This is a genomic window from Lentibacillus salinarum (genome assembly GCF_042679865.1).
GTDB lineage: Bacteria > Bacillota > Bacilli > Bacillales > Amphibacillaceae > Lentibacillus > Lentibacillus salinarum.
The window spans coordinates 57,672-488,250 of the sequence record NZ_JBHTNH010000002.1; the positions used below are offsets into that span (position 1 = coordinate 57,672).

Sequence of the window (430,579 nt, forward strand, 5' to 3'; positions counted from 1 at the left end):
GCTCTTTCGCAACTTAATCCCCGGGAAAAGCAAATAATGGAACTTCGCTTCGGCCTAGTCGGTCAGGAAGAAAAAACACAAAAAGATGTGGCGGATATGTTAGGTATTTCACAGTCTTATATTTCCCGTCTGGAGAAAAAGATCATCCGCCGTCTGCAAAAAGAATTTAATAAAATGGTCTGACTTACGCCGACGTGATTTGAAGGCATCTTAATAGGATGTATCGCCAGGCCTAATTGCATAAAAACCCTCCTATGGGGAGATACTGCTCATGAACAGCATCTCCACTGGGAGGGTAGAATATGACAAAACATAAAGTAGAAATTTGCGGCGTTGATACATCAAAACTACCTGTATTAAAAAATGACGAAATGCGTGAATTATTCAAGCGAATGCAAGATGGTGATCTATCAGCAAGGGAAGAATTGGTAAATGGCAATTTACGTCTCGTATTAAGTGTTATCCAGCGATTCAATAACCGCGGTGAGTATGGTGATGATTTATTCCAGGTTGGTTGTATTGGACTCATGAAGTCAATTGATAATTTTGATTTAGGCCATAATGTCAAGTTTTCCACTTACGCTGTCCCAATGATCATCGGTGAAATCAGACGCTATCTGCGTGACAACAATCCAATCAGAGTATCAAGGTCTTTGCGTGATACGGCTTATAAGGCACTTCAAGTCAGGGAAAAATTAATCAGTAAAACCTCCAAAGAGCCAACAGCCATGGAAATAGCCGAAGAAATGGATGTTGATCATTCCGATATTGTATTTGCCATGGATGCCATCCAGGATCCTGTCTCGCTTTTTGAACCAATTTATAACGATGGCGGAGACCCGATCTATGTCATGGATCAATTGAGCGATGATAAAGATAAAGACTCCCTGTGGGTCGATAAGCTTTCATTGAAAGAAGGAATGTATCAGCTTAATGAACGTGAAAAGACCATATTGAACAAACGCTTTTTTCAGGGTAAAACCCAAATGGAAGTGGCTGATGAAATCGGGATATCTCAAGCCCAGGTTTCCCGTCTGGAAAAAGCGGCCATCGACCAAATGAACAAAGAAATGTTTGAATAACGAAAGCAAGAAGCCCCCCAGTCTTTCTGGTCCACCTGACCACAGAGGGGGGACCCACTTACGTTCTATAACAACTATCGACCCCAAATCCAATTTGGGGTCATTTCTTTGTCAAAAATAATGATATTTTCAACGCCCCCTTTATGGTTTTTTAGACGATTGTATTCTTAAAGGCGGCATAATATTTTGCTCATCCGGCTGCATATAATGCAGTAATAAGGCAGGTGAATCTGGTGATAACGTTATCGGAGTTGCAAATAAAAGAAGTCATCATCATGAATAGCGGCAAAAGGCTCGGCCACATATCCGATCTGGAAATTGACGGTGACCGGGGGAGGATTACAGCTTTGGTGCTTGTTGTAAAAGATAAAGCATCCGGTTTTTTTAGTAAATCGGATGAAATGATTATCCCCTGGGATCATATTGAAGTCATCGGGACGGACGTCATCCTAATCAGAGAAATAGCCACACCAACGCTTTATTCAGATCAGCAATTGCTCGAATAACTGCTGAAATATGATAAAATAGTACAAGTATAAAGCGTGGTTAGGGGGCACATACATGACAGAACCATTCCGTCAGCAGACAGGCATGAATTTCGCCATCGCTAAATGGCAGCGGTTGAATCCCAATCTGAAGGCAGGTTTTACAACACGGAACGGTGGTAATAGTGAAACGCCTTTTGTTTCATTGAATCTTGGTTTACACGTAGCAGATGATTGGGCGAAGGTCATTGCCAATAGACGAAAATTGGCCGAGACTGTCCAATTTCCACTGGAGTCCTGGGTTTCCGGTGAACAGATACACCAGACAGATGTTCATACGGTAACTGAAGAAGATAAGGGAAAAGGTGCAGCAAACTATACGACATCGCTAAAAGGGATTGATGGCTTGATAACAAATCAAACAGGCATCCTTTGCACGGCATTTTTTGCTGATTGCGTTCCGGTTTACTTTTTTGATCCTGTCACAGGATATATTGGCATTGCTCATGCTGGATGGAAAGGAACCGTCCACGGCATTTGTCAAAAGATGGTAGAAGCATTGCATTCTGCGGATGCTGACCCGGCTGATATACGTGTTACAATTGGACCATGCATCTCTCGCGACGCTTATGAAGTGGATGAGCACGTCATAGGCCATATTCCAGGTGATTTACGTGAAAAAACGGTGACACCTCGGGGAAACAATCGCTTTTTGCTTGACTTGAAACAGTTAAACATCGAAATCCTTTTACAACAAGGGGTTTTACGTCATAATATAGATGTAACAAATTATTGCACATTCCGCGATGAATTATTATTTTTCTCGCACCGACGTGAACAGGGACAAACAGGAAGAATGCTTGGTTATATAGGTTATGAAAAATGATTAATGGGGGAGGACGGAGGCTATAATGGATGTAGCAACCAATTTGCGTCAAATTCAATATAATATTGAACAAGCTTGCGCCAAACGTAATCGGAATCCTGAAGAAATCACCATCATTGGTGTGACGAAATATGTTACAATTGAACGAACAGAAGAAGCCATCAAAGCAGGTATTACAAATCTTGGCGAAAATCGGCTGGAAGGCTTTTTGGAAAAGCATGCATACATACAGGATCAGGCATCATGGCATTTTATCGGTACGTTACAGTCGAGGAAAGTTAAAGACGTCGTCGGCAAGGTTGATGCCATTCATTCCTTGGACCGGATATCACTGGCCAAGGAGATCAATAAACGTGCCGCTGAACCGGTGGACTGCTTTGTCCAGGTGAATGTGAGCGGGGAAGATACCAAACATGGTCTTAACCCTGACGACACACTGTCATTCATTAAACAGCTGGAAGCGTTTGAAAATGTGCGGGTGGTGGGACTGATGACGATGGCACCGCATAGTGATGACGCGCAATATTTGCGTGGTGTTTTCAGACGATTGGCTTCTTTGCGGAATACCGTTAAGGCGGAGCAACTGCCATATGCCCCTTGTAACGATTTGTCTATGGGCATGAGCAATGATTACCAGCTTGCAGTGGAAGAGGGCGCAACACATATCCGAGTCGGATCCGAGCTGGTCGGGTCCTAAAACGGGGTGATATGATGAGCATTAAAAATAAAATCAAGACATTTTTCACAATGGAAGACGACTATGAGTATATGGAACAGGAGGAAGCGGTCAATCCGTATGAAGCACCGGCAGCGCAGCGAACCAAAAATGGCAACGTGGTGAACTTAACAACGATGCAAGGACCCACATCGAAAGTCGTGTTATGTGAACCGCGTACTTATAGTGAGGCACAGGAAATTGCCGACAATGTTGTCAATAAACGGGCCGTCGTTATTAATCTGCAACGGGTTGATCATCAGCAGGCAAAACGAATTGTTGATTTTCTCAGCGGTACGGTATATGCGGTTGATGGTGATATCCAGAAACTTGGTGCTGAAACATTTCTGTGTGCACCGGACAATGTTGACGTATCCGGAACCATTACCGATTCAATGGTTGAAGAAGACGAATACAGTAAAGGATGGTAGGAAACGATGCAATCACTACTCAGTTTATTATTACTGGCATTGGAACTTTATAGTTTCGCCCTGATTATTTATATATTTATGTCCTGGTTTCCGGGAGCACGTGAATCGTCATTTGGTGTGTTTTTGGCCAAAATTTGCGAACCGTATTTGGAACCTTTCCGACGTATCATCCCGCCGATCGGCATGATTGATATTTCCCCGATTGTGGCTATTTTTGTTCTATATTTTGCCAGAGTGTTCGGTCTGCCTGTCCTGATCGGCTGGTTCTAGAGGTTAAAATAAATGGACATCTACCAGCATTTCCGAAAAGAGGAACATCCGTTTATTGACCAGGTGTTGTCATGGATGGATCAGGTTGAAAAAACGTTTCAAGTGAGGCTCACCGATTTCCTTGACCCGCGGGAACAGCAAATCGTTGATATGTTGGCGGGGACAAGCATGGAGGATTTGCAAGTTCATACGCATGGCGGCAGCCAAAATGCCGAACGGAAACGGGTCATTATTGCACCGCTGTACGAGGACGTCACTGAAGATATCTTTCAGCTGACCTTATTGCAGGGTTCTTACCATACAAAATTTGTGACGCTCAGCCATCGTGATGTGATGGGCGCATTTATGTCTTTAGGCATTAAACGACAAAAACTGGGCGATATCATAGTTGAAGATGGGTTGATTCAAATCATGACGGCGGATGAAATTGCTCCCTATGTGCTCACAAATTTGACGGATATTAAACATACGACAATAAAGCTGGAAGAAGAACCGCTTTTATCTGCGCTGGAAAGAGAAATCAACTGGGTGGAATCCGATCATATTGTCTCCTCGCTCAGGCTGGACACGGTAGTGAAGGCCATCTATCGTTTGTCCCGTAAAGAGGCAGCAGAGATGATTACAAAAGGAAACGTGAAAGTGAATTATAAAGTGACCGATGATCGCAAATTCGTTTTGGAAACGGGCGATATGCTTTCATTGCGAGGCAAAGGCAGAAGTAAATTGATCAGGATCAATGGTCGAACCAAAAAAGATAAGGTCAGTATCACCACAGCGCTATTAAAATAATTTGGACAGTTTGCAGGAATTTTGGTGTTCTTGTCGAAATAACATATATGTCTTGATAGATTTATCGAGAAAAACCGCTTAAGGAGGTGGCCTGTATGTCATTAACACCGCTGGACATTCATAATAAAGAATTTACGAGAGGCTTTCGCGGCTATGATGAGGATGAAGTCAATGAATTTTTGGATCAAGTGATTAAAGATTATGAAATGACCATCCGCGAAAAAAAAGATTTACAGGAAAAAGTGGACCAGTTAAATGAAAAGCTGGGACATTTCACGAATATCGAAAGTACATTGAATAATTCCATTTTAATTGCACAGGAAACAGCTGAAGAATTGAAAGGCAACGCCCAGAAGGAAGCAAAATTGATTATCAAGGAAGCTGAAAAAAATGCGGACCGGATTGTGAATGAATCATTGAATAAATCACGCCGGATTGAAATGGATATTGAGGAATTGAAGAAACAGGCAAAAGTGTTCCGGACCCGGCTGAAAATGATGGTAGAAGCCCAGCTTGATGTCATTGATGCAGGTGACTGGGATGATTTATTTGGTGAGGAAGCAGATACGGAAGGGGAAACAGAGGAAATGGGCGATTACGCCGAAACCAAAGCATAGGCGATAGACCTTGACGTTTGCTCGTTATTTACATATAATGCTCTTATATTAATATGCCATATGATGACGGAGACAGTAGGATGCTGACTTGTCCAGCGAATCAGGAACTGGTGAAAGCCTGAAACAGTGCGGCATTCTGAACATCACTCCCGAGTATCCATTCTGAATCCGAGTAGGAGTGGACGGTTTATTCACGTTACGAATCTCGAGTGAATTTAAAATGAATCAATGGATGATTTTTAAATTTATAAGGGTGGTACCGCGAGTCTTCACGTCCCTTTTGAGGATGAGAAGGCTTTTTTTATTTTCAGGGCTTTTTTCTTAAAGATTGTCTTTTATGACGGTAGCGAATTTCGAATCCACCCGCAAAAGCAACGAGCAAAAATCATCCGCCGAATATGCTGCGAGTTGCGAGGAGCACAGGCAACGCCGAACCAACTTGCAACGTGACGAGCATATTCAATGTGGCCAAAATTTAACAACACACGTTACGAAAAATTTCTTTTGGAAACATAAGGAGGAAAATAGATTGGATTATAAAGAGACATTACTAATGCCAAAGACCAAGTTTCCGATGCGCGGGAATTTGCCGAACAAAGAACCTGAGCGGCAGAAAAAGTGGGACGAGAACCACATTTACGAAAAAGGTATGGAACGGACTAAAGGACGTCCGCTGTTTATTCTGCATGACGGCCCACCGTATGCCAATGGTGATTTGCACATCGGGCATGCACTCAACAAAATATTGAAAGACTTTATCACACGGTATAAATCAATGAGCGGCTATCATGCGCCATATGTTCCCGGCTGGGATACACATGGTTTGCCGGTGGAAACAGCATTGACGAAAAAGAAAAAAGTTGACCGCAAAAAAATGAGCGTTGCCGAGTTCCGACAAAAATGTGCTGAATATGCTATGGGACAGCTTGACAATCAACGAAATCAATTTAAAACGTTTGGTGTCCGAGGGGATTGGGATAACCCGTACATTACGCTAACCAAAGATTATGAAGCAGCTCAGATCAGAGTGTTTGGTGAAATGGCCAAAAAAGGTTATATTTACAGAGGACTGAAACCTGTTTACTGGTCACCATCATCCGAATCAGCACTTGCTGAGGCGGAAATCGAATATTATGACAAGCGCTCACCATCCATCTATGTCGCGTTTGATGTAACAGATGGAAAAGGTGTGCTTGATGTCGATGAAAAAATGATCATCTGGACGACAACCCCATGGACGATTCCGGCAAACCTTGGCATTGCCGTTCATCCGGAATTGGAATATGCGGTAGTTGCTGTCAATGGTGAGAAATATGTGATTGCCCATGAACTACTGGAAACCATTAGCGATGCGTTAGAATGGGAAAACCCGGAAGTCGTCAAAACCTTCAAGGGGCAGGAATTGGACAAAGTGGTTGCGAAACATCCGTTTTATGACCGCGACTCGCTTGTCATGCTGGGTGACCATGTGACGACAGATGCCGGTACCGGGTGTGTCCACACAGCACCTGGACACGGTGAAGATGACTTTTATATGTCACGTTCGTATGGTATCGAACCACTGTCGCCGGTTGATGACCAGGGTTATTTCACTGATGGGGCACCAGGTTTTGAAGGGCAATTTTATGATAAAGCCAATAAAGAAATCACCGAAAAACTGGAAGAGGTCGGAGCACTGCTGAAGCTGACATTCATGACTCATTCGTATCCACATGACTGGCGGACGAAAAAACCGACAATCTTTCGTGCGACATCCCAATGGTTTGCATCCATCAAAGATTTCCGGCAGAACATTTTGGATGAAATCAATCAAATTAACTGGTATCCTGCTTGGGGTGAAACACGCCTGTACAACATGGTGCGTGACCGTGAAGACTGGTGTATTTCCCGGCAGCGCACATGGGGTGTACCGATTCCGGTCTTCTATGCTGAGGATAATACACCGATTATTACCGATGAAACAGTTGAACATGTTTCCACATTATTTGCCGAGCACGGTTCAAATGTGTGGTTTGAACGCAATGCCAAAGATCTTTTACCTGAAGGATTTACGTCTGAGCATAGTCCAAATGGCCACTTTACGAAAGAAATGGATATCATGGATGTCTGGTTTGACTCCGGTTCGTCCCATGAAGCCGTGTTAGTAGGGCGTGAGGATCACAAACGTCCGGCTGATGTCTATCTGGAAGGCAGCGACCAGTACCGCGGCTGGTTCAACTCATCCATTTCCACGGCAGTGGCGGTTACCGGTCGTGCACCTTACGAAACAATTATTAGTCATGGATTCACACTGGATGGCAACGGCCGGAAAATGAGCAAGTCACTCGGTAACGTGATGGACCCGTTAAAAATTCAAAAGCAGCTTGGTATCGACATTCTGCGTTTATGGGTATCATCGGTTGATTATCAGGCGGATGTCCGGATTTCCCAGGATATTTTGAAACAAATATCCGAAGCTTATCGTAAAATCCGTAACACGGTTCGGTTTATGCTTGGCAATTTGGCTGGTTTTGACCCGGCAAAAGACATGGTACCTGAAGCGGAGATGGAAGAAGCTGACCGCTATATGCTGCACCGTCTGCAGAATTTATTGCAGAATGTCCGTGACAGCTATGACCATTACGAATACTCACCGATCTATTCATCCATTCATAATTTCTGTACGGTTGACTTGAGTTCATTCTATCTTGATTTTGCCAAGGATATTTTATATATCGAAGCAGCGGATAACCATCGTCGCCGCAGTATCCAGACCGCTTATTATGAGATTGTGACCACATTGGTGAAACTCTTAACGCCGATCATTCCGCATACAGCTGATGAGATGTGGGAATACATTCCAGGCGCCCGAGAAGAAAGTGTCCAGCTCACCGATATTCCGGAACCAAGGAAAATTACCGGCATTGACACACTATATGAAAAATGGGATCATTTCATGAACGTCCGGGATGATGTTCTGAAAGCACTGGAAGAAGCGCGGGAAGGCAAAGTCATCGGCAAATCACTGGAAGCCAAGTTGACCATTGTTCCAAAAGATAGCGAGACAAAAGAAGTGCTTGCCGGCATTTCCAATTTGCATCAACTATTTATCGTTTCCGAAGCCGACGTAATGGATGAGGCATCTGATGCGAATGCGTACCAGTATGTGAATGTTAAAGTCGAGAAACACCCTGGTGAAAAGTGTGCGCGCTGCTGGACAGCCACTGAAACGGTTGGCGATGATCAAAACCATCCGGAATTGTGTTCACGGTGTGCCGATATTGTAAAAGCGCACTACAACGTGTAAGTAACCGTCTCTAAAAGGGCGTCTGATCTTTTGAATCGATTCAGAAGATAAGGCGCTTTTTCATGATTTGTGATAAAATGCTAAAAGGAGTTTGAAACTGTAAAGAAGCCATGATAGTGGAGGAACTGAAATGTATGTGTATTACATATTAGCAATGCTTGTCATTGCGATCGATCAGCTAACCAAGTGGATCGTTGTCAAAACAATGGAGCTTGGTGAGCAAGTTACGGTCATCGGGAATTTTTTCTACTTAACGTCGCATCGTAATAGTGGGGCGGCATGGGGGATCCTGCAGGGACAAATGGGCTTTTTTTACGTCGTTACAGCCATTGTTGTCGTCGGCTTGATTTATTTCATGCAAAAATATGCAAAGGAAAGCAAGGTGCTGGCGATTGCGCTGAGTCTAATCCTTGGAGGTGCGATCGGGAATTTCATCGACCGTCTGTTGCGGAATGAAGTGGTTGATTTTTTTGACGTAATTATTTTCGGGTATGACTATCCGATATTTAATATAGCAGACGCTGCATTAGTCGTTGGTGTGATTCTGGTAATTATCATAACAATCATTGATGAACGAAAGGAAAAGCGACAAAATGACAGAGCAGCACATGGTAACAGAAACTGAACAGAATCGGCGCATTGATAAATTGATGACAGCACTGATTGCTGATGCATCACGTTCACAGGTGCAAACTTGGATTACAAATGGCCACATTCGTGTTAACGGCCAATATGTTAAGGCGAATGCTAAATGCCAGGCCGGTGACACGATTGAGTGGGTATTGCCCGAAACAGAACCATTCACCGTTGAGCCGGAGGACATCCCGTTGTCGATCATCTATGAAGATTCTGATCTTCTTGTTGTCAACAAGCCAAGGGGGATGGTGGTTCATCCGTCTGCCGGTCACCAAAGCGGGACCCTTGTAAATGGCTTGCTGCAACATTGTGACAGTTTGTCGGAGGTTAATGGTGCGGAACGACCAGGCATTGTCCACCGTCTTGATAAAGATACCAGCGGATTATTGATTGTTGCCAAAAATGACCAAGCCCATATCAATCTTGCCGAACAGCTGTCGGCAAAGGAGATAGATCGGCAATATGAAGCCATTGTGCATGGCGTGATTGATCATGAAACAGGCCTGATCGATGCACCGGTTGGCCGGGATCCGAATGACCGGAAAAAGATGGGTGTTGTGGAAAACGGAAAAGCTGCTGTCACACATTTCCGTGTTGTGACCCGATTTGCCGACTTCACCCATGTTACATGTCAACTGGAGACAGGCCGTACTCACCAAATTCGTGTCCATATGAAATATATCGGCTACCCGATTGCAGGTGACCCGAAATATGGACAGCGAAAAACATTGGACATCGGTGGCCAGGCCCTCCATGCGAAGTCGCTACAATTAACACATCCGACTACAAATGAAGTACTGCATTTTGAGGAGGAGGCGCCGGCTTATTTTAAAGAGTTGCTGGCGCTGTTTGAAAAAAACATTGACACCTGACGGGAAGTCTGTCATAATTATGACAGTTAAATAATGAACCTTTAATCTAGTCCAGTGAGGCTAAAAGGTGCCGGAACGATCACTTATGTGACCGACGTATGTCCAAATCCCTTTTTGCCTCATTGGCGAAAAGGGATTTTTTCAGTTTCGGGGGGGTGTTCAATTGAAGAAAAAAACTGTGCTACTGGATCAGGCAGCCATGGAGCGGGCGTTAACGCGGATTGCGCATGAAATCGTCGAGAAAAATAAAGGCGGTGACCATCTGGTGCTCGTAGGCATCAAAACACGGGGCATCCCGCTGACGAAGAGGCTGCAGGAAAAGATCCGGCAAATAGAAGGGATAACAGTACCAACAGGTGAACTGGATATCACGCTGTATCGTGATGATTTGGAAGAAGTAACTGCCGATAAAGACCCTGAATTGAAGGGGGCAGAGATTGACGCTGATTTAAAAAATAAAAAAGTTATTTTGATTGATGATGTGTTGTATACTGGCAGGACGGTCCGGGCAGCAATGGATGCCGTCATGGACATTGACAGACCATCACAGATTCAGCTTGGGGTTCTCGTTGACCGGGGCCACCGTGAGCTGCCGATAAGAGCAGATTATGTCGGGAAAAACATTCCGACATCTGATGAAGAAGTGATAATGGTTCAGTTGCGTGAAGTGGATGAACAGGATGATGTGAGTATATATGAAAAATGAATCAATGACCTTTAATTAAATCCGGTGAGGTTTAGAAGGTCGCTTTTAGGAAACGTGTAGGCATACTGAACACGTGTACCTCTTTGCGGCCTTTCGCAAAGAGGTTTTTTTGTGGGATTGAAATTATGAAATTAGTTTTTAATAAAGGCGCATTTCGTAAATTTTGTTGCTCTTAGACTCTCGCAGTTGATATAAAGTGAAACTTCATTCAGTGGAATGTTTTTCTCCACTGAATGTTAGTTGAACAGAATCGGGCATTTAAGGTCAGTTAGCCGCCGTATTTTGGCGGGTTACTAACCTTTAGATGCGGGAAAAACTGCGACGTAACTGCTGCTTGGTTGTTTTCTATAAGTACGTGCTATTCCCGCCGTCCGGGATCGTTTCGGGCGGATGCTTTCCGCGGGCACGGCCTCAGCCTCCTCAGAAGCAAAGAACGCTTCTTCCGGGGTCTTCGGACACGTGCTATTCCCGCAGGAGTCACCGCCCTCCACTCACCCGGACTAGTTAAGTTAGTCAAGTTCGCAGCGATGGACCAGCACTTACTCAAATTCAGAAGTTTGGGAGGAATTCCTGATAAAGTTGCGTCGCAGTTTATGGCGTTTGTGTCAACAACAACAATCTTTTAGCAAACAGCCTCAATAAAAATGAATTGGAGGAAATCGAGATGACCAAACAGGAAATGATAATGGACGTTCAGGAAGTACCCAAACTGCAAAAATGGGTTGTGCTGAGTCTGCAGCATTTATTCGCCATGTTCGGCTCAACGATACTAGTTCCGTTTCTGACCGGGCTGTCTCCCGCAGTGGCACTGGTATCGAGCGGCTTTGGAACACTGGCTTATCTGCTGATTACGAAAGGAAACATCCCGGCATACTTGGGGTCAAGTTTCGCGTTTATCGCCCCGATTATCGGTGCCAGCGCTGCTAGTGGACCGGCCGGCGCGATGGTCGGGAGTTTTCTGGCAGGTGTTGTGTATGGTGTTGTTGCCTTGTTTATCCGGCTATCGGGTATGAATTGGCTGATGCGGATTTTGCCGCCGATTGTCGTTGGACCCGTCATTATCGTCATCGGACTTGGGCTGGCATCAACGGCCATTGACATGTCCATGTATGTGCCCGGGCTGGATGACGATGTGTACAGCATCACCCATTTCAGTGTGGCCTTGTTTACGCTGGCCGTTACGATTGTTGCCTCGATCTTCTTCAGAGGATTTTTCGGACTGATACCGATCCTGATTGGCATTGTTTCCGGCTATGTGTTCGCCCTTTTTCAGGGAGTAGTGGATACAGCGGAAGTGCAGGCAGAATGGGTGGCGATCACATCGGCAGAGTCGGTCGGGGCGTTTTTTACGGCTTTATTTAAGTCGCCGGACTTTGTCGTGCCATTTGTCCATTATTCACCGTTCGAGATTATCAGCGGCGAAATCGTGCTGCTGATGGTACCTGTCGCATTGGTCACAATTGCTGAACATATTGGAGATCAAATGGTGCTGTCGAAAGTGGTCGGCCGGAATTTTATTCAAAAACCCGGGTTGCACCGGTCCATTTTGGGTGACGGTGTGGCGACCATTATCGCATCGTTTCTGGGCGGCCCACCGAATACCACATATGGCGAAAATATCGGCGTCTTATCAATAACGCGTGTGTTTAGTGTGTTTGTGATCGGCGGTGCTGCTGTGTTCGCCATCTGTTTCGGGTTTACCGGCATTGTTACAGCGTTGATCAGTTCCATTCCATCAGCAGTGATGGGCGGTGTGTCCATTCTCTTGTTCGGAATTATTGCTGCAAATGGCCTGCGGATGCTGATTGACAATCAGGTGGATTTGAGTGATAAACGGAATTTAGTGATTGCCTCTGTTATTCTCGTGATCGGTGTCGGCGGCGCGGTTGTCCAGCTGACGGATAATCTGCAGATCGCTGGCATGGCTCTTTCAGCCATTATCGGTGTATTGCTCAATCTTGTCTTACCAGGTAAAGAAAGCGGCTATGGCAATGGGGCGATGTTTGCTGACATGGATGCCAAGCGAATAGATCAGGATGACAGTGCAGCTTAACCATTTGAAAAAGGGGATGATGACGTGCAGCATTTTTTATCCGTTAACGATGTATCGGCTGATGGCATTTACGCCATTCTTGACACTGCCGAGGCGTTACGAAAGAAACCGGAGTCATTAACCGGTCAGTATTTTGCAGCCAACTTGTTTTTCGAGCCAAGTACACGGACGCGGATGAGTTTTCATGTGGCCGAGAGGAAGCTGGGCATAGATCCGCTGGAGCTGGAGCCGGATCTCGCCAGTATCGTCAAAGGGGAGTCTCCCTATGATACAGCACGAACATATGAGGCCATCGGGGCGGATATCATGGTTGTGCGGCATGCTAATGACCACTGGTATGATGAACTTCTCGGAAAGGTGTCGGTCCCGCTCATCAATGCCGGTTCCGGCAAGGACGAACATCCGACACAGTCGATGCTTGATCTTCTGACAATCTATCAGGAATTCGGCCGGTTTAATGATTTAACTATTGTCATAGCAGGAGATATCAAGCATAGCCGGGTGGCCCGTTCCAATGCTCATGCCCTCAAAAAGCTGGGAGCGACCGTTTATTTTGCCGCTCCACCCGGACTGGGAGATGCGTCATTGGCTGTTTCACATCTATCAATCGACGAGGCCTGTGAAATGTGTGACGTGCTGATGCTGCTGCGGGTCCAGCATGAACGCCACACGGCAGCGGTGTATGACACGTCTTCTTACCTTTCCGGCTACGGTCTTACCACCGAGCGCGAAAGAAGCATGAAAGAGCATGCGATCATTATGCACCCAGCCCCTGTCAATCGTGGCGTGGAAATGGACACAAGATTGGTCGAGTGTAGCCGGTCGCGAATTTTTAAGCAAATGGAAAATGGCGTTTACGTCCGAATGGCCATCATGGCAAAACTGTTAAACTGGAGGGGTGTCAATCATGAACATTTTACTGACAAACGCCAGGCGATTACGATATGACGGTCAAACAGAGGCATGTACGATTTTAATCGAAAAAGGAACGATCAAAAAAATCGCAGCACACATTAAAGAAGAAGCTGATGAAACAATCGATTGCAAGAATCACGTTGTCGTACCCGGCTTCATCGATATCCATACGCACTTGCGTGAACCCGGCGGCGAGCATAAAGAAACGATCATCACTGGGACAAAAGCAGCCGCACGCGGTGGTTTTACGACGGTGTGTGCCATGCCGAATACGAATCCTGTTCCCGATAATGCCGGGACACTTCAGGCATTGTTGGAAAAAATTGAGCGGGATGCCTGTGTGCGAGTGCGCCCTTATGCATCAATCACCGAAGGACTCAATGGGGAGACATTAACGAATCTATCAGAACTCGCACATATCGGGGCATTTGCTTTCACTGATGATGGCGTCGGTGTCCAGACAGCCGATGTGATGCTTGCAGGCATGCGTGAGGCTGCGGCCAATGGAAAAGCGATCGTTGCCCACTGTGAAGATAACACATTGGTTACCGGCGGAGTTGTGCACGACGGTGAAGTCAGTGAACGGCTCAACCTGCCAGGGATTTCGGCTTTGAGTGAATCCGTGCAGATTGCTAGGGATGTCCTATTGGCAGAAGCAGTGGGCTGTCATTATCATGTTTGCCATGTGAGCACAAAAGAATCGGTCCGAGTCATTCGTGATGCTAAACGCGCAGGTATTCATGTGACCGCTGAAGTGACGCCACACCACTTACTGCTGAATGAACAGGCTATCACCGAGGATAACGCCGCTTTTAAAATGAATCCGCCATTAAGAAGCGAGGCGGATCAGGCGGCATTGCTTGAAGGATTGCTTGATGGAACGATCGATTTGATCGCCACCGATCATGCACCACATACAGAAGCAGAGAAAACACCGGGTATCAAACAGGCGCCGTTTGGCATCGTAGGACTGGAAACCGCTTTTTCGCTATTATATACATGTTTGGTTAAACAGGGCAGCGTCACACTCAAGCAACTTATTGATTGGTTGACAGTGAAACCGGCCATGACATTTAACCTGCCCTATGGCGGATTGGAAGAAGGAAAGGCTGCTGACCTTACGATGGTGAATCTGGACAGGGAGGTATCGCTGGATAGAAATACCTTTTATTCAAAAGGGCAAAATACGCCATTTGACGGCTGGCAGATACAGGGGACCCCAGCCATGACGATGGTTAACGGACAAATTGTTTATAAGGAGGATGCATATGCCTAAGAACACCAACATTGAAACGATTCTCGTGATCGGATCAGGCCCGATTGTGATCGGGCAGGCGGCAGAGTTTGATTATTCCGGCTCGCAGGCTTGTCAGGCGCTTAAGGAGGAAGGTTATACCGTTTTGCTTGCCAACTCCAATCCGGCGACTATTATGACAGATCATACGATGGCTGATAAGGTTTACATGGAACCACTGACGCCTGAATTTCTGAGCAAAATCATTCGCAGGGAGCGGCCTGATGCGATTCTGCCGACGCTAGGAGGGCAAACAGGTCTCAATATCGCCATTGAATTGGAGCGCAACGGAATTCTAGCTGACTATCAGGTCGAATTGCTCGGGACAACACGGCATACGATTGAAAAGGCGGAAGACCGGGAAAAGTTCCGTTCTTTAATGCGGGAATTGAATGAACCTGTCCCCGACAGCCAAATTGTTCATTCGGTTGAAGCAGCCTGTTCGTTTGCTGGTGAAACCGGCTATCCGGTGATTGTCCGGCCAGCCTATACATTGGCCGGGACCGGTGGGGGCATGTGCTATAGCGAAGCTGAATTAGTTGAGGTGACCCGCAATGGGTTGGCTTTATCGCCGGTTAACCAATGCCTGATTGAAAAAAGCATTGCCGGTTTTAAGGAAATTGAGTTTGAAGTGATACGGGATAAGCGTGATCAGGCCATTGTTGTCTGTGATATGGAAAATGTCGATCCGGTCGGTATTCATACAGGGGACTCTGTTGTGGTGGCTCCGTCACAGACGCTCAGCGAACGGGCATATCAGTTACTAAGGGATACATCATTGAAAATTACCCGAGCATTGGCTGTTGAAGGTGGATGCAACGTCCAGTTGGCGCTTGATCCGGACAGTTTTAACTACTACGTGATTGAAGTGAATCCGCGTGTCAGCCGATCGTCAGCGCTGGCATCCAAAGCGACTGGCTTCCCGATTGCGAAAATCGCTGCCAGGGTGGCTGTGGGGCTGACACTTGATGAAATAGCCAATCCGGCAACGGGTACGGCTTATGCTGATTACGAGCCGGCTCTTGATTATGTGGTCACGAAAATACCGCGCTTTCCATTCGATAAGTTCGTCACAGGCACTCGCCAGCTCGGCACCCAAATGAAAGCCACCGGTGAGGTTATGGCCATTGGCTGTCATTTTGAAGAATCATTACTAAAAGGTGTTCGGTCTCTGGATATTGGAACAGAGGAATTGAGGATGCCAGACTTGGCTGATGCACCAATGGATGAGTTGAGAACACGTCTGCAAAATGCGGATGACGAGCGTCTGTTTGTGTTAGCTGAAACATTTCGCCGTGGTTTGACAGTTGATGAGGTGTTTACGCTGACAAATATTGATCGTTTCTTTTTAACTCGGATTCAGCAACTTATTGAACTGGAAGAACGTTTGTCCGGTAAACGATTTGATTCGGCTCTATTGACAGAAGCGAAAAAATCAGGCTTGTCGGATGCAGCGATCGCCCGGATCTGGCATACGACAGCCGAAACCATTTATGAATGGCGTCGGCAGCATACTATAACACCGGGGTATGGCATGGTCAACACCCGTAAGGCAGCATCCGAGGCGAATACACCTTATTTTTACAGTACCTATGGAGCGGCGAATCATCTGGCTCCATCCAATCGGAAAAAAATACTCGTCCTCGGATCTGGACCAATCCGGATTGGGCAGGGAATCGAATTTGATTATGCAACGGTTCATTCGGTGCTGACGATTCAGGAAATGGGCTATGAGGCGATCATTATGAATAATAACCCGGAAACCGTTTCAACTGATTTTAGCATAACGGATAAACTTTATTTCGAGCCGCTTACGGTTGAAGATGTCATGCATGTTGTTCAGCTGGAACAGCCTGAGGGTGTCATTGTCCAGTTTGGCGGTCAGACAGCGATCAATCTGGCGGAAGGATTGCAACGGCGTGGTGTGGCGATTTTAGGGACCGAACTGGAGGCCATTGATCAGGCGGAAGACCGTGAGCGGTTTGAACAGCTGCTTGATAATCTGGCATTGGCGCGTCCACAGGCCAGGACGGTTCTCAAACCTGAGGACGCGGAGAAAGCGGCGGATGCGATCGGTTATCCGGTCCTTGTACGCCCGTCTTACGTTATTGGCGGCAGCCGGATGGAAATGGTCAATGATGCAGATGAGCTTCATCATTATTTGGCCAAATCCAATGAGGCGGACAACGTCCATCCGATTTTGGTTGATCAGTATATGACCGGGATTGAAGTGGAAGTTGATGCTGTCAGTGACGGACAAACCGTCATTACACCGGGTATAATGGAACATATTGAACGGTCCGGCGTTCATTCCGGGGATTCGATCGCGGTTTACCCGCCGCAACGGTTGAGCGCTAACGTCAAACAAAAGTGTTTTGATGCAACCTATAAAATTGCGCGTGCCCTTGGTATCAAAGGGCTCATCAATATTCAGTTTATTATTCGCGATCAGGACGTCTACGTTCTGGAGCTCAACCCGCGGGCCAGCAGAACAATCCCGTTTCTGAGCAAGATAACCGGTGTTACGATGGCCAATATTGCCACCCGGTGCATGTTAGGCGAGAAATTGTCGTGTATGGGTTATTCGTCCGGTATTTTACCTGAGCCGGATACCGTTTCGGTTAAAGTCCCTGTCTTTTCGTTTGAGAAACTGCGTAGTGTTGATACAACGCTGGGACCGGAAATGAAATCGACCGGGGAAGTAATCGGTCATGATAAAACATTGGAAAAAGCTCTATACAAAGGGTTGACAGCTGCCGGCCTGTCAGTGCCGCATGAAGGGACAGTGCTCCTTACAGTAGCTGATAAAGATAAGCCGGAAATGCTGGACATAGCTGTGAGATTCCATCAGCTCGGGTTTCAGCTGCTTGCCACAGAAGGTACAGCAGCTTATCTAGAAAAAGCAGGAGTTCCTGTAACAAGGGTCGGCAAAATCGGTTCTGCAGCCAGAAATGTCCTGTCCGTGATTGAAAATGGCGATGTCCAATTTGTTGTCAACACGCTGTCATCCGGCACAAAGCCGCGATCAGACGGATTTATGATCCGTCGCGAGTCGGTTGAGCATGGCATTGCTTGTTTAACAAGCTTGGATACCGCACAAGCCATTGTGAATGTGATTGACGCAACAACATTCAGTCCACAGCCAATGACGACGAAACGAGCTGTTTTATCATGAAGCATGTCGATATGATCGTGAAATCAGTCAGGCCTATAGCACTGGATACGTATGAGATGTGTTTGCAAAATGATTATATCGCCAATATGGCTCAACCAGGACAGTTTCTACACCTGCTGGTGGACGGTCACACATTGCGCCGTCCCCTCTCTATCGCCAATACTGACCTAGTGGCGGGAATGGTCACCATTCTCTTCAAAACAACCGGTGACGGAACGCGTCGGCTGGCGGCGTATATGCCTGGTGCAAGACTGGATGTGTTGGGGCCGGCCGGCAATGGCTTTCACCGCAGGAGTGAGACAATCAAAACAGCCTTGCTGATCGGCGGCGGCATAGGTGTACCGCCATTGTACTTTCTGGGAAAAGACTTGCAAAAAAAGGGGGTCCATGTGACTGCAGTCCTTGGTTTTCAATCAAATGCCCATATCTTTTATGAACAAATGTTCCGGCAGTTGGGGAAAACATATATCGTTACAAATGATGGCAGCTATGGCGGTCACGGGCTGGTAACCGATGCCTTGGATCAAGTGGGGGCTATTGATCATTATTTTGCCTGCGGGCCGGTCCCAATGCTCCGGGCTGTCACACAGGAGCTGGGGAGCCAGGCAGGTTCCATATCTTTGGAAGAGCGGATGGGATGCGGTATTGGTGCCTGCTTTGCCTGTGTCATACCGTCCCATAACGATAGCGGCTACCGGAAAATCTGCCGGGACGGTCCGGTTTTTCCGGCAGGTGAGGTGGTGTTATGACAGATCTATCAGTCAATTTGCCTGGATTACCATTGCAAAACCCGGTTATGCCTGCCTCTGGTTGTTTCGGATTTGGCCGGGAGTACCGTGATTTTTATGATTTAAGTCAACTAGGTGCCGTCGTTATGAAAGCAGCGACAAGTCAACCAAGTTGTGGAAATAGGACTCCCCGGGTTGCCGAAACCGCATCCGGCATGCTGAATGCGATCGGCCTGCAAAACCCCGGTGTGAAAAAGATTATAGCCGATGAACTCCCCTTTCTTGCTCAGTATGATGTTCCTGTCTTGGCGAATGTGGCAGGAAGTACAGCTGATGAGTATGTCAGCGTTGCCTCGGCATTTAATGAAACGAAAGCCGTCAATGCGCTGGAACTGAACATTTCCTGTCCCAATGTCAAGGAAGGGGGGATTCAGTTCGGCACGGATCCCGATATGGCAGCTGAATTGACGGCAAAGGTGAAAGCGGTCAGCAACCATCCAGTGTATGTCAAACTGTCACCAAACGTTTCGGATATTGTGGCGCTAGCCAAATCGGTTGAAAAAGCCGGGGCAGACGGGTTGTCCCTGATTAATACGGTAACCGGCGTGCAGATTGATTTAGACGGGAGGAGGCCACTGTTGGCCAATCAAACGGGCGGACTGTCAGGCCCTGCCATCAAGCCGGTTGCTATTCGCATGGTTTATGAGGTGAAACAGCATGTCTCCATCCCGATCATTGGTATGGGCGGGATTGCCACGGCAGAAGATGTGCTGGAATTTTTACTGGCTGGCGCGAGTGCCGTGGCGGTTGGTACAGCCAACTTTCAAAATCCCTACAGTTGTCCGGAAATTATTGCGAACTTACCACGTGTATTGCAACATTACGGATTCAATTCCGTGACAGGTGCAATTGGAAAGGGGCACGCGACATGAATGAAAACATCTATCTGGCTTTGGATTTTCCAACATGGCAGGAAACAAAGGCGTTTATTGACCGGAACGATTTTCATGGCGTCCCGGTTAAAGTGGGAATGGAGCTTTTTTACCGTGAAGGCCCCCATTTGATTGACGCGTTAAAGCAGCGAGGGCATGATGTTTTGCTTGATTTAAAACTTCACGATATCCCGACGACCGTCATGAAGGCGATGAGAAATATTGCCACGCTGGGGGCGGATATGGTGACTGTCCACGCATTGGGCGGAAGTGACATGATTCAGCGGGCGAAAGAAGGGCTCACAGCTGGTACACCTGCAGGTTGCGAGACGAAGTTGATTGCCGTTACCATCCTGACGTCCATGGATGAAATGATTGTGAACCGTGAGTTGAAAATGAATGGGGATTTGCAACAAAATGCGTTACACTTTGCTGACATGGCTCATCAGAATGGAGCAGACGGGGTAGTCTGCTCGGTTTATGAGGCCGGGAAAATAAAACATCTGTGCAGCCCGTCATGTTTAACGGTCACCCCCGGCATCCGTCTTCATCATGCAGCAGCAGCCGACCAAAAACGAATTGCCACGCCGGCATTAGCCCGGAATAATGGGGCGGATATACTGGTTGTCGGCCGCACGGTAACGCATGCCGGGAATCCAATAACAGCATTTGAAAATGTGCGAAAGGAGTGGGCACATGGAATTAAGTCATGATGTCGCCAGGGATTTACTTGATATAAAGGCTGTCCAGTTCAGCCCCGATGATTATTTCACCTGGACGTCCGGGATCAAATCACCGATCTACTGTGATAATCGGTTGACGATGGCTTATCCGGCTGTACGGGATCGAATTGCAGCTGCATTTGTTCAGCTGATCGGGCACATGGAGCAGAGGCCGGATGTGATTGCCGGATGTGCGACAGCGGGCATTCCACATGCTGCCTGGGTAGCGGAAAAACTCAATCTGCCGATGGTTTACATTCGTGCCAAAGCAAAAGAACACGGGAAACAGAATCAGATTGAGGGAAAGCTTGAACCGGGACAGCGTGTAGTAGTTATTGAGGACTTAATCTCAACGGGTGGTTCCTCGATTCAAGCAGCCCAAGTGTTGAAACGAGCCGGTGTTGACGTGCTCGGAATACTTGCCATTTTTACATATGGATTGGAAGTGGCCAAGCAGCAATTCCAAAAAGCAAATCTGCGATACCGGACGATTACAGATTATGATGAAGTGTTGCATTGTCTGGCAGAAAATGGATCCATTGACACAGCTCATCAGCAGCAATTGCAAAAATGGCGAAACCAGCTGGCGCTGATATAATGGAAATAGCGTTATGAATTGTGACTCAGCCAAAATTCCATTCCCACGCATATAGCAATAATCAGACCATCACGTTATAATCAATATATATATATAACAACTAATGATCAAACGAGGCGTTTCATTATGAAAATAGATGACTATGAGTTACTGCTGAAATTAAAAGAAGTTGGCACAATCCGGGGGACGGCAAAAGCGGTATTAATCTCTCAACCGGCTGTGACCCAGCGGCTCAAATACATTGAGGCGTATTTCGGGGAGACGATTTTTGTCCGTACGTCAAAAAGCCTTGTGTTGACGCCGGCTGGTGAAATGATTTTGCAGCATGCCAAACAAGTGATGGCAGAAGAAAAGGTCATCAAAAATTCACTTGCTGAGTCAAGCGGGGAAGTACAGGGTACCTTGTCAATCGCCTGTTCTTCTCTCATCAGCCAGCGCTTCTTGCCGTCGATTCTGGGTGACTATACAACCGCCTACCCAAAAGTGGCTATTGATCTGGTAACCGGTATCAGTGAAGATATTAAACGGGAACATAAAAACTATCATGTCTGCATTATCCGTGGTAAAAAGCTGAAAGAAACGGTCAGTGAACTGTTGTTTGAAGACCCGTTATATATGTTTGATACCGAACCGTTTCCAACCGATCAACTGAAGGAACGCCCGCTGATTTCGTTCAAAAGTGATGACAGTATGCATGAACTGGTTGATAACTGGCTTTATCACCATCAGGAGCAAATCCAGCCGATTAAGATGCTTCATGTGGACCAGATTGAAACGTGTAAACAATTTATGAAACAGGGGCTGGGGATGGCAGTTCTGCCAAAAAGTGTTTCGGCTTCCATGATGGACGACTATCCACATATCCCACTCCAGTTGGAAGGGAAACCTGTTACACGTGATACGTGGGTCTGTTATCAGGAAGGCGTCCGCCATTTACCACAGGTTGATCAGTTTTTGACGGCACTCTTAAAAGAAACATTCCTTTAAGAGGTTGTTCAAAAAGTCCGGTAAAAATGACACATCGAATTTCGTCGTTGGCTTGTTTCTCCGCTGCTCATGTATCAAAAGGCGCAGGGGACCTTCTGCTAAGACCGCCCACGTCAATAGCCAACTGCAGAAGTCATCACATCCTGTGGAAGCCCGCTGCTCGAAACGACACCGCCTCGAACTTTCGACGCACAGGACGTGCTAGTGTCGGCGTTGCAACAGGACGTTGCGAACTTAGCCGACCGGTCCTTTTTATCCTCCTTTTTGAACACGCACTTTAAATGTTTAATTCCTTTGGCTTACTGGGAATCATCTTTATATAAGGAACTTAAAGGAGTGATCACACGTGCGTAACGTTATTTTCACATCAAAAGCGACCGCTAAAAATGGTCGTGGTGGACATGTGACATCAGATGACGGTTTGATCGATCTGGATTTGGTTAATCCGGCAGAAGATAAACAAGGCAAAGGATCAAACCCGGAGCAGTTGTTTGCGGCGGCCTATTCAGGATGTTTTGACAGCTCGCTTCACCTTGTGGCATCACAGAAAAATAAAAAGATTGATTCGCAGACGACAGCGGAAGTCAGTTTCTTAAAGGATCCGGCAGATGAGGGTTTTAAAATAGCGGCCACCCTGAACATTCAAATAGCAGGCGTGAACCCGGAAGAAGCAGAAGAGCTGGCGCAGGGTGCGCATCAGGTTTGCCCATATTCGAAAGCAACCCGTGGCAATATTGATGTCACACTGAATCCGAAAGCCGTTGAGGAGCCAAGCTAAAAAACGTTTAAAAAAGATGGATGATTGGTATAAAACCGATCATCCATCTTTTAATTTTTGGGCTGTATCTTTTTCCGGTGTTACATATAATGTCTTCTGGTTGTCATAGGTGACGAACCCTGGTTTCGCGCCATTTGGTTTCCATACATGCCGTATTTTTGTGTAATCGACAGGCACGGATGATGACTGGTGTGACCTGCTGAAATAAGCGGCCAGTTGTGCTGCCTCCAGTAATGTTTCCTCAGCGGGTTCTTTTTCGCGGATAACGACATGGGATCCGGGAATATCTTTCGTATGCAACCAGACGTCATCACGATTGGCCAGCTTCATCGTCAAGTAGTCATTTTGCTTGTTATTTTTGCCGACCAGGATATTCGTACCATCGGAAGCGATAAACGTTTCCGGACTAGGCTTTGCTGGTTTCCTTTTATGTTTTCCTTGCTTCTGTTTCTTCAAATACCCTTCTTCCCGGAGTTCATCCCGAATCTCTTCTACATCAGCTTCACGTGCTGTATCGATTTGCTGCAGCAGCTGGTCCAGGTAAGTGATTTCTCGGTGCGCTTTAGCCATTTCGTTCTGTACTTTTTCCTTTGAGGTTTTTAATTTTTGATATGTTTTAAAGAAGCTCTGCGCATTTCCACTCGGTGTTTTATTCGGATTTAACGCAATGGTGATGGCGTTTTGTTCCGGATCATAATAGTCGATAACATCGACGGTTTTATCACCATGTTTGACCTGATGCATATTCGCGGTCAAAAGCTCGCCTAGTCGCTGGTAAGTGACGGCGTTTTCGGCTTTTGCCAATGTCTTTTCGTGTTTTTTCAGTTTCCGGGTGTTTTTGTCTCTTTCGTTTTTTATAAATTGGTATAAATCCCTTGCCTGCTGTTTCACCCGGTCACGTTCAGCTTTGCCGGAATAAAAGGCATCAAGCATTGAATTGGGATCGTTGAACATATCTGAATCCCCGTCTGTGTGTGTTATTGGCAGCACATGGAAATCCTCTTTGCCGTTCCGGTAAATTCCCGGTGTATAGTGATGGTTTTTTATGTGTTCTTGTAACGTTTCAAATGCTTGCTGATACGTTTCGATTGAACCGAGCTTTGCCTGGTGTGCTATTTCCTCAGCAATAAAAGGGGAGAACCCCGTGAGCGTCCCGACGATTTGCCTGGCTATTTTTCCGCTGTTAAAGTCCAGTTTACGGATAAATGTTTCACTGTCAATTTGTAAAGGGTCCGATTTATCCTGGCTTGGCGGCAGTTTATACGCGTGCCCCGGCAAAATGGTCCGATAACGGTTCTGGGAAACAGATACATGTTTTAGGCTGTCCAAAATATGCCCTTTCTCCCCATCAATGAGCATGACGTTACTGTGCTTACCCATTAATTCAATCACCAGCTTTTTGCTGGTGATATCCCCGATTTCGTTCCGTGACTGGACCGAAAACGTGATAATCCGTTCCATGCCATATTGCTCTATGGATTCGATGACGGCCCCGGACAGATGTTTCCGGAGCAGCATGCAGAACATCGGCGGTTCTTTCGGGTTTTGATACGTGTCATTCGTTAGGTGCATACGTGCATACACTGAATGAATGGACAGCAGAAGTGAATGGTTCTTCCCGTAACTCCGTATAGTGAAAACCAGTTCTGTATCGGTCGGCTGATATATTTTGGCAATTTTTCCAGGGATAATTTTCTCATTTAGGTCATTGGTTACGGCGCGGGTAACCATTCCATCAAATGGCATATGATCACTTCTCCTTGTATTCCAGATCAACAGATAGTACTGGCACAGGCGTTTACAATTGTTACAACGGATTCAAATCAGCCTGCCCGGTGTACAGGCCACCAGTATTAAACCGGCCTCTTTTTCACTTTCCATTATAGCATTTTTTCGGACAAGTCTGCATAAGTATTGATATACGGGAGACGCGCAAAAAGATTTTCCTGATGAATCTGGAGGGAATGCAGGATGAAATGGTATCAGATGGATGTCGATGTGGTCGAACAAAAATTGCACGTCACGACGAAACATGGTTTGTCAGATAAGCAAGTGGAACAGCGCCGGAAACAATATGGTGAAAATCGGCTGGCATCCGAAAAAAGCACATCCAAATGGCTGATTTTTTTGAAACAATTTCAGGATTTCATGGTACTGATATTACTGGCTGCAACATTGGTCGCCGGTATGCTTGGTGAATACATTGACGCCATAGCCATCATGGTCATTGTACTGGTTAATGGTTTTCTCGGGTATTTTCAGGAACGAAAAGCGGAAAAATCACTCGCGAAATTAAAAGAAATGTCGGCACCGGTTGCCAACGTTCTGCGTGATGGGGCGTGGCAAAAAGTATTATCACAGGATCTGGTTGTGGGGGACGTCATCCGAATTAATAGCGGTGACCGGATTCCTGCCGATATCCGGGTACTCCAGGCCAACAGTCTGGAGACAGAAGAGTCAGCATTAACAGGCGAATCACTGCCGGTCATGAAGCATGCGTCACCGATTTCCCGGGACAACCTTGATGCCCAGGATCAAGTGAACATGAGCTTTATGAATACACTCGTGACACGTGGTTCCGGGACAGGCATTGTTGTGGGGACCGGCATGAATACCGTCATGGGGCAGATCGCGTCATTAATGGTCAAAACGAAGAAAACGACGACCCCGCTTGAGCATAAACTTGCCGAATTGGGAAAAGTCCTGATTGCTGTTTCCCTGCTTCTGACAGCGCTCGTTGTCTTGGTCGGGGTCTATCAAGGCCACGCGGTATACAATATGTTTCTGGCGGGCGTCTCGCTAGCGGTTGCCGCCATACCGGAGGGGCTTCCGGCGATCGTGACCGTTGCCTTGTCATTGGGCGTTCAGCGCATGATCAAAAAGAAGGCCATCGTCAGGAAACTGTCGGCGGTTGAAACCTTGGGCTGTGCCTCGGTAATTTGCTCGGACAAGACTGGAACAATGACGGAAAACAAAATGACGGTAAAAGAAGTGTTTCTGAATGACAAGTCGTTATATGTGACCGGTGATGGCTACGATGTAAAGGGGAACATATTTTTTAATAACCATAAAATGGACAGGAATTATCCCAATCTTGAGTCGATGTTCCTCTACGGTATGTTGTGTAATAATGCCTCATTAATGCTCAGGAAAGGCAAGTATTATGTTGATGGCGATCCAACAGATGGCGCATTGCTTGTGGCGGCACGAAAGCTCGGTCTGTCACATCAGCTCTATGATAATTACCGGATCATTAAGGAACTGCCGTTTGATTCTGATCGTAAACGGATGAGTGTGATCGCGGAAGACGAGAATAAAATGCGTTTCTTGATAACAAAAGGTGCCCCAGAGGTTCTCCTGCCACGTTCAGCCTATATTATGAAAGAAGACGGACGCAAATTGATGCGGGGAGATGATCAACAGACGATTAAGCGGGCGATTGACGGCATGGCTGACAATGCACTCAGGACATTGGCGATTGCCATGAAACCATTGGCGAAAGATGAATCACTGGATTCAGCGGTGTTGGAAAAAGATTTGTCTTTCATCGGGTTATACGGGATGATGGATCCGCCGAGAAAAGAAGTGAAACAAGCAATTTCGGAATCCCGTGAAGCCGGCATCAAATCAGTCATGATTACCGGTGATCATGAAAAAACCGCCCGTGCGATTGCCACACAGCTGAACCTGTTGCCTGAAAATGGCATGGTGTTAAATGGGTCTCAGCTGAACAATATGTCGGTCGGGGAACTGCGCGATATCATCGATCAGGTCTATGTGTTTGCCAGAGTCACCCCTGAGCATAAATTGAAAATTGTGGAGGCTTTTCAAGAAGAAGGGCATATTGTTGCCATGACCGGTGACGGTGTGAACGATGCCCCGGCCATTAAAGCTAGTGATATCGGCATCAGCATGGGGGAAAGCGGGACAGATGTGACGAAGGAAGCCTCATCGCTCATTTTAATGGATGATAATTTTGCCACCATTAAATCGGCAATTATTGAAGGCCGTAATATCTATGAAAATATCCGGAAATTTATCCGCTATTTGTTGGCATCCAATGTCGGGGAGATTCTGGTCATGCTGTTTGCCATGCTCCTGGCCATGCCGCTACCATTAGTGCCGGTGCAAATATTGTGGGTAAACCTGGTGACAGATGGATTACCTGCCATGGCCCTCGGGCTGGATCAGTCGGAAGATGATGTTATGAAACGGGGTCCGCGGAACCCAAAAGAAGGGATTTTTGCCAGGGGACTTGGATTTAAAGTCATCAGCCGCGGTTTCTTAATCGGTATCGTTGCGTTAATCGCCTTTATGACGGCTTATCAGGACAACTCTGATAATTTGATTTACGCTCAAACGATTGCTTTTACAACATTGGTTATGGCACAGCTGATCCATGTCTTTGATTGCCGGAGCGAACACTCGATTTTTGCCCGGAACCCGTTTGAGAATAAATATTTAGTGCTGGCTGTGCTGTCATCGATCTTACTGCTTCTGGTTGTCATTTACTGGGAACCGTTACAGCCGGTATTCCATACGACTGCTTTAGGATTAAGGGATTGGGCGCTTGTTCTTGGTTTAAGTTTTTTGCCAAGTGTTTTGTTTGGATTTACCAAAAAATAATTTTTATTGGACCCTTCTGTTATAGAAGGGTTTTTACTTTTTCAGTCAAATTGGTATAATAGGATAGACCGACTTCAGGTGTACATATCGAGTGAAATCATATGTTAATCAAAAACAAGGCGCGGTTCAGGGCTGTGGCGAAAATGGAAGAATGTCGCCACACGCTACAGCAAATGCTTGTATTATGGCTTTTATTTACACTATAATAGGTATATTACAGTTTACAACTGATTCGAACATTTAGAGAGAGAAAATCTTAAGGGGGAGCCAATTTGAGTTTACGATTAATCAATATAGGGTTCGGCAACGTGGTCTCGGCTAATCGGGTTATATCGATTGTGTCGCCGGAATCAGCGCCGGTCAAACGCATTATAACCGTAGCACGTGATAATGATAAATTAGTGGATGCGACATACGGACGGCGGACACGTGCTGTTATTATCGCGGATAGTGATCATGTTGTGCTCTCCGCTGTGCAACCGGAAACTGTCGGGCAGCGTGTAATCAGTCATGAGGAAGTTATAGACGAGAATAACTAGGAGGAAACGTTTTGATTGATGAAAATGGCATTTTATTCGTTTTATCCGGACCCTCAGGTGTCGGGAAAGGCACTGTCAGAAAGGAACTCTTCAGCCGTGCCAATGACCTGGCCTATTCCATTTCCATGACTACCAGGGAAAAACGCCCCGGGGAAGCTGAAGGTGTCGATTATTTTTATAAAACGAATGACGAATTTGAAAAGCTGATCGAGGCGGGGGAGCTTTTGGAACATGCCCGTTTTGTCAATAATTATTACGGAACACCGCGACAATATGTGGAAGACACATTACAGGACGGCAGGGACGTGTTTCTGGAAATTGAAGTACAGGGCGCCATGCAGGTGAAAGAAAATTTTCCAGAAGGTGTTTTCATCTTTTTGTTTCCGCCCAGTCTGGAGGAATTAAAAAACCGGATTGTTGAGCGGGGCACAGAATCACAGGATCTGGTGCTGCAGCGGTTGAAAAAAGCACAAAATGAAATTGACATGATGGATGCCTATGATTACGTTGTCGTCAACGATGATGTGGATGCTGCCGTTAACAAGGTTCAATCGATCATCCAAAGTGAACATTGCAGGCGTGAACGGATTGCCAAACAATATAAACAATTATTGAAGGAGGAATAATATGTCCATGCTTGAACCGTCCATTGACGATTTACAGACAAAAATCAGTTCCAAATATACACTGGTAACGATAGCTGCCAAACGAGCCCGTCATATCCGGGAAACGAATAAAGTGCTGGTTGATAACCCGAAATCGAATAAATATGTTGGGCAGGCACTTGAAGAAGTGATGGCGGAAAAACTGTTTGTAAAAGAAGATAGCAACTGATCGTGATGACCCCCGCTGTTCTTTCATCTGCGGGGGTCTATGTTTTGACAAGCGGCTTTCGTATGAGGAGGGGATGACGGATGTTGCAAAATAAACATATACTTCTCGGTGTGTCGGGTGGTATAGCCGCTTATAAAGCATGTGCCTTAACGAGCAAGTTAACACAGCAGGGTGCGAATGTGAAAGTGATCATGACCGAAAACGCCGCAAAGTTTGTATCACCGCTCACATTTCAAGCTTTATCACGAAACCCTGTCTATACGGATACGTTTGATGAGAAAGATCCGGCCAACATCGCGCATATAGATGTGGCGGACTGGGCAGATATTACGATTCTCGCACCGGCAACGGCGAATGTCATCGGTAAACTGGCGGGTGGAATCGCGGATGATATGCTGTCAACGGTACTGCTGGCCACACAGTCCAGTGTTTATATAGCACCTGCCATGAATGTCCATATGTACGCGCACCCCGCTGTCATGGAAAACATGCAAAAGCTGGAATCTTGGGGATATCATTTCATTGAACCGGGTGCAGGTTATCTGGCGTGCGGCTATGTTGGGAAAGGAAGACTGGAAGAGCCGGAAAGCATTATCGCAGCAGTGGACAACCATCAGTCGGAAAATGCCTTATTCTCCGGTAAGCGTGTGCTGATTTCAGCTGGCCCAACCCAGGAAAAAGTGGATCCAGTCCGGTTTTTTACGAACCGTTCATCTGGAAAAATGGGGTTTGCACTGGCTGAAGCAGCAGCAAATATGGGTGCTAAGGTCACATTGGTCACCGGACCGGTCAGCCTGGAGACCGGGCATCAGATGATCCAACGCCTCGATGTGGTAACAGCCGTCGACATGTATAAGACGATGCATGCGCATTTCCCGGAGAATGATATCGTCATTAAAGCAGCTGCTGTTGCCGATTACCGGCCAAAGCAAATTTATGATGAAAAGATGAAAAAGCAGTCGGACGATTGGCATGTCGCGATGGAACGGACAAAAGATATCCTGCAGTCACTTGGTGACATAAAAGAACAGCAATTTCTGGCAGGCTTTGCGGCTGAAACAACGGACCCGGTTGACTATGGCATCGCCAAGCTGGAGAAGAAAAACCTTGATGCGATTATCATTAACGATGTGGCAGCCCAGGGTGCTGGCTTCGGCGGGGATACGAATGTGGTGACATATATCAATAAAATACAGGATAAAGACGAGATCACGCTCAGATCAAAACAGGCTGTGGCGCATGAACTATTATTATTGATCGCTCGTGATATGAAGGATGAAACCAATTGAATATCGCAAAAGTGATTGTCGATGTTCCGGCCAGTTCTATTAACCAAACATTCGATTATAAGATACCCGAACGTTTCCGTGCGATGCTACTGCCGGGGATGCGTGTTATCGTTCCCTTTGGCCCAAGAAAAATCATGGGGTACGTCGTCAAGAGAGTGAATGAGTCTTCTTTCGATAAGCTAAAGGAAATAGCCGATGTCCTTGATTTGACACCGATTTTGACCCCGGAATTGCTTGAGTTGGGCAAATGGCTGGCAGAAAAGACAGTCAGCTTGTATATAACGGCTTTCCAGGCGATGCTGCCGCAAGTTTTGAAGGCAAATTATAAGAAGGAGCTGGAGCGCCTCAGCCGGGAATCCCTTTCGGCAGAACTCGAGGCATTGTTTGCCGGGAGGGACTTTATTCCTTACGGGGCGCTGGAAAATAGCCAGGTCAACTTTCACCAGGTACAGAAAGCGATACAGAATGGCGATATCGCCGTTCACTACTTAGTTAAATCACGCGTCACGAAAAAGTACGTCACGTATTTAAAGCCGACACGTGAGGTGCATTTGCTTGAAGAGGCGCTGCAGGACATGTCAGGAAGAGCGAAAAAACAACAGGAATTACTTGCTTTTTTTATTAATCAGTCACAGGCAATTGAGCTAAACAGCGTTTTGAAACAGTTCAAGACGACACGGTCCACGGTTAACGCATTAGTCGATAAAGGTTTGCTCGCGACATTTAAGCAAGAAGTTTACCGGAACCCATATGATGACCATACGTTTGAGGAGACTGAGGCTTTGGAATTAACGGTTGAGCAACGTGAAGCCATCGAACCGATCAAACAGAATATTAAAGAAAATGCGCATGATGTGTTTTTGCTTCACGGCGTCACCGGCAGTGGAAAAACGGAAATCTATTTACAGGCCATACAGGACGTCATTGATAAGGGGGAAGAGGCGATTGTTCTGGTCCCGGAAATCTCCCTGACACCCCAAATGGTCAAAAGGTTTAAAGGACGATTCGGCTCAAATGTCGCTGTTTTACATAGTGGTTTATCCAACGGTGAAAAATATGATGAATGGCGACGGGTCCATCGACGTGAGGTACAAGTGGTGGTTGGAGCCAGGTCAGCTGTGTTTGCACCATTTGAAAACCTTGGTATCATCATTATCGATGAAGAACATGAAAACAGCTATAAGCAGGAAGACCAGCCGCGATATCATGCACGTGATGTAGCGGTTCACCGCGGGGCGTATCATCATTGCCCGGTGATTCTCGGCAGCGCGACGCCAGCATTGGAATCTTATGCCAGGGCACATAAAGCGGTTTATAAACTCAGTTCTCTGACCAGACGGACTAATGACAAAGCCATGCCTGATGTAAACGTCGTCGATATGCGGAAGGAATTGCATGCAGGCAACCGCTCGATGTTTTCACGCAGTCTGAAAGAAAATATGGAGAAACGAATCAACCGGGGTGAACAAGTAGTTCTGTTATTAAACAGGCGCGGCTATTCAACGTTTATCATGTGCCGGGAATGCGGCCATGTGCGTGAATGTCCGCATTGTGATATCGCCCTGACTTATCATAAATACAGCAATCAATTAAAATGTCATTATTGTTCGTATGAAGAGCCGATGCCCTTGTATTGTCCATCCTGCAACAGTGATCTGATTCGCTTTTTCGGGACAGGCACACAGCGCATTGAAGAAGCCTTGACAAAGCTGATACCGCAGGCCCGGGTGCTGCGGATGGATGTGGATACAACACGGCGGAAAGGGGCCCATGAGAAACTGCTGAATCAATTTGCCAATAAGAAAGCGGATATTTTACTAGGTACACAGATGATCGCCAAAGGGCTTGATTTTGAAAATGTGACCCTTGTCGGTGTACTGACAGCTGATTCCATGCTGAACCTACCGGATTTCCGGGCATCTGAAAAAACGTTCCAGCTCCTGACACAGGTGAGCGGCCGGGCGGGGAGACACGACTTGCCGGGTGAAGTCATCGTCCAAACATATACACCGGAACATTACAGTATCGAACTGGCGAGCCGGTACGATTATTGGCAGTTTTATCAGCAGGAAATGCAAATGCGAAAAAAATTTCAATACCCGCCTTATGTGTTTTTGGCCTTAATAACGATATCTCATGAAAATCATGTGAAGGCAGTGCAATCGACACAGCAAATCGTGAAAAGCTTATGGAAACATGTTCGCAAGGAGACGGTCATCTTAGGGCCGACACCGTCACCAATTGCCCGGGTGAAGGATAGATATCGTTACCAATGCATGATAAAATATAAACACGAACCTGAATTGCGAACGTTGATTAATAAAATTAACCGGCAATTTGCTGATGAGATAAACAAACATGACTTACAAATATCAGTGGATATGCAACCATACCAATTGATGTAGCAGGAGATTTTCCAGTAGAAAGGAGCATCAGTCAATGAAGCGACTCGTTTTTATGGGGACCCCTGATTTTTCCGTCCCGATTCTGGAAACACTGGTTAAGACAGAATACGAGCTGGTTTTGGTCGTTACCCAGCCGGACCGTCCTAAAGGCCGGAAAAAAATGATGACGCCGCCACCTGTTAAAGAAACGGCTGAAAAACACGCTATTCCGGTTCTGCAGCCGGAAACGTTAAAGGATGACTATCAGAAGATTCTTGCGTATGAGCCCGATCTCATCATAACGGCTGCCTATGGGCAAATTTTGCCGAAAGAATTGCTGGACACACCGACATTCGGGTGTGTCAATGTCCATGCCTCATTATTGCCTGAACTGCGGGGTGGGGCACCGATTCATTATGCTATTTTACAGGGTAAGCAGGAGACAGGCATTACGATTATGTATATGGCTGAAAAGCTGGATGCCGGTGATATCATCACACAGGAAACCGTACCAATAGCAGCTGATGACCATGTCGGCACGTTGCACGATAAGTTATCCGAAACAGGTGCACAACTTTTGGCGGATACCTTGCCCAAACTATTTGCCGGCGACATCAATCCCGTGAGTCAGAACGACGATCTGGCAACGTTTGCGTTCAATATCAAGCGTGAGCAGGAAAAAATAGACTGGCACAAGCCGCATGAGGTTATCTATAATCAGATTAGAGGATTGCATCCCTGGCCGGTTGCATTCACCACATACGATGGCAACGTGATGAAAATCTGGTGGGGCGTCATGGACGAGCAGACGTATGACAGAACACCGGGTGAAATTGTCCGCATCATTGAAGATGAAGCATTCGTCGTCGTTTGTGGCGATCAAAAAGGCATCCGGGTGACAGCGATACAGCCTGCCGGAAAAAAACGGATGTCGGTCAAGCAATACTTGCAGGGGGCGCCTGATCGGATTGAAACAGGGATGCTGATGGGTGATTAAATGGAAAATTATCAGGTGAGAGAATCGATCGTTGATCTGCTCGTGCGCATTGAACAGGACAGCGGGTTCAGCCATTTATTGATCGATCACGAAATAAAATCCAAACATATTTCCCCGAAAGACGAAGCGCTCATGACGGAGATTGTCTATGGAACGATCCAACGTCAATTAACGCTGGATTACTACTTGGAACCGTTTGTCGACTCGCGGAAGAAACTGAAACGATGGGTTCGCATGCTGCTCCGGATGTCTGTCTATCAAATGTACTTTCTGGACAAGGTGCCGGATCATGCTGTTATTCATGAAGCGGTGGAAATCGCCAAACACCGTGGTCACAAAGGGATTGCTTCGCTGGTTAATGGTGTTTTGCGGAACGTCCAACGTAAAGGTGTCCCCAATACAGCAGTCATCCAGGATAAAGCAAAGCGGCTGGCCGTGGAAACAAGTCATCCCGAATGGCTTGTCAAACGATGGGTGGATATGTACGGCTATGAATTGACACATGCGATGTGCCATGCCAATCTTGAACGAAAGCCATTGTCCATCCGTGTCCAGCCATTGAAGATCACACGTGAAGCAGCCATGGACGAGCTACGTGAACTTGGATTTGCAACACGAAAGTCCGATTTTTCCGATCAGGGTATTATTATTGATCAGGGCAACATTTTACGGACAAGGTTGTTTGCAGAGGGTTATGTCACCATCCAGGATCAGAGCTCGATGCTGGTAACAGAAATGCTGAATGCCGAACCGGGTATGACGGTACTGGATGCCTGCAGTGCTCCAGGCGGCAAAGTGACACATACGGCTGAAAAGATGCGCAATCAGGGGGTCATAGCCGCATATGATCTTCATGCCAAAAAAGCCAAACAAATCGAACAAAAAGCTGCGGAGCTGGATTTGACAATTATCGATGCCAAAGCGGGTGATGCGCGGAAATTGCAGGAACAGCATGAAAACCAACGCTTCGACCGTATTTTGGTGGATGCGCCATGCACCGGTTTTGGCGTCATACGCGGAAAGCCCGACATTAAATATCATAAGCAAAAAGAAGATATTGACCAGCTAGCCCGGATTCAAAGCGAAATACTGGAACATGTAGCGCCATTATTGAAAAAAGACGGGTTACTGATATACAGTACGTGTACGGTCGATAAAACAGAAAATGACAACGTTGCAGCAAACTTTTTAGCGCGTCACCCGGATTTTATACTGGATACGAGCTTTTTTGAACAATTACCACCCATGATCCGACAGTCACCAGGATGTTCGGAAATCGGTTTGCAGCTATTCCCCCAAACGTTTTCGACTGATGGGTTTTTCCTGACGAGAATCAAACGCAAGTAATCAAGCTAAAAGCGGACAGTTTTGCTGTTAAGGGGTGAAGAGATGAAGGGACAATTTCAAACAGATCGGGGAAAAATTAGAGACCATAATGAAGATGCTGGCGGGGTTTTTTATAACAGGACAGGTCAATTGTTGGCTGTTATTGCCGATGGAATGGGCGGTCACCAGGCAGGTGATGTGGCCAGTCAGATGGCAACTTCTTTACTCCGGGATAAATGGGAGCATATTGCTAGCTTTGAGTCCACTGAGGAAACTGAGAAATGGTTAAATGACACACTGCAGGAAATAAATCGGGAAATATTGACACATGCCCGAAAACATGAGGCATGTGCTGGAATGGGAACGACTGTTGTGGCAGCTGTCTGTACAGACCAATTTACAGCTGTTTCCCATGTCGGTGATAGCCGGTGTTATATTCAGGATCAAAATGGTTTAAGGCAAGTGACGGAAGATCACTCCTTGGTCAATGAACTTGTTCGCTCTGGTCAAATCAGTCCGGATGATGCTGAACATCACCCTCGTAAAAATGTTTTACTGAAAGCGCTTGGCACAGATGCGGATATAACCGCTGATGTCCAGACGATCGAATGGACGGCCGGTCACCAGCTTCTGTTATGTTCAGATGGACTGACCAATAAGCTGACAGATGAAGAACTTCTGACATTTATGCAAAAAGACCAGACCCTTGACACAACGAGTAACGAAATGATTGAACTTGCCAATGAACGAGGCGGTGAGGACAACATCTCCCTTATTATTGTCTCCTATGACGCTGCCAGGAAAGAGGGTGATGGCTAATGTTGCATGGTCACCTGCTGAATGAGCGCTACAAGATAAAAGAAACGATCGGCGGCGGTGGCATGGCCGATGTTTATCTGGCAGAAGATATCATTCTCGATCGTCATGTGGCCATTAAAGTGTTGCGCATGGACTATGCTGATGATGCGGAATTCATTGCCCGTTTCGACCGAGAGGCACAATCAGCAGCAAGTCTGTCACATCCGAATATTGTCAATATCTATGATGTGGGGGAAGAAGACCGGGTTCTCTTTATGGCCATGGAGTATGTGGACGGAATGACCCTGAAAGAATACATACAGCAACACGCACCAATTAACATACAGGAAGCACTGGATATTATGAAACAGATTGCTTCCGCTATTGCTCATGCCCATGCCAATGACATCATTCACCGTGACATCAAACCGCAAAATATTTTGATTGACACATCCGGCCAGGCCAAGGTGACAGATTTTGGTATTGCTATAGCTTTAAGTGCGACGGCTTTAACCCAAACCAATTCCGTCCTTGGTTCAGTTCATTACTTATCCCCCGAGCAAGCGCGTGGTGGAACCGCAACCAAAAAGTCGGATATTTATTCTTTGGGAATCGTTCTGTTTGAGTTATTGACAGGACGGCTTCCGTTTTCAGGCCAGTCGCCGGTATCAATTGCTTTAAAACATTTGCAAAATGATACACCATCGGTTAAACGGTTTAACTCGGATATTCCGCAAAGTGTTGAAAATATTGTGTTAAAGGCTACTGCAAAGGACCCTTTTCACCGTTACGACGCTGTCTATGACATGGAGGATGATCTCGAAACAGCGCTAGATCCGGACAGGCTAAATGAAGAAAAGTTTATCCCGCCAACTGAAGAAGGGGAAGAGACGAAGGCCATTCCCATTATAACCGACGGCCAATTACAGTCGGACGCGGCTGATGAGACGATGGTTAATCAGCCAAACGACAACACGAAACCCTATACGGAAGAAAAGAAAGGTAAAAAAGAAAAGGGAGCTAAAAAAGCCAAAAAAGCCAAAAAGCAGGCAAAAACCGGTAAACAGCGCCGGCGAAAAAAATGGCTGCTCATACTTGGTTCTTTATTCGTACTACTGGCAGCAGCTGCCACCATATTGTTTATCATATTTAAGCCGGGAGATGTCGAGATCCCTGATGTGAGCGGTATGGAATACGAAGAGGCTATGACCGAATTACGCGGATTAAATTTGGAGACTGAACGGGACTTGACGTTCTCGGAAGACATAGAAGAAAATATGGTTATCGGAACAGAGCCGGATGCCGGGACCACGGTGAAAGAGGATGATATGGTAACGATCATCGTCAGTCAAGGAAAAGAAACAGTGGCATTTGACGATTTTGTCGGCGAAAATTATGAACAGGTCAAACGAATTCTGGAAAATAAGGGATTTGACTCTGTTACAGCAGATGAAGACTATTCGGATGAATATGGTTCAGGGGAAATCGTTGCTCAAGTTTATCCTTCCCCAGGGACTGAGGTCATTCCCGAAGAGACGGACGTTATTTTTGACATCAGCAAAGGTCCTGCTCCAATTAGTGTGAATAATGTGGCGGGCATGAGTCAACAGCAGGCTGTTAATACGCTGGAAGAACAAGGACTGAACGTTGTTGTTAACGAGGAAAATTCAGAAAACACACCGGAAGGCAACATCATAAGTCAGGATCCGGAAGCAGGTACTGAGGTGGAAGCAGGCGATACTGTCAACGTCTACATCTCCACAGGACCTGAAGAAAAACCGCCCGTCAGTCACGAAGAAACGTTTACCGTTTCATATAACCCGGATGAGGAATCAGAAAACCCGGATGAACCGATGGAACAGACCGTTTCCATTTATATTGGGGATAATAATCGTTCACTCTCAGAAAAATATGATGAATACACCATAACAGAGGACAAGGATTTTACCATTACATTGACCATCGCTCCTGACAGTGTGGCGGATTACAGGGTTATGCGCGATGATGAAGTCGTGATCGATAAATCGATTCCGTATGAAGAGGTGGCAGGTGACTAAATGACTGAAGGCAGAATTATTAAAGCAGTAAGCGGTTTTTATTATGTACAATCAGGGGATGACATGTACCAGTGCCGAGGTAGAGGTGTGTTCCGCAACCAAAACATCACACCGCTCGTCGGTGACTTTGTTGAATTTAACGAAACAGAGGGCTATATTTTGGCCGTTAAACCGAGACGCAACACACTTGTCCGGCCACCTGTAGCGAATATTGATCAGGCTGTTATTGTCAGTTCTGCTGTGAAGCCTGATTTTAACCCGCTGTTATTGGACCGGTTTCTGGTTATGATTGAATCAAAGCAGGTTAAACCAGTCATTTTTCTGACCAAGAAAGATGTGATAGCAGAAGCGGAAATGGAAAACTTAATCTATTATCAAAAACTGTATGAACAAATCGGGTATCCGGTCGAACTGATTTCTTCCAAAGAACCGGAAAAGTTAACCGAATTAACACGTTATTTCGCTGAGCGTGTGTCCGTCATTGCCGGCCAGTCTGGTGTTGGAAAATCATCGTTATTGAATGTGTTAAACCCTTCCCTTGAGCTTAAAACGGATGAGATATCCGCTAGTTTGGGCCGGGGGAAGCACACGACTAGGCATGTCGAATTGGTGGAAGCCGGTGGCGGGCTTGTAGCAGACACGCCGGGTTTCAGCGCACTCGACTTCCGGAATTTGGAAGCCGCCGATCTGGGAGAGTGTTTTCCGGAAATACGCGAACGGCAGCCGGATTGCAAGTTTCGCAGCTGTCTCCACCATAAAGAACCGAACTGTGCCGTCAAACAAGCGGTGGAAGACGGGGAAGTCGCTGCAACCCGATATGACCATTATCTGCGTTTTTTGGATGAAATCAATTCACGAAAGCCGAGGTATTAGTATGACTAAAATCGCACCTTCCATTTTATCAGCTGACTTTTCGCAGCTCGGTAACGAAATTCAGGATGTTGAAAAAGGTGGCGCCGATTATATTCATGTGGACGTGATGGATGGCCATTTTGTCCCGAATATCACGATCGGTCCACTCATCGTTGAAGCTATTAAGCCGCACACAAACTTGCCACTTGATGTGCACCTGATGATTGAAAATCCCGATCAATACATTCCAGCTTTTGCTAAGTCGGGTGCGTCAATCATTACGGTTCATCAGGAAGCATGTCCACATCTGCACAGGACCATTCAGCTCATAAAGCACAGTGGGGTAAAGGCCGGGGTGGTCATTAATCCGGCAACACCTGTGGAAATGATCCGGGATATTTTACATGAGGTTGATCTCGTCCTGCTTATGACCGTTAATCCGGGATTCGGCGGCCAATCGTTTATCCCACAGGTTGTGCAAAAAATCGAGCAGATCGCCTCATTACGGAAAGATCGTCAATTAAACTTTGAAATTGAAGTTGATGGCGGCGTCAATCGTGATACAGCCAAACGCTGTACCGATGCCGGTGCAGATGTTTTGGTTGCTGGCAGCGCCGTGTTCAAGCAGGCTGACCGCGGGCAGGCCATCCGCGACATTGTCCAGGCAACGGGAAAGGCTGAGTAACACATGTCACATGTTGCCATCATGGGAAACGGGCCGCAAGAGTTGCTGCCCGAGCTTTCGCGCTATCAATCGATAATGGACGTATGGATTGGAGCGGATCGGGGATCGCTGACATTATTGGAAAACGGTATAACACCGGATTATGCGGTTGGTGACTTTGATTCAATGAGCACGGAAGATAAACTGAACGTGCAGAGGCATGCCAACGTATTTGCGTCATATCCTTCCGAAAAGGACGAAACAGATCTGGAGATTGCGCTTAACAAAGCTTATGCTTTAAACCCGGAAAAAATCTATTTGTTCGGTGTAACCGGTGGACGGCTCGATCATGCATTAATCAATATTCAGCTGCTTTATGCGATGAAGAACCGGACTATAACAGGCGTTATCATTGACCGGCAAAATCGTCTGGAAATAGCAGGACCGGGCAAACATAATATTAGCCATGATGCGTATTATCCAACGATCTCGTTTATCCCGCATACCCGGCTTGTGAAAGGGATGAAACTGGAAGGTTTTTATTATCCACTAACCGATAAAACGATTTCCTGGGGATCAACTCGCTGTATTTCAAACAAGCTTATTTCAGATTTTGGTACTTTTTCATTCAACGAAGGCATACTATTAATAATAAAGAGTCGTGATGTTTAGGCCATACGATTTTCATTGAAAGCTTTGTTTGTACACAGAGGAGGCTGAGTACTCATGAAATTTTATACGATTAAGCTCCCAAGATTTATCGGCGGTTTTGTCCGGGTGATTGCTGGCGTTTTCAAAAAAGATAAGTAATCAAGCTGATTGAGCTTTTGTCATTTACTGGCAGAAGCTTATTTTTTGAAGATAAAAAATGAAAAAGCATCCCGCTATCCGGATGCTTTTTCGTGAGCCAACAGCCTATTATTAAACGCGCTGTACTTTGCCTGATTTCAGGGCACGGGCAGATACGTAAACACGTTTTGGTTTACCGTCTACCATAATACGAACTTTTTGCACATTAGCTTTCCAGTTACGTTTATTTGCGTTCATCGCGTGGGACCGATTATTCCCGGTATGGGTCTGACGGCCGGTCACGGTACATTTTCTGGCCATTGTAATCCCTCCTGTTTACACTTGGTTCCTGTCACTACTAACCCAATTTATCATACTTGGATGCCTGATGCAATTGTTTTCGGTAATATATAAAGAACGATCACTTGACAGACGAATTTAAATGATTCATTGTTATAGTGCGTGTTCAAAAAGGAGGATAAAAAGGACCGAGAAGTTCGAGGCGGTGCCGTTTCGAGCAGCGGGCTTTCACAGGATGTGGTGACTTCTGCGTTGCCCACAGGACGTGGGCGGTCTTAGCAGAAGGTCCCCTGCGCCTTTAGATACATGAGCAGCGGAGAAACAAGCCAACGAAGAAATTCGACGTGTCATTTTTACCGGACTTTTTGAACAACCTCTTATAGGGAGTTATTATACACTTTATTTTTCAGATGCTTTTATTCAATGAACGCTTATAGTAAAATATCCTTATAGATCGGGTTCAAATGCTCGATGCGTCATTTTTACCGTATTTTTTGAACAACCTACAAACAGGCGGTATCAAAGGAGGATCATGATGTCCATAGAACTGAATACAAATGATGGTCAGGTCACGATCACGAACGAGGTCATATCAACAATCGCCGGCGGTGCAGCTGTTGAGTGTTATGGCATTGTTGGTATGGCATCAAAAAGTCAAATCAGGGATGGAATTGCCGAGATTCTCAGAAAAGAGAACTTCTCCAAAGGTGTGGTTGTCAGACAGGAAGAAAATCGCCTTCATATTGATATGTACATTATCGTCAGTTACGGGACGAAAATTTCGGAAGTGGCGCATAACGTTCAATCACAGGTGAAATATACGTTAAGCAAGTCATTGGGCCTGGAAATCGATTCGGTGAATATTTACATCCAGGGTGTCCGGGTGGCCAAGGATTAACCTTCGTCCCCGGCTAGCGTTTCGGTTATTGCAGTTATGAGGGAGGAACGTATTGTGACGCAAGAAATATTACATGGCACGATGCTAGCGAAAATGGTGTTGTCGGGTGCACACCACTTGAAAAATAATGCCGAAAAAATAGATGCTTTAAATGTTTTTCCGGTTCCTGACGGGGACACTGGTACGAATATGAATTTATCGGTGACGTCTGGCGCGGATGAGGTCAAGAAACTGAACAGTGACAATATATCAGAAGTGGCGGAGGCTTTTTCGAAAGGACTGCTGATGGGGGCACGTGGAAACTCCGGTGTTATTTTATCCCAATTGTTCCGCGGATTTGCCAAAGGAATGGACAAGCAGGAAACTTTATCTGCTGAGGGTTTGGCCAACGCATTGGACAATGGCGTAAACACAGCGTATAAGGCGGTTATGAAGCCTGTAGAAGGAACAATCTTAACAGTAGCCAAAGATGCAGCCGAAACCGCCGTCGTTGAATCCGAAACAGAGACGGATGTCATCGCGCTCATGACGAACGTTGTACAGGAAGCAAAAGCCTCGTTGAAACGTACGCCGGATCTGCTTCCTGTCCTGAAAGAAGTGGGTGTCGTTGACTCAGGTGGACAAGGCCTGGTCACGATCTATGAAGGCTTTTTGGCAGCACTGAAAGGTGAAGAAGTGCCGGAGCAGGACACGGATGATGTTGGCATGGAAGAAATGGTCAATGCTGAGCACCATAAGATTGCCCAGGACTTCATGGACACGTCGGAAATTGAGTATGGCTATTGTACAGAATTTATGGTGCGGTTTGAAGCGGATAAGCTGAAGAATCATCCATTTGATGAAGATTCATTCCGGCAAGAACTGAGCAAGCATGGTGATTCGTTGCTGGTCGTGTCGGATGATGATCTGGTCAAAGTCCACGTCCATGCTGAATATCCGGGAGAAGTCATGACGCTTGGGCAACGCTTCGGATCTTTGATGAACATGAAAATCGAAAACATGCGTGATCAGCATACCGCCATTGTTGGTGACGATAATGAAAAGGCGGAGCCGGAAGCAAAAGCCGACTATGCGATTGTGACGGTTGCCATGGGTTCCGGCGTAAAAGAGCTGTTTGAAAGCCTTGGAGCAACGGTTGTGATCGAAGGCGGCCAGACGATGAATCCGAGTACCCAGGATATTGCTGAAGCGATCGAGAAAGCAAACGCGCGAAATGTGCTGATTTTGCCAAATAACAAAAATATTGTGATGGCTGCTGAGCAGGCAGCAGAACTGGCAGAAGTAAGTGCAGCCGTTGTGCCGACCAAGACAATCCCCCAGGGAATCAGTGCTCTTCTGGCATTTCATCCGGAAGCAGCGATTGATGATAATCACGCGTTAATGGAAGCTGCTGGTCAAGAAGTCAAAACAGGACAAGTTACATATGCGGTCCGCGATACACAAATTGACAGCATGACAATCAAAAAGGACCATTTTATGGGGCTTGCGGACGGTGCCATTAAAGCGTCAAATAAAGATATGCTGGAAACGGTCAAATCGTTGCTTGACGACATGATTACCGAAGAAGATGAGATCCTTACGATTTTACAGGGTGAAGATGCTCGTGATGAAGATGTTGAAGCAATTGAGCAATATGTCGAAGAAAAATATAAAGACATTGAAATCGAAGTTCATAAAGGTCATCAGCCAATTTATTCGTTTATATTTTCAGTTGAATAGAGGAGAAAAGGGGATGGGACAAAAGTGTTTATAATAAAGAAAAATCCGAACTAACTTGAAGTTATGGTTGGTGCATATAACCCGCTCCGGAAATATACTTGGTGCTCGTCGTGTTGAAAGCCATTTCGGAGAAGCAGCACTCCTCGCAACTCGAAGCATATTCGGTTGATGTTTTGCTCGTCGCTTTCCGCGGGCGGCTGGTGAGCCTCCTCGTGCTCGTCGCGTTGCAAGTTATTGCGGCGAGGCATACGCTCCTCGCAGAAAAGATCGCTGGCGCACTGCGGGGTCTCACCTATGCCTTTCTTCCCGCTGGAGTCTACGTATATTTCCTCCGCTCAAGCAGTGTATTGTTCATCTTTAGAATTGTCATTATAGTTATGTCCCAGCCTCTTTTCATATACCAGCCATTTTCATAATAAAGTAAAATAGGAATAACGTAGAAATGGTTATCAGAATACCTGACAGATCTTTCTGTTTGCCCATCGCGACCTTCACAATCGGGTATGCAATAAACCCGAATGCCATGCCGTCAGCGATGCTGTATGTGAATGGAATCATCGCAACAATTAAGAAGGCCGGCAATGCCTCTGACATGTCATCCAACGGTACATTCCGGAGATTTTGCGCCATTAAGACGCCAACAATAATCAGGATCGGACTGATCGCCGTATTGGGTATCATGGAAATCCACGGAATGATAAACAGTGTTGCTAAAAACAGAAACCCTGCTGTTAAAGCGGTTTTCCCCGTTCTGCCACCAGAGGCAATGACAGCTGCATTTTCCGCTGCTGACACGGTTGGTGATGTTCCAAAAAAGGCAGACATCAATGATGAGAAGGCTGTCACTTGATAAGCTTTATTGTAGCTATCCTGTCGTTTCAGCATATGGAGTTGTCCGTGCAATAGCCCCATATTTTCGAAAATGAGGATAATCGTCAGCGGAAAAACAGCCAGCCAAAATTCAAAATCACCTACTGCTGTAAACGATGGGACGAATCGTATTTCACCTGCATTAACATCAATGGACCTTTTGGTTGTATCCAACAGCCCAAACAGATAAGCGATAATTGTTCCGGTTATCATGGTCACGAGGAAATTTGCCGGGATATTTTTCATAAATAAAAAAATCGCAACAAATAACGTCAGCAGACTGGCGATAAATACAGGTGATGTGAAGTCACCAATGGCCATAATCGTTTGTTCGCCACTGACGACCAGACCGCTTTTTTCGAGGCCTATCAGAATCAGGAAAAAACCGAGCCCGACTGTAATCGCGTGTTTTAATGATTCAGGGATTGCCTCTTTTAAAACAGCTCCCAGTTTCGTGAATGCGGTGATAAGAAACAGTACGGCGGAAACGATAATAACCGCCAGTCCTTCCTGGAATGAGAGTCCTGTACTTTCAACGATTGAATAGGCAAACAGTGCATTAATACCCATTCCCGGGATCACAATCAAGGGAAGCTTTGCGTACAGTCCGATCAGAATGGTGCCGGCAAAACTGGCAAGAATGGAAGCGACCATCCCAGCTTCCAGTGAAATACCAGCTTCACTGAGAATCGATCCGTTTACGGCAACAATATAGACAGTCGTCAAATACCCAATTAATCCGGCTGTTATTTCCTGGCGCCATTTTCCTTTGGTACCCTGTAGCGTCGTGTTGTCTTGATAAGGCATGTTGATTCCTCGATAATGTACTATCCCTCTCCCACCCGATTATACATTGCTCTAACATACAATCCACAGGTGATTATTATACCGTTCTTTGTTATAATTGGCAAAGGAGAGAAAAATATACTGGAATTGGGGCGGTGTTGTGTTGTGAAATTTAATTCAGTATTTGACATAATCGGACCGGTCATGATTGGACCTTCTAGTTCACATACAGCAGGAGCAGCACGAATCGGAAAAGCAGCACGCAATCTATTAGGAAAAGAACCGAAATGGGCCAAGATCCACTTATATGAATCATTTGCCAAAACATACAGAGGTCACGGTACGGATTTTGCTTTGGCAGGCGGTTTATTGGGATATGAAACCGATGATCCGAGAATGAATCAAGCACGTGAGATTGCCAAAGAACGAGGCCTCGATATTCAATTTATTGAAGACAGTGCTGGGGTTAATCATCCGAACACTGCAAGACTGATTATTGGTGATGATACAGAGCGGATTGAACTGGTCGGTATTTCGATCGGCGGGGGAAAAATTGAAATCACGGAATTGAATGGATTTGAATTGCGTCTATCCGGCAACCATCCGGCCATTTTGATCATGCATAATGACCGGTTCGGAGCGATTGCATCTGTAGCGGAAATTTTGGCAAAACATAAAATAAACATCGGCCATATGGAAGTGAATCGAAAGGATGTCGGGAAAGACGCATTGATGGTTATTGAGGTGGATCAGAATGTGGATGACAGTGTTTTAAAGGAAATGGAAAGCGCTGACCACATTGACCAGGTTGCCAAGATTGTCAGCTAAAGAAATGTCAAATGGCTGGTTTCGCGCGACAGGCATCAATAATGTCTGAAGGGTTTATGAAAGCGTAAGAGCATACTTCAGGGGGAGGCGTAAATGATATGTTTCGTTCAGTTGCCGAATTAGTGGAAATAGCTGAAAATGAAAATATATTAATCTCGGACGTTATGATCCGGCAGGAGATGGATGTAAAGGAAAAAACGCGGGAAGATGTATTTTCCGAAATGGAAAAGAACCTTGATGTGATGGAAAAAGCTGTGGAAGACAGTCTGCAAGGTGTTGAGTCTGTGACCGGGTTGACCGGCGGAGATGCTGTCAAAGTACAAGAATATATGAAAGAAACTACCCCGTTGTCGGGCAATATTGTCATGGATGCTGTCAGTAAAGCGATGGGCACCAATGAGGTCAACGCTGCCATGGGGACAATTTGTGCGACACCGACAGCGGGCAGTGCAGGCTGTGTACCAGGGACGTTATTTGCGGTCAAAAACCAATTGAATCCGACCCGTGAACAGATGGTACGATACTTGTTGACGTCCGGTGCATTTGGGTTTGTCGTTGCGAATAATTCATTTATTTCCGGTGCTGCAGGTGGATGTCAGGCAGAAGTCGGTTCAGCAGGTGCCATGGCATCGGCGGCCATCGTGGAAATGGCCGGTGGCAGTCCCCAGCAATCAGCTGAAGCGTTCGCCATGACCTTGAAAAACATGCTCGGGCTGGTTTGCGATCCGGTTGCCGGCTTGGTCGAAGTGCCATGTGTCAAACGGAACGCCGGAGGTTCGACGCTTGCGATCGTGTCGGCTGACATGGCATTGGCCGGTGTCACGAGTACGATTCCATGTGATGAAGTCATCGGGGCGATGTACCGGATCGGAAAACAAATGCCGTCAAGCCTGCGGGAAACAGGCGAGGGTGGTCTGGCGGATACGCCAACCGGACGCCTGTTGAAGGAGAAAATTTTTGGAATGTCCGTTTAGAAAGAGTGATGGAACATGCTTAGTGATCCAGTAACAGCCGTTAAAGGTGTCGGGGAGAAATTGGCGGCCGATTTAGGGGAAATGGGCATCTATACCGTAGAGGATTTGCTTGCTTATTTTCCCTATCGTTACGATGTGTTTGATATCAAGCCACTCAGCGAGTTGATTCATGATGATAAGGTTACCATCGAGGGAAGGGTTATCCATGAGCCTTCCCTTCATTTTTATGGCCGGAGAAAATCCCGGCTGTCATTTAATGTTGAGGTGGAAGGCGTTGCTGTAAAGGCCGTCATGTTCAATCGGTCATTTGCTAAAAAGCAATTGAATCCTGGAGACACGGTAACATTGACAGGCAAATGGGATGCGCACCGACTGCAAATAACGGTCAATCAATACAAAAAGGGCCCAGCCAATCAGCAGACTTCCATTCAGCCCATGTATTCTTTAAAAGGCGATGTGACCAATTACAAAGTGAAGAAAGCTGTCACCGACGCCCTCAAAACAAATCAGCATGATATCGACGAATTGTTGCCGCCCCGTTACCTAGAGGCTTATAAACTGCCTGATCGGGCTGAGGCAGTTGCCACCATGCATTTTCCCAAAAGCAGAATTGATTTGAAGCATGCCCGGCGGCGGTTTACATATGAAGAATTTTTATTGTTTCAGCTTAAAATGCAGTTACTCAGGAAAATAAAGCGGGAGTCAACGGTCGGGAACGCGCAGCATTATGAACCGGCCAGCCTTAAGCAGTTTATTGACAGTTTTCCATTTTCATTCACAAATGCCCAGCAAAAGGCGTTGAATCAGATTTTGGCGGATATGAAATCATCATATCGCATGAGCCGGCTCCTGCAGGGTGATGTTGGTTCAGGTAAGACGGCTGTTGCCGAAGTTTGCCTTTATGCCTCAATCACCGCAGGCAAACAAGGAGCGCTAATGGTTCCAACCGAAATATTGGCCGAGCAACATTTTCAGTCACTGCAAGAAACGTTTGGCGACGCAGCATCAATTGTTTTGCTAACGGGTTCGGTCAAAGGGAAAAAGCGGAAGAAGACGTTGGCCGCGATCGAACAACATAATGTTGATATCGTGATTGGCACGCATGCCCTCATCCAGGATGATGTGCATTTTAATGATTTGGGCTTTGTGATTGTCGATGAGCAGCACCGATTCGGAGTAGAGCAACGCCGGGCACTTAGGGAAAAAGGTTTGAATCCGGATGTCTTATTCATGACAGCAACTCCGATTCCACGAACGCTGGCGATAACCGCTTTCGGTGATATGGATGTTTCGGTGATTGATGAGCTGCCATCAGGCCGGAAAGCGATTGAAACATACTGGACCAGGGAAAATACCTTTGAACGTGTCCTGCAGTTTATTAGCGAACGTGCTGAACGGGGTGAACAGGCGTATGTGGTCTGTCCATTGATTGAGGAGTCCGACAAGCTGGATATCCAAAATGCTGTCGATTTGTATCACCAGCTTGACGCATTTTATTCAGGTTCATTAACAATTGGACTGATGCATGGCCGGCTTTCATTGGAAGAAAAAGACGGCGTCATGAAACAGTTTGCCGATGGGGACGTGGATGTTCTCGTCTCAACGACCGTTGTGGAAGTCGGTGTCAATGTCACGAATGCCACGACCATGGTCATTTACGATGCGGAGCGTTTTGGTCTATCCCAATTGCATCAGCTCAGAGGCCGGGTTGGCCGTGGTGATAAGCAAAGCTACTGCATCTTGATTGCTGATCCGAAGGGTGAGACAGGTAAAGAGCGGATGCGAATCATGACCGAAACCATTAACGGCTTTGAGTTGTCTGAGCAGGATCTGAAACTGCGGGGTCCTGGTGATTTCTTTGGAAAAAAACAGAGCGGCCTGCCGGAATTTAAAGTAGCGGATATGATTCATGATTACCGAGCACTGGAGACAGCACGCCGGGATGCTGAAGAAATTATCGAAGCCGGGATGTTGGAAAGTGATCCGGAATTCCGGCACTTGCAAATCTATTTAGAAAATATGGCGGTGTTCCAGGAAAAATTGGATTAAAGATGGTCGGCAAAACGTCCGATATAATAATTAGTGATCACTTGCATATCCGGACGTGGTATTATATATTACTATTAGTACCAAGTCATAGGATTAACATGTGATACGATATTAACTACAGGAAAAGCAATGTTGCCGCCACCATGACCGGGCGAATACCTGGTTTTTCCTATCTGGACGGTGCTGTAAATGAAACTCAGTAAAGTGGAACGCCAACGTTTATTGAAGGATACGATTGAAGCGACCCCGTTTATAACGGATGAGAAGTTAGCGGAAAAATTTGATGTGAGCATCCAGACGATCAGGCTTGACCGGATGGAACTTTCCATCCCTGAACTCCGTGAGCGGATCAAGTCTGTCGCCGCAAACCAATGGAATGAAACAGTGAAAGCACTGCCGCTGGATGAGGTGATCGGCGAAATCATTGACCTGGATCTGGACAAGCGTGCCCTTTCGATATTGGAAATTCAACAGGAACACGTCTTTTCCCGGAATAAAATTGCCCGCGGCCACCATCTGTTTGCCCAAGCAAATTCACTGGCGGTTGCGGTTATTAATGATGAGCTTGCACTGACGGCCAAATCGGAAATTAAGTTTACCAGACAGGTAACAGCGGGGGAACGGGTTGTGGCCAAAGCGTTTGTTGAAGAAGTGGATGATAAGGGGCTGACTATCGTCCGGGTGGACAGTTTCGTCGATCATGAAAAAGTGTTCACCGGTTTATTTCATATGTATCGTTCTAAGTCATAGCGCCACTAAAGCTATTTTTGTACTATGATTATAAGATGGAAATTGACGCAAGTTAACGCGTCCAAAAGGGGACATTGACAATGAAGATAGCAATTGATGCCATGGGAGGCGACCATGCACCTGAAGCCATAGTCAAAGGTGCTGAAGAGGCTATAGCCGGCATCGATCATCTGCAGATCACACTTTTTGGCGATGAGAAAAAAATCAAGCCATATTTGTCGGGTTTCAATCAAATTGACATTGTTCATACAGACGACGTCATTACGGCTGATGATGAACCGGTGCGGGCTGTCAGAAGTAAAAAAAATGCCTCACTTGTGCTGATGGCAAAAGAAGTGAAGGAAAACCGAGCAGATGCGTGTATTTCCGCGGGAAACACTGGTGCCCTGATGAGTGCGGGGTTATTTGTGGTTGGCAGAATCCGCGGCATTGACCGACCCGCATTAAGTCCTACTCTTCCAACCGTTGACGGAAAAGGCTGTTTACTTCTGGACGTGGGTGCCAATGTGGATGCCAAACCGCATAATCTTGTGCAGTACGCCATCATGGGCTCTATTTATACGGAAAAGGTACGCGCCATTTCAAACCCGACTGTCGGTCTCCTCAACGTGGGGACGGAAGATGGAAAGGGGAATGATTTGACAAAAAAAGCATTTAACCAGCTGCAGCAAGCTCCTGTCAACTTTATCGGCAATGTGGAGGCCCGTGATATTTTATCAGGTGCTGCCGATGTTGTTGTCACCGATGGATTCAGTGGTAATATCGCTCTGAAAACGATTGAAGGAACGGCGACGACGATGTTTTCGCTGCTGAAGCAGACATTCATGTCATCTGTCAAAACAAAATTGGCGGCCGGCATGGTTAAAAAAGATTTAAAAGGCTTGCAGAGCCAGTTGGACTATTCGGAATATGGCGGAGCTGGCTTGTTCGGTCTGGCGTCACCCGTCATCAAAGCACACGGGTCATCGAACAGCCGTGCCATTTTTAATGCGATTCAGCAGGCTGCCAATATGGTGGAAAACAATGTGACCGATACGATTAAAACAACGGTCGAGTCAATCGACTGGAACGAGGGGGAACAGGGATGAAGCGTGTGGCACTTTTATTTCCGGGGCAGGGCTCCCAGACGGTCGGCATGGGAAAAGCTCTCTATGATACCTATCCGGCTGTACAGGAATTGTTCCGGGAGGCCGATCAACTTTTGGGCAAAGAGCTGACAGAGCTGATGTTTGAAGGACCCAATGATGAATTAACCGAAACAGAGAGCGCACAGCCGGCATTACTATTGTCAGGGATTGCCGTTCACCGTATGCTGGTTGACAATAACATCCAACCGGTCATGGCTGCTGGGCACAGTCTTGGGGAGTACAGTGCGCTTGTTGCTGCTAGGGCGCTGTCATTTGCAGAAGCCATGCCGCTTGTAGCAACACGAGGCAAGCTGATGGAAGAAGCTTTCCCAAAAGGACAGGGGTCGATGGCGGCTGTTCTGGGTATGTCGCAGGAAGCGATTGAAGAGACGCTGGAACAAATGAACAGTGACGAGGTTGTTGATCTAGCCAATTTAAACTGTCCAGGTCAGATTGTCATCTCCGGGTCTAAAGAAGGCATCGAAGCAGCAACACCACTGTTAAAGGAAAATGGTGCCAAACGGGTGCTGCCGCTGAATGTGAGCGGGCCATTCCATTCAAGGCTAATGAAACCGGCCAATGTACAATTTGCCGGGGAATTGGACAGGGTCACATTCAATAATGCCAACATCCCGGTCTATGCCAACGTGACGGCCGAACCTGTTACGGACAAAGGGGCTGTGAAAGACTTGCTGATCAGGCAGCTGTATTCGCCAGTCCAGTTTGAACAATCGGTCCGCCATATGCTCGAGGAAGGTGTGGATGCCTTTGTCGAAGCCGGTACCGGGAAAGTGCTGAGCGGGCTTGTCCGGAAAATTGACCGCAAAGCTAAAACGTTTGCTGTGCAGGACCCGGACTCATTAAATGAATTTTTATCGTGGTACAAGGAGGGATCCTGATGCTGAAAGGGAAAAACGCATTAGTAACCGGGGCCTCACGTGGAATCGGCCGAGCGATTGCTCTCGAACTGGCAAACAAGGGTGCAAATGTCGCCGTCAACTATGCCGGTAGTCAAGCCAAGGCACAAGCAGTTGTTGAAGAAGTGAAGCAAATGGGTGTACAATCGTTTGAGATTCAAGCTAATGTCGCAGATGAAACAGAAGCTAAAGCAATGGTCAAAGAAGTTGTTAGCGAATTTGGCAGCTTGGACATTTTAGTGAATAATGCCGGGATAAACCGGGATAACTTATTAATGCGGATGAAAGAAGACGAATTTGATCAAGTGATTGATACGAATCTAAAAGGTGTCTACCAATGCACGAAGGCCGTTTCAAGACAGATGATGAAACAGAAAGGCGGCCGGATTATCAATGTTTCATCGGTTGTTGGCGTCAGCGGCAATGCCGGCCAGGCGAATTATACAGCTGCAAAAGCTGGTGTTATCGGTCTGACAAAATCAACAGCTAAAGAATTCGCGTCACGCAATATCCTCGTTAATGCGGTCGCACCTGGTTTTATCTCAACCGATATGACCGATGCACTGACTGAGGAACAAAAAGAAGGCATGCTGTCGCTGATACCACTGGAAAAATTGGGTGATCCGGAAGATGTGGCACGCGTTGTCCGTTTCCTGGCGTCCGATGATGCCAATTATATCACCGGACAGACGATCCATATTGATGGCGGCATGGTGATGTAGAATAGACGTCAGAAGTCGGAAACCGGATTGGAGGAAATCGGTGAATGAACCGATTTCTGCACCTGAACACTTACTGAAAGGGGGTGACAAATCGTGGCCGATGTTTTTGATAAAGTAAAAGAAATCATTGTCGATAAACTTGAAGTGGAAGAATCACAAGTGACCATGGAAGCTTCTTTTAAAGACGATCTTGAGGCTGATTCACTTGATGTGGTTGAACTTGTTATGGAACTTGAAGATGAGTTTGACATGGAAATCGCTGATGAAGAAGCTGAAAAAATCAATACGGTTGGGGATGCTGTCAACTACATAAACAGCAATCAGTCCTAATTGAATATAGCACTTATGAAGTCCCGCACCACGCGGGGCTTTCTGTCCATTTCATCTTCTGTAAACTGTACCTAATCTTCGTATGGAGTGGTGAACACTGACATGAATCTCTCACAATTGGAAAAAAAACTTGGCATCACATTTAACGATCAAGATCTGCTGAAACAGGCCTTTACGCATTCATCTTATGTGAATGAGCATCGGGATAAACACTTTTCGGATAACGAACGATTGGAATTTTTGGGTGATGCTGTTCTGGAACTCGGTGTTTCCCAATATTTATACAAGCAAAAAGAACAATTGCCGGAAGGGGATTTGACCAAACTGCGCGCATCAATTGTATGTGAACCGTCCTTGTTCGAATTTTCCCGCGAATTAAGTTTCGGTGATTATCTGCTGCTTGGCCGGGGTGAGGAACAATCCGGCGGCCGTGAGCGACCGGCCATATTGGCAGATGTGTTTGAGGCATTTCTGGGGGCATTGTACCTGGATCAGGGATACGATGTCGTCATTCAGTTCCTGAAAATGTATGTTTATCCGAAAATAACAACAGGTGCTTTTTCGCATGCGATGGATTATAAGAGCAAGCTGCAGGAGCATGTTCAGCGGGATCGCGACCATAGCATCGACTATGTGATCGCCGACGAAAAGGGGCCGTCCCATGACAAGGAATTTGTTGCGCAGGTTGTTATAAATGGGGATGTATCAGGAGAAGGTACAGGCCATACCAAAAAAGAGGCTGAACAGCGCGCCGCCAAGCATGCACTGGATACGTTGGACGATTAACATAAATGTCGTTATGCAAGGCAAAATCGAGGGTTTAAAATGAATTCGTGGACGCTGAAGATAGCTCCCCAAAAAAACTGGTTCGTGTTTCGGCCGAACCAGTTTTTTCTCTTTCTATCCATTTAGATGCTATGATTTCCTGACAGACCGCAGCTCAGCAATGAATGCCTGGGTTTCGGATGCACTCAACTGGCCCTTTTGTTTGATCATATCATACATAAACTTAATGTCCTCGTATTTATCCAAATCATAATCTTCCGCATCCATCAGTTCACGATTGACGACACTTAACTGTTCAGCCAGTTCATCCAGCATAAATTTCAGGTTTTCCTGCGTCGAATTTTCCAGATTCACATGAACACTCCTTTGATTAATAGTCCACAAAGCTTATGTATCGGATTAAGCCTTCTTTTGTGCTTCTCTTTATGATAAAATAAATGCGTTAAATTGCCAACCCGGACTTGTGACATGTTTGTACGATCCCTGAAAGAAATTAGGAGAATGGTTATGTATTTGAAACGATTGGAAAGTGTGGGCTTTAAGTCATTTGCTGAGCGGATCAGTATCGACTTTGTACCGGGCGTCACCTCGGTCGTGGGTCCGAATGGAAGCGGAAAAAGCAATATCACCGATGCGATAAGATGGGTGCTGGGTGAACAGTCAGCCCGGTCATTAAGGGGCTCGAAAATGGAAGATGTCATCTTTCAAGGCAGTGACACAAGGCGGGCACTTAATGTCGCGGAAGTAACACTTGTACTGGATAACAGTGATAAGGAGCTGCCGCTTGACTATGAGGAAGTGAGTGTCACCAGGCGTGTCTATCGTTCCGGTGAGAGTGAATTTTACCTTAACAAACAGTCCTGCCGATTGAAAGATATTGTCGATTTATTTATGGACTCAGGACTTGGGCGGGAAGCATTCTCGATTATCAGTCAGGGAAAAGTTGAGGAGATACTCAGTTCCAAAGCGGACGAACGGCGCAGCATATTTGAAGAAGCTGCCGGTGTTTTAAAGTACAAGCAGCGCAAGAAAAAAGCCGAGTATAAATTAGCCGAAACACAAGAAAACTTAAATCGTGTGGAAGATATTATTCATGAAATCGAACAGCAAATTGAACCATTGAAAGAGCAGGCGGAAACAGCCCGTCAATATCTCGATAAAAAAGAACAGCTGAAACAGTATGACATCTCCTTGCTTATTACAGAGATTGAGCAACTTCATGGTGAGTGGCAAGGATTACTGGATGAACTGGAGAAGGAAAAGACTGATGAACTGAACCAGAAAACAGCCATACAGACAAAAGAATCTGAACTTGAACAAGAACGGCAAGCACTCCAAAAGCTTGATGAGACGATTGAACAGCTGCAGGCAAACCTATTATCGACCACACAGCAGCTGGAACAATATGAAGGCAAAAAACACGTCTTCAATGAACGGACAAAACACTTCAGCGAAAATAAGGAAAAGCTTGAAGCGCAGAAGAAGGAAACAGCCGAGCGGATCGAGATGCTTAAGTATGAGCTCAGCCAGGAAAACGTGAAACGATCATCACTGCAGGAAAGCCGCGACGAAACGAAAGACCGGGTAAAACAGCTGCAGGCAAACCTGACAACAGACAGGGAAAACATAGTCGAACAAATCGAGGAACTGAAATCGGATTATATCGAGTACTTGAATCAACAGGCTGCTAAACGGAACGAAAAACAATCGATCCAGCAACAACTGGACCAAATTGCCGGAAAGAAAGACAAGCAAGTTGAAAAATTTGAAGATCTGCTGGCGGAGCGACAAGACCTCAGCACAAACACGGAAAAGCTGAAATCGGATTACGCCCGGCAGGAAGCGATCTATCAAACGAAATCTCAGGAAGTCCAGCACATGAAGGAAGACCTAACGGCCAAACGTCATGCCTTTCAGGAAGCACAGACAAAGTTATACCAGGGCTATCAACATATTGAAAAGCTGAAGTCCAAAAAAGAGATGCTGGAAGATATGAAAGAAGATTTTCAAGGCTTTTTCTACGGGGTTAAGGCTGTACTCAAAGCCCGGGAGGAAAAGAAACTTGACGGGATCCATGGGGCTGTGATCGAACTGGTTGATGTTCCTAAGCAGTATATTACCGCGATTGAAACCGTATTAGGTGGTCAGGCCCAGCATGTTGTTGTCAATGACGACAAGAAAGCACGCCAGGCCATTAGTTGGCTGAAAAAGACGAACAGCGGCCGCGCGACTTTTTTACCGCTCAGTTCGATTCAGGCACGGTTTGTTCCGAAAGATATGCTGGCAAAAGCGGCGGACCATTCCGGATTTGTCGGGGTTGCCAGTGACCTTGTGTCGGCACCATCTGAATTTCAAAAAGCGGTTAACCATCTAATGGGCCATGTCCTTGTCGCTAAAACACTGAAAGATGCCAATGAAATCGCAGGACTCGTAAAACGCAAACATCGCGTTGTTACACTTGAAGGTGATGTTGTTAATCCGGGTGGGTCCATGTCCGGTGGCGCGCAGAAAAAATCAAAACAATCGTTATTCACGAGGGAAAAAGATTTGCAGGACGTGACGGAAAAACTCGAGGACTTCCAACAAAAAGCAAACACCTTTGAGAAGCAGGTTGATAAGCAAAAGCGTGCGATCAGCCAACTGGAACAGGCGATAGCAACAGAAGAAGACCAGGCCAGCAAAGAACAGGAAAGACTGCAGGAAATGCGCGCATCCTGCAAAGAAGCTGAAATGAAACTGGCATCATTGAATGATAATCTTGCGCTATATGACCAGGATAAGCAGCAGTTTGACCAGGATACGAGTGACTTGACATCACGCGACGAACAGCTGACTAAAGAGCTCGACACCATTTCCGAACAGCTCAAAACAACGCAACAGCAAATCGATAAGCTGACTGAGCAGGAGACAGCATTCCAGGAAAATCAGGATCAGCTGAAAGAAGATTACCAGCAGGCACAAGTGACTTTGGCCGAGCAGGAAGAACGTCTGAAAAACCAGCGTGAAAAAACAAACAGCTTACAGACACAGTTAAGTGATTACCAAGAACAGTATGACGTGGTTGCCAATGACCTGAATGAGCTGCTGGATATGCAAAATGCTGAGGAAACTGAAGAAGAAATCGAGGCCAAAATTTCTGAGGCAAAAACGACTAAAGACACGGTCACAGCGAAAATCCAGGAAATGCGCGCCAATCGTTCCGAACGCACCCAGCTCTTGCAGGATCAGGACCGTGAACTGAAAGAAGAAAATAAACAGCATCAGGCATTTAAAGAAGCCATTCAGGAAAAAGAAGTGAAAGCAAACCGCCTTGATGTCGAGCTGGAAAACCGTCTGTCCAGACTGCAGACGGAATATACGATGACATTTGAAAAAGCCATGCAAGACTATGATAAGACAGATAATATTCAGGAAACACAATCGATGGTAGAGCAAATTAAACAGGCGATCAACCAGCTGGGAACAGTTAATTTGGGTGCTATTGATGAACATGACCGTATTTCCGAGCGGTATGACTTTTTGTCCGGGCAGCAAACCGATCTAGTGGAAGCAAAACAGACATTACATGCCGTCATTGCGGAAATGGATGAAGAAATGGAAAAACGGTTTGGCGCCACGTTCGGACAAATTAAAGAGGAGTTTTCCCTTGTCTTCAAGCAATTATTCGGTGGCGGGAAAGCTGAACTGAAATTGACCGATCCGAAAAATCTGCTTGATACCGGTGTGGAAATTATTGCCCAGCCGCCCGGTAAGAAACTGCAGCATCTTGGACTGCTGTCAGGGGGGGAACGGGCACTCACGGCGATTGCCTTATTATTTGCCATACTCCGTGTCCGACCGGTGCCCTTCTGTGTATTGGATGAGGTGGAAGCAGCGCTTGATGAAGCGAATGTCGTCAGGTTTGCCAAATATTTGCAGACATACAGTGATAATACGCAATTCATTGTTATTACTCACCGCAAGGGAACCATGGAAGAGTCGGATGTGTTGTACGGTATCACGATGCAGGAGTCCGGGGTATCACGTCTCGTATCGGTCCGGCTGGAAGAAACCGAAGAGCTTATCAACGCATAAGGAGGTCATCGTTTCATGGGATTCATGGATAAATTGAAAAACAAATTCAAACAGAATGAAGCGGAAACAGAAGACATTTCCAAAAAATATAAACAAGGCATGGAAAAAACCCGTAACGCGTTTTCCGGTAAAATCAATGATCTGATCGCCCGTTACCGCAAAGTGGATGAAGATTTTTTTGAAGAACTGGAAGAAGTGCTGATTGCCTCGGATGTCGGGGTCAATACCGTGATGGATCTTGTTGATGAGCTGAAAATGGAAGTAAAGCGGCAAAATATAAAGGACACGCGAGAAATGAAGGATGTCATTTCCGAGAAGCTTGTGGCGATCTATTATGAGGATGATAATGAAGAAATTGAACAATTGAATGTGCAGGAAGATGGACTCTCGATTATCCTTGTTGTCGGTGTGAACGGGGTCGGCAAAACAACGTCAATCGGCAAATTGGCTTACAAATTAAAACAGGAAGGTAAACACGTCATGCTGGCCGCAGGTGATACCTTCCGCGCCGGCGCCATTGAACAGCTCGATGTCTGGGGTGAACGAACAGGAGTTGAGGTGATCAAACAAAGTGAAGGCAGTGATCCGGCGGCAGTCATTTTTGATGGCATCAAAGCGGCGACGTCTCGTGATGCCGATGTGTTGATTTGTGACACGGCCGGCCGGTTGCAGAACAAAGTGAATTTAATGAACGAACTGGCCAAAGTGCAGCGTGTCATCGAACGGGAAGTGCCTGACGCCCCGCATGACGTGTTGCTGGTCCTGGATGCGACGACCGGCCAGAACGCGCTGAGCCAGGCAAAGACCTTTTCCGAAGCGACCGACGTTTCGGGGATTATGTTGACCAAATTGGATGGAACGGCAAAAGGCGGCATCGTATTGGCCATTCGGAATGAACTGCAAATTCCGGTCAAATTCGCCGGAATGGGTGAAAAGGCTGAGGATCTTCAGGAATTTGACGCCCACGCATTTGTCTATGGCCTGTTTGCGGACCTGCTTGAAGATGATGCTGAATGATGATAAACTTTTGTAAAGGGATTTCACTTAACATCCGATTTAGCACGGGCGTAAGGGGTGGATGAATTGCTGGAAAAAACGACACGCGTTAATTACTTGTTTGACTTTTATCAGTCGCTGCTGACCCCTAAACAGCGCCGTTATATGGATATGTACTATCGCGAGGACTATTCACTTGGTGAGATTTCCGAATTACTGCAAGTTTCGCGTCAGGCAGTGTATGACAATATCCGTCGGACCGAAAAAATGCTTGAATCCTATGAAAATAAACTTGGCTTATACGATAAATTCCAAAAACGTACGACGATTTTGGACCGGATGGATGAAGCGGCTGATTACAGTGAAATAAAGGCCTTCATCCATCAATTAAAAGAACTAGAGTAGGGGGACACCTTCTATGGCATTTGAAGGACTGGCCGACCGTTTACAGAGCACCATGAAAAAAATCACCGGCAAAGGAAAGGTATCTGAGCAGGATGTCAAGGAAATGACGCGGGAAGTGCGTCTTGCCTTGCTGGAAGCAGACGTTAACTTCAAAGTTGTCAAAGATTTGATCAAACGTATTAAAGAACGTGCTGTTGGACAGGAAGTCATGGAAAGTTTAACACCCGGACAGCAGGTCATTAAAGTTGTCAAAGAGGAATTATCTGAACTGATGGGCGGTGAACAGAGCAAGATAGCTGCCAGCGACCGCCCACCAACCGTTATCATGATGGCTGGTTTGCAGGGTGCCGGAAAAACGACAACCAGTGGTAAACTCGCCAACCATTTACGTAAAAAACACAATCGCTCACCTCTTCTAGTAGCAGCCGACGTTTACCGGCCGGCAGCGATCGATCAGCTGGAAACTGTCGGTCAGCAGCTGGACATGCCTGTTTTCGCCAAAGGGACAGATGCCAACCCGGTTGATATCGCCCGTGAGGCTGTTGAGCAGGCGAAAGCGGAACACCATGATTACGTCATCATTGATACGGCAGGCCGGCTCCATGTTGATGAAAATTTAATGGATGAACTGAAGCAGATCAAAGCCGCCGTCAATCCCGATGAAACCTTTCTCGTTGTCGATGCCATGACCGGTCAGGATGCTGTTAATGTCGCCGAAAGTTTCAACCAACAATTGGAGATATCCGGTGTCGTCCTGACAAAACTTGACGGTGATACACGCGGTGGTGCAGCCCTGTCCATCAAAGCGGTCACCGACAAACCGATCAAGTTTGCCGGTATGGGTGAAAAGCTTGACCAACTGGAGCCGTTCCATCCTGAAGGCATGGCTTCACGGATTCTCGGCATGGGTGACGTATTAAGTCTGATTGAAAAAGCGGAAACGAACGTCAATGAAAAACAGGCAAAAGAACTCGAAGAAAAAATGCGTACCGCGTCATTCACCTTTGACGACTTCCTGGAACAAATGGGACAGGTTAAAAAAATGGGCCCATTGGAAGATATAATGAATATGATCCCTGGTGCCAATAAAATGAAAGGCCTGAAAAATGCGCAAATTGACGAGAAACAACTTGTTTATGTCGAAGCGATCATTCAATCCATGACCAAGGATGAGCGCCAGGATCCAGGCATCATAAATGCCAGCCGAAAGAAACGGATTGCCAAAGGGTCCGGTACGTCCGTATCACAAGTGAACCGGCTATTAAAACAGTTTACTGAAATGAAGAAAATGATGAAACAAATGACCGGCATGCAAAAGGGCAAAAAAGGCAAAGGGATGAATCTGCCGTTCATGTGAATAAGAAAAACTCGTGGCTCCTCTCGTTTTTCCAGAGGTCAGATGCCGGAAGTCGGACTTGAAGAAATCGGCGAATTGCCGATTTAAGGATATAAATTTCATATTTCCTGTAATGGAAAAACACTTTACAGACATTGAACAATCTGTTAGAATCTAAAACTGTGAAACATAATTATTGGAGGTGACATCATGGCAGTTAAAATTCGCATGAAACGTATGGGGTCAAAACGTAATCCATTTTATCGTATTGTTGTGGCTGATTCACGCTCACCTAGAGATGGACGTTTTATTGAACAAATTGGTACGTACAACCCGGTTGTGAACCCAATTGAAGTGAAAATAAATGAGGAAAAAGCACTGAATTGGATGACAAAAGGCGCCAAGCCAAGTGATACTGTCCGTAACCTTTTCTCAAAACAAGGCATCATGAAGAAATTCCACGAACAGAAAAATTAACTGTAAAGTAGTGTGATGATCATGAAAGCCCTGATTGAATCAATTGTGACACCTTTGGTTGATCACCCGGAAGACATCGTTGTGACGGAAACAGAAGAAGAAGCGAAAATCGTCTACCATCTGACCGTTAATGAGAACGATGTCGGAAAGGTGATCGGGAAAAATGGCCGGATCGCCAAGGCGATTCGAACAGTCGTTTATGCTGCCAAGACAGAGGCAAACAAACGCATTTATTTGGATATTATGTAGAGGGAGAGGGCACACCTTTCCCTTTTTAAAAATTGAAAAGATTCATCTCTATACCAAGATCGTTTAGAGAGCGGGGAACCAATATGCAAATCATCAAAAAGGTCCTGATTAAACAAATTGTCACTGAGAAAAGCAAAGAAACATTACGGAACAGCTTTCACGACCATAAAATGCGGCTTGAACAAGAGTGTCAACAATTAAGGTTTGAACAGCGCAAACTCGAGAATAAACGAAGTATGTCGAAGCAGGAGCTTTCCCAGCGGTTCCATCAGGAAATCAAAAATCGCAAAGAAAAGATTAAGCTTGTTGATTTTAAAATCGAACAGCTTGATATCCTGGAGATTGGCAGTGAGATTACTGAAAAAGAAGTTGAGGCTCTTGTTGAGGTGAAAGAAGGTTCGCATTGGAGCACCACCATGGGCGAGTCAGCGATTGTCATAAAAGATGATGTCGTTGTCCGGATTGATGAATAGCAGGTGATGACATGACCGATATGTATAATGTAGGTAAAATCGTGAATACACATGGCATAAAAGGCGAAGTTAAAGTGCAGCGGATCACGGATTTTGATGATCGGTTTGACAACGGCAATCGGTTAATCCTGCAGAAGGAAACCGATCAGGTGCTGAATCTGGAAATTGACGGCCACCGGATCCATAAGGGTTTTGACCTGATTCATTTTAAAGGCTACGACAATATCAATGACGTTGAGCATTTAAAAGGGCTTTATCTGAAAATCGATGAGGAACAGCTGACGGAACTGGCGGAACATGAATTTTATTTTCACGAAATAATCGGCAACCATGTTTATCTCACAAATGGCGAATATATTGGTGAGGTCAAAGAAATTTTGTCACCGGGAGCCAATGATGTGTGGGTCGTTCAACGGGAAAGCGGACCAGATGTATTGGTTCCTTATATTGAAGATGTGGTGAAAGACGTGGACGTTTCTGCTGAAAAAGTGATCATCGAGCCAATGGAAGGACTGCTTGACTGATGCATATTGATGTGTTGACGATATTCCCTGAAATGATCGAGGGCGTTATGAATGCCTCAATATTGAAAAAAGCGCAGGAAAAAGAAAAGTTCAATTACAACCTGGTAAATTTCCGTGACTACTCGGAAAACAGGCATATGAAAGTTGATGACTATCCATACGGAGGCGGCGCAGGTATGGTACTGACACCGCAGCCGCTTTTTGATGCGGTGGACGCTGTTACAAGTGGGAAACAATCAAAACCACGTGTGATCCTATTGTGCCCTCAGGGAGAGCCGTACACCCAGCAAAAAGCAGAAGAATTGGCTGAAGAAGATCACCTTGTGTTCATTTGCGGCCATTATGAAGGCTATGACGAGCGGATTCGGGAACATCTCGTGACGGACGAAATATCTATCGGGGATTATGTCTTGACAGGCGGCGAGCTTGGCGCGATGGTCGTCATTGATAGTATTGTGAGACTGTTGCCGGATGTACTTGGAAATGAAGCATCCGCACCGGAAGATTCCTTTTCAACTGGACTCCTGGAACACCCGCACTACACACGCCCTGCTGACTTCCGCGGCATGAGCGTCCCTGACGTGTTATTGTCAGGGAATCACGCCAAAATTGCTAAATGGCGCAGACAGGAGTCGTTGAAACGGACTTATGAACGGCGGCGAGATTTGCTTGATGATCATAATCTATCGGATGAAGATCGAAATTTCTTAAATGAAATCAGACAGAAAGAGTATTGAACTTACTGTTTTAGTATGGTATATTTATCATTGTGCTTAAGACGTTTTAAGCCGTAAAAACGATGTTCCGCTATCCTTGGCGAGATAAGAGCATTGGTTTGGAAGGAGTTGAAGCAGGATGCAAAACATTATCGAAGAAGTGACAAAGGATCAGCTTCGTACCGATCATCCTGATTTCCGCGCGGGTGACACCGTCAAAGTTCACGTTAAAGTTGTTGAAGGCTCACGTGAACGTATTCAGGTGTTTGAAGGTGTCGTTATCAAACGGCAAGGCGGCGGAATCGGTGAAACATTTACAGTAAGAAAACTTTCTTACGGTGTTGGTGTCGAGCGTACATTCCCGCTGCACTCACCCCGTATTGCGAAAATTGAAGTTTCCCGTCGTGGTATTGTTCGTCGCGCGAAATTGTACTATCTTCGCAATCTGCGCGGAAAAGCAGCACGTATTAAAGAGCGTCGCTAATCCGTCAACTGAAATTGATTTTGTAAAGGGGCTTGTTGCATTCACGCAAGCTCCTTTTTACTTTTAAAAATGTTCAAATCTTATGGGGATGACGTGATATAATAAAAGTAGTCATGTGATAGTGATACATATAACTGGTGCAGGCGGTGGGACTATATGGAGAAAATCAAAAGCGAATGGTTTGACTGGGTAAAGGCATTATTAATTGCTTTCGGTCTGTTTTTTATTATAAGAACGTTCCTCTTTGCCCCGATTGTTGTTGATGGTCCATCGATGATGCCCACATTGCATAACGGGGACCAGATGATTGTCAATAAATTTATTTATCGGATGCAGGAACCTGATCGTTTTGACATCGTGGTGTTTCATGCATCGGATCGGAAAGATTTCATTAAACGGGTTGTCGGCTTACCGGGTGAACATGTTGCTGTTGAGGATGACGTTTTATATATTGACGGCGAGAAAGTGGAAGAGCCCTTTTTGCAAGAACGAAAAGAAAAAAAGCCGTCCTACCAGCCTTTAACGGGTGACTTTCAACTAGAACATCTCCCTGGTGGCTACGAAACAATCCCTGACAATCATGTGCTTGTGTTAGGGGATAATCGGATTAACTCGACAGACAGCCGTATCCTAGGGCTTGTGTCGATGGATCAGATTGTTGGGAAAACAAGTCTGATTTATTGGCCGCTCGACCGAATTCAAACAATACATGATTAGGGTGATGCATAATGACGATACAGTGGTTTCCGGGGCATATGGCCAAAGCTAAACGCGAAGTGGAAGAAAAACTGACACTGGTTGATTTTGTCATGGAACTTGTTGATGCACGTGCACCGCTGTCCTCACAAAATCCAATGCTGCAGGACGTTTTGCAGCAAAAGCCGAAAATGATTGTCATGATGAAAAAAGATCTGGCTGATGACAGGGTAACGGACAAATGGCTGGCTTATTTTAACGATCAGGGTATAGCGGCTGTTGCTATTGATGTGAATCATAAAGCTGATATCAAACGCGTCATTCAAACAGGCAAAGCGCTTAGTCAGACTAAACTAGATAAGCTGAAGGAAAAGGGTGTTAATCCGCGTCCCGCCCGTGCTATGATCCTCGGTATCCCGAATGTCGGCAAATCAACACTGATCAACCGCCTGGCGGATAAAAAGATCGCCCAAATCGGAGATAAACCAGGTGTCACCAAAAAACAGCAATGGATTAAAGTGAAAAATGAATTTGAACTGCTGGATACGCCGGGTATCCTGTGGCCCAAATTTGAGGATGAGATGGTTGGATTCCGGCTTGCAGCTATTGGGACCATTAAGGATCAATTGCTGCCATTGGATGATGTGGTAGCTTTCGCCATTCAGTATATGCAGGAATATTATCCGGAGCAATTGGAAGAACGTTATGGGATTGAACGCAACATGGAAGATATGTGGGATATATTTGTTGCCATCGGCAAGCAGCGTGGCGCACTGGAAAGCGGCGGTCATGTGAATTTCGAAAAAGTGGCCGGTCTGGTTATCCATGATCTGCGGGCAGGTAAGCTTGGAACGATGACACTTGAGACACCTCCGGATAACGCATGATGTCCGGGCGTGTCTTTTTTAGTTTTTAAGTCCTTCTGTTTTCACTGTCAATATAAGCAGCACCAGGGGGTTATCTTCCAAGTATTTTCTAAAATCCAACTAGGGGCGAAGAAATTATTCAGAAGACAAGCGTTCCGAATATATTTTCCTATTCAAATTTTCATAATGCAGCCGATATAAATATTATAGAATATAGGTGATTACGATGCAACAGCACTCGATTGCGGTATTGAAACAATTATTTGCAGCAGATAAATTGGATGAAACATACATAAATGAATTGAAATTGGACGAGCGAAAAGGCGTTCAACGGCTGATAGAACGGTATGAGCAGCAAAAATTAAAAGAAAAAGCATTGGAAGCGGATTTTGTCCGAATGTCCCGGCATGAACAAGCCCACTACGCTAACGGCTGTCATTATATAGCCGGGATGGATGAAGCTGGGCGCGGTCCGTTGGCAGGACCTGTTGTGGCCGCTGCAGTTATTTTACCACGGGATTTTAAACTGCTTGGGTTAAATGATTCCAAACAACTAAATGAGGTAACCCGTGATGAATATTTTGCCATTATTAAAAATGAAGCTTTGAGCTATGGCATTTCCATTATCGACAATCAGAAAATCGATCGGATCAATATCTATGAAGCTACGAAACTGGCCATGCATGATGCCATCTATCAACTGGACCCGGTCCCAGATCATATACTCATCGACGCCGTGTCACTTGATCAATTGCCATGTACGTCTGAAGCCATTACCAAAGGCGACCAGAAAAGTATCTCCATTGCAGCCGCAAGTATATTGGCAAAAGTTACCCGGGATCATTTCATGAAGGAAATAGATGAAGCGTACCCTTGGTATGGTTTTAAGTCCAATATGGGCTATGGGACAAAACAACATCTGGACATGCTCACAGAACGGGGGATCTCGCCATATCACCGGAAAACATTTGCGCCTGTACGCAATGCCGTCAGCCAGTAGGGTTAGTGAAACGTCATTCAACGCTATGGATCGGGAGTGAAATTCATGAATGTACAGCAGCTGCTGTCAGGAAATCGAATAACTTCATCTAATTCGACACAGATTTTAAGACCCGGCCAAATTATGCAGGGACAAATCATGCAACTGTATCCAAATCAGAAAGCACAAATTCAGCTCGGCTCACAAAAGGTGATTGCTCAGCTGGAAGCTTCTTTGTCAGCCGGTGGGAAATACCATTTTCAGGTACAGCCGTCAGATGATGTCATTCATCTGCGTGTTATCGGTGAACAGCTGCAAAATCAAGGTTCCCAAAACGTGATGGCATTGCTTCGGCGGCTGGGGCTGAAAGCATCGAGATCGAATGCAGGCCTATTACAGGCGTTGATAAACGAAAAGATACCCTTTACGAAAGATCAGTTGCAGCGGAGTTTCCAGTTATTGAACAGTGCCCAAAACAGCCGGCAGGCACAACAAACCATCAAAAGCATGATTTCAGCTGGTCTGCCTGTCACCAACTCCGTTTATCAGGCATTAGCCTCTGTAAACACTGCAGGCATGACCGATCAAATGACATCTTTGTTGAACCAACTGAGACAGAACCCTGACCGGACAAGCCTGCAGCAAAATCTCATGAACCGTATCAGCCAGATGGTTGAACCTTCATCCGGCAGCAGTGTACTTGTGAAGCAAATCGCAACAGAAGCATTCAGCCATCAGCAGCAGTTTTTTCAGATTTTAAAGGCTGCCGGTGCTGTTGACGCACGTATGGATTTTTCCAGGTGGCAAGCTGAGTGGACTTCTAACACAAGACAAGATGGCAGCATCAATGGTAAGCTGCCATACCAGCTGAACCATGCTAAAACAATAAGACTGCTTGAGACACTGCAGCAAAATGGGATGAGTATCAGGAATGTATCCCAGGAGTTTCTGCAGCAGTGGTCAGCAACAATTGAAAATGCAGCACTGAACAACCAATCGGTATCAGGAAAAGTTTTTCTGCAATTGAAACAGCAACTGACAAAATCACTCATGCCACTCATGACAACTGCCCAACAAGAGCAGTTCAGCAAACTGATTCAAAATAATCCTGACCAGTTGCAACAGCTGCTTTCAACATTGCAGACCATGGCGGACAAGCAAACATACACTGCAATAGACAACTTATTGACACTGTTCAAAACGGAAAATATCTTTCCGTTTTCTTCACCAAAAGAACAATTTTTAAGTCAGATCCGACAAGTACTGCAATCTGTGGGCTTAAATTATGAAAATCAGCTTGCCAACCATCAGTTTCATGAGCAGCAGCATACGATTAAATCCATGCTATTGCAGCTTATACAGCAAAGTGATGGAGCTGTTGGTGAACGCACGCAGCAGCTCCTGCATTTCCTGAATGGTATGCAAATTCAATCGGTTCATGAATCGGGTAATGCCATCCAGGCGAATCTGCAAGTACCCGGTCAAAAGTTTGGTTTGCCTGATGATCTCCGGCTGGAATTTTCCGGCCATAAAACAGAAGACGGTAAAATTAATCCTGATTCCTGCCGTATTTTATTTTATCTGGACCTAACGAATTTAAACGAAACGATCATTGATATGCATATCCAAAAACGTGCTGTAGCGATAACTATCTACAATGATCAGCAAGGGCATCTGACAGAACAATCAGCTGTATTAAAGCCAATGCTGAAAGAAGGGCTTGAGTCTCTCGATTATCGGCTTTCCACGGTGACGTTTAAACCGATTCATGAAAAAAATCAGTTAGGAAACGAGACCTTAAAAGCAGCCTATTACAAACCGTATCAGGGGGTTGATTACCGAGTATGAATGAAAAACGCCATAAAGCCGTCGCGATGCGCTATGACCAGGATCATGAACAGGCGCCAAAAGTCACAGCAACCGGTAAAGGATTAACAGCCGAAGCGATTATTCAAAAAGCAAACGAAAACAATGTCCCTGTCCAGGAAGATGAATCACTTGTTGAACTACTCGCCGAATTAAATATCAATGAAACGATCCCTGAAGAACTTTACCAAGCTGTAGCCGAAGTGTTTGCTTTCGTGTACAGGACAGATCAGCGGATGGAAAAATAATAAAAATATTTCTATTCGTATCTATAATCGAAAAAAATCGTCAAAAGGGGGCATGGAATTTTTTAAAATATCATACCCCCTTTTGATCGCCTGGATTCGATTATAGTAGTAAATAGCGGTTCGCCTAGCGTTTACATGCGGGATAAAGCGAAACTTCATTCAGTGGAACGGTCTTTTTCCACTGAATGTTAGTTGAGCAGAATCGGACATTTACGGACACTTATCCCCTGTATTGAGGGGTATTAGTGTCCGTTACATGCGGGATAAAGCGAATCTTCATTCAGTGGAACGGTCTTTTTCCACTGAATGTTAGTTGAGCAGAATCGGACATTTACGGACACTTATCCCCTGCATTGAGGGGGGGTTAGTGTCCGTTACATGCGGGATAAAGCGAAACTTCATTCAGTGGAACGGTCTTTCTCCACTGAATGTTAGTTGAGCAGAATCGGACATTTACGGACACTTATCCCCTGTATTGAGGGGTATTAGTGTCCGTTACATGCGGGATAAAGCGAAACTTCATTCAGTGGAACGGTCTTTCTCCACTGAATGTTAGTTGAGCAGAATCGGACATTTACGGACACTTATCCCCTGTATTGAGGGGTATTAGTGTCCGTTACATGCGGGATAAACCGCTAATTCTTGTGAAATCTATCGTTTTTTTATACAATAGGACATGCAGTGAAATTTGATGGGAGGATGAAAGATGAACATTCATGAGTATCAAGGTAAAGATATTTTGCGCGAGTCCGGCGTAAGTGTTCCGAACGGGCATGTCGCATATACAGTTGACGAAGCAGCCAGCGCTGCCAAAAAACTTAACAGTGATGTAACCGTTGTAAAAGCGCAAATCCATGCCGGCGGCCGTGGTAAAGCCGGTGGTGTTAAAATTGCTAAACATCTGGATGATGTGCGTACATATGCTAATGAAATTTTGGGCAAAAATCTTGTGACACATCAGACCGGTCCTGAAGGTAAAGAAGTAAAACGTTTGTTAATAGAAGAAGGCTCTGATATTCAAAACGAATATTATGTGGGACTTGTTCTGGACCGTGCCACTTCCCGTGTTGTCATGATGGCCTCAGAAGAAGGCGGGACAGAAATTGAGGAAGTAGCCGCCGAAACACCGGAGAAAATATTCAAAGAAGTGATCGATCCTGTCGTCGGGCTTTCAGGTTATCAGGCTCGCAGACTGGCATTTAATATCAATATTCCCGATGAGTTACTCGGTAAAGCAGCGAAATTCATGATTGGGCTTTATAACGTATTTGTTGACAAAGATTGTTCCATTGCGGAAATTAACCCGCTCGTTACAACAGGTGACGGCGAGGTGATGGCACTTGATGCCAAATTAAACTTTGATGATAACGCATTGTTCCGTCATAAAGATATCGGGGAGTTGCGTGATCTGGAAGAAGAAGATGAAAAAGAAATCGAAGCGTCCAAGTATGATTTGAGTTATGTAGCACTAGATGGCAATATCGGCTGTATGGTTAACGGTGCAGGGCTTGCGATGTCAACGATGGATATAATCAAACATTACGGCGGTGAGCCTGCTAACTTCCTTGATGTCGGTGGTGGTGCAACAGCAGAAAAAGTTACAGAAGCATTTAAAATCATTTTGTCCGATTCAAATGTGAAAGGTATTTTCGTCAATATTTTCGGTGGCATCATGAAGTGTGATGTGATTGCCGAAGGTGTAGTGGAAGCGACTAAACAAGTAGGCCTCGATATTCCGCTTGTTGTAAGACTTGAAGGCACTAATGTCGAACAGGGCAAACAAATTCTTGATGAATCAGGATTAAATATTACGTCAGCCGGTTCGATGGCAGATGGCGCAGAAAAAATCGTTTCCGCTGTTAAGTAAATATTGGAAAACAAACAGATAACCCAAGAAAGGACGGACGAAAATGAGTATATATGTTGATAAAGACACAAAAGTAATTGTTCAGGGAATTACCGGCGGAACAGCCAAATTCCATACGAAACAAATGCTCGAATATGGAACCAAAATTGTCGGCGGCGTCACACCGAAAAAAGGTGGTACAGAAGTGGAAGGTGTTCCCGTTTTCAATACGGTTAAAGATGCTGTTGACGCAACCGGCGCTAATGCCTCGGTTGTCTATGTACCGGCACCAGCTGCAGCAGATGCCATTCTGGAAGCAGTTGATGCAGAGCTGGATCTGGTCATTTGTATTACAGAGCATATCCCGGTCATGGATATGGTCAAGGTAAAACGTGCCATGGAAGGCAAAAAGACACGTCTTGTAGGCCCGAACTGCCCGGGCGTTATCACGGCTGATGAAAGCAAAATCGGTATCATGCCGGGTTATATCCATAAAAAAGGACACATTGGTGTTGTTTCACGTTCAGGTACATTAACGTACGAAGCAGTGCATCAGTTGTCCGAAGCTGGATATGGTCAGACGACTGCGGTCGGAATTGGCGGGGACCCGGTCAATGGCACGAATTTTATCGATGTCCTGAAAGCCTTTAATGATGATCCGGAAACAGAAGCTGTCGTCATGATTGGTGAGATTGGCGGCACAGCTGAAGAAGAAGCCTCTGAATGGGTTAAAGCGAACATGGATAAACCAGTTGTCGGCTTCATTGGCGGCGCAACAGCACCTCCTGGAAAACGGATGGGTCACGCCGGTGCCATCATTTCCGGCGGCAAAGGAACGGCTGATGAAAAAATCCGCGTTATGAATGAAGCTGGGATTAAAACAGCTGATACACCGGCTGACATCGGTGAGACCATGATTAACGTCTTAAAAGAAAACGGTTTGCAGGAAAAATGTAAAACGCACTAAAGATAACCTGGAACCCAAAGGTGGTACATCTTTGGGTTCCAATCTATCAAAAAAGGGGTGTGATTGGTTGGAAATCATACGTAAGCGCTTAATTCATATCCACCGATGCCGCGGGGTTACGCGCAGAACCATCCGGAAATTTATCCGCTACGATCCTTCACTGAAAAGTATCTATCATCTTTCTGCCTCTGAAATCAGCCGGTTTTTTTCGTTACCTCCGAATAAAGCCTCCATATTTCATTCAGACCTGAGAAATACAGCATTAAAACACCGTATTCTGCATGACCTGAAATCTATCACCGTGATAACAGTAGTTGACGGTTTATATCCTAATGTGTTAAAAACTATAAAAGATGCGCCAATGGTTCTATATGCTATAGGCAATACCAATTTACTAACGCAAAGTCCGCTATTGAGCGTAATCGGTACAAGACGGCCATCACGTGAAGCGATGTTAAAAATGGAAAAATACGTGCTGCCCCTGATTCAAAACGACTGGGTCATTGTCAGTGGCATGGCAGCAGGGATTGACAGTTATGCACATCGGCTAGCGATCAATCATAATGGAAAAACAATTGCTGTCATGGGCAGTGGTTTCAATCACATCTACCCTAGACAAAACAGCCACCTTTTCAGACAGATTGCCACTGAAGGATTATTGTTGTCCGAATACCCTCCTGACACCCCGCCGGAACGGTACCACTTTCCAGAACGCAACCGGATTATCAGCGGATTAAGTTTTGGGACATTCGTAATTGAAGCCACTGAAAAAAGCGGGACATTAATAACGGTGGATCAGGCATTGGATCAGGGGAGAGATGTCTATGCCCTTCCAGGCTCACCGCTGACCCCACATACAGTTGGATGTCATCAAATGATCCAGGATGGTGCCAAGCTTGTGCAGGACCCGGAAGATATCCTAGAGGACTGGATGAGGATTCAACCGAATTGGGTCATATGACCAAATAGACGCTCATAACATATTTGACAAACACCGTATAACTATTTAGTATTAGTGACGATTTTTCATGCAACACAGGAATGCAAATCTGGGAGGAAACGATATGTCTGATTATCTGGTGATTGTGGAATCGCCGGCGAAAGCGAAAACCATCGAACGTTATTTGGGAAAGAAATATAAAGTTAAAGCATCGATGGGTCATGTGCGTGACTTGCCGAAAAGTCAAACGGGTGTCGACCCTGATAATCAATTTAAACCGAAATATATTACCATTCGCGGTAAAGGGGATGTGCTGAAAGAATTAAGAACAGCAGCCAAAAAAGCCAAAAAAGTTTATCTTGCGGCTGACCCCGACCGCGAAGGTGAAGCCATTGCCTGGCATTTGGCCTATGCGTTAAATGTTGAGGAAGATTCTGAATGCCGGGTCGTTTTCAATGAAATCACAAAAGACGCTATCAAGGAATCATTTAAGCATCCGCGTTCCATTGATTATGATCTCGTTGATGCCCAGCAGGCCAGACGCATTCTCGACCGGCTTGTCGGGTATAACATAAGTCCATTATTATGGAAAAAAGTTAAAAAAGGATTAAGCGCCGGAAGGGTTCAATCAGTAGCTGTTAAGATGATCATTGACCGTGAAAAAGAAATAGAGAATTTCAAACCGGAAGAATACTGGTCAATCGACGCCCAATTTCAAAAAGATAAGGATGTTTTTGAAGGCTCCTTTTATGGTGTGGATGGCAAAAAGCAGGAACTGAAATCCGAAGCTGATGTCAAAAAAATCACGAACAAGCTGGACGGTGAGCGCTTCTCTGTTGATAAAGTGAATAAACGTGAACGCAAACGCAATCCGGCCAAGCCATTTACCACATCATCACTGCAACAGGAAGCAGCCCGAAAGCTTAATTTCCGAGCGAAAAAAACCATGATGGTGGCCCAGCAATTATATGAAGGGATTGATTTGGGTAAAAAATCCGGTGGCATCACGGGTTTAATCACGTATATGCGTACCGATTCTACCCGTATTTCGGATACAGCAAAACAAGAGGCTAAAAGCTATATTGAGGAACATTACGGGAAAAGTTATTTGGGTTTTCCCGGAAAGGCCAAAAAGCAGCAAGGTGCCCAGGATGCCCACGAAGCCATCAGGCCGACATCTGCCGTGCGTGATCCGAAATCATTAAAAGAAATATTATCACGTGACCAATATCGTCTTTATAAACTTATTTGGGAACGTTTTCTGGCAAGTCAGATGGCTCCGGCTGTGATGGATACAATGACGGTCCACTTGCTCAATAATGGTGTGGAATTTCGGGCAACCGGCTCAAAAGTGAAATTTAAAGGATTCATGAAAGTATACGTTGAAGGAACGGACGACAAGAAAAAAGACGACAATAAATTGCTGCCTGATTTGACGGAAGGTATGGTGGTGGATGCGAAAGGGGTTACACCAAATCAGCACTTCACCCAGCCGCCACCAAGGTATACCGAAGCAAGATTGGTCCGGACGATGGAAGAGCAGGGGGTTGGACGACCTTCAACCTATGCGCCCACACTCGACACGATACAGCGCAGGGGATATGTGCAGCTCGATAATAAACGGTTTGTCCCCACTGAACTTGGCGGGATTGTCACGGACATCCTGAAGGAGTTTTTTCCAAAAATCATCGATGCTGATTTTACAGCAAAAATGGAAGAGGACTTGGATGCCGTTGAAGCGGGAAAAACAGAATGGATAAACGTGCTTGATGAATTTTACGGCGGTTTCCGGGAACGCCTGGAAAGAGCGGAACAGGAAATGGAAAAGATAGAAATCCGTGATGAGCCTGCCGGCATAACATGTGAAAACTGTGGCCATGAGATGGTTTATAAAATGGGACGATATGGCAAATTCCTGGCTTGTTCTAACTTTCCGGAGTGCCGGAATACGAAGCCGATTTTAAAGAAAATTGGCGTCACGTGCCCCAAATGCCAAAAAGGAGATGTCGTTGAACGGAAATCGAAAAAGAACCGGAAATTCTTTGGATGTGACCGTTATCCAGAGTGTGATTTTGTCTCCTGGGATAAACCGATTGCCAGACCATGTCCGAAATGCGAATCGTTGCTTGTGGAAAAGAAGACGAAAAAAGAATCAAGGGTGCAATGCACGAATTGTGACTACAGGGAAAGCGCCGATAACTGACTGCCTGGAAACGACAGGCAGTTTTCTTTTGCCATTTTCAGGGTATGTTGCTAAATATGACCCTGTACTTTTCACATTTCAGCCATAGAAATGGAAGTATTTTGATAATTATATTCTTATTTATTGACTATTTAAAATCAAACAGATATAATAGCGCATTGGTAAGGTAATTTACTTGACAGCTCATCCAATCATTAATAATGTAAAACAGTATGGTCGGCTTGCTTATTTTTACAGGTTTGAATTTGTTTCTGAATTTTGATACAATTTTGTTAAGTTTGTTGCTTCACGTTTATGTCTGTGGTACACTTTATTCGCTGTACAGCGGGGTGTGAATTTGAGACCATTCAACGACTTGAGCCAGGCTTTTATGGAATATTTGCAAATTGAGCGGAATGCATCACCATTTACAGTACGCTATTACAGGGACGATCTGGAAAACTTTTTCAACTTTTTACGTGAAGAAAGTATCAGGTCACTTCAGGATGTGAATCATCGTACTGTTCGTTTGTATCTGACAAGGCTGTATGAACGGAAACTTGGACGTCGCTCTGTCTCCCGGAAAATTTCCAGTCTGAAAAGTTTTTACCGGTTTTTGGAGCGCCATTATCAGATAACGGCTAATCCGTTTATCAATATCAATCTGCCTAAAGCTACAAAAGCCATTCCAGGGTTTCTGTATTCAGAGGAATTGGAAAAATTGTTTGATATAAGCGATCTGACCGATCCTATCGGCCAGCGGAATCAGGCTTTAATTGAAATACTCTACGCCACGGGCATACGTGTCAGTGAGTGCAGCACCCTGAAACCGGGAGATATTGATTTTACGATTGGGACATTATTTGTGACGGGGAAAGGCAATAAGGAAAGGTATATTCCATTTGGTCGTTTTGCCGAGATAGCCCTGGAAACTTACATAAATGATGGCCGGGAGAAATTGCTGGATAAAGCAGCATCGTCTGCTGATGCTGTCTTTTTGAATGCCAGAGGGGGCCCGTTAACGGCGAGAGGCATACGCCTGATTTTAAATAAAATGGTGGAAAAAGCTGCCCTTACCGTTCATGTTCACCCTCATAAGCTTCGGCATACGTTTGCAACCCATATGCTGAACGAGGGTGCTGATCTCCGCACCGTTCAGGAGTTGCTGGGACATGAGAATTTATCATCAACTCAAATATATACGCATGTCACAAAAGATCGATTGCGTCATGTCTATATGAACAGCCATCCGAGAGCGAAAGAATAATCTTCTTTAAAAGAGGTGATGAACGTGACAACTGATATGCATGCCACAACCATTTTTGCTGTCAGGTATAAAGGACAGTGTGCGATGAGCGGCGACGGCCAAGTCACCATGGGCAACGCTGTTGTTATGAAACATAAGGCCAAAAAAGTCCGGAGATTGTATAAAGACCAGGTGCTTGCCGGGTTTGCCGGATCTGTAGCTGATGCTTTTACCTTATTTGAAAAGTTTGAAGAAAAATTGGAATCCTTCGACGGCAATCTTGCCAGGGCTGCCGTTGAACTGGCAAAAGAATGGCGAAGCGACAAAGTTCTTCGCAAATTGGAAGCCATGCTGATTGTCATGAATAAGGAAAAGATGTTTCTGGTATCCGGTACCGGTGAAGTGATCGAGCCTGATGATGGCATTCTTGCGATTGGCTCCGGCGGGAACTATGCATTGAGTGCCGGGAGGGCATTAGTCAGACACGCAAACAATCTTTCGGCAAGGGAAATCGCTCAGGCGGCCTTGGAGATAGCCGGTGAAGTTTGTATTTACACAAATGACCATATAACGCTGGAGGTACTTGATGATTAAGGAGGCCTTGGTTGAATGGGTATAGATTATACACCGAAACAAATCGTGGAAAAGCTGGATCGATACATTGTCGGCCAATCAGATGCCAAAAAGTCGGTTGCTGTGGCGTTGAGGAACCGGTACCGGCGTATGAGGCTTGATGAGAGCATTAAAGATGAAATCGTCCCGAAAAACATTCTGATGATCGGCCCCACTGGTGTAGGTAAAACTGAAATCGCACGCCGTCTGGCTAATATGGTCAGTGCACCGTTTGTAAAAGTGGAAGCGACCAAATTTACTGAGGTTGGCTATGTTGGCCGCGATGTTGAGTCAATGGTCCGGGACCTGGTGGAAATGGCTTTAAGGATGGTCAAGGAAGAGAAAATGGAAGAGGTGAAAGACCGGGCGGAACAGGCAGCTAATAAAAAGCTGGTCGAACTGCTTGTTCCACAGGCAAAAAAACAAAACAATGTGAAAAATCCATTTGAAATGTTATTCTCTACCGAGGACGATGAAGAAGACAACGGTGATTCAACGGCTCAAAACGATGAAATCAGAAATAAACGTAAACGCATAGAACATCAGCTGGCCCTGGGAGAATTAGAAGACAAGATGGTGACAGTTGAGATTGAGGAGACATCCCCATCCATGTTTGATATGCTGCAAGGATCCGGTATGGAACAAATGGGCATGAACATGCAGGATGCTTTCAGTCAGTTTATGCCGAATAAGAAGAAAAAACGCAAGCTTCCTGTATCTGAGGCAAGGAAGGTGCTAACGACACAGGAAGCCCAGAAGCTTATAGATATGGATGAAGCAGCACAGGAAGCCATCAATCGCGCTGAACAGTCAGGGATATTGTTTATCGATGAGATAGATAAAGTATCGGGACAGCAGGATAATGCGACCAATGTATCACGTGAAGGTGTGCAGCGGGATATACTGCCGATTGTGGAAGGCTCAACGATCGTTACCAAACATGGGCCTGTCAAGACAGACCATATGCTATTTATTGCTGCAGGTGCCTTTCATACAGCCAAACCATCGGATCTCATACCAGAGTTACAAGGAAGATTCCCGATTAGAGTGGAGCTGGAAAAGCTGGCTGTTGAAGATTTTAAACGTATATTAAAAGAACCATCCAATGCTTTATTGAAGCAATATTCGGCATTATTAAAAACAGAAGGTATAAATGTTGTGTTTACGGACAATGCTGTAGATAGATTGGCAGAAATTGCCCTCCAGGTGAACCAGGAAACGGACAATATTGGGGCAAGAAGACTTCACACCATACTGGAAAAACTACTGGAGGATTTATCGTTTGAAGCCCCGGATATCAACATGGAAACAATTGAAATTACAGACGATTACGTCGACGATAAGTTAAGTGATATCGTAAAAGACAAAGATTTGAGTCAATTTATTCTATAAGATGAGTAGTGAAATGGAGGCTAATTTAAGATGGAACTTTTAGAACGCGCAAGAAAGATTAATGCTATGCTACAAAAAACAACAGGGAAATCGGTCAATTTCAATGATATGTCGGCAACCCTCAGAGATGTCATTAAGGGAAATGTGTTTATTGTCAGCCGACGGGGCAAATTATTGGGTTATGCGATTAATCAGGAAATTGAAAATGAACGTATGAAATCGATGCTGGAAGAGAGACAATTTCCGGAAGAGTACACCCACGGGTTATTTAATATTTATGAAACAACTGCAAATCTGGATATTGACAGCCCATTTACGGCCTTTCCGGTTGAAAATCGTGAATTATTCAAAAGCGCTTTGACGACGATTGTCCCGATAATTGGCGGCGGCGACCGATTGGGCACACTGGTGCTGGGCAGATTGTCAGACAGTTTCAATGAGGATGATCTGCTTCTGGGCGAATACGGTGCCACCGTTGTCGGGATGGAAATCCTGCATGAGAAAACGGAAGAAATTGAAGTGGAAGCCAGAAGTAAAGCTGTTGTCCAAATGGCCATCAGTTCGCTTTCCTACAGTGAGTTGGAAGCTATCGACCACATTTTTGAAGAATTGAATGGTCATGAAGGTTTGCTTGTTGCCAGCAAGATTGCGGACAGAGTCGGCATTACACGTTCTGTTATCGTTAACGCGCTAAGAAAACTGGAAAGTGCTGGTGTGATTGAATCCCGCTCACTGGGTATGAAAGGAACCTACATTAAAGTATTAAATGATAAGTTCCTTGTCGAACTGGAGAAACTACGCTCCAGATAAATCGGATTGCTAATGGTTCTTTTCCCCTATACTGATCAACAATCAGATCGATGACAAAAACGGTTATCACAACGATAACCGTTTTTTTAATAAAAAATTTTCAGGGTAGTTTTATAGTTGAAAATGGCTAAATAATTGCAGATTTTACCAATATGAGGGTTTATAAATAGGTCAAAAGTCTTGGGTATTTATAACCAAATAATTTCTCCGAAGCGTAAACTGTCGAAATATGATGGACTTTAATTCTATTTTAAATTACAATGTTCGTATGAACAGGGTTGTTTGTGACCGTTGCTGTTTTATGGATAGGAGGAAAGTCCAATGGCGTTTTTTCCCGACTCATTACAGACGCTGGAAAATTCCCTGGGGTATGCGTCTGCTAAAAACCACTCAATTTCTGATAATATAGCCAATGTGGATACACCCGGCTACAAGGCGAAAGATGTCGAATTTAAAAATGTTTTGCAAAATGAATTAAAATCTTCGCTGGAAGCAAAACGTACACATTCCCAACATATCCCTTTCAATCATTTTAATACAGATCAATCATACCGTACAGTGACACGCCGCAATACGATGTATAACCATAACGGGAACAATGTTGATGTGGACAAGGAAATGGCAGAACTGGCGGACAATCAAATCTATTATCAAGCCTTGGTTGATCGGATTAATGGGAAATTCTCAAGTCTGAAAACGGCAATTGGAGGGGGCAATTAAGGATGTCAATTTTTCATGCCATAGATACAAATGCAAGTGCCCTAACAGCACAACGTCTTCGTATGGATGTTGTTTCTTCCAATATTACGAATGCGCAGACGACACGGGCTGTTATGAATGAGGATGGCGAATATGAACCCTACCGGCGAAAAATGGTGACGTTGGAGCCTTCCGGACGTAACTTTCAAACCTTCCTTGATAGGGCTGTGCAAACGAATTCGGATAAAGCAGGTTCAGGGGTGAAAGTGTCTCGGATTACGGAAGATGAAACCCCCTTTAAGGTTGTCTACAATCCAGATCACCCGGATGCAGACGAAGACGGCTACGTTGAAATGCCCAATGTTGATCCGCTGAGGGAAATGGTGGATTTAATGAGTGCGACCAGGTCCTACGAAGCTAACATCACATCCCTGAATGCCAGTAAAAATATGCTGATGAAAGCACTGGAGATAGGGAAATAGTCTTTTGAAAAATACCGGCTGTCAAATAACCGGTTTACGATGGTATACATAAGGAGAGAGATTGGATGAGTACTTTTTTGAATGGGGCCGGCAATACTCAGGCCGTTATGCCAAATACGGATACAGCAAAACAAACGGTTACACCCAATGAGGTGCATCAGCAATTTGCTGACACACTTAAAACAGCGATTGATAGTGTCAATAATGCCCAAGTTAACTCGGATAACAAAACAGAAGCATTGGCAAAGGGGCAGGTTGATGATTTGCACGATGTGATGATAGCAGCCCAAAAAGCAAGTGTGACATTGGAATCTTCTGTGCAAATTCAGCGTAAAGTGATCGATGCCTATAATGAAATCATGCGTATGCAAATATAACAGCAACCCTGGCAGATACAGCCGGTTATGTCGTTTAGTTGTTTGATCAGGTACTAAGAGTAGCTGTTAAAGCGTGGATTTTGGCGGATTTTTTAGAATTTGGCGGGGGAATATATGAAGAACAAGGTCATGGAATTAAGAGATAAAGCTCAATCTTTTTGGCGTCAACGTTCAACCAGCCAAAAAGGTATATTCATAGGTTCTGCTGTAATTGTTATTGTGTTACTTTCAGCGATTTTAATATTTTCGTCCAATCCGCAACTTGTTCCGCTGTATCATGATTTATCGGTGCAGGAGGTCAGTCAAGTTAAGGAGGAATTGGACTCCAGGAGTGTTCCATATGAGGTGGAAAATGGCGGAACAACGATCAAGGTCCCTGAATCTGACGTTGATGGGCTGCTGGTTGATTTGGCCGGACAGGGTATACCGGACTCCGGCAGCATTGATTATTCCTTTTTCGGCGATAACGCGTCGTGGGGTATCACGGATAACGAATTTGACATGATCAAGTTGGACGCTATGCAAACCGAACTGGCCAACCTGATAAGAGGGGTGGAAGGTATTGATGACGCAGAAGTTATGATCAACATGCCGGAGGAGCCTGTTTTTGTTAGCGATGTTGAACAGGAAGCCAGCGCATCCATTGTGATCAAAACAGAGCCGGGATATGATTTCAGAGGAAATCAGGTTAATGCTTTGCATCATTTGGTGGCAAAGGCAATACCGAATCTGAACGAAGACGATATCGCCATAATGAACCAATACTTTGAATACTATGATCAGGATTCACCAAATGGCAACAGCCGGGAAGATACCTATACATATCAGCAAAGTGTCAAGAAGGATATTGAAAAAGATATACAACAGCGTGTTCAACAAATGCTGGGGGCAATGGTTGGAAGAGATAATGTCATTGTCTCGGTAACAGCAGATGTTGATTTTACCGAGGAGAACCGTGTGGAAGAGTTAGTGGAACCGGTGGACATAGACGAGATGGAAGGCCTTCCGGTAAGTATTGAAACGATTGAGGAGGCTTATCAAGGTAATCCGCCCGTTGGCGGTGATGCGGGTACAGGTGATGAGGATATCCCCAATTATCAGGCTGTCGAGGAAGGCGAAAACGGCGAATATGAACGATCCAAAGAAACGATCAATAATGAGTATAACCGGATTCGTAAAGAGATTGTTGAAAGTCCTTATAAAATCCGTGATTTAGGTATTCAAGTTGCCGTCAACGAAGCAAAGGGCGAACAGGATGGCGACGTCCAATATTTATCAGCCCCGGAACAGGAAACTGTCAGTGCCGGGATTGCTTCAATGTTGGATTCGATTATCACCACCTCCATCGATGGTGAATACGGCGACGTCCAGCCTGAAGAGAAAACATCAATCGTGTTTCAGGAATTCAGTGAAAGCGTTGGTTCACCGCAGCCTTCATCACCCGCTGTACCGTTGTGGCTGTATATCGCTGGTGGTGTATTGCTTGCCATTATCATTGGGTTGATTATAATGCTGTTACGCAGCCGGAAACCTGGGAAAGAAGAGACCTTTACGGAACAAACAGTGGCTGTTGACACCGAATCAAATGTCCCGGAAATGGACGATGTCGAAGAATCAGATTCCGCCAAACGAAAAAAGCAGCTGGAAAATATGGCGAAGGAAAACCCGGAAGACTTCGCCAAGCTGTTGAGGAGCTGGCTTGCAGATGATTAAGGAGGGGAATACGGATGCCCAGACATGATGAGCTGTCCGGAAAGCAAAAAGCGGCCATTTTATTAATATCCCTGGGACCTGACGTATCAGCACAAGTGTACAAGCATTTATCCGCTGAGGAAATTGAAACATTAAGCCTGGAGATTTCCTCGGTGCGAAAAGTCGAAGCCGATATCAAAGACGATGTGCTGGACCAGTTTCACCAGATTGCCCTGGCACAGGAATATATTTCGCAGGGCGGGATTGGTTATGCGAAGACGGTTCTCGAAAAAGCTTTTGGTGATCAGGAAGCAAGCCATATTATCGACCGTTTGACGGCAGCTTTGCAAGTCAGGCCCTTCGATTTTGCGCGTAAGGCTAATCCGCAGCAAGTGTTGAATTTTATACAAAATGAACATCCGCAAACGATAGCACTCGTCTTATCATATCTTGATCCGGAACAGTCCGGACAGATTTTATCCGAACTGCCGCAAGAAATGCAGGCGGAAGTGGCCAAGCGGATTGCCACAATGGATTCGACGTCGCCGGAAATTATAAACCAGGTCGAACAAGTATTGGAACGTAAAATTTCATCATCACTCACAGAGGATTATACCCAGACAGGTGGTATCCAGTCAGTCGTTGAAGTGTTAAATGGTGTTGATCGGAGTACCGAAAAGACCATTCTGGATACGCTGGAAATTCAGGACCCTGACCTGGCTGAAGAAATCAAAAAACGCATGTTTGTCTTTGAAGACATTGTTGTGCTTGATAACCGGGCTATCCAGCGTGTCATCCGGGAAGTAGATAATGAAGATTTACGTCTGTCCCTGAAAGTTGCCAGCGATGAGGTCAAGGAAATTGTGTTTAAAAATATGTCCCAGCGCATGGCGGAAACATTTAAGGAGGAAATGGAGTACATGGGACCTGTCCGCCTGCGTGATGTGGAAGAAGCGCAAATGCGGATTGTCGGAGCGATCCGCCATCTTGAAGAAATCGGCGAAATTGTTATTGCGCGTGGTGGAGGTGACGATATCATTGTCTAACATTTATCCAAATCAGTCGAAAACGGCAAAGGAACGGCGCATTAACGTCAGACCGATCAGTGTAACGGGATTGGACAATACCCATCCAGCAGGGACCGGGAATGAGGACCATCAGAAGATACAATTGGAAATTGATCAGGCGAATGAAGAACTGCAGCGTATTAAAGATGAGCAGGCAAATGCTATCAAACAAACCAACACGGAAATCGAAGCGGTAAAAGCGGACTGGGAAAAGGAGAGACAGCAATATATCGAACAAGCCAGGCAGGAAGGGTATACGGCTGGATTCCAGCAAGGCAAGCAAGATGGATTTGAGCACTATCAGCAGTTAATCACGGATGCAAATGACGTGGTCAAGGCAGCGACACGTGATTACCATAAAACCCTGGAACAAAGTAACGAACAGATAGTAGATTTGGCCATCCATATCGCTGAAAAAATCATGCGTCAACAACTTGAGGAACAGCCGGAGACATTCATGGCAATTGTGCAATCAGCCATCAAAGAGACCGGGGATAAACCGGAACTTTCGCTTTATCTAAACCCGGTGAATTACGATGCTATCATCCAGCAAAAGGATGAACTCACCCGCTTTGCCGGCAGGGATGTAAGGATTTCCGTTTATGCCGATGAGACGTTAAATGAAGGCAGCTGCCTGATTGAACATCCATTCGGGCAGATTGATGCCAGTATTGACGAACAACTGCAGGAATTACGAGAAAAATTACATGAAGTCAGTATGGAGGACGACTGATGAATGTGCGTCAATACATCGCAGCGATTGATCAGGTCGATTCAATAAAACGGTACGGAAAAGTGTCACGTGCAGTCGGTCTGATGATAGAATCGCTCGGACCGGAGGCAAATATCGGTGATGTTTGCCTGATTCATCGCCCGACCAATGGAAAAGCCGTTATGGCTGAGGTTGTCGGATTCAGTGATGAAAAGCTTATCCTGATGCCCTATGCACAAGCCACTGAAATTGGCCCCGGCTGCCTGGTGGAATCAACGGGCAAAGCTTTAACAGTCAAGGTTGGCCGGGGGCTAATCGGCCAAGTTGTCAACTCTCTCGGGGAATGTCTCAATGATTCGAAGCTGCCCAAAGGATTAACCAGCTATTTAACCGAACAGTCACCACCGAATCCGCTCACACGACCGCCTATTTCGGAGCCAATCCAAGTGGGAATCAAGGCCATTGATGCCATGCTGACAGTCGGTAAAGGGCAGCGAGTCGGTATTTTTGCCGGAAGTGGTGTCGGGAAGAGTACGCTACTTGGTATGATGGCGCGCAACAGCAGTGCAGATATTAATGTCATCGCCTTAATTGGAGAGCGCGGCCGGGAAGTCCGCGAGTTTATCGATCGGGAACTTGGTAAGGAAGGGCTGAAAAAGTCTGTTGTTGTGGTCGCCACGTCGGATCAGCCGGCGTTGATGCGTATTAAAGGCGCCTATACCGCGACGGCAATCAGTGAGTATTTCCGGGACCTGGGATTTGACGTGAATCTATTAATGGATTCTGTAACCCGGGTAGCGACGGCACAGCGTGAAGTTGGCCTTGCCACGGGTGAACCGCCGACAACAAAAGGGTATACCCCATCGGTGTTTGCAGCACTTCCAAAATTACTGGAACGGACGGGGACAAGCAGTAAGGGCACGATCACGGCTTTTTATACGGTCCTCGTAGATGGTGATGATCTGAATGAACCGATTGCCGACAGTGTGCGGGGGATTTTGGACGGGCATTTTATTCTTGATCGGAAGCTGGCTGAACAGGGGCAGTTTCCTGCTATCAATATTTTAAAATCGATCAGCAGAGTCATGAGCAACATTGTCAGTGACGACCATTTGGAGGCGGCGCAGCAAATTAGGGAGCTGATGGCGACCTATGACGAAAACAGTGAACTGATCCAGATCGGCGCCTATAAGCGGGGAACGAATCAGGTGATCGATCGCGCCATTTCATACCATCCGAAGATACAGGCCTATTTAAAACAGGGTATATCCGACTATCATTCATTAGACGCATCAATCAACCAAATGAAAACACTGCTTAATGGAGGGGCTTGACGATGACAGGAACAGCGGCACTTTCTAAAGTTTTACATATCAGGGAGAGCGAAAAGGAGTACGCACAGAAAGCGTACCAAGAATCGATGGACATATTTGAGGAAGTTGCGACAGAACTATATGAACTGCTGCGGAAAAAAGAAACAGCTGAAGCAGCATACGAAGAATGTCTCACGCAGCCTACGTCCATTGATAAAGTCAGGGAACAAGCCACTTATATCGAGAACCTCACAAAGCAAATTATGGATTTACAGCGAGATGTCCAGAAAGCCCGGCATGATATGGAAACTAGGCATGAGCACTTATCGGATGCTTATGTGGAAGTAAAAAAGTTTAAAAAAATAATTGACCAACGGCAAAAGCGGACGAATGCCATCATTAAAAAAAATGAAGAAGCTCAAATGGATGACATCTCCATGCGGCAGTATATGAGCCAAAAATCAGGTGAGTCAAATGGCACAGAAAACAGAACATGAAAAAAAGAAAATAAATCCACTTTTGTGGTTCCTGTTTGCGATTGTCATCCCCGCGATTGTGGCTATAACACTTGTCGTGATTATATTGATGATAACTGGTGTGGATGTGGTTGGATGGGCTAAAGAGAAAGGAAATGACATCCCGGTCTTGGCCGAAGTTGTGACGAACGATGAAGAAAAGAATTCACAGCGTACAGAAGATAAATGGCGCGAGACAATTGCCGGTAAGGATGAAGAGATTGCCTCATTAAATCAAGAGGTATCCGCTTTGGAATCAACGAATAAACAGATGGAACAGGAAATCGCCAAACTGGAGAATGAACAGGACAGCGTAGAAGAGGATGGAGACAATGACGAAGCATCCGAGCAGGAATCCATCGCTGATATTGCCTCGTCTTTCTCGGATATGGACAATGAACAGGCTGCGCAAATTTTACAAAACGTGGAAGAAAGTCTGGCTGTTTCAATTTTGGCCGATTTGCCATCCGATGCACGCGGCGACATATTTGAAGCGATGGAACCTGATGCTGCAGCAGGATTAACCCAACAATTTGTCAATCAGGACTAGTAATGCGAATGACCTACTTGAAAGGGGGTGATCAATTGAACGCAGCTGGAATGTTGTTTAACCAATTCATACAGTCAAAAGACGGTGTACTGCAAACGCTCAATAAAGACGCAGCATCGGATCAGCAAAATGTTTTCCGGCGTCTATTATCCGGTTCAAGAAATGAGACGGGCAACAAGGCCGGCGCTCAACACATTACAAAGAAGATTAATAACACTAGTGAACTGATTGAAATGTTATCGGGGTCAGAGGACAATAATGATCTAATCGAAATGTTATTGGATTCAGATGATGTTAATAAACAGATGGATCAAGCGGCATTACAGGCGGTATCAAAGGAAGAAGTCATACAGATGCTGAAAGAACTTATGCAAAATCTGTCCGGACGCAATGGAACATTGACAGATCATAACATGCAAATCCCGGAATCTGTCATTGACAAACTGATCACAAAACGGGGTGATAGCGCAGAAGAGGTTAATATGATAAAGAATAAGGATGTTCCACTTCTTATGCATTTGCAAACAGCGCCACAAACAGTAAGTGATGAAAAAACGATTCAACATCAATTTGCAGCATTGTTTGAACAAGTTCAAAACCTGCTGGCGCAAATAACCAATCAAAAAAACATTTCACAGGTGGCACCGGAGCTTTTAAAGTTGTTGGAACAATGGAGTGTACTAGCGAAGAAAACGAACCAACAATCAGGCGTTTTGTCGGAATTAGCCTCGACGAACAATGAAAAAGAGCAGGCTATCTGGAGGCATCTGGTTCAATCTTTTCAAAAACGAAATCAGCTTGTTATGAAGCAGCAGTATAATACAAATGCCAAAGTAACAAGCAGTGACGTCGCTAAATGGTTGCATCATGCCATCCAAAACCAGGCACAGCTGGATAAGACAACGACACAGCAGACGCTGACGATGACGTCGTCAATGCCAATGTCAAAAGTTGAACAATATGTGATTCATTTGAACCAGACAAACACGCAGCCTGCTGACCATCAATTAATCGAACAGTTTCAAAAGGTCATGAAATCGAGCAAGTTTATGACCATGCAAAATGGTACGTCACAGTTAAACATATCATTACGCCCTGAAAACCTTGGGGACATGATGATTAAGCTGACCCAGATGAATGGTGAGATGACAGTCAAAATTGTTGTGACCTCCGCTGCTGCAAAAGACATGCTGGAAACAAATATGCATCAGCTTAAAAACATGTTTTCACCACAACAGGTCGTGGTTGAAAAACAGGAAGTCAACTCACAGCAAACACAAACTAATCAGCATGAAGAGGATGGACAACCAATGGATGATCATAACGAACAGAGTCAGTCAGATGATTCCGAAGCAGATGATAACCATAGTACAGAAGAAGATTTTGAATTACAGTTACAAGAAGTTTTAATGAATGAGAAGGTGTAGGTGAAAAACATGACGACTATTGACGCGTCACTTTATTTGGATAATCAGCAGACAGGGCGTACACCAAGTCCTGAGCTTGGTAAAGATGAATTTTTGAAAATATTAATGACACAGTTGCAAAATCAGGATCCGTCCAGCCCAATGGATAACGATCAATTCGTATCACAAATGGCATCCTTTTCACAGCTTGAACAAACCATGAATATGGCCAATTCAATTGATGAGCTGGTACAAAAACAAAATGTCTCACCGATTTTGCAATACAGTCATATGATTGGCAAGGAAGTTTCCTATCAAAAGAATGATGAAGAAACCGGTGAACAACTGGACGTCGAAACGGGTACCGTTACTGCCGTGAGTCAACAAGAAGGATCGGCTGTTTTGAAACTTGCAAATGGTGATGAAATTTATGCTGATTCGATTGAGCAGGTAAGTGATCCGGAAGTAAGCCCAGATACAGAAACCAATGGCGGTGACGTAATAGGTCCCAACTCTGGAGGAAGTGATTAGTGTGGATCACCGTATACAGCAATTGCAGCAGCATCATTTAATGCCACAGTCAACTGTCAAAAAGCCCGCACATCATAAGTCAAAAATAAATTTCAAAGACGTGTTAGCAAATGTTCAGGATGTTAAAATCAGCAAGCATGCTGAACGACGGCTGAATGAGCGGAATATCACAATCAATGAAAGCCAATGGCAGACGATTTCAGAAAAAATGACTGAAGCAAAGCAAAAAGGCGTGACAGATTCATTGGTGCTGACAGATCAGGCTGCACTGCTGGTAAGCGCTAAAAACAATACCGTCATTACCGCGATGAATAAGGCTGAAGCGGCAAGTAAAATTTTCACGAATATAAATGGCACGATTCTGATAGACGAACAGGCCGGACCTGATGGGGAGGCCGAAGCTGTTGACTGACAGATACAGCGTTGAATCGTAAGCCAAAACCAATAAAGGGGAGAGATAAAATGTTACGTTCCATGTATGCCGGAATTTCTGGAATGAAAGGATTTCAAACAAAACTGGATGTGGTTGGCAACAATATCTCAAATGTCAATACGTCAGGCTTCAAAAAAGGCCGGGCGACGTTCCAGGATCTATTGAGTCAGACGACAACCGGGGCATCGGGTCCAACAGATAACCGTGGTGGTGTTAATCCTTCACAGGTTGGTCTAGGTTCACAATTAGGTTCAATAGATGATATTCATACGCAGGGGTCCAGTCAAACAACAGACAACCCGCTGGATCTTCAACTGGAAGGAGACGGGATGTTCGTACTTGATACGCCGGATGGACGTGCCTATACACGTGCGGGAAATTTTTATCTGGATTCTGAAGGTAACATGGTAAATTCGGATGGCTATTATTTAGTTGGCAGTGATGAAAATTCCCCATTGAATATACCGGAAGACGCAACAAGTATCAGCATTGAAAAAGATGGCACCGTTACGTATGTTGATGGTGAAGGGGACGTACAGGATGACCAGCAAATCGGCATCGCTATTTTTTCCAATCCTGAGGGTCTTGAAAAAGATGGTGGGAGTTTATACCTTGAATCAAACAATTCTGGTGCACCTGATTTGGTGGAACCGGAATCAGAGGGAGCTGCCACCATCGTCAGCAGAGCATTGGAAATGTCAAACGTTGATCTTGCTGAGGAATTCACGGAAATGATTACAGCACAGCGCGGTTTCCAGGCAAACACGAGAATCATTACGACATCAGATGAAATTCTGCAGGAGCTCGTCAATCTAAAACGATAAATAAGGGGGTAGGGGTGTTCATAAAAGAGCACTCCCGCCAGCATATGATCCAGCTGACTAAATTAAATGGCGACTTATTTACACTGAATGCATTAATGATTGAACAGGTTCAGTCATACCCGGATACAACCATCACATTAACAAATGGGAAGAAAATCGTTGTCAAAGATTCCCAATCCGATGTCTCACAGTTTGTAACAGATTATTATAAGCAAATCGGATTAAATAGCGTGTTTAAAGAGGCGGGTGATAGCAATGGGTAAACTTGCAAAAACAATGATAATGTCACTTGTTGTGCTTTTACTTGCCGGGGGCGGTGCATTGATTGTCGTATTAAATATGGTAGATGACCCAAGTGAAGGCAGTGCACAATCCATTGACACGGTTCTGGACTATTCGTATGAAACACCGGAAATCACAACCGACTTACAGAATGGCAGTTTTGTACGAATTCAATTCCAGGTTGTGACCGATAGTGATAAGGCAAGGGAAGAAGCTAAAAAAAGGGAATTTCAGTTAAAAAACATTCTGATTAAAGAACTTGCCAAAATGGATGAGGAAAAATTCAAATCTGGGCTCTCTGATTTGGAGGATGTTGTGCAGCAGAGGTTAAATGAAGTTATGGAAGAAGGAAGTATTACGGATGTTTATACGATCAGCAAGATTTTACAGTAGAAGTGGTGATTTATCCTTGCTTTTTTTGCGCGTGCCAAAAGCGGGAAACTCCGTTGCGGAGGTGAGGTTTTTTGGTGGAAGAAGTCCTATCACAAAATGAAATTGATGCATTATTGTCTGCTATTTCATCAGGTGAAATGAATGCGGAAGAATTAAAACAAGAAAAGGAAGAGCAGAAGGTCCGTGTATATGATTTCAAAAGGGCACTCCGGTTTTCCAAAGACCAGATAAGAAGTCTTGCACGTATTCATGAAAATTACGCTCGTTTACTGACGACCTATTTTTCTGGTCAGCTACGATCATATGTCAATATTACTGTAGCTTCCGTCGATCAAGTACCTTATGAAGAATTCATTCGGTCGATTCCGAAAATGACGGTATTAAATATATTCAGTGTTCAGCCATTGGATGGCAGGATATTAATGGAAGTCAATCCCAATATTGCTTACGCCATGCTTGACCGGCAGCTCGGCGGCAGAGGCAGCAGTGTCAATAAAGTGGATAATTTGACTGAAATTGAAACGATGCTGATGTCACAGCTGTTTGAAAAGTCAAAGGCGAGTTTATACGAGGCATGGTCTTCAATCATCGGGACTGACCCGGTTTTGGAAGATTTGGAAGTCAATCCGCAATTTTTACAAATGGTATCACCCAATGAGACAGTCGTTGTCGTGTCACTTGATACGACCGTCGGTGAGACAAGCGGCATGATCAATATTTGCATTCCGCATATTGTCCTGGAGCCAATCATTCCTAAGTTGTCGGTTCATTATTGGATGCAGACCAACACAAATAAGCGGGATCCGGACGCGTATGAAAAAATAACACAAACGCTTCAGGGCGCCAGGGTTGATGCTAAAACGCTGCTCGGTGAAACGACCATCAGTATTGACCAGCTGCTTCACTTACATAAACATGATGTCATTGCATTGAATCAGCCGATTGACCATCCATTACAGCTGCGGATTAATGACCAGCCTAAATTTTATGTGCAGGCCGGAAAATCAAAGAACAAAATGGCTGTGCAGGTGCTGGAGGAATTTAAAAGGGGGAAAAACGATGAATGATGGCAAACTTTCCCAGGACGAAATTGATGCATTATTAAAAGTCAGCAGTCAAGAGGAAGAGGCTGAGTCAAACACGTCTGAATTGCTGTCCTCAGTTGAGAAAGACACATTGGGGGAGATTGGCAATATTTCGTTCGGCAGTTCAGCAACGACATTGTCCACATTATTAAACCAAAAAGTGGCCATTACGACACCTGAAGTATCGATTATCACAAAACATGACGTTGACACGTTATTCGAATTGGAGCAAGTACGCATTTATGTCGATTATTCCGAGGGATTCAACGGACGGAATATACTCCTGATGAACTCGGAGGATGCTGCTGTCATTGCTGATATTATGCTTGGTGGAGACGGGACTTCACCGGATCAGGTGCTGCAGGACATCCATCTAAGTGCCGTCCAGGAAGTGATGAACCAGATGATGGGGACAGCGGCTACCAGCATGTCGACCGTGTTTGAAAAGCGGATTGACATTTCGCCGCCTGCCATAAAACTGGAAACAGGAGAAGATGTGCAAAACACCGACATAATCTCCGATGAGGATGATTTGGTTAAAGTCTCATTTCATTTAAAAGTCGGCAATCTAATTGATTCAAATATTATGCAGGTTATCCCGCTTTCATTTGCGAGAACATTAGTCAATCAATTAACAGCCCCGGCTTCAACTGAAAGCCGGCACGAGTCAGCCGTAACAACAGAATCGGACAAACCGGTCGAGGCGACGGATCACGAGCAGGAAGAAAGAACACGGGAGAATCCACAATATTTAGGGAATAAAGTCAACCATGATTCCTCGTCCATCCAACAGGCAGCTTTTTCTGATTTGGAACATGCAGGTTTTAACCAAAACGAAAAACGGAACCTTGATATGCTGCTAGATATTCCGTTGAACGTATCGGTTGAACTCGGACGGACGCAACGATCAATCAAGGATATTTTGGAGCTGTCAGCCGGGTCGATTGTTGAACTGGATAAACTGGCCGGAGAGCCGGTTGATATTCTAGTCAACCAAAAATTAATAGCCAAAGGTGAAGTGGTCGTTATCGATGAAAATTTTGGTGTACGGGTAACGGATATCGTCAGTCAGTCAGATCGTTTAATGAAACTGAAATAACATAGTGGGGAGGCGTTTTTTAAATGGGACAACGTATCTTAATTGTGGATGATGCAGCATTCATGCGCATGATGATCAAAGATATCTTGGATAAAAACGATTTTGAGGTTGTCGGGGAAGCACAGGACGGACAACAAGCTGTCGATCAATACAAGGAATTGCGGCCGGATCTTGTCACACTTGATATCACGATGCCGGAAAAAGATGGTCTGACCGCCCTGAAGGAAATCAGGGAAATCGATCCGGATGCCAATGTCATTATGTGCTCAGCGATGGGACAGCAGGCCATGGTCATTGATGCGATTCAGGCAGGGGCGAAAGATTTTATTGTCAAACCATTTCAGGCTGATCGGGTCATTGAAGCCACCCGGAAAGCTTTGGGTTAGAAACGAGTGAGCGATATGCAACGGAAGGTAGTGGCGATCATTTGTTTAATGGGACTATGGGGTGTCTTATATCCCAACAGCGTTGTAGAGGCGGCCACTAATGTAAAGGACTGTATTGAAAATGCCGATTGCAATGAAGCGGATACCGCACCGGCCGACACAACTGAAAATGATGAGGAGCGGGATGCTGCGGACAGTCCAGGGACAGGGTCATTATTGATGAATATCGTGAAGATGATATTCGCTTTGTTGCTCGTTTTAGGCCTCATTTATCTATTATTAAAGTTTTTACATAACCGAAACAAACGATTTCAACAAGTAAAGGGATTGGAAAACATGGGTGGCGTTTCGGTCGGCCCCAATAAGTCGGTTCAAGTCGTCCGGATTGGGTCAAAGGTATTTCTGATTGGGGTCGGCGAAAATGTTCAATTGCTGGAAGAAATCACCGATGACGAAACCAAAAAAGAATTGGTCCATAACGACCACTCTGATGATCATCAGGCAGCAGGTGGGCTGGCGGCTTTATTTCAGTCGAAAAATACCGAAAAAAATGCCGGGGACGGAAATGATGACTTCAAGAGGCTGTTTTCAACCGAGCTGGAAAAATTAAAACAGACCCGCCGATCACTACTCCACCAGTCAACACAAAAGGACGATCGACATGAATGAATTGATGGATATGTTTTCCAGTAATGATCCTGCCAATGTATCGACAAGCGTCCAACTGTTAATTTTATTGACGGTGTTATCGCTCGCCCCGGGGATTTTAATCCTGATGACGAGTTTCACACGGATTGTGATTGTTCTGTCGTTTGTCAGGACATCATTAGCTACCCAGCAAATGCCGCCAAACCAGGTGTTAATTGGATTAGCGCTGTTTTTGACGTTTTTTATTATGGCACCAACATTCCATGAAGTGAATGATCAGGCATTACAGCCACTGTTTGCAGAAGAGATAACGCTTGAGGAGGCATATGACAGGGCAAGTGCACCCATTAAGGATTTTATGGCAACACATACCAGACAGCAGGATTTACAGTTGTTTATGGATTATTCCGGTGCAGAACAGCCGGAAACAGTTGAAGGCATTCCTTTGACAACACTTGTCCCGGCATTCGCCATCAGTGAATTGAAAACCGCTTTTCAAATGGGATTTATGATTTTTGTTCCTTTTTTGATTATAGATATGGTTGTTGCAAGTGTCCTGATGTCAATGGGTATGATGATGCTGCCGCCGGTCATGATCTCGTTGCCGTTTAAAATTCTGTTATTTGTGCTTGTGGACGGATGGTATTTGATTACCCAGTCCTTGTTACAAGGTTTTTAAGGCAGGTGTTGGATGATGAGCAGTGAATTTGTTTTAACGCTGGCTGAGCGGGGCGTCTATGTTATTTTGCTTGTTGCTGGGCCTCTCCTTATTTTGGCATTGGCTGTCGGGCTTTTAGTCAGTATTTTTCAGGCAACAACCCAGATTCAGGAGCAAACCCTTGCATTTATCCCAAAAATTTTAGCCGTGTTTGTTGGAATTGTGTTTCTGGGGCCCTGGATGCTGACACAAATGGTCGAGTTTACCGTTAATCTCTATCAAAATCTGAATCAGTTTACAGGTTAGCCTATGGTGGAACTGATTAATCTTAGCGCCCTACCTGTCTTTTTACTTATTTTTGTCAGGATCGCCGCATTCTTTGTCACGCTGCCATTATTTTCGTATGCGACCATTCCGACACCATTCAAGATTGGCTTTTCTTTTTTTCTGGCACTCATCATGTATGCTACGGTGGAAAGCCCCGCTGTTCCGATTGATCAAACGTATTTACTGTTGCTTATGAAAGAAGCGGTGGTTGGTTTATTGATTGGCCTGCTTGCCTATATGATTCTTTCAGCCGTCCAGATAGCCGGCGGTTTTATTGATTTTCAAATGGGATTTGCCATTGCCAATGTGGTTGATCCGCAAACAGGTGCTCAGAGTCCGTTAATCGGTCAATACTTTTATATCCTGGCCCTTATGTTTCTATTATCGGTCAACGGTCACTATTTGTTAATAGACGGCATTTTTTACAGTTATCAGCTGATACCACCCGAGACGTTTATACCGCTGCAGAATAATGGGGACGAGATGGCCCAATTTATCATCCAAACATTCAATCAAATGTTTTTAATTGCTTTTCAAATGGCTATTCCCATTGTCGGGTGTTTGTTTCTGGTCGATGTGGCACTTGGCATCATTGCTAGGACAGTTCCGCAGTTGAATGTGTTTGTGGTGGGCCTCCCGCTGAAAATTTTCGTAAGTTTTGTTGCGATTCTTGTTTTCCTCAGCCTGTATATCGTGCTGGTTGACAACCTTTTTGAAACGATGTTCGCAGCCATAAGGGATTTGATGCATTTGTCCCGCATGTAACTGGCAGTAGGCTCCCCACTTCAAACTGACCAGGTTAAATCAAAAAGGGTAAGTGGGGATCCAACTGCCAGTAAATGTCCGATTCTGTTCAACTAACATTCAGTGGAGAAAATCGCTCCACTGAATGAAGTTTCACTTTATCCCGCATGTAACTGGCAGTAGGCTCCCCACTTCAAACTGGCCAGGTTAAATCAAAAAGGGTAAGTGGGGGTCCAACTGCCAGTAAATGTCCGATTCTGTTCAACTAACATTCAGTGGAGAAAATCGCTCCACTGAATGAAGTTTCACTTTATCCCGCATGTAACTGGCAGTAGGCTCCCCACTTCAAACTGACCAGGTTAAATCAAAAAGGGTAAGTGGGGATCCAACTGCCAGTAAATGTCCGATTCTGTTCAACTAACATTCAGTGGAGAAAACCACTCCACTGAATGAAGTTTCACTTTATCCCGCATGTAACTGGCAGTAGGATCCCCACTCAAACTGACCAGGTTAAATCAAAAAGGGTAAGTGGGGGTCCAACTGCCAGTAAATGTCCGATTCTGTTCAACTAACATTCAGTGGAGAAAACCACTCCACTGAATGAAGTTTCACTTTATCCCGCATGTAACTGGCAGTAGGCTCCCCACTTCAAACTGACCAGGTTAAATCAAAAAGGGTAAGTGGGGATCCAACTGCCAGTAAATGTCCGATTCTGTTCAACTAACATTCAGTGGAGAAAACCACTCCACTGAATGAAGTTTCACTTTATCCGGGGGTGCATGAATGCCGTTGTTGAAACTGGATTTACAATATTTTGCCGGGGCGGAGGAAAAAACCGAGAAAGCGACGCCTAAAAAACGCCAGGACGAGCGGAAGAAAGGAAAAATCGCCAAGAGCCAGGATGTCAATACGGCGTTTCTGTTGCTGTTTTGTTTTTCGCTTTTATTTGTATTCGGAACCTTCATGAAAGATCATATGACCGCCCTTTACCAGCGTACGTTCACGGAATACGTTCATTGGGAGGTGACAGTTAATTCGGTCAATCAGGTGCTGATGGAAGTGGTCATTGAGTTGGCGAAGATGCTGTCCCCCATTATGCTGGCGGCCATCGTTGCAGGTCTGACTGCCAATTTGACGCAAATCGGTTTTTTGTTTACGGCCGAGCCGCTGAAATTCGACCTGAATAAAATCAATCCAATCCAAGGGGCAAAACGGATATTTTCCGCCAGAGCCCTCGTTGAGCTGCTGAAGTCATTGTTAAAAATTGTATTTATCGGGACAATTACGTCTTTGGTTATTTGGATTTATAAAGATGATATGATGATGCTTGCTTTTAAAACAGTTGACAGTGCGATCGGATTTTTTGGCGAAGTGACGATTTTGATGGGAATTGCAGCGGCCATGGCTTTATTATTCCTGTCGGTTTTCGATTATGTTTATCAAACGTATGATTTTGAAAAGAACATTAAAATGTCCAAAAAGGATGTAAAAGATGAACATAAAAACATGGAAGGGGACCCGCTGATTAAATCCAAGCGGAAAGAACGGCAACGCGATATAGCAACAAGACGAATGATGAGTGACGTGCCTTCTGCTGATGTCGTCATTACCAATCCGACACACTATGCGATTGCAGTCAAATACGATGAGACTGAAGCATCCGCTCCCTTCATTGTAGCGAAAGGGGCTGACCGGATCGCTCTGAAAATAAAAGAGGTGGCCCAAGCCAACGATGTCATGACGGTCGAAAACAGACCATTGGCCAGAGAGCTATACGACACAATTGAAATCGGCGATGTCATTCCGGAAGTGTTTTATAAAGCCGTAGCCGAAATCCTGGCATACGTGTACAGGCTGGAGAGAAAAGTTTAGTGTCCTGAGGGGAGTAACCAATCATGAAAGCACGTGATTTATCCGTATTATTAGGCGTTATTTTAATCATTATTATGCTTGTCGTGCCACTGCCGGGATGGCTTTTAAGTGTTCTTATTCTTTGCAATATATCCCTGGCGCTTATTGTCATCTTGGTATCGATGAATACTGAAGAAGCCCTGCAATTTTCCATTTTTCCGTCGCTATTGTTATTGCTGACGTTATTTCGTCTCGGTTTGAATGTATCCACAACCCGATCTATTCTGTCGGAAGCTGGTGCCGGTGGTGTTATCGATACGTTTGGCTCGTTTGTGATCGGGAATAATCCCCTGGTCGGTTTTGTCGTGTTTGTTATTTTGGTTATCATTCAATTTCTCGTCATTACAAAAGGTGCTGAGCGAGTATCGGAAGTTGCGGCGCGTTTCACCCTTGATGCCATGCCGGGTAAGCAGATGAGTATCGATGCTGATTTGAATGCCGGCTTAATTTCTGAACAGCAGGCAAAAGCACGCCGCGAAAAGGTGGAGAATGAGGCTGATTTTCATGGTGCAATGGACGGTGCCAGCAAATTTGTGAAAGGGGATGCGATTGCCGGGATTGTTATTGTGTTAATCAATGTTATATTTGGCTTAATCATCGGTATGGTGCAGATGGATTTCACGTTCACCGAAGCTGTCAATACTTACATGCGCCTGACCGTCGGTGATGGACTGGTAAGTCAGATACCTGCTTTGCTAATTGCCACGGCGACAGGGATTGTCGTGACCAAAACAACGACATCGGGTAATTTGGGCAGTGATGTTTCCGACCAGTTGCTGCAATATCCGAAATTATTATTTATTGCAGCAGGTACGATTTTTCTGCTTGGCTTAACACCGATCAACTTCCTGTTAACGGCTTCAATTGCCTGTCTATTGGGATTGGGTGGCTATGTCCTGTTAAGGCAGGCACAAGAAACAGATGGACCGGATACCGAAGAAACGGAGCAACTCGAGGCGTCTGCTGCCTCAGTAAACTCTCCGGAAAATGTCGTTAACCTGCTCAATATGGATCCGATTGAATTTGAATTCGGGTATGCGCTCATCCCGCTGGCAGATAAAGACCAGGGCGGCGATTTACTTGACCGGATTGTCATGATCCGCAGACAGCTGGCGATTGAACTTGGGATCGTTGTCCCGGTCGTAAGGATCCGTGATAATATTCAGCTTGAACCGAATGCCTACCGCTTGAAAATAAAGGGGAATGAAGCAGCTGCCGGTGAACTTTTGTTGGATCATTATTTGGCCATGTCTCCGGAAATGGATGATGAGGAGATCGATGGCATCGATACAAACGAACCCGCATTTGGGCTCCCGGCTAAATGGATCAGTGAAGACCATAAAGATGAAGCAGAGCTTTCCGGTTACACGGTCGTTGATCCGCCGTCAGTTGTGTCCACCCATATAACGGAAGTGATTAAACGTTATGCCCATGAATTATTAGGGCGTCAGGAGACAAATCAATTAATCGATCATTTAAAGGAAAGTTATCCGATTTTAGTCGACGAAGTGACGCCGGAGCCACTATCAGTCGGTGATATCCAAAAGGTTCTTGCCAAATTGCTCAAGGAACATGTGTCGGTCCGGAATTTGCCGGTCATTTTTGAGACATTGGCAGACTTCGGCAAAATGACCAATGATACTGATTTGCTTGCAGAATATGTCAGACAAGCACTGGCCCCGCAAATCACGAAACAGTATGCCGGTAATGATATGGCCCTAAACGTCATAACGGTATCAGGCAGCGTTGAAAAAAAGATTGCGGAAAATATCCAGCAGACAGAATATGGCAATTATTTGGCGCTGGATCCGGAATCACAGGAACAAATTATTAAAACAATCCATGAAGAAGCCGAAAAGATGACACTGCAAGAAGAAACAGCGATTGTTTTATGCTCGCCCGCTGTCAGGATGTATTTAAAACAGCTTCTGGAACGTTTCCTGCCGCAAGTGGCTGTGTTATCGTATAACGATTTGGAACCTGGTGTAAATGTACAAAGTGTCGGGGTGGTGAATGGAACATGAGAGTGAAGAAATATGTGGCGCCAACGATGCCAGAGGCGATGAATCATATCCGGAAAGAACTCGGACCGGAAGCTGTGATATTAAATTCAAAAGAAGTGTTCAAGGGCGGGTTTTTGGGCCTGTTCAAAAAACGGAATATTGAAGTGGTTGCCGCATTGGATCCGCAACCGAAAAAGGCAAAACAAGAGATGCACCCGGCGAAGACTGTAACTGGACAGGAATACGGGAAAAGGGATCCGGTGTTACATGAGGTTAAACAACTGCGAAAAATGGTCGAGGCCCAAACCGGCCCTAATGCTGACTATCCTGCTGATTATCAGACGGTTTATCACGAATTGCTGGCGCAGGAAGTCGATGAGGAACTGGCAAAAAGTCTGATCGATGAAGTCATTCGCATTCATGATAAGCAAGATGACCCGCCCGGCTATGATACTATACGGCAGGATGTCAAATCTGAAATAAAAAAAAGGTTAAAGGCAATAAATGTAGATACACCATCATCTGGCAGCAAAGTTATTCAGTTTGTTGGACCAACAGGTGCCGGTAAAACTACCACGATTGCCAAAGTCGCCGCTTCAGCCGTCATGAATGACAATAAACGGGTTGCGCTCATGACGGCTGACACGTACCGGATTGCAGCCATTGAACAGTTAAGAACTTACGCTAATATTCTCAATGTTCCGCTGGAAGTTGTTTATAACCCGGACGATTACAAAGCAGCTGTCCGAGAATTTGCCGTTTATGATGTGATACTGGTCGATACAGCCGGACGAAATTTCCTGGATGAAAAATACGTGCAGGATTTGCAACACACGATGACGTTTAACGGCAATACAGAAACATATCTGGTTCTCTCCCTGACAGCTAAACCACATGATATGATGGCCATATATGAGCAGTTCCAGCATTTGCCGATCCAAAAGGTCATCTTCACCAAGATGGATGAGACAAGGACATATGGCAGCATGCTGAATCTGACGCTAATGAACAAGCTGGGTATTGCTTTTCTGACAAACGGCCAAGAGGTCCCGGACGATATTGTGGAACCTTCCTCGCAAATGATCAGTGAATTAATAGCAGGTGGACGACATGGAACGTGATCAGGCTGCCAAATTACGAACACAATTGGAATCGAATCGAACCATGCAGCCAGCCAGGACAATCGCAATTGCGAGCGGCAAGGGAGGTGTCGGCAAATCAAACGTTGCGCTTAATTTTTCTCTGGAACTATTGAACCACGGTCAAAAAGTGCTGTTGTTTGACCTTGATATTGGAATGGGCAACCTTGATATTTTGCTGGGAGCGGCCCCGGAAGCTACGATCGTTGATATGCTTTCAGATCATTTACGTATACATGACATTATGGAAACGGGACCGCGCGGATTGGCATATGTGGCGGCTGGATCGACGCTGAATGACTTTTTTAGGCTGGAGCAGGATCAGAAGGAGTACTTTTTTCAGCAATACGAGGAACTCACCCACTTATATAATTATATTATTTTTGACATGGGGGCAGGAGCATCAGAGGATATGCTGGCTTTTGTCATGGCAGCGGACGAATGTCTGGTCGTGACGACACCTGAACCGACCTCTATAACAGATGCCTATGGGCTCATCAAGCATATCGTACACAGCCGTCCGAAAATGCCGGTGTCTGTTATGATGAACCGCTCAGCGTCCATGAAAAGTGGTCAAAAGGCACTCATTCGATTTCATCGGGTGATTATGCAGTTTCTCGGTCGGGAGATTCGGATGCTCGGCATTCTGCCTGAGGATAAAGCGGTTATGTCTGCTGTCATACGGCAAACACCATATGTCCTGTTAAATGATAAAGCTGCTGTTTCCAAGGCAATGAAAAAAATTGCCCGCCATTATTTGGCAGACAGATCAAAATTAACGAATGATAAGATGTCTGAATCATTTGTCCAAAAACTTAAAAAGATGATGGTGGGTGATTTCCTATGAAACAGTTCAATACCATTGTCGGGATCGGTGCTTCGACTGGCGGCCCGAAAGCTCTGCAACGTGTTTTGACTGATTTGCCCGAGGATTTTCCAGCGCCTGTCTTAATCGTACAGCATATGCCGCCAGGATTTACAAAATCGCTCGCTAAACGATTAAATCAGGTAGCTGGCATTCACGTAAAGGAAGCGATCCATGGAGAAGTGATCGAACCTGGAACAGCCTACATCGCACCTGGTGATTATCATATGAAAGCTAATCATAGCAGGACAAAATACTATATTGGCTTGACCAGGGAAAAAGAACGATCTGGACAACGGCCTTCTGTTGATGCGCTATTTGAATCAATTGCTCACTTTCAACTTCATAAAATTGTTGCTGTACTGACCGGAATGGGCAGGGATGGAGCTGATGGCATCCGGCTATTAAAATACTATGATTGTGTTGTTGACGTTATTGCGGAGTCCGAGCAAACGTGCGTCGTCTACGGGATGCCCAAAGCAGCGATGGAAACGAATGACGTGAATCATTGTGCACCATTGCAGCAAATTGGGGTTCTTCTGCAACGTTTAGTGGAGGGAACACACTCATAAGCTTAAAGTCATATAAACGTCAAATGCAAAAGAATCCAATGGGGGGACGAACATGAACGACGAAACGATGGACCGCAAGATAATCGTTTTTCAGCTAAGTCATGAAACCTATGCCGTACCTGAAAAGCAAGTCAAATCGATAGAAAGTCTGCACCGTTAACAGAGGGATAAGAAAATGGTAGAAAACAACTTTTTAACAGATATCCAATTGGATGTGCTACGAGAGATAGGGAATATTGGGGCAGGGCATGCAGCTGCTTCGATGTCCGCATTAATGAATAAAAAGATTGATATGCGGGTACCTATTGTAACGATTGTCCCATTTGTTGATGTTTTGGAATGGGTTGGTGGTTTGGATAGGCCTGTGGCGGGGATGATGATCCATATATCCGGTGATTTACCGGGAACCATTTATTTTATGCTGAATATCGACGAGGATGAAACATTGGTAAGGTGCATGACGGACCGGCCAAAAGTACAATTGGTGGATAACGGGAAGCCTGATCGGTTTGGCGTGTCTCTTTTCAAAGAGACCGACAATATTCTGGCAGCTTCTTATTTCACGGCACTTGCTGATTTTACCGGGCTTCAATTGCAGCCTTCCGTGCCATATTTGCAAATCGATATGGCCGGCGCGATATTATCCCATTCACTAATCGAGGTTTCCCAAATGACAGATCATGCACTGATCATCGATACGGCAATAAGTTACAGCGGCGGGGACAATCCTGTCCGTGGGGGCTTTTTGTTCCTACCTCATCCGGACGCGTTTTCCACACTATTTCAGTCAGTGGGGATTGAAGAAGATGGGTGATGGGAAACTAGTGAAGGTAGGTATTGCTGATCTGAAGATTGTGAAGTCACCGGACAGGATTAAAACGTCCGGTCTCGGATCCTGCATCGGCGTCGTATTATATGATTTGTCTAAGCAGGTGGCCGGTCTGGCACACATTATGCTGCCTGATTCCAGCCTGGCAAGACAAGCCAATAAGAATGAATATAAATATGCGGATACGGCTATTGATAAATTGATAGAAAAGCTATGTTCCAACGGCGCCCGCAAATATGCTTTAAAAGCAAAGTTAGCCGGAGGGGCCCAAATGTTCGAATTTGCTTCAAACCATGACTTAATACGTATTGGTGCCAGAAATGTACAAGCTGTTCAGAAAAAACTGTCCGAACACAACATTATACCTGAGGCAATGGATGTGGGCGGCAACTGCGGTAGAACGATTGAATTTGATCCCGCAACGGGGACGTTGACAATACGCACTGTTTATGAAGGCGAATCGATTATTTAAAGAAATCGTCGGGGCATCTGGTTTGAATGATTTTATTAAAGGGGGAGCTGCAAGTATGGCAACAAGCGAATCTCCTCTGGTGCAGTCATTGTGGAAACAATGGCTGGAAAGTAATGATGAATCCGCGGCCAATGAACTGATTGACCATTATATGTACCTTGTCAGTTTTCATGTTGAACGGATTTCTAGTCATCTTCCAGCAAATGTCAGCAAAGATGATTTAAATAGTTTTGGCATGATCGGGCTATATGACGCCCTGACTAAATTTCAGCATACACGTGAACTGAAGTTTGATACATATGCATCGTTCCGTATCCGGGGCGCAATTATGGACGGACTGCGAAAAGAAGATTGGCTGCCGAGATCCATCAGGGATAAGACGAAAAAGGTGGAACAAGCATCACAGGAACTGGAGCAAACCTATCAGCGGCAACCGACCTCGGAGGAAATCGCCGAAAAGGCGGGCATGTCGGTGGACGAAGTGGAAGAAAGTGTCCGGCATACATTGGTTGCAAATTTGTTATCGATTGAGGAAAAGCCGACTCAAGAAAGTGAATATAAAGAGGGGGTCGGCCATACGGTACCGGATCATTTGTCAGTGCAACCGGATGAATATATGCTTCAATCAGAGTTAAAAAATGAGCTGGTTGAAAGCATGCAATCGCTCAATCAAAATGAACAACTGGTTGTCAGTTTGTTTTATCATCAGGAGCTAACCTTAACGGAAATCGGCCAGGTCTTGGAGTTGACGACATCCAGAATATCGCAGATCCATCGGAAGGCCATTTTTAAAATGCGTCAATCACTCCGGAAAATACAAGCCAACACATGAGAAAGCCCAGAAGAAAAATGATCACAGTGGATAGAGGGATACAATGACTTCAATACTGATTTTCCTGAGCTTATTATTGCATGTCGTGACATTGTCAATCATCCTTCACTTGTTTAAACAAGTGAAACGATTAAAACAAACCAACTCCGGGGAAATAGCTGAATTGATGGAAACATATTTGCAGGATATAAAAGAAGAAAACCGGCAGCTGGAAAATACACTCGTCAATAAGAGCGGGTATTCAGAACTGGCAGCTAGGGAAGGAAATGACAGGCAGCGTGAAAAAGTGGAAGACCATGATATGGCAGAAATAAATCATGTAACAGATGAAACGTCATTCTCGCTTGAAGCGCAAATATTGCAGTTGAACGGTCAGGGACTGAACGCAGAAGAGATTGCACGTCAACTCAACTGTGGAAAGACAGAAGCAGAACTGATTTTAAAATTACAAAAGAATGCTTATAATAATCCTTGATTGGGCACAATTGTTATGGTATATTTATTTTTGGTGTAAAACTGAGTTTGCAGTGACGTGTAAACCTAACTACACACGCTCGGGGATTTGCATATCCGGTGCCATTGTTGCCAATGGTTTTTATGCAAAGATGACCTGAAGCGGAGGAACAAACCATTAGGAGGAATTTTTTATGTCAGTTATTTCAATGAAACAACTGCTGGAAGCTGGTGTACATTTTGGACATCAGACGCGCCGCTGGAATCCGAAGATGAAAAAATATATCTTCACAGAACGTAATGGCATCTATATCATCGACCTGCAAAAAACAGTTAAAAAAGTTGATGTCGCTTATAACTATGTGAAAGATATTGCCGCAAATGGTGGTTCGATTCTATTCGTAGGGACGAAAAAACAAGCACAGGACTCTGTCCGTGATGAAGCAACCCGCTCCGGTATGTTTTATGTTAATCAACGCTGGCTGGGCGGAACCTTGACGAACTTCCAGACAATCCGTAAACGTATCAATCGTCTAAAAGACATTGAACGCATGGAAGAGGACGGCACATTTGAAGTGCTGCCGAAAAAAGAGGTTGTCGGTCTATTGAAAGACAAAGACCGTCTCGTCAAATTTCTTGGCGGCATCAAGGAAATGAACAAGCTGCCGGATGCTTTGTTTGTAATCGATCCGCGTAAAGAGCGCATCGCAATTGCTGAAGCCCATAAACTGAACATCCCGATTATCGCAATGGTTGATACAAATTGCGATCCGGATGAAATTGATTATGTCATTCCGGCGAATGATGATGCTATCCGCGCTGTCAAACTGTTAACATCCAAAATGGCAGATGCCATTCTGGAAGTGAAACAAGGCGAAGAAACAGAAGAAGTGCCGTCTGAAGAAGAGCAGCCGGAAGAAGAATCCGTCGCGGCTGAGACTGAAACAAATAACGAGTAGTAGTGTAAAAGGACAGGTGATAAGGGGATGAGAGCCTTTTATCACCTTTTTTACAATGTCAGAAAGTATTGATTTACGGGCGATCTTATAAGAAAAAACACTGACGCGTCTTTTCAGATGCCAGAGGTCAGAAGTCAGACTTGAGGAAATCGGCGAGTTAGCCGATTTCGGTATTGAAAACGTCGTCCAACATTTTATACTTCTTATCTTATAAGAAAAACGACGGCACTCGCCATAAGGTGAGGCGAATGCCCTAGTTTTTGTAACAAAATGATTAAAAAGTTTAAGGAGGAATCCCGATGGCAATTTCGGCAAAATTAGTTAAAGAACTTCGTGAAAAAACCGGTGCCGGCATGATGGATTGTAAAAAAGCTCTCCAGGAAACCGACGGCGACATGGATAAAGCAATGGAATTTCTGCGTGAAAAAGGTATGGCGAAAGCTGCGAAAAAAGCCGATCGTATTGCGGCTGAAGGACTAACCCATATCGAAGTGGACGGCAACGCCGCTGTTCTCTTGGAGGTCAACTGTGAAACAGACTTTGTCACCAAAAATGACCAGTTTAAACAATTGCTGTCAGAACTTGGCACCCACATCGTCAAGCAGAAGCCTGAAACTGTCGAAGAGGCACTGCAGCAGCAACTTCATGGCGATGGCGACACAGTTGAACAATACATTAATGAAACAGTCGGCAAGATTGGTGAAAAAATCTCGCTCCGCCGTTTCGAACTGCTGAATAAGACGGATAATGATGCGTTTGGCGCTTATCTGCATATGGGTGGATCGATCGGTGTGCTGACATTGCTTGAAGGCACTCAGGACGAGAACCTTGCAAAAGATATTGCGATGCATGCAGCAGCCGTCAGCCCTCGCTATGTTTCGAGAGATGACGTGTCTGAAGAAGAAGTGAACAGCGAGCGTGAAATGCTGAAGACACAAGCTTTGAACGAGGGTAAGCCGGAGCATATTGTTGAGAAAATGGTCGAAGGTCGCCTCGGTAAGTTCTTTGAGGAAATTTGTCTGCTGGAACAGGACTTTGTGAAGGATCCTGATCAGAAAGTGAAAAAGTATGTCGCTGATAACAGTGCATCCGTCCGTACCTTCGTCCGTTATGCAGTCGGTGAAGGAATGGAAAAACGGGAAGAAAACTTTGCTGAAGAAGTTATGAACCAAATGAAACAATAGAAAACGGCGTGAAATAGGGAACGCATCAGGCTGTTCCCTATTTCGCTGCCAGGCTTTATATAGCCCATCACAGAAGTACTCAAACTATATCATTCCGATGGAGGTAATCATGACAACAGCCCGATACCGTAGAATCGTGTTAAAATTAAGTGGTGAGGCATTAAGCGGCCAACAAGGCTATGGCATTGAACCGCAAGTCATTCAGTCGATTGCATCCCAGATAAAGGAAGTTGCCGAATTGGGTGTGGAAGTAGCTGTAGTCGTCGGCGGCGGCAATATCTGGCGTGGCAAGGTCGGAAGTGAAATGGGTATGGATCGTGCGACGGCTGACTACATGGGTATGCTGGCGACCATTATGAATTCCCTGGCACTACAGGACAGCCTGGAAAACAACGGCATTCCGACACGTGTACAGACTTCCATAGAAATGCGGCAGGTTGCTGAACCATATATCAGGAGAAAGGCCATTCGCCATCTCGAAAAGAAACGTGTTGTCATTTTTGCTGCAGGAACCGGGAATCCTTATTTTTCAACCGATACAACAGCGGCATTACGGGCTGCTGAAATTGAAGCAGAAGTTATCTTAATGGCTAAAAATAACGTTGATGGCGTATACTCCGATGATCCGAAATTAAACAAGGATGCACAAAAATATACGGAGATATCCTATATGCAAATGCTGAATGAAGGTTTGGGCGTCATGGACTCGACAGCATCATCACTATGTATGGATAATGATATCCAATTAATCGTATTTTCCATAACTGAAAAGGGCAACATTAAACGGGTCGTGAAAGGCGAACCAATTGGGACAACAATAAGGGGGGACTGATCATGTCCGAACAAGTTATCAAGGAAACAAGGAGCAAAATGGAACAAGCCGTTCAGGCTTTTTCGAAAAGCCTGGCAACAATACGGGCCGGACGGGCAAATCCAGCAATTTTAGATAGTGTTGTTGTGGATTATTATGGTGCTGCCACACCGTTAAACCAATTGTCGACTGTGTCTGCACCGGAAGCGAGACTCCTGGTGATTACACCTTTTGATAAGTCGTCCATATCCAATATTGAAAAGGCCATTCAAAAAGCTGACTTAGGCTTATCCCCGTCCAGTGACGGTAATGTGATTCGTATCAATATTCCTGCTTTGACCGAAGAACGCCGCAAAGAGCTGGTGAAAGTTGTCGGGAAATATGCCGAAGAAGCACGTGTCCAAGTGAGAAACATCCGTCGCGAAGCCAACGACCAGCTGAAAAAGGCCGAGAAAAATGGTGATCTGACAGAAGATGACCTCAAAAAAGAACAAGACAATGTCCAAAAGGAAACCGATAAAAATATCGATAAAATTGACCAGTCTGTTAAAGACAAGGAAAAAGAAATATTGGAAGTTTAGATAAAGGTTAGTCAAATAAGATGCAGCAGCCCTCTTGTTTAAGAGGGCTTTTGTTTCCAACGGGGCCACCTGGCGCTAGGCCGTCTTTCTTTAAAATATAAGGAAAGTACTCGCCTTGTGCGATCAAGGCAGATTTTTCTTATGTTTTAAGGAATTTAATATAAAATTACTGGATAATAGTGATATAATAGGCATTTATGCTAATAGGATAATAATATCCTGTTAGATATATTAGCGGCTGCTTCAATTATGGCAAAATGATATATAAGCTTCAGCAATGATATCGGAGGACAAAATATGTCAATGAGACTTCCTTTTTTTAATCATAAAAAGACAAAGGTGAAGGTGAATGAAGCATCTGATTTCGATAATATGCCGGGACACGTCGCGATCATTATGGACGGGAATGGACGCTGGGCCAAAAAACGGGGCCTCCCGCGGATTGCCGGCCATAAAGCGGGTATGGATGTTGTCAAACAAGTGACTAAAACGGCAGCAAATTGCCATGTTGAGACGCTAACCCTTTATGCTTTCTCAACTGAAAACTGGCGACGGCCAAAGTCAGAAGTTGATTATCTGCTGGGGCTTCCGAAAGAGTTCCTGCATACATATTTGCCTGAGCTGATGGGAAATAATGTGCGGATCGAGACAATTGGCAATCTGAATGTTCTTCCGGCTCATACGAAAGAAGCCGTTGCCTATGCTAAGGAAAAGACAAAAGATAATGATGGATTATTATTAAATTTTGCTTTAAACTATGGTAGTAGATTTGAAATCATTCAAGCGATCAGACAAATTGTAACAGATGTTGACAATTCCAGGGTGACACTGGATAAACTGGATGAAGATGTATTTTCAGAATATCTCTATACGACTGGTTTGTCCGATCCGGATCTGTTAATTCGCACCAGTGGCGAACAGCGGTTAAGTAATTTTTTGCTCTGGCAGAGTGCTTATTCCGAATTTTGGTTTACGGACGTATTATGGCCTGATTTCACAGAAGACATGTTCAGGCAGGCGCTTCATGATTACCAGCAGCGAAAAAGGCGGTATGGAGGCATATAAGGTGTTGACTATTCTATGAAACAGCGAATTCTAACGGCAATTGCAGCAATTCTCATTTTTATACCATTGGTTGTAATCGGCGGTATGACATTTAACGTATTTGTTTACCTGCTGGCAACGATCGCTTTGCTTGAGTTAATCCGTATGCGACGAATAACGGTTGTTTATGTTCCTGTCACACTTGCGGTTATCTGCTTATGGCTTTTATTACTTCCTTCTGCTGATATGTTGCAACCTTTCTCGAAAGCTGACCTACTAATGCTTTTCACTTTATTCCTGCTGGCATATACGGTGATGGCGAAGAATAAATTTACATTTGATGACGCTGGTTTTATGCTGCTGGCCATCATCTATGTCGGGATGGGATTTTATTACCTGATTGAGACCCGAGATGGCACGAGTGCAGGCGGACTGGCGAATATTTTTTACGTTCTGGTCGTTATCTGGGCAACAGATACCGGGGCATATTTTTGCGGCCGTGCGTTCGGTAAACAAAAGCTGTGGCCGAAAATAAGCCCGAACAAAACGATAGAAGGAGCAGTCGGTGGGATTGTCTTGGCTGCTGCCGTCGGTATCATTTTTCATATTGCCTTCCCGTTCCCGTATGATATGATAACTGTAATAACTGTGACGGTTCTGGTATCGATTGCCGGACAGATTGGCGATTTGGTGGAGTCAGCTTTCAAACGGCACTATGGTGTGAAAGACGCCGGAAAGATACTCCCAGGTCATGGTGGTATTCTTGATCGTTTGGACAGTCTTCTGTTTGTTTTGCCGCTGCTTCACTTCATCCATTTCTTTGCTTGACCAGGTAATTCTGTCATAGATTGGCGTCAATCAGCGGATAATATTTCCTGATACGGCGTATGATATATCACCTCTATTATTTAAAGGACGGTGCTGCGATTGACCACCATTATAGCGTTTGTTATCATGTTTGGCCTGCTTGTTTTCATTCATGAATTCGGTCATTTAATTTTTGCCAAGCGGGCTGGAATGCTTGCCCGGGAATTTGCTATCGGGTTTGGACCAAAGGTGTTTGCCTTTACGAAAAACGAAACCGTTTATACGATTCGTCTGCTTCCAATCGGCGGTTATGTGCGGGTGGCCGGTGAGGATCCGGAAATCATTGAATTAAAAGCCGGTCAGCATATCGGTTTAGAATTCAATCAGGATGGAAAAGTCAACAAAATCATTGTTAACCATAAATCAAAACATCCCAATGCCCGTGTCATTGAGGTTGAACATGCCGACTTGGATCATGAACTGCTGATCGAAGGTTATGAACCGGATGAAGAGGATGAGAAGCTAAGTTTTCAGGTAGATCGCAAAGCCTTTTTTGTTATGGATGAGGAAGAAACACAAATCGCGCCATTTGACCGGCAGTTTGCTTCAAAGAGTACCGGGAAGCGGGCTATGCAATTGTTTGCCGGGCCAATGATGAATTTTTTGCTGGCGATTGTTATTTTCTTTATTGTCGGAATCGTTCAAGGTGTACCTGTAGACGAAGCTGAAATAGCTGGTGTCGTATCCGGCAGCCCAGCTGAGGAAGCTGGTTTCCAGGTGGGTGATGAAGTTGTCCGGATTGATGGCACGTCCATTGCCACGTGGGAGGAATTTACAGAGATTGTTCAGGAACACCCGGAAGAAGAACTGACAATGACTGTTAAACGCCATGACAGCACCGAAATGCTGACGATCACGCCTGCCAAAATTGAATCGCAAGGGATCACAATTGGACAGGCGGGGGTCCAGCAGGCATCTGAAAAATCATTTTTCGGAACGTTTCAGTATGGTTTTGAACGAACATACGAAACGACAACTTTAATCTTGACAAATCTTTTTAAGTTAATAACAGGACAATACTCGCTTGAAGTCCTGTCCGGTCCCGTCGGTATATATGATGCGACAGACCAGGTTGTCCAATCCGGTTTCATGACGTTCCTGATGTGGACTGCAATATTGAGTGTTAACTTAGGGATTGTCAACTTAGTCCCGCTCCCGGCACTTGACGGCGGACGGCTCTTGTTTGTAGGGATTGAAGCGGTCCGGGGCAAGCCGATCGATCCGCAAAAAGAAGGGATTGTGCATTTTATCGGATTTGCTCTGTTGATGTTATTAATGATTGTGGTCACATGGAATGATATTCAGCGGTTATTTTTATAATATTAACCATCAATTAACAAAGCCATGATAGTAAAAGGTTGTCAAGACAGGTTTTCTATAATGGTAATAAAACCCTTGTCCACAGTTACCGGCAAGGGTTTTCCAGTCATTATTGCCAGGGTACACCAATAATCGGGAGGAGAACGTCATGGGTATCTCAAAACAGGAGAAAATGAATGTGTTGCTGGAACAGTTGGGGATTCCCGAACAGGACGTGAACGCTCATTTTTCGGATAGTCAACTCATTAAACTGGAAGTCCATAAACGAAGCAGGACATGGCACTTTCATATCCGTGTCAAGCGTTTACTACCAACAGAAATATATGCGCTTCTTTCATCAAAATTACAGGAAACATTTCAGCAGTTTGCCGAAATCGATTTAACCCTGTATACAGAGGTAAAAGATTATGACAGTGATACGATGACTGCTTATTGGCAGAAGTTTGTTCAGTCCGTATCCGATTTATCGCCTGCCTATAAAGATCTTGTATTTGATCAGGTCCCAAAGGTTGACAATAATAAAATTATGTTAACTGCTAGAAATGAAGCAGAAGGGATAGCGCTCAAGAAGAGACTGGAAAAGCCATTCCAGGAGTTTTGCCAAAAAATCGGGGCGCCCCCAATCAGCCTGAATATCGACGTGAAGACGGAAATGGCGGAACTACAAAAATTTAGGGAACAAAAAGCGCAGGAAGATCAGGCGCTTGTTATGAAAACCGTTCAGGAAAAAGAAAAACGTGATAAAGTAAAACTTAAAAGTGATCAGGAAAAGCCTATAATGCTTGGCTATAAAATTCAGGATGAGCCGATTCAAATGGAGGAGATTCTGGAAGAGGAACGCCGGGTAACGGTGCAGGGGTATGTATTTGCTGCAGAGATTCGGCAATTGCGCTCCGGCAGAAGCTTACTCATTCTTAAAGCGACCGATTATACGGATTCCCTGCAAATTAAAATGTTTTCCAAGGGTGATGAAGATGCGGAAACATTTGAAAAATTAAAGGAAGGTATGTGGATCAAGGCGAGAGGTAGCATTCAAACCGATATGTACACCAATGAATTGGCCATGATGGCGAATGATATCCACGAGATCAAGGTGGCGAGACGTCAGGACACCGCACCTGAAAACGAAAAGCGCGTCGAGTTTCATGCGCATACAACGATGAGCCAGATGGATGCTGTCATGTCGCCATCAGCGCTAGTAAGTCAAGCGGCCAACTGGGGGCATAAAGCGGTTACGATTACAGACCATGCTGGCGTCCAAGGCTTTCCGGAAGCACACAATGCCGGTGCAAAGCATGGCCTTAAAGTTATCTACGGTGTGGAAGCCAATTTGGTTGATGACGGCGTACCGATTGCTTATAACGAACGTGATGTCGAACTGGATGATGGTACATATGTTGTATTTGACGTGGAAACGACCGGCCTTTCTGCTGTTTATGATACGATTATCGAGCTTGCCGCCGTGAAAATCCATCAAGGCGATGTGATTGACCGTTTCGAATCGTTCGCCAACCCCCATCATCCATTAGCACAAACAACGACAGACTTGACAGGTATCACGGACGATATGGTCAAAGATGCGCCAGAAGTCGATGATGTGTTGAAAGACTTTCATAACTGGATGGGTGACAGTATTCTGGTCGCCCACAATGCAAGTTTTGATATTGGGTTCCTGGACCAGGGTTTTCAGAAGATCGATTTTGCGAAAACAGCCAACCCGGTGATTGATACGCTGGAATTGTCCCGGTTTTTGTACCCGGAATTGAAAAATCATCGCCTGAACACAATGTGCAAGCATTTGGACATTGAACTGACCCAGCATCATCGTGCCATATACGATGCGGAAGCTACCGGCCATCTGTTATGGAAATTAGTCAAAGCATTGCTGAAACAAGACATTACCAATCATCAGCAATTAAATAATCATATGGGGGAAGGGGATGCTTATAAACGCTCCCGTCCGTCACATTGTATTTTGCTCGCCCAAACACAGGAGGGTATGAAAAATCTTTACAAACTTGTTTCCTATGCCCATGTCCATTATTTTTACCGGGTTCCCCGAATACCGAGATCTCTTTTACAAAAGTTGCGTCAAGGGATTCTTATCGGGTCTGCCTGTGATCAGGGTGAAGTGTTTGAAGCGATGATGCAGAAGTCGGCCGATGAAGCGGAAAAAGCTGCTGAATTCTATGATTATATTGAAGTACAGCCGCCTTCTAATTACACGCATTTAATTGAAAAGGAACTTGTCCAAAATGAGGCGCAAATTCTCGATATCATCTCCAAGCTGGCGGATATGGGTGAACGCATGAATAAACCTGTCGTAGCTACGGGAAACGCCCATTATCTTGACGAACATGATAAAATCTACCGGCAAATTTTAATTACATCACAATCCGGTAATCCATTAAGCCGGCAGACATTACCGGAGACACCTTTACGCACAACGGATGAGATGCTGGAAAGTTTTCAATTCCTGGGCGAAGACAGGGCGAAAGAAATTGTTGTAATGAATACGAATGCTTTGGCAGATGATATAGGCGATTTGTCACCGGTCCAGGACGGACTGTTCACGCCAACGATTGAAGGTGCCGATCAGGAAATCCGTGACCTGTGCTACAACCGGGCCAAACAGATTTATGGTGATTCGGTGCCGGCCATCGTAACCGACAGGCTGGAAAAAGAACTCTCCAGCATTATCGGGAATGGCTTTGCGGTCATCTATTTAATTTCACATAAGCTCGTTAAAAAATCGCTTGATGATGGTTATCTCGTTGGCTCGCGGGGGTCGGTCGGCTCATCTCTTGTTGCCACCATGATGGAAATAACCGAAGTCAATCCATTGAAGCCGCATTATGTCTGCACCGCGTGTCATTACCATGAGTTTATAACAGACGGGTCAGTCGGCAACGGCTTTGATTTAACCGATAAAGATTGCCCTGAGTGTGGCAGACCATTAACAAAAGATGGGCATGATATTCCATTTGAGACGTTTCTTGGTTTCAAGGGGGACAAGGTTCCGGATATTGATTTGAATTTTTCCGGGGAATATCAGCCGAGAGCCCATAATTATACAAAGGATCTGTTTGGCGAAGAGAAAGTATATCGTGCTGGAACGATCGGTACGATTGCCGAAAAAACAGCCTATGGTTATGTAAAAGGTTATGCGTCTGATAAACAATTCGTCTATAAAAATGCTGAAGTTGACCGGCTTGTACAAGGCTGTACAGGCGTGAAACGGACAACCGGACAGCATCCGGGCGGCATTATTGTTGTACCTGAGGACAAGGAAATTTTTGATTTTACGCCGATCCAATATCCTGCTGATGACCGAAACAGTGAGTGGCAGACAACCCACTTTGATTTCCATTCCATTGATGATAATCTATTGAAATTGGATATACTCGGGCACGATGATCCGACCGTTATACGGATGCTGCAGGATTTGAGCGGAATTGATCCAAAAACAATCCCGACCGATGATGAAGAGGTTATGAAAATATTTTCCGGTCCGGAATCATTAGGCCTTACGCCTGAACAGATCAATTGTAAAACCGGCACACTCGGTGTTCCGGAATTTGGGACAAGGTTTGTAAGACAAATGCTTGAGGATACGAAACCGAGCACATTTGCCGAGCTTGTTATCATCTCCGGCCTGTCCCATGGCACCGATGTATGGCTCGGCAATGCCGAAGAGCTGATTAATGACGGTATTTGCGAATTGCCGGATGTCATTGGATGCCGCGACGATATTATGGTTTACTTGCTTCATAAAGGGCTGGAAGCATCACTCGCCTTTACCATTATGGAATATGTCCGTAAAGGCAGGGGCTTGAAAGATGAATGGATTGATGAAATGAAAAAGCATGATGTTCCGGATTGGTATATCGAATCGTGTAAAAAGATCAAATATATGTTCCCAAAAGCACACGCTGCGGCTTACGTATTAATGGCTGTACGGATCGCGTATTTTAAAGTACACTATCCGATTTATTTTTATGCAGCCTATTTCTCGGTCCGGGCTGGAGATTTTGAGCTGGACACGATGATAAGAGGCTCAAGTGCGATAAGACAGCGCATCGAATCGATTATGGCCAAAGGGAATGATGCCTCACCTAAAGAGAAAAGTCTTTTGACTGTATTGGAAGTGGCATTGGAGATGTGTGAACGGGGCTACGCGTTCAATAAAGTCAATTTATACCAATCAAAGGCATCGGAATTTATCGTGGATGGTCATACCCTGATCCCGCCATTTGACGCTGTGGATGGGCTTGGAACAAACGCTGCCATTAATATAGTCAATGCACGGGGGGATGGTGAATTTCTGTCCAAAGAGGATTTGCGCCGGCGCAGCAAAATTTCCAAAACAGTTCTGGAATATCTTGATAATCATGGCTGTCTTGAGGGGATGGCTGAACAAAACCAGTTATCGCTATTTTGAGCAATGAGAAAAGCATTCTGATCGCTGATGATAAACATGATTCTTGCAACCAGGTTATACGTATGCTATAGTTTTAAAGGTATGGAATCATTTGAACGGTTAAAGAGTGGGGACGCCCACTCTTTATTCATACGACCGGTTTCGCACCACTTAACGCCCCTTGCCACATCCTCAGGCAGGGGTTTTATATTAAGGAGAAACGCCAGCCGGGTACGGAAACAAATATAGGTGTTAAACGGTGCAAATGAAATGGCTGTGAGTGGTTTATACTAGAGTGTAACAACAACTGAATAAAGGAGGATATGCATGAGTTCCAAAATTGTTGAGACGACTGAACAAATGGCCGAACCCATTCTGCAGGAAAGAGGATTGGAATTGGTCGATGTAGAATATGTGAAGGAAGGAAAAAGTTGGTTTCTGCGGGTTTATATTGACAAAGAAGGCGGTGTCGATATTGACGAATGCGGCATTGTCTCCGAACAATTAGGTGACAAGCTGGATCAGGAAGACCTGATCGAGGGCGCTTATTTTTTGGAAGTTTCATCACCAGGTGTTGAGCGTCCGTTGAAATCCAAACAGGATTTTACAGACCATGTGGGCAGCAATATCTATGTCAAGCTGTATGAACCGATTGACGGCGATAAAGAATATGAAGGAACATTGCTCGCGTTCACAGATGAAACGGCCGTCATAGCTTATAAAGTGAAAACCAGCGACAAACGGGTTGAAATACCATATAAAAAAATAGCCAAAGCCAGACTGGCAGTATCATTGTAAAGGGGGAAACGAAAAAGTGAGCAATCAGCTGTTTGATGCGATTGATTATTTGGAAAAGGAAAAGGGAATTGATAAAGATATCCTGATGGAGGCTTTGGAAGCTGCCTTAATTTCTGCCTATAAAAAGAATTTTAAATCAGCAACGAATGTACGGGTTGACATTGATGAGGAGTCGGCAGCCATGCGTGTCTATTCAAGGAAAACAGTTGTAGATGACGTTGAAAATACCCAGGAAGAATTATCGCTGCAGGAAGCGCGGGAACTGGATCCGAACTATGAGGTGGATGATGTCATTGAAGTTGAAGTCACACCAAAGAATTTCGGACGGATTGCCGCCCAGGCTGCCAAACAGGTTGTCACACAACGTGTCAGGGAAGCAGAACGTGGTGTTATATTCAGTGAGTATGTCGATCGTGAAGAAGATATTATGACCGGTATTATTTCTCGGAAAGATCACCGTTTTATATATGTCAATCTGGGAAAAATCGAAGCAAAACTGGCTGAATCGGAGCAGATGCCCACCGAGGAATACCATGTCCATGACCGCTTGAAAGTGTTTGTCAATAAAGTGGAAAACACTAGCAAAGGGCCACAGATTTATATATCACGGTCCCACCCTGGACTCCTGAAGCGTCTGTTTGAAATGGAAGTACCGGAAATATATGATGGGACTGTTGAAATCAGATCAGTGGCAAGAGAAGCGGGCGACCGTTCCAAAATAGCCGTGCATGCCGATGATCCGGAAATCGATGCCGTCGGTTCATGTGTCGGGCAGAAAGGGCAACGGATCCAAGTGGTCGTCGATGAATTAAAAGGTGAAAAAATTGATGTCGTTGAATGGTCAGATGATCCAGTCGTGTATGTTTCCAATGCCCTGAGCCCGTCAAAAGTGGTCGATGTATTGGTTGATGAAGAAGATAAGGCAACAACTGTGGTCGTTCCGGACTATCAATTGTCGCTTGCAATTGGCAAACGGGGACAAAACGCCCGTTTAGCCGCTAAATTAACCGGATGGAAAATTGATATCAAAAGTGAATCAGAGGCTCGTGAACAAGGGCTTCTGGACGATAATGACGGTGAACAGGCCGAAGAATCCTATTCTGACATTGACGAAGACCTGTTTGAATAAGGAGGTAACGCTATGGCCAAAAAGAAAAAAACACCACAACGGAAATGTGTCGTAACGAATGAAATGAAGCCGAAAAAAGAACTGATCCGCATCGTCCGTAATAAAGAAGGAGAGGTTTTTGTCGATCCGACCGGCAAAAAGAACGGTCGTGGGGCATACCTGACCAATGATCCGACCGTTATTGAAAAGGCTGAAAAGACAGGTGTTTTAAACCGACAGCTGGATGCGGATATTGATCCGTTGGTTTATGAGGAACTGAAACAATTCGTTGCAGGTAACCAGGATGAAAGCTAACTATTTAAATATCATTGGATTGGCTTACCGTGCAGGAAAGTGCTCGCTAGGGGAAGATATAATTGTGAGAGATATTCAGCAGAAACGGGCCGAACTCGTGCTGCTGGCAAGCGATATCGGTCCCCGGACAAAGAAAAAAATAACAAACAAGTGTCATACTTACGAAATACCTTATGAAATCGTTGATGATAGAGAAACATTATCGAACGCGATTGGAAAATCTCAAAGAGTGGCTGTCGCTATTTTGGATGCGGGATTCGCTGCCAAAATCAGAACGCTATTGGGATAATTAATCTTGGGGGTGGACATATGAGCAAAATGCGTATATACGAATATGCCAAGCAGAATAATACGACGAGCAAAGAAGTCATCCAGCATTTAAAAAACTTAAACTATGATATCAAAAACCACATGTCAACCGTTTCGATTGAAACAATTGTTGAACTGGACAAGAAGTTTGCACCAAAACAGTCTGATAATAATCCAAAGTCCAGGAAAAACGAACCAAAACAAAACCAATCCAATCAAACACAGAACCAGGCACAACAACCGAAAAAGGATAAGCCAAACAACAAGCCAAATGGCCAGGGTCAGGGTCAGCAACGAAAAGGGCACAACCAGAATAAAAACAGGCGACATAAAAACCAAAATAAAAACAGGCAACAGCATTCCGCGTCAAAATCGCAGCAACAGAAACACCGACAAAAGCCTGCAAAAGAAACACCAGCCAAAATCACCTATAGCGAAACATTGACGGTTAGTGATTTAGCGGAAAAATTAAACAAAGATGCGTCAGAGATTATTAAAAAGTTAATGTCTCTAGGTGTCATGGCCAACAAAAATCAGGATCTTGATGATGATACGGTTGAATTGTTGTGTGACGAATTTGGTGTAGAAGTTGAAAAAGAGATCATTTTGGAAGATACCGACTTTGATAAGTATCTTGAGAAAGATGATCCAGCCGATCTAATGGAACGTCCGGCCGTTGTTACGATTATGGGACACGTCGATCATGGAAAAACGACGTTATTGGATGCGATCCGTCATACAAAAGTAACAGAAGGTGAAGCAGGCGGTATTACCCAGCATATTGGTGCCTATCAGGTTGAAAATGATGGTAAGAAAATCACCTTTCTTGATACACCGGGCCATGCAGCATTCACCAGCATGCGTTCCCGCGGTGCTCAAGTAACGGACATCGCTGTATTGGTTGTTGCGGCAGACGACGGTGTCATGCCGCAGACCGTGGAAGCTATTAATCATGCCAAAGCTGCCGAAGTACCGATCATTGTAGCAGTTAACAAAATGGATAAAGAAGGCGCCAATCCGGACCGGGTCATGCAGGAATTGACCGAATATGAGCTGATCCCTGAAGATTGGGGCGGTAAAACCATCTTCGTCAACCTTTCCGCGGTCAAGCGGGAAGGTATTGACAATCTGTTGGAAATGCTGCAGCTTGTATCAGAAATGGAAGAATTAAAGGCCAGTCCGAATGCCAATGCGTTTGGTACCGTCATTGAAGCCAAGCTTGAAAAGGGTAGAGGATCTGTTGCAACACTGCTTATTCAGAACGGCACAATGCGCGTTGGTGATTCAGTTGTTGTCGGAAATACGTTTGGACGGGTTCGTGCCATGGTGAACGATGAAGGAAAACGCGTTAAATCGGCTGAACCGTCAACACCGGTGGAAATCACCGGTCTGAACGATGTCCCACAGGCTGGTGACCCGTTCCTGAAATTTACCGACGAGAAAAAAGCACGTCAGGTCGGTGAAGCACGTCAGCAAAAACACATCCAGGAAAATCGGACGGAATCAACAAAAGTAAGTCTCGATGATTTGTTTGAACAGATTAAACAGGGTGAAATGAAAGAAATCAATATTGTCATAAAAGCCGATGTTCAAGGTTCAGCGGAAGCCCTCGCATCATCACTTGAGAAAATAGAGGTAGAAGGCGTCAAGATTAAAATTATTCATACCGGCGTGGGAGCGATTAAGGAATCAGACATCATATTAGCATCTGCATCCAATGCGGTCGTTATTGGCTTTAACGTACGCCCTGATGCCAATGCGAAAAAAGCTGCCGAATCCGAGAAAGTAGATGTTCGGTTGCATCGTGTTATTTACAAAGCGATGGAAGAAATCGAATCTGCTATGAAAGGCATGCTTGATCCGGAATATGAAGAAAAAGTTATCGGGCAGATAGAAGTCCGTGAAACGTTTAAAGTCTCCAGAATTGGAACCATCGCTGGCAGTTATGTAACCGATGGGAAAGTCACTCGCGATTCGGGCGTGCGGGTTATCCGTGACGGTGTGGTACAATTTGAAGGTGAAATTGACACCTTGAAGCGGTACAAAGATGATGCCAAAGAAGTCGCGCAAAACTATGAGTGCGGCATAACGATTAAAAACTTTAACGACATTAAAGTAGGCGATATACTGGAAGCATTCGTCATGGAAGAAATTGAACGCACATGATCATGTATGCGGAAGTGGAGTGTATGCTGTATGAAGGCCGTTCACTTAAGCAGAAACGCTCCATCATCAAACGTATTATGGCCAAATTGCGGAATGACTTGAATGTTGCCACTACCGAACTGGAATACCATGATTTATGGCAGAGGACAAAACTCGGAATCGTGACACTTTCCAATGATAAAACACATGCCGAGCAAGTAATTCAGACAGCATTAAATACGATTGACACATTTACCGAGATTGAACGTACGATCACGGAGGTGGAAGCTCTCTAATGAGGGAGACTCAGCCGTCCGCTTATTGAGGTGATGCAAGTGAGTAATATTCGTGCAAATCGTGTAGCAGAACAGATGAAAAAAGAGTTGGGTGAACTGATCGGTCAAAAAATTAAAGATCCGCGTGTTGGATTTGTAACCGTAACGGATGTGGAAGTGACCGGGGATCTGCAGCAGGCAAAAGTGTTTATTTCCGTCCTTGGAGACGAGGAGGAAAAGCATGACACACTGGTTGGTCTGGCCAAAGCAAAAGGATTTATCCGGTCAGAAATCGGGAAACGTATACGGTTGAGAAAAACACCGGAGATTACGTTTGAATTTGACGAAGCCTTTGAATACGGTAATCGTATTGAAAAAATACTGCGTGAATTAAACGAATAGGTAGCAGTATCATTACTGGGTTAATCTGACTCGTCGTCAAAGGGGTCAGATTTTTCCTTGGTATATTGTTTATCCCGCATGTAATGGACAGTAACCCGCCTAGGAAACGGCGGCTAACTGCCCATAAATGTCCGATTCTGTTCAACTAACATTTAGTGGAGAAGAGCACTCCACTGAATGAAGTTTCACTTTATGACCAATTGGAGCTGGTGATATGAATGGCATTTTACCTTTGTGGAAACCAAAGGGCATGACATCACATGACTGTGTCATGAAGGTACGTCGATTATTTCAAATTAAAAAAGCCGGTCATACCGGGACACTTGATCCGGAAGCGGAAGGTGTTTTGCCGATTTGTCTTGGCCAGGCTACCAAAATCGTTCCCTTTCTGACGGATACAACGAAAACGTACATAACGGAAGTGACACTCGGTACTGCAACAGAGACGGAAGACAGCCACGGGGCAGTTGTCGAAATGAGCCAGGTGACAAATCCTCCATCTCAACAGGAAATCAAAAACGTGTTACAATTGTTCCGGGGACACATTACCCAGGTTCCTCCCATGTATTCTGCTATTAAAGTTAATGGAAAGAAACTGTATGAATATGCGAGAAATAACGAGTCAGTCGAGCGGCCAAAGCGTCGAGTTGTTATACATCAACTCGAAACGCTGCAGACGGGGTCTCCTGCTAACCGTTTTTGGCTGGAAGTCGTTTGTTCAAAAGGTACATATATTCGAACACTCTGTGTTGATATCGGAAACCAGCTGGGATATCCTGCCCATATGTCGGCTTTATACAGGACAGCCACAGGCCCTATCCGGAAAAAAGATACGGTGACGTTCAGCGATATTAAACAGGCCGTCACGTTAAACAGTCAGGCGCAACTGCTGATGTCAATGGGAAGCTGTTTGACTCAAATGCCCCGTACGACAGTGAATGACAATACGAGGAAACGGGTGTTTCACGGTCAAAAACTGCCTAAACCAGCTCATCTCCCTGAAACTGATCCATTTCTGGTTATGTTTGATGAACACGTCATAGCGATCTATGAAACTGATCCGAAAAATAACCATGTCATGAAGCCGGTACGCGTCTTTCATGATGACTAAAAAGTGCAGGTGACATAAATTGCGGACAATCAAATTAACATATCCTCATACATTGTTATTGGACGAATTACCGGAAACGGCCGCTGCCATCGGCTTCTTTGATGGCATTCATGAAGGACATCAAAAAGTGATCAAGACAGCCGTTAATCAAGCAAAATATAACAATATGGAAAGTGCTGTCATTACCTTCCACCCGCATCCGTCTGTCGTATTGAAACAAGATGTAGAGCATGTTCAATACATCACGCCATTGCAGGAAAAGCAACAAATGCTGCAACGGCTCGGGGTCGACCGTCTATACATTATTACGTTTAACAAAGAATTGTCATCCCTGGAGCCGCAATCCTTTATTGATCACTTTATCATTCAATTGAATATTAAACATCTCGTCGCTGGATTTGACTTTTCTTACGGGCACAAGGGTAAAGGAAATGTGCAGACAATCGATGCTCATTCACGAGATGTTTTTGATGTAACGGTCATTGATCAGGTTCAGGCCGGCGACCGTAAAATAAGTTCAACAAGGATAAGGGAATTACTGCAGTCGGGCGAAGTCGAGAGAGCTAATGAACTACTGGGCAGGCCACTGATTGTCCGCGGGATTGTCAAAGAAGGCGATAAACGGGGAAGAGAAATTGGCTATCCAACGGCCAATTTGGCTATTTCCAACGATGTGCTGCTGCCGAGAATCGGTATCTATGCTGTCAAAGTGCTCTTTAAGAATGAAGTGTATGAAGGAATGGCCAGTTTAGGGTACAATCCAACATTTACAGCTGACAGGGATGAGCCGATAGTGGAAGTGAATATATTTGATTACAACAATGATTTGTATGGTGAAGAACTGGTACTTGAATGGCATCACTACATCCGTGACGAAATCAAATTTAACAGTGCCGGTGAACTCATCAGACAAATCGAAGAGGACGAAAAGCAGATCCGGCGTTATTTTGCTCACGAATCGTGACGGTATCCTCTTGCATTTTTAAAAAAAACATTGTATGCTTGAGTACGTAAACCATCGCTCGGCAAATCGTAACTCCGACGATTGCTGGGGGAATGGGGATATTCATTAATAATGGAGGTGAGCCGGATGGCTATCACAAAAGAACGTAAAAATGAAATTATCAGCGAATATAAAGTTCATGATAATGATACAGGCTCTCCGGAAGTACAGATTGCTGTACTGACGGAAGAGATCACAAAATTAAACGAGCATTTAAGCGTTCACCAAAAAGACCATCATTCACGCCGCGGTCTTCTCAAAATGGTAGGTAGGCGCCGTAACCTGCTGAACTACTTACGTCATAAAGACGTGACACGTTATCGTGAATTGATTAAAAAGCTCGGCCTACGCCGATAAGGTTAAAAAGCAGGAGAAATCCTGCTTTTTTTCTTCATGCACACATAAAATTTACATTTACGCTTATTAACTATAAAATGAAAGTAGTAAGTGTTTTTGGAAGGGAGTTTTTATACGAATGACAGAAGAGAAAAAAGCGTTCTCCACAGAGGTTGCCGGTAAGCCATTTACCGTTGAAACCGGAGAACTGGCCAAACAAGCAAACGGTGCATGTATGGTCCGCTACGGTGATACGGCCGTATTGGCGACAGCGACGGCATCTGATCAACCGAAAGACTTGCCGTTTTTCCCGTTAACGGTTAATTATGAAGAACGGTTATATGCTGTAGGTAAGATCCCCGGGGGATTTATTAAACGGGAAGGACGTCCGAGTGAAAAAGCAACGCTGACTTCCCGTTTGATTGACCGTCCGATTCGTCCACTTTTCCCTGATGGTTACCGAAATGAGGTACAGGTTATCAGTACGGTGATGAGTGTCGATCAGGACTGCTCGGCGGAAATTGCAGCGATGATCGGTTCATCGATCGCACTCGCCATTTCGAACATTCCGTTTTCCGAACCGATAGCAGGCGTGCATGTTGGACGCGTCGATGGTGAATTCGTGATTAATCCAACCGTTGATCAGGAAGAAAAAAGTGATATTGAGTTAACGGTTGCCGGAACAAAAGATGCTATTAACATGGTAGAAGCCGGTGCCGAGGAAGTTCCTGAAGATGTGATGCTTGAAGCCATTATGTTTGGGCACCAGGAAATCATCAGGCTGATTGAATTTCAGGAAACGATTATTGAAGCGGTTGGTGTAGCGAAGAAGGCATTCAATCCTGAAACACCGGATGAAGCATTAACAGCCAAAGTGGAAACAGAAGCAAGGGACAAGTTACTTGAGGCAATCCAGACAGAAGGCAAAAAAGCACGTGAAGAAGCAATTGATCGGGTGAAAGATGATGTACTGGCTTCCTATGAAGCAGAAGACGAGGCAGTTATTGATGACGTGAAATCCATTTTGGATGACATGGTTAAAGAAGAGGTCCGTCATCTGATCACTAAAGACAAGATCCGGCCAGACGGGCGTCAAGTTGATGAAATCCGTCAGTTATCGTCCCGTATTGGTATTCTGCCAAGAACACACGGATCAGGCTTGTTCACACGTGGTCAAACCCAGGCATTAAGCGTATGTACATTAGGGGCACTTGGTGATGTACAAGTATTGGATGGGCTTGATCTTGAAGAATCCAAACGGTTCATGCATCACTATAATTTTCCGCAATTCAGTGTTGGTGAAACCGGACCAATCAGAGGACCGGGTCGCCGGGAAATTGGCCATGGTGCACTGGGGGAACGGGCTCTTGAAAAAGTCATTCCATCCGAAAAGGCGTTTCCATATACCATCCGTCTCGTGTCAGAGGTGTTGGAATCAAATGGTTCAACCTCACAGGCGAGTATCTGCGGCAGCACACTGGCCATGATGGATGCAGGCGTACCCATTAAAGCACCTGTTGCCGGGATAGCCATGGGACTTGTTAAATCGGGCGAAGATTATACGATTTTGACTGATATCCAGGGTATGGAAGATGCACTCGGTGATATGGACTTTAAAGTAGCCGGAACAGAAAAAGGGATAACGGCACTGCAAATGGATATTAAAATTGAAGGCTTATCCAAAGATATTCTTGAGGAAGCTTTAGCGCAGGCTAAAAAAGGCCGGATGCAGATTCTTGATTCTATGCTCGCTACTATTAAGGAACCAAGATCTGAGCTGTCACAATATGCCCCTAAAATATTGACGATGAACATCAATCCGGATAAAATTCGTGACGTGATTGGACCAAGCGGTAAACAAATTAATCAGATCATCGATGAGACCGGTGTAAAAATTGATATTGAGCAGGACGGGAGTGTCTTCATTTCATCGCCTGATGCAAATATGAATCAGAAGGCAAAACAAATCATTGAAGATCTTATTCGTGAAGTGGAAGCAGGGCAAATATACCTGGGAACGGTTAAGCGTATTGAGAAATTTGGTGCGTTTGTTGAATTATTTAAAGGAAAAGATGGTCTGGTCCATATTTCTGAATTGGCCGAGGAACGTACGAAGAAAGTGGAAGATGCCGTATCCATTGGTGATCAGATTATGGTCAAGGTCAAAGAAATCGATAACCAAGGACGTGTCAATCTTTCGCGCAAAGCAGTGTTAAAAGAAGAGCGCGAAAAACGTGAAAAATCACGGTCATAATCAAACGAAACAAGAAGCTGGTGAACCAGTTTCTTTTTTTATTGCTTTTTTACGGATCAAAGGTTGCACATAACCTGTCCATCCTTCTCATATGATTGAATGAGGGGGGGATTGGATGTACCGCTTTCGCTTTTTAATACATGCTTGTGTATTCATTCTGATTGTTGCCGTATCATTTGATTTTACGTATAATCCCTTTGAACCAAATGACGTCATTACAGCTTCCAAGACAGTGGATGACATAGCCAAAAATAACGATCCACTATATGAAGAGATACAAGCAAAGCGTCCGGACTATGAAGAAGAACCGCAAAATGCCGTCATTGATGAAGTCTGGAAAAAGATGCCTGGACGCAATGGTGTGAAAGTCGATGTCGAGAAATCCTATGAACAGATGAAAGAGCAGGATGTCTTTGATGAAACACTGTTCGTATATGATCAGATCCCACCGGAGGTAACCATGGACGATTTGCGTGCCGCACCAATTTATCGCGGTCATCCGGACAAAGATATGGTGGCCTTATTAATCAATGTATCGTGGGGAACAGAATATATCCCGGCCATTTTGAATATTCTAAAGGAACATGGTGTTAAAGCTACTTTTTTTATTGAAGGAAAATGGGCGATGGAAAACACGGATTACGTCAAGATGATTGATGAGCAGGGGCATCTCATCGGGAATCACGCCTATAACCATCCTGTTATGTCCCGTTTGTCCCGACAGGCTATGGTGGAACAAATCAGTCAAACCAACGACATTCTTAAAGCTATAACAGGTGAGACACCGCAATGGTTTGCCCCGCCCAGTGGCGATTACAATGACCAGGTTGTTAAAGTGGCGTCTGAACAAAACATGAAAACGATCCTGTGGAGTGTTGACACGATTGATTGGAAGAATCCATCTGTATCTGTTATGATGAACCGGGTAAACGCCAACATCCATCCTGGTGCTACGCTGTTAATGCATCCAACGTCTTCAATCGCTGAGGGACTGGATTCACTGATCAAAAATATAAATGAACAGGGTTATAGAATCGGAACGGTCAGTAACTTGTTAAGCGCAGAAAGATAGTTTTCAGGATTCATTTTAGGAGGAAGAATAGTGATCGAAAAACATACAAGTGATAATGGTTTGCGAATTGTTCTGGAAAACATCCCGGCGGTACGATCGGTAACCATTGGTATATGGGTGAAAACCGGTTCACGGAATGAAACAGAAGACATTAATGGCATTTCCCACTTTCTGGAACATATGTTTTTTAAGGGGACGAATACAAGGTCTCCGCAGGATATTGCCGAAGCGTTTGATGCCATAGGCGGACAGGTCAATGCGTTTACATCCAAAGAATATACGTGTTTCTATGCTAAAGTGATGGATACGCATAAAGATGAAGCGCTGGCAATATTGGCGGATATGTTCTTTAATTCTTCTTTCGATGAAGAAGAGATGGAACGGGAGAAAAAGGTTGTACTGGAAGAAATTAAAATGTATGAAGATACACCTGATGATATTGTGCATGATATTCTCGCACGTGCTTCATTTGGCGACCATCCGTTAGGGTATCCGATACTGGGCACGGAAAAGCAGCTGCAGTCATTTACACCGGACACACTAAGAAACTATATAAACGAGCGCTATACGCCTGATAACGTCGTTGTATCCGTTGCCGGAAATGTGGAAGATTTATTTATTCAAACCGTTGAAAGCTATTTCAGCGGCTTTCGGTCAGAAGCCCGACAGACAGAAGTAGAACGGCCAGCATTTTTGGCCAATCAAATCGAACGTCATAAAGATACAGAGCAGGCTCACTTATGCTTGGGCTATAATGGCTTACCTGTGGATGACGATAATATGTACAGTCTGATCATTTTGAACAATGTGCTTGGCGGTAGCATGAGTTCACGGCTTTTTCAGGAAGTCAGAGAAAAGCAGGGGCTGGCGTATGCCGTCTTCTCGTATCATGCATCGTTTTTGGACAATGGTTTGTTAACGATTTATGCTGGTACGGGAAAAGACCAGCTACCACAGCTGAGGGAGACGATTAATCGAACGGTTGATGATTTAATCCAAAATGGGTTGACAGAAAAAGAATTGACCAACAGCAAAGAACAGTTGAAGGGAAATCTAATGCTGAGCCTGGAAAGCACGAGCAGCCGGATGAGTCGTAATGGACGAAATGAATTATTATTGAATAAGCATCGTTCGCTGGATGACATGATTGCTGACATTGACGCGGTGAACCACGAAAAATTGCAGCATGTGATTGATGCCACTTTCCGGCATGCCCCATCAAGTGCGCTAATTGCGCCAGAGCCTTCCGCTTCATAAGCATTATTTTCAGCCTCCCATCATATATATGCGTAAAATGGCTTATCAGAGGGGGCGGGATTTTGCGTTATAAAGATATGAGTGCCAAAGAGATTGTTGATATTAAACAAGGCGCCCGGCTTGGTGTATTGGGTCAGACGGATCTCGAAGTCGATGAAAAGACCGGGCAAATCGAATCGTTTATTATCCCGAATTATAAATGGTTCGGTTTGAAAAAAGAGGGTGCTGAAACAAAAATCAAATGGCATTCCATCCGAAAAATTGGTGAGGATATGATTATGATTGAACCTGAAAATCATCATCCGGAATAGAATATCAAATAAAAGCTGGTGTCATTTAAACATGATACCGGCTTTTTTTATGTGACCAATCACTAACCGGTCATCATGACATAAACTATTTTGAACACCCATTTAGAAGCAATGTACGGAGGGATCTACAATCATGACGCAACATATCGCTGTAATAGGCGGGGATGCACGTTATCTTGAATTAATCCGCCAGCTGCAACTATTATCCGATATAACAATTGATTTGGTTGGCTTCGACAAACTGGAGCAAGGCTTCACCGGATTAAACCAAACTGATTTGGCCGACTTGGATCAGACAACACTTGATGCCGTTATTTTGCCCATTACCGGAACGGATCTAGATGGTTATGTGGAAACTGTCTTTTCCGATCAGATAGTCCAGCTGACACATGAGTGGTTTGCCGGATTAAACGAGACAGCGGTTGTTTTTACCGGTATTTCCAATGATTATCTGGATGCAGCAACTGACGGCTCTCATATCGAGCTGATTCCATTACTTAACCGGGACGATGTGGCGATTTATAATTCGATTCCAACAGCTGAGGGAACGATCATGATGGCCATTGAACATACCGACTACACCATTCATTCATCCCGGGTAATTGTGGTCGGGTTCGGCCGGGTTGGCAACACAGTCGCGAACAAATTTGCAGCATTGGGTGCCAGGGTTTCAGTTTCAGCTAAAAGTATTATGGACCTGGCCAGGATTACCGAATTGGGACACACCGCCATTCCGTTTGATGAGTTGCATGAACATACCAGTGAATGTGATTTATTGATTAATACAGTCCCGGCCCGAGTTGTTGAAAAGGATGCTATTCAGCATTTGCCGCCGCACGGCATCATTTTTGACCTTGCCTCCAAACCCGGTGGAACTGATTTTGATTATGCTAAGCAGCGGGGTATTAAAGCCATTTTGGCCAAAAGCTTGCCGGGTGTTGTCGCACCGAAAACAGCCGGAAAAATTTTGGCTGATGTCATCAAACAATTTTTGGGTAAACGAAAGGAGAATATATGATGAGTTTGGAAGGAAAGCGCATCGGATTTGGTGTAACAGGCTCACACTGCACGTATGATCAGACGTTCCCACAGCTGGAGAAGTTGTTGGACGCCGGGGCAGAGGTTATACCGGTTGTTTCTTACACTGTCCAGAATACCGACACTAAATTTGGCAAGGCAGATGATCATGTCGCCAAAATTGAGTCAATAACCGGAAAACACGCCATTAAGACCATCCCGGAGGCGGAACCGCTGGGACCACAGCTTCCGTTGGATTGCATGGTTGTCGCACCATTAACCGGAAATTCCATGAGTAAGCTGGCCAATGCCTTGACGGACACCCCGGTGTTAATGGCTGTCAAAGCGACCATGAGAAATCAAAATCCGATTGTGCTGGGTATATCGACAAATGATGCACTTGGGTTAAATGGTGTCAATTTGATGCGATTGATGGCCAGTAAATACTTTTATTTTATTCCGTATGGCCAGGATAACCCTTATAAAAAGCCGAACTCACTCGTATCTAATATGGATTTGTTGCAGGATACCATTGAATCAGCGCTGAATAATCAGCAGCTTCAGCCCGTGATTATTCCACATAGTTTATGATAATATGATAGAATAAATCATAACAAACGATTAGTGAGGTGTTTGCTAAAATGGCAGAAAATAAACCAGTCAATGTTGCAGTTGTCGGGGCTACTGGTGCAGTCGGGGAAAAAATCATTGAAATTCTTGAAAACAGGGATTTTCCAATTAATGAACTGAAATTACTGTCATCTAAACGCTCGGCGGGTAAAAAAGTGCTATTTAACAATCAGGAATTGATAGTGGAGGAAGCTAAACCGGACAGTTTCGACCATGTAGATATTGCGCTGTTCTCGGCTGGCGGATCTGTTTCGAAACAGCTGGCACCAGAGGCCGTAAAGCGTGGTGCCGTTGTCGTTGATAATACAAGTGCTTATCGAATGGCGGATGACGTGCCGTTAGTTGTCCCAGAAGTTAATGTGGATGACCTTCAATCACACAACGGGATTATTGCCAATCCGAATTGCTCGACCATTCAAATGGTTGCGGCACTGAAACCGATACAGGAAGCATTCGGATTGTCACGTGTCATTGTTTCCACTTATCAAGCTGTTTCAGGAGCAGGCAATGAAGCGAACGATGAATTGGCGGAACAGACGCGACAGTATTTGAATGGCGAGGATATGACAGCAGCATTACTGCCGGTCAAAGGCGATGAAAACCATTATCCGATCGCTTTTAACGCGCTTCCGCAAATCGATGTGTTCCAGGAAAACGGTTATACCTTTGAAGAAATGAAAATGATTAACGAATCAAAAAAAATTCTCCACCAGCAGGATTTAGCCATCGCGGCAACCTGTGTCAGATTACCCTTTTTCACATCACATGCGGAGAGTGTTTATATCGATGTTGAAAAAGACGGTTTAACTGTGGAGGATATATGGAAAGTACTAAGAGAAGCAGATAGTGTTGTTCTTCAGGATGATCCAGGTACCCAGACTTATCCGACGCCCCTTAGTTCATCCAATCAGGAGGACGTTTTTGTCGGGCGTGTCCGGAAAGATCTGGACGATCCGAAAGGCTTCCATTTATGGGTTGTGTCTGATAACCTGATCAAGGGCGCTGCATTGAACACGATTCAAATTGCACAACGTTTAGTTGAAAATAAATGGCTTTAAGTTAGAGGTGGAACAATGCAGATATTAGTTCAGAAATTCGGTGGCACTTCTGTACAGACAGAAGATAACCGCAGCCATGTTATCCAACATATTAAAAATGCACTCATGAATAATTATAAAGTCGTCGTCGTGGTATCTGCATTAGGGCGGAAACCTGCGCCGTATGCAACCGATTCGTTGCTTGATCTAGTTGATTTTCCGAAAAATTATAATACCAATCGGGAATTGGATTTACTCATGTCATGTGGTGAGACAATCGCATCCGTTGTCTTATCCAATGAGCTGCAAAAAAACCACATCAGTGCCACCGCGCTAACGGGGGCACAAGCTGGTTTCATAACAAATGACGAATTTAACCAGGCTAAAATTAAAGAAGTAAAGCCTGATCGGGTGTACACTGAACTGGAAAACCATGATGTGGTCGTTGCAGCTGGGTTTCAGGGGCAAACATCGGATGGGGATATCACCACGATTGGCAGAGGTGGCAGTGACACAACGGCCGCTGCCATTGGTGCTGCCCTGAATGCCGAACGAATTGAAATCTTCACCGATGTGAATGGTGTTATGACGGCTGACCCGAATATGGTTTCATCAGCACGGCCATTGGACATCGTGACGTATACGGAGATATGCAACCTTGCCTATCAGGGCGCCAAAGTTATTCACCCAAGAGCTGTTGAAATTGCGATGCAGGCCAAAATCCCCATGCGTGTACGTTCGACTTATGTGGAAGATGAAGGAACATTGATCACGGCGTCAAGAGTTCAGGAAATAGGGATGGACATTCCCGACCGCCTGATCACAGGGATTGCTCATATGTCATCCATAACACAAATCAGTGTACAGACGAAAGAGGAAACACACCGGTTGCAGTCTGACGTGTTCAAGGCAATGGCTGAAGCAGGCATTTCTGTTGACTTTATCAATATTTCACCAACTGGTGTCATTTATACAGTACCGGATACCCACACGAAGAAAGCTGTTCATATCTTAAAAACATTAGGCTTTTACCCGGAAATCACCGAAAACTGCGCCAAGGTTTCCGCTGTGGGAGCAGGCATGACCGGTGTTCCGGGTGTTGCATCAAAAATTGTACAATCGCTGACAGATGCCGGGGTTCAGATTTTGCAATCAGCAGACAGTCATACAACCATTTGGGTGCTTATTCATCAAGAGGATTTAAAAACGGCAGTCAATGCATTACATGATGTTTTTGCATTGAACATTCCGGATAAAAGTCTTGTCTAAGTGTTTGCACAAAAGATGATTTAAAGTCTTTTGGCTTTGACCTGTTAACATTCTTTAATAAAGAAAGGTGTTCGATCATGGACTTTGGTCACATTTTAACAGCGATGGTAACGCCATTTGATGCGGATGGGCAAGTTGATTTTGATAAAACAACGGTGTTAATTGAACATTTGCTTGAAAATGGCAGTGAAGGATTGGTAATTACCGGCACAACCGGTGAATCACCAACACTTTCGGCGGATGAGAAAATGGCCTTATTAAGGCATACGGTCAAAACCGTCAATCAGCGGGTACCGGTTATAGCTGGTACGGGCAGCAACAATACACACGCATCGATGATATTGACAAAAGCAGCTGAAGAAGCCGGCGCAGATGGTGTTATGTTGGTTACGCCCTATTATAATAAACCCAATCAGGAAGGACTTTATCAGCATTTTTCGGCAATTGCTCGAGAGACAACATTGCCGGTCATGCTCTATAATATCCCTGGGCGTTCCGTTGTCAACATGAATGCCGACACGATTATCCGTCTTAGCAAAATCGACAACGTCGTATCTGTTAAAGAAGCGAGTGGTAATCTTGATCAGGTTTCGGCGATCATTGAACAAACTGCTGATGATTTTACGGTTTACAGTGGTGAAGACAGCATAACATTGCCAATGCTTTCCCTTGGCGCAGATGGTGTCGTATCAGTGGCATCGCATATTGCCGGAAATGACATGCACGAGATGGTTGGTGCATTTCGGTCAGGGGATGTCGCCAGTGCTGCTGCGATCCATCGCAAATTGCTCCCTGTCATGAAAGGTCTGTTTGCACAGCCTTCCCCGGTTCCGGTGAAAACAGCATTAACGATAAAGGGTGTTGATGTTGGCGGGGTACGGCTGCCGTTGATTCCCCTGACTGATACTGAAAAGGAAAACCTGCGACAATTACTCGAAAGCTAAAATATCGGCCTGTGTGCCGATATTTTTAATTTCGCTTGTATGGTTCACTTTCATTAGGCTCATACTAACTCATAGGGATTATGGATAAGTATATAAAAAGGAGTGTTCATAAATGGATAAGGAACCATCAAAGCAAGACGATCAGAATCAACCTCAGGGTGACCAGGCCAATAATTCATCATTGGTTCAAAAAATACAGCAGTTAGGTCAATCGAATGTGCCCCAAGCACCTGATTCCAATATTCATGTCCTGTCCATCATTGGACAAGTTGAAGGGCATGTACAGCTGCCAGCTCAAAACAAAACAACCAAATATGAACATATGCTGCCTCAGCTTATCGCAGTCGAACAAAATCCTAAAATAGAGGGATTGATTATCTTATTGAACACGGTAGGCGGGGATGTTGAAGCGGGTCTTGCACTGTCGGAAATGATTGCTTCTATTTCCAAACCGACTGTTTCGATTGTACTTGGCGGTGGACACTCAATAGGCGTTCCAATTGCGGTTTCAGCTGATTATTCGTTTATAGCACCGACTGCTACCATGACGATTCACCCTATCCGGTTGAATGGTCTTGTCATCGGGGTGCCACAAACGTTTGAATATATGGATAAGATGCAGGATCGGGTGATTGATTTTGTTGTTCATCATTCCGACATCGAAGAAGAAAAATTTAAAGAGCTCATGTTTGCTAAAGGAAATTTGACCAGAGATATTGGGACGAACGTTATTGGTACAGATGCAGTCGAGTATGGATTAATCGATGGGGTTGGCGGTGTCAGCCAGGCAATGTTAAAGTTAAATGAAATGATTGGGGATAATCAGGGACCGGAAGAGCAGGTGATTCAATAATGTTGTATACCCCTTTATCGACAACCGATATTTTCCCATCCTCGGAACAGGATTTTCAGAAACGGCAGTGCATTTCCCATAATGGGAAACAGTTATATGTTGAAGAAATGGAAGATGGGCAATTTCAAGTGTTACAATTGCTTTCTACTGACCCCGAGGATTTTATGAATTCTGACTATCTTCCGGGCACGATTTTGCGATAAACAGCGCTAAAGATTGAAAACTATGCTATAATGGAACTAATTGTCAGTCAACCCTTGCCTGCATGTCCGGCAGGGGTTGCTTGTTAGATGGAGTACATAAATGTTTGTGATATAAACGTTTAGATTACCGTGTCCTGTCCATCAAAAGAAGCCCTAAAGTAAGTGAGGTGATCATTATGGCAAAGAAAAAGAGGCGAAAAAAGAAGAACCAATTAAATAAGCAAGTAAAATTTGAATTACTCGGGCTGCTGTTTATTTTTCTGGCCATTTTTGGAAGTGGTGCCAGTGCTATCAGTGATGGCGCAATCCCGGGTGGTCTTGAACATATTTTTAGGTTTTTTCTCGGAATCTGGTATTTTGTGGCTTCACTATTTTTGCTTGTAACCGGTATTATATTAATGGTTAAACGGCGATATCCCTATTATTCGAATAAGAAATTAATAGGTTTTTATATCATTTTTGCCGGTGTCGTACTGCTCACGCACATTCAGACATATGAAAGATGGCTAATTGCATCTGAAGAGACGTCAATTCTTCGGGCAACATGGGATCATTTTTTTGCCTATGCTGATGGCAGCGTTGGAGCTATGCAGACAGGCGGTGGGATGATTGGTGCCATTCTATTTACGTTCTGTTATTTCTTATTTTCTTCTGTTGGCGCCAAAATTGCAGCTGTTTTTTCCATGCTGATAGGCATTATATTTATGACTGAGTTTTCATTGGGTGAATTCTTCTCCAAGTGGACTAAACGATTGACAGAAATGGTAAAAACCATTAGTGGCCGTATCCGAGCTTCACGTATGAATCGTGTTTCATCCAATAATGACACAACTTATGAGATGGATCCGGTACCTGAACAGGAAACTGAACCGGACGAGCCTGTGATTCAGGATTTCACAGATGTCACCTATTCCTTTGACGAACCGGAAACTGAACACAGCAGCAGCGAGGCATCTGAGACTGATGGTGAAGACGAACCCAATATATCAGTGGAGCAGGAAAACCCGCTTCCGACGACAGAAACCGAAAATCATGCGTATGAACTGCCGGCACCCGGCCTGCTTACCGAACCATCACAAAATTCACAGCAACAGGAAAAATCACAAATTCAAGCGACTGTCCGTAAGCTCGAAAGGACATTTAACAGTTTTGGCGTAAAAGCGAGAGTTACCAAGGTGCACGTCGGACCTGCCGTTACCAAGTATGAAGTCTATCCTGAGGCTGGTGTCAAGGTAAGCAAAATCGTTAATTTGCATGATGATTTGGCATTGGCGCTGGCAGCGAAAGACATTCGGATTGAAGCGCCGATACCTGGCAAATCAGCGGTCGGCATTGAGGTGCCAAACCAAGAAATTGCGATGGTCTCATTACGGGAAGTGCTGGATACAACATTATCGAACCAATCTTCTAAACTACTATTTGCCCTTGGACGCGATATTTCCGGTGATGCTGTCGTATCTGAATTAAGTAAAATGCCGCATATGCTGATTGCCGGTGCAACCGGCAGCGGGAAAAGTGTCTGTGTAAACGGGATTATTACGACGATCCTAATGCGTGCTAAACCGCATGAAGTGAAAATGATGATGATTGATCCCAAAAAAGTGGAGCTTAATGTTTATAACGGTATCCCGCACTTACTGACACCTGTTGTAACAGACCCGAAAAAGGCATCAAGGGCGCTGAAAAAAGTAGTGGCCGAAATGGAACGCCGATATGATCTGTTTTCGGAAACAGGTACACGCAACATCGAGGGCTATAATGAGTATATCCGCAAGACCAACCAAACATCCCCAGAAGACGAACAACAGCCAAACCTGCCATATATCGTTGTATTGGTGGATGAACTGGCTGATTTAATGATGGTTGCCTCCAATGAAGTGGAAGATGCGATTACGCGACTTGCCCAAATGGCTCGGGCGGCCGGTATTCACTTGATCTTGGCAACACAACGCCCGTCAGTGGATGTTATTACAGGTGTCATTAAAGCCAATATTCCGTCCCGGATTGCCTTCAGTGTCTCGTCGGCAACGGATTCCCGGACGATTCTGGATACCGGTGGTGCCGAGAAACTTCTGGGGCGCGGTGACATGCTGTTTATGCCTGTCGGATCGTCAAAGCCAACAAGGGTGCAGGGAGCATTTTTATCAGATGAGGAAGTGGAGCGGATTGTTGATCACTGTGTTGACCAGCAAAAAGCTTCCTATCAGGAAGAGATGATCCCCGAAGAACCGAGTGAATCGGCTTCAGAAGTGGATGACGAATTATATGATGAGGCTGTGCAGCTGATCACACAAATGCAAAGTGCCAGTGTTTCCATGTTGCAGAGGCGTTTCCGGATCGGCTACACCAGGGCGGCACGGTTAATCGATGCTATGGAAGATCATGGGATTGTTGGCCCTTATGAAGGCAGCAAACCACGGACAGTGCTGGTAGCTCAGCCGAGTGAGGAAAAAACATCATAGCGATACAAAAAAACGGACATCCGATACGGTGGAGAGTTATCGGCGATGTCCGTTTTAACGGTAAATGTAGGACGTTCTACTTAAAAATTTTTGCGAAACGTCATGACTATCTATTTATTTATCTTGTAGAACATGTTATATTTATGTCGAATTAAATAGTCATACGTCAGATGTCAGATTTCTAACAATGTTGTTGCAAATCCCACTATAAGGGGGGATACCGTGTCATTGAAAATCGATTCACGTCATTTATACTTACAGGTCATTGATCAGCTTAAACGTGATATTGAAAGCGGTCAATATAAAACAAAACAAAAGCTCCCTTCTGAATATCAGCTTTCCAAGGAACTCGGCGTTTCCCGTGCCACGCTGCGTGAAGCATTGCGGATTCTTGAAGAGGAAAATGTTGTAACCCGCCGTCATGGCGTCGGGACGTTCGTCAACCCCAAGCCGATTTTCTCATCAGGAATTGAACAATTGCACAGTGTTACATATATGATTGAACAGTCCGGAAAGGTTCCGGGTTCGCAATTCTTATCCACTGAATTTCAGGAACCGACTGAGGATGAACAGATTAAATTCGCGCCAAAGGAAATTCATACATTGGCAAAAGTTGAACGTGTCCGGACAGCAGACCAGGAACCTGTTGTTTTTTGTATTGATAAATTGCCCGAAGGATTAATACCGTTGGACCGCGCCCATAAAGCAGACTCCATCTTTAAACTGATGGAAGAATACTCCGGGAAAGAGATAGCATATGCCGTCACGCATATTGAACCCATCAGTTATCACGATCGGATTTATGAGATTTTAAAATGTGACCCGGAACAATCCTTGTTATTATTGAAGCAAATGCACTATACCGCTGATGATGAACCGGTATTATACTCGGCAAATTTTTTCCGGTCTGATGTCTTCAGTTTTCACGTTTTAAGAAAACGGATGTAAAGGGTTGGATTTGTTTTCACTTTATTTGGGAAGATGTATGTCACTGGCTGCGGTCATTTTCGTGAAATGGCATTCCATTGGTGCTGCGGACCATACGTATTAATGATACGGGTACTGGCAGGCTTTATTGGCCGTGCCGAGGCACCCAGAGCGAATGGCGATCTCATATTAAGGGAACAAGATAAGTTTTTATGACAGCCTGAGTTGTTTTGACAATAAGCGACTCGGGTTTTTGCTATAATATTGGTTAAATGAATCACACTACCAATATGGTGCTTAGAAGTCTATACATAAGGGAGGATCCTGAATGAATGGGACCCAGGAAGAAATCTTGAAGCAACATGGCATTCATTTTCATTTTGTACCGACGGAAAAGTTTAAAACCATCTCCTTGACAGCCAAGTTCAAAGCCCCCTTAACACGGGATACAATCACCAAGCGTGCATTGTTGCCATATGTTCTGCAGCAGGGTACACAATCCTATCCGGATCGGCGTGCGCTTCAAACGGAACTGGATCGTTTATATGGGGCGGTTTTAGCCATCGATGGCTCCAAGAAAGGCAATTCCCACATTTTGACGGTACGGCTGGAATTCGCCATCAGAAATTCATCGCCAATGAGTCTTCCATCCTCGATGATGCCATCGCGTTATTCAAGGAGATTATATTTCAGCCGCATCACCAGCACAATGCGTTTATTCCATCGGTGGTTGCCAGGGAAAAAGATACACTAAAACAGAAAATCAATGCCATCAGTGATGATAAAATGCGTTTCGCCAACATGCGCCTGATTGATGAAATGTGCCATGATGAACGGTATCAATTGCACGTTCACGGTTATGAAGAAGACTTGGAAGCCATTACACCAGAAAATTTATATACCTGCTACCAGTCCGTGTTAAAAGACGATCTGCTTGATTTATATGTGTCGGGCGATGTGGATAGTGACACAATCAAAGATAAATTAACATCAGCCATTCAGCGTGATGCTGCTGTCAGAGCAGTTAATGACGAAACGTCCGCGGTAAAGCGGCAGGATGAGCCAAACGTTGTCATCGACAAACAAAACATCCAGCAGGCCAAATTGCACTTTGGCTACCGGACAAATATAACCTTCCATGACGACGATTACGTTGCCCTGCATGTTTTTAATGGTCTGTTTGGCGGATTTCCAAGTTCTAAATTATTTATTAATGTCCGGGAAAAGAACAGTCTCGCTTACTATGCCGCGTCACAATTTGAAAGCCATAAAGGGTTGTTATTCGTGTTTAGCGGTATAGCGCCAAACGACTATGAACAGGCAAGAGAAATTATAGAACAGCAGATGGAAGCGATGAAGAACGGCGATTTCACGGAAGAAGAAATGGCCGATACGAAGGAATTAATCGTTAATCAGCTCCTCGAAACGATGGACCATCCAAAAGGGTTGACTGAATTGTTGTACCAGCAGGTTGTGGCTGATAAACAGCGGTCGCCTCAAGACTTGATTGAAGGTGTCAAAAACGTCGGAAAAGAAGACGTAATACAAGTCGCCAATAAATTGAATCTGGACACGATTTATTTACTGACCAGCCAGGGGGATGATACCAATGAATAAATTGGCTTATGACCATATTGAAGAAGTTGTCTATAAGGAAAAATTGCCTAATGGTTTGACGGTTATTTTGCTGCCTAAACCGGAAATGGCGAAAACGTATAGCATATTTTCGACGAATTATGGTTCGATCGACCAGACTTTTGTGCCCCTCAATGGAACGGAAGCGATCACCGTACCGGAAGGGGTGGCGCATTTCCTGGAGCATAAAATGTTTGAAAAACAAGACCGTGACGTATTCGCTGACTTTGGCAAACAAGGGGCTTCAGCTAACGCTTATACCTCTTTTACCAAAACAGCCTACTTGTTTGCAGCGACAAGTCATATTGACCAAAACGTCAAAACATTGCTTAATTTTGTTCAGGATCCCTATTTTTCAGAGGAATCCGTTGAGAAAGAAAAAGGCATCATCGCCCAGGAAATTGAGATGTATAATGATCAGCCGGACTGGCAAATGATCATGGGAGCCTTAAAGGCTATGTTTCATCAGCATCTTGATATTGCGGGGACGGTTGATTCCATTCATACGATAACGAAAGACGACCTATATACATGCTATAACACGTTTTATCATCCGGAAAATATGACATTGTTCATTGCCGGTAATTTTGACACGCAGCACATGATGGATGTGATTAAACATAACCAGGCATCCAAGGATTTTGCTAAAATGGATGATATCCGACGGTCATACTCGAAGGAACCCACTGAAGTTGCCGAAAAAGAAAAGCAAATAACCATGCCAGTGACCATCCCGAAATGTACGATTGGTATTAAAGAAGTGGCCGCTGAACTGACCGGTGATGACTTTTTGAAACAGGATTTGCTGCAAAGTATGATTGTTGATTTTTATTTCTCCAAAGGCGGACCATTTTATCAGCAGTTGTATGATGAGCAGCTAATCGATGCCAGTTTTTATTTTGATACGAGTCTGGAGAAAAACTTTGGCTACACATTTATCGGGGGCAACACAAGTGAACCGGATCGGTTTTCGGAAAAGGTCCGGGAATTGCTGCAATCCACTAATCAAGCAGTGTTTCATCATGAAGTCGTCGAGCGCATGAAGAAAAAGAAGATCGGACAGCTGTTACGGGCGATGAACTCATTGGAGTTTATGGCGAACCAATATATTCACTACAATACGGTAGGTGTTGATTTGTTTGCCATTATCCCATTTATTCAGTCTCTGAAGGATGAAGACTTCAATTCATTTGTCCAAAGCTGGATCAATGATGAGCGTCTTACAGCTGTCAAAATCATGAACGAATAGGGGATTTGCATGGGGAGAAATATATTGATTATCGGTGCAAGTGGGGACATTGGCACCGCTATTTCCAAACAGCTCGCCGATGAAGGCTATAACTTGATATTGCATTACTTCCAGAATAAAAAAGGACTGGAACAGAACAGGAACGGCCTGGATAAGGAAACTGTCCTCATGGCTATACAAGCTGACTTAAGTCAAACAGAAGGCATCCATTACCTTCTCGACCAGCTTGTCTTTCCGGTTGATGCGGTGATTTTTGCTGGTGGTCAAGCGCATTATGGATTGTTACAGGATATGGATGAAACGTCCATGGATGCTATGCTGACGCTCCATGTCAAGGCGCCTTGGACGATCACAAAGCACTTGTTGCCCGGTATGATCCAGCAAAAGCAAGGACGGATAATTCTGATCACATCTATATGGGGCGAGGTTGGTGCTTCTTATGAAGTGGTTTATTCATCCGTTAAAGGGGCACAAAACAGTTTTGTGAAAGCACTGTCCAAGGAAATGGCACCGTCCGGCATAGCGGTCAATGCGGTCAGCCCGGGATTTATTGATACAAAAATGGTGCAGCATATACTGTCTGAGGAAAAAGCTAGGATCATTGACGATATTCCGGCAAACCGTGTTGGTACCCCAGACGATGTCGCGCATGCCGTCAGTTTTTTGATGAGTGAACAGTCCGATTATATTCATGGTGAGATCATTCATGTCAGCGGTGGCTGGTGCTCCTGAAAAATCGATGCATAAACAGACGCATAAATCAAATACTATCCATGAAAAACCATGAAGGAGGCAGATTTAAATGTCCGTTCTTGATAATTTTGACACATGGAAAGCATTTTTGGCCGACAGACTTCAGCAGGCCCAATCTGAAGGAATGGGTCAGGAAACGTTATCGAACATGGCTTATGAAGTTGGTGATTATCTGGCCAATAACACAAGCGCCAAAAATAGCGAAGAGGCTGTTTTGCAGGAAATTTGGAGTGCGGCTTCAAAAGACGAAAGACAGGCGTTGGCCAGTGCAATGGTTAAACTTGTCCAAAATCAGGGAAATGCATAAATTAAGGATTCAATAAGGAGCTGTATTCCGATGCAGCTTCTTTATTTTTTCCTGATTATTGTATTATCTCCTTTTCTTCATACTTAAAATACTTTATGATAGTAGTAGAGACTATGTGAAAGCGAACGTATAAAAAGGGGTTTACGATGGCGAAAACAGAATGGTACCTTGAATATGAAATACAATATAACCGTCCTGGTTTATTAGGTGATATTTCCTCTTTATTAGGAATGCTCTCCATTAATATCCTTTCAATTAATGGGGTGGCCGAGTCAAAGCGAGGTATGCTGCTGCTTTGTAAGGAAGAGGAGCAAGTAACCAGGTTGAAGTCCATTCTGCAAACAATGGACACAATCAATATTACCAAAATCCGCAGGCCGAAACTACGTGATAAGCTTGCCGTCAGACATGGCCGGTATATCCAAAGTGGCGAGGATGACCGAAAGACTTTCCGGTTTGTTCGGGATGATTTAGGAATCCTGGTTGATTTTATGGCGGAGTTATTTAAAAAAGAAGGCCATAAACTGATTGGTATACGGGGAATGCCGCGTGTCGGGAAGACTGAATCGGTTGTGGCAGCCAGTGTTAGTGCGAACAAGCGCTGGCTGTTTGTATCAAGTACTTTACTTAAGCAAACCATCCGAAACGAGTTGATTCAGGGGGAATACAATACCGATAATCTGTACATTATCGATGGAATTGTTTCAACTCGCCGGGCTAATGAAAATCATTGGCAGCTTATTCGGGAAATTATGCAGCTTCCTGCGGTCAAAGTTGTGGAACATCCGGATATGTTTGTACAATTTACCGAATATAAACTAAAGGATTTTGATTATATCATTGAACTGCGTCGTGATGAAAATGAGAAAATCACATATGAACCAGTTGAAAACAGCCATTTTGGTCAGGAAGATGGTTTTTCAATGTTTTGATTTTGGAAATGGATGGTGTTAAGTATGGCGATCGGTGAAAAGCTAAAAGAAGCGAGAGAAGATCAAAATTTGTCGTTGGAGACGTTGCAGGAGACGACAAAAATACAAAAAAGATATCTCGAGGCGATTGAGCAGGGAAATTTCAAAATTCTGCCGGGCACATTTTACGCACGTGCCTTCATTAAAGAGTATGCGACGGCAGTAGGACTCGACCCCAACGAGCTGCTTGAAGAATATAAAGCGGAACTCCCACAGGAAGAGGAGGACAGAACAACACACTATTCACATATTCACCGGTCTCGTAAAGATAATAATCCAAGTAAAAGCACAGCAGTATTTTCATTTATTCCGACCATTATCGTTGTGTTGCTGGTGATCGGTATTATTTTTGTCGTATGGTTCTTTACTCAGGGTTCCTCAACGGAAGAGAGTTCCGAGACGGTCGAACCGCAGTCTGGTAACGAAGTCTTTCGCGACCCTGAGAATGACGAGTCGGATGCCGGGGATGAAGCAGAAAGTGACACTGAAGCAGAAGATGCCAATGAGGACAATATGGATTCCAAGGAAGAAGAACCTGCAGACTCTGAACCAGTGTTAAATGTAGAGGAAGCGGGCACAGGAAGCCCGCCTGAATCAACACTGACACTGGAAAATGCGAGTGACGACGTCCAAGTGACGATCGAAGCAAAAGATGACTCATGGCTTGATGTGGAAAATGGTGACGGGGACGTGCTGTTTTCCGATGTGGCTACTGCTGATGACTCACCAATTGAACTGGACGTATCCAAGTTAGATCGGGTATGGTTAAATATTGGGAGTACACCCGCTCTTGACATTACAATTGACGGTGTTGAACTGGATTACCCGGTGGATCCGGACAATGAAGTGTTTCAAAAAATTTGGATTAATATCAATAAAGCGAGTGAACAGACCAATTAAATGGAACGATGTTGCCAAAAGCCCTTCCTTATTTCAACGGGGAAGGGTTTCATACGCAGGAGGGAAGAGCTGTGAATATACCAAACAGGCTGACACTTTCACGAATTTTTTTAATCCCGATTTTTATTATTTTGTTAACTGTTCCATTCAATTGGGGTGAGTGGAACATTGGAGAAACGGTATTACCTGTTTCGCATTTTGTTGCTGCATTATTATTTATTATAGCGGCAGCAACCGATTGGATCGATGGGTATTATGCCCGAAAATATAATCTGGTCACGAATCTTGGGAAATTTTTGGATCCGCTGGCTGATAAGCTGCTCGTAGCAGCTGCGCTTATTTTGTTGGTGGAATTAGGGCTTGCCCCGGGTTGGATTGCCATCATTATTATCAGCCGGGAATTCGCGGTAACCGGCCTTCGTCTCGTGGCTGCCGGTGAAGGAATCGTTCTGGCGGCCGGCAGCATGGGGAAATTAAAAACGGCAACCCAGATGATTGCGATTGCTGTTTTATTGCTGCATAATTTCCCATTTTCCTATCTTGGCTTTCCGTTCGGTACGGTGATGCTTTATGTATCGTTAGTTTTTACGATTGCATCTGGTTATGAATATTTTGTAAAAAACTGGCATGTCATGGGGGGTTCGAAATAATGAGACAAGCAAGCGCGGAAATTGTGGCTGTCGGCACGGAATTGCTGCTGGGACAAATTGCCAACACCAATGCCCAATGGCTGTCTGAAACATTGGCTTCAATTGGCATAAATGTTCATCACCACGCTGTCGTCGGCGACAATATCCGGCGGGTTGAAGAACAGTTTCGGATCTCCGGCAGGCGGGCGGATATCATTATTGTCACTGGTGGATTGGGACCGACAGAAGATGATCTGACCCGTGAGGCATTCCAGCAAATGACTGATATGGACATTGTGGAACATGGACCATCCATGAAAAAAATTGAAGCTTTTTTTAAGAAACAACAAGCGGCCATGACGCCCAACAACAGAAAGCAGGGCCGTGTCTTTGCAGGTGCTGATGTTATGGAAAATCAGACAGGGATGGCCCCGGGAATGATCGTGACACATGAAAGGAAAGTATGGGTATTTTTACCAGGCGTTCCACGCGAAATGAAGCGGATGACAACCGATAGGGTGGTGCCGCATCTGCAGCAGTTAATCGGCCAGGATACGGTGATTAAATCAACCATGCTCCGTTTTATGGGGATTGGTGAATCGCGCCTGGAAGATAGGCTGCATGATTTGATTCAGCAACAGACTAATCCGACGATAGCCCCTTTAGCGCAAAATCAGGGTGTTGCCATCCGGCTGACAGCCAAGGCGGCTTCGGATCAAGAAGCGACCCATTTGATTGACCAAACAAAAGCCACGATTATGGAAAAAGTTGGGGACTATTTTTACGGTGTGGATGATGCGACACTGGAAGAAAGCGTGTCCAGTTTGCTTGAACGCCGAAATCAATTGATCGGGGCCGCTGAAAGTTTAACAGGCGGTATGTTTACTGAAAAATTGATTGCTGTCCCAGGCGCTTCGGAAATATGCCGTGGTGGAATTGTCTGTTATGATACGAAAGTAAAAGAAAATGTATTAAATGTCTCGCCGGATCTTATGCGGCAATATGGAACCGTCAGTAAAGCATGTGCGTTGGCCATGGCGGAAAATGTGTGCTCACTTCTGGATTCGGACATCGGCATCAGTTTTACGGGCGTTGCGGGGCCTGCCAGCAGTGAAGGCCACCCACCCGGCACCGTCTTTATTGCCATTTCTGAAAAATCCGGAAAACAGTTGGCGGAAAAATATACCTTCCAAGGTGATCGGCAAACTGTAAGGAATCGGGCTGTTGTGAAGGGTTATGAACTTTTATATCATTTGTTAAAATGAATTTATTGGGACATTCCTAGCGTGAAAAACTCATTTTTCCTGTTCATGGTCTATTAAAATTTTATATTACGTTATATCGTATGCTCAAAATACAGGAACATTTATTCGGTTTTTTCTTGGCAAATCGTTGAAAAAAGAGTATGATGTAACTAGCTCATTTATTAAGGAGGTAAACGCGTTGGGAGATAGAAAACAAGCTTTAGATATGGCGTTAAAACAGATTGAAAAACAGTTCGGTAAAGGTTCGATCATGAAACTCGGAGAGCAGGAAGGACAAAAGGTGGCAACCATTCCAAGTGGATCGCTGGCTTTGGATGTGGCACTCGGAATTGGTGGCTATCCAAGGGGCCGTGTCGTGGAAATTTACGGGCCGGAATCGTCAGGTAAAACAACGGTGGCTCTGCACGCCATTGCTGAAGCGCAGCAGCAGGGTGGACAAGCCGCGTTTATTGACGCCGAGCATGCGCTTGATCCAACATACGCAAGAGCACTTGGTGTCGATATTGACGAATTACTCCTATCACAACCAGATACCGGGGAGCAGGCGCTGGAAATTGCTGAAGCACTTGTGCGGAGTGGCGCGGTGGATGTCATCGTCGTGGATTCCGTCGCGGCCCTGGTACCAAAAGCGGAAATTGAAGGTGAAATGGGCGATGCACACGTTGGGCTGCAGGCACGGTTGATGTCCCAAGCTCTGCGAAAGCTGTCCGGTGCCATTAACAAATCCAAAACAACAGCCATATTCATCAATCAGGTGAGGGAAAAAGTCGGTGTTATGTTCGGCAACCCGGAAACAACACCAGGAGGACGTGCACTTAAATTCTATTCCTCTGTCAGGCTGGAAGTGCGCCGTGCGGAAACCCTCAAACAAGGAAATGACATGGTCGGGAATAAAACAAGGTTAAAAGTTGTCAAAAATAAAGTAGCGCCGCCGTTCAGACAAGCAGAGGTTGATATCATGTACGGTGAGGGAATTTCCAAGGAAGGGGAAATTCTGGACATTGGTTCAGACCTGGATATCATTCAAAAAAGTGGTGCATGGTATTCTTACAATGAAGAACGGCTTGGACAAGGAAGGGAAAATGCCAAACAGTTTCTAAAAGAAAATGTTGACATGAAAACGGAAATTCAACAAACCATTCGCGGGCATTATCATATGGATGACAAACCCGAGGAAGAGCCGGAAGAAGCCGATCAGGAAAGCTTGGATGTTTAATAACCTGCATATAAGCCAAAAATCCTTTGCTGCATAAGTCAGTAAAGGATTTTTTTCATTGTTAAATGATTAACTGTTACGTTTTCTTGACATTGGAGAATGGTCACAGTAAAATTAAATTGTATAATTTCCTATTTTATTATACAATTAATTATTTATTTGAACATTGTACATGCCGACATTAATGAATTGTACAACTTTATAGCAATAGGAGGTGAAATCATGGACAATCCCTTAGTCATCTCCATTTTGCTTGCCGTAATCCTGATCGTCGGTATTGTTGTTGGTTATCTGATTCGTAAATCTATTGGCGAAGCTAAAATTTCCAGTGCGGAGAATTTGGCTAAACAAATAGTAGATGAGGCACACCGGAATGCGGATGCTGCCAAAAAAGAGGCGCTTCTCGAGGCGAAAGATGAAACGCATCAACTTCGTCAGCAGACAGAAGATGACTTACGTGAACGGCGATTGGACGTGCAGAAACAGGAAAATCGCCTGATGCAAAAAGAAGAAACGCTGGACAGGAAAAGTGAAACGCTGGATAAGCGAGAAACGATGCTGGAAGGAAGGGAAGAAACACTAGCAGAAAAACAACAACAAATTGAAGAAATGGAAAGCAAAGTGGAAGCGATGCTTAGTGAGCAGCAAACGGAGCTTGAGCGGATTTCCGGATATACAACTGATCAGGCCAAACAGGTTATTCTGGAACGGGTTGAACAGGAAGTCAGTCACGAATCAGCATTAATGGTCAAAGAAGCTGAAAATCGTGCCAAGGAGGAAGCGGATAAGAAAGCTAAAAGCATTCTTTCGCTGGCCTTACAGCGTTGTGCTGCGGATCATGTCGCAGAAACGACAGTGTCTGTTGTCAACCTTCCGAATGATGAAATGAAAGGTCGGATTATTGGTCGTGAAGGGCGGAACATCCGGACACTGGAAACACTGACCGGTATTGATTTGATTATTGATGACACGCCGGAAGCAGTCGTTTTATCAGGATTTGATCCGATTCGTCGGGAGATTGCCCGCATGGCATTGGAAAGGCTTGTCCAGGACGGCCGGATTCACCCAGCCAGAATCGAGGAAATGGTGGATAAAGCCAGACGGGACGTTGACGAGTACATTCGTGAAGTTGGGGAAGAAACGACGTTTGAGGTCGGAATACACGGTCTGCACCCGGATTTGGTCAAAATACTTGGCCGCTTGAAATATCGTACAAGCTACGGACAAAATGTTCTAAAACATTCGACCGAGGTTGCCTATCTTTCCGGATTGCTTGCTGCGGAGTTAGGAGAAGACGAAACACTGGCCAAACGAGCCGGCTTACTTCATGATATCGGCAAAGCAATCGATCATGAAGTAGAGGGAAGCCATGTGGAAATTGGTAAGGAACTTGGAATCAAGTATAAAGAACATGACGCTGTCATCAATGCGATTGCATCCCATCACGGTGATGAGGAAGCAACGTCCATCATTTCCGTGCTGGTTGCAGCAGCCGACGCATTGTCAGCTGCGAGACCGGGTGCCCGAAGTGAAACATTGGAAAACTATATTAAACGTCTCGAAAAACTAGAAGAAATTTCAGAGTCGTTTGCAGGTGTCGAAAAATCTTTCGCCATTCAGGCCGGAAGAGAAATTCGCATTATGGTTAAACCGGATGAAATTGATGATATTGACTCTGTTCGAATCGCACGTGATATTAGGAAACAGATTGAAGGCGAACTTGATTATCCAGGCCATATCAAAGTAACGGTGATCAGAGAAACACGGACAGTCGAATATGCAAAGTAAACAGAAGCGGCCGGATCCGGCCGCTTCTCTATTACTTTACAATGCACGGGCACTATGAAACACTATGACTAATAACAGGTAGAAGGATGGGGCACAATGAAATTATTATTTATCGGTGATGTAACCGGATCTCCGGGCAGAGAGATGGTCCGGAGATATTTACCCAGATTGCAAGAAACATATCATCCGAACATGACCATTATCAATGGGGAAAATGCTGCAGCCGGTAAAGGGATGACACAAAAAATTTATAAACAGCTTTTGGAATGGGGCGCGAACGTCATCACCATGGGAAATCATACATGGGACAAAAAAGAAATATTTGAATTTATTGATGATGCCAACAATTTGATCCGACCTGCCAATTTTCCGGCAGATACCCCGGGAAAAGGGATGGCGTTTGTTAATATAAATGGTACGGAAGTTGCTGTCATTAATGGGCAGGGACGGACATTTTTACCCGCTATTGATGATCCGTTCCGTAAAATGGATGAACTGATTGCGGCGGCCAAAAAACGGACAAACATTATTTTTGTTGACTTTCATGCTGAAGCCACAAGTGAAAAACAGGCAATGGGCTGGTACTTGGATGGAAAAGTCAGTGCAGTTGCCGGCACACACACCCATGTGCAGACGGCTGATAACCGCTTGCTGCCAAAGGGAACAGCCTATATAACTGATGTTGGCATGACAGGCCCCTATGATGCCATATTGGGCATGGAAAAAGAATCGGTTTTGAGAAAGTTTTTAACAAGTTTGCCGGTTCGTTTTGAAATTGACAAAAACGGAAGGGCACAACTAAATGGTTTACTGGTGACCATCAATGAAAAGACCGGACATGCCACGGATATTGAACGTATCATGATCAACGATGATCATCCATTCTTCAGCTGATTATCCTGCATGTAATGGACAGTAACCCGCCAGAAAACGGCGGCTAACTGTCCCTAAATGTCCGATTCGGCTCGGGCCTGCACGATGCAGGTCACAAAGGCGTTGCAACAGGACAAGGAAAGCTACGACAGCAATACATCGCACGAAGAAAAAGTGCCTTCCTTTTTCGAGGATGCCCGAGAACTTAGCCTTTGTTCGGGCCTGCACGATGCAGGTCACAAAGGCGTTGCAACAGGACGTTGCGAACTTAGCCTTTGTTCCTTAATATCAGCGGTGAAGACCGTTCCACTGAATGAAGTTTCACTTTATTTGAATGTTTAGAATTATTGATGCATAATAAGGTAATAAGCCACGATCTCCACGAATATAGTAGGATTAGAACCACAATAGTACATGAAGGAGGTACCAGTAGTGGAAGTATTAAAAGTGTCAGCTAAATCAAATCCAAATTCAGTAGCAGGTGCACTTGCGAACGTCTTACGGGAAAGAGGATCAGCGGAGATACAGGCCATCGGTGCCGGTGCTTTAAACCAGGCTGTCAAGGCAGTTGCCATTGCACGGGGATTCGTTGCACCAAGTGGTGTTGACTTAATTTGTATACCGGCATTTACCGACATTATGATTGAAGAAGAGGAACGGACAGCGATTAAATTGATTGTAGAACCAAGATAAATGATCAAATCATCCATTGTCAGTGTTGTGCATGCGCGCAGCACTATTTTTATGATGGTTTGTCCAGGTACTGGCGATCATGGATTGTTTAATTTGCCTGAAGCCTTTATAATAAATTAATGGATGGCTATGGTTATAAGGCGATCCCAGAAAGACGAAAGGAGTTTTGTTATGAACGAACAGCAGCGCAAACAACAAGCCCAAATCAAGCAGCCTGATAATCCGGCGGACGTAAAATCCGACGCGGATAATATAGAGCGGCTGAAACATACATCAAGTGATGCGTTGATTGCCAAGTATTTTGAGACAACCTATGAACCGCCTAATTTGAATAAAGCCAGAAAACGCGGCCGTGATGATATAGAGGTTCATTATGATTTTGGCATCCCGGAAGATATGGAAAATATTGGTAAAGGCAGCAAATTCATGATCCGTACATATGGGTGCCAGATGAATGAGCACGATACCGAAGTTATGGCAGGTATATTGTCCGAAATGGGCTACACCTCCACCAATGATACAGACGAAGCAGACATTATCCTGCTAAATACGTGCGCTATCCGAGAAAACGCGGAAAATAAAGTATTTGGTGAAATCGGTCACCTGAAAGCTTTGAAACGGGAAAAACCGGATCTTATCCTCGGTGTATGCGGCTGCATGTCCCAAGAAGAAAAGGTCGTCAACCGGATTATGAAAAAACACCCGCAAGTAGATCTAATCTTCGGGACTCATAATATTCACCGTCTTCCACAACTCGTCAAAGAGGCCATGTTCGGAAAAGAGAAAGTGGTTGAAGTGTGGTCCAAGGAAGGCGACATTATTGAGAACCTTCCAAAAGCACGAAAAGGAAGCGTCAAGGCATGGGTTAATATTATGTACGGCTGTGATAAATTTTGCACGTACTGCATTGTGCCGATGACCCGCGGAAAAGAACGAAGCCGCCGTCCGCAAGACATTATTCAGGAAGTGCGCCAACTGACGGCACAGGGCTATAAAGAAATTACACTGCTTGGTCAGAATGTCAACGCATACGGAAAGGATTTTGAGGATTCGGATTATGGCCTAGGTGATTTAATGGATGATCTCCATAAAATTGATATACCGAGAATCCGTTTCACCACGTCACACCCAAGAGACTTTGATGATTGCCTGATCGAAGTGCTGGCAAAAGGTGGCAATCTGCTCGATCATATCCATTTGCCGGTACAATCGGGCAGCAGTGAAGTCCTTAAGAAGATGAACCGCAAATACACACGTGAAGAATATCTGGAACTGGTCCGTAAAATTCGTAAAGCCATGCCGAATGCCACGCTGACAACTGATATTATTGTCGGATTCCCGAATGAAACCGAAGAGCAATTTGAAGAAACCATGTCACTGGTCGAAGAAGTTGGTTTTGAATCGGCGTTTACATTCATTTATTCCCCTCGTGAAGGGACACCGGCAGCACGAAAACAGGACGATGTTCCTGAGGACGTGAAAAAACAGCGGCTTTATCGGCTGAATGACCTTGTCAACAAGCAATCAGCCGAATCGATGGAGCAATATAAGGATAAAGTTGTCAAAGTGCTTGTTGAAGGCGAGAGTAAAAAAGACCCTGACGTCCTTGCAGGTTATACAGAACGCAACAAACTGGTTAACTTTAAAGGGCCGAAGTCGGTTATCGGAAAAATTGTTGATGTCAGAATCACGGAAACCAGAACATGGTCATTGAATGGCGTTATGGCAGAAAAAACAGCTGAGGTGAAATAACATGGCGGAATACACGCGTAAACAAATATTGGATGAAGCCAAAAAGCTGGCGAATATGCTCGCCAATACTGAAGAAATTGATCGCTTTAAACAAGTTGAAGCCAAGATCAATAACAACCAGAAGGTGCAGAAATTAATTACGAAGATTAAAACATTACAAAAACAAGCGGTTAATTTCCAAGCGTATGGAAAAACAGAAGCATTGAAAAACGTGGAAAAAGAAATTGACCGCCTGCATGCCGAAGTTGATGCAATTCCGATTGTCCAGGAGTTTAAAGAAACACAAGGGGTTGTCAATGATGTCCTCCAGCTCGTTTCTGGAACCATCTCCCGCGAAGTCACCAACAATGTCATCACGTCAACAGGAGGCGACCTTCTCTCAGGTGAAACAGGGAAGACGTTCAGCGATGAACCGGCCAGCTACCGTTAAGATGTTGTTCTCCCGGAAATCCCAGCTTCCGTTAGTAGAACGCCGAACGGAAAGATACCTATGTTTGACGGCTAAACGCTGTCTCAATATGATAAAGCAAGTCAGGCAGAAGCGCATACTGCCTGACGTTTTATTTAGAGGAACATCAATGGTCTTTACGTCCTTTTACAAATCCATTATGCACTTTAGGTATTTGTCTTGCATAATATGACTATGAGAAAAGGAGGTAACGACTTATGTCATATCTTGATCACGAATACAGGGAAATTATTACGAAAGCTGTTTGTGGAAAAGGTCGAAAATTTACGCAGGCAACACACCATGTATCACCATCACATAGGCCTTCCAGTATTCTTGGCTGCTGGGTGATCAATCATTTATATAACGCTAAGAAGAAATCAGAGGATACAGTTGAAATCAATGGCAGCTATGATATTAATATCTGGTATTCGTACAATGATAACACCAAAACAGAAGTGGTGACCGAACGTGTTACCTACACCGATTATGTCCCCCTTTCCGTTAAGGATGACAAATCTTTGACTGACGACTATGATGTGATCGCCAAAGTCGTTCAGCAGCCAAACTGCCTGGAATGTGAGATTGCCGAACACGGTCATAAAATCGTTGTGGATGTTGAGCGTGAGTTTGTCGTACAAATAATCGGCGAGACCAAAGTTGCTGTAAAAGTAGATCCAAAAGGCGGTACATTCGATGATGACGATGATTGGGGCTTTGACATTACCGATGATGAGCTGAGCGACGTCAAACCCGATTTTGTTGACAGCAAGCATAAGGATTAAGCAACTTACGAGGGGTAATACTCTCGTAAGTTTTTTTGTCCTGTTATCCCCCGTCAGGAACAAAACGTATCGTCAACCCCGTGCATCATTGTGGGTGACGACGGTTTCTTGTTAAAAACAACTGTCATTAGTCGTTCTGATTCAGCAGAATATGCTATAATATAACAATAGATTCGATTGGTTTTGGAGGATTCGTCATGGCTAATAACACACCAATGATGGCACAATATTTAAACATTAAAGCTGAATATCAGGATGCTTTTTTATTTTTCCGGCTTGGTGATTTTTATGAAATGTTTTTTGAAGATGCAACGCTCGCAGCAAGAGAATTGGAAATTACGCTGACAAAACGGGATGGCGGAAAAGATGAGCCGACTCCCATGTGCGGTGTGCCATATCATTCGGCAAGCAATTATATTAAAAATTTAATTGAAAAGGGATATAAAGTAGCTATCTGTGAGCAGGTTGAGGATCCCAAAGACGCTAAAGGCGTGGTAAAACGGGAAGTCGTCCAATTAATTACACCGGGAACGGTCATGGAAACCAATATGCTGCAGGAGTATGACCATAATTATATTACTAGTCTTTCTCATTTCCGCGATGGATCCTATGTCATTGTATACAGTGAATTATCAATTGGTGAGAGCAGTATCGCCCTGATCACGGATGGCTGGGATGCCGTGATGCATGAATTATATAACCAGCCGATTAAGGAGATGGTGGTTTCATCGGACCTCCCTGAAACATTGCAGGAAACCTTGTCTGAAAAACTGAATATCCCATTATCCTATCAGGACGACGTATCATTTAATGCTGAATATCGTAGTTTGTGTAACAATTTAAATGATGAGCGTCTTGTCCAGGCATTCAGCCGCCTGCTTAATTACATAGAGACGACCCAGAAGCGTTCTTTGGACCATTTGCAGCCTGCCAAACTTATTGAACTGGATCACTATTTATCGCTGGATATGTACTCCAAGCGAAACCTGGAATTGACGGAAACGGTTATGAAAAAGGGAAAGCATGGAAGTTTGTTATGGGTGCTTGATCAGACTGTAACAGCAATGGGCTCAAGAGTGCTCAAAAAATGGCTTGACCGGCCCTTGTTGAACCAGAAGCAAATAGAAGAACGGTTTGATGTTGTGGAAGGGTTTTTGCATGGCTTTATGGAACGTGATGCTTTAAGGGAAGCGTTAAAATCAGTCTATGATTTGGAGCGGCTTGCTGGCAGGGTTGCTTACGGTAATGTCAATGCCAGGGATCTGATACAACTGAAGCAATCATTGGAAAAAATTCCTGAACTTAAAACGATTTTAAATCAATTTGATCAGGAAAGGATTGGCCAATTAAGTAGCAGTCTCCATTTTCCGGAACATATCGTGTCGCTCCTTGATGCTGGCTTGCAGCATGATCCGCCTGTATCCATAACAGAAGGTTCAATCATTAAGGATGGCTATGATGATAAACTGGATACATACCGTGAGGCATCACGGAACGGAAAACAGTGGATTGCCGAACTGGAACAAAAAGAGCGTCAGGAAACGACTATTAAATCGCTGAAAGTAGGATACAACCGGGTTTTCGGTTACTATATTGAAGTGACAAAAGCGAATCTGCACCTGCTGCCGGAAGATAGATATGAGCGAAAGCAGACACTTGCCAACGCCGAACGTTATATAACACCGGAGTTGAAAGAAAAAGAACAATTGATTCTGGAAGCAGAAGAAAAAAGTGTTGAGCTGGAATACCGTCTATTTCTGGAAATTCGTGATCAGATAAAAGATCATATCCCGGCTATCCAGTACTTAGCGGAAGTTGTCAGTCAAATCGATGTGCTGCAAGGTTTTGCAACGGTAAGTGAGGCGAACCAATACAGACGACCCCATTTTTCAACAGATCGATTAGCTATTAAAAATGGGCGCCATCCGGTGGTCGAACAAGTGATGAAAGGTAACGCCTTTGTCCCGAATGACATGCTGCTTGATCATGAGACGGATATTCTGTTGATTACCGGGCCGAACATGTCTGGGAAAAGCACCTATATGCGCCAGCTGGCCCTGACGGTGATTATGGGCCAAATCGGGTGCTTTGTTCCGTGTGAAGAAGCGGAACTGTTCTTGTTTGATCAGATTTTTACCCGTATTGGGGCGGCAGATGACCTTGTATCCGGCCAGAGTACGTTTATGGTTGAAATGCTCGAGGCTAATCATGCGATCGCCAATGCTACGGAGAACAGTCTAATTTTACTTGACGAAATCGGCCGGGGTACAAGCACCTATGATGGCATGGCTCTAGCACAGGCGATTGTTGAACATATTCATGACGCTATTCACGCAAAAACGGTATTTTCAACCCATTATCACGAGCTGACTGCGCTGGAAAATTCCCTGGACAGGCTGAAAAACATTCATGTCCGGGCTGAAGAGCACGAGGACAAAGTGGTGTTCCTTCATCAAATTAAAGAAGGGGCTGCTGATCAGAGTTATGGCATTCATGTAGCCAAATTGGCCGATCTGCCTGCACCACTGATCGAGCGGGCCAGTATAATTCTGGAGCAGCTGGAACAAAGTGATGATGAGCCGCTGGAAACGCACACTGGACAATTATCGTTTTTTGAACAGGCAGAACAAGCCAATGAGAGCCAAAGAACCGTCAATCAAAAAGAAGACGGGGTGGTGGATGCGCTCAAACATATCAATCTATTTGAAATGACGCCCTTAGATGCCATGAATGCATTATACCGATTGCAAAAACAGGCGGAAGAAAAATAGAAAGAAAGGACTGTTTCCATGGGAATTTTACAAATGCCGGATGCGCTCGCTAATAAAATAGCTGCCGGAGAAGTGGTGGAACGTCCGGCCTCTGTTGTAAAAGAATTGATTGAAAACAGTATTGACGCCCATAGCTCATGGATCAGGGTGGAAGTGGAAGAAGCCGGTTTGCAAAAAATAAAAGTGACGGATAATGGCGATGGTATGCCCGAAGCTGACGCTGAAAAAGCTTTTTTGCGTCATGCAACAAGTAAAATTAAACATGAAACGGATTTATTCCGGGTCAACACATTGGGCTTTCGGGGTGAGGCGCTGGCAAGCATTGCGGCTGTCAGCAGGTTGACGGTTAAGACTTCACAAGGTGACGGTGCCGCTACATACTTATCAATTGAAGGCGGCGTGGTGACAGACAGATCAAAAAGTGATGCACGCCAGGGGACGGAAATTGTGGTTGCGGATTTATTTTTCAACACACCTGCCCGCTTAAAATATATGAAAACCATCCACACGGAACTGGGGCATATAACCGACCTGTTAAACCGCCTGGCATTATCACATCCAAAGATCCGATTTGAAGCTATTCACAATGGCAAACCGTTATTTACAACGGCAGGTACGGGCGATCTGCTGCAGGTGGTCAGCCAGGTTTACGGTATGAATGTTGCCAGAAAAATGATTCCCGTTAAACATGACACATTGGATTTTTCGATTGAAGGGTATATCGCCAAGCCTGAAGTGACCAGAGCTTCCCGTAACTATATATCGACAATGATTAACGGGCGATACATCAAAAGCCAGCAGCTCTCACAAGCGATTATGAGAGGTTATCACACACTGCTGCCGGTCGGACGCTCGCCAATTGTTGTGTTAGCGATTGACATGGACCCGGTGCTGGTTGATGTGAACGTACATCCAACCAAACTTGAAGTCCGTTTCAGTAAAGACAGGGAACTCTTTTCTGCCATAGAAGAAACAATCCGTGCCGCCTTTAGGAACACATCACTTATACCGGAAATGGAACAAAAGCAGCAGGTGGAAAAACCAAAGCAATCGGTCCAGAACACCATGAATTTTGAGGAACCGAAACAAGCAACAAATGCGTGGCCGGCTGAACTGCGAGTCAATGAACATCAGCCTGATATAAGCGGCAGCGAAACGACCGATCAGAAGATACAGTATTCACCCGACAACCATCCGCAAAAACCAGTTTCCGAACAAGATGAGCAAACGGGCAAAAATTCTGAGCCGGCAACAGAGGAGACCGTCAAAAAGGATCGTGTGCCTGTTCTGTATCCGATTGGCCAGCTTCACGGGACATACATCCTGGCCCAAAACGAAACCGGTTTTTATATGATTGATCAGCACGCTGCCCAGGAACGGATCAAATTTGAACGATTTAGGCGGAAATTGGGCCAAACCACCAATGAATTACAGGAACTGCTGATTCCATTAACATTTGATTTTTCCAGGCAGGAATCGATTTTCATCGATCACCATATGGAAGACCTTGCCAAAGTTGGGTTGTTTTTTGAGCCGTTTGGCAATCAGAGCTATATTATTCGCTCTCATCCAAACTGGTTTCCGAAAGGCTTTGAAGAAGAAGTTATCCGGGAAATGATTGAGCAGATTATGCAGGATGAGAAGATTGATGTGGCATCACTCAGGGAAGATGCTGCGGCTCTGATGTCATGCAAGCGATCGATCAAGGCTAACCATTACTTGGATCAAGACGGTATGTTCCGGCTGCTGGAAGATTTGCGGACAACGACGGACCCGTTCACATGTCCGCATGGAAGGCCGGTTATTATTCATTTTTCCGCCTATGAACTGGAAAAAATGTTTAAACGCGTGATGTAATAATAAATGCGCTGTAAACCTTGTTATCTAAGAGGTTCGGCGCATTTTTAATAGGAATTGACCACGCGGTAACAGGAATCAGCTGCTTTTAATACCCATTACGGCACAGTCGGCTTCACCCATTGGTTGCTTTTGATGGTGTCACACGTGATTTTTTGAAAGCAGGGGTGCGTCCAGGGCAATGTGTACACGTCCAACGGGGTTGTGGACTCGGAACCATTCATCACCCATTACAATGGAAAATTCCCGGAAACGACACCATTCTTGCGTGGTGACAGTGGTTTTGCTGTTCCGGGGCTGTATAAATTATGCGAAGCCGAATCCGCCTAATATGTGATTCGAAATCCAACCCAAACCTGCAGCACTGAACTCCATCCTTCCACAGCACCGTCCGATGCGACCTAGACCGAATGTTATTTTGAAGAAAAGGAATACCGGGCACAGTCATGGTCCAAGTCGAGAAAAGTGATTATCCAATCTGCCCGTCCGGCAAGTGAGTTTGTTTCTCCCACATTCATTCTTCGTCACAAACCCTGACAGACGCTTTCACGCTTAAGAGTATTGTCTGTTCTTACCAAAAAAGAGGAAGAACAGTGGAGAATTATATCAAGGCAGCAAAAGATGGATTCGATTTCGACAGAATGAGCAGTCATTCCTTTCAAGTAAACGAAGCAAGAATGATGTTGAGTTTGGCTGCCCTATAACCTGACTAATTAGATGTGTACACTCTGTTTTCAGAAGAACAGAAAAGTATGCAGATTCAGACCATACGAACCAAAGTTGTTAAAGTAGCAAGCAAATTGGTCAAATCGGGCCGCTCGTTTTATGTTAAGCCATCACCCCGTTTCGTTTTCAAGCATTTTTCTGGAAAGTGCTGCAGCGAATACAAACGTTACAACTAGAGTAAAGTATGATTTATTAACTCCTGGTTTTAAAAAAACTTCTTTTAAACCAAGGATCATGTATGTCCAAAAACGATGCATTTTGAGTACCTACAGTTATATCTCGACATCATTAATAACATGAACATCTCAATTTTGGGACGCAAGCCAAAAATATTAGCGTCTGATTCCAATATAAGCTTTAACTTGGAAGTATGAATAATTCCGGAGAAAATATAAATTTGGATAAATTTGTTGATTTTTGTCGGAAATACCTATTATACTAGTCTACATGTAATGGTTCATTTTTCCTATAGTAAAAAAGAAATAGGCAAACTATTCGAAAGGATAGGACGCAAAGCTAAAGGGTCTAATATGCGAATTTTATAAATCACGCATAATGATCGCCTGGCTGCCACTTTTTATTTTAATATGGAATATTAATTTAGATTTTGGCTATTAACTACTCATGAATAGCCTTTTTTCATGATAAAGGGGGGAGGTTCCGAGAAATAGGAAAGCTCTTATGGAATTCCTTTTCTGTTTTGGCAAAGGGAACTGGGTAAAAAATACATAGGATGAGGTATGTCACATGGATTTAAAGTTAGATATCACTTCCGAAGAAAATGATTTTTATCATGTTATTCAACCTGTTATCAACTTAATAACAAATGACGTTTATGGATATGAGGTACTACTTCGTTCACAGCAAGTACAGAATCCGAAATTACTTTTTGACAACGCAAGAGAACATAATCAGCTCGTTAATGTCGACATAAGTTCCATATTTAAAGCGTTTGAGACCCTTAATCAAGGAGGTGTACCTATAAAGGATAAGCGTATACTCGTCAATGTTTTTCCATCAACATTAGTTGATACATCTTTTTATTATCATTTACAACAGTTGAAGTCGTATTTAGGTTCAGTATCCAACAATGTTGTAATTGAGATAAATGAAGCCGAAAAAGAAATGGAGTTATTTATTGTAAAAGAGGTCGCTCAAGAGATCAGAAAGGACGGTTTCCTGATTGCTCTTAATGATCTTGGAAAAGGGGAGTGGACATTAAGGTCAATATTGGAAATTAATCCTGATATTGCTAAAATCGATCGGTATTTTGCTAAAGATTTGGCAGAGTCCCCTAAGAAACAAAAAGCCCTAAAATTTATGCTGATGCTCCTTCGGGAAGACGCTGAGGTCATTGTGGAAGGGTTTGAGTCTGAGCCTGATTTACAAAAAGCCAAGGAATTAGGTGTTCCTTATGGTCAAGGTTATCTTTTGGGAAAACCAAAACCAATAAAGTACTACATGCCAGGTGTATATCCAAGTGAATATAGAAGATTATGGAGGTTGCAGGATGGATAAGTCATCAATTCTTGGAATACTATTTGGACTCATAGCTATTGGTGCCGGAATGGTGTTAAAAGGGGTAAGCCCTATGGCCATCGTTAATCCTGCAGCCTTGCTGATCATATTTTTGGGAACGATAGCTTCCGTTTGTATAGCCTTTCCGATGAGTACGCTAAAGAAAGTCCCGAAGTTACTGAAAATAATCTTTACGGAAGATAAAAAACGTGATGCAGCGGAAATAATTGTAACCTTTGAAGAATGGGCCGAAACGATCCGGCAAGAAGGCATATTATGGCTCGAAAGTAAAATAGATAATGTCAATGATTCGTTTTTGGCTTCGGGCCTACAGTTGGCTGTTGATGGGCAAACACCCGATTTTATACGAGAAGTTATGTTAGAAAAAATTGATGCCATGGAGGAAAGGCACCAGAAAGGTATATCCATATTTACACAGGCTGGTACATATGCGCCGACATTGGGTGTGCTGGGGGCGGTAATTGGATTAATAGCTGCTCTTAGTGATTTGAACGATATTGAAGCATTGGGTGCAGCGATATCTGCTGCATTTGTTGCCACATTATTAGGTATCTTTTCCGGCTATGTTTTGTGGCATCCGTTTGCCAATAAACTAAAAGAAAAGTCTGAGGATGATGTCCGACTAAAGCAAATTATGATAGAAGGTATTTTATCCATAACAAACGGAGAGTCTCCGAGAATCATTAAGGATAAATTAAGTTCTTATTTATCTTCGGGAGAGTTAGCAAGATTAAATCAGGAGGACGAATATGCGGCGGAAGAAACAGCGTAAGGGGAATCATATCAGCGAATCATGGTTACTCCCATACTCAGACTTGCTAACGCTTTTAGTTGCATTGTTTATTGTCCTGTTTGCTATGAGTGAGATAGATGCCCAAAAATATCAAAGTCTTATACAAGTGTTTGACAATGAATTTAGAGGTGGATCGGGAATTCTGGAGAATAGTAATGGCGTATCGGAACAAGTTCCTGTTGTGACAGATGATAACACCGAAAACAAAGAAGATAAGGAAAAGGAAGAAGAACAAGGAACTGAGGAACTGCAAAAATTAAAAAACCTGCAGCAACAGATCAATCAATACATTGAACAAAATAATTTATCGGAAGTGTTAGGCACAAAATTATCGGGTGAAGGATTACTGGTCACGATATCCAATGACGTGTCATTTGATTCCGGCAGTGCCAAAGTTAATGATTATGGAAAGAAGATCGCAAGAGAAGTGTCTGAATTTCTATACACGGACCCGCCTCACCAAATAGTGGTGAGCGGGCACACGGATGATGTTCCTATGCATAATGAAAAATTTGCATCAAATTGGGAATTAAGTGCAATGCGAGCTATTAACTTCATGCGATTATTACTTGAAAATGAAAAATTGGATCCTGAGCGATTTAGTTCAAAAGGTCATGGTGAGCATCACCCGATTGTCCCTAATAACAGTGACCAAAATAGAACCAAAAATAGAAGGGTAGAAGTGCTCATACTGCCTAATCACGATATTCATACAAAAGAAAAAGAATCCTAAAGAATCGTAAAAAGGAGTTAGAGATGATGCAAATTACTGTAAACGAAAGAAACAAAATGGTGACAGAACTGCTGAATGGCACTTTTTCATCCTTAGAAACAGTCGTGTCAATCGAACACACTAGGATGAAACCCCAGTTATTAGAAAGGAATTTTCATATTGAATATGGCGTTTTGATTGGTATTACGGGTGATATCAAAGGGAAATTGATTTTATCGGGAAACCCAGCAGTTTTTAGTAAGATAGGTGAAACCATGTATGGCATGCCACTGGAAGGCGACATGCTCTTATCGTTCAGTGGTGAATTAGGCAATATGATTGCTGGCGGTCTCGCAACAAATATCGTTGAAAATGGAATCAATATTAATATTACCGCCCCTACGCTGATGCAGGGAAATACGACATTATCAGGTTTTAAACAGGGGCTTCGTGTAACGACTTCTTTTGATCACACGGGCGAAATAGATATTATCCTATTGCTTGATTAGTAGAGAGGGGAAGGATGTGGCAAATGGATACAAACGATTACCTTGAGGTGTTCCTTGATGAGAGTAACGAACATTTACAATCAATGAATGATCATCTTTTGGAACTGGAGAAAAACCCGGAAGATCTCGACATCGTCAACGAAATTTTTCGCTCAGCCCATACATTAAAAGGCATGGCCGGTACAATGGCGTTCGATGATATTGCATCACTGACTCATAAAATGGAAAATGTGTTCGACAAAATTAGAATTCGGACGTTGGAAGTCAGCGAAGACGTTATAGACATTATTTTTGAGGCACTTGAATTGCTCGAAGAAATGGTCGGGGCCATTAGTGAGGGGAAAGACGGTAACAAAGATGTCAGTCATCTTGTTTCGCAGCTGGAACAATTGGAGAATGGAACATCTTCAGCACCGGAACCGGATAAAAATCAGGAGAATGAAACATCTGATTCCATGCTTGAAATCGATCAGTACCAGATGACTGTCATCAAACAGGCAGGCGAACAGGGATACACCCCTTTTCAAATAACCGTTACGCTGTCCGAGGATTGTTTATTAAAATCAGCACGTGTTTATATGGTATTCGAAGTTTTGGAACATCTTGGTGAGGTTATTAAATCGGTTCCTGCTGTGGATGATTTGGAGGAGGAGAATTTTGAACAGCAATTTTCCTTAATTCTTTTATCAGATGAATCAGCAGAAGACATTAAAGTGGGTATACATAAGGTTTCTGAGATCGAGGATGTCGACGTGTTCGTACTGTCCATTAATGCTAGTGAAAAAGCTGAAGGTGAAGCAGAGGATAAGAAAGACTCAGAAGCCGGCAATCGTTCGGATAACGATGATTCAGCCAATCAGGACAAACCTAATAACAAAGGTAAAAGTGTATCATCTAAAACCATTCGTGTCAGCAGTGAACGTATTGATTATTTGATGAATCTTTTTGAAGAACTCGTTTTGGACCGTGGCCGTCTTGATGACCTTTCAAATAAGTTAAACAATCATGAACTAAGCGAGACTGTTGAACATATTTCCAGGGTGTCGCAGGACATGCAGGATTTGATTTTATCAATGCGTATGATTCCTGTTGAACAGGTTTTTAACCGATTCCCGCGAATGGTCAGGGGATTAGCAAAGGACTTAGATAAAAAGATTGACCTTGAAATTGTCGGGGCCGAAACAGAACTGGACAGAACAGTTATCGATGAAATAGGAGATCCGCTGGTCCATTTAATTCGAAATTCTGTTGACCATGGTGTTGAGTCACCGGAAGAGCGAAAACGGGCTGGAAAACAGGAAGAAGGTAAATTAATCCTAAGGGCTTACCACAGCGGCAACCATGTTTTCATTGAAATAGAGGATGATGGGGGTGGTATCAACCGTGAAAAAGTGGCTCAGAAAGCCATTAACAATGGCCTTCTCTCCACTGAACGTGCTGAAAACTTACTGGATGACGATATTTATCAGCTGATTTTTTCGTCAGGCTTCAGCACAGCTGAGAAGGTCTCCAATGTTTCAGGGCGTGGTGTCGGTCTGGATGCAGTGCGGATGAATATTGAGACACTGGGAGGTCATATAACAGTTGAGTCTGAACCGGGGAAGGGAAGCAAGTTTTCCATTCAATTACCGCTGACTCTTTCCATCCTATCTTCCTTATTGGTTCATGTTCAGAATGAAACGTACGGTATTCCGCTATCTTCTGTCATTGAGACCGCCCTGCTGAAAGAGAAGGATATTATGTACTCCCACCGTCAAAAAGTGATGGATTTTAGAGGAAAAGTTGTTCCGCTTGTGTCATTGCAGGATGCATTTGATGTGCCGGACAGTGAGAGGACAGATGAACGGGAACAGCCCTATGAATCGGTTGTCATTGTGAAAAAAGGTGAACGAATGACGGGGTTGATCGTCGATTCCTTTATTGGGAAAAAGGAAGTTGTTTTAAAGTCACTTGGGGATTACTTGAAGAATGTATTTGCCATTTCAGGAGCAACGATTTTGGGGAATGGTCAGGTTGCACTGATTATTGACCCGAATGCATTGATTAAATAATAGAGGAGGTCTCAACATGAATGAATCCATTAAAGTCGTTGTTTTTCGTATGGGCGAACAGCGGTATGGGGTTGATATCCAAAATGTTCTTGGGATTGAAAAATTACAGACAATAACCGAAGTGCCACAGACATCCGCCTTTATTAAGGGTGTCATCAATTTACGTGGGGATATTACACCCGTCATTGATTTAAAGGAGCGTTTACAGTTAGGTGAAGCAGAGCATGCCGAACACACCCGGATTTTAATCGTGAATATGAATGATATTCAGGTTGGTCTGATTGTTGATGCAGCAACGGATGTTATGGATATTGACTTAAGCTCCGTCGAACCGGCTCCGGAAGTAATCAATGGGGTTAACGACTCCTTTTTAAGGGGTGTCGCTAAATTAGAGGATAATCTATTAATCTTGTTGGATTTAAAGTATGTTTTAAACTTTGATGAAGTCAATGAAGTCAGTGAAATAATCGAGGATTAAGAATATAAGGAGGAAAGATAAAAATGGCAACGATACTTGTCACAGATGATGCAGCTTTTATGAGGATGCAATTAAAAGACAATCTTACAAAGCTTGGCCATGAGGTAGTCGGTGAAGCGGAAAACGGGAAAGATGCCGTTGAAAAATGCCAGGAATTAGAACCGGAGCTTGTAACGATGGATATCACCATGCCTGAAATGGACGGTGTAGAAGCTGTTAAGGAAATTAAAAAAATAAACTCAGACGTAAAGATTATTATGTGTTCTGCAATGGGACAACAAAGTATGGTTCTGGATGCTATTAAGGCTGGTGCTGCCGATTTTATTGTAAAGCCTTTTAATGCCGAGCGAATTAAGGAAGCGTTGGACAAGGTGTTATAGGCAGATATTTATATCCCGGATTTTTAGAATAAAATGAAGATCAAACTTTTTTATGCGGAAGGTGATGAAAGTGAAATTAAAATCTCTATTTAAATTTAATTCGTCTATTAAGTCAAAACTTATTACAATCTCAATTCTCCTTTTAACGGTCCCGTTGATTATCTTAGGTATTTTTAGCTATCAAAAAAGTGCATCCAGTTTAGATGAACTTGGTAAAACGAATTTAAAAAATAATGTGGAAATGACAATTGAAATGATCAATGCCTTAAATGAGGAAGTTGAAGAAGGTAATCTTTCATTAGAAAAAGCACAGGAACAAGTAAAGGTTTCTATATTAGGTGAAAAAAATGATGACGGAACCCGCCCCATCAATGAAAATATTGATTTGGGTGAAAATGGCTATATGATTGTATATGATCAGGAAGGTACTGAAGTTGCTCACCCTACATTAGAAGGTGAAAACCTGTGGAATGAAGAAGATTCAAACGGGAATAAATTCGTTCAAGAAACAATTGAAACAGGAAATAATGGTGGAGGGTACGTATATTATGATTGGCCTTTACCTGATAAGGAAAACCAGATTGAAGAAAAGGTTACCTATACCAAAACCGATGAAAATTGGGACTGGGTGGTTACGGCAAGCACTTATATGATGGATTTCAATCAGCCTGCCAATGACATTCTAACCTTAATCCTGATTGTAATAGGAGTTACATTGGTTGTTGGTATCTTGATCATCTGGATGTTTTCGAATAGTATTTCGAAACCGATCGACAGGGTATCTGAACATATGAACCATCTTGCTGATGGAGACCTGACACAGGAGCCATTAAATCTAAAATCCAAAGATGAAACTGGAAAATTAGCTAATGCCATGAATCACATGCAGGATAGGTTAAAAGAAATAATTAAAAATGTTTCCAAAACATCTGAAACACTTTCGAGTCAAAGTGAAGAGTTAACGCAATCCGCAAATGAGGTGAAATCCGGTACAGAACAAATTTCTACAACCATGCAGGAGCTAGCATCCGGTTCCGAAACACAGGCCAATAGCTCAAGTGAGTTATCGTCTGCCATGTCAACCTTCTCCACAAAGGTGCAAGAAGCGAATGAAAAAGGGGAACATATTCAGCAGGAATCAAACGATGTCCTTAGCTTGACAGATGAAGGCAGTCATTTAATGAATAATTCCGAGGAACAGATGAATAAAATTGACCAAATTGTGCAAGATACCGTTCAAAAAGTACAAGGGTTGGACACGCAATCTCAGGAAATTTCTAAATTAGTATCCGTCATTAAGGATATTGCTGACCAAACCAATCTATTAGCCTTGAATGCAGCAATCGAAGCTGCTAGAGCAGGGGAGCATGGTCAAGGCTTTGCGGTAGTTGCCGATGAAGTAAGAAAATTGGCAGAACAAGTATCTGATTCCGTTTCCGATATTACTGGAATCGTTGGCAATATCCAAAATGAATCCAGTGTGGTAACCAATTCCTTACAAGAAGGTTATAAAGAAGTTGAAAAAGGAACCGAACAAATTAAAACGACTGGTGAGAAATTTGAGGGGATTAGTGAAGCCGTCACAAATGTAGTGAATAGCATTCAGACGGTAACTGACAATATGTCCGAAATTGCAGCCAACAGTCAACAGATGAACAGCTCCATTCAGGAAATTGCATCCGTTTCTGAAGAATCCGCTGCAGGTGTTGAACAAGTATCAGCATCGTCTCAACAAACAAGCAGTTCTATGGAAGAAGTTGCATCCAGTGCGGATGATCTTGCTCGATTAGCCGAAGATTTAAACGGCCTGGTTCGTCAGTTTAAGCTATAACAGAAAATAAATTGAATATGGAAGTTCATTGAATAATGGACTTCCATATTTATAAGTGGACTATTTAATGAATAGGAGAAAACACATAATGGGTACAATCGCAATCATGAAAGAATCAGGTATACTTCGTGATGGTGTTCAAAAGGTAATAAAGGAAAACTTTCCCGAGTACGTCGTATCAGTATATGATTCCAGACACCAAAACGCACTTTTTAAAGAAAGCTGTCTAATAGATTTAATGATCATTGATATGGACATAGGCATCAACGCATTAAGATTAATTGACTATTTCTCAGAAAAGCAGACAAAAACAGCGATATGGATTTCTGAAGTTGAAAATGACACCTTGGTAAAATTATTTAAAAAAGGACTGGATGGTTACTTTTTTAATGGAATGAAATCGAATGAACTGATATTTGCCATAGAAAGTATGTTAAACGGCAGACTATATATTCACCCGTTTCTATCACCTATACTATTAAACGATTATATAAAAACTACTTATAATAAAGTTAAGCGACCAAATGGCATACTGACTGAGCGTGAATGGGATATTCTTGAACAAATCGTTAAAGGCAATAAAAATTCTGATATAGCTGAAAAACTTTTCATATCACAAAAAACCGTTAAAAATCATCTGTTATCTATTTTTAAGAAGTTAAATGTTACAGATAGGACAAATGCCGCCTTATTAGCAGTCAAAAATAACTGGTTTGCTTTGTGAAAAAAACGGATGGGAGGGAATACCTTCATCCATTCTTTTGATTATAAATGAATTAAGCTGAATCCATTACTTCATAGGAATTCCTTCCTTTGTTCTTTTCTTTGTATAAGGATATACTAGCATTCTTTAACATGGAAAACGTTGTTGTTATCTTGTAAAGGAGCCATTGCGATTCCCATGCTGTGGTCACTTCTAAAGAAAGACCATTAATACTCCGAGATTCTTGTATTGTATATCCTTTTGAACACTCTCTGCAATGGCTACTCATTATCCCTTGCACCAACTTCAGGTAATTGAATGATGAATTCGTCACCACCAGGGCCGGTAAGAGGAAAAGTCAATTAATTCCACACTTTACACAAAGCCGTACAACTAAATGCCCAATATGGCATTGGTAGTCATTGTGCTTATAAAATCGTTGGTAAGAATTAAAAGCAATCGATCGTTACATCAGGAAGAGACTTAGAGTGGCGACATGACCATCCGAATCAAAGAAAAGGATGGAAAATGACAGGGAAGTGGAATAATGAGTTTTTCGCAAGAATAGGTCTTATGCCAGCATATTGGTACTTTTGTATATGGTAACTTAAAAATCGACAACCATGTTCATTGAAAATCCGGCCAGTAGATTGATAATCTCACATGTATAAATACATACTTTCACCATAAAATCTATGGGTTCACAGCTATATACACCGAATGAACCAGGCTCTACAATCGAAACAGAAAAGGAAAATGGAAAGAGCAAAAGAAACAGGGCAGGAGTACTACACCCCTGTTACGCAAAATAAATGCCAGGAAAAGAACAGCAACGGATTGATGAACAAATGAAACACGTTGGTAAGCCGTATGCTTTAAAAGGGCACATGCGGTTTGATGAGGGGATAGCCTTGAAAAAGGTTATCCTACTCTATTATGAAAAAAGGAACTGAAAAGGAGAGACGCACATGGATGATTACGCCTATTTCGTTGACCATATTAAAAATATAACAGGTATTGATTTATCCTTTTATAAAGAACAACAGATGAGAAGAAGATTGTTATCTTTGAGTAACAAACATGGATGTCGTAATTTAGTAGGTTTTTCCAAAGCAATAGAAAAAAGTCCGGAACTTTTAGAAAAATTTTTAAATCACATGACGATTAATGTATCAGAGTTTTTCCGTAATCAAAACCATTGGAAAATCCTAGAGGAAATGATTGCGAAAGGAGCGTTAAACAAGAATAAGTTAAAAGTGTGGAGTGCTGCTTGTTCTACCGGAGAAGAACCCTATTCTTTAGGTATCCTTCTTTCAAAGTATCTGAACCCAAGTGATTTATCTATTTTGGCTACGGATATAGATCAAACGGTATTGAACAAAGCAAAAGTAGGGACATACCATAAAAATTCATTAGAGGGATTAGATTCCAAATTAATCGATAAATATTTCCATAAAGGTGAACGCGATTTTTATGAATTAAATAAGAAGATTAAACAGCTAGTTACATTTAAAAAGGGAGATCTTTTAACTGATCGCTTTCAAAAAAATTTTGATTTAATTGTTTGTCGCAACGTTATGATTTATTTTAACGAAGATGCTAAAAACCATTTGTATCAGAAATTTAGTCAATCATTAACAAAGGGTGGGGTGTTATTTGTAGGTTCAACCGAGCAACTATTTAATCCGGCACAATACGGATTGAAGTCTGTATCCTCTTTTTTCTATCAAAAAATATAAAGTGTTGATATGAACCAGAAGCATTTAATAAACAAAGGAACATTCCTTTTAGGATTTACCAATCCAAATATAGCATAAACGGGCTTGACTTCCAACAAGGAAATTCTGGGAGTCATGCCTATTTACACTGGAGAATACTGATGGTACCAAGCTTTTTATCCATCCGTATATCCCTTCTTGAGTTCTGGAAATTCATCCTGTAATAATCTTGATGATCGCCCTTTTAGATACTGCAATATTTACGTGAAGCAAGGCTTGGAGGACAAGATAATAACAAATGAATGTGATCTTGCCGACTCTCCCTTGCAAGATTGTAATTCCTCTAGCCTCACAACCTTGTCTAATCAATTCCCTTGTTCTTACCGTTATGTGACCCCGTAATACCTTGTAACTATACTTTGTCACTTAGATAACATGATACTTGATATCATACACCACATGACTATTTTTTCTATATCCGTCCATACTTTCACCTCATGATTTAGTATGGACAAAAAAGATAGGGCTAAAAGCTGATATCGTCTAAAGACGGTGGAGTTAGACCAAGCATTTGTAAGTTAAAGGTTATATATAACTTGATAGGAAATAATTTTTTAAAATGACCACAGTTCGGATAATTAGGAACAAGAGTCCGTAATTGATAAATTGTGATATACCATAATTTGTTATATAATCTCCTTAGGAAAAAAGGTGAAAAATAAGTAAAAATGAGTCGAATAAAAAGGGTGATGTAATTGATGTATAAATGATTAGCACCTCGTAAAACCTAAGATAAAAATGCGAGGTGTTCATTATGGATAATCAAAAGCTTATTAACTTTTTGAACCAGCTGTTGTCCAACTATTTTGTCATGTATGTGAAACTGCATCGTTATCACTGGTTTATTCAGGGAAAACATTTTTTTGAGCTTCACAAACAATTTGAAGACATGTATCAGACATTTGCTGAAGATCTTGATGCGATTGCTGAAAGAGTGTTAATGATTGACGGAAAGCCACTCGCGACCATGTCAAAATACCTAAAGGAAGCGACGCTGGAAGAAGCAACAGCGGACGATAAAGAAGATGAAATAACTGCCAAGCTGATTGAAGATTACCAGCAGATTATTAAAGAAATTAAGGAAAAAGGGATTCCATACGCATCGGAGCAGGATGACGAACCAACATTAGATTTGCTCATTTCCCTCCAAGGTAAATTAGAGAAATATGTCTGGATGTTGCATGCCTATCGTGCGTATGAATAAAGCTAAATAGGGGAATGCTGATGCGAACGCCAGTTATAGCTATTGTGGGACCGACGGCCGTTGGGAAAACCCGGTTAAGCATTAAGATAGCGGGCCGTTTTGATGGGGAAGTCATCAGTGGGGATTCTATGCAAGTGTATAAAGGGCTGGACATTGGAACTGATAAAATTACCGAAGTTGAAAAACAGGGGATTCCCCATCATATGATTGATATTAAACATCCCGAAGATCCGTTTTCGGTCGCTGATTACCAGAATTTGGTGCAATCCCATATTGAAGAAATCGATTCACGCGGGAAACTGCCGATTATTGCCGGTGGAAGCGGTCTTTACATCCAGGCCGCTTTATATGATTACCATTTCGCCAAACAGCGACGAGATCAACACGTCACGGAACGTCTGGAAGAAGAGCTTAAAGCGAAGGGATCCGGCACGTTACATAATCGTCTCTGGGAAATTGATCCGGGTCATGCGGCAAAGGTACATCCAAACAATCACCGCCGTCTCATCCGGGCGCTGGAAATCTATGAAACAACCGGAATGACCATGTCTGATTACCAACGAAATCAGCTGGAGAATTCCCCCTATAATTCGATTTTTATAGGTTTGGAAATGGATCGTGAGCGGTTGTACAGACGCATAAACAACCGGGTTGATCATATGCTGGAGGGGGGCCTCCTGGAAGAGGTTAAAGTACTTTACAATCAAGGGTACGAAAATCACCAGTCAATGCGGGGTATCGGTTACAAAGAATTCATACCCTATTTTAAAGGTGATCAGACATTTGATGAAACCGTGAGTTTATTGAAGCGAAATTCCAGACGTTATGCCAAACGGCAATATACCTGGTTTAAAAATAAAATGAAGGTGAATTGGTATACCGTGACGTCAGAAACAATTGATGAAACATTTGGAAAAATTTTGACTGATTTGGCAGGAATGTTGCAAAAAATATAGAAGTATTTATGTACAGATAGAAAAGAGGAGGAAATTCAATGGCGCAGTCGGTGAACATACAGGATCAGTATTTAAACAAACTACGAAAGGACCATGTTTCCGTTACAGTTTTTCTGACGAATGGTTTTCAACTCCGGGGGGTTTTGAAAGCATTTGACAATTTCACAGTATTATTGGAAACAGATGGTAAACAGCAGCTGATTTTCAAGCATGCGATTTCAACATTTGCTCCTGTAAAAAATATCGCACTGGACAAAGAATAATGGAAACGGGCGCTCACACGCGTCCGTTTTTATCTTTTACACAGAAAACGAAGCAGGGTATTCACTTAACAGTGGATTGACAGGTGCGAAATAGGCATTTGTCACACCCCGGTGTTTTGCCGCGTATACTATCGTGACGAAGGGGTGATCATGTGGATACGCAAAAACTGCGAAATAAAAACGGGCAAATTAATATTATACTGCAGGATAAACAGACAAACGTCTCTGAAGCGGATAATCAGCATTTTACAGCAGGCAACCCGTTCTCCCATATTGATGCTGAATTTTCTTCATTTATTGGCATGAACCAATTAAAACGGACGATAAAAGAAATCTATGCTACCATTGTGGTTAATGACAAACGGCATGAAATGGGACTAACCAGATCAAAGCAGGTTCTCCATATGCTGTTTAAAGGTAACCCCGGTACAGGAAAAACAACTGTCGCTAGAAAACTGGCCAGAATGTACTTTGACATGAATTTGCTTTCCAAAGGCCATTTTATTGAAGCCGAACGTGCTGATCTGGTTGGCGAGTACATTGGTCAAACTGCACAAAAAACACGGAGCATCATTCAAAAAGCAATGGGAGGCATCCTATTTATTGATGAAGCTTACTCACTTGCACGGGGCGGTGAAAAAGATTTTGGTAAGGAAGCCATTGATACACTGGTGAAACATATGGAAGATAATCATAATGATTTTGTACTGATACTGGCAGGGTATCCATATGAGATGGAGCGGTTTTTGACGCTTAATCCCGGTCTGAAATCCCGATTTCCGTTTATATTGGATTTTCAGGATTACAATATTGATCAGTTGACGATGATTGCCAAACAAATGGTTCAGGATCGGGAATATGAATTGACGAAAGAGGCGGAATGGAAATTGCGGACACACTTATACAAACAGAAACAGCAAACACAATCCAATTTTGCCAATGCCCGCTACATCCGCAATATCATCGAACAATCAATCAGATCTCATGCCGTGAGATTATTAAATAAGGAAATGTTCTCCGTTGATGACCTGATTTTTCTGACAGGGGATGATTTGTCCCTGAACACAACTTAAATTTGACTAAAAATTGTTGTGGAAGCAGTTCTTTGCTATGATAATGACTGGATAAAAACGTTAAAAATGGAAGAGGTTTTGACATGTCGGAAAGGGTATTACTGCTGGCGGTGAAAATGCCAGGGGTTGATGATAACCAATTTGAATCGTCACTGGCTGAGTTGCAATCACTGTCGGAAACAGCAGGTGGCTACGTTGAAGACATCATTGTTCAAAATCGCCGGCGAATTCATCCTGCTTATTATATCGGTGAGGGAAAAGCGGCGGAAATCGGCGAAGCGGTTAAAGAGCTGGAAGTTGATCTCGTCATCTCCAATGACGAGTTATCAGCCGGTCAGCTGGGGAACTTAAGCGATGACATCGGTGTCCGGGTCATCGACAGGAGTCAGTTGATTCTCGATATTTTTGCTGGGCGTGCCCGTACGAAAGAGGGTAAGCTGCAAGTCGAGCTGGCCCAATTGGAATACACCCTGCCAAGGCTGCGTGGTAGAGGAGAGGAAATGTCCCGGTTAGGTGCGGGGATTGGGACACGCGGCCCCGGTGAGACAAAATTGGAAACCGATCAGCGGCATATCAGACGGCGGATCGATGATATAAAACGTCAGCTGAAACAAGTTGTTCGACAGCGGGAGCAATATCGAAAACGCAGAAAAACAAATGACGTTTTTCAAATGGCCATTATCGGCTATACAAATGCGGGAAAGTCGACGCTATTTAATCAGCTGACACAAAGTGAAACAACAGTGGAAGACCAATTATTTGCCACACTTGATCCGTTAACGCGTCATATTCAGCTACCGTCCGGTTTTCAAACATTGGTAACCGATACGGTTGGGTTTATTCAGGATTTGCCCACAACTTTGGTGGCGGCATTCAGATCAACCCTGGAAGAAGTGAATGAAGCCGATTTTATACTTCATGTTGTTGATGCAACGAATGATGATGTTGTGCGGCACCAGCAAACGGTTAACAATTTGCTTCATGACTTGGGTGCTGACATGATACCTGCGCTCACAGTTTATAATAAACAGGATCAGCTGGACGCTGATTTCATTCCGATGCATTATCCCAATATTTTAATGAGTGCATTTGATTTAACAGACGTTAGCCACTTGTTGGCGAAACTCGAGGAAACATTAAAGGCGGAGTGGGAGTGGTATACCATCCATTTAGCACCTGATCAGGGAAAAATCCTGTACAGGTTGGAAACCGAAACGATTGTGACGACACGTTTATTTCAGGAAGATACAAATGAATACATGGTCAATGGGTATATACGTCCGGATCACGCATTGAAACGTTTATTGAAGGAGTCATAAGGCAACATGTTGAAAAACTTGATAACACAGGCAGAAAAAGATTGTACAGAACAACATGCACAGGTCTCGAGAATAGTCGAGATGAATCAGAGACGCGTACTGGATGCGTTTAAGGATAACCGGGTAAGTGACAGTCATTTTCAATCGACAACAGGATATGGGTATGACGATTTAGGACGCGAAACATTGGAAGCCGTTTACGCTGATGTCTTTGATGGTGAGGATGCACTTGTTCGACCACAAATCGTCTCTGGAACTCATGCCATTTCAACGGCCCTATTTGGGCTGTTGCGGCCAGGAGACGAGCTCTTGTACATTACCGGAAAACCGTATGATACATTGGAGTCAGTCATTGGCATCAATGGGCAGCATAGTGGCTCATTACGCGAATTTCAGGTTGATTATAACCAGGTCAATTTATTGGACGACGGATCTGTTAATTTTCCGGCAATAAGGAAAAAGATGTCATCGACAACGAAAGTAATCGGCATCCAGCGTTCCAAAGGGTATGACGATCGTCCCTCATTTACGATTGATGAAATCGGGGAAATGGTCCGATTTGTAAAAGCGTTCAATAAAGATGTGATTGTTTTCGTTGATAATTGTTATGGTGAGTTTGTTGAAGAACGCGAGCCGCTGCATGCTGGAGCAGATATAATAGCGGGATCGCTGATAAAAAATCCAGGTGGCGGTCTTGTACGGGCAGGCGGCTATATTGCCGGAAGAGAAAGGTTTGTAGAACAGTGTGCCAACCGTCTGACAGCCCCAGGTCTTGGGAAGGAAACAGGCGCCACCTTCAATATGCTGCAGGAAATGTTCCAAGGATTGTTCCTCGGACCGCATATAGTCGGGGAGGCATTAAAAGGCGCCATTTTGACAGCTCGCTTCTTGGAACTGGCCGGTTTTCGGACAAGCCCGCATTACAAAGCGGAGCGGACAGATTTGATCCAGACGGTTACATTTCACAGTGAAAAGAGCATGATCGCTTTTTGTCAAGCGATTCAACAAAACTCACCGGTTAATGCGTTTGTCACACCGTATCCAAGCGGCATGCCAGGCTATGAGGATGACGTCATCATGGCAGCAGGTACATTTATTCAAGGAGCGAGCCTTGAATTAACAGCTGATGGCCCCATCAGGGAACCATATATGGCATTTGTTCAGGGCGGCTTAACATATGCCCATGTAAAGATTGCGCTTGAAGCGGCGGTTAATGATCTGATGGAACAAAAACTGGTTTCGATCGACAAAGAACCGACATGAGCCTCCAACAGCTGTTTATGTAAAAATCTTGTTAAAAAACTATTTACGACACAGCGTTCCATAAGCTATGATGAAAAACATAGAAAAACAGAAGTTATTTAACATGATGACTGGTAAAGGCTATGCCACTAATTGAGGAGGAAAATGAATGGGTTCAGGTTTAACAAAAGAACATATCTTGAAACAAATTAAGGAGGAAAATGTCCGATTTATTCGCTTGCAGTTTACCGACATGCTTGGCACGATTAAAAACGTGGAAATTCCACTCAGTCAATTGGACAAAGCATTGGATAATAAAATGATGTTTGACGGATCGTCTATTGAGGGGTTTGTCCGTATCGAGGAATCAGACATGTATTTACACCCTGATTTGGATACTTTTGTCGTCTTTCCGTGGACATCGGAAAAAGGGAAAGTTGCCCGGTTTATCTGTGATATTTACAATCCTGATGGCACGCCTTTTGCAGGTTGTCCAAGATATAATTTGAAACGCAACTTAAAGAAAATGGAAGCGTTAGGTTTTAGTGCATTTAATATCGGAACAGAACCGGAATTCTTTTTGTTTAAACTTGATGAAAAAGCTGATCCTTCCCTGGAATTAAATGACCGTGGCGGTTACTTTGATCTGGCGCCAACAGATCTGGGTGAAAACTGCCGGCGTGATATCGTTCTGGAGCTGGAAGAGATGGGTTTTGAAATTGAAGCATCGCATCATGAAGGAGCGCCGGGCCAGCACGAGATTGATTTCAAATATTCGGATGCCGTCAAACATGCGGATGATATCCAAACGTTCAAACTGGTCGTCAGGACGATTGCGAGAAAGCATAACCTACATGCCACGTTTATGCCGAAACCGCTGTTTGGTGTGAACGGATCCGGTATGCATGTGAACATGTCGTTATTCAGACACGGAGACAATGCATTTTTCGACAAGGCGGGCGATATGCAGCTGAGTGATATTGCGTTTCAATTTACAGCCGGGGTTCTCAAACATGCAACAAACTTTACAGCGGTTACCAATCCGACGGTTAATTCATATAAACGACTCGTCCCAGGTTATGAGGCACCATGCTACGTGGCGTGGTCCGGTACAAACAGAAGTCCGCTTGTCCGCATTCCGTACTCCCGCGGCTTGAGCACCCGGATCGAAGTACGAAGTGTTGACCCCGCTGCCAATCCATACATGGCCATGGCCGTATTGCTAGCGAGTGGACTGGACGGGATTGAAAATCAATTAATGCCGCCTGAATCAATCGACCGGAATATTTACGATATGGGTAAAGAGGAGCGCGAGCAAAATGGCGTCAAAGATTTGCCTGCAACCTTGAAGGACGCTCTGGAAGAAATGCAAAAGGACAAAACGATTGTTGCAGCCTTAGGTGATCATTTATATGAACATTTTATGGAAGCCAAAGATATTGAATGGGATATGTTCCGTACGACTGTTCATCCGTGGGAGCGTGAACAGTATTTGACAACTTACTAATACTGTGGAAGATTGAAAATAAAGGATTCAATAAACAAAAAGTAGCCGCTATAACATCGAATATGCCAGCAGCTATTATAATCAGGCAATGAAAAAACATTATTTTTTCTAACAAAAATCACGAATATATTGATCCAGCTGTATGAAAAAGGTGCGAAAGTCTTGAAGAACCAAATAACGATAAAAGAAATACCTCAAATCTGTTAGAGTCGTTTCGCACCCGACTTTTAACAGATGAGGATATAAAAACCCAATACAGATAAGGCTTACCTGATAGGTTTAATACGGCAAAGGTGTGGTAGAAAGCAAAATCATATTGGCCGGAAATCATATTTTTAATAACCAATTTGAAAAATTCGCGGTTATCCTTTTTAGCAAAAATTTAACAACTATTTCACTGAATTATTAAAGTATTGAACTATTTAGAGTCAAATGAATATTATCAAACAAATTTTATCAATAGTGCTGATTTTCTAAAAAATGGCTTGACTTTTGACAGTAAATTGATTAATATTAGTAGTAACAGGGGGGATCAGTTTGAATGAAACATCGATGTCAACTTTAACCTCAACCGAAACTCAATCTTTTAAGAAGGATATTGCTCAGGTTTACAATAAAATCAATCAAGAATTTTATGCGACTGGTGTAAGAAGTCAACGGATCCAACTTTTTGGTGATAGGATCATTATTTTCGCACAGCACAAACGTGTTCCAGCTCTTACGGCTTTGAGTAAAAATTTTAGTGAATTAGCATCCTATACCGATGCAGCACTCATTGCTGAGTTTAAATCTAGGCTTAAAGAAAAAATCAAAGAAATGACGGGCCTTACGGTCATAGCTGTCTTAAAAGATTATGACACAGTTACTGAGCACGCTTGTTGTGTTATATATTTTGATAAGAAATTAATATAACTACTTCAACAATCTGGAATAATAACGAACGAGTCGTTTTTTCCTAGACTATTATTAAATCGGTTACATAAAACCTCTGTTTTACGGAGGTTATTTGAACCGTAGATTTAGAATATCCCTACCTTTTGGCTGGGAATGTTCTGAGTCTGCGGTTTTTTTATATAAAAATTCAGAACTGTACCTTGTAAAGGGGGGAGTAAATGTGAGCTCATGACATATTTAGAATTACTTGGATACTGTAATAAAGGTGGTTAAAAGATGGAGCGGATGGCCTCGTTGAAAATCTCAACTTTATTGGGATGTACGTTGGTGCTGTCCTTGTTTCTTTATCGGTGGAGCCGGGAATTGGACTCGAATAGAAAGACTTGGAATATTTGATTTCCATTGATTTGTTTATAAGTTGTAGCACCCAAGATGACAATATTCATACGGAATTTAAGCCATTTATCTTTATTCCGACAACACTTACTATACTGCTGATAATTTATATATTTTTGGTATATCAGTCGGAATTTGATTTAGAATCAGCGTTTTCCAATAACTTCCTTATAATTGACGACTATTATTGATTGAAAATGGAATTGTAGTAGGAAGTATATCTGCCATTATATAAATATTGTTTTCAACTATGAAGACATAAAATGGTAATCTATAAAAATAAATGGAGAACTAATTTCAAGTTAATTCAGAGCGCCAAATGAGGCTAGTGTAGATCAAAAATTCTGAACCTATGTAATGATCAAATATTTTAAAAGGTGAAAGGAGACAAATGCATGGATTTAATTTTAAAAAATGCAGTTATACCTCAAGGGGACAGAAAAGTAGAAACAAACATTCTTGTAAATGATGAAAAAATTGCAGGGATTGTCGATTCCGTTAACGGTATTTCTGCTGATAAAGAAATTGATATCAAAGGGAATCTAGTTGTACCAGGATGTATCGATCCACATACACATTTTAATGATCCTGGGTTTACACATCGTGAAACATTTGAGACTGGACAAAGATCTGCAGCTGCAGGTGGATTAACATCTCATATCGATATGCCTTGTACGAGTAAACCATCTGTTCGTGATGCTGAAAGCTTTCATAAGAAATTGTCAGCAGTTAAAGATAAAGCGTATATCGATTACGGCTTCTGGGGTGGTATGACTGGTGAAGATGTAAGAGAAGGGCTGTTGGATAACATTTATCCACAAATTGAAGAAGGCGTCGTTGCCTTTAAAGTTTATATGACACCTTCTGTTCCAACTTTCCCTAAGGTAACAGATGCAGAAATGCTCGAGATTTTCAATAAAATTGCACCAACAGGTATGCCAATTGGTATACATGCTGAGAACTATGAAATCTGTACTCACTATACCGAAAAGTTGAAAAACGAAGGTCGTCTTGACTATCCAGCATGGGGAGATGCCAGAAATGTAATTGCTGAGAAAACTGCAATTGAAATGATTATTACGTTTGCTGAAGCGACAGGTGCAAGAGTGCATATTGTTCATTTGACTAGTAAGGACGGGGTTCAACTAGTACGCGACGCTAAAAAACGTGGTGTGAAAATAACAGCTGAAACTTGCCCACATTATCTAGTGTTAACTGGGGATGAAGCTTTGGAAGCTCGCGGTACATTTGCAAAAGTTGCTCCTCCGCTTCGTGAAAAAGAAGATAACATTGTTCACTGGCAAGGTCTTGCTGACGGAACAATCGATTTCGTTGGTACGGATCATGCGCCATATGAAATTGAAACAGAAAAAGACGCCCCGGATTCAGATGTTTGGAATAGCTTCCCGGGATTCCCTGGCGTTGAGCAAATGGTACCAATCCTTGTTAGTGAAGGACTAAATAAAGGACGTTTATCTTTATCACGTTTTGTAGAAGTGACAAGTAGAAATGCCGCTATCCATAAGGGCATTTATCCTAAGAAAGGGTCTATGGAACTAGGAAGTGACGCAGACTTTACGGTCATTGATCTTGAACGTGAATATACAATTGATGAGAAGAAAACTGAAACAATGGCGAAGTACAGCCCGTTTCATGGTATGAAGCTAAAAGGTAAGCCAATTCAAACTATTGTTCGCGGTAACGTTGTTTTTGATGAAGATAATGGCGGTATCGTTGGAGAAGTAGGATACGGTGAGTTTATTAAGAGACAAAGCATCCAAAGATTAGACCGTGAAATCAAATATGAAACATATGAAAATACTGCTAATGAAGCAGAATCTAAAAAAAGAATAGAAAAAGCTTTAGTTACAAATTAAAAATAAGATATAAATTAAGAAAGGATGGTTTTAAATGACAGAGGTAAAAGGAGAAAAGCACGCATTAGTTATTATTGATATGCTAAATGATTTTATTCCTGAAGGATCAGTTATGGAATGTGGTGAAGCTGGACGTGAGACTATCCCTAAAATTAGAGAATCAATTGACTTCTGCCACGAAAATGATATTCAAGTAGTTTTTATTCAAGAAGCACATCGTAAAAATGATAGAGACTTCCGTGTAAGACCAGTTCACGCAGTTAAAGGAACATGGGGTCATGAGTTTATTCCTGAGTTACAACCGGAAGAAGATAAAGGTGATTACATCATACAAAAACGCCGTCATAGTGCGTTCACATTCACTGATTTCGATCTATTCTTAAGAGAAGAAGAAATCGACACAGTAGTTCTTACAGGTGTATGGACTAACGTATGTGTAAGAAGTACAGCATCCGATGCACTATACAATGGTTATAATATTATAACTTTGTCAGATGCAACAGCATCTAAAGACGACGATATGCACCGTTCGGGTCTTCGTGACATTGGTCTTTTCGGTGATGTTATGAGTACGGATGAGTATAAAAAAGCCGCAAAGAAAAAATTCTCCCAAAAGCAACAATCGGTTTAAGATAGTATGCCAGGGGCCGTAAGATGAGGATTGTCGTCGGCATAACAGGAGCAAGCGGATCATTGTATGGATATACTTTGATCCGTACGCTCCACCAATTAGGAGTTGAAATCCATTTAGTTGCTACCGAAATGGGAGAAAAGGTAATGCAATTCGAATGCGGCGTAAATATTAAAGAATTAAAACAGTATGCAACGGTACATCGTAATGATAACTTGTTTGCTTCAGTTGCCAGCGGTTCATTCAAAACAGATGGAATGGTAATTGTTCCATGTTCTATGAATTCTCTGGGAGCCATTGCTAATGGTGTGGGTGACACACTTTTAAGCAGGGCAGCCAGTGTCGTCATGAAAGAAAAACGTAATCTCATTATTGTGCCAAGAGAAGCTCCTTTTCATTTAATACACTTAAAAAACATGACAACTTTAGCTGAATCTGGCGTAACCATTTTGCCAGCTAGTCCTGGTTTCTATCATCGTCCGACTGAAATTTGGGAGTTGGTAAACTTCATGGTTGCACGCATACTTGATGAGCTTGGAATTGAAAATGATTTAATGGAAAGATGGGGTGAGAAAAAATGAATCCCCTTAATATGAGAGATTTACTTGCTGATTGGGAACAGCGCGGTTTACTTTACCGTATAAAAAAAGAAGTTAATGCTGAGTACGAGCTAGGCGCCGTATTAAAGACAAAGAAAGGTGAGCACCCTTTTTTATTTGATAATATTAAGGGTCATCATGTTCCAATAGCTGCTGGATCGGGTGGCAGTCGGAAATTTATGGCGGATAGCATCGGTATAAGTGAATCCGAATTGATCCCGAAAATGGTTGATTCGGTTGTGAATCCGATTCCGACGAATTTAGTACCAACAGGCCCAGTTCATGAAAATGTTGTTATGGGTCCCTTCGACCTTGATGACTTCTCTCCAATACCAACTTTTCATGCAGAAGACTGTGGTCCATATTTTGTTTCAGGTGTTTTGGTTGTTAAAGACCCAGAAGGAAAGAAGAGGTTTACCTCTATTCGCAGAATGGGATTTATTGGAGGAAATAGAACAAATATTGTCATTACCTCACCTGAGCTTGCTAAGCAATACGCTCAATTTGAAAACAGAGGAGAACCCTTGGAAGTTGCTGTGATGCTTGGCGTTGTTCCATCTGTCGTATTGGCTTCTCAATTCAGTACACATTTGTTTAATAGCGATAAGCTTGACGTGGCAGGTGCCCTTCTTGGACAACCACTTGATGTTGTTCAGTGTAAGACAGTCGATATTGAAGTATTGGCGGAAGCTGAAATTGTAATGGAAGGAAAAATACTTCCATATGAAAGGGAACCAGAGGGATCGTTCGGAGAACTCGGTGGCTACTATGGTGGAAATGAACCACAGCCGATTGTCGAAATGTCTGCAATTACCTACCGAAATAATCCGATATCACAAACGATTCTTCCAGCAAGTTCTGAAGAAAGGTTACCAATGTGCCTTACACGGGAAATGACCTTGTTCAGCACAGTTCGACAAGTGGTTCCAAATGTTAAAGAAGTTCACATTACAATGGCAGCTGCAGCACGCTTACATGGTGTGATTAAAATAGAAAAGCAGTCTGAAGGCGATGCTAAACAAGCAGCAATGGCTGCATTTGCCAGTGATAAAGATTTGAAACATGTCGTCGTGGTTGATGATGACGTAGATATTTTTAATTCTGAAGATGTCGAATGGGCCATCGCTACAAGATGTCAGGCTGATCAGGATGTATTTATTATACCAGGTGCAAAAGGATCTCCTCTGGAAGCGTCCCACAATTTAAGAGGCGTATCGGCCAAAATGGGTATAGATGCAACATATCCGTTATCCGAAAAGGAATTATTCAAGAGAACGTCTATCCCAATTCAAAGTATCAATTTAAACGATTATCTTTAGACAATTTGAACAAGATGGGAGAGAGACAAGATGAGTGCAATAGGATTAATTGAAACAAGGGGGCTTACAGCAGCTGTAGAGGCGTTGGACTCAATGGCTAAAGCAGCGAATGTCCAATTAGTTGATATGAAACAGGTCGGATCGGGTTTAATAACTGTCATCGTTGAAGGCGATGTTGCTGACGTAAGTTCTGCTATAGAAATCGGAAGGCTCGCCCCAGAGCGCACAGGAGGAGAACTTATTTCATCTAACGCCATTCCACGACCCCATTCAGAGTTGAAAAAGATCCTATAAAGGGAGGTGTAAAGATTGGCGGATGTTATGAAACAAGTCGTACAAGACATTCTGGGTGGAAACAAAACGGTTATATCCCGACAAACGAGCAACGTTACAGAAGATTCGGAATCCGACTCTTCCCTTAAGCAGATTAAGAGACCAAATTATCAGGCTTTAAAGAAGGATCAGAGACTTTCTTTTGTTGAGGAAAATACAACAAGTTCCACAAGAAATTCAAACACAGGTAATGAAGAAAGTAAACGACATAATAATACCTCATTACACCCTAAACAGTTCAATGAGGACTCAATATCAAAGTTAACTTCATTAACACTGGCACAAGGCAATATTCCGAATAGAAATATATATTCGCGAGAAAATAATAGCCAGAACAAAATGGCTAGAATTATTGGTCAAACAAAAAACGGAGGCTGTGTTTGGTTTTTCCCGGATTTGCCGAAGGAACTCATTGGAAGTTTTAAACGACCTTTAAATAGTGCATCAGTTGGTGTTATTAAAATGCCAGAATGCTTGCCCAGCTATCTACTATTGATTAATGAAATAATTCGTAACAATCAAGATATTAAATTTTATTTATCCTGGAGCAAGGAAGAGGGAACTCCTTTTACGGCTGAACTCTATGATGATAATGCCGACAGGTTAGGGAAAATTATGAACGATATTTACCAAAAAATAAATCGGCGTTCCTTGAAGCAATACGAAACATATACTGCTGTATCCCCAAGTTCGTGGCTTTCAAAACAATTGAACCTAAACTCGTCAATTGACGCTATTGCTTTCCTGGAAGGGATACCTTATTACACAGGCATTGTTTTAATGGATTCGCTATTAAAGAACTTTGAAAGAAATGATTTTGATTATGAAGTTAATAGCAATTATTTATTGTTAAAAGGAAATTATCATGTCATCTCCAAGCTTGTTACAGAGATGAAAAAAGAAGCAGCCAGATTAGTGGCTCAGACATGAATATAGCCAGGAGAGGAGGGTGAATTGATTGATAGCACTTGGTCTTATTGAAACAGTAGGATATACAACGGCAGTATCAGCTGCTGATGCTGCAGTGAAAGCTGCTGATGTCGAAATTATTGGTTTAGAAAAGGTAATCGGAGTAAGTGGTTATGTTGGCGTAACAGTCCATTTAGGTGGAGATGTTGCAGCTGTTAATTCATCAGTTGAAGCTGGAAAGAATCAGGCTGAAACAGTAGGTGAAGTTATTTCAACTGATGTGATAGCAAATGCTCATTCTAATGTTAGTGAAAAACTATTAAGTAAATTCTCTTTGGAAAAAGAAAAGCCAGATAAAACAAAGGCAAAAGATACTACTAAAAAAGAAAGGAAAGGGAAATCTAGTGAAATACAACCAAAATCTGAACAACCTAAATCTGAAGAAAAGGACTCTGACTTAACTACTAAAACAAAAACAAGTTCGTCCTCTAAGACAGAAAGTCAAAATCGAAAAAATGATAATGGAAAAAAAGCATAAAGTGATTTAAACAATATGAGGAGGGTTTTACAATGGGTGAAGCTTTAGGATTGGTAGAAACAAAAGGACTAGTTGGTTCGGTTGAAGCAGCGGATGCGATGGTAAAGGCTGCTAATGTGGAAATTTGCGGTTATGAAAAAGTTGGATTCGGGCTTGTAACTGTCATGGTCCGTGGTGATGTTGGTGCTGTAAAGGCAGCTACTGATGCTGGCGCAGACGCAGCAAGCCGTGTAGGAGAACTAATCAGCGTCCATGTCATCCCTAGACCGCACAGTGAAATCGAGCGTGCACTTCCATTTAAAGGTGAATAAACGTGTTTCATAACCAGCAAAGTGTTGTTGTAGATTCTACTTTGCAGGAATTATTAAATAAAAATAAGAAAGGGAAAGAAAAAGCACAAAAGAAAACAGTGCTTGCTCTCCTTTTCTTTCATATGAATGGTATGGACGAAGGATTAAAAACGTTAAAAGTTTTATACGAAAATAATCTAAGGGTCCGAATTTGTGCGGATGAACATATTCTTGAACATTATAATGTAACGGATCTTGCTCAACAGGTGGGAATTGATGATTGGATCACACTTGAAGATGTTGAATATCAAAAAGAGCGCATTGATCATTTTTATATTCCAATACTGCCTTTTTCGACAGTATCAGATATATTGCATTTTAATGATACTCGCCCATCCATTCGAATTTTGATGTGGGCACTCATGAATGGAAAGAAAGTTAGTGCTTTATCAGCAGGGGCGGACCCTTATCATTCAATATGGCAGCAATCCAGTCTAAATCATGGTACAGCTTTTTTAAAGCATGAAATGAAAAAACAATTACAGCAAATTAAAGGGTTTGGAATTCAATTAATAGAAAATGATGATGATGTATTGCGTCATTTCATAACTACTTCCCAAAATGAAAATAAACAAGTTGTAACAGCAGATATGGTGCAAAAATATGTTGAAGCTGGACAAAAATCTATTGATTTAGAGCAAAGGGTAATCATCACACCATTGGCACGCGATATTGCTATGAAATATCAAATTAAGATCAACTAGAAATAGGGGGAACATCGCATGGAAATGGGTATTGTGGTTGGAAGAGTTACGGCAACAAGAAAGGACGATAAGTTAGTAGGTACTAAGTTGTTAATCACACAGGCGATCGATTTAGACGGAAGCCCCCTTAACTCTCAACCAATCATTACAGTCGATACTGTTGGTGCTGGAGTTGGTGAACGAGTCTTTTTTGTCAAAGGGAGTATAGCATCCCGTGCTGTAAGCGAGGGTTCCCCAATAGATGCTGCAATTGTAGGTATAATTGACAGTTTAGAATGCGATGATTTGAAAGGGTGACGTTAATAATGCAGGCTGAAAATATTAAAGAAGCGATTCAGTATCGAAAGCTTATAGATGTGTTATTGGATACTAATCAGTATGCCGATCTTGTTCTTCAAGGCGGCTATATTATTAATACGATAACAAGAGAAATTTATGAAGCAGATGTTGCAATAAAAGGTGAATACATTCTAATGGTGGGTGACGCCAGTAAACTAATTGGAAATAAAACGGATGTAGAGAATGTAAAAGGTAAGTTTATCTCACCTGGATTTATCGATTCACATATGCATTTTGAAAGTGCTATGTTGACTTGTACAGAATTTTCTCGTTTATCAATACCTACTGGAACAACTACTATCGTTAACGATCCTCATGAAATTGGGAATGTCTTGGGCGTGCACGGTATGCAAGAAATGATTAAAGAGGCAAAAACATTGCCAAACCAAATTTATTTCACAGTACCTGCTGCTGTCCCCGACGCTCCAGGCCTTGAAACGGCTGGTTATGATGTGAATTCTAAACATATGAAAGAGCTATTGAATGATCCAACTGTTCAAGGAATTGGAGAAATACAAAGTTTTAGTAATATTGGTCCAGTTTATGAAAATGCACCTGAATTGATTGATGATCTTGTGGCATCTGTTTCATACGCAAATAGTATTGGAAGATCGGTAGAAGGAAATGCACCTGCTTTATTCGGAAATGAATTGGCTGCACATATCATTAGTGGTGGTGCACATGTTTCTTGTCATGAAACAACTACAAAAGAGGAAATGATGGAAAAACTCAGATATGGCGTTAGTGTGTTCATGCGTGAAGGATCTTCACAGAGAAATATGGCTGAATGTATTCGGGCTGTAACTGAAGAAGGCATGGACTCAAGACGTGCTATCCTTGTTTCTGATGATATGGTGCCAGAGGATCTGCTAAAAGATGGTCACATGAATGATCTTGTTAGACGTACAATTGCTCAAGGAATAGACCCAGTAGAGGCTATTCAAATGGCAACCATTAATCCTGCAACACATTTTGGCTTTAAAGATGTTGGATTGCTGGCGCCTGGAAAGCGAGCAAATATTGCTGTAATAGATGATTTGAATGAAATGACAATTGATAAAGTATATCTTAACGGAACAAACGCTGCCGAAAAAGGTGAATTAACAATTGACCTGGGTACATATACGTATCCTGAAAGTGTCAAAAAATCTGTTAAAAGAGATCCAGTAAAAGTTGAAGACCTTCATATTAAGGCTAGTGGAAGCCGCGCTCAAGTCCGTTCAATCGTTGCAATTCAAGATCAAAACTTAACTGGTGCCAAAGAATTCAATATGAATGTAACCAATGGAGTTGTTGAACCATGTTTACAACAAGATGTTCTGCCATTAATTGTTGTTGAAAGACATGGGCGAACGAACAATATTGGAAAGGCATTCTTAAATGGATTTAAGCTACAAGGTGGTTCAATTGCAGAAAGTGTTGCACATGACACGCACAATATTATTGTTACAGGAACGAATTATGAAGACATGGTAACTGCTGTCAATAGAGTTATTGCAATGGATGGCGGTATTGCAATGATTAAAGATGGCAAAGTTGTTGGCGAACTACCGTTAAGGGTCGGTGGTTTAATCAGTGATGAGCTTAGCGGAATTGAATTAAGTGAAAAAATTGCAGAACTGACAAGATTGGCACAAGATGAATTGGGCTGCGGTATAAATGTACCATTTATGCATCTTTCTTTCTGGTCACTTGTAACAAGTCCAGAATGGAAAATCACTGATATGGGATTAATCAATGTTGACAAATTTGAAGTTCTATCACCGGTAGTAGAACAAGGAGGGAGACTGTAATGGGAGTTAAACTTATAGATCTTTCACAAGAGATATATCAGGGAATGCCGGTATTCCCGCCCCATCAAAAAACTATGATTTTTCGTAACATGACACATGAAGAATCGATAGAACAGATGGGATTCCCTTTCTGTACAAACAATCTGATAATTAGTGAACATGGTCCCACACATTCAGATGCCGTATTTGAATATGATCCCAATGGACAGACAATTGATGAAATGCCGCTGGACTATTTTTACGGCCCCGCAATCTGTCTTGATGTTTCTCATATGTCACCCGATGGATATATTACGCCGAATGATTTGGAACAGGCGTTGCAAAAATCCCAGCAGGTACTGGAACGAGGTGACATTGTCCTGCTCTATACAGGTCATTACAATCGTTCATATGGTACCGAAGAATGGTTACATCGACATGCAGGGCTTAATTACGATGGTGCTAAATGGTTAGCAGAAAAAGGTGTCGTAAATATCGGTATCGACACACCAGCCATTGATAACCCAAAGGATACCAAATTTTCTGGTCATCTTGTATGTCAGGAATACGGATTAACAAATACGGAGAATCTGGCAAATTTAAATGAGGTTTCAGGAAAAAGATTTTTGTATTTTGGACTTCCATTGAAAATTCGTAAAGGAACAGGTTCACCGGTAAGAGCGGTTGCAGTATTTAATGAATAATAAGGACTTGGATACTTTAATGATAAGAGGTGGATAATATGGTATATTCAGCACAAGAAAAAATCAAAGAAGAGATAATAATACCGCCATATGAAGGTAGAAGTGCTTTGCTTAAACCAGGTGAAGAGTTAATCATTATTGATGTTGATGGTAAACAAGTCGGTGATTTTGTTTGCTTTAACAGACATGATCCTAAAGAGTTTGTTTCTCCTGTCCATATGAGGGCTTCCCTAAGTAGTATTCGGTTGAAAATAGGCGATCCACTATATAGCAATAAACGGCGTTCATTGATGACGTTCGCAGAAGATACGGTAGGAAAACATGACTTCTTTTTCCCTGCGTGTGACTATTACCGTTATAAGGTGGACTTTGGAAAGGAAGATCACCCAAACTGTCATGATAATTTAAATAATGCTTTGAAAGAGTATGGATTGGGAAATGAACCAGTGCCAGATCCTATTAACTTGTTTATGAATAATGCTTTAAATGAGGAACTCGATTACGAGATCAAAGAGCCTTTGTCTAAACCAGGTGATTACATTCGATTAAAGGCTTTGGAAGAAGTTGTTATTGCATGTTCAACCTGTTCCCAAGATATGGCCCCTGTTAATGGATGGAACGTGACGTCATTGAAAATGCAGATTGTGGAGGCGAAATAAATGGAAGCTGTTCGCTTTTTGCAGGAAATGATCCAAGTTAACAGCTCCAATCCGCCGGGGAATGAATACGATGTTGCTAAACTAATGGCAGAAAGATGTGAATCTACTGGTATTCCTTATAAAATATCAGAAGTACAGCCAAACCGAAACAATTTTGAAATTCAATTAAAAGGTCGGGGGTCTGGAAAGCTAATCCTTTGCGGTCATATGGACACAGTCCTCCCTGGCAAACAGTCTTGGAAATACTCACCGTTTTCAGGTGAAATTGATGGTGATAAGCTTTATGGCCGGGGAGCATCCGACATGAAAAGTGGTCTATCCGCCATGTTTCTTGCCGTTGAATCATTAATTAAAGAAGGCAAGCCACTAGCTAAGGATGTTGTTTTCTTAGCGACTGCGGGAGAAGAAGTGGACAGTTGTGGGGCTCGTCAATATTTACAGGAGCAAAATTTGGATGGTGTTGAAGCACTCGTTATTGGGGAACCTACCGATGAAAAAGTGGTCGTTGGACATAAAGGAGCTTTTTGGGTAGAAATTAATATAGTCGGTAAAACAGCCCATGGAGCAATGCCAGACAGAGGAATTAATGCAGTTGAATGGATACAGAAAGTTATGGAAATAATTGAATCTCTTAAATCAAAATGGAAAATATCCGCGACTCCTTTGGGAGAGAGCAGTGCCGCAATGACAAAAATAAATGGAGGTGTACAAACAAATGTCATACCAGATCACTGTAGTATAAATATAGACATTAGATCTGTACCGCCTCAATCACATGATCAATTATATAGTGAATTAAAAGAAAAATTGAATGAGATATTTTCTAGTAATGATGCCCCGGAATATAATATGAATATTTTATTAGACCGCCCATCTATCCTAACAGATAGATCGAGTAAAATAATTAAAACAGCATTAGATATTTCGAACCATGATTCTATACATGGTGTATCATATTATACAGATGGTGCAGTTTTAAACCCAAAAAGTAAAATACCTACGCTAATTTATGGACCAGGTGATGAAAAACTTGCACATCAACCAAATGAATATGTACATATAAATGCATATTTACGTTCTATCGACTTTTATAAGAAACTAGTAATCGATTATTGTTCATAGAGATAAAGGTTGAAGTATACACTTAAAGTTCCCAATTTTACAATAGTATAGACTTCAGCTCCCGGGGTTTTGATTTTAAAGGAGTGATATCATGTCAAGTATCTTAATCAAAAACGCACAAATCATTACAATGAACCCACAGGAAGAAATTATTTATGGAGATTTGTATATTGAAGACGATATAATTATTAAGGTTGGCGGTGACCTTGGAAATGAAGCAGATAAGGTTATAGATGCGAGACATAAAACCGTTATCCCTGGTTTTATCCAAACACATATCCATCTTTGTCAGGCATTGTTTCGTGGACAAGCAGATGATTTGGAATTAATGGATTGGTTGCAGAAAAAAATATGGCCACTTGAAGCTTCACATGATGCGGAGTCAAGTTACTATTCGGCTATGCTGGGGCTGGGTGAATTAATTCAAAGCGGAACGACAACAATTGTTGATATGGAAACGGTTAATCATACAAACGAAGCTTTTCAGGCAATGGCTGAAAGTGGTATACGTGTCCTTGGTGGAAAAGTTATGATGGATTTGGGGGATGATTTACCTGAACCCCTTTTAGAGGATACAACAAAGTCTATCCAGCAAAGTGTTGACCTCCTGGAAAAATGGAATAATTATGATAATGGAAGACTTCAGTATGCATTTTGTCCACGCTTTGTCGTTTCATGTACAGAAGAGCTATTAACAGAAGTCCGCGATTTATCTAAACAATATAACGTTAAGATTCACTCACATGCCTCTGAAAACAAAGGAGAAATTGAAATTGTTGAACAGCAAAGAGGTATGCGGAATGTTGTTTATCTGGACCATATTGGGTTGGCTGATGAAAATCTTATTTTGGCTCACTGTGTATGGCTTGATCCTGAAGAAAAACGTATTATTAAGGAACGTGGGATAAAAATGAGTCACTGCCCTGGTTCTAACTTGAAATTAGCTTCGGGTATTGCTGAGATGCCTGACATGTTAGAACTTGACGCACATCTTAGCCTTGGAGCAGATGGTGCTCCGTGTAATAATAATCTTGATATGTTTAACGAGATGCGTTTGTCAAGCATTATTCAAAAACCACTTCATGGACCTACCATGATGAATGCAAAGACCGTTTTCAAAATGGCTACCATAGGAGGAGCTGAAGCAGTTGGTCTTGAAGATCAAATCGGAAGTATTGAAGTTGGAAAAAAGGCAGATATTGCAATTTTGGATTTGAATAAGTTCCATACATTCCCTTCTGCCGAAGTTGATCCGATTTCAAGAATTGTCTACTCAGCAACAAGAGCTGATGTAGATGCAACAATAATTAATGGTAAAGTGGTTATGGAAAATGGAAATGTAAAAACAGTCGATAAAGATGTTGTTCTTCACGAGTCGAATAAATCGATTGAACGATTAGTAAAACGTGTACCTTCACTTATAAAGGCTTAAAATTTTAAATTGACAATAATCAATATTTAGAATACTATAAAGAAAAAGCGGATGACAATTGTGGGAGAGTGCTGGTTAAAAGCCACCGAAGGAGCAAGTTCCAAAAAGACCCTTGGAACCAATCTCTCAGGTAGAAGAACCACAATAGGACGCGTCTCTGGAGAGTGCGTTTTTGAACGCCACCAAAGGGGAAGGTCTATCAATAATAGAGCTAAACTCTCAGGTGAAAGGACAGGGAAGGGAATATCACCTTTTTCTGTCCTTTTTTGTGTGCACTTTTATGCTTAGAAATGTTAAAAATTTTGCTCATTAGCAATGGAAAATTAGATAGGAGAAATGGGAATACATCAAATTTTAACAGTTAAATTCCCTTTTTGGATAAAAAAGGATTGGGTAGTTTGCCAACTATTAATGGCTTGTTTATGTAAGACAAGAGGAGTGATTTAAAATGACAAAGGAATACGATGTTGCCATTATCGGTGGCGGAACAGGTGGTTATGTTGCCGCCATACGTGCATCTCAATTAGGATTAAAAGCTGCCGTTGTTGAAAAAGAAAAATTGGGAGGAACCTGCCTCCATGCAGGCTGTATTCCCAGTAAGGCATTATTAAGGAGTGCAGAGGTATATACCAATACAAAAAATGGAATGGCGTTTGGTGTTGTTGCGCCTAAAGTAGAACTTGACTTTTCTAAAGTACAGGAGAGAAAAGAGGGTATTACAAATCAATTATATAAAGGCGTTCAACATCTAATGAAAAAAGGAAAAATTGATGTTTATGAAGGGAAAGGAAAAATATCTGATTCAAGCAATGTCTTGGTGACTATGAAGAACGAAGAAGAGACCATTACGCTACATGCCTGTCATATTCTAATTGCTACAGGATCCCGTCCAAGTACGCTTCCTGGCCTTGAAGTGGATGGAACCCATGTAATGACATCAGATGAGGCATTACAAATGGACCAATTGCCTGAGTCTATTATGATTGTTGGTGGTGGTGTGATCGGAATAGAATGGGCATCGATGCTTGTCGATTTTGGATTAAAGGTTACTCTACTAGAATATGCAGAACGCATTTTACCGACGGAAGATAAGGATATTTCAAGAGAAGTTCAACGTTTAATGAAGAAAAAAGGGGTGAAAATCGTAACAGGGGCTAAAGTTCTTCCAGAAACATTGGAAAGGGATAATGGTGTTTCCATTAAAACGGAACATAAGGGGAAGGAAAAATCATTTTCCGCAGACAAACTATTAGTCTCTGTGGGTCGTCACCCGAATATAGCGGACATTGGTCTTGATCAAACGACTATTAATGTGAACCGAAATACAATTCAAACTAATGAATATTACCAAACAAATGATTCAACTATTTATGCTATTGGTGATGTTATTGGTGGCTTACAGCTTGCTCATGTCGCCTCTCACGAAGGAATCATTGCCATTGAACATATGGCAGGTAAAAATCCGTCTCCACTTGACCCAACTCGTGTCTCAAAATGTGTTTATAGTAGTCCTGAGGTGGCAAGTGTAGGTTTAACAGAAGAGGAAGCAAAATCTAAAGGTTACCAAGTAAAACTAGGCAAATTTGCATTTCGTGCAGTTGGAAAAGCGCTGGTATTCGGAGATTCAAATGGTTTTGTTAAATTCGTTGTTGAAGAAAAGTCAAAAAAACTATTAGGAGTACACATGGTTGGGCCAAATGTCACTGACATGATTACTGAAGCTGGTTTAGCGTTAGTATTGAATTCAACATCCATGGATATTGCGGGTACAATTCATCCGCACCCAACTTTAGCTGAAGCAATTGGGGAAGCAGCCTTAGCGGTAGACGGTAATGAGATTCATGCATAATTTCAGAATGTTTAGTTAAATTTAAACATGACACCATTGAACTTAAATTTAATGATATACGATTAAGTATAAAATTCAAAAAGTAGCTTTAAATTTTATTTTAAAATGTTTAAATGTAAAGGATGGAGGGAAAAGCAGTGCAACAAGAAAAAGAAAATATAAATCACGCAGAATTATTAATTTCTTGCCCAGAAAAGCCTGGCATTATATCGACAGTATCTAATTTTTTAGTAGAACATAATGCTAATATTATCCAATTTGATCAGCATACAACAGATCCACATGCAGGAATGTTTTTTATGCGGATTGAATTTGATCTAAAAGATTTTGACTCTTCTTATGGAAAACTTGAAGATAATTTGCATACAATGGCTCGAGATTATTCTATGGATTGGCAACTGACCAGCAAGAAAAAAAAGAAACGAATGGCCATTTTTGTTTCAAAGGAAGGTCATTGTTTGAAGGAGCTGATTTGGCGATGGAAATCTGGTGAAATTCCAGTGGATATTCCCATGGTAATTAGTAACCACCCCGACTTAAAAGAAGAAGTTGAAGGACATGGTATTCCTTATTATCATATTCCCTTGTCCAGTCATACGAAAGCAGAAGCTGAAGAAAAACAGTTGGAACTGTTAAAAGGAAAAGTTGACTTTATCGCCCTGGCAAGGTATATGCAAATTCTTTCACCTGATTTTGTATCCAAATTTTCGAATCAAATTATTAATATTCATCATTCGTTCTTACCAGCCTTTATAGGAGCTAATCCATATGCTAGAGCTTTTAATCGCGGAGTAAAATTAATTGGCGCAACCGCTCATTATGTAACCGATGATCTTGATGAGGGTCCAATTATCGAGCAAGATGTTCAACGGGTTAGTCATCGTTATACGGCAGAAGATTTAAAAATTGCAGGACGTCATGTTGAAAAACAAGTTCTTGCCAAAGCCGTATCATGGCATGCTGAAAACAAGGTGCTTGTTCACGGAAATAAGACAATTGTATTTACATGATAGATAGTAATTTTATTGAAAGTGTCTGTCAGGTTTGTTACAAAGAATGAATGCGTAAAAACAAGTCGCCTGCCGGACGAACGGATTGGATGATCACCGTAAAAAATACAATGAAGAAATTATTACACAGATAGTAATGTCATGATACGTAATTTTTAAATATATTTGAAAATTAATTATTGACATAAAGTAATAATATAGATATAATTGCAAATACAATAATTTTACAAATGTTTGTATAAAAGCCATTTTCGTATAATCCCAATAGTTAGTTTGGGGGTATCTACAGGGAACCGTAAACCTTAGCTACGAAAAGGCGCTTTCTCACTTGAAGGCCCCTTTTTGTAGCTTTTTTATATTTGTAACCTTCCTTGTTATAACTATTTAGTGGCTCTTCCCTGTTACCCCAAATATCACATTTTATTTCATCAAAAACCGAAAATGGCTTCTGTACAAAAAAATTGTATGGAGGTTGATATTTTGAAAACAACCCGCTTTATCGTTAATGGAGAAGAAGTTTTTGTTACTAGTCCGCCATCAAAGACGTTATTAGACGTGCTACGTGATGAGTTTAATTTAACAGGTAGTAAGGAATGCTGCGGAAAAGGTGAATGCGGTTCGTGTACCGTACTCATTGATGGCGAATCCGTTTGTTCATGTCTCATCCTAGTAGGACAAGTAGAAAATGAAACCGTTACCACGATCGAAGGTATAGGATTAACGGATAATATGGATGTTGTACAACAAGCATTTTCTGATGAAGGTGCAACGCAATGCGGTTATTGTACACCCGGTTTTATTGTAACAGCTAGATCATTTTTAAACGATATTGATCATGTTCCTACGGTTGATGAAATAATGACTGCACTCGGTGGAAATCTTTGTCGTTGCACAGGTTATACGAAGATTATTAAAGCTGTTCAAACGGCAGCCAAAAGACAACTATCACCTGAAGGAGCAACTAATTGATAAATAGCGAAATTTCGACAATTTTGCTGGCAGCTGGTTTCTCCAGTCGAATGGGAAAATTAAAAGCACTACTTCCATGGCAGGGAATACCTTTGATCCAATATCAAATTGAACAGATGAGAAAAGCTGGTGTAAATGAAATTATCGTTGTACTTGGTTATCGAGCACAACTGTTACAAAGAATTGTATCGCCTTTTGATGTAAAAACAGTCATTAACGAAAACTACAGCGAAGGAAAAAGCTCATCTATTCGAAAAGGGGCATCCCATATAAAACATAATGCTAAAGGGATTTTTGTTTCTGCCGTTGATCAACCTGTGCCAAGCAACACATTACAGAAGTTAATGAAACATTTAAATATAACCCAAGATGTGGCAGTAATCCCCGTTTATCATGAGAAGCGTGGTCACCCAATACTATTTAATGGAACCATCAGAAATGACTTACTTGCTGTCAATGAAAACACAAAAGGACTACGACACGTTATCCAAAAATATCATAAACGTATTGCGTATTTAAAGGTTAATGATCCAACGATTTTATACAATTTCAACAAACTTAATGATTACATGCAGCACGGTACGTAGGAATGATAATAGGGAAGGATGTCATTTATAAAATTTACAAGGGGGGCTTACAATTGAGAGTTTCAGATATTGATTTGATTTCACCAACATCTGTAGAAGAATGTTTATATTTTCTTTCTGACAAGGATAAAAGTTCCCGTCTTATAGCGGGAGGAACAGACGCTGTTGTCGGTATGAAAGATGACGTGGGGCGTCCTGATACATGGATTAGTATAAAACAAATGAAATCATTACGGTATATACGTGAAGAAGACGATGGGATCCATATTGGGCCTTTGACGACACATACTGACATTGTTCACTCGGAATTACTTCAAGAAAAAGCGGATGTACTAGCAGCAACCGCTAGAGAAGTCGGTGCAATCCAGTTGCAAAACATGGGTACACTTGGGGGAAACATCGGAACTGCTTCACCAGCGGGCGATACGATTCCAGCTCTATTTGTATTAGAGGCAGAAATTGAGCTAACTTCACTAAATGAAAAGCGTATAGTGCCGATTAATGAATTTTTCACTGGACCAGGGAAAACTGTTCAAAAACATGGGGAGATGATTACAAATATTGTTATACACCCCCAAGATAAAAATGAAATAGGAATTTTTGAAAAGTTAGGTCCTCGTAAGGCACAGTCCATTGCAATCGTTAATGTGGCAATCTCTTTAAAAATGGGCAGCAAACCCAGGGAGTGTCTTGGTGGAAAAATTGCATTTGGTTCTGTTGCACCAACAATTATCCGATCAAAGAAATGTGAAAATATGCTTACGCTGGGGCCACTTGATCACGATGTAATCCAGGATATTGCGGGTGCAGCTTGGAAAGAGGTTATGCCAATTTCAGATGGCAGAGCCAGTGCCAAATATAGACGAAGTATGGCCAGTGCTTTATTAGAACGTGGTTTATACCGTTTACTTAAAAGGTGGGATGAAAGATGAGTAAACTGGAAACAGACATTCAAAAACGTGTTAATGAAGAGAAGTTAAAATGGGTTGGTAAATCAGTAAAAAGAATTGATGGTCCTGAAAAAGTGACAGGAGAACAGAAATATAAAACAGATTACACTTACCCAAACATGGTATGGGGTAAGGTGCTGCACTCTAAATATCCATTTGCCAAAATTAAGTCAATTAATACATCAAAAGCAGAGCAGCACCCTGGGGTTGTTTGTGTTTTAACCCATAAAGATATTCCTGGATTTAATGGGTTTGGTATTGTAACGCCTGATCAACCTGTGTTGTGTGAAAATATTGTAAGATGTACGGCTGACGCGGTCGCACTGGTTGCTGCGGAAACGCTTGAAGATGCAGAAGAGGCCAAAGATTTGATTGAGGTAGACTATGAACCTCTTGAGCCAGTTACAGATGCTGAAAAAGCTATGATTCAGGGGGCATCAGAGCTTCACCCAGATGGAAACATTCATAGTCATGTAACCATTAAAAATGGAGATTTGGAAAAAGGTTTTGAAGAAGCTGACTATATTTTTGAAAATACGTACTATTCCCCCAGACAAATGCACGCCTTTATCGAAACAGAAGGTGGCTGGGGGATGCTCGAACCTGATGGATCACTAAGAATCGAGTGTCCAGCCCAATATGGACATAGAGATAAATTACAAATCGCTAGAGCGCTTGCATTAAATCCCGAGCGTATTCATGTTTATTCTAGCCCAAATGGAGGAGGGTTTGGCGGCAAAGATGAAATTACCGTACAAATATACCTTGCACTTTTAGCGATGAACACAAATGGTAGACCAGTTAAAATCCATTTGAGCCGTGAAGAATCTGTGATTGCTGGTATCAAGCGTCACCCTTTCAAGGTAACAGTTAAAACAGGGGCAAAACGGGATGGTACCCTTGTTGCCAACAAAGTTCGTGCAGTTGCAGATACTGGTGCATACGCATCCCTTGGTGGGGCCGTTATTTCACTGGCAATTGAACATGCGTCAGGACCGTATTCAATACCAAATGTTGATATGGAAGGTTTTTGTGTTTATACAAATAATGGAATTGCGGGGGCATTTCGTGGATTTGGTGTAAACCAAGTATGTGTCGGCATTGAAACACATATTGATATGTTGGCTGAAAAAACGGGACTTAATCCAATTGAAATAAGAATGAAGAATGCGTATCACCAAGGTGACATATCAAGTTTAGGTCATGTTGTTCAATCAAGTGTCGGAACAACCGAAACTCTTGAGAAGGCAGAAGAATGTGACTTATGGGTATATAGGGATCTTTATAAAACCCAAGTCAGTGAGCCATGGAAAAAACGCGGTGTTGCTGTTGCAACATCATTTCATGGTGTTGGTATGGGTATCGGTTCACCTGACTATGGTGCAGCCTCTATTGAATTGCTTGAAGATGGACGTTTTAAAGTTGGGGTTGCAATTGAAGAAATAGGAACTGGAAATGGGACTGTGTACGCACAAGTAGCGGCTGAATGTTTAAAATGCAATGTTGATAATATCGTAGTTATTCAAGGTGATACAAAGGAAACGCTTGATAGTGGTACTATCTCAGCTTCACGATCGACATATACTGGTGGACGCGCAATAGCAACGGCTGCTCCAAATATGATCAGCTTATTATCAGAGGCTGCTGCTGAACTACTAAATGTACCAAGGGAAGATATCGAACTTGCAGACAATAAATTGATTGTCGCTGGTGATGATTCTAAGTTTGTTACGTACCAACAAATTTATGCATTCCTTCATGACAAACACGAAACAAAACGTGTAGAAGGACACTTTTATTTACCAAAAGAAAAAGAAGAACTCAAAAGTTCTGGAGGGGCGCCACATCATTTGTACGGCTATATGACACATGTTGTTATGGTAGAGGTTGATACGTTAACGGGACAAACGGATGTGCTAAAGGTTGTCTCTATCCCGGATACTGGAAAGGTTTTAAACCCACAAGGGCTGGAAGGGCAGACCGAAGGCGGAGCTGTTATGGGGATAGGTTATACTTTATATGAGGATGTCCTAATTGAAGGAGGTTATCATAAAACGAAAAACTTTACAGATTATATTATTCCTACTATTAGAGAAACGCCTATTATTGAAACGATACCAGTTGAATCGAATGAAGAATCTGGTCCATTTGGAGCGAAAGGAATTGCTGAAGTGGTAATGATTCCAATAATCCCAGCAATTATGTCTGCAATTTATGATGCAGTTGGCGTAAGAATTAATCATTTACCAGCTACACCAGAACGTATCCATAAGGCCATTCAAGAAACTAAAAAACAGACGCTAGCTTCGAGGTGATACTAATTGATGAGCCATCAATTGTTTGAAGAGCTTTCTGAATCTGTTAGTAAGCATGAAGATGTTGCTCTAATTACGATAACAAACCATCCTGATATATCTATTGTTGGCACAAACTGTATTCTAAAACGAGATGGAAAAATATTTGATGATCAGGCGTTCTCAAAGGAGTTACAGGCGGAAATAGTTGAAAACTGCTTACCATTAATAAAGCAAAATAAACCAAAAACTATTCAAATAACATATGATAATATACAAATTGAATGTTATGTTGAAATATTCCCAGTTCCCCCACATTTGATTGTGGCTGGGGCTGGGCATGTATCAGAGCCAGTTGCTGAAATTGGAAAGATGCTCGGTTTTTACGTTACCGTCATCGATGATCGAAAAGAGTTCGCCAATCGTGAACGATTTCCCTACGTAGATGATGCTGTATGCACATCATATATTGATTTTTTCAGAAATGTCCGTATTACCCCACAAACATATATACTACTTTTAACGAGGGGACATAAATTTGATGTTGTTAGCTTACAAGAATTATTAAAACGGGAAGAAAATATGAGTCTCGAAGAACGTACCGCTTACATCGGTATGATTGGCAGTAGGCGAAGAATATCTGGTGTATTTGAACAACTAAAAAGTGAATTTTCAGATCATAATTTTTTAAATATATATTCCCCCGTAGGTTTGGATATTGGTGCACAGACACCCACTGAAATTGGAGTTAGTATTATGGCAGAAATTTTAAAAATAAAAAATGCAACGAGTGGTCATTCCTTAAAAGAAAAGATCCCCAGCTATTCACAATTAAAATTCAGGGAGAGGAGAGTTAAAGAATGAATTCCATAGACTTTTACAAAAAAGTAATGACTCTTCATCAGGAAGGTCATAGTGCCGCTGTTGCCACAATTATTAGGACGAAAGGATCGACACCGAGAAGAACGGGTGCAAAGATGATCATCTATCCAGATGGCAAAATCTTTGGTACCATTGGTGGCGGTTGTGGTGAGGGTGAAGTAATTGAAAAGTCTTTTTCAGTAATTGAAAAAGGCATTCCTTCTCAGCATCAAGTAGACTTAACAGAGGGATTATTTTATGAGGACGGGGGCATCTGTGGCGGAATTATGGATATTTTTATTGAACCAATTAATAAAGTAGCTATAAGTAAATGAAATCGATTTGGAATGGGTGATTAGTCCCTATCCTCTCACACCACCGTACGTACGGTTTCAGCAATCTTGCGTGAAACATAAAATGGATGATTGTGTATATCTCATCAATCCGATGTTTAATGGGAACCTCTTCAGGCGAAAGCTTAGCCGGTTTATAGTTTATTGGGGAGATCACAGTTGGAAGATTCTCACCCAAAAGGTCTAAGACGATCGCCAACTAAACCGGACAATACGTTATAATAAAGGTAGCTGATCTCGTAGGAGGTTCTTCCTTCAATATTTCCAACATGACAGACCTTTCAATCCCAGAAAGAAAGCAAAAAAAAGTTAAGGTATGATTCCAAGCTAAGCTTTAATTTATGAATAATTCAGGATATATTTTAAAAAACTAGGCAATATCATATCCACTAAGTTCCGAAAATTTCTACTTGACAAAAGAGGGCGAAAGGTTTAAAGTGTTAATTGAATAAACAACTTATTCAATTATGGAAATAAAAGCATTTGAAAGCTATTATTTTCAATCAATTTGAAAGCGGTGTCATGTGTTTTCTATTTATTGGAAAAGTATTGAACCGCAGTAACCTTCCACTTTAGTTAGGTTGCTGTGGTTTTTTATTTTAATAGAGCAGGTATTTACAGGTATTTGGTACCAATATAGGATAAATCAATATGTCATTGGTCCTAATAATATAGTAGAGCGATTTACACTGCTTACCAAACAGAGAAATTTATCGGTATTTATACGAATTAAATGGCAACAAATATCAGAAAATTACCATGATTATTTACTTTAACAAATGAAAGATTGAAAAGGGTGGTATGCAGGTAAAGTAAGGCCTTACGTATCTTAGTTTTACTTCTATTTCATTTATCCAGGATGCAATAGAAATTAATTCTATTTTTTTAGGGGGAATATAATATGTCGAATCTTGGACAAGAAATTGAACATGATAAGAATCCTGAACCACTGAAATCATCGGGTTTAGACAGATTTTTTAAACTAACTGAACGTGGAACAAACGTAAGAACTGAACTCATTGCAGGTTTGACGACTTTTATTTCTATGAGTTATATCATCTTCGTAATTCCAACCATGCTGGGTGATGCAGGAATGCCACATGAGGCTACACTTGCTGCAACAATTTTTGTTACTGTATTTACTACAATCCTGTTTGCGTTATGGTCAAATTTTCCAGCTGCTACTGCCCCAGGAATGGGTTTGGTTGCGTTTTTTACATACACTGTTGTAATTGGTGAAGGATTAACTTGGCAAGCCGGTTTAGGTGCCGTGTTTATATCAGGTATCGTATTTTTAATTCTTACCATTACAGGTATACGAACAATGATTATATATGGTATACCGGATTCAATGAAGTCGGCCATAACGGTTGGTATCGGACTCTTTATTAGTTTTTTAGGATTTCAAAATGCCGGACTTGTTGTTGCCGATGAATCCAATATTGTTGGAGTAGGAGATGTAGCCGCTACTGGTCCATTACTTGCCTTATTTGGTCTGATTCTTGCGGGGATTTTATCTGCAAAAAATGTTAAAGGTGGTTTATTAATCGCGATTCTTTCAACAACAGCACTTTCTATGATTGTAGGGTATACGGAAACACCAGGTGGTATTGGTGATATATTTTCCATAAATGTGCCGAGTTTAGGTGAAACATTATTTGCCTTAGACATTAGCGGGGCTATTGGATATGGCGTTATCTCAATCATTCTTTCGTTTACACTTGTTGAGCTATTTGATAACACTGGTACACTTATTGGATTTGCTAAAAAGGCTGGACTTGTTAAAAAAGATGGCAAGATTGATGGAATTGATCGTGCGCTACAAGCTGATGCTGCCGGTACCATTTTAAGTTCAACGATGGGTGGGACAGCCTTAAATGCATATGCCGAGAACTCCACTGGTATCGCTGAAGGTGGGAGAACAGGATTAAAAGCGCTTGTTGTAGCAATTCTATTTGCTTGTACATTGTTTATTGGACCACTGGTTGAGATTGTACCTACAGAAGCTGTTGCACCAGCGTTAATCCTTGTTGGAGCATTCATGCTACCAGAAATTAAAAATATTGATTTTAGTGATTTTACAACAGTAATACCTGTTATGTTAACCATTATTATGATGCCGTTGACTTACAGTATTGCCGAAGGTCTTGCATTTGGTTTTGTTTCGTATACATTATTGAAAATGGGTACTGGAAAGTTTAATGAAATCCATCCAATTATGTATTTTATTTCTGCAGCATTTATGATTCACTTTTTCATGTAATATAGACGGAGCTTACAATCTATAATATCATTGATTTTTTGTAGATAACAACTAGTGCCGTCATGATGCACCCCTTACTTCAATTATGAAATTACAATTGAACAAATGCATAGATTGTACATACATTGAACAGCGCACAAAACTAGAATGAAGCACTATAAACACTATTTTGTAAGTTCCTTGCATTGTATGGATTTCGAATATGTTAATTTATTGTAATAGAGATGAAGGCATTACTTATAGTTGATAAAAATATTCGCACTTACCGGCATTTATAAGTACATTTAAAAAAGACCTTAGAACTGTTTAATTCTAAGGTCTTATTATGAATCTGGAATTCAGGATACTCCTCTAATGCTAAGCATGGCCCGCGATTAAGGGGGCTATATTTAACCGAACGTAGCAAAAAAGTCATTGACCATTACATTGAGATTCTAAAACTCCATAATCCATCATAATTTGAGGACAAATGTCCTGAATGTAATATATTCATTATAATTTCCCTTATACTTAGTGGTTTTTTCCCTAATAATGCACAATCACGAAAAGGAGCTTTTCAATGAATAACACATTACAAACTATTTTCAATCATCGATCAATCCGTAAATTCACGAAAGAAAAATTAACGACCGAACAAATATACACCATTGTCAGAGGGGCGCAGAAAGCTTCCACATCAAATTATATGATGGCATATACGATTATCGGAATAGACGATGAAGAAACAAAAGAGAAATTAGCCACTATAACTGGACAAACCTATGTAAAAGACAATGGACACTTTTTCATATTTTGCGCTGACTTGCATCGTGTTTATAACCAAGCTTCCAAAACAGTTCAGGAAAAAATGCAAGTAAATATGGAAAATACAGAGCAATTTATTGTTGCAACAGTGGATACAGCTCTCGCAGCGCAAAACGCAGCAATAGCCGCCGAATCAATAGGATTAGGGGTTTGTTTTATCGGAAGCATACGAAATGACATCAAACGTGTAGACGAAATCTTGCAATTACCTCAGTACGTTATCCCCTTATTCGGTCTAGCTGTTGGGTACCCTGATCAAAAACCAGAACAAAAACCCCGTTTACCACTAGATGTTGTTTATCATGAAAATAAATATGACCATAATTTGGAACAGATTAAGCGATTAATATCGGAATTTGATCAACAAATTAGATCCTATTATCAAAAACGTTCAACAAATACAAGAACAAATACATGGACGGAACAAATGATCCGTAAGTACTGTGAAGAAGTCAGGATGGACATTACACAATTTGTTAAAGATAAAGGATATAACAAACACTAACTCAAATGAAATCATTTAATTTAAAACCCTAGTTTGGCGACAAAAGTTACGGAAGAGGATTATGATCGTTTAAATATTGATCAATCAACCATACACCCATGGAAGCACGAACAGATTTACAAGTTACTAAGCAGAAATACGGCTTTCGTCATACCAATAATGACGAAAGCCTTGTTTTTTAATCAATATGACGATACAATCCAATCACTTTACCAAGAATCGTCACGTTCTGATAAACGAGCGGTTCCATGGTTGCATTCTCCGGCTGCAGGCGGATATGGTCCTTTTCCTTAAAGAATCGTTTGACAGTCGCTTCATCTTCATCCGTCATGCCCACAACAATATCACCATTTTGCGCTGTGTTTTGCTGTTTAACAATGACCATGTCTCCATCCAGTATACCTGCCTCAATCATACTTTCGCCTTCAATGACCAGTACGAACAGATTCTCCTCGGTCCCGGTAACAGAGCCTGGTAACGGTACAAATTCTTCGATGTTTTCCACTGCAGTGATCGGCAGTCCGGCTGTGACCTTTCCAATGAGCGGCGCATACCGCGGTTCTTCCCGTGGTATATGACTTTCTTCAGATTGATTCAATACCTCAATTGCTCTCGGTTTCGTCGGGTCACGTCTGATAAACCCTTTACTTTCCAATCTTGCCAAGTGTCCGTGCACAGTTGAGCTGGAGGCAAGACCCACGGCCTCGGCAATTTCGCGGACTGACGGCGGATACCCTTTCTCGATGACTTGTTCCTTAATATAGTCGAGTATGGCTTCCTGTCGTTTTGAAAGTTTTGTCATTTATTAAACACCTCGCACATACAATTTATTAAAGCTAGTATATCATGTACGTGCCAAATAAACAAACATTCGTTCGAAAAAATGGTTGACAAGATCGCGTGTTCGTTTATAATTATAGATAGATGAGCGAACAAAGGTTCTTGCGAATGGGGGGGCTGGTCATATGTTCGATAAACTAACGAAAACAGACCTATTTTACCTAGTGGCTTTTGCTTCAGCACTGATATTTTTATATATTTCGATGGTAACAAGTGCATAATGTAAGGAGACTTTAGCTTGAGAGCTATTATTTATTGCAGAGTGAGTACAGACAAAAAGACACAGGAAACATCATTACAGCGACAAAAAGAAGAACTGATGAAACTTGCCGAAAATGGCGGGTTTACCATCGTCGATTATATTGAGGAACAGGCAAGCGGTTATGACATCGATCGGGATGGTATTTTTCACATGCTGGATTACTTTTCCGGGAAACAGGCAGACTGTTTACTAATTCAGGATGAAACGAGACTGGGCCGCGGCAATACCAAAATTGCTCTGTTTCATCAATTGCAAAAATTGGATGTCCATATTTATACAGCACTGCAGAGTGGTGAACTGGAACTGTCTGAATCAGACTCAATGGTGCTTAAGATTGTCAGTATTGTAGAAGAATATCAGCGGCAGATCCATAATGCCAAAATCAAGCGGGGAATGAAACGGGCGGTTGATAACGGGTTTCAACCAGGACGGAACTTGTCGAATCGACATCAGGCACCCGGAAAAGACCGTAAATCCTTTCCGGTTGAAGAAGTTGTCCGGTTGCGGCAAAATAATATGACGTTCCGGGAAATTGCCGATACGCTTAATGGGCTGGGCTACCCGGTTTCAAAGGCCACGGTCCACCGCAGATACCGGGAATACCTCAATACTTGAATATACGTCTGTGGCCATGTAATATTAAAAGACAGGAACACGTATGTTGTTCGTGTCTTTTTATTACGTTAAGCTAGAATAAAATCCGCTAATTAAAAGACAAGAAAAACTGCAAACGCGGAATTTGCCGGTTTTTCCAATGTTTTCAGGAGGTCCATCAATGATATCAAACGAAAAACTTAATCGCATAAATCAATTGGCACACAAATCAAAAAAGGAAGGGTTAACCGAGGAGGAGAAAGCGGAACAACAAGAATTGCGCGAAGAATATTTGCAAAATGTACGCAAATCCTTTAAAAATCAGTTTAAGTCAATGACGGTAAGGGATCCCGCCGGAAATGATGTCACACCGCAAAAGGTACGAGATTTACAGAATAAAAATAAAAAACGCTAGACAGGCATGTTATAGCTTGTTCCATCTGCGTTTTCATTATAGAATTAGATAGGATATGAATGCTAACAAAGGAAGGGGTATTGGCTTTGTCAGAATCAGTTGAACAGTTATCGATTAATACAATCAGAACATTGGCTATTGACGCAGTTGAACATGCAAATTCCGGACACCCCGGTCTCCCAATGGGTGCCGCGCCGATGGCCTATACACTCTGGACGGACTTTATGACACATAACCCGAGTCATTCCAATTGGTTTAACCGGGATCGTTTTGTATTGTCGGCTGGCCATGGATCGATGCTCTTATATGGCCTCTTGCATCTGTCAGGGTATGATGTCACGATTGACGATTTGAAGTCTTTCCGGCAATGGGGTTCACGCACACCAGGTCATCCGGAAGTGCATCATACGGACGGTGTCGAAGCGACGACAGGACCGCTTGGACAGGGGCTTGCCATGTCAGTGGGGATGGCGATGGCTGAAGCCCATCTTGCGGCAACGTATAATAAAGAGGATATTTCCATCATCGATCATTATACGTACGCCCTTGTAAGTGACGGAGATCTGATGGAAGGCATATCCCATGAAGCAGCCTCACTTGCTGGTCACCTGAAACTGGGCAAACTTATCGCCTTATATGACTCCAATGATATTTCACTCGATGGGGAGTTGAATCGTGCCTTTTCTGATAATACTGAGGAGCGTTTTAAGGCCTATGGCTGGGAGGTCATACGTGTTGAAGATGGTAATGATTTGAATGAAATCCGGGCAGCCATTAAAAAAGCAAAAGACAATCGTGACCAGCCTACCTTGATTGAAGTGAAAACCGTTATCGGGTATGGGTCACCAAATAAATCTGCAACAGCCGCTTCTCACGGTGCACCGCTGGGCGAAGAAGAAGTTAAATTGACAAAAGAGCATTATGCCTGGACCCATGATGACTTTCACGTACCGGAAGAGGTCTATGCTGATTTCCGGGCAAAAATTAAAAATGATGGAGAAAAAGCGGAGCAAAACTGGAATGATTTATTCACATCTTATAAAGAAAAATATCCGGAAGCGGGTAATGAATTGGAGCGAGCTATCAAAGGTGAATTGCCGGAGAACTGGGACAAAAACCTCCCCGTATATGACCCGCAGGATGATGCGAAAGCAACTCGTGCATCCTCAGGAGATATGCTGAATGAAGTATCCAGGGCTGTACCATACTTGTTTGGGGGAAGTGCCGATCTAGCAGGTTCCAATAAAACAACCATTAAAGATAAGGAAGACTTCTCCCGCAACAATTACGCAGGAAAAAATATCTGGTTCGGTGTCCGTGAATTTGCCATGGCCGCTGCAGTAAATGGTATGGCTTTGCATGGCGGGATCAAACCATATGCAGGCACTTTCTTTGTCTTCAGTGATTATTTACGTCCGGCATTACGGCTATCAGCTATCATGAATAACCCGGTGACGTACGTATTTACACATGATTCCATTGCGGTCGGGGAAGATGGTCCGACACATGAACCAATCGAGCAGCTGCCATCACTCAGAGCGATGCCCGGTCTATCACTCATCAGGCCGGCAGATGGCAATGAAGTACAAGCCGCATGGCGATTGGCTTTGGAATCCCGGGATAAACCGACAGCGCTCGTATTAACCAGGCAAGGGCTTCCGGTATTGGAAGGGACAAAGGACAACGCATATGAAGGCGTCAAAAAAGGTGCCTATGTTGTTAGCCGGGCAGCCAAAGCAGCACCGGATGCACTTTTGCTGGCAACAGGATCGGAAGTTCAACTGGCTGTCAAAGCACAAGAAGCACTTCATGAAAAAGGTATCCATGTTAATGTAATCAGTATGCCTTCCTGGGACAAGTTTAACGAACAGGACAAGGCCTATCAGGATCAGGTGCTGCCGCCGGATGTCACGAAACGACTTGCTATTGAAATGGCCTCCCCGTTTGGCTGGGATAGGTATACAGGTAACGAAGGTGACATTCTGGGAATTGAGCAATTTGGTGCATCTGCCAAAGGTGATAAAGTTGTTGAAGAATATGGCTTTAATGTTGACAACGTCGTTAAACGTGTTGAAGCGTTATTAAAATAAATGGCCATGAAAAGGTGACTTTCTCGCAAAGTCACCTTTTCTGTTGCTTCGACAAAATTAGTCCATCTTTGCTTCGGTGTGTGACAAACTTTGGAATAAAAATCGGTATAATAGGCAATAAAAGAGGAGGGGTTTTGTTGAATCATTACACTATTTACTGGGTAAAAGAAGAATTTGCCCGCTTCTTTTATTATCGAAGTGACGTGTTATACCGATTTTTGAAAAGTTATGAACAGCACCAGAGCCGGGAAATTATTGCCAGGCAGTTCCATTATATTACCCTAGATATCCCGGAAGACATGCTCATATCCAACATAATGCAATCCCATCCGTCTCATGCCAACCTTATAACAGAAGGGAATTCGATCAAAATTTATCAGGAAAAGCGCTGTATTTCTTTACATATCGAGCAAAAACGTATAAACTTTCGTGGTAACATCATTTATGATGCCGAAGATTTACTTTTTCCTGCTTTACGGTCCATTCATCCATATTTTTTCGTAGTTGGTGCTCACCCATATGATTTTGGCTGGATTGCGCCGGTTACCCTTGAAAGGAATATGGACAAGCATGAACAAGTATTGTATTCTCATCTTTGATTTACTATACTGTATGAGAGACAACATGAAGGAGGAAAGCTTTAATGGACGTCATTTGGGTTGTGTTAATTGCCATTCTGGCGTTAATTGCCGGAGTGGCACTCGGATTTTTTATAGCTAGAAAATATATGATGAATTACTTAAAGAAAAACCCGCCGATCAATGAACAAATGCTGCGTACACTTATGATGCAGATGGGACAAAAACCATCACAGAAAAAAATTAATCAGATGATGCGCCAGATGAATAACCAACAACAAGGAAAATAATGGAAGTCAATCATAAAAGGTGAAACGATGTCACAACACCCCCCTGCTTTTTGACGGTTCAGCAGGGGTTTTCCTTTGCAACCCCATTCGCATGATTGACCGTACACGTTACAACCGGGAATCCGGGTGAGCCTCACTGTTGGATTATTGTCATAAAGCAGAAGCGTGTTCTGTATTTTTTCTGGTAAAATGCGGGTAAGGTATCGTGTAGGAGGGTTATCATGTCAGAGGAAATTAATGTCTTCATTGCGTTCGGAGCGGGATTCCTTTCGTTTATCTCGCCCTGTGTATTACCATTATATCCGGCATTTCTTTCATATATTACCGGGATGAGTGTTAATGAATTAAAAAACGAAAATAAAATGCTGACTAGGAAAAGTTTATTGCACACAGTTTTCTTCCTGCTCGGCTTTTCGCTCGTCTTTATAATGCTCGGATTTGGTTCGTCCTTCATTGCCGAATTCCTTGAAACAAACCGGGACATCATCAGGCAAATTGGGGCTATTTTGATTGTGTTTTTCGGACTGGTGATTGTCGGGGTGTTTAATTTTGAATTTCTCATGAAAGACCGGAAGATTACCTTTAAAAACCGTCCGGCGGGCTTTGTCGGCTCCTTTCTCATTGGTCTGGCATTCTCGCTGGGATGGACGCCTTGTATGGGCCCCATTTTGGTGATCGTCATTTCGCTGGCGGCAACGAATCCTGATATTGGCATGATTATGATGATCAGTTATATACTCGGGTTTTCAATCCCGTTTCTCGTCTTGTCATTTTTTATTGGAAAAATGGCGTGGATCAAGCGCCACAGCTCCATGATTGTCAAAATAGGCGGCTATATTATGATTTTCATGGGCGTTGCGTTATACTTTAACTGGATGGCGGATCTGACCTCATTTTTGGCAAGTCTGTTTGGTTTCACCGGGTTTTAATATGTTATCAATTGGAATTTTAATCGTTTTGTAATAGACTGTCACTAGAGTGGTACCATTATGGAAAAGGGGTTTCATGTAACATGTACAGACCGAACGATCTTATCCTGCGAACAACGACATCGTTGATTGCCTTTATTTTACTAGGATTTTCAATTTATTTGCTTTTTGCTGGTCATAATTCACCAGGTGGCGGTTTTATCGGCGGTTTGATGACATCAGCTGCTATAGTACTTATGTACATGGCTTATGGTGTAGGTGTATTGGAAAAAATTTTGCCGATAAATTATCGCACAATGGTGCCGATTGGGCTGTTGGTTGCTACCGGAACAGGTATTGGTTCATTTCTGTTTAAACAGCCATTTTTATCGCAAACATTTGGTCATTTTCAATTCCCGATTTTAGGGGAACTGGAACTGGCAACTGCCATGTTATTTGACCTTGGTGTCTACCTTACCGTTCTGGGGGTTACGCTCACCATTATTTTAACAATTGCAGAAGATCAATAATGCTGCTTGGACAATTATGGTTGATAAGCTCATTAAAATGGCGGGAACGTTTCATTGTCCTGTCAGTTATGATCAAGCGTTCCATGATTTGGAACCGATTAACCAGAAGCTGAGAAAGAGTTGGTGAGTAATGTTCTGGCTGACAGCAAGCACCATCGTTGCAGCGTTTATGGCGATTACCATGATATTTGTCCGGTTAAAAGCATCCCAAAAACCGGCATCTGTCAAAAAAATTATATTGCCGCCGTTATTTATGAGTACAGGCGCACTTATGTTTTTAATCCCTGTCTTCCGGGTCGATATATTACAGGTATTGGAAGCAATGTTGGTTGGTATGATCTTTTCCGTTTTACTGATAAAAACATCCAAATTTGAAATAAAGAATAGGGAGATATATTTGATCCCGTCCAAGGCATTTGTTTTTGTGTTATTTGGCTTGTTGCTGCTTAGGATTATCATTAAGTTGATCATTGGCGCGACCGTTTCCGTTGGGGAAACGAGCGGTATGTTTTTCCTGCTGGCATTTGGCATGATTGTGTCATGGCGCTTGGCTATGCTGTATAAATTCAAAAAATTGGAAAAGGAACTGAAATACACTGAACCAACATAAATTGGTCTGAATACATACAAATTCCAGCAGCCAGTTTGAAGTATCTGTCCCACATAAAGTAACATCGCGGATTCTGTCGCCTGATTTTGCGCGGCCCGGAAAATGTCCGCCAATAACTGTTTTCGCAAAAAATGGCAACGCCCCTTATTCAGCCGGGTCAGTTGCCATTTTTTATAATGTTGGAGGCTAAGCTGATTAGCCGATTTTGATTTCAGTTCCATTGTTTTCTTAATTAATTTTTTTCATAGCGAGACTTCCAATTTTGGGCATAATTGTTACGGGATAACTTAAATAAGTGTTCATAAGGGGTCACATCAATTTCTTTTTCCTTTAATTTTTTTCTTAAAAATTTATGGTCCCGTTTTGGTGTTGCTAAAATATAGCCTTTTATTAATATGTCCTCTGTGATTATCTCGTGTTCTTTTTTTAAAGCTCCTTCCCCAATTTTGCCAACAATTCTATGCCTTGCTACATCCCTGAATAATTCGGGAACAGGGGCGACTAATTCTTCCAGCAGTAATTTTTCTTGCTCGCGCCACATATGTCTCGTTTTTTCCACATAGTACGCTTCCCAGTCCATGTTTGATTTACCGTCTTCCTTCGGCAATTGTTTCAGGAACTTGCGAAACATAAAAAATCCGCCGATACCCATCAAAATGATTAGCAAAAATCCCCATAAAACAATCAGAGCATCACCTATGACTGACATATTATCACCTGTATTGTGTTTGCATTATCACTAGTAACAAAATTTTCCTTTAACTTTTAATGCTTATAGGCTATTATAGTACCATACTGATACTTGCCTGTCATGAAATAAATTTATTCAGCAATTTTTTACATTCGACATTAACTATATTATAATTTATTACAATTAAATAGTTTCTATATACATTATATTAGCATATTTGCTGTTAATTTGTCATATGAATGACTGACAACAGAAACATTAAACAGGTAAGGAGGCAATAGGATGGCTAACAATCATTGCGAGGAAACGACAGAAAACAATAAAAACGGACTCCATACGCCACCATCCCCGGAATTTCCCGAACTGCGTAATTTGGCTTCGTTACCTAGCCCCATCCTTCAATGGATCGATCAGAATATGACCGGTTTTATTACTGTATGGGATCAATATGGTGTTATAATCTATATTTCAAAAACAGTAGAGCAGTTACTTGGTTATCGTGTGACAGATTTAATGGGGACGAAGTGGCATGAATGGGTTTCCCCGGAAGATACCTCGTATATAAAACAGAACTTTGATTCAACACTTCATAAACAGCAAATATTTAACATTCATATACACAACCTGGATGGTAAAAGTATTTGGACAGAGAATTTGGTAACCTCGGTTAAAGATGCCAGTGGCCATTTATATTATATCGCGGCGACAAAGGACATCACAGACAAGAAAGAAGCGGAAGAAATGATGATCCGGTCCGAGAAGATGTCTGTTGCCGGTCAACTTGCTGCGGGAATTGCCCATGAAATCCGTAATCCACTTACATCGCTGAAAGGTTTTTTGCAGCTTTTGCAGGCCGGAGTGAATAAAGAAGATGAATTTTATAAAATCATGGTTGATGAGATTGAGAAAATGGAGAACATCACATCGGAACTATTGTTCATTTCCAAACCAATGACTGATCATAAGGTAGTGGAGAATTTATCGGAAATGATTAAAGATGTTGTGACGCTGTTAAAACCACAAGCCGATTTAAAAAACATTAACATTCAGCAGAAACAGGATACAACTCAGGTTGTCAATTGTGACCGATCACAAATTAAACAGGTTTTTACGAATCTATTCAAAAATGCGGTTGAGGCCATGGACGAGCCCGGCTTCATAAACGTGAACACCCGGTTACATAAAGATGAAATTGAAATTGATATTAGCGATGAGGGGCCAGGGATACCTGAAGATGTTATCCATAAGCTCGGAGAACCTTTTTTCACGACAAAACAGAATGGTACAGGTCTTGGTCTGATGATTAGCCGACAAATTCTTGAACGGCATGGTGGGCGACTGGACATTTTACAAAATGAAGATAAAGGCAGCACTTTTAGAGTTATTTTGCCGCAATCCCAAGATAAATAATACTTGATTTATACATAGATTGATATAATATTTACTTATCACTTTTAATAATTTATCCATATATAGCATTCGGCGGGAAACGATTGTTTTATAGATTTTTTTGATATAAGATATATTTGTAGGTAATTTTTTGTCAAAATGGATGTGCTGACAAAAAGGCGATAGGAAGGAGTAAAGCTTTTATGGGAATTGATGCGAAAAAGCAGTTTGACTTAAATGGGCAAACGTACAACTTTTACCAATTAAGAGCCATTGAAGATGCTGGTGTGGGTAAGGTTTCACGTCTTCCTTTTTCTGTTCGCGTATTGCTGGAATCACTCATGCGCCAGCAGGATGGTCATGTCATTAAGGATGAACATGTAGAAGGCTTGTCTCAATGGGGAACAAGTGACGGAAAAGGGGTCGATGTACCTTTCAAACCGTCGCGTGTCATTCTCCAGGATTTCACCGGGGTACCAGCTGTCGTTGATCTTGCTTCATTGCGTAAAGCCATGGTTGACATGGGCGGTGAGCCGGATAAAATCAATCCGGAAGTACCGGTGGATTTGGTTATTGACCACTCGGTACAGGTGGATCAATATGGCACACCGAATGCACTGAAAGCGAATATGGAACTGGAATTTGAACGGAATATGGAACGTTATGAATTTTTGCATTGGGCACAGAAAGCCTTTGAAAACTACCGCGCCGTTCCGCCGGCAACAGGTATTGTTCACCAGGTAAACCTGGAATATATCGCAAATGTTGTTCATGGCATTGAACATGAAGATGGCACATATGATGCTTTTCCAGATACGTTAGTCGGGACTGACTCTCACACGACAATGATTAACGGTTTAGGTGTTCTCGGCTGGGGTGTCGGCGGTATTGAGGCGGAAGCAGGTATGCTGGGGCAACCATCTTATTTCCCGTCACCGGAAGTGATTGGTGTTAAATTTACCGGCAGCTTCCCGCAAGGAACGACTGCAACAGATTTGGCCTTAAAAGTGACACAAGTTTTACGCGAGAAAAATGTTGTCGGCAAGTTTGTGGAGTATTTTGGCCCTGGACTGAAAGATATGCCGCTCGCCGATCGTGCCACCATTTCCAATATGGCACCTGAATATGGCGCAACATGCGGTTTCTTCCCGGTTGATGACGAATCACTGAATTATCTCCGGTTAACCGGCCGCAGTGAGGAACAGATTGCACTTGTTGAAAAGTATTGCAAAGAGAACGATCTGTGGTATTCAGCTGATCAAGAAGATCCTGAGTATACAGAGCTTGTCGAAATCAACTTGTCCGAACTTGAGCCAAATTTGTCAGGACCAAAGCGCCCGCAGGATTTAATTGCGCTGTCGGACATGAAAAAAGAATTCAATAAAGCGGTCACAGCACCAGCCGGCAATCAGGGGTTAGGTATGGATGAATCGGAGTTTGAAAAGGAAGCTCCTGTTGAACATCCAAACGGCGAAACATCCGTGATGAAAACTGGCGCACTTGCGATCGCAGCGATTACATCATGTACCAATACATCCAATCCGTATGTTATGCTCGGTGCCGGATTGCTCGCGAAAAAAGCTGTTGAAAAAGGCTTGAAAGTACCGGAATATGTTAAAACATCACTGGCTCCAGGGTCTAAAGTCGTGACACGCTATCTGGATGATTCAGGATTACAGGAATACCTGAACCAGCTTGGCTTTAACCTTGTCGGCTACGGATGTACGACATGTATTGGAAATTCCGGACCACTACGCCCGGAAATTGAAAAAGCTATTGAGGAAAGTGATTTAACGGTTTCTTCTGTCTTGTCGGGTAACCGTAACTTTGAAGGACGTATCCACCCGCTGGTAAAAGCTAACTATTTAGCATCACCCCCATTAGTTGTGGCATACGCATTGGCAGGAACTGTCGATGTTGATTTGACAAACGATACACTTGGAACCGATGCTGACGGCAAGCCAATTTATTTAGAGGATATCTGGCCAACAATGGACGAGATTAAAAATGCTGTCCAAAGTGTTGTTACACCGGAGATTTTCCGTAAAGAATATGAAAGTGTATTTAATTCCAATGAAAAATGGAATGAAATCAAAACAACTGATGAACCTTTATTCGAATGGGACAGTGAATCAACTTATATTCAAAACCCGCCATTCTTTGAAGGATTATCAAGAGAAGCCGGGAAAGTTGAATCATTAAACAACTTGCGGGTCATTGGTAAATTTGGTGACTCCGTGACAACCGACCATATCTCACCGGCAGGCGCTATCGCCAAGGATATGCCGGCCGGCCAGTACCTGCAGGAAAAAGGCGTATCACCACGGAACTTTAACTCATACGGATCACGTCGCGGCAACCATGAAGTTATGATGCGCGGTACGTTTGCCAATATCCGCATCCGTAACTTACTGGCACAAGGTAAAGAAGGCGGCTATACCACATACTGGCCAACTGGTGAACTTATGCCGTTTTATGATGCTGCCATGAAGTATCAGGAAAATGATACAGGACTGCTTGTCATCGGCGGAAAAGATTATGGAATGGGTTCATCACGTGACTGGGCAGCCAAAGGGACAAATCTGTTGGGCATCAAAACAGTTATCGCTGAAAGCTTTGAACGGATTCACCGTTCCAATCTGGTTATGATGGGTGTGCTGCCGCTGCAGTTTGAAAAGGGTGACAGCGCTGATAAACTCGGATTGACTGGTAACGAAACATTCAATGTCGAAATTGACGAACATGTCAAACCGCATGATCGTGTTAAAGTAACAGCCATTGATGAAGAAGGAAATGAAACGGAATTTCACGTTATTGCACGTTTCGACAGTGACGTTGAGGTTGATTACTACCGTCACGGTGGTATTCTGCAAATGGTATTACGCAATAAGCTGGAATCTACCAGTAATGTTGTGCAATAAGCTGCCAAACAGGAGCCAATACTCCGGATCTATTCCGGTGTATTGGCTTTTTTCGTTATCATATGGAGGTCCTAAAAAGGGGCATTTCTACAATGTTAAGTAGGGTGCTCGTCTTTTTGAAAAATTTATAACAATATGCGCATTTAGCTTTACATTGATTGGGGCGGTCTATACGATTGAATCAGATCAATTGTAAAGGACAAGGAGAATAGTCATGATTAAACGATTACTTGGTATAGCCCTGCTTCTTGCCTTAATTGGCCTGACCGTTATAAATTTTATCGATGTTGGAGAAGACGATTATACTGAGCATGATAACGAAAACACGGAAGGTGCAGCGATTGTTCCACCGGGGGAGACAGGCGTGGAGGAAGGAAACTTTGCACCGGATTTTGAGGTCGACACACTGTCGGGGGACACGTTCCGATTATCAGAATTACGTGGCCAAAAAGTAATCCTAAACTTTTGGGCGTCATGGTGCGGTCCATGTAAAGAGGAAATGCCGGAAATGCAGCAATTTCATGAGGAATATGGTGATCAGGTACAAGTCGTTGCGGTTAACCTGACCGGTAATGATTCAAGCGTCGATGCTGTACGGGAATATGTTGATGAACATGATTATACGTATCCCGTTCCACTGGATCGGGACTCGGAAATCCAGGAGCAGTATAACGTTTATAACGTACCAACGTCTTATTTTATCGGAACGGATGGAAAAGTCCAGGAACCACCAAAGCTTGGACCAATGACGTTTGATTTTATGGTCGATATGCTGGAAAAATTAACATAATACCAGGATAAATTTTTAAAATAATGGTAATACTACTCCTAAAACATCGCTTGATCCATAATAATTTCGGATAAGCTTTAAAAAGGGGTGGTTTCGATGGCGTTGAAGAAGCGATTGTCGTTTGATGAACTTGTACGGGAAAACCGCAACCAGATTTTGCAGGATGCGTCACTACTGGACAGGATTGAACAGAATGTTGAAACGAAAATGCACGAGTCCCTGGATCAGAAGTCTGCAGAGTAGGACTGCTCACGGTAAAGCCTGACGTTTATGGACAGGCTTTTTTGTTTCACATTGGGGAATCATAAACGGCAAAAAGTCAAAGGATAAGAGATCCTTTCGCCCCCGCTGAATGGGTAAGGGACGAGCCTCACGGTTTTCCAGTGTATATTTTTCCGTTATCCGCAAAAAATTTAATCAGGTACACCTTTAATAGTACCATTAAATTTGGAAAGGGGAATCGAAGTGACTGACAAATATCCTTATGAGCCGAAGCCGGATGACCGGAGTGACAATGTTGAAAAGCTGCAGGACATGGTACAGGATACCATTCAAAATATCGAAGAAGCTCATGAGACGATGAAGCACGCCTCAGGAGACGATAAAGAAAAGATCAAGGCAAAGAATAAACGCCGTGAAGAAGCGATCGAGGGCATGCGACAGGAAATTAAAGATGAAGCGAAGCAATAAGAGTAACCTCAAACCATTAACATAATGGTTTGAGGTTTTCGTGTGTAATCGGTATGGGCAAATCATCCAATTTCAAAACCGATATATGATAAACTGTTTTATATACAAACAGATAGGGGGAAGCAGAATTGCATAAAACAAACACACCGATTGACGTAAGATACCAGGAAACAGACCAAATGGGCGTTGTTTACCACGCCAATTATCTCGTCTGGTTTGAAATTGGCCGGACTAAATATATCGAAAGCCTTGGTTTTACATATACCGATATGGAAAAAAACGAAATTGTTTCACCGGTAACAGACGCTCAGGTGCGTTTCAAAAAACCGGTCCGTTATGGTGAGCAGGCAGCGGTTGAAACATGGATTGAAACATACGACGGTATCCGGACTGTTTACGGCTACCATATCCTCAAGGAAAATGGTGACGTTGCTGTGAGTGGGACAACGACACATGTCATCGTTCATAAGACGTCCTTTCGTCCATTATCTTTGCGTAAAGCATATCCCGAATGGCACCAAGCTTATTTACGGCAAGTAAATGGAGAATCATAATGGCTTTTGGAATTGACAGGTATGAATTAGAAAAATGGAAAACAGAAGTGACAGATGGCCATATAAGCTTTTTGACCCATTATTGGATTGATGAACGGTTTCCCGGATGTAATACGGTTACAAAAGTCGGATGTCGTGACCTGCAGAAATTAACTGAATGGGGCGCGAAGTACGACTTGAAAGCTACCTGGATCCATATGGATGGAGAACACCCGCACTTTGATCTTTTCGGCGAGACACAGGCCAGTATATTAAGGCAGGAAGCCCAATGGGAACAAATAAACCGATTTGATCTGTGAAAAGAGTCAATAATTATAGAAACGTAAAAAAGGGGGCACTGGTTACGTCAGCCCCTCTTAACTGTAGATAAATTCAGGTTCTTGTTTGTCGTTACCCAACTGAATGGTTAAGTCCTCGTCATCGAAATACCAAGCATCTGATCGCTCGATAAAAAATGTCACACCTTTAACCTTGGTGGAAGCATATATATCATCCGGCACATCACGGCTGACCGCCAATGAAAAACCGGGTACTTTCCCGCCAAATCCATATCGGACGTAAAACCTTACATAAGACTGACCGTTCAGGTCGAATTCCGCTTTATACCATTCGGCTGCTTCATGCGCGACGTACAAATTCAAACAGATCACTCCCTGAGTGGGTTTTGTTTATTTTTCAGGTTTTTCCGGTACGGGATCCACGCCGCCCGCATGGAAAGGGTGGCATTTACTAATGCGGCGGATTGTCAGATAGCCACCTTTAAAGAGGCCAAACCGTCGAAAAGCTTCCAGCCCATATTCAGAGCATGTCGGAAAAAAACGGCATGTCGGCGGTTTAAATGGACTTATCGCTTTTCGGTAAAATTTAATCAGACCAATCAAAATATATGTCATATTCGCTTAGCCTTCTTCTTGGGGTGATTCATCCTGTCGTTTATCATACGTGATCGATGCGATGGCATCATGCATATGAATGGATTCCTCGTTGCGGCATTGAACCTGGAACCTAGTGACAAACGCCATTTCATATAAATCAGCTGCAACCAGACGTGCCAAATCTTCAACAAAACGGGGATTTTCATAGGCCTGTTCGGTCACCATTTTTTCGTCAGGGCGTTTGAGTACGGGATGCAGCCTGGCACTAGCATTGCTTTCGGCCGCTTCAAGCAGCCATTCCTTCCAATCCGTTGCCTCCTCATCAAAGTCCTCTGCCAATCCGACCGTCATGGTCACTTCCCCGCGCTGGTTATGGGCACTGTATTCACTGATTTCTTTTGAGCACGGGCAAAGCGTCGTGATAAGTGATGTTAAGGAAGCTTCCATCGTATAGCCTGCTGTTGTATCATAGTTGACACGGATCATAATATCCGCATGGTTCATGCCGGAAAGATCCGATTGCGGCCCGCGGCGTTCATAAAACCACGGGAATCGCACCGTGATTTCCGCATCTTTTTGATCCAGGCGTTCGACCAGGTCTTTTGCGAATGTCTTGAGTGTTTTCAAGTCGATGACAAATCCTTTTTGGTGAAACGCCTGAAGCTGTTCTGTGAAACGACTCATATTTGTTCCCTTGCTGGATTTTTCAATGCTGGAGGAAAACTCAAATGTACCGATCGTCGTTTGTGTTTTCGGTTCCAGATTGCTTGCAATAGATATCGGATGTTTCACATTGGCAATACCCACAGCATCGAGGTCAAATAAAAAGTCTTTTTTTGTATTTTGTAAATCGGCCATTTTGCTTTTTTCGCTTGGTTTTGTTCTGGGACCGGGCTCGACAGAACCAAATAGTTTCTGACGTTCAGCTTTATCCGGTAACTGTTTCGTTGCAATTGTCTTAGCTTTGTCCATAACGATCTGTGACCCCTTCCAATTAGTAGCTATTACTACCATAGTATACTAAACGTTCGAATCAGGATTCAATTTATCGGCTTTATCCCGCATATAACGGATAGTAACCCCATGAAATTTAAACTTTATTACCTTACATCCATTTAATTTTCGGTTCGGTTTTATTTTTTATCCGTCTGATGTTTTCCCGGTGACGATAAAACACAAAAATGGTCAAAGCGGTTGTTACGATAACCAGTCCCCAATCGCGGAAAATAACAGACACGATCACGGCAACGAATCCGGTAACCATGGATGACAGGGAAACATATTTGGAAATGTACAATGTGCTGAGAAATGACGTCACCATGACAGCAAATAAAATAGGATTGATACCGAGAATGATTCCACCTGACGTGGCAACGGCTTTCCCACCCTTGAATTTGGCGAACAGCGGATACGTGTGCCCGAGAACAGCAAACAATCCGATTGCCAGACGAAACACATCTGCACCAAATAATAATGGAACCATTGTTGCGGCTGTGCCTTTCAAGATATCGGCCAATGTCACAATGATACCGGCTTTTAAACCTAGGATACGGAATGTGTTGGTGGCACCAAGATTACCGCTCCCATGTTCCCGGATATCCATATTGTAACCAAGTTTTCCAACAATGACGCCTGAGGGGATGGAACCCAATAAATAAGCGATCAGAGCAAAGGCTAAAAATTCCATAACATTCCCACTTTCCAGTGCAAAATAACTTTAGTCTATTTTACCACGAATTGACGTTTCAAAGAACCTTTATTAAAAGGTGCGTCAAAAAACGTTTAATACATAATGAAAACGGTTATGGATCATTATATTGTAGAAAACTATCGAAAAGGAGAAACGGATGATTGAATTCCAGAATATAAAAAAAGTTTACGCGGATGGAACTGAAGCCCTTAACAATTTTTCATTGAAAATTAATGAAGGCGAACTCGTAACATTAATCGGTCCGAGCGGCTGTGGAAAAACAACAACGATGAAAATGATTAATCGATTAATTGAACCGACGGACGGGATGATATACATAAACGAAATGGCTATTAATGATTACAATATTCACGAACTACGGTGGAATATTGGCTATGTTCTTCAGGAAATTGCCTTATTCCCGCATATGACAATTGAAGAAAATATTGCCATTGTACCGGACATGAAGAAATGGAAACGACAAGACATCCGAAAAAGAACAAATGAACTGTTGGATATGGTCGGGCTCGATCCGTCCGTATACAGACAGCGGAAACCAAGTGAACTTTCAGGTGGTGAGCAGCAGCGTGTTGGTGTAATCCGGGCGCTGGCCGCTGATCCGGATATTATTTTAATGGACGAACCTTTCAGTGCCATTGACCCAATCAGCCGTGAACAATTGCAGCGTGATATCAGAAAGCTGCAGCAGGAAATCAGGAAGACAATTGTTTTTGTGACCCATGATATGGATGAAGCGCTGGCACTTGGTGATCACGTCTGTCTCATGAAAGAGGGCCGGATCGTTCAGGTGGATACGCCCCAGCAGCTAGTTCTAAACCCCAAAACAGACTTTGTCAAAGATTTTATCGGTGAGCGTCGATCGCCATGGCAGACAGCAATTGACGTGATAGCAGATCAAACGGCATCCCATATCATTTCAGCATCCGCGTATACAGAAAACGCCTTTCCTGGACATGGGACATATATGATTAAAAATGAACAAAATAAATTTGTCGGTGCTGTCATTGACGGACAAAGAACGGATGATGTAGTTACACTTGCGAATCATTTGTCGTTGGACGAGGCAACAGATATTTTACAGGAAAACAACCAGTCCATCTTTCCGGTGCTAAAAAATGACCACCTTGTCGGCATATTGACTTATAAAGATGTTGTGGCACACTTGAAGCGGGAAACAGCCAGGCAAGATGGGGTGATCTGGTAATGGAGGCATTCATTTCTGTTTTTCAAAACAGACAGGAATTGCTGCTGGAGACCATTTGGGAACATTTGCAGGTGTCACTGTTATCATTGGTTATAGCCATTTTGATTGCCGTGCCGTTGGGACTTATATTGACCAGATATCAGCGCGTTGCAGAACCAATCATTGGGATATCCGCCATTATGCAAACAATCCCTAGTCTGGCTGTTTTGGCTTTTCTTATTCCATTTTTTGGGATTGGAACGACACCGGCTATTATAGCCTTAACCGTTTATGGACTGTTGCCGATTTTACGCAACACCTATACAGGGATTAAGGAAGTGGAGCCGGCTTTAAAAGAGGCAGCGAAAGGAATGGGTATGAATTCCTTTAAACGCCTGACGAAAGTAGAGCTGCCGCTTGCCATGCCGGTTATCATGGCAGGTATCCGGACGTCCATGGTGTTGATCGTGGGGACAACGACGATTGCGGCATTAATCGGGGCCGGCGGTTTAGGCGAGCTGATTCTACTAGGGATTGACCGCGGTGCCGATTTGAATCTTATTCTGCTTGGTGCGATTCCAGCGGCATTATTGGCCGTACTACTGGATTTTATTTTACGTGGATTTGAACGCATTTCCAGATGGGCAGGGTTTAAATCATTTACAGCTATGCTGGTACTAGCCATTTTAATTGTAGCTGCACCGTTTCTCGTTTCGCCGGCAAAACAGGCGGATCTTACAATTGGTGGGAAACTTGGCTCTGAACCAGCGATTTTGATTAATATGTATAAGCTTCTGATTGAATCAGAGACCGATCTGACGGTTGAGCTCGAACCCGGGCTAGGTAAAACGGCCTTTGTATTCAGCGCCTTGAAAAGCGGGAGTATCGACATTTATCCTGAATTCACCGGCACAGCTATCGTGACCCATTTGGAACAGGAAACGGACAGTAATGATAAAAAGGATGTATATGAGCAGGCAAGGCAAGGTATGGAAGCGGAATATGGTATGATTATGTTAGAACCAATGGCATTCAATAACACGTATGCTGTTGCAACGACAGAAGAATTGGCCGAAAGATATAATCTTGAGTCAATAGGTGATTTGGGCAAGGTCGAAAATGATATCACGGCCGGTTTTACACTGGAATTTAAAGATCGTTATGACGGTTATGTTGGCATGCAGGACGTTTATAATCTGGCTATTACCGATGTGCAAACAATGGAACCGGGTATTCGTCAAGAAGCCCTGGCAAATGAGGAGGTGGATGTTATCGATGCGTATGCAACGGACAGTTACATGGTCGATATGGACCTGACAATACTGGATGATCCTGAGAATCTATTTCCACCGTACCAAGGTGCCCCATTATTACGTGAAGATACGTTGGCGAAACATCCGGAATTGGCCGATCTGTTGAATCAGCTTGGCGGCCGTATAACCGATGAAGAAATGCGCCAGATGAATTACGCTGTTGACTATGACGATCTGGATCCGGTGGATGTGGCCCGTGAATATCTGGCGGAAGAAGGCTTGATTGAAAACGAAAGAGGGTATACTGAATGACGTGGGAAAATCCGACAAACGAGACGATTAAAAGGCTCTGCAGTAGCTGAGACGATCGCTGTTGTCGTTTATCCAATAACCCTGGCGCACATCTTATCAAATTGCAAAAATCATGCAGGATAGGGGTTATAAAATCAAAATAATTGATTGAATGGCCTGTTCAGGTCATTATTTTTTTGTACTTCTTTGATATTATAGTATACTGATAAACATGTATGGCAGGCAACACTCGTCCTTAGACACGAATAAAGTTTACAATTTGAAACGTTTGTTCTATCATTGAAATCATTAACGTAAAACATGTATCCTAGGAAAGAAAGAGAGGGGACAGGACTGCATGGCTAACGAATCGTTACATTATACAGATGACTCCATTCAGGTACTGGAAGGTCTTGCTGCGGTAAGAAAAAGACCAGGCATGTATATAGGCAGTACCGATCAGCGCGGCCTGCATCACTTAGTTTTTGAGATTGTTGATAATGCTGTTGATGAGGCTTTAGCCGGTTATGGGTCCGTGATAAAAGTGACCATTCATCAGGATGACAGTATTTCAGTGGAAGATGCGGGAAGAGGTATTCCAACCGGTGTACATAGCAGCGGCAGACCAACTACTGAGGTTATTTTTACGGTCCTGCATGCCGGTGGAAAATTTGGCCAGGGCGGCTATAAGACAAGCGGTGGTCTGCATGGCGTAGGTGCGTCCGTTGTCAACGGCCTGTCCGAATGGCTGGAAGTGACCATTTTCCGCGATGGCCAAAAATACAAGCAGCGGTTTGAAGACGGTGGTAAATCTGTCAAGTCATTGGAAAAAGTGGGTAAAACAAACAAGAAAGGGACGATCATTCACTTTAAACCGGATCCCTCTATTTTTTCGACAACCACCTACAATTTTGAAACATTGTCCGAACGGCTGAGAGAAGCAGCTTTTTTATTGAAAGGGTTAAAGATTGAACTGACCGATAAACGGCATCAGGTGCAAGACGTGTATCAATTCCCGGACGGACTGAAATCATTTGTCACATACCTGAATGAAGAAAAAGACACATTGCATCCGGTCGTTTTCTTTGAAGGTGAGCAGCAGGACATCGAAACGGATTTTGCTTTTCAATTCAATGACGGATTTTCTGAAAATATGCTGTCGTTCGTGAACCATGTACGGACAAAAGATGGCGGCACGCATGAATCCGGCGCGAGAACGGCCATAACGCGGGTGTTTAATGATTATGCAAGAGAAAAATCGTTCCTTAAAGAAAAAGACAAAAACCTTGAAGGTACGGATATCAGGGAAGGTCTGACGGCAATTGTTTCGGTTCGCATACCTGAAGAATGGCTACAGTTTGAAGGTCAGACGAAGGATAAATTGGGTACACCTGAAGCCCGGTCAGTTGTTGATTCCGTCGTATCTGAAAAACTTTCTTATTTTCTGGAGGAGAACCCGGATGGCGCCGGAGCGCTGGTGCGTAAAGCCATCAGGGCACGAGAGGCACGTGAAGCAGCACGAAAAGCAAGAGAAGAATCGAGATCCGGAAAAAAGAAAAAACGGAAAGATACCCTTTTAAGCGGAAAATTGACACCAGCCCAATCGAAAAATCCGGAAAAAAATGAGTTATATCTTGTGGAAGGTGATTCTGCCGGGGGTTCAGCTAAACAGGGCCGCGATCGTAAGTTCCAGGCAGTGCTCCCATTACGCGGTAAGGTTATTAATACAGAAAAGGCCAAGATTCAGGACATTTTAAAGAATGAAGAGATATCCACGATCATTCATACGATCGGTGCGGGTGTTGGCGGTGATTTTGACTTAAAAGATATTCAATACGATAAGATTATCATTATGACCGATGCTGACACAGACGGCGCCCATATCCAGGTATTGCTCCTCACCTTTTTTTACCGGTATATGCGCCAGCTTGTTGAGGCTGGCATGGTTTATATCGCTCTTCCGCCGCTTTATAAGATAACGAAGGGAAAAGGCAAAAAGGAACGAACAGTTTATGCATGGGATGACGATGAAATGAAAAAAGCCATCAGTGAATTTAAAAATGGTTATACCATTCAGCGTTATAAAGGCCTTGGTGAGATGAATGCAGATCAATTGTGGGAGACAACGATGGATCCGGAAACCCGAACCCTGATCCGGGTGACGATTGATGATATTGCCCGTGCCGAAAGACGGGTGACCACATTAATGGGGGACAAAGTCGAACCGCGGAGAAAATGGATTGAAGGCCATGTCGAATTTGGTATGGCGGAAGATGCAAACATTTTGGAAAATGATAAAATTCATTCAGACTAAGCAAAAATAAAGGAAACGGTTGTGACGTTGTACAGGGGGGATTGGTTTGGCAAAAGCTGAAAACTTTTTGGACCTGCCACTTGAAGAAGTGTTGGGTGATCGATTTGGACGATACAGTAAATATATCATTCAGGAACGGGCATTGCCAGATGTCCGGGATGGCCTGAAGCCTGTCCAGCGCAGGATTTTATATGCCATGAATGAGGAGAGAAATACACACGATAAATCTTTCCGCAAAGCAGCCAAAACAGTTGGGACGGTTATCGGGAATTATCACCCACATGGGGATACGTCCGTCTATGATGCCATGGTCCGGCTGAGTCAGGAATGGAAAGTGCGCAATAGCCTGGTGGAAATGCACGGAAATAACGGAAGTATTGACGGTGACCCGCCTGCAGCTATGCGTTATACAGAATCAAGGCTGTCAAAGATCGCTTCAGAAATGTTGCGGGATATCGGAAAAGAAACAGTCGATTTCGTTCCCAATTTTGATGATACGATTATGGAGCCGATTGTCCTGCCGGCAAAATTCCCGAACTTACTGGTAAATGGATCAACAGGCATATCGGCTGGGTATGCCACTGACATACCTCCGCACAATCTGGGTGAAGTCATTGACGCCGTCATTAAGAAAATTGATAAACCTTCTGTCACAGTAGATGAATTAATGCAGGTTATGAAGGGGCCAGACTTTCCGACAGGTGGCATTATTCAAGGTGTCGATGGTATCCGGAAGGCGTATGAAACGGGAAAAGGCAGAATTATCATCCGCGGGAAGGCAGCGATTGAAGAGATTCGCGGCAACCGACAGCAAATTGTTATCGACGAAATCCCGTACGACGTTAATAAAGCGACGATGGTTAAAAAAATGGATGAATTGCGGATTGACCGCAAAGTGGAAGGCATTGCCGAGGTTCGGGATGAAACGGATCGTACCGGTTTGCGGGTCGTCATTGAGCTGAAAAAAGGAGCCAACAGTGAAGGCATCCTGAATTATTTATATAAAAATACGGATCTTCAGATAACGTATAACTTTAATATGGTAGCCATCCATGATAAAACACCTGACCTTTTGTCATTGCCACAAATACTTGACGCCTATATTGCGCATCAAAAAGAAGTTGTCACAAGACAAACCGTTTTTGATTTAAATAAAGCAAAAGACCGGGAACATATTGTAGAAGGCCTCATTAAGGCCATTTCCATTTTAGATGATTTAATTACAACCATCCGTGCTTCTAAGGATAAACAGGATGCAAAAAAACAAATCATAGCTCAATATGACTTCTCGGAACAGCAGGCCGAAGCTATTGTCACACTGCAGCTATATCGGCTGACGAATACGGATGTTACTCAGCTTGAGGAAGAAGCTGAAGAATTGAAGAAACGGATCGAGGCACTGGAAACATTACTGTCCAGCGAGAAACAACTGCGGCAGCACATCAAAAAAGATTTAAGTCAAATCAAGCGAACGTTTACGGATAATCGGAAGACGGCCATAGAAGATAAGATTGAAGAATTGACGTTTAACATTGAGGTAACGGTAGCAAGTGAAGATGTGGTTTATTCAGCGACGCGGGACGGCTATGTCAAACGGACGAGCACCCGGTCCTATGGTGCTTCCAATGGTGAGGACCCCGGAATTAAAGACGGCGATCACCTGGTTGGTTTAATGGAACTGAACACGACAGATCATATCCTGCTGTTCACGAACAAAGGCAACTATATTTATCTGCCCGTTCATGAATTGCCGGATATCAGGTGGAAAGACATCGGACAGCATATTTCCAACCTTGTCTCCATCGGCAAAGATGAAAGAATTATTCAAAGTATCCCGATACGAACATTTGAAGATGATCAATATCTTGTCTTTTTTACAAAAAATGGTATGGTCAAACGCAGTGAATTAGCCTTGTATAAAGCGCAGCGCTATTCGAAGGCGCTGATTGCCCTGAATTTAAAAGATGATGATGAAGTCATTGATGTTTACCAGACTAATGGCCATTACGATGTGTTTATTGCTTCCGACAAAGGTTTTGGCCTGTGGTATCACGAATCAGAAATATCCGTGGTTGGACAGCGGGCGGCAGGTGTAAAGGCGATTAAGCTCAAAGCAGATGAATATGTTGTCAGCGGCCAGGTTTTCGATGAGCTAACGGAACCATCCATTGTAGCTGTGACTCACCGTGGTGCCGTTAAACGGATGAAGCTGAGTGAATTTGAGAAATCCGGCCGTGCAAACCGTGGATTGATCATGTTGCGTGAATTGAAAACAAAAGCTCACCGGCTCAGAGGACTATACACGGTTAATGAACACGATACGATCTATTTCCGGACCAGTAAAGGTGAAACACACCATTTATTCCCGCTTGAACTGTCAACCAGTGACCGTTACAGCAACGGCTCCTTTGTTATTGACAGTGATCATCAGGGTGATGTAACCGGAGTGTGGAAAGAGGCGGTGTATCAGACGCCTTTTGACGACTGAGTGTTAACAGCAGACAGTTTCCGTTACCTGTCTGCTGTTTTTCTTTGTGTTTTCAGAAAAATATGATATACTGTCAGTATTATCATGAAGGGAGCGGTGGGAACGGACTTACGACAGAAGATTATAGAAGACGCTTTAATGTTGTTTGACAAATACGGTTTTCACGGTGTCACGGTTAATGAGATTGTGTTGAAAACAGGCACATCCAAGGGCGGTTTTTACCACCATTTTACGAGTAAGGACGAGTTATTGTTTGTTATTCATGATGCGTTTATTACGTATGTATTGGAGAAGGCAGCGGCTGCCAACGAAATGTTTCCTGACCCAACAAGGAAACTGCAGGCCATCATTAAAGATTTTGTTAAGACTTTCGATCTTTACAAACCGCACATCACCGTTTTTTACCAGGAAAATATTTATTTGAAACCGGAATACGAAATAAAAATTAAGAAAAAACGGGACCAGTTTAAGCAAATCATAATGGATGTGTTAAGTGAAGGCAAAGATGCCGGTGAATTCCGTGAAGAGGTCCCCGTTGATATCACGACTATGGCCATATTGGGGATGGTGAACTGGACGTACAAATGGTATAACCAATCCGGAGCAAAGTCAATTGATGAGATTAGTTCAATTTATGTTGATTTAATACTTCACACTGTATTGAAAGCGGATTCGTTTATGAGTGACACATATCAGGAATTACTGATCGGTAGCGTCAAAAAAGATATCTATTGGTAAGTCTTTTTTTATCATATGAACAGACCAATCAGTCGGTTTTATCAGAAGCTACACATGAAGGGGGGATTGTCATGAACTTTGAACTGACGAAAGAGCAAATGATGATCCGGGAAATGGTACGGAATTTCGCTCAAAATACCATAAAACCGAGGGCTATCGAAATTGATAAAAAAGCAACGTTTCCGCTTGATATTTTTGAACAAATGGGAGAATTAGGGCTATTGGGCATCCCGTTTCCGGAAGAATATGGCGGATCGGGCGGTGATACTGTTTCTTATGCTATTGCTGTAGAAGAAGTCGGAAGGGTGTGCGGCAGCACAGGCCTCAGTTTTGCAGCAACTGTTTCACTTGGCGCCAGTCCTATCTATTATTTTGGCACAGAAAAACAAAAGGAAACCTTTTTGACTCCGATGGCCGAAGGAAAAGCGCTGGGTTCATTTGGTTTGACAGAACCGAATGCCGGATCGGATGCTGGCGGAACAAAAACAACCGCAACAGAAGATGGTAATGACTACATCATTAATGGTGAAAAATGTTTCATCACCAATGCCAGCTATGCTGAAACCATTATTGTAACCGCTGCCACCGGTAAAAATGATCAGGGTAAAAATATTATCTCAGCGATTATTGTTCCAAGTGACACAGAAGGGCTTACCATTACATCCCATTACGATAAGATGGGGGTCCGCGGTTCGGACACAGCTGAGATTGTACTGGATAATGTCCGGGTACCGAAAGAAAATTTGCTCGGCGATCCGCAAAAAGGATTTAAGCAATTTTTATATACGCTGGATGGCGGGCGGATATCGATTGCGGCATTGGGGTTGGGAATTGCCCAAGCATCATTGGATAAGGCACTCAGCTACGCGAAAGAACGCAAACAATTCGCCAAACCGATATCTGATTTCCAGGCCATTCAGTTCAAGCTTGCCGATATGGCTATGGAAGTGGAACTCGCCCGGAATATGGTTTACAAAGCGGCCTGGCTGAAAGATCAGGAAAAGCCTTTTTCCAAGGAAGCTGCCTTTGCGAAACTGTATGCAACGGAAACGGCATTCCGGGCAGCGAACCAGGCTATTCAAATTCATGGTGGCTACGGTTATATGCGTGAATATGAAGTAGAAAGGTATTTACGTGATGCCAAATTATTGGAAATAGGGGAAGGGACCTCCGAAGTCCAGCGCATGGTGATTGCAAGACAATTAGGGTGCTGAAAACTGACAGTTCATCAACAGCATTTGTTGACAATTATTATGTAACAAAAGAAAAAACCACCTAGGGGGCGGTAAATATGACAAACATAAAAGCATCTATGGCAGGCAGTGTATGGAAAATAGTGGTCAGTGAAGGAGACAGCGTGGAAACTGACCAGGACGTTGTCATTCTGGAATCGATGAAGATGGAAATACCGATTACAGCTGAAGCAGGCGGGGTAGTGAAAGAACTGAAGGTTGCTGAAGGTGACTTTGTTAATGAAGGCGATGTGATCGCCATTATTGCATGATTTATAAATGATGTGTTCCAGTCCCCGACGCAGGCCTGGAACATTTTCGGTATATCTATCGACCGACCCAGGGAAAGGAGAATGGCTGTGGCAGCACTTATCGATTATGACGTAAAAGATGATCATATTGCCGTTTTAACACTCAACAGGCCGGGAGCTATGAATGCCATGTCCAAAGGGCTGCTTGATGAATTAAATGCGCACATCGAAAAGATTAATGCGAGTAACACCATCCGCTGCACAATTATCACGGGGACCAATGAAAAAGCGTTCTGTGCGGGTGCAGACCTTAAAGAGCGAAAGGGCATGACGGAGGAACAGGTGATTGAGGCAGTTACATACATTGGCAGCACAGTGACAGCCATCGAAAATATGAAAATGCCTGTTATAGCGGCTATAAATGGTGCGGCATTTGGGGGTGGGCTTGAACTGGCACTGGCGTGCGACATAAGGATCACTGCGGACCATGCAAAACTTGGATTGACCGAGACATCACTGGCTATTATTCCGGGGGCCGGGGGGACCCAGCGGATGACGCGATTAATCGGGGCGGGGCAGACGAAGCGGCTGATTTTCACGGCAAAGCGGGTTACGGCCGAAGAGGCTTGGCGGCTTGGATTGGTTGAACAGGTGACACCATCCGAAAACTTACTCCCGGAAGCGATAGAGTTCGCCCGAGCCATTATGCAAAATGGGCCAGTAGCTTTAAGACAGGCAAAAACAGCCATTAATCAAGGCGCACAAACAGATATAATGACAGGTCTGTCCATTGAACACTTATGCTATAAAGAAACACTGGCAACCGATGATCGGCTGGAAGGGCTTCAGGCATTTAAAGAAAAGCGCAAACCAGTGTATCAGGGCAAGTAATGGGAGCAAGGAGGAACAAAAATGACTTACATGGACGAATTAAACGAACGAATCAAAAAAGTCGAAAAAGGCGGCAGTGAAAAATACCATCAAAAAAATGAGGAAAAAGGGAAGCTATTTGTCCGTACACGGCTGGAACTGTTATTTGATGACGATATGGATATAGAAGATGCTTTTTTTGCCAACTGTATGGACGACAGTCTGCCTGCAGATGGTGTGGTGACGGGGGTTGGCCGGATTAATGGTCAAGATGTATGTGTCATGGCCAACGATTCGACTGTGAAAGCCGGTTCATGGGGTAAACGTACCGTGGAAAAAATCATCCGTATACAGGAAACGGCGGCAAACCTGGAAATACCGATGCTTTATCTGGTGGACTCTGCTGGCGCCCGCATTACAGACCAGGTCGAAATGTTTCCGGGACGCCGTGGAGCCGGACGTATTTTTCATAACCAGATTAAACTGTCAGGACGTGTGCCCCAGGTATGTCTTCTTTTTGGCCCTTCTGCAGCAGGCGGTGCTTACATACCGGCATTCTGTGATATTGTCGTCATGGTCGATGGCAATGCTTCAATGTATTTGGGATCACCGCGGATGGCTGAAAAAGTTATAGGCGAAAAAGTCAGCCTCGAGGAAATGGGCGGTGCCAATATGCATTGTTCGGTTTCCGGAGTGGGTGACGTCCTGGTGAAGTCTGAGGAGGAGGCCATAACATACACCCGCGATTACCTTGCCTATTTCCCAGCCAACTTTCGTACAAAGCCGGCCAAAACCAAATCAAAAGACGTTAACGATTTTGAGAAATCCATTACAGGTATTATTCCGGAAAATCAGAATGCACCATTCAATATGTATGATTTAATTGACCGCCTTATCGATGAAAACCGTTTTTGTGAGATCAAAAAGAAATTCGCTCCGGAGCTGATTACCGGAATGGCCAGAATGAACGGTAGATCTGTTGGAATCATTGCCAACCAGCCACGGGTGAAGGGCGGCGTGCTGTTTCCGGATTCGGCGGATAAAGCAGCCAAATTCATCCAGTTATGTGATGCGTTTAATATTCCACTTCTGTTTTTGATGGATATTCCCGGTTTCATGATTGGAACAAAAGTGGAACAAGCAGGGATTATTCGCCACGGTGCGAAGATGCTGGCAGCGATGAGTGAAGCTACTGTACCAAAGATTTCAGTCGTTGTCCGCAAAGCTTATGGCGCCGGGCTATATGCCATGGCCGGCCCCGCTTTTGAACCGGACGCCTGCCTGGCACTCCCGACAGCACAAATAGCCGTCATGGGTCCAGAAGCGGCGGTAAACGCCGTATACGCCAATAAAATAGCCGAGTTGCCGGAGGAAGAACGGCCGGCGTTTGTCAAGGAAAAGCAGAAGGAATATAAGGACAACATTGATATTTATCGCTTGGCCTCGGAAATGGTCGTGGATGCCGTGATTAATCCCGATCAACTGAGGGATGAACTGGTCAAACGCTATGCGATATATGAAGCAAAAAACACAACATTCACTGAACGGAAACACGGTGTGTATCCCGTATAGACTTAAAGCGATCCCCTTGGTCTGTTTATCAGGCCAGGGGGTTATTCATGTTATTAATTAACGATAATTTTATTATGTAAATCTGTTGCAAAGATTGCGATTGAACCGCCATAATATGATAAACTAAATATACAAATGACTGCAAATGTTAATGCTAACAGGTCCCAATACCTGTCACAGGCCATGCCGGCTATGCGGATGTTGGGCAATCAACTAGGAGGGAGCAACGATGAAAATAAACGATTTCATGATTACGGATGTCATTTCAGTGCAAAAAAATATCACGATCAAAGAGCTGCTGAGAACGTTGGTAACCAATCGGATTGGTGGTGTTCCCGTCGTTGGTGAAAATAACCGATTAAGCGGTATGATCAGTGATGGTGACGTCATCCGTTACTTGCAGCCACATGGTCGTACCATTTATGATGCGTTATCCATAGTATTTGTCAACGAAAAAGAAAATCTGAAGCAAAAGGTTGTATCCCGCATTGAAGACCATGCAGAGAAAATCATGAAAAAAAATATATATACAGTGCTTCCTGATGATGATATTGAAGAAGCCTTATCCATATTTTCTCGCTACCATTTCAAGAAAGTCCCGGTTGTTGATGACGACTCTGCAGTGGTCGGCGTTATCAGTCGCGGTGATATTATCCGATTGATTTCCAACCAAATGATTGCACGGGCCGAAGACTGATTGTTGTTTGCCAGGGCTGTTCGACGCAGCTATCCTTTGGTATAATACGGTCAGAAATGTTTGTATGGAAGGGAAAAACAGTGTGATGATAACCGAGAGAAACCAAACACATATCAGCCGGCTGCAGTTAGCCAGCCTTTATCAACTGATGCACGAAAACAGCGACACAACTAGTGCTAATAAATTATTGCAAGTTTATGAAAAATGGGATCGTCAAGATTTTATGATCAGTTTTGCTGGCCATTTTTCCGCTGGCAAGTCGTCCATGATCAATCATTTGCTGGGACGGTCGATTTTGCCCAAAAGCCCGATACCGACCAGTGCCAATATCGTTAAAATAAGATCCGGCAATGGGTTCGCCCGCATACACCTGGAAAATGGCTCACAGCTGGAATATGAAGAACCTTATGATATCGATATGATTAAAGCGTATGCGAAAGATAAAGCCGCAATTAAAGAGATTGAAATTAACACGCCGGGCACCATTCTGACAGATGATAGTGTCATTTTTGACACACCGGGAATCGACGCGGCTGATGATGCAGATCGGCTCATTACAGAATCTTCTCTGCACCTGGTGGATGCTTTGTTTTATGTGATGGATTATAACCATGTCCAATCGGAAGTTAATCTATACTTCCTGAAAAAAGTCCAGGACTATGCCATTCCCGTCTACTTAATTATTAACCAGATTGATAAACACGATGAACAGGAATTACTGTTTCAGACATTCTCCGACAAAATTAAACAAACGTTTGATCAATGGGAGATCTTTCCGAAGAAAATCTATTATTCTTCCTTAATGGAATGTTCTGCACCATTTAATCAAATAGATGACATTAAAAAGAAATTACTGGCGATGATGACGGCTGACAAACAAATGTCCAACCATATCAGCCGGTCAGTCAACCAGGTCATCAATGAGCATAAGGGCTATTTACGGCAATTATATGAAGGTGAAACAGTCCAGACGGAAATCCAGGAAGGTGAACCAATTACCGATACTGTAGCCAGACTGGATGAACTTCACGCCCATGTCTCTTATTTAAATCATATACCGGAAAGAATGCAGCACGATTTTTATGATGCTTTAAACGTAACCATGAAAAATGCCTACTTGATGCCGGCTGATTTACGGGATTTGGCACAATCATTTCTGGCGTCTCAACAATCTGATTTTAAGGTCGGGTTGTTTGCCTCAAAGAAAAAAACGAAAGAAGAACGACAGAAACGAATCGATGCCTTTTTAACCGGCCTGCAGCAAACTATTGAAACAGCCATTCAATGGAAAATCCGGGACAAATGGCTACAGTTATTACAGGCCTATGACGTGCATGACCAGGAGTTAATGCAGCGCATACAAAATCTATCGTTGACGTATGACGCCAACTCACTCAAAGCATTGATTAAACCAGGCGCAAAAGTGAATGGTGACTATGTCCTGCATTATACCAATGATGTCAGTGCTGATGTGAAGCAAAAATTTAAACAGAAGGCAGTACAGCTATGGGATATGATTCATGACAAAATTTCTGAAAAGATAACTCATGACCTGTCTGCCTATGCGCCTGAACGGGAGCGGTTGGAACGGATTTATGAGCAGCACGAGCAACATGAAAAACAAATGGTTGCGTTACAGGAAAAATGGCAGGAAGTGGATAATACTTTCACAAATCCCAACGCAGTATCGTATGATTCGGATTTAATAGATAAAGCACTGGTTGCAAAACATAAATCAGTTAAAGCAGCCGAACCGTTACCTGTCCAGGAAACACATGAATCTGCTGCCACCGAGACAAATGAACACGTCATGGCGAAACCAGTAGTCGCAGGTCAGCATATTTTAGATCACCTGGAAAAGACCAGGGAAACGATTGCAGATTTGCCTGGTTTTCAAGCACTTCGCAACGATTTGCAACGTAAATATGACCGGCTGGATAACCGCACATACACGATCGCATTATTTGGCGCGTTCAGCGCCGGAAAATCATCATTTGCCAATGCGTTAATCGGTGAGGACATCTTACCATCTGCACCGAATCCGACAACGGCCGTCATTAATCGTATTAGCCCGGTAACGGAAGAACATGCTCACGGTACAGTGGTTCTTCATTTGAAAGACGAAGCGACGCTGGTCAATGATCTGAAGTCCTTAACCAGGCAGTTTAAGCCTCAGGCAGATGATCTTGCGTCATTACTGGCGTGGGTTAAAGATCGTGCTATCCATCAAAGTGACCAATTGGCGAAAACACAACAGGCTTTTCTGACTGCCATGCTGGATGGATACCGGCACAGCAAAGCCAACATTGGTCAGCATATCACCATCGATGTCCATGAATTTGCTGATTATGTGACGGATGAAACGAAAGCTTGTTATCTTGAATCCGTCGACCTTTATTACGATTGTTCCGTAACTAGAGAAGGGATCACACTGGTGGATACACCTGGTGCCGATTCCATCAATGCCAGGCATACCAATGTCGCATTTGATTATATTAAACAGGCGGATGCGATTTTGTATGTTACGTATTACAATCACCCCTTTTCACGAGCAGACAAAGATTTTCTCATGCAGCTGGGACGGGTAAAGGATGCTTTTCAGCTGGATAAAATGTTTTTTATTATGAATGCATCCGACTTGGCGGAAACGATCTCAGAACAAAACATGGTTCAACAATATATTGAAGACCAATTGGCGGCTTTAGGCATTCGGTTTCCACGCTTATTTCCGGTATCAAGTAAACGATCACTTAAGGAAAAAAGGCACAATCGTACATTAAATAAACAAATGACTGCTTTTGAAGAAGCATTCAACCGGTTCATTCATGACGAGTTGACATCAATGACGGTTCAATCGGCTGTCCGAGATATTAAGCGGGCAAGACAATCTGTTCATCATTATCGCCGTTCAATGCAAATGGATGTGGAAGAAAAAGAACGTGCCCGTACTGAGCTGTTGACAAAAGAGGAATCGCTGAAACAGCTGACTCAGGCTATGGATACCGGTGTATACGAACAAAAAATCAGCCAAAAAATGGAAAAACAGTTATATTATGTACTGGAACGCCTGTCGATTCGCTTTCATGACTTGTTTAAAGAATCGTTTAACCCGACGACGATAACCGACTCGGGCAAGAAAGCTCAGCAGCAATTGGCAGACAGCCTAAGAAATCTGCTGGATTATGCCGGCTATGAGCTATTACAGGAACTTAGGGCAGTTTCTCTCCGGATTGAATCGTTTATAGATGATATACAAGAAGAGCTATTTCATCATTATACGAATAAAAGCAGTCCTATTGACGGGACGTTTATACTTCCTGATTTTGAGAAGCCAGAACTGACGACACCTAATTATGAACAGGCGTTTATACAGCTTGATTCCGGTACATTTGATCAAGAGCTAAAGCAATTCAATGGGACAAAAGCATTTTTTGCTAAAAACGAAAAAGAGAAGATGAAGGAAGGGTTGTTCAACCGTTTATACCCGTTTGCTAAGGAATACATTGCTGCCAACGAGGAAAAGATGCGCGCCTCTTACCTTCAGCAATGGTATGACATAATAGATCATGTCAAACAATTTATCAAACAGCAGATTGAAAGCTACATTGCGAATCAACTGCAGATGATCAATGATCAGTCAGTTGATAGCGAGACATTAAATGAAAAACATGAGGTGCTCACCTCGATTCTGGCTTACTATGAGGAGGTGAATCTATGACGACACAACAGCATACTATCATGCTGGTGGATGGAATGGCGTTACTCTTCCGCGGATTTTATGCTACAGCATTCCGGGGAAATGCAATGAAAACGCCTGGTGGCATTCCAGCCAATGGTGTCTATCAATTTATGCGGTATTTCCTTGATGCGGCAGGCAAATTTGCACCGACACATATCATTTGCTGCTGGGATATGGGGAGTAAGACGTTCCGGACTGATTTATACGATGGCTATAAGGCTAATCGGTCAGATCCGCCAGAAGAATTGATACCACAATTTGACCTTGTTAAAGAAGTTATGGAAGCTTTTGATATTCCCAACATCGGGTTGGAAAACTTTGAAGCGGATGATTGTATTGGTACATTGGCAAAACAATATGCTACAAATCACGATGTGCTGATTTTAACCGGGGATCAGGATATATTACAGCTTGTCGATGATGGCATCAGTGTTGCCATTATGCGGAAAGGAATCGGAAACTATGAACGCTTTGAGGCACATACCTTCGTGGCGAAAAAAGGCATCCATCCGCAGCAAATTGTTGATTTGAAAGGGTTAATGGGGGATACCTCGGACAATTATCCCGGTGTGAAAGGAATCGGTGAAAAAACTGCTTTAAAACTGATTCAGGAATACGGAACGATTGATCAGCTGCTTGAGAACCTTGATAAGCTCCCGGGTGGTATCCAAAAGAAAATCGATCAGAACATGGAGATGCTCCATTTATCGCGAACACTTGCTGAAATCAGGTGTGATCTCTCAGTTGATTGCTCACTGGATGATGCAGCGTGGCATCATGATAATAGGAGTATCCAGGGCAAATTGGCCGATTTGGCGTTTAGCAATTTAATAACGTTTGTCAATGAACAGGGAAAATCTGGTGTTCTTTAAAAGGCCATAAGGGACGCACATTAGGTGCGTTCCTTATTCTATTTAGATATGATTGTATGTTAATATGAACGTAATAAATGCATCGTGTTGTTTAGACAATATGGACACCCTTTCCCCTCATAATAAACACTCCTGACAGTATAGCAAAATTGGCGATAAATGGATGTGGGCTGCATCATTTAATAGACGTTTTTGCAGATTTACACCAGCGTTAAATAAGTACTGTTTTATAGTTGGAAGGTGAAACACTGTCTTGTTTTAATAATATTCCATATCATGATAAGCTTTTAGCAGGGAATAGTAAGAATAAACTGTATAAAAAAGAGGTGGATATGATCGTTTATACAAAACAGGAAATCGCTGAATGGCAAAAACAGCATCCGATACTAAAAGATATCGTTGATTTAAAGCCGGTATTTTGGATGAATCCTAATCTTAAAAAGGTAAACGAAACGGCATCACTACCCATAACACGTGAAGATATAGAAGAAGCCGAATTACTGTGGCAGCGCTTTGCTCCTTTTTTGGAACATGAGTTTCCGGAAACAAGTGAGACAGATGGCATAATTGAATCGCCTCTGAGAAAACTTACCAACTTGCAAGTGGAATGGTTCCCTGCAGTGGATGGCGAATATTACCTGAAGTGTGATCATGAGCTGCCAGTCGCCGGATCCATCAAGGCTAGGGGAGGTATTTACGAGGTTCTTCAGCATGCGGAAAAACTGGCAGTTGAAGCTGGAATGGTGAATAAAGATGATCATTATGACGTCTTGTCGAGTGAACGGTTCAAAGCGTTTTTCAGTCAGTATTCAATTGGCGTTGGGTCAACGGGAAATTTGGGACTAAGTATCGGCATTATCAGTGCCAAACTTGGTTTTAATGTATCCGTATACATGTCCATTGATGCAAAACAGTGGAAAAAAGATTTGCTGCGGGCAGAAGGTGCCAAAGTCATTGAGTATGAGGGTGATTTCAGTGAAGCCATAACGGCAGGCAGAGAACAAACCAATTCAGACCCCAATGGTTATTTTGTTGATGATGAAGACTCCAAACATTTATTTTTAGGCTATAGTGTCGCGGCCTTAAGGCTGGAAAAACAGCTGCAGCAGAAAAACATTCCTGTTGATGCCGACCATCCATTATTTGTTTATCTGCCTTGTGGTGTCGGTGGTTCACCAGGTGGTATTACATTCGGATTGAAGCAGGTTTTTGGTGATCATGTGCATTGTTTTTTCGTGGAACCGACCCATTCACCATCTGTTTTGATTGGTCTTGCAACCGGAGAAATGGACCATGTCAGCGTTCAGGATTTCGGTATCGATAACCGTACAGAAGCAGACGGGTTAGCTGTCGGGCGGCCTTCCCGCTTTGCGACCGTGATAAGCGATCAACTCGTAAGCGGCATTTATACACTGGAAGATGATGAATTGTACCGGCTACTGGCAATGCTTGCTGATAGTGAAGCGATCTATCTGGAGCCATCAGCGACTGCGGGACTCGCTGGTCCGGAACGGATTTTCCCGTACATTCGGGAACATCATATTGCCATGAACCATGCCACCCATATTGCATGGGCAACGGGGGGATCATTTGTACCTGAAAAGGACATGAAAATGTTTTATAATAAAGGAAAGACTTTAACATAGGAAGGTTGTTTTTGTATGAAAGTGGCACAAAACATGACAGAGCTAATTGGCGAAACACCGATCGTTCAATTGAACCATATCGTCCCGGAAAATGCAGCAGATATTTTTTTGAAACTAGAATCGTTTAATCCGACTAAAAGTGTCAAAGATCGTGCTGCATATAACATGATTAAAATAGCGGAAGAAGAAGGGGTCATTAAAGCGGGTGCGACGATTATTGAGCCAACTAGCGGCAATACTGGAATAGGGCTGGCGATGAATGCAGCCGCAAAAGGCTATCGGGCCATAATGGTCATGCCGGACAACAGTACACAGGAACGCCGGAACATTTTAAAGGCATATGGTGCAGAGGTTGTTTTAACACCAAGTGAGGAAAAAATGCCCGGTGCGATCAAAAAAGCGGAAGCATTGCATGCGGATATACCAAACAGTTTTATTCCACAGCAATTTGAAAACCGGGCTAACCCTGATATTCATCGGACAACAACTGCCCTGGAGGTTTACGAACAGATGGACGGAGACATAGATGCGTTTGTGGCGACTGCCGGAACCGGTGGGACTATAACCGGTACAGGTGAGGTGCTGAAGGAAAAGCTCCCTGATTTGCATATTACAGTAGCTGAGCCTGAAGGATCCCCAGTGTTGTCGGGTGGAAAGCCAGGGTCGCATAAGCTGGTCGGAACTAGTCCCGGATTTGTCCCGGATATATTAAACACAACTGTTTATGATGAAATTATGCAAATTGTCGATGAAGATGCAGTCGATATGTTCAAAACACTTCCGCGTAAAGAAGGGGTCTTTATCGGATTATCCGGTGCCGCGGCTGTATTTGCGGCGGTAAAAGTTGCCAAACGTCTTGGCAAAGGGAACAAAGTGTTATGTATGGCACCGGACACAGGGGAACGGTATTTAAGTATGAATTTGTTTGATGCGTAAACTGGTGGAAGAGCAGCTGAACGACGAAAGCTGCTCTTTATTTCTGCCTAGCTCCAATAATAAACCCGTGGTAATCCCCAATAAATCCAGCACTCCTGCACCAGATAACCCCCGACAAAAAGTATCATTTGCCAATCAAGCTGCTTCATCCCATAACCCCTTTCTGTCCTATTTCTATTCTATTGGCAGCAAAACCTGTCTAAGAACAGTATATTCAAGGCGTGTGTCACAGGTGTGTTTGTGTATGCATACCGTATTGAACAGCTTGCTATTAGACAGGGGGAGAATGATGTATCCAACAAATCCATATTTTAGAAATGCGTATCCGTATGCTTATTATCCGCATGATGCTCAACGGTTGTATTATCAATACTTTCAGTATCCTGATACCCGGCAGCAGCCAATCAGCGGGCAGGCTACCTGGACAGAAGGCGGACAGATTACCAAATGCGGCATTCCCTGGTCAGATAATTTGTATATGACGGCGGCAGTTGGTGACGCTTCTCCATATCAATGTGGCCAGACGTTACAAGTTATCTATCCGGTTACCGGGAGGTCTATTCTAGTGGAAGTGGTCGATCAGGTGCCTGGTTTTCCGGAGAATCGGCTCAATTTGCACCGTAGAGTATTTGAAACATTGGGTGCGAATCCGCAGCAGGGTGTCATCGATATTCAATTCATTCCTGTTTCGCACGTGGAACAGCAGCAGTGGGGGAGGTATTTACTGGAGATTGTGCAATCGGCCTATTCTGACTACGGTGTAAACGACTACAGTTTTGTCGGAAAAACTGAGGAATCTGTATCGCGGACGAGGGAAACATATGAATATATCCTGCAGTCAGAACAGGATACCATGACTGTGCAGGCGAGTGTGGTTTATAACCCGGCTAACAACCGGATCATTTCGTTTAGCGTCGATGAAGTTTAAGCGTTATGTGATTTATCCTGGACAACAGTTGTCATTGATTTCAGGGAACTTTATTTAGGAAATACCACCTGTCATTGAACTTAAACAGGCAATATCTGAGCCTGTTGATAATCGTATAAGGTTAAGTGGATTATGGAGGTGACAACATGGCCATTATAAAAGCGACAAATAGACATATCGATCTCCTTGCACGGCTGCTGAGAGCCGAGGCTGTCGGAGAAGGGCAACTTGGCATGATGCATGTGGGTGCTGTTACTGTAAATCGTGTCAGAGTTGACTGTTCGGATTTTGCGGGATTAGACACACTGCCCGAAGTCATTCACCAACCGACTGCATATGAGGCTGTAACGCATGGCATGTTTTATCAAAGAGCGAGAGAAAGTGAAAAACGGCTGGCCCGAAGAGTGATAAATGGTGAAAAAAGATGGCCGGCTAAATATAGTTTATGGTACTTCAGACCTGAAGGCGATTGTCCGCCGACTTGGTATGATCAACCCTTAGTTGGTCGTTATAAACTCCATTGCTTTTACGAACCAACTGGTGGGGAATGTGAAGAAGTTTACAGTACGTTTTAAGATAAAAGTGGAAAATTTGATCCTAAAATAAGATAGACAATATGCAATTTGGGTGTTATTGTAAAAAATACTGGTACGTAGTTAATCCTGAAGCGGGGCGGTAAACCAGTTCAGTTAGGATTGAAACAGGATTGGAATATTGCTCCGCCATTTCTTTTTCTTCTAGTTTACATAATATATATTATAGGAAGTTGTTCCGAAAAAACTACTATCTGTCTCATTTACAAGTATACTCTTGATAGTGAGACAAAACGGAAATTCACGTTACAAAACACGATTTTTTATAACGTGAATTTCTTATGTTAATATCGCTAACTAATGGTATAGCCTTTATTAATCCAATTCAACTTTATTCAGCGGCTCGTTTGCCGGGCCTTCGATCACTTCGCCTGTATAGGCGTATCGCGATCCATGACATGGACAATCCCATGTTCGGTCACCTGAGTTCCAATTGACTTCACAACCAAGGTGTTTGCACGTTGTGTCTACAGCATACAGCTGATGATCGTTGTCTTTATAAACCCCTGTGCGTTTGCCGTTAACTCTGGTTACTGTGGCATCATCCGGCTTCAAGTCCTTCACATTATCATTGGTGTATTCAAGTTTTCCTTTAATCATATGCTTGGCGACATCAGCATTCATCCTTGTGAACTTTCGAACAGCAGGATCCGCCTGGAACCGTGACGGCGTGAATAGTTCACCATAGAGATTGTCTTTATCAAGTATCCGGTTACTGATGATTTTAGCTGCGATTGTACCATTTGTCATGCCCCACTTACGATAACCAGTCGCAACAAAAACGTTATCCTCATTCTTCGTAACCGGTCCGATATATGGAAGCTTGTCCATAGTGGTTAAATCCTGTGCTGACCACCTGTAAACAAATTCGGATATACCAAATTGTTTCTCGGCATATTCCTGTAGAGCCTCATAATGTTTCATCGTTGACTGGCCCTGACCGGTTTTATGATTTTCGCCGACAATCAGCCACAAATCGTCCCCATTCATGTTGGCCGATCGGACCGAACGTGTTGGTGATTCGGCATTGATATACATGCCGCCCGGGAATTGTTCCGGTGTTTTGACCGCAATGATATAAGAGCGTTCCGGGTACATTCGGGTTGGGTAAAACCCCTGGCCGTCATAAAATGGATAATGGGACGCCTGGATAACGTAGTTACAGTTGATTCGGTGTTCATCTCTTGTTAAAATATTTGGATGTTTGGTGTATTCGATGTCAACGGCTGTTGTCTGTTCGTATATTTCGAGTCCGTTTTTGACAGCTTCATCCACCAGTACATTTAAGTATTTAAGCGGATGAAATTGCGCTTGATTGTCCATTTTCAAAACGGATTTAACCGGTATATCGAGTGGCATGCTGTTTGATAACTCACCCGAAATGTTAAGCTGATCGTATGCTTTTTTTTCTGTTTCCAGTTGGGACACATATTCATCTGAATTGGTAAAAATGTACGCATCTTCTTGCCGGTAGTCACAGTCTATCTGATGTGTTTGAATCGTTTCCTCGATGAACTGCTTCGCATCCATGCAAGCCTGATAATAGAGGGATGCTTTCTCTTCGCCGAAATGCTGGATGAATTCATCGTAAATAATACCATGTTGAGCAGTTATTTTGGCTGTCGTATGACCTGTGACCCCGTTTAACAGCTTTCCTGCATCGATTAATGTCACTTTCAAGCCCTGTTTGGTTAATAAATAGGCTGCTGTAATGCCGGTGATCCCCCCACCGACGATGGCGACGTCCGTTTTAATCGATTCGTTTAGTTTGGGAAAATCGGGGAGTGGAACAGAATCCCGCCAATAGGCTTGTGGAAACTGCGGGATATTGACAGAATTGGACATATCATCAATCCTTCCAAGCTTCATTTTTCACTATTTGTTATTGTCACACACCGCTCAGATTTTATTCACGGTAAAAGTGGCGTCTAAAGGCAAAATAAAAAATCGGGTACTTTTTCACCCGATTTTCACGTCATTTTAATTCCAGTAATTTTGTTTTCAATTCGTCTTCCATACCCATTAATTCTTTTTCTGCCTGGTCGCGTTTTTCCCGGCCTTCTGTTTGAATCTGCATTGTTTCTTCAATCGTATTCAGTAAGTTTTCCTGTGTTTGTTTCAATGTATTGATATCGACCAGTCCACGTTCGTTTTCTTTTGCGGTTTCAACGGCATTCGTCTGCAGCATTTCGGAATTTTTAAGAAGCAGGTCATTGGTTGTTTGGGATACTTGTTTCTGTGCTTCCATGGCATGGCGCTGTCGTATCATTGTAAGGGCGATGGCAATTTGATTTTTCCAAAGTGGAATGGCTGTCAAAATCGATGACTGGATCTTTTCGACGAGTGCTTGGTTTGTATTCTGGATGAGACGAATCTGTGGAGCCGTTTGGGTGGTAATCTGGCGGCTCAACTTCAGGTCATGCACACGCTTGTCCAATCGTTCAGCAAATTGCATCACGTCATTCACTTTCTGGACGTCCATTTGGTTTCCGGACTGTTCAGCTTGACGCTTTAACTCAGGAATAAGTTGTGATTCCAATTCCTCACGTTTAAGTTCGCCTGCTGCAATATAAATATTAAGTGCATCGAAATAGTCCTTGTTTTTGTCAAATACTTGCTGCAGCAGATCATTATCTTTGGTGAGCACACTTTTATAATGGTCAAGCTTTACACTGATTCGGTCAATTTGGGCGCCTGTTTTTTGATACCTTGATAGAATTTCATTTATAGAGCTGGAAATTTTCCCAAACAGGCGTGACAACACACCACGCTTTTCCGGTTTCAGTTCATCAGGGTCCACCTGTTCCAATTTTTTCATTAGGTCTTCTAGAATACCGCCAATTTCCCCCGTATCATTTTTTTGTACATGTTCTAGCATGGAGTGGGAAAAATCGAGCAGCTTCGACTGTGCCTCTGTCCCATATTGCGTTATTGACTGGTAATTGTCCGCATCAATCCGGTTTGCCAGCTGCAAAGCTTTCTGCCGGTTTTCTTCAGATAATGCATCGATCAATTTGTTTGGCTTGTCCTCTTCACGATTTACATGACCACGAGTTTCAAATGGATTTGTCAACAGGTCATCGATGTCGGCTGCTGGCTGTATGTTATCATGTTCATTCATTTCAATGCCTCACTTTCTTGTTTACGTCGGTTTTTAAACAATTGCTCGGCGACATCCAGTTCAAATTGCAGTGTGTCCATGTCATCATGCAGCATCACATGCAAATCTTTTTTGATGGTTTCACCCAAAGCAATAATGGTTTGGCGTGTATCCTTTAGAGACTGTTGCATTTCCTCTGAGTGGGATGGCTGTGCTTTCAGATAAGCATACTTTTCCATTAATACGACGAGGGAATCAAGATGTTTATAGTAGAACGCTTCAGCTTGATAAAAACGGCGTGGCTCTTTTTTGGTATTGGCATATATTTTCCGGACAGTCACAAGGATTTCAATGGATTGTCTCGCCTGCTGTAAATTACGGACACGGTATAACGTCCGCTGCAGGCGTTTGATTTTGGCTTTTGCTTCACCAAGATTGTCTTTGATATAAATGTATTCTTTCCGGCTCAGTCCCTTTTGTCGCAAATAGCGAAAATACATAAGCCCTTTCGTTAAGAAATAACCGGCTCCCCCACCAATGACAGCATACAAGGCGGACAGCAAAAAGGCCACATCAAAAGCAAAAAAGCTGATCAGCCCTGTGAGGACAGCTGTAGAGGAACCAATCATCGTTCGAAATAGAAAATAAAAAAATCGTCGCATATATGTCAGCTCCTATTGATCATCAAAAACGCTGTCAAAATCCAATGTTACTAGCATACGTAAACGATCAGCAAAACGTTTCGTATTTCTATTATAAATCAACCCGTCCGAATTCCAAAATAGAAACATTGGTTTTTCATAATTGTTCATTAAATCCTATAAAAGTAGGGCGGTGTATTGATTTTTGAGCAATTTCGACAGATCAAGTATATAAGCTGGTAAAGAAAAACGAAGACTTTCACTCATGGAGAAGTGAAAGTCTTCGTTTGCAACGTGGAATGTCAGCTGCTTTTCTTGTTGTACTGAGATCTTGAACGATATTGCTGTGGTGCTCTTGCCGGATACGTCACGGGAATGCTATAAAAATGCACCAGTCGTGTAAATGGTATGGACGCAAAGAGACCAAAACCGAGCAAGGTATGCAGCTTAAAAATAAATGGTATGTTCGTCATCAACTCATACTGCGGGTTTAATGTAAATAAACTTCTGAACCAAGGACCAATGGCTGATCGATAGTCAAACTCCTCTGGTGTAAAATTTCCAAACAAGGTGATATACGTCCCAATAGCAGCGATGACCAGAAGTGCAATGACCGAAAAGAAATCAGCAAATGTTGCATGCACTCTGACAGGATCGAACACCATTTTCCGGATCAGTAGAATAATCAGCCCGGCAACCATTGCTATGCCGGCCAGTGAACCGCCATAAACAGCACCCATATGGTACAAATGGTCTGAAACACCAATCGCTTCGTAAAATTCCATCGGGACGATAATCCCCATAATGTGACCAATGATTGCGAAGATGACGCCCCAATGAAATAAGGGTGAACCAAGCCGCAGCCATTTCTTTTCAAAAAACTCTGTTGATGGGGCTGCCCAGGTCAATTGACGAAATGCAAAGCGATATACTAAGCCTAATATCATAATGGTCAAACTTACATAAGGGAAAATAACCCACCAAAAAACGTCACTCACACGTTAACCCTCCTTTGGCAAGAAGGTGTCAATGGCAGGTCGCACCTACCACTGACAATTCCTCCCTTACCCATACATAATCGGATACGGCAATTCCTCCAGATCTGCTTCTTCCCGCTCAAATTCCAATCTTGCAATTTCTTGTTTGGTTGGCTGTGGAAATACCACCTCCATTAAAAGTTGCAAAAAGTTGAAATATGGGTTCTCATCGGGCAGATTGTTCATTATTCGTTGAACAGCAACCGCAAGACGCCTTTTTAACCGCTCGTTATCCTGACTTTCCGGTGCAACAGCCAGAAATTCAAATAGCATTGGAATATAATCGGCCAGGTCGTCATCCATTCGTTCATAGCCTGACTGATTAATGATTTTTTGTAATTTGATCAGGGCAGCTCCTCTTTTGTTACTGTCACCAAGCTCATGGGCGGTCAGATAAAGACCATTTTTAGCCCTCAGATCGAACGTTGACACATACAGTTTCCTTAAGTCTTCAAGTGTAAAGATGTTAAAGGTTGTTACGATTGTCTTAAGCCTGTTGCGCAATCCGGAAGAGGTTACATCTTCGTCGATGCACGCGTTAATATCATTAAGTTCACCGGTAAAATTATCAGCCGGATATGCCAGCAATCGGGACCCTATTATGAGCAGTGTGCGTTCCTGGCTGTCCATTATCTGTTCCCTCCGATAAGGGATGCCATACCCTCCGGCGGCGCCAGTCTTCCAGGCTGCATGCTCCCTGTTCATAATAAAGGTTATCATCCATTTCCCTTCTTCCGGTTGGGATAACAAATCGTTCATTATATTTGGCAATTCCTAATAAACGAGCCATATCTTCAAGCTCCTCGGGTGTTGTGTTCGCTTCCTTCAGCAGTTCACTTTGTCTGAACGCATCAATACCGCCGACAGTTTTTCCACGCATGTGTACCCGCATAGCTGTTAGTTTAAGCAACACATTGCGGATGAGTTTCGTATCATCGGCTGCCAGAATCGAGGCAAGATATTCCACCGGGATTCGCATTTGATCGACAGCCGGAATATAGCCGTCTGTGCTCAAGTCATCTTCGTTCGTAATATGGTTCATGATCGGACTGAGCGGTGGTACATACCAGACCATTGGCAATGTACGGTATTCCGGATGTAACGGAAGTGCTATTTTCCATTTCATCGCCATTTTGTATACAGGCGAATTTTGGGCTGCATCAATCCATTCATCATTAATCCCTGCCTTGCGTGCTTCCCTAATCACTTCGGGATCGAACGGGTCTTGGAATACAGACAGCTGTGCTTCATAAAGGTCCTGGGGATTCTCGACAGATGCTGCTTCTTTCACTTTATCAGCATCATATAACACAACACCGATATAACGAATTCGTCCAACACACGTTTCCGAACAGATCGTTGGCAATCCCGCTTCAGTCCGCGGGTAGCAGAAATTGCACTTTTCAGCTTTATGGGTATTCCAGTTATAATAAACTTTATGATACGGGCACCCGCTCATGCAGAAGCGCCACCCCCGGCATGCTTCCTGGTCAACCAGAACAATGCCATCTTCATCACGCTTGTACAACGCTCCTGACGGACATGATGCAACACATGACGGGTTGAGGCAATGTTCACAGATCCTTGGCAAATACATCATGAACGTTTTTTCATATTCCATCGAAATATGGTCCTGCAATTTTTCGACCGTCGGATCCTGTGATACGATTTCAGTTCCGCCTGCCAGATCATCGTCCCAGTTGGACCCCCATTCCGGTTTGTCGATATATTCACCAGTAATAACGGATTGAGGTCTTGCGACTGGCAGATGCTCCCCTTTAGGACTGTCAATTAAGTTCTGATAATTATATGTCCATGGCTCATAATAATCATCCATCGTGGCCATGTCCGGGTTGTAAAAAATGTTCATCAGCTTGGAAATGGGTCCGCCGGCTTTCAGCTGCAGTTTACCGTTTTTTAACGTCCAGCCGCCTTTGAAACGCTCCGTATCCTCCCAGCGTTTCGGGTAGCCGGTTCCCGGGCGTGTCTCAACATTATTGAACCACATGTATTCGGTCCCAGGCCGGTTTGTCCACGTATTTTTACATGTGACTGAACATGTATGACAGCCGATACATTTATCCAAATGCATCACCATTGCCACCTGTGCTTTAATTTTCAAGCCAATCTACCTCCTTCAGAGCTCTGATAACGGCGATTGTATCACGCTGATGCCCGGTCGGTCCGTAATAGTTGAAGCCATAACTTAATTGGGAATAACCGCCGATCATATGTGTCCCCTTTAGTGTCACTCTTGTCACACTATTGTGGGTGCCACCCCTCTTTTTGTTGATCGATGTCGCCGGTACACCAAGTGTGCGGTCCTGTGCATGGTACATATAAGCCATGCCTTTTGGTATCCGGTAGGTCACAACGACTCTTGCTGCAATCGCACCATTACGGTTATAAACCTCCACAAAATCGTTGTCTTTAAGGTCGATTGAAGCAGCATCCTCTTCATTCATCCAGATCGTTTGCCATCCTCTAAACAATGTTGACATATGGGTTGTATCCGTGAACATCGTATGAATACCCCATTTTTGGTGTGGTGTCAGATATCTTACCGTAATCGATTTATTTTCATTTTCTTCCACGCCTTCTTCTTTCTTTAAGAATGGCCCATACCGTAGAGGCGGCAAATATAGTGGAAGTCCCTCACCATAATCAAGCATCATCTCATGGTCGAGATAAAAACTTTGCCTTCCTGTTAATGTCCGCCATGGAATGTTATATTCCGTGTTGACGGTAAATGGTGAATAACGGCGATGGTCTTTCTCCAGGCCGCTCCACACCGGTGTTGAAATGGCATTTCGCGGCTGAATGCTTAAGTCCCTTAGTGTATGATCCTCCTCCGCACGAGGCTTGGCGATCTCCTCCAGTTTTTGTCCGGTTTTCGCTTCAAGTGACTTCCATCCGGCAACAGCCCTTTTACCGTTTGTTGCGCCGGACATGGCCAGAATGGCATTAATCGCCTGGACATCCGTATATAAATCCGGGCTACCTTTACCGATGCCTTCGCGTTTTGATTTGCCAAGTCTTTTACCGAGTTCGTCGTAAACTTCTTCACCGGGGATGGTGACCCCTTTACCGCCATAGCCGTTTTTGATTAACGGACCAATTGTCGTCATTTTTTGATAAACGTTCGGGTAGTCGCGTTCAACTACTTTCAGACTTGGCATCGTTTTACCAGGAATGGCCTCGACTTCCCCTTTACGCCAGTCTTTGACTTTTCCGAGTGATTGAGCAATTTCCCCTGGTGAATCATGTCCTAGCGGCGAGGCAACAAGTTCCTCGGTTTTCGGAAGATACTTCTCGGCAAGTTCCGAAAAGACTTTGCCGATTTCCCGGAAGGTGTTCCAGTCGCTTTTAGCCTCCCATGGTGGCGAAATGGCTGCATTGAACGGGTGTACGAATGGGTGCAAATCCGTACTGCTGATATCAAATTTTTCATACCATGTTGCAGCAGGTAACACAATATCGGAAAACAGACCTGAACTTGTCATGCGGAAGTCAATACTGACGAGTAAATCCGCTTTCCCGACAGGTGCTTCATCTTCCGTTTTAACCGTTTCCGGCCGCCATGAATTCTCTGGCTCAGCCAATACCTGACTGTCACCACCAACCAAATGTTTGACGAAGAATTCGTGCCCTTTTCCACTGTCACCAAGGAGGTTAGATCGCCAGTTAAAGAATACTCTTGGGAAGTTTCGCGGATCATCCGGATTTTCAATGGCCCAATCGAGTTTCTCATCCTTAATTTGGCTAACGATATCATTGATAATTTCCTGTTCAGTCTGCGCTCCCCGCTCACGGCTCTCTTTAACAAGATCAATTGAGTTTTGTGAAAACTGCGGATATGAAGGAAGCCAGCCAAGTCTTGCTGCCAGGGCGTTTAAATCAGCCGGGTGCATGGCGTTATATTTACTTCCCCATTCTGTTTTTTCGTTATCATCCGGTATAGCTTCGTAACGGAATTGATCGGTAACGAAATAAAAATAGGAGGTACCGTTTTGATGCCTTGGTGGCTTTTGCCAATCACCAGCAAACGCAACCTGTTGCCAACCTTCCTGAGGGCGGACTTTCTCCTGTCCAACATAATGGGCCCATCCCCCGCCATTGACACCTTGTGAACCAGTTAACAATACTAGATTCAAAATAGCACGATAGATTTGGTCACTATGAAACCAATGATTCGTTCCACCGCCCATAGCGATCATCGATTTCCCTTGGGTGCGCTCGGCATTATCGGCAAATTCCCGGGCAACTTTGATAACATGGTTTTTATTGACGCCGGTAATTGATTCCTGCCATGCCGGTGTGTATGGCTTAGGGTCATCATAATCAACCGGATAGTCACCAGGCAGGTTCCGGTCAACACCTGTGTGTGCCATCATTAAGTCATAGACTGTTGTCACTTTAAGCGCATTGCCATGGGCGTCCTGAATATTTTTAACCGGTACGCTGCGTTTGACAAGATCCCCTTCTTTTTCGGCAAAATAAGGAAAACTTACCATTACGGTTTCATCCGATTTGTCTATGAAACTTAGTTCCGGTTCTATCAGACTGCCATCCTCCTTATCCAATTGGAGATTCCATTTGCTCCCGCCATCCCAGCGGAAACCCATGCTGCCGTTCGGCGTTTCTAGCTGATCTGTCTCGGCATCCCATACTAAGGTTTTCCATTCCCCGAGTTCATGCGCGCCATTAATATCAGATGCACGCAGAAAACGATCACTTCGATACTCACCGTCTTGTTCATTTACGGTAACCAGGTATGGCAAATCGGTATAGTTTTTAGCGTAAGTGTTGAAATAAGGTGTTTCTTTGTCAACATAAAATTCTTTTAAAATAACATGTGTCATGGCCATCGCAAGGGCAGCATCGGTCCCTGCCTTTGCCGGCAACCAAATATCCGCAAATTTTTCATATTCCGCATAGTCTGGGCTGACACCGACAACTTTTGTACCATTATATCTTGCTTCCACCATAAAATGAGCATCTGGTGTTCGGGTTTGCGGTAGGTTTGTCCCCCATATAATAAAGTATTTGGAATTATACCAGTCAGCACTTTCCGGCACGTCCGTCTGTTCGCCCCAAACTTGCGGGGAAGCCGGCGGCAAATCAGCATACCAGTCATAAAAACTTAAAATAGTCCCGCCTATTAGGGATAGAAAACGCGTTCCTGCTGAATAACTGACCATGGACATCGCAGGGATCGGGCTGAATCCGGCCACACGGTCGGGGCCGTATTTTTTAATCGTTTGAATGCTGGCGCTCGCAATCATTTCGCACATATCTTGCCAGGTTGCCCGGACAAAGCCGCCTTTTCCGCGGGCTTTGACATATTTGTTGCGTTTTTCGGGATCACTGACAATATTTTCCCAGGCTTCAACAGGATCAGCACCGTTTTGGCGTTCTTCTTTCCATAATTCGTATAAATCACTGCGCACATATGGGTATTTCACACGGATTGGGCTGTAAGTGTACCAGGAAAAACTCGCCCCTCTTGGGCATCCGCGCGGCTCATATTCCGGAAAGTCATCACCGGTGCTTGGATAGTCCGTCTGTTGGGTTTCTGACGTGATAATGCCATCTTTAACATAAATTTTCCAGCTGCACGAACCAGTACAATTGACACCGTGTGTTGAACGGACAACTTTATCATGCTGCCATCTTCTCCGGTAAATCTCTTCAGAATCACGGGGACGTGGGCTTTCTTCTGTCCATCCGTCATTGATGCGATTTCCCGGCTTGACATGCTTTAATTTTTGAAACAATTTATTTTTCTGCATCCGTTCTACCTCCATTGTACGTTGTTTCAATCGGGTTAAATCGGTCCCCTAATAGTCGGAAGCTGCCATCTCCTTCTTCCAGCTCTTCAATGAATATTTTAAAATTCGGGGCATTGGAGGCGACTAATATAAGGCGTTCCAACGTATCATAAGAATTGATATTGTAAATGTTTTCGACGATTTTTGGAGGGATGTCGCCGAAACGCATTTTAAGCACCGAAAGTAAGTCTTCGCGATCCTGGACAATATTTGCTTCATCTTCAAATTGAAACAATCGAATACATCCCTTTCACTGAGAAATTTCTACGGTCGCATCATTTTAAAATAGTCGGCAATCATCACTTCTTTGCAGGCATTCCCGGTCTCTTCAATAAAGCTGACTATTTCGGAATCGATGGATTGAATGGCTTCATTTGAAAAAGTTTGATATTTCTGATGGTTAAAACTGTCACCAAAATATACAATGATCGTATAGCCCGAAGATTCAGGAATGGCCTTCACCTGTAAATCATACGGATGTATGTTGTGCTGTTTTTCCAGAATGTCGGTTATCGTCTGATACAGGTTGGGTAAAACAAGACGTAGCGGTTGTTCTCGTTTGGTTGTTGTATGTTCAGTATTCAACCATTTCACCTCCGGAATTCTATCTGTAACTTAGTGCTCATGGTCAGGAAGAACGTCCATTTCTTTTACATTATGCAGTTTATCAACGATAATCAGGGATTGAAATCGCTGAATAACACCATCATTCATTCTATTTTCTGCAAGTTCCTGTTTAATAGCCTTAACGATCAGCCTTAATAGGTCGTGGTCGCGTGTCAGTGCAACAATATCATCATTGATTTCCGGGTTTTCCTCAACCAGATCTTTGTATAATCCTTCTTCTTCTGAATCAGCATGTGCAAGTGTTCTGGTTTCCCACTGTTCAACAAGGACGTAAGCCAATTCCAATGCTTTCTCCTGCTGATTGTCGCGATAAAGGTTGTCAAGCATGGTGGTCAGCTCGATTGCTTCATTCAAAGCCGCTTCATGGATGGCGGTATGGCTGTCAACATCCTTCAAGGCAGGGCCTGACATGTTCGATTCACCTCACTGAATTAGATTTGAATAAACTTACTGTTAGCAGGTTTTACCTGCTATTTTAATCAGCATATCACCATGTTATAGGCCGAACAAGTCATTTTCAGCAAAGTTAGCGCTTATGTGATAATTATCACGGAAATTTGTTAAACAGATTGTCGGAATTAGCAACTTGACGCAGCATATGTCGTTTGATATAAGGGGCTAAATGTCAGTTTTAAAGATGTGGTATGTGGCTATATATGATTAAGTCACTATTTTTAAAGGAGATGAATGGGATGCTTGCACATGTCATCGTCAGCGGCCGCGTTCAGGGTGTCGGATTTAGGTATGCCACAAAGCAGTATGCCAACGCGTATCATTTAAATGGATGGGTGCAAAACAAGTCTGACGGCACAGTGGAATTGGAAGTGGAAGGTGAAGACAGTCAGGTTCATGCCTTCTTAAAACAGCTAGAAGAAGGGTTCAGGCCGTTCATTCGGGTGCGGGATATTAAGGTGGATACACGGCAAGAGGAAGGTTATCGGATTTTTCCATAAAGTAATAACAGCCGCTACCCATTAGGATAGCGGCTGTTGTTTAACTTTCCTCAAAAAACAGGCGGTTCAGATCGATATATTTTTCTTCTTCTTCCGGTACTTCATCTTCCATATAAATGGCCTCGACCGGACAAACTGCTTCACATGCGCCACAATCGATGCAGATGTCCGGATCAATATAGAACATGTCTTTACCTTCTTCTATACAGTCAACAGGACAAACTTCGACGCATTCGCCTGATTTTTCATTTATACAAGGTGATGTAATCACAAAAGCCAAGCCAATCTCCTCCTTAAAAATAACCCCAAATCGTTACGTCTATTACAATAGTACAGAATGTGACGGTTTGTTTCAAGCCAGGTAACACACAAATATAGGCAACCGGACATAGTATTTATTACGGATTAATTCAAGGAGTGAGGATGTATGAAAGTTACCATGCGCCCGAATGATTCGTTCTGGTATTATAGTGAATTGTTCGATATTCCATTGGTTTTGCTGGAGCAATCCAACCCGCAAATAAATGCCCGGCAATTAATGGTCGGTGAAACTGTGCAGATACCGGGGTATGTTGAGCATACTTCCCCAATTACTGCTGGCGAGACATTGTGGCAATTGGCCATACAGCAAAATATTCCGGTCGATATGCTGCAGCTGACCAATCCGTCGGCTGATCCGGACAGTTTGCAGATCGGCCAGGAAATGGTTATTCCGGAACGCGTAGACAATTTAATGGTGACCGGTTTTGAGCATTATACATTCGATAAAATGGTGCGTAATATTCAGCGGCTAACTACGGTTTATCCGTTTATTCACCCACAGACAATCGGCAGTTCTGTCATGGGGAAAAATTTAATTGAGTTACAGATCGGATCTGGTGATAAACAAGTACACATAAATGGTTCCTTCCATGCCAATGAGTGGATCACAACCGCTGTCATTATACGCTTTATAAACGAATATGCATGCGCGCTAACGAACAAAAGACCCATAAGAGGATTCAATGTCCTTCCTTTTTTTATGGAGACAAACTTGTCCGTTGTTCCGATGGTCAATCCTGATGGGGTCAACCTGGTTTTGGACGGTGCAGAAGCGGCCGGCCCTTATCAGGAAGAGGTGTTGGCACTCAATGGTCAGAATCCAGATTTTTCGAACTGGAAAGCAAACATTACCGGCGTCGATTTGAATAATCAATACCCGGCACTTTGGGAAGAGGAAGCTGGACGGAAACCTAATTCACCACAGCCAAGGGATTATCCCGGCCCCCATCCTTTATCAGAGCCGGAAGCGGTCGCTATGGCAGATTTAGCAGGGCACCGAAATTTTTCGCGTGTTAATGCGCTCCATACCCAGGGTGAAGAAATCTATTGGGGTTTTGAAGGAATGGAACCGCCAGTTGCACAGTATATTGTTAATGAGTACAGGCGTGTGAGCGGCTATCGGCCTGTACCGTATATCGACAATTATGCCGGCTATAAAGACTGGTTTATTCAGGAATTTAGGTATCCCGGGTATACAATGGAACTAGGTGCTGGCGTGAACCCGCTGCCGTTTACCCAGTTTGAGGAGATATATCAGGAAACCCTCGGTATGATGCTGGCGAATTTATATTTATAGGAATAACAGGCTGTCTGACCTGTTATTCCAACTCCTTGAAATAATCTTTATAAAATCCGCCAATCCGCTTGCTGTTATCTATAATGAAATAAAATTCATCCGTTTCATTTTTAACATCGTACTGTTTTCCCGGCGTTAATTTATTGTGAACAATGAATTTTTCAGCATCAGCATGGACACATTCAATTTTTTTAATCGTTTCGTTTTCTTCCCAATTTAAATGAATCATATTAATCGCCCCTGAGTTTGTTTACATAATAATATTATTGTTAATTCAATCGAATAGATACAGGTATTTTTCGTAGCCTTTTTCTTTCATCTCTTCTTTCGGAATAAATTTCATGGCGGCCGAGTTCATGCAGTAGCGCAATCCGCCTTTGTCTTTTGGTCCGTCATCGAAGACATGCCCCAAGTGTGAGTCGGCATGTTTGCTTCTTACTTCAGTCCGGACCATACCGTGGCTTGTATCAGTCCTTTCTTCAACCTGGTATGGATCGACTGGTTTGGTGAAGCTTGGCCAGCCACAGGCCGCGTCAAATTTATCGCGTGAGGAGAACAGGACATCACCCGAAATCAGATCAATGTATATCCCCTCGTCCTCGTTGTCCCAGTATTCATTGGCAAACGGCTGTTCTGTTCCATTTTCCTGTGTGACACTGTACTGGATAGGTGTGAGTTTTGCTTTTAACTCGGACTTATCAGGGCCTTGCCTCCAATTCTCTCTGATAAAATCCTCTCTGCCTGATCCTTTTTTGTACAGGCGGTAATGAAAGGCCTGTTTTTTGTAGTAATCCTGGTGTTCCTCTTCGGCTCTGTAAAATGGTTTTGCCGGCAAAATCGGCGTTACAATCGGTTTGGGAAATTTCCCGCTCGCCTGGAGTTTCTGTTTTGATTGCTCTGCTATTTGACGCTGATCTTCATTGTGATAGAAAATAGCGGTCTGGTATGATTCGCCTCGGTCATTAAACTGACCACCGACATCGGTTGGGTCAATTTGCTGCCAGAATGTATTGACGAGTTCTTCATACGACATGATATCAGGATTGAATGTAATTTGGACTGCCTCCACATGGCCGGTTGTATCCGAGCAAACCTGTTCATATGTCGGGTTTTCAACGTTGCCGCCTGTGTAGCCGGAAACGACATTTTCAATTCCCGGCCGCTCATCAAACGGTTCGACCATGCACCAGAAGCAGCCGCCTGCGAATGTTGCCAATTCAGTCGTCATAAAATACCTCCATCTTCTTTAAGATTCCCCTATCCCTATTTTTCCGTTTTTAGCGAAAAAAATCAAACCGTATGCCTGTATGTTCTATATAAGAGTCTGTTCAAAAAGGAGGATAAAAAGGACCGAGAAGTTCGAGGCGGCGCAGTTTCGAGCAGCGGAATGTATGCATTTAGATACATGAGCAGCGGAAAAACAAGCCAACGACGAAATTCGATGTGTCATTTTTACCGGACTTTTTGAACAACCTCTATAAACAATTTTGGGGTTGATTTTCCTGTCCGAGCTGTTACTTTTGTATCCGGGGGATCAGTTTTGCCCGCATCGTTTTCTTCTGAGTGCGATTCAGGTATATCACTTTCTTCGCTGCTTTCAAGGGATTTGTCATCTACAGCTTCCTCTGCATCATCTGAATCGTGTGAATCATCTTCATTAAATGCTTTCATTAGTTTCAGCAGGGTTGGCAGGTTTTTGACCATTGGTCCGTACTGCTGCACAATCGGTGTTGCTTGCTGAACCACGTTTAATACTTGCTGCACATTGCCTAATTTTTGCGTCAGACCACCAATCCGTTCCGGTGACAAAAGGCTTTGGGCACCCTGAGGTGAAAGCAATTTCTGTAACCCCCCTGACGCCTGCTGCTGGGGGAATCCTCCGGAGAAAAAATTCTGATGAGGTACCATATGACTACCTGGATGTTGTTGTTGGATAGGCCATACCATGATGATCCTCCTTTTTTGCTATATACTCACTTAGGTTATTGTACGTGACTAACGCGGAGAAGTGTGGGCCATTATCCAGAGAAAAATCTGCTTTTACATAGTAAGCAGGCGAATAAAAGCCCGTGAAAGGTCTGTCAATATGACGATTTCATGAATTTCCGTCCCCTATGCAGAGAAATATTTCCCGGGCAACCGCACAAGTCAACATAATGCAACACGGCGGTAAAAATTATAGCGAAAAGTCACGAAGGTTGTGTTTTACCAGCTTTAACGCATTAGCCAATCGCCGGACAGGCGTTTCCAATAATTGATCAAACGTTTGTTTAACTTCGAGGTAAGTATCATAGTTGATTTCGAACATAGGTTCTTGTATACTGATGGTTGAGGTGACATAATATGCGCATGCCAAAAGATCGCGGCAGTATTAAGTGGTCGTCCCTTATGCTCCCAGAACATGTGGAACGGTTAAAAGAAATGTGGCAGGCTGATGGAAAAATGAAAAAGCCAACCCTCGATGAACAGCAGGCAGAACTGTTGAATGATCAGCTTCGGGAAGCGTTTGAATGGCAGTGGCCTGTTTGGCTTCATATATATGAAAACGGCAGTGTAACGGAACTCTCAGGAACCGTGAAGAAACTCGACAGACACACAAAAAGTGCCACCGTAAAAACGATGGCACGTCCGGATACCACGATTGCTTTTCAGGATATTCTGCAGATCACGTTTCAATAAAAAGCTCCGATGTGTACCCAGAGCCTAGTCGATATGATCCAGTTGATAAGCTTCCCAAAGCTGATCAAACACAGTTAAAGCACCGGGAAAAGGGCTGTTCCACTCCAAATAATTACTGATTTCATGATAATCTGCCGACTGTTTCGGAAAATCGTGGTCATAGAACATCCAGTCTGCGAGACGGCTCTTTTCATCCGGTTCTTTTCTCCCCCGATATGTTAGTGCGTAATGATAAAATGAATGCATCTTCAGGACACCTCGCTACTCCAACTGTTATTCCGCCATAAATTCCTGATGCTTTTTCAGTTTTTTGCGATAGACGAATCTGGAAAGATAGATACTGATCTCATATAAAAGCACTAATGGTATGATCGCTACAAGCTGCAAAACAAAATCTGGAGGGGTGATCAGCGCTCCGACAATGACCAGAATCAGGTATGCATACTTACGTGATTTTTGCATGAAGTCCGGTGTGATAATACCTAAACGGGTAAGAAACATCGCTATAATCGGTATTTCAAAAAACAACGCAAATGGAATGACAATCCGGAATAACAATTTAAAATACCGGTCATACGTAAATATTTCATTGAACATACCATCATTTAATGAAAGCAGAAACGGAATGATCAGCTGGATAAAAATCATATAACCAAAAACGAGCCCGGCGATAAACAGCACGAAAATAACCGGTATATACATCAACGCCGCTTTTCGTTCGGGCTTGGTTAACCCCGGTTTTATGAACAACCATACCTGCAGGCATAATACAGGTAACGTGCCAATCATTGCCACAACGCCTGCCAGTGTCAAATAAACCGAGATCAGATCGGTCAGACCGGTGACACTTAATTTGAACGGCAAGTCATTTTCCATTAAACCATAAATTTTTTCAACATAAATAAAACCGGCGAGGAAAAAGACGATGAAAAAAACAGCGGTTACGATAAGCCGGTTTCTAAGTTCAGAGAGATGCCCAACAACGTTCATTTCTTTCCCATTAACAAATTGCTGACCTTCAGACATTCGTCCACACTCCTCATCCAAGCACAAAAGAAGATGTAAGGATAACCCCTACACCTGTGTGAAGCAGCCTATTTCTTTGGCGATTGATCATGGTTGCCTGAATTATCCGACCCGATATCTTTTGTCGCATTTTTGAATTCTTTCAATGAACTCCCGACAGCTTTACCGATTTCCGGTAATTTGGAAGGCCCAAAAACAATCAGGGCAATGACCAGAATCAAAATTAAACCGGGGATGCCGATACTGCCTAATCCCATATTGTATCACTCCGCATGATTACTTATTTTGTTCGTTTTTGACAATGTCTTTCGTTTCTTTAACCTCATCGGAAACATCGCTCGTTAAGTCCTGTGCTGAGTTCTTGAATTCACGTAATGTATTGCCGGCAGCTTTGCCGATTTCCGGCAGTTTTTTTGGACCAAAAATAATCAGGGCAATCATCAAAATCAGAACAAGTCCCGGAAAGCCGATATTCAGCATCAAAAACACCTTCTTTATAGTAGAGTTAGTTTTATTATAATCAAACCTTACGGACAAGTCATCTTTTAAGCAGAAGATCCATACCATAGTCAAACTAAAGCCAATGGACTGACATCAGTTTAACATGACCGCTCTCAGTTAAACAACAAATTTACTGGAACCGTTTGGCTTCCTCGAATTGCGCCGGATAATTCATATTAAAAAAGTGCTTATCCACCATTTGTTTGGCTATCCCGTCATAGTCTGTTACATAATGGACATCAATATGCTCAAATAGCGCCCGGATCTTTCGCTCGTCATGCTCAAGCAACATCTGGATGTGCGGTAAGACGTTTTTCGTGTAAATGCCCGACAGAGGGTGCATTCTGTCATTATGGATGGGAATGACGGCATCCGCCCCATTCATTGCCTGCCATAAATGCCGGTAAACACCTTGGTGGATAAATGGCATGTCACACGCTGCGAAAAAGTAAACATCTGCGTCGACATGATGAAGGGCCGACTCAATCCCAGCCAGGGGTCCTTTATCCTGGTACCTGTCCTGATACAAATTCAGCCCGAGAAATTCATAGATTGCGGGTTCATTTGTAATGACCGCTGTCTCATGGCTGCATTTTTTTAATTCATTTGCGATTTGTTCAATAGCCGTCTTTCCGTCAATATCCAATAACGATTTATTGGTACCCATCCGGGAAGACCGGCCGCCTGACAAGATGACACCACACGTCTGCATCCTCACTCACCCCGCCGATCATATTGCAGAAAATAATAGTCATAAGGATTTTTCGGATTCTTTTCACCTTTTTTTTCGGTGGTTAATTGCCATGCTTGTTTTGAAAAATCCGGAAAATAAGTATCACCTTGAAAAACATCGTCAATCCAGGTGATGTACATACGGTCTGCATATGGTAGAAACTGTTTAAAAATTGTTTCGCCACCAATCACGAAAAACAATTCTGCCGGTGATGCGTCATTCCAGTCTAAAACAGCCTCAATATCACGGATAACTTCAATCCCTTCAGGAAACTGATCGGGTTGTTTTGTCAGAACAATATTTTTGCGATTTGGAAGCGGTCTGCCGATCGCCTCAAACGTTTTCCGTCCCATAATAATGGGATAACCGGTCGTTGTCTGTTTAAAAAATTTTAAGTCGTTCGGTAAATGCCATGGTAAATCATTCCGGTAACCAATGACACGATTCCGGTCCATGGCCGCAAGTAATGCTATCATTGTCCATTTCCCCCCTTTACTGGTCAGACTGCGATTGGCGCTTTAATCGATGGGTGTGGATTATAGTCAATCAGTTTAAAATCGGACAATTCGAAGTCAAAAATGGAATCCTTTTTCCCATTGATTTTCAAGGTCGGGAATGGCCTGGTGTCACGGCCAAGCTGTGTTTTTACCTGTTCAACGTGGTTTGTATAAATATGGGCATCCCCTAACGTATGAACAAATTCTCCTGCTTTGAGTCCGCATTCATGGGCAATTAAATACGTGAGCAGTGCATAACTGGCAATATTAAACGGCACACCCAAAAATATGTCGGCGCTTCGCTGATACATTTGGCATGACAATTTTCCATCTGCGACATAAAACTGGAATAAGGTGTGGCAAGGCGGCAGGGCCATAGTCGGGACATCTTCCGGATTCCAGGCTGATACAATATGCCGTCGTGAATCAGGGTTATGGCGGATGGTGTGAATCACATCTTTTAACTGGTCGATGGTTTCATGCTGTGACGTTTTCCATGCGCGCCACTGTTTCCCGTATATATTGCCTAGATAGCCGAATTTTTCGGCAAACGCTTTGTCACGCAACATGTTTTCCTTGAAAATGGTCATCTGTTCCCGGTAAAGTTGATCAAATTCAGGACTCCGCTGGCTGCGATTTCCGAAATCCGTCATGTCAGGCCCATCATATTCATCACTTTCCACCCATTGTTTAAAGGCCCACTCATTCCAGATATTATTGTTGTGCTGTAATAAGTACCGGATATTCGTATCACCTTCTATGAACCAGAGCAGCTCACTGGCAACGAGCCGGAATGGCACTTTTTTTGTCGTTAACAACGGAAAACCGTCGCTCAGATCAAACCGCATTTGCTGACCGAATACCGAATAGGTGCCCGTATTGGTCCGGTCTGTTTTGTTTGTTCCATGTTTCAATATGTAGTGGCATAAATCGAGGTAACCTTGTTCACCTGTCAGCATTTTTCTCACCTCACACACCTATCTTAATATAAATACCGGATTATATCACGATTTTAATCTATTGTAACACAAACGTAAACACCAGCCGGCGCATAAATAGTGTGAATAGGACATAAATCTTTAAAAGCAGTCACACATGAAAGGGGATATTTGCATGTTGAATGGGCCAATTGAACATGTGGTGAAACAGTCTGTCCTGTGCACCTACGTGTTAAGTCAGCCGTTTGCCTTCTATGTTGATGCATATCCTGCTCTACAAAATGAACAATTATTGGAAGCTGAACAACTGCAGTACGGCCAACATGGGGAAGCGGTCAGAATCCTGCAGCAAAAGCTGAATAAATTATCGTATTTTGACGATAACATCGATGGCGATTATGGTCTTTTGACTGAACATGCACTGAAAAATTTTCAGGCGAATCATAATCTGAACATTTCGGGTCAGGCAAACCTGAAAACATTAAACACCGTCATTGATGAAGAAAAGAAACAATACAAAGATCAGTTGGAGGAAATGTCCGGCTCGATTCACCCGGGTATGGATGTGTCGGATGTCAAAATTGTCCAGCGGGCACTTGACTATTTTGGTTACTATCAAGGCGAAATCGATGGTATTTATGGACCGCTCACCCAGAAGGCACTCGAAACAGCTGAGGATGAACATGATATGGAATTAATTGACCATGAGGCCATACAAGCATTGTATGAACAGGAACAAAATACGCAGCCGAATACTGGCAATGAGGAACAGGCAGACAATACACAGCCGGATGATAAAGCGGAAGAAAAACAGGATACAGAAGAAACCGTGAACGAGGCGTCGGAACAAGAACCAAAACAGGCTGACGTAACCAGTACACAACACCAGCAAGCAATTGAAGCGGCACGTGCGCAAATCGGAACACCGTATGTCTGGGGCGGGGATTCACCAGGCGGGTTCGATTGCAGCGGGTTTATTCAATACATTTTTCAAATAGAGGGAATTTCCGTACCGCGGACTGTAAGTGATATGTGGAATTTCTCAACACAAGTTGACAGTCCGTCAGTCGGGGACCTTGTCTTTTTTGAAACTTACAAACCAGGACCGTCCCATATGGGGATTTATATCGGGGATGGCCAATTCATCCACGCTGGTGAATCACGCGGCGTTGAAATCAGCAAATTAAGTGATACTTATTGGGATGATCGGTATTTAGGCACCGGAAGAGTCCCGTAAACCCAGTGGGATTTTTTGCATAAGTTCCGCCTTTGTCACAAAGACTACTCGTATAAAACGATAAAGGTGGGATGTTAATGACCGGATTAATGGTGAAATTACTTGTCTGTCCAATTGGATTATATGTGGCTTCATGGCTGTTTCCTAATGTCGATTTCGGATACTGGTACCAGCCAATTATTCTTGGTGTTGTGTTAGCTTTCGTAGGTTATTTTATGGAAAGAGCAATGTTGCGGGAAGAAACCAATTGGCTCAGTGTGGGGACGGATTTTATTGTCTCAACACTGATTGTCTACTTTGGTGCAATGCTGTTAGCCGATACAGCTATCACCTTTTTCGGGGCCCTTCTGGCAGGTGCTGTATTGGCCGTTGCGGAAATCTTCCAGCATAATTGGCTGTTAAACAGTGGACGGGTTGAAAAAGAAGAAGCTGTACGTGAGTAAAAGCGTGTTATCGGGCAGGAAATTAATTATTTCTGCCCGATATTTTTCATTTCCATTCCCTGAAAAATTGCTGCAGATAACGTTCCATAAACTGATGCCGCTCAGCAGCCATCTGCTTAGCCGAGGTGGTGTTCATCAAATCTGTCAGCTGCAGCAATTTATCATAAAAATGCTGAATGGACGTGTTTTGCTGTTCATCCTTCTGATCATCCCAAAGCTTCTGGTCATTTGCCGCACCATAGGCAAAGGTTCGGGCAATCCCGATCGCCCCGATAGCATCAAGTCTGTCTGCATCCTGCACAATTTTCCCGTCGATTGTATCCGGTACGTTGCCCTTGCTGAACGAAACGTCCTTCATAGCCGTGTTTATCCGGTTAATTTGCGTGTTGGTACAATCAATTGATTGTAAAAATCTGTTCACGTCATTAATTACTTTGGCCCTGTCGGTGAACAGTTTGTCATCACCTATATCATGAATCCATGCAGCTGCTTCACAAATAAACAGATTGGCCTGTTCCTGAGCTGCAATCTGTTTGGCGGTATGGGCCACCCGCTTCATATGGAAGAAATCATGGCCACTCACATCGTCGTCAAATAGCTTATATACATATTTTTGAATGGCAGCTAATTGATCAGCTGGTTGCATTAAAATAATCCCTTAATGGTCCCATCTGGATCGACATCCATATCAAGAGCGGCTGGCTTTTCGGGCAGTCCCGGCATTGTCAGCATATTACCGGTTAAGACGACGATGAAGCCAGCACCAATGGAAGGCCGCAATTCCCTGATGGCTACGGTGAAATGGCCGGGTCTCCCCAATAAAGCCGGATCATCCGAGAGCGAATATTGTGTTTTGGCCATGCAAACAGGCAATCTCCCCCATCCTTGCTGTTCATAATAGGCGAGCTGTTTTGTTGCCTCCTGGGATAGTTCGATATCATCGGCACCATAAACAGTTTGTGCCACCTTCCTGATTTTTGCTTCAAGCGAGTCATCCAGATCATACACATGACGGAATTGCTGGTCAGCATTGCCGGCTTTTTCAATTACTTTTTCGGCGAGTTCGATGCCACCTTCACCACCATTGGCATGTACGTCAGTTAGAGCAACATCCACATGTCTGGATTCACACCAGCTTTTGATAAAATCGGTTTCTGGCTTTGTATCGGTTGGAAATTTATTAATGGCAACGATAAATGGCAGCCCAAACGTTTTAATCGTTTCTATATGTTTTTTTAAATTTTCCATCCCGGCTTGCAATGCTTCCATATTTTCTGTATTCAGATTTTGTCGATTGACACCACCGTGCATCTTTAAAGCGCGTACAGTTGCAACGATAACGACGGCGTTCGTATCAAACTCCCCTGCACGTGATTTGATATCCAGGAACTTTTCAGCACCAAGATCAGCTCCAAAACCTGCCTCCGTTACAACATAATCACTCAGTTTAGCAGCCGTTTTGGTTGCCATAATACTGTTACATCCGTGTGCAATATTGGCAAACGGGCCGCCATGAATAATGGCTGGTGTATTTTCGGTTGTCTGAACCAGGTTTGGCTTGATCGCATCTTTTAACAGGAGTGTCAGAGCTCCCTCTACTTTCAAATCCTTTACCGTTACAGGTTCTTCATCATGTGTATAGCCAATCACAATTTCAGCAATCCTGGCTTTTAAATCCTCCATGCTTGCAGCCAAACATAAAATGGCCATGATCTCCGAGGCAACGGTAATATTAAAACCATCTTCCCTTGGTACACCGCGTAACGGTCCGCCTAGTCCGATAACAATTTGCCTTAATGCACGGTCATTGATATCCATAACGCGCTTCCACTCAATACGGCGCGGGTCGATATTCAAATCATTCCCCCGGTGTATATGATTATCAATCATAGCTGACAGGGCATTGTTGGCCGTGGTGATTGCGTGCAAGTCACCTGTGAAATGGAGGTTGATATCTTCCATTGGTAGCACTTGTGAGTACCCACCCCCTGCTGCACCTCCTTTAATGCCCATTACAGGACCGAGAGATGGTTCACGCAAAGCAATGATGGATTTTTTGCCCATTTTATTCAACGCCTGTCCGAGACCAACTGTTATAGTTGATTTGCCTTCCCCGGCTGGTGTCGGATTGATGGATGTCACTAAAATAACTTTGCCGTTTGGTCTATCATGAAGCTTGCTTAGTAATGTCTCGGAAATTTTTGCTTTTGTGCTTCCATATGGCTCCCAGTCTTCTCTTTCCAGATTCAGCTCATCAGCAATTGTTTTAATCGGTTTAAGTTCAGTACTTTGCGCAATTTCAATATCTGTTGTCATCTTATACACACCTCTCCCTCCATTTTACTCCAGTTTAACGTACCCAGTCTGTTTTTAACATCCTTTTTCTCTGATTTTTATAAAAACGGTTTCATCGTTTTCTGTAACATATTGCTGTATCTGAAAAAAGATGACTAAATGACGTGATGTTCTTGACTGCCGGTCCAAAATGAGCTATATTAGACTTAAGCAAAGAAGATGTATGGAATCATTAATGACAAGCAGCTTCTATGGAAGTGGGTGCAATAGTGATCCAGCACTTCTATAGGTGGCTGCTTTTTATTCTGTTTATCTGCTTTGTATTAACACGTTTTACGTGAAAGTTTTTAGGAGGATTAATCACAATGGAAAACGGCGTAGTAAAATGGTTCAACGCGGAAAAAGGCTATGGCTTCATTCAGGTAGAAGAAGGAAACGATGTATTCGTTCACTATTCTGCCATTCAGGAAGAAGGCTTCAAAACGCTTGAAGAAGGTCAAAATGTTACGTTCGACATCGTTGAAGGCGATCGTGGCCCGCAAGCTGCAAACGTTGTTAAACAATAATTAAGGAAACAATATACAAGGCGGTAATCTGTCAGGATTATCGCCTTCTTTCTTTCAACGTATCATGGTCCCTGTTATATCGTCAGCCATTTAAAAAGTGGTAGACCTTATAAGCAAAGACGCCGCTACACCGTTTATGTATGCGGCAAAACATATGGCTAAATAAAAACAAGGGATAGCTAGCTCTTGGCTATCCCTTGTTTACATTCCGGCTATTTTGTCATTACGTTGCCCGTGTTAGAGCTTTTTCCTCCCGTGGTATTCTCACCCGCAGCAAAAGGATGTGAAGCAGCGGGAACAGCACAGCTGTCCATTGGGCACCGACCAGAAGCGGGATGGTGAATAACTCAACCGCTACGATGATATAATTCGGGTGTTTGACATATCTATAAGGCCCTTGTTTTATGAGCGCCACACCCGGAAGGACGATCACTTTTGTATTCCAGAACCTTCCAAGAGACTGCATACACCACACTCTCCCTACCTGTGCCGTCAAAAAAATGAACAGAAGTACATAATTGAGACTGCTCGAAGGGTCATTCTTTAATGCAGTCTCCACAATGACCGAAATAAAAAAACTGCAATGAAGGAAGATAAACCATTTATAATGCTTCTCCCCTTTTTCAATGCCTCCCATACGCTTCAACCATTTTTCATTACTTTTAGCAATGGATAATTCCACAAGGCGCTGTGCTATGACTGCCGCTATAAAAATCCATATCCAAGTCGTCATTTTTCATTCCACCCCAATAACAATAATTCTGAGCTGAATCCCGGTCCTAAAGCTGATAAAACAGTTAATGTTTCTTCACTGGTCGTTTCCTGCATCCCATAATAAAGCACGTATAAAACGGTTGCTGATGACATATTTCCGTGATGTCGCAGCACGTCATGGGAATGTTTAAACAATTCCCGGGGGACCTGCAAAACTTCCGCCATCGCTTCCAATACCTTTCTGCCGCCGGGATGGGCAATAAAACCGTGAATTGATTGCTGATCAATAGCCATGTCGTTTAGAAACGTCTGAATATGGTTTTGCCAAAATGAACGCACCAGTGCTGGAATACGTTTGGAGAATATGACTTCGAGTCCATTATTGGTAACGTTCCAGCCCATAACGTTTTGACTATTTTTCCTGGTGGCGGAACTAGTCCTGATGATGTGCGGCTTCGACTGTTTACTGTGTGGCAAAAGTGTGGATTGATCCCCCATCAGCAAGGCAGCTCCTACACCGTCCCCGAACAAAGCCGTGCCAACAATGTTACTCTTTTGCAGATCATCTTTTTGAAAGGTTAGACTGCACAATTCACAACAGACGAGGAGCACATTTTTGTCGGGATGTGCTTTGATCCAATCATGGGCCCGTGCCAGACCTATAGCTCCTCCTGCACAGCCAAGTCCCCAGAGCGGCATTCGGGTGACGTCCTCGCGAAACGGTCGCTCACTCATGATAAACGTATCCAGCGAGGGTGTGGATAGTCCTGTACTGGAAACAAAAATAATCATGTCCACTGCTTCGTAGGGAACAGCTTCTTGTAAAAATTGTTCATTTGTCAAACAAGCATCGATTGCCTGTAATGAATATCTGATCGAAAGCATATGATAAAGATCATTTTTTTCTTGAAACGAATGCTCTGTTTTAAACCAGTCCGGTTCTACCGCGAACTGTCTCCTGTCAATTTGTGCGTGGTCAAAAACCGGCAAAAGCCGTTCAACTAATCGCGTTTCCCGGTTGCTGAAAATATCTTTAACTAACGTTTTGATCGTCGTTTGTGACATGTCATATAAGGGAATCCCCAACCCTACTGAGCTGATCAACCGTTACCCGCCCCTTTCTTGTCAGACATCACTAGTCTATTTGGCTGTTTTTCATAAAGATATAACACATTTTTCATAGATTGTTTTAAACATAACAGAAGGCTAAAAAGTTCAGTCCAAAAGGTATGTTTATTTCTATCATGCTTTATTTTTAGCTGGTTTGGCGTTTTTATTCTTTTTATGCTGCGTTAAGGGAAATAGCAGGGAAGAAATACGTGAGGGGAGGACAATGTAACAGTTGATTCTCACAGCACTAAAAAACCAGAGGGTGATTCCCTCTGGTTTTTAGTCTTTAAAAAATCTCATTGTTTCTTGCCATAGTATTGATAATAATGTGTTTGGATGAACCCGTTAAAAAGCTTGCGTTTCTTCGTCGGTTTGTGGCCGTATTGCTGTTCAAATGTGTCAAATGCTGTAAGGATGTAAACACTCCAGGACGGGTGATTGGCCATAACTTTACCCAAATCACTGTATAAGCTTGCAATTGCTTCTCGGTCTCCTATTCGCTGGCCATATGGCGGATTGCCGATTAAGTAACCGTTCGGTTTGCGGATGGACAAATCACGTGCCTGCATTTGTTTCCAGGCAATCAGATCGCCAAGCCCTGCTTCCATCGCATTTTCCTTGGCAATGTCAACCATCTGATGATCAATATCCGATCCTGTGATATCAAGTTTCTGGTTGTACCAGGCTTTATCTTCCACCTCTTCAAAGGCTTCTTCCCAATACTGCTTTTTAACCCATTTCCACTGTTCGCTAGCGAATTCACGATTAAACCCGGGAGCGATATTCTGACCGATTAAGGCCGCTTCAATCGGAATGGTTCCTGACCCGCAAAACGGATCAATCAATGGTTCATCTGGTTCCCAGTTGGTCAGCATAATTAAGGCTGCTGCCATTGTTTCCTTCAATGGTGCTTCACCCTGGCCGGTACGGTAGCCGCGTTTATGTAATCCGGAACCGGACGTGTCAATTGTCAATACAACCTCATCTTTGAGAATGGCCACTTCAAGTTTAAATAACGCACCGGTTTCCACCAAATTCCCCGCCACACCATATTTTAATTTCAACCGCTCGGCAATCGCTTTTTTGACGATGGCCTGGCAATCAGGAACACTGTACAAGGTCGATTTAACGGACTTCCCCGAAACAGGGAACTTCCCATCCTCGGTAATAAACCGTTCCCATGGTAATGCTTTCGTCGCTTCGAATAATTCATCAAATGTGACGGCCCTGAATCGGCCTGCCTCTACTTTGACACGATCGGCACTTCGTAGCCATAAATTACAGCGCGGAATAGCCGATACAGGAGCTTCAAAGACGACTTTACCATTTTCGATAGCCACATCATAGCCGAGCTGTTTCACTTCTTTTGCCACAATTGATTCAAGTCCCATGGCAGCTGTTGCGATTAACGTCACGTCATGAGCCATATCGTAAATCCTTTCATCTTCTAATATTGAAGCATTATCAGTTTACCACATTAGCTGTATAATTAAAAAACCTTTCCGACAAAGTCAGAAAGGTTTTATGTTAACCAGTGTGAGACCATTGAATACTTGATAAGCCATGTTCTGTTCCGTTGTACTTTGACGGTGGTCAGCCTTGTACAGCGGTCGTAATCATCTATCTACAAGTATTGGTGAATACTTGTCCCTTTTTCGGTTCGTTTTCCCTAATCAAGGGTGCCCCTACCAATATTTGGGTTGCTCACTCGTGGGGTTTACCGCGTTCCACCCGAATTGTTTCCAATCCGGCTCCGTCACTGTGGCACTTTCAAACGTACTTATCCATGTCTTGTGAGTTAGGATGTTCCGCTGCCGTTAGCCATACCGGCTACCTTGACTTATGCTTTCATCAAGCACGAACACTACAGGCATCGCAGCCTGTGTGAGCATGGACTTTCCTCTGTATATGTGGCATACACAGCGATTACGCAAGTATTCAATTATTACCTAAATAAATCATACCACATATAACAAACGCGGTCACTGGTAATTCCAACCATCATTCAGAATCAGCATATTTTTTGCCGAAAACAGCTTTTTCAAGATTGGATACACGTTTTAAAATATCATAGTTCACCTGGTGGTTTGGTGTCGATGTACGGCTCCTTGTCTGATCGGACTGTTTTCTGAGACGTTCATTTTCCTGACGCAGCTTCTCAATATCCTGTTGGAACGCTTCGTAGTCCTGAATAACCGTATCCAGAAAGTCATCGACCTCTTCTTGATTATAACCGCGCATGGCGGTTTTAAATTCCTTTTCCAATATATCTTTTCCTGTAAGCTGGATCCGATTTGCATTCATCTTCTGTCACCTCAGATTTTTCATTTATTCGCCCATTCAAAATGACATGTCCATTTTATCTGTATGCCCGTCCGTTTAATATATGCCTTCTTCCTTTCTGGATAGTATAACATGATTCCAGCTTATTGTCTTATGTATTCAGTAGCATAAAAAAAGAAGCTGATCTGCTCAGCCTCTATTCCCCATATCATCTGACTGGAAGGAAAATGGGAGCAATTCTTCCATCGTCACACGCTTCGTTTCGTGATGTAAATTGGTCAAATAAATGGTTGTTTCACTGTCAAAAAATTCACTCATGACCTGCCGGCAGGACCCGCATGGCGGAACTGGCCGTTCTGTATCAGCTACAACCGCCATTTCGTTGAAGGTATATTCACCATCGGCTATGGCTTTAAAAATAGCTACCCGTTCTGCACAGCAGGTGACCGGATAGGCGGCATTTTCGATGTTACATCCAGTGTACATTTTCCCCGAACGGGTCAACAGGGCCGCACCGACCGGGAACTCAGAATACGGGACATATGCTTTTGTTTTGCTTTCCCTTGCTTTATCCAGCAACTCCTGACGACACATCTATTTTCCCTCCTTCATGGGTAAATCGAAGGTTATTCTAATCGAGAGCATTCCGTTTGTAAAGTTCTTTAGTGGGTGTGCAGCTCGGACAACAGCTGTTCAAAAATAAACGTGATGGAATGATGCAGCTCCATATAACGCTTTCGCTTCACGTCGATGTAATAACTGTTGAGAAGCAGGAGTTCCATATTTTCGCGCGTTGATGTGACTTGTTGCGGATGGAGGTTTACTTGTCGTTCCCTGACGGCTCGGCGTGCATGCTCCTCCCATTCAGCGAGCAACGCGTAGACAGGTTCTGTCCGCTCCTTAACCATTTCAAAAAACTGTTTGTCTTTTTTGCTTTCCGGCGGGTGATGTTCTTCATATCTTTGTTTTAATTGATCAAGATGTTCAATCAGTTGTCTGGTTTGCTGCTCTAATGTCATAAATATCCTGTCCCCTGTTTCGTTTTAGCTGACAGGTATAGTTTATCATTCAGCCGGTTAAAAAACATCCGTTACGACAATCTTTTTTTGACATGTCGCGTAAACCGACTGGGCGTCAGCTTTTTGTCTGAACGTTGCAGTTGTTGCAGTTTGGTTGTTGTATAGGTGATGTGAAGCAACTCACAGTGATGGCTTTGATAATCAGTTTCGATTTGATCGTCGGTGATCATCGTGATTTTTTGCTCCAATAAGCGGAGCTGATTGCCCATCTCCGCTAGCGCGTTGGCAAAATCCTGTTTCTGATAACCATCCATTTGTTTCATTCGTTTCGCAGTCATTTATGACACCTGCCCTTTTAAGTGATTAATAACTATTTCGCGATCAAACCGTCCTTCCCTTCCCCATCGACAAAACTGGAAGAATAATGGCAAAACAAGAGTAAATTCGCTGTTGTTTAGACAAACTAGCGACTGTAAGGAGGTATATCATGGACAAGAAAAAACCATCCGAGTATAAGACTGCCCGTCACCATCAGAAAAAAGAAAACCGAAGCCGTAACAAAAAATTAGATGGTCCAAACCGTCCGTCTACCTAACAGCCAAAACTGTCCCCCCTAAGTTTTTCCAAAGGCCAGTTGTCGGCAGTCAGAGATTTATTAAAAAGGATTTGTGCTGTCACAAATCCTTTTTTTACATAAACAGGTCTTTTAAGTGAGCGTAGGCATACATCAGTTTTCGCCGGTTATAAAATGTCTTTTTAATCCGGGGATCTGGGTTGACGGAATTATTTTTCAGCCACTTTTGTCTAATGCCCCCTTTTTTATACCAGTCTTTTCGAATATTATCTTGATGCGTGATTACCGGATAAACGGTCCGCAGCAGGGGGGCTTTTTCTGTATGCCTACCCAGAAATCGCTCATAATCTTGTCGTGAACCTGTGTGTTCAACCGTTCGAGCGAATGCGAGTAATGGGCGGTATACCCGGGGATGAAACATGATAGCGGCAAGTTGCTTCCCTAACGCAATCCGTTTATCAATATCTGTGAAATCATGGACAAAAGCGCCATAAAGCCGTTTGGTTCTGGTTGGCAGCAAAACGGCATTCAGTAATAAAATATCCTGCAAAAGGTATGACGGGCGTAAAAAAACACGATACTTAAAATAGTCCTGTTTAATGACGGGACGATGAATGACATTTTGTTCATTAATAATTAACGCCAATACAAGACGTTGTGTGTCTTGGTGCTCCCAGAAAAACGCCCATTCTTTTTGCATATACCGTGAGACATAGAGGTCCGGCAATAGATGGAACAGCGGTTTATCTGAGTGCAAAGACAATTGATAAACCATTAATTGCGGATAGGCATCTGAAAAAATCAGCCAGTTGGCTCGTTCATATGTCATAAACAGTAGCTTTCGCTGGCTGGCCGAGAGTATTTTCCGGAATGGCAACAACCATAAATCAGTCATATTCCATCCCGCGTTCCGGGAAACCATGCTGGCAAGAAACGCCCACTTTATTTCCGGAAACGCCATATAAAAGTTTTGATAAGCTTTTGTGCGGGAAATATTATCTGCATTGTACTTATTTGTCTCAGATATTATATAATGAAGGTAGTCATGTCTTCCCCATCGCGCAGTCATAATAAGCCTCCTTTCCACGGTTATATAGTCAATGGCCACTTTTTTTGGTAAGATACGGTCATATGCATGCTGAGGGGGAAAATCAATGCATTATCCAAACGGCAAAAAAAATCACCACATCCGCCAGCCAGCTGCAGCAAACCGTTCACAGGCATTCGGTAATCGCGGAATGACGCTGGAAGCGGATATCAACGCAACCAACACGTATTATCGGGATATCAATAAAGCCAATATCCATAAAAAACCGACACCGGTGCAGGTTGTTAACGTCCATTATCCTAGAAGAAGTGCCGCCGTCATTACAGAGGGATACTTCAAACAGCCTTCCACAACCGACTATAACGGTGTCTATCGCGGACGGCATATCGATTTTGAGGCAAAGGAAACGAAAAATAAAACACGGTTCCCACTTGCCAATATCCACGGGCATCAGATTGAGCATATGAAGTCCATAACCAAACATGGCGGGATATGTTTTTTGATTATCCGGTTTTCCGTCTATAAAGAAACATATTATATACCGGCCGAAACGTTTTTTCCATTCTGGGACGAACAATTTAACAATGGGAAAAAATCAATTCCATATGAAACAATCCGGTGTAAAGGGTACAGAATTCCGTTTCATTATCAGGCACGAGTTGATTTCTTAGCTATTATTGACCAGCTTTATTTTTAGATTGGAGGAGAATGCGTTATGGCAACGAATGGCCAATCTCGCATGGCAAGACGAAAACAGAAAAAAGCTTCCAAAAAACCAATGTGGAAAAAAATATTACTCATCATCGGTATTACCATACTTGCGATTGGTGTTGGCGTTGGTGCGCTGTTTACGTATTATATTGCCACAGCACCGGAAATCGATGCATCCAAATTGGATTCACCTTATTCATCCAAAATATACGATAAAGACGGGGAGCTGTTTGCCGACCTAGCAGCGGGAGAGCAGCGAACAAAAGTGAACTATGAGGAACTACCGGAAGTATTGGTTGATGCGGTTCTTTCAACCGAGGATGCGCGCTTCTTTGATCATCCGGGTATTGACATTTGGCGGGTCGGTGGTGCTGTGGTTGCCAATATAAAAAATGGCTTTGGTTCTGAGGGGGGCAGTACGATAACACAGCAGCTTGTGGAACAATCCCTCCTGTCACCTGAAAAGAAAATCAGTATTAAAGTGCAGGAAATGTGGCTGGCCTTAAAGCTGGAACGTCAATACGATAAAGAAGAAATACTAGAGATGTACTTGAATAAAATATATTACGGCAATAATGCTTATGGGGTCGGGAAAGCCTCGGAACTGTATTTCGGAAAAACGGACCTCAGTGAGTTGACACTGCCTGAAGCAGCGATTCTTGCCGGTCTGCCGCAGCGTCCATCTGCTTATAATCCGTTCGAAAACCCAGATTTAATGAGAGATCGGATGAATACCGTGTTAAGACGTATGGTCGATAATGAGACGATAACCGAAAGTGAAGCCGAAGAAGCCAGAGAAGTTGAGATTCCTTCCCTCCTGACTGATGATACACCTGACCCGACGCCATACCAGGCCTTTTTACAGCAGGTGCAAAAAGAGGTTGAGGAAAAAGTTGACGGCGCTGATATTTTTACAGATGGTCTGGACATTCATACAACGATAGATAAAGGTGCGCAGGAACATGTTGAGCTCTTACTGTCAGACAGTGAGGATAACCCGATCAACTATCCAGCCGATGACGGTGATGAAAAGATGCAGGCAGGTATGACCGTGCTGGATACGGAAACTGGTGCCATACGGGCAATCGGCGGAGCCCGTGGCGGTCTGGAAAATGACGGGCTGAATTATGCAACAGACATAAGGCGTCAACCGGGATCGACGTTCAAACCAATTATTGATTATGGTCCTGCGATTGAACATAACCAATGGTCTACGTACCATCAGCTGAATGACGATGGGCCGTATGATATCGCAGGAATTGATGATCAGATTAATACATGGGCCGGTCAATATTACGGCTGGGTCTCCATGCGGTACGCCCTGCAGCAGTCACTCAACGTACCTGCAGCTAAAACTTACGAAGAAATTGGAGGAAGCACTGCTAAACAATTTGCAGAAGACTTGGGCATATCATTTGGTGACCATGATATTGGGCTTACAGATTCGATTGGCGGCAACATTGGGACAAATCCACTCGAGCTTGCCGGTGCGTATCGTGCATTTGGTAATGGCGGTATTTATAACGAACCTTATGCAGTGACGAAGGTTGAGTTTCCGGACAGCGGCAAAACGGTTGATTTAACACCGGAACCTGAAGCGGTTATGTCCGAGTCCACTGCCTATATGATAACGGATATGTTGCAAACAGCAATTAGCGAGGGGACCGGCGCTCAAGCAAATGTCTCCGGATTACCGGATGCCGGTAAAACAGGTACGACCACGAGAGAAAATGTGGAAGGTTCACCTGATTCCTGGTTCAGCGGTTATACGACGAATTATACAATCTCGATTTGGACCGGGTATAATGATAATGACGTAACACTGCCGGATACAAAAATTCCACATGCATTATATAAAAATACGATGACAGAACTGTCCAAAGATGTGGACACACCGGATTTCACTAAACCGGATTCTGTTGTAGAAGTGGCTGTGGAAAAAGGTTCACGTCCGGCGAAGCGGCCAAGTGATTATACACCGTCATCTGAAACCGTAACCGAATTGTTTGTCAAAGGGACTGAACCAACTGAAACATCGGAACAATTTGATCAGCTGGATCCGGTAGAAGGATTGGAGGCGGCATTTGATGAAGAATCGGGGGCCATTCAAGTTGAATGGGAGTATGATACAGAACAGGATGTATCGTTTGATGTAAGTGCCAGCATCGATGACGGCCAAATGCAGGGTCTTTCCTCCACCGATGATATGTCCATGGAAATTTCCAATGTCGAGCCGGGTACAACGTATGACATTCAAGTTGTCGCTGTCAGCGAAGACGATGAGGGTTCAAGTGAACCTGCCAACACGACGGTTCAGGTACCTGAAGAAAACGAGGATGAAGATGAAGATGAGGAAGAGAACGAAGAAGAAACTGAGGAAGGAAATATTCCATCAGTCGGCGAACTTAGTGCCAGTCCTTCCGGTTCAAATATAGACGTTTCCTGGCAGTATAACGGCCCGCCTGCCCAGTTTGAGGTAGTGGTGTCGCAGAATGGCAGCCAACTTCAAACGGAAACGGTTGGCTCTGAAGGAATTGTAATCGAAGGAGAGGGTGTTCAGCCGGGGCAAACGTATACCATAACCGTTGTCCCAGTTGGCCAAAATGGTGCTAATGAAGGTGCTCGCGGCGAGGAATCAAGTACAGGAATTACCATGCCTGAAGCAAATGAGTCCGGTGGTTCCGGCGATGGCGATGATGATGGCGATGATGATGAAGCTGAAAACGACAATGGTGAAGGCGAGGACGAATAAACCATAAGCATAAAAAAATAAGGCAGTCTTCCTCACGATTGGAAGACTGCCTTATTATATCACTTTTCCATTGTTTCGCGTTTTTTCATCCGTTTTTGTCCTTCCCGGCACAACTCAAGTAGCGGGCATTCCGGACATTGCGGATTTCTTGCCTTGCAATGATACCGGCCGAAAAAAATCATCCGGTGATGGGTATCAGCCCACTCGTCTTTTGGCACTTTTTTCATCAAGGTCTGTTCCACTTCCAGAACAGAATCTTTCCAGCGGCAGATGGCCAAACGCTTAGCTACCCGTTCGACGTGTGTATCAACAGCAATGGCCGGTTCTTTAAAGGCCACCGATGCGACAACATTTGCTGTCTTCCGGCCCACACCGGCCAGTTTCATCAACTCCGATTTCGATCTCGGAACTTCGCCGTCATAGTCATCAATTAGCATTTGACAAAGCTTGCGAATATTTTTGGCTTTGTTTCGATACAATCCAATTGACTGAATATCCCGCTGCAATTCCTCTAAAGGTACTGCCAGGTAATCCTCAGGTGCCTTGTATTTTTCAAAAAGTGATGTTGTGACTTTATTGACTAAGTTATCCGTACACTGGGCTGATAACAATACAGCAATAACCAGTTCGAATGGATTATCATGATTCAGTTCACATTGGGCTTCCGGATACATCTCCTTCATAACATCCAGACAGTGCTTAACCTGCGATTTGTTTAGCATCCCCCTATTCCTCCTCCAGCCAGTTATAATAAATCGATGTGTCCCGTTTGGCTGCAGTAGAACCCTGTTTAGGAGCCTGATTCTCGTGAAATGTTTTACTGGCCTGCCGGGCTTGTTCAACGGATTGGATTCCTTTTTTCTTCCAATCGCGAAGGATACGGTCGATATACTTAAAATTAAGCTTTCCCATCAGAACCGATTCCCTTAAGGCTGCTTTAATAAGTGAAGGCTTCATGTTGTCTTCATCAAGCCACGTGTTAATCATTTCAATTTCAAATGGTGACAGAGGTCTGCCGAATTCCTGCTCAAACAAAATAAAGATCGTGCCATCACCTTGTGTCTGTTCTTCCTGCTTTTCAGCAAACAGCTTCTCCCATAGTGGATTAAGACTATAAGCCTCGGTTATTCGATTCTGTTCATTTTCCAATTGTTCGATGGACAAAAAATTTTTTTGAATGAGTTTACGTAAAATATTGGCACATTCTTTTTCGCTGATGGTTAAATGGCTGGCAAGCTCATTGGGGGTTGGAAAGTCATTTTTTTCCTGTAAATAGCGCAGCAGCTGCAAAATAACCATGACTTCCTCTTCTGTTAGCCCCATTGCTGCATATTTATCAAGTAACTGAACAGGTATCGGAACCTGGTTCAATACAATATCCTGAAATGAAATGAAATTTGCCATACATGATACACCTCATTTCCCAAGTATAGCACGTTTTCCACAACTGCAGATCTTAATGTAAATCCCCTCGTAAGGCACGCAATGATTTCACAGCGCTAATACTTTTCAGCCGCCCCATCTCCATTTTATTGATGTTAAAACCGGATAAAAATCCCTTGCATTCTATGGCAAGGGATTGTGCCCGAGGTATCCGGCTATTAAGGATAAAGCCGATTTAGTAATCTTGGGAAAGGAATGGTTTCACGGACGTGTTCGACACCCGCAATCCAGGCAACTGTCCGCTCAAGACCTAATCCGAAGCCTGAATGTGGCACACTGCCATATTGTCGTAATTCTAGATACCATTTGTATGCTGGTCCGGAAAGTCCGTGTTCATCATAACGCTGTTTCATCAATTCCAGGTCATCAATTCGCTGGGAACCGCCGATTACTTCTCCATACCCTTCAGGCGCAATCAAATCAGCGCATAGGACGACATCCGACCGTTCCGGGTCCGGTTTCATATAGAAGGCTTTTATATCAGCCGGATAATTCGTGATGAAAACCGGCTTGTTAAAGCTTTCGGCAATGGCTGTTTCATGTGGCGCACCAAAGTCCTCTCCCCACTCGATATCATCAAACCCTTTTTCTTTTAACAGTGCAACAGCATCGTCGTAACTGATGCGTGGAAACGGTGCCTTAACGGTTTCGAGTTTTGATGTATCCCGGTTGAGTGTCTGCAACTCAAGCTGACAATTTTTCAAAACGGACTGCACAACAAAACTGACATACTGTTCCTGAATTTCCAAGCTTTCATCATGATCAATAAACGCCATTTCCGGTTCAATCATCCAGAATTCAATCAGGTGCCGTCTCGTTTTGGACTTTTCAGCACGAAAGGTCGGACCAAATGAGAATACCTTACCAAAAGCCATGGCTGCCGCTTCCATATAAAGCTGACCACTCTGGGACAAATAGGCATCCTCGTCAAAGTATTTCGTATGGAATAACTCGGTAGTGCCTTCTGCTGATGAGCCTGTCAGTATGGGCGGGTCAATTTTTACATAGTCGTTATCGTTAAAGAACTGGTATGTTGCCCGAATAATCTCATTTCTGATTTTCATAACAGCGTGCTGACGGCTCGAGCGTAGCCACAAGTGCCGATGGTCCATTAAGAACTCGGTCCCGTGTTCTTTTGGTGTTATCGGATAATCATGCGCTTCTTGAATCAGTTCAATGGCCGTGACCTGCATTTCATAGCCAAAAGGTGATCGTGAATCCGCAGCAATAGTGCCTGTTATGTATACAGATGATTCCTGGTTCAAATTTTTGGCAAGTTGGAAGGTGTCGTCCGGCACTCCGCTTTTGGCGACGACACCCTGGATAAACCCGGTGCCATCCCGTAATTGCAAAAAAGCGATTTTACCGCTTGAGCGTTTATTGGCAAGCCAAGCCCCGATAGTGACTTCCTGTCCTTCATATGTCGGTACTTGTGAAATCGTTGTTTTCAAAATGGTCCCTCCAAAGCTATGATTGATGGTTTTCCACAAATCGTTTGATGCGTTCGGCAGCTTCTTTTAATGCGTCCATTGAAACGGCATAGGATAAGCGCACATTTTCTGGAGCCCCAAAACCTGTTCCCGGAACTAATGCGACTTTTTCTTCTTCAAGCAATGCCTTAGCCCAATCGTCAACAGTATCGTACCCGGTCTGTTTAACGGCGTTCTGTACGTTCGGGAATAAGTAAAAAGCGCCTTTTGGTTTGACACAGGAAATGCCCGGTATATCGTTCAGTAACTCATATAGCACGTCGAGTCGTTCACTGAAAACACGCCGCATATCCTCGACAGGTTGTTCATATGCCCGGTAAGCGGCCAGTGCGGCATATTGAGCGATCGATGTCGGATTGGACGTTGAATGGGATGCCAGACTGGTCATTGGCTTTATGATGCCGACAGGTCCGGCCGCATATCCGATACGCCAGCCTGTCATGGCATGTGACTTGGACACGCCGTTAATAATAATTGTATTCGCTTTGAATTCATCCGAGAGTGCCGCAACTGAAACATGGGGATCATCTGAATATATCAGCTTTTCATAAATTTCGTCTGACACCATTAAAACATTATGTTCCAAGCAAACTTCACCAAGCTTCTGCAGCTCCTGACGGTTATACATCATGCCGGTTGGGTTGCTCGGCGAATTGATGACGACGGCTTTGGTTTTCGGTGTTATAACCTTTCTTAGCTGTTCCGGCGTTACTTTAAAATTATTTTCTTCCTCAGCATTAATAAACACCGGCGTACCTTCTGCCAATTTAACCTGCTCCGGATAACTTACCCAATAAGGAGCAGGGACAATGACTTCATCACCTTTATTTAGGATAACCTGGAAAAGCGTGTATAAAGCATGTTTAGCGCCCGTCGTGACAATCACGTTGTCAGAACTGTAGGTAAGCCCATTATCACGTGCAAATTTTTCGATGATGGCTTGTTTCAATGCTGGTATTCCACCGGATGGTGTATATTTGGTTAAGCCGTTGCGCATTGCTTCTTCTGCCGCATCTAAAATATACGTCGGGGTATTGAAATCAGGTTCCCCGGCCCCGAGTCCAATCACATCGTGTCCTTGACCTTTCAGTTCGTTGGCTTTTGCCGTAATCGCTAATGTTGCAGACGGTGTTAACGTTTTTACCCGATTTGCTAATTCCATTTCATCACTCCTCATCAAACATCCGATTGAAGCGCTGCACTTCAATGCTTTTTCCATTAAAAAAAGAAAAATATTCCATCACATACCGGCCCTGCTGATCTTCATATGTCAATTCCCAGGCCGGCTCCTCCCCATTTTCAGATATAACAGCTGGTACTATGTCCCGCATTGTACATGAAGTGCATTGATCGTTCCAATTGGCAATGATCGTTTCTTTCGCTACCATGTCCGACTGGTTGACTGTCATGATGTCAGACTGATTTCCGTCAAAAGGATAAAAAACAATCAGAGCCTTCTCCTCATTTGCTTCGCCGTAAATCGTATAGTACGCCTTTTCTCCATGATACCGTTGGATTTTATTGATCGTCCTTATGTCTGTTTCCTGAAGAACCTGTTTTTGCACGTCTTCGAATCCTGCTGTCCGGTTATCCTGGATTGCCTGGTAAAGATAAATCCCGAATATAACAGACATAACCAGCAACAGGCTGATAATGCCCAGCAACCATTTCAGCCAGGCAGGCAACGTAAAACGTGACAGTCGCTCATCTATCATTATCATCATCCCATATAAGACAAAATCCAGTTGTTAGTCGCCATTATTTATCCTCCGTTAATAAAAGCTGTCTGTTTTATCATATTTTGCTACTCATACTGCTGACGGCAATGCCAACACTATAAGTAACGTTGAAAATAAATAAGCAAGATCACATTATATAGTATAACAAGCATTGCGGCAAATTTGTTTCATTTTATTTATTTCAACAAAATTTTTCCCGCCCCATACCGCTGATACTGATGCATGCATCCATGTATCAGTATTTTTTTATATCAGTTCCACTTTTTAAAACCATTCTCTCGCTTGTTGCATAATGTTTGGCGTCGAATCATGGGTGATCGGAACAGCCGGGATTGACTCGGTGAAAAATCTGCCATAACGCGCCTTTATAATGCGTGCGTCACAGACAAATACGATTCCCCGGTCGCTGGTAGAGCGGATCAGTCTTCCAAAGCCCTGCTTAAAGCGAATAACGGCGTCCGGCAGTGCCAATTCAAAGAAGGCATTTTTCCCCTCTTGTTTAAAATAAGTTGACTTCGCTTCATATACCGGGTGATCCGGTGGCTGGAACGGGAGTTTTACAATCATAAGACACGATAAGTCCTGCCCTGGTATGTCAACACCTTCCCAGAATGAACTCGTACCCAATAATATCGACTGATCGAAGGACTGAAAATTCTTCTTCAGTCTGGATCTGCTGCCACTGGAGATACCCTGGGCGATCAGTACATATTGATTCGTATCGATGGTTTCCCTTAATAAATAATAGGCTTTGCGCAGCATATCATAAGATGTGAATAAGACAAGCATGCGTCCATCTGTTATGTGGGCCAGTGAGATTATTGCCTCGCATGTGGCCCTAATGAACGCCTCCTGGCTGCCGTACCTGACATCTGGAAAGTCATTCGGAATCATTAACCGGACCTGGTCCTGATATGGAAATGGCGATGCTATTTTAGCTGTCAGCAAATTTTCCGGTGGCAAGCCGAGCTTTTTTTGACTATAGGAAAACGAATTGCGTATCGACAATGTAGCACTTGTTAAAATGATGCTTTTCTTTTGACTAAAAAAATCATCCGCCAACAATGTTGAAATATCCGTCGATTCACTGTACAGATAAACAGCGTTTTTAGCCCCGTAAGCTTCAATTTCCATCCATTTTACTGTATAATCATCCGGCAATAAAAACAATTTTTCCAGACGGTCGATAATGGATTGAAGTGCCTCCGTGTGCTTGGGCAATTCTGCTGCATAATCGTTAACGACCGCTGAATTGGCAGCCGGCGATGCGTCTAATGAGGACAGTAAATGGATCAGATCACGCAGATAAAACGTCAATCTGTTGACCATTTCTTTTATCACCGACCATTGTTGGCCACCTTCATGGTCGTTCTCGTCAAAACGATACTGAATTCGGCCGGTATCGCTGAATGATTTGGATTTCTTTTTTTGGTCAATCACATATTGGAACAGCATTCGAAATAATTCATCCACCTCATATTTTGTCCAGCTGAATATATTATTCCAATCTGTTTCTGAAAAGGCGCTTTTATTGGATGCCGGCATGTTCTGAAGCAATTTTCCGAGCCAGTTTCCATCGCTCGTCTCCCCGATTTGCGTCAATATATTTTGGACATACACATAATGCAGTGTCAAACCATAGTGCTTGGACGCTGTTTCTTCCAAGTGGTGCGCTTCATCGATAATAGCTTTATCATAGGATGGCAGCAATTGATAATCATTAAACATATCCGTACACAGTAAGGCATGGTTTGTGATTACAATATCCGCCTGTTGAGCTTTCCGGCGGGCTCGTTGATAATAAGAACGGGAAAACCATGGCGATGTCGGATCAACGGAACCTTCTGTTTCTGTCGAGATTTGTCTGTAAAACACGTAACCATTTGAAGGAAGCTGAATTTCATCAATGTCCCCTGTTTCGGTTTCTGTCAGCCAGACGAGCACCATAGCCTTGGTAAGCGTTATATCGTAATTATCCGACTGTTCCGAAGCCAGGGCGCGCTCAAACTTATCCAGGCTAATATAGTGCTGTTTCCCTTTAAGTAATGCAACGTTAAATGGGAAAGGGACAAGTTGCCGGACTAACGGGACTTCCTCATCAAGCAGCTGCGATTGCAATTGCGTGGTATGCGTGCTGATAATAATTTTTTTATGTGTGGTGACCGCTTCATACACAGCAGGAAGTAGATAGGCTAACGATTTTCCTGTCCCGGTTTCTGCTTCAATCAGCGCATGCTGTTTCGTTCGGAAGGCGTCAAATACTGCTTCCGACATGTCACGCTGTCCGCTACGTTTTTCATAATGCGCCATATGTTGTTCCATGGCACCTTCCTCTTCATAAATCGCATCAAGAAAGCTGCCAAAGGATGTATGAACATTCGGCGGGTCCGGATTAGCCTTGGACCCGGCTTTAAAAGCCAACCCTCTGTATATATCTAAATTGTCATTCACGTCTGCAAAGGCAATGGCCTGCTTTTGAGCATTTAATAAAGCCGCCAAATCTGAATTTAGTCCTTTTTCTAGTGACAGTAAATGGGCGATCGTTTCATAAGGCAATGACCTTAGTTTATGCCATAATGCCAAAAATAATTTTGCCGTCATACGGGCATCTGTTATCGCGCGGTGCGGTTCATCGTGGCTGATTTGCAGGTAATCAGCCAACTGTTCCAATTTAAAGCCCGGCGCCTGTGGATAAAGAATTCGGGCAAGTTCCACTGTATCCAGTACGGGATTTTGCAATTCTGGAAACCCGCCTGCAGCCAGCTCTTTGTTTAAAAACCCCAAGTCAAACGGGACATTGTGTGCAACAAAATACCCGTCTGCAAATAAGTCAATTATTTCTGTGGCTTTATCCTGGAATCCGGGGGCATCACGAACATCCGTATCGGTTATGCCGGTTAAATGCGTGATAAAAGGCGGGATCGGAATATTCGGATTAAGAAATGTGGAAAAGTCGTCAGTTATGTTACCATTTTCAATCACAACAATGCCGACTTCAATAATTTTATCCGGATTAACGGGTGTATGTCCTGTTGTTTCCAAGTCGATTACAACGTATTTATCGTTCATAATGCCACCTTCTTATGGACATGTACGAATGCATACATGTCATTATAATCAAGTATCGTCCCCGTGAAACCATTCGATTTCCCCGGAGTAAACTTTTTGCGTTTCACCGTTGTCTGTATGTATGAGCAATGCGCCATCCTCAGCAACACCGGTAAAAACGGCTTCAATTTCGGTATGGTTTGTTTGGATCCTGATCGTATCCCCGATCCGATAGGCATACGATTCCCATTTGTTTTTGATATTAGAAAAACCATGTTCAATGAAATCGTCATACGCTTGTTCAAAGTCATGTAATAGTTGCTGGATGAGTGGAACAATCGGCTGTTCGTTGGCGGTTTCTGATTTAACAGAGGTTGCCTTGTTTTTGACCGATACCGGGAATTCATCAGCGGTATGGTTGACGTTCATACCGATCCCTACAATGATATATTGGATCCGGTCCTGTTCGGCCTGCATTTCGGTTAATATACCAGCCGTTTTTTTATGATTGATAAGTAAATCATTGGGCCATTTGATGGTTGGTTTGGCTATTGTCACCTCAGATATGACATCTGCGAGAACTGTTGCTGTCAACAGTGTCAGCTGCGGGGCTGCAGCTGGGGTTATGGCTGGGCGCAATATAATACTCATCCAAATCCCCTTATGTTTAGCCGAATTCCATTGGCGACCCATTCTTCCTTTTCCCGCTGTTTGCTCATCGGCCACGATCACTGTCCCGTGTGCTGCATTGTTGCGGGCGGCTTGATGAGCAATTCGCTGTGTTGAGTCAGCAGTTGCTCTATGGATGATGTTCCTGCCCAACCATTCTGTTTTCAAGCCCCATTGAAGCGTGTTTTCACTGACTTTATCGGGTGATTTGACAATCCGATAGCCTTTGCGGGAAACCCCTTCAATAACATAGCCGTCCTTCTCCAGCTCTTTCATATGCTTCCAGATGGCACTTCGCGAGATATGTAAACGTTCGGACAATAACTGACCGGACACGTATTCATGATCAGTTGTCTTGAGCAGTTCAATCAATCGGTAACGGGTGGATTCCATTTTATCCATTCCTTTAACATGTTCTTTTTATTATCGAGACGACCTGAAACGACCTGCTTCTCAATCTGATCCAATATGTCGCCGATCCAGGGGCCGGCACCTCTATCGGGGAACAACCTGCGTAATTCTGTTCCATTAATTGCCAAATCTTGCTTGGAATAGATGGGAAGTGCAGTCGCGATTTTCTGTATTGACTCTTCCGATATAACGTCAGCAAACAGCATATAGACTAATGTGGCGAAATCACTGTATCGATTCGCGGGCAAGTGATAAACAAGCCAGCGATCCAGCCCGTCGTGTTGATAATGCTGCAGTGCCTGGCTTAAGACAGATGCCTCATGTTTTATTTTATTGGAGCACTTCCATTGCTTTGCCCACTGATGAATCGATATGCCCGGTTCAGTCACATGAAACATAGCGATGACCGTCGCAAATGACTTTAGTGGCTTTATTTGTTTCGGTATTTGTTCCATGATATGTGGGTGATCTTTTAAAATCGGCAAATGATTTGTTATCCCGATCGATTCAAAATAAAGCATCCCTGTTTTGACATATGCCCCTGCAAAAAATTTCGCCGCTTCCTGAACAATTCGTTCCACGGCAATTGTTTCGATCTCATCTGATAAACCAGACATGGCTCTTAGTGTCTCGTCTTCAATTTTAAAACCAAGCTGACTTGAAAACCGGAGAGCACGCATGATACGCAGCGGGTCCTCTATTAAGCGGTCATGCCCATTTCCCACTGTCCGTATTATCCCTTTCTGCAGATCTTCCCGGCCATTGAACGGGTCAATGATGTTCCCATTTTTATCCATAGCCATGGCATTGATGGTAAAATCCCGCCGTTTTAAGTCCTGGTTAATCGTTTGAACAAATTGTACCGCATCAGGATGACGCTGGTCTGAATAGTCACCATCTAATCGAAATGTCGTTACCTCATAGGACTGATGCTGATAGCGTACGATCACCGTACCGTGCTCCAGGCCTACCGGGATAATTTTGCTGAAAATTTGTTGAATGACGTCCGGTGTTGCGGATGTGGCAATATCAATATCACCGATATGCCGATTCAGCAATAAATCCCGAACACATCCGCCGACAAAATAGGCTTGATGGTCGTAAGTTTCAATATGGTCCAATAATGCACTTGCTTGTCTAAATTGATGGGGTAAACGCATCAGCATCACCATTCCCACTATCAATGAATAAGGTCATCATATAAATTGATGTATTGGTTTACAATGTCCGTTGAATAGAAGTGTTCCCTAGTATGTGCCAAGGCTTTTTGGGAGAATTGCTTCAGTTTTTTTTCGTCTTCGAGTAAATTGATCGCATAAGCCGCAGCTTGTTGAGTGTTGCCTGGTTCAACGATAAAACCGGTTTCTTCATGTTTGATCACTTCAGGGATGCCGCCGGTATTGGTTCCAATACATGGCACCTCACAGGACATTGCTTCCAGCAGAACTAACCCGAAACTTTCCTTTTCGGACATTAATAATTTCAAATTTGAAATTGACAATAAGCCACTGACATCCTTTTGTTTTCCCAGAAATAAGACATGATCGGAAAGGCCAAGTTCGGATACGAGCTGGTAAATATCGGAATATTCAGGGCCATCTCCCACCAGAAGGAGTTTTGTCTTAATTTTTTCTTGAATTTGCTGAAATGTGTAAATGACATCTTGGACACGTTTTACTTTGCGAAAGTTGGAAATGTGAATAATCACCTTCTCGTCTGGTTCAATGCCGTATTGTTCACGGATTGGATGCGCCGATTTTTTTGTATAATCTGCTTCATTCACGAAATTATATATGACACGGATAGCTTTATCAGCACCAACGGATTCATGTGTTTGACTGACAAGACTTCGGGAGACCGCTGTGACAGCATCAGATTGTTCAATGCCATATTTGATCATCTTCTTAAGCGAGTGGTCAATCCCGAGCACCGTTATATCGGTACCATGCAAGGTTGTCACAATTTTTACGTCATGTTTGGCAATTCCTTTGGCCAGTATAGCACAAATAGCGTGCGGCATGGCATAGTGAACATGCAGGATATCCAACTTTTCCTGATCGATCACTTCCGCCATTTTATTGGCCAATGCTAGGTCAAATGGCGGATATTGAAAAACAGGATAATGATTGAGTTCGACTTCGTGATAATAAATATTGGGGTGTACCTGGTTCAACCGGAATGGCAGACTAGAAGTGATAAAATGAATTTCGTGTCCATCCCTGGCCATCATCATGCCTAATTCTGTTGCAATGATTCCCGATCCACCAACTGTCGGGTAGCACGTAATACCGATTTTTTTCATGTGACATTACCTTCTTGTCCTTTTTGCTTAACAATTTGCCGCCATTCAAGGTCGCCTCTTGCAATTGACTGGATCATAATTTCTGCTGCACCGGGATTGGTTGCGAGCGGAATCATGTGCACGTCACATAACCGCATCAAGGCGCTCACGTCCGGCTCATGCGGCTGTGCAGTCAACGGGTCCCTGAAAAAAATGACAGCATCCATGTCGTTATTAGCGATTTTCGCCCCGATCTGTTGATCGCCACCCATCGGGCCGGACTGGAAGCGATGTACTAGCAATCCGGCACCGTCAGCAATTCTTTTCCCAGTTGTTCCGGTGGCAAACAAATTGTGTTTTTTAAGTATATGTTCATAGGCTGTCGAAAAGTCAATGATTTCTTGCTTTTTTTTATCGTGCGCTATCAATGCGATATTCATAAAATTCCCGCCTATTCAAGTATATTTTCCAATCCATAGACAAGCTTGTTTAAACCCATGACTTTATGGACGGAAAGCTTGACCCCTTCCATAAATGACGCACGATTATAGGAGTCATGCTTGATGGTTAATGTCTGGCCGGGACCTCCAAAAAGAACTTCCTGATGTGCAACCAGCCCCGGGAGCCGGACACTGTGAATGTGAACACCTTCTATTTGAGCCCCTCGTGCGCCATCCAGGATTTCCTTTTCGTCAGGATGCCCCTGTTGTTTGTTCTCCCGTGTTTCCTGAATCATATTGGCGGTTTTGACAGCTGTACCAGAAGGCGCGTCCAGTTTTTGATCATGGTGCTTTTCAATAATTTCAACATCCGGCAAATACTTGGCAGCTGTTTTGGCGAATTGCATCATCAGTACCGCTCCAACGGCAAAGTTTGGAGCGATAATACAACCGGTGCCATGCGTTACTGATAAATCTTCCAGTGCAGCAACTTGTTCGCTGGAGAAGCCTGATGTGCCCACAACCGGATGAATATCGTATAAAAGGGCCAGCTTTGTATGCTCAAATCCGACATCCGGTACGGTCAGATCAATAAATACATCTGCATCTACTGTCTGGAAGCATTGTTCAGGATCCTCAAAAATCGGGACATCCAAACCTGGAAACGGTTCAAGATCTTTTAACGCTTTTCCACCATTCTTCCGATCAATACAGGCAACGAGTGTGAATGATTCCTCATTGCTGACCATCTGTACGGCTTCAGATCCCATTTTCCCTCGGGGGCCGGCTATAATAATATTAATTGGCATAATCCATTCCTCCTGTGATGTTAAATGGCAATGATTAGTCTTTGTGTGTCCAGCGATCTTTGTCACGCGTCTCGATTTTACGGATGGAAGCATCAAACGCTTCGGATAAATCGATATTTAACGAGTTGGCAAAACATGTTAAAACAAATATGATATCACCAATCTCTTCTTCGACAGTTTTTGCTGTTTCGGATGTTTTTTTCGGTTTTTCTCCGTAATAGTGATTGATTTCGCGGGCAAGTTCACCAGTTTCTTCACTCAGCCTGGCCATCAGGCTCAATGGTGAAAAATACCCTTCCTTAAATTGCGCTATGTAGTCATCAACCTTTTTTTGAATGTCTTCTGTGTTATAAGTCGGGTCGTTTGTCGTCATGTCAATCGCCTCTTTATTATGGTATAATCTCTTTTCATGTTAGCTAAAAGGTATCATTTTGACAAATTATTGGGCTTTTTATGACCCATTTGTTCTTTATAGGCAAATTGTCTATAATGAACACCGTATATAGCTGGACGAAATGGAGGTTCATCAATGATTTTCGGTTTGAGGTTTAAAAATATTCTGTTTATATTGCTTGGTTCCGCGATTTTTTCATTTGGTATTGTTCATTTTAATATGCAGAATAACCTCGGTGAAGGAGGTTTTACCGGGATAACCCTGCTGTTCTATTTCTTGTGGAAATGGGATCCGGCTATCTCAAATATCGTCCTTAATGTCCCGGTCTTTTTCATCGGGTGGAAATATCTCGGGCGTCATACATTTCTCTACACGATTATCGGTACGTTCGCTGTTTCCCTATTTCTGGCCATCTTTCAGATTAATCCATTCCATATTGATTTACAGTCTGATATGACGCTTGCGGGACTGTTTGCCGGAGTGTTCATTGGTGTCGGGCTGGGTATTATTTTCCGTTATGGCGGAACAACAGGCGGCGTTGATATTATCGCAAGACTTGTCAATAAATATGCCGGCTGGACAATGGGCAGAACCATGTTTTTATTTGACCTGATTGTGATTACGACATCAATTATCACATATCTGGATATGGTGCAGGGAATGTACACACTGCTGGCGGTATATGTTGGTGCCAGAGTCATTGATTTCATTCAGGAAGGTGCTTATGCAGCCCGCGGGGCAACCATCATATCCAGCAAGAGTGATCAGATCGCCCAATCCATCATCGAAGAAATGGACCGCGGGGTCACGGTATTAAACGGACGTGGTAGTTATACCGGTGACAAGCGTGATGTCCTCTACTGTATTGTCGGCCGGAATGAAATTGTCCGGTTAAAAAATATGATCCATGCGATTGATCCTCACGCATTTGTAGCCATGAGTGCTGTTCACGATGTTGTCGGGGAAGGTTTTACATTGGATGAAAACAAAAATCCGCTTCAGGACTGATGGATCTGTTCTAAAATTACAATCGAATCCCAAATGAAAAAAGGGGCGCATATTTAAAAAATATGTGCCCCTTTTTCATCAATGTATACGATTATAGTCGTGAGAGACCTTTCATGTTAAATCATCCAGAAAAGGACGACCATTAAGTGTCATCCCTTTCGTTCATTATCAGTCACTGCTTGCAGCATAAATCAAGATGAACCGGACCAATTCAGCAACGGCTACCAGTGCAGCAGCAACATAAGTCAAGGCAGCAGCGTTCAGTACTTTTTTCGTTTCCCGCTCTTCATTATTGCGGATAACACCCGTCGAAACCATTTGTGCCATTGCTCTGTTGGAAGCATCAAATTCAACCGGCAGTGTTACTAACTGGAATAAGACGGCTGCCGAAAAGAAAATGATGCCAAGTAATAACAGCCCCTGACTAAAGATCATACCAGCGATTATCAGGAAAATCGCCATATTCGATCCCGTTGCAGCTACAGGAGCCAGTGAGGATCTGAAACGCAGGAATGCATAATCCTGTGCATCCTGGATGGCATGCCCCACCTCATGTGCTGCAATAGCGGATGAAGCCATGGACTGTCCGTGAAAATTATCTCTCGAAAGATTTACGGTTTTCTTTTTCGGATTATAATGGTCCGATAAGAACCCTTTCGTTTCCTGCACATGTACATCATGGATGCCATTGTCATTCAAAATTTTTCGTGCAACTTCAGCACCCGTCATACTGGATGATGTTGGTTTTTTGGAATATTTCTTATACGTGTTTTTAACTTTTGATTGTGCCCATAAAGGGATAATCATTAAAAGCGCAATATAAATTAAATAGCCACCGAGACCCCCAAGCATGTTCATTCCTCCATCTACTTTTTAATATAGTCCCTTAAGGTCAATTTTAGTCAAAAATTCACTAATCGTCAATTGTTTGAATCGTCTTCTGTCTGTTTCTTTTTCTCACCTTTATATTTTCTCCAGCTTACATACGTCAATGTAATGGCTATCGAACCGCCAACAATTCCCACCATCCAATAAAATGGGACCATTGTCATATTGGCCGTGTTTTCGGCAGGATGCTTCTCTGCTGAGGCGATGATCGGTGCTGATAACTGCATGAATATGTAAAGTCCGATGATGGGCATCAGCATGCGTTTTCTGTCTTTCATGGAGGTCACCTCACATAACATCTTCCCTACCAATGTATGTACGGATCATCCATTATATAACTCGTCATGCCAACGAATTTTTTGGTTTGATGGTTAGAACATAGGCCAGCCAGATCGAAACAATACTCAGCCAAAAGGTAAAATAGCCGATTTCATTCATGTAAGCCGTTAAGGAAGAATAAACAGGCATTTGGCCGAAGACATAGTCAATAATATCATTATGCAGGATCCAGACAGCAGCAACAGCAATGTGCCGCCATTCAATCTTATAAAACGGTACGTACAATAAACCCTGAACAGCCATTGCGCCATGCGACAGCATTAACATATAGCCGGACCAGCCCAACGATCCTTCCATTAGTAATGTCAATATATTCATAATAACCGCCCAGATGCCGTATTTAAACAGTGTTATCATGCCGAGCGCCTCAATGTAAGGTGCGTTTTTTTTAAGCAGGAAAAACAACAGCACAATTGTAAAAAAAAGACTTGCCATAGGGCTGTCAGGGACAAAAGGCAGAAATATTGCAGGCGTTTCGGAAAGCTGGTAACGATACCAGTAAAAACCGTAAGCCGTTCCCAATAAGTTTATGATAAACAGCAACATTAAAAACCGTTTATCACCGCGTATGTATTTAAGCATGGCAGAATCCTTTCTCAAACGATCGTAATAAAAACACCTTCACCAACGATGTCTGGCAAAGGTGTTTTAAAATCACTTATTCGTCTTCATTCACCGACATAATAAATTCAGCGAGTTGATCCAATTCTTCGTCAGATCCAGAAAATTGATCCGGCGGCATTGAACCAATACCATTCTGAGCAATATCTTTAATTTCTTCAGCGGAATGGTCGATACCAGTTAATGGCGGTCCCGCGGCTCCACCCTGAAGATCTTCACCGTGACAGCTCATACAATTATTTTCAAATATGGCATATCCGTCAGAATCCTTATCAATATCTGCCTGTTCTGATGGGTGGACAGGTTTGTTAGCTTCCGCACGCTGCTCCCAATCAACACCAGCTGCAGATTCATATGTCAACCAAATGGTCGATGTAAGTGCAAGAAGCATCATACCGACTGCAACTGGGCGCTGGTGCGGACGTCTGCCCGGACCTTTGTCCAGAAAAGGGGCTAATAATAATCCGCCGAAAGCCAATCCGGGGATGATGATAATACCAAATAAAATGTATGGGCCACTGGCAAAGTCGTATTTTAACAGTTCATATAAGAATAAGAAATACCAGTCCGGCAAAGGTATATAGCCTGCATCAGTCGGATCGGCCATTCCTTCAAGTGGTGACGGATGTGCCAGCGTCAAACAAAGAAATCCTGCTAAGAACACACTACCCGCCAGCCACTCTTTCAATAAGAAATTGGGCCAAAAAGCTTCTGTTCTGCCGGGATACTCAGAGTAATCTTTTGGTACATTTGATATGCGTTCTGCGGAGATTCGTGAATCCCCGACGAACTTCATTCCCTTTCCCTTATGCACAGCTTAACCTCCTCTATATTATAATGGTCCGGATATTCCCTGTTTACGGATCAGGATAAAATGTACTCCCAATAGAGCAAACAATGCAGCTGGCAGGAAGAAAACATGGATGGCAAAGAATCTTGCCAATGTTTGAGCACCGACGATTTCTTCATCACCGGCCAGCAACGTTTTGATATCTTCTCCAATAATCGGAACATCCTGTGCAATATTCAGTCCGACCTCTGTTGCAAAGTATGCTTTATTGTCCCAAGGCAGGAGGTATCCTGTGAAACCTAAGCCTAAAACGACGAAAAATAAAAGAACGCCGACCATCCAATTAAGTTCACGCGGTTTTTTATAGGCTCCCTGGAAAAATACACGCATTGTATGTAGCAATAGCATTACAACTACAACACTGGCACCCCAGTGATGCATACCACGCACAATCTGGCCGTGCGCGACTTCAGTTTGTAAATAATAAACAGATCGCCATGCATTTTCAATATCCGGCACATAATACATGGTCAAAAACATACCGGACAATATTTGAATGACTACTACGAAAAATGTCAATCCACCGAAACAATAGACAAACGCTGAAAAGTGATAGGCCGGATTAACATGTTCAGGAACTTCGTGGTCTGCAATATCGCGCCATAACGGCCTAATATCGACACGTTCATCTATCCAGTCATATATTTTTTGCAGCATTAACTGTTAAGCCTCCTCTCTCGGTTGTGCTTTACCCAAGAACAACATTCCGTTATCAATTTTGTGCTCATAGACATCCAGCCCTGCTGTAGGCGGTGTTCCCGGAACATTTTCGCCGTCTTTATAATACAGCCCATCATGGCAAGGGCAGTAGAATCGTTCCGGATACTCATCGCTGCCTTCCCATGAAACAACACAGCCAAGGTGCTTACAAATCGGGGAAAGGGCAACGATATCATCATTGTCGTCTTTATAAACCCACGCTGATTTGCTGACTGTGGATTCATACCAGCCGTCCACTTGTTCAACTTCCCAGTCCACGCGCTGAGGTTCATTTGTAATATCGTCTTCCGCAAGTTGGACGTTAACGAATTCACCTTCCTCTGAGCCCTTCTGCAATACAGGATCGATGGCCATTCTCAATGGTGAAACCATTAATCCGGCAGCCATAAATCCCCCTACACCTGTCAGTGTATAATTCAAAAACTGTCGACGGGATACTGGTTGTTTGTCTTCACTCATGATTTTTCCCCCCTCTATACATTTTTCACGGACAATGTTATAAAATCAGATTACTAGGACAATACCATGATAGCGCAATCTGTAGCGCGGGTCAATATAAATCCATTTCGCCATCATGGGGTTTCAAGAACCCCCTTTGTTAAGAAAGTATATCAGACGTAATAGCTGAAATCGAAAAAATACATGCTCTATGAACGTTTCCAATAGGAGCGTATCAGCTTGGTGACTTCCTGAACCTGACCACGTATGATGGACTGGATTTCCGATGATTTCATGGATTCTTCAACAATTGCTGGAAGCCATATCAACGTCCCTTCCAGTGCTTGTTCAACTTTTTTCCATTCGGAGTCAAATGTCACGAAAAACACATGGCCGAATGGCTGGAACTGTATATCTGTAACCCATGTATGGATGCGTTCCCTTTCCGCCTCCTTATCAGCAGAAGATAAATAGGAATAATCTGGTGAGAGCATTACCCGTCCGCTCAATTCCTTTTCAAGTTCCCGGGTGAATGCAGATACCATTTCACGTTGAAAGGCATTGTGTTCAAGGTTTTCGTCATGTGATAATTGAAAAGGCAATAAAGGTATAATCATGGTATCCACATATTCTTTAGCATGACGATATTGCTGTAGATCCTGCCGCGTCCATTTCATAGTATACGACCTGTCCTCCTGTCTATTCTTTTTTTCAGGAAAAAATTCATTAACCTTCATATTATCCCAACCAGACAAAAAAAATCAACCTATTATATTTGCTTAAAAGGTTGATTCAATACAGTTGATCCAGTTTATGCAGTTGTCTGACCAATTCATTGAAGGTTTGTTGATCCCGTTCATCCAGGGCCCGGTTTATGTTTTCGCGGATTGATTTCCGCCGATAGTCATAAATGGTTTTTTCCAATAACCGTCTGGCCCTTTCCTGGTCTTTCCGGGTGATGAAATAACCATCCGGAAGAAAGGGATTTTCCACAAGTACGGCCGCATAAAAAACATTCTGATGCGATTTATTGAAATTCAATTGAATATATAAGGGCTCATGCTGGTTCATGCGAATATCATGAAAAGCCTTTTCAGCATCGGTCGTTACCAGCTGTTTTTTGTAAAAACGAAACGGCACTTCATCCGAACAGTGACTGCTCATGATAAATCCTCTGGGACAAAATTTGGCCTCCCGTACAAAATGGACATTGTCCAGCAATTTTTGATGGTTGGCGATATAATTGAGAATCCACACGCTTTCCCGCTTTTTTAACTGATAATGGCTTAAAAACCATTGGATAAAGCTTTTTTTATCTTTGGCAGAAACAGGCGTTTGCATTTGGCTAACGAACCTCCCCAAAAATAGTTCACGTGCGCTATATGTCTCTAGTATGTTTCAATCTCTCTACATATTCCTCGATATCCGGATCCAGCGGTTGGATTGCCAAGTACGTTTCAAATATTTCAATGGCTGGATTAATTCTTCCTTCTTCCGTCAGAAAATAACCGTATTCTTTCAGGAAATCACTATCCTGTTTTAAACTATTATATGCTTCCTGGTAATGTGTTAATGCATTCTGATACGATTCCATTTCATTATACGCACGTGCCAATTCCCATTCATAGAGGGGATCACTGGCCCCAGTCTCCTTAATATCGGTAATCAGTTCAACAATACTTTCCTGTTTTTCCTGCTGTTTCAGTAATTCAATTAAAAATAAGACAGCTTCTTTGTAATCAGGATCGAGGGCGATAGCTTCTCTTACCCATTTTTCACTTTCCTCTTCTCTGCCTAATTGGTGGGCCATTGACCCGGCAAAAAAGTAAAGTTCCTTATTGAATTCATCGACGTGAATACCTTGTTCAGCCGTTTCATAAGCTTCGTTAATCATTTCTTCATCTTCATAAGCCTTGGCTAATTGATAATAGGCTGTATGATAGTACATATCCTGCTCAATGACATGTTTCCATGCCTGGATGGCTATATCCCGACGACCTGCGTGCAGCGCAGTGAAACCATATTTAAACAGGGTGTCCGGATCTTCGCTGTCGATGTCCTGATATAGGTCAAGCGCCATTTCATATTCACCGGATGCTGCATAGGCTTCTGCCAGCCGGTCACTGACCGAAACATTAGCCATTTCTTTGGCAACCGGCAGGACTTTTTCGTAATAGGTAATGGCTTCACGGTAATCGCCATTGGAAAACAGTAGTTCCCCCAGGGCAAAATCGATAATAGGCTCATTGGGCTCGTGGTGTTTTGCGGTTAATAATTTTTGTTCCGCCACTTCAAACAGCCCCTGAGCCTGATAAAGGTCCGCCAGTTGCATAAGTGTCTGCACATAGTCCGGATCATCTTCCTCAATATCGTTCAGCAAATTAATCGCTTCTTCATCATTGTCCTGTTCAATATGGACATCCGCCAGCATCATTTTTATTTCGCTTTCACCAGGGAAACGCTGCATTAATTCTTCTAAAATGTCCGTTGCTTCGGTTAAAAAACCCCATCGAATAAACAATTCAGCAATGGTGAACTTTTCTTCGTCGTCCGCTTTTGGCAAATAATCTTCGAGCAGTGCAATGGCTTTATTAGATTGTTTAGCTTCCATTAGATGAACGGCTTCCATTATGGTGGGGTCCATGAGAACATCCTTTCTTAAATTCGAGCATCCTGTTCATTATATGATACAGAAAAGGTTCAATATCTTCAAACAGAAAAGAATCTGCCTTAAACAGATTCTTTACCATTTACGGGTTATCGTTTGCACATCCCGGAAAAAGTTGGGGTATGAAATGTCAATGGAGGAAATGTCATCAATCACAACCTCTCCCCTAGTTATGAAAGATGCTACCGCAAGCATCATCGCAATCCGGTGATCATTATACGCTGCTGCCTTTCCGCCGGTCAATTGTGAGACACCTTTAATTATCATGCCATCATCTGTTGGTGTGATCTGTGCACCCAATCGGGTTAGCCCGTCTGTAATGGCATCAATTCGGTCTGTTTCCTTGAGACGCAATTCCTTTGCATCACGAATAACCGTTTGCCCTTCTGCCTGCGTAGCTGCAAGGGCGATAACTGGCAGTTCATCGATTAACCTTGGAATAATGTCGCCATCGATGACTGTCCCTTTAAGTTTTTGTTGTGTAATCGTAACATCTCCAAAGGTTTCGCCACCCATTGTGTGTTGATTGGAAATAGCCACACCAGTCCCCATATCCCTCAACACATCTATGATTCCTGTCCGGGTGTGGTTAAGCCCAGTATTTTTCAACGTCAATTGACTGCCGGGGACGATTGCTGCAGCTGTCATAAAAAATGCTGCAGACGAAATATCACCCGGGACGTGAACATCGATGCCTTTTAAAGCTTTTTGGCTGGTTATGCGAATTCGGCCGTTTGCTTCGGATATGTCAGCTCCAAACGCTCGCAGCATGTTTTCAGAATGATTGCGCGTCGGTGTTTCCTCGGTCACTTCGGTCATCCCATCAGCCGACAATCCGCCCAGAAGGACAGCTGATTTAACTTGTGCGCTTTTTACAGGCAACTGATAGTGGATACCTTTAAGATGTCCGCCCTTTACGGCCATCGGCAAATAAGAGCCGCCTGAACGCCCGTCAAACCGTGCACCCATGTTTTTCAGCGGTGCAACCACTCGATCCATCGGGCGGGATGCCAAAGAAGCATCACCATAGACAGAGGTGAATAACGGCAGGCCTGCCAGTACACCAAGCATCAATCTCGCAGTTGTCCCCGAGTTACCGAAATAAAGTGGTATAGCAGGCTCTGTAAATGATTCAGGACCATCACTGGTGATTTGCAGTGACGTGCCATCCTGTTTAATGGACACACCAAATTGCCTGAATGCCTCCACTGTTCGGATGCAATCTTCACCGGTCAAAAAATTGGTTATCGTTGTCGTTCCTTTTGCAAGACTTCCCAATATGACAGCACGATGGGAAATGGATTTATCGCCTGGTACCCGGAGTTCCCCGGACAATGGGGTTGTTACTGGCCTTAATGCTACGTCCTTCATTTGGTCATTCTCCCCTCTTACGCTTATTCCTCAAGCATTAAATCATAGCCACGATGTTTTAAAATCTGATAACTCTGCAGCTGCTCGTCCTTTGTGGAAACACTTAATCGTAACACACCTGTTATGCCTTCACGTATTTCCAATATTCTTATATTGGTGATGCTGATTTTTTTCTCCGCCAGCAAATTGGCAACCGTGGCAATCGCGCCGGTCTGGTCACGTATATCGACATACAGGTCATAAAAGCCCGGAATGGCTCCTTTTTCTTTGGTCCCTAACCCATCCCGGTAATCTTTTGCCTGCTTCAGATAGGTTGTTAATTCCGACTTATGGTTCTGCTGGAGCATTTGCTTTAAGGCATTCATTTCGTCGGTCCAGTCATCAATCATTTTGACCATCTTTTGTTTATTGTGATAAAAAATATCCTGCCACAGTTCCGGGTTGGCGGATGCAATTCGTGTCACATCGCGAAATCCGCCGGCTGCAAGCTGAGGAATAAATGCGTGCGTCTCTTCCCATTTTTTTGCCTGTTGGACGAGTGCGGAAGCGATAAGATGGGGAAAATGCGAAATAACCCCAGTCATCTCATCATGATCGTTCGCTTTCAGTTTGATGATATGACTATTAGTTACCTCCAACAGGTTTTCTAGTGTATTGACAGCTTCATCCGGACAGTTTGCAGACGGGGACAAGACATAGATCGCATTTTCAAACAGATGTTCTTTGGCGGCTGTAATCCCTTTTTTATGAGAGCCGGCCATCGGATGACCACCGATAAATTGTATACGATTATTTTCCAGGCTGCTGGCAGCGTCAGAAATCGGTTTTTTGACAGATGATACATCGGAAACAATGACATCATGTTCAAACGAGATGTGTTCCAATTGTTGAAGAAATTGGATCGTTTCGGTGATTGGTGTGCCTAATATAATGATATCCGCCTTACTGGCCGTTTCCTCCAGATTGGTACAGGGTTCATCGATTATATCGTTTATCAGGGCAAATGTAAGTGTCGTCTGATTGATATCATAGCCGATAATATAGTTTTCTTCCGACTTACGGAGGCTCTTTGCCAAAGAACCCCCAATCAGCCCGAGTCCAATCATTAAAATTGTCTTTTTCACGTTCATGACTCCTCATTAATGTTCTGATGAAATTGGTATAATACTTGCTGCAGGTCCTGCATGTCTGCTTCGCTTCCGATGGTCACCCGTATTGTATGGGGCGCACCAAGTCCTTCCCCCGGCCGGACGATGAATCCATGTTTTAGTAAATAATCAAACGTCTCGTTGCCGCTAACTGGCGTAGTAACGAGTAAAAAGTTTGTGTGTGACTCAAAATAGTTCCAGCCGATTGTCTCTAGAAATTGTTCGAATGTTTTTTTAACTGTATGATTCCGAGAAATTGTATCGTCAATAAACGTTTCATCCTCCAGAGCAAGCAAAGCTGCCTTTTGTGCAATCGCTGACGTGTTGAAGGGGCCTCTGACAACATCAAGCGCCGGAATGAGCTCAGGATTGGCAACGCCATAACCTATTCTCAAGCCGGCCAGTCCATGGGCTTTGGAAAAAGTACGCAGCACAACCAAATTTTTATAATGCTGCAAATTCGCCAGCACATTTGGCTGCAGTGCTTTCTCAACATATTCTAAATAGGCTTCATCCAACACCACCAGGACATCGGCCGGGCATTGATTTAAAAATTCATACAAATCATCACGTGGAATCAGGCACCCTGTTGGATTATTGGGTGAACAGAGCCAGACGACATTTGTTTTCTCATCAATTGCCTCCAGCATAGCCGGAAGATTATGATAACCGTTATCAGTTGGCACCTCTTTTACCTCAGCGCCTTCCACGAGTGCATTATGCTTATACTGTGGGAAGGTCGGGGTTGCCATGACTGTGTTGACACCGGGATACAAAAATGCACGCCCAATGATTTGTACAATTTCATCCGTTCCGTTGCCGAAGATGAGCTGATTTTCCGAAACATTTAAGTTTTCGGCCAAAGCCCGCCTCAGATCTGCTGTATAGCCATCCGGGTATATGTTAAGAGATGGCTGGTACCGGGTGAAATAATCATCCACTTTCATGGAATGGCCATATGGGTTTTCATTCGATGCCAGTTTGACAATCCGGTTTAACCCATACGCTTGTTTGACTTCTTCGATTTGTTTTCCTGGTTTATAGGGTGTCATGTCATTTAATATCTGTTTACGTTTCAACCTCTTACGCTCCCCCTATTCGTTTTGGTAATTCAGTTCCTGCTGAAAACGCTGCAAATAACCCAGCACATCATCATCGTTTAATTCCAGTAGGACAGGATGACCAATCCCTTGTAAAAGTACCATCTGAATCGTGCTGTTGATGGTTTTTTTATCCTTTTTCATTTTTACCAAAATGTCCTCCGGTTCAATCGATGGCCATTGCAACGGATAGCCATTGTCAGAGAGCCACGTATATATCTGTTCATACGGAAGGTCGACAGCATATATTTTTTCACTAACCCGAATGGTGAACAATATGCCAATGGCGACGAGTTCTCCATGTGTTCGGCTTCCATAACCAAGCATGGATTCCAGGGCGTGGCCTAATGTATGGCCAAGGTTTAAATATTTGCGTATGTTGGCCTCCCGCTCATCAGCCCCGACAATTTCCGCTTTGATGTCAATGCCCCGTGTCAACTGGTCCGTCAGTTTTTGGCTGGTCAACGACGATAAGTCAGTCCTGATTAATGACTGGTACATATTACTGTCCGCCAGTAATGCTTCTTTCAATAACTCGGCGTAACCAGATCTGATTTCTCTCCTGGTTAATGTGGTAAGTGTTGATACATCATACATAACAGCAACAGGGGCATAAAAATTGCCAATCAGGTTTTTTCCCTGCTCATGATTGATCGCTACTTTTCCACCAACACTGCTATCGTGAGCAAGAATGGTTGTTGGCATTTGGATGAAGTCGATACCGCGCATAAACGTGGCGGCGGCAAAGCCGGCAACATCCCCTACAACACCGCCACCAAGCGCGATCATCAGGGAGTTTCTATCAAGCCCGATTTCAATAGCTTTCGTATGCAACTGATAAAATATGTCAATATTTTTAGATTTTTCACCTGCCGGAATAACGTGAGAAAAAATCGTTTCCTGCGACAGACTCGCCTTAACATCCTCTAAGTAATGACAGGCGACTGTTTCATCTGTCACGATTAAAATAGAAGAATACGTTTTTGGCAAATAGCGGGCAGTCCAGTGACGCAGGTTTTTACCAACGTAAACAGGATACGTATGTGTCGCTGCCTTTACGTTCGTTACGTTCACTAAAAACACCTTATTTCATCACGATAATCATCAATGGCCTGCTTGAGCTTAGGGAATTGATCACTTGGAAATTGTTCCGTAACGGCTTTCGCCAGTTCAAAAGCGACAATATGTTCCACAACAACTGACGCGGCAGGAACCGCACAGGAATCGGAGCGCTCAATACTTGCATTGAATGGCTCTTTTGTTTCGATGTCCACACTTTTAAGTGGTTTATAGAGTGTCGGGATCGGTTTCATGACACCTTTGACGATGATTGGCATACCAGTTGTCATGCCCCCTTCGAATCCACCAAGGCGATTCGTCTTCCGGTAGTAGCCTGTTTCTTCCTCCCAGGCAATTTCATCATGGACCTCGCTTCCGTTTTTTCGTGCTGCTTCAAAGCCCAGACCGAATTCGACACCTTTGAACGCATTGATACTCATAACACCGCCCGCAATTCTGCTGTCTAATTTACGATCATACTGGACGTATGATCCAACACCAGCAGGCATTCCCTCAACATAAACTTCAACGACACCACCGATTGAATCACCATCTTTTTTCGCCTGATCGATCGCATCCATCATATCCTGCTCAACCGATTTATCTAATGTTCGGACGGGCGATTCCTCGGAAATCTGCTGTCGCTCCTCAATTGTCAGTTCTGAATTTTCACCGGCTACGATACCGGCTATTTCTTTCACATATCCTGATACGTGAATTCCCAGTTGTTTCAGCATCGTTTTAGCAACGGCACCGGCAGCTACACGTGCAGCCGTTTCCCTGGCTGATGACCGTTCAAGGACATTACGCATATCGCGATGGCCATATTTCAAGGCACCATTCAGATCAGCATGTCCCGGTCTTGGACGTGACACTGTCCGTCTCAATTTTTTATCGCGTTCGATAGGATCTTCTCCCATAATATCGACCCAATGTTTAAAATCATCATTATGTATGGCCAGTGAAATAGGAGATCCCAGTGTATAGCCGTGCCGAACACCGCTTGTAATCTCAGCCAGATCCTTTTCGATTTGCATCCGTTTTCCCCGGCCGTGACCTTTTTGCCTACGCAGCAGTGATTGGTTGATATCATCCCGCAGTAAAGGCATATTCGCCGGTACACCCTCTATAATGGTTGTCAGTTGTTTTCCGTGTGATTCTCCTGCTGTCAAATAACGCATGGGATGTCCCCCTTTGTTTGAATTTTTTTATACTATATCATAAATGCCGGATTTTTTGTTAAAATTCGTTAAAACATCAGATAAACGGTGACATAATATCTGCAATCATGATGGTTGATTATGTATATTTTTGATAAAAAAATGTATCGAGATGATATTGGCATGCTATTTACGTAACAATCTTTAAGAAATTAGTCTTTAATAGTGACAAAAACCTCCGCTAAAAAAACGGAGGTTCCTACGGTTTCATTATTCATGGTTAACAAGTCAGCTTTACCCCAGCTTGTCACATGTCACATTTCCGGACAGGCGTTGTCCATTAACATCATATATCATTAAAGACACGTTCGCTCTGTAATCTAGTAAATCCACTGACTATCCTGTTTTTCATATGATACGATTTCATTGTCATTGAAAAACAATTTGATTTCTTTCTCTGCGCTTTCATGTGAATCAGATCCGTGAATGATGTTTTTCCCGACCGTAACGCCATAGTCACCACGGATCGTTCCTGGCGCTGCTTCAAGTGGGTTGGTTTTCCCCATCATATCGCGGGCAGTCGCAATCACATTGTCTCCCTCCCAGACCATCGCTAGAACTGGCCCGGATGTGATGAATTCAACAAGCTCACCGAAAAACGGCTTGTCTTGATGTTCGCCATAGTGCGTTTTAGCAAGGTCATCAGTTATTTGCATCAGTTTAGCACCGGCTAGTTTAAAACCTTTACGTTCAAACCGATTTACAATTTCACCGGTCAAATTGCGTTGTACGCCGTCCGGTTTCACCATCAAAAATGTTTGTTCCATATTCAGCACCTCATTTATATGTAATTAGTTAAGCAACCGATAAAAATTTTACCAAATTTTTATCGGAAGTACAATCGATCTAGGACCGTCTTTTGCCGATATATCCGGCAATGCGTTGCAATGTCTGTTTTGCCTTATGGTCCGGCAGATCCTCCAATTCCTGTAACGCTTTCTGCAGATAACGATCACTTATCCGGTAAGATTGCCGGATCGCATCGGTTTCTTTCAGTATGGCAACTAACCGCTGAAATTCCTGTCCGGATACGTGTGTCGGGTCGGCAAACGTATGTAATAATTGTTTATAGAACGCTTGATCCTTCATGGCAAATAGAACCGGCAATGTCACATTGCCCTGCAAAAGGTCATTGCCTGCAGGTTTGCCAAGCTCGGCTTCAGATGATGTGATATCAAGGATATCGTCAATGATTTGATAAGACATCCCGATGTAATAACCGTAGCGGAACAATTTTTCCCGATATGCCGCCGGAGCGTCCGCAGCTATTGCCCCAAGTTTACAGCTTGCAGCAATTAATAAAGCGGTTTTTCGTTTAATACGACGTAAATAGTCGCGTAAGTTCTGATTCCAATTATATTTATCCCGGATTTGTTCAACTTCGCCTGCCGACAGTTCAACCATTGTTTTTGAAAGAACACGATGGGCGGCAGGTTCCGGCAGGGATGTCATATATTCCAGTGCCCGGGCCAAAATAAAATCGCCGGTATACATCGCAACCCGATTGCCATATAGCTGCTTGATGGTCGGTTTGCCCCGGCGGACTGCCGCGTCGTCAATTACATCATCATGTACCAGTGACGCCATATGGATTAATTCCAACGATACAGCAACCGTCTTAATCCGGTCGATATCAAAATGGCCAAATTGTCCGCATAACAAGACAAAAACAGGGCGGATCCGTTTTCCCCCTGCCTGCAGCAATTTTGTGGAAGATTCACGCAAAACATCATGGTCGGCTTGAATGGCATCGGTCAAAGCATGTTCAATGATATCAAGTTCTTTTTTTAAATGCCCGTACGTTTTCGTCAGTTTCATGCATGTCACCTTTTGTCATTACTTTCATTCTTTTGTACCCATATGCATTGCAGCAACGCCACCAGTATATTGCTTTATACTAACATGGGAACAGCCCGCTGCAAGAAACATCTGTTTGAGCTCCTGTTTATCCGGAAAATTTTTAGCCGACTCATGTAACCAGGCATACTCCTTATAGCTTTTGGCAAACATCTTTCCTAATAACGGCATGATAAAACGGAAATACAAATAGTATCCCTGACGAAACCCCATTAGTGTTGGCTGGGATGTTTCAAGACACACAATTTTTCCGCCGGGTTTCACGACACGGTACATTTCCTTCAGTACTGTCATATAGTCGGGGACATTACGCAAACCGAAACCAATCGTCACATAGTCAAATGACGCATCGGCAAACGGAAGTTCCATGGCATTTCCCTGTATAAAGGACAGCTGGCTATATGTTATTGGTTCATTTTTCTTCTCGGCCACCGAGAGCATGTTGTGACTGAAATCAAGGCCAATCACTTCACCGGTACTGCCGACAGCTTCAGCAAGTGACATGGACCAATCCCCGGTACCACAACAGACATCCAGAGCCCTGGCACCTTTTTCCACGTTCATACGCTTCATAACGTCTTTTCGCCAAGCTTTATGACGCTGGAAAGAAATAATGGAATTCATGGAATCGTACTGGTCGTATATTTTTTCAAAGACATGGTGGACCCGTTCTTCTTTTGTTTGCTGTTGCATGTATTACCCTTCTTCCACTATTGAACTTTACCCGACGGCACTTAAACGATTGATTATGGATGACTTTACGGCTGAAAGATGTACAGGAAAATGTATCAGCCGATTTTCGATCACCGATGTCTCGTGGTGAATAATCGCATTGATTGCGTCTAGCGTGGTTTGATAGTCAGCTATAGGGATTCGATCTGACCAAGGGCCAAATGCTGTATCGAGACCAGTTTTTAATATCCGATTTTTGACGATCATTAATTTCCGCACGATAAGCCATTCGGCAGCAATGCTGCTGATAGCTGTTTCACCGGCAAATGACGCGGTCCGAACGGTCAGACGGGATTCCATCGCTTTAAGGACGTCAATGAATGTCTCAAATGAATCAAACGTTTTATAATATAATTGCATCTTTAATTCATTAATTTCAGTGATGGCCGTTGCCAGAACCCGCGTCATGTTTATTTCCTCGATTTCCGACAGAATCAAATAGTATAATCCGCTATAGTAGTCTCCGGCAAGGACAGATAACTGTTTCGCTTTTTCGTCATTATCATTTGGTGCGGGATTAGCCGTGTTCGGCACGAGGTCGTGTGTGTCGAGTGCCATTTGAATGAGCATAGCCGTGACAATGTAGTATTCTTTCCTGTCTCCCGGTAAAGCCGTATTATTCAGGATTGATATCAACATATATAACTTGTCCTCATCGAGCTGAGGTATCCGTACATATTTTTCGATATAGTCATGATGCATTTTATCTTTTATCAATGCTTTCAAATGACTGATCTCCATATTGGATGTCTGCAAAACAACCACCTGTGCCCTTTCATCGATTCCAGAAATCACATTGCTATTATAGCATATAATCAAGTTGTTCCATAATCAAAAATAGACCTGGCATGTTAACTGTTATTGACTTCTCCATGACTTGTCTGGATGACCGCTTTCCCCCTTATCTTCACAGCTGAAGTATGCTCGGTAAACTGGGCAATCATCACTTCATTTTCATCCAATTTTTCGGAATGGTGAAAGCGGGTATCCGCACCCCTGGTCAGTCCGATAACATTGACGCCGTCTTCCAACGCTTTGATGACAAAAAATTCTTCCATCGCCAATACCCCCGCATTTATATTCTGTCTGACTTGTATACGCCGGACAGTACGGTTTCTGGCGCAAACAAGCTGTATAAAGTGAAAAAAGAGCACGCCATCACGTGCCCTTTTAAGCCCTATGTAAGAAAGAAACCATTATTTAACACTTTCTTTAAGGGCCTTTCCTGGTTTAAAAGCGGGAACTTTACTTGCCGGAATTTTAATTTCTTCCCCTGTTTGCGGGTTACGTCCTTTACGCTCGGAACGTTCGCGTACCTCAAAGTTCCCGAATCCGATAAGTTGTACTTTCTCACCTTGTTTAAGTGAATCCATGACAGATTCAAATACTGCGTCTACAGCTTTTGTCGCGTCTTTTTTGGAAAGGTCGCTTTTTTCTGCAACAGCATTGACCAAGTCTGTTTTGTTCATGTCATTCACCTCCTCCTAAAAGTATACATTGACATTGGAACAAACTGTAAATATATCATCATTTGTTCCCGATTTGCCTTTTTTTATACTTAACGTCATCCAAATCATTGATGACAAGGCTTATAATAACCGAGATTGGCACAAAATTCAACAATAAGCGCCTAATTTATCGGGTTTAATTTCATTTAAGGCTTTTATTTTCCATGTTTTTTGCCAAAATCATGCACCGTTGGATGGCGACCTCATTATTAAAGATTCGTTTATTATGATATACGACATAAATGAGTAAAATCCTGCCTCTAACGTCTTAAAAATTACAAAAGACAAAAAAATAGCAACTATTGTATAGCTGCTATAAAATAATGGCTATTAACCCGCCGGATCCTTCATTGATAATCCGTTCAAGCGTATCTTTCAATTTATATCTAGCATTCTCCGGCATGAGCGAAATTTTTGCCTGAATGCCTTCTCGGACAATCGAACTCAATGATCTGCCGAAAATGTCTGATTCCCAAATGGATAACGGGTCCTCCTCGAAATCCTGCATCAGGTACCTGACTAATTCTTCACTTTGTTTCTCAGTACCGATAATTGGCGCAAATTCAGATTCCACTTCCACCTTGACCATATGAATCGATGGCGCAATGGCTTTCAGACGGACACCAAATCTTGATCCCTGGCGGATAATTTCCGGTTCATCCAGCTTCATATCTTCCAGGGTTGGTGCGGCAATGCCATAGCCGGTTTGCTTCACCATTTGCAACGCGCCTGCTACCTGATCATATTCTCGTTTGGCATGGGCAAAATCCTGCATGAGTTCAAGTAAGTGATCTTTGCCGCGTATTTCCTCACCGACGATTTCTTTGAGCACCTCATCATACAAATAATCAGGGGCATGCAAATCAATTTCGGCTAATCCATCGCCCATTTCCATTCCGGCCAGATTGGCTTTGTCAATATAGTCGTAATCGGCAAAATGGCCAATGATGTGATCGACATCGCGCAGCCGCCTGATATCTTTGACGGTAGACTGAATAGCCTCCTGATAACTTCTCTGCAGCCAGTGCTCTTCGTTAAGCACCATGACCCAGCTTGGCAGATTCACATTCACTTCCAGCACAGGGAACTCATATAGCGCTTCCCGCATCACATTATAAACATCATGTTCTGTCATTGTTTCAACATTCATGGCCAGAACCGGAATATCATATTTTTCCGTAAGATCCTGACGCAATATTTCCGTTTCCTGGCTGGTCGGTCTGGCTGAATTAACAACCATGATAAATGGCTTACCGACCTCTTTCATTTCTTCCACGATCTTTTCTTCCGGTTCCTCATAATCACCCCGTGCTATTTCACCAAACGTACCGTCGGTTGTGATCACCACCCCTATGGTGGAATGTTCCTGGATGACTTTTCGGGTACCGATTTCAGCTGCATCGTGGAATGGTATGGGGTCTTCATACCAGGGGGTATTAATCATCCTGGGACCATTTTCATCCTCGAATCCTTTAGCCCCTTCAACGGCATAGCCAACACAATCCACCAAACGTACATTGACGTCAAGGCCTTCATCAACATGGACCGATACGGCTTGATTCGGAATGAATTTTGGCTCGGTTGTCATGATGGTTTTTCCTGCCGCGCTTTGCGGTAATTCATCATGGGCTCGGCCACGTTCGCTTTCATCTGCAATGTTGGGTAGAACTCCCAGCTCCATAAAATGTTTGATAAATGTTGATTTCCCCGACCGGACAGCACCTACAATCCCGAGATAAATATCGCCATTCGTCCGCTTCGAAATATCTTTAAAAATATCAACTCTCTCCAAACGATCCCCTCCCGATCTCCTTTTCCAAAATCAAAAACAGTATGCGAATGATGATTGACATTACAAGTCTATGATGTTGTCCTATCAAATTATGACTTCATAAGGCCTAAAAGAAGCAAAAAGATACGTGTCTTTTATCGGCACAATAAATCCCTTGCAACACAATATATGTTACAAGGGATTTAATATGCTTACTTATTTTGTTTTTCCTCCAAGGCGAAAACTGGTTCATCGTCTTGGATCGTGTATGGTAGAGAATATACCGGGACAAATGGTGTGTTTTGAGCCAGTAGATATCGGATGTCATCGCCCTTTTCATACGCGTGTTCATATTCGGCCAATGCTTGATTTAAGTCAATCCGGTAATCAACATACAGACTTCCTGTCGAGTCCATCACAATCGGCAAATTTTCCTGCGAGTATGGGCTTACCACATGCGGCCGGGACTCAAGCCCGAGTTTCTCGTAATCCAGCTGGTAAACACCATCAGCAATTTCCTTTCCAAATGGCGGATAAAGGTGTTCGTTACGATAGGCATTCAGCTTGACCGTTACCTCTCTGACAGCATTCGAAATGCGCAGATCAATCAATTTGACACGTGGATTCTCCTCAGGTGTTATGATGGAATATTGATAATTCCCGCCATTCTGATAGGCCGTCCCGGGGGTTTCTGTCATGACCTTTCCTTCTTTCAATTGACCGAAGTCAACGAGATATTTTTGAAATATTGGTGTGTCACTGGGCTTTGTCTGTATCGGCAACAGTCCTCCGGTTTGTTCCCGGTATTGATTGACCGCCGATTGAACTTCTTCCAGCTGGGCTTCGTTTGGCTCCTGGTTTTCCGATAATTCACTGTCTGGATAGAGACACCCACTTAACAGCACCAGCACCAATAACGAGCACAGCAGCCGATTATATGTATTCCTCATCACGTTAAAGCCTCCTATGCTGTTGGACCGCTAAATACGATATATAAAATGATAATCGCACCAAATATCAGGGATATATAGGCCAGCAGGGACACAACCACCGACAGGAAACCCTTTAATTTATATCTGCTGAGCAAAATCAGCCCAATTGCCAGAAGTAACAGCCCCATCCCGGCAAAGGAGATCCACATATTCAACATACTTTCAGACATGCCATCCACTCCTATTTAAAACATGCACATCGTATTATAACATATGACCTGTCCACAGGCACGAAAAAATCCGGAATGAAGGGGGCTGACTTCATCCCGGTATGACTAAATAATACCCACCGCAACTCCATCCAAGAATGCTTGTGCGATTTATAGTATGCGAGCATACGGATCAATGTATCCTCACTTGCCCAGTTATGACTACTTTTTAAACATCTTATTGAGCGTTTGCATATCCATTGGCATGTTATTTTTGGTTATCGATTCGACAATTTTATCTTCTTTTGCTTTTGGAATGGGTTTGTTTGCCATTTTTGCCAACCGCTGTACGAGTTGTCTGACAGTCTTTTCATCTGAAAAGTCGGCCTGTTTTACAGAATCGGCCACTTTGTGTATTTCCTTCGGGTTGATATCTGAGTTCTGCTGCACCTTATCAAAAAGTTTGTCTTGGAAATTACTCACCTGCTCGCCTCCTTGCATAGTCATGTCATCACATTATATGCAACGGAGGCGATTTAGTGTTATTGCGGGCGACTATCACTTGAAAAGGCTGAGATATCGTTCATTTCCTCCCGCTTATTCCGGTTCATTAATTGTTCGACAACATCGCCTGGCTGCTTGTCCTCGAACAGAATGGTGTATAATCCTTCCGTGATCGGCATCTCGATCTGTTGTTCCCGGGCAAACTGGTAAGCTGCTTGTGTTGTACGGACGCCTTCCACGACCATGCCCATCTGATCCAGTACCTCGTCAAGTTTTTGCCCTCGACCCAACAGGTTGCCAGCACGCCAATTCCGGCTGTGATGACTTGTGCACGTCACAATCAGATCGCCAACCCCTGGTAAGCCAAGGAAAGTAAGCGGGTTTGCTCCGAGCGACACGCCGAGGCGCGCTATTTCGGCCAATCCTCTTGTGATTAGAGCGGCCTTGGCATTGTCGCCATAACCGAGTCCGTCGGAAATACCGGCTCCCAGAGCAATAATATTTTTTAAGGCACCACCTAATTCAAGGCCGATCATATCATCGCTCGTATAAACACGGAACGATTCGTTAATGAACAAATCCTGGGCATACGCCGCATGTTGTGTGTTTAAAGAGGAGACGGTCACCGTTGTCGGTAGGCGTTTACCGACTTCTTCTGCATGACTTGGTCCGGAGAGCACGACAATGTCTTCCGAATCATAACGGGCCAGCTCTTCACCGATCACCTGGGAAATTCGCTTCAGTGAGCCTGGTTCAATCCCTTTCGTCGCATGTATGATGGTTGGCCGGTGTGTCAGCGTATTGTTCAATTCCTTACAGACGTCACGGATTGCTTTCGTTGGAACAACCATTACAATAGCCGAAACATCGTCAACAGCTTGTTTCAACTCGTGACATGCTTTAATTTGTTCCGGTATGTCTGCATCCAAATATTTTTCATTCCTGTATGTGGCATTAATGGCTTCCGCCTGTTCTTTTCGATATGTCCACAGCCTGACACTATGGCCATTGTCAGCTAGAACAATACTTAATGCTGTGCCCCAGCTTCCTGCACCTAATACTGCCACTTTGCTCATCATGATCAGTCCCCCTTAGCCTATTGCCGCTTTCTTGCAAAAATTTTAATCGGTGTCCCGGTGAAACCGAATGCATCTCTGATTCGATTTTCCAAAAACCGCCTGTATGAAAAGTGCATGAGGTCAGGATCATTGACGAATATGACAAAGCTTGGCGGTTTGACAGCCACCTGCGTTGCATACAATATTTTGAGCCGCTTGCCTTTTACAGTCGGTGCCGGGTTGATGGCCAGTGCATCAAGGATGACGTCATTCAATACGTTTGTTGCCACACGTTTCGAATGATTTTCGCTGGCTGTTTTCACAGCAGGTATGAGTGTATGTATACGCTTTTTCGTTTTGGCAGATAGGAAAACAATCGGTGCATAATCCAGATATTGGAATTGTTTGCGGACTTTCTGTTCAAATTGTTTCATCGCCTTTTCATTGCTGTCAACCGTATCCCATTTGTTAACAACAATAACGACCCCCCGCCCTGCCTCGTGTGCATAGCCGACGATTTTTTTATCCTGTTCCCTTATACCTGTTTCAGCGTCAATTAAAATGAGAGCAACATCTGATCGTTCAATTGCTTTTAACGCCCGCAGTACACTGTATTTTTCGGTTGCTTCATAGACTTTGCCGCGTTTACGCATCCCAGCTGTATCAATAATGACAAAATCCTGGTCATCTTTACGAAGATGCGTATCTATCGCATCTCTTGTCGTGCCTTCCTGTTTACTGACGATGACACGTTCTTCATTTAACAGCGCATTGACCAGTGAAGATTTGCCAACATTTGGTCTTCCAATTAAACTGAAATAAACGGTGTCCACGTCCGGTTGTTCGTCCCGCATGTCTGGAAAATACCCGACCACGGTGTCCAATAAATCGCCAAGCCCGAGCCCGTGCGATCCTGATATCGGGTATGGTTCGCCAAATCCCAACGCGTAATATTCATAGATGTCTTCACGCATTTCCGGATTATCGATTTTATTCACGGCCACGACAACCGGTTTATTCGACTTATACAAAATTTTCGCCACTTCTTCATCCGCTGCGGTTATACCTTCGCGTCCATTCAGTAAAAAAATGATGACATCCGACTCAGCGATGGCCATCTCCGCCTGCTCACGCATTTGCACAATAAGTGGCTCGTCACGCATATCGATGCCACCTGTGTCAATAACGTTGAATGTGGTTGTTAGCCACTCGGCTTCGGCATATACCCTGTCGCGTGTCACACCAGGTGAATCTTCCACAATGGAAATACGTTCACCGACAAGCCGGTTAAATATGGTCGATTTCCCGACGTTCGGTCTCCCGACGATTGCTACAACAGATTTTCTCATGAAAGGAACATCCTTTCCGGATCACTTTAATTTTCGTTTTTACCTTTGCTGATGGGAGCTTGTCTAATTCTAGCAAAAGAACGGCATAACCACAATCATTATTACTGGGCTTTTTTTCTGAATAATGGTTTCGGTCCCGGGATTGATTGTTGAAGTTTCCGGATTATTTTCATGTTTAATGTCCGTAATAAATCATGGCTAAGAAGTGCCATCGTTATGACAAGGATGAAGTCCAAAAAACGTTTGTCCCCAATCGGGGCAGCTATTGAGTAACCGGACATGATGATGCTGTACAATAATTCTCCGCCCGACATGCCGAGCAGACTACAGGCCAGCCTGTTCCACAGCCCCGTAGTCGTTATCATAACGAGTACAAACAGAATACATGAGATCGTTAAAAAAGGTGGCAGAAATAACTTTAACGGCGTGAAACTTTCCCAAATAAGAACACCAGTATACCCGATCATGATCGTGATCGAACAAAAAACATGAAAAACTATAACAGCAAGTCTGGCATGCAACACAAGAGCCCCGGCAAGAAGAACCAGGAAACTGACAGACAGCTGCATATGTTCAATTGTTACGTCAAAACCGGAGAATAGAATCAACAACAGAAGCCAACATGACAGAATCGTCCTAAGCTTGCTCTTGGCCATAAAAAATGTCGTGACGATCCATAAAATCCAAGAAAACCAATAAAAAAGAAGTCCACTGCTCACTCGCCTCACCTGCCACTATCATTATGGCTAATTCGGAGGTATTTTAAACAAGCAAGAAAAAAGCTCTTCCACAATGGAAAGAGCTTCATTCCTGTTACTGTTTGTATTTGTTTAGTTTTTCACCGATAAAGTCACCAAGCTGAAATCCTGACTGGTCATCATCTTTTTCATATTGCCTGACGTCAGAGGCTTCCTGATCTTGTTGCAATTCTTTAATACTAAGTGAAATGCGTTCTTCCTGTTCATTGACATCCAAAACTTTCACTTGAATTTCCTGACCAACCTCAAGCACTTCCTGTGGGGTCCCGATATGCCGATTGGCAATTTGAGAAATATGAACAAGACCTTCAACTCCCGGAAGCACTTCAACAAATGCACCGAAATTCACTAGCCGCTTGACCGTACCGTCCAGAACATCTCCCCGGGAAACCCGGTCTTCAATATTGGCCCACGGCCCCGGAAGTGTATTCTTGCGGGAAAGCGAAATCCGTTCATTATCCCTGTCTACAGACAGTACTTCGACCTCGATGTTGTCCCCTTCTGACACAACGTCGGAAGCTTTATCAACATGTTCATGTGCCAGCTGGGAAATATGAACAAGTCCGTCAATGCCGCCGATATCGACAAATACACCGAAATTGGTCAAACGTTGAACGGTCCCTTCAAGCACCTGGCCCTCTTCCAATGATTGCAGTACTTCCTGTTTTTTGGCTTTCATATCATCCTGGATAACATCTTTATGGGATAAAATGACGCGGTTTTGATCCTTATCCAAATCGACAACCTTCACGGACAGTGGTTGATTGATATAATCGGAAAAATCCTCAACATAGTATGTTTCCACCAAGGATGCCGGGATGAATCCCCGTACACCTACATCAGCGACGAGTCCACCCTTAACGACTTCTTTTATTTCTGTCTCGAAAACGTCACCATTCTGGTATCTTTCTTCAAGTGTCTCCCAGGCCTTTTCGGCATCGACGGCTTTTTTGGACAGAATGACTTCATCATCATCGTCCATTTTCTTCACATACAAGGTTAATGAATCGCCTTCCCGTGCCACATCACTTGCTGTTTCGATGTGCAGACTCGATAGTTCACCGATTGGCACAATCCCCTCTGTTTTGTAGCCAATATCAACAAGAACTTGTTTATCTTCTACTTTTATCACCGTTCCTGTTACGGTATCCCCTATATTTAATTGCGTTAACTCATTACTGGATTCACTCATACCATTAGCCCTCCTTAAAATACATACCAACAGAAAATCAAAAAGTCCTTCTTTATAACTTCTAATATTTATAATTAATTGTCAAGCGATGAATGTTGGGAATTGTAATTTTCCATTAAATTTCTGATTTCAGTCATGATCGCATCTGCAGCTTCTTTAGCTGATGTTTTATTCTGGCGGTAAGTTTCCATATTCATCGGTTCACCATAGATTACCGTCAGTTTACCACCCACTTTATACGGTCCGATTATAGCACATGGCACAATGACAGCGTTGGATCGCAATGCAAAGAAACCAGCGCCGGCCAGCGGTTTCCCGAGCTGACCCGCTTTGCTGCGGGAACCTTCCGGAAACAAACCTAACGTATTGCCATTTTCAAGAATTTTTAATCCCTTCCGCAATGCATTCCGGTCTCCCATCCCTCTTTTCACCGGGAATGCTTGAATACCTGATAATAATTTGCCCAAAAAAGGTTTTTCGAACAATTCCCCTTTTGCCATAAAGTAAATGTCCCGGGGAGAGGTTATACCAACAACAGGCGGATCAAGGTTGGAAATATGATTGGAACAAATGATGACTGGACCGTTTTCGGGGATGTTATTTTTTCCGATTACCCGGATACGATACAACGGATAAACTATGGCTGATACAGCCGTTTTTGCAAATTTATATAAACTCATCATGGTTCCCCTTTATCAACCAGTGCCTTTTCGGCTTCGCTTAGGATAGATGCCGCAACCTCATCAATGGATAAGTCGGTTGTGTCCAGTTCAATGGCATCGTCAGCTTTAATTAATGGCGCAATGGCACGCCTGGAATCAATCTTGTCCCTTTGTTCGATTTCCTGTTTTAGCGTCTCCAAATCAGCCGAGAATCCTTTTTGGCTATTTTCATCGTACCGTCGTTTTGCACGTTCTTCCACAGATGCCTTCAGAAATATCTTGACTTCTGCATCAGGGATAACATGTGTCCCAATATCCCGGCCATCCATGACCACCCCGCGTTTGCGAGCAAGTTGCTGTTGTCTTTTGACCATTTCACGGCGCACAGCTGCATGCTCTGCTATATAAGATACATGATTCGTCACGTTTTCCGAGCGGATGGCTTGCGTGACATCTTCACCATCAACCAGGACATGCTGTTGGTCTGTTCCCTGCTCAAGTTCTATGTCCGTATCAGTCAGCAGTCCAGAAAGCTTTTGTTCATCTTCCAGCGGAATGTTTTCACGCAGTGCTTTACACGTCAACGCTCGATACATAGCCCCGGTATCAATATAAATAAATGACAATTCATTTGCGACCATTTTGGAAACAGTGCTTTTCCCGGCTGCCGCGGGGCCATCAATTGCGATTGCTATTGCCTTATGTACCATTATTGTTCTTCATTCCTCTCAAACCAATCATACTACTACAACGAACAGTAAAAATTTGGCACATGCCAAGTTTACCTTATGTATTGCTCTCATTAAAATAATAACATATTCATGTGAAAAAGTTCTACTGTTTTTCAAATCCCCTGCCTTCTTAAGTTAATTCCTTTTTCCTGGCTTCCAGCTGTTTCTCGAAACAGTAGCGAATGATGGATTGCTGCTTGTTTTGATGCATGGCGATAAATTTCAGAGCGGCTGTTCTGACGCCGCCCTCATCGTTCAGACGTATCGTTTCAGCTGTTGCATGGATGTATTGATAATCACCTGATTTGAGTTGTAGAACAACCCATATTTCCGCCTGCTCACCCGTTTTGAGCATATGGGAATCAGGCAAAATAATGGACATGCCGCCTCCGCTGATATCCGCAGTTACGGTGGTAAATGAATCATCCACCTTGTGAACTGCCACATCGACTGCAGTGTTAACACGGACATATTGCCGCCGCTGAATCGTTTGAATCGCTTCTTTTTCCGGCGGACGAATGGCTAGTGCTGGTACGTTCCCCTCAGCCTTGGAATTAATTTCTGTATGGAACATATGGACAGCCTGGTCCTGGCCGATATAAATGACTTTAAAGGGCGTTCCTTCCGCGAAAAATGCAGTTTTATTGGTTTCATTATCAATTGGAAGATCAATAAATAAAGCGTGCGCATTTTCCCCGATCACCCGGCTTCGGTATTGTTGTGTTTTTCCAGTCTCCGGGTTATTTACGTCCAAGGTAAGCAATGTCCCTATTTTCATATAAATCCTCTCCCGGTTCAAGCCTTTACAATTATTATGTCAAAAAAATCAAAAAAGGGAAAGACCTAAATCTTTCCCTGGAATATGGACGCATAATTGATTTCTGTTCCGCCAAGTTTTTCCACTTTTTCCTCAGTGCCGTCCATGGCATTGATGAAAATCCGGTAGGTCTCATTACCAAGCACACCAAGAAATTCATAAACGAGCACTTCTTCACCGATATCATTGTCAATAACCGCAGTATGTTCTTCATTAATCTGGACATCCGGATTGACTTTATCTTTTGCTTCCTTAATCGTCAGATCCGGTTCCGGTATATCCCGTTCCTTATGGTTCATAAAATAGTTTCGCGCTGTCAGTCCGAGTAAATCCCCGTTATCTAGAGCTACTTTCAGCTCAATGGCATCGGAGTATATCCGCACCCCATCCTGGTTATAGAGAAAAGAATAAACCCCGACATTATCGAATTGATTACTGGTAAAAACGTCCATATTGTCAAAATCATATTCGTCAAGGTAATCTTTTGCCTTTTCCAATCCTTGATTTAAGCTGATATTTTTTTCTTGCACCTCGCGGTTAACCAGCAGTGTGAGCGGATGCCCCCCCTGTTCTGTTATATCAAGATAACCATTTTTGTTACCGTTTTGATAAGAGATGCTGTAAATGGGTACGTCAGCTCCATCACCACTTTCCGTAACATTTAAGTTATCTGGGTTCTCGACATTGAGTAACGCCTGACCTTTTTTCGCTGCATCTTCTTGATCAATTGTTTCCCCGGTCAGATTCTGGTATTCATGTTCTTCTGCTGATGTCCCGGTAAGTGCCGAGTCTGTATTACTCTCAGCATACCCTTCTACTTTCTTTTCCACGGTTTCAAAGCCGTCAACAATCGTATTATCGGACTGCTCATCCTGCGTGGCTAAAGCTAATTGCACATCCATCCACCGCAAATTTTCATCCAGAACAGTATGCTGGACTTGTCGTAGTTCATCTTTTAATTCACCGGATTGTTCATACAAATTCTCTAGTGTTTTGACTTCCTTGTCATTGAGTGGCTCTTCCTCCAGGTCTCTTACAGCTGTCTGATAAGTGAAATCACCTATATCCGACAGGAACTCTTCAGTTTTATTAAATGGCATTAATGTCAATGGCAGCTGTCCGACGTTGGAAACAGCCTCAGAAGTCAGTCGCCATATTTCCACCATTTGCGGGGAAAGCTGTTCTCTTGAGTTCATAGCCAGGGAGGTTCCAATTTTATCGTGCAGCAGGTCCATGTGATAAGAAAGCTCATGGAAGGCCCTCTGATAATTGTTTTCCGCTTGTATCAACACAGCATTTTTTTCCTGATGTTCCTGGTATCCCCAAAAACCTGCTCCAGCAACCCCTAATGTCAGTACACCAATTAAAATCCATCGTAGCATTTGCCCTCACTCCTTTCTATTTAGCAAATATATGTTTACCGATTTTTTTAATTTGCGGTCTCGACCAAATCCAATCTGATGTGGCCGTAACCGGATTAAAGTAATAGATCGCATTTCCTGAAGGGTCCCAGCCGTTGATGGCATCCAGAACAGCCTCCCTGGACGTTTCATTTGGTGTGAGCCAGATTTGGCCGTCTGCTACTGCTGTAAAGGCTCTCGGTTCAAAAATGACTCCGGAAACGGAATTGGGGAATGTCGGGCTTTCAACACGGTTTAAAATAACAGACGCCACCGCTACCTGGCCAACGTAAGGTTCCCCTCTCGCCTCGCCGTTTACAGCGTTTGCCATTAATTGAATATCATTTTGTGAGAATCCTTGTGGTACATTGACGGCTGTCGGTTCGGCACCTTCATTCGCCGTATCATTACCGGTGTTTGGATTGTTTGTATTATCATTACCAGTGTTAGTCGTATTATTGTTGTTGTCGCCACTTTGTTTGGATTGTTTGGATTTATCCGTGCCCCCATAATGTGTAAAGTCGTTTCCTTGATTCAATTGGGTATGGACATATTCCTTGTCATATTCGCTCGCTGCAGCCAATTTATCTTTGGTTCCGGCCCCAGCGAGGCCATCAATTTCGATTCCAAATTCATATTGAAAGTTACGTAATGCCCAATAGGTGCCCCACCCGAAGACGCCGTCAATCTCACCGTTGTAGAAACCGAGATATTGCAGCCTAGCCTGCAACTCAATCACATCTTCCCCGACTGCGCCCTGCTGAATGACCTGGCCTGAGAATGCGTTTGCCGGTTTGGCCGGATATGACATTTGCAGACTAATTGCCAAAAAACCTATAATGATGAATAGGTACATTTTTTTATTGGTCATGTACTTACCTCCTGCATTATCATGTTGGACCTATTTTTTTACGAAATGATTTTTTTATTCATCTGTAAGCGGCTCAATAGAAAAATCCTTTGCACCCGTTCATTCGATACAAAGGATTTTATATTTCCAGTTTTTTCGTTATGCATTGTAAATAACCTGCTGATTGGCAGTCTTCATGCGATGCAGTGCCATGAACCAAAGACCGGTCATAAAGGGTATGAGCAGCAATAGCCAGCCGCTTGAGACGATTTTAAGAATGTAATTATAGGTGCCATGCAAGAGGAACGGCACCAGGAGAGCCAATAGAATATGCCAGTTTCGGTTCTGTTTGCTCTTTTTAGCCTTACCGAAATGATAGCCCATCATGACACCAAATAATGCGTGGGATGAAACCGGAAATAGTGCTCTTGTGAAGGCATGCTCAATCCCATTAGTCAATAGATATAGGATGTTTTCAACCGCTGCAAACCCGAGGCTGATGGAAACCGCGTAGACAATCCCGTCGTAATGCGCATCAAATTCAGTATGGTGGAAAATCACATATAAAAAAATGAACCATTTAAAGAATTCCTCAATCAGTCCTGACAGCAGAAAAGATTGGATCAAAAAACTGTCACTCATATTTTCAGCCATAAACCCATATTGAATGAACATGATTGGGAATACGAGCAAAGCACCAAAAAGGAATGTTTTAACCATTAGTGACAATGGTTCGGTAAATCGATCTTTTAGATAAAAGAAAGCCATCAATGCAAAAGCAGGCGCAATACCTGCCGAAAAAAGCGCGATCATGCTAGGACCTCTTTTCGCTATTATCATCATATTTATCATACAATAAAGCCATGTAAATGAAAATAATCTGCAGGAAAGGTGATTGTTTTGAAAGCGATTCTTATTATCCATACAGGCGGAACGATATCCATGCTGGAAAATAAACACACAGGGGAAGTGACAACGACACCTAAACACCCATTAACAGATTTATCCGATCAATTTGCGGACTTTGCCCATATCGATGAGATAATTCCCTTCTCGGTGCCTTCGCCGCAAATCACTCCCCACCATATGCTGCAGGTCGCAAAGGAAATTACGCAACGTACACGTGATTATGACGGGTTTGTTGTAACACATGGAACGGATACACTGGAAGAGACAGCCTATTTCTTGGATATGGTTTTAGAAACAAACAAGCCAGTCATTACGACGGGGGCCATGCGGTCAGCCAATGAAATTGGTTCAGATGCTCTTTATAACCTGATCAGCTCACTAAGAACCGCTGCCAGTGATCAGGCTTACGATCAGGGTGTTTTGGTTGTCATGAATGATGAAATTCATACCGCCCGTAATGTAACGAAAACGTCAACCAGTAATGTAGCAACATTTAAAAGCCCACAATATGGGCCGATCGGGATTGTGACAAAGGGATCAATCATTTTCCACCATTCGATTTTATCCAGACAGACCTGGCCCATCAATCAAATCACTAAGAATGTGTATATGTTAAAAGCATATGCGGGCATGAACGAGGGATTAATGGATGCTGTCCATCAGGCAAAACCGGATGGACTTGTGATTGAGGGACTGGGTCAGGGCAATTTGCCGAAAGATATGCTGGCCTCATTAGAACGTATCATACAAGGTCATATACCGGTTATATTAGTTTCAAGATGTTATCAGGGAATTGTACAGCCGACTTACGGTTATGATGGCGGCGGCAAACAGCTTAAAGAAATGGGTGTCATTTTCGCTAACGGACTGACAGGACCCAAAGCTCGGCTTAAGCTGCTAATCACATTGGAAACGACAACCGACGCTAAGAAATTAAAAGGAATATTTGAACAAACTGATTAAGTGATCATCTGAAGGATGAGCGTTTTTGACTAGCAGGGTTGGAAACGACAGACAAAAGGATAACAGCCTAATATCTGCTGTTATCCTTTGGATGTGATGGCTCTGGCGATCATACCGCCATGGTAGCGGCCATTTTCGATAAAAATTTCGTTGTTATTATATCCTGCCGCAACAACACCAGCCACATAAATGCCAGGCACATTCGTTTCCATGGTTTCTTCTTGGAAATATGGGCGACCGGTTTTCTCATCGACCATTACCCCTGTATGCTTCAGAAATTGATGATCCGGTTTATATCCCGTCATGGCAAAAACAAAATCATTCGCGATTTCTTTTGTTTCACTTCCTGTCGTATAGATAACTTTATCGGTCGTAATTTCCTGCACACTTGCATTAAATTCCATCTGCACAATTTCTTTACGAACAAGTGAATCGAACTCCGGCAATATCCATGGCTTGATGCTTTTGGAATAATGATCTCCGCGATATAACACGGTAATATTCGCTCCGGCTTTGTGCAGTTCAAGTGTTGTATCGACAGCGGAATTTTTGCCGCCGATAACAACGACATTTTTATTATGATAGGGATGGGCTTCTTTGAAATAATGCATCACGTTTGGCAATTCTTCACCAGGAATATTCATATGATTCGGCTGATCATAATAGCCGGTTGCAATGATCACGTTAGCAACTGAATACGTTTGGGTGATCCCTTTTTCATTTAACGTTTCCACCTGGAAACCATCGCCATGAGAAGAGGTGATGTTATGAACCTTCTCAAATGAATGTACCCGTAGGTTTTTTCGGTTGGATACTTCCCGGTAATAAGCCAATGCCTGGTTACGAACAGGCTTCTGCTTTTCCGTTATAAAGGGGACACCGCCGATTTCCAGTCTATCACTTGAACTGAAAAATGTTTGATGTGTCGGGAAATTGTAGATTGTGTTCACGATATTCGCTTTTTCGATGATTAGCGGGTTAATGCCATGTTCTTGCAGTTCAATGGCACATGACATGCCGCAGGGACCGCCCCCGACAATGATGGTATGTTCTGTTTGCATCAGTATCGCACTTCCTTATGTTATAATTCCAATAAAAAACTCTTATCCAACTATACATGATAAGAGTTTTTTCGTCACTAGATTCGAATTCACATTTATCTCGAGGTTTTAACCGACATCTGACATCCAGCTTCCAGCCTCTGTTCTATACCCAGCCACGGAACCGGGCTGCTTCGGCCATTTTGCGGACACCAACCATATAAGCTGCCAATCGCATATCAACACGTCTCGTTTCGGACGTATTGTAAATATTATTGAAAGCTTTAATCATAATTTCATGAAGTTTCTCGTCGATGTCCTCTGCTGTCCAATAATAGCCTTGATTGTTCTGCACCCATTCGAAATAGGACACCGTGACCCCACCTGAAGAGGCAAGCACATCAGGAACAAGTAATTTACCGCGTTCTGATAGGATCTTTGTTCCTTCCAGAGTGGTTGGGCCATTAGCAGCTTCGACAACAATACTTGCTTTAATATTATGGGCATTCTCTTCGGTAATTTGATTTTGTACGGCTGCTGGCACAAGAATATCACAATCCAACTCCAGTAATTCCTTGTTGGATATTGTATTATTGAATAGTTTTGTCACGGTTCCAAAACTGTCTCTTCTGTCCAATAAATAATCAATATCGAGACCTTCAGGATCATGGAGGGCGCCGTAAGCATCTGATATACCTACGATTTTGGCACCGGCATCATACAGAAACTTCGCCAGGAAACTTCCTGCATTCCCGAAACCTTGAACAACCACTCTTGCTCCCTTAACATCAATACCTTGTTTCTTGGCAGCTTCATTGATGCATATCGTCACACCTTTAGCAGTCGCAGATTCTCTACCATGTGAACCGCCCAGAACGATTGGTTTCCCTGTAATAAAGCCCGGGTTGTTGAATTCATCAATACGACTGTATTCATCCATCATCCACGCCATTATCTGTGAGTTTGTGAACACATCAGGTGCGGGAATATCCTTATTCGGGCCGACAATCTGACTGATTGCCCGGACGTAACCCCTGCTCAGCCCTTCCAGTTCACGGAACGACATGTCACGCGGATCACAAATAATACCCCCTTTTCCGCCGCCATATGGCAGATCAACAATGCCCGCTTTTAAACTCATCCAGATGGATAAAGCTTTTACTTCTTTTTCCGTTACACCCGGATGGAATCTGACACCGCCTTTTGTTGGTCCAACAGCGTCATTGTGCTGAGCACGGTACCCCGTGTAAATTTCAATGGAACCGTCATCCATCCGGACAGGGATTCTTACGGTCATCATACGCATCGGATCTTTCATCAACTCAAATACTTCATCAGGGTAACCCAATTTCTCCAATGCATTTTTAACAACAGTCCGCGTTGAAATTAATACATCTGTACTTTCATTTTGCCCCTTGGTAGAGTCTGCTGCGTTGTCGGCTACCATGAATTTACCTCCTAGATAATCATAAAAATATTTTAATTATAGCTGTACTCAGAGATTAGTATACACTTTCCCAATAAATATGCAATAAAATAAATTGATTTTCTTTAGAAAAGGCACAGAAGAGACGAAAGCGATTCCACTCCCGGATTTTGTGCGGTTTTATTTTAACTCTAGAACATATCCATGGTCCGTTCAACCGCTAACGATCCCATAATTTCTTTTCCATATTCCTTCAATCTGTAGGATGTAATAATGCTTGGAAATGAAAATTCCGACAAGATCGCAATGACGTTTTCCCGATCATTTTGATTAAGGTCATCTTCATGCATTAACATATAGTAACGGTTATCCATATGATATATTTGGCCACCATGTATACCGAGTGTTGTTAAATTGGACGCAACCTGAATGATATCTTCAAAATCATCAAAAGAGAAAATTAATTCCCGGCTTTCATCCAGTGTCACTTTCATCTCCACAAAATCTTCATCCCAGCTGGAGTTGCTTCCTTTCTGCGTGACGACCACGTGCATTCCTTGGGCCTGCATCATATGCACCTGAACCAGCAGGACACCCTCCAGTTCAAACCCCAGTTCAGTACTTGCTTCATACATCATGTCACTGAACAAATTCCGCACGTTTGCTGCATCATACCATAAATCTTCTTTTGTGAAACCCCGGTCTATTAAGTCATCAAAGGTGAGAAAAATGGTGAATTGGTTATTGGACACCCGCTCAATACGCATAAAGCATCCCCCTCTTTTACATAAGATATTCCCGGTAAAAACAGCAACTGATCCCTTTACTATACTATATGCTGCTGACGTTATTGTTGAACATGATAATTATTATTTGTATTTTTATCGAGGCTATAAGGTTTTTCCAAAAACGCGGATTAATCGGCAGGATTAATAAAACTACCCACTGATTGCTCACATATGCTTTTTCGTTAATGGCGTTTATCAGAAACTACATCGTTACGATTAATTCCCACAATTCATTCCCCCACAGATAAAATGCTGTGCCAGACAACAGAAGCAATATGACAATCACCGATAGCATTCTCATCGTTGCGCGGCTTAATTTTAATGTCATGCGCTGGTGATGTTGATTGTGCACTTCCCTGCGAGGCGGCAAATTAAGTATATCAACGTCTCGTCCTGTTATATTGTCCGCTTCCTGCTGCTTCTGTTCTTCCTGTCTATCCTGTTCAACCCCACTGTCCACTTCAGCCAGGAGATTCCTTAATTCATCAGCCTGGTCATTCGATTCAGTCTTTCTGTTCTCCATTATCCCTCCACCTCATTTCTGACAACGAATGAAAACCCCTAATACAAAATCCACTGTGAAATGAGCCGCAATGGTGGCTAGCAGATTCCCAGTCAATACAAAAATATAACCGATATAGAAACTTACAAATAAAACCGACACAAGTAATACCGGCTTATGCAAGTAACGAATATGAACGAGTGCAAATAGCACACTTGCAGCGATGTATCCGAATTCTGTCTGGATGACCCCACGAAATAGCAACTCTTCCGTAACGGCAACCAGTAATGCAAGGCCCAAAATGCCTTTTATGGACCGGTTTCTAAAAATTCTATCATTAATGCCGCCATCGTCATAGTATTTTTTCGGAAAAAAAGCCATAAGCAACATATCAACAACAACAATAACTGCACCCGGCAATACGCCATAATAGACGATGTCGGCTAGGGTCAGGCTGATATAATCAAGCCAGTCAATCATCCTGTCAAATAACAGGAAACTTAACACGAATGCCAGTCCCAAAAGAAGCACCTGTGAAACAATCAATTGCTGTTGCAGTTCTTTATCGGTCAGTTGCTTAACGATGTCACTCTGTTTCACCTTCATAGTCCCCAATGAGCAATAATTTTTTTAGCCTGGTTTCCCAATTAAATATGATGTGATCAGGTTGTGTCTGTTCCGGATTCCAGTTTTCGAATGCGAATCCACAGTTGCTGCAACACCCGTTTGTCGGGGCCTTGTAATGATCCTGGAAGACAGCATATAGTTTCTGTCGTAGGCAACCTTCTTCAAAAATCCAGTTTAACATTTCCTGAAGTTTTCGTTCTTTCAAGGCGGATCGTGTGTCAATAAACTGACTGATTTTCCGGATCGATTCATCCCAACTTTTGGGATCATTATTCAGCCGTTTTTCCGTAAGTAGCCCATGTTTTTCCATTTGATAGCGCAAAAACCGCCATTGAATCTCATTAACCTGTAGTTTTTCCAGCAGCTGCTCTTCTGGCGGCATCTGAGAGCGTTCGGAATATAAGTGGTACAGTTTCCTGAACAAGTCATGTAAGCCTTCACTTGGCGGTAATTCATTTTCAATAATAGCGTTGGGGATGATGGCGTCCCCCGGTGAATATAGTAACAAACTGACACTTGATTTGCCATCACGACCAGCCCTGCCGATTTCCTGGAGAAAGGACTCAATCTGTAAAGGGAAATGATAATGCAAAATCAACCGTATATCCTGCTTATTGATGCCCATTCCAAACGCACTTGTACAGCAGATGATATCAAGCTGATCATTCATAAATTGCTGTTGGATGGTAACTCTGTCCAGTTGATCCATCCCGCCATGATAAAACGCAATACGATGATCTGATAGGTTCTCAGATAAACAGGCAGCAATTTCTTCTGTTTTCCGTTTGCTTGAAAAATATATCAGTGTCGGGACGCGATATTTTTTCAATAATTCGGTTATGATCACCTGTTTTTCCCGGTCGTCGTTAACCTTCTCCACCATCAACGTTATATTTTCCCGGTCCATCGGATAAATATGATCGACCATCCTGGGCCGGTTCAGCACTGTTTTAATATCCAGCTGGACCTCTTTGGTGGCAGTCGCACTTAGGGCCAGTACCGCCGGGTTATGTAATTGGTACAAAATATCTCCAAGACGTAAGTAGTCAGGCCTGAATTCATGTCCCCACTGGGAAATGCAATGGGCCTCATCGACGACGAATAAAGCGATGTTCACGCGCCTGAGATGCCTGATTACTTCATTTTGCTGCAGGAGTTCCGGTGACAGATAAATCAGCTTGTACTGTTCCAATTGTTGTAAAACCTGCGTCTTCTCGCCCGGAAGCATAAAGCTGTTCAGTGCGGCAACTCTTTTGATTCCGATTGCTTTTAACTGTTTAACCTGATCCTCCATTAAAGAAATAAGCGGCGAAACAACAATCGTCGTTCCGTCTAACAGGGTTGCAGGTAACTGATAGCAGAGTGACTTTCCAGAACCTGTCGGAAGTACCCCCAACACATCGCTGCCTCGCATGACATCTTCAATAATTTCTTCCTGTCCCGGACGGAATCCGGAAATATGAAATTGTTTCTTCAACTGCTCTGTCAGCATATCTTTTATCAATGGCATCACCTGGCTACGATATTTTTTCCACGGCCAAAACGAGTCTTATTTGGAAATAACTGATGGTTTCACTGACTTCCTGCTTAATATTCTTGAGTTTAAAGGATACTGTCTTGTCAATAGCCGCCCGAATTTCCGCCTGTTCCGTCGGCGTTACGTAGTGTTCAAGTGGGAACGTTTGATCATAAAGGGCGATTTCGACCATATGATCATAGATGGTATTTAATTTCAGTTGGCGCATCTCAGCTATTTCCTCTGCCGAATAGTGCCTGTCCAAATATTCTCTGGTTTTACTCGCCGAATTCGTCAACGGTGTCGTTTGCGGCAGTTCATAAACCATTTGTGCCAGAAAAGGGTAGGCCTTCGTATTCTGATTGATGACTGTCAGCATCTGATGCATAATCGCCATTCGGATTAAAGGAATATCAATTTGTTTCAGACTATAATGATTCGCAAGCTGAAAACTGTTCATCCCGTAATGGTTATAACTTGTCAGACTGTCAACAACGATACTTGCTTCTCTTTCCGGAAAAAGCTGCAGCAGCCTAAAAAGCTCATCATAAAGCTGGTTCAGGAAACATGTCCGATGGTTTTTCCATTTAAGGTATTGTGTTTTTACCCAATCCGCCACAACCGGTTTGTCAATAATTGGAATGAAATGGAAATGATTCACTTTACTGTTTGTCATGGTTTGGATAAGTAGCAGCAGGCGTTCCCAAAAAACCGAAGCTTTACGATGGTAGAGCAGCCCCTTGAAGTATTGGATAGGCCCGTACGTATCCTGCTGCTCCATCCTGTGTTTCCCTTTGCTGGTTGGCAAACCAGCGTTTTGGTTAGTGAATGTAAGCAGGTTAAGTTCAGATAATCTATGTATGTGCTCGTCAAATGCTTGTTTCTGTAACGTCGGATAAATTCCATAAAAATCATTCAACTGATAAATATGTGCATCTTGGACCGTTTGGATTGAACGTTTCCCGGTCAGCAAATGATAGACGGCCGAAACGCTTCTACTCCCATGAAACTTGGCATAACTTGTTAAGACGATAGCATCAAACAACAACAGCTCACCCCCCCTTCAGCCAACATATCCCATGATAAAACGTTGGGCTGTCATTCACATCATAACATGTTACAGCCAAGTTGAAATGTGTAACATACCGATTTATAATAAAAGATAGGCGTTGAAAGTTGTTTTACTGGTGGGGAGGCGTTTCATGCCAAAATATACAATCGTTGATCAGGAAACATGCATTGCCTGTGGTGCATGCGGTACCACAGCTCCGAATATATATGATTATAACGATGAGGCACTGGCCTATGTCGTTCTGGATGACAATGAAGGGACTGCTGAAGTACCTGAAGTATTGGAAGACGATATGTTGGATGCCTGTGAAGGATGTCCGACCGATTCAATTAAAGTCGCTGATCAGCCATTCCTTGGGGATCCAGAAAAATATGAAGCTGGGTGAAGATGGAGTCATGTCTGACGTATTCGATGACGGATTCCTGTCTGACGTATTCGATGACGGATTCCTGTATACCATCATATAAAAAGAAAAGCCAAACTGAGAAAGGCGCTCCTGTCCTATTACAAAGGAACGCTTTTCTATGTGTTAGTGATTCGTATTCTGCAACTGAAAACGGTTCGTGGCATATTTTTTGAAAAAATGGCTGATGATTGGATACAGCACGAATATGAAGACAGCATTTCCAATCGCATGATATGTGTCAAACGGCAGGCCAGCCAAATAATAGGACCAAAACTTCCCGGCGATCGAATATGTTGTTAACGATATGATAAAGCCATAAAAATAACCGCAGATGACCGCATATACATAAATCGGCAGCCGACCCGGATATTTGCCGATCCAGCCGCTTACTAATCCGATGAGCACCCAGGATGTGACCTGCCATATGGTCCAAACCCCCATTCCCAGTAGCATGTTCGACAGAAATGTTGTCAATACCGCCAGGATGACAGCTGCAAGCGGGCCAAGCACCAACCCGCAGATGATAATCAAAGATGTGACCGGTTGGACATTGGGAAGAAAGGCAAATACACTTCTTCCGACAACCGCAAGAGCAGCGAGTAACGCCAGCAGCGTCAGTTTATATGTATTCATTCATTATTCCCATGCCTGGTAATCAAATGTTACGTTATCACCCGGAGACAGTTCATATTCGGCAGCACCCACATTTGCCTTTTCACCATTAACCTCGAAAATCCACGCCTTTTGTTCATCTTCTTCAGCGGAAACACGTTCAATGGACGTTATAAATTGGCCATCTTCCTCAGTCTCCACATAAAAGTTTTCCTGCAGTACATCCATTAAAATGGCGCCTTCTTCAATTGCAATTTCTTTTTCATCAATGTATTCTTTCCCATTATCCTGGCTTATCGTAATACGAATCTCGTCTTCACTAAGTTCTCCATCTGTATTTTCATTTGTAGCAGTCTGCAAATTACCATTGTTTGATTCGGTTTGGTTTTCTTCCCCGGCACCACAGCCTGTCATCAGTCCAATAACAACGAGTAATATTGCTAAAGGCAACCACCATTTGTTCATTTTCCAATTCCTCCTATGTCTCTGTTTGTGTGTGGAGAAGCGGGCGCGGGAACCAAAACCTGACTGGTACGCGTATGTCACCCACCCAAAATAAAAAAAAGCCAACCTCCTTCAAGCGGTTGTTCAAAGGTCGGCTTATCAGACAATCGAAACATACAACAGTACCATATGGCAGTTCCGGTTGTCCCAAACACTCAAATCCCCGAAGCATTGAAACATGCGATGCTGGCAGGTCTACTGACTTCATGATGCTCACCTACTTTAAGCCCTTCCCATATGGTCAGCCCATACAGTGGTTAACGCTTATTTCGTCGATCACTTACAGTTGCGAGGACAGTTCCAGATTCGCACTGGATTCCCTATTAAGTGAATACACCAACATCTCGTATTCCTATTTCGTTGCAAAACTATCGTAGCATAGGGATGCTGTTTTTTCTAGGCATGATGATAAACAATTTTTACAAGGGAAGCCTGATGTCAAACATTGTCCCTTCATTCAGTTTGCTTTGTACGGTGATGGTCCCATCATGCGCTTCGACAATATTTTTGGCAATGGCCAGACCAAGTCCTGTTCCTTTCTTTCTGCCGTTGCGTGTCCGTGATTTATCAGCCTTGTAAAAACGTTCAAACACAAACGGTATATCTTCTTCCGGTATACCGCTACCGTTATCCTCTATGGATACATGCAGTTCAGTGGCAGTCCCCTCAACAACAACTTTGACATAACCATGTTGCTTTGTATGTCTGATGGCATTATCAATCAAGTTCGTGAAAACCTGTTCAATTCGATCGGTATCGATAGAAATCATTGATACCGACAGATGCCTTTCAGATATTAATTGAACATGACTTTCCTCAGCAATCCCTTTAAACTTTTTTAAAATGCGTTCTACAAACGATTCGGCGTCAATCATCGTCTTGTCTAGCCGGGTATGGCCTGCTTCCATTCGGGCTAGGTCCAGTAATTCATTAACAAGCCTGCCCATCCTGAGGGACTCTTCATGAATAATCTGTGCCAGCTCGTTCTTTTCTTCTGTTGATTCCGCAACATCATCAACAATTGCCTCGCTATATCCCTGCAGCATTGAAATCGGCGTCCGTAATTCATGGGAAACATTAGCAATAAAATCTTTACGCATCTTGTCCATCTGTCTTTCTTCTGTCATATCCCGGATAACCGCGACAGCTCCGCGCACATACGTCTGGTCATATAACGGTGTCATGATCATGACCCATGTACGCCCCTGTGTATTGATTTCGCGGATTACTTCTTTTTCCCCGTGGATGACACTGCGTAATGTTTCGTTTAATGGCTCGGGGGCTGTCAGATGATCGTCCTCAGGCTCCATACCATTTTCATAATATAGATTGTGTATAAATTGTTTTGCTGGCGGATTGGTCACGAGCATATCCCCGTTGCGGTTCAACGTAATGACCCCATCAGCCATCGAGCTGACAATGTTGGAAATTTGCTCCTTTTCCTGCCTTAAGGCATTAATATGAAATTTCAGCTGTCTGCCCATCCGGTTAAAGGCCATCGCCAGTTCACCGATCTCATCATGGGTCAGAATCGGCACTTTCGTATTAAATTCCCCTCTTGTCAAATCAAGCGCGGCCTCTCTCATTTTTATCAATGGTGATGTGATTCGTGTTGACAGAAAGAAAGCGAAAATAGTCGTTAAAATAATGGCAATCCCGGCAGCCAGAAAGATGATTTTAGTCGTCTCCGCTTTGGTCTGATTGACAATATCCAGGGATTGGTAAATAAAGACAGCGCCACCCTGCTCGATCGGAGTACCGACAATCATGGCTTCAACATGACTGCTCGGGAGCATTGTATCTTTTTTAACATCCTGACCGTTGGTGAAAACATCCCTCAAGTCTTCATCATTCCGCAGCCATTGTGGATCAAGTTCGTTTAAATCATTATCCGTACTGTCAGATGTCCGTGATGTCCCATCATCATAAATAACGGCAAGCCGGCTTACCGGGTCTTTTACCAATTCTGCATTTTCCAGCGCCAGTGCCTGATCATCATGTTGTTCAACGATACGGGACACTTTTGTTGCTGTCTGCATCATTTCTTTTTCAGCTTCATTGACATGAAAGGTTTCAAAAAACTCCAATAATAAAATCGTTAAAATAAATAATACAAAAGAAACTAGCAATAGGATGGTTATTGCTAGCTTGCCTACAACGCTGCGCCAAAACATTATGCATCATCTACCTCAAATTTATATCCGACACCCCAGACCGTTACAATCATATCTGCCGCCTGTTTGGATACGTGATTTAATTTTTCCCGCAAACGTTTAACGTGTGTGTCAACTGTCCGCAAGTCACCAAAAAATTCATATTCCCATACTTCCTTCAGCAGGACTTCCCGATTGAATACTTTATCCGGTGCTTCAGCCAGAAAACACAATAGCTCGTATTCTTTCGGAGTTAGACTTACCTCGATGCCATCGGCTGTTACACGGTGAGCATCATAATCGATCGTTAAGTGCGGAAAAACGAGCAGATTTTTCGTTGGCTTCTCAGCTTCCTCGTATTTATTGGACGCCACCCTTCTCAACACAGCTTTGACGCGAAGGACAACTTCCCGCGGGCTGAAAGGTTTGACAATATAATCATCAGTTCCCACTTCAAAACCCTGAACACGATTGGATTCCTCACCTTTTGCTGTAAGCATGATAATCGGTGTCATTTTTTCTTTGCGCAATTCTTTCGTCACGTCAATGCCGTCCATCTCCGGCATCATAATATCCAGCAAAATGACATCGTAGTCCGTGTTGCGTGCAAGTTCTAGTGCTTCTTTTCCGTCTTCCGCCTCTTCCACAATGAAATCTTCTTTTTCAAGATACATTTTAACCAAGCGACGAATCCGATCCTCGTCATCTACCACCAATATTTTTGGATTTTCCTCCATCTGAACGCCCCCTTTTATAATTTTCGTACATCGCTACCGGACGTTAGAAGCTTTTAATGTCTTACGCGTAGGAGTGAAGGCCTGCTAAAAGCAGGTTAACAGCAATCAAATTAAACAGAATTATCGCGAATCCGCCCACTGCGAGCCAAGCCGATTTTTCACCATGCCACCCTCTGGACAAGCGCAGGTGCAGGAATGCGGCATAAAAGAACCATGTAACCAATGCCCAGACTTCTTTCGGATCCCATCCCCAGAAGCGATCCCAGGCAATTTGTGCCCAGATAGCTGCAAAGATTAAACCACCTAATGTAAACACCGGAAATCCGATGGCAACTGCACGATAGGATATTTCATCAAGCATGTCGGGTTTTGCCTTTTTCAGAAATGGTTGTATGGCCGCTCCAACGCGCTTACGTAAGATTAACCGGGTTAATCCATACAGCACTAATCCGGTAAGCACCGACCAGATAAGTGTGTTAAATTTCCTCGCTGCGTCAACACCCTTCATCCAGCCTGGTGCATCAAACAGTGATTCCATCCGGTTTCCTGTCAGCAGTTCACCTTCATTCGGACCGGCAATCGGGGGCAAATGATAATCCGTAGTGGTCGTTTCACCGTTAAACGAATATTCGAATTCGGCACTATATCCGGAAACATTGAAAGCCGTCGATATGGCACTGAAGCCAATAAAGATAAACAGGCCAAATAAAATGATTTCCAGCCACGTCGTCCGTTTGCTCCGGACAGACTGGTCAATCTGCCTGATCAAATAAATCAAACCTGCTACAAAACTGATTGCTAAAATGGCCTGACCCAGTGCAACGGTTGTGACATGGATGTATAACCAGTGACTTTGCAACGAAGGAACCAATGGTGCAATTTCAGTTGGGAACATACTGGCATAGGCAATTAAAATCATGGCAATTGGAAGAGCAAACAACCCCAATATATTTAACTTGTAAATAAAATAAAGGATGATAAATGCAAATACCAGAGACATGCCAAAAAATGTCACAAATTCGAACAGATTACTGACAGGTGCATGTCCGCTTGCCATCCATCTTGTAATAAAATAAACAATTTGCGCCAGAAACCCGATAATCGTTATCGTAATACCAATAGTCCCTACGATATTTTTATTCGTATCCTTTTTCTTGTCTTTAATTGTCGCGCCAAAGAAAAGCGTGGCTATTAAATACAGGACAAACGCCGTGTACAGCATCGTGCTGCTGATACCAAGTAATGAATCCATTTATATCCTCCTTCAAGTTCCGGCAGCTCAGCTATCAATTTCCTGCTGATCGTCAACCATTTTCACGTTGGTATTTTCTGTAATAGCTTCAATATCTTTCTTTAAACCAAACCAGTTTTTATTGGTATGTCCGGCCATCATGATACCATCGCCTTCCGGATGAAGCCAGATTCTGCGATGCTGCCAGTACATTCCCTGAATGACACCAATCATGAAAATGGCTGCCCCAATAATGAAGAATGGCAACGTATGATCAACTCTTACCGTCAAACCACTGGCGTAACGTGTTTCAAAGTTCTCGATGCCCAGCTTATAGTCATTTTCACCGGTTGCATCAACATTTCGCCCGATACCGACAAAACTCATTTCAGGTTCTGTATCGCCAGGAGGCTGTACGGTAAAAACGAAAGCCGGATTTCTTGGATAATTTGTTTTAGACCTTGGTTCACCTTCGTCCAGCTCATAATCAGGATAATATTGACTAACGGCTACGCTGAAACCATTGTCCAATTGATACGTTTCTTCCGGGTCCGTTAAATCAACCGTAAATGATCCTAGTGATGTTTCTTCAGGATCATCTTTTTCATGAACCTTGAATGCCATACTCTGAAACTCGTTTTGCTGATAGCCTGCCTGATACAGGGTATATTTGTCAAATTTCAGCGGCTGGTTCAAACGGATTTCGCCATCTGTCACCTTTTCCAGCTCCGGTTCTGCCCCTGCCACATCTTGACCTGCCTTTTTGTAAATCACGGCGTTTGTCTGAAAGTTTTCTTCAACCATGCCCTGCTGCTCGATTGCTTCCTGAAAGCGTTCATCATCTTCATCATACATTTCCAGCGTGAACTGCTCATTTTCAATAAAATATTCTTCATCAGTGCCTGGAATAACGGTTCGTTCACCTTCCCTCACCCAAACATATTCATCGAGATACATAAACGGCGTCATGCGCAATAAGGCAGCAATTAAGATAATGATCAGACCTATATGATTAACATATGGCCCCCAGCGGGAAAAACGGCCTTTCTCCGCCATTATATGACCATTCGCTTCATAGACTTTATACCGCTTTTTTTTGAGACCTGACAGCAGCTTTGTTTTGTCCTCATCCGTTACTTGGTCGGTTTCGCTGAATAAGCGCTGTCTTTTCAAAAATTGTGTATGACGCTTAGGTTTTTGCTTTTTTAATGCTTTGTACAGTGGGACAAACCGGTCGATACTGCAAATGACCAGTGAAATGCCGATTAAGGCGATTAACAGCAGGTACCACCATGAACTGTATAAGTTATGAAAGCCCAGCTGATAATAAATCAGTCCCAAAATGCCATACTGATCTTCATAATAGATGGATGGATCACGTGACACGGCATCAGCTGGTATGTACTGTTCCTGGGGAAAAATGGTGCCGATGCCTGATGCGATCAGGGCCAGCACGATTAACCAGACACCAATTTTGACAGACGAAAAAAAGTTCCATATTTTGTCAACGATTGACTTATTATATGTCTGGGATCGGCGTGCGCTTCCTTCATACCGCATATTGAGCAATTTCCGCTGATCATTCCCATCAATATGCTGATTTTCTTCAACAGGTTTGCCGCATGCCTCACAGAGTACTGTCCCCTCGGGATTCACATGGCCGCATTCACATTTTATCTTGTTCATTCGTATCCCTCACAATAAATGCATCAAGGCTGTATTTGCTGCAGATAGCCTTCTATTTTTTCCAGTGTCAGACCGCCTTCCACGACTTTCACAATCTCTCCATCGGGGTCGATGAAAAATGTGGTTGGCAGTGGTTCAACATTATAAGCGTTCATCACTTCTTTATTGGAATCATATGGTACGGGAAAGGTCAAATCATATTTATTAATGAATTTATCAACGACGAATTTTGTTGTATCCAGATTGACCGCGACAATTTCAACTCCTTTATCTTTGTATTCAGGGTATAGTGATTCCATATAGGGCATCTCATCTTCACACGGTTCGCACCATGTACCCCAGAAATTCAGCATAACGCCTTTTCCTTCCAGATCACTCAGCCGAACGGTTTCACGCTCGTTATGTTTATTTATCTGTTCGAGTTTGAAATCAGGTGCCTGTGTACCTGCTTTAACATTTGTTTCATCGTCGGTAAGATTCGACACTAAAGCGTATATGACGGCAACCAGCAATAGGGCCAATACAATCGTCCGGAAAATCAGACGGTTTCTTTTCTTACGCTTTTTATTGACTTTTGCCAGCGTTTGACTCATATCTACTCACTCCTTGTCCCATTATACCACGAAATCAGGCTGATAAATTTGTCTATTATTCAACATTTTTATCACTTGCCAGAAGACGCATTTTCTTAACTTCATGCGGGGTGAGTGGACGATAATCGCCTGGCTGCATATGTTGTAACGTCAAAAGGCCATATTTTTCCCGCTTCAATTTGGAAACAGGATAACCCAACGCTTCCATCATCCTTCTTACATGCCGGTTTTTCCCTTCATGCAGCGTTATTTCAATAATCATTGTATTCTTGTGCCTGTCTGTTTCAAGGATTTTATATCTTACAATTTTTAACAGATCATCACCCGAACGGATGCCTTTGCGCAGTCTGTGAAGCTCACGTTTGTCCGGGATGCCCTTGATTTTCGCAACATAGACTTTATCAACCCCATATCGTGGATGCATGAGCAGATTGGCAAATTCACCGTCGTTTGTCAGTAACAGAATACCGGATGTGTCATAGTCCAGTCTGCCAATCGGGTAAATACGCTCAGAAATGTCTCCCAGATAATCGGTTACAACTTTACGGCCTTTATCATCCTGAATACTGGAAATGACGCCCCTTGGTTTGTAAAGCATATAATAGACTGGTGCTTCTTTCTCCAGCCGCACCCCATTCACTTCAATATCGTCATGGGGGGCTACTTTTGTTCCCAATTCGGTTACTGTTTTATGGTTAACCTTGACTTTTCCGTCAACAATCAGTTTTTCCGCTTTTCTGCGGGAGGTTACACCGCTTTGTGCGATCACTTTTTGCAACCGTTCCAATGCGTTTGTCATTATATCACCATTTTCCTTAATCTCTACACAATAGTAGCGTTAACTATATGTTAACGCTACTCGAATAGTTTATCCAAATATTAACGTTACAACAATAATCGAAGTAATTATACCAACAAGGTCAGCCAACAGTCCAACTTTTAGCGCGTACCGCATTTTCCGGATACCAACAGCTCCGAAATAGATGGTCAGGATATATAATGTCGTGTCTGTGCTTCCCTGCATGGTGGATGCCAATCTGCCGATAAACGAGTCAGGCCCATGCGTCCCGATCAGCTCGGTGGTCATCCCCAATGCGGCAGTCCCGGAAATAGGTCTGACCATCGCTAATGGAATAATTTCCGGTGGTATGCCGATAAATATGAGAAAAGGTGAAATCAATTGGATAAACGCATCCAATGCGCCCGAGCTTCGCAATATGGATATGGCCACAATCATGCCTACTAAAAAAGGAAGTAAAGAAAATGCCATTTTGACACCATCTTTGCCTCCTTCAACGAACATTTCGTATGCCGGGATACGTTTCCAGGTCGCAACAAACAAAACAATTAAAATAAAACACGGGATCAGCCAGGTACTGATCGTTGCCATAACACCCATAATCATTTCCTCCTGAGACTTCTGTAGTAAAAAATACGGTCAATGATTAACGCACTGACTGAGGAAATAAGTGTTGCGATAATCGTTGTCCCGACAATTTCTGTCGGGGAGACAGAATCATATTGCATCCGAATGGATATAACGGTCGTCGGGATAATCGTTAAGCTGGATGTATTTATTGCCAGAAAGGTGATCATCGATCTGGATGCCGTATCTGTCCCGCTTAATTCCTTCATCTGCTCCATTGCTTTAATCCCCATTGGGGTCGCCGCATTTCCCAAGCCAAAAATATTGGCGGTAATATTTGACAAAATATAGCCAATTGCTGGATGGTCTTCCGGTATATCCGGAAAAATCCGCACGACAATCGGCCTGAACAGTTTAGCAAGAAAATCCAGAATTCCCGCCTTTTCCGCCACTTTCATAATCCCGAGCCAAAATACAAGAATACTGATCAGACCAATTGATAAGGTAACGGCTTCTTCCGCACTTTCAAATAACGCTTCATTCACCTTATCCATCGTGCCATTGAACATAGCATAAACGATGCCGATCCCTGCCATTAGTGCCCATATAATGTTAACCATGCGGATCAAACCCGGTAATACGCTGATAGATGGTCACCATATCTGTCAAAATCCCGGCCTTGTTCCGGTCGGAATGTATGGCCACCTCTTTAATGGGAACAGCATCCACAAAATAGATGGTCTTTCCAATCACATCTGCTGCTGTCCGTGGTTTTTCATGCAATATAAATGATTGGCTTTCAATTTGCTGTCGTTCATGGTCATTAAGTGGTAACGTAATGTCATGGTGCAAATAACCGGTAACCTGATCACCGTTTTCTGCCATTTGGTAAATACTTTCGCCTTTTTGATCGATTGTCGTCATATCGTATTGGGAAAATCCCCATTCAAACATGTCAATATGATTGCGCCAGTCGTCAGGCCCATCCAGCGTTACAGCAATCAGTTCCATATCGCCTTTTTTGGCTGAACTCACAAGGGTTCGCCCCGCAATTTTTGTGAAACCGGTTTTACCGCCGTTCGCATAGTCATACATACCGGTCAGCAATTTATGTTTGTTCCGCCAGGCATATGCCCGTTTATCCGATTTGTAGCTTTTTGTTTTCGTCACCTCTCTGAATATGTCATTGTCCATGGCATAACGCATTAAAAGTGCCATATCATAGGCGGTGGAATAATGTTGATCCGAATCAAGACCGTGCGGGTTTGCAAATGATGTATTGGTCATGCCGATCCATTTTGCTTTTTGGTTCATCAAATGGACAAACCCTTCCATACTCCCGCCGACATGTTCACTTATGGCAACAGCTGCATCATTGCCGGAACGAAGCGTTAATCCATAAACAAGGTCCTTCAGTTTCATATTTTCGCCTTCTTCCAAATAAATGGAAGAGCCAATCGCATTAACAGCACGATTACTTATGGTGACCGGCTCATTCAATTGGCCGGATTCGACGGCGATGATCGCGGTCATGATTTTTGTAATACTGGCGATGGGCTGCTGCTGATGTGCTTGCTTTTCGAACAACACCCTTCCGGACGACTGTTCAAGCAATATGGCATTACTGGCTGAAACCCCCGGTTCTGCTTGTCCAACAACCGGGTTAAAAAAATGGATGATAAGAAGACAAGCAAGTGCTATGGCGGCATAACGCATATTGTTTCCTCCTGCAGACGATTAATTTGTCCATACAGTTTATGCTTGTCCCGCCGAAGAATATGACTTATTCCGTGACATACAGTTAAAAAAATCCTTACATAATTGTAAGGATAACGCTGGTGATACTTTTTATGGATTCAGACCGGATTGCCCTCATCGGTATAGGCCGAAAATTGTTCAAAAAATAAATCAGCTTCCTGGTCGATTTGCTCGGTGCCGACGTCTTCAGGAAGGGGTGGCAGTTCATCCAGTGACGTCAAACCGAAATAGGTGAGGAATTCTCTGCTCGTTATAAATAGAATGGGACGTCCGGCACCGTCTTTTCTACCTGCTTCCTCAATGAGTGCTCTGGCCATCAACGTTTGGACAGGCCGGTCGCTTTTTACCCCGCGAATTTCTTCGATTTCGGTCCTGGTGATCGGCTGTTTATAGGCGATAATAGCTAACGTTTCCAGTGCCGCTTGTGACATTCTCGTTGCCTGGGGGGTTTCAAGCAGCTTTTTTAAATACGGACTGTGTTCAGGTTTCGTCGTCAAATGAAAGACATCATGTGACTGCATCAGCAACATACCACGGTTTGTATTGTCATAATCATACTTTAATTCTTCCAATAAATACTCAACCGAATGATCCGGGATGTCCAGAACCCGTGCCAATTGTTTTATCGTGACGCCTTCATCTCCACTTGCAAACAATAATCCTTCGGTGACTGCTTTTAATTCGTTGATTTCCACGATCAATCCCCCGTATAAAAAACGTACAGATGGTCAAAATGTTTTTCCTGCTCACATGTGACGTCATTATTTTTCATTAATTCAAGTAGTGCCATGAAGGTCGCGACAATATGTGGGCGGGACGGATAGTCAAACAACTGGTCAAAAACTATCCCGTCAGCGGCGTGCTTAACGCGTTTCAGCACTTCAACCATCCGCTGCTCAATCGGAATTTCTTCACTGGTTACCTTTGTTTCCAGTGGTTCGTTCCATTTCTTACGCTCGAACAATTTTCCCAGGGCGTGAATCATGTCATAAATAGTGGTATCGCCCTTTATGGCAGGTCTGGTGTCAGCGTGATTTAACAAAACAGGTGATCTGGTGAAAGTCTGATTCGCTTCAGCCTCTTTAGCCTGCAATTTTCTCGCCGCGTCTTTATATCTCCGGTACTCAATCAGACGCTGCATTAGTTCTTCGCGCGGATCTTCCATATATTCTTCGTCCGTTTCCTCAATTTCCTGCTTCGGCAGCAGCATCTGGCTTTTTAAAGCAAGCAATGTGGAGGCCATGACCAAATATTCACTGGCGACATTAAGCTCCAGTCGTTGCATCGTGTGAATATAATCCATGTATTGCTCCGTTATCTGTGCAACTGGAATATCGTATATATCAATTTCATACTGGTTGATCAAATGCAGCAACAGATCAAGAGGACCTTCGAAAGCATCAATTTTCACTTTATATGGCTGATTCACGACAGTCCTCCTCTCCTGTATGGAAAAACCCAGCTTTTACCTTTACGAAACAGTCATCCGGATCAGACCGCCTGAAAGTGTTCCGGGAAAAAATCATCATGACCTGTCATAAACGCCTATACAACGTAGTGACGGCTGTCATATGTTATTAATGTAAGATAAATGTTATCAAAAAAACATTTATTCGTTAAGCGAAAAGGAGGAATTTCATTATGAGTTATGGCTATGGCGGGGGTTTTGCGCTGATCGTCGTATTGTTCATTCTTCTGATCATCGTTGGGGCTGCGTGGTTCTAATTGACAGCTTAACTGTCCGCCCGGATTCCCCACTTAAAAGCCATCTCTTGTTCTTATCAAGAGATGGCTTTTTATTTAATCACTGTCATCATTTTGCTGCTGTTCATCTTCCATACATTTATTGAGAAATTGCTGGGTCAATTCATCAGCACAGACGGCATATTTATTTCCAAATTGCTCCTCAACTTCTTTTACCATCTTTTTGCCGATTCCTGAATTGCGATGGGAGGGATTCACCGAAATATGCTGAACAACCGCATTAATATCATTCTCAATGCGCACACCAATGGCCCCCAGCACATCTTCCTCTTTCCACAGGAAGAGCTGCCAGTCCGGGTTTGTCTCATATTCTTTGATGGTCTGCTGCAATTTTTTGACATCTTTTGCTTCGGGCATAAAAGACAGTAGTCCCATCGCGATCTTCTCATAATTTTTTTTATAACGAACTAACATACTTATCCCTCATTATGCTAACAACTTTCCCATTAGACAGATCACAGTATACCAGGAGCAAACAGTATCCCACTGACCCTATCCTATAAGTTTGTATATATAGTTATGCCGTATCAGACTTTATTTGTCAATATACTGGAAATGATTATGAGCTTTCCTAAAAAACAAAGACAAACCAATAAACAAAGCCCCAGGTAAACCCAAGAACCAATAGTATAAAAAACAACAGCCAACTCTTTTTACGCTGGTTCAACTTTACATTCATCCTTTACTATCATGGCCGGATTTTCAATAAAGCATACACTTCCTATTTTCGTCTCATGGTCTTATAGATGGTATATCCGTCCGATTGTTTTCCACCAAAACGGAAGGGAATCATGTTAACAAGCGCCAGCCACACATTAAATAACACCAACAACAGCAAATAATTGGTTGGAAAGATAGCATATAAACCGGCGCAAAGAAACGCTGCCGACAAACTTGTCAGCGGGCCAAAAGCAGCTATCATGATTTGTTCACGCTTCCGATAGGGAACTTTTCGTTCACTGCTGGCCATTCCACCCAAAAAGAACAACAATTGGATTGAAACAGCGGTTTTATGCCATGACGACCGATACACTGTAAGGCCTGTGCCGATCGATAACGTCATACGGTCAGCCCCAAGTATTCCCGCCGCCATGACGTGCCCTATTTCATGAACGGCAGTTCCGGCCGGGGCAACAATGAAGACAAGATAAAGCAGTAAGTCAAACGTCATTTGATGCGATTAGTCTGTCATCACGTTGACTTGTTTCATGACATCCCCATTTTTCATCGCCTTTGCGAATTCCACACCGGATGTCACCTGACCGAAGACAGTATGAACCCCGTCCAGATGCGGCTGCTGTGCGTGGACGATAAAAAATTGACAACTTCCTGTATCCTTTCCTGCATGAGCCATGGACAACGAGCCTTCCACATGTTTATGCGGATTGCCGTCTGTTTCACATTTGATGGTGTAGCCGGCTGATCCGGTGCCATTCCCTTTCGGGCAGCCTCCCTGGCTCACAAATCCATCAATCACTCGATGAAATGTCAGACCATCGTAGAATTGGCTGTTAGCGAGTTTTTCAAAATTCGCGACCGTATTGGGCGCTTCATCCGGATAAAGTTCAAACTCGATTTTATTGCCATTTTCCATTAAAATATAGCCTTTTTTCTGCATTATCATATCTCCCTTTCTATTCTTTTTCCATTTTAGCTGACCTTTCCGCAGAAAACAACACCATCACTCGTAGGAAATATCGTTTTTCACCACATCATGATGGGTTTCACGTCTAATTACAAGCTGGTCCCGGCCGTTTTCAACAAAAACTGCGGCTGGATTGGGAAATCGATTATAATGACTGGCCATTGCATATCCATACGCACCTGTTGAAAACACAGCCAATATATCATCACTGTCAATGTCGGGAACAGGCAGATCCCATATCAGCATATCCCCCGATTCACAGCATTTTCCGGCAACTGAAACCGTGTTTGTTGCTGGCTGTCCCGCTTTGTTGGCCAGCACAGCTTCATATTCCGCCTGGTAAAGCGCCGGGCGCAGGTTGTCTGTCATACCCCCGTCAACCGAAATATATTGGCGCACATCCGGTATATTTTTGGTCGAACCGACGGTATAAAGAGTAATGCCGGCATTACCGGCTATGGCTCGTCCCGGTTCAATCCAGATTTCCGGTAAAGGCATGTTAAAAGCGGCTGCCTGTTCCTGAACAGCGGCCGTGATCTTCCGTACGTGTTCAGGGTATGAAAGCGGCTGGTCTTTTTCAGTATAGCGGATACCGAATCCACCGCCAAGATTCAGGACTTCCGGAACAAAATCGTACTCAACCTGCCACTCGGCCAGTTTCTTGAATAAGGTCTGCGCTGCCAGCAAAAAACTTTCTGATTCAAACAGCTGTGAGCCAATGTGGCTGTGAAGCCCCTTAAAGCGCATATGCTGCTGCTCCTGTAATCGTAAGAAAGCCTGATCAGCCTGTCCGTCAGCCAAATTAAAACCAAACTTGGAATCTTCATTGCCCGTCATGATATATTGATGTGTATTGGGTTCAATCCCCGGTGTGACACGCATCAGGATATCGATTGTTTTATCTTTTTCCTGAAGAATTTTATCGATCAGTTCAATTTCCTGAAAATTATCGACGACAATACAGCCAATGTCATGATCGATGGCCATTTCCAGCTCAGCATAACTTTTATTATTGCCATGCAAATGAATTTTACTGGCGGGGAAATCCGCCAACAGTGCTGTATAAAGTTCCCCTTGTGAGACGACATCAAGGCTCAGGCCTTCTTGCTTAATAACCTGAAGCATGGCGATGGACGAAAAAGCTTTGCTCGCATAGGCTACCTGTGCCTGGACACCGAGTTCCTGAAATGTATTGACAAAAGCACGGCAGTTTTCCCGGATTAATGAAACATCATAAACGTACAATGGTGTCCCATACTTTCGAGCCAGCTCTGTTGTATCCATTTCACCGATTGTCAGATGTCCTACCTCGTTTATATTAAATGGATGGTGATCCACGATCATATCATATTCCCCCAATTCATAGCAGACCGCCGAAGACATAACTGGAACTCAAAAACGGCTCCAGATATTTAAAGCCATTCTGTTATGTCATTTCAAAGTGTAAAAATACTTTATCACATAAAAGCCGAAAAAAAAAGAATAAAGCGAAAGAGCCGAATAAAAACTGAAAAACCACGTTCGTTTTCCAATAAAACGAACGTGGCTTATGATTATGGTTTCGGCTGCCTGTAATCATTTTTTGGATGGACAATGCTGGGCCGTTTATTCGAGTACGGCATAGGAATACGGAAGATTATCTCTTTCATCCCTGCAGCATTGAACGGAATAAACGGCCACAGATATGGCGTCTGTAATGATTTTAATTGCACCAGATAGAGAACATAAAGTGTCACGCCGATGGCAAATCCAATTGACCCAAATAAAGCTGTCGCCAGAATTAAAACGATCCTGGCAATCTTATTGGCAACCCCTAGTTCATAACTCGGTGTGACGTAAATGCCAATGGCACTGACCGATACATACAAAATGATTTCCGGTCCAAACAGCCCGACATCAATAGCGATTTCCCCAATTAATACGGCTGCAATAAGTCCCATCGATGTTGCCAATGGCGTCGGTGTATGGATAGCAGCCATCCGCAGAAACTCAATGCCCAAATCAGCCAGAATGATTTGGATTGCCACAGGTACGGTACCTTCTTCCTTGGGACCAATAAACGAAAGCTCTGCCGGCAATAACGACGGGTCCATGACGAATAAGAGCCATAAAGGCAACAGAAAAATGGATAACATGATCGCAAAGAACCTTGACAAACGCATGATTGTACCGACCAGCGGTGTTTCGCGGTATTCTTCAGCATGCTGGACATGGTGGAAAAAAGTCGTCGGCAGGATAATAACACTTGGAGACGTATCCACAATTAATACCACGTGCCCTTCCATCAAATGAGCAGCCGCCACATCAGGCCGTTCCGTATAACGGACCAGCGGATATGGTTTCCATTTCGGGCTGGTCATAAATTCTTCCACCGTTTTATCCGTCATGGCTATCCCGTCGACTTCGATCTGAGCTAATTTATCTTTTATTAAGTTAATCAGATGCCTGTCTGCTATATCATCAATATAGCATAGACAAACGTCCGTTTTCGATCGCTCACCAACTTTTAACATCTCATGGCGCAAGCGGGCGTCACGGATCCGTCTTCTTGTCAGAGCTGTATTTTCAATGACGTTTTCCGTATAGCCATCGCGCGAACCCCTGACCACATGCTCCGTGTCAGGCTCTTCCGGTGAACGTCCGGGGTAGTGTCGGACATCGACAATAAAGGCATAATCTATACCATCAACAAAAATAATTAATAAACCGGACAGCATCTGATCGACAGCTTCATCCAACGACTTTGTCCGTTCCACCTGCTGATAAATAATCCGGTTTTCCACTATTTCCGGTAATTTTTTCGTATTTGTTTCATCATCATTGATCTGGACGAGCTGGCGCATGATTTGCTGTATCACAGACCCATCACAAAGGCCGTTAACGTAATACAGTTGAATTTTTCGTTTTAAAATCACCAATTCGCGAAAATCGAGATCAAACGATGTATCCAGTCCAATATGGTCCCGCATATATTGTTCATTTTTTTCTATTTTTGTGTAAATTGGACTTTTCGTTTGGTTTTGACTCATATTATACAACTCTCCACTTATCTGACTTTATGAAGGTAACGATCATTCCGTTTACAGGAAACTCATTCCGCAAAAATGGTCCATTGAAAAAGGGATCCGGCAACTTTCCCTAAGACGATCGCCATTAGCAGCCACAACAATTTATCCTCCAGTCGTATTCGTCTTGACAGGATCGGAAATACATTCAGCACTTCCGTCAAAGCAGCTGCCAGCATGCCATTAAACAGCCCGTGAAAACAGCCCCAAAGAATAAGCAACAGAGCAGGCTGATTCCAGGATACATCCGCAAATGATATATATATCCCGAACAACGACCCGGTAATGATGCTAGCAATATAGACGGGGATCAGCTTATCTGTTTTACTTAATTGGATTAACCTGGGAATGATGCCCAATACCGTTAAAAATGCAACAAATCCGCCCCCGACCGCAATACCAGCAGCGAACCCAATCATCATCTCCAGCAGCTTAGTGAGAACGTCCGGTATCATTCAGCTTATTCTCATAATAACTGAGATAGTGGTCCATATTCTGCTGGTAATTGAATATCTCAACTTCGAGAGGGCTCGGTTCTTCATTGAATCGCTTACGGAACCAGTGATTGAAAAATAACAGCATTCCAATCCCTAGTCCGAATGAATACGGTATCTGAATCCATAATGGGTATTGGTTTTCGTCACCCGTCAGCATGTAATGGAGTTTCTGCTGAACTTCCTGCATACTGACATCATAATGAAAGTTCATAATGGTCATGGCTGTTCCGATAAACAAAAGCAGCCAAACAAATGCTACGACCAATACGTTTGGCTTCTTTTTATGTTGCTGGATTCGGATAATGGTATGAGATGGCCCGACAAGCTGAAACTCCAAGTTACTGTATGTTTTGTTCAAATAATCGATAACTAGAAAGCTATCCACAATCACCACATTCCGATCTTTTTTTGTAAGCCGGTAGATCGGGGTCTTTTCCAGCTCTTGCTGTAATGGTGAGGATGCAGAAATGTTCGCTATATCCTTCAGCATCACTTGCTTTAAGTACGTCATGCTGACATTCTTTTTCATGCGCAAATAGACGATTTCTGACATATAAGTCTCATCCTCTTTACGATATGGTATCTGTTAGTGTTTGTTAAAAACACAAAAAATATGACAGAAAAAAGTCCGGCGCAAATATTGCCGTCATTAATCTCAGGACCAAAAGACTTCAGGAAGGATATGAAAAGGCTGCCCCGAGAGATAATTGGGACAGCCTTCCTTTCGTCATGGAATCATATTCATTTTCATATCTTTCAGTATCTTTTTCTCCAGTCTTGACACCTGAACCTGAGAAATGCCCAGTCTATCGGCCACTTCGGATTGTGTCCGGTCTTTATAATAGCGTAAATACAGAATAAGCCGTTCGCGTTCATTCAGCCGTCTCATGGCTTCCTGCAGTGTCAGTTTGTCAAACCAGCTTGTGTCATCATCGGCAATTTGATCCAATAATGTAATCGGGTCCCCATCATTTTCAAACACTGTTTCGTGGATAGAATGAGGTGATTTAGCAGCTTCTTCGGCATGGACGACTTCTTCGGATGTGATATCCAGCGATTCGGCAATCTCCAGAACCGTTGGTGTCCGTCCGAGCTGCTTTGTTAATTCATCCCGTTTTTTACGTATTTTGTTACCTGTCTCTTTCAGGGAGCGGCTTACTTTGACACTGCCATCATCCCGGATAAACCGCTGGATTTCTCCGATAATCATGGGCACAGCATATGTGGAGAACTTGACATCATAAGATAAATCAAATTTGTCAATCGCTTTAATCAGGCCAATGCTACCTATTTGGAATAAATCATCAGGATCATATCCGCGATTGATAAATCGCTGGACAACTGACCATACGAGTCTGACATTGCTTTCGACCAGCAGATCACGCGCTTGTTTGTCACCTTGTTGGCTTTTATGAATGCAGGTTTTCACCTGTTCATCCGTCAATGATTCCTGACGGTTCGCATTTTCAACATTCACATCCATAGGCATCCCTATTTAGAAACCGTTTTTTTTGATAATTGTTTTGTCATATGAACAGTTGTCCCATTTTCAGGTGACGATATGATCTCCAACGCATCCATAAAGTTCTCGATGATTGTAAAGCCCATCCCCGACCTTTCCAATTCGGGCTTGGAGGTATAGAGCGGCTGCTTGGCCTCATCCACATCACCGATGCCGATGCCCTCATCCTTGATCATTAATTCCACTTCATCTTCGTGCAGCACACAGGAAATGGAAACATGATTCCCCGGTTCATTGTTATAACCATGGATAATCGCATTTGTAACGGCTTCGGAAACGACGGTTTTAATTTCGGTCAGCTCATCCATCGTTGGATCCAGCTGAGCAACAAAAGAAGCAACGGTCACTCTGGCAAATGATTCATTTTCGCTCACACTGGCAAACTCGACAAACATTTCATTTTTCATGAAGCCACCCCCAACGTTGATAACGCGTATTCCTCGTTCTCCTCTAAACGTATAATTTTAAACATACCGGACATTTCAAATAATCGCAGAACTGGTGCCGAAACGGAGCAGACAACCATTTCCCCTCCGAGCTGCAGTACTTCTTTGTATCTGCCCAGAACGACACCAAGCCCTGAACTGTCCATGAATGTTACAGACTCAAGGTTCAAAACGACATGTTTGATAGCGTTGGAATACATCATTTCTTTCCACTCGTTTCGCAATCCTTCTGCTTCATGATGATCCAATTCGCCGGCCATTCTGACGACAAGGACATCCTGTTTAACATCAAACACAGTAGACAGACTCATTATTCCAGTTCCTCCTCACATATTCATTCTGGGTATTCTTTCGTTATAGGGATGTTCAAATCCTGCCTCTCGACAAAAGAAGAAGAAATTCACCAGAATGTCTTTTAATTCACCATATGGCGCATGGTCCGTTTGAATAACGTTAAATATGAAGCCTTCTGAGCGTCATTTTCCACGATTAACGATGTTTTAGAAAGTGGCTTCCCGTCCTTATTTTTAATCACTAATTCACCAACCTGGTCCCCTTGTTGGATCGGCAGGCTCAGATCGGATTTCATGTTGACTGATACAGACACATCTTTGTCTTCCTCACCTTTGCGGTGGATGGTACTAACCGATTCAGATGTTACGACATCAATGGATTCATCCTCCGCTTTTAATAACTCCAATGCGGTGATCGTTTCGCCTTTTTCATATAAATTTTTGGTTTCAAAATGATTGAATGCATAATCAAGCATGCTGCTGATATTGGCATTCCGTTCTTTTGTCGTATCTGCACCCATTACAACCGCAATGACCCGCATATTGTCATTCTCGGCCGTAGCCGTCAAACAGTATTTTGCTTCGTTCGTATATCCGGTTTTCAACCCGTCAACGCCCGGGTAAAATTTAACCAGTTTATTCGTATTAACAAGCCAGAATTCGTTTTCCTCACCTTTTCGCAAATAATCCTCGTAAATCGATGTATAGTCCGTTACGGATTGGTATTTTAATAACGCTTTCGCCATAATGGCCATATCGTGAGCCGTACTGTAGTGATTGTCAGCCGGTAGTCCGGTGGCATTCTGGAATTGTGTGTTTTCCAGCTCCAATGTTTTAGCTTTTTCGTTCATTTGTTCGACAAACGCTTTTTCACTGCCAGCTATTCGCTCAGCTAGTGCTACACTGGCATCATTTCCAGAGGCAATGGCGACGCCCTTGAGCAGATCATGAACGGTCATTTCCTCGCCGGCTTCGAGAAATATTTGCGATCCCCCCATGGAGGCAGCACGTTCACTGATTCGGATGGTTTCATCTTTGTCAATCTTCCCCTCGTCAAGGGCTTCCATAATCAGTAGTAGAGTCATAACTTTGGTCATACTGGCAGGCGGCAGTTTTTCATGGGCATTTTTGTCAAACAGCAGCTTTCCGGTATCACGCTCAATCAAAATGGCGGATTGTGTGTCCGGGGCCATGTTCAGCTCCTCATCAACTTTATCTTCTTCATTTTCCTCGCCGAAGACGGTCAGTGGCAGGATTAAAACTGAAAATATAATGCTAGTCAATAAAACAAGTCTTCTCATTGTTCAACCTCCAACATTCAATATACTCCTATGATTGCCATTTGCAGATTTTCTTATACAATAAAGCGAAACGTCAATCATCGGGATGTTCTTTCCCCGCTGATATTAAGGAACAAAGGCTAAGGTCGCAACGTCCTCGAAAAAGAAAAGCACTTTTTCTTCGTGCGATGTATCGCTGTCGCACCTTTCCTTGTCCTGTTGCAACGCCTCCCGTGACCTACATCGTGCAGGCCCGAGCCGAATCAGACATTTATGGACAGTTATCTCCCGTATTTTGGGGGGATTAGTGTCCGTTACATGCGTGATAAAGTGAAACTTCATTCAGTGGGGCGCTTCTTCCCGCTGAATGTTAGTTGAACAGAATCGGACATTTATGGACAGTTATCCCCCGTATTTTGGGGGGATTAGTGTCCGTTACATGCGTGAAAAAACGCATACTGAAATCAGTATGCGCCCAAAGTGTTTTATTCTGTTATGGTGTCGTATATAAGTGGTGGTGTGTCGACAACGCCATCGGCTATTATGATGCTTTCATACAGCTTTTCTTTCACTCTATCCACGGTCGTGGTACTGGCATGAATCGTCAACAGTGGTTCACCTTGATTGACAGCATCGCCGATCTTTTTGTGCAGGACAACACCGACAGACAAATCAATTTTAGACTCCTTCGTCGCTCTACCTGCACCAAGCATCATAGCAGCTGAGCCAATATTGTCAGCAACAATCTTTGAGACAACCCCGGATTCTTTCGCGAGAAGCTCGAATGTACAAGGTGATTGCGGCAACAACTCCGGATGGTCCGCCACACGCGCATCGCCGCCCTGTGACGCAAGAAATCGTTTGAAATGATCGAAAGCCTTTCCGTTGTTTAGGTTTTCAGTTAAACGTTCTTTCGCTTCGTCAAGTGTATCCGCTTTGCGCGCCAATACGACCATTTGGCTGCCGAGTTCCAGACATAGCTCAGTCAAGTCGTGCGGACCATTACCCTGCAGTGTATCAATGGCTTCTCTAACCTCCAGCGCGTTACCAATCGCACTCCCCAACGGCTGACTCATATCGGAGATGACTGCCATGGTATTGCGGCCAATATGGTTACCGATTGAAACCATCGCCCGCGCCAGCTCTTTGGCCTCTTCAAACTGCTTCATGAACGCACCGGCTCCGGTTTTAACATCCAAAACAATCGCATCGGTACCGGAAGCGATTTTTTTACTCATAATCGAACTCGCAATCAGGGGAATCGAATTGACAGTTGCTGTCACATCCCGCAGGCTGTACAGTTTTTTGTCAGCCGGAGCCAGATTTCCAGTCTGGCCGACAACGGCTACTTTATTTTGGTTAACAAGGTCAACAAATTCATCACTGGTTATTTCCACATGAAACCCTGGAATTGCTTCCAGCTTATCGATTGTTCCACCGGTGTGCCCCAGGCCCCGGCCACTCATTTTCGCTACCGGAACCCCAAGTGACGCAACCAGCGGGGCGAGAATCAGCGTTGTTGTGTCACCAACACCGCCGGTTGAATGTTTATCAACTTTGATGCCGGAGATGGCTGAAAGATCCATTTGATCACCGGATTCGACCATGGCAGTGGTCAGTTCCGCGCGTTCCGCTTCGGTCATATCTTGGAGAAAAATTGCCATTAAAAGTGCACTCACCTGGTAGTCCGGGATTTCACCGCCGGTATAGCCGTTGACAACAAAACGGATTTCGTCACTGGTAAGACTTTGGCCGTCACGCTTTCTTTCAATGATGTCATACATTCGCATAAAATCACCTTTATCCTAATTAGGTAATGTTCGGATGATTTCTTTCACGAATCGAAGGAAATCTTCCCGTACTTGTTCGGTCGTTTCAATGACTTCCTGATGGGTCAGCGGCTGATCAAGAATGCCGGCAGCCATATTGGAAATACAGGAAATGCCCAGCACCCGCAGACCTGCATGGCCCGAGACAATCACTTCAGGAACAGTTGACATGCCAACTGCATCACCGCCGAGTGTCCGCAGCATCTTAATTTCCGCCGGTGTCTCGTATGTGGGGCCGGGGTTACCGACATAAACACCTTCCTGAACCGTTAATCCCAGTTTGGCTGCACAGTCTCTCGCATGGTGCAGATAGGTTTTATCATATACCTGAGACATATCAGGGAAGCGCTCCCCCAAGGATTCGTCATTTGGACCAAGTAGCGGATTGTCACCCATATGATTGATGTGATCGGTTATCAGCATTAAATTGCCGGGTTCAAAAGACCTGTTGATGCCACCGGCTGCATTGGTCACAATAATCGATTCGGCGCCCAATTCTTTCATAACCCGTACAGGGAACGTCACTTGCTGCATGGAATAACCTTCATAGTAATGAAAGCGACCCTGCATCGCAATAACCTGCTTCCCCTCCAATTCACCTGCTACCAGCTGACCTTTATGACCAGCTACTGTTGATTCCGGAAAATGAGGGATATCTTTATAGGCAAATGTCACCAGGTCTTCAATCTCATCAGCCAACACACCAAGCCCCGATCCTAAAATCAGTCCTAAAACGGGTTTGGCAGGCAGTTGACCATTGATATGGGCGACGGCTTCTTTTATCATTGTCTGATCCATCCTGAACACCCCCTCCTATTTGATAGCCGCCAGAAAGCTTTTTCCGTGTTCCGGCATGTTAATCTTAAAGTTGTCCGCCACCGTTGCACCAATGTCAGCAAACGTATCCCTCAGTGGCAACTCTTTTCCGGAGGTCATGTTAGTATGATAAATAAGCAGTGGCACATACTCCCGTGTATGATCTGTTCCATGATGGATCGGATCATTACCATGATCGGCTGTAATGATGAGTAAGTCATCTTCGTTCAGCCGGTTCATGACTTCCGGCAAGCGTGCATCAAAAGCTTCCAGGGCCTTGCCATAACCTTCAGGGTCACGTCTGTGGCCGTACTTGGCATCGAAATCAACCAAATTCAAAAAGTTTAATCCTGTAAAGTCTTTGGCCATCGAATCAATCAGTTTTGTCATGCCGTCTTCGTTATCGGCAGTGCGAATCGCCTCTGTAACCCCTTCACCGTCATAAATATCGGAAATTTTACCAAGCGCGATCACGTCATATTCGGCATCGTCCAGTTCATTCATAACCGTACGGCCAAAAGGTTTTAACGCGTAGTCATGGCGGTTGGCTGTGCGTTGAAAAGCGTCTTGTTCACCAACAAATGGACGTGCAATGACACGGCCAACCATATATTTTTCATCCAGCGTAAGTTCACGGGCGATTTCGCATATATGGTACAATTCTTCTAATGGCACAACCTCTTCATGAGCGGCGATCTGTAAAACAGAATCAGCAGACGTGTAAACAATCAGCGCCCCTGTATCCATGTGTTCCTTGCCCAGCTCTTCAATGATGGCCGTACCTGATGCCGGTTTGTTCCCGATCACTTTTCTGCCTGTCCTGCCTTCCAGATCAGCAATTAACTCGTCCGGAAAACCGTCCGGAAATGTCCGGAATGGCTGCTGAATATTCAGGCCCATAATTTCCCAGTGACCGGTCATGGTATCTTTGCCGTTGGAAGCCTCCTGCATTTTCGTGTAATGGGCCATCGGGCTTCCTGCTTTTTCAATGCCGTTTATTTCCTTGATATTGCTTAAACCCAATTCCCCCATATGAGGCATATTCAATCCGTCCATCCGATCTGCGATATGACCCAACGTATCCGCACCTTCATCGTTAAAATCTTTTGCGTCAGGTGCTTCTCCGATCCCAACGGAATCCATAACAATCAAAAATATACGTTTAAAATCCTGCATCCTTCATACCTCCTGTCGTTATTTTTCCCTGTTTCACGTCATATTATGTTAGCCTTCATGTTGTATGATGTCTGACGACTATCCGGTTAAAAGGACCTACCCGCAATACCTGCCTGAAAACGGTATTACCTGCGCATAGCTGATTCAACCTACATAAATGATTAAGCCCGCGGATGATAGGATTGATAAATATCTTTCAATCTGGCTTTTGTGATATGTGTGTAAATTTGCGTGGTCGATATGTCGGCGTGACCGAGCATTTCCTGAACGGATCGCAAATCAGCACCATTTTCCAGTAAATGTGTGGCAAATGAATGCCTTAATGTGTGCGGTGTGATCTGTTTTTTAATCCCCGCATCACGGGCAATCCCTTTTAATATTTTCCAGAAACCCTGGCGTGACAGCGGTCGGCCATGCTGGTTCACAAACAAAGCATTTTGATCCTGTCCCCGTTTAACGAGGTGCCCTCTCGCCTGCTGTAAATACGCATCTACCGCTTTTTTCGCTACGTCACCCAGCGGGACAATCCGTTCTTTTGAGCCTTTTCCCATGCAGCGGACAAACCCCATGGTCAAATGAAGATCACTCACTTCCAGAGATACCAGCTCCGTTACACGCAACCCGGTCGCATACATTAACTCAAGCATCGCCTTATTCCGAAGCGCTAAAGGTGTACGGCCGCCAATTGTTAACAAAGTCTCCACGTCATGCGCAGATAGCGTCGCAGGTAATTTTCGCTCTTTTTTCGGTGTTTCGATATGTATACTGGCATCATGATTGACCAGTTGTTCCCGAATGAGAAATTGATGGAATGAACGAATTGACGAAATCGTCCGGGAAATGGTAGCAGCCGATTTACCATCCTCTTTCAGTTTGTAAAGAAACCCGATGATATCGGATCGGCCGATGTCGTTCCAGTCTGATTTCCGGCTTATTTTTTCTTGGTATTGCATATAATGTTTCAAATCCCGCTTATAGGATGCTAATGTATTATCAGATACGCCTTGCTCCACCAGTAAATAATGGAAAAAATCATCAAAAGTGGGTTTAAGCATGTTCATTACTCCCCTAAGCGAAAAAATAAGTTCAACCGATCAATAATCCTTTGGTTATCTGTCTCAAAAACTTCGACAGACGGTCCTTCCGGGGGGTCATAGCGGTGAAATTGTTCGTATTCGGTATGCATATACCGCAAGCCAAAATAAAACAGGCCAGTGCAGGCTATGAAAATAACAAACACCTTGAACGTGTCCCAAATTAGTTGTTTCATTGTCGGTCACCTCTTTTACATATCTATTAATCAAGATATGCCAAAAAAGACTGACAATATACATGGGAACGAACATGAATTACCTACTATTACCAAAATAACCTATTGGATGTAAAATGTAAATGAATTGACTTTCATTAATTCGTTATCTGTTTGAACAATAAAATACCTTTTTCCTTTGAAGAAAAAAGGCGTACGGTCACGATCTCTTTGTTAACTTGTCGATTTGACGACCGCTTCCTGACATTGTTTACAAATTCCATGAAATGTCAATCGGTGATCCTTCACCTGGAAGCTCCAATTCGTTTCAACTATTTTCTCCACATCTCCGAGCAAATCTTCAATAATTTCTTCAACAGAGCCGCATTCGGTACAAACGAGATGATGATGAAAATGTTCTGCCCCCTCTTTCCGAAGGTCATAACGGGAGACACCATCACCAAAGTTAATTTTATCAACGATTTTCAGTTCCGATAACAATTCCAGTGTCCGATAAACAGTTGCCAAACCTATTTCAGGTGCTTTTTCTTTAACCAGTAGATAGATATCTTCAGCACTGAGATGATCATCTTCACGTTCCAGCAACACCCTGACAGTGGCTTCCCGCTGTGGTGTCAATTTATAGCTTTGGGCATGGAGCTGTTTTTTTATCTGTTCAATACGGTGTTCCATGGCAACTCTCCTCCCTGTTTCCCCAACTACATTATATGCTCACAGGTGTGACGTGTCAAAGTATAATGATTATAATTTGTTATTTGTAATCATTATTATATTATATATGTTACTCATTATAAAGGGCGTTTATTAACATTTCCATCGCCCCATTAGCTACATAAGCTTCCATGGCAGCTGCAGCCAGGGAAAACACCATCAGGGAAGCAAACACAGCCGCATATTTGCCCAAAGGCTGGAGAACAGGCTGAGCGATTCGTCGCGAAAAAAGCTTTCTTAACAATGTCAGGGAGAAAAGCATCGATAAACTGCCGGCGATAATATAAACTGGTATAACCAGCAAATTTTGCGGCGCAATCGACAATGATGCCAAAAAAAGGCCGTCCATGCCGAGCTGGTTAACGATAAAACCAACGGAAAAGCCAACAACGAGGCCTTTTAAAAACAATAAAATCCACACGACTGGGAGACCGATAACAGACAGGCCCAAAACAAACAGTAAAAAGAGGTATTTCACATGATAAAAAAAACTGCTTGTCCATATTTCACGGCTGCTGATTTGTTCATCTTCAGCTATCCCACCGAAAAAGCGTTCAAGGTAAAAAAACAAATCCTGTTTCTGTACAAAATTCATACTGTTTACAATGATGGCACCAAAAATAACACCGGTTAAAAACAGGATCGTCATAAAAATATAAATGGTAGCATGTTCTCTTACGTGATCGATTAACAAAGTGCGTTTGTTATTCATCGGAATCCTCCATCACTCATGTAAATTTCGCTTCTAGTAGAAACTATGAAGAATTCCATATAAACATACCAATTTATTTTTGGTGCGTCATATTAAAATGTTGTGACAGTGCCATATTTTCCGCCGCCACCAGCTTTGATTGATAACTTACCTTTTCTCATATTTATAATGGACGTTGCTAGTTTTTCGGGGATGATTTCCTTCAAATCATCAAACGAAACGTTATGAATCACATTCATTTCTGTCTGAAAATGTTCCAGCAGCTTCGCGAATGTCTTGGGTCCAAGCTTTGGCAAATATTCCAGTGGAACCTGGTATAAATAAGGTGGCCGCCCCCTTTTTTCCTGATCAGTATTTTTTAATTCCTGAATCCGGTCAAACACACCTTTGACAATTTTCGTTGACCCGCATTGATGACATTTGCTGGCATCAGCAGACAATGGTTCTAGACATTGACTGCAGACGGTCGTATGATATTTTCCGAGGTGTGGGTTCATCCCGAAGTTCCGTTTTATATGCCGATCATTTACATTGTGAAGTGCCCAGTTGAATTCTTTAAACGAAGGCTCTTCCATGGTGATTTCCTGGTATTCCCTGGCAATCTTCGGAAGTGAATGTGCATCGGAATTTGATAAAAAAGTAAAGTCATGTAACTCGTTGATTTGATCTGCCATCGTCGTATCCGAGCTGAGGCCCAATTCAATCCCGTCGATCAGATCCGGATCCAGCACTTCGCTTAACGATTGATGCACCCCTTTTCCATACATGCTTTTAAACGGTGTAAACACATGGGCAGGAATAAATACACCCGAATGCGCCTTCACTTTATATTGCAGATCTTTTGCCGTTCCATAATAGCGCTGGGAACTCAATGTGATATTTTTCATTCTCGTGGTCAGCCATTCCGAGAACATTTCCATTTCATCCAGTGTCGGGAGAAAACACAGAACATGGATCGGTCCCCGGCAATTTTTATCATAAACTTCAATTTCCGTACCGAGCAGCAAAGTTACATTTTCAAAACGGATTCCCCCGTCATCCAATTCATGAGCGTAACCAGCCCCGATAAGTTCCTTGATCTCCTGCTGTACCGCCGGCGCATGACTGTCGATAACGCCGACCATATGGATTCCCTTGTTCCGGCTTGCTTCTTTCAGAACATTTGTCAAGGTCAACGTTTTAGCGCCGGTAATTTTAACCGAATGGTTGTACATATCCCGGCCAATGTGTATATGCATATCAGCAAAAAACGATTTCAGCATTCGCTACATCCTTTCGAGTGTCTCCAAATACAGTATGGCGTAGTTGGTTTTCGCATCATGAATCCGCTGTTCGTTCACATATTGTCTGGCTTCGTCAAGCGTCAATTCAAGCAATTCAATAAACTCATCATCGTCACCGGAAGCGGCGTTCTCCACTGGTTCAAGGTCGTCTGCCAGATACAGATACATGATTTCGTCGGCAAACCCCGGTGATGTGTAAAATGACGTGATGAACGTCGGTGAACTTGCCGTGTACCCGGTTTCCTCTTCCAATTCACGCAGCGCAGTTACTGATGGCTCCTCCCCATTTTCCAGCTTCCCGGCCGGAATTTCCACCAATGATTTTTCCAGCGGTTTACGGTACTGTTCGACAAATACAATTTTATTGTCTTTTGTAATCGGAATGATGCCGACTGCCCCGGCATGCTTGACTAGCTCCCGTCTGGACGTTTTCCCATCCGGCAGTGTGACATCATCCACCTGCAATTTAACGATTTTGCCGTCATATATGGTTTCCGTTTGAATCGTCTTTTCTTCAAATTTTTTCATGAATGCTCTCACCCTTTTTGGCAAAAATACTATTCCTATTCTAGCATATTAGCTAATTCTTGTATTTGTCGTGATGACTCTTTTACAATAGGGGTTAAATATATGGCAATGGAGGCGTTACGATGAATAAAAATCAGTTGGGACAATCGGATCTATATGTCTCCGAGCTGACACTTGGCTGTATGTCACTGGGAACAGACAGTCAAAAAGCAAAAGAAATTGTTGACCACGCACTTGGTGCCGGTATCAATCACCTGGATACAGCAGACTTGTACGATTTTGGCCAAAATGAAGCGATCGTCGGTGAAGCCATTAAAGGAAAACGGGACCAGGTTATTTTAACAACAAAAGTCGGCAACCACTTTAATAAGGAGAAGCAGGACTGGTTCTGGGATCCGTCCAAAGCACATATTGAACAGGGCCTAAAAGATAGCCTGCACCGTTTGGGCACTGATTATATCGATTTCTACATGCTGCACGGCGGCACCATCGATGATCCGATTGATGAGTCGATTGAAGCGTTTGAAAACCTAAAACAAGAAGGACTCATTCGGGCTTACGGCATCTCCTCCATCCGTCCGAACGTCATCCGTGAATATGTGCAGCGTTCAAACATTGATGCGGTCATGATGCAATATAATCTGCTGGATCGCCGGCCGGAAGAAGAAATATTGAATCTCCTGCACGACAATAACATCAGTGTCCTGGCACGGGGCCCATTGGCAAAAGGCATGCTCAGTGACCGGGCACATGAACAAATTGAGAAAAAAGGCCAAGATGGTTTTCTCGATTATTCGTATGATGAACTGAAAGCCATTCATCGTGACATTGAAAAAATAAGTGGCGATGGCTCATTAAACAGCCTAGCATTAAGCTATATACTGAAGCATCCCGCCGTTGCGAGTGCTGTATTTGGCGCCAGTTCTGGCAGCCAGGTTGATGGCAATGCGAATGTTGATCATTCAGCTTTGACGGACGAAACATACCGGAAAATACAGGATGTTACAAAGGCGATTCAATATACCAATCACCGGTAGGACTTATTTCTACTACAATCGAAATTTAGTTGAAAAAGGGGGTATGAAAAAAAATATTTTTTTCGTGCCCCCTTTTTGGTATCCGGATACGATTATAGTCGTGAAAGAAGGTCGTTATCCGGATAAATGACAGTCATTTCCATTGATAATAATTAATCAGGGGTATACAATATTAGAACAAACGTTCCTGTAATGAGGTGAATGACAATGGATTATACCAATTACCCACGGAATGATGTTCTGTGTATTGATATGCGCTCCTTTTATGCGAGTGTCGAGGCGGTCAAACGGGGGCTTGATCCGATGACTGTAAAGCTGGCCGTTGTCGGGGATGTCAACCGATCAGGAAGCATCGTTCTTGCCGCCTCCCCAGCTCTGAAACAAAAGCATGGCATCAGCAATGTCAGCCGCTTTTTCGAACTACCTGACGATCCCGGAATTGTGATTGCACCGGCACATATGGCGGATTATTTACAAGTATCGATGGAAATCACCAAATTGATTCATCAATATGTTCCGAAAGAAGCCATCCACCAGTATTCGGTTGATGAAGTCTGGGTGACCGTGAACGGGCTGGGAACGTTATTCGGCGACCGGTGGCAGGTTGCGAATGCTATCAAGCAGGATATTCTGGAAAACTTCGGAATAACCTGCTCTATCGGAATAGGCGATAATAAATTTTTGGCCAAAGTGGTCATGGATCTGCACGCCAAAAAATATGGCATCGCGGAATGCACCTATGAAGACGTCGCGGAAAAATTATGGCCATTCCCGGTGCAGGACGTTTGGGGAATCGGCCGGCGGATGCAGCGCAACTTAAACCGGATGGGGATTGTCACGCTTGAACAACTGGCCAATTTTCCCCTGAAACAATTAACCAAGCGATTCGGTATTATAGGCGAACAGCTCTATTGGCATGCTTGGGGCGTTGATTTGAGTCCTGTTTTCGGCAACTTCACCAAAACAAAACAAAAAGGTTTCGGCCACGGCATCTCGTTATTGCGTGACTATTCCGGCGATGAAGTTGCCATTTGCATTCTCGATTTGTGTGAAGAAGTATGCCGGCGGGCAAGAGGTGCTCGCCAGACCGGCAAAACCATCCATCTTGGCATCTCGTACGCCAAAGAGACAGGCGGCGGCTTCAGCCGGTCACGCTCCGTTGCACTTCCGACCAACATCACCATGGATATGTACAATGTCTGCATGCAGCTGTTTCATGAATTTTACGATGGCATCAGTTATATCCGCCATGTCTATGTCACCCTTGATAACCTGTATGACGACGACGAAACACAATTGGACCTTTTCGATGATAGGCCAAAGAAAAAAGACATTGGTTACGTCATGGATGCCATTCGTGCCAAGTACGGCTCCACTGCCATACTCCGAGCAACCAGCTATACCGATGCAGGGATCACCATCGGGCGAAGCAGCAAAATCGGCGGACATCAGGCGTAACATACAGAGGTCAGATGCTGGAAGTCAGAGGTCGGAATATGAAAGAAATCGGCAACTGGTTGCCGATTTCAAATTCCAATGGCTACTTTGCATCATACACATAAATACCGCCCTTTAGTGTCTTTGTGACAAGTCCTTCATCTTCAAGATAATCAAGCTGCCCGATTGTTTCAGACATGGTGAGACTTAATTGATTTTCATATTGCTTTGGAAAAATCTGCTCACAAAGATCAAATGGTGTTTGAGCGTTTTCCAACAAAAGCTGATGCACTTTATTCGCTCTTTGTTCCTGTTTCTGCAGACGTATAGGAATGATCTCATTCACGTCTGAAAAAATGTCGCCATGTCCAGGATAAACCGTTTGAATGTCCAGTGACTGGCATTTGCTTAAGTTGGCCCGGTATTGCAACATCGGTTTGGGACGCATCACATCATTCCCGATTGGTGCTTCCAGTAGCGGATTCGGGGAAATGTGGTGAAGCAAATGGTCGCCCCCGATAAATGCCCCGTCATTTTCACGGAGAAACGACAAATGGCTCTGTGCATGCCCTTTCGTTTCGATGACCTGCCAATCGTCATGCCCGGGTAGTGTGTCCCCTTCATCCAGTGTATCCGTCAACTGCCCTTTCCCGGCAAATTGCAATGTACCGCGTAACTCATGGGAACTTGGCATCAATTCTTCCGGTACACCGCACGCAACAAAAAATTGCTGAAAAAATTGTTCATATTGGGTGAAAAACGTTTCATCCTGGGTTAACCATAAATTAACATTCTGATGAGCGATGATTGCTTCGGCACGAGGAAATGCTTCAATTAAACCAATATGGTCCGGATGATGATGGGTTAAAATAATCTGTTCAACATCATTTGGCGCATAACCCAGTTTATTTAATTGTGTTTTGAGAGCTTCCCATGCTTCTTTTGTTTTAACACCGGCATCGATAAGCGATAGTGTATCCCCTTTGAGCAAGTATACATGCACATCACCGACCGCAAATGGTGTTGGGATAGTTAGCTGACTGATTGTTTTGTCTAATACTTTCATGATTTGATAGCCTCCAAAAATGAATAACGATTCAGTGTAATGATTGCTATTATATACCTTTCTCAGAAAAAAGTCAGCTATTCTTTCTCAAAAAGCCGGTGAATCGTCTCAGTCAGTATGAATGGCAGAATTAACAAGTGATGATAACATATCAATTAATTGTTCTGTTATCTGCCAGGTTTTCATGGAATTCCTTCTCGTCCCTTATAAATTGACTTCCTTCGAAAAATCAAACACAATCAAACAGAGGTGAGTTAATTGTCAACGACCATTTTTGCACACCGGGGTACCAGCAAATACGCACCGGAAAATACGATGGCTGCCTTTCATCTCGCTTATCAGCAGGGCTCAGACGGTATTGAAACGGACGTCCATCTGACAAAAGATCATATACCGGTTTTGATGCATGATGAACGGGTCAACCGGACAACGAATGGCAGCGGCTACATAAAAGATTTCACGTTCGAACAGTTACAACAGCTTGATGCAGGTGCCTGGTTTGCCTCCGAATTCGCCGGATCACAGATTGTTCCATTGGACGAATTTCTTGAATGGATCCAAGATAAGCCATTATATTTAAATATTGAACTGAAAAATAATAAAATAGATTATAATCATCTGGAAATGATTGTTTATAACAGGGTATCACATTATCATCTTTTACATCGTACGACATTGTCAACGTTTAATCCAACCAGTTTAAGAAGACTAAAACACCTGAACCGGAATGTCGGCGTAGCCTTGTTATTATCAAAGCGTTACAAAAAACTTGTACCAATGGCTAAGGATTTGGGTGCGAATGCGATACATATTAAATTTCGGCTACTCAACCAACTTCTTGTCGACAAGTGCCATCAGGAAAATATGGCTGTCCGTGTGTATACAGTAAACAAACCTGGACAAATGCAGCGCTGTTTTGCCATGGGAAGTGACGGAATTTTTACAGATGTCCCGAAAGTGGCAGTCCATTATCATAATCAATTTGGTGCTTAATCAACGAACTGAATCAGGAGGTATTATAATGACCAAACTATTAACACCCGTTGAATTAAACAATGTTCAGCTTAAAAATCGGATCGTCATGTCACCGATGTGTATGTATTCCTGCATGGAGCAGGACGGAAAAATAACACCATTTCACATGACCCATTATGTTTCCCGGGCGGTCGGTCAGGTGGGGCTCGTCATGACCGAAGCAACAGCCGTTCTGCCGGAGGGTCGCATTTCCCATGAAGATTTAGGTATCTGGAATGACGACCATATCGACGGGCTAAAGCAATTAAACGAACAAATTCACAGCTATGGCGCAAAAACCGGTATTCAGCTCGCACACGCAGGCCGGAAAGCACGGCTTGATTCAGATATCTACGCCCCGTCAGCCTTGGCATTCAATGAACAATCAAAAACACCGACCGAAATGACTGCAACAGACATCGACAGGGCAATTGAAGCGTTTAAAAATGGCGCTAAACGTGCCAAAAAAGCCGACTTCGACATCATTGAGATTCACGGCGCGCATGGCTATTTGATTAATCAGTTCTTATCACCGCTGACCAACAAACGCGAAGGCAACTATGGGGGAAGCAGGGAAAACCGCTATCGTTTTCTATCGCAGGTAATTGAAGCCGTTAAGACGGTATGGGATGGACCATTGTTTGTCCGCCTATCGACGGATGAATATGCTGCGGGTGGCAACAAACTGGATGACATCCTCTACTTTGCTGAACAGATGAAACAGCAAGGCATCAATCTGGTTGACTGCAGCTCAGGCGGGGTTGTCCCGGCATCCATCAAACCTTACCCGGGTTACCAGGTGAAGCGCTGTGAGACCATCAAGCAGGAAACATCGATTCCTACCGGCGCGGTTGGATTAATTACAACAGGCATTCAGGCAGAGGAAATTCTGCAAAATGGCCGTGCTGATCTTGTGATTGTTGGTCGCGCGTTATTACGTAACCCATATTGGCCAAAAGCTGCAGCTGATGAATTAAATGAAACATTGACTGCGCCAAAACAGTACGAACGGGGCTGGAAGTAATGGAACTCGTTTTTCTCGGGACTGGATCAGGTGTTCCCTCCAAAGAGCGGAATGTTTCCGCAATCGCTTTGAAACTGCTGCAGGAACAAAACAGTATTTGGCTGTTTGACTGCGGGGAAGCGACCCAACACCAAATTTTGCGTACAAACATCAAACCACGGAAAATTACAAAAATTTTCATCACCCATTTACATGGCGATCATATTTTTGGGCTGCCCGGTTTGTTAAGCAGCCGGTCATTTCAAGGCGGTGAGGATCTCTTAACGATATATGGGCCTGAAGGAATCAAGGATTATATTGAAACAACCCTGGCCGTTAGCGGAACCACGCTTACCTATCCCCTTTCCATTGTGGAATTTACGGAAGGCGAAGTGTTTGAGGATGAGCAGTTTACCATCTCGTGCAAACAGCTTGATCATGGCATCCCAAGCTACGGGTTCAGGATTACGGAGAAAGATAAACCCGGGCGTCTGCTCGTCGATAAATTGAAAGCTGCCGGAATCGAGCCAGGCCCGACTTACCAGCAAATCAAAGAAAATGATGTTGTCCGGACAGATGATGGCCAGGTGATTCACCGGGCGCAATATATTGGCCCCGATAAGAGAGGCCGGGTTGTCACGATTATGGGAGACACGCGCGTATCAGACAATGAACAGTCCTTTGTCGAAGGTTCCGATGTACTGGTGCATGAAGCAACATTCGGAGAGGAAAAAGCAGACCTAGCAAAAGCTTATTTTCACTCAACAACGAAACAAGCAGCAACTCTGGCTAGGGAAAGCAATGTCGGAAAGCTCATCTTAACGCATATTTCATCTCGCTATCAACAAGAAGATGATCAGCAGCTGGTTGCAGAAGCACAGGCTATTTTTCCGGTGACGGAACTGGCCAGCGACTTTTATCAGGTGACTATTGAATCCAAATAGGAGGCGTTTGTTGTATGGGGAGATAGAAATGGAAACACTTGTCAATCGGCAGTGTGCGTTTTTTAACACCGGTGAAGCTGTTGTCAAACGACTGATGAAATAATTTAAGCGCTCGTGCTTGTTGACTGGCAAGAGCGCTTATTTTTTAAAATCATCCAGAAAGTCTTTTTGAAAACTCGTCCGTGGCTGCTCATCCCTGTCGTCATTCTGCAGCTGTTTAAATGGATTTTCCCCGTATTTCTGCGATAATTCATCAATTGCTTCATACAGTTTTTCTTTTCCTGCTTCTTTTTCGTACGTGAACAAATCCAGCTGTTTGGCAATATTGCGTTTTTCGTCAACATCCTGGACGGTAATCCCCAGCAAACGGATTGGTTCCAGATTCCAGTGTTTTTGAAACAATTCATTGGCAAAGTTCAGGATGTCCGCTTTATTTTCAATAAAATGAGGCAGCTTTTTGCTTCGCGTAATCGTCTTGCGGTCGTGATACCGGATCATAATCTGCACACTCTGTCCCACTGCCTGTTTCCGCTTCATCCTTCGTTCCACATTTTCGGCAAGTTGATGCATTAGCATACGTATTTCTGCATCATCTGTTGTATCTTCTGCCAATGTTTGGGAGCTGCCGATACTTTTGAATTCATGGACGGCATCCGGGTCAACTGGCCGCACATCAATGCCATTCGCCCTATTTTGCAGGCGTTCTCCGTTGATACCGAAGATTTGCTTCAGCTGATAAGCATCACCATTGGCCAGGTCCCCGATTACATTAATACTGATGCGACGCAATTTTTTGGCTGTCTTTTCACCAACGCCATACATTTCTTCAATCGGCAGCGGCCAGAGTTTTTCGCTGATATCACGCTTCCGTAAAATCGTGATACCCATCGGTTTTTGCATGTCTGATGCCATTTTGGCCAAAAATTTATTGGGGGCGATCCCGATGCTGCAAGGCAGATCAAGTTCATCACTGATTTTTTGCTGCAGGTTTTGGGCGATCTCAATCGGACTGCCGTACTGTTCGGTACCGGTTATATCCATATACCCCTCATCAATGGAAACCGGCTGTACATAGGGGGTTATTTCCGCAAGCATTTGAAACATTTCTTTTGATGCTGTCCGGTATCGGTCAAAATTGGGGCGCAGAACGATGAGTTTCGGACATAATTTTTTCGCCTGCCATAGTTGCATCGTTGTCTTGACACCCTTGGCCCTGGCTTCGTAACTGCTTGTAACGACGATCCCTTTGCGTTCTTCCGGATTACCGGCGATCGCCAGCGGTTTGCCCTTCAGTTTTGGATTATAGGCCACCTCAACGGAAGCATAGAAAGAATTCATGTCCACATGAAAGATGACATTGCCTTTTTTCGGGTACCATTGTAACATCGCGAGACATTCCTTTAAAACGTGTTTACATTCATTATATCATATCAGTTTAAGCCAATCCGTCGAATCATTGACACAGCCCCCGCTACGCTCACAACTCAAATTCCCAATCATCTTTAAGAATCAAATACAAAACGAATAAGGCATCTTCCATTTCCCGCGCATTCATCGTATCAGGGTCCAATCCGATTTTTGGTAGTAGCGTTGCTGACAGTTTTTTCGTTAACTGCCCCCGATCAGTTGGTTGCAATTGCATAACCCGCTCACTGTACATTTTCAGCAATTTCCATTCGTTCATGCCAAACGACCGGAGTGCCCAGTCATCGACGGATAAGCTTTCTTTTGTCAGACCTCTTACCTTGATTTCCCTATCAATCGAGCTGAATTTCTTTGCATTCTTTCCTTTTCGTTCATGTACAACAATGGTGCCTGCCACAATATCCCCGAGCCGTTTATGTCTGGAATGAAAGAAAACCCATACCATTCCCACAAAATAGGCGGAAGGAAGCATATCAATAATGCGCAGCAGATTGCGTATCAGGCTGGAAAGCAATGTGATGCTGTGCCCGTTATCTTGTATGACCCTGATACCAAGTAATTTCTTGCCAAGTGTTTTACCGCCGAAAAAGTATTCACATACGAAAAAATAACCCCAATAAACGATAAATAAAAGCATGATTGTCATAGCAAGTGGAAGAGTGGAACCGGTCAAAAATGCCGTGAAGTCAGAATCGACGACAAAAACCAAAAAAAGCACCGTCGCAAGATTAAATGCCGTCAGCAGGAGCTGGTCAATAATCATGGCCCCGGCTCTGCTTCCCAGACCTGCCAGTTTAAAATTTAATGATACAAATTCCGGCGTTTTAACAGCTACTTGTTCTTGATTCATCAATACGTGCTCCTTTTTATGATCTGAAGGTTTCATTTACCGTCAGGACAAATTATAATAGACAAAGATGCATAACAGCGTGAAAGTAGGTGCAGAGGTGACCATTAGACATTTTATCAAACAGAACCGTGACGACTGGAAACAGCTTGAAGAAGCCATCACAACGCTGGGCAAAAACAAACGCCATCTGTCAGGACGTGATATAGAACAATTCAACCAGCTCTATCAAAAAGCGGCACAGAACTTGGCTTATAGTCAAACCTATTTCCCGGGTGAAGATGTCACAGCCTATTTAAACGAACTGGTTGCCAAATCTCATAATCTATTATACAAAGATCAGGTGTCAAGTTTCCGGCAGATGCGCACTTTCTTCGGCACCACGTTTATTGGTCTGCTGATTGCACAATGGAAAGCAGTCATCGTAGCGATGCTCCTGTTTGCCGTTGGTACGCTCGCCGCATTTCTCACTGTTCTTAATGATCCGTTGAATCTTTATGCGTTGTTGCCGGAACAAGTGGCCCAGTCAGTTAACCCGGAACAGCTGGATTCGGGTAACGATTCAATCGATGCCTCCCTTATGTCCGCGCAAATTATGACGAACAATATACAGGTCGCTTTTCTTGCTTTTGCGGGTGGCATCACATTCGGGATACTGACGGTCTACATCATGGTGTCAAACGGTATCATGGTTGGGGCACTTGCCGGTTTGTACTGGCATTATGGCAGTTCCTATGAATTTTGGGCTTACATCGTCCCCCATGGTGTGATTGAACTGACAGCCATTTTTATTGCAGGTGGTGCCGGCCTGTTAATGGGCTACAGATTATTTGTGCCAGGTCCCTTCTCACGCGGCTATCAGTTAAAAAAACAAGCGAAGCGTTCTGTTCAGTTATTGCTGGGAACGATCCCGATCTTTGTGATTGCCGGCATCATTGAAGGGTTCATCACCCCGGCCGAGCTTTCATTGGAAGCAAAATATGCTGTTGCTCTATTAACGATGGCTGGCTTAATCGGCTACATCGCCAGTGGCAATACGCTGCTCCAGAAAAGCCGTATTAAAGCAGGCCTTCATTCATAATCCGAATATATTGTGAGACAGCTGTTGTGGCCAGGTGCTCTTCTTTGGCTTCTACCATGGAGAGCCCCTGCTTTTCCCAGTTCGCTTTCCGGCGTTTTTTCGTTTGTAGTTGCTGCTGGGCCATGCTTTTGATCATCGCTGTTTTCGCGTTATCCGGGCTTTGTCCCGCCATTTTCAAGACCCCGTCATCTTCAATCCCTGTTATTAGGAATATGTGCTGTCGTCTTAAGCGTGTTAACTGGTACAATGCACTTTCTTCCTGCAGAAATGTCTGAACATCACTGAACAATAAGACCAAGCTTCGTTTTTTTAGTGCGGCTGACAAATAATGGATGGCGGCTGCATAATTGGATTCACTCGCGTCCACTTGCAAATGGTAGATCGCCTGCAATATTTTTTGTAATTGTTCCATCCCTTTAGCTGCCGGGACAAAGGTTTTGATATCCCTGGAAAATGCTAGAACAGCTACATAATCGCCGTTTTTCAGGACCGCTGCGGCTGTTGTCAGGGCCGCTTCCAATGCTTTTTCCAGCCGATTTCCCTTCTTCAGCTCAGCCCCCATCATCCTGCCGCAGTCGATTAAAATTGTGACATACTTCCCGTGCTCCGGTTCATATTCATTCGTCATGACCTCTTGCCATTTTGCCGTCTGCCGCCAATTGATTTTTCGTGGGTCATCACCGACGGCATATTTGCGGATCTGGGCGAACTCCCCTGTTTCAGCACGCTGCCTGCGGATTTTTGTGCCTTCATATAATAAAAAATGTTGCGGGTTTTCCAGGTATTGTTTTGTTTCGGTTAAATCGGGGATCACGTTGACCGTCTGCTTCATCGCTACCGTCATTTGTTTTTCCCACAGCCCAAATATGCTCCGATAACGGATGAACAGTTTTGTCATCTCGTATTGTCCACGCACTGGAGCCATAACGTGATACGTCAGTACGTTATTTCCGTGTGCCTTAATCGGTTCCTCCAGGGGAAAGGGGGCCTGGAATGACTGTGGTAAGTCGTCCTTCAGCCGGACAATACAGGCATATTGTGATCGATTCGCCACGTCAATGTCAATGTTGTATGCTTTTCCCCGCTCCAGTTCATCAGGAGAACGCCGCTTTATTGTTAAATCGCTTTTTTTCGGTGACAACCGTAAATCGAGAAGACTGATCAGCAGCAAGATTCCGTTGATGCTGAATATCCAGATCCATGACAATGATATAACCCAGACGATGGCCACCATACCTATGGAAAATACAACAAACAGAACGAGGAGCCGTTTCGCCGGTAAAATGCCCCTATCTCGGAACAGCAACCGCTCCCACAAGTTCTTCAATGATTTCATCCAGACCAACTCCCTCCAATTCCATATGCGGCGCCAATTGCAATCGGTGTCTTAAGGCCGGTTTGGCGACCATTTTCACATCATCAGGGGTCACATAATCGCGGTTGGTCAAATAGGCCCAGCTTCTGGCTGCTTTTGCCATGGCAATTGCCGCCCGTGTGCTGGCCCCAAAACGGATGCCGTCCGTATCTCGTGTTCGGCGGACGATTTCCGTGATGTAATCCAAAATGTCATCATGCAATGTCGTGTTCGCGACGTCCTGACGAATGGTCGAAAACGTAGCCATATCCATGATGGGATCTATGACGGCCTCAGCCTGTGTCTTTTCGATCACATGCTTTAATACGTTCGTTTCCACCTCAAACGAAGGAAAGTCAATGGTCAGCTTCAGTAAGAAACGATCCTGCTGAGCTTCCGGCAGTGGGTATGTCCCTTCAAATTCAATCGGGTTCTGGGTCGCTGCAACAAAAAATACGTCCGGGAGCGAATAGGTGTCACCCTGAATGGTCACTTGCTTTTCTTCCATCGCTTCCAGCAGGGCGGCTTGTGTTTTGGCCGGCGTTCGGTTAATTTCATCAGCCAACAGTATATTGGCAAAGACTGGACCTTTAACCGTTTGAAAGGTACTTTCCTGCATGTTGTAAATTGTACTGCCGGTTATATCACTCGGGAGCAGATCCGGTGTGAACTGGATCCGATTAAATGTGCTGTTCAATAAATCACTTAATGTCCGTACCATTTGCGTCTTGCCGGTACCTGGAACACCCTCGATCAATACGTGGCCATCTGCCAACACAGCGGACAATAAAAGTTTCAGATTGATCGATTGACCGAGAATGTGTTCTTCATATTTTTCCATTAATACTGCCAGTTCATGTCTCAAGCTTCCTCCACCTCTTTCCGTAACTGATCGATACGTTTCGACCAGACGATATACTGTTTTTTGCTGATACGTTCTCGATGCAGGACATGGGATAACCCATCAAGGAAAGCCTCGATGTCTTCATCAGATGTTATGTTCCGTTTAAGCTGTCCGGAGATGTCTGTCCATGTTTTATAATAGGCAATCCCCCAATGTTCCTGGAGCAGTGATTTAACATAATCAGCCTGAATCCTTAGGGAATCAGCATAATTCCGGCTTCGTTGATACCAAGCGGCCAGCGCCCGGATACGTTCATCACTGAATCGAACCGTTTCTTCTCTTGGTTCAGTGACCGGACCAAAGCGCTTCCCTTCATACCAAAGCACCATCAGTGCGAACACGATCGCCTGAAGCGCAAGTGCTAACAGCCAGTCCGGATATAACGTTGTAAACGACGGGGCATTCCCGGTATGATGCACATATTCGTCGAAATAGACGATATCCCATTCATTTTTGTCCATCTGAATGAGTGAGAACAGCAATTCCAGATGATCCTTCTTCAAAATTTGGTCATTTGTCACCCATTCAGGTGTCACAGCTGCTACTAAATGCCCATTTCCGAACGTTTTTTCCGCAGCAACAGCGCCGGCATTATCCTCCAATAAGACGTTGAGACTTTCGGATGGATCGATACGGAATACTGAACGATTCTCTGCCTGATAGCGATTCCCGTCCTGATCCATAACATTTGATGGGTCATTCTCGGCCGGCATCGCATCCAAACCAAACATTCCATCCGGATTTGTGTTTAACAGCAGTATCGTGTTGCCAGCTTCCATAAACGACACATAGTCATTCATCTCCTGCCGGCCCGGGGTGAATGAGGGTTCTGCCATAATCAGCAGCTGCTTGGCGTCCTGATCGGGCAGCATATCCGGTGAATGACGCCACCTGTTAACGGTACCGATTTGATCATCCAAATATGTTTCAAATGCTTTTACACCTGTAGGCGACGGGGATTCGGAGACAAAGTCGGGATACTCGTCGGGACCATCGGGTGCAAAAAAATAGCTGATGGCGATAAACACCAGCAGGACAACAATCAGCCACACCAATGTCTTTCTGCCTAATACAGATGTTTGCACGTTTGTTGTCCCCCTTTAACCATTCCCGGAGCTATCCCCGGGTTCCTCATCAATCCATTTCAATGCCTCATCGCGATAGCGGTGATAATCGTCATTCTCTAAATGCTGTTCGCCGTAAACCGCTCTATCAAACACAGAAGCAAACTGATAAAACGAGTCCGCAAGCTGCTGATTGACTTGCTGCAGTTCGGCAGCATATTCCCAGTTGGTTTTCCATTTTCCTGCCTTCAGCCATCCCTTCTCATCAAAAGAAAGCAGAAGTGCCAAGAAGACATGCCGGGCAGCGTCCGTGTAATGTTCGGTTGCTTCCTGACGCCAGGCTGCCTGCAGGTGATCAGCAACCGTCCACTTGGTTTTATTCAGTGACTGGAGTGGCTTATATTCGGTGAAACCACGGCCTCTCCGTGAGTGACGGACATGCCGGACAACCGCCACCCCAATAAGAATGAGAACAGCCATCATGATGACAAACAGAACTATTTCCGCAAAACCGCTTGACGGTTCCAGTCCGGAAAACAATTTGGACAGCTGCTCGCCGATCCAGTCAGTCAGACGATTCCACCAGATTTCGAGAAAATTTCGGTTGTCCTCATGATAAATTTGATACGCATCTTGGTCTAAAATGCTGCGCAGTTCATCCCTTGCTTTGTCCGTATCTGTCATCACCATCACCACCGCTTTGACAAATTTGCCTTGAATGGGTTACTTGACGTTACCTGTATTCTGGTAGTCATCAATCATATCCTGCAAGTCGGACCCGTCTTGCCGGATTTTTAAGTCAAAATAAATAACGGCATAGCCAACCATAAATATCATCGTCGTCAATAACGTCACCAGATTCAAAATGATCGAATACAAAACACTGTTACCAAGCAATGCGATAAAAATGGATTCAAACGCCAGACTCACGGCAAAGAATATAAGCCAAAGGACGATGAAAATCCCTAATACTTTCCAGCTGTTCCGGCGAGTTAAGTGCCAGCTTCTGCCCAACCCCGGTATATCGTTGTCGAACACAGCGCTGCCCAGATAGAAAATCCAGCGTGACAGAAAGTAAGCTGACGTCAGGCCAACACCCAGCAACAGGATCACCATCATCACAATTCCGGACAGCGGATCTGCGAACATGCTGATAATGCTTATTATCATAATGGCAATAGACGGAATAAAAATCATGGCAAACAGGAGCAATTCAAAAATTAAACTTGCCCCTAATATGCGCCAGAACTTTGCAAATGCCTGTTTCACGACGTGGCCAACGGTAAACATCTCGTCATGTTTCAAACGGGAAACGGCCAGTAAGATCGCTGCTTGCGCCACTGGTACGAAAATTAATAGTAAAAGGCCCGTTCCAATCGTTGCCAGATCTTCCGACAAGGTTGTATTAACAGTGGCGTCAAAACTGTTCAACGTTTGATCCAACAAGTTTTCCCCGGTCACGGTTTCTCTGAAAAAACGGGTTCCGGATAATAATAAAATTAATGATTGTACTAAATAAATGGGACCCAATAACACCAATACAATCAGAAAAAACTTGGCGAAATGCTGCTTACACAACGTAAAGGCCGCGTCAAGAATTTCGCCAAACCCTTTTGGTCTGTTTAATCCTTCATTCGTCACTATAATGCCTCCTTAGCTGACATATCTATGATTCTAACATCTTTCAGCTGTTTTTCGGGAGTTGTTTTTAAAATGATCTTACAAACGATAAACGCGCCCGGATCATGATTCCTTTACCGGGCACGTTTATCGGTCACTGATGACATGTTATGTGATTCATCTGTCAGCCGTTTCCTGTACGATCGCTGTCACAAGTTTCGTCACGTTCACCAGTTCTTCAACCGGAATTCGTTCATTCGTCGTATGAATTTCCTCGTAACCGACAGCCAGATTGACGGTCGGGATGCCCAGACCGGAAATGACGTTCGCATCACTGCCTCCGCCACTTTTTTGCAGGTTGCTGTCACGGCCGATTGATTTGGCTGCATTCCGGGCCACTTCCACAACTTCATCGTCTACACCTTGGTTAAAGCCGGGATACATGATTTGCACGTCTACTTCTGCACTGCCGCCATATTGATCGGCGACGCTTTCGAACGCATCCTTCATAGCAGCAACCTGTTTTTCCATTTTTTCTGGGATGAGTGAGCGCGCTTCAGCTACGATGTCAACCCGGTCAGGAACAATATTCGTTTGTTTTCCCCCTTCAAACCGGCCAATATTGGCTGTTGTGTCCTCGTCAATGCGGCCAAGCGGCATTTTGGCAATCGCTTTGGCAGCAAGCGTGATGGCCGAAACACCTTTTTCCGGCGCTAATCCGGCGTGTGCGGTTTTACCTTTCATGACCGCAAACAATTTAGCTTGTGTTGGCGCTGCCACGATGATGTCACCGACTGTGCCATTGCTGTCAATAGCGTAACCATATTTCGCATGAATGGATGAGTCATCCAACGACTTGGCGCCCACCAGGCCGGATTCTTCCCCTACGGTGATGACAAACTGGACATCACCATGCGCAACATCGTTTTCCTGCAGCGAACGAATCATTTCCAAAATCGCCGCAAGTCCTGCCTTATCATCCGCTCCCAGGATCGTTGTACCATCCGACACGATATAGCCGTCCTCAATCGATGGTTTAATACCACTGCCAGGTACGACCGTGTCCATATGTGAGGTGAAATAAATCGGATCCACATCATCCGTGTTCCCTTTCAATGTGCCAATCAGATTGCCGGCGCCGTGTCCGGTTGTCGCTTTACTGTCATCCTCCACAACGTCGAGGCCCAAATCGGTAAATTTTCGGATTAACACGTTCGCAATCTCTGTTTCATATCCCGTTTCCGAATCGATTTGCACCAGCTCGAAAAATTCTTTAATTAATCTGTCTTGGTTGATCGCTAACATATTTTGCCTCCTGCAACCATTTATAGTGGGATATTGCCATGTTTTTTCGTTGGTCTGTCTTCTTCTTTGTTATACAACATTTCCAGTGCCTGAATTAATTTGATGCGTGTTTCCCTTGGATCAATGACATCGTCAATCATGCCAAGGCCTGCTGCGACATACGGATTGGCGAACTTTTCGCGGTACGTGCTAATTTTTTCTTGGCGCGTTGCTTCCGGATCGTCACTGTCGGCGATTTCTTTGGCAAAAATAATATTGGCAGCCCCATCCGGTCCCATCACAGCAATTTCGGCGTTGGGCCAGGCAAAGACGAGGTCAGCACCAATCGATTTGCTGTTAAGCGCAACATACGCACCGCCATAGGCCTTTCGTGTTATGACGGTTATTTTCGGAACAGTCGCCTCCGAATACGCATAAAGGATTTTCGCCCCGTGACGGATGATGCCGCCATGTTCCTGTTTGACACCAGGGAAAAAGCCGGTCACGTCTTCAAAGGTGATAAGCGCAATATTAAATGAATCGCAAAACCGGATAAACCGGGCTGCTTTATCACTGGAATCAATATCAAGGCCGCCTGCCAGATATTTTGGCTGATTGCAGACAAATCCGACAGTTTGCCCGTTGATACGTGCAAACCCGACGACAATATTTTTCGCAAAATCTTTATGTATTTCGTAAAAACTTCCCGGATCGACTACCTGTTCGATCACAGCCTTCACATCATACGGACGTGTGGCATCAAACGGAACAATATCCGTCAGATCAGGCCGTGTTTCGTCGTTCAATGAAGACTGTTGCAACGGCGGTTTTTCTTGGTAGTTGGCCGGCAAATAAGCAACAAGTTCCTTGACGGCATCCAGTGCTTCTTCTTCATTGGCAGCTTTTATATGGGCGTTGCCGCTTTTGCTATTATGGACATCGGCTCCGCCTAGTTCCTCGGGGGAGATTTGTTCCCCGGTTACCGTTTCAATCACTTTCGGTCCGGTAATAAACATTTGTGACGTTTTTTCGACCATGATGACAAAGTCAGTAATAGCCGGTGAATAAACGGCACCGCCGGCACTGGGTCCCATAATGACTGATATCTGCGGGATGACCCCCGAATAAACAGCATTTCGGTAAAAGACGTGCCCATACCCGTCAAGTGAGGATACGCCTTCCTGGATCCGGGCACCACCGGAGTCGTTCAGACCGATGAACGGCGCCCCGGTTTTGACGGCTAAATCCATGGCAGCCGCAATTTTCTTGCCGTGCATTTCGCCAAGCGCACCGCCATAAACGGTGAAATCCTGGGCGAATAAATAGACAGCCCGCCCATTTATTTTGCCATAGCCGGTCACAACACCTTCACCATTTGCATGGGAATTATTCATGCCAAAATCCGTTTCCCGATGCTCAATAAACGGATTCAATTCAACAAACGACCCGTTATCCAGTAAATAATCTATCCGTTCCCGTGCCGTCAATTTCCCTTTGTCATGCTGTTTGTCAATCCGTTCATCACCACCGCCAAGCTCTACCTGTCGGCGTTTATCATATAATTCGTTAATTTTATCAAAAATATCCATTATTGTTCACTTCCCTCCGGATGCTCACACAATTCAAACAGGACACTGTTGGCAGCTTTCGGATGCAAAAAGGCTACATGACTGCCATGAGCCCCTTCTACTGGTGTTTCATTGATCATTCGGATACCTTCAGATGCCAGCTTCTCCAAACGTTGTGCAAGATTGCTTGTTTCCAGGGCGATATGATGAACACCCTCACCTTTTTTATCCAAAAAACGCTGAATCGGGGAATCGTCGTTCAAGGGTTCTAATAGTTCAATCCGGGATTCACCAATTTTAAGGAAGGCCGTCTTGACACCCTCTGTTTCAACGGTTTCCACACCTTCCATTTCCAATCCCAACATATCCGTATAAAACGGGAGTGCCTGGTCAATTTGCCGGACAGCAATACCGATATGGGCTATTTTTTCCGGCGGTTCCATTGCCGCTTCCGGATGAACCAGTTGCTTGATATATGTGGCAAGTGCTTCGATTGAAGCGCCGCTAGTAAAGATTTTTTGCACACCTTGTTCCAGCAAATAGGGTATATCTTCCGCCGGAATGACTCCGCCGCCTACAACCGGGATATCAGCTGCATTTTGGTCTTTCAATGTTTGGATCACTTTTGGGAATAATGTCTTATGAGCGCCTGACAGAGAAGACAGTCCGATGACATCCACATCTTCCTGAATCGCTGCCTGGACAATTTGCACCGGTGATTGCCGCAGCCCGGTATAAATCACTTCCATTCCGTGATCACGCAAAGCCTGGGCAATCACCAGCGCACCACGGTCATGTCCATCCAGTCCGGGCTTTGCGATTAATACGCGTATTTTCCCCATGTTGCTTTCCCCCATTTGTAAATGATTAAATACCTGTGAACGTATGCTGAAGTCGGCCGGTTCACCAATGTCTGCTGTTCTGCCCCTGATGGCGTAGTTTTCTTATATGCCTGTATATTCACCGAATTCATCACGAAGTACATGACAAATTTCACCGACGGTCGCATAAACCCTGACAGCATCCAGAATATAAGGTATCAGATTAGCATCCGGGTTCCTGGCCTGTTCGCGCAATGCCGCGAGCGAACGATCAACTGGTTCCTGATCACGCTTGCTGCGGGTTGCCGTTAACGAATTGATCTGTGCTGCTTCAAGGGCTTCATCAACCTTTAGTAGATCCGGATTAACTTCTTCATCAAGCTTATATTGGTTTAAGCCAACAATAATCTCTTCTTCTTGTTCAATCTTCTTTTGTGTTTCGTAAGCCGTTCGTTGGATCTCCCGCTGCATATAGCCTTCTTCTACAGCTTTAACGGCTCCGCCAATATCCCTGATCTGGTCAAGATAGTTGTTCACGTCTTCTTCAATCCGGTCTGTTAGCGATTCAACGTAATATGAGCCACCCAATGGGTCAACTGTATCGGCCACACCACTTTCGTGGGCCATAATTTGCTGCGTCCTGAGAGCAATCCGGGCCGAATCTTCAGTAGGTAGTGACAATGCTTCATCACGGGAATTCGTATGCAAACTTTGTGTACCGCCGAGCACAGCGGCAAGCGCTTGCATTGTGACACGAACAACATTGTTATCAGGTTGCTGCGCAGTCAGGGTCGACCCGCCTGTTTGCGTGTGAAAGCGTAATTTCCAGCTTTTCGGATTTTCTGCCTGGTAATACTCTTTCATGATCCTGGCCCAAATTCGGCGTGCTGCACGGAATTTAGCAACTTCCTCGAAGAAATTGTTATGGGCATTAAAGAAAAAGGCAAGTCTTGGCGCAAACGCATCAATATCGAGTCCTGCCGCCAGTGCGGCATCCACATACGCCATACCATTCGCAATGGTAAAGGCCACTTCCTGTACGGCTGTGGAACCAGCTTCACGGATATGATAACCCGAAATGCTGATCGTATTAAATTTCGGCACATACTGCTGGCAAAATTCAAATATATTGGTGATTAACCGCATCGACGGTTTTGGCGGATAGATATATGTACCACGGGCAATATATTCTTTTAAAATATCATTCTGGATCGTGCCTGTCAGTTTTTCCAGCGGGACGCCCTGTTTTTCTCCGACCGCGAGATACATGCATAGCAGTACGGATGCCGGCGCATTAATTGTCATCGATGTACTCACTTTATCAAGTGGAATCCGGTCAAGCAACTGTTCCATATCATGCAGCGAGTCAATCGCGACACCCACCTTGCCGACTTCCCCCTCGGCCATCACGTCATCGGAATCATAACCGATTTGGGTTGGTAAATCAAAAGCGACGGATAAACCAGTCTGTCCTTGATCAAGCAAATAGCGGAACCGTTGATTGGTTTCTTCAGCCGACCCGAATCCGGCATATTGCCGCATCGTCCATAACCGGCTACGATACATGGTTGGCTGGATTCCGCGCGTATAGGGATACTCACCCGGAAAACCGAGCTTTTCTTCGTACGTTTCATCGTCGTCGGGATGATACAACCGGTCAACCGTTAAGTCGGACGAGGTTGTGAAGGGATCTTTTCGTTCCGGGAAACGCTCCAGCGTTTTCTTGACGGACGCTTCCCATTTATCTTGTTTGGATTGATATTGCTGATCACTCATCATCTTAAACCTCCAGTTTTTATTGACTGATAAAAAACACATGCCATGGCACTTGTCTCACGTCTCAATTAACGGTAAAATACAAGTCAGGAAAAGGTCTTAAGGAGGAATAACATTGGCCACAGGAAAAAAGTCTAAACGCGAGCGCAGAATAAAAGTTGTTGTCTATATTATGATTCTGGCAATGGTCCTTTCATCTTTGACAATGGGGCTATCAATGTTTATTTAACGAAAAGCCACACCCCTTCATTCCTGGCTGAAGCGGGATAGCTGGGTAACAGCGAATTTCCATAATCGGATTGAACTTGGCAGACCGGGATTACGGGATTAATCGTTATTCCGGTCTTTTTTTATGCGTTTTTTGTCACTGATATCACTTTTTTTGAATCGTTTCTTGACAAGCAAGTAATCTTCTATTTCGTGCAATAGACGAAATAGATTCGCCCGGGTTTCAAACTCTTCCTGTGTTTTCGGCAATGGTTCTTGATCGAATGTCTGCCGCAAGTCTTCCAGTTCATCCAGGTAAAGAACAGCTGTATTACCCGGGTGGACAGCATCTCCAAGTTTTTCAAAAAAGTCGGCAATCTTTATGGAAATAGCATCCCTGTTCGGCAGTCTACTGACGAGCGGCAGCATTTTCTCCAACAATTCCAGCTGCTTACTGCGCATTTTAAAATAATCATGGTATGGATGCCTGTTGCGTAATAAGTGATTTTCTTTATCCAATAATACCAGGTCCATGGCGTCTTGTAATATGTCTTCACAAATACCCAGTTCTTTTCCGTTCCAATTTTCGTTTTTATCCCGTATGTATAAAGCGATTTCATTTAATATGATCTGGAAATAGTATTCCAATTCGTCCTGCTTTTGTTTAAGCTGATGTTCTAGACTCGGCATATATAAATTGACGAGCAACGCGGTACCGATACCAATAATGATGATAACAAACTGTTCCGTCAGAAAAGACAGTGACAGATGCTGGGCACTGTATAAATTTAAAATGATGACCGAACTTGTTGCAATACCCGGTGTAACCTTCAACCAAACCGTTACGGGTATGAAACAAATGAGCATCGCACCGATGACTATCGGATGATAACCGATCAATTCGAAAAATAAGACTGAAAACAGCGCCGCCACAACACAAGCCAAAAAACGATGCCATGCGCTCAGGACAGACCGTTTACGGGAAGGCTGAATGCATAAAATCGTTAAAATGCCCGCAGAAATAAAATTCGTCAGCCCCAAAACCTGTGCAATCGAAATGGAAATCGGCGTTCCTAGCGCTGTCTTGATGGTACGGGAGCCAATTTTCACGTTGCATTCTCCTTAAGCTGTTATTCAATCAGGTGTTTTAAGAAAAACTCGGCTCACGCCTCGTCTTTCTAGAGGTCAGATGCCGGAAGTCAGACTTGAGAAAATCAGCGACATAGCCGATTTCGGTATTGAAAACATCCAAAATTTTATACTTCCATATCTTTTAACAAAATAAGGCTGACCCGTTTTATTCTCTGACAGCCAGCCTTACCCTTAAATCTTTTATGTTTAAACCTCGTTACAATGGTCATCAAATACTTTTTGCAGTTTGCCGACAACATCCATAGCACTGTAGCCTTCTATATCTGAACGTTCAAGCATTGTGACGATTTGGCCGTCCTTCATGAATGCAAATGACGGTGATGAAGGTGGAAAGCCTTCAAAATACTCCCGGGCCTTTTCGGTTGCTTCACGGTCTTGCCCGGCAAACACGGTGACCAGATGATCAGGTCGTTTATCATAATGGATCGCATTAGCTGCAGCAGGGCGTGCAACACCACCGGCACAGCCACATGTCGAGTTAATCATGACCAGTGTGGAGCCGTCGCGTTTCAGGGCGCCATCAACAGATTCGGGTGTTGTCAATTCTTCATATCCCGCTTCCCGCACATCTTCCCGTGCAGCATTTACGACATCGTTCATGAACAGATTAAAATCCATATGAACATCCATCCCCTTTTAAGTAATAATTGGTAGTGCCTAGGATTAGCTTATCAATTTTTTTCGCGGAATTCAATTCAGATAACTTATGATACGTGCAGACGGAACCCTTTAGGCGATCCCTTTTCTGCAATGTCACCTTGGTCAGCCCACCCGGGTTTGTCAATAAATGTCTGTGGTAGCTGCCTTGGTGTTTTCCACAATCTCTTTTACCTTTGCCAAAAACTGCCCAGCAATCAGGCCATCAAGCACCCGGTGGTCGAGTGATAAACACAGGTTTACCATATCACGGGCGGCAAACATGTCATCAATCATGACAGGTCGTTTGACAATCGACTCAATCTGCAATATCGCAGCCTGTGGGGGATTGATGACACCCATTGACTGGACAGATCCAAATGCCCCGGTATTGTTAACCGTGAACGTGCCTCCCTGCATATCGTCAGAGGTCAGCTGACCAGCACGTGCGCGGGTTGCCAGATCACTTATATCCTTGGCAATTCCTTTAATGCTTTTTTCGTCAGCGTTTTTAATGACCGGCACAAAAAGTTCCTGGCCTTTTGCAACCGCAATGGACAGGTTGATATCACGATGCTGAATGATTTTATCGTCGGCCCATGTGCTGTTGAGCTGTGGATATTCTTTTAGGGCCCGGGCGACAGCTTTGACAAAAAAGGCAAAGTACGTGAGACTGAAACCTTCATTTTGTTTAAAGTCGTCCTTCACGTGATTGCGATAACGCACAAGATCGGTCACATCAGCCTCAACCATCATCCAGGCATGTGGTATCTCCTGGGTGGACCGCACCATATTTTGGGCGATTGTCTTCCGGACACCGGTCACAGGTATTTCGATATCCCCCGTTCCCGCCGATTGTTGTGTTTCAGCCGGCCGCTCGAGCTGCTGTGCCTTTCTTTGTTCCGGATCGGAAGTGGCTGTATCCTTTTCCACGGGAGCTGAGGCAGGCCTGTCACCTGATAGCAATGTTTCAATGTCTTTTCGCGTAATGCGTCCACCCCGGCCGGAACCGTGTACTTGCGCCAAGTCAATGTCATGTTCCTGAGCCAGCCTGAGGACAGCAGGTGAATACCGTTTTTTCATCGACAGATCCCCAGCAGGTTGCTGCTCAGTCATTTCCTGCTTTTCATCCGATTGCTTAGTTGACGTGGCCCCGTTGTCTTCTGATGCATCCTCTGTGTCAACATAGCACATGAGATCGCCGACTTGAAGGGTGTCCCCTTCCTGGGCAACTAGTTCTTTGATAACGCCCGTAAATGACGATGGCACTTCGGCATTGACCTTATCCGTCATGACTTCTGCAATCGGATCGTATTTGTTGATGTGATCCCCTGAACTGATCAACCAGGAGCTGATCGTTCCTTCTGTTACACTTTCCCCGAGCTGCGGCATGTTGATTTTTTCGGTTGCCATCCTAAACACACCTCCTCCTTTCTGAGATTAAAATTCTGCGAGCTCACGAATGGCCGTTTCAACTTTATCCGGATTGATCATAAAATATTTTTCCAGCGTCGGGGCAAATGGCATGGCCGGTATATCAGGACCAGCCAGACGCTGAACCGGTGCATCAAGATCAAACAGGCAGTTTTCAGCGATGATGGCAGCCACTTCCCCAATGATGCTGCCTTCCTTATTGTCCTCGGTTATCAAAAGCACTTTACCGGTTTTAGCCGCTGCCTTAATAATTGCTTCCTGGTCCAATGGGTATACAGTTCGTAAATCGAGGATATGCGTGTCAATTTCTTCTTCCGCCAATTTCTCTGCAGCCTGAAGGGCAAAATGAACGGACAGGCCATAGGTTATCACGGTCACATCAGCGCCTTCCCGTTTCACATCTGCTTTGCCGATCGGGAGAACATAATCATCTTCCGGGACATCGCTTTTGAGCAGGCGATAGGCTCTTTTATGCTCAAAGAAAAGCACTGGATCGTTATCACGAATGGAAGCTTTCAAGAGACCTTTGGCATCATATGGCGTCGACGGCATGACAATTTTCAGCCCAGGCTGGTTAGCAAACACTGCCTCAACCGATTGTGAGTGATATAACGCGCCATGTACACCACCACCATATGGCGCCCGGATAGTCATCGGCACGTCCCAGTCGTTATTGGAACGGTAACGCATTTTGGCCGCCTCCGAAATAATCTGGTTTACAGCCGGCATAATAAAATCGGCAAACTGCATTTCCGCAACCGGACGCATGCCATACATGGCAGCTCCAATCCCAACGCCGGCGATGGCAGATTCAGCCAGAGGGGTATCAAGTACACGATATTCGCCGAATTCATCATACAGGCCTTTGGTAGCTCCGAAAACACCACCTTTTTTACCAACATCCTCCCCCAAAATAAACACTTTCTCATCACGTTGCATCTCTTCTCGTAAAGCAGCTGTTACTGCTTGGATATAGGATATGACTGGCATTCGTTTCCCCCCTACTCTTCAAATACATATTTATGCGCTGACGCCGGTTCAGGATATGTGGCATTTTCTGCGTAGTCGGTGGCCTCATTAACGATAGCATCTATCTCCCGGCTGATTTCCTGTTCCGCTTCAGCGGTCATAGCGCCTGTTTCCGTCAAATAAGCGGCGAACGAAATGACCGCATCGTTTTTCCTGGCTTCTTCAACTTCAGCACTTTCGCGGTACTGGCGGTCGTCATCATCACTTGAATGGGCCGTAAACCGGTAGGAGAGTGCTTCGATCAACGTTGGGCCTTCCCCGTTCACGGCACGTTCCCGCGCTTTTTTGACTTCTTCATAGACAGCTAACGGATCGTTGCCGTTAACGGTTACCCCGGGCATGCCATAGCTGGATGCACGGTCGGAAACATTAGCACTGGCAATTTGTTTTTCCAGCGGGACGGAAATGGCATATTTGTTATTTTCCACCAGTGTGATAACCGGCAGTTTATGAACACCGGCAAAGTTCAGGCCTTCATGAAAATCACCTTGATTGGAAGAACCCTCGCCCAACGTGACAAACGATGCGAAATTTTTCGTTTCCATTTTGGCGGCCAACGCAATCCCGACTGCATGCGGCACCTGTGTCGTAACCGGCGATGATTGACTCAAAATCCGGTTTTTCTTTTGTCCAAAGTGACTCGGCATCTGGCGGCCGCCCGAGTTGGGATCTTCTGCTTTGGCAAACGCCGATAGCATCAATTCCTTTGCTGTCATGCCGAATGCTAGGACAACCCCCATATCCCGATAGTATGGTGCCACATAATCCTTGGTACGGTCGAGCGCAAATGAAGCGCCTATTTGTGAAGCCTCCTGTCCTTGACATGAGATAACAAACGGAATTTTTCCGGCACGATTTAACAACCACATCCGCTCGTCAATCTTGCGGGCTAAAAGCATGTGTCTGTACATATCCACTGCCTGTTCGTCCTTCAAGCCTAACGCTTCGTGGCGGTTTCTTGTCATTTACTTTCCCTCCCCATGGTTTGAAACCAGTCATCCGTGAATCTGTATACCGTCCACAGCCATCGCAGCCTCGCCCATTACTTCTGAAAGGGTCGGATGTGGATGCACACTGTGCGATATTTCCCAGGGCGTCGCATCCAGTACTTTGGCCAGACCGGCCTCTGATATCATATCCGTCACTTGTGGACCAACCATATGTACGCCAAGCAAATCGTCTGCGTTTTTATCCGCAATAATTTTGACAAAGCCGTCTGATTCGCCGTGGACTAATGCTTTTCCAATAGCATTGAACGGGAATTGACCTGTTGTCACATCAAAACCTTGTTCAATTGCCTGTTTTTCAGTCATTCCGACACTGGCTACTTCCGGATTCGAATAAATACATGTTGGAATATGGGTATAATCAAGCTTTAGCGGCTGTTTATCTGCCATATGCTCAACTGCAACAATCCCTTCATGCGAGGCAACATGTGCCAGTTGCATGCCACCGATGACATCGCCAATTGCATAGATATGTGACTCTTTCGTCTGGTAATAGTCGTTTGTTTGAATAAAACCGTTATCAGCTGTTATATCGGTGTTTTGCAGCCCGATATTTGATATATTGGCTGCTCGTCCCACAGAAACAAGCATTTTGTCAGCTGCAAATGTTTCATTGATACCACCCATTCCGGCTTCTATTGTGACACCACCCTCTTTTTGCAGTGTGTCAGGTAATACTTTAGCACCTTTAACAATACGGACACCTTTTTTCTTAAGTAATGTCTCCACTTCGTTCGCGACTGCCTCATCCTCTGCCGGTAAGATTTGTTCAACGTATTCGATGACTGTTACATCAACTCCAAAGTCGGCGAGCATCGATGCCCACTCAATGCCGATCACACCTCCACCGACAATCATGACAGACGATGGCAGTTCCGTCATTTGCAGGGCCTCATCAGAACTAAGTATAAACTTTCCATCTATTTCCAAACCAGGAAGTGACTTTGGTTCGGAGCCGGTGGCGATTAGCACATTTTTGGGTATGAGCATAGAATTCTCACCGCCATCTGCATATTCAACCGATATGGTTCCGGGCATCGGTGAGAAAATACTCGGGCCTAATATCCGGCCCAATCCCTCGTATACATCAATTTTGCCTTTGTTCATTAATCCCTTGACACCTTGGTGCAGACTGTCCACGATAAGGTTTTTCCGCTCCTGAACCCTGGCAAAATTCAAGGTCACACTCGTTGTGTCTATTCCATATTCACCTGCTTCCTTTGTCTGTTTGAACACGTCAGCACTCCGGAGCAGAGATTTTGAAGGGATACAACCGCGGTGCAGACACGTTCCGCCCAGTTTATCTTTTTCAACAACAGCAACCCGCATGCCAAGCTGTGATGCCCGGATGGCTGCCACATATCCGCCGGTTCCGCCCCCAAGGACGACTAAATCGTATTCTTCTGCCATATACGATAAACCCCTTTCACGTTTCATTTCCTTGTATTTTCTGCTGACCTAGATGAATAGCTAACACCCGCCATAATAGCTTCAGCAAATCGTATTGCCTCTTGTTAACCCTGCACAGGTTTTAACGCCTGCTTAATATGTGATGGCCATTCGTTAAAAATTGGCTGCGTGATTGCTTTAGTGACTGAATACGTTCCTCGGCCAAACGATCAGCGGCAGCGTATGTTGGTATTCCATCACGTCTGGCTATGCCAAATACTTGGATCAAATTATCATAAATGGTTTCGACTTTTTTCATTGCCCGCTGCTGGTTATAGCCGTTTAATTCATCCGCTACATTGATGACACCGCCAGAATTAATGACATAATCCGGTGCATACACAATACCCATTTCGTGAATCTGATCGCCGTGTGCGTTTGTTTTAAGTTGATTATTGGCAGAACCGGCAATGACCTTTGCTTTCAATTGCGGAATCGTTTTATCATTGATGGTTGCTCCCAGCGCGCACGGGGCATATATATCGCAATCGACACTGTAAATCTCATCCGGTTCGACTGCTTCAGCACCGAATGTATCGACCGCCCGTTTGACAGCTTCTTGGTTGATGTCGGTGACGATTATGCGGGCACCTTCTTCATGCAAATATTCACACAAGGCATAAGCCACATTTCCGACACCTTGAACCGCAACGGTCCTTCCCTCTAATGAAGCATCTCCAAAAGCTTCTTTCGCTGCTGCTTTCATCCCTTTATAAACACCATAGCCGGTCGTCGGTGACGGGTTGCCTGATGAACCGGATTCAGGCGAAATACCTGTCACAAAATCTGTTTCCATATGAATCAGGTCCATATCTTGAACCGTTGTCCCCACATCCTCCGCTGTAATATACCGTCCGTTCAAACTTTGGATATACCTGCCGAAAGCCCGGAACATTTCCGGGTTTTTATCCTGTTTGGGGTCACCGATAATAACTGTCTTTCCACCGCCAAGATCCAGCCCGGCAGCAGCATTTTTATACGTCATCCCTTTGGCCAGCCTCAGGGCATCCTCAATCGCCTTCTCTTCGGAATCATACGTCCACATGCGTGTTCCGCCGAGTGCCGGCCCGAGCGTTGTGTCATGAATGGCAATAACAGCCTTCAGACCGGAGTTTTTATCCTGGCAAAAGACCAGTTGCTCATAATCGCCTTGTTCCAAATACTTAAATATTTCCATTACTGAATCCCCCTTAAAATATGTACATTGACTTCGAAATGCCTGGCAAATCAGTTATGTTTCAACGTCTTCAAATCGCTTGTTTAACATAACGGCACCTCTTTGCCCACTGTATAAAGTTTCGATTAACATTCGTACCAGCCAATTCCCACCCTCATTATATACTTGCAAAATCGGTACCAAAACTCAACCTTTGAAAGCGCTTTATATTCACCAACCGAACACTTCTAAACACTGCATTTATGAATTATGTTGCATGTCTTTTTTTTCGAAAGCATACTTTTCAAGCTTATAATAAAGGTTTCGGATTGAAATATTCAAAGCCCTCGCGGTGCGGGTCTTATTGTAAGCATGTTCACGCAAAGCATTGAATATATATTGCCTCTCATATTCCTCCATTGCGTTTTGCAATGTCCAGTTCTGGGGAATATCCCTGTCCAACTGCCAGGAAGGTTCAACTAACGGCATAAGGTCCGAGATGTGTTTCTTTTGAAGGTTACGGATGATTTGCCTAGCGCGTTTAAGTTCCCCTGTTAACGTTTCAATATCAGAGACAACAGGTATAACAACTGTTTTCCCGTTCTGCTTTTCCAGAAGTTGCCCAAGAACGTCTTTGTCACCGGTAGCTTCCACAATAATGTCAATATCCTCATCCAACCATTTATGGAAATCAGTGCCGGTTGGGATCCCGTAATCAACCGCCATTTTCAGTCCCGCTGCCTCAGGATTGCTATCCACGACTGCTATTATATTCATCCGCTCTGCCTTATGTAACATATCCAGTAACGAACTGCCGCCTTTACCCGATCCGACAACCAGCACACGTTTCATAACAATCCCCCATCCTTGCAATAAATTGCATGTTTTAAGCATACGCTATTCTGCTTTTTTAAGCAAACGATGTTATAAACGAAAATGTTCGCTAGCTTGTTCATATTCTTCCTGAAATTTGCTATACTTGAAACGTCTGTTTACATAAAGTGTCCGACCAAAAAAGTGTCCGGATTTTTTGGGCCTTACAAAGGGGAAGAGCAACCATGAACCGTCTTATTGCAGTACTGATGCTGCTTATTCCCGGCGTTCTTTCTGCGTACGGCATTAAGCTGATGCGTGATACATTATTTAACGATTTCCATCCGATATTTTTTCACATAGGCATACAATTTGTTGCCGGCTTTCTGTTTTTTCTCATCGGGATTTCGTTCATCGGCGGCTTTATTGTTTACCGCGACCGAAAAAAACAATCGGAGAAACGGAAGAACATGGACCAGGATAAATAAATTAGCAAATGGAGAGGTGTCACATGAAAGTAGCAAAATTTGGGGGAAGTTCTGTCGCAAACAGTGAACAAATTAAAAAAGTCGGGTCAATCATAGCCGACGACACTGAGCGTAAATTTGTCGTCGTATCAGCGCCCGGCAAACGATTTGACGCTGATACGAAAATAACCGATCTGTTAATCACATTAAGTGATCTTGCAACGCAGAATAAACATTACACCGGAATAGTGGAGGAAGTCATTGCGCGATTCTCGGAAATTATCCATGAACTTGACATTCCTGAGACCATTCTGACGGACATTAACCAATCCATTCAGACAGTGCTGAACGGTGAATCATCTGAGCAGATGAAGATAGATGGGCTGAAGTCAATTGGTGAAGACAGCTGTGCGAAAATCGTCAGTGAGTATTTAAAAACGATCGGTTTAAACGCCCACTACCTCAACCCGAAAGATGCGGGTATCATTGTCAGCGATGAGCCTGGTAATGCCCAGGTGCTGCCGGAAAGCTATGACGCGTTATATGAAATGCGAAAAAGGGACGGAATCATTGTCATTCCAGGATTCTTCGGGTTCACAATGGATGAACGGCTTATGACCTTTTCTAGAGGCGGGTCGGATATTACCGGCTCAATTGTCGCTGCCGGGGTTCAGGCCGATTTATACGAAAATTTTACAGATGTCGATTCGGTTTACGTCGTTGACCCAAGAATCATACCGAACCCGGAAAAAGTAACCAAGCTGACGTATAAAGAAATGCGTGAATTATCCTATTCCGGGTTCGGTGTCTTCCATGATGAAGCTCTGATGCCTGCTTTTCAGGCGGAAATACCAGTTTGCATTAAAAATACGAACAATCCGGGGAGCCCGGGAACGATGATTGTTTCCGAAAAAGATCCACAGTCAAGATGTGTTGTCGGTATTGCCAGTGACACAGGGTTCTCCAATTTATATGTGAGTAAATATCTGATGAACCGCGAGCTCGGTTTCGGACGTAGACTGCTGCAAATTCTGGAGGATGAATCCATTTCTTTTGAACATGCGCCGTCCGGTATTGATAATATGTCCGTTATCATCCGTGACAATCAGCTGACAGCGGAAAAAGAACTTAATGTGATCAATCGGATAAAGCAGGAATTAAATCCGGAAACAATCTCGATCGATTACGGTTTCGCTATGGTTATGGTGGTCGGCGAAGGCATGATGAGTGCTGTTGGTATTGCGGAAAAGTCGACCGCGGCATTTGCCGAAGCCAATATCAGCATTGAAATGATTAATCAGGGGTCCTCAGAAGTATCGGTTATGTTCGGCATACGGAAAGATAAGCTGGACTTAGCGATTAAATCATTGTACAATAAGTTTTTTAATTAAAAAATGCAGTATGCGGATCAACCGCATACTGCATTTTTTGGAATGATTTCGCCTTCATAACAAGTTAAGTACCATTCCTCAGCTTGCCTTATGTTCCAGCCGCAGCCGGTCAGCGACCATAGCGATGAATTCTGAATTGGTCGGTTTTGCTTTGGAAATATTAACGGTATAGCCGAATAACGCGGAAATCGACTCAACATTGCCGCGGCTCCACGCCACTTCAATCGCATGCCTGATGGCTCTTTCCACCCGCGATGCTGTCGTGTTATATTTTTTCGCAATATCTGGATAAAGCACTTTTGTGATCGATCCCAACAATTCAATATCGTTATAAACCATTGTTATGGCTTCCCTTAAATACATGTATCCTTTAATATGTGCCGGGACACCGATCTCATGAATGATATTGGTGATATTCGCTTCCAGGTCTTTTTTATTGCGTTCTTTTCCGTTTGTCTTTCTTGAGGCTGCCGGTTTAACGGTTTTAGTACCCCGGACTTGACGTATCTGTTCAGCTAAATTATCCAATTCAAACGGCTTTAAAATAAAATAGGAGGCCCCTAAATCGACCGCTTTTTTCATAACTTCTTCCTGGCCGAAAGCGGTGAGCATAATGACATTCGGATCATGCTCCCGCTCTGACTCACGGAGCGTATTCAGTACCCCCAGACCGTCAATATGCGGCATAATAATATCCAATACGAGCACATCCGGCTCTGTTTCTTCCAGCATATCGAGACATTCCCGTCCATTATAGGCAACGCCGATGATCTCAATGTCTTGTTGTCCTTCAAAATACTCTTCCATTAATTCAATAAGTTCCCTGTTGTCGTCAACCAAACAAACTGAAATTTTTTCCACGTGAAGTTCCTCCTTTGATTCGAGCTTTCTCCACGTAATATATTCGACATAAGATTCAAATATCCTTTTTTTATTTGAAAAACTTTAAATTTTTTTCGGAATGCTCGATTTTACTTTATTTTACTTCCAAAATCGATATTAATCGATAAAATATGACAATAAAAGTTCCGGTTTGTCGAAAAATCTTCACACATTTACGATAACATAAAAAATGGCATGTTGCAGTTTACCCTGCAACATGCCATTGTCTTTCCATCAGCTTGCTTGTTCCTGTTCTTTTCTGACCTCGATACCAGCTTCCTGAAGCATCCATTCAATGTGGACACCATAACCGCTTGTCGGATCGTTAACAAACACGTGGGTAACAGCACCAATGACTTTTCCATCTTGGATAATCGGGCTACCGCTCATGCCTTGTACGATTCCGCCGGTTTCATTCAATAACGCGTCGTCGGTAATCTGGACTACCATCCCTTTTTTGGATGGAAATTTTTGTGGTACACTGCTGACAACCTTTACATCAAATTCTTTAACTTCCTCACCTTCAAGGACTGTTAAAATCTTGGCTGGTCCTTCTTTCACTTCATGGGACAATGCGATTGGCATTGGCTCATCATATTTGCCATTTGATATTTGTTTATCCAACTGGCCAAAAATCCCAAAAGGACTATTTTTTGTAATATTTCCAATTTCCTCATCATTCATGGAAAACTTGGCCTGTTTCTCACCAGGTGTACCGTGGTTTCCTTTTTCAATCGACGTTACATTGGAACGAACAATGGATCCATTATGAATTTCGATCGGTTTTTGCGTATCCATATCGGAAATAACATGTCCGAGAGCACCGTATTTTTTTGTTTCCGGGTCATAAAACGACATCGTACCAATTCCTGCTGCCGAATCACGGATATACAAGCCAATCTGGAATTCATCTTCATTTTCAGCTTTTGCCGGCTTTAGTGTCGTATCAATGGTTTCGTTGTCACGTTTTAACGTAATAGCCAATTGCTCATCTTCTTTTCCGGCTTCTTTGACGAGGGGTTTTACATCCTCCATTTCTTTTATTTCTTCCCCATTTATTTCCAGAATGACATCTCCGACCTGTATGTCCGCCTTTTCTCCGGGTGATACGGTTTCATCTTCTCCCTTGATCTGATGGTGGCCTACGACAAGGACACCGAGTGTGTGAAGTTGCACACCAATTGATTGACCACCAGGAATAACCTTCACATCCTCAAGCACTGAGACATCCACTTTTTTGAGAGGCATACCGGCAGCCTGATAAATAAGGTCACTGCTTCCCGGCTCTTGTGCATAAAACTCTGTGGAATCAATTGCCTGCAGATGATCGCCTGTGGAATCAACCGACACTTTTTCTCCAAGGGCCGGCATGCTTATTGGTGAGGCATTATCAAGCGCCACAACCTGATTAGGAATGGATAGATAATGGTTTACCGGTGTAATGAATGGTATTGCCAAAACGGTTATAAGAAGCAAAAAACCGGTCATTATTCGAATTTTATCGTAATATTTCACCCAATTCACTCTCCTCATCCTAACCCCATACCTATAATTTTTCTCTCTGTACTTCTAATTTGACCGAACGGATCTTGTTTTAAACTGGTCAAATACAAGAAAAGCTGTGTAACATTTCCTGTTGTGGTTCTGCTGGCCTATGGCTGAACTGGATAAAAAATCCCTTTATAAAAAATAGTGCCAGATCCTGTATGATCTGGCTTTTACCTCTCTTTTATTCATCGTGTTTTTTGTAATTGGAGGCTAATTCAAGTAATTCCGTTGCATGGTCTTTGGCCGTTTCCGTTAATTTAGTGCCGGTTATCATCCGGCCCAATTCAGTGACCTTGTCGGTAGTGGATAACTCTTCCACACTGGTTGACGTCCGGTCGTTCTCTTCGTGTTTCGTGATCAGCTTATGGGTGTCAGCCATTGCGGCTACTTGGGGCAAGTGTGTTATGCATAACACTTGTGACCGGTTGGAAATTTGCTGAATCTTTTCAGCAATCGCTTGGGCAACTCTCCCGCTGACACCGGTATCAACCTCATCAAATATGACACTGGTGACGCCCTGATGTTTGGCAAACAGTCGTTTTAATGCCAGCATGATGCGTGACAGTTCACCACCCGAAGCGACCTTATGTAGCTGTTTCAATGGCTCACCGGGATTGGTTGATATCCGGAACTGAACCGCATCGAAACCATCCCGATGCAGTGTCATTTTGCCTGCCTTCTCTTTTTTATCAATGGCAACGGCGAATGAAGCTTTTTCCAGATAAAGATCTTTTAATTCATGGTGAATTTTGTCCGTTAAATCCTTAGCAGCTTTTTCGCGCAAATCATGAAGTTGCTTTGCTTCCAGATAAGCATCCTGCCAAGTATCATCGATTTGCTGTTCCAGTTTTGCCAAATGTGAATCCTTATTGGTAATTTCTTCTAATTCTTCTTCAATTTTTCCTAGATACTCCAAAATGTCATTGACTTTTGAACCATATTTTTTTCTAAGCCGGTCGATTTCATTCAAACGGGACTCAATTGTATTCAGCCGCTCGGGATCGTATTGCAGTGTATCAGCATAACTTCGCAGGGAATAGACCAATTCTTCCATCAAAAAATAATGATTGGACATCTCTTCAGCTTTTTCTGCAATAAACGTATCATAGTCTCGGCTGCTTTGCAGCGCTTGATTGGCCGTATTCAGCCATTCTATCCCCTTCTGTTCACCGTAAAGCGCATTGTAGGCATCCTGCAGCCCGTTATAAATTTGTTCAAAATTTGCCAGTTGACGCCGTTCTTCTTCAAGCTGTTCATCTTCGTCCGGCACTAGGTTTGCCTGTTCGATTTCATTCTTTTGGAACTTCAGTAAATCCAGACGCTGTGACATTTCCTGTTCATTTTCACTTAATTCTTTGTATCGCTTTTGCAGCGTGACGAGTTTTTCATATAATTGGATGTATTCTTTTTTCGCTTTCGTTATGGCTTTTTCATCATATAAGTCCAGCAATTGAATATGGTTGTCAGGATTCAACAAGGATTGGGTTTCATGCTGACTGTGCACATCGATTAAATCTTTACCGAATTCTTTTAAAATGGCCAAGGTCACCAATTTGCCATTAACTCTGCAGATGCTTTTGCCAGCCGATGTAATTGTTCGGTGCAGGACCACCATTCCGTCCTGGATGTCAATCCCATATAAGTTGGCTGTCTCATATACTTGCCGGTAGTCTGAATCCAAGGTGAACAGCCCTTCAATTTCCGCCTTTTTTGTTCCATGCCGGACATATTCAACCGATCCACGGCCACCAGCCAACAAATGAACCGCATCAATAATAATGGATTTCCCGGCACCTGTTTCGCCAGTTAACACTGTCAGACCATCCGTAAATGTCATCGAGAGCTTATCAATAATTGCAAAATCCTGGATTGCCAGTTCTGTCAGCACATATGTCACCCCACCATTAAAGCATACTCAAGAAACGCTCCCGAATTGTAGCCGAACCATCTTCCGTTCGGCAAATAATCAGGCACGTGTCATCACCGCATATCGTTCCCATGATTTCATCCCATTCCAGATTATCAATCAGGGCACCAATCGCATGTGCATTTCCCGGCAACGTTTTTAGCACAATGAAATGACTTGTATGTTCAATTTTGATAAACGCATCTTTAACCAGGCGTTTCAGCTTGTCCAGCGGATTAAAACGCTGATCCGCCGGCAGACTATACTTGTAACGACCAGTGGATGAAAGGACTTTCACCAGATGCAAATCCTTAATATCCCGGGAAACGGTGGCCTGTGTCACATTATAGCCAAGCGCTTTCAACTCATCCACAAGCTCGTCCTGGGTTTCAATTTCGTTTTCGGTTATCAGTTCACGTATTTTGATATGACGCTGAATTTTACTCATGGAAAACCTCCGATCACAGCCGGTTAATCCGTTGTTTTCGCTTGAAACGCCTGGTGGGCTTTTTCCACCAATGCCATTATATCGACAGGCCCTTTGTTGATTTCGGTTATCTTCTTTTCCCAGCCTAAATGTATCAAAAACTCAATATTCCCGTCACCGCCCGTTATTGGTGAGTATGTTAGATCAAGCAGTTGATAACCTTCCTCTTTAACAAACGTTATGACGCTATCCAACACATCTTTATGAACCTTTTTATCGCGAACGATTCCTTTTTTGCCAACCTGCTCTCGTCCCGCTTCAAACTGTGGTTTGATTAAACCGATCACATCGCTACCAGATCTCAGCAGCTGGCTTAAAACAGGGAGAATCAGTCTCAGGGAAATAAACGACACATCAATCGTCGCAAAATCAGGCTGACCGTACTGGATCATATCGGATGTCACATAGCGGAAATTGGTGCGTTCCATAACAATTACACGCTCATCGTTCCGCAGCTTCCAGTCAAGCTGATTATAGCCCACGTCAATAGCATAACAAAGTTGTGCGCCGTTTTTTAGTGCACAGTCGGTAAATCCGCCGGTGGATGAACCGACATCCATCATCGTTCTATTATTCAGATCAATGGAAAAATATTGTAACGCCTTTTCCAGTTTTAATCCGCCACGTCCCACATAAGGCAATGATTTTCCTTTAACGCGCAAAGAAGTGGCGTCGTCAACCTTCATACCTGGTTTATCGAGACGTTGCTCATCGTTAAAAACAAGCCCTGCCATAATCATTCGTTTCGCTTTTTCTCTGGTATCGGCCAGGTTCCGCTCCACCAGTAAACTATCCAACCGTATTTTAGTCATATTGAATACCCTTTGTTGTTCATTTTTTTGACAGTCAATTGCTATTTTTTGGCTTCTTTCGTATCACTGGGCAGAAGTTTGATTTTGAAATTTTTTTCAATAAAGGCAATGACTCTGCCAGCAAAAAATATCAAATCGGTCGAGGCGTTGATAGCAACATATTTACCTACTGCCTTGCCGCCGACCGTTAAGGCCGCCACAAGGCTTGTCAGTATAACGGATAGAACAATCTGCAGCGAAGCACCGTCACCCTGACCATATAAACCGGCAATTTGCAAAACAACGGTCGAGGCAGCCGTACCACTGACAACACCGGCAATGTCACCGATCACATCATTACAGAAACTGGCAAACTTATCGGCATTACGAATAATATTGACAGCTTCTTTTGCACCAGTGATCTTTTCAGCTGCCATAGCATGAAACGGTTTTTCAACAGCCGAAGTGGCAGCGATTCCCATCATATCAAAGATGACACCAACAAACACGATAATAAACACAATAAATAACCCAATTATCCAGATAACATTACTGAGAACGGATTCGGAAACGACTGCAAAAATAGCCGCTAGCACAAACGTGATAACGGCAATACTCACACTAAATTTTAACGATTGTTTAGTTCGCGACTTCATGTTAACCCCTGATTAAAAAGTTATGTAGACAGGAATGGTCATTTAAAAGGTAAAAACTGCGGCTTAGGTCCAGTAGGTTTTCCCAAGCAGAAGCCCTATGTTGCCATAAAGGTGGTTCCCCTTTAATTCCGCCTCGATACCGTCACCGAATACCGGACTGGATTACCACTTAGTCCGCACTATAATCCCTTTTAAATGTCAAATGAGCAGTCTAGGAGTTTTCCTCGGCAGCCTTTAACCGCTCCCTAGCCTCTTTTGCAGTGATGATTTCATAAAGAGACCATTGACAAACCAGTGGCCACCCGGAAATGTCAATTAAACTTTAATCCCCTCACCACCACTCAAGGCAGGCTACGCTGCAAATAAGGTTTCCCTTCCCCTATTCCACAGGTTCATACCCCATTCCATCATGTAACCTAGGCTTAGCTTACACGACAGATATGGGCCTCCACGGTAATCGGGTCAACGCCCACATGCCTTTGTGGATCGCCCGAAAACCTTAACTCCCAGCACCGACCCAAGGCTGGGCGCCTCAAGCCGGCACAAGGAACTTCATCGATGTGCCCTATGGCGGATTTTTAGGCCCGCCTTCAGGAACGGAGGGCTGACTAGAATACTGCACCATTCCTTTCGTGTATTTATTATAACATATTTCATTAGAAAATACCACAAAAGGAGACATGCCATTAATAATCTCGGTTACTAAAATAATCAGTCAGTGACATCAGATAAGATGTTTCAGCTTTTGCCTCATGCAAGGCTTCTTTTGCCTTTATGACATATTCCTTCTTTTTTTCAATGGCACCATCAAGACCCAGTAATTTGACATAAGTATTTTTTTCATTTTCCTCATCACTTCCAACAGGTTTCCCAATTTTTCCAGGATCACCGCTTATATCTAAAATATCATCCTGAACCTGGAAAATAACCCCGAGATAATGAGCGAATTTATCCAAATGCGTTATCTGTTCGTGTGTTGCACCGCCAAGATATGCACCTGAACTGATAGCGAAGCGGAACAACTCGCCCGTTTTGAGTGTGTGAATGGTTTCCAGTTCCGCCAGTGTTACCGCTTTTGTCTCGGCTTCCATATCAAGTATTTGTCCGGCCACCATTCCTTTGGGGCCGCTCGCTTCTGAAAGTAGCCGAACTAGTTGCACCTTTTGTGTATCTGTTAAGCGGGGATCGCCTGCCACGTGCTCAAAGCTGAACGTCAATAACGCATCACCAGCCAAAATGGCCGTCGCTTCATCATATCGTTTATGATTGGTCGGCTGTCCGCGACGTAAATCATCATCATCCATTGCCGGCAAATCATCATGAATCAGGGAATATGTATGAATCATTTCTAGTGCGGCAGCAGCTGAAAGGGCCTTTTCCATATCGTGGTCGTAGGCATGGTGGCTTGCCATTAAAAGGATTGGTCTCATACGCTTGCCGCCGGCTTGTATGGAATAGAGCATTGAATCCTTCAGACGTTCAGGTACGTCCAACTGTTGCAGGCGGTGCTGTATTTCCTGTTGGATCAGATTTTTATTCGTATTAATGAAATCACTGAGTTCCTGCTGCACGATCATTCATCCCCCTGCACGTCCAACGTTTCAAATTGGCCCTGCTCATTCATGATTTTAGTCATCTTTTCCTGGACATTGGTTAGTTTATCGTTGCACACTTTGGAAAGCTGCATGCCTTCCTGGTAATAGTTAATGGCTTTTTCCAACGGGACGTCGCCTTTTTCCAGTTTTTCCACGATTTTCTCCAATTCCAGCATAGCCTCTTCAAACGTCAGATTATTCTCCTTCTCCATTCTTTTCCTCCTTCACATCCAGCACGCGGCACGCCAGGGTCCCATCCGCGAGTCTGACATTAATCGCCTCAGTCTCCGCCGTATGTTTCACAGATTTCAGCAGATCACCCTCCGGTGTATAGGGAATAGCATATCCTCGTTTCATTGTTTCCAGTGGATTCAGTAATGACAATTTTTCCAGCGTCTTTTGCAGCCTTTGGGAATGCTCGTCAAGCTGACTTGTCATCAGCTGGTTGATCTGCTTGTGCAACCGCTGCAGTTCCCGAGCAGTACGATTAATCTGCCGGGTGGGGTGCAATGCCAGAAGCCGTGACTTCAAATGATTCATTGATTCATATTTCCGGCGCCATTCGTTGATAAATGCTTGATCAAGCCGTTCCACAAGCTTATCCAACTCTTGTTCTTTCTGTACGATTAATTGTTCCGGATAACGAAAGGCATATGACTGTCTAATGCGGTTGACATTTTGCCTGGAAGCTGTCAGCTGATCCGTCATGACCCGCGTTAAAGAGCGCCGAAAATCGTTTATTTTATCCAACAATTCCAGTTGTGACGGCACAGCAATTTCAGCAGCCCCTGTCGGCGTTGGCGCCCGAACGTCGGCCACATAATCGCTGATGGTAATGTCCGTTTCATGCCCGACAGCTGAAATGACAGGAATGGTACACCGGAACAGAGCATTCGCCACGATTTCCTCATTGAATCCCCATAATTCTTCAATCGAGCCGCCGCCTCTGCCAACAATCAGGACATCACAATCCGTTTGCTGATCGGCCCGTTGTATACCATCAGCAATTGACTGGGGTGCATTCTCCCCCTGAACAAGAACAGGGATGACCGTGGTCCTGACAATCGGGTATCTGCGTTTGATTGTCGTAATGATATCCCGTACCGCAGCACCCGTTGGTGACGTGACAATCCCAACATGTTCCGGAAATGCCGGCAGCTCTTTTTTACGCTCCTTAGTAAAATGGCCTTGCTGATGCAGTTTTTCCTTCAATTGCTCGAAAGCTAAATAAAGGGACCCAACCCCATCCGGCTCCATTTGCTGAATATACAGCTGATATTGCCCGAATTGTTCAAACACCCCGACCTCACCGTGTATCAGTACGTTCATGCCGTTTTCCGGCCGGAATTTCAATCGGCGGTTATTCCCTGCAAACATCACAGCCTGAATACGGGCATGGTCGTCCTTGATGGTTAAGTACATATGCCCACGGCTATGGTGTTTAAAATTGGAAATTTCGCCTTTCAGCCATATATGTTTTAAGTGCTGATCAGTGGCAAATTTTCGCTTGATATACTTGGTCAGCGCTGTTACCGTTAAATATTTAGTTTGCAACGCTAGACAACCCTTTGGCAGCTTTTATCGTATTATTCAGCAGCATCGTTATCGTCATGGGCCCCACGCCTTTGGGGACGGGTGTAATGTACGATGCTTTTTCAGCAGCAGATGGAAAGTCGACATCACCGGTGAGCGTACCATCATCGAGGCGGTTGATGCCAACATCGATAATCACCGCACCTTCCTTAATATGTTCCTGTTTAATGACATTTGGTTTTCCGACAGCTGTGATAAGGATGTCAGCGTTGCCCGTGAATTCTGTCAGGTTCGTTGTTTTCGAGTGGCAATATGTAACCGTTGCATGCTCATTCAATAACAATTGCCCCACGGGTTTTCCGACAATATGACTTCGCCCCATGACGACCGCGTGTTTTCCTTCAATTTGGATATTGTAAGATTGCAGCATCGTTATAATGCCATATGGTGTACACGGCAGAAACGTATCCTGTCCGGTCATCATTTTGCCAATACTGACGGGGTGAAAACCATCCACATCTTTGTCTGGACTAATCGCCTGGATTACCTTTTGCTCATTAATATGTTCCGGAAGAGGAAGCTGGACCAGAATGCCATGAACGGTTTTGTCCTGATTTAATTCAGTAATTTTTTCCAGCAATTCATGTTCAGAAACCGAGGCAGCCATTTCTATCACATCTGAAGAAATACCTGTCTGGTGTGTTGCTTTCTTTTTTCCATTCACATATGTTTTGGACGCTGGATCATCCCCAACAATAATGACCGTTAGATGCGGCATAATCCCTTCCGCTTTCAACTGTGATACTTCTTCCGTCATATCTTCCCGCAGTTTTTGAGCGAGCGCTTTTCCGTCGATAACATTTGCCGGCATCGCGCCATCCCCTCCCTATACAATAATGTTTGCTAACACACCATTGACAAACTTGCCGGATTTATCATCACCGTATTTATGAGCAAGTTCCACTGCCTCATTAATGGCAGCATTTTGCGGCACATCATCTTGCCAGCTGAGTTCATAAACAGCAATACGCAGAATGGTGCGTTCCACAGAGGCTATCCGGTCAATGGTCCAGTTTTCCAAATGGTTTGCTATTGTATCGTCAATGGTGTTTTTATGTTCGGATACCCCTTCAACAAGGACTTGTAAATAAGGATCAATTTCCAGTGATTCAAGATAGTCCTTTATAGCTTGTTCAGGATGCTTGTCATTCATATCCAGTTGAAACAGTATTTGAAGTGCTTTTTCTCGTGCTGCATGCCGGTTCATCAACCTAACTCCTTTGACTGGTATCTTATCCAAATCATAACACGAACGACTTTTGTAAAGCCAGAATGATCATCATCCGAATAAAAAGAAAGTCAAAAGAATGTCATCTTTTGACCTTATTCCTGCTCTTCCGTATCTTCCATTTGTATGCCGACAACGTGGACATTGATTTCGTCAATCTCCAGGGCAGTCATGTTTTTTAAAGTCTGACGAATATTTTCCTGCAACTGCTGAGCGACTTTAGGTATGGAAACGCCGAAATTCAATACGACAAATAGATCAATCAGGATGCCGTTTTCAGTCAGATCAACTTTAACCCCTTTACTGTGTGATTTTTTGCCAAAGCGTTCAACGACGCCTGTTGCAAAATTCCCGCGCATGGCGGATACCCCGTTCACTTCAGAAGCCGCTATACCTGTGATGACTTCAATGACTTCCGGCGCAATCTCGACTGTTCCCAGATTTGAATCATCACTTACATTCAGCAAAGGCTGTTCGCTCATCTTTCATCATCCTTTTCTATAATCGGATTTTCTTCAAGGAATCTCGTGTTAAAATCACCGTTCACGAAAACTGGATGATCCATGATTTGACGATGAAACGGAATGGTCGTGTCAACACCTTCAACAACGAATTCATCCAGCGAGCGTCTCATACGGTCAATGGCTTCTTTCCGCGTTTCGCCAAACGTAATTAATTTGGCAACCATCGAGTCATAAAACGGTGGAATGCTGTATCCCGTGTATGCACCGGAATCAATTCGTACGCCTAAACCGCCGGGTGGGAGATACAAGTCAATTTTTCCGGGGGAAGGCATGAAATTTTTAAACGGGCTTTCGGCGTTGATCCGGCATTCCATTGCCCAGCCATCAAATGCAATATCGTCTTGCCGAAAGGATAATTTTTCGTTGTTGGCCACTTTAATCTGTTCCTTAATCAAATCGACACCGGTTATCATCTCCGTTACAGGGTGCTCAACCTGTATCCGGGTATTCATCTCCATAAAATAAAATGACGCATTCTTGCGATCAAAAATAAATTCAATGGTTCCGGCACCAACATAATCAACAGCCTTTGCTGCTTCCACAGCCGCCTCACCCATCTTTTGGCGAATCGCTGGGGTAACGGCCGGTGAAGGCGACTCTTCAATAAGTTTTTGCAGTCGTCGCTGAATCGTACAATCCCTTTCACCCAGATGCACCACATGGCCATGCTGATCGGCTAGCACCTGAATTTCCACGTGGCGAAAATCCTCAATGTATTTTTCCAGATAAACCCCTGGATTACCAAACGATTTTTCGGCTTCCTCCTGTGTCATCTGGATTCCTTTAATCAGATCCTCTTCGGTTCTAGCAACCCGGATTCCTTTTCCACCGCCGCCTGCTGTTGCTTTAATGATGATCGGATAACCAATGTCATCAGCAATGGCTTTGGCCTCATCCTCGTTTTCGATGATGCCTTCCGAACCCGGCACGATGGGTACATCAGCTGCTTTCATCGTTTCCCGGGCAACATCTTTTATGCCCATTTTTTGAATGGCTTCTGGAGAAGGGCCGATGAACGTGATATGACACGCTTTACAAATCTCAGCAAAGTCGACATTTTCTGCCAGAAAGCCGTACCCGGGATGGATGGCATCAACCTCTGTCAGCGTGGCGACACTCATGATGTTCGTGAAATTCAAGTAACTGTCTTTACTGAGTGCCGGACCAATGCAATAAGCTTCATCAGCCAGCTGCACATGCAGCGCGTCCTTATCGGCTTCGGAATAAACGGCAACGGTTGTAATAGCCATTTCTTTGCAAGCCCGAATAATCCGGACCGCAATTTCGCCTCTGTTCGCTATAAGTACTTTGTTAATCAAACGCGACATCCCCCTATTTTGTCTTCACTCTGAACAATGGCTGACCGTATTCAATCAGTTCGCCATCCTCCACCAGAATTTCAGTTATTTCACCGCTTGCCTCTGCTTCAATTTCATTAAACAGTTTCATTGCTTCCACAATACAAACTACTGTATTTTCCTCAACACGTGATCCTTTTTTGACATAAGCATCACTTTCCGGATTCGGTCTGGCGTAAAATGTCCCAACCATTGGTGAAACAATTTCATGGTCAAAAGCCGCTTCGGCTGCTTTTTCCACAGCTGGTTGTTCGCTTGGTATGCCGTCTTCCTTTGGTACAGGCTGATTTTCCGGCTCCGCCTGCTTAACGGGTTCTGCCTGCTGTTCGATTGTTTCGGCCGGACGGACATCCACAGCCGGTCCTGGCCGGGCATCTGATTTTTTCATCGTGACCGTTGTTCCATCAGCTTCATAAGTAAATTCATCGATTGCTGACTGATCGATCAGTTTGATTAATTCGCGTAGTTCCTGAACTTTTAACATGTCTGGCACCCCTTCGTTTTTTACAGTTTAATAATTAAGTACGGATTATTACTCTTCATATTTTACGATAAATAGAATAAAAACATCAACCCACGGTACCTTTCCTTAAACAGGCGGTTTGTCAATCGCTTTCAACGTCATTATTATACCAGTCTTGTGCCATTTATGCGAATTTCTATTCTTTACTAATTGCGGCTGACTTTTGATGTCAAGAATGGAAAAAGCCAGGTGACAAATTCACCCGGCTTTATTCCTATAGCTTTGATTGGGAAGCAGCTTAGCTCTCTGTCGGCTGGTAGTCAACATCCACAGTTATCTCACCAAACTCATCACGGACCATCTGCATGATGTTCACGACTTCAGAGTTACTTAACTGTTCGGTTTCTTTAACATGGACATGAACTGTCTCATCTTCATGCCGCACAAGCACATCGCTGTAATCAGCTGCTGCGATAATGGAATCTTCCAGAATCGATTCCTTTCTCGAGATCTCATCAAGCTGATTCATCTCATCTCTGGCTTCATTCTTTTCGTCAACACTTGCTGTACTGGAGGCAACGACATCATCCAGCCGATCTTTCGCTTCACTCCGCTCGTCCTGAATTTCCATCCGGATGTTCGCGAATAACTGATCCTCCCCCAGATTGGTCATGTCGCCTACATCGGCATCCCCATTCCCGTCCGTTTCGTCACTGTCTGTCGTTTCGGAAGAAGTTGCCTCCTCCGACGCTGTTTCGCCCTGATCAAAGTATGCAAGGTCACCATCATTACCTGGTGATGTCATGTAATAAACACTTAACACAATCATCAAACTTAACATTGTCAAAAGCCAGACCGTCTGTTTTTTTAACATTACGGGACCCTCCTATTGTTTTGGCATTACAGAAACTCTATGTGTTGGAACATCGAGGACACGTGAAATCGACTCAACCACCCATTGCTCTACCGTTGCATGATCAACACCTTTGGCAACAACAAAAACCCCCCTTACATCCGGTTTTTCGGTACGGACAAGCAGTGGAACCTCCTTATCCCCCTGGTTGACCAATACTACTTGTGTTTCTTTTTGTGTATCTTCAACATCCCTTGTCCCGCCGTTTGTATCTGATTCTTCAGTTACTTGCTGACCGTTTATCAGGTCCTTTTCAAATACTTTCACGCTGGTTGAATCAAGATTCACCATTACTTCTGCCTCTGACACACCCTGTATCTGGTCCAGCATATCCTGCAGGTCATCTTCATAGCCTTCTTCCACTTCGCTTATATTCGATGTTTCCGATGACTTATCGGAAAATGTTTCATCCGCAGGCTGTTCTTCTGCCTGATCCCGGATATCTTCGACGGGTGATTCTTCAGCTTCATCTTTAGATGAAAAGATGTTGCCGATGATCAGCAGTAATAACCCGATTAAACCGATGACAAGGATATAGCCTGCTTTTTTCGGCGGGTTATCAGCTGAATCTGAATGCTGCAGCCATTTTTTGATGAATTTTTTCAAGATGCCCCTCCCTCCCCTATAATGGTGATCTTTTCTTTCTCAATCTCCCATACGGTGCTCAGCAGTTCTTTTACCCCTTCCACATCGATGGCCATTTCATCTTCTGAAGGCTCATGTGTATCTATGACAACATCTTCAACAACATCCACTCCCTCCTCCTGTTCTGCTGAATCCTGTAATGTGACATTAATGTTTTCCAAGTCCTCACCCAAGTTTTCATATGTAAGATCAGCACCTTGCGACATTTGAAAATCGATCGTCGTTATTTGCTGCTGATATTCCTGTTGTAATGGACTGTCAGCAACATCTTTTAATTGGACAGCCATTTGTTCTAAAATATATGCACGTTGGGAGTCTTGTATTTCATTTTTTTGTGTTTTTATTAAATTTTCCGTCTGTACACCCTGATTCTGCTCCTTTTCCAGCTGGGTGAAAGACTGCTCCAGGGCCTGTCTGACGTCCATATTGAACACATAAAACACCGGCTTTAAAAAAATAAGGATCAAAATCAGACCAACCGCCAATTTGACATACTTTTTCATGGATGTTGCCGGGATAAGCAAATCAACCACAGACGCCAGCAGCACAAATATGATGATTTGGGTAACCCATTCAATCAGGATATTCATTGTCTCACGCCCTAACGCAGAAGAATCGTGATATTACTGGCGACGACTAAAATGACAATTGACAAAAAAAACATAAATGTGACCGCTAACAGACAGGCAAGAATAAACACAATGTATTTACTGATGGTGTCCAATGTTGAAATAACAGGACCATCACCAATCGGCTGTAAAATAGCTGCTGCAAGCTTATAAATCAAGGCAATAGCAAAGATTTTAATGGCTGGAAATACGGCAAGCAAAATAATGATCAGCACACCGACGACCCCGACAGCGTTTTTCAATAATAAGGAGGCGCTTAATATCGTATCGGTCGCATCTGTAAACGTTCGCCCGACGACTGGGATGAAATTGCCTGTGATGAATTTCGTTGTCTTCATCGCTACGCCATCCTGGACAGCACTCGTTGCTCCTTGTACTGACATAACGCCTAGAAATATGGTTAAAAACACACCTAATGTTCCCATTCCGACTTGCTTCAATAAATTGGCTAAGTTTGTCACTTTATACTGATCACTTAAACTGCTCACAATTAATAAAAGGGCAGCGAGAAACAGTAAAGGCAATATAAACCTGGAAACGAGCACCCCACTAACATTAATCAGAAAAATGACGATCGGATGAAAAAAGGAAACGGTTATCACATTGCCCAGGGTGGCCATGATACCCAGGACAAGCGGCAATAAAGCAATCATAAAACTGCTCATCGTGTCAATCGCATCATTGGCATAGGAAACAGCCAGATAAAAGCTGTTTAAAGCCAGGTATATGAGCACGATATAGACTACATAGTAAGCAATTTTACTGACAGCACTGTTTTCAAAAGCTGTCTGCATCGTTTGCAGAATAATCGAAAATAATGTCAGCATCAGCAGCATGCCCAACAATTTACCATTCAGAATCAGTTCGTGCCATAAGTATTCGAGCAGGCCCCATAATGTATTTTTAATGGAAAAAGAACCCCGATCTTTAATGAACTCATATATGCTAGTTTTCTCAAGCTCTGGCACATAACCGCCATAATCATCGACCAGGGTTTTCCAATATGACTGCATGCCATCAAGGGAGATATCATTCAAAAGCTGTGCTTCAATGTCTTCAGGAGATGATTCCTCTTTGACTTCTTTATCTTCTGCAGCCGAAACAGTCCCATGACTCATAAGGAGTAACAGCAGAATGAACGCGATCCCGTATAGCCACTTATGTTGTATCACGCCACACATGACTCCTTTCCTGGACTGATCCTAAACCGAACCGACGAAACTTAAAATCGCCTCGATCACAGCGGTGATGATGGGAACGGCCAATATGAGTATGAAAATTTTCCCGGCAAGTTCAATTTTGGCTGCTACTGATTGAAGCCCGGCATCCTTTGTGAGGTTGGCACCGAGTTCGGCAATGTAGGCTATTCCAATGATTTTTAAAATCGTCTCCATATAGATGCCATCGATATTCGCCTTCGTTCCCAATGTCTCAATCATTTGGAAAATGACACCGATTTGTTGAATAACGACCAGGAAAATCAGAATCGTCGTTATAAGAACTAGAAAAAAAGCAAAGGACGTGTTGATTTCTTTTAAAATGATATATAACAAACTCGCAATGATTCCAATCACAACGATTTGAATGATATCCATTGATGACTACCCCTGGAAAAGGAATACAGATTTTATCTGCTGAAAGAGGTCAGAAAGTTGATTAACGACCATTACCATAACAATGACGAACCCGACAACGGTTGCAAAATGAGCCATGTCTTCTTTGCCCATTTGCTTAAGAATCGTATGGATGAGTGCAACGATAATCCCAATACCGGCAATCTGAAATAATATGGATGCATCAATAGCCATTGGTGTACTCCTTTCCCTTCTAGATAAGCAGTAATACAATGAAGATACCGCACAAAAGACCCAAACTTTTTGCCATTTTGCTGTATTTAAACTGCTGATCACGTGCCTCATCTAGTTCCCGGTCCAGATGTTTAAGCGTCAAATAGATCTGTTTTTGCTGCTGATCAAAATCGTGCTGTCCCAGTGTTCTGCCAAATTGTTTCAAGATTTCCCCTTCATTGGCATCCAAAGCAGACATTTGAATCAACGCATCGACATGGTTGTCCCATATACTGTGCAAATCAGCATGGTGCTGGCGTAAAGAGGCGTATAAATTATCAAAAAATGAACTTACCGGTTGCGGCAGTTGCAAAGCGATCGTTGCAAAAACATCCGGTAATGTTAATTGGCTGTAAAGGATTTCGGCTTCCAGCATCTGTAGAGCGTTTTTCATTTGTCTGATATGTCGTGGCCTTTCATTCAGCTTTTTACTGATTTCAAACCCGATCATTGTTGTTGTGCCGATGAAAAGAAGCGCGCCAATCCACTGCATTCGCAACGCACCTCGATTTCTGCAAAAGATTCGCTTCATTTTGATCATAAATACGGTGTATATCCCCGGCTCGATTACGCCTGTCCAGCAATACAAAGCGCTGAAAAACATGCTGGGTGAATAACGGTTCTAAAGACGGACGCTTTTGCAGAGCTTTTAGTGAATGGCCATGAATAGTGCATATGACAATGACACCGGCATTAATAGCTTCCATTAAAGCTTGTACATCTGATTCTCGGCCTATTTCATCGACAATCAATACTTCAGGAGACATGGACCGGATCATCATCATCATCCCCTCGTCTTTAGGACAAGCATCCATAACATCGGTCCTGATCCCTAAATCATGCTGGGGTATACCTTTTTTTGCGCCGCCAATTTCCGAACGCTCGTCAATAACGCCTACTTTATGAGCGTCTATCTTCCCCCAGCCGGTACCAATCAAACGCGCTACATCGCGTATTAACGTGGTCTTGCCCGTTTGTGGCGGGCCAATCATGAGCGTGTTCAAATATTGCTGCTGGTAAAGATAAGGAATAAGCGGCAGGCCCGAGCCGATTTTCTGTTTGGCAATCCGGATGTTAAAAAAAGCGATATGCTGGATGGCTTTCACATGGCCATGCACTGTATTTACTTTTCCGGATAATCCGACACGGTGTCCGCCCTCTATGGTGACGTAGCCTTCGCGCAATTCATCCTCCATCCGGTATAAGGAGAATTCGCTCAGCTGATTTAAAAGGAAAATACTATCTTTTCGGTCTGGCCTTATTCCGTGTACCCATTCGGTATGGTCGTCAAAAATCAGTTCAATTGGCTGCTGAAGCCGGAAGCGGATCTCCTGCATCCCGTCCCACCGATTATTAATTTTTGTTCTGATGGCTTGTCTGATATTTTCCGGAAATAAGCCCAATATTTCTTCCATTACTTGTCCTCACCTTTACAATAGCTTGTTAATCAATGTATGTTTTTCAAATGGAAATATGACTTTAACCAGCATAAAAGACCAATAAAAAAACGGTCTGATGGACAGGACCGTTTTTTTCAAAGGAATGGGAGCGTATTAAATTTGGCTGATAGTCGGCCATACCAAAATCAGCTGACTCTTCTTGTTTCCACCAGTCTGATTTCTACTCTCCAGTCTCTGGAAAGACGAGGCAGCAACCGAATTGTTCTTAAAGGCTTCTTTTCGTAGGGAGTTTTGTTATTTAGCCCGCAGTCCGAATACACTTCGCTTTCCGCGAGCGAGTGGCAAGCCTCCTCGGGCATCCGCCCTGTAGGGTCTTGCCTATCTCTTACTTCCCGCAGGAGTATACGTGTACTCGGACTGCTCAGAGATTTTAAATGTTTTTCTTCTTATCTCAAAAGCAACAAACCTTAGGAAAACAAGAGAAATCGTTAGTATATAGAGGGAGGATAAAATTTTGTACGACTTTTTAAATACCGAAATCGGCTAACTCGCCCAGTTGTTCCAATCTGACTTCTGACCTCTGGTATCTCAAAAGACGTGTCAGCGTTTTTTCTAATTTATGCCCGGGACACGTATTTCCCTTCCGATGTACTGATTGACAGGACATCACCTTCATTGATAAAGAGCGGTACCTGGACAACATAACCGGTTTCCAGTGTTGCCGGCTTCGTTCCGCCACCACTTGCTGTATCGCCTTTCACTCCCGGTTCTGTTTCCGTTACCGTTAATGCCACATTTTTTGGAAGCTCAACGCCGATGACGTCGCCTTCATACGTGATGATGGATACTTCCATGTTCTCTTTCATAAAATTTAATTCATTCTCGATTTGGCTTGTTTGCAGCTCCACTTGCTCGTATGTGTTTGTATCCATAAATGCATGACTGTCGCCTGATGCGTATAAATATTGCATCTTTCTGTTTTCAACATGCGCTTTATTGACTTTTTCGCCGGCACGGAATGTTTTTTCCTGTATATTGCCATTCCGCACATTCCTAAGTTTTGACCGGACAAAAGCGGCACCTTTTCCGGGTTTAACGTGCTGGAATTCCATAACCTGCCAGGCATCATTTTCGAGTTCAATGGTTAAACCCGTTTTAAAATCATTGACTGAAATCATGTCGAACGCCTCCTTTAGTTTATAGTTGGATGAATTCTTTTGTCGCCTGTGTCAGCCGTTCATTGCCTGCTTCTGTTATAACGATATCATCTTCAATGCGGCACCCGCCAACATCCGGGATGTAAATGCCGGGCTCTACCGTCACAACCATGCCCGATTCAAGTTTTTTGTCAGACCGATAGGACAACCCGGGTCCTTCATGAACTTCCATTCCAAGTCCATGCCCTGTTGAATGGCCGAAATAATCGCCAAACCCTTGCTCCTTTATATAGTCGCGCGTTAAAGCATCAGCTTCTTTTCCGGTCATCCCCGGCTTCATACCGTTAACACCTCGCAGCTGCGCTTCCAGAACCGTATCATAAATCTGTCTCAGCTCGTCACTGACGTCACCGACCGCAACCGTTCTGGTCGTATCAGAGCAATAACCGTCTAACAAGGCGCCATAATCCATCGTCACAAGTTCACCGGATTGAATCGTTTTATCTGAAGCCACACCGTGCGGGAGGGCAGCGCGGTATCCAGAAGCCACAATAATATCAAAACTTGATGATGTGGCACCTTGTTTCCGCATGAAAAATTCAAGTTCATTGGAAATGTCGATTTCCTTGACGCCCGGCTTAATATAATCCTGGATATGGGCAAATGCATCATCGGCTATTTTAGCGGCCTGTTTTAGCACCGTCAATTCATCATCTGATTTGATAAGACGGAGGTCCTCCACCAGTCCACTCACAGGTATCAATTCAGCTACAAAAGTCTCCTGATACTGTTCATAGCCCGAAAACGTTACATGATCCTTTTCAAAACCGATACGTTCGACCTTCATTTGTTTCAGCTGTTCATTGATCTCCTGATTAATTGATTGCTTATGTTCGACAACGGTAAAATCAGCAGCCTGTTCATTTGCCTGTTTTATGTAGCGAAAATCCGTGATGAATCGTGCATCGTCCTGACTGACAATAACGGCACCTGCAGTACCGGTAAATCCGGTTATATATCTTCTGTTGATCGGACTTGTAATCAAAATAGCATCCAGGTTATGTGTCTTTAATTTTTGACGAAGTCTGTCCAATTTCCCCACAGTCATCATTCCCTTCTATTTCGTTTCCAGGAAGGCCCGTGCTGCCAGCCGATAGCTGTCCTTTCCGAAGCCGACAATCTGCCCGTAACAAACAGAGGCAAGCATCGACTGGTGCCGAAATGCTTCACGTTTATGCACATTTGAGATGTGCACCTCAATGACCGGGACATTGATCGCGGCAATCGCATCGCGTAACGCAATGCTCGTATGTGTGTACGCGGCAGGATTAAAAATGATGCCATCATAAGCCGCCTCATTGGCCTGGTGCAGACGATCAACCAATTCTCCCTCATGGTTTGATTGAAAACAGTCCAGTTCACTCCCATGTTCCTCGACCAAATCGGTCAATTCCTTCTCAATCCTCGCTAACGTGACATCGCCGTAAATGTCTTGTTCCCGTTTTCCCAGTAAATTAATATTTGGTCCATTCATCAGCAAAAGATGGTTCATCTGGCACGTCACCCTTTATCAATATAATCAGTCGGGACTGTTCCAGTTTATCACAAATTCAAACGATTGCGTAACGCTGCATGCTTAATTTTAATTCTCCTGTTCTCGATTGGCTTTTGTTTTATAGAGTGTATCATGATAATCATACGAGATGGAATAACCGATAAATGTCCCATAGAGTATATACAAACAGATTGTTGAAACAATTGTGTTGACGTTCAGATTTGTCAAATGTGGGATATTCGGAAAAATCGGTTTCACGATATAAAACACCAGAAACCATAACATAACCCCAAAGGCCGCACCCAGCCATATCGCATTGATTTTTTTAAACAGCACAAAGTAAATAAACGCTGTCAGCAATGAAAGAATTCCGAGCATTAAAATCGACAAAACAGTACCCAACCAACCGTCGATCCATTCCGCTGTCAGCCATGAACGCAGCAGATAACTTTTTGGGGCTATCTTTGACAAATTAAAATAGTACAGCCCAACGCCTAGAAACCCCCATAATAACCCACCGATAAATCCAGTCAGCAACGACCGGGACAAAATACTCAAACGCAGCTCGCGTTGTGTCTGTTCAGGCTGTTTATCTTGATTTTCCATTCAGATCACCTCAGTTGTATTGTTACCAATCACCGCCAATCCAATCACCACATTTCCGATACGGTCTCACAGTGGTTTCCTAAGCGGTTTTTTAGTATAATAGAGGTGAAGATGCGGAAAAATAATGCATAATTTAAACAAGAACGGAAACAATTAAAATAGAATGCTATATAAAAGATACCGCATGTTAAGCAAAAATTTTTGCAAAAGATGATAAAAATGCAGGTAACAGTGGTATAGGATAATACGAACTGAAAAAGGAGGATATCCAAGTGGCTAAGAATAAAGGATCCCTGCTGGTGTATGCGATTATAGGTCTGGCTATTATCGGCGTTATTACACAACTGTTCAGCAATACAGCTTCTTTTCTGACAACAGTATTGACCATGCTTGGATTTGGAGTGGTTGTTTCGGCTTTACTTTACGTTTTCCTTTTCCGAAAAAGGCAGCCAACGAACGACTCGCAAAAGTATAAGCAAGCCGTCAAACAATCAAAAGCCAAATACAGTCAGCAACAGGCCAAACCGACAACAACTTCCAAACGTCCATCATCCTTCTCATTGAAAAAGAAATCAGCTAAACGTACGTCTCATCTACGGGTGATTGACGGCAACAAATCGAAACGAAAAAACCGGGCCAGCTTTTAACACTGGACCGGTTTTTAATTTGGCCAATCGGTCAGAAAGTGATCAGCTCTTTGCCTGCCGATTTGGACCAATTGTTCCTTTGTTTCAGCTGTCAGCTTAAAATCGGTTGTGGCGATATGATCCACCGGAATGAAGATGATATTTTTCTCATCTGATTTGGATACATAACGCGCATCATGTGCGTTTAGCATCGTGGAAAACAAGGCGTGGAACATATCCAGGGCATTCCGGATATCACGTGGTTTTTCCTGCTCCGGATACCCGCTTAATTTCACCCCTAAAACTGGCCGTTTGTCCCGGGCGGTCCCATTTTTAAATACCCAGAGCGGAAAATTACTTAACAATCCTCCATCAACGATCAAGCTTTTTTTGGTCGTCTTTCCGGGTATTTTTTTGGGCATGAAAAAATATGGAAACCCGGCGCTCATACGCACTGCTTTGGCAATCGGAAAATAATCCGGGTGGAGGCCATAAATTCTTTCCAGATCATCCGGAATGACAACAAGTTTTCCCAATGATATATCACTGACCACCACTTTTAAATAACCGGGTTTCAGATCACGAAACGTATAGATGTTTTTTACCGCCAATAATTGATAGATCCAGTTTTCCAGTTTGTTCCCTTTATACAGACCAAGTTGAAAATAAAGGTTCAGCCATTTTGAAAAAGGGATAATTGTTGTCCATTTAGGGGGATCCAACAGCTTTTCCGCATCTAGTTCCTGGATCACTTCATCCATTTCATGAATGGGATAGCCAGATGCGAGAAAGGCTGCCATAATGGCTCCCGCGGATGATCCGGCCACCCTTTCAAACGAATGGTTATGGGCAGAAATACGCTCGAGTGCACCAAGAAAGGCATATGCTTTCATCCCGCCTCCTGAAAAAACACCATCAATTTTCATTTGTTCTCTCCCCACTGTGTCTTTTATTTCTATACATAATTAGACACACGGGGAATTAGAACCGACTGGTTGTCTGTTTTACGCCTCGTTAGTCTGTATAATCTTCCGCAACTCCTGGATGCGCCCATCATCGGCTTTGAAATATTGCACCAGGTCACCAATTCTGTCAATGGAATTCCAGCTAAGATGATGCTCGATTCCTTCTACGTCGTCATAGATTTTATCACTGTCCACACCAATCATCTCAAGGAATTCTTCCAGCAATTCATGCCGGTAAACAAGTCGTTTGCCGAGTTTCTCCCCTTTTGGCGTTAAGATGAATCCTCTGTATTTCTCATAATTCAGGTAGCCATCCTTATCCAGTTTTTGCACCATTTTGGTGACAGAGGACGGATGGACCAATAATGCTTCGGCAATATCGGAAACACGGGCGTACCCTTTTGCTGCCATTAAGTTATGAATTTGTTCAATATAATCCTCCATACTTGGCGTAGGCATCGAATCACTCATTTCAGCGTCATAATTTTTTATCCAGTGCAACAATCTTTCTCAATTTAGCATACAGGATATACACCAGTGTGACAAGTTTTTACACCATCTAAAGGAGGAACCGGCTAATCATCGGTTCCTCCTTTAAACATATTATAGCCCGCATTTCAGTTGCGCACCGCAGCTTGTACATGTGTTGCAGCCGCCGATATCCTCGATACTTCCTTGGCGACAGACAGGACATGTATCGCCCACTTCTGAACCGATCGACACATTCGTTTTGTTAAGTTCCTGTACCGTATCCATCAGGACAACTTTGGGCTTTTCGTCTTCAAAAAGTTCGGTTTGTTCACTAAAAGCATTGTCTTCGGCCTTCAGTGTTAATACTTGAGTGTCACGGCTGCCGTCTACATAAACAGTACCACCTTTGGCACCGCCATTGTACAGCCTGCGATAGACGTTTTCCACCTGGTCTACCGTATAGCCCTTTGGTGCGTTTACCGTTTTCGAGATGGAGCTGTCGACCCAGCGCTGGATGACACATTGGGTATCCGCATGTTCCTCCGGCGTCAAGTCCATCGCCGATATAAACCATTCCGGCAGATTTTCCGGATCCTGATCAGGATGGGCGTCGAGGTATTCCTGCACAATATCGGCATTGACCTCAATAAATTTGCCTAACCGACCACTTCTGAAATAGGAAAAGGAAAAATATGGTTCTAACCCTGTGCTAACGCCGGCCATGGTACCGGTACTCATTTTTGTTACTCTCTAAATAATATTATAGAGGGTGGGATTATTAGTACCCACTCCCCATGTCGCCATGAGGATCAGACTATATCATCAACCATGTTTGTGCCAATTGCGGTGACATAGATATTCACATAAACTGATTAAATTTAAAAGTGCATAAACATGGTTGCTTGGCGTAGAGTCGTTGAGGGGTCAGCCACGACTTCCCTGCGGATTGTCTCCACCTTTCAGTTTTTACTCAGGCAAAATACGCTGGCAAGACGCGAGTATGAAAGGATACTGAGAGTTTCCCGCATATAGCCAAGTTTACGCTACATCTTTGCAGATATAGGGGGCAATAACCTTACCCGTTGGCGCAACAGTTAATAAATGCGAGTTACGAATACCGTATTCTAATATACCTTTTCTAATATCTTCCGGCATTTGTTTCATGTAGCCAGTGTTAATAAATGCTTCTCGTAGCGATTTAGTTTCTATCTCTGAATCACCTTCCAAGAATGGAAAACTTCCTTTTTCCTTCGCTAATTCAATTGATTCACGATAGGCAGTCGTTGCAATCGTTTCGAAGATTTGGTCAACCAGTTTATTACCTTCAATTGAACCATATTCGGTTTCACAATAGATTAGCAAATCATGCATTCCCATAACACCCAAACCTACCCGACGCTCGCCAAGTGCTTGTTTTTTGTTCTCTTCCAAAAAGTATGGTGTAGCGTCGATAACGTTATCTTGCATACGTACTCCGGTTCTGACTGTTTGCATTAACTTTTCAAAGTTGACTGATTTTGAATCTTTATCAGCCATTTCTGCAAGGTTAACTGCAGCTAAATTACAAACAGAATATGGAGCAAGCGGTTGTTCCATCTGTTATATTCCAGGTTCTTTATCCTGGACTTCTCCATTTTTCAATGGAGTGTCGGACTATATCTTTACTTCAATCATCGTACGACTGAAGCATCGGACGCTCGTGGCCATTTCATCACTGTTCCAGTGGTATATGACTAGTCTCTGAACCTTCCAACCATCCCTGGCTAGCTTGGCTGCTGATTGACTTAGGCTTATACCCTTAGCTTCCCAGCAATTCATCCGATTTTTAACGTGAGGCAAACTATGCTATTTTACCACACGGATTGGTCGCCACTACCTGATCCCCATAGGCCTGTGCGTTTGTCATTTCATTGGCATTGTCAATAAAGAAAATCCCTGGTTCTGCCGAATATGTCGCGCAAATATTAATCAGATTCCATAATTCTTTTGCCTTTATACGGCGATAAACCCGGACACCATAGCCCATTTCTTCCCATTTACGCACATCACCAATTTCATGCCACTGCTCATTGTATACCTTCATTTCTTCTTCTGTATAATTCTCAACATCAGGAAAGCGCAGTTCATATACATCGTCATTTTCGACGGCTTCCATGAAATCTTTGGTGATACAGACCGAAATATTCGCACCGGTTAAAAATTCCGGATTATGAACGTCGTAAGTTCCACCTGCAGCCAGTTTTTGTTCCGCTTCACGAATCGCAGACTGGGTGAAACCGCCTTGCCCCGGCATTGACCGGTAATTGACAATCCCCTGATAAAGATCTGCCTCAGTCTCTGTTAATGGGGTGAATTTCAGTTTTTCCTCGGCAAGGCTTTTAATCTGCTCGTCTTCTGTGTTTTCCATCAAATACCGCAATATCCGCGGATTCTGCATTTTTGAGATAATGAACTCAATGATGTCAGGATGAGAATCGACTAACATGATCATTTGAGCACCACGTCTTGATCCACCCTGTTCAACCAAGTGTGTCAGCTTGGCGATATCATCAAGCCAGGAGACTGATCCGGATGACTTGCCGTTCACCCCTCTTGCCAAGGCGTTTCGCGGTCTGAGTGTTGAACCATTTGTCCCGACACCACCGCCCCGTGACATGATCTCCATCACTTGTTTACGGTGATCTGATATCCCTTCCCTTGAATCTTTTATATAGGGCATGACATAGCAGTTGAAATACGTGACATCTGTGTCTGCTCCTGCCCCATACAGGACGCGTCCTGCAGGAATGAAGTTCATGCTGCTCAATTCCTGGTTAAATTTTTCAAACCATTCATTCTGTTTATCCTGAGTTATTTCCACATTTGCAAGACCTGTCGCATTCCGCCTGGAAATTTGTTCATAATAGATTTCCAGTGGTTTATCAATCACATCAAGTGACCTTTTGACAATACCGGTTGAGGCTTCTTCTTCATCATCAAGGACGGATACGAACTCTGAATCTACCTGAACCATGGCCTGATTATGATCTCGGTCAATTGATTTGACGAAGCCGAGTCCGCGTGCAGGAAATTTCGGATCAGCCTTGATGGTTAACACGACAAAATCCCCTGCTTTAAGAGTCACTTTTCCGGTGTCTTTAAACGCATATCGGTCAAGCATAACCAGCCGTGACACACCCTTGTGTGTTAACTGCATATCATCTGTAATCGCATGGACCTGCGGGAAGCGTTTGATGTCTTCATTCAGTACCTCCACATCGATACCACGCTCGTTTTCTACAGCAGTTGACATATTGGATTCACTCCTTCTTTCGTATATGCTATTATTAACATACCATATTTCAGATATATAAAACAATATATAGTGCTTAAAATTCAAACCAATACAATATATGGGATTCGGAACAAAAACAGCTTCGTTTGTCAATCACAGGAAAGGACTAATATACCAAGAAATAAACAGGAAATTCAAGCTAACCGGCTAGTAAATCGTCTTTTTAACGTTTTTTCAAATTTTGCTCCACCATGACAAATACGGCTGCCCTTCAGAACCGACAAATGCTGTCAAATCAGCGTTTCGCATGCAATAAATTGGACCTGTATCTAAGTCAACACACCAAAATTTCTGCAGGTAATAAAAATACTTTGAAAAAAGTCAGCTTCCGCCATATAATAGAATAGACAGATTTTGAGTAACGGGGGATTCTTAATGGGATTTTTAATCATACTTTTGGTAGCGCTATTAGCAGTGGCCGTGTTTCAATTTTTCCGACGTAAAACTTTCCTGAAAACCTTGACAGAAGACCAGTTCCGCCAAGGTTACCGAAAAGCACAGCTGATTGATGTACGCGAACCGAATGAATTTGATAAAGGCCACATTCTTGGGGCTAGGAATATACCGTTGACACAAATGAAGCAGCGGCTTGTCGAACTTCGACAGGATAAACCGGTCTATTTATATTGTCAGGGCGGATCAAGATCAGCAAGAGCCGCGCAGCTGCTTCACAAAAAAGGGTATGACGATATCAGCCAGCTTAAAGGCGGCTTCAAAAAATGGACGGGAAAAGTGAAAGCTAAATAACCGGACAATGATGCAACCAAATAAAACGGGATGGGGAGTATGTTCCCCATCCCGTTTTATTGTTGATAACGCAGAATCGGTTTTCGGGCAGCTGTCGTTTCATCCATTCGTTTGACCACCGTCTGATGGGGTGCTTCCTGGACTAACTCAGGGTCGTCCTTTGCCTCCTCCGAAATCCGGATCATCGCGTCAATGAAACCGTCCAATGTTTCCTTTGACTCGGTTTCAGTCGGTTCTGTCATCATCGCTTCTTCCACGTTGAGCGGAAAATAGATTGTCGGCGGATGGTAGTCATAATCCAACAGCCGTTTGGCAATATCCAATGTCCTGACACCAAGCTGTTTCTGTTTTTTCCCGGATAACACAAATTCATGCTTACAATGCTGCGGGTAAGGTAGCTCATATTCCTTCTCCAGCCTGCGCATTAAGTAGTTCGCATTTAATACCGCATGCTCACTGACCTTTTTAAGTCCCTCGGCACCCATTGTGCGAATATACGTATAGGCTCGCAAGTTAATGCCAAAATTGCCGTAATAAGGTTTTATCCGGCCAATTGAAGCAGGGCGGTCATGATCAAAGGTATAGTGATCGTCTCTTTTCATAAGTACCGGCTTCGGTAAATAGGGTGCGAACTCACTTGTCACACCGACTGGCCCTGAACCTGGTCCACCTCCGCCATGCGGGCCTGTGAACGTTTTATGCAAATTCATATGAACCACATCAAATCCCATATCACCCGGTCTAGTGTAGCCCATAATCGCATTCAGGTTTGCGCCGTCATAGTAAAGCTTGCCGCCTGCGTTATGGACAATCTCAGCCATCTCCATAATTTCAGTTTCAAATAATCCCAATGTATTGGGGTTGGTCAGCATAAGTGCAGCTGTCTCGTCATCAACCACACGTTTTAAATCCTCGAGATCCACCAAACCATGTTCATTTGTTTTAACCGTGACGACATCAAGTCCGGCCACTGACACAGATGCCGGGTTCGTGCCGTGGGCTGAATCCGGAACAATCACTTTCGACCGGTTAAGATCACCATTTGTTTCATGGAATGCTCTGATCATCATGAGCCCAGTCCATTCACCCTGTGCACCGGCGGCCGATTGTAGTGAAAAATCATGCATCCCTGTGATTTCGGCCAGCGATGTTTGCAGGTCATACATCATCTCCATAGCCCCTTGTACCGTTTCCGGATCCTGATGTGGATGAATATAACTGAAACCCTCAAGCCGTGCCGCATCTTCATTGATTTTCGGATTATATTTCATGGTGCAGGAACCGAGCGGGTAAAAACCGGAATCGACACCATAATTACGTCGTGATAACGCCGTATAATGCCGCATGAGCTCCAGTTCGCTCACTTCGGGCAAATTGGGTGCTTCCTTGCGGATATAAGAATCAGCAAACGCGCTGTCCAAATCCATTTCCGGAACGTCCAATTCCGGTAGGCTGTAGCTTGTTCTGCCTTCTTTACCGCGTTCAAAAATTAACGGAAAATCTGTTTTAGCCATGTATATCCCCCATTTCATTCACGAACGTATCAATCTCTTCTTTGGTACGGTTCTCGGTGACAGCCACCAGCATATGCTGCTTTAGTTCCGGATAAGCCTGGCCCAGATCATAGCCGCCGATAATACCGCTCTCTAGCAGCCTTTTGTTGATGGCTGACACATCAGCCGGCACTTTGATAACCAGTTCATTAAAAAACGGACCCGAAAACGTGACAGACATACCGGCCGCACTCAGCTGTTGTTTTGCATAACGGGCTTTTTGCATATTCAATTCAGCCATTTTCCGGAGGCCATGTTTGCCGATTGAACTCATCGCCACCGAACTGGCTAGGGCATTCAATGCCTGGTTGGAACAGATATTTGATGTGGCTTTGTCTCGCCGTATATGCTGCTCTCTTGCCTGCAATGTTAGCACGAAACCGCGCTCACCATCTTCATCAGTCGTTTGCCCGACCAGACGCCCCGGTACTTTACGCTTCAATTTATCCGTGGTGGCGAAATAACCGCAATGCGGCCCGCCGAATTGTGGCTGGATGCCAAACACCTGCGTATCGCCGACAACGATATCGGCACCAAAATCTCCAGGTGGTGTCAGATAACCGAGCGACAGCGGATTGCTGGAAACGATGAACATCGTCTTTTTCTGCTGGCGAATGATACGATTCACGTCATCGAGTGGTTCAATCTGCCCGAAAAAATTGGGATACTGAATAGCAACGCCTGCTGTCTGTTCATCGATTTCATGATTTAATTGCTCCAGATCGGTGATGCCGTCGTTATGGTCAATTTCAACAATATCAAGATTTTGTCCCTTGGCATAGGTGTGTATGACTGCCCGGGATTCCGGATGGACCGTTTTGGATACCAGGATTTTTTTTCTTTTGGTCTGCCCGGCGGAAAGTGTTACGGCTTCTGCCAGCGCTGTTCCCCCGTCATACATGGACGAGTTGGCCACCTCCATACCGGTCAGTTCACAAATCATTGTCTGAAACTCGAAAATCGCCTGCAATTCACCCTGGGAAATTTCCGGCTGGTATGGTGTATAAGCTGTATAAAATTCCGAACGGGAAATAACATGATCAACGACGGACGGGATAAAGTGATCATAAACCCCGGCACCCAGAAATGAACTGTATTCCTTTAAATTAACATTTCTTGCAGCCATTCGTGTCAGATCTTTCATTAATGCTGTTTCGTCAGCTGGTTTTTTTAAGTTTAATTCCCCTTTAAACCGGACGTCATTCGGAATATCGGAAAACAGCTCTTCACTGGAAGCAACACCGATCGTATCCAACATTTCTTGTTTATCAGCGTCAGTCATTGGCAAATAACGAAATTCCATATCAAATCATCCCCCTTATTGCTCCCGTTTATAAAATGGTGTTTTTACAATAGTTGCTTTTAATTTTCTTTTTCTTACCTGAATATCTAATGTTGTCCCCAACTCAGCATAGTCGGTTTTCACAAGTGCTAGTCCGATATTCTTGTTTAGTGTGGGGGACTGGGTACCGGTCGTCACAAAACCAATTTCTTCATCACCAGCCAGCACGTGGTAGCCGGTACGCGGAATCCCTTTATCAACCATTTCAATTCCGACAAGCTTCCGTTCCGCCCCATCTTCCTTTTGCTGTTTCAGAACTTCTTTTCCAATAAAATTCGCTTCTTTATTAATTTTGACGGCAAATGGCATACCCGCTTCAACCGGTGTAATCGTTTCGGAAAGTTCCTGACCGTATAAAGGCAAGTTTGCTTCAAATCTTAATGTGTCCCTTGCCCCAAGGCCAATCGGCTCCACGCCATCCTCCTTGCCTGTCTCCAGAATCCGATTCCAAAGGGCTCTCCCTTCAGCAGCATCCAAGTATATTTCAAACCCATCTTCTCCCGTATAACCTGTTCGTGAAACAATGGCACCTGATTCAACCGATGAAAAATAAACCGGATTTTCGAACCGGAAAGGCTTGATGGTACTCAAGTCAGTGTCAGTTAGCCGCTGTAAAATCGCCTCTGCTTTCGGCCCCTGTAATGCCAGCTGTGCATAGTCAGATGAAACATTATCAATGGTGACACCAGCATCATTATGGGACGTGAGCCACTTGAAATCTTTGTCGGTATTTGCTGCATTGACAACCAGCAAATAATGATCCTTTTCTAACATATACACGATAAAGTCATCTACCGTACCACCGTTCTCATTGCACATAAACGTGTATTGGGCGCGTTTCGGGGTTAATTTGGACACATCATTTGTTACCATTTTCTGTAAAAAGGCTTCGCTTCCCGGCCCTCTGACCAAAATCTCACCCATATGGGATACATCAAATAACCCTGCTTTCGTTCGTGTTGTTTCGTGTTCATGTTTAATGCCGGTATATTGAACCGGCAGTTCCCATCCGCCAAAATCGATGGCTTTCCCTCCCCACTTGTCATACTCAGGAAATAGAGGTGTCCGTTTTAACTCACTCATTCCATCCACTCCTTTTTTAAAGATTGACGCATTTTGCCCATAAAAAATAGAGATTCCCTAACATAAAGGGAATCTCTGTCCTTCAACCAGAAAGTTGCACATGCCTGTCATTATGTTCATGAACAAACATGCTTGCTTCGTGGGTGGTTTACCTATGTAAACGCTCTCCAGAGCTGCGTCCTACAAGAGTCTTTTTGCCTGAGAGATTCACACGACGTGTTTGCTCCTTCGGCGTTACTGCAACTATGTCACAGTAAGCTCTCCCCTTGTATTCATTCGCATTATGATATTAATAATTTTGGTTATACTATGTATGTGTCTGAAAAAAATATCGATATTACCTGCATTATACCATATGTACGGTCCTAAAAGTAGGGAAAATTATAATTTTATGAAAAAGGGGAACAATAATGGATCAAGTTGATATTCATCAAGATGACATATTTATTGACGGCTTTTCGAAAAGACTGGAAACAGAAGGTCCTTTTTCGTCGTGGGAGCTTTTCCAGATGAATTACCAGGCTGCGCTCACTGCTATGACGCCTTCATTTGAAGGGCTAAAAGCTTTGGACTATTTACCGCAAATGGATTTTCTTGACCACCAATTATCATGCACCACGCAAGTCATCGAGGAAATGAACGGCCGTGCTATTTTGGCGGATGAAGTTGGCCTTGGTAAAACGATAGAAGCCGGTTTGATTTTGAAAGAATATATGCTTCGAGGATTGGTCAAAAAGGCACTGATTATCGTTCCGGCTTCATTGGTCAATCAATGGGCTATGGAGCTGAACGAGAAGTTTTATATTCCTGCCGTCACATTCCGTAAAAGTTATCCGTGGGATCAATATGATGTGATCATCACGTCGATTGACACGGCGAAACGTTCACCCCATCGTGAGCAGATACTTCAGCAGGATTATGACTTTCTATTAGTCGATGAGGCCCATAAACTAAAAAACCATAAAACCAAAAACTTTGCATTTGTTAAAGCGTTGAAAAAAAAGTATTGTTTGCTGCTGACGGCAACACCCGTGCAAAACAGACTGGTAGAAATCTTCAATCTGGTATCTATCCTGAAGCCAGGGCATCTTGGTAATTATGAAACATTCTTAGAACAATACGGAAAGGATCGCAAAAACCTGGATCAGGATGGCTATTTAAAACAATTAATCCAAAAAGTGATGGTTCGCAATACACGGAAACATACGCCATTTGATAACATTAAACGCCACATCGAAACCGTTTGGACAGATTTTACAGATGAAGAACAACATGTTTATTCCCAATTGGAAAGCGCAACCGATACCCTCCCCTCGTTTGCGAAGATTACATTACTCCGGGAGCTATGCTCTTCCCGGGAAGCTTGCTACTTATCAATGCAAAAGATGATGACCGATGAAGAAAGGGAAACGATGATCAAACCAATAACAGAGGAAATAGAGCAGCTACCCCAACATGTGAAAGCTACTAAGGCAGTTGAGTTAATCAAACAAATCGGCGAAGAAAAAGTCATTATTTTTACCGAATATCGGGCGACCCAATTTTACTTGCAATGGTATTTAAAAGAAAACGGGATCACGTCCGTCCCCTACCGTGGCGGTTTTAAAAAAAGTAAAAAAGATTGGATGAGACAGCTGTTCGAGCACCATGCTCAGGTGCTGATTGCGACTGAAGCCGGCGGGGAAGGTATCAACCTACAGTTTTGCAACCATATGATTAATTATGATCTGCCATGGAACCCCATGCGGCTGGAACAGCGTATTGGCAGAATTCACCGGTATGGTCAGGAGCAGGACGTCCATATTTATAATTTGGCTATACGCGGTACATTAGAAGAACATATCATGACGCTCCTGTATAAGAAAATCAATTTATTTGAACAGGTTATCGGACATTTGGACAGCATTCTCGCTGAGCTGAATATCAACGACCTGGAATCGGAAATCCAAAGCATTTTTTCAGATTCCGCCACAACCGGCGAAGCGAAAATTAAATTGGATAACCTGTCCTCTGTTATTCAGATGACCCATAACCAACCGGCAGAGGATGAGCAGGCATATGGCTATTAATCATTTACACGATTTTTTACAATCTTACTTTACAGCCCATCATTGTACGATCGTTCATCAGGAGGAAGGGGCGCTGACGGTTCAGTTAACAGAAGATATGGACCGCGCCTTAATGAACCGCCCCTTTTACTGGCATTACATTAAAAAAATGGGCTACGCCGGGGACCCAAAACAACTAACCCTGATCACAGATCCCGACAAACGTGACGGAAAAAACGAATGGATCCATTACGGCAGTCCCCGTTTGCACCAAATTGTCAATCATCTGCATGAACATGAGAAATATACAAAGCTTTATGAGCGTATTGATACAAACCAAAAAACAGCACTGTACCCATGGCTGGTCACCAATATCAAAATTAGCTATCAGGGGAAACAAAAAAAGGATGAAATGGTGTCAATCGGGCTGCATCTTGTCAATGGCGCCATGAAAGTGAAAATGATGGCAATATTACAGGAAAAATCATTGCATAACGCCATTTCCGATTACTGTTTCACCATTTCACCGATGATCAAACTGCATAGCGGTTTTAAACGGATCGAAAACGTGCTGGAAAGTTATGTACAGGATCAGGATCATGACTGGGCAGAAGCATCACGAAAAAAGATGGCAGAAGAAATCGATTTGCTTCGCCATTTTTATAAAGGAGAAGGAAACGAGCAGGATATGAAGAAAGAAATCGATGACATCCAAAAGCGCTATTCGCCCCGCATTACCTTTGAAGTGATCAATGGTGGTATCTTTTATTTGCAGGATCATCAATAAAAAAACCAATTGACAGGGCCCAATTTTGCGATCCTGTCAATTGGTTTTCTTTCTTGCTACCTTAAAGGCAAAAGGCAGCACTCCAAACCACCTGTTAGAGTAGACCGGCGGCTTGACTTTATTTTTCACCCGTTGCTCTCTTTTTTCCCCGGCCGGCGTATCCAAATAGGATGTGATCTGCTGCGTCAAATATTTGACGTAATCATTAAAAGAGATATGCATCACCTGTCCATTCATAGTCCTATGTTTATATTTCCCGAACGCCTTTCAATTCATACCCTTATCACGATAAAAAAGCCATCATTTCCGTTACAATCGTTTCGGGTGTTTTTTGATCCGTCATGATCGTAAAATCAGCTAATGTGGTATAACAATTTCGCCTATGAATGTAGAGCTTATATTTGTCGGAATCGTACTGACCCCACAATGGCCTCGTTGGATCTTCTCCCAGACGACCGGTGATCTCATCAAATGACGTGTCCAAATGAATGATCATACCATTTTGTTTCATAAGGGTATGGTTTTCTTCCCGTTCTACAATCCCACCGCCGGTCGATACGACATAATTTTTATCCGGAATCCGGGTTAACATTTCCGTTTCATAAGCCCGGAATTGCGTTTCACCTTCTTTTTCGAAAATGGACGCAATATCACCGTATTGATCGACAACCATTTGATCTGTATCCAAATATGATATACCTGACTTACGGTGCAGTAATTCGCCAACCGTGCTTTTCCCGCTGCCCATAAAACCAATTAAATATACTGTTCTCATGTTATTCAACCTGCCTTAAAAATTTTTAAAAATAATTTGCAAAAAAAGAAGGAGTTTCAGGAAACATGTCGAATATAGCTATATAAAGGAGGTGAGAAATGTTTGGACACAGCTGCAAAACTATCGAAAAAATTGCTGCAGACTGCTGTGAACGCCAATGCTTCGGATATTCACTTCTACCCTTTCTCCGATCAAGTCACGATTTACTTCCGTGTATTTGGAAAAAGAATACGACACCGGACAATCTCAGCGAACCAATACCAATTATTACTCACGTACTATAAGTTTACATCAGGAATGGATATAGGTGAAGTCCGTAAACCACAAAATGGCACCACCATTCATGAGCAGTTCGACCACCATTACGCATTGCGTCTTTCCACGCTTCCGGTCGCCCAAACAGAAAGCCTGGCCATCCGGATCCTCCCGCAGGAAAGCAACCTGACCCTTGATAATCTTTTCCTATTTCCGAATCAATTGAACAAGCTGAAGAAATGGATCACCAACAAAAGCGGGATTATTCTGCTGACAGGGCCGACCGGCAGCGGAAAAACAACGACCTTGTATGCGCTTTTGCAAAAAATCCTGACCGAAAAATCATACCAGACGATCACATTGGAAGATCCGATTGAAAAGGAGATCAATGACATTTTGCAGGTGCAAGTCAATGAAAAAGCGGGAATGACATATCAGACAGGACTTAAAGCCGCTCTTAGGCACGATCCGGATATCATCATGATCGGGGAAATCAGAGACAGATTTACGGCACAGTTTGCATTTGATGCATCACTCACCGGACATCTCGTCTTAAGTACATTACATGCAAAAAATGCTGCCGGAACCGTCCAACGTCTCATTGAATTGGGCATGAAAGAAACAGATCTGAAGCAGTCATTAATAGCAGTCGCAGCATTGCAATTACTTCCGGTTCAAATCAATCAGCATGTAGCCAGACGGGGTGCCATCATGGAGCTCCTGGATGGGACTTTGCTCGAAGATACTATTATTAATGGAGGGGATATGCTATCAACAGATCATTTTCACACATTCGATCACTTACGAAAGAAGGCTTTTGCATATGGATTTATCGCTGAAGAAACGTTTTTGGCAACCGGGGAATAATGGCCCAAAAAAAGAGGTTCAGTTACGCTTTTTGCGTCGTCTGCTGCGATTACTGCACAACGGCTATCCCATTATTGAAGCCCTTCACATGCTGCAATGGGACCGGCAATTACAGGCAATTGCCTCCTCCGTTATGACGTCACTTAAATCCGGCAGCCCCTTTGATGAAGCATTGGAGCGAATAGCTTTCAATCAGGCCATAACGGATTACTTATATTTTGTCCGAAGCAACGGTGATCTTTCCACCAGTATTGAAAAATGTATGACCATGTTTGAACAGCGTATGCTTTATATGAAAAAATTCCGGGAAACAGCACGATACCCGGCCATACTGTTCATCGTGTTTGCGGTACTCTTATATTTTGTCAAACAGTCGGTTCTCCCTTCCTTTATCGACTTGTTTCAAAACAGCGCCGAAACAGCTTCCGGAGTTATGCTGACTATGGCACTGATCGACTTTGCCGGGCAATTATTCGGTGTGCTGATGCTCATCATCGCTGCTGGCTTCCTGGTATGGCGATTCAACCAGCGAAAAGTAAGCATTGATAAACGTATCCGGTTTTACAGTAAGCTCCCTGTTTACCGGGAATACAAAACCATGGAAGTCTCCTTTCTATTTGCCACCCACCTCAGCTCTTTATTGACAACAGGACTATCCTTAAAAGAAATTCTGGCGAATATGTCCGAACAGAAAAAACAGCCGATACTTGCTTATTACGCCTCGTTACTGACGGATGACTTATCCAAAGGCATCTATGTTACAAACTTACTGGGTAATTTACCATTAATCGACGACCAAGTTGCCGCCATTTTTCAAAAAAATGCAGACAAAGAGGCCCTGGAAAAAGACTTATCCGTTTATGCGGAATTTCAGACAGAAGAAATGCACCGCAAAATTATGAAAATCATCACCTATTTGCAACCGGTTTTCTTTACGGTGCTGGCCGGTCTGATCATTTTCATTTACATGGCACTTATGTGGCCGATGTTCCAATTAATCAATACAATCTGACAAAAGGAGTTGCAAGCTATGTTCAAAAACCAACGAGGCTTTACGTTAATTGAAACGAATATGGGCTATTACCCATTCTATAAAAATGAAAAACATTAGCTAAAATGGACCGCCTAACTAAATTATAGGCGGTCTTATTGCTTTTGTTAATTTTAGAGTTTACTCCAAAAGGCGAATTTTATTTATTTAATACACGCTTCATGGCATGAAGGGGGTGCAACTTATGAAATAGCATTAGAACTTATTAATAGTTTGGTGATTGTGTTGTTATGTTTTATGATACTGTCCTATGACTAAAAGGTTGCCAGTGTAAACTAGGTACCCTTATCTCAAGAAGAAAACTCTGCTATAATGGTTCGAGTGATTAACAAATTGCAGGTGTTTATAGTGATAAATATTATAAAAAAAGGTGAATGGGCTGAAGTTCTCATTCCATCAAAATGGAACGCATATACAATTGAATCTTTCCTACAAAAAAACTGGCAAGTGCCTAAAAAACTTCTTCATGAGCTTCGTATAAAAAGAGGGATTAAACTAAATGGGGATATTGTACCCTGGGATGCTAAGCTCATTCCCAGTAAAAAACTTCAGGTGTACATGTTCCCTAAGGAAGAGTATGGTTTAAAGCCTACTTTTTTAGATGTGGACATTCTTTATGAAGATGACCATATCTTAATCGCAAATAAACTGGCAGGTATGGACACCCATCCAAACGCTCCTAGCGAGGAAGACACATTAGCTAATGGAGTGGCTTTTCATCTACTTACTGAAGGGATCGAGGTAAAACCTCGGCATATCCATCGTTTAGACCGAAATACAACCGGAGCCATTATCTTTGCCAAACATGCTCTAGCCAGTAGTATGATGGACAGATTACTGAAAATGCGAAAGATTAAACGAACTTATTTAGCACTTGTACATGGTAAGCTGAAGAATAACAAAGGAACAATCGCGCAACCCATTGGTCGAGATCGTCATCATCAAACACGGAGATGCATATCTAAATCAGGACAAAGTGCAAGAACGAAATATGAAACATTACTTTATAACCCAAAAGACAATACATCACTATTAAAGTTAGAACTAGACACCGGAAGGACGCATCAAATTCGTATACACATGAGTTATATGGGAAACCCACTTCTTGGCGATACACTATATGGAGGCAAAGAAAATAAACGTCAAGTGCTGCATGCAGCCAAAATTTCTATGGTTCATCCACTAACAGAAGAATATATTGAATGTATTGCTCCTTTTACCGATGATCCTCCCCTTTTCAACTATGATTTATCAAAGTTATCCTAAATCATATTTATTAAAGAAAATAGCTTGACCCGTTCCCTGAGGTTCTTTGAGTATACGTCATTCCATGATTACTTGTTTCAGGCAGACCTGATATGGATGTTCATGAAGCTACGACCCTGATGGGAGACCATCAAATCAGGCGATTGCCAGTGGTAGACAATGATCAGTTGGTCGGTATGGTGGCGCTCGGAGATTTTGCATCAGACAACATATATGCAAATGAGGCTGGTCAGGCATTGTCAAAAATTTCGGCTAAATCAAACCCGAAGACACCTGAAAACCCTCAAGCATGACAAGGTAAAAGGTCGCTGACACTGTCAGGGGCCTTTTCTGTAAATTTAATGCCTTTCCGCCTCCTTATGCAGGATACAAAAGCTAGGCATTTTTAAGAATTACTATAGAAGTATCATCAACGTTATCATTCAGTTATGCTCCTGTAACGACTTCAGACGATTTATAAACGACGGCTCTGTGAAGACTAAATCACTTGGATCTTCAGGATTGGCTATTTTAAAAGGGACGGCTTTGATATGAGTTTTGCTGTATGCTGTTTCTTTCGTAACCGTTAATATGATCGTACCTTCGTTTGCTGTAACCCCAGGCTCTGTAAAAAGCTCAATTAAAACATCGTTTTGTTGAAAATTGTTTACGTAAATGGTGCCATGATCACCCTCTGGATAACCGTTTAAGTTTAGTTTCCGATTTATACCTTTGGGTAACTGAACATCTATTTTAAATGGAAAAGAGGTGTCTATCTGGATCCACAGATAATTAGTTCCTTCTTCTTTGATCATTTTTGATTTAGCTAACGTAACATTTATCATAATTACCAGCTCTCTTAAGTAAGTTCTTTGATATTCCCGATTATTGGCGTGCTCTGCACTGTAATTGCTTAAAATCTAAAAAATTACAATTATCTATATAAAATACGAAACCCGAGGTTATTTAAATATGCCACTTGGGATTTTTCTTAACTTGTTATATTCTTTCGCCGTTTTTAAGTCTTTCAATAAATTCATTTAAGTCTTCTTTTTTAACTCGCCAATGTCTTCCGATTTTAAATCCAGGTAATTTTCCTTCTTGTACTAACTTATATGTGGTCATTTCACTAAGCTGTAAATATTCCGCTACTTGAGAAACTGTCATAATTTCTTGAGTCATAAAGGAAGCCTCCAAACTGTTAACCTAAAGTTATCTTACCATAAAACAGAGATGATTTTAAAAAAATTATAGAGAAATACAGTCGATTATAACGAATTATATTCAAATATACTTTTTTGTACTTTTGTGAAGTAGCATATCTATTTAAAGAAAAATAGAGAAATAGACAGAAAATCGTTGATGTTCGCGTTTTCATGGTATTTTGCAATCAATAATAATTATGGTATGATTCGCTTTATTGGAAAACGGAAACGACTTTTGAGCAAGTTTAAAGTTGGTATATAAACATAAAACAGCAAAGAGGTGCTTAATTGAAATTACAGGAAATAAAACAAGAATGGTTTGGAAATATACGGGGAGAAGTGTTGGCAGGAATAGTCGTAGCATTGGCTCTTATACCAGAGGCAATTGCTTTCTCTATTATCGCTGGCGTGGACCCGATGGTTGGTCTTTATGCATCGTTTTGTATTGCGGTCGTCATAGCAATTGTTGGGGGACGTCCGGGAATGATTTCCGGGGCAACCGGAGCAATGGCACTGCTCATGGCTGATTTAGTGGCTGACTATGGGCTGCAATATTTATTAGCAGCAACGATATTAACAGGAATTATTCAAATCTTATTTGGTGTTTTTAAATTATCGAAAGTGATGAAATTCGTTCCACGTTCAGTAATGGTCGGATTTGTGAACGCACTTGCCATTATGATTTTAATGGCACAGTTTCAGCATTTTGTTGGTGAAACATGGGTTATGTATGCTCTCGTTGGTATAACATTAGCTATTATCTATCTTTTTCCGCTTATAACAAAAGCTGTTCCATCGACACTTGTAGCAATTATTGTGGTAACAGCTATTGCGATTTATGGTAATCTGGAAGTAGGAACGGTGGGGGATATGGGAACGTTGACACAACAGTTACCCGTATTTTTAATTCCGTCCATTCCATTTACAGTCGAAACGTTCATGATTATCCTTCCGTACGCGTTGTCATTGGCAATTGTTGGATTACTGGAATCGCTTTTGACAGCTAATATTATTGATGATGCGACAGATACAGAAAGCAACAAAAACAAGGAAAGCAGTGGACAGGGAATTTCTAATGTTGTAACAGGATTTTTTGGTGGCATGGCTGGTTGTGCCATGATCGGTCAGTCGGTTATCAACGTAAAATCGGGAGGATCTCGCAGATTATCTTCACTCGTTGCCGGTGTGTTTTTGATGTTTTTAATTATTGTGCTGGGTGGGTTGGTTGTTCAAATTCCAATGGCAGCACTTGCTGGTGTCATGATCATGGTATCGATCAGTACGTTTGATTGGTCATCGGTTAAACATTTGAACAAACTGCCTAGAACAGATGCAGTTGTCATGATAGCAACCGTAGGCATTGTTCTCGTTACGCATAATTTATCCATTGGTGTGTTGGCGGGTGTATTGTTAAGTGCCATATTCTTCGCGGCAAAAATTTCTAAAATAAACGTGACTGAAGAACTTGTTTTACGCGAGCAGAAAAAAATCTATCGTGTAGAGGGACAATTGTTCTTCGCGTCGGTAAGTGAGTTTCCGGCTAAGTTTAACTTTGCGGACTCTGTTCATGAGGTTGAAATTGACTTAACATATGCGCATCTCTGGGATGATTCAGCCATCGGCGCTTTAGATAAAATTGAAATGAAATTTGAAGAAAATAATATTAACGTAACGTATTTAGGACTTAATGACGAAAGCCACTATTTGAAAAAACGTATAGGCGGATTGTCGAAAGCATCAGGTCATTAATGGTAAGCTGGACAAAGGGGTGAAGGATATGTTTAAACGAATACTTTTGGCGACTGATGGATCGAAGCATTCAGTTCGTTCAGCTGATCACGCGGTTCAACTTGCTAATCAATTTAATGGAACCATTGATGTCGTTTATGTGGTCGATGGCCAAACATCGAAAACGGATGTCTTGCACCATGATAATAAATATGAAATTGAGCATAAACGAAAAGAAAAGATTAAATCCGTTCAGGATCAAATTCGGCAATACGATATAGATTTTAAAGTCCATATACTGCACGGAGAGCCGGGACCCACGATAGTTGACTTTGCTAATTCAAATGATTTTGATTGTATTGTTATTGGAAGTCGTGGACTAAATAACCTGCAAACGATGATATTGGGTAGTGTTAGTCACAAGGTTGCTAAACGAGCAGATTGTCCAGTTCTCATTGTAAAATAAATTCATATAAAATAAGAAGGAACAACGCATTTTTATTTAATGTGTTGTTCCTTCTTTATATAATGGATTAGATTATAATCCTCTTTGTCCAAGTGGAATTCTGATGGGTGTTTTCCGATTAGCGTCAGACTGTGCATGGCTCTGGTCATAGCTACATACAATAATTTTATATCCAACTCGTTTTTTTCAAAGACTTCGTCAAAGCAAACTACAACTACAGCATCAAACTCAAGTCCTTTTGATAAATAGGATGGAACAATTATAATATTGCTATCTAGACTATCATTTTCTCGGAGAATTTGAGCGTCGATTTCTGCCTGTTTTTTTAATTCCTTATGAACCCATTTACATTCCATTTCAGTTTTTCCTATGATCGCAATGGAAGAAAGATCCCCTTTTTGCAGCCTATTAACTCCCCTGACTAATTCAGCAATCACCTCTTGTTTTGTATCAACTACAGTTAAAGCAGGTTTTTCACCGTGTCTGATAACTGGCTCAGCCGCTGGTAAGTCGTTATTAAGCTTACCCAACAATTCATTTGCTAAATCCATAATCTCAATAGTTGTTCTATAGCTTTTTTGAAGTGTTAAATAGTTTTGAGTATTGCGGTCAGTTTTTACCAGCCTTGCGGTTCTTTTTACCACACTTTGCACAAGAGTCTACCAGTGTTTGCGAAGTAATTTACCACCAATATAAAAGGCACGGGCGTTATGATAGCCCATGC

General features: G+C 43.6%; 440 protein-coding genes, 1 other RNA gene, 4 pseudogenes, 6 riboswitches and 1 other annotated feature (1 of these 452 running past the window's edge). Of the genes and pseudogenes, 258 read left to right on the forward strand and 187 right to left on the reverse strand.

Annotated features, from left to right (window positions below; genetic code table 11):
- From sigE to ACFQ4A_RS01140, 23 genes are all read left to right on the forward strand, one after another.
- Nucleotides 1–183 carry the 3' end of an RNA polymerase sporulation sigma factor SigE gene (sigE, locus tag ACFQ4A_RS01030; protein WP_382396972.1) on the forward strand. It extends 537 nt beyond the left edge of the window, so 183 of the gene's 720 nt are visible here — the last part of the coding sequence; its start codon lies off the left edge, out of view; its stop codon occupies nt 181–183.
- A 119-nt stretch (nt 184–302) separates the two neighbouring features.
- Nucleotides 303–1,082 carry an RNA polymerase sporulation sigma factor SigG gene (gene sigG / locus ACFQ4A_RS01035; RefSeq protein ID WP_382396973.1) on the forward strand — a complete coding sequence of 260 codons (780 nt, stop codon included), beginning with the start codon at nt 303–305 and terminating at the stop codon, nt 1,080–1,082.
- A 233-nt stretch (nt 1,083–1,315) separates the two neighbouring features.
- The gene (locus tag ACFQ4A_RS01040) at nt 1,316–1,588 is read left to right on the forward strand and encodes a YlmC/YmxH family sporulation protein (RefSeq protein ID WP_382396974.1); all 273 of its coding nucleotides are present in this window, start codon (nt 1,316–1,318) and stop codon (nt 1,586–1,588) included.
- Nucleotides 1,589–1,643: 55 nt separating this feature from the next.
- On the forward strand, nt 1,644–2,453 hold the full coding sequence (gene pgeF / locus ACFQ4A_RS01045; RefSeq protein ID WP_382396975.1) for a peptidoglycan editing factor PgeF: 810 nt from the start codon (nt 1,644–1,646) through the stop codon (nt 2,451–2,453).
- A 25-nt stretch (nt 2,454–2,478) separates the two neighbouring features.
- Complete coding sequence (locus ACFQ4A_RS01050; protein WP_382396976.1) at nt 2,479–3,150, forward strand: YggS family pyridoxal phosphate-dependent enzyme; 672 nt, start codon at nt 2,479–2,481, stop codon at nt 3,148–3,150.
- A gap of 14 nt (nt 3,151–3,164) precedes the next feature.
- On the forward strand, nt 3,165–3,599 hold the full coding sequence (locus tag ACFQ4A_RS01055; RefSeq protein ID WP_382396977.1) for a cell division protein SepF: 435 nt from the start codon (nt 3,165–3,167) through the stop codon (nt 3,597–3,599).
- Between the two features lie 6 nt (nt 3,600–3,605).
- Nucleotides 3,606–3,869, forward strand: coding sequence for a YggT family protein (locus ACFQ4A_RS01060; protein ID WP_382396978.1), 264 nt, complete (start codon nt 3,606–3,608; stop codon nt 3,867–3,869).
- A gap of 12 nt (nt 3,870–3,881) precedes the next feature.
- On the forward strand, nt 3,882–4,658 hold the full coding sequence (locus ACFQ4A_RS01065; protein WP_382396979.1) for a YlmH family RNA-binding protein: 777 nt from the start codon (nt 3,882–3,884) through the stop codon (nt 4,656–4,658).
- 95 nt (nt 4,659–4,753) lie between these two features.
- Entirely contained in the window at nt 4,754–5,275 is a 522-nt protein-coding gene (locus ACFQ4A_RS01070) for a DivIVA domain-containing protein (protein ID WP_382396980.1), read from the forward strand.
- Nucleotides 5,276–5,329: 54 nt separating this feature from the next.
- Nucleotides 5,330–5,557 (forward strand) — a binding site (T-box leader).
- Between the two features lie 247 nt (nt 5,558–5,804).
- Entirely contained in the window at nt 5,805–8,561 is a 2,757-nt protein-coding gene (gene ileS, locus ACFQ4A_RS01075) for an isoleucine--tRNA ligase (protein WP_382396981.1), read from the forward strand.
- Nucleotides 8,562–8,691: 130 nt separating this feature from the next.
- A complete protein-coding gene (lspA, locus tag ACFQ4A_RS01080; RefSeq protein WP_382396982.1) occupies nt 8,692–9,186 on the forward strand; it encodes a signal peptidase II in 495 nt (164 codons plus the stop codon).
- Entirely contained in the window at nt 9,155–10,069 is a 915-nt protein-coding gene (locus ACFQ4A_RS01085; RefSeq protein WP_382396983.1) for an RluA family pseudouridine synthase, read from the forward strand. The genes lspA and ACFQ4A_RS01085 overlap by 32 nt, the downstream gene beginning before the upstream one ends.
- Nucleotides 10,070–10,232: 163 nt before the next feature.
- Complete coding sequence (gene pyrR, locus ACFQ4A_RS01090) at nt 10,233–10,775, forward strand: bifunctional pyr operon transcriptional regulator/uracil phosphoribosyltransferase PyrR (protein WP_382396984.1); 543 nt, start codon at nt 10,233–10,235, stop codon at nt 10,773–10,775.
- Between the two features lie 664 nt (nt 10,776–11,439).
- On the forward strand, nt 11,440–12,828 hold the full coding sequence (locus ACFQ4A_RS01095; protein WP_382396985.1) for a solute carrier family 23 protein: 1,389 nt from the start codon (nt 11,440–11,442) through the stop codon (nt 12,826–12,828).
- 24 nt (nt 12,829–12,852) lie between these two features.
- Nucleotides 12,853–13,776 carry an aspartate carbamoyltransferase catalytic subunit gene (locus ACFQ4A_RS01100; RefSeq protein WP_382396986.1) on the forward strand — a complete coding sequence of 308 codons (924 nt, stop codon included), beginning with the start codon at nt 12,853–12,855 and terminating at the stop codon, nt 13,774–13,776.
- Nucleotides 13,736–15,019, forward strand: a complete 1,284-nt coding sequence (locus tag ACFQ4A_RS01105; RefSeq protein ID WP_382396987.1) for a dihydroorotase — start codon at nt 13,736–13,738, stop codon at nt 15,017–15,019. The genes ACFQ4A_RS01100 and ACFQ4A_RS01105 overlap by 41 nt, the downstream gene beginning before the upstream one ends.
- A complete protein-coding gene (carB, locus tag ACFQ4A_RS01110; RefSeq protein ID WP_382396988.1) occupies nt 15,012–18,212 on the forward strand; it encodes a carbamoyl-phosphate synthase large subunit in 3,201 nt (1,066 codons plus the stop codon). Before ACFQ4A_RS01105 ends, carB begins: the two co-directional genes overlap by 8 nt.
- Nucleotides 18,209–18,961, forward strand: coding sequence for a dihydroorotate dehydrogenase electron transfer subunit (locus ACFQ4A_RS01115; RefSeq protein WP_382396989.1), 753 nt, complete (start codon nt 18,209–18,211; stop codon nt 18,959–18,961). Before carB ends, ACFQ4A_RS01115 begins: the two co-directional genes overlap by 4 nt.
- On the forward strand, nt 18,958–19,872 hold the full coding sequence (locus ACFQ4A_RS01120; protein WP_382396990.1) for a dihydroorotate dehydrogenase: 915 nt from the start codon (nt 18,958–18,960) through the stop codon (nt 19,870–19,872). The genes ACFQ4A_RS01115 and ACFQ4A_RS01120 overlap by 4 nt, the downstream gene beginning before the upstream one ends.
- Nucleotides 19,869–20,585, forward strand: a complete 717-nt coding sequence (pyrF, locus tag ACFQ4A_RS01125; protein WP_382396991.1) for an orotidine-5'-phosphate decarboxylase — start codon at nt 19,869–19,871, stop codon at nt 20,583–20,585. The genes ACFQ4A_RS01120 and pyrF overlap by 4 nt, the downstream gene beginning before the upstream one ends.
- On the forward strand, nt 20,569–21,192 hold the full coding sequence (gene pyrE, locus ACFQ4A_RS01130; protein WP_382396992.1) for an orotate phosphoribosyltransferase: 624 nt from the start codon (nt 20,569–20,571) through the stop codon (nt 21,190–21,192). Before pyrF ends, pyrE begins: the two co-directional genes overlap by 17 nt.
- Nucleotides 21,193–21,318: 126 nt before the next feature.
- The gene (locus ACFQ4A_RS01135) at nt 21,319–22,179 is read left to right on the forward strand and encodes a LysR family transcriptional regulator (protein ID WP_382396993.1); all 861 of its coding nucleotides are present in this window, start codon (nt 21,319–21,321) and stop codon (nt 22,177–22,179) included.
- A 346-nt stretch (nt 22,180–22,525) separates the two neighbouring features.
- Nucleotides 22,526–22,957: an organic hydroperoxide resistance protein gene (locus ACFQ4A_RS01140; RefSeq protein WP_382396994.1), complete on the forward strand. Its 432-nt coding sequence runs from the start codon at nt 22,526–22,528 to the stop codon at nt 22,955–22,957.
- 39 nt (nt 22,958–22,996) lie between these two features.
- On the opposite strand, the gene ACFQ4A_RS01145 is transcribed toward ACFQ4A_RS01140, so the two are convergent.
- A complete protein-coding gene (locus tag ACFQ4A_RS01145) occupies nt 22,997–24,703 on the reverse strand; it encodes an Rqc2 family fibronectin-binding protein (RefSeq protein ID WP_382396995.1) in 1,707 nt (568 codons plus the stop codon).
- 225 nt (nt 24,704–24,928) lie between these two features.
- Between ACFQ4A_RS01145 and ACFQ4A_RS01150 the strand changes: the two genes are divergently transcribed.
- From ACFQ4A_RS01150 to spoVM, 14 genes are all read left to right on the forward strand, one after another.
- Nucleotides 24,929–27,583: a calcium-translocating P-type ATPase, SERCA-type gene (locus ACFQ4A_RS01150; protein ID WP_382396996.1), complete on the forward strand. Its 2,655-nt coding sequence runs from the start codon at nt 24,929–24,931 to the stop codon at nt 27,581–27,583.
- A gap of 272 nt (nt 27,584–27,855) precedes the next feature.
- Entirely contained in the window at nt 27,856–28,122 is a 267-nt protein-coding gene (remA, locus tag ACFQ4A_RS01155) for an extracellular matrix/biofilm regulator RemA (RefSeq protein ID WP_382396997.1), read from the forward strand.
- An 11-nt stretch (nt 28,123–28,133) separates the two neighbouring features.
- A complete protein-coding gene (gmk, locus tag ACFQ4A_RS01160; RefSeq protein ID WP_382396998.1) occupies nt 28,134–28,748 on the forward strand; it encodes a guanylate kinase in 615 nt (204 codons plus the stop codon).
- Nucleotides 28,749–28,755: 7 nt separating this feature from the next.
- A complete protein-coding gene (rpoZ, locus tag ACFQ4A_RS01165) occupies nt 28,756–28,956 on the forward strand; it encodes a DNA-directed RNA polymerase subunit omega (protein WP_382397509.1) in 201 nt (66 codons plus the stop codon).
- Nucleotides 28,957–29,036: 80 nt separating this feature from the next.
- Entirely contained in the window at nt 29,037–30,245 is a 1,209-nt protein-coding gene (gene coaBC, locus ACFQ4A_RS01170; RefSeq protein WP_382396999.1) for a bifunctional phosphopantothenoylcysteine decarboxylase/phosphopantothenate--cysteine ligase CoaBC, read from the forward strand.
- A complete protein-coding gene (priA, locus tag ACFQ4A_RS01175; protein ID WP_382397000.1) occupies nt 30,242–32,650 on the forward strand; it encodes a primosomal protein N' in 2,409 nt (802 codons plus the stop codon). The genes coaBC and priA overlap by 4 nt, the downstream gene beginning before the upstream one ends.
- A 34-nt stretch (nt 32,651–32,684) precedes the next feature.
- Entirely contained in the window at nt 32,685–33,626 is a 942-nt protein-coding gene (gene fmt / locus ACFQ4A_RS01180; protein WP_382397001.1) for a methionyl-tRNA formyltransferase, read from the forward strand.
- Complete coding sequence (gene rsmB, locus ACFQ4A_RS01185; protein WP_382397002.1) at nt 33,627–34,973, forward strand: 16S rRNA (cytosine(967)-C(5))-methyltransferase RsmB; 1,347 nt, start codon at nt 33,627–33,629, stop codon at nt 34,971–34,973.
- A 42-nt stretch (nt 34,974–35,015) separates the two neighbouring features.
- Nucleotides 35,016–35,771: a Stp1/IreP family PP2C-type Ser/Thr phosphatase gene (locus tag ACFQ4A_RS01190; RefSeq protein ID WP_382397003.1), complete on the forward strand. Its 756-nt coding sequence runs from the start codon at nt 35,016–35,018 to the stop codon at nt 35,769–35,771.
- A complete protein-coding gene (gene pknB / locus ACFQ4A_RS01195) occupies nt 35,771–37,807 on the forward strand; it encodes a Stk1 family PASTA domain-containing Ser/Thr kinase (RefSeq protein ID WP_382397004.1) in 2,037 nt (678 codons plus the stop codon). The genes ACFQ4A_RS01190 and pknB overlap by 1 nt, the downstream gene beginning before the upstream one ends.
- Nucleotides 37,808–38,680, forward strand: a complete 873-nt coding sequence (rsgA, locus tag ACFQ4A_RS01200; RefSeq protein WP_382397005.1) for a ribosome small subunit-dependent GTPase A — start codon at nt 37,808–37,810, stop codon at nt 38,678–38,680.
- Between the two features lies 1 nt (nt 38,681).
- A complete protein-coding gene (gene rpe / locus ACFQ4A_RS01205; protein ID WP_382397006.1) occupies nt 38,682–39,344 on the forward strand; it encodes a ribulose-phosphate 3-epimerase in 663 nt (220 codons plus the stop codon).
- A 3-nt stretch (nt 39,345–39,347) separates the two neighbouring features.
- A complete protein-coding gene (locus ACFQ4A_RS01210) occupies nt 39,348–39,995 on the forward strand; it encodes a thiamine diphosphokinase (RefSeq protein WP_382397007.1) in 648 nt (215 codons plus the stop codon).
- A gap of 54 nt (nt 39,996–40,049) precedes the next feature.
- Nucleotides 40,050–40,133: a stage V sporulation protein SpoVM gene (gene spoVM, locus ACFQ4A_RS01215; RefSeq protein ID WP_010530495.1), complete on the forward strand. Its 84-nt coding sequence runs from the start codon at nt 40,050–40,052 to the stop codon at nt 40,131–40,133.
- A gap of 111 nt (nt 40,134–40,244) precedes the next feature.
- Here spoVM and rpmB read toward each other — a convergent pair whose 3' ends face one another.
- Nucleotides 40,245–40,433 (reverse strand): 50S ribosomal protein L28, encoded by a 189-nt coding sequence (rpmB, locus tag ACFQ4A_RS01220; RefSeq protein ID WP_382397008.1) that lies wholly within the window; start codon nt 40,431–40,433, stop codon nt 40,245–40,247.
- 514 nt (nt 40,434–40,947) lie between these two features.
- Between rpmB and ACFQ4A_RS01225 the strand changes: the two genes are divergently transcribed.
- The 3 genes from ACFQ4A_RS01225 (at nt 40,948) to ACFQ4A_RS01235 (ending at nt 43,445) form a co-directional block, all read left to right on the forward strand.
- Complete coding sequence (locus ACFQ4A_RS01225) at nt 40,948–41,310, forward strand: Asp23/Gls24 family envelope stress response protein (protein WP_382397009.1); 363 nt, start codon at nt 40,948–40,950, stop codon at nt 41,308–41,310.
- A 54-nt stretch (nt 41,311–41,364) separates the two neighbouring features.
- Complete coding sequence (locus tag ACFQ4A_RS01230) at nt 41,365–43,029, forward strand: DAK2 domain-containing protein (RefSeq protein WP_382397010.1); 1,665 nt, start codon at nt 41,365–41,367, stop codon at nt 43,027–43,029.
- A 113-nt stretch (nt 43,030–43,142) separates the two neighbouring features.
- Nucleotides 43,143–43,445, forward strand: coding sequence for a hypothetical protein (locus ACFQ4A_RS01235; protein ID WP_382397011.1), 303 nt, complete (start codon nt 43,143–43,145; stop codon nt 43,443–43,445).
- Here ACFQ4A_RS01235 and ACFQ4A_RS01240 read toward each other — a convergent pair.
- On the reverse strand, nt 43,423–44,706 hold the full coding sequence (locus tag ACFQ4A_RS01240; RefSeq protein ID WP_382397012.1) for an NCS2 family permease: 1,284 nt from the start codon (nt 44,704–44,706) through the stop codon (nt 43,423–43,425). The two genes, ACFQ4A_RS01235 and ACFQ4A_RS01240, sit on opposite strands and share 23 nt — an antisense overlap.
- A gap of 144 nt (nt 44,707–44,850) precedes the next feature.
- Here ACFQ4A_RS01240 and sdaAB point away from each other — a divergent pair, with 144 nt between their 5' ends.
- From sdaAB to rnc, 9 genes are all read left to right on the forward strand, one after another.
- Nucleotides 44,851–45,513 (forward strand): L-serine ammonia-lyase, iron-sulfur-dependent subunit beta, encoded by a 663-nt coding sequence (gene sdaAB / locus ACFQ4A_RS01245; protein ID WP_382397013.1) that lies wholly within the window; start codon nt 44,851–44,853, stop codon nt 45,511–45,513.
- Nucleotides 45,514–45,611: 98 nt separating this feature from the next.
- Nucleotides 45,612–46,487, forward strand: a complete 876-nt coding sequence (sdaAA, locus tag ACFQ4A_RS01250) for an L-serine ammonia-lyase, iron-sulfur-dependent, subunit alpha (RefSeq protein WP_382397014.1) — start codon at nt 45,612–45,614, stop codon at nt 46,485–46,487.
- A 15-nt stretch (nt 46,488–46,502) separates the two neighbouring features.
- A complete protein-coding gene (recG, locus tag ACFQ4A_RS01255; protein ID WP_382397015.1) occupies nt 46,503–48,536 on the forward strand; it encodes an ATP-dependent DNA helicase RecG in 2,034 nt (677 codons plus the stop codon).
- Between the two features lie 189 nt (nt 48,537–48,725).
- Nucleotides 48,726–49,286: a transcription factor FapR gene (gene fapR / locus ACFQ4A_RS01260; RefSeq protein WP_382397016.1), complete on the forward strand. Its 561-nt coding sequence runs from the start codon at nt 48,726–48,728 to the stop codon at nt 49,284–49,286.
- A gap of 80 nt (nt 49,287–49,366) precedes the next feature.
- Nucleotides 49,367–50,374, forward strand: a complete 1,008-nt coding sequence (plsX, locus tag ACFQ4A_RS01265) for a phosphate acyltransferase PlsX (protein ID WP_382397017.1) — start codon at nt 49,367–49,369, stop codon at nt 50,372–50,374.
- Nucleotides 50,371–51,312 carry an ACP S-malonyltransferase gene (gene fabD, locus ACFQ4A_RS01270; protein ID WP_382397018.1) on the forward strand — a complete coding sequence of 314 codons (942 nt, stop codon included), beginning with the start codon at nt 50,371–50,373 and terminating at the stop codon, nt 51,310–51,312. Before plsX ends, fabD begins: the two co-directional genes overlap by 4 nt.
- On the forward strand, nt 51,312–52,052 hold the full coding sequence (gene fabG, locus ACFQ4A_RS01275; protein ID WP_382397019.1) for a 3-oxoacyl-[acyl-carrier-protein] reductase: 741 nt from the start codon (nt 51,312–51,314) through the stop codon (nt 52,050–52,052). Before fabD ends, fabG begins: the two co-directional genes overlap by 1 nt.
- Before the next feature lie 93 nt (nt 52,053–52,145).
- The gene (acpP, locus tag ACFQ4A_RS01280; RefSeq protein ID WP_382397020.1) at nt 52,146–52,382 is read left to right on the forward strand and encodes an acyl carrier protein; all 237 of its coding nucleotides are present in this window, start codon (nt 52,146–52,148) and stop codon (nt 52,380–52,382) included.
- A 102-nt stretch (nt 52,383–52,484) separates the two neighbouring features.
- Nucleotides 52,485–53,168 carry a ribonuclease III gene (rnc, locus tag ACFQ4A_RS01285; protein WP_382397021.1) on the forward strand — a complete coding sequence of 228 codons (684 nt, stop codon included), beginning with the start codon at nt 52,485–52,487 and terminating at the stop codon, nt 53,166–53,168.
- A 129-nt stretch (nt 53,169–53,297) separates the two neighbouring features.
- On the opposite strand, the gene ACFQ4A_RS01290 is transcribed toward rnc, so the two are convergent.
- Nucleotides 53,298–53,522, reverse strand: a complete 225-nt coding sequence (locus tag ACFQ4A_RS01290) for a DUF1128 domain-containing protein (RefSeq protein WP_382397022.1) — start codon at nt 53,520–53,522, stop codon at nt 53,298–53,300.
- Between the two features lie 153 nt (nt 53,523–53,675).
- On the opposite strand from ACFQ4A_RS01290, the gene smc reads away from it, so the two are divergent.
- From smc to nfsA, 147 genes and pseudogenes are all read left to right on the forward strand, one after another.
- Entirely contained in the window at nt 53,676–57,242 is a 3,567-nt protein-coding gene (smc, locus tag ACFQ4A_RS01295; protein ID WP_382397023.1) for a chromosome segregation protein SMC, read from the forward strand.
- 15 nt (nt 57,243–57,257) lie between these two features.
- The gene (gene ftsY / locus ACFQ4A_RS01300; protein ID WP_382397024.1) at nt 57,258–58,259 is read left to right on the forward strand and encodes a signal recognition particle-docking protein FtsY; all 1,002 of its coding nucleotides are present in this window, start codon (nt 57,258–57,260) and stop codon (nt 58,257–58,259) included.
- A 66-nt stretch (nt 58,260–58,325) separates the two neighbouring features.
- On the forward strand, nt 58,326–58,643 hold the full coding sequence (locus ACFQ4A_RS01305) for a putative DNA-binding protein (RefSeq protein ID WP_382397025.1): 318 nt from the start codon (nt 58,326–58,328) through the stop codon (nt 58,641–58,643).
- Nucleotides 58,644–58,656: 13 nt separating this feature from the next.
- Complete coding sequence (gene ffh / locus ACFQ4A_RS01310) at nt 58,657–60,000, forward strand: signal recognition particle protein (RefSeq protein WP_382397026.1); 1,344 nt, start codon at nt 58,657–58,659, stop codon at nt 59,998–60,000.
- Nucleotides 60,001–60,189: 189 nt separating this feature from the next.
- Nucleotides 60,190–60,456 carry a 30S ribosomal protein S16 gene (gene rpsP / locus ACFQ4A_RS01315; RefSeq protein WP_382397027.1) on the forward strand — a complete coding sequence of 89 codons (267 nt, stop codon included), beginning with the start codon at nt 60,190–60,192 and terminating at the stop codon, nt 60,454–60,456.
- Between the two features lie 21 nt (nt 60,457–60,477).
- Complete coding sequence (locus ACFQ4A_RS01320; protein ID WP_382397028.1) at nt 60,478–60,705, forward strand: KH domain-containing protein; 228 nt, start codon at nt 60,478–60,480, stop codon at nt 60,703–60,705.
- A gap of 83 nt (nt 60,706–60,788) precedes the next feature.
- Complete coding sequence (locus ACFQ4A_RS01325; protein WP_382397029.1) at nt 60,789–61,178, forward strand: YlqD family protein; 390 nt, start codon at nt 60,789–60,791, stop codon at nt 61,176–61,178.
- Nucleotides 61,179–61,189: 11 nt separating this feature from the next.
- Nucleotides 61,190–61,702 (forward strand): ribosome maturation factor RimM, encoded by a 513-nt coding sequence (rimM, locus tag ACFQ4A_RS01330; RefSeq protein WP_382397030.1) that lies wholly within the window; start codon nt 61,190–61,192, stop codon nt 61,700–61,702.
- Nucleotides 61,702–62,439, forward strand: coding sequence for a tRNA (guanosine(37)-N1)-methyltransferase TrmD (gene trmD / locus ACFQ4A_RS01335; protein ID WP_382397031.1), 738 nt, complete (start codon nt 61,702–61,704; stop codon nt 62,437–62,439). The genes rimM and trmD overlap by 1 nt, the downstream gene beginning before the upstream one ends.
- Nucleotides 62,440–62,557: 118 nt before the next feature.
- Nucleotides 62,558–62,902 carry a 50S ribosomal protein L19 gene (rplS, locus tag ACFQ4A_RS01340; RefSeq protein ID WP_382397032.1) on the forward strand — a complete coding sequence of 115 codons (345 nt, stop codon included), beginning with the start codon at nt 62,558–62,560 and terminating at the stop codon, nt 62,900–62,902.
- A 156-nt stretch (nt 62,903–63,058) separates the two neighbouring features.
- A complete protein-coding gene (gene lepB / locus ACFQ4A_RS01345) occupies nt 63,059–63,619 on the forward strand; it encodes a signal peptidase I (protein WP_382397033.1) in 561 nt (186 codons plus the stop codon).
- Between the two features lie 11 nt (nt 63,620–63,630).
- Nucleotides 63,631–64,485 (forward strand): ribosome biogenesis GTPase YlqF, encoded by an 855-nt coding sequence (gene ylqF, locus ACFQ4A_RS01350; RefSeq protein WP_382397034.1) that lies wholly within the window; start codon nt 63,631–63,633, stop codon nt 64,483–64,485.
- A 205-nt stretch (nt 64,486–64,690) separates the two neighbouring features.
- The gene (locus ACFQ4A_RS01355; protein ID WP_382397035.1) at nt 64,691–65,464 is read left to right on the forward strand and encodes a ribonuclease HII; all 774 of its coding nucleotides are present in this window, start codon (nt 64,691–64,693) and stop codon (nt 65,462–65,464) included.
- 45 nt (nt 65,465–65,509) lie between these two features.
- Nucleotides 65,510–67,291: a hypothetical protein gene (locus ACFQ4A_RS01360; protein WP_382397036.1), complete on the forward strand. Its 1,782-nt coding sequence runs from the start codon at nt 65,510–65,512 to the stop codon at nt 67,289–67,291.
- The gene (locus tag ACFQ4A_RS01365) at nt 67,288–67,557 is read left to right on the forward strand and encodes an EscU/YscU/HrcU family type III secretion system export apparatus switch protein (protein ID WP_382397037.1); all 270 of its coding nucleotides are present in this window, start codon (nt 67,288–67,290) and stop codon (nt 67,555–67,557) included. Before ACFQ4A_RS01360 ends, ACFQ4A_RS01365 begins: the two co-directional genes overlap by 4 nt.
- A gap of 706 nt (nt 67,558–68,263) precedes the next feature.
- Nucleotides 68,264–69,424 carry an ADP-forming succinate--CoA ligase subunit beta gene (sucC, locus tag ACFQ4A_RS01370; RefSeq protein ID WP_382397038.1) on the forward strand — a complete coding sequence of 387 codons (1,161 nt, stop codon included), beginning with the start codon at nt 68,264–68,266 and terminating at the stop codon, nt 69,422–69,424.
- Between the two features lie 43 nt (nt 69,425–69,467).
- On the forward strand, nt 69,468–70,370 hold the full coding sequence (gene sucD, locus ACFQ4A_RS01375; protein ID WP_382397039.1) for a succinate--CoA ligase subunit alpha: 903 nt from the start codon (nt 69,468–69,470) through the stop codon (nt 70,368–70,370).
- Nucleotides 70,371–70,437: 67 nt separating this feature from the next.
- Nucleotides 70,438–71,331 (forward strand): DNA-processing protein DprA, encoded by an 894-nt coding sequence (gene dprA, locus ACFQ4A_RS01380; RefSeq protein WP_382397040.1) that lies wholly within the window; start codon nt 70,438–70,440, stop codon nt 71,329–71,331.
- 103 nt (nt 71,332–71,434) lie between these two features.
- Nucleotides 71,435–73,513 (forward strand): type I DNA topoisomerase, encoded by a 2,079-nt coding sequence (topA, locus tag ACFQ4A_RS01385; RefSeq protein WP_382397041.1) that lies wholly within the window; start codon nt 71,435–71,437, stop codon nt 73,511–73,513.
- 370 nt (nt 73,514–73,883) lie between these two features.
- Nucleotides 73,884–74,759, forward strand: coding sequence for a tyrosine recombinase XerC (gene xerC, locus ACFQ4A_RS01390; protein WP_382397511.1), 876 nt, complete (start codon nt 73,884–73,886; stop codon nt 74,757–74,759).
- 24 nt (nt 74,760–74,783) lie between these two features.
- Complete coding sequence (gene hslV / locus ACFQ4A_RS01395) at nt 74,784–75,332, forward strand: ATP-dependent protease subunit HslV (RefSeq protein ID WP_382397042.1); 549 nt, start codon at nt 74,784–74,786, stop codon at nt 75,330–75,332.
- A 15-nt stretch (nt 75,333–75,347) separates the two neighbouring features.
- A complete protein-coding gene (hslU, locus tag ACFQ4A_RS01400; protein ID WP_382397043.1) occupies nt 75,348–76,742 on the forward strand; it encodes an ATP-dependent protease ATPase subunit HslU in 1,395 nt (464 codons plus the stop codon).
- Nucleotides 76,743–76,772: 30 nt separating this feature from the next.
- A complete protein-coding gene (codY, locus tag ACFQ4A_RS01405) occupies nt 76,773–77,552 on the forward strand; it encodes a GTP-sensing pleiotropic transcriptional regulator CodY (protein WP_382397044.1) in 780 nt (259 codons plus the stop codon).
- A gap of 321 nt (nt 77,553–77,873) precedes the next feature.
- Entirely contained in the window at nt 77,874–78,272 is a 399-nt protein-coding gene (gene flgB, locus ACFQ4A_RS01410; protein ID WP_382397045.1) for a flagellar basal body rod protein FlgB, read from the forward strand.
- A 2-nt stretch (nt 78,273–78,274) separates the two neighbouring features.
- Nucleotides 78,275–78,733 (forward strand): flagellar basal body rod protein FlgC, encoded by a 459-nt coding sequence (gene flgC, locus ACFQ4A_RS01415; RefSeq protein WP_382397046.1) that lies wholly within the window; start codon nt 78,275–78,277, stop codon nt 78,731–78,733.
- 65 nt (nt 78,734–78,798) lie between these two features.
- Nucleotides 78,799–79,110: a flagellar hook-basal body complex protein FliE gene (gene fliE, locus ACFQ4A_RS01420; protein WP_382397047.1), complete on the forward strand. Its 312-nt coding sequence runs from the start codon at nt 78,799–78,801 to the stop codon at nt 79,108–79,110.
- A gap of 114 nt (nt 79,111–79,224) precedes the next feature.
- Complete coding sequence (fliF, locus tag ACFQ4A_RS01425; RefSeq protein WP_382397048.1) at nt 79,225–80,823, forward strand: flagellar basal-body MS-ring/collar protein FliF; 1,599 nt, start codon at nt 79,225–79,227, stop codon at nt 80,821–80,823.
- A gap of 14 nt (nt 80,824–80,837) precedes the next feature.
- Nucleotides 80,838–81,848 (forward strand): flagellar motor switch protein FliG, encoded by a 1,011-nt coding sequence (gene fliG, locus ACFQ4A_RS01430; RefSeq protein ID WP_382397049.1) that lies wholly within the window; start codon nt 80,838–80,840, stop codon nt 81,846–81,848.
- Nucleotides 81,841–82,602: a flagellar assembly protein FliH gene (fliH, locus tag ACFQ4A_RS01435; RefSeq protein ID WP_382397050.1), complete on the forward strand. Its 762-nt coding sequence runs from the start codon at nt 81,841–81,843 to the stop codon at nt 82,600–82,602. The genes fliG and fliH overlap by 8 nt, the downstream gene beginning before the upstream one ends.
- A complete protein-coding gene (fliI, locus tag ACFQ4A_RS01440) occupies nt 82,602–83,915 on the forward strand; it encodes a flagellar protein export ATPase FliI (protein ID WP_382397051.1) in 1,314 nt (437 codons plus the stop codon). The genes fliH and fliI overlap by 1 nt, the downstream gene beginning before the upstream one ends.
- Nucleotides 83,916–83,917: 2 nt before the next feature.
- A complete protein-coding gene (gene fliJ, locus ACFQ4A_RS01445) occupies nt 83,918–84,391 on the forward strand; it encodes a flagellar export protein FliJ (protein ID WP_382397052.1) in 474 nt (157 codons plus the stop codon).
- Nucleotides 84,369–84,959: a MotE family protein gene (locus tag ACFQ4A_RS01450; protein ID WP_382397053.1), complete on the forward strand. Its 591-nt coding sequence runs from the start codon at nt 84,369–84,371 to the stop codon at nt 84,957–84,959. The genes fliJ and ACFQ4A_RS01450 overlap by 23 nt, the downstream gene beginning before the upstream one ends.
- A 35-nt stretch (nt 84,960–84,994) precedes the next feature.
- On the forward strand, nt 84,995–86,386 hold the full coding sequence (locus tag ACFQ4A_RS01455) for a flagellar hook-length control protein FliK (protein WP_382397054.1): 1,392 nt from the start codon (nt 84,995–84,997) through the stop codon (nt 86,384–86,386).
- Nucleotides 86,387–86,395: 9 nt separating this feature from the next.
- Nucleotides 86,396–86,896, forward strand: coding sequence for a flagellar hook assembly protein FlgD (flgD, locus tag ACFQ4A_RS01460; protein WP_382397055.1), 501 nt, complete (start codon nt 86,396–86,398; stop codon nt 86,894–86,896).
- 1 nt (nt 86,897) lies between these two features.
- Complete coding sequence (locus ACFQ4A_RS01465) at nt 86,898–87,308, forward strand: TIGR02530 family flagellar biosynthesis protein (protein ID WP_382397056.1); 411 nt, start codon at nt 86,898–86,900, stop codon at nt 87,306–87,308.
- A 50-nt stretch (nt 87,309–87,358) separates the two neighbouring features.
- A complete protein-coding gene (flgG, locus tag ACFQ4A_RS01470; protein ID WP_382397057.1) occupies nt 87,359–88,153 on the forward strand; it encodes a flagellar basal body rod protein FlgG in 795 nt (264 codons plus the stop codon).
- Between the two features lie 44 nt (nt 88,154–88,197).
- Nucleotides 88,198–88,416: a flagellar FlbD family protein gene (locus ACFQ4A_RS01475; protein WP_382397513.1), complete on the forward strand. Its 219-nt coding sequence runs from the start codon at nt 88,198–88,200 to the stop codon at nt 88,414–88,416.
- Nucleotides 88,409–88,828 (forward strand): flagellar basal body-associated protein FliL, encoded by a 420-nt coding sequence (gene fliL, locus ACFQ4A_RS01480; protein ID WP_382397058.1) that lies wholly within the window; start codon nt 88,409–88,411, stop codon nt 88,826–88,828. The genes ACFQ4A_RS01475 and fliL overlap by 8 nt, the downstream gene beginning before the upstream one ends.
- 71 nt (nt 88,829–88,899) lie before the next feature.
- Nucleotides 88,900–89,895 (forward strand): flagellar motor switch protein FliM, encoded by a 996-nt coding sequence (fliM, locus tag ACFQ4A_RS01485; protein ID WP_382397059.1) that lies wholly within the window; start codon nt 88,900–88,902, stop codon nt 89,893–89,895.
- Nucleotides 89,888–91,012, forward strand: coding sequence for a flagellar motor switch phosphatase FliY (gene fliY / locus ACFQ4A_RS01490; RefSeq protein WP_382397060.1), 1,125 nt, complete (start codon nt 89,888–89,890; stop codon nt 91,010–91,012). The genes fliM and fliY overlap by 8 nt, the downstream gene beginning before the upstream one ends.
- A 23-nt stretch (nt 91,013–91,035) precedes the next feature.
- Entirely contained in the window at nt 91,036–91,398 is a 363-nt protein-coding gene (locus ACFQ4A_RS01495) for a response regulator (protein WP_382397061.1), read from the forward strand.
- Nucleotides 91,399–91,413: 15 nt separating this feature from the next.
- Nucleotides 91,414–92,067, forward strand: a complete 654-nt coding sequence (locus ACFQ4A_RS01500) for a flagellar biosynthetic protein FliO (RefSeq protein WP_382397062.1) — start codon at nt 91,414–91,416, stop codon at nt 92,065–92,067.
- A complete protein-coding gene (gene fliP, locus ACFQ4A_RS01505) occupies nt 92,060–92,725 on the forward strand; it encodes a flagellar type III secretion system pore protein FliP (RefSeq protein ID WP_382397063.1) in 666 nt (221 codons plus the stop codon). Before ACFQ4A_RS01500 ends, fliP begins: the two co-directional genes overlap by 8 nt.
- A 15-nt stretch (nt 92,726–92,740) precedes the next feature.
- Nucleotides 92,741–93,010 carry a flagellar biosynthesis protein FliQ gene (fliQ, locus tag ACFQ4A_RS01510; protein ID WP_382397064.1) on the forward strand — a complete coding sequence of 90 codons (270 nt, stop codon included), beginning with the start codon at nt 92,741–92,743 and terminating at the stop codon, nt 93,008–93,010.
- A 3-nt stretch (nt 93,011–93,013) separates the two neighbouring features.
- On the forward strand, nt 93,014–93,796 hold the full coding sequence (gene fliR / locus ACFQ4A_RS01515; RefSeq protein ID WP_382397065.1) for a flagellar biosynthetic protein FliR: 783 nt from the start codon (nt 93,014–93,016) through the stop codon (nt 93,794–93,796).
- Nucleotides 93,797–94,558: 762 nt separating this feature from the next.
- Entirely contained in the window at nt 94,559–95,647 is a 1,089-nt protein-coding gene (flhB, locus tag ACFQ4A_RS01520; protein ID WP_382397066.1) for a flagellar biosynthesis protein FlhB, read from the forward strand.
- Nucleotides 95,648–95,670: 23 nt separating this feature from the next.
- A complete protein-coding gene (gene flhA, locus ACFQ4A_RS01525) occupies nt 95,671–97,710 on the forward strand; it encodes a flagellar biosynthesis protein FlhA (RefSeq protein ID WP_382397067.1) in 2,040 nt (679 codons plus the stop codon).
- A complete protein-coding gene (gene flhF, locus ACFQ4A_RS01530; protein WP_382397068.1) occupies nt 97,707–98,810 on the forward strand; it encodes a flagellar biosynthesis protein FlhF in 1,104 nt (367 codons plus the stop codon). Before flhA ends, flhF begins: the two co-directional genes overlap by 4 nt.
- On the forward strand, nt 98,800–99,675 hold the full coding sequence (locus tag ACFQ4A_RS01535; protein ID WP_382397069.1) for a MinD/ParA family protein: 876 nt from the start codon (nt 98,800–98,802) through the stop codon (nt 99,673–99,675). The genes flhF and ACFQ4A_RS01535 overlap by 11 nt, the downstream gene beginning before the upstream one ends.
- Nucleotides 99,672–100,265: a CheB methylesterase domain-containing protein gene (locus ACFQ4A_RS01540; RefSeq protein ID WP_382397070.1), complete on the forward strand. Its 594-nt coding sequence runs from the start codon at nt 99,672–99,674 to the stop codon at nt 100,263–100,265. Before ACFQ4A_RS01535 ends, ACFQ4A_RS01540 begins: the two co-directional genes overlap by 4 nt.
- A 175-nt stretch (nt 100,266–100,440) precedes the next feature.
- Nucleotides 100,441–101,079: a chemotaxis protein CheC gene (locus ACFQ4A_RS01545; protein WP_382397071.1), complete on the forward strand. Its 639-nt coding sequence runs from the start codon at nt 100,441–100,443 to the stop codon at nt 101,077–101,079.
- Entirely contained in the window at nt 101,072–101,566 is a 495-nt protein-coding gene (locus ACFQ4A_RS01550) for a chemotaxis protein CheD (protein ID WP_382397072.1), read from the forward strand. Before ACFQ4A_RS01545 ends, ACFQ4A_RS01550 begins: the two co-directional genes overlap by 8 nt.
- Before the next feature lie 55 nt (nt 101,567–101,621).
- Entirely contained in the window at nt 101,622–102,398 is a 777-nt protein-coding gene (locus tag ACFQ4A_RS01555; protein WP_382397073.1) for a FliA/WhiG family RNA polymerase sigma factor, read from the forward strand.
- A gap of 43 nt (nt 102,399–102,441) precedes the next feature.
- A complete protein-coding gene (locus tag ACFQ4A_RS01560) occupies nt 102,442–102,873 on the forward strand; it encodes a DUF6115 domain-containing protein (RefSeq protein ID WP_382397074.1) in 432 nt (143 codons plus the stop codon).
- A gap of 172 nt (nt 102,874–103,045) precedes the next feature.
- The gene (gene rpsB / locus ACFQ4A_RS01565; RefSeq protein WP_382397075.1) at nt 103,046–103,810 is read left to right on the forward strand and encodes a 30S ribosomal protein S2; all 765 of its coding nucleotides are present in this window, start codon (nt 103,046–103,048) and stop codon (nt 103,808–103,810) included.
- A gap of 299 nt (nt 103,811–104,109) precedes the next feature.
- Nucleotides 104,110–104,994 (forward strand): translation elongation factor Ts, encoded by an 885-nt coding sequence (gene tsf / locus ACFQ4A_RS01570; RefSeq protein ID WP_382397076.1) that lies wholly within the window; start codon nt 104,110–104,112, stop codon nt 104,992–104,994.
- Nucleotides 104,995–105,103: 109 nt separating this feature from the next.
- Nucleotides 105,104–105,826 carry a UMP kinase gene (pyrH, locus tag ACFQ4A_RS01575; RefSeq protein WP_382397077.1) on the forward strand — a complete coding sequence of 241 codons (723 nt, stop codon included), beginning with the start codon at nt 105,104–105,106 and terminating at the stop codon, nt 105,824–105,826.
- Nucleotides 105,827–105,828: 2 nt separating this feature from the next.
- Nucleotides 105,829–106,386 carry a ribosome recycling factor gene (gene frr / locus ACFQ4A_RS01580; RefSeq protein WP_382397078.1) on the forward strand — a complete coding sequence of 186 codons (558 nt, stop codon included), beginning with the start codon at nt 105,829–105,831 and terminating at the stop codon, nt 106,384–106,386.
- A 297-nt stretch (nt 106,387–106,683) separates the two neighbouring features.
- Nucleotides 106,684–107,451, forward strand: coding sequence for an isoprenyl transferase (locus tag ACFQ4A_RS01585; RefSeq protein WP_382397079.1), 768 nt, complete (start codon nt 106,684–106,686; stop codon nt 107,449–107,451).
- Nucleotides 107,452–107,466: 15 nt separating this feature from the next.
- Complete coding sequence (locus ACFQ4A_RS01590; protein ID WP_382397080.1) at nt 107,467–108,258, forward strand: phosphatidate cytidylyltransferase; 792 nt, start codon at nt 107,467–107,469, stop codon at nt 108,256–108,258.
- 99 nt (nt 108,259–108,357) lie between these two features.
- Complete coding sequence (rseP, locus tag ACFQ4A_RS01595) at nt 108,358–109,617, forward strand: RIP metalloprotease RseP (protein WP_382397081.1); 1,260 nt, start codon at nt 108,358–108,360, stop codon at nt 109,615–109,617.
- 148 nt (nt 109,618–109,765) lie between these two features.
- On the forward strand, nt 109,766–114,058 hold the full coding sequence (locus ACFQ4A_RS01600; RefSeq protein WP_382397082.1) for a PolC-type DNA polymerase III: 4,293 nt from the start codon (nt 109,766–109,768) through the stop codon (nt 114,056–114,058).
- A gap of 306 nt (nt 114,059–114,364) precedes the next feature.
- Nucleotides 114,365–114,835, forward strand: coding sequence for a ribosome maturation factor RimP (gene rimP, locus ACFQ4A_RS01605; protein WP_382397083.1), 471 nt, complete (start codon nt 114,365–114,367; stop codon nt 114,833–114,835).
- A 16-nt stretch (nt 114,836–114,851) separates the two neighbouring features.
- Entirely contained in the window at nt 114,852–115,964 is a 1,113-nt protein-coding gene (nusA, locus tag ACFQ4A_RS01610; RefSeq protein ID WP_382397084.1) for a transcription termination factor NusA, read from the forward strand.
- Nucleotides 115,965–115,976: 12 nt separating this feature from the next.
- The gene (rnpM, locus tag ACFQ4A_RS01615) at nt 115,977–116,258 is read left to right on the forward strand and encodes an RNase P modulator RnpM (protein WP_382397085.1); all 282 of its coding nucleotides are present in this window, start codon (nt 115,977–115,979) and stop codon (nt 116,256–116,258) included.
- The gene (locus ACFQ4A_RS01620; protein WP_382397086.1) at nt 116,248–116,547 is read left to right on the forward strand and encodes a L7Ae/L30e/S12e/Gadd45 family ribosomal protein; all 300 of its coding nucleotides are present in this window, start codon (nt 116,248–116,250) and stop codon (nt 116,545–116,547) included. Before rnpM ends, ACFQ4A_RS01620 begins: the two co-directional genes overlap by 11 nt.
- 20 nt (nt 116,548–116,567) lie before the next feature.
- Entirely contained in the window at nt 116,568–118,733 is a 2,166-nt protein-coding gene (infB, locus tag ACFQ4A_RS01625; RefSeq protein ID WP_382397087.1) for a translation initiation factor IF-2, read from the forward strand.
- Entirely contained in the window at nt 118,730–119,008 is a 279-nt protein-coding gene (locus ACFQ4A_RS01630) for a DUF503 domain-containing protein (RefSeq protein WP_382397088.1), read from the forward strand. The genes infB and ACFQ4A_RS01630 overlap by 4 nt, the downstream gene beginning before the upstream one ends.
- 39 nt (nt 119,009–119,047) lie before the next feature.
- Nucleotides 119,048–119,389 carry a 30S ribosome-binding factor RbfA gene (gene rbfA / locus ACFQ4A_RS01635; protein WP_382397089.1) on the forward strand — a complete coding sequence of 114 codons (342 nt, stop codon included), beginning with the start codon at nt 119,048–119,050 and terminating at the stop codon, nt 119,387–119,389.
- A gap of 214 nt (nt 119,390–119,603) precedes the next feature.
- Nucleotides 119,604–120,500, forward strand: a complete 897-nt coding sequence (truB, locus tag ACFQ4A_RS01640) for a tRNA pseudouridine(55) synthase TruB (protein WP_382397090.1) — start codon at nt 119,604–119,606, stop codon at nt 120,498–120,500.
- Between the two features lie 19 nt (nt 120,501–120,519).
- A complete protein-coding gene (locus ACFQ4A_RS01645; RefSeq protein ID WP_382397091.1) occupies nt 120,520–121,464 on the forward strand; it encodes a bifunctional riboflavin kinase/FAD synthetase in 945 nt (314 codons plus the stop codon).
- A gap of 126 nt (nt 121,465–121,590) precedes the next feature.
- A complete protein-coding gene (gene rpsO / locus ACFQ4A_RS01650; RefSeq protein WP_382397092.1) occupies nt 121,591–121,860 on the forward strand; it encodes a 30S ribosomal protein S15 in 270 nt (89 codons plus the stop codon).
- A gap of 118 nt (nt 121,861–121,978) precedes the next feature.
- On the forward strand, nt 121,979–124,093 hold the full coding sequence (gene pnp, locus ACFQ4A_RS01655) for a polyribonucleotide nucleotidyltransferase (RefSeq protein ID WP_382397093.1): 2,115 nt from the start codon (nt 121,979–121,981) through the stop codon (nt 124,091–124,093).
- Between the two features lie 115 nt (nt 124,094–124,208).
- Nucleotides 124,209–125,165 (forward strand): polysaccharide deacetylase family protein, encoded by a 957-nt coding sequence (locus tag ACFQ4A_RS01660; protein ID WP_382397094.1) that lies wholly within the window; start codon nt 124,209–124,211, stop codon nt 125,163–125,165.
- Nucleotides 125,166–125,195: 30 nt separating this feature from the next.
- Nucleotides 125,196–126,422 (forward strand): M16 family metallopeptidase, encoded by a 1,227-nt coding sequence (locus ACFQ4A_RS01665; protein WP_382397095.1) that lies wholly within the window; start codon nt 125,196–125,198, stop codon nt 126,420–126,422.
- A gap of 62 nt (nt 126,423–126,484) precedes the next feature.
- Nucleotides 126,485–126,733 carry a YlmC/YmxH family sporulation protein gene (locus tag ACFQ4A_RS01670; RefSeq protein ID WP_382397096.1) on the forward strand — a complete coding sequence of 83 codons (249 nt, stop codon included), beginning with the start codon at nt 126,485–126,487 and terminating at the stop codon, nt 126,731–126,733.
- A 133-nt stretch (nt 126,734–126,866) separates the two neighbouring features.
- Entirely contained in the window at nt 126,867–127,751 is an 885-nt protein-coding gene (dpaA, locus tag ACFQ4A_RS01675) for a dipicolinic acid synthetase subunit A (protein WP_382397097.1), read from the forward strand.
- Nucleotides 127,751–128,341 (forward strand): dipicolinate synthase subunit B, encoded by a 591-nt coding sequence (gene dpaB, locus ACFQ4A_RS01680; protein WP_382397098.1) that lies wholly within the window; start codon nt 127,751–127,753, stop codon nt 128,339–128,341. The genes dpaA and dpaB overlap by 1 nt, the downstream gene beginning before the upstream one ends.
- A gap of 50 nt (nt 128,342–128,391) precedes the next feature.
- Nucleotides 128,392–129,438: an aspartate-semialdehyde dehydrogenase gene (gene asd, locus ACFQ4A_RS01685; protein ID WP_382397099.1), complete on the forward strand. Its 1,047-nt coding sequence runs from the start codon at nt 128,392–128,394 to the stop codon at nt 129,436–129,438.
- 15 nt (nt 129,439–129,453) lie between these two features.
- Nucleotides 129,454–130,686: an aspartate kinase gene (gene dapG / locus ACFQ4A_RS01690; RefSeq protein ID WP_382397100.1), complete on the forward strand. Its 1,233-nt coding sequence runs from the start codon at nt 129,454–129,456 to the stop codon at nt 130,684–130,686.
- A 77-nt stretch (nt 130,687–130,763) separates the two neighbouring features.
- Nucleotides 130,764–131,630, forward strand: coding sequence for a 4-hydroxy-tetrahydrodipicolinate synthase (gene dapA, locus ACFQ4A_RS01695; RefSeq protein WP_382397101.1), 867 nt, complete (start codon nt 130,764–130,766; stop codon nt 131,628–131,630).
- 112 nt (nt 131,631–131,742) lie between these two features.
- The gene (locus ACFQ4A_RS01700) at nt 131,743–132,483 is read left to right on the forward strand and encodes a ClpP family protease (RefSeq protein WP_382397102.1); all 741 of its coding nucleotides are present in this window, start codon (nt 131,743–131,745) and stop codon (nt 132,481–132,483) included.
- Nucleotides 132,483–132,686 carry a YlzJ-like family protein gene (locus ACFQ4A_RS01705; RefSeq protein WP_382397103.1) on the forward strand — a complete coding sequence of 68 codons (204 nt, stop codon included), beginning with the start codon at nt 132,483–132,485 and terminating at the stop codon, nt 132,684–132,686. The genes ACFQ4A_RS01700 and ACFQ4A_RS01705 overlap by 1 nt, the downstream gene beginning before the upstream one ends.
- A gap of 176 nt (nt 132,687–132,862) precedes the next feature.
- Complete coding sequence (locus ACFQ4A_RS01710) at nt 132,863–135,148, forward strand: FtsK/SpoIIIE family DNA translocase (RefSeq protein WP_382397104.1); 2,286 nt, start codon at nt 132,863–132,865, stop codon at nt 135,146–135,148.
- Nucleotides 135,149–135,370: 222 nt separating this feature from the next.
- Nucleotides 135,371–136,096 carry a GntR family transcriptional regulator gene (locus tag ACFQ4A_RS01715; RefSeq protein WP_382397105.1) on the forward strand — a complete coding sequence of 242 codons (726 nt, stop codon included), beginning with the start codon at nt 135,371–135,373 and terminating at the stop codon, nt 136,094–136,096.
- 307 nt (nt 136,097–136,403) lie between these two features.
- Complete coding sequence (locus tag ACFQ4A_RS01720) at nt 136,404–136,829, forward strand: hypothetical protein (protein WP_382397106.1); 426 nt, start codon at nt 136,404–136,406, stop codon at nt 136,827–136,829.
- Nucleotides 136,739–137,692 carry an EF-P 5-aminopentanol modification-associated protein YfmF gene (gene yfmF, locus ACFQ4A_RS01725; RefSeq protein WP_382397515.1) on the forward strand — a complete coding sequence of 318 codons (954 nt, stop codon included), beginning with the start codon at nt 136,739–136,741 and terminating at the stop codon, nt 137,690–137,692. The genes ACFQ4A_RS01720 and yfmF overlap by 91 nt, the downstream gene beginning before the upstream one ends.
- Nucleotides 137,685–138,959, forward strand: coding sequence for an EF-P 5-aminopentanol modification-associated protein YfmH (gene yfmH / locus ACFQ4A_RS01730; protein ID WP_382397107.1), 1,275 nt, complete (start codon nt 137,685–137,687; stop codon nt 138,957–138,959). Before yfmF ends, yfmH begins: the two co-directional genes overlap by 8 nt.
- Before the next feature lie 9 nt (nt 138,960–138,968).
- Complete coding sequence (gene ymfI, locus ACFQ4A_RS01735) at nt 138,969–139,691, forward strand: elongation factor P 5-aminopentanone reductase (protein ID WP_382397108.1); 723 nt, start codon at nt 138,969–138,971, stop codon at nt 139,689–139,691.
- A gap of 70 nt (nt 139,692–139,761) precedes the next feature.
- Nucleotides 139,762–140,019: a DUF3243 domain-containing protein gene (locus ACFQ4A_RS01740; RefSeq protein ID WP_382397109.1), complete on the forward strand. Its 258-nt coding sequence runs from the start codon at nt 139,762–139,764 to the stop codon at nt 140,017–140,019.
- 146 nt (nt 140,020–140,165) lie between these two features.
- The gene (locus ACFQ4A_RS01745; protein ID WP_382397110.1) at nt 140,166–140,951 is read left to right on the forward strand and encodes a DUF3388 domain-containing protein; all 786 of its coding nucleotides are present in this window, start codon (nt 140,166–140,168) and stop codon (nt 140,949–140,951) included.
- 24 nt (nt 140,952–140,975) lie between these two features.
- A complete protein-coding gene (locus ACFQ4A_RS01750; RefSeq protein ID WP_382397111.1) occupies nt 140,976–141,890 on the forward strand; it encodes a helix-turn-helix domain-containing protein in 915 nt (304 codons plus the stop codon).
- Between the two features lie 71 nt (nt 141,891–141,961).
- Nucleotides 141,962–142,540, forward strand: a complete 579-nt coding sequence (gene pgsA, locus ACFQ4A_RS01755; protein WP_382397112.1) for a CDP-diacylglycerol--glycerol-3-phosphate 3-phosphatidyltransferase — start codon at nt 141,962–141,964, stop codon at nt 142,538–142,540.
- A complete protein-coding gene (locus ACFQ4A_RS01760) occupies nt 142,540–143,784 on the forward strand; it encodes a competence/damage-inducible protein A (protein WP_382397113.1) in 1,245 nt (414 codons plus the stop codon). Before pgsA ends, ACFQ4A_RS01760 begins: the two co-directional genes overlap by 1 nt.
- A 178-nt stretch (nt 143,785–143,962) precedes the next feature.
- Entirely contained in the window at nt 143,963–145,000 is a 1,038-nt protein-coding gene (gene recA, locus ACFQ4A_RS01765) for a recombinase RecA (RefSeq protein ID WP_382397114.1), read from the forward strand.
- Between the two features lie 222 nt (nt 145,001–145,222).
- Entirely contained in the window at nt 145,223–146,788 is a 1,566-nt protein-coding gene (gene rny, locus ACFQ4A_RS01770) for a ribonuclease Y (protein WP_382397115.1), read from the forward strand.
- Between the two features lie 96 nt (nt 146,789–146,884).
- Nucleotides 146,885–147,682 carry a TIGR00282 family metallophosphoesterase gene (locus ACFQ4A_RS01775; protein ID WP_382397116.1) on the forward strand — a complete coding sequence of 266 codons (798 nt, stop codon included), beginning with the start codon at nt 146,885–146,887 and terminating at the stop codon, nt 147,680–147,682.
- A 411-nt stretch (nt 147,683–148,093) separates the two neighbouring features.
- On the forward strand, nt 148,094–148,354 hold the full coding sequence (locus tag ACFQ4A_RS01780; RefSeq protein WP_010530699.1) for a stage V sporulation protein S: 261 nt from the start codon (nt 148,094–148,096) through the stop codon (nt 148,352–148,354).
- Nucleotides 148,355–148,525: 171 nt separating this feature from the next.
- Nucleotides 148,526–150,106 carry a tRNA (N6-isopentenyl adenosine(37)-C2)-methylthiotransferase MiaB gene (gene miaB, locus ACFQ4A_RS01785; RefSeq protein WP_382397117.1) on the forward strand — a complete coding sequence of 527 codons (1,581 nt, stop codon included), beginning with the start codon at nt 148,526–148,528 and terminating at the stop codon, nt 150,104–150,106.
- Nucleotide 150,107: 1 nt separating this feature from the next.
- The gene (locus ACFQ4A_RS01790) at nt 150,108–150,536 is read left to right on the forward strand and encodes a RicAFT regulatory complex protein RicA family protein (RefSeq protein ID WP_382397118.1); all 429 of its coding nucleotides are present in this window, start codon (nt 150,108–150,110) and stop codon (nt 150,534–150,536) included.
- A gap of 236 nt (nt 150,537–150,772) precedes the next feature.
- The gene (locus ACFQ4A_RS01795) at nt 150,773–151,339 is read left to right on the forward strand and encodes an outer spore coat protein CotE (protein ID WP_382397119.1); all 567 of its coding nucleotides are present in this window, start codon (nt 150,773–150,775) and stop codon (nt 151,337–151,339) included.
- Between the two features lie 197 nt (nt 151,340–151,536).
- Nucleotides 151,537–154,110: a DNA mismatch repair protein MutS gene (gene mutS / locus ACFQ4A_RS01800; protein WP_382397120.1), complete on the forward strand. Its 2,574-nt coding sequence runs from the start codon at nt 151,537–151,539 to the stop codon at nt 154,108–154,110.
- A gap of 18 nt (nt 154,111–154,128) precedes the next feature.
- Nucleotides 154,129–155,967 (forward strand): DNA mismatch repair endonuclease MutL, encoded by a 1,839-nt coding sequence (mutL, locus tag ACFQ4A_RS01805; protein WP_382397121.1) that lies wholly within the window; start codon nt 154,129–154,131, stop codon nt 155,965–155,967.
- Between the two features lie 72 nt (nt 155,968–156,039).
- A pseudogene (locus tag ACFQ4A_RS01810) lies at nt 156,040–156,874 on the forward strand (IS1380 family transposase); the annotation flags it as partial.
- Between the two features lie 294 nt (nt 156,875–157,168).
- Nucleotides 157,169–157,268: riboswitch (cyclic di-GMP riboswitch) on the forward strand.
- Nucleotides 157,269–157,440: 172 nt separating this feature from the next.
- The gene (locus tag ACFQ4A_RS01815) at nt 157,441–158,211 is read left to right on the forward strand and encodes an EAL domain-containing protein (protein ID WP_382397122.1); all 771 of its coding nucleotides are present in this window, start codon (nt 157,441–157,443) and stop codon (nt 158,209–158,211) included.
- Nucleotides 158,204–159,004 (forward strand): flagellar motor stator protein MotA, encoded by an 801-nt coding sequence (gene motA, locus ACFQ4A_RS01820; RefSeq protein ID WP_382397123.1) that lies wholly within the window; start codon nt 158,204–158,206, stop codon nt 159,002–159,004. Before ACFQ4A_RS01815 ends, motA begins: the two co-directional genes overlap by 8 nt.
- Nucleotides 158,982–159,758 carry a flagellar motor protein MotB gene (gene motB / locus ACFQ4A_RS01825; RefSeq protein WP_382397124.1) on the forward strand — a complete coding sequence of 259 codons (777 nt, stop codon included), beginning with the start codon at nt 158,982–158,984 and terminating at the stop codon, nt 159,756–159,758. Before motA ends, motB begins: the two co-directional genes overlap by 23 nt.
- 23 nt (nt 159,759–159,781) lie before the next feature.
- Nucleotides 159,782–160,246 (forward strand): chemotaxis protein CheX, encoded by a 465-nt coding sequence (locus tag ACFQ4A_RS01830; RefSeq protein WP_382397125.1) that lies wholly within the window; start codon nt 159,782–159,784, stop codon nt 160,244–160,246.
- Nucleotides 160,247–160,269: 23 nt separating this feature from the next.
- A complete protein-coding gene (locus ACFQ4A_RS01835) occupies nt 160,270–162,297 on the forward strand; it encodes a chemotaxis protein CheW (protein ID WP_382397126.1) in 2,028 nt (675 codons plus the stop codon).
- Nucleotides 162,298–162,313: 16 nt separating this feature from the next.
- Nucleotides 162,314–162,775: a chemotaxis protein CheW gene (locus tag ACFQ4A_RS01840; RefSeq protein ID WP_382397127.1), complete on the forward strand. Its 462-nt coding sequence runs from the start codon at nt 162,314–162,316 to the stop codon at nt 162,773–162,775.
- A gap of 23 nt (nt 162,776–162,798) precedes the next feature.
- The gene (locus ACFQ4A_RS01845) at nt 162,799–163,155 is read left to right on the forward strand and encodes a response regulator (protein WP_382397128.1); all 357 of its coding nucleotides are present in this window, start codon (nt 162,799–162,801) and stop codon (nt 163,153–163,155) included.
- A gap of 64 nt (nt 163,156–163,219) precedes the next feature.
- Nucleotides 163,220–164,986 carry a methyl-accepting chemotaxis protein gene (locus ACFQ4A_RS01850; protein ID WP_382397129.1) on the forward strand — a complete coding sequence of 589 codons (1,767 nt, stop codon included), beginning with the start codon at nt 163,220–163,222 and terminating at the stop codon, nt 164,984–164,986.
- 88 nt (nt 164,987–165,074) lie between these two features.
- Complete coding sequence (locus tag ACFQ4A_RS01855; RefSeq protein ID WP_382397130.1) at nt 165,075–165,710, forward strand: response regulator transcription factor; 636 nt, start codon at nt 165,075–165,077, stop codon at nt 165,708–165,710.
- Nucleotides 165,711–166,657: 947 nt separating this feature from the next.
- The gene (locus ACFQ4A_RS01860) at nt 166,658–167,428 is read left to right on the forward strand and encodes a CheR family methyltransferase (RefSeq protein ID WP_382397131.1); all 771 of its coding nucleotides are present in this window, start codon (nt 166,658–166,660) and stop codon (nt 167,426–167,428) included.
- A 793-nt stretch (nt 167,429–168,221) separates the two neighbouring features.
- Nucleotides 168,222–168,671 (forward strand): Dps family protein, encoded by a 450-nt coding sequence (locus tag ACFQ4A_RS01865; protein ID WP_382397132.1) that lies wholly within the window; start codon nt 168,222–168,224, stop codon nt 168,669–168,671.
- 20 nt (nt 168,672–168,691) lie between these two features.
- Nucleotides 168,692–169,627 carry a tRNA (adenosine(37)-N6)-dimethylallyltransferase MiaA gene (gene miaA / locus ACFQ4A_RS01870; protein WP_382397133.1) on the forward strand — a complete coding sequence of 312 codons (936 nt, stop codon included), beginning with the start codon at nt 168,692–168,694 and terminating at the stop codon, nt 169,625–169,627.
- 38 nt (nt 169,628–169,665) lie between these two features.
- Entirely contained in the window at nt 169,666–169,890 is a 225-nt protein-coding gene (hfq, locus tag ACFQ4A_RS01875) for an RNA chaperone Hfq (RefSeq protein WP_382397134.1), read from the forward strand.
- 152 nt (nt 169,891–170,042) lie between these two features.
- Nucleotides 170,043–170,963, forward strand: a complete 921-nt coding sequence (spoVK, locus tag ACFQ4A_RS01880; protein ID WP_382397135.1) for a stage V sporulation protein K — start codon at nt 170,043–170,045, stop codon at nt 170,961–170,963.
- An 83-nt stretch (nt 170,964–171,046) separates the two neighbouring features.
- Nucleotides 171,047–172,282 carry a GTPase HflX gene (gene hflX / locus ACFQ4A_RS01885; RefSeq protein WP_382397136.1) on the forward strand — a complete coding sequence of 412 codons (1,236 nt, stop codon included), beginning with the start codon at nt 171,047–171,049 and terminating at the stop codon, nt 172,280–172,282.
- 6 nt (nt 172,283–172,288) lie between these two features.
- Nucleotides 172,289–173,545, forward strand: a complete 1,257-nt coding sequence (locus ACFQ4A_RS01890; RefSeq protein WP_382397137.1) for a methionine gamma-lyase family protein — start codon at nt 172,289–172,291, stop codon at nt 173,543–173,545.
- 148 nt (nt 173,546–173,693) lie between these two features.
- Entirely contained in the window at nt 173,694–175,031 is a 1,338-nt protein-coding gene (glnA, locus tag ACFQ4A_RS01895) for a type I glutamate--ammonia ligase (RefSeq protein ID WP_382397138.1), read from the forward strand.
- 537 nt (nt 175,032–175,568) lie between these two features.
- Nucleotides 175,569–175,943 (forward strand): Na-translocating system protein MpsC family protein, encoded by a 375-nt coding sequence (locus ACFQ4A_RS01900; RefSeq protein ID WP_382397139.1) that lies wholly within the window; start codon nt 175,569–175,571, stop codon nt 175,941–175,943.
- A 773-nt stretch (nt 175,944–176,716) separates the two neighbouring features.
- A complete protein-coding gene (gene allB / locus ACFQ4A_RS01905; protein ID WP_382397140.1) occupies nt 176,717–178,198 on the forward strand; it encodes an allantoinase AllB in 1,482 nt (493 codons plus the stop codon).
- Nucleotides 178,199–178,232: 34 nt separating this feature from the next.
- Nucleotides 178,233–178,829 carry a cysteine hydrolase family protein gene (locus ACFQ4A_RS01910; RefSeq protein WP_382397141.1) on the forward strand — a complete coding sequence of 199 codons (597 nt, stop codon included), beginning with the start codon at nt 178,233–178,235 and terminating at the stop codon, nt 178,827–178,829.
- 23 nt (nt 178,830–178,852) lie between these two features.
- A complete protein-coding gene (locus ACFQ4A_RS01915; protein WP_382397142.1) occupies nt 178,853–179,410 on the forward strand; it encodes a UbiX family flavin prenyltransferase in 558 nt (185 codons plus the stop codon).
- A complete protein-coding gene (locus ACFQ4A_RS01920) occupies nt 179,407–180,747 on the forward strand; it encodes a UbiD family decarboxylase (protein ID WP_382397143.1) in 1,341 nt (446 codons plus the stop codon). Before ACFQ4A_RS01915 ends, ACFQ4A_RS01920 begins: the two co-directional genes overlap by 4 nt.
- Before the next feature lie 30 nt (nt 180,748–180,777).
- Entirely contained in the window at nt 180,778–181,041 is a 264-nt protein-coding gene (locus ACFQ4A_RS01925) for a BMC domain-containing protein (protein WP_382397144.1), read from the forward strand.
- Between the two features lie 15 nt (nt 181,042–181,056).
- Entirely contained in the window at nt 181,057–182,010 is a 954-nt protein-coding gene (locus ACFQ4A_RS01930) for a hypothetical protein (protein ID WP_382397145.1), read from the forward strand.
- Nucleotides 182,011–182,038: 28 nt separating this feature from the next.
- Nucleotides 182,039–182,527, forward strand: a complete 489-nt coding sequence (locus ACFQ4A_RS01935; RefSeq protein ID WP_382397146.1) for a BMC domain-containing protein — start codon at nt 182,039–182,041, stop codon at nt 182,525–182,527.
- Between the two features lie 32 nt (nt 182,528–182,559).
- Nucleotides 182,560–182,838: a BMC domain-containing protein gene (locus ACFQ4A_RS01940; RefSeq protein WP_382397147.1), complete on the forward strand. Its 279-nt coding sequence runs from the start codon at nt 182,560–182,562 to the stop codon at nt 182,836–182,838.
- Nucleotides 182,839–182,840: 2 nt separating this feature from the next.
- Nucleotides 182,841–183,581, forward strand: a complete 741-nt coding sequence (locus tag ACFQ4A_RS01945) for a hypothetical protein (RefSeq protein ID WP_382397148.1) — start codon at nt 182,841–182,843, stop codon at nt 183,579–183,581.
- Nucleotides 183,582–183,599: 18 nt separating this feature from the next.
- A complete protein-coding gene (locus tag ACFQ4A_RS01950) occupies nt 183,600–183,878 on the forward strand; it encodes a EutN/CcmL family microcompartment protein (RefSeq protein ID WP_382397149.1) in 279 nt (92 codons plus the stop codon).
- A gap of 8 nt (nt 183,879–183,886) precedes the next feature.
- A complete protein-coding gene (locus tag ACFQ4A_RS01955) occupies nt 183,887–185,713 on the forward strand; it encodes an adenine deaminase (protein ID WP_382397150.1) in 1,827 nt (608 codons plus the stop codon).
- The gene (locus ACFQ4A_RS01960; protein WP_382397151.1) at nt 185,713–186,396 is read left to right on the forward strand and encodes a cyclase family protein; all 684 of its coding nucleotides are present in this window, start codon (nt 185,713–185,715) and stop codon (nt 186,394–186,396) included. The genes ACFQ4A_RS01955 and ACFQ4A_RS01960 overlap by 1 nt, the downstream gene beginning before the upstream one ends.
- 38 nt (nt 186,397–186,434) lie before the next feature.
- A complete protein-coding gene (locus ACFQ4A_RS01965) occupies nt 186,435–187,055 on the forward strand; it encodes a DUF1989 domain-containing protein (RefSeq protein ID WP_382397152.1) in 621 nt (206 codons plus the stop codon).
- Nucleotides 187,056–188,177, forward strand: coding sequence for a M20 family metallopeptidase (locus ACFQ4A_RS01970; RefSeq protein WP_382397153.1), 1,122 nt, complete (start codon nt 187,056–187,058; stop codon nt 188,175–188,177).
- A 91-nt stretch (nt 188,178–188,268) separates the two neighbouring features.
- On the forward strand, nt 188,269–189,609 hold the full coding sequence (locus tag ACFQ4A_RS01975; RefSeq protein ID WP_382397154.1) for a 5'-deoxyadenosine deaminase: 1,341 nt from the start codon (nt 188,269–188,271) through the stop codon (nt 189,607–189,609).
- A 51-nt stretch (nt 189,610–189,660) separates the two neighbouring features.
- A riboswitch (glycine riboswitch) is annotated at nt 189,661–189,761 on the forward strand.
- Nucleotides 189,762–189,853: riboswitch (glycine riboswitch) on the forward strand.
- Nucleotides 189,854–190,057: 204 nt separating this feature from the next.
- Nucleotides 190,058–191,458: a dihydrolipoyl dehydrogenase gene (lpdA, locus tag ACFQ4A_RS01980; RefSeq protein WP_382397155.1), complete on the forward strand. Its 1,401-nt coding sequence runs from the start codon at nt 190,058–190,060 to the stop codon at nt 191,456–191,458.
- A 122-nt stretch (nt 191,459–191,580) separates the two neighbouring features.
- Nucleotides 191,581–192,468 carry a formyltetrahydrofolate deformylase gene (purU, locus tag ACFQ4A_RS01985; RefSeq protein WP_382397156.1) on the forward strand — a complete coding sequence of 296 codons (888 nt, stop codon included), beginning with the start codon at nt 191,581–191,583 and terminating at the stop codon, nt 192,466–192,468.
- 231 nt (nt 192,469–192,699) lie between these two features.
- A riboswitch (purine riboswitch) is annotated at nt 192,700–192,797 on the forward strand.
- A 151-nt stretch (nt 192,798–192,948) separates the two neighbouring features.
- Nucleotides 192,949–193,437 (forward strand): (2Fe-2S)-binding protein, encoded by a 489-nt coding sequence (locus tag ACFQ4A_RS01990; protein WP_382397157.1) that lies wholly within the window; start codon nt 192,949–192,951, stop codon nt 193,435–193,437.
- Nucleotides 193,434–194,024: a nucleotidyltransferase family protein gene (locus ACFQ4A_RS01995; protein WP_382397158.1), complete on the forward strand. Its 591-nt coding sequence runs from the start codon at nt 193,434–193,436 to the stop codon at nt 194,022–194,024. Before ACFQ4A_RS01990 ends, ACFQ4A_RS01995 begins: the two co-directional genes overlap by 4 nt.
- Nucleotides 194,025–194,077: 53 nt before the next feature.
- On the forward strand, nt 194,078–194,956 hold the full coding sequence (locus tag ACFQ4A_RS02000) for an FAD binding domain-containing protein (RefSeq protein WP_382397159.1): 879 nt from the start codon (nt 194,078–194,080) through the stop codon (nt 194,954–194,956).
- The gene (locus ACFQ4A_RS02005; RefSeq protein WP_382397160.1) at nt 194,953–197,289 is read left to right on the forward strand and encodes a xanthine dehydrogenase family protein molybdopterin-binding subunit; all 2,337 of its coding nucleotides are present in this window, start codon (nt 194,953–194,955) and stop codon (nt 197,287–197,289) included. Before ACFQ4A_RS02000 ends, ACFQ4A_RS02005 begins: the two co-directional genes overlap by 4 nt.
- 9 nt (nt 197,290–197,298) lie before the next feature.
- Complete coding sequence (locus ACFQ4A_RS02010) at nt 197,299–198,132, forward strand: XdhC family protein (protein WP_382397161.1); 834 nt, start codon at nt 197,299–197,301, stop codon at nt 198,130–198,132.
- On the forward strand, nt 198,129–198,464 hold the full coding sequence (locus ACFQ4A_RS02015) for an XdhC family protein (protein WP_382397162.1): 336 nt from the start codon (nt 198,129–198,131) through the stop codon (nt 198,462–198,464). The genes ACFQ4A_RS02010 and ACFQ4A_RS02015 overlap by 4 nt, the downstream gene beginning before the upstream one ends.
- Nucleotides 198,465–199,383: 919 nt before the next feature.
- Nucleotides 199,384–200,745 (forward strand): NCS2 family permease, encoded by a 1,362-nt coding sequence (locus ACFQ4A_RS02020; protein WP_382397163.1) that lies wholly within the window; start codon nt 199,384–199,386, stop codon nt 200,743–200,745.
- A 559-nt stretch (nt 200,746–201,304) separates the two neighbouring features.
- On the forward strand, nt 201,305–202,054 hold the full coding sequence (gene nfsA, locus ACFQ4A_RS02025) for an oxygen-insensitive NADPH nitroreductase (RefSeq protein ID WP_382397164.1): 750 nt from the start codon (nt 201,305–201,307) through the stop codon (nt 202,052–202,054).
- 178 nt (nt 202,055–202,232) lie between these two features.
- On the opposite strand, the gene lexA is transcribed toward nfsA, so the two are convergent.
- Complete coding sequence (lexA, locus tag ACFQ4A_RS02030; protein ID WP_382397165.1) at nt 202,233–202,856, reverse strand: transcriptional repressor LexA; 624 nt, start codon at nt 202,854–202,856, stop codon at nt 202,233–202,235.
- 276 nt (nt 202,857–203,132) lie between these two features.
- On the opposite strand from lexA, the gene ACFQ4A_RS02035 reads away from it, so the two are divergent.
- From ACFQ4A_RS02035 to ACFQ4A_RS02070, 8 genes are all read left to right on the forward strand, one after another.
- The gene (locus ACFQ4A_RS02035; protein WP_382397166.1) at nt 203,133–203,771 is read left to right on the forward strand and encodes a YneB family resolvase-like protein; all 639 of its coding nucleotides are present in this window, start codon (nt 203,133–203,135) and stop codon (nt 203,769–203,771) included.
- A 160-nt stretch (nt 203,772–203,931) separates the two neighbouring features.
- Complete coding sequence (locus tag ACFQ4A_RS02040) at nt 203,932–204,165, forward strand: DUF896 domain-containing protein (RefSeq protein ID WP_382397167.1); 234 nt, start codon at nt 203,932–203,934, stop codon at nt 204,163–204,165.
- Nucleotides 204,166–204,251: 86 nt separating this feature from the next.
- On the forward strand, nt 204,252–206,255 hold the full coding sequence (gene tkt / locus ACFQ4A_RS02045) for a transketolase (protein ID WP_382397168.1): 2,004 nt from the start codon (nt 204,252–204,254) through the stop codon (nt 206,253–206,255).
- A gap of 137 nt (nt 206,256–206,392) precedes the next feature.
- Nucleotides 206,393–206,854, forward strand: a complete 462-nt coding sequence (gene sirA, locus ACFQ4A_RS02050; protein ID WP_382397169.1) for a sporulation inhibitor of replication protein SirA — start codon at nt 206,393–206,395, stop codon at nt 206,852–206,854.
- 44 nt (nt 206,855–206,898) lie between these two features.
- Nucleotides 206,899–207,123 (forward strand): YneF family protein, encoded by a 225-nt coding sequence (locus ACFQ4A_RS02055; protein ID WP_090232820.1) that lies wholly within the window; start codon nt 206,899–206,901, stop codon nt 207,121–207,123.
- Nucleotides 207,124–207,344: 221 nt separating this feature from the next.
- Nucleotides 207,345–208,052: a cytochrome c biogenesis CcdA family protein gene (locus ACFQ4A_RS02060; RefSeq protein ID WP_382397170.1), complete on the forward strand. Its 708-nt coding sequence runs from the start codon at nt 207,345–207,347 to the stop codon at nt 208,050–208,052.
- Between the two features lie 83 nt (nt 208,053–208,135).
- Nucleotides 208,136–208,561 (forward strand): Na(+)/H(+) antiporter subunit B, encoded by a 426-nt coding sequence (locus tag ACFQ4A_RS02065; protein ID WP_382397171.1) that lies wholly within the window; start codon nt 208,136–208,138, stop codon nt 208,559–208,561.
- 130 nt (nt 208,562–208,691) lie between these two features.
- Nucleotides 208,692–209,171 (forward strand): CcdC family protein, encoded by a 480-nt coding sequence (locus tag ACFQ4A_RS02070; RefSeq protein ID WP_382397172.1) that lies wholly within the window; start codon nt 208,692–208,694, stop codon nt 209,169–209,171.
- A 232-nt stretch (nt 209,172–209,403) separates the two neighbouring features.
- Here ACFQ4A_RS02070 and ACFQ4A_RS02075 read toward each other — a convergent pair whose 3' ends face one another.
- Nucleotides 209,404–209,880 carry a DUF2621 family protein gene (locus tag ACFQ4A_RS02075; RefSeq protein ID WP_382397173.1) on the reverse strand — a complete coding sequence of 159 codons (477 nt, stop codon included), beginning with the start codon at nt 209,878–209,880 and terminating at the stop codon, nt 209,404–209,406.
- Between the two features lie 264 nt (nt 209,881–210,144).
- Between ACFQ4A_RS02075 and ACFQ4A_RS02080 the strand changes: the two genes are divergently transcribed.
- The 7 genes from ACFQ4A_RS02080 to ACFQ4A_RS02110 all read left to right on the forward strand — a co-directional run bounded on the left by ACFQ4A_RS02080 (nt 210,145) and on the right by ACFQ4A_RS02110 (nt 216,505).
- Nucleotides 210,145–211,272 carry an ATP-binding protein gene (locus ACFQ4A_RS02080; RefSeq protein ID WP_382397174.1) on the forward strand — a complete coding sequence of 376 codons (1,128 nt, stop codon included), beginning with the start codon at nt 210,145–210,147 and terminating at the stop codon, nt 211,270–211,272.
- A gap of 182 nt (nt 211,273–211,454) precedes the next feature.
- A complete protein-coding gene (gene acnA / locus ACFQ4A_RS02085; protein ID WP_382397175.1) occupies nt 211,455–214,172 on the forward strand; it encodes an aconitate hydratase AcnA in 2,718 nt (905 codons plus the stop codon).
- 214 nt (nt 214,173–214,386) lie between these two features.
- Complete coding sequence (locus ACFQ4A_RS02090) at nt 214,387–214,962, forward strand: TlpA family protein disulfide reductase (protein ID WP_382397176.1); 576 nt, start codon at nt 214,387–214,389, stop codon at nt 214,960–214,962.
- Nucleotides 214,963–215,058: 96 nt separating this feature from the next.
- Nucleotides 215,059–215,205 (forward strand): FbpB family small basic protein, encoded by a 147-nt coding sequence (locus tag ACFQ4A_RS02095; protein WP_382397177.1) that lies wholly within the window; start codon nt 215,059–215,061, stop codon nt 215,203–215,205.
- 222 nt (nt 215,206–215,427) lie between these two features.
- The gene (gene tlp / locus ACFQ4A_RS02100) at nt 215,428–215,652 is read left to right on the forward strand and encodes a small acid-soluble spore protein Tlp (RefSeq protein WP_382397178.1); all 225 of its coding nucleotides are present in this window, start codon (nt 215,428–215,430) and stop codon (nt 215,650–215,652) included.
- A 128-nt stretch (nt 215,653–215,780) separates the two neighbouring features.
- Entirely contained in the window at nt 215,781–216,206 is a 426-nt protein-coding gene (locus ACFQ4A_RS02105) for an acyl-CoA thioesterase (protein ID WP_382397179.1), read from the forward strand.
- Nucleotides 216,206–216,505, forward strand: a complete 300-nt coding sequence (locus ACFQ4A_RS02110) for a hypothetical protein (RefSeq protein WP_382397180.1) — start codon at nt 216,206–216,208, stop codon at nt 216,503–216,505. Before ACFQ4A_RS02105 ends, ACFQ4A_RS02110 begins: the two co-directional genes overlap by 1 nt.
- Before the next feature lie 57 nt (nt 216,506–216,562).
- Here ACFQ4A_RS02110 and ACFQ4A_RS02115 read toward each other — a convergent pair whose 3' ends face one another.
- The 4 genes from ACFQ4A_RS02115 to plsY all read right to left on the reverse strand — a co-directional run bounded on the left by ACFQ4A_RS02115 (nt 216,563) and on the right by plsY (nt 218,768).
- Nucleotides 216,563–216,847 carry a HesB/YadR/YfhF family protein gene (locus ACFQ4A_RS02115; protein ID WP_382397181.1) on the reverse strand — a complete coding sequence of 95 codons (285 nt, stop codon included), beginning with the start codon at nt 216,845–216,847 and terminating at the stop codon, nt 216,563–216,565.
- A 27-nt stretch (nt 216,848–216,874) separates the two neighbouring features.
- Nucleotides 216,875–217,099, reverse strand: coding sequence for a membrane protein insertion efficiency factor YidD (yidD, locus tag ACFQ4A_RS02120; RefSeq protein WP_382397182.1), 225 nt, complete (start codon nt 217,097–217,099; stop codon nt 216,875–216,877).
- Nucleotides 217,100–217,105: 6 nt separating this feature from the next.
- Entirely contained in the window at nt 217,106–218,053 is a 948-nt protein-coding gene (folE2, locus tag ACFQ4A_RS02125; RefSeq protein ID WP_382397183.1) for a GTP cyclohydrolase FolE2, read from the reverse strand.
- 133 nt (nt 218,054–218,186) lie between these two features.
- Nucleotides 218,187–218,768 (reverse strand): glycerol-3-phosphate 1-O-acyltransferase PlsY, encoded by a 582-nt coding sequence (gene plsY, locus ACFQ4A_RS02130; protein ID WP_382397184.1) that lies wholly within the window; start codon nt 218,766–218,768, stop codon nt 218,187–218,189.
- A gap of 160 nt (nt 218,769–218,928) precedes the next feature.
- On the opposite strand from plsY, the gene ACFQ4A_RS02135 reads away from it, so the two are divergent.
- The 16 genes from ACFQ4A_RS02135 to ACFQ4A_RS02210 all read left to right on the forward strand — a co-directional run bounded on the left by ACFQ4A_RS02135 (nt 218,929) and on the right by ACFQ4A_RS02210 (nt 240,377).
- Nucleotides 218,929–219,996 (forward strand): ABC transporter ATP-binding protein, encoded by a 1,068-nt coding sequence (locus tag ACFQ4A_RS02135; protein WP_382397185.1) that lies wholly within the window; start codon nt 218,929–218,931, stop codon nt 219,994–219,996.
- Entirely contained in the window at nt 219,996–221,540 is a 1,545-nt protein-coding gene (locus tag ACFQ4A_RS02140; protein WP_382397186.1) for an ABC transporter permease/substrate-binding protein, read from the forward strand. Before ACFQ4A_RS02135 ends, ACFQ4A_RS02140 begins: the two co-directional genes overlap by 1 nt.
- A gap of 337 nt (nt 221,541–221,877) precedes the next feature.
- Nucleotides 221,878–223,833: a DNA topoisomerase IV subunit B gene (gene parE / locus ACFQ4A_RS02145; protein WP_382397187.1), complete on the forward strand. Its 1,956-nt coding sequence runs from the start codon at nt 221,878–221,880 to the stop codon at nt 223,831–223,833.
- Between the two features lie 46 nt (nt 223,834–223,879).
- Nucleotides 223,880–226,321, forward strand: a complete 2,442-nt coding sequence (gene parC / locus ACFQ4A_RS02150) for a DNA topoisomerase IV subunit A (RefSeq protein WP_382397188.1) — start codon at nt 223,880–223,882, stop codon at nt 226,319–226,321.
- An 84-nt stretch (nt 226,322–226,405) separates the two neighbouring features.
- The gene (locus ACFQ4A_RS02155; RefSeq protein WP_382397189.1) at nt 226,406–227,059 is read left to right on the forward strand and encodes a TetR/AcrR family transcriptional regulator; all 654 of its coding nucleotides are present in this window, start codon (nt 226,406–226,408) and stop codon (nt 227,057–227,059) included.
- Between the two features lie 71 nt (nt 227,060–227,130).
- Nucleotides 227,131–228,273: an acyl-CoA dehydrogenase family protein gene (locus ACFQ4A_RS02160; protein ID WP_382397190.1), complete on the forward strand. Its 1,143-nt coding sequence runs from the start codon at nt 227,131–227,133 to the stop codon at nt 228,271–228,273.
- A 77-nt stretch (nt 228,274–228,350) separates the two neighbouring features.
- Nucleotides 228,351–228,563 carry an acetyl-CoA carboxylase biotin carboxyl carrier protein subunit gene (locus tag ACFQ4A_RS02165; protein WP_382397191.1) on the forward strand — a complete coding sequence of 71 codons (213 nt, stop codon included), beginning with the start codon at nt 228,351–228,353 and terminating at the stop codon, nt 228,561–228,563.
- An 81-nt stretch (nt 228,564–228,644) separates the two neighbouring features.
- A complete protein-coding gene (locus ACFQ4A_RS02170; protein ID WP_382397192.1) occupies nt 228,645–229,433 on the forward strand; it encodes an enoyl-CoA hydratase in 789 nt (262 codons plus the stop codon).
- A 21-nt stretch (nt 229,434–229,454) separates the two neighbouring features.
- On the forward strand, nt 229,455–230,984 hold the full coding sequence (locus tag ACFQ4A_RS02175; RefSeq protein ID WP_382397193.1) for an acyl-CoA carboxylase subunit beta: 1,530 nt from the start codon (nt 229,455–229,457) through the stop codon (nt 230,982–230,984).
- Between the two features lie 229 nt (nt 230,985–231,213).
- Nucleotides 231,214–231,681, forward strand: coding sequence for a CBS domain-containing protein (locus ACFQ4A_RS02180; protein WP_382397194.1), 468 nt, complete (start codon nt 231,214–231,216; stop codon nt 231,679–231,681).
- A gap of 64 nt (nt 231,682–231,745) precedes the next feature.
- Nucleotides 231,746–235,399 (forward strand): dynamin family protein, encoded by a 3,654-nt coding sequence (locus ACFQ4A_RS02185; RefSeq protein ID WP_382397195.1) that lies wholly within the window; start codon nt 231,746–231,748, stop codon nt 235,397–235,399.
- The gene (locus ACFQ4A_RS02190) at nt 235,396–236,292 is read left to right on the forward strand and encodes a 5'-3' exonuclease (protein ID WP_382397196.1); all 897 of its coding nucleotides are present in this window, start codon (nt 235,396–235,398) and stop codon (nt 236,290–236,292) included. The genes ACFQ4A_RS02185 and ACFQ4A_RS02190 overlap by 4 nt, the downstream gene beginning before the upstream one ends.
- Nucleotides 236,293–236,624: 332 nt before the next feature.
- Entirely contained in the window at nt 236,625–237,938 is a 1,314-nt protein-coding gene (locus ACFQ4A_RS02195; protein WP_382397197.1) for a D-serine ammonia-lyase, read from the forward strand.
- Nucleotides 237,939–237,953: 15 nt separating this feature from the next.
- Nucleotides 237,954–238,874: a cysteine synthase A gene (gene cysK, locus ACFQ4A_RS02200; RefSeq protein WP_382397198.1), complete on the forward strand. Its 921-nt coding sequence runs from the start codon at nt 237,954–237,956 to the stop codon at nt 238,872–238,874.
- A 289-nt stretch (nt 238,875–239,163) separates the two neighbouring features.
- Entirely contained in the window at nt 239,164–239,802 is a 639-nt protein-coding gene (locus ACFQ4A_RS02205) for a DUF3889 domain-containing protein (RefSeq protein ID WP_382397199.1), read from the forward strand.
- A gap of 146 nt (nt 239,803–239,948) precedes the next feature.
- On the forward strand, nt 239,949–240,377 hold the full coding sequence (locus ACFQ4A_RS02210; RefSeq protein ID WP_382397200.1) for a cell wall hydrolase: 429 nt from the start codon (nt 239,949–239,951) through the stop codon (nt 240,375–240,377).
- Nucleotides 240,378–240,710: 333 nt separating this feature from the next.
- On the opposite strand, the gene ACFQ4A_RS02215 is transcribed toward ACFQ4A_RS02210, so the two are convergent.
- From ACFQ4A_RS02215 to ACFQ4A_RS02260, 10 genes are all read right to left on the reverse strand, one after another.
- A complete protein-coding gene (locus ACFQ4A_RS02215) occupies nt 240,711–242,240 on the reverse strand; it encodes an FAD-dependent oxidoreductase (RefSeq protein WP_382397201.1) in 1,530 nt (509 codons plus the stop codon).
- A gap of 130 nt (nt 242,241–242,370) precedes the next feature.
- Nucleotides 242,371–243,516 carry a toxic anion resistance protein gene (locus ACFQ4A_RS02220; RefSeq protein ID WP_382397202.1) on the reverse strand — a complete coding sequence of 382 codons (1,146 nt, stop codon included), beginning with the start codon at nt 243,514–243,516 and terminating at the stop codon, nt 242,371–242,373.
- Complete coding sequence (locus ACFQ4A_RS02225) at nt 243,513–244,157, reverse strand: 5-bromo-4-chloroindolyl phosphate hydrolysis family protein (protein ID WP_382397203.1); 645 nt, start codon at nt 244,155–244,157, stop codon at nt 243,513–243,515. Before ACFQ4A_RS02225 ends, ACFQ4A_RS02220 begins: the two co-directional genes overlap by 4 nt.
- 281 nt (nt 244,158–244,438) lie before the next feature.
- Nucleotides 244,439–245,134 carry a respiratory nitrate reductase subunit gamma gene (narI, locus tag ACFQ4A_RS02230; protein ID WP_382397204.1) on the reverse strand — a complete coding sequence of 232 codons (696 nt, stop codon included), beginning with the start codon at nt 245,132–245,134 and terminating at the stop codon, nt 244,439–244,441.
- A gap of 66 nt (nt 245,135–245,200) precedes the next feature.
- Complete coding sequence (gene narJ, locus ACFQ4A_RS02235) at nt 245,201–245,803, reverse strand: nitrate reductase molybdenum cofactor assembly chaperone (protein ID WP_382397205.1); 603 nt, start codon at nt 245,801–245,803, stop codon at nt 245,201–245,203.
- Complete coding sequence (gene narH, locus ACFQ4A_RS02240; protein ID WP_382397206.1) at nt 245,742–247,295, reverse strand: nitrate reductase subunit beta; 1,554 nt, start codon at nt 247,293–247,295, stop codon at nt 245,742–245,744. The genes narJ and narH overlap by 62 nt, the downstream gene beginning before the upstream one ends.
- Nucleotides 247,285–250,965 (reverse strand): nitrate reductase subunit alpha, encoded by a 3,681-nt coding sequence (locus ACFQ4A_RS02245; RefSeq protein WP_382397207.1) that lies wholly within the window; start codon nt 250,963–250,965, stop codon nt 247,285–247,287. The genes narH and ACFQ4A_RS02245 overlap by 11 nt, the downstream gene beginning before the upstream one ends.
- Nucleotides 250,952–251,239, reverse strand: a complete 288-nt coding sequence (locus ACFQ4A_RS02250) for a hypothetical protein (protein WP_382397208.1) — start codon at nt 251,237–251,239, stop codon at nt 250,952–250,954. Before ACFQ4A_RS02250 ends, ACFQ4A_RS02245 begins: the two co-directional genes overlap by 14 nt.
- Nucleotides 251,240–251,268: 29 nt before the next feature.
- Nucleotides 251,269–251,589 (reverse strand): hypothetical protein, encoded by a 321-nt coding sequence (locus ACFQ4A_RS02255; protein WP_382397209.1) that lies wholly within the window; start codon nt 251,587–251,589, stop codon nt 251,269–251,271.
- 30 nt (nt 251,590–251,619) lie between these two features.
- Complete coding sequence (locus tag ACFQ4A_RS02260; RefSeq protein WP_382397210.1) at nt 251,620–252,042, reverse strand: hemerythrin domain-containing protein; 423 nt, start codon at nt 252,040–252,042, stop codon at nt 251,620–251,622.
- Nucleotides 252,043–252,323: 281 nt separating this feature from the next.
- On the opposite strand from ACFQ4A_RS02260, the gene ACFQ4A_RS02265 reads away from it, so the two are divergent.
- Nucleotides 252,324–252,584, forward strand: a complete 261-nt coding sequence (locus tag ACFQ4A_RS02265) for an acylphosphatase (RefSeq protein WP_382397211.1) — start codon at nt 252,324–252,326, stop codon at nt 252,582–252,584.
- 40 nt (nt 252,585–252,624) lie between these two features.
- Here the strand turns inward: ACFQ4A_RS02265 and ACFQ4A_RS02270 are convergent, their stop codons facing one another.
- A complete protein-coding gene (locus tag ACFQ4A_RS02270) occupies nt 252,625–252,864 on the reverse strand; it encodes a DUF362 domain-containing protein (protein WP_382397212.1) in 240 nt (79 codons plus the stop codon).
- Nucleotides 252,865–253,011: 147 nt separating this feature from the next.
- Here ACFQ4A_RS02270 and ACFQ4A_RS02275 point away from each other — a divergent pair, with 147 nt between their 5' ends.
- The gene (locus ACFQ4A_RS02275) at nt 253,012–254,202 is read left to right on the forward strand and encodes a M14 family metallopeptidase (RefSeq protein ID WP_382397213.1); all 1,191 of its coding nucleotides are present in this window, start codon (nt 253,012–253,014) and stop codon (nt 254,200–254,202) included.
- A gap of 22 nt (nt 254,203–254,224) precedes the next feature.
- On the opposite strand, the gene ACFQ4A_RS02280 is transcribed toward ACFQ4A_RS02275, so the two are convergent.
- The 3 genes from ACFQ4A_RS02280 to vrrA form a co-directional block, all read right to left on the reverse strand.
- Nucleotides 254,225–254,431, reverse strand: coding sequence for a DUF6501 family protein (locus ACFQ4A_RS02280; RefSeq protein ID WP_382397214.1), 207 nt, complete (start codon nt 254,429–254,431; stop codon nt 254,225–254,227).
- Between the two features lie 45 nt (nt 254,432–254,476).
- Complete coding sequence (msrA, locus tag ACFQ4A_RS02285) at nt 254,477–255,430, reverse strand: peptide-methionine (S)-S-oxide reductase MsrA (protein ID WP_382397215.1); 954 nt, start codon at nt 255,428–255,430, stop codon at nt 254,477–254,479.
- 224 nt (nt 255,431–255,654) lie between these two features.
- A complete protein-coding gene (gene vrrA, locus ACFQ4A_RS02290; protein WP_382397216.1) occupies nt 255,655–256,149 on the reverse strand; it encodes a VrrA/YqfQ family protein in 495 nt (164 codons plus the stop codon).
- 396 nt (nt 256,150–256,545) lie between these two features.
- Here vrrA and ACFQ4A_RS02295 point away from each other — a divergent pair, with 396 nt between their 5' ends.
- Nucleotides 256,546–256,881 (forward strand): YolD-like family protein, encoded by a 336-nt coding sequence (locus ACFQ4A_RS02295; protein WP_382397217.1) that lies wholly within the window; start codon nt 256,546–256,548, stop codon nt 256,879–256,881.
- Between the two features lie 24 nt (nt 256,882–256,905).
- Here the strand turns inward: ACFQ4A_RS02295 and ACFQ4A_RS02300 are convergent, their stop codons facing one another.
- The 7 genes from ACFQ4A_RS02300 to ACFQ4A_RS02330 form a co-directional block, all read right to left on the reverse strand.
- Nucleotides 256,906–257,127 carry a YozE family protein gene (locus ACFQ4A_RS02300; RefSeq protein WP_382397218.1) on the reverse strand — a complete coding sequence of 74 codons (222 nt, stop codon included), beginning with the start codon at nt 257,125–257,127 and terminating at the stop codon, nt 256,906–256,908.
- A gap of 27 nt (nt 257,128–257,154) precedes the next feature.
- Nucleotides 257,155–257,907: a twin-arginine translocase subunit TatC gene (gene tatC / locus ACFQ4A_RS02305; RefSeq protein ID WP_382397219.1), complete on the reverse strand. Its 753-nt coding sequence runs from the start codon at nt 257,905–257,907 to the stop codon at nt 257,155–257,157.
- A gap of 68 nt (nt 257,908–257,975) precedes the next feature.
- Nucleotides 257,976–258,164 (reverse strand): twin-arginine translocase TatA/TatE family subunit, encoded by a 189-nt coding sequence (gene tatA, locus ACFQ4A_RS02310; protein WP_382397220.1) that lies wholly within the window; start codon nt 258,162–258,164, stop codon nt 257,976–257,978.
- Nucleotides 258,165–258,183: 19 nt separating this feature from the next.
- Nucleotides 258,184–258,387, reverse strand: a complete 204-nt coding sequence (locus ACFQ4A_RS02315; protein ID WP_382397221.1) for a twin-arginine translocase TatA/TatE family subunit — start codon at nt 258,385–258,387, stop codon at nt 258,184–258,186.
- Between the two features lie 151 nt (nt 258,388–258,538).
- Nucleotides 258,539–259,120, reverse strand: a complete 582-nt coding sequence (gene mobA / locus ACFQ4A_RS02320; RefSeq protein ID WP_382397222.1) for a molybdenum cofactor guanylyltransferase — start codon at nt 259,118–259,120, stop codon at nt 258,539–258,541.
- Nucleotides 259,121–259,122: 2 nt separating this feature from the next.
- Entirely contained in the window at nt 259,123–259,617 is a 495-nt protein-coding gene (locus tag ACFQ4A_RS02325; RefSeq protein WP_382397223.1) for a dihydrofolate reductase, read from the reverse strand.
- A 23-nt stretch (nt 259,618–259,640) separates the two neighbouring features.
- Nucleotides 259,641–260,597, reverse strand: coding sequence for a thymidylate synthase (locus ACFQ4A_RS02330; RefSeq protein WP_382397224.1), 957 nt, complete (start codon nt 260,595–260,597; stop codon nt 259,641–259,643).
- Nucleotides 260,598–260,751: 154 nt separating this feature from the next.
- Between ACFQ4A_RS02330 and ACFQ4A_RS02335 the strand changes: the two genes are divergently transcribed.
- Nucleotides 260,752–261,813, forward strand: coding sequence for a C40 family peptidase (locus tag ACFQ4A_RS02335; protein WP_382397225.1), 1,062 nt, complete (start codon nt 260,752–260,754; stop codon nt 261,811–261,813).
- 77 nt (nt 261,814–261,890) lie between these two features.
- Complete coding sequence (locus ACFQ4A_RS02340) at nt 261,891–262,256, forward strand: DUF2512 family protein (RefSeq protein ID WP_382397226.1); 366 nt, start codon at nt 261,891–261,893, stop codon at nt 262,254–262,256.
- A gap of 46 nt (nt 262,257–262,302) precedes the next feature.
- Here ACFQ4A_RS02340 and ACFQ4A_RS02345 read toward each other — a convergent pair whose 3' ends face one another.
- Complete coding sequence (locus ACFQ4A_RS02345; protein WP_382397227.1) at nt 262,303–262,902, reverse strand: HD domain-containing protein; 600 nt, start codon at nt 262,900–262,902, stop codon at nt 262,303–262,305.
- Nucleotides 262,902–264,572 (reverse strand): formate--tetrahydrofolate ligase, encoded by a 1,671-nt coding sequence (locus ACFQ4A_RS02350; protein ID WP_382397228.1) that lies wholly within the window; start codon nt 264,570–264,572, stop codon nt 262,902–262,904. The genes ACFQ4A_RS02345 and ACFQ4A_RS02350 overlap by 1 nt, the downstream gene beginning before the upstream one ends.
- A 344-nt stretch (nt 264,573–264,916) precedes the next feature.
- On the opposite strand from ACFQ4A_RS02350, the gene ACFQ4A_RS02355 reads away from it, so the two are divergent.
- Nucleotides 264,917–265,117 (forward strand): cold-shock protein, encoded by a 201-nt coding sequence (locus ACFQ4A_RS02355; protein ID WP_068442417.1) that lies wholly within the window; start codon nt 264,917–264,919, stop codon nt 265,115–265,117.
- A gap of 223 nt (nt 265,118–265,340) precedes the next feature.
- Here ACFQ4A_RS02355 and ACFQ4A_RS02360 read toward each other — a convergent pair whose 3' ends face one another.
- The 9 genes from ACFQ4A_RS02360 to ACFQ4A_RS02400 all read right to left on the reverse strand — a co-directional run bounded on the left by ACFQ4A_RS02360 (nt 265,341) and on the right by ACFQ4A_RS02400 (nt 271,886).
- Nucleotides 265,341–265,850 (reverse strand): isoprenylcysteine carboxyl methyltransferase family protein, encoded by a 510-nt coding sequence (locus tag ACFQ4A_RS02360; protein WP_382397229.1) that lies wholly within the window; start codon nt 265,848–265,850, stop codon nt 265,341–265,343.
- Nucleotides 265,847–266,935 carry a type III polyketide synthase gene (locus ACFQ4A_RS02365; protein WP_382397230.1) on the reverse strand — a complete coding sequence of 363 codons (1,089 nt, stop codon included), beginning with the start codon at nt 266,933–266,935 and terminating at the stop codon, nt 265,847–265,849. Before ACFQ4A_RS02365 ends, ACFQ4A_RS02360 begins: the two co-directional genes overlap by 4 nt.
- Before the next feature lie 302 nt (nt 266,936–267,237).
- A complete protein-coding gene (locus ACFQ4A_RS02370) occupies nt 267,238–268,368 on the reverse strand; it encodes a THUMP domain-containing class I SAM-dependent RNA methyltransferase (RefSeq protein ID WP_382397231.1) in 1,131 nt (376 codons plus the stop codon).
- Between the two features lie 125 nt (nt 268,369–268,493).
- An RNA gene (rnpB, locus tag ACFQ4A_RS02375) (RNase P RNA component class B) lies at nt 268,494–268,879 on the reverse strand.
- A 63-nt stretch (nt 268,880–268,942) separates the two neighbouring features.
- On the reverse strand, nt 268,943–269,245 hold the full coding sequence (gene gpsB / locus ACFQ4A_RS02380; protein WP_382397232.1) for a cell division regulator GpsB: 303 nt from the start codon (nt 269,243–269,245) through the stop codon (nt 268,943–268,945).
- A gap of 168 nt (nt 269,246–269,413) precedes the next feature.
- Nucleotides 269,414–269,818, reverse strand: a complete 405-nt coding sequence (locus tag ACFQ4A_RS02385) for a cytidine deaminase (RefSeq protein ID WP_382397233.1) — start codon at nt 269,816–269,818, stop codon at nt 269,414–269,416.
- A gap of 68 nt (nt 269,819–269,886) precedes the next feature.
- Nucleotides 269,887–270,243: a DUF1798 family protein gene (locus ACFQ4A_RS02390; protein WP_382397234.1), complete on the reverse strand. Its 357-nt coding sequence runs from the start codon at nt 270,241–270,243 to the stop codon at nt 269,887–269,889.
- A gap of 71 nt (nt 270,244–270,314) precedes the next feature.
- Nucleotides 270,315–270,581 (reverse strand): hypothetical protein, encoded by a 267-nt coding sequence (locus ACFQ4A_RS02395; protein WP_382397235.1) that lies wholly within the window; start codon nt 270,579–270,581, stop codon nt 270,315–270,317.
- A gap of 351 nt (nt 270,582–270,932) precedes the next feature.
- Nucleotides 270,933–271,886 (reverse strand): DUF2515 family protein, encoded by a 954-nt coding sequence (locus tag ACFQ4A_RS02400; RefSeq protein ID WP_382397236.1) that lies wholly within the window; start codon nt 271,884–271,886, stop codon nt 270,933–270,935.
- Between the two features lie 85 nt (nt 271,887–271,971).
- On the opposite strand from ACFQ4A_RS02400, the gene recU reads away from it, so the two are divergent.
- Both recU and ACFQ4A_RS02410 read left to right on the forward strand, forming a co-directional pair.
- The gene (gene recU, locus ACFQ4A_RS02405; RefSeq protein ID WP_382397237.1) at nt 271,972–272,562 is read left to right on the forward strand and encodes a Holliday junction resolvase RecU; all 591 of its coding nucleotides are present in this window, start codon (nt 271,972–271,974) and stop codon (nt 272,560–272,562) included.
- Between the two features lie 18 nt (nt 272,563–272,580).
- Nucleotides 272,581–275,328, forward strand: a complete 2,748-nt coding sequence (locus ACFQ4A_RS02410; protein ID WP_382397238.1) for a transglycosylase domain-containing protein — start codon at nt 272,581–272,583, stop codon at nt 275,326–275,328.
- Between the two features lie 59 nt (nt 275,329–275,387).
- Here the strand turns inward: ACFQ4A_RS02410 and nth are convergent, their stop codons facing one another.
- The 12 genes from nth to ACFQ4A_RS02470 all read right to left on the reverse strand — a co-directional run bounded on the left by nth (nt 275,388) and on the right by ACFQ4A_RS02470 (nt 288,031).
- Nucleotides 275,388–276,050: an endonuclease III gene (nth, locus tag ACFQ4A_RS02415; RefSeq protein WP_382397239.1), complete on the reverse strand. Its 663-nt coding sequence runs from the start codon at nt 276,048–276,050 to the stop codon at nt 275,388–275,390.
- A 4-nt stretch (nt 276,051–276,054) separates the two neighbouring features.
- Nucleotides 276,055–276,732, reverse strand: a complete 678-nt coding sequence (locus ACFQ4A_RS02420) for a DnaD domain protein (protein ID WP_382397240.1) — start codon at nt 276,730–276,732, stop codon at nt 276,055–276,057.
- A gap of 197 nt (nt 276,733–276,929) precedes the next feature.
- On the reverse strand, nt 276,930–278,222 hold the full coding sequence (gene asnS, locus ACFQ4A_RS02425; protein WP_382397241.1) for an asparagine--tRNA ligase: 1,293 nt from the start codon (nt 278,220–278,222) through the stop codon (nt 276,930–276,932).
- Nucleotides 278,223–278,238: 16 nt separating this feature from the next.
- The gene (locus tag ACFQ4A_RS02430) at nt 278,239–279,423 is read right to left on the reverse strand and encodes a pyridoxal phosphate-dependent aminotransferase (protein WP_382397242.1); all 1,185 of its coding nucleotides are present in this window, start codon (nt 279,421–279,423) and stop codon (nt 278,239–278,241) included.
- A gap of 4 nt (nt 279,424–279,427) precedes the next feature.
- The gene (locus ACFQ4A_RS02435; RefSeq protein WP_382397243.1) at nt 279,428–279,976 is read right to left on the reverse strand and encodes a cell wall elongation regulator TseB-like domain-containing protein; all 549 of its coding nucleotides are present in this window, start codon (nt 279,974–279,976) and stop codon (nt 279,428–279,430) included.
- 288 nt (nt 279,977–280,264) lie between these two features.
- On the reverse strand, nt 280,265–283,069 hold the full coding sequence (gene dinG, locus ACFQ4A_RS02440; RefSeq protein WP_382397244.1) for an ATP-dependent DNA helicase DinG: 2,805 nt from the start codon (nt 283,067–283,069) through the stop codon (nt 280,265–280,267).
- Between the two features lie 48 nt (nt 283,070–283,117).
- Entirely contained in the window at nt 283,118–284,110 is a 993-nt protein-coding gene (locus ACFQ4A_RS02445) for a biotin--[acetyl-CoA-carboxylase] ligase (RefSeq protein WP_382397245.1), read from the reverse strand.
- A complete protein-coding gene (locus tag ACFQ4A_RS02450) occupies nt 284,086–285,294 on the reverse strand; it encodes a CCA tRNA nucleotidyltransferase (RefSeq protein WP_382397246.1) in 1,209 nt (402 codons plus the stop codon). The genes ACFQ4A_RS02445 and ACFQ4A_RS02450 overlap by 25 nt, the downstream gene beginning before the upstream one ends.
- 14 nt (nt 285,295–285,308) lie before the next feature.
- Nucleotides 285,309–286,430, reverse strand: coding sequence for an N-acetyl-alpha-D-glucosaminyl L-malate synthase BshA (gene bshA / locus ACFQ4A_RS02455; protein WP_382397247.1), 1,122 nt, complete (start codon nt 286,428–286,430; stop codon nt 285,309–285,311).
- The gene (mgsA, locus tag ACFQ4A_RS02460; RefSeq protein ID WP_382397248.1) at nt 286,427–286,849 is read right to left on the reverse strand and encodes a methylglyoxal synthase; all 423 of its coding nucleotides are present in this window, start codon (nt 286,847–286,849) and stop codon (nt 286,427–286,429) included. The genes bshA and mgsA overlap by 4 nt, the downstream gene beginning before the upstream one ends.
- An 11-nt stretch (nt 286,850–286,860) precedes the next feature.
- On the reverse strand, nt 286,861–287,658 hold the full coding sequence (gene dapB / locus ACFQ4A_RS02465) for a 4-hydroxy-tetrahydrodipicolinate reductase (protein ID WP_382397249.1): 798 nt from the start codon (nt 287,656–287,658) through the stop codon (nt 286,861–286,863).
- Nucleotides 287,659–287,692: 34 nt separating this feature from the next.
- Nucleotides 287,693–288,031, reverse strand: coding sequence for a nucleotide pyrophosphohydrolase (locus ACFQ4A_RS02470; RefSeq protein WP_382397250.1), 339 nt, complete (start codon nt 288,029–288,031; stop codon nt 287,693–287,695).
- 156 nt (nt 288,032–288,187) lie between these two features.
- Between ACFQ4A_RS02470 and ACFQ4A_RS02475 the strand changes: the two genes are divergently transcribed.
- A complete protein-coding gene (locus ACFQ4A_RS02475) occupies nt 288,188–289,060 on the forward strand; it encodes a YitT family protein (RefSeq protein WP_382397251.1) in 873 nt (290 codons plus the stop codon).
- A gap of 168 nt (nt 289,061–289,228) precedes the next feature.
- Here ACFQ4A_RS02475 and ACFQ4A_RS02480 read toward each other — a convergent pair whose 3' ends face one another.
- From ACFQ4A_RS02480 to prsW, 34 genes are all read right to left on the reverse strand, one after another.
- Entirely contained in the window at nt 289,229–289,912 is a 684-nt protein-coding gene (locus tag ACFQ4A_RS02480; protein ID WP_382397252.1) for a zinc metallopeptidase, read from the reverse strand.
- Nucleotides 289,913–289,980: 68 nt separating this feature from the next.
- Nucleotides 289,981–290,226, reverse strand: a complete 246-nt coding sequence (locus tag ACFQ4A_RS02485; protein WP_382397253.1) for a sporulation protein YpjB — start codon at nt 290,224–290,226, stop codon at nt 289,981–289,983.
- Between the two features lie 64 nt (nt 290,227–290,290).
- A complete protein-coding gene (locus ACFQ4A_RS02490) occupies nt 290,291–290,869 on the reverse strand; it encodes a DUF1405 domain-containing protein (RefSeq protein WP_382397254.1) in 579 nt (192 codons plus the stop codon).
- A gap of 76 nt (nt 290,870–290,945) precedes the next feature.
- Nucleotides 290,946–291,722, reverse strand: a complete 777-nt coding sequence (locus ACFQ4A_RS02495; protein ID WP_382397255.1) for a menaquinol-cytochrome c reductase cytochrome b/c subunit — start codon at nt 291,720–291,722, stop codon at nt 290,946–290,948.
- Between the two features lie 18 nt (nt 291,723–291,740).
- Nucleotides 291,741–292,415, reverse strand: a complete 675-nt coding sequence (qcrB, locus tag ACFQ4A_RS02500; protein WP_382397256.1) for a menaquinol-cytochrome c reductase cytochrome b subunit — start codon at nt 292,413–292,415, stop codon at nt 291,741–291,743.
- Nucleotides 292,416–292,421: 6 nt separating this feature from the next.
- A complete protein-coding gene (locus ACFQ4A_RS02505) occupies nt 292,422–292,937 on the reverse strand; it encodes a QcrA and Rieske domain-containing protein (protein WP_382397257.1) in 516 nt (171 codons plus the stop codon).
- Between the two features lie 188 nt (nt 292,938–293,125).
- Nucleotides 293,126–293,593 (reverse strand): DUF2487 family protein, encoded by a 468-nt coding sequence (locus ACFQ4A_RS02510; RefSeq protein WP_382397258.1) that lies wholly within the window; start codon nt 293,591–293,593, stop codon nt 293,126–293,128.
- 115 nt (nt 293,594–293,708) lie between these two features.
- On the reverse strand, nt 293,709–294,257 hold the full coding sequence (locus ACFQ4A_RS02515; protein WP_382397259.1) for a ReoY family proteolytic degradation factor: 549 nt from the start codon (nt 294,255–294,257) through the stop codon (nt 293,709–293,711).
- Nucleotides 294,258–294,294: 37 nt separating this feature from the next.
- Complete coding sequence (locus ACFQ4A_RS02520) at nt 294,295–295,560, reverse strand: tetratricopeptide repeat protein (protein WP_382397260.1); 1,266 nt, start codon at nt 295,558–295,560, stop codon at nt 294,295–294,297.
- Nucleotides 295,561–295,659: 99 nt separating this feature from the next.
- Nucleotides 295,660–296,955 (reverse strand): 3-phosphoshikimate 1-carboxyvinyltransferase, encoded by a 1,296-nt coding sequence (aroA, locus tag ACFQ4A_RS02525; protein ID WP_382397261.1) that lies wholly within the window; start codon nt 296,953–296,955, stop codon nt 295,660–295,662.
- A gap of 23 nt (nt 296,956–296,978) precedes the next feature.
- Nucleotides 296,979–298,079, reverse strand: coding sequence for a prephenate dehydrogenase (locus ACFQ4A_RS02530; protein ID WP_382397262.1), 1,101 nt, complete (start codon nt 298,077–298,079; stop codon nt 296,979–296,981).
- Nucleotides 298,080–298,081: 2 nt separating this feature from the next.
- Nucleotides 298,082–299,182: a histidinol-phosphate transaminase gene (gene hisC, locus ACFQ4A_RS02535; protein WP_382397263.1), complete on the reverse strand. Its 1,101-nt coding sequence runs from the start codon at nt 299,180–299,182 to the stop codon at nt 298,082–298,084.
- A 15-nt stretch (nt 299,183–299,197) separates the two neighbouring features.
- Nucleotides 299,198–300,277 carry a 3-dehydroquinate synthase gene (gene aroB, locus ACFQ4A_RS02540; RefSeq protein WP_382397264.1) on the reverse strand — a complete coding sequence of 360 codons (1,080 nt, stop codon included), beginning with the start codon at nt 300,275–300,277 and terminating at the stop codon, nt 299,198–299,200.
- On the reverse strand, nt 300,277–301,443 hold the full coding sequence (aroC, locus tag ACFQ4A_RS02545) for a chorismate synthase (RefSeq protein ID WP_382397265.1): 1,167 nt from the start codon (nt 301,441–301,443) through the stop codon (nt 300,277–300,279). Before aroC ends, aroB begins: the two co-directional genes overlap by 1 nt.
- Nucleotides 301,444–301,802: 359 nt before the next feature.
- Nucleotides 301,803–302,249, reverse strand: coding sequence for a nucleoside-diphosphate kinase (gene ndk / locus ACFQ4A_RS02550; protein WP_382397266.1), 447 nt, complete (start codon nt 302,247–302,249; stop codon nt 301,803–301,805).
- Nucleotides 302,250–302,328: 79 nt separating this feature from the next.
- Nucleotides 302,329–303,300, reverse strand: coding sequence for a heptaprenyl diphosphate synthase component II (gene hepT, locus ACFQ4A_RS02555; RefSeq protein ID WP_382397267.1), 972 nt, complete (start codon nt 303,298–303,300; stop codon nt 302,329–302,331).
- Nucleotides 303,301–303,324: 24 nt separating this feature from the next.
- Complete coding sequence (locus ACFQ4A_RS02560) at nt 303,325–304,032, reverse strand: demethylmenaquinone methyltransferase (protein ID WP_382397268.1); 708 nt, start codon at nt 304,030–304,032, stop codon at nt 303,325–303,327.
- 27 nt (nt 304,033–304,059) lie between these two features.
- Nucleotides 304,060–304,827 (reverse strand): heptaprenyl diphosphate synthase component 1, encoded by a 768-nt coding sequence (locus ACFQ4A_RS02565; RefSeq protein WP_382397269.1) that lies wholly within the window; start codon nt 304,825–304,827, stop codon nt 304,060–304,062.
- A gap of 95 nt (nt 304,828–304,922) precedes the next feature.
- Entirely contained in the window at nt 304,923–305,129 is a 207-nt protein-coding gene (mtrB, locus tag ACFQ4A_RS02570) for a trp RNA-binding attenuation protein MtrB (protein ID WP_382397270.1), read from the reverse strand.
- Nucleotides 305,130–305,267: 138 nt separating this feature from the next.
- Entirely contained in the window at nt 305,268–305,540 is a 273-nt protein-coding gene (locus tag ACFQ4A_RS02575) for an HU family DNA-binding protein (protein WP_010530824.1), read from the reverse strand.
- A gap of 352 nt (nt 305,541–305,892) precedes the next feature.
- Nucleotides 305,893–307,371 carry a stage IV sporulation protein A gene (spoIVA, locus tag ACFQ4A_RS02580; protein WP_382397271.1) on the reverse strand — a complete coding sequence of 493 codons (1,479 nt, stop codon included), beginning with the start codon at nt 307,369–307,371 and terminating at the stop codon, nt 305,893–305,895.
- 191 nt (nt 307,372–307,562) lie between these two features.
- Nucleotides 307,563–308,300: a hypothetical protein gene (locus ACFQ4A_RS02585; protein WP_382397517.1), complete on the reverse strand. Its 738-nt coding sequence runs from the start codon at nt 308,298–308,300 to the stop codon at nt 307,563–307,565.
- Between the two features lie 14 nt (nt 308,301–308,314).
- Nucleotides 308,315–308,512: a DUF2768 domain-containing protein gene (locus ACFQ4A_RS02590; RefSeq protein WP_382397272.1), complete on the reverse strand. Its 198-nt coding sequence runs from the start codon at nt 308,510–308,512 to the stop codon at nt 308,315–308,317.
- A gap of 201 nt (nt 308,513–308,713) precedes the next feature.
- Complete coding sequence (locus tag ACFQ4A_RS02595) at nt 308,714–308,974, reverse strand: stage VI sporulation protein F (RefSeq protein ID WP_382397273.1); 261 nt, start codon at nt 308,972–308,974, stop codon at nt 308,714–308,716.
- A gap of 59 nt (nt 308,975–309,033) precedes the next feature.
- Nucleotides 309,034–310,071, reverse strand: a complete 1,038-nt coding sequence (locus tag ACFQ4A_RS02600) for an NAD(P)H-dependent glycerol-3-phosphate dehydrogenase (RefSeq protein ID WP_382397519.1) — start codon at nt 310,069–310,071, stop codon at nt 309,034–309,036.
- A 20-nt stretch (nt 310,072–310,091) separates the two neighbouring features.
- Nucleotides 310,092–311,402, reverse strand: a complete 1,311-nt coding sequence (gene der, locus ACFQ4A_RS02605) for a ribosome biogenesis GTPase Der (protein WP_382397274.1) — start codon at nt 311,400–311,402, stop codon at nt 310,092–310,094.
- Nucleotides 311,403–311,503: 101 nt separating this feature from the next.
- Nucleotides 311,504–312,121: a YphA family membrane protein gene (locus ACFQ4A_RS02610; RefSeq protein WP_382397275.1), complete on the reverse strand. Its 618-nt coding sequence runs from the start codon at nt 312,119–312,121 to the stop codon at nt 311,504–311,506.
- Nucleotides 312,122–312,215: 94 nt separating this feature from the next.
- A complete protein-coding gene (gene rpsA, locus ACFQ4A_RS02615) occupies nt 312,216–313,352 on the reverse strand; it encodes a 30S ribosomal protein S1 (RefSeq protein ID WP_382397276.1) in 1,137 nt (378 codons plus the stop codon).
- 74 nt (nt 313,353–313,426) lie between these two features.
- The gene (locus ACFQ4A_RS02620; protein WP_382397277.1) at nt 313,427–314,032 is read right to left on the reverse strand and encodes a lysophospholipid acyltransferase family protein; all 606 of its coding nucleotides are present in this window, start codon (nt 314,030–314,032) and stop codon (nt 313,427–313,429) included.
- On the reverse strand, nt 314,032–314,724 hold the full coding sequence (gene cmk, locus ACFQ4A_RS02625) for a (d)CMP kinase (RefSeq protein ID WP_382397278.1): 693 nt from the start codon (nt 314,722–314,724) through the stop codon (nt 314,032–314,034). The genes ACFQ4A_RS02620 and cmk overlap by 1 nt, the downstream gene beginning before the upstream one ends.
- A 151-nt stretch (nt 314,725–314,875) precedes the next feature.
- Nucleotides 314,876–315,523, reverse strand: coding sequence for a flagellar brake protein (locus ACFQ4A_RS02630; RefSeq protein WP_382397279.1), 648 nt, complete (start codon nt 315,521–315,523; stop codon nt 314,876–314,878).
- 65 nt (nt 315,524–315,588) lie between these two features.
- A complete protein-coding gene (ypeB, locus tag ACFQ4A_RS02635) occupies nt 315,589–316,944 on the reverse strand; it encodes a germination protein YpeB (protein WP_382397280.1) in 1,356 nt (451 codons plus the stop codon).
- 16 nt (nt 316,945–316,960) lie between these two features.
- Nucleotides 316,961–317,833: a spore cortex-lytic enzyme gene (gene sleB / locus ACFQ4A_RS02640; RefSeq protein ID WP_382397281.1), complete on the reverse strand. Its 873-nt coding sequence runs from the start codon at nt 317,831–317,833 to the stop codon at nt 316,961–316,963.
- 138 nt (nt 317,834–317,971) lie between these two features.
- Nucleotides 317,972–318,625 (reverse strand): glutamic-type intramembrane protease PrsW, encoded by a 654-nt coding sequence (gene prsW, locus ACFQ4A_RS02645; RefSeq protein WP_382397282.1) that lies wholly within the window; start codon nt 318,623–318,625, stop codon nt 317,972–317,974.
- 87 nt (nt 318,626–318,712) lie between these two features.
- On the opposite strand from prsW, the gene ACFQ4A_RS02650 reads away from it, so the two are divergent.
- Nucleotides 318,713–319,684 (forward strand): asparaginase, encoded by a 972-nt coding sequence (locus tag ACFQ4A_RS02650; RefSeq protein WP_382397283.1) that lies wholly within the window; start codon nt 318,713–318,715, stop codon nt 319,682–319,684.
- Between the two features lie 80 nt (nt 319,685–319,764).
- Here ACFQ4A_RS02650 and ACFQ4A_RS02655 read toward each other — a convergent pair whose 3' ends face one another.
- The 7 genes from ACFQ4A_RS02655 to ACFQ4A_RS02685 all read right to left on the reverse strand — a co-directional run bounded on the left by ACFQ4A_RS02655 (nt 319,765) and on the right by ACFQ4A_RS02685 (nt 326,631).
- Nucleotides 319,765–320,745: a YpdA family putative bacillithiol disulfide reductase gene (locus ACFQ4A_RS02655; RefSeq protein WP_382397284.1), complete on the reverse strand. Its 981-nt coding sequence runs from the start codon at nt 320,743–320,745 to the stop codon at nt 319,765–319,767.
- Nucleotides 320,746–320,890: 145 nt separating this feature from the next.
- Nucleotides 320,891–322,171: a Glu/Leu/Phe/Val family dehydrogenase gene (locus ACFQ4A_RS02660; protein ID WP_382397285.1), complete on the reverse strand. Its 1,281-nt coding sequence runs from the start codon at nt 322,169–322,171 to the stop codon at nt 320,891–320,893.
- Nucleotides 322,172–322,341: 170 nt separating this feature from the next.
- The gene (locus ACFQ4A_RS02665) at nt 322,342–322,917 is read right to left on the reverse strand and encodes a genetic competence negative regulator (protein WP_382397286.1); all 576 of its coding nucleotides are present in this window, start codon (nt 322,915–322,917) and stop codon (nt 322,342–322,344) included.
- 223 nt (nt 322,918–323,140) lie between these two features.
- A complete protein-coding gene (locus ACFQ4A_RS02670) occupies nt 323,141–323,461 on the reverse strand; it encodes a hypothetical protein (protein WP_382397287.1) in 321 nt (106 codons plus the stop codon).
- A gap of 12 nt (nt 323,462–323,473) precedes the next feature.
- Nucleotides 323,474–324,046 (reverse strand): CPBP family intramembrane glutamic endopeptidase, encoded by a 573-nt coding sequence (locus ACFQ4A_RS02675; protein ID WP_382397288.1) that lies wholly within the window; start codon nt 324,044–324,046, stop codon nt 323,474–323,476.
- Complete coding sequence (locus ACFQ4A_RS02680; RefSeq protein WP_382397289.1) at nt 324,027–325,577, reverse strand: RecQ family ATP-dependent DNA helicase; 1,551 nt, start codon at nt 325,575–325,577, stop codon at nt 324,027–324,029. Before ACFQ4A_RS02680 ends, ACFQ4A_RS02675 begins: the two co-directional genes overlap by 20 nt.
- A 7-nt stretch (nt 325,578–325,584) precedes the next feature.
- Entirely contained in the window at nt 325,585–326,631 is a 1,047-nt protein-coding gene (locus ACFQ4A_RS02685; RefSeq protein ID WP_382397291.1) for a helix-turn-helix domain-containing protein, read from the reverse strand.
- Nucleotides 326,632–326,785: 154 nt separating this feature from the next.
- Here ACFQ4A_RS02685 and ACFQ4A_RS02690 point away from each other — a divergent pair, with 154 nt between their 5' ends.
- Nucleotides 326,786–327,040 (forward strand): ferredoxin, encoded by a 255-nt coding sequence (locus ACFQ4A_RS02690; RefSeq protein WP_382397293.1) that lies wholly within the window; start codon nt 326,786–326,788, stop codon nt 327,038–327,040.
- Between the two features lie 144 nt (nt 327,041–327,184).
- Here ACFQ4A_RS02690 and ACFQ4A_RS02695 read toward each other — a convergent pair whose 3' ends face one another.
- The 13 genes from ACFQ4A_RS02695 to ACFQ4A_RS02755 all read right to left on the reverse strand — a co-directional run bounded on the left by ACFQ4A_RS02695 (nt 327,185) and on the right by ACFQ4A_RS02755 (nt 339,130).
- Nucleotides 327,185–327,694, reverse strand: a complete 510-nt coding sequence (locus tag ACFQ4A_RS02695) for an ECF transporter S component (RefSeq protein ID WP_382397295.1) — start codon at nt 327,692–327,694, stop codon at nt 327,185–327,187.
- A 3-nt stretch (nt 327,695–327,697) separates the two neighbouring features.
- Entirely contained in the window at nt 327,698–328,138 is a 441-nt protein-coding gene (locus ACFQ4A_RS02700) for a DUF4430 domain-containing protein (protein WP_382397297.1), read from the reverse strand.
- A gap of 210 nt (nt 328,139–328,348) precedes the next feature.
- Nucleotides 328,349–328,533: riboswitch (cobalamin riboswitch) on the reverse strand.
- A gap of 63 nt (nt 328,534–328,596) precedes the next feature.
- Nucleotides 328,597–330,351, reverse strand: a complete 1,755-nt coding sequence (locus ACFQ4A_RS02705) for an ATP-binding protein (protein ID WP_382397299.1) — start codon at nt 330,349–330,351, stop codon at nt 328,597–328,599.
- Nucleotides 330,351–331,067 (reverse strand): response regulator transcription factor, encoded by a 717-nt coding sequence (locus ACFQ4A_RS02710; protein ID WP_382397301.1) that lies wholly within the window; start codon nt 331,065–331,067, stop codon nt 330,351–330,353. The genes ACFQ4A_RS02705 and ACFQ4A_RS02710 overlap by 1 nt, the downstream gene beginning before the upstream one ends.
- A gap of 61 nt (nt 331,068–331,128) precedes the next feature.
- Complete coding sequence (ccsB, locus tag ACFQ4A_RS02715) at nt 331,129–332,319, reverse strand: c-type cytochrome biogenesis protein CcsB (protein ID WP_382397303.1); 1,191 nt, start codon at nt 332,317–332,319, stop codon at nt 331,129–331,131.
- 27 nt (nt 332,320–332,346) lie between these two features.
- Nucleotides 332,347–333,984, reverse strand: coding sequence for a cytochrome c biogenesis protein ResB (resB, locus tag ACFQ4A_RS02720; protein ID WP_382397305.1), 1,638 nt, complete (start codon nt 333,982–333,984; stop codon nt 332,347–332,349).
- Nucleotides 333,985–334,007: 23 nt separating this feature from the next.
- Complete coding sequence (resA, locus tag ACFQ4A_RS02725) at nt 334,008–334,577, reverse strand: thiol-disulfide oxidoreductase ResA (RefSeq protein WP_382397307.1); 570 nt, start codon at nt 334,575–334,577, stop codon at nt 334,008–334,010.
- Between the two features lie 55 nt (nt 334,578–334,632).
- Nucleotides 334,633–335,376: a pseudouridine synthase gene (locus ACFQ4A_RS02730; protein WP_382397309.1), complete on the reverse strand. Its 744-nt coding sequence runs from the start codon at nt 335,374–335,376 to the stop codon at nt 334,633–334,635.
- A 69-nt stretch (nt 335,377–335,445) separates the two neighbouring features.
- Nucleotides 335,446–335,976 (reverse strand): spore maturation protein, encoded by a 531-nt coding sequence (locus tag ACFQ4A_RS02735; protein WP_382397311.1) that lies wholly within the window; start codon nt 335,974–335,976, stop codon nt 335,446–335,448.
- 2 nt (nt 335,977–335,978) lie between these two features.
- Complete coding sequence (locus ACFQ4A_RS02740) at nt 335,979–336,563, reverse strand: nucleoside recognition domain-containing protein (protein WP_382397313.1); 585 nt, start codon at nt 336,561–336,563, stop codon at nt 335,979–335,981.
- Entirely contained in the window at nt 336,556–337,659 is a 1,104-nt protein-coding gene (locus ACFQ4A_RS02745; RefSeq protein WP_382397315.1) for a D-alanyl-D-alanine carboxypeptidase family protein, read from the reverse strand. The genes ACFQ4A_RS02740 and ACFQ4A_RS02745 overlap by 8 nt, the downstream gene beginning before the upstream one ends.
- A gap of 140 nt (nt 337,660–337,799) precedes the next feature.
- Nucleotides 337,800–338,396 (reverse strand): SMC-Scp complex subunit ScpB, encoded by a 597-nt coding sequence (gene scpB, locus ACFQ4A_RS02750; protein ID WP_382397317.1) that lies wholly within the window; start codon nt 338,394–338,396, stop codon nt 337,800–337,802.
- A gap of 2 nt (nt 338,397–338,398) precedes the next feature.
- Nucleotides 338,399–339,130: a segregation/condensation protein A gene (locus ACFQ4A_RS02755; RefSeq protein ID WP_382397319.1), complete on the reverse strand. Its 732-nt coding sequence runs from the start codon at nt 339,128–339,130 to the stop codon at nt 338,399–338,401.
- Between the two features lie 212 nt (nt 339,131–339,342).
- Between ACFQ4A_RS02755 and ACFQ4A_RS02760 the strand changes: the two genes are divergently transcribed.
- On the forward strand, nt 339,343–339,426 hold the full coding sequence (locus ACFQ4A_RS02760) for a YjcZ family sporulation protein (RefSeq protein WP_382397521.1): 84 nt from the start codon (nt 339,343–339,345) through the stop codon (nt 339,424–339,426).
- Nucleotides 339,427–339,501: 75 nt separating this feature from the next.
- Here ACFQ4A_RS02760 and ACFQ4A_RS02765 read toward each other — a convergent pair whose 3' ends face one another.
- From ACFQ4A_RS02765 to ACFQ4A_RS02860, 20 genes are all read right to left on the reverse strand, one after another.
- A complete protein-coding gene (locus ACFQ4A_RS02765; RefSeq protein ID WP_382397321.1) occupies nt 339,502–339,879 on the reverse strand; it encodes a GNAT family N-acetyltransferase in 378 nt (125 codons plus the stop codon).
- 307 nt (nt 339,880–340,186) lie between these two features.
- Nucleotides 340,187–340,636, reverse strand: a complete 450-nt coding sequence (locus ACFQ4A_RS02770; RefSeq protein ID WP_382397323.1) for a M50 family metallopeptidase — start codon at nt 340,634–340,636, stop codon at nt 340,187–340,189.
- A 9-nt stretch (nt 340,637–340,645) separates the two neighbouring features.
- Entirely contained in the window at nt 340,646–341,083 is a 438-nt protein-coding gene (locus ACFQ4A_RS02775) for a peptidylprolyl isomerase (RefSeq protein ID WP_382397325.1), read from the reverse strand.
- A gap of 63 nt (nt 341,084–341,146) precedes the next feature.
- Nucleotides 341,147–342,454, reverse strand: a complete 1,308-nt coding sequence (gene lysA, locus ACFQ4A_RS02780; RefSeq protein WP_382397327.1) for a diaminopimelate decarboxylase — start codon at nt 342,452–342,454, stop codon at nt 341,147–341,149.
- A 209-nt stretch (nt 342,455–342,663) separates the two neighbouring features.
- A complete protein-coding gene (locus tag ACFQ4A_RS02785) occupies nt 342,664–344,139 on the reverse strand; it encodes a spore germination protein (protein ID WP_382397329.1) in 1,476 nt (491 codons plus the stop codon).
- A gap of 62 nt (nt 344,140–344,201) precedes the next feature.
- A complete protein-coding gene (locus ACFQ4A_RS02790) occupies nt 344,202–344,630 on the reverse strand; it encodes a stage V sporulation protein AB (RefSeq protein WP_382397331.1) in 429 nt (142 codons plus the stop codon).
- Nucleotides 344,608–345,225 (reverse strand): stage V sporulation protein AA, encoded by a 618-nt coding sequence (locus ACFQ4A_RS02795; RefSeq protein ID WP_382397333.1) that lies wholly within the window; start codon nt 345,223–345,225, stop codon nt 344,608–344,610. Before ACFQ4A_RS02795 ends, ACFQ4A_RS02790 begins: the two co-directional genes overlap by 23 nt.
- 174 nt (nt 345,226–345,399) lie before the next feature.
- Nucleotides 345,400–346,155, reverse strand: coding sequence for an RNA polymerase sporulation sigma factor SigF (gene sigF, locus ACFQ4A_RS02800; RefSeq protein WP_382397335.1), 756 nt, complete (start codon nt 346,153–346,155; stop codon nt 345,400–345,402).
- An 8-nt stretch (nt 346,156–346,163) separates the two neighbouring features.
- The gene (gene spoIIAB / locus ACFQ4A_RS02805) at nt 346,164–346,601 is read right to left on the reverse strand and encodes an anti-sigma F factor (RefSeq protein WP_382397337.1); all 438 of its coding nucleotides are present in this window, start codon (nt 346,599–346,601) and stop codon (nt 346,164–346,166) included.
- Nucleotides 346,598–346,951, reverse strand: a complete 354-nt coding sequence (gene spoIIAA / locus ACFQ4A_RS02810) for an anti-sigma F factor antagonist (RefSeq protein ID WP_382397339.1) — start codon at nt 346,949–346,951, stop codon at nt 346,598–346,600. Before spoIIAA ends, spoIIAB begins: the two co-directional genes overlap by 4 nt.
- Before the next feature lie 104 nt (nt 346,952–347,055).
- Nucleotides 347,056–348,234, reverse strand: coding sequence for a D-alanyl-D-alanine carboxypeptidase family protein (locus tag ACFQ4A_RS02815; RefSeq protein WP_382397341.1), 1,179 nt, complete (start codon nt 348,232–348,234; stop codon nt 347,056–347,058).
- A 464-nt stretch (nt 348,235–348,698) separates the two neighbouring features.
- Nucleotides 348,699–350,003, reverse strand: coding sequence for a pyrimidine-nucleoside phosphorylase (locus tag ACFQ4A_RS02820; RefSeq protein WP_382397343.1), 1,305 nt, complete (start codon nt 350,001–350,003; stop codon nt 348,699–348,701).
- A gap of 15 nt (nt 350,004–350,018) precedes the next feature.
- Nucleotides 350,019–350,840, reverse strand: coding sequence for a purine-nucleoside phosphorylase (locus tag ACFQ4A_RS02825; protein WP_382397345.1), 822 nt, complete (start codon nt 350,838–350,840; stop codon nt 350,019–350,021).
- 15 nt (nt 350,841–350,855) lie between these two features.
- Nucleotides 350,856–352,034 (reverse strand): phosphopentomutase, encoded by a 1,179-nt coding sequence (gene deoB / locus ACFQ4A_RS02830; protein WP_382397347.1) that lies wholly within the window; start codon nt 352,032–352,034, stop codon nt 350,856–350,858.
- A 161-nt stretch (nt 352,035–352,195) separates the two neighbouring features.
- The gene (gene xerD / locus ACFQ4A_RS02835; protein WP_382397349.1) at nt 352,196–353,089 is read right to left on the reverse strand and encodes a site-specific tyrosine recombinase XerD; all 894 of its coding nucleotides are present in this window, start codon (nt 353,087–353,089) and stop codon (nt 352,196–352,198) included.
- A gap of 5 nt (nt 353,090–353,094) precedes the next feature.
- Nucleotides 353,095–353,244 (reverse strand): DUF4227 family protein, encoded by a 150-nt coding sequence (locus tag ACFQ4A_RS02840; RefSeq protein ID WP_382397523.1) that lies wholly within the window; start codon nt 353,242–353,244, stop codon nt 353,095–353,097.
- 273 nt (nt 353,245–353,517) lie between these two features.
- A complete protein-coding gene (fur, locus tag ACFQ4A_RS02845; protein WP_382397351.1) occupies nt 353,518–353,976 on the reverse strand; it encodes a ferric iron uptake transcriptional regulator in 459 nt (152 codons plus the stop codon).
- Between the two features lie 109 nt (nt 353,977–354,085).
- The gene (gene spoIIM, locus ACFQ4A_RS02850; protein WP_382397353.1) at nt 354,086–354,727 is read right to left on the reverse strand and encodes a stage II sporulation protein M; all 642 of its coding nucleotides are present in this window, start codon (nt 354,725–354,727) and stop codon (nt 354,086–354,088) included.
- Nucleotides 354,728–354,819: 92 nt separating this feature from the next.
- Complete coding sequence (locus ACFQ4A_RS02855) at nt 354,820–355,989, reverse strand: endonuclease Q family protein (RefSeq protein ID WP_382397355.1); 1,170 nt, start codon at nt 355,987–355,989, stop codon at nt 354,820–354,822.
- A gap of 3 nt (nt 355,990–355,992) precedes the next feature.
- Complete coding sequence (locus ACFQ4A_RS02860) at nt 355,993–356,538, reverse strand: NUDIX hydrolase (protein ID WP_382397357.1); 546 nt, start codon at nt 356,536–356,538, stop codon at nt 355,993–355,995.
- A 122-nt stretch (nt 356,539–356,660) separates the two neighbouring features.
- Between ACFQ4A_RS02860 and ACFQ4A_RS02865 the strand changes: the two genes are divergently transcribed.
- Both ACFQ4A_RS02865 and ACFQ4A_RS02870 read left to right on the forward strand, forming a co-directional pair.
- A complete protein-coding gene (locus ACFQ4A_RS02865) occupies nt 356,661–357,575 on the forward strand; it encodes an aldo/keto reductase (RefSeq protein ID WP_382397359.1) in 915 nt (304 codons plus the stop codon).
- A 207-nt stretch (nt 357,576–357,782) separates the two neighbouring features.
- The gene (locus tag ACFQ4A_RS02870) at nt 357,783–359,033 is read left to right on the forward strand and encodes a Y-family DNA polymerase (RefSeq protein WP_382397361.1); all 1,251 of its coding nucleotides are present in this window, start codon (nt 357,783–357,785) and stop codon (nt 359,031–359,033) included.
- An 82-nt stretch (nt 359,034–359,115) separates the two neighbouring features.
- On the opposite strand, the gene ACFQ4A_RS02875 is transcribed toward ACFQ4A_RS02870, so the two are convergent.
- A complete protein-coding gene (locus ACFQ4A_RS02875) occupies nt 359,116–360,078 on the reverse strand; it encodes an MBL fold metallo-hydrolase (RefSeq protein ID WP_382397363.1) in 963 nt (320 codons plus the stop codon).
- A gap of 258 nt (nt 360,079–360,336) precedes the next feature.
- Here ACFQ4A_RS02875 and ACFQ4A_RS02880 point away from each other — a divergent pair, with 258 nt between their 5' ends.
- From ACFQ4A_RS02880 to rnz, 3 genes are read left to right on the forward strand one after another with little or no spacing between them, the layout of a single operon-like run.
- Complete coding sequence (locus tag ACFQ4A_RS02880; RefSeq protein ID WP_382397365.1) at nt 360,337–361,071, forward strand: glycerophosphodiester phosphodiesterase; 735 nt, start codon at nt 360,337–360,339, stop codon at nt 361,069–361,071.
- A 28-nt stretch (nt 361,072–361,099) separates the two neighbouring features.
- Nucleotides 361,100–362,116 (forward strand): NADPH dehydrogenase NamA, encoded by a 1,017-nt coding sequence (gene namA / locus ACFQ4A_RS02885; RefSeq protein ID WP_382397367.1) that lies wholly within the window; start codon nt 361,100–361,102, stop codon nt 362,114–362,116.
- Nucleotides 362,116–363,039 (forward strand): ribonuclease Z, encoded by a 924-nt coding sequence (gene rnz / locus ACFQ4A_RS02890; RefSeq protein WP_382397369.1) that lies wholly within the window; start codon nt 362,116–362,118, stop codon nt 363,037–363,039. The genes namA and rnz overlap by 1 nt, the downstream gene beginning before the upstream one ends.
- Before the next feature lie 138 nt (nt 363,040–363,177).
- Here rnz and ACFQ4A_RS02895 read toward each other — a convergent pair whose 3' ends face one another.
- Nucleotides 363,178–364,425 (reverse strand): DNA polymerase IV, encoded by a 1,248-nt coding sequence (locus ACFQ4A_RS02895; RefSeq protein WP_382397371.1) that lies wholly within the window; start codon nt 364,423–364,425, stop codon nt 363,178–363,180.
- A gap of 91 nt (nt 364,426–364,516) precedes the next feature.
- The gene (locus ACFQ4A_RS02900) at nt 364,517–365,314 is read right to left on the reverse strand and encodes an RDD family protein (protein ID WP_382397373.1); all 798 of its coding nucleotides are present in this window, start codon (nt 365,312–365,314) and stop codon (nt 364,517–364,519) included.
- Nucleotides 365,315–365,411: 97 nt separating this feature from the next.
- Between ACFQ4A_RS02900 and ACFQ4A_RS02905 the strand changes: the two genes are divergently transcribed.
- Nucleotides 365,412–366,392 (forward strand): stage II sporulation protein M, encoded by a 981-nt coding sequence (locus ACFQ4A_RS02905; RefSeq protein ID WP_382397525.1) that lies wholly within the window; start codon nt 365,412–365,414, stop codon nt 366,390–366,392.
- Here the strand turns inward: ACFQ4A_RS02905 and ACFQ4A_RS02910 are convergent.
- From ACFQ4A_RS02910 to ACFQ4A_RS02950, 9 genes are all read right to left on the reverse strand, one after another.
- Nucleotides 366,370–367,728 (reverse strand): DUF58 domain-containing protein, encoded by a 1,359-nt coding sequence (locus tag ACFQ4A_RS02910; protein WP_382397375.1) that lies wholly within the window; start codon nt 367,726–367,728, stop codon nt 366,370–366,372. The two genes, ACFQ4A_RS02905 and ACFQ4A_RS02910, sit on opposite strands and share 23 nt — an antisense overlap.
- Entirely contained in the window at nt 367,682–368,611 is a 930-nt protein-coding gene (locus tag ACFQ4A_RS02915) for an AAA family ATPase (protein WP_382397377.1), read from the reverse strand. The genes ACFQ4A_RS02910 and ACFQ4A_RS02915 overlap by 47 nt, the downstream gene beginning before the upstream one ends.
- Nucleotides 368,608–369,735: a DUF4350 domain-containing protein gene (locus ACFQ4A_RS02920; protein WP_382397379.1), complete on the reverse strand. Its 1,128-nt coding sequence runs from the start codon at nt 369,733–369,735 to the stop codon at nt 368,608–368,610. Before ACFQ4A_RS02920 ends, ACFQ4A_RS02915 begins: the two co-directional genes overlap by 4 nt.
- A 15-nt stretch (nt 369,736–369,750) precedes the next feature.
- The gene (locus tag ACFQ4A_RS02925; protein WP_382397381.1) at nt 369,751–370,398 is read right to left on the reverse strand and encodes a DUF4129 domain-containing protein; all 648 of its coding nucleotides are present in this window, start codon (nt 370,396–370,398) and stop codon (nt 369,751–369,753) included.
- Between the two features lie 39 nt (nt 370,399–370,437).
- Nucleotides 370,438–371,355 carry a hypothetical protein gene (locus ACFQ4A_RS02930; RefSeq protein WP_382397383.1) on the reverse strand — a complete coding sequence of 306 codons (918 nt, stop codon included), beginning with the start codon at nt 371,353–371,355 and terminating at the stop codon, nt 370,438–370,440.
- Nucleotides 371,356–371,511: 156 nt separating this feature from the next.
- Nucleotides 371,512–372,639 carry a M20/M25/M40 family metallo-hydrolase gene (locus ACFQ4A_RS02935; protein WP_382397385.1) on the reverse strand — a complete coding sequence of 376 codons (1,128 nt, stop codon included), beginning with the start codon at nt 372,637–372,639 and terminating at the stop codon, nt 371,512–371,514.
- A 20-nt stretch (nt 372,640–372,659) separates the two neighbouring features.
- Nucleotides 372,660–374,207 carry an acyl-CoA carboxylase subunit beta gene (locus tag ACFQ4A_RS02940; protein ID WP_382397387.1) on the reverse strand — a complete coding sequence of 516 codons (1,548 nt, stop codon included), beginning with the start codon at nt 374,205–374,207 and terminating at the stop codon, nt 372,660–372,662.
- Nucleotides 374,207–375,028, reverse strand: a complete 822-nt coding sequence (gene mce, locus ACFQ4A_RS02945; protein ID WP_382397389.1) for a methylmalonyl-CoA epimerase — start codon at nt 375,026–375,028, stop codon at nt 374,207–374,209. Before mce ends, ACFQ4A_RS02940 begins: the two co-directional genes overlap by 1 nt.
- A 102-nt stretch (nt 375,029–375,130) precedes the next feature.
- On the reverse strand, nt 375,131–376,786 hold the full coding sequence (locus ACFQ4A_RS02950; protein WP_382397391.1) for an acyl-CoA mutase large subunit family protein: 1,656 nt from the start codon (nt 376,784–376,786) through the stop codon (nt 375,131–375,133).
- Nucleotides 376,787–376,898: 112 nt separating this feature from the next.
- On the opposite strand from ACFQ4A_RS02950, the gene prli42 reads away from it, so the two are divergent.
- A complete protein-coding gene (prli42, locus tag ACFQ4A_RS02955) occupies nt 376,899–377,012 on the forward strand; it encodes a stressosome-associated protein Prli42 (RefSeq protein WP_382397393.1) in 114 nt (37 codons plus the stop codon).
- Between the two features lie 98 nt (nt 377,013–377,110).
- Here the strand turns inward: prli42 and ACFQ4A_RS02960 are convergent, their stop codons facing one another.
- The 8 genes from ACFQ4A_RS02960 to ACFQ4A_RS02995 all read right to left on the reverse strand — a co-directional run bounded on the left by ACFQ4A_RS02960 (nt 377,111) and on the right by ACFQ4A_RS02995 (nt 385,705).
- Nucleotides 377,111–378,100 carry an aromatic acid exporter family protein gene (locus ACFQ4A_RS02960; RefSeq protein ID WP_382397395.1) on the reverse strand — a complete coding sequence of 330 codons (990 nt, stop codon included), beginning with the start codon at nt 378,098–378,100 and terminating at the stop codon, nt 377,111–377,113.
- Between the two features lie 228 nt (nt 378,101–378,328).
- Nucleotides 378,329–378,760, reverse strand: coding sequence for a BrxA/BrxB family bacilliredoxin (locus ACFQ4A_RS02965; protein WP_382397397.1), 432 nt, complete (start codon nt 378,758–378,760; stop codon nt 378,329–378,331).
- Nucleotides 378,761–378,922: 162 nt separating this feature from the next.
- The gene (locus ACFQ4A_RS02970; RefSeq protein ID WP_382397399.1) at nt 378,923–380,191 is read right to left on the reverse strand and encodes a dihydrolipoamide acetyltransferase family protein; all 1,269 of its coding nucleotides are present in this window, start codon (nt 380,189–380,191) and stop codon (nt 378,923–378,925) included.
- A 27-nt stretch (nt 380,192–380,218) separates the two neighbouring features.
- Entirely contained in the window at nt 380,219–381,202 is a 984-nt protein-coding gene (locus ACFQ4A_RS02975) for an alpha-ketoacid dehydrogenase subunit beta (protein ID WP_382397401.1), read from the reverse strand.
- Between the two features lie 11 nt (nt 381,203–381,213).
- Complete coding sequence (locus ACFQ4A_RS02980) at nt 381,214–382,206, reverse strand: thiamine pyrophosphate-dependent dehydrogenase E1 component subunit alpha (protein WP_382397403.1); 993 nt, start codon at nt 382,204–382,206, stop codon at nt 381,214–381,216.
- Nucleotides 382,207–382,236: 30 nt separating this feature from the next.
- Complete coding sequence (gene lpdA, locus ACFQ4A_RS02985; RefSeq protein ID WP_382397405.1) at nt 382,237–383,658, reverse strand: dihydrolipoyl dehydrogenase; 1,422 nt, start codon at nt 383,656–383,658, stop codon at nt 382,237–382,239.
- Nucleotides 383,659–383,779: 121 nt separating this feature from the next.
- A complete protein-coding gene (locus tag ACFQ4A_RS02990; RefSeq protein WP_382397407.1) occupies nt 383,780–384,874 on the reverse strand; it encodes a Leu/Phe/Val dehydrogenase in 1,095 nt (364 codons plus the stop codon).
- Nucleotides 384,875–385,114: 240 nt separating this feature from the next.
- A complete protein-coding gene (locus ACFQ4A_RS02995) occupies nt 385,115–385,705 on the reverse strand; it encodes a helix-turn-helix domain-containing protein (protein WP_382397409.1) in 591 nt (196 codons plus the stop codon).
- Between the two features lie 206 nt (nt 385,706–385,911).
- On the opposite strand from ACFQ4A_RS02995, the gene ACFQ4A_RS03000 reads away from it, so the two are divergent.
- Nucleotides 385,912–386,154 (forward strand): DUF2627 domain-containing protein, encoded by a 243-nt coding sequence (locus ACFQ4A_RS03000; protein ID WP_382397411.1) that lies wholly within the window; start codon nt 385,912–385,914, stop codon nt 386,152–386,154.
- A gap of 23 nt (nt 386,155–386,177) precedes the next feature.
- On the forward strand, nt 386,178–387,524 hold the full coding sequence (locus ACFQ4A_RS03005) for an aspartate kinase (RefSeq protein ID WP_382397413.1): 1,347 nt from the start codon (nt 386,178–386,180) through the stop codon (nt 387,522–387,524).
- 78 nt (nt 387,525–387,602) lie between these two features.
- On the opposite strand, the gene spo0A is transcribed toward ACFQ4A_RS03005, so the two are convergent.
- The 26 genes from spo0A to ACFQ4A_RS03135 form a co-directional block, all read right to left on the reverse strand.
- A complete protein-coding gene (spo0A, locus tag ACFQ4A_RS03010; protein ID WP_382397415.1) occupies nt 387,603–388,385 on the reverse strand; it encodes a sporulation transcription factor Spo0A in 783 nt (260 codons plus the stop codon).
- A gap of 255 nt (nt 388,386–388,640) precedes the next feature.
- Nucleotides 388,641–389,939 (reverse strand): SpoIVB peptidase, encoded by a 1,299-nt coding sequence (spoIVB, locus tag ACFQ4A_RS03015; RefSeq protein ID WP_382397417.1) that lies wholly within the window; start codon nt 389,937–389,939, stop codon nt 388,641–388,643.
- Between the two features lie 196 nt (nt 389,940–390,135).
- A complete protein-coding gene (recN, locus tag ACFQ4A_RS03020) occupies nt 390,136–391,842 on the reverse strand; it encodes a DNA repair protein RecN (protein WP_382397419.1) in 1,707 nt (568 codons plus the stop codon).
- 16 nt (nt 391,843–391,858) lie between these two features.
- Nucleotides 391,859–392,308 (reverse strand): transcriptional regulator AhrC/ArgR, encoded by a 450-nt coding sequence (gene ahrC, locus ACFQ4A_RS03025; protein ID WP_382397421.1) that lies wholly within the window; start codon nt 392,306–392,308, stop codon nt 391,859–391,861.
- A 23-nt stretch (nt 392,309–392,331) separates the two neighbouring features.
- Nucleotides 392,332–393,159, reverse strand: coding sequence for a TlyA family RNA methyltransferase (locus tag ACFQ4A_RS03030; RefSeq protein WP_382397423.1), 828 nt, complete (start codon nt 393,157–393,159; stop codon nt 392,332–392,334).
- Between the two features lie 41 nt (nt 393,160–393,200).
- On the reverse strand, nt 393,201–393,794 hold the full coding sequence (locus tag ACFQ4A_RS03035) for a hypothetical protein (RefSeq protein ID WP_382397425.1): 594 nt from the start codon (nt 393,792–393,794) through the stop codon (nt 393,201–393,203).
- Nucleotides 393,795–394,480: 686 nt separating this feature from the next.
- Nucleotides 394,481–395,371 carry a polyprenyl synthetase family protein gene (locus ACFQ4A_RS03040; protein ID WP_382397427.1) on the reverse strand — a complete coding sequence of 297 codons (891 nt, stop codon included), beginning with the start codon at nt 395,369–395,371 and terminating at the stop codon, nt 394,481–394,483.
- Entirely contained in the window at nt 395,368–395,601 is a 234-nt protein-coding gene (xseB, locus tag ACFQ4A_RS03045) for an exodeoxyribonuclease VII small subunit (protein ID WP_382397429.1), read from the reverse strand. Before xseB ends, ACFQ4A_RS03040 begins: the two co-directional genes overlap by 4 nt.
- Nucleotides 395,585–396,943, reverse strand: a complete 1,359-nt coding sequence (gene xseA / locus ACFQ4A_RS03050; RefSeq protein ID WP_382397431.1) for an exodeoxyribonuclease VII large subunit — start codon at nt 396,941–396,943, stop codon at nt 395,585–395,587. The genes xseB and xseA overlap by 17 nt, the downstream gene beginning before the upstream one ends.
- Nucleotides 396,933–397,793, reverse strand: a complete 861-nt coding sequence (folD, locus tag ACFQ4A_RS03055) for a bifunctional methylenetetrahydrofolate dehydrogenase/methenyltetrahydrofolate cyclohydrolase FolD (protein WP_382397433.1) — start codon at nt 397,791–397,793, stop codon at nt 396,933–396,935. Before folD ends, xseA begins: the two co-directional genes overlap by 11 nt.
- A 15-nt stretch (nt 397,794–397,808) precedes the next feature.
- Complete coding sequence (gene nusB, locus ACFQ4A_RS03060) at nt 397,809–398,189, reverse strand: transcription antitermination factor NusB (protein ID WP_382397435.1); 381 nt, start codon at nt 398,187–398,189, stop codon at nt 397,809–397,811.
- Nucleotides 398,190–398,305: 116 nt separating this feature from the next.
- Nucleotides 398,306–398,692 (reverse strand): Asp23/Gls24 family envelope stress response protein, encoded by a 387-nt coding sequence (locus ACFQ4A_RS03065; protein WP_382397437.1) that lies wholly within the window; start codon nt 398,690–398,692, stop codon nt 398,306–398,308.
- Nucleotides 398,689–400,053, reverse strand: coding sequence for an acetyl-CoA carboxylase biotin carboxylase subunit (gene accC / locus ACFQ4A_RS03070; RefSeq protein WP_382397439.1), 1,365 nt, complete (start codon nt 400,051–400,053; stop codon nt 398,689–398,691). The genes ACFQ4A_RS03065 and accC overlap by 4 nt, the downstream gene beginning before the upstream one ends.
- A 13-nt stretch (nt 400,054–400,066) precedes the next feature.
- Nucleotides 400,067–400,576, reverse strand: coding sequence for an acetyl-CoA carboxylase biotin carboxyl carrier protein (gene accB, locus ACFQ4A_RS03075; RefSeq protein WP_382397441.1), 510 nt, complete (start codon nt 400,574–400,576; stop codon nt 400,067–400,069).
- Between the two features lie 277 nt (nt 400,577–400,853).
- Nucleotides 400,854–401,429: a SpoIIIAH-like family protein gene (locus ACFQ4A_RS03080; RefSeq protein WP_382397443.1), complete on the reverse strand. Its 576-nt coding sequence runs from the start codon at nt 401,427–401,429 to the stop codon at nt 400,854–400,856.
- A 12-nt stretch (nt 401,430–401,441) separates the two neighbouring features.
- Entirely contained in the window at nt 401,442–402,074 is a 633-nt protein-coding gene (spoIIIAG, locus tag ACFQ4A_RS03085) for a stage III sporulation protein AG (protein WP_382397445.1), read from the reverse strand.
- Entirely contained in the window at nt 402,071–402,703 is a 633-nt protein-coding gene (spoIIIAF, locus tag ACFQ4A_RS03090; RefSeq protein WP_382397447.1) for a stage III sporulation protein AF, read from the reverse strand. Before spoIIIAF ends, spoIIIAG begins: the two co-directional genes overlap by 4 nt.
- An 11-nt stretch (nt 402,704–402,714) precedes the next feature.
- Nucleotides 402,715–403,914: a stage III sporulation protein AE gene (spoIIIAE, locus tag ACFQ4A_RS03095; protein ID WP_382397449.1), complete on the reverse strand. Its 1,200-nt coding sequence runs from the start codon at nt 403,912–403,914 to the stop codon at nt 402,715–402,717.
- A 30-nt stretch (nt 403,915–403,944) separates the two neighbouring features.
- Nucleotides 403,945–404,337, reverse strand: a complete 393-nt coding sequence (gene spoIIIAD, locus ACFQ4A_RS03100) for a stage III sporulation protein AD (RefSeq protein ID WP_382397451.1) — start codon at nt 404,335–404,337, stop codon at nt 403,945–403,947.
- Between the two features lie 6 nt (nt 404,338–404,343).
- Nucleotides 404,344–404,550: a stage III sporulation protein AC gene (gene spoIIIAC / locus ACFQ4A_RS03105; RefSeq protein WP_382397453.1), complete on the reverse strand. Its 207-nt coding sequence runs from the start codon at nt 404,548–404,550 to the stop codon at nt 404,344–404,346.
- 19 nt (nt 404,551–404,569) lie between these two features.
- Nucleotides 404,570–405,082 (reverse strand): stage III sporulation protein SpoIIIAB, encoded by a 513-nt coding sequence (gene spoIIIAB / locus ACFQ4A_RS03110; RefSeq protein ID WP_382397455.1) that lies wholly within the window; start codon nt 405,080–405,082, stop codon nt 404,570–404,572.
- Nucleotides 405,027–406,004, reverse strand: a complete 978-nt coding sequence (gene spoIIIAA, locus ACFQ4A_RS03115) for a stage III sporulation protein AA (RefSeq protein WP_382397457.1) — start codon at nt 406,002–406,004, stop codon at nt 405,027–405,029. Before spoIIIAA ends, spoIIIAB begins: the two co-directional genes overlap by 56 nt.
- Before the next feature lie 602 nt (nt 406,005–406,606).
- The gene (gene efp / locus ACFQ4A_RS03120; protein ID WP_382397459.1) at nt 406,607–407,167 is read right to left on the reverse strand and encodes an elongation factor P; all 561 of its coding nucleotides are present in this window, start codon (nt 407,165–407,167) and stop codon (nt 406,607–406,609) included.
- Between the two features lie 19 nt (nt 407,168–407,186).
- The gene (locus tag ACFQ4A_RS03125) at nt 407,187–408,248 is read right to left on the reverse strand and encodes a M24 family metallopeptidase (protein ID WP_382397527.1); all 1,062 of its coding nucleotides are present in this window, start codon (nt 408,246–408,248) and stop codon (nt 407,187–407,189) included.
- A gap of 15 nt (nt 408,249–408,263) precedes the next feature.
- Nucleotides 408,264–408,698 carry a type II 3-dehydroquinate dehydratase gene (aroQ, locus tag ACFQ4A_RS03130; protein ID WP_382397461.1) on the reverse strand — a complete coding sequence of 145 codons (435 nt, stop codon included), beginning with the start codon at nt 408,696–408,698 and terminating at the stop codon, nt 408,264–408,266.
- A 90-nt stretch (nt 408,699–408,788) separates the two neighbouring features.
- Complete coding sequence (locus ACFQ4A_RS03135; RefSeq protein ID WP_382397463.1) at nt 408,789–409,307, reverse strand: YqhR family membrane protein; 519 nt, start codon at nt 409,305–409,307, stop codon at nt 408,789–408,791.
- A gap of 272 nt (nt 409,308–409,579) precedes the next feature.
- On the opposite strand from ACFQ4A_RS03135, the gene ACFQ4A_RS03140 reads away from it, so the two are divergent.
- Entirely contained in the window at nt 409,580–409,954 is a 375-nt protein-coding gene (locus ACFQ4A_RS03140) for an SA1362 family protein (protein ID WP_382397465.1), read from the forward strand.
- Nucleotides 409,955–409,968: 14 nt separating this feature from the next.
- Here the strand turns inward: ACFQ4A_RS03140 and ACFQ4A_RS03145 are convergent, their stop codons facing one another.
- The 5 genes and pseudogenes from ACFQ4A_RS03145 to ACFQ4A_RS03165 form a co-directional block, all read right to left on the reverse strand.
- A complete protein-coding gene (locus ACFQ4A_RS03145; RefSeq protein ID WP_382397467.1) occupies nt 409,969–410,859 on the reverse strand; it encodes a patatin-like phospholipase family protein in 891 nt (296 codons plus the stop codon).
- Between the two features lie 78 nt (nt 410,860–410,937).
- Entirely contained in the window at nt 410,938–411,357 is a 420-nt protein-coding gene (gene mntR / locus ACFQ4A_RS03150) for a transcriptional regulator MntR (RefSeq protein ID WP_382397469.1), read from the reverse strand.
- 144 nt (nt 411,358–411,501) lie between these two features.
- Nucleotides 411,502–412,104, reverse strand: a pseudogene (locus ACFQ4A_RS03155) (hypothetical protein); the annotation flags it as partial.
- A 342-nt stretch (nt 412,105–412,446) separates the two neighbouring features.
- Nucleotides 412,447–412,962: pseudogene (locus ACFQ4A_RS03160) on the reverse strand (vitamin B12-dependent ribonucleotide reductase); the annotation flags it as partial.
- Nucleotides 412,963–413,221: 259 nt separating this feature from the next.
- A pseudogene (locus tag ACFQ4A_RS03165) lies at nt 413,222–414,661 on the reverse strand (vitamin B12-dependent ribonucleotide reductase); the annotation flags it as partial.
- Nucleotides 414,662–415,078: 417 nt separating this feature from the next.
- On the opposite strand from ACFQ4A_RS03165, the gene ACFQ4A_RS03170 reads away from it, so the two are divergent.
- Nucleotides 415,079–415,450, forward strand: coding sequence for a rhodanese-like domain-containing protein (locus ACFQ4A_RS03170; protein WP_382397471.1), 372 nt, complete (start codon nt 415,079–415,081; stop codon nt 415,448–415,450).
- A 56-nt stretch (nt 415,451–415,506) separates the two neighbouring features.
- On the opposite strand, the gene gcvPB is transcribed toward ACFQ4A_RS03170, so the two are convergent.
- From gcvPB to gcvT, 3 genes are read right to left on the reverse strand one after another with little or no spacing between them, the layout of a single operon-like run.
- Nucleotides 415,507–416,964, reverse strand: coding sequence for an aminomethyl-transferring glycine dehydrogenase subunit GcvPB (gcvPB, locus tag ACFQ4A_RS03175; protein WP_382397473.1), 1,458 nt, complete (start codon nt 416,962–416,964; stop codon nt 415,507–415,509).
- Complete coding sequence (gene gcvPA / locus ACFQ4A_RS03180) at nt 416,957–418,306, reverse strand: aminomethyl-transferring glycine dehydrogenase subunit GcvPA (protein ID WP_382397475.1); 1,350 nt, start codon at nt 418,304–418,306, stop codon at nt 416,957–416,959. The genes gcvPB and gcvPA overlap by 8 nt, the downstream gene beginning before the upstream one ends.
- Nucleotides 418,307–418,321: 15 nt before the next feature.
- Nucleotides 418,322–419,428, reverse strand: coding sequence for a glycine cleavage system aminomethyltransferase GcvT (gene gcvT / locus ACFQ4A_RS03185; protein ID WP_382397477.1), 1,107 nt, complete (start codon nt 419,426–419,428; stop codon nt 418,322–418,324).
- A gap of 176 nt (nt 419,429–419,604) precedes the next feature.
- Nucleotides 419,605–419,704, reverse strand: a riboswitch (glycine riboswitch).
- Between the two features lie 134 nt (nt 419,705–419,838).
- On the opposite strand from gcvT, the gene ACFQ4A_RS03190 reads away from it, so the two are divergent.
- Entirely contained in the window at nt 419,839–421,497 is a 1,659-nt protein-coding gene (locus ACFQ4A_RS03190; RefSeq protein WP_382397479.1) for a DEAD/DEAH box helicase, read from the forward strand.
- Entirely contained in the window at nt 421,487–422,263 is a 777-nt protein-coding gene (locus ACFQ4A_RS03195; protein WP_382397481.1) for a YqhG family protein, read from the forward strand. The genes ACFQ4A_RS03190 and ACFQ4A_RS03195 overlap by 11 nt, the downstream gene beginning before the upstream one ends.
- Nucleotides 422,264–422,299: 36 nt before the next feature.
- Here the strand turns inward: ACFQ4A_RS03195 and ACFQ4A_RS03200 are convergent, their stop codons facing one another.
- Together ACFQ4A_RS03200 and ACFQ4A_RS03205 are read right to left on the reverse strand one after the other, a co-directional pair.
- The gene (locus ACFQ4A_RS03200) at nt 422,300–422,485 is read right to left on the reverse strand and encodes a YqzE family protein (protein ID WP_382397483.1); all 186 of its coding nucleotides are present in this window, start codon (nt 422,483–422,485) and stop codon (nt 422,300–422,302) included.
- Between the two features lie 61 nt (nt 422,486–422,546).
- Nucleotides 422,547–423,038 carry a shikimate kinase gene (locus ACFQ4A_RS03205; protein ID WP_382397485.1) on the reverse strand — a complete coding sequence of 164 codons (492 nt, stop codon included), beginning with the start codon at nt 423,036–423,038 and terminating at the stop codon, nt 422,547–422,549.
- A gap of 102 nt (nt 423,039–423,140) precedes the next feature.
- Here ACFQ4A_RS03205 and comGA point away from each other — a divergent pair, with 102 nt between their 5' ends.
- The 4 genes from comGA (at nt 423,141) to ACFQ4A_RS03225 (ending at nt 426,770) form a co-directional block, all read left to right on the forward strand.
- Nucleotides 423,141–424,160, forward strand: a complete 1,020-nt coding sequence (gene comGA / locus ACFQ4A_RS03210) for a competence type IV pilus ATPase ComGA (RefSeq protein ID WP_382397487.1) — start codon at nt 423,141–423,143, stop codon at nt 424,158–424,160.
- Complete coding sequence (gene comGB / locus ACFQ4A_RS03215) at nt 424,117–425,172, forward strand: competence type IV pilus assembly protein ComGB (RefSeq protein WP_382397489.1); 1,056 nt, start codon at nt 424,117–424,119, stop codon at nt 425,170–425,172. The genes comGA and comGB overlap by 44 nt, the downstream gene beginning before the upstream one ends.
- A 390-nt stretch (nt 425,173–425,562) precedes the next feature.
- Nucleotides 425,563–426,477, forward strand: coding sequence for an RluA family pseudouridine synthase (locus tag ACFQ4A_RS03220; protein WP_382397529.1), 915 nt, complete (start codon nt 425,563–425,565; stop codon nt 426,475–426,477).
- Nucleotides 426,478–426,569: 92 nt separating this feature from the next.
- Entirely contained in the window at nt 426,570–426,770 is a 201-nt protein-coding gene (locus ACFQ4A_RS03225) for a CBS domain-containing protein (RefSeq protein ID WP_382397491.1), read from the forward strand.
- Between the two features lie 129 nt (nt 426,771–426,899).
- Here ACFQ4A_RS03225 and ACFQ4A_RS03230 read toward each other — a convergent pair whose 3' ends face one another.
- Complete coding sequence (locus tag ACFQ4A_RS03230; protein WP_382397493.1) at nt 426,900–427,301, reverse strand: hypothetical protein; 402 nt, start codon at nt 427,299–427,301, stop codon at nt 426,900–426,902.
- 154 nt (nt 427,302–427,455) lie between these two features.
- Entirely contained in the window at nt 427,456–427,638 is a 183-nt protein-coding gene (locus ACFQ4A_RS03235) for a helix-turn-helix domain-containing protein (RefSeq protein WP_382397495.1), read from the reverse strand.
- Between the two features lie 311 nt (nt 427,639–427,949).
- On the opposite strand from ACFQ4A_RS03235, the gene ACFQ4A_RS03240 reads away from it, so the two are divergent.
- Together ACFQ4A_RS03240 and ACFQ4A_RS03245 are read left to right on the forward strand one after the other, a co-directional pair.
- Complete coding sequence (locus ACFQ4A_RS03240; RefSeq protein WP_382397497.1) at nt 427,950–429,410, forward strand: SulP family inorganic anion transporter; 1,461 nt, start codon at nt 427,950–427,952, stop codon at nt 429,408–429,410.
- A 28-nt stretch (nt 429,411–429,438) separates the two neighbouring features.
- Nucleotides 429,439–429,855: a universal stress protein gene (locus ACFQ4A_RS03245; protein ID WP_382397499.1), complete on the forward strand. Its 417-nt coding sequence runs from the start codon at nt 429,439–429,441 to the stop codon at nt 429,853–429,855.
- A 32-nt stretch (nt 429,856–429,887) separates the two neighbouring features.
- Here the strand turns inward: ACFQ4A_RS03245 and ACFQ4A_RS03250 are convergent, their stop codons facing one another.
- Nucleotides 429,888–430,508: a 3'-5' exonuclease gene (locus tag ACFQ4A_RS03250; RefSeq protein ID WP_382397501.1), complete on the reverse strand. Its 621-nt coding sequence runs from the start codon at nt 430,506–430,508 to the stop codon at nt 429,888–429,890.
- Nucleotides 430,509–430,579 lie beyond the last annotated feature (71 nt).

What these genes read in the sequence shown, in the direction of transcription:
- sigG (WP_382396973.1), top strand. Translation starts at nt 303, where the DNA reads ATGACAAAACATAAAGTAGAAATTTGCGGCGTTGATACATCAAAACTA.
- pgeF (WP_382396975.1), top strand. Translation starts at nt 1,644, where the DNA reads ATGACAGAACCATTCCGTCAGCAGACAGGCATGAATTTCGCCATCGCT.
- ACFQ4A_RS01050 (WP_382396976.1), top strand. Translation starts at nt 2,479, where the DNA reads ATGGATGTAGCAACCAATTTGCGTCAAATTCAATATAATATTGAACAA.
- ACFQ4A_RS01055 (WP_382396977.1), top strand. Translation starts at nt 3,165, where the DNA reads ATGAGCATTAAAAATAAAATCAAGACATTTTTCACAATGGAAGACGAC.
- ACFQ4A_RS01060 (WP_382396978.1), top strand. Translation starts at nt 3,606, where the DNA reads ATGCAATCACTACTCAGTTTATTATTACTGGCATTGGAACTTTATAGT.
- ACFQ4A_RS01065 (WP_382396979.1), top strand. Translation starts at nt 3,882, where the DNA reads ATGGACATCTACCAGCATTTCCGAAAAGAGGAACATCCGTTTATTGAC.
- ACFQ4A_RS01070 (WP_382396980.1), top strand. Translation starts at nt 4,754, where the DNA reads ATGTCATTAACACCGCTGGACATTCATAATAAAGAATTTACGAGAGGC.
- lspA (WP_382396982.1), top strand. Translation starts at nt 8,692, where the DNA reads ATGTATGTGTATTACATATTAGCAATGCTTGTCATTGCGATCGATCAG.
- ACFQ4A_RS01085 (WP_382396983.1), top strand. Translation starts at nt 9,155, where the DNA reads ATGACAGAGCAGCACATGGTAACAGAAACTGAACAGAATCGGCGCATT.
- ACFQ4A_RS01095 (WP_382396985.1), top strand. Translation starts at nt 11,440, where the DNA reads ATGACCAAACAGGAAATGATAATGGACGTTCAGGAAGTACCCAAACTG.
- ACFQ4A_RS01105 (WP_382396987.1), top strand. Translation starts at nt 13,736, where the DNA reads ATGAACATTTTACTGACAAACGCCAGGCGATTACGATATGACGGTCAA.
- carB (WP_382396988.1), top strand. Translation starts at nt 15,012, where the DNA reads ATGCCTAAGAACACCAACATTGAAACGATTCTCGTGATCGGATCAGGC.
- ACFQ4A_RS01115 (WP_382396989.1), top strand. Translation starts at nt 18,209, where the DNA reads ATGAAGCATGTCGATATGATCGTGAAATCAGTCAGGCCTATAGCACTG.
- ACFQ4A_RS01120 (WP_382396990.1), top strand. Translation starts at nt 18,958, where the DNA reads ATGACAGATCTATCAGTCAATTTGCCTGGATTACCATTGCAAAACCCG.
- pyrF (WP_382396991.1), top strand. Translation starts at nt 19,869, where the DNA reads ATGAATGAAAACATCTATCTGGCTTTGGATTTTCCAACATGGCAGGAA.
- pyrE (WP_382396992.1), top strand. Translation starts at nt 20,569, where the DNA reads ATGGAATTAAGTCATGATGTCGCCAGGGATTTACTTGATATAAAGGCT.
- ACFQ4A_RS01135 (WP_382396993.1), top strand. Translation starts at nt 21,319, where the DNA reads ATGAAAATAGATGACTATGAGTTACTGCTGAAATTAAAAGAAGTTGGC.
- ACFQ4A_RS01145 (WP_382396995.1), bottom strand. Translation starts at nt 24,703, where the DNA reads ATGCCATTTGATGGAATGGTTACCCGCGCCGTAACCAATGACCTAAAT.
- ACFQ4A_RS01150 (WP_382396996.1), top strand. Translation starts at nt 24,929, where the DNA reads ATGAAATGGTATCAGATGGATGTCGATGTGGTCGAACAAAAATTGCAC.
- rpoZ (WP_382397509.1), top strand. Translation starts at nt 28,756, where the DNA reads ATGCTTGAACCGTCCATTGACGATTTACAGACAAAAATCAGTTCCAAA.
- coaBC (WP_382396999.1), top strand. Translation starts at nt 29,037, where the DNA reads ATGTTGCAAAATAAACATATACTTCTCGGTGTGTCGGGTGGTATAGCC.
- fmt (WP_382397001.1), top strand. Translation starts at nt 32,685, where the DNA reads ATGAAGCGACTCGTTTTTATGGGGACCCCTGATTTTTCCGTCCCGATT.
- rsmB (WP_382397002.1), top strand. Translation starts at nt 33,627, where the DNA reads ATGGAAAATTATCAGGTGAGAGAATCGATCGTTGATCTGCTCGTGCGC.
- ACFQ4A_RS01190 (WP_382397003.1), top strand. Translation starts at nt 35,016, where the DNA reads ATGAAGGGACAATTTCAAACAGATCGGGGAAAAATTAGAGACCATAAT.
- pknB (WP_382397004.1), top strand. Translation starts at nt 35,771, where the DNA reads ATGTTGCATGGTCACCTGCTGAATGAGCGCTACAAGATAAAAGAAACG.
- rsgA (WP_382397005.1), top strand. Translation starts at nt 37,808, where the DNA reads ATGACTGAAGGCAGAATTATTAAAGCAGTAAGCGGTTTTTATTATGTA.
- rpe (WP_382397006.1), top strand. Translation starts at nt 38,682, where the DNA reads ATGACTAAAATCGCACCTTCCATTTTATCAGCTGACTTTTCGCAGCTC.
- ACFQ4A_RS01210 (WP_382397007.1), top strand. Translation starts at nt 39,348, where the DNA reads ATGTCACATGTTGCCATCATGGGAAACGGGCCGCAAGAGTTGCTGCCC.
- spoVM (WP_010530495.1), top strand. Translation starts at nt 40,050, where the DNA reads ATGAAATTTTATACGATTAAGCTCCCAAGATTTATCGGCGGTTTTGTC.
- rpmB (WP_382397008.1), bottom strand. Translation starts at nt 40,433, where the DNA reads ATGGCCAGAAAATGTACCGTGACCGGCCGTCAGACCCATACCGGGAAT.
- ACFQ4A_RS01225 (WP_382397009.1), top strand. Translation starts at nt 40,948, where the DNA reads ATGTCCATAGAACTGAATACAAATGATGGTCAGGTCACGATCACGAAC.
- ACFQ4A_RS01240 (WP_382397012.1), bottom strand. Translation starts at nt 44,706, where the DNA reads ATGCCTTATCAAGACAACACGACGCTACAGGGTACCAAAGGAAAATGG.
- sdaAA (WP_382397014.1), top strand. Translation starts at nt 45,612, where the DNA reads ATGTTTCGTTCAGTTGCCGAATTAGTGGAAATAGCTGAAAATGAAAAT.
- recG (WP_382397015.1), top strand. Translation starts at nt 46,503, where the DNA reads ATGCTTAGTGATCCAGTAACAGCCGTTAAAGGTGTCGGGGAGAAATTG.
- fapR (WP_382397016.1), top strand. Translation starts at nt 48,726, where the DNA reads ATGAAACTCAGTAAAGTGGAACGCCAACGTTTATTGAAGGATACGATT.
- plsX (WP_382397017.1), top strand. Translation starts at nt 49,367, where the DNA reads ATGAAGATAGCAATTGATGCCATGGGAGGCGACCATGCACCTGAAGCC.
- fabD (WP_382397018.1), top strand. Translation starts at nt 50,371, where the DNA reads ATGAAGCGTGTGGCACTTTTATTTCCGGGGCAGGGCTCCCAGACGGTC.
- fabG (WP_382397019.1), top strand. Translation starts at nt 51,312, where the DNA reads ATGCTGAAAGGGAAAAACGCATTAGTAACCGGGGCCTCACGTGGAATC.
- rnc (WP_382397021.1), top strand. Translation starts at nt 52,485, where the DNA reads ATGAATCTCTCACAATTGGAAAAAAAACTTGGCATCACATTTAACGAT.
- smc (WP_382397023.1), top strand. Translation starts at nt 53,676, where the DNA reads ATGTATTTGAAACGATTGGAAAGTGTGGGCTTTAAGTCATTTGCTGAG.
- ftsY (WP_382397024.1), top strand. Translation starts at nt 57,258, where the DNA reads ATGGGATTCATGGATAAATTGAAAAACAAATTCAAACAGAATGAAGCG.
- ffh (WP_382397026.1), top strand. Translation starts at nt 58,657, where the DNA reads ATGGCATTTGAAGGACTGGCCGACCGTTTACAGAGCACCATGAAAAAA.
- rpsP (WP_382397027.1), top strand. Translation starts at nt 60,190, where the DNA reads ATGGCAGTTAAAATTCGCATGAAACGTATGGGGTCAAAACGTAATCCA.
- ACFQ4A_RS01320 (WP_382397028.1), top strand. Translation starts at nt 60,478, where the DNA reads ATGAAAGCCCTGATTGAATCAATTGTGACACCTTTGGTTGATCACCCG.
- ACFQ4A_RS01325 (WP_382397029.1), top strand. Translation starts at nt 60,789, where the DNA reads ATGCAAATCATCAAAAAGGTCCTGATTAAACAAATTGTCACTGAGAAA.
- rimM (WP_382397030.1), top strand. Translation starts at nt 61,190, where the DNA reads ATGACCGATATGTATAATGTAGGTAAAATCGTGAATACACATGGCATA.
- trmD (WP_382397031.1), top strand. Translation starts at nt 61,702, where the DNA reads ATGCATATTGATGTGTTGACGATATTCCCTGAAATGATCGAGGGCGTT.
- rplS (WP_382397032.1), top strand. Translation starts at nt 62,558, where the DNA reads ATGCAAAACATTATCGAAGAAGTGACAAAGGATCAGCTTCGTACCGAT.
- lepB (WP_382397033.1), top strand. Translation starts at nt 63,059, where the DNA reads ATGGAGAAAATCAAAAGCGAATGGTTTGACTGGGTAAAGGCATTATTA.
- ylqF (WP_382397034.1), top strand. Translation starts at nt 63,631, where the DNA reads ATGACGATACAGTGGTTTCCGGGGCATATGGCCAAAGCTAAACGCGAA.
- ACFQ4A_RS01355 (WP_382397035.1), top strand. Translation starts at nt 64,691, where the DNA reads ATGCAACAGCACTCGATTGCGGTATTGAAACAATTATTTGCAGCAGAT.
- ACFQ4A_RS01360 (WP_382397036.1), top strand. Translation starts at nt 65,510, where the DNA reads ATGAATGTACAGCAGCTGCTGTCAGGAAATCGAATAACTTCATCTAAT.
- ACFQ4A_RS01365 (WP_382397037.1), top strand. Translation starts at nt 67,288, where the DNA reads ATGAATGAAAAACGCCATAAAGCCGTCGCGATGCGCTATGACCAGGAT.
- sucC (WP_382397038.1), top strand. Translation starts at nt 68,264, where the DNA reads ATGAACATTCATGAGTATCAAGGTAAAGATATTTTGCGCGAGTCCGGC.
- sucD (WP_382397039.1), top strand. Translation starts at nt 69,468, where the DNA reads ATGAGTATATATGTTGATAAAGACACAAAAGTAATTGTTCAGGGAATT.
- topA (WP_382397041.1), top strand. Translation starts at nt 71,435, where the DNA reads ATGTCTGATTATCTGGTGATTGTGGAATCGCCGGCGAAAGCGAAAACC.
- xerC (WP_382397511.1), top strand. Translation starts at nt 73,884, where the DNA reads ATGGAATATTTGCAAATTGAGCGGAATGCATCACCATTTACAGTACGC.
- hslU (WP_382397043.1), top strand. Translation starts at nt 75,348, where the DNA reads ATGGGTATAGATTATACACCGAAACAAATCGTGGAAAAGCTGGATCGA.
- codY (WP_382397044.1), top strand. Translation starts at nt 76,773, where the DNA reads ATGGAACTTTTAGAACGCGCAAGAAAGATTAATGCTATGCTACAAAAA.
- flgB (WP_382397045.1), top strand. Translation starts at nt 77,874, where the DNA reads ATGGCGTTTTTTCCCGACTCATTACAGACGCTGGAAAATTCCCTGGGG.
- flgC (WP_382397046.1), top strand. Translation starts at nt 78,275, where the DNA reads ATGTCAATTTTTCATGCCATAGATACAAATGCAAGTGCCCTAACAGCA.
- fliE (WP_382397047.1), top strand. Translation starts at nt 78,799, where the DNA reads ATGAGTACTTTTTTGAATGGGGCCGGCAATACTCAGGCCGTTATGCCA.
- fliF (WP_382397048.1), top strand. Translation starts at nt 79,225, where the DNA reads ATGAAGAACAAGGTCATGGAATTAAGAGATAAAGCTCAATCTTTTTGG.
- fliG (WP_382397049.1), top strand. Translation starts at nt 80,838, where the DNA reads ATGCCCAGACATGATGAGCTGTCCGGAAAGCAAAAAGCGGCCATTTTA.
- fliI (WP_382397051.1), top strand. Translation starts at nt 82,602, where the DNA reads ATGAATGTGCGTCAATACATCGCAGCGATTGATCAGGTCGATTCAATA.
- fliJ (WP_382397052.1), top strand. Translation starts at nt 83,918, where the DNA reads ATGACAGGAACAGCGGCACTTTCTAAAGTTTTACATATCAGGGAGAGC.
- ACFQ4A_RS01450 (WP_382397053.1), top strand. Translation starts at nt 84,369, where the DNA reads ATGGCACAGAAAACAGAACATGAAAAAAAGAAAATAAATCCACTTTTG.
- flgD (WP_382397055.1), top strand. Translation starts at nt 86,396, where the DNA reads ATGACGACTATTGACGCGTCACTTTATTTGGATAATCAGCAGACAGGG.
- flgG (WP_382397057.1), top strand. Translation starts at nt 87,359, where the DNA reads ATGTTACGTTCCATGTATGCCGGAATTTCTGGAATGAAAGGATTTCAA.
- ACFQ4A_RS01475 (WP_382397513.1), top strand. Translation starts at nt 88,198, where the DNA reads ATGATCCAGCTGACTAAATTAAATGGCGACTTATTTACACTGAATGCA.
- fliL (WP_382397058.1), top strand. Translation starts at nt 88,409, where the DNA reads ATGGGTAAACTTGCAAAAACAATGATAATGTCACTTGTTGTGCTTTTA.
- fliY (WP_382397060.1), top strand. Translation starts at nt 89,888, where the DNA reads ATGAATGATGGCAAACTTTCCCAGGACGAAATTGATGCATTATTAAAA.
- ACFQ4A_RS01495 (WP_382397061.1), top strand. Translation starts at nt 91,036, where the DNA reads ATGGGACAACGTATCTTAATTGTGGATGATGCAGCATTCATGCGCATG.
- ACFQ4A_RS01500 (WP_382397062.1), top strand. Translation starts at nt 91,414, where the DNA reads ATGCAACGGAAGGTAGTGGCGATCATTTGTTTAATGGGACTATGGGGT.
- fliP (WP_382397063.1), top strand. Translation starts at nt 92,060, where the DNA reads ATGAATGAATTGATGGATATGTTTTCCAGTAATGATCCTGCCAATGTA.
- fliQ (WP_382397064.1), top strand. Translation starts at nt 92,741, where the DNA reads ATGAGCAGTGAATTTGTTTTAACGCTGGCTGAGCGGGGCGTCTATGTT.
- fliR (WP_382397065.1), top strand. Translation starts at nt 93,014, where the DNA reads ATGGTGGAACTGATTAATCTTAGCGCCCTACCTGTCTTTTTACTTATT.
- flhB (WP_382397066.1), top strand. Translation starts at nt 94,559, where the DNA reads ATGCCGTTGTTGAAACTGGATTTACAATATTTTGCCGGGGCGGAGGAA.
- flhA (WP_382397067.1), top strand. Translation starts at nt 95,671, where the DNA reads ATGAAAGCACGTGATTTATCCGTATTATTAGGCGTTATTTTAATCATT.
- flhF (WP_382397068.1), top strand. Translation starts at nt 97,707, where the DNA reads ATGAGAGTGAAGAAATATGTGGCGCCAACGATGCCAGAGGCGATGAAT.
- ACFQ4A_RS01535 (WP_382397069.1), top strand. Translation starts at nt 98,800, where the DNA reads ATGGAACGTGATCAGGCTGCCAAATTACGAACACAATTGGAATCGAAT.
- ACFQ4A_RS01540 (WP_382397070.1), top strand. Translation starts at nt 99,672, where the DNA reads ATGAAACAGTTCAATACCATTGTCGGGATCGGTGCTTCGACTGGCGGC.
- ACFQ4A_RS01545 (WP_382397071.1), top strand. Translation starts at nt 100,441, where the DNA reads ATGGTAGAAAACAACTTTTTAACAGATATCCAATTGGATGTGCTACGA.
- ACFQ4A_RS01550 (WP_382397072.1), top strand. Translation starts at nt 101,072, where the DNA reads ATGGGTGATGGGAAACTAGTGAAGGTAGGTATTGCTGATCTGAAGATT.
- ACFQ4A_RS01555 (WP_382397073.1), top strand. Translation starts at nt 101,622, where the DNA reads ATGGCAACAAGCGAATCTCCTCTGGTGCAGTCATTGTGGAAACAATGG.
- ACFQ4A_RS01560 (WP_382397074.1), top strand. Translation starts at nt 102,442, where the DNA reads ATGACTTCAATACTGATTTTCCTGAGCTTATTATTGCATGTCGTGACA.
- rpsB (WP_382397075.1), top strand. Translation starts at nt 103,046, where the DNA reads ATGTCAGTTATTTCAATGAAACAACTGCTGGAAGCTGGTGTACATTTT.
- tsf (WP_382397076.1), top strand. Translation starts at nt 104,110, where the DNA reads ATGGCAATTTCGGCAAAATTAGTTAAAGAACTTCGTGAAAAAACCGGT.
- pyrH (WP_382397077.1), top strand. Translation starts at nt 105,104, where the DNA reads ATGACAACAGCCCGATACCGTAGAATCGTGTTAAAATTAAGTGGTGAG.
- frr (WP_382397078.1), top strand. Translation starts at nt 105,829, where the DNA reads ATGTCCGAACAAGTTATCAAGGAAACAAGGAGCAAAATGGAACAAGCC.
- ACFQ4A_RS01585 (WP_382397079.1), top strand. Translation starts at nt 106,684, where the DNA reads ATGTCAATGAGACTTCCTTTTTTTAATCATAAAAAGACAAAGGTGAAG.
- ACFQ4A_RS01590 (WP_382397080.1), top strand. Translation starts at nt 107,467, where the DNA reads ATGAAACAGCGAATTCTAACGGCAATTGCAGCAATTCTCATTTTTATA.
- ACFQ4A_RS01600 (WP_382397082.1), top strand. Translation starts at nt 109,766, where the DNA reads ATGGGTATCTCAAAACAGGAGAAAATGAATGTGTTGCTGGAACAGTTG.
- rimP (WP_382397083.1), top strand. Translation starts at nt 114,365, where the DNA reads ATGAGTTCCAAAATTGTTGAGACGACTGAACAAATGGCCGAACCCATT.
- rnpM (WP_382397085.1), top strand. Translation starts at nt 115,977, where the DNA reads ATGGCCAAAAAGAAAAAAACACCACAACGGAAATGTGTCGTAACGAAT.
- ACFQ4A_RS01620 (WP_382397086.1), top strand. Translation starts at nt 116,248, where the DNA reads ATGAAAGCTAACTATTTAAATATCATTGGATTGGCTTACCGTGCAGGA.
- infB (WP_382397087.1), top strand. Translation starts at nt 116,568, where the DNA reads ATGAGCAAAATGCGTATATACGAATATGCCAAGCAGAATAATACGACG.
- ACFQ4A_RS01630 (WP_382397088.1), top strand. Translation starts at nt 118,730, where the DNA reads ATGATCATGTATGCGGAAGTGGAGTGTATGCTGTATGAAGGCCGTTCA.
- truB (WP_382397090.1), top strand. Translation starts at nt 119,604, where the DNA reads ATGAATGGCATTTTACCTTTGTGGAAACCAAAGGGCATGACATCACAT.
- rpsO (WP_382397092.1), top strand. Translation starts at nt 121,591, where the DNA reads ATGGCTATCACAAAAGAACGTAAAAATGAAATTATCAGCGAATATAAA.
- pnp (WP_382397093.1), top strand. Translation starts at nt 121,979, where the DNA reads ATGACAGAAGAGAAAAAAGCGTTCTCCACAGAGGTTGCCGGTAAGCCA.
- ACFQ4A_RS01660 (WP_382397094.1), top strand. Translation starts at nt 124,209, where the DNA reads ATGTACCGCTTTCGCTTTTTAATACATGCTTGTGTATTCATTCTGATT.
- dpaA (WP_382397097.1), top strand. Translation starts at nt 126,867, where the DNA reads ATGACGCAACATATCGCTGTAATAGGCGGGGATGCACGTTATCTTGAA.
- dpaB (WP_382397098.1), top strand. Translation starts at nt 127,751, where the DNA reads ATGAGTTTGGAAGGAAAGCGCATCGGATTTGGTGTAACAGGCTCACAC.
- asd (WP_382397099.1), top strand. Translation starts at nt 128,392, where the DNA reads ATGGCAGAAAATAAACCAGTCAATGTTGCAGTTGTCGGGGCTACTGGT.
- dapG (WP_382397100.1), top strand. Translation starts at nt 129,454, where the DNA reads ATGCAGATATTAGTTCAGAAATTCGGTGGCACTTCTGTACAGACAGAA.
- dapA (WP_382397101.1), top strand. Translation starts at nt 130,764, where the DNA reads ATGGACTTTGGTCACATTTTAACAGCGATGGTAACGCCATTTGATGCG.
- ACFQ4A_RS01700 (WP_382397102.1), top strand. Translation starts at nt 131,743, where the DNA reads ATGGATAAGGAACCATCAAAGCAAGACGATCAGAATCAACCTCAGGGT.
- ACFQ4A_RS01705 (WP_382397103.1), top strand. Translation starts at nt 132,483, where the DNA reads ATGTTGTATACCCCTTTATCGACAACCGATATTTTCCCATCCTCGGAA.
- ACFQ4A_RS01710 (WP_382397104.1), top strand. Translation starts at nt 132,863, where the DNA reads ATGGCAAAGAAAAAGAGGCGAAAAAAGAAGAACCAATTAAATAAGCAA.
- ACFQ4A_RS01720 (WP_382397106.1), top strand. Translation starts at nt 136,404, where the DNA reads ATGAATGGGACCCAGGAAGAAATCTTGAAGCAACATGGCATTCATTTT.
- yfmH (WP_382397107.1), top strand. Translation starts at nt 137,685, where the DNA reads ATGAATAAATTGGCTTATGACCATATTGAAGAAGTTGTCTATAAGGAA.
- ymfI (WP_382397108.1), top strand. Translation starts at nt 138,969, where the DNA reads ATGGGGAGAAATATATTGATTATCGGTGCAAGTGGGGACATTGGCACC.
- ACFQ4A_RS01740 (WP_382397109.1), top strand. Translation starts at nt 139,762, where the DNA reads ATGTCCGTTCTTGATAATTTTGACACATGGAAAGCATTTTTGGCCGAC.
- ACFQ4A_RS01745 (WP_382397110.1), top strand. Translation starts at nt 140,166, where the DNA reads ATGGCGAAAACAGAATGGTACCTTGAATATGAAATACAATATAACCGT.
- ACFQ4A_RS01750 (WP_382397111.1), top strand. Translation starts at nt 140,976, where the DNA reads ATGGCGATCGGTGAAAAGCTAAAAGAAGCGAGAGAAGATCAAAATTTG.
- ACFQ4A_RS01760 (WP_382397113.1), top strand. Translation starts at nt 142,540, where the DNA reads ATGAGACAAGCAAGCGCGGAAATTGTGGCTGTCGGCACGGAATTGCTG.
- rny (WP_382397115.1), top strand. Translation starts at nt 145,223, where the DNA reads ATGGACAATCCCTTAGTCATCTCCATTTTGCTTGCCGTAATCCTGATC.
- ACFQ4A_RS01775 (WP_382397116.1), top strand. Translation starts at nt 146,885, where the DNA reads ATGAAATTATTATTTATCGGTGATGTAACCGGATCTCCGGGCAGAGAG.
- miaB (WP_382397117.1), top strand. Translation starts at nt 148,526, where the DNA reads ATGAACGAACAGCAGCGCAAACAACAAGCCCAAATCAAGCAGCCTGAT.
- ACFQ4A_RS01790 (WP_382397118.1), top strand. Translation starts at nt 150,108, where the DNA reads ATGGCGGAATACACGCGTAAACAAATATTGGATGAAGCCAAAAAGCTG.
- ACFQ4A_RS01795 (WP_382397119.1), top strand. Translation starts at nt 150,773, where the DNA reads ATGTCATATCTTGATCACGAATACAGGGAAATTATTACGAAAGCTGTT.
- mutS (WP_382397120.1), top strand. Translation starts at nt 151,537, where the DNA reads ATGGCTAATAACACACCAATGATGGCACAATATTTAAACATTAAAGCT.
- mutL (WP_382397121.1), top strand. Translation starts at nt 154,129, where the DNA reads ATGGGAATTTTACAAATGCCGGATGCGCTCGCTAATAAAATAGCTGCC.
- ACFQ4A_RS01815 (WP_382397122.1), top strand. Translation starts at nt 157,441, where the DNA reads ATGGATTTAAAGTTAGATATCACTTCCGAAGAAAATGATTTTTATCAT.
- motA (WP_382397123.1), top strand. Translation starts at nt 158,204, where the DNA reads ATGGATAAGTCATCAATTCTTGGAATACTATTTGGACTCATAGCTATT.
- motB (WP_382397124.1), top strand. Translation starts at nt 158,982, where the DNA reads ATGCGGCGGAAGAAACAGCGTAAGGGGAATCATATCAGCGAATCATGG.
- ACFQ4A_RS01830 (WP_382397125.1), top strand. Translation starts at nt 159,782, where the DNA reads ATGATGCAAATTACTGTAAACGAAAGAAACAAAATGGTGACAGAACTG.
- ACFQ4A_RS01835 (WP_382397126.1), top strand. Translation starts at nt 160,270, where the DNA reads ATGGATACAAACGATTACCTTGAGGTGTTCCTTGATGAGAGTAACGAA.
- ACFQ4A_RS01840 (WP_382397127.1), top strand. Translation starts at nt 162,314, where the DNA reads ATGAATGAATCCATTAAAGTCGTTGTTTTTCGTATGGGCGAACAGCGG.
- ACFQ4A_RS01845 (WP_382397128.1), top strand. Translation starts at nt 162,799, where the DNA reads ATGGCAACGATACTTGTCACAGATGATGCAGCTTTTATGAGGATGCAA.
- ACFQ4A_RS01850 (WP_382397129.1), top strand. Translation starts at nt 163,220, where the DNA reads ATGAAAGTGAAATTAAAATCTCTATTTAAATTTAATTCGTCTATTAAG.
- ACFQ4A_RS01855 (WP_382397130.1), top strand. Translation starts at nt 165,075, where the DNA reads ATGGGTACAATCGCAATCATGAAAGAATCAGGTATACTTCGTGATGGT.
- ACFQ4A_RS01860 (WP_382397131.1), top strand. Translation starts at nt 166,658, where the DNA reads ATGGATGATTACGCCTATTTCGTTGACCATATTAAAAATATAACAGGT.
- ACFQ4A_RS01865 (WP_382397132.1), top strand. Translation starts at nt 168,222, where the DNA reads ATGGATAATCAAAAGCTTATTAACTTTTTGAACCAGCTGTTGTCCAAC.
- miaA (WP_382397133.1), top strand. Translation starts at nt 168,692, where the DNA reads ATGCGAACGCCAGTTATAGCTATTGTGGGACCGACGGCCGTTGGGAAA.
- hfq (WP_382397134.1), top strand. Translation starts at nt 169,666, where the DNA reads ATGGCGCAGTCGGTGAACATACAGGATCAGTATTTAAACAAACTACGA.
- hflX (WP_382397136.1), top strand. Translation starts at nt 171,047, where the DNA reads ATGTCGGAAAGGGTATTACTGCTGGCGGTGAAAATGCCAGGGGTTGAT.
- ACFQ4A_RS01890 (WP_382397137.1), top strand. Translation starts at nt 172,289, where the DNA reads ATGTTGAAAAACTTGATAACACAGGCAGAAAAAGATTGTACAGAACAA.
- glnA (WP_382397138.1), top strand. Translation starts at nt 173,694, where the DNA reads ATGGGTTCAGGTTTAACAAAAGAACATATCTTGAAACAAATTAAGGAG.
- allB (WP_382397140.1), top strand. Translation starts at nt 176,717, where the DNA reads ATGGATTTAATTTTAAAAAATGCAGTTATACCTCAAGGGGACAGAAAA.
- ACFQ4A_RS01910 (WP_382397141.1), top strand. Translation starts at nt 178,233, where the DNA reads ATGACAGAGGTAAAAGGAGAAAAGCACGCATTAGTTATTATTGATATG.
- ACFQ4A_RS01915 (WP_382397142.1), top strand. Translation starts at nt 178,853, where the DNA reads ATGAGGATTGTCGTCGGCATAACAGGAGCAAGCGGATCATTGTATGGA.
- ACFQ4A_RS01920 (WP_382397143.1), top strand. Translation starts at nt 179,407, where the DNA reads ATGAATCCCCTTAATATGAGAGATTTACTTGCTGATTGGGAACAGCGC.
- ACFQ4A_RS01925 (WP_382397144.1), top strand. Translation starts at nt 180,778, where the DNA reads ATGAGTGCAATAGGATTAATTGAAACAAGGGGGCTTACAGCAGCTGTA.
- ACFQ4A_RS01940 (WP_382397147.1), top strand. Translation starts at nt 182,560, where the DNA reads ATGGGTGAAGCTTTAGGATTGGTAGAAACAAAAGGACTAGTTGGTTCG.
- ACFQ4A_RS01950 (WP_382397149.1), top strand. Translation starts at nt 183,600, where the DNA reads ATGGAAATGGGTATTGTGGTTGGAAGAGTTACGGCAACAAGAAAGGAC.
- ACFQ4A_RS01955 (WP_382397150.1), top strand. Translation starts at nt 183,887, where the DNA reads ATGCAGGCTGAAAATATTAAAGAAGCGATTCAGTATCGAAAGCTTATA.
- ACFQ4A_RS01960 (WP_382397151.1), top strand. Translation starts at nt 185,713, where the DNA reads ATGGGAGTTAAACTTATAGATCTTTCACAAGAGATATATCAGGGAATG.
- ACFQ4A_RS01965 (WP_382397152.1), top strand. Translation starts at nt 186,435, where the DNA reads ATGGTATATTCAGCACAAGAAAAAATCAAAGAAGAGATAATAATACCG.
- ACFQ4A_RS01970 (WP_382397153.1), top strand. Translation starts at nt 187,056, where the DNA reads ATGGAAGCTGTTCGCTTTTTGCAGGAAATGATCCAAGTTAACAGCTCC.
- ACFQ4A_RS01975 (WP_382397154.1), top strand. Translation starts at nt 188,269, where the DNA reads ATGTCAAGTATCTTAATCAAAAACGCACAAATCATTACAATGAACCCA.
- lpdA (WP_382397155.1), top strand. Translation starts at nt 190,058, where the DNA reads ATGACAAAGGAATACGATGTTGCCATTATCGGTGGCGGAACAGGTGGT.
- purU (WP_382397156.1), top strand. Translation starts at nt 191,581, where the DNA reads ATGGAGGGAAAAGCAGTGCAACAAGAAAAAGAAAATATAAATCACGCA.
- ACFQ4A_RS02005 (WP_382397160.1), top strand. Translation starts at nt 194,953, where the DNA reads ATGAGTAAACTGGAAACAGACATTCAAAAACGTGTTAATGAAGAGAAG.
- ACFQ4A_RS02010 (WP_382397161.1), top strand. Translation starts at nt 197,299, where the DNA reads ATGAGCCATCAATTGTTTGAAGAGCTTTCTGAATCTGTTAGTAAGCAT.
- ACFQ4A_RS02015 (WP_382397162.1), top strand. Translation starts at nt 198,129, where the DNA reads ATGAATTCCATAGACTTTTACAAAAAAGTAATGACTCTTCATCAGGAA.
- ACFQ4A_RS02020 (WP_382397163.1), top strand. Translation starts at nt 199,384, where the DNA reads ATGTCGAATCTTGGACAAGAAATTGAACATGATAAGAATCCTGAACCA.
- nfsA (WP_382397164.1), top strand. Translation starts at nt 201,305, where the DNA reads ATGAATAACACATTACAAACTATTTTCAATCATCGATCAATCCGTAAA.
- lexA (WP_382397165.1), bottom strand. Translation starts at nt 202,856, where the DNA reads ATGACAAAACTTTCAAAACGACAGGAAGCCATACTCGACTATATTAAG.
- ACFQ4A_RS02040 (WP_382397167.1), top strand. Translation starts at nt 203,932, where the DNA reads ATGATATCAAACGAAAAACTTAATCGCATAAATCAATTGGCACACAAA.
- ACFQ4A_RS02055 (WP_090232820.1), top strand. Translation starts at nt 206,899, where the DNA reads ATGGACGTCATTTGGGTTGTGTTAATTGCCATTCTGGCGTTAATTGCC.
- ACFQ4A_RS02060 (WP_382397170.1), top strand. Translation starts at nt 207,345, where the DNA reads ATGTCAGAGGAAATTAATGTCTTCATTGCGTTCGGAGCGGGATTCCTT.
- ACFQ4A_RS02065 (WP_382397171.1), top strand. Translation starts at nt 208,136, where the DNA reads ATGTACAGACCGAACGATCTTATCCTGCGAACAACGACATCGTTGATT.
- ACFQ4A_RS02070 (WP_382397172.1), top strand. Translation starts at nt 208,692, where the DNA reads ATGTTCTGGCTGACAGCAAGCACCATCGTTGCAGCGTTTATGGCGATT.
- ACFQ4A_RS02075 (WP_382397173.1), bottom strand. Translation starts at nt 209,880, where the DNA reads ATGTCAGTCATAGGTGATGCTCTGATTGTTTTATGGGGATTTTTGCTA.
- ACFQ4A_RS02080 (WP_382397174.1), top strand. Translation starts at nt 210,145, where the DNA reads ATGGCTAACAATCATTGCGAGGAAACGACAGAAAACAATAAAAACGGA.
- acnA (WP_382397175.1), top strand. Translation starts at nt 211,455, where the DNA reads ATGGGAATTGATGCGAAAAAGCAGTTTGACTTAAATGGGCAAACGTAC.
- ACFQ4A_RS02090 (WP_382397176.1), top strand. Translation starts at nt 214,387, where the DNA reads ATGATTAAACGATTACTTGGTATAGCCCTGCTTCTTGCCTTAATTGGC.
- ACFQ4A_RS02095 (WP_382397177.1), top strand. Translation starts at nt 215,059, where the DNA reads ATGGCGTTGAAGAAGCGATTGTCGTTTGATGAACTTGTACGGGAAAAC.
- ACFQ4A_RS02110 (WP_382397180.1), top strand. Translation starts at nt 216,206, where the DNA reads ATGGCTTTTGGAATTGACAGGTATGAATTAGAAAAATGGAAAACAGAA.
- yidD (WP_382397182.1), bottom strand. Translation starts at nt 217,099, where the DNA reads ATGACATATATTTTGATTGGTCTGATTAAATTTTACCGAAAAGCGATA.
- folE2 (WP_382397183.1), bottom strand. Translation starts at nt 218,053, where the DNA reads ATGGACAAAGCTAAGACAATTGCAACGAAACAGTTACCGGATAAAGCT.
- plsY (WP_382397184.1), bottom strand. Translation starts at nt 218,768, where the DNA reads ATGGAATTTTTAGCCTTTGCTCTGATCGCTTATTTATTGGGTTCCATC.
- ACFQ4A_RS02135 (WP_382397185.1), top strand. Translation starts at nt 218,929, where the DNA reads ATGATTGAATTCCAGAATATAAAAAAAGTTTACGCGGATGGAACTGAA.
- ACFQ4A_RS02140 (WP_382397186.1), top strand. Translation starts at nt 219,996, where the DNA reads ATGGAGGCATTCATTTCTGTTTTTCAAAACAGACAGGAATTGCTGCTG.
- parE (WP_382397187.1), top strand. Translation starts at nt 221,878, where the DNA reads ATGGCTAACGAATCGTTACATTATACAGATGACTCCATTCAGGTACTG.
- ACFQ4A_RS02155 (WP_382397189.1), top strand. Translation starts at nt 226,406, where the DNA reads ATGAAGGGAGCGGTGGGAACGGACTTACGACAGAAGATTATAGAAGAC.
- ACFQ4A_RS02160 (WP_382397190.1), top strand. Translation starts at nt 227,131, where the DNA reads ATGAACTTTGAACTGACGAAAGAGCAAATGATGATCCGGGAAATGGTA.
- ACFQ4A_RS02165 (WP_382397191.1), top strand. Translation starts at nt 228,351, where the DNA reads ATGACAAACATAAAAGCATCTATGGCAGGCAGTGTATGGAAAATAGTG.
- ACFQ4A_RS02170 (WP_382397192.1), top strand. Translation starts at nt 228,645, where the DNA reads ATGGCTGTGGCAGCACTTATCGATTATGACGTAAAAGATGATCATATT.
- ACFQ4A_RS02175 (WP_382397193.1), top strand. Translation starts at nt 229,455, where the DNA reads ATGACTTACATGGACGAATTAAACGAACGAATCAAAAAAGTCGAAAAA.
- ACFQ4A_RS02180 (WP_382397194.1), top strand. Translation starts at nt 231,214, where the DNA reads ATGAAAATAAACGATTTCATGATTACGGATGTCATTTCAGTGCAAAAA.
- ACFQ4A_RS02185 (WP_382397195.1), top strand. Translation starts at nt 231,746, where the DNA reads ATGGAAGGGAAAAACAGTGTGATGATAACCGAGAGAAACCAAACACAT.
- ACFQ4A_RS02190 (WP_382397196.1), top strand. Translation starts at nt 235,396, where the DNA reads ATGACGACACAACAGCATACTATCATGCTGGTGGATGGAATGGCGTTA.
- ACFQ4A_RS02195 (WP_382397197.1), top strand. Translation starts at nt 236,625, where the DNA reads ATGATCGTTTATACAAAACAGGAAATCGCTGAATGGCAAAAACAGCAT.
- cysK (WP_382397198.1), top strand. Translation starts at nt 237,954, where the DNA reads ATGAAAGTGGCACAAAACATGACAGAGCTAATTGGCGAAACACCGATC.
- ACFQ4A_RS02205 (WP_382397199.1), top strand. Translation starts at nt 239,164, where the DNA reads ATGTATCCAACAAATCCATATTTTAGAAATGCGTATCCGTATGCTTAT.
- ACFQ4A_RS02210 (WP_382397200.1), top strand. Translation starts at nt 239,949, where the DNA reads ATGGCCATTATAAAAGCGACAAATAGACATATCGATCTCCTTGCACGG.
- ACFQ4A_RS02215 (WP_382397201.1), bottom strand. Translation starts at nt 242,240, where the DNA reads ATGTCCAATTCTGTCAATATCCCGCAGTTTCCACAAGCCTATTGGCGG.
- ACFQ4A_RS02220 (WP_382397202.1), bottom strand. Translation starts at nt 243,516, where the DNA reads ATGAATGAACATGATAACATACAGCCAGCAGCCGACATCGATGACCTG.
- ACFQ4A_RS02225 (WP_382397203.1), bottom strand. Translation starts at nt 244,157, where the DNA reads ATGCGACGATTTTTTTATTTTCTATTTCGAACGATGATTGGTTCCTCT.
- narJ (WP_382397205.1), bottom strand. Translation starts at nt 245,803, where the DNA reads ATGGACAGCCAGGAACGCACACTGCTCATAATAGGGTCCCGATTGCTG.
- ACFQ4A_RS02245 (WP_382397207.1), bottom strand. Translation starts at nt 250,965, where the DNA reads ATGCAGAAAAATAAATTGTTTCAAAAATTAAAGCATGTCAAGCCGGGA.
- ACFQ4A_RS02260 (WP_382397210.1), bottom strand. Translation starts at nt 252,042, where the DNA reads ATGTCAGGCCCTGCCTTGAAGGATGTTGACAGCCATACCGCCATCCAT.
- ACFQ4A_RS02265 (WP_382397211.1), top strand. Translation starts at nt 252,324, where the DNA reads ATGCTTGCACATGTCATCGTCAGCGGCCGCGTTCAGGGTGTCGGATTT.
- ACFQ4A_RS02275 (WP_382397213.1), top strand. Translation starts at nt 253,012, where the DNA reads ATGAAAGTTACCATGCGCCCGAATGATTCGTTCTGGTATTATAGTGAA.
- ACFQ4A_RS02280 (WP_382397214.1), bottom strand. Translation starts at nt 254,431, where the DNA reads ATGATTCATTTAAATTGGGAAGAAAACGAAACGATTAAAAAAATTGAA.
- msrA (WP_382397215.1), bottom strand. Translation starts at nt 255,430, where the DNA reads ATGACGACTGAATTGGCAACATTCGCAGGCGGCTGCTTCTGGTGCATG.
- vrrA (WP_382397216.1), bottom strand. Translation starts at nt 256,149, where the DNA reads ATGGTATGGCCTATCCAACAACAACATCCAGGTAGTCATATGGTACCT.
- ACFQ4A_RS02295 (WP_382397217.1), top strand. Translation starts at nt 256,546, where the DNA reads ATGCGCATGCCAAAAGATCGCGGCAGTATTAAGTGGTCGTCCCTTATG.
- ACFQ4A_RS02300 (WP_382397218.1), bottom strand. Translation starts at nt 257,127, where the DNA reads ATGCATTCATTTTATCATTACGCACTAACATATCGGGGGAGAAAAGAA.
- tatC (WP_382397219.1), bottom strand. Translation starts at nt 257,907, where the DNA reads ATGTCTGAAGGTCAGCAATTTGTTAATGGGAAAGAAATGAACGTTGTT.
- tatA (WP_382397220.1), bottom strand. Translation starts at nt 258,164, where the DNA reads ATGGGATTAGGCAGTATCGGCATCCCCGGTTTAATTTTGATTCTGGTC.
- ACFQ4A_RS02315 (WP_382397221.1), bottom strand. Translation starts at nt 258,387, where the DNA reads ATGCTGAATATCGGCTTTCCGGGACTTGTTCTGATTTTGATGATTGCC.
- mobA (WP_382397222.1), bottom strand. Translation starts at nt 259,120, where the DNA reads ATGCAGACGTGTGGTGTCATCTTGTCAGGCGGCCGGTCTTCCCGGATG.
- ACFQ4A_RS02325 (WP_382397223.1), bottom strand. Translation starts at nt 259,617, where the DNA reads ATGATAGCATTACTTGCGGCCATGGACCGGAATCGTGTCATTGGTTAC.
- ACFQ4A_RS02330 (WP_382397224.1), bottom strand. Translation starts at nt 260,597, where the DNA reads ATGCTGACAGGTGAACAAGGTTACCTCGATTTATGCCACTACATATTG.
- ACFQ4A_RS02335 (WP_382397225.1), top strand. Translation starts at nt 260,752, where the DNA reads ATGTTGAATGGGCCAATTGAACATGTGGTGAAACAGTCTGTCCTGTGC.
- ACFQ4A_RS02340 (WP_382397226.1), top strand. Translation starts at nt 261,891, where the DNA reads ATGACCGGATTAATGGTGAAATTACTTGTCTGTCCAATTGGATTATAT.
- ACFQ4A_RS02345 (WP_382397227.1), bottom strand. Translation starts at nt 262,902, where the DNA reads ATGCAACCAGCTGATCAATTAGCTGCCATTCAAAAATATGTATATAAG.
- ACFQ4A_RS02350 (WP_382397228.1), bottom strand. Translation starts at nt 264,572, where the DNA reads ATGACAACAGATATTGAAATTGCGCAAAGTACTGAACTTAAACCGATT.
- ACFQ4A_RS02355 (WP_068442417.1), top strand. Translation starts at nt 264,917, where the DNA reads ATGGAAAACGGCGTAGTAAAATGGTTCAACGCGGAAAAAGGCTATGGC.
- ACFQ4A_RS02360 (WP_382397229.1), bottom strand. Translation starts at nt 265,850, where the DNA reads ATGACGACTTGGATATGGATTTTTATAGCGGCAGTCATAGCACAGCGC.
- ACFQ4A_RS02370 (WP_382397231.1), bottom strand. Translation starts at nt 268,368, where the DNA reads ATGGCTCATGACGTGACGTTAATCGCAACAGCTGCCATGGGACTTGAA.
- gpsB (WP_382397232.1), bottom strand. Translation starts at nt 269,245, where the DNA reads ATGAATGCAAATCGGATCCAGCTTACAGGAAAAGATATATTGGAAAAG.
- ACFQ4A_RS02385 (WP_382397233.1), bottom strand. Translation starts at nt 269,818, where the DNA reads ATGTGTCGTCAGGAGTTGCTGGATAAAGCAAGGGAAAGCAAAACAAAA.
- ACFQ4A_RS02390 (WP_382397234.1), bottom strand. Translation starts at nt 270,243, where the DNA reads ATGACATTAGAGCAGCAAACCAGACAACTGATTGAACATCTTGATCAA.
- ACFQ4A_RS02395 (WP_382397235.1), bottom strand. Translation starts at nt 270,581, where the DNA reads ATGACTGCGAAACGAATGAAACAAATGGATGGTTATCAGAAACAGGAT.
- ACFQ4A_RS02400 (WP_382397236.1), bottom strand. Translation starts at nt 271,886, where the DNA reads ATGACTGCGCGATGGGGAAGACATGACTACCTTCATTATATAATATCT.
- recU (WP_382397237.1), top strand. Translation starts at nt 271,972, where the DNA reads ATGCATTATCCAAACGGCAAAAAAAATCACCACATCCGCCAGCCAGCT.
- ACFQ4A_RS02410 (WP_382397238.1), top strand. Translation starts at nt 272,581, where the DNA reads ATGGCAACGAATGGCCAATCTCGCATGGCAAGACGAAAACAGAAAAAA.
- nth (WP_382397239.1), bottom strand. Translation starts at nt 276,050, where the DNA reads ATGCTAAACAAATCGCAGGTTAAGCACTGTCTGGATGTTATGAAGGAG.
- ACFQ4A_RS02420 (WP_382397240.1), bottom strand. Translation starts at nt 276,732, where the DNA reads ATGGCAAATTTCATTTCATTTCAGGATATTGTATTGAACCAGGTTCCG.
- ACFQ4A_RS02430 (WP_382397242.1), bottom strand. Translation starts at nt 279,423, where the DNA reads ATGGAATTAGCAAATCGGGTAAAAACGTTAACACCGTCTGCAACATTA.
- ACFQ4A_RS02435 (WP_382397243.1), bottom strand. Translation starts at nt 279,976, where the DNA reads ATGATAGATGAGCGACTGTCACGTTTTACGTTGCCTGCCTGGCTGAAA.
- dinG (WP_382397244.1), bottom strand. Translation starts at nt 283,069, where the DNA reads ATGAACGATAAATACGTTGTAATCGACTTGGAAACAACAGGACATACA.
- ACFQ4A_RS02445 (WP_382397245.1), bottom strand. Translation starts at nt 284,110, where the DNA reads ATGGAATCCACCCGTTACCGATTGATTGAACTGCTCAAGACAACTGAT.
- ACFQ4A_RS02450 (WP_382397246.1), bottom strand. Translation starts at nt 285,294, where the DNA reads ATGCTGATGCGTTTACCCCATCAATTTAGACAAGCAAGTGCATTATTG.
- bshA (WP_382397247.1), bottom strand. Translation starts at nt 286,430, where the DNA reads ATGAAAAAAATCGGTATTACGTGCTACCCGACAGTTGGTGGATCGGGA.
- mgsA (WP_382397248.1), bottom strand. Translation starts at nt 286,849, where the DNA reads ATGAATATCGCATTGATAGCGCACGATAAAAAAAAGCAAGAAATCATT.
- dapB (WP_382397249.1), bottom strand. Translation starts at nt 287,658, where the DNA reads ATGCCAATTAATATTATTATAGCCGGCCCCCGAGGGAAAATGGGATCT.
- ACFQ4A_RS02470 (WP_382397250.1), bottom strand. Translation starts at nt 288,031, where the DNA reads ATGACGACAAACGACCCGACTTATAACACAGAAGACATTCAAAAAAAG.
- ACFQ4A_RS02475 (WP_382397251.1), top strand. Translation starts at nt 288,188, where the DNA reads ATGATTTTCGGTTTGAGGTTTAAAAATATTCTGTTTATATTGCTTGGT.
- ACFQ4A_RS02480 (WP_382397252.1), bottom strand. Translation starts at nt 289,912, where the DNA reads ATGCTTGGGGGTCTCGGTGGCTATTTAATTTATATTGCGCTTTTAATG.
- ACFQ4A_RS02485 (WP_382397253.1), bottom strand. Translation starts at nt 290,226, where the DNA reads ATGAAAGACAGAAAACGCATGCTGATGCCCATCATCGGACTTTACATA.
- ACFQ4A_RS02490 (WP_382397254.1), bottom strand. Translation starts at nt 290,869, where the DNA reads ATGCTTAAATACATACGCGGTGATAAACGGTTTTTAATGTTGCTGTTT.
- qcrB (WP_382397256.1), bottom strand. Translation starts at nt 292,415, where the DNA reads ATGCTGCAAAAAATATATGACTGGATAGATGAACGTGTCGATATTAGG.
- ACFQ4A_RS02505 (WP_382397257.1), bottom strand. Translation starts at nt 292,937, where the DNA reads ATGAGTGAAGACAAACAACCAGTATCCCGTCGACAGTTTTTGAATTAT.
- ACFQ4A_RS02510 (WP_382397258.1), bottom strand. Translation starts at nt 293,593, where the DNA reads ATGAAATGGACGCGGCAGGATCTACAGCAATATCGTCATGCTAAAGAA.
- ACFQ4A_RS02515 (WP_382397259.1), bottom strand. Translation starts at nt 294,257, where the DNA reads ATGCAAACGCCTGTTTCTGCCAAAGATAAAAAAAGCTTTATCCAATGG.
- ACFQ4A_RS02520 (WP_382397260.1), bottom strand. Translation starts at nt 295,560, where the DNA reads ATGGACCCCACCATAATGGAAGCCGTTCATCTAATGGAAGCTAAACAA.
- aroA (WP_382397261.1), bottom strand. Translation starts at nt 296,955, where the DNA reads ATGAAGGACGTAGCATTAAGGCCAGTAACAACCCCATTGTCCGGGGAA.
- aroC (WP_382397265.1), bottom strand. Translation starts at nt 301,443, where the DNA reads ATGCGTTATTTGACAGCAGGAGAATCACACGGAAAACAACTGACAACC.
- ndk (WP_382397266.1), bottom strand. Translation starts at nt 302,249, where the DNA reads ATGGAACAAACATTTTTGATGGTGAAACCGGACGGCGTACAACGCAAT.
- hepT (WP_382397267.1), bottom strand. Translation starts at nt 303,300, where the DNA reads ATGAAACTGACGAAAACGTACGGGCATTTAAAAAAAGAACTTGATATC.
- ACFQ4A_RS02560 (WP_382397268.1), bottom strand. Translation starts at nt 304,032, where the DNA reads ATGCAACAGCAAACAAAAGAAGAACGGGTCCACCATGTCTTTGAAAAA.
- mtrB (WP_382397270.1), bottom strand. Translation starts at nt 305,129, where the DNA reads ATGGAAGAATTTTTTGTCATCAAAGCGTTGGAAGACGGCGTCAATGTT.
- ACFQ4A_RS02575 (WP_010530824.1), bottom strand. Translation starts at nt 305,540, where the DNA reads ATGAACAAAACAGACTTGGTCAATGCTGTTGCAGAAAAAAGCGACCTT.
- ACFQ4A_RS02585 (WP_382397517.1), bottom strand. Translation starts at nt 308,300, where the DNA reads ATGAGGAATACATATAATCGGCTGCTGTGCTCGTTATTGGTGCTGGTG.
- ACFQ4A_RS02590 (WP_382397272.1), bottom strand. Translation starts at nt 308,512, where the DNA reads ATGTCTGAAAGTATGTTGAATATGTGGATCTCCTTTGCCGGGATGGGG.
- ACFQ4A_RS02600 (WP_382397519.1), bottom strand. Translation starts at nt 310,071, where the DNA reads ATGAGCAAAGTGGCAGTATTAGGTGCAGGAAGCTGGGGCACAGCATTA.
- der (WP_382397274.1), bottom strand. Translation starts at nt 311,402, where the DNA reads ATGAGAAAATCTGTTGTAGCAATCGTCGGGAGACCGAACGTCGGGAAA.
- rpsA (WP_382397276.1), bottom strand. Translation starts at nt 313,352, where the DNA reads ATGAGTGAATCCAGTAATGAGTTAACGCAATTAAATATAGGGGATACC.
- ACFQ4A_RS02620 (WP_382397277.1), bottom strand. Translation starts at nt 314,032, where the DNA reads ATGAGTTTATATAAATTTGCAAAAACGGCTGTATCAGCCATAGTTTAT.
- cmk (WP_382397278.1), bottom strand. Translation starts at nt 314,724, where the DNA reads ATGGTACATAAGGCAATAGCAATCGCAATTGATGGCCCCGCGGCAGCC.
- ACFQ4A_RS02630 (WP_382397279.1), bottom strand. Translation starts at nt 315,523, where the DNA reads ATGAAAATAGGGACATTGCTTACCTTGGACGTAAATAACCCGGAGACT.
- ypeB (WP_382397280.1), bottom strand. Translation starts at nt 316,944, where the DNA reads ATGCTACGATGGATTTTAATTGGTGTACTGACATTAGGGGTTGCTGGA.
- sleB (WP_382397281.1), bottom strand. Translation starts at nt 317,833, where the DNA reads ATGACCAATAAAAAAATGTACCTATTCATCATTATAGGTTTTTTGGCA.
- prsW (WP_382397282.1), bottom strand. Translation starts at nt 318,625, where the DNA reads ATGATCGCGCTTTTTTCGGCAGGTATTGCGCCTGCTTTTGCATTGATG.
- ACFQ4A_RS02655 (WP_382397284.1), bottom strand. Translation starts at nt 320,745, where the DNA reads ATGCAAACAGAACATACCATCATTGTCGGGGGCGGTCCCTGCGGCATG.
- ACFQ4A_RS02660 (WP_382397285.1), bottom strand. Translation starts at nt 322,171, where the DNA reads ATGGTAGCCGACAACGCAGCAGACTCTACCAAGGGGCAAAATGAAAGT.
- ACFQ4A_RS02665 (WP_382397286.1), bottom strand. Translation starts at nt 322,917, where the DNA reads ATGCGTATTGAGCGGGTGTCCAATAACCAATTCACCATTTTTCTCACC.
- ACFQ4A_RS02670 (WP_382397287.1), bottom strand. Translation starts at nt 323,461, where the DNA reads ATGGAGAACAGAAAGACTGAATCGAATGACCAGGCTGATGAATTAAGG.
- ACFQ4A_RS02675 (WP_382397288.1), bottom strand. Translation starts at nt 324,046, where the DNA reads ATGAAGGTGAAACAGAGTGACATCGTTAAGCAACTGACCGATAAAGAA.
- ACFQ4A_RS02680 (WP_382397289.1), bottom strand. Translation starts at nt 325,577, where the DNA reads ATGCCATTGATAAAAGATATGCTGACAGAGCAGTTGAAGAAACAATTT.
- ACFQ4A_RS02690 (WP_382397293.1), top strand. Translation starts at nt 326,786, where the DNA reads ATGCCAAAATATACAATCGTTGATCAGGAAACATGCATTGCCTGTGGT.
- ACFQ4A_RS02695 (WP_382397295.1), bottom strand. Translation starts at nt 327,694, where the DNA reads ATGAATACATATAAACTGACGCTGCTGGCGTTACTCGCTGCTCTTGCG.
- ACFQ4A_RS02700 (WP_382397297.1), bottom strand. Translation starts at nt 328,138, where the DNA reads ATGAACAAATGGTGGTTGCCTTTAGCAATATTACTCGTTGTTATTGGA.
- ACFQ4A_RS02705 (WP_382397299.1), bottom strand. Translation starts at nt 330,351, where the DNA reads ATGTTTTGGCGCAGCGTTGTAGGCAAGCTAGCAATAACCATCCTATTG.
- ACFQ4A_RS02710 (WP_382397301.1), bottom strand. Translation starts at nt 331,067, where the DNA reads ATGGAGGAAAATCCAAAAATATTGGTGGTAGATGACGAGGATCGGATT.
- ccsB (WP_382397303.1), bottom strand. Translation starts at nt 332,319, where the DNA reads ATGGATTCATTACTTGGTATCAGCAGCACGATGCTGTACACGGCGTTT.
- resB (WP_382397305.1), bottom strand. Translation starts at nt 333,984, where the DNA reads ATGAACAAGATAAAATGTGAATGCGGCCATGTGAATCCCGAGGGGACA.
- resA (WP_382397307.1), bottom strand. Translation starts at nt 334,577, where the DNA reads ATGAGTCAAACGCTGGCAAAAGTCAATAAAAAGCGTAAGAAAAGAAAC.
- ACFQ4A_RS02730 (WP_382397309.1), bottom strand. Translation starts at nt 335,376, where the DNA reads ATGACAAACGCATTGGAACGGTTGCAAAAAGTGATCGCACAAAGCGGT.
- ACFQ4A_RS02735 (WP_382397311.1), bottom strand. Translation starts at nt 335,976, where the DNA reads ATGGGTGTTATGGCAACGATCAGTACCTGGCTGATCCCGTGTTTTATT.
- ACFQ4A_RS02740 (WP_382397313.1), bottom strand. Translation starts at nt 336,563, where the DNA reads ATGGTTAACATTATATGGGCACTAATGGCAGGGATCGGCATCGTTTAT.
- ACFQ4A_RS02745 (WP_382397315.1), bottom strand. Translation starts at nt 337,659, where the DNA reads ATGCGTTATGCCGCCATAGCACTTGCTTGTCTTCTTATCATCCATTTT.
- ACFQ4A_RS02760 (WP_382397521.1), top strand. Translation starts at nt 339,343, where the DNA reads ATGAGTTATGGCTATGGCGGGGGTTTTGCGCTGATCGTCGTATTGTTC.
- ACFQ4A_RS02765 (WP_382397321.1), bottom strand. Translation starts at nt 339,879, where the DNA reads ATGTTAGTTCGTTATAAAAAAAATTATGAGAAGATCGCGATGGGACTA.
- ACFQ4A_RS02770 (WP_382397323.1), bottom strand. Translation starts at nt 340,636, where the DNA reads ATGACGTTTGACTTACTGCTTTATCTTGTCTTCATTGTTGCCCCGGCC.
- ACFQ4A_RS02775 (WP_382397325.1), bottom strand. Translation starts at nt 341,083, where the DNA reads ATGCAGAAAAAAGGCTATATTTTAATGGAAAATGGCAATAAAATCGAG.
- lysA (WP_382397327.1), bottom strand. Translation starts at nt 342,454, where the DNA reads ATGATCGTGGATCACCATCCATTTAATATAAACGAGGTAGGACATCTG.
- ACFQ4A_RS02785 (WP_382397329.1), bottom strand. Translation starts at nt 344,139, where the DNA reads ATGAGTCAAAACCAAACGAAAAGTCCAATTTACACAAAAATAGAAAAA.
- ACFQ4A_RS02790 (WP_382397331.1), bottom strand. Translation starts at nt 344,630, where the DNA reads ATGATACCGGACGTTCTCACTAAGCTGCTGGAGATGATGATTGGGTTC.
- ACFQ4A_RS02795 (WP_382397333.1), bottom strand. Translation starts at nt 345,225, where the DNA reads ATGTCAGAAATCGTCTATTTGCGCATGAAAAAGAATGTCAGCATGACG.
- sigF (WP_382397335.1), bottom strand. Translation starts at nt 346,155, where the DNA reads ATGGATGTGAATGTTGAAAATGCGAACCGTCAGGAATCATTGACGGAT.
- spoIIAB (WP_382397337.1), bottom strand. Translation starts at nt 346,601, where the DNA reads ATGAAAAATGAAATGTTTGTCGAGTTTGCCAGTGTGAGCGAAAATGAA.
- spoIIAA (WP_382397339.1), bottom strand. Translation starts at nt 346,951, where the DNA reads ATGAGTCTGTCTACTGTGTTTGATGTTAAACAGGATGTCCTTGTCGTC.
- ACFQ4A_RS02815 (WP_382397341.1), bottom strand. Translation starts at nt 348,234, where the DNA reads ATGAGAAGACTTGTTTTATTGACTAGCATTATATTTTCAGTTTTAATC.
- ACFQ4A_RS02820 (WP_382397343.1), bottom strand. Translation starts at nt 350,003, where the DNA reads ATGCGAATGTATGACATCATTGAAAGAAAGCGTGACGGCCAAAGTCTT.
- ACFQ4A_RS02825 (WP_382397345.1), bottom strand. Translation starts at nt 350,840, where the DNA reads ATGGATCAGACAATGATAAAAGAAGCCGTCGCCCATATCAATGGTCAA.
- deoB (WP_382397347.1), bottom strand. Translation starts at nt 352,034, where the DNA reads ATGCAGGATTTTAAACGTATATTTTTGATTGTTATGGATTCCGTTGGG.
- xerD (WP_382397349.1), bottom strand. Translation starts at nt 353,089, where the DNA reads ATGCTTAAACCCACTTTTGATGATTTTTTCCATTATTTACTGGTGGAG.
- fur (WP_382397351.1), bottom strand. Translation starts at nt 353,976, where the DNA reads ATGGAACACCGTATTGAACAGATAAAAAAACAGCTCCATGCCCAAAGC.
- spoIIM (WP_382397353.1), bottom strand. Translation starts at nt 354,727, where the DNA reads ATGAATAACAAACGCACTTTGTTAATCGATCACGTAAGAGAACATGCT.
- ACFQ4A_RS02855 (WP_382397355.1), bottom strand. Translation starts at nt 355,989, where the DNA reads ATGCTGAAATCGTTTTTTGCTGATATGCATATACACATTGGCCGGGAT.
- ACFQ4A_RS02860 (WP_382397357.1), bottom strand. Translation starts at nt 356,538, where the DNA reads ATGAAAAAATTTGAAGAAAAGACGATTCAAACGGAAACCATATATGAC.
- ACFQ4A_RS02865 (WP_382397359.1), top strand. Translation starts at nt 356,661, where the DNA reads ATGAATAAAAATCAGTTGGGACAATCGGATCTATATGTCTCCGAGCTG.
- ACFQ4A_RS02870 (WP_382397361.1), top strand. Translation starts at nt 357,783, where the DNA reads ATGGATTATACCAATTACCCACGGAATGATGTTCTGTGTATTGATATG.
- ACFQ4A_RS02875 (WP_382397363.1), bottom strand. Translation starts at nt 360,078, where the DNA reads ATGAAAGTATTAGACAAAACAATCAGTCAGCTAACTATCCCAACACCA.
- namA (WP_382397367.1), top strand. Translation starts at nt 361,100, where the DNA reads ATGACCAAACTATTAACACCCGTTGAATTAAACAATGTTCAGCTTAAA.
- rnz (WP_382397369.1), top strand. Translation starts at nt 362,116, where the DNA reads ATGGAACTCGTTTTTCTCGGGACTGGATCAGGTGTTCCCTCCAAAGAG.
- ACFQ4A_RS02895 (WP_382397371.1), bottom strand. Translation starts at nt 364,425, where the DNA reads ATGTTACAATGGTACCCGAAAAAAGGCAATGTCATCTTTCATGTGGAC.
- ACFQ4A_RS02900 (WP_382397373.1), bottom strand. Translation starts at nt 365,314, where the DNA reads ATGAATCAAGAACAAGTAGCTGTTAAAACGCCGGAATTTGTATCATTA.
- ACFQ4A_RS02910 (WP_382397375.1), bottom strand. Translation starts at nt 367,728, where the DNA reads ATGAAATCATTGAAGAACTTGTGGGAGCGGTTGCTGTTCCGAGATAGG.
- ACFQ4A_RS02925 (WP_382397381.1), bottom strand. Translation starts at nt 370,398, where the DNA reads ATGACAGATACGGACAAAGCAAGGGATGAACTGCGCAGCATTTTAGAC.
- ACFQ4A_RS02935 (WP_382397385.1), bottom strand. Translation starts at nt 372,639, where the DNA reads ATGTTAGCGATCAACCAAGACAGATTAATTAAAGAATTTTTCGAGCTG.
- ACFQ4A_RS02940 (WP_382397387.1), bottom strand. Translation starts at nt 374,207, where the DNA reads ATGGATATTTTTGATAAAATTAACGAATTATATGATAAACGCCGACAG.
- mce (WP_382397389.1), bottom strand. Translation starts at nt 375,028, where the DNA reads ATGGGGAAAATACGCGTATTAATCGCAAAGCCCGGACTGGATGGACAT.
- ACFQ4A_RS02950 (WP_382397391.1), bottom strand. Translation starts at nt 376,786, where the DNA reads ATGATGAGTGATCAGCAATATCAATCCAAACAAGATAAATGGGAAGCG.
- ACFQ4A_RS02965 (WP_382397397.1), bottom strand. Translation starts at nt 378,760, where the DNA reads ATGGATTTTAATCTGTTCATGAACGATGTCGTAAATGCTGCACGGGAA.
- ACFQ4A_RS02970 (WP_382397399.1), bottom strand. Translation starts at nt 380,191, where the DNA reads ATGGCAACCGAAAAAATCAACATGCCGCAGCTCGGGGAAAGTGTAACA.
- ACFQ4A_RS02975 (WP_382397401.1), bottom strand. Translation starts at nt 381,202, where the DNA reads ATGCCAGTCATATCCTATATCCAAGCAGTAACAGCTGCTTTACGAGAA.
- ACFQ4A_RS02980 (WP_382397403.1), bottom strand. Translation starts at nt 382,206, where the DNA reads ATGACAAGAAACCGCCACGAAGCGTTAGGCTTGAAGGACGAACAGGCA.
- lpdA (WP_382397405.1), bottom strand. Translation starts at nt 383,658, where the DNA reads ATGGCAGAAGAATACGATTTAGTCGTCCTTGGGGGCGGAACCGGCGGA.
- ACFQ4A_RS02990 (WP_382397407.1), bottom strand. Translation starts at nt 384,874, where the DNA reads ATGGAAATATTTAAGTATTTGGAACAAGGCGATTATGAGCAACTGGTC.
- ACFQ4A_RS02995 (WP_382397409.1), bottom strand. Translation starts at nt 385,705, where the DNA reads ATGAAACGTGTGCTGGTTGTCGGATCGGGTAAAGGCGGCAGTTCGTTA.
- ACFQ4A_RS03000 (WP_382397411.1), top strand. Translation starts at nt 385,912, where the DNA reads ATGAACCGTCTTATTGCAGTACTGATGCTGCTTATTCCCGGCGTTCTT.
- ACFQ4A_RS03005 (WP_382397413.1), top strand. Translation starts at nt 386,178, where the DNA reads ATGAAAGTAGCAAAATTTGGGGGAAGTTCTGTCGCAAACAGTGAACAA.
- spoIVB (WP_382397417.1), bottom strand. Translation starts at nt 389,939, where the DNA reads ATGAGGAGAGTGAATTGGGTGAAATATTACGATAAAATTCGAATAATG.
- ahrC (WP_382397421.1), bottom strand. Translation starts at nt 392,308, where the DNA reads ATGAGTAAAATTCAGCGTCATATCAAAATACGTGAACTGATAACCGAA.
- ACFQ4A_RS03030 (WP_382397423.1), bottom strand. Translation starts at nt 393,159, where the DNA reads ATGACTAAAATACGGTTGGATAGTTTACTGGTGGAGCGGAACCTGGCC.
- ACFQ4A_RS03035 (WP_382397425.1), bottom strand. Translation starts at nt 393,794, where the DNA reads ATGAAGTCGCGAACTAAACAATCGTTAAAATTTAGTGTGAGTATTGCC.
- ACFQ4A_RS03040 (WP_382397427.1), bottom strand. Translation starts at nt 395,371, where the DNA reads ATGATCGTGCAGCAGGAACTCAGTGATTTCATTAATACGAATAAAAAT.
- xseB (WP_382397429.1), bottom strand. Translation starts at nt 395,601, where the DNA reads ATGGAGAAGGAGAATAATCTGACGTTTGAAGAGGCTATGCTGGAATTG.
- folD (WP_382397433.1), bottom strand. Translation starts at nt 397,793, where the DNA reads ATGCCGGCAAATGTTATCGACGGAAAAGCGCTCGCTCAAAAACTGCGG.
- nusB (WP_382397435.1), bottom strand. Translation starts at nt 398,189, where the DNA reads ATGAACCGGCATGCAGCACGAGAAAAAGCACTTCAAATACTGTTTCAA.
- ACFQ4A_RS03065 (WP_382397437.1), bottom strand. Translation starts at nt 398,692, where the DNA reads ATGAGCGAACAGCCTTTGCTGAATGTAAGTGATGATTCAAATCTGGGA.
- accB (WP_382397441.1), bottom strand. Translation starts at nt 400,576, where the DNA reads ATGTTAAAAGTTCAGGAACTACGCGAATTAATCAAACTGATCGATCAG.
- ACFQ4A_RS03080 (WP_382397443.1), bottom strand. Translation starts at nt 401,429, where the DNA reads ATGTTAAAAAAACAGACGGTCTGGCTTTTGACAATGTTAAGTTTGATG.
- spoIIIAF (WP_382397447.1), bottom strand. Translation starts at nt 402,703, where the DNA reads ATGAATATCCTGATTGAATGGGTTACCCAAATCATCATATTTGTGCTG.
- spoIIIAD (WP_382397451.1), bottom strand. Translation starts at nt 404,337, where the DNA reads ATGGATATCATTCAAATCGTTGTGATTGGAATCATTGCGAGTTTGTTA.
- spoIIIAC (WP_382397453.1), bottom strand. Translation starts at nt 404,550, where the DNA reads ATGGCTATTGATGCATCCATATTATTTCAGATTGCCGGTATTGGGATT.
- spoIIIAB (WP_382397455.1), bottom strand. Translation starts at nt 405,082, where the DNA reads ATGCAGTGGATTGGCGCGCTTCTTTTCATCGGCACAACAACAATGATC.
- spoIIIAA (WP_382397457.1), bottom strand. Translation starts at nt 406,004, where the DNA reads ATGGAAGAAATATTGGGCTTATTTCCGGAAAATATCAGACAAGCCATC.
- efp (WP_382397459.1), bottom strand. Translation starts at nt 407,167, where the DNA reads ATGATTTCAGTCAATGATTTTAAAACGGGTTTAACCATTGAACTCGAA.
- aroQ (WP_382397461.1), bottom strand. Translation starts at nt 408,698, where the DNA reads ATGAACCATCTTTTGCTGATGAATGGACCAAATATTAATTTACTGGGA.
- ACFQ4A_RS03135 (WP_382397463.1), bottom strand. Translation starts at nt 409,307, where the DNA reads ATGGAAAATCAAGATAAACAGCCTGAACAGACACAACGCGAGCTGCGT.
- ACFQ4A_RS03145 (WP_382397467.1), bottom strand. Translation starts at nt 410,859, where the DNA reads ATGAAAATTGATGGTGTTTTTTCAGGAGGCGGGATGAAAGCATATGCC.
- mntR (WP_382397469.1), bottom strand. Translation starts at nt 411,357, where the DNA reads ATGCCTACGCCAAGTATGGAGGATTATATTGAACAAATTCATAACTTA.
- ACFQ4A_RS03170 (WP_382397471.1), top strand. Translation starts at nt 415,079, where the DNA reads ATGGGATTTTTAATCATACTTTTGGTAGCGCTATTAGCAGTGGCCGTG.
- gcvPB (WP_382397473.1), bottom strand. Translation starts at nt 416,964, where the DNA reads ATGGCTAAAACAGATTTTCCGTTAATTTTTGAACGCGGTAAAGAAGGC.
- gcvPA (WP_382397475.1), bottom strand. Translation starts at nt 418,306, where the DNA reads ATGGAATTTCGTTATTTGCCAATGACTGACGCTGATAAACAAGAAATG.
- gcvT (WP_382397477.1), bottom strand. Translation starts at nt 419,428, where the DNA reads ATGAGTGAGTTAAAACGGACACCTCTATTTCCTGAGTATGACAAGTGG.
- ACFQ4A_RS03190 (WP_382397479.1), top strand. Translation starts at nt 419,839, where the DNA reads ATGGATCAAGTTGATATTCATCAAGATGACATATTTATTGACGGCTTT.
- ACFQ4A_RS03195 (WP_382397481.1), top strand. Translation starts at nt 421,487, where the DNA reads ATGGCTATTAATCATTTACACGATTTTTTACAATCTTACTTTACAGCC.
- ACFQ4A_RS03200 (WP_382397483.1), bottom strand. Translation starts at nt 422,485, where the DNA reads ATGCATATCTCTTTTAATGATTACGTCAAATATTTGACGCAGCAGATC.
- ACFQ4A_RS03205 (WP_382397485.1), bottom strand. Translation starts at nt 423,038, where the DNA reads ATGAGAACAGTATATTTAATTGGTTTTATGGGCAGCGGGAAAAGCACG.
- comGB (WP_382397489.1), top strand. Translation starts at nt 424,117, where the DNA reads ATGGATTTATCGCTGAAGAAACGTTTTTGGCAACCGGGGAATAATGGC.
- ACFQ4A_RS03225 (WP_382397491.1), top strand. Translation starts at nt 426,570, where the DNA reads ATGGATGTTCATGAAGCTACGACCCTGATGGGAGACCATCAAATCAGG.
- ACFQ4A_RS03230 (WP_382397493.1), bottom strand. Translation starts at nt 427,301, where the DNA reads ATGATAAATGTTACGTTAGCTAAATCAAAAATGATCAAAGAAGAAGGA.
- ACFQ4A_RS03235 (WP_382397495.1), bottom strand. Translation starts at nt 427,638, where the DNA reads ATGACTCAAGAAATTATGACAGTTTCTCAAGTAGCGGAATATTTACAG.
- ACFQ4A_RS03245 (WP_382397499.1), top strand. Translation starts at nt 429,439, where the DNA reads ATGTTTAAACGAATACTTTTGGCGACTGATGGATCGAAGCATTCAGTT.